This window comes from Humibacillus xanthopallidus (assembly GCF_006716675.1).
GTDB classification, from domain to species: Bacteria; Actinomycetota; Actinomycetes; order Actinomycetales; family Dermatophilaceae; genus Humibacillus; species Humibacillus xanthopallidus_B.
Map to the genome: position 1 here is coordinate 976,915 of NZ_VFPM01000001.1, position 457,128 is coordinate 1,434,042.

Genomic DNA, 457,128 nt, shown 5'->3' on the forward strand with positions numbered 1-457,128 from the left:
CACCGATCGTGCTGGTCGCCACCGTCGTCGCGACCTACCTCGCGAGCATCGGCGCCAGCTGGTGGATCTTCAGCACGGTCTTCAACTTCACGGCTCTCGACGACGGTGCACCGCTCTTCGCCTTCGTCTTCCTCGTGGCCCTCGGCGTCGACTACAACATCTTCCTCGTGACGAGGGCGCGCGAGGAGGCACGGCAGCACGGTTCGCGGGAGGGCATGCTGCGGGGCCTCGCCGCAACGGGTGGCGTCATCACGAGCGCCGGCATCCTGCTCGCCGCCGTCTTCGCGGTGCTCGGCGTGCTGCCTCTCGTCGTGCTCGCCCAGATCGGCGTCATCATCTGCATCGGCGTGCTGCTCGACACCCTCGTCGTGCGCACCCTGCTCGTGCCGGCCATCGCGATCGTTCTCGGCGACCGCTTCTGGTGGCCACGTCGGGTCTCGGCACCGGAGGCGCCGCCAGCCGCAGAGCTCGAGGAGTCGGACCGGGTCGGCGCGCCGACCACCCCCTCCCCCAGCCACTGACCACCTCTTGACAAGAGGTGGTCCGGGTGGCCGAATAGACTCGACCAACATTCGACAAACTCTGTACACGTCGATCACCGACGGTCGGGTCCGAACCCAGCCACCATGATCTCTCTCCCGCCGGATCAGCGCCCCCAGCTGATCCCGGCAGCGTGGGCCACGCGCCGCCTCCCTGCAGGCGCGTGGCCCACGTCCGTCTGGGGACCTTGTGGCCAGGACGGTCACAGCCTCGAGGCAACGCGCTCGGACTCGACCACCGACTGGCTGTGCGGCATCGTGGCCAGTGCGACGACGGCTCCCACGAGCAGGATTGCTGCCGCGACGAGGCTCGCCGCATGCAGACCGTCGACGTATGCCGTTCGAGCGGCCTCCAACACCGCCGCGCCCTGCGCGCCACCCAGGTCAGCCGAGGCGACGACCGCCCCTCCCAGCGTCTCGGAGGCAGCGGACCGCGCACCCGATGCAAGGTCGGCCGGCAAGAGGTCCGCGACGTGCGATGTGTAGACCGCGGCGAGCACGCTGCCGAGCACTGCCATGCCCAGGGCACCACCCAGCTCGCCGGCGGTCTCGACGAGGCCCGAGACAGAGCCGGCCCGAGATGCTGGCGCGACGCCGATCGCGTACTCCGTCACGAGGGTCGCCACGGAGACGAGACCCATGGCGATGAGCGCGGCGCACAGCAGCGCGGGCCAGATCGACGAGTGGACGTCGGCGAGCCTGATTGCAACGAATCCCGTTGCGGCCAGAACGAATCCGGAGGCCATCACGACCGGTCGACCCACCCTGCCCGACAGAGCCGCCGCAGTCGGGGCGGCCGCTCCCACGGCCACCGACGGCAGGAGGCTCCAGAGTGCAGCCTGGAGAGCGCTGTAGCCCAGCACCGACTGGAGGTACTGCGTCATGAGGACGGCGTTGCCCATGACGCCGAACATCCCGATGACCTGCACGACGATGCTGCCCCCGAAGCCGCGTCGTGCGAAGAGCGTCAGGTCGACCATGGGAGAGCCGATGCGTGACTGGCGACGCACGAAGGTCACGGCCGAGAGGCCACCGAGCACGGCATACGGCAGCATGGTGGAGGACCAGCCCCGCGTCGCGATCGACTTGAGCACGTGGACCACGGGGAGGATCGCGAGGAGCGACAGGACGGAGCTCAACAGGTCGACGCGACTCGACCGCGATCGCGACTCCGGCAGCAGGAACGGCGCGACGAGGAGCAGGGCGATCATGATCGGCACGTTGATGAGGAAGACCGAGCCCCACCAGAAGTGCTCGAGGAGGAGTCCGGAGATGACCGGGCCGATGCCGACCCCTCCGGCCATGACCGCCGACCAGATGCCGACCGCCTTCGCGCGCTCGGCGCCGTCGGCGAAGAGGTTGCGCACCAGCGCGAGGGTGCTCGGCATGAGGGTGGCTCCGCCGACGCCGAGGAGTGCACGGGCGGCGATGAGCCACTCGGCACTGGGAGCGTAGGCCGCGAGCACCGAGGCCGCCGCGAACGCCACCGCCCCGAGGAGCAGCAGGCGCCGGCGCCCGATGCGGTCCGCGACGCCGCCCATCGTGAGGAGCAGTCCGGCGAGCACGAAGCCGTAGACATCGAAGATCCAGAGCACCTGGGTGGCCGTTGGGTCGAGCGACTCGGCGATGTGGGGCACTGCGAAGAAGAGCACCGAGACGTCCATCGAGACCATGAGGAGCGGGAGGCACAGGACGCCGAGTGCGGTCCACTCGCGGCGCTCGGCTCTGGCAGGGACGTCAGTGATCGGTTCTGTCGTGGGTTCAGACATGGGGATCTCCAGTTTCTGCGTGCGACATATAGTGTTTACGCGGTACACCGAAGATAGAGATACATCTGCGTGCAGCGCAAGCAGTTGGCTAGGCTGCGAGCGTGATCGAGCTCCCTCGCTACCTCCAGATGCTCTGGAACCGCGAGCCAGAAGGACGTCGCGGCCCGAAGCCGGGACGCAGCATCACCCAGATCGGCACCGCGGCAGGCGCCATCGCCGACGCCCACGGGCTCGAAGCCGTGTCGATGAAGAGCGTCGCCGCCGCCGTCGGCTTCACCACGATGTCGCTCTACCGCTACGTCGACAGCAAGGACGAGCTGTTCGCCGTGATGGTCGACGTCGCATACGGGCCACCCGATCTGCACTTCGAGCGCGGCGAGCGCTGGCGCGACCGCATGACCCGCTGGGCGACGACGATCACCCAGCGACGTCTCGCGCATCCCTGGGTGACCGACGTGCCTCAGGTGGCACCACCCCTGACCCCCAACGCCATCGCGTGGATGGAGTCCGGTCTCGAGGCCCTCGAGGACACTCCCCTCACCAACCAGCAGCGGCTGTCGGCGATGCTCGCCATCGACGGCTGGGCGCAGAACCACGTGCGACAGAGCCTTCAGATGGGACTCGGCGCCGGTCCGCCCGCTCCGGACAGCCCGCAGGGCGCCTACCTGCAGTTCATCGGGATGCTCATCGACCCGGCGCGCTTTCCCCGGTTGGCCGCCGCCGGGCCCGACGCGCTCGACGACGATGACGAGGACTTCTTCGCCGAGGAGTTCGCCCGGGGCCTCGGGCTGTTCCTCGACGGACTGGAGGCCGTCATCGCGCGCTCTCGCTGACCTCGGGGGCCCGGCGGCGGCATCGCCTCACCCGGTGATGGTGGGCAGCAGCTGCTCCATCGTCGCGATCTCGGCCTTCTGCGCGGTGATGATCTCCTTTGCCAGGGCCACCACGTCGGCATTCTTGCCCGACGCCGTCGCGGTCTCGGCCATGGCGACCGCGCCCTCGTGGTGCTTGATCATCAGCTCCAGCCACAGTCGGTCGAAGGCCGCTCCGGAGGCTGCGGCGAGCCGCTGCATCTCCTCGTCGGTCATCATCCCCTCCATCGTGGCGCCGTCCCCGTGGTCCATGTCAGACATGTCGTGGCCGTCGGTGTCGGAGGGCACGGGCTGGCCCCACGTCGACAGCCAGCCGCTCATGGTCTGGATCTCGGGGTCCTGGGCCGCCTTGATGGCGGCCGCGAGGCTCTTGACCTGGGCGTCGCTCGCGCGCTCAGCGGCGAGATCGGCCATCTCGACGGCCTGCTGGTGGTGCGGGATCATGTCGGTCGCGAAGGTGACGTCTGCGGCGTTGTGGTCGGCCGATGCAGCGGGCGCCGTGACGGACGCGCTTCCGGTCGCGCTCGACATGCTCTCGTGCGCTGCACCCGAGTGGTCGGAGCTGCCGCACGCGGCGAGGGTGAGGGCCGCCACAACGCTGACGGCGGCGTAGCTGGCATGACGGATCGTGCTCTTCATGGGGGGTTCCTGTCCTGGGTCTGGGCATGCGTGCGGGACTGCAGCCCGCGGTCGATGCGCGGCTGCACGGCGGGACGGGCGCCGGCGATGTCACCGGATGGCCGTCCTGGGCCTGTCACGTGCGCAGGATGCAGAGCTCCGTCAGGATCGAGCCGGGCGGCCGGGGACGCGCGACGGACCACCAGGCCCGCACCGGCACGGCCGGGCGCCTCGCCGCGGCCACGGCACGGGCGAACCAGGCACCACCGCCGCGCCGCCTCAGCAGCACGAGCAGCGGGAGGACGGCGAGACACATGACGGTCGCCCCATGACTCGCGCCTGCCGCAACGACCCGTTCCGCGACCGCGGGGGCGCTCCCAGCCGTCCCGTCACTGGTCTCGTCGTTCAGGACGTGGCTCGCGACGGATCCCGCGCCGTGCTTGGGGTCGTGACCGGGGCCGGGACCAGGGACGACGGTCGGCTCCGTGGCGCTCGACTGGTGGTGGGTCGCCTCGTGGGCGCCGGCGGCACCTGCCGTCGCCATCGAGTGTCCGCCCGGTGCGAGGTGGGACGGACCGTGGTGCCCGATGCCGAGCGAGTGCATGACGACGACGCCGAGGGCGAGCACGAGGGTCACGAGCGCGAGCAACCAGCGGTCAGGGCGCGCTGCTGGGCGGCGCCGCTGGTGGCCGGTGAACGTCACGGCACCAGTCTAGGCGAGCACTCCGGACCCGGCAGGAGCCGTCAGCGCCAGCCGGCCTCGTGGACGCCACCCGGCACGTCGGCGTCCGGGTCGTATGGCGTGCGCGTGAAGCGGAACGATGCGAGGTCGAGGTGGGAGGCGGTGCCGTCGGCCCGGCGCACGAGCCGCAGCGGCTCGCCCGTGTAGTAGCCGTCGAGCCCGACCCACTCGTCAGCGCCCACCGGGGCGAAGCGCGATCCGCGGGCCTGACCGGGCTCACCGAGCACGAGGTGCTCGCCGACGGCCCGGGCGACGGTGACCGACGGGCCCCAGTGCCACATGCCGACCACGTCGAGCACGGAGGGGTCCCCGCTCGCGTGCCACACCTGCGGCATCCGCGGCTCGCGCTCCACGAAGGCGGCCAGCAGGTCGGAGCCCACAGGACGCATACCGGCGGTCGTGTTGGCGAGGACGACGACGCCGTCTCCCGTCTCGACGTCGACGCGCAGACCGGCGAGGAAGCCCGGCATCGACCCGCCGTGGCCGGCATACCTCCGGCCGCCGAGGTTCCACACCTGCCAACCCAGCCCGTGCGCGGCCGTCCACGGCTGACCTGGGTTGTCGGAGAGGGTGTGCGGCTCGAGCATCTCCTCGAGGGTGTCGGCGGCGAGCACGTCGCCGGTGTCGCCGCCGGCGAAGGTCGCCCAGCGGCCGAGGTCCTCGACGGTCGACCACAGCTGCCCGGCCGGCGCCATCGCGCCCGCGTCGTGCTCGGGTTCCGGCAGCAGCACGTCGGCGAAGGGGTGCACCGCGAGGCCCTGAGCGGCCTTGCCGGTCGGGCGCGTCGTCGTGCGCGTCATGCCCAGCGGCTCGAGCAGGTCGCGGCGCACGACCTCGAACCAGTCGGCGCCGTGCGCGCGGGCGACGAGCTCGCCGAGGGCCGCGAAGCCGACGTTGGTGTAGTGGAAGCGGCGGCCCGCACGGAAGCGCTGGCGCACGGGTGCGGCGGCGAGGTCGTCCCAGGAGACGCCCGCGGTGCGCTCCCACCAGGGCCCGTCCGTCTCCGCCTGCAGTCCCGCGCCGTGCGACAGCAGCTGCGCGATCGTCACGTCGCCGAACGCCGTGCCCGGCACGTGCTCGTCGAAACGGTCGAGCAGGTCGAGCTGCCCGCGGTCGCGCAGCTGGAGCACCGCGACGGCCACGAAGGTCTTGGTGATCGAGCCCATCCGGTACTGCGTGTCGGCGTCCGCCGCCAGGCCCTCGGCGCGGCCGTCGAGCGTGCCGACGGCATCGGACCAGGCGAGCGACCCGTCGCGCACGATGCCGGCGGCGACCGACGGGAGTCGGCTCGTGCGCTGCTCGGTCGCGAGAAGGTGGTGCAGGTGGCGTGCGGTCGAGGGCTCGATGGGGGCGGCTGCGGTCACGCGCCCACCCTAGAACCGGCGCTCTGGCGTGGCGCAGAGCACCCCGGCAGGATGGGACGGCGGCCCCACGGCCGCCACCCATCCGATATCTTGATGTCAAGATTTCTTTCGGACCTCGAATGGAGCCAATGGTGACTGACTCGACGATCATCTACACGCACACCGACGAGGCGCCTGCTCTCGCGACCGCCTCGCTGCTGCCGATCGTCTCGGCGTTCGCCCGCCAGGCTGGGGTCGATGTGGAGACGCGCGACATCTCGCTCTCGGGCCGCATCATCGCCTCCTTCCCCGACGCCCTCACGCCGGAGCAGCGTGTCGGCGACGCCCTCGCCGAGCTCGGACAGCTCGCGAAGACGCCCGAGGCCAACATCATCAAGCTGCCCAACATCTCGGCCTCGATCCCGCAGCTCAAGGCCGCGATCGCCGAGCTGCAGGCCGCCGGCTACACCCTGCCCGACTACCCCGACAACCCGACCACCGACGAGGAGAAGGCGGCTCGGGCGGCATACGACAAGGTCAAGGGCTCCGCGGTGAACCCCGTTCTGCGCGAGGGTAACTCGGACCGCCGCGCGCCGGCGTCCGTCAAGAACTACGCGCGCAAGCACCCCCACTCGATGGGTGCGTGGAGCAGCGACTCCAAGACGAATGTCGCGACGATGGGCGCCGACGACTTCCGCCACAACGAGAAGTCCGTCGTCATCGCCGCCGACGACACGCTGCGCGTCGAGCACGTCGCCGCAGACGGCACGACGACCGTGCTCAAGGAGTCGATCCCCGTCCTCGCGGGTGAGGTCATCGACGCGACCGTCATGCGCGTGGCAGCGCTGCGCGAGTTCCTCGCGGCGCAGATCGTGCGCGCCAAGGAGGAGGACGTGCTGCTCTCGGTCCACCTCAAGGCGACGATGATGAAGGTCTCCGACCCGATCATCTTCGGACACGCCGTGCGCGCCTTCTTCCCCGACCTCTTCGAGACGTATGCCGCCGAGCTCGCTGCCGCGGGGGCGAGCCCCAACGACGGGCTGGGCGCCATGCTCGGCGCGATCCAGTCGCTGCCGGCCGACCAGCGTGGGGCCATCGAGGCCGCGGTGGCGAAGGGCTTCGAGGACGGGCCGTCCATCGCGATGGTCGACTCCGACAAGGGCATCACCAACCTCCACGTGCCGAGCGACGTCATCGTCGACGCCTCGATGCCCGCGATGATCCGCACGTCGGGCCACATGTGGAACCGTGCCGGCGCCGAGGAGGACACGCTCGCGGTGCTCCCCGACAGCTCGTATGCCGGCATCTACCAGGTCGTCATCGACGACTGCCGCGCCCACGGCGCCTACGACCCGGCCACGATGGGCTCGGTCGCCAACGTCGGGCTCATGGCGCAGGCGGCCGAGGAGTACGGCAGCCACGACAAGACCTTCGAGATCGCGGCCGACGGCGTCGTGCGCGTCGTCGACGGCTCCGGCGCGACGCTGCTCGAGCACAAGGTCTCGGCAGGCGACATCTGGCGCGCCTGCCAGACCAAGGACGTGCCGATCCGCGACTGGGTCAAGCTCGCCGTGACCCGCGCTCGCGCCACGGGCCAGCCCGCGATCTTCTGGCTCGACGAGGACCGCGCCCACGACGCGAACCTCATCGCGAAGGTCAAGGAGTACCTCGGCGACCACGACACCGACGGCCTGATCATCGAGATCATGAAGCCGACCGACGCGATCGCCTTCTCGCTGGAACGCATCCGCAAGGGTGAGGACACGATCTCGGTCACCGGCAACGTGCTGCGCGACTACCTCACCGACCTCTTCCCGATCCTCGAGCTCGGCACCTCGGCCAAGATGCTCTCGGTCGTGCCGCTCATCAACGGCGGCGGGCTCTTCGAGACCGGTGCCGGCGGCTCGGCCCCCAAGCACGTGCAGCAGCTCGTCAAGGAGAACTACCTGCGCTGGGACAGCCTCGGCGAGTTCCTCGCCCTCGCGGTGAGCTTCGAGCACCTCGCCGAGGTGACCGGCAACGCCCGCGCAAAGGTCCTCGGCGAGACCCTCGACCGCGCGACCGGTCGCCTCCTCGACGAGAACAAGGGCCCGGCCCGCAAGGTCGGCCAGATCGACAACCGCGGCAGCCACGTGTGGCTCGCGCTCTTCTGGGCCCAGGAGCTCGCCTCGCAGACCGACGACGCCGAGCTGGCCGCGAAGTTCGCACAGGTCGCGCAGGCCCTCGCCGACAACGAGGCGACGATCTCGAAGGAGCTCGTCGACGCCCAGGGCCACCCGGTCGACATCGGCGGCTACTACCGCCCCGACCAGGCCCTGGTCGACGCGGTGATGCGCCCGTCGAAGACCTTCAACGAGATCATCGCCACCCTGGCCTGACCGAGCGCGCCAGCGGATCTCACGACGGTGCCCACTCGACCCCATGGTCGAGTGGGCACTGCGCATCCATCGCACTCACACGTCGAGTGCCCACGTCGGCGCAACAACCACGTGTCAGCTCGCTGACGTCGGGGGCGGCCAGCGCTTCCGGGCCCGGACCGGAGGGGACGTGTGACAATTCCGCCCATGACGGCGCGCATCGAGTTCGTCGGAGGCCCCGACCGCGAGGACTGTCCCGACTGCGGTGGCGAGCGGGTCAGCCATGCCGGCGAGGTGATCGGACCCCACGGTCTCGTCGCCCGCTTCGGCGCCTGGGAGTACGCCCACGGCCAGCGGCCGGAGATCTTCATCGACGTCACCTTCGGCACGCTCGGTCGGCTCGGCTTCGCCCCGACCGAGACCTTCGGAACGCGCTGCGGGGCTGCCGAGGGTCATGACGAGCCGGTGTGCACTCTGGTGACGGGTGCCGCCACGGCGCCTCGGCTTGCCCGCCGAGGGCGCCGCCTCACCCGCGACGAGGCTCTCGTGCACCCGAGCTCGACGAGTTCTGGCAGATCGTCGACCTCGTCATCGAGGCGATCCCCGACCGGCACGGCGAGGCCTGCACCTGTTGTGGCGCAACGCTCGACGAGCACGACCGCCATGTCCGGCTCCTGCTTCCCGACCGCATCGCCGACCGACCCGAGGCCGAGCGGCTCCAGGGGGTCGGCCTGAGCAACAGCGACCCGTCTCGTGCCCACTTCCTCGAGGCGGCGGCATACGGCTGCTTCGTGCGCTCGCTCCTGCGAGTGCGCCTCACGGACGGCTACTCCCTGACGTACGGACTGTGGGTCCGGGTGACTCCCGAGACGGCACAACGCCTCGGCCGGGTGTGGGACAACGAGGACTACTTCGGGCTGCGCTTCGAGGGGTGGCTCGGCAACGCGCTCCCCGGTCTCGGCCACCTCGATGCGCCGGTCACGGTCGGGGTCGTGCTCGCTGGCGACCTGCCCCGCATCCTCGGCTCAACGGACGCAGCCCTGCAGGCGGCCCTGTCCGAGACCCACGACCGGGTGCCCGTCCTCGAGGCTGCCGGGCACCGCGCCCAGCTCTCCTGAGAGCTCGTCAGCGGGAGGGGACGTCGAACCAGCCGGCCAGGTTGGCGGCGAGCGCGACGTCGCCGCGAGCCTTGAGCTTGCCCGTCATGAACATCATCACGGGGTTGCCGGTCTTCGTGATGAGCTTGATGAAGTCGACCGGCGCCATCGTGAGGCCGAGCGTCGAGTCACCGTCGTGGCCCGGCAGCACCGTGCACACGCCGTCGGCGACCCGCACCGTGTAGTCGTCGGAGCCGCCGTCGGGACCGCCGGTCAGGGTCCAGTGCGTCGTCGCCGACGCGGAGCCGGCCCGCTCGGGACGGAAGATCTGGGGCATCCGGGTGAAGATCGACTCGATGATGGGCCCACGGTTGGGACCCTCCATGAGCTCCTTGAGCTCGCGGTCCGACATCGCCTTCACCGAATCGATGAAGTCGGCGGGGTCGATCGCCGCCAGCTCGTCGGGCGTGGCGGTCCTGAAGTCGATGGCAGGCATCGGGGTCCTCTCAGCGAGTCACATCTTTGTTACCGGACAGTAAGCCACCGGGGTGTCACGCGTCGAGGAACCAGCCCGCGACCATGCCGTCGGGCCGGCCCGGCTCGATGAAGTGCTCGACACCGAAACCGGCGGCGAACATCTGCTCGGGCATCTGGAGCATGCCCTGGGCATCGGACTGGCTCGCGTGCGCGCGCAGCGCCTCGCGCTTGACCTCGAGGAAGTCGCTGACGTCGCAGGCCCAGTGCAGCTCGCTCTCGAGGCTGCCGAGCGGGTTGCCGTCGTCCATCGGCTGGCTGGGGTCCCACTCGCCCACGTCGAGGCCCGCCGCCACGGCGGCCTCGTGCCCGCGGATCATGGCCGTGCGATTCATCGACGACTCGAGGTAGCGCGGGGTGGCGGCGAGCTCGGCGGCCCGCTGCGCGACGGCGTGCACCTTGACGTGGTCGGGGTGGCCGTAGCCGCCGTGCCAGTCGTAGCCGACGACGACGTCGGCCGCCTCCTCGCGCAGGATCGCGGCCAGCCGCCGAGCCGCCTCCTCGGTGTCGGCGCGCGCGAAGCTCGCGTCATGGTCGTTCTGCGCCCATCCGGTCATGCCGGAGTCGCTGTAGCCGAGGAACTCGACCCGGTGCGTGCCGATGACCGCGTTGGACGCGGCCGCCTCGACCCGGCGCCGGTCGACGACCGTCTCGCCCGGGGCGAGATCGTCGGGGGCGTCACCGTGGTCGCCGTTGGTCGCGACGACGAGGACGACCCGGTGCCCCTCCTTGGCGGCGCGAGCCATCGACCCGGCCGTCTGCGACGCCTCGTCGTCGGGGTGGGCGTGCACGAAGACCACAGTTGCCATGGAGTCAGCCTCTCACCCCACGCCGACAGCCCCACCTGCCGGCGCCGGCACCGCTCACACCGGGAGCGTGTAGACGATGTAGCCCTCGTTGCGCGCGACGTCGTCGTAGAGCCTCCGGGCCACGGCGTTGGTCTCGTGCGTCTGCCAGTAGACGCTCCCGCACCCGTGCTCGAGCGCCCAGTCGCGCACGGCGCCGATGAGCGCGCGCGCCACCCCTCGCCCGCGCACCTGCGGGTCGGTGAAGAGGTCCTCGAGGTAGCAGAGGTCCGGCTCGCTCGTGCTCGGGTGGACGAGGAAGTGGGTGATGCCCACGAGTCGCCCGTCGAGCCACGCCCCGAGCGCGTGCAGCCTTGCGTCCGAAGCGAACTCGCGCCACGCCCTGTCGTATGCCGTCTGGTCGAGCTCGCGCTCGTAGAAGGCGATGTAGGCGCGGAAGAGCTCCTCCCACCGCTCGCGGTCGGCGGGCTCGAGGCGTCGGGTCTCGATCACGGACGCGACGCTAGCGCGCCGGAGGGCACCACGGTCAAGCCCGCCGGACGGCATACGCCCGCAGCCCCACAGCGCCGACCGAAAGAGCAGTCCGTCGCCCGAGCGCCCAGCCGGACACCCATCGAAAGAGCATTCCGTCGCCCGAGCGGCCACCGGGCCAGCCGACGAAGTGCTCTCTCGATCTGCTGTGGGTCAGGCCTTCTTGGCGGCGGTCTTGCGGGTCGTCGCCTTCTTGGCCGTCGACTTCTTCGTCGTCTTCTTCACCGCGCGCTTGCGGGTCGTCGGGCCCTTGGCGCGCTTCTCGGCGAGCAGCTCGAAGCCGCGCTCCGGCGTGATCGACGCGGGGTCGTCGTCCTTGCGCAGGGTCGCGTTGGTCTCGCCGTCGGTGACGTACGGGCCGAAGCGACCGTCCTTGACGACGACCGGCTTGCCGCTCACGGGGTCGGCGCCGAGCTCCTTGAGCGGCGGCGTCGCGGCCGCCCGCCCGCGCTGCTTGGGCCGGGCGTAGATCGCGAGCGCCTCCTCGAGCGTGATGTCGAAGATCTGCGCCTCCGTGGCGAGCGACCGGGAGTCGGTGCCCTTCTTGAGGTAGGGACCGTAGCGGCCGTTCTGCGCGGTGATCTCGGCCCCCTCCGCGTCGGTGCCGACGACGCGCGGCAGCGACAGCAGCCGGAGCGCATCGTCGAGGTCGATCGTCGAGAGCTCCATGTCCTTGAAGAGCGACGCGGTGCGCGGCTTGGCCTTGGCGACCTTCTTGCGGCCCTTGCCGGGTGCCTCGTCCTCGGTCTCGGGCAGCACCTCGGTGACGTAAGGCCCGTAGCGCCCGGCCTTGGCCACGATCTCGTGCCCCGTCTCGGGGTCGCGACCGAGCACCTTGCCGTCGTCGGCGGCGGCGTCGAGCAGCTCGCGCGCCCGGGCCGGGGTCATCTCGTCGGGCGCGATGTCGTCGGTGATCGTCGCGCGGCGCGGCGTCGCCGGCACCTCGGCACCCTCGGCGACCTCGCCCGTCTCGAGGTCGACGCCCGCGGGCACGACCTCCTCGACGTAGGGGCCGTAGCGGCCGACGCGCACGACCATGCCGTCGCCGAGCGGGATCGTCGAGATCTCGCGGGCGTCGATCTCGCCGAGGTCGTCGACGAGGTGGCGCAGGCCCTCGGCGGAGGTGGCCTCGTCGCCGAAGTAGAAGCGCTTCAGCCACTCGACGCGGCCCTCCTCGCCCCCGGCGATGCGGTCGAGGTCCTCCTCCATCGAGGCGGTGAACTCGTAGTCGACGAGGTTGCCGAAGTGCTCCTCGAGCAGGCGGGTCACCGCAAAGGCCAGCCACGTCGGCACGAGGGCCTGGCCCTTGGTGAAGACGTAGCCGCGGTCCTGGATCGTGCCGATCGTCGCGGCATACGTCGACGGGCGCCCGATGCCGCGCTCCTCCATCGCCTTGACGAGCGTGGCCTCGGTGTAGCGGGCGGGCGGGCTCGTCTCGTGCCCGTCGGCCTCGGCGCGCACGACCTCGAGGGCGACGCCCGCCGACAGCTTGGGCAGGCGGCGCTCCTCGGCGGCGGCGTCCGCGCGGGCCGTGGCCTCGTCGTCGCGCCCCTCCTCGTATGCCGCGAGGAAGCCCTTGAAGGTGATGACAGTGCCGCTCGCGCTGAACTCCACCGACTGCGCGCCCTCGACCGCCGTGTCGACGGCGAGCTTGACCGTGGCCGTCGAGCCCCGGGCGTCGGCCATCTGCGAGGCGACGGTGCGCTTCCAGATCAGCTCGTAGAGCGCGAACTCCTCACCGCGCAGCTCGCCGGCGACCTGGGCAGGCGAGCGGAAGCGGTCGCCGGCCGGGCGGATGGCCTCGTGGGCCTCCTGGGCGTTCTTGACCTTCTTCTCGTAGCGGCGCGGGCTGTCGGGCACGTACTCGGCGCCGTACATGTCGCGGGCCTGGCTGCGCGCCGCGGTCGTCGCGGCGTCCGACAGCGTCGTGCTGTCGGTGCGCATGTAGGTGATGTAGCCGTTCTCGTAGAGGCGCTGCGCCACGCGCATCGCGTTCTTGCTGCTGAGGCGCAGCTTGCGCGAGGCCTCCTGCTGGAGGGTCGAGGTCGTGAAGGGCGCCGAGGGGCGGCGCGTGTAGGGCTTCTCCTGGACGTCGGTGACGCGGGCGGTCAAGGGGAGGCACGCCTGCGCGATCCGCGTCGCGAGCGCCTCGTCGAGGTGGACGACGCCCTTGCCCGTCAGTCGCCCGTCGTCGGCGAAGTCGCGGCCGGTGGCGACGCGCGCGCCGTCGACCGTGGAGAGCCGCGCGGTGAACTGCTGGGCGGCGCCGTCGGGCGTGAAGTCGCCCTCGACGTCCCAGTACGACGCCTTGACGAAAGCCATCCGCTCACGCTCGCGCTCGACGACCATGCGCGTCGCGACGGACTGGACGCGGCCGGCCGACAGCCCCTGGCGGACCTTGCGCCACAGGACCGGGCTCACCTCGTAGCCGTAGAGGCGGTCGAGGATGCGGCGGGTCTCCTGGGCGTCGACCATGGCGGTGTCGATCTCGCGGGTGTCGTTGACGGCGCGCTGGATCGCCTCGCGGGTGATCTCGTGGAACACCATGCGCTTGACCGGGACCCGCGGCTTGAGCGCCTCGAGCAGGTGCCACGCGATGGCCTCGCCCTCGCGGTCCTCATCGGTGGCGAGGTAGAGCTCGCTGGCGTCCTTGAGCAGTCGCTTGAGGTCGGCGACCTTCTTCTTCTTGTCCGGGTCGACGACGTAGTAGGGGTCGAAGCCGTTGTCGACGTCGACGGCGAACTTGCCGTAGGGCCCCTTCTTCATGTCGGCGGGCAGCTCCGACGGGTTGGGCAGGTCTCGGATGTGTCCGACCGACGCCTCGACCTCGAAGTCGCCTCCGAGATATCCCGCGATCGTCTTCGCCTTGGCGGGCGACTCGACGATGACGAGCTTGCGGCCCTTTCCTGCGGCCATGGTGCACCTTCTACTTCCCGCATCTCACGTGCAGCGGATTCGTCGCTGCATCGGCGTGGACGCGGCTTGACCGTAACAGCAGGTGTCAAGGTCGGCCGCATCGCATTCACACCTCGGCCGTATGCCGTGAGGCCGGGTTGCGGGGGGTGCGCGCCCTCAGGCGGTGGGCCAGACGATGAGCGTGCGCCACGTCGAGGGGTCGGGCTCGTTGCCCGGGTCGGTGAGGTAGCTCTCCCACATGACCGGCCCGGGCGTGGCGCCGTGCTCGGCCATCCAGGCCTCGATCTCGGCGTACGTGCCCGTCATCGTGTCGTACGGCCCGACGTGCAGGGCCTCGACGGCGCGACCACCCGGCAGGGTGCTCGCGACGACCCCGCCGGTGTCGGTGATGGGCGCCGCGACGGGGAAGCCCGCCTCGACGTCGACGGTCTCGCCGGGCATGCCGTGGTAGGCGCCGAACGGAGGTCCGACGGGCGCATCACGCTGCGCCCGGATGACGCGCATCGCGTCCTCGAACGCCCGGGCGAAGAAGCTCGTCAGCTCCGCCATCGGCACCTGCTCGTGCACGACCGCGGTGTGCTGCTCGGTCAGGTCGACAATCCGGATCTCGGTCATGCCACGACGTTCGCACGCTGCAGTGCCCTCCCGACAGGGCCGAAGGGCCCGCTCCAAGGCGGCCCCGGGCCGACGAGCTGCTCTCTCGATTGCCGTTCCGGCCTCGGGGACCTGGGGCGGGCACCCGACGACGTGCTCTTTCGATCGGGTGTTTGTGACGGCCGGCTGCGGAGACACTGCTGCTGTGGACATACAGAGGTGGCGGGCGGCGTTCCCGTGATAGTTTAGAGTTCAACAATTAGTGGAAGGACCCGTCATGACCACCCCCGTGCTCTACCTCAGCCACGGCGCCCCGCCGCTCGCCGACGACGAGCGCTGGACGGCCGAGCTCGCCGCCTGGTCGGGCGACCTGCCCAAGCCCAGCAACGTGCTCATGGTCTCGGCCCACTGGGAGGACGCACCGACGACGCTCGGCAGCACGACCGGCGCGCCCCTCACCTACGACTTCTGGGGCTTCCCGCAGCACTACTACGAGGTCACCTACGAGGCGCCGCCCGCTCCCGGGCTCGCCGACGAGGTCACCAAGCTCCTCACCGCACCGGGCCAGGCGTCGAGCACCTCGGTCCACCGCGACGAGTCCCGTGGCCTCGACCACGGCGCCTACGTGCCGCTCAAGGAGATGTTCCCCGACGCCGACGTGCCGGTGCTCCAGATGTCGATGCCGACCCTCGACCCCCGCGGCCTCTTCGAGATCGGCCGTCGCCTCGCGCCGTTGCGCGACCAGGGCACCCTCATCGTCGGCTCGGGCTTCACGACCCACAACCTGCGGTGGTTCAACCCGCACGCAGGTCCCGACGGCACCCCGCCGCAGGCGAGCGCCGAGTTCGACCACTGGGCGCAGGAGGCCATGAAGGCCCAGGACGTCGACAGCCTGCTCGACTTCCTCGACAAGGCCCCCGCTGCCCGCGAGGCGCACCCGCGCACCGAGCACTTCGCTCCCCTCTTCGTCACCCTCGGCGCGGCGTACGCGTCCGGCGGGCTCGACAACACGAGCGTCATCGAGGGCTTCTGGTTCGGCCTGTCGAAGCGCTCCTGGCAGTTCTCCTGAGAGCCGGCCGCACGGCATACCGGCTCTGGGTGCCCGCGCCGCCTCCGGCGTCGGTCACGTCGCATCTCTCGGGAACTCACCGGTAATCCCCATCCGTTCTCCGAGTGTGGGGCCCACACTCGCGACCGCGGCTCGGAACCTCCCCTGACTCCGAGCTGCGGTCGCCCTTCAGGGAGTCCCCGGGACCGGCCCCCTGACTCCGGCCCCGGGGTCGTCCCGAGGAGGGGTCGGGGACGACCCTGACGGCGCCTCGGAGCCCACTCCGGAACAACCCCGGAAGCCTCCCCGGAACCTGGGTGGAACCGTGCGAATGCCTGCCCCGTCCCACGCGCGCGGCACGTAGAGTGGCCGTACGCCAGCGGGCGTGTGACGCGGGCCCCCAGCGACACCACAGCGACACCCCAGCGACACCACAGCAGCTCACCGGGGGCCCCGTCGTCGCCTTCGCATCCCGTATGCCGCTGTGCGCGTGAGGACTTCGGTCACGTCGCCGACGTGGCCGGCTCAGAGGGAAGGACCCCGTTCGAGATGACCGACCAGCCCGCCGCCCAGGCCGCCCAAGCCGCGCAGGTGCAGCCGCTCGCGCCGCCGACTGCCGACGCCTTCATCCTCACGGCGCCGGCTCCTCCGGCGCCCGTCGCCGAGACCGCCGCTCCCAAGATGGCACCCGCGGTGCCCGAGGCCGCACTGCCCGGGCTCGACGCCAAGGTGGACACCTACCTCGACTCGCTCCTCAAGGCGGCCGCGCGCTCGCCCGAGTGGGAGGCCAAGGCGACCGACGTGCGCATGATGGGCAACGACGAGGTGAAGTTCGCCGCCGAGAGCAGCAACCGCATGCTCCAGATGCCGGTCAAGGCTCTCGAGGAGGGCGGCCTGTCGGGCAACTCCAAGGTCGGCAAGACGCTGCTCGACCTGCGCCGCACCGTCGAGGACCTCGACCCCGGGCAGGCCACGGGCTCCAAGCGCTTCCTCGGCGTCATCCCCTTCGGCGACCGGATCAACGACTACTTCCGCAAGTACCAGTCGGCGCAGAGCCACCTCAACGGCGTCCTCCACGCCCTCCAGTCCGGCCAGGACGAGCTCGTCAAGGACAACGTCGCGCTCAACCTCGAGAAGAAGGCGCTCTGGGAGTCGATGGGCCGGCTCAACCAGTACGTCTACGTCGCCGAGCGGCTCGACGCGAAGCTCGCGGCACAGGTCGCGACGCTCGAGGCGACCGACCCCGACAAGGCGAAGGCGCTGCGCGAGGACGTCCTCTTCTACGTGCGCCAGAAGCACCAGGACCTGCTCACCCAGCTCGCGGTGTCGATCCAGAACTACCTCGCGATCGACATCATCATCAAGAACAACATCGAGCTCATCAAGGGCGTCGACCGGGCCACGACGACCACCGTGTCTGCCCTGCGCACCGCCGTCATCGTCGCGCAGGCCCTCAACAACCAGCAGCTCGTCCTCGACCAGATCACGGCGCTCAACACGACGACCTCGGGCATCATCGAGCGCACGTCGGAGGCGCTCAAGCAGAACTCCGCGCGCATCCAGGAGCAGTCGGCGAGCGCGACCCTGTCGATCGAGTCGTTGCAGAAGGCCTTCGCCAACATCTACGAGACGATGGACACCATCGACCAGTTCAAGGTCCGAGCCCTCGACAACATGGCCGCGACGATCGGCACCCTCGAGACCGAGGTCGCCAAGTCGCGCACCTACCTCGAGCGGGTCGCCACGCAGGACGCGCGCCGCGCCGACAACGTCGCCCCCGGCCTGCTCGACCTCGGCACCGGTCGGTGAGGGGGCGGGTCGCCGACGTGGCGGCCGCTCGACGAGGATGGGCGGGTGCGGCACGGACGCGGGCAGCGGTCCCGCTCCGGCAGGAGAGGTAGAGGGGAACAGACGTGGGGATCCGGTCGTGGTTCGGGTTGGACAAGCCCGAGGCACCGGAGCCGCCGCGCCCCGGGCCGCCGACGACCGAGCAGCTGCTCGCCGCGCTCGACGCGATCGAGCAGCAGGCCCGCGACGGCAAGGTGCCCGGCGTCGTGCTCTCCCGGCTGCTGCGCGTGACCGGCATCGTGCGCCAGACCCTCCCCCGCCTCGCCACCCTGGGCCTCGGCAGCGCCCAGGGGTTCAGCGTCATGGCGACCGCCACCGACTACCTGCCGGTCGCGATCGGCAACTACCTGCGCCTGCCCCGCGACTGGGCTGACAGCCGCCCCATCGCGGGTGGCAAGAGCTCGGTCATGCTGCTCGTCGACCAGCTCGACCTGCTCGGCACGACGATGGACAAGGTCTACGACGCCGTGTGCCGTGCCGACGCGGAGGCGATCATCGTGCACGGGGCGTTCCTCGAGCAGAAGTTCGGGCAGGCCTCGACCGGAGGGGTGCTCGGGCTCGGGCCCGACGCCGTGCAGGCCGCGCCGCCACCGTCCAGCACAGCGTCCAGCACGCCCTCCAGCACGCCCACCAGCCCCTCCCCCCTCGCCCCGCCGGAGTGACGCATGAGCCGACCGACGAGTTCTGACCGATGAGCGCCAGGTCCCGCCTCGCCGAGAGCCTCGACGACCTCAGCGACATCGCCGCCGAGGCCGGGCTCGACCCGGCCGCCGCGCGCGACGAGGGGCTCCGGGTCGCGGCCGCTCTCGCCGAGTCGGTGCCCGGTGCCGCGACGGAGTGGGCGCGCGTGGCGCACCCCGGCGTCACCGACCTCGGCCGGGTCAACGAGGCCTTCTTCGACGCCGCCTCGAGCGCGCGGCGCTGGCGCGGCGCCCCGACCGACCTGCTCGAAGCCCTCGTCGCGTCGCGCAGCCGCCTCGCCGTCGAGTACGCCGAGGCGCTCACCGAGGTCGCCTCGTCGGCGGTCATGCTCGGCACCGCCCCGATCTGGGTCATCGCCAACGCCTCCGTCGCGTCCGCGGCCTACCTCGACGCGGCGCAGGGCGGGGCGCTCCACGTCCCGAGCCCCCCACTGGGTGCAGGGCTCTCCGGAGGCCCGCTCGACGGCATACGGCAGATGCCCGCAGGCGCTCTCGGGCTGCCCGACGTGCTCCGCCCCAACCTCCCCGGCCTGCTCGACCCCTCCCTCGGCACATCGCGTGACCCGCGCGTCGATCCGCCTGCGGCGCAAGGCGATCCGGCCGCTCCCGGAGCCCAGGCCGCCGCAGACGGCGCCACCCCCGCACCCGAGCCGGAGAAGCCGGCCGAGCCGGAGAAGTCCGTGGAGGAGCTGCTCGCCGAGCTCGACGCGATGATCGGGCTGGCGCGGGTCAAGAAGGAGATCCACCGCCAGGTCGCCCTGCTCACCGTCGAGAAGATGCGCACGCAGGCGGGCCTCAAGGCGCCGCGGATGAGCCGGCACCTGATCTTCGTCGGCAATCCCGGCACCGGCAAGACGACCGTCGCCCGGCTCATCGGCGCCATCTACCGGGCGCTCGAGCTGCTGCCCCAGGGCCAGCTCGTCGAGGTCGACCGCAGCGAGCTCGTCGCCGGCTACGTCGGGCAGACCGCGATGAAGACGGCCGAGGTCTGCGCGCGGGCCACGGGCGGCGTGCTCTTCATCGACGAGGCCTATGCCCTCACCGGCGACCAGTACGCCGAGGAGGCGGTCAACACCCTCGTCAAGGAGATGGAGGACCGCCGCGAGGAGCTCGTCGTCATCGTCGCCGGCTACCCCGACCCGATGGTCCGCTTCATCGGCCAGAACCCCGGGCTTGCCAGCCGGTTCACGACGACGATCGAGTTCGACGACTACACCGACGAGGAGCTGCTTGCCATCCTCGACTCGATCGCGGCGGGCTCCGACTACGAGCTGACTCCCGAGGCGCGCACCCGCGTGGGCCACATCCTGCAGGCGACCCCGCGCACCTCCGCCTTCGGCAACGGCCGCTTCTCGCGCAACCTCTTCGAGCAGGCGGTCGGACGGCACGCCTGGCGGCTCAAGGACGCGACGGAACCCACCCGCGACGACCTACGTCTGCTCACTGCCGACGACTTCACCGAGCAGCCAGACGAGCCGGTCGAGACCGAGGTGCTCGAGCCGCCCGACGCGACGGATCCGGCGCCGATCAGGGCAGACCCTGATGGTCCGGAGCCGGTCGATGAGGCAGTCTCGGACGAGCAGACCGCCACGAGCGAGGACACCCGATGACGAGCGCACCGACGAGCAGGCCGACGACGAACATCCCCGTCGCGATCCCCGCAGGCGCGCCGTCGGGCGCGCCGGGCACCGGCACCGGTCCCCGGACGATCGCGGGCAGCATCCCGGGCGCGCGGTCGATCGCCTCGCGCCTGTTGCACGGCACCCCCGGCCGGATGCGCCTCTACATGGCCCTCGGCGTGGTCGCGGCCATCGTGCTCGGAGCCGTCAGCGCCAACGCGCTGCTCTCGTCGCAGGCCGCCGTCGAGCGGGCCGCCAACAACACGGCACAGGTCGTGCGCGCACAGTCGATCCACGTCGACCTGCTGCGCGCCGACGCCGTCGCGACCAACGCCTTCCTCATCGGCGGCCTCGAGACGCCGGAGTCCCGCGCGCGCTACGAGGACGCGATGGCACGCGTCGCCACCGGCATCGCCGAGGCCGCCGCCGCCCAGCCCGCCGACGGCGCCGCCCTCGGCGCTCTGTCGCAGCAGGTGCAGACGTATGCCGCCCTCGTCGAGCAGGCCCGCACCAACAACCGCCTCGGCCTGCCCGTCGGTGCGCAGTACCTCACCCAGGCGAGCGCCGGCCTGCGCGCCGACGCGATCCCGATCATCACCGCCGTCGTCGCGGCCAACGACCAGCGGGCCCGAGACGAGTTCGACCGCAGCAACTCGAGCCTCCAGCTCGCGGCGGGCCTGCTCGCCCTCATCGGGCTCGTCGCGATCGCCGTCTGGCTCGCCAAACGCACGCACCGCTACCTCAACGGGCGCCTCACCGGCGCGATCGCGCTGCTGCTCGTCGCCCTCGTCTTCACCCTCGTGCAGGTGGCCGGGGTCGGGTCGGCCACCCGGGCCGTCGCCGACGGGGACTTCGGGCAGACGGTGACGCTGGCCGAGGCGACGACGAGCGCCAACGACGCCCGTGCCAACGAGAGCCTCACCCTCATCCGCCGCGGCTCGGGCGCCGCCAACGAGAAGTCGTGGAAGGCCGACGACCAGGCCGTGCGCGCCGCCCTCGCCGACGTCTCCGACTCCGACTCCGACCTCGAGACGCTGACCTCGCAGTGGAGCGACTACGCGGCGGTGCACCAGCAGGTGCGCGAGCTCGACGACAACGGCCAGTGGGACAAGGCGGTCGCGATGTCGACCGACCCCAGCGCCAAGGGCTCCGACGGCACCTTCACGACCTTCGACACCGCCGTGACCCAGGCCCGGGACTCCGCGGGCAAGGACGCCGTCGCGCGCCTGGGCGAGCTGGCCCGCACGGCGCCCATCGCGGCCATCGGCGTCGCCCTCGCGGCGCTGCTCGCCGCCTGGCTCGTCGTGCGCGGTATCGGACAGCGGATCGAGGAGTACCGATGAGCACGAACCCCCCGCCCACCGCCACGCCAGGGCATGGCGGACGTCGCGGCTCACGATCCGGGGCACGGCCCCACGGGAGGCGTCCCCACGGCGCACGGCTGCGCATCGTGGGCGCCGTCGCCGCGCTGTGCGTCAGCGCGCTCGCCGCGTGCTCGAGCGTCACCTACGACCCCACGGCCCTGCCGACCAAGGTGACCCCGAGCGCCACCCCGTCGAAACCCGGCACGCCGGCGCCGGCCTGCACCAACGCCACCCAGTCCTACGACCCGCTCGCCAGCATCCCCAGCCGCGGCCAGATCAGCGACGCGCGGGTGCGCAAGATCCTCGAGCGCGGCTACCTCATCGTCGGGGTCTCGGCCGACACCTACCTCTTCGGCGCCCGCGACCCGTTCACCTCGCAGATCACCGGCTTCGACATCGACATGGCCAAGGCCGTCGCGACGAGCCTCTTCGGCAGCCCCAAGCTCCAGCTGCGCGTCATCACCGCCAACGACCGCTTGCCGCTGCTCGAGGACGGCTCCGTCGACATGGTGGCCCGCAACATGTCGATGACGTGCGACCGGTGGACCAAGATCGGCTTCTCGTCCGAGTACTACCGCTCCGGTCAGAAGGTCCTCATCTCCAAGAGCCTGCTCTCGGCCGACAAGAACGCCGCCGACTGGGGCCTCGCCGACCTCAAGGGCAAGCGGGTCTGCGCGCCCACGGGCACGACGTCCCTCGCCAAGCTGCAGAGCGTCGAGGGCCCGATCCCCGTGACGGCCCCCAACCACACGGGATGCCTCGTGCTGCTCCAGCAGGGCAAGGCCGACGCCATCACCGGCGACGACACGGTGCTCGCCGGGCTCGCCGCCCAGGACCCCAACACCGTCATCACGAGCGCCAAGGCGATCACCGTGGAGCCCTACGGCCTCGGCTTCAACAAGGACAACGTCTACCTCATCCGCTACGTCAACCGGGTCCTCGCCGACCTCGTCGCCGACGGGCAGTGGAAGGCGATCTACAACCGCTGGCTCGCCGCGCCCCTCGGCCCGGCACCGGCTCCCCCGACCCCCGTCTACGGGCGCTGATGACCGCCGCTCCTGCTCACACCCCCGACCAGTCCGGCGTCGCCGCCCCGGTGGCGCCGGGCGCCCTCGGGGTGCCCGTCCAGGCGGGCGAGGCGCAGACCTACCTGAACGCCCTGCGGCTCTGGGTCGCCCAGCGCCGGGCCGACCTCGGCGAGGTCGACCGCGCACTGCTGCGCCTCTCGCCCGCGGAGCAGTCGTCGATCACGACCGACCTCACCGTCGCCCTGACCTTCTGGAAGGCGGTGAGCGACCGCCTGACGCTGCTCGAGACGACCTTCGACGGCGGCCGGGTCGGGCCGAAGGAGGCCGAGCGGCTCTCGACCCTCATCCACGGCCGGCTCGACTCCAACACCTCCGAGCACCTCTCGCTCCCCTCGAGCGGCTCGCTCGCGGTCAGCCTGCCCGAGGCCTGCCGGCTGCTCGACTCCCTGACCCGCACCCTCCAGGCCCGCGCGTCGCTCGCTCCCGGGGCCGCCGAGGCATCGCAGCGCATCACGGTGGCCCGCGCCGGGGTCGAGCGCATCCGCGACCAGGTGCCACTCGTGCCGGTCGGCGCCCAGCGCGACGCGGCCGCCGACAAGCTCGCCCGCCTCGACCGGCGCATCGAGGACCTGCTCTCCCGGGCCCGGCGCGGCGCCGACGTCGGCGGGGTCATCGGTCCCCTCGAGATCGACATCGCGGTGCTCGAGCGCGACCTCATCGTCGCCGCCGCCGAGCGCGCCTCGGCCGCCCGCAGCCGGGTGCGCACCCAGCAGCAGATCGAGGAGCTCGACGCGCGCGCCGCCGCCATTCGCGCCCTCGAGCGCTCCTGCGTCGAGGCCATCACGCCGGCGCCCCACCTCGCGATCCCCAACGTGCGCGCGCTGGGACCGGTGCCGCAGGCGGCAGCCGAGCTCGCGGCATACCGCGACCGGCTCGAGAGGGTCTCGCGGGCGCTCGACCTCGCCCACGAGCGGTATGCCGCCGGGCTGGCCGAGCGCGACGAGGTCGTCGGGCTCGCCGGCGCGCTGTCGGCGATGGCCGCAGCGGCGGCCGTGCCTGCCGAGCTCGAGCCCGACCTCACCGACCTGCGCCGGCGGCTCGACGAGACGCTCGCGCAGACGCCCCTGCCGCTCGTGCGGGCCCGCGCTCTCGCCGCCGCCTACCAGTCCTATCTCGACGTCGCCACGCGTTCCACGCCCCGCCCCCAGAAGGGTCGCCCATGAAGTGCACCCAGCCCGGTTGCTCCGGCACCATCGTCGACGGCTACTGCGACGTCTGTGGCATGGCCGCGAGCAGCCCCGCATCGACCGGCGCCGCGAGCACCTCGTCGGCCCCCGTCGGACCGTCCGCGACCGCCGACCCGCCGTCGGTGGCCACGGCCCCCCACCCCGCTGCGCTGGTGGCGGCGGGACCGAGGATCCCCGAGGGCGGCGCCTGCCTCCAGCCGGGCTGCACCGGCACGATCGACGCCGGCTACTGCAACGTCTGCGGCACCCCGGCCGACCAGCAGGCCCCGGCAGCACTCGCGAGCAGCGGCCCGGCCGGCGACCCCGGCGACGCGCCCGGCGCCGGGCCGGAGCTCTCGACACGCTCCTCCGCGTCGAGCAACCTCGCCTCGGCTGCCATGGGCTCCAAGCGCGCCCGTGAGCTCGGCTCGGTCGCCACCCGCCGCACCGGCGGGTCGCAGCGGCTGCGCTCAGCCCGCCTCGGCGGAGGCATCACGACCGTGCGCCCGGCGCCCGAGATCGACGCCGCCAAGGCGCTCCTCACCAACCCCTCGGTGCCGGAGAACAAGCGCTTCTGCCCCAAGTGCGGCGAGCCCGTCGGACGGGGTCGCGACGGCAAGCCCGGGCGCTCGACCGGCTTCTGCGCGAAGTGCCGCTTCCCCTTCTCGTTCGACCCGAAGCTCCAGCCCGGCGACCTCGTCGCGGGTCAGTACGAGGTCGCGGGGTGCCTCGCGCATGGTGGCCTCGGCTGGATCTACCTCGCCCGCGACAAGAACGTCTCCGACCGCTGGGTCGTGCTCAAGGGCCTGCTCAACTCGGCCGACCCCGACGCCCTCGCGGCCGCCATCGCCGAGCAGCGCTTCCTCGCCCAGGTGTCGCACCCGAGCATCGTCGAGATCTACAACTTCGTCACCCACGACGACGCCGGCTACATCGTCATGGAGTACGTCGGCGGCACGTCGCTCAAGTCGATCCTCAAGCAGCGCATGCAGCACACCGGTCGCTACGACCCGCTGCCGGTCGACCAGGCCCTCGCCTACATCCTCGAGATCCTGCCGGCCTTCCAGTACCTCCACGACCTCGGCCTCGTCTACTGCGACTTCAAGCCCGACAACATCATCCAGGTCGGCGACGAGGTCAAGCTCATCGACCTCGGTGGCGTGCGCCGCACCGACGACGACGACTCGGCGATCTTCGGCACGGTCGGCTACCAGGCGCCCGAGGTGGCCGAGCTCGGTGTCTCGGTGGCCTCCGACATCTACACGATCGGGCGCACCCTCGTCGTGCTGACGATGGAGTTCCGTGGCTACCAGACGACCTACCTCAACGTCCTTCCCGCGCAGGACACCGTGCCGGTCTTCCAGCGCTACGACTCCTTCTACCGGCTCGTCGCCAAGGCGTGCGCGCCGAACCGCGACGACCGTTTCGTCTCCGCCGACGAGCTGCGCTCGCAGATGATCGGCGTGCTGCGTGAGGTCGTCGCCCTCGACCAGGGATCGGGCGCCGCGACGACGACCGTCTCCTCGCTCCTCTTCGACGTGCCGACCCCCGGCACCGAGCCCGACGACTGGCGCAACCTGCCTGCCCTGCGTCGCGACCCGCACGACCCGATGGTGGGATGGCTGCAGACCGTCAACGGCACCCCGTCCGAGCGCCTCGAGCGCCTCATGACACCGCCGAAGAACTCCACCGAGGTGCTCCTCGAGCGGGCCCGCACCGCGCTCGACGCCGGCAAGCGCGACGTCGCCGAGGCCACCGCGAGCGAGCTGCTCGTTGCCGACCCGTGGGAGTGGCGCGCCGTCTGGATCCAGGGGCTCGCCGCCCTCGAGCGCGGCGATGCCCGCGGAGCCCAGGCCTCGTTCAACGCCGTCTACGGCCAGGTGCCCGGAGAGCTCGCGCCGAAGCTCGCCCTCGCCCACGCCTGCGAGAAGGCCGGCGACGACGCGGTGGCCGAGAACCTCTACATCGCGTGCGCCCGCACCGATGCGACCTACGTGCCGATGGCCGCTTTCGGCCTCGCCCGCATCCGCGCCGCGCGCCGCGACGTCGACGGCGCCGTCGCGGCATACCGCCTCGTGCCGGCCCAGTCGAGCGCCTTCCGCACGGCGCGGGCGGGGCTCGCCGAGCTGCTGACGCGGTCGAACCGGGGGCTGCCCGATCTCGCGGAGGCGATGCGCACCCTCGAGGACGCCTCGCTCTCGGCCCGGCGCAAGGCCGAGGTGACGACGCTCATCTACCGCGAGGCCCTCGCGACCGTCGAGTCGAGCGGCAACAAGGCCGACGTGCACATCGGCGTCCACAAGGCCACCCCGACGAGCCTGCGTCTCGGCCTCGAGGACTCGCTCCGCGAGCTCGCGAAGCGCACCCCCGATCTCGGCGAGCGCGTCGCCCTCGTCGACGAAGCCAACGCCATCCGACCTTGGAGCCTCTGGTGACCGACACCCCGACGGGCGCGCCCGCGTCCGCTCCGTTGCCCGCCGCCACGCCCGAGGCGACCCAGCCCGGTGAACGCAGCTGCCCAGTGTGCGGCGCGGCCAACCCCTCCGGGGCGAGCTTCTGCGAGGCGTGCGGCAACGACCTCAACGCACCCGCGACGCCGCCGCCGTCCGGGCTGCCGCAGGCGAGCCTCCTCCCCCAGGCGGCCGCCCCCGCCGGTATGCCGTTCGGCGGGGCCTCTGAGGCGGCCGCGGACGGGCAGCCGGGACAGCAGGGCCAGCAGGCTCAGGGCGACGGACTCTCGCCCGACCGCGACGCCGCGTCGGGTGCGACCGGTGCGACCGGTGCGACCGGTGCGACCGGTGCGCCGGTGACCAGCGGTGTCGCCGGGGCGACGGACGTGCCGCGGGCGAACGGCTCGTCGCCCCCGGCGGGTGCAGCCGTGACCGTGACCGCCGGCGCACCGGCCGACGGGCTCGTCGCGGTCGCGACCCCGCAGACCGCGCCGGCCGGAGAGGAGTCGCCCCTCGACGTCGGGTGGACCGGCCCGGTGGCGTCCGCGGCCGTCGACGGCGGGGACGCCGAGGATGACACGCTGTGCCAGGCCTGCAGACTGGGCCACATCGTCGACGGCTACTGCGACCACTGCGGCACCCCGCCCCCGGACCCCCGCTTCCACGTCACCGACGCAGCGGCCACCTGGGTCGGCGGCGTCTGCGACATCGGCAGACGGCATACGCGCAACGAGGATGCGATGGCGCTGCGAGCCGCCGAGCCGGCCGGCTCACGCGCGGTGCTCGTGGTCTGTGACGGCGTCTCGATGGCGACGGACTCCCACATCGCTTCGCTCGCGGCCGCCCAGGCGGCCCGCGCGGTGCTCGACCAGCCGTTCCCCAAGGGCGCCGGCACGCCCGACGCGTGGGCCTCGGCGGCCGGCCGGGCGCTCACGCTCGCGGTCCACGAGGCCAACGCGGCGGTGAGCGTCACCGTTGCCGACGACGTGCCCAACCCGCCGTCGTGCACCTTCGCGGCCGCCGTCGTCGAGGACGGCGTCATCGTCGCGGGCAACGTAGGCGACAGCCGCGTCTACTGGCTTCCGGACGCCGACGAGGAGCCCGCGGCCCAGCTCGGCCGCGACGACTCCTTCGCCCAGGAGGAGATGGCGAGTGGCGTGCCACGGGTCGAGGCCGAGTCCGGCCCGCACGCGCACTCCATCACCCGCTGGCTGGGGAAGGACTCGCCCGACGACCTCACGCCGCACCTGACGACGCTGACCCCGACGAGCGGCTGGCTCATGGTCTGCTCCGACGGCCTGTGGAACTACTGCTCGGAGGCCGAGGACCTGCGGACGCTGTTGCGCGAGAGCGCAGCCCGCGTCGGCGAGGAGCCGGCGGTGCTGGCCCAGGCGCTCGTCGACTTCGCCAACGAGCAGGGGGGCCGCGACAACATCACGGTTGCTCTTGCGAGACTGGCTGGACAAGGATCGAATGACACGCACGGGGCTGCCGAGGCGACCGCCCCCAACGAAGGGACTCCGATCGATGGCTGACTTCAGGACTGAGGTGTTCCAGAACGAGTTCCTGCCCGACGGCGGCACCGACCTGCACGCCATCGTGCGCGTGACCTCGACGGGAGCCTCGGCTGCGGGCTCGGGCACGGCTCCGATCGACCCGGGCTCTGCGGCGGAGGTCATCCTCATCGACACCTCCGGCTCGATGGGCCGGCGCGGGGTGCAGGCCGCCGGGGTGGCCGCCAAGGCGGCCCTCGCCGAGATCACCGACGGCACCCTCTTCTCGATCGTCTCCGGCAACGGCACGGCCCAGATCATCTACCCCTACAGCCACCAGGGCGCCCTCGTGCCGATGTCGTCGCACACCCGCGGCGAGGCCAACCGCGCCATCGACGGCCTGCGTGCGCAGGGCGGCACCGCGATGGGCACGTGGCTGACGCTGGCGCGCCAGATCTTCGCGACGGTCCCGCACGTGACGAAGCGGCACGCGATCCTGCTGACCGACGGCGTCAACGAGGGCGAGACCCCCCAGTCCCTGGCGGCCGCCGTGCAGAGCTGCATCGGCGTCTTCCAGTGCGACTGCCGCGGCGTCGGCGACCAGTGGCGGGTCGAGGAGGTCCGCGGCATCGCGTCGGCGCTGCTCGGCACCGTCGACCTCATCCCGGCGCCGGAGGAGATGGCGGCGGAGTTCGAGGCGATGATGCGCGCGTCGATGGCCCGTGGCGTCGCGAACGCCGAGCTGCGCGTCTGGGTGCCGCAGGGCGCCGAGCTGCTCTTCGTCAAGCAGGTGTCCCCGACCCTCGAGGACCTCTCGACCCGTCGCACCGAGGTCAACGCGCTGACCGGGGCCTACCCCACCGGCGCGTGGTCGGACGAGAGCCGCGACTACCACGTCGCGGTGCGCCTGCCCGCCCGCACCCTGGGGCAGGAGCAGCTCGCAGCCCGGGTGCAGATCACCCTCGGCGGCGAGCCGGTCACCCAGGCCCTCGTCAAGGCCAGGTGGAGCAACGACGAGGCGCTGACGACGCGCATCGACCCCGCGGTGGCGGCCTACACCGGGCAGGCCGAGCTCGCGCAGATGATCCAGGACGGCCTCGCCGCCAAGGCGTCCGGTCAGGACGAGGTCGCGACGGCCAAGCTCGGCCGCGCGGTCCAGCTCGCGAGCGCCACCGGCAACGAGGAGATGACGACGCGCCTGCGCAAGGTCGTCGAGATCGACGACGCCGACACCGGCACGGTGCGCCTCAAGAAGGGGGTCACCAAGATCGACGAGATGTCGCTCGACACGGCCTCGACGAAGACGAGCCGGGTGCGCCGGTGAGTGCGGTCTGCCCCAACGGGCACACGTCCGAGTCGGAGGACTACTGCGACACCTGCGGCTCGCCGATCGACCTGGCAGCGCAGCCCGCTGCGTCGTCGACCGCGGGGGCGTCATCGGCCGGGGCCGCCGGGGCTCCCGGGGCTTCCGGCGCGCCCGGGCCGGTTGTGCCGCCCGGGTCCGCGACCGCGTCGGGGGCTGCTGCCGGCTCTCCATCCCGCTCGTCGCTCGACCTCGAGCCGCCGCCCGGAACGCCGGGCAGCGCGCCCGCGGGTGCTGGCGAGGGCGCCGGTGGGACCGCCGCGCCCGCGGCGCCGGCCGGGCCGACCACCCTCGAGTGCCCCAACTGCCACACCGAGAACGCCGACGGAGCCCTCTTCTGCGAGGCCTGCGGCTACGACTTCACGACCGGCGCCATGCCGCGCGACCCCTCGGCTCCGGCCGACGGGGGCGAGGCGTCCGACGGTGCGGCGACGGGCGCGGCACCTGCGGCCGGCGGCGGTGAGCAGCCGAGCACCTTCGAGTGGCTGGCCGAGGTCTGGATCGACCCGGACTGGTACAAGACCCAGGAGGCCGAGGACCCCTGCCCCTCCCCGGGGCTGCCGGTCATCGTGCCCCTGCGCAGCAAGAGCGTCCTGCTCGGCCGCGTCTCGACGAGCCGCAACACCCACCCCGAGCTCGACCTGTCGTCCGACCCCGGCGTCAGCCGCCGTCACGCCCAGCTCACGACCGACGGCTCCCGCTGGTTCGTCGAGGACCTCGGCTCGTCCAACGGCACCTATGTCGCGCCGGCCTCGGGCCCGCTTCCCGAGCACGCGATCGCCGTCGGGCCGCGCACCGAGCTGAGTGACGACGACCGGCTCTACGTGGGCGCGTGGACCCGCGTCGTCGTCCGCAAGGCGACCCCCGACGAGGTCGAGGCCTACACCTGACCCCGCACCAATCGAAAGAGCAGTTCGTCGGTCGACCCCGCCCCGATCGAAAGAGCAGTTCGTCGGGCGACCCCGCACCAATCGAAAGAGCAGTTCGTCGGGTGACCGCGAGCAGCGTGGATCGTCGACGCCGTTCCGGTCTCCCGCTCGCTGCCGTATGCCGTGGGCGCCGCCGATGCCGCTCCCGACCACCAGGTGCCCTCCCGACCGCCCGACGGGAAGTGAGCACTCGACGAGAACGTGACCCACCCACCCGTCGAGTGCCCAGATCCCCACACCCCACCACCCACCCCGGCTCGGATAACCCGACGGGAAGTGAGCACTCGACGAGAACGTGACCCACCCACCCGTCGAGTGCCCAGATCCCCACACCCCACCACCCACCCCGGCTCGGATAACCCGACGGGAAGTGAGCACTCGACGAGAACGTGACCCCACCCACCCGTCGAGTGCCCAGTTCCCGACCACCCGGCGCCCTCCCGATCGGACACGGACCGCCGCCCGTCGATGATCACCCCTTGAACGTCACCTGAGCCCTGACGACACGGGCATCCACCGCCCCCTAGGGTGACGGTGTGAGCGAACGGCCGCCCCTCCACACCGCCGTCGACCTCGCCCAGATCATCGTCGTCACCGGCGTCATGGCAGCGGGCAAGTCGACCGTCTCCCAGCTCCTCGCCGAGCGGTTCTCGCACGCCGTGCACCTTCGCGGTGACGAGTTCCGCCGGGTGGTCGTGCGCGGACGGGTCGACATGTCGCCCTACGGCGACCCGGAAGCGGAGCGCCAGCTCGCCCTGCGCCACACGATCACGGCCCACTCGGCCAACCTCTATGCCGAGGCCGGCTTCACCGTCGTCGTGCAGGACCTCTTCGTCGGTGCGACCCTGCAGCCCTTCCTCGACCAGCTGCGCGCCCGTCCGCTCAGCCTCGTCATGCTCGCCCCCGACGTCGGTACCGTCATGCAGCGCGAGGCCGAGCGGGTCAAGGTCGGCTACGGCGACCTCTGGTCGATCCGCGACTTCGACCACAAGGTGCGCACCGAGACGCCGCACATCGGCTTGTGGCTCGACAGCTCGCAGCAGACCCCCGACGAGACCGTCGAGGAGATCGTCGCGCGGCTCGCCGAGGCGAGGATCGCCTGACCGTGGCACCCGGCACCACCTCGCACCCGACCCTCAGCATCGGGCAGGTCGCCGCGCGCACCGGTGTCGCCACGTCGGCCCTGCGCTACTGGGAGGAGCTCGGCCTCATCACCTCGGTCCGCACGACCGGAAACCAGCGCCGCTTTGACCGCGCCACCCTTCGTCGCGTGTCGTTCATCCGCGCCGCCCAACGGGTCGGTCTCTCGCTCGACGAGATCGCCACCGCCCTCGCCAGGCTCCCGCAGTCACGCACGCCGACCGCCACCGACTGGGCGCGGCTCTCACGTTCGTGGCGGCGCCGCCTCGACGATCAGATCCGCAGCATCGAGCGGCTGCGCGACCAGCTCGACTCCTGCATCGGGTGCGGGTGCCTCAGCCTGCGCACGTGCGCCCTCAGCAACCCCGACGACGCCCTCGCGGCCCGCGGGCCGGGCCCCGTCCTCCTCGAGCCCTGACCGCTGCCGTATGCCGTGTGGCCGGCCATCCGTATCACCCGCCTCCGCAGGCACACCACACAGCAGGACCAGCTGGCCGACCGAGGAGGACGAATGCTGTCGACAGGGCCCGACCAGCCGCGTCTCGACGGGCAGGTGGTCGTCGTGACCGGGGGCAGCACGGGGCTCGGCTACTTCACCTCCGAGCAGCTCGCGCGGCTCGGGGCGGCCGTCGTCATCGCGGCGCGCGACGCCGATCGGGCGGAGCGGGCCAGCCGCAGCATCGAGCGGCACGTCCCGGGGGCGCACGTGCAGCACGTTCCCCTCGACCTCGGCCGCCTCGACTCGGTGCACGCCGCCGGGGAGCAGCTCGCTGCCCTGCCGCGCATCGACGCCCTCGTCGCGAACGCCGCGGTCGTCGCGCTTCCCGACTGGTCGAAGCCCAGGGCAGAGCGCGGTCACCGACCGCTCACGACTGCCGACGGTCTCGAGCTGCACTGGGGCACGAACCATCTCGGCCACTTCGCGCTCGTCGCACACCTGCTCCCCGCCCTGCTCGCCTCCGGGGGGCGGGTCGTGCACGTCGGGAGCGTCATCCACTCCCGGGTGCGCCAGCCGGCCGACTCCCTTCCCCTGCCGGAGGAGCCGCAGTCAGACCTCGCGAAGTACGCCCGGTCCAAGCTGGCGGTCATGACGTTCGGCTTCGAGCTGGCGCGCCGCCTCGAGGCACACCGCGGTGAGACTGCCGGCGCCGCGAGCTCCGTCGTCGCCCACCCCGGCACCGCCGTCGATGCCCTGTCGCCAACCCGCGCGATCGCCGTGAACCAGCCGGACGTCAACCCCGTCACGCGCACGCTCGTGCGCTCCTTCGCGCACGGAAAGCACCGCGGCGCAATGCCGCTCGTCACCGCTGCAGCATCACCGGAGGCTCGGAACGGCGACTACTGGGGACCCTCTGGCTGGAAGCAGCTGCGCGGGGAGCCGACCCGTCTCGCCCCGCACGCCAGCGCGCTCGACCCGCAGGTCGCCGGCCGGCTCGTCGCGCGGTCAGAGGAGCTGGCGGGCGTGCGCCTGCCACTCTGACCGCGCGCCGCGGCTGGCCGCCCTCCGGGTCAGGGCGCGCGGCCCTCCGGGTCGGCGGGCACCGCAGCGTCAGGGGCGGGCGCTCCCGCGCCACCGGTCGGGCCCGGTGCCCCACCACCGACCCCGGCCATCTCCGGTATGCCGTCCGGCTCGCTTCCAGCACCGTCACCGCGCCCCGACGGGGTGCTTCCCGGAGCGGCACCCTGGGCACCGAACTCCTCGTCGAGGTCAGCTGCAGCACCGGCGAACTGGGCGGCATACAGCGTCGCGTAAGCGCCTCCGCGAGCGAGCAGCTCGGCGTGCGAACCCTGCTCGACGATGCGGCCCTCCTCCATGACGAGGATGAGGTCGGCGTCGCGGATGGTCGACAGGCGGTGGGCGATGACGAAGCTCGTCCGGTCGGACCGGAGCGCGGCCATGGCGTGCTGCACGAGCAGCTCGGTGCGGGTGTCGACCGAGCTCGTCGCCTCGTCGAGGATGAGCAGCGCCGGGTCGGAGAGGAACGCACGCGCGATGGTGATGAGCTGCTTCTCACCGGCCGAGATGTTGGACGCCTCGTCGTCGAGCACGGTGTCGTAGCCGTCCGGCAGGGAGTGCACGAACCGGTCGACGTAGGTGGCCCGCGCGGCCTCGAGCACCTCGGCGTCGGTCGCGCCCGGGCGACCGTAGGCGATGTTGTCGCGGATCGTCCCACCGAAGAGCCACGTGTCCTGGAGCACCATGCCGATGCGCGCGCGGAGGTCGTGCCGCGTCATGTCACGGATGTCGACGCCGTCGAGCGTGATGCGACCCGAGCTCAGCTCGTAGAACCGCATGATGAGGTTGACGAGCGTCGTCTTGCCCGCACCGGTCGGCCCGACGATGGCCACGGTCTGACCCGGGCTGACCGAGAGGTCGAGGTGCTCGATGAGCGGCTTCTCGGGCGTGTAGGAGAAGGACACGTCCTCGAAGGCGACGGCCCCGTGCGGGTCCTCGATCGTCTCCGGCTGGGGCACGTCGGCCTCCTGCTCCGGGGCGTCGAGCACCTCGAAGACCCGCTCTGCCGAGGCCACGCCGGACTGCAGCACGTTCGCCATGGAGGCGACCTGGGTCAGCGGCTGGGTGAACTGGCGGGAGTACTGGATGAAGGCCTGCACGTCGCCGAGGCTCATCGTGCCGCTCGCGACCCGGAGGCCGCCGACCACGGCGATGGCGACGTAGTTGAGGTTCCCGACGAACATCATGACCGGCATGATGAGGCCGCTGATGAACTGCGCCCCGAACGATGCTGCGTAGAGCTCGTCGTTCTTGACCTTGAAGTCGTCGGCGGTCTCCTGCTGGCGGCCGTAGACCTTGACGAGGCCGTGACCGGTGAAGGTCTCCTCGACGATGCCGTTGAGCTCGCCGGTGTTGCGCCACTGCTGGACGAAGAGCTTCTGCGAGCGCTTCGCGATCACGGTGGTCACGACGATCGAGATCGGGATGCTGACGAGGGCGATGAGCGCGAGGGACCACGAGATCCAGAACATGATGCCGAGCACCGCGATGACGGTGAGCAGCGAGTTGAGCAGCTGCGAGAGCGTCTGCTGCAGCGACTGCCCGACGTTGTCGATGTCGTTGGTGACCCGGCTGAGGATCTCGCCGCGCGGCTGGTTGTCGAAGTAGGGCAGTGGCAGCCGGTTGAGCTTGGCCTCGACCTCCTGGCGAAGGTCGTACATCGTCTGCTGGAGCACGCCCTGCAGGATCCAGCCCTGGACCCACATGAGGAACGACGCGGCGACGAACAGCCCCATGACGAGCAGCAGGACGTTCGCGAGCGCGCTGAAGTCGATGCCCTGCCCCGGCACGAAGTTCACGTTGCTCAGCAGGTCGGCGAGCTGGTCCTCGCCCTTGGCCCGCAGGCCTTCGATGACCTGCTCCTTGCTGGCGCCGGCAGGCATCTGCGCACCGACGACCCCGGCGAAGATGAGGTCGGTGGCACGGCCGAGGATCTTGGGGCCGATCGAGCTGAGCGCGACGCTGACGACCGCGAAGACGAGAACGACGACGACCTTGACGCGGTGCGGCCGCAGCCGCCCGAGGAGGCGCTTGGCCGACGGCCCGAAGTCGAGCGACTTCTCGGTCGGCTGCCCCATCATCATGTGCGGCGGGCCGCCCCGCCGGGCCGGGCCGCGACGTGCCTCGGCGGCCTTCTCCTCGGCTGTCTTGACTCCCTCGGACATCAGGCCGCCACCTCCGCGCTGCGCTGCGACTCGACGATCTCCTGGTAGGTCTCACAGGTGTCGAGCAGCTCTTCGTGAGTGCCCTGGCCGACGATGCGGCCGTCCTCGAGCACGATGACGTGGTCGGCGTCGACGATCGTCGAGACTCGCTGGGCGACGATGACGACGGTGCTGTTGGCCGTGGCCGGGCGCAGGGCCCGGCGCAGCCGCGCGTCGGTCGAGAGGTCGAGCGCCGAGAAGGAGTCGTCGAAGAGGTAGATGTCGGGCCGTTTGACGATGGCCCGCGCGATGGCGAGCCGCTGGCGCTGACCACCGGACACGTTGGTGCCGCCTTGGGCGATCGGGGCGTCGAGGCCGCCCATCGCCTGGACGAACTCCTCTGCCTGGGCGATGCGCAGGGCGTCCCAGAGCTCGGCGTCGGTCGCCTCCGCGTCGCCGTAGCGCAGGTTGCTGGCGACGGTCCCGCTGAAGAGGTAGGGCTTCTGTGGCACGAGTCCGATCCGGCTCCACAGGTCGTCGAGCGCGACGTCGCGCACGTCGACCCCGCCGACGGAGACGACCCCGGTCGAGGCGTCGAAGAGCCGGGGCACGAGGCCGAGCAACGTCGTCTTGCCGGCGCCGGTCGAGCCGATGATCGCGGTCATGCGGCCCGGCGCGGCCTCGAAGGTCACGTCGTGGAGCACCGCGGCCTCGGCGCCGGGGTAGTGGAAGTCGACCGCCGTGAAGGCCAGACCGGCCGCGCCGACGGGCAACCGCACGGGGCGCGGCGTCTCGACGACGGTGGTCTCGGTGTCGAGGACCTCCTCGAGACGCCCGGCCGAGACCGTCGCACGGGGGATCATCGTCGCCATGAAGGTCGCCATCATGACGGCCATGAGGATCTGCACGAGGTAGGACAGGAAGGCCGTCAGCTCGCCGATCTGCATGTCACCCGTGGCGATGCGGTGGGCGCCGAACCACATGACGGCGACCGTCGACAGGTTGAAGATGAGCATGACGATCGGGAAGACGAGGGCCATGAGCCGCCCGACCCGCAGGCCGGCATTCGTCAGCTGGCCGTTGGCCTCGGCGAAGCGCGCCTCCTCGTGCTCCTCGCGCACGAAGGCGCGCACGACGCGGATGCCGGTGATCTGCTCGCGCATCACCCGGTTGACCCCGTCGAGCGAGGTCTGCATGCGGCCGAACCAGGGCACCATCCGCGAGATGACGAGCCCGACGCAGAGGCCGAGCAGCGGCACGGCGACCGCGACGAGCCACGACAGCCCGACGTCCTCGCGCAGCGCCATGATGATGCCGCCGACCATCATGATCGGCGTCGTGACGAGCAGGGTGAAGGCCATGAACGTCACCATCTGCACCTGCGTGACGTCGTTCGTGTTGCGCGAGATGAGGGTCGGCGCGCCGAAGCGGGTGACCTCCTGCGCCGAGAAGCCGACGACCGTGCCGAAGACGTTGCCGCGGATGTCACGGCCCATCGCCATGGCCACCTTGGCCGCGAAGTAGGTCGCGACGACGGCCGCTGAGATCTGGACGAGGCTGACGGCGAGCATGATCGCGCCGTGGCTGATGATGAAGGCGGTGTCGCCCTTGGCGACGCCCTCGTCGATTATCTGCCCGTTGAGGCTGGGGAGGTAGAGCGAGGCCATCGTGCTGATGAACTGCGCCAGCACGATGAACACGATCTGGCCCTGGTAGGGACGCAGATGGGTGCGCAGCAGCCGCATCAGCATGAGGGCGCCTTTCGTCGGTTGAACGGGAACGAGGCTAGGGACTCACGTGGGGTGAGGGTCAACAGGTTTGTCGCTCGCGGGCTCGTCATGACGACCCCCGGTCGCGGGCGTATGCCGTCCGGTCGGGAAGCGGCTCGGCGAGCCGTGCGGGGTCGCCGCCGAGCTGCTCGTAGAGCTCGGCGATGCCGAGCCCGGACCCCGACGGGCAGGGACGGCAGGCGAGCCCGAAGAGCACGGTGTCGACGATCTCCTCGGGGGTCAGCACCTGCCCGTCGGCGATCCCGGGGTGGCTGCCGGAGAAGGTGAGCAGGCGCAGTCGGTGCACGAGGTCGGCGGCCGGGACGACGAGCTGGTCCTCGTCGTGCACGAGCAGCGCGTGGATCGCGTCGAGCAGCGGTTGGTGGGCGGCGGCGTGGTCGTCGTCCTCGCCCGACACGCCGCGCAGGTGGCGACCGGCCTCGTAGCAGGCGAGGTGGGGTCCGCGGTTGGGTGGTTCGGTGAGCCCGAGGGCGGTCATCAGGCCGAAGACCTCGGTGAAGCGCGCCTGCATGATCCGGGTGAAGTCGACGAGCCGCTCGCGCAGCGTGCCCTCGGGGTCGATCGCGGCGATCCGCCGGCGCACGGGCGCCGGACAGAAGGCCGCCTGCACGGCCTCGCGCTCGAGGGCCTCCTTCGTCGCGAAGACCCGGAAGATCGTGCCCTCCGCGACGCCGGCCTCCTGCGCGATCTCGCTCGTCGTCGGCTTGCGCCCCTCGCGGTGGGCGAGCTCGACGAAGACGTCGACGAGCGCGTCGCGCCGGTCGTCACGGCTCATCGGGGCCGCCCGGCCGGAGCGCTCGCGGCGTTCCACGGGGTCAGTTCGCGTCGGCACGTCTCCCATCATGAATGAGTGAGTGCTCACTCACAACCACTTTGTCGACCCAGCCTTCCTCACCCCCTCACGATTCGAGGTGAACCTGACTCCGATGCCCCTTCCGCCATCACCTCGAGTCGGGGGAGGGTCGGAGGGGGCTGGGGGGTTGCGGCGGACTAGTGGAGCAGGCCGTCGGCGACGAGGTCGCGCACCTGTGGCACGAGCTCGGCGCGCACCGCCTCCGCGTCGAGCTCGAGCAGCGCCGCGATCGCGTCGAGGGCCGCGCGCGCCGTGAGCGTGCCGTCGGCGACGCCGAGGTATGCCGCGAGGACGGTCCCAGCGCGCACCACCCGCCGCAGCCCTCCGCCCTGACGCACGAGGATGACGCTCGGGTCGTCGGCGCCTGGCCTGCCGTGCCGCTCCTCGGTGACGTCGGGGGCGCACGACCAGGCGACGCCCAGCACCTCGTCGTCGGAGTGCTCGGCGAGCCAGGTGCGCGCACGCAGCCCGGCATCGACCGCTGGACCCATCGGCGCTGCCACGGCTCCGGGCGCCTCGTCGAGCGAGCGCCACGTCGGGCGGTCGGTCTCGGGTCGCTGCAGGATGACGACGCCGAAGCCGACCGCCTCGACGTCGCGCGAGGCGAAGTCGGCCAGCCACGCGGCATACATCCTCGAGTGCTCGGGGCTCCCGGGGAGCGAGCCACCGTCACGCGTCCACAGCTCGGCGTACTCGGCCGGGTCCTGCGACTCGCGCTGCACGACCCACGCGTCGAGGGCGATGCCGTCGCGGGCCTGCTCGTCGAGCCACTCCGACCAGACGTCGCGCCACGTGCGACCGGCCGGCACCTCCCAGTTGCCGAGGAACTGGGCGACGCCTCCGGGCTCGAGCACGCTGCCGACCTGGCGCACGAGGGCGCGCACGATCGCATCGCCCGCGCGGCCGCCGTCGCGGTACTCGTAGAGCGGCACGTCATCGGTGCGCGGGGTGATGACGAAGGGCGGGTTGCTCACGACGAGCGAAAACGACTCTCCCGCAACGGGTTCGAGCAGGTCACCCAGCCGGAGGTCGAGGTCGGCACCGGCGAGGGCAGCGGTGAAGGCGGCATACGCGAGGGCACGCTCGGAGATGTCGGTGGCGACGATGCTGTCGCAGTGCGACGACAGGTGCAGCGCCTGCACCCCGCACCCGGTGCCGAGGTCGAGCGCCCGCCGGACGGGCCGCCGGACCGTCCACGAGGCGAGGGTCATCGACGCCCCGCCGATGCCGAGCACGTGGTCGGGAGGGAGCGCCTGGCCCGTGGAGGCCTCGGAGAGGTCGGAGGCGACCCACCACTCGTGCGCGTCGTCGGCATACGGCCGCAGGTCGCACGTGGCGCCGACCCAGCCGTCGGCGCTCGCGTCGCCCACCGTCACGAGACCGAGCGCGCGCGCCCCGTCCAGGCCGAGGGTGGGCAGCGCCGACGCGAGCGCTGCGGCCGGCACCGGCCGCCCGAGGGTGAAGAGGCGGATGAGCACACCGCAGGCATCCGTGGCCTCCTCGGTCGCGAGAAGCGCCGGCAGGGCCTGCTCGCGGTGCAGGGCGGCCGAGGCCACCGGGCCGAGCCGCTCGGCGACCCCGTCGAGGGTGAAGCCGGCGGCGGTCAGGTCCGCGCGCAGCAGCGTCACGAACCTCGCGTCGACGACCGGCGTCGTGCGTGAGCTCACGGCGTCAGGTCCGTCCGGGCGGGAGGAGCGGGCGCACCGGGCGCGGGCCGGACGGCGCTCAGGACGTCTCGGCCGGCGTCACACCGGCGGCGAGGGCGCCCGCGACGTCGGAGTGGATCTCGAAGACCTTGTCGAGACCGGTGATCGCGAAGACCTTGAGCACGCGGTCGTCGGTGCCGACGAGGCGCATCGAGCCACCTCGGGTGCGGGCGAGCTTGAGCCGCCCCACGAGCACGCCGAGGCCGGTCGAGTCGAGGAAGCTGACGTCGGTGAGGTCGACGACGAGGTCGGTGCGCCCCGCCTGGATCTGCTCGTCGAGCTTCTCGCGGACCAGCGGCGCCGTGTAGACGTCGATCTCACCACCGAGATGGACCACGGTGCGATCGCCGTGGTCGGCTCGGCTGATCGAGAGATCCACCTGTCGTCCCTTCGTTTGCCACGTGTCTGCTGGTTGTGCCTGCAGAGCCGGCCTGCTCGGAGCGAGCGCAGGGGGCCCTGGAGGGCCGTCCTTGACCGGAACCGCGGGGTAACATGCCCCGCTCGACGGTTACCGTACCCCGACGGCATACGGTTGCTCCACATGGACTGCTCGGCCCGCTCCACCCGCGCCCCGGCCATCACGCCGGCGGCCGTGATGGGTGTTGCGCAGGGGGCAGGAGACATGCACGGGGACACGCACAGAGACACGCACAGAGACATGCACCGAGACATGCACCGAGGCAGCACGGGAGACATTCCGAGCGGCGGCTCGGGTGACGAGGCGACGGTGCTGCTGCCGGGCACGTCGGTCGGGGCACCCGACCCGCATGCCCTGCTCCGCACCCTCGTCGGCGAGCACCCGGAGCGCCTCGTGCACGTCCACGAGGTGCCCGCGCGCACGGCGGTCCACGCCGACTGGCCGGCCTGGGTCGACCCGACGCTGCTCGGGGCGCTGCTGGGGTCAGGCATCGAGCGGCCGTGGGCCCACCAGGTGGAGGTGGCCGAGGCGGCCCACGCCGGGCGTCACGTCGTCGTCAGCACCGGCACGGCCTCGGGCAAGAGCCTCGGCTACCTGCTGCCGATCCTCAGCGACCTCGTCGCCGGTGCCGCCGCTCCGAACGGCCGCGGCGCCACCGCCCTCTACCTCTCCCCCACCAAGGCCCTGGCCGCCGACCAGCTGAGCCGCGTCGCGGGCCTCGCGCTGCCCGGCGTGCGGCCGGCGACCTACGACGGCGACACCCCGACCGACGAGCGCCGCTGGATCCGTGACCACGCGAACCTCGTGCTCACCAACCCCGACCTGCTCCACCACTCCCTCCTGCCGCGGCACGACCGGTGGAGCTCGTTCCTGCGGGCGCTGCGCTACGTCGTGATCGACGAGTGCCACGTCTACAAGGGCGTCTTCGGCGCCCACATCGCGGCCGTCCTGCGCCGGCTGCGCCGCGTCGCCGCCCGCTACAAGGCCACCCCCACCTTCGTCCTCGCCTCGGCCACGGTGGCCGAGCCCGAGGCGCACGCGAGCCGCCTGCTCGGTATGCCGGTCAGCGCCGTCACCCGTGACGGCTCCCCTCGCGCACCCATGACCTTCGCCCTCTGGGAGCCGCCGCTCGTGCGCGGGGAGGACGGCGAGCCGCGCCGGGTCAGCACGATCACCGAGACCGGCGAGCTGCTCGCCGGCTGCGTGCGCGAGCAGGTGCAGACCGTCGCCTTCGCCCGCTCGCGCGCCGGGGTCGAGGTCGTCGCGTCGGTCGCGCGCGAACGGGTGCCGGTGACCGCGGAGGCCGGCATCGCGGCATACCGCGGCGGCTACCTGCCCGAGGAGCGGCGCGAGCTCGAGCGCGCGCTGCGCAGCAAGGAGCTGCTGGGGCTCGCCGCCACGAACGCCCTCGAGCTCGGCGTCGACGTCAGCGGGCTCGACGCGGTGCTGCTCGCGGGCTGGCCCGGCACGCTGTCGTCGCTGTGGCAGCAGGCCGGACGCGCCGGCCGGTCCGGGGGGCGCTCGCTCGCCGTGTTCGTCGCCGCCGACGACCCGCTCGACACCTACCTCGTGCACCACCCGGAGGCGATCTTCGGTCGCGGCGTCGAGGCGACGGTCGTCGACCCGGGCAACCCGCACGTGCTCGCCCCGCACCTCGCGGCCGCTGCTGCGGAGCTGCCGCTCACCGAGGCCGACCTCGAGCTCTTCGGGGCGCAGACGCGCACGCTGCTCGAGGTCCTCGTCGCGCGCGGGATCCTGCGTCGACGGCCGCACGGGTGGTTCTGGGCGCGTGAGGACCGGCCCGCCGACCACCTCTCGCTCCGCGGCGCCGGCGAGCCGGTGCGCATCATCGAGACCCGCACCGGGCGCGTCGTCGGCACGGTCGACGAGTCCTCGGCCCACGCCCAGGTGCACACCGGGGCCGTGCACCTGCACCAGGGGCAGACCTGGGTGATCACCGCGCTCGACCTCGACGACCACGCTGCCTTCGCGGTGCGCGGCGACCCCGGCTGGACGACGCAGGCCCAGTCGGTGAGCGACTTCGACATCGGCCGCGAGCTCGAGCACGAGCAGTGGGGGCCGCTGCGCTGCTCCTTCGGCCAGGTGACCGTGCGCGGACAGGTCGTCTCCTTCCTGCGTCGCCTGCCCGGCGGCGAGGTCATCGGCGAGCACCCTCTCGACCTGCCCGAGCGCACGCTCGCCACGCGCGCCGTGTGGTGGACGATGCCCGTCGAGGAGCTCGCGGCGGCCGGGGTGGACGAGGCCGGCATACCGGGGGCCGCGCACGCGGCGGAGCACGCGGCGATCGGGATGCTGCCCCTCTTCGCGACGGCCGACCGCTGGGACATCGGCGGCGTGTCGACCGCCCTGCACCCCGACACCGGCCTGCCGACGATCCTCATCTACGACGGGCATCCGGGCGGCGCGGGCTTCGCGGAGCGCGGCTTCCGGCGGGTGCGCGACTGGCTCGGCGCCACCCGCGCGGCGATCGCGGCGTGCGAGTGCGTCGCGGGGTGCCCGTCGTGCATCCAGTCGCCGAAGTGCGGCAACGGCAACGAGCCGCTCGACAAGGCCGGCGCGATCGCGCTGCTCGACCTCACCCTGCGGCATGCCGGTGAGGCCGATGACTCGCAGAGGAGCTCGTCGTGACGCCCAGCAACAGACCCCCTCGTCATCGAAAGAGCGATCCGTCCGCTCCTCGGCGTCCCGGTCACGATCGAGAGAGCAGTTCGTCGCCTCACCCGCCCGCTGATCCGCCCGCCACTCTGCCCGCTGATCCACCCGCTGGGCCCCCCGATCGAGAGAGCGATCCGTCGGCTGACCGGCGTCGAGACGTCGTCGGCGAGCTGCGCGAGCAGGCCGAGCGCGCGATCCGCCGGGAGCGGGCGGCCCGGTCGGCGCCCGAGGTCGTCGTGCGCGGCACGCTGGAGCGGGCCGAGGTCGAGACGCGCCCCCTCGTCCTCGCCGCCGACGACGGCACGACCTGGGAGCTGCTCTTCCCGCCGAGCTGGCGGGTCGAGGTCGAGGAGGGCGCCCGCGTGACGGTCCACGGCGACCGGGCGACCGACGTCTGGACGACGACGATGGTGGGGCCCGTGCTGCGGGTCCGCACCCTGTCGACCGACTGACCCGACGGGCGGACCGACGGTCGCATTGACCCAGCGACCGACTGGCCGGCCCCTGACGGCCCGCCACGGTGGGAGCGCCTCCGACCACACTCTGAGACATAAGCGTGCGTTATTTGACCAGTAACGCCATGCTATTCAAAACTCCCAGTCATCCGATAGGAGAGCGGCCGACCCCTCGGATGACCGGTGGCCGCCCGCACCCCACCCCGACGTCCGACGCACTCGGCGTCGCCACATCACCGACATCACCGACATCACCGACATCACCGAAGTCCAGGAGCCCACCATGCGACGCCCCCTCATCGCCCTCACCGCCGTAGCCGCCTCAGGGACCCTCGCCCTGTCGGCCTGCGCCGGCGGCTCGAGCGACGTCGTCGCCCAGCCCGGCTCCACCGCAGCAGGAGCCGCGGCGACGAGCACCGTCAACCTCTACGCGTATGCCGTGCCGAAGGTCGCCTTCGACGTGCTGATCCCCGCCTTCCAGAAGACCGACGCGGGCAAGGGAGTGCAGTTCCAGCAGAGCTACGGCGCCTCGGGCGACCAGAGCCGCAAGGTCGCCGCAGGCGCCGAGGCCGACTTCGTCAACTTCTCGGTCGAGCCCGACGTCACCCGTCTCGTCGACGCGGGCCTCGTCGATGCCAACTGGAATGCCAACGAGCACAAGGGGATTCCCTTCGGCTCGGTCGTCACCATCGTCGTGCGCAAGGGCAACCCCAAGGGCATCAAGGACTGGGACGACCTCCTCAAGCCGGGCATCGAGGTCGTCACGCCCAACCCGTTCTCGTCGGGCTCGGCCAAGTGGAACCTCCTCGCGCCCTATGCCGCGAAGAGCGACGGCGGCACCAACAAGGCCGCGGGCCTCGCCTACATCAGCTCCCTCGTCAAGGACCACGTCAAGGTCCAGCCGAAGTCGGGCCGCGAGGCGACCGAGACGTTCCTCCAAGGCAGCGGCGACGTGCTGCTCAGCTACGAGAACGAGGCGCTCTTCATCGAGAAGAACGGCGACCCGGTCGAGCACGTCACCCCGCCGCAGACGTTCAAGATCGAGAACCCGGCAGCCGTGCTCAAGGGCAGCAAGAGCCTCGCCGGCGCCACGGCGTTCAACACCTTCCTCTACACACCGGAGGCGCAGAAGCTCATCGCCGAGGCCGGCTTCCGTCCGGTCGACGCGACCGTCGCGTCCGATTACGCCTCGAAGTTCCCGGCGCCGGCGAAGCTGTGGACCATCGCCGACCTCGGGGGCTGGAAGTCGGTCGACGGCAGCCTCTTCAAGAAGGACGTCGGTGACATCGCCAAGATCTACGACCAGGCGACGCAGTGACATCGAACGCCATTGACAGCAGGGGGGCCGAGCAGTCGGCCTCCCCGCTGTCGCGTCCGGGGTCGGGCGGGCGCGACGAGCCGCGGCCCGACGGGGCCGGAGACGGAGGGCGCTCCGGCGGGTCTACGACCCCGGCGACCAAGCCCAACCGTGCCCGCGTCGGTGCCGTGCGCCCGCTCGGCATCGGGGTCGTCACCCTCTGGCTCAGCGTCATCGTCCTGCTCCCGCTGGCCGCGCTCACCGCCGCGGCGTTCTCGGAGGGCTGGGCAGGCTTCTGGGAGGCGATCACGGCGCCGGCGGCGATCGCGGCCCTCTGGGTGACCGTGCTCGTGTCGGCGATCGTCGCCGTCATCAACGCGGTCACGGGCACGCTCATCGCGTGGGTGCTCGTGCGCGACGACTTCCGGGGCAAGCGCTTCGTCAACGCGATCATCGACCTGCCCTTCGCCCTGCCGACGATCGTGGCGAGCATCGTGCTGCTCTCGCTCTACGGCCCGAACAGCCCGATCGACGTCCAGCTCAACGCGACCCGCTGGGGCCTCATCGTCGCCCTGCTCTTCGTGACGCTGCCGTTCGTCGTGCGTTCGGTGCAGCCGGTGCTCATCGAGGCCGACCGCGAGGTCGAGGAGGCCGCGGCCTCACTCGGCGCGTCGAGCTGGACGACGTTCCGTCGGGTCGTGCTGCCAACGCTCGCGCCCGCCATCCTCAGCGGCACGGGCCTCGCCTTCGCCCGCGCGATCGGCGAGTACGGCTCGGTCGTGCTCATTGGCGGCAACATCCCCCGCGAGACCCAGGTCGCCTCGCAGTACATCCAGCAGCAGATCGAGATCGACCGGCCGGTCAACGCCGCCGCGGTGTCGGTCGCGCTGCTCGCCATCGCCTTCGCCACCCTGCTCCTGCTGCGGGTGGTCGCGAGCCGCACCCAGCGTCGAGAGGAGCGTGACGCATGAGAGTCGGCACCGGCACCCGCATCACCCTGCGCGTCCTCGCGCTCGGCTACCTCTTCGTCCTCGTCGCCGTGCCGATCGGGGTCATCCTCTGGCGTGCCTTCGAGCCGGGTCTCGCCACCTTCATCGCCTCGATCAGCACCCCGGCCGCGATCTCTGCCCTCAACCTCTCGCTGCTCATCGTCGCGATCGTCGTGCCGCTCAACGTCGTCTTCGGCGTCGTCACCGCCCTCGCTCTCGTGCGCGGTCGCTTCCGCGGGCGCGGACTGCTCCAAGCGGTCGTCGACCTGCCGTTCGCGGTCTCACCGATCGTCGTCGGCGTCTCGCTCATCATGCTGTGGGGGGTGAACGGCTGGTTCGGCGCCATCGACCGAGCCGGCTTCCAGGTCATCTTCGGACTGCCCGGCATGGTGCTGGCGACGATCTTCGTCACGCTGCCCTTCGTCGTGCGCGAGGTCGAGCCGGTGCTGCACGAGATCGGCACGGAGCAGGAGCAGGCCGCCTCCACCCTCGGCGCCGACCGGTGGCAGACCTTCTGGCGGATCACTCTCCCCGCGATCCGCTGGGGCCTGACCTACGGCGTCGTCCTCACCGTCGCCCGCGCGCTCGGCGAGTTCGGCGCGGTCATCATGGTGTCCTCCGGCTTCCCGGGCGTCTCGCAGACGCTGACGCTGCTCGTGCACGCGCGCTACATCGACGACCACAACACCTACGGCGCGTATGCCGCCGCCACCCTCCTCATGGGCATCGCTCTCCTCGTGCTGCTGCTCATGACCCTGCTCGACCGCAAGAGGAGCGACCGATGATCACCGTGACCGCAGCCCGCAAGCACTACGGCTCCTTCCTCGCCCTCGACGACGTCGACATCGACATCCCGAGTGGCTCGCTCACCGCCCTGCTGGGGCCGAGCGGGTCGGGCAAGTCGACCCTCCTGCGCGCCATCGCCGGCCTCGAGGGCCTCGACGGGGGCACCGTGACGATCGACGGCCGTGACGTCACGGCCGAGCCGCCGCAGCGCCGCGGCATCGGCTTCGTCTTCCAGCACTACGCGGCGTTCAAGCACATGACCGTGCGCGACAACGTCGCCTTCGGCCTGACGATCCGCAAGCGCCCCAAGGCCGAGATCGCCAAGAAGGTCGACGACCTGCTCGAGATCGTCGGGCTCGACGGCTTCCAGCACCGCTACCCCGCGCAGCTCTCGGGAGGCCAGCGCCAGCGGATGGCCCTCGCCCGCGCGCTGGCCGTCGACCCTCAGGTGCTGCTCCTCGACGAGCCCTTCGGGGCACTCGACGCCAAGGTGCGCACCGACCTGCGCCAGTGGCTGCGGCGGCTGCACGACGAGGTCCACGTGACCACGGTGCTCGTGACGCACGACCAGGAGGAGGCGCTCGACGTCGCCGACCGCATCGCGGTGCTCAACCACGGTCGCATCGAGCAGGTGGGCGACCCCGTCACCCTCTACGAACGCCCGGCCAACGACTTCGTCATGGGCTTCCTCGGCTCGGTGGCCAGCCTCGGTGGGCAGCTCGTGCGGCCGCACGACATCGTCCTCGAGCGCGACCATGCCGCTGCTCTCGCCCTCGACGCCAAGGTCGCTGACTCCCCGGGCGTCATCACGGCGACCGTCGAGCGCGTCGTGCCCCTCGGTTTCGAGGTCCGCGTCGACCTACGGGCCGACTCGGGTGAGCGCTTCGCCGCGCAGATCACCCGCCGCGACGCGGCTGAGCTCGGGTTGCGCGAGGGCGAGACGATCCACGCCCGGGCCACCAGCCGCTCGACCGTCGTCGACCACGACCCAGCCCTCGCCATCTGACCCACAATCGAAAGAGCACTTCGTCGGGCCCGCCGATCGAAAGCACAGTTCGTCTGCCAGTCCCGATCGAAAGAGCAGTTCGTCGGATCGCGGGCCGTATGCGTCAGCCGACCGACGGCGGCCAGCGCTGGGTTCGCCATTCGTCCCAGGTCGCAAACCCGGCCGGTGGGTCGTCGACGGGTTCACTGCCGTCCAGCTCGCCCGGCGTCGGGATCTCGATGCGGGCGGCCCACTCGGTCAGCTCCTCGTCGGACATCGGCCACGTCGCGTGCGGGGCTCGTGCCTGACGCTCGTCGAGGCACCTGCGCTGCTCCTCTCGGGAGACCTCGAAGTAGCGCATCACCACCACTGCACCACGGTCTGCCGCGGCCTGCCGAAGGGCCGATCGCTCGTCTCGGCTCCACAGTCCGAAGTCGATGACGACGTTGCTCCCGAGCTCGAGGGCGCGAAGCCCGACCTCGATGAGGCGCCCCTCGATCACGTCGGATGCCGCCACTGGGTTCTCGTGCCCGTAGAGAGCCTTGACCCATTCGTCCTTGGTCAGGCGGAGAGCGCCGTGCTCGATCTCGATGCGTCTCGCAGCAGTGGTCTTGCCGGTGCACGGGAGCCCCACCGTCAGGAACAGCCTCGCTTGCCTCATCATCACCTCCCTCTGGGTCCCACCGTGACACGTGGGTGAAGGCCATGGGGCCCGTCGTGCGGCAGACTGCGGTGCGTGGACATCTCGGCCCGTGTGGACTACGCAGTCAGGGCGATGCTGATCCTCGCGGAGGCGGAAGCGAGCGGGTCCGGCCCCGTCAGCATCGACACCCTCGCCACCCGTCAGGAGCTGCCCCGGAAGTTTCTCGAGGCGATCTTCGCCGACCTGCGGCGCAACGACCTCGTCCTGAGCAGGCGCGGAGCGCGCGGAGGCTACGTCCTGGGCCGGCCGGCATCGGAGGTCAGCGTCGGCGACGTCTTCCGAGCAGTCGACGGGCCACTCGCGGAGGTGCGTGGCCTGCGCCCGCACGAGACGGCATACCAGGGCGTGGCGGAGCACCTGCCCAGCCTCTGGGTCGCGGTGCGCGCGAGCCTGCGCGAGGTCCTCGACGAGACGTCGCTGGCCGACCTGCGCACGGGTCACCTCCCGGATCGCGTCCAGCAGCTGCTGACCGCCCCGGACGCCTGGGAGAACCGCTGACCGTCTGCGCCGGCAAAGGATCGTCAGGGGCCGGCGTGCTCCGGTCCGGCGCGAGACCGGGCGGTCGCCGCTTCGGGCCACGACGATGACGTGGCCGCGACGGTCACCCACACCTCGAAGCCACTGACCGAGCAGGCCTGCAGACTCGTGCCGTTCGCGAGGGCGAGCCGCGCAGCAGTGGCGCAGGCCTCCGCCGCTGACGCTCCGTCGCGCACCTGCTGGGCTGCTCCGATAACGGCCAGGTCGGCACCGAGCCGGGCCTGATGGCTCGCTCGCACGGCACCCGCGAGCACCAGCGCGCCGGCCGTCAGCGCGACGATCAGTCCGATGACCCCGACGACGAGGACCGAGGCGCTGCCGCGGTCGACCGCTCGGTCCGTCACGGTCCGGACCCCGACTCGCGGGACGCCGTGGCGTGGGCGACGAGCCCCCACGACGGCAGCACCCCGCCCCAGCCACCCGACCGTGCCTCGACGGTGACGGTGACGGTGGCGCCCTCGACCGCGAGCGCCACGGTCGCTCCGCGTGGGGCAGCCGACAGAGCTGCCGCTCGCACGGCGCCGGAGGTGTCACCGCGCGCCGCCGAACGAGCCGCAAGTCGTGCCGCGTCGACGCACCTGATCTGGTCGATCCCTGCAGTGACCCCAGCGAGGCAGATCGCGAGGACGAGCACCACGGCAGGGATGGCAACGGCCAGCTCGGCCGTCACCATCCCCGCCTCGGATGGCGACGCGTCGCCGTCGGGCGCGGCGCTCTCAGCTGCGCGGTGAGTCAACCGGCGATCCCGAGGGCGCTCTGCACGAGCCCGGCGAGGGCGCCGCGCACGGCATCGGACCGCACCACCCCGAGCAGCACGAGGGCGAAGGTGCAGGCCGCCATGATGCCGACGGCGTACTCGGCCGTCGTCATGCCGACCTCGGCCCGTCGCAGGAGGCGACGCCACCTGCGACGCGATGCTCCCATCCAGCCGCCACCAAGCGGGTGGGTGAGCCGGAGCGAGATGGTGTGACGTGTCATGTCGAGTTCTCTTTCTTCTCAGTGGCCCTCGCGTTTCTCGCGAAGGAGGGATCGATGGCAGACAAGGCGCGGCGCGTCAGCCAACAAGCAGCTGGCTGCCCAGCGCCACGACCAGCGGCACGACCGTCGTCAGGCAGAAGGCAGGGAGGAGGACGAGCCCGAGAGGAGCGACGAGACGGACGCCCACCTGCGCGGCAGCCACCTCGAGGCGGTCGAGCTCGGCGCGGTGCAGGTCATCCGACGCAGCGGTCAGCAGCGGCCCCGGCGGCACACCTCCGGCGTGGGCGAGGGAGACCACGCGCGCAGCCGGCGCCCACGCGGGGCCGACGGAGGCCCAGGCCACCGCCTCGGACGCACCCCACTGGAGGGCGGTCGCCACCTGACGCAGGTCAGCGGCCACCGGGTCGGCGCTGGTCTGCGCGACGGCGGTGAGCACCTGCCACGTCGGCAGGCCGGTGCGGTAGGCGAGAGCGAGCAGGGCCATCGCCGCAGCCACCTCGTCGGCGTCACGCGCACCTGCGTCCCTCAGGTCGGCGCCCCTCAGGTTGGAGCGCTCCACTTCGGCGTGCTCGTGTTCGGCCTGCTGCAGTTCGGTATCTCCGAAGGTGGCGTCTCTCAGGTCGGCGCTCCCCACGTCGGTGCCGATCCGGGTCGGCAGCATGAGCACCGCAGCGGCCAGGAGCACGGCAACACCCCACGCCGACCACGTCACGACGCCACCGCCTTGCGGATCATCCGCCGGCACCACAGTCGCCCGACGACGATGAGAGCCACCCCGAGCACGGCACTGATCGCCCCGATGCGAGACCCCGCGTAGAGCCGTGCCGGATCGATGCCGCAGGCGATACCGAAGGCCGGCCCGGTGAGGGGCAGCACCGTCAGGACCGTCACCGTGGCCCGCGGGCCTGCGACGGCCACACGGACCTTGCGCTGCCTGGCTCTGGCCTCTCGGAGCCCGGCCGCGGCCCGCTCGACGGCCACCGCAAGAGGCGCCCCGTGCCGCTCTGACAGTGCCCATGCCGACGCGACGAAGGAGATCTCCGGTGCTCTCGTGAGCCGTGCCCAGTCGGACCACACGCTCGCGAGGGCACCACCTCGACCGGCTGCTGCAGTGAGCGATCGGGTCAGGCGTTCGAGCTCGCTGTCGCCTCGCCGCCGTCCCGGCGCCGTGCCCGCGTCGACCCCTGCGCCGGACGTCGCCTCGGCAGCGAGGGCAAGGGCACGCACCGGGGGCAGCCCCATCGCGAGCGCCGGAGCCATCGAGTCGAGCAGGACGAGCACTCCGTCGAGGAGGTGCTCACGGTCGCGTCGCAACCGCCACCGGCGATAGAGCAGGAGCGGATCCTGTTGCCAGACAGAGACATCGGAGCCCTCAAGAACAGCAGGCGAGCCATGTCCAACGGTCTCGAACTCGGCGAGGAGCGCGTCCTGCGGCCGCACGCGGCGCGGCCACGTGAGCAGCGCGAGCGCGACGAGCAAGCCGAGCACCAGGGCTGGGGGCCAGACCCCCTCGAGGCGGGACCCAGCAACGTCGAGGCCACCCCCACCTGCGGACCCCACCTCGGCGAGCACGCTGACGGAGGTCGCCGCCGACTCACGCGTCGGCATCGAGGCCACCACCCGTGGGCAACGAGAGCACCGCGGCAACGCACGCACCCGCACCGTCCGCACCGGCACCGTCGGCACCGGCACCGTCCTCACCGGCACCGCCGGCACCGGCACCGTGGGCACCAGCACCGAGCCCACCAGCACCGAGCCCACCGTCCGCATCGGGTGGGCCGTCGGACAGGCCGAGGCGCGCGCTCAACACGGGCCACGCCGCACCTGCGACCGGCACCGAACCGCCACCGCCCCAGTCGAGCGCCGGCACGACGACCGGGCCGCCCGGCCGTCGCAGCACGGCCGCGACGGAGCTCAGTCGACGGGCCGACCCGTCGCGCACGACGTGAAGCACGACGTCGAGGGCAGCCGCGGCCTGGGCCCGCACCGCCTCCGGGCCGAGCCCTGCGAGGGCGCCGAGGGCCTCGAGCCGGGCCAGCACGTCGGCGGGTGCGTTGGCGTGGATCGTGCCGCAGCCACCCTCGTGGCCGGTGTTGAGGGCGGCGAGCAGCTCGCGCACCTCGGCGCCGCGGACCTCCCCGACGACGATGCGGTCGGGACGCATGCGCAGTGACTGCCGCACCAGGGTGGTCAGGGTGACCTCGCCGGCGCCCTCGACGTTGGCGGGTCGGGCCTCGAGTCGCACGACGTGGGGGTGGTCGACGTCGAGCTCACGCACGTCCTCGACGAGGAGCAGCCGATCGGCCCGGTCGGCGCACCCGAGGAGCGACGCGAGCAACGTCGTCTTGCCCGCGCCGGTGCCGCCGGAGACGAGGAACGCGAGCCGTCGACGCACGAGCGCCTCGAGGATCCCCAGCCACTCCGGCGGGAACATGCCCCGCTCACCGAGCTCCACGAGAGACGCCTGCTCACGGGACGGCACCCGGATCGTGATGTGCGCGCCGTCCGCGACGAGCGGCGGGAGGATGGCGTGCAGGCGGGCGCCCGAGGGCAGCTGGCCGTCGACCCAGGGGCTCGCCTCATCGAGCCTCCTGCCGGCCGCTCCTGCAAGGCGGACGGCCAGGAGCCGAGCCTCGTCATCGCTCAACCGCTCGCCGGTCCACTCCATGCCGTCACCGCGGTCGATCCACACCCATCCGTCGCCGTTGACGGCCACGTCGGTGACGTGTGGCTCGGACAGGAAGGGGTCGAGCACCCCGGCGCCGAGGACCCGTGAGGCCATCGACCGCCGCGAGTCGTCGACCCGCCGGGCGCCGAGGGCACCCACCTCCTCACGAGCGACGGCCGAGACGACGTCGACGTCCGGGCCGACCCCCTCGCGCACGCGTTGCCAGACGGCCGGGCTGAGGCTCATGCCGCATCCAGCTGGGACACGAGGCGCAGCAGCAGCCGGTCCGCCATCTCCACGACCGAGCCACGCGCCCGAGCACCCGGCGGACGCCCGGCCGACAGGTCGGCGCGCACGTGCCGGTCATCAGCGACGGCCCCGACGACAGGCACGTCGAGGTGGTCCATGAGCAGGTCGTGGAGCTGCTCGTCCACGCGCCCACCACGCAGCACCACCCACGGCTCGAGGGGCGGCACGCGCGGCCCCGCGCTCGCGCTGCTGGGTCTCAGCCGCACACGGTCGAGCGCGAGGCGCACCAGCGGCACCGCGGCGGCTGCCGAGGCGACCTGGGCCACGTCCGTGCCGACCGTGAGCACCACGACATCGACCTCGTCGGCCATCGCCTCGAGCACCCGCTCGTCGCGCGGGCAGTCGAGCACAACGATGTCGGCGGCCTCACGCAGCCCCGCAACGACATCACAGGCCCGCTCGAGCCACTCCCCCACCTCCTCGAGCCGGTATGCCGCCTGGCCCGGCCCCAGCACCCCGTCCGGTTCCAGCGCTCTGCCCGGTTCCAGCGCTCTGCCCGGCTCTCGCACCCCGCCCACCTGGCCGAAGCCGCCCGCCCCAGCATCCACCGCAGCGTCCGCCGCACCGAAGGTGAGCGCCGAGGCTCCGCGGACCGTCGGCAGCTGCCGGATCAGGCGGCGCCCGTCGACGACGCCGCACACCTCAGCCAGGTCGGGCCAGCGCCACCCCTCCTCCTGCTCCAGGCCGAGCACGACGTCGAGGCGTCCCGAGAGCCGGTCGAGGTCGACCGCGACCGTCGACCGGCCGGCGGCTGCCGCTCGCACGGCCACGGCCGCCGCGAGGGTCGTGGACCCGGTCCCACCGGTGGCCGGCACGAAGGCGATGACGTTTCCCATGCGTCCACCGTCGCCCAGCAGCGCGGCCCCGCCCAGCGGCATACGGGCCTCGGTGGACAACCCCGCCCGGGCCTCGGGGAGGTGTGGACAGCCACCGGCCGCCGGGATGGCGGTGGCCTCCGTCAGGGGGGGAGACGGAGGCCACCTCACGATCCTGGCGCCGGGGGGAGGTGCCATTCACGTGGCGCTCGACCCCGGAGGGGAGCGCGCTTTCAATCCTTGACCCCTCGAACCGGGAATGCAAACCGACATGTCCGACGGAGGATGGTTCGACACTGATTGTCAGTTGTGCCGACCACACGGGACGGGCGAGAACGCGTGTGCGTCGCACACCCGCGAGCGCACACGATGAAGGCCCGCAGGACGCTGTCCTGCGGGCCTCCAAGAGAAGGAGCGAGCTACCAAGCGTGCATTCTCGATGTGTCGCCCCGGGTTTCGTGCCCGGGGGTGGACTGTTCCAAGTGAACTGCTCTCGCGTGGGTACTCGGTGCCTTCTCGGGACTTCTGCCTTACTGGGATCCGTCCCTACGCCTCTCGGCGATGTGGCTCCTGACTCCGTTCTACAGCACGCGCTCGGCGTGGCGACAGACCCTGCCGCCCCTCTGTGGGCAGAAAGTGTCCACCATGGTGGACACCCCACCCAGCCTCGCGCTCGCGTCAGACGAGCCGGCCGGCCCGGACGGCGTCGCTGATCCGCCCCCCCTCCGCGACACCGCGCACGAGTGCCTCGCCGGCCTGTGTGAGCCACAGCCCCACCCCCTGCGCGGTCCCCGTCCCGTATGCCGTGAGCGCCCCGAGGTAGGCAGGCCCGCCGTTCGCGACGTGGCCGGCTTCAGGCACGGACACCCCGGTCGGGTCGAGCCCGAGGGCCTGCACGAGGGCGCGCTCCATGGCCCTGGCGACCAGGCCGTTGCCGTGGACGAAGGGACGGACCGACACGATCTCGGCGTGCACGATCGACGAGATCACTGCGGCGGGAACGCGATTCGCCGCAGACGCCCCGGCAAGGACGAGCTCCGACAGCGCTGCGAGCCGGCTCGAGACGACGGCGGGCGCCGGAGCCGGCCCGAGGTCGACGAACTCGTCGCACGTCTCTTCCCCCACCCGCGGACGCCCGAGCGTGTCGGCGCTGACGCCACCCACGACGTCCCCCATGAGCGGTGCGCCCGCCGCGACATGGAGGCGAGCGAGCGCCTGGAGCGGCGCCGTGCGCACGAGCGCGACGACCCGCTCCGTCTCGGCGGTGGCGGCGACGGCTCCCTTGAGCGTGGCGATGCCCGGGTCGAGCTCGTCCGGCCACGGGCGGGTTCCGCTCATCAGCTCGCGCACCAGCTCCACGGGCAGGTCGGCGCCATCGAGCGCAGCACTCGCCCGCGCGCCGCGCACCCGTGACTCCGCGGCCGCCTCCGGGATCCGGCGGCGCAGCGCCTCGTGGAAGCGCAGCCGGGTGCCCGCCTCACGGGCTCGCTCGGCCACCTCGGCCACCCCGGGCAGGTCGGTGAGCGCGGACAGCTGCTGGAGCAGGGCGGACTGGCTGGGCGTCGCATCGGGCACCGAACCACGATAGGTGCGCCCGCGAGCGCTCTCGGCCTGCGACGATGAGACCGTGGCCACTTCGGAGGTGCTCGACTGGCTGCTCGCCGGTGACGTGGCCGCCGCCTACCTCGCGACGCGTGACCTGCTGGGCCGCGACGATGCCGACCTCCAGCGCCGCATCGCCACGGAGGGGGTGGGCGCGGCCCTCCTCGCCGCTCGTGGTCCGAACGGGCACTGGGGGCGGGGCTTCTACCAGCCGAAGTGGACCTCGAGCCACTACACCCTGCTGCACCTCAAGGAGATCGGGCTCTCCCCCACCCATCCTGGCGCCCGCGACACGGTGCGGCTCATCCTCGACACCGAGAAGCACCGCGACGGCGGGGTGGGCCCGGCTGCATCACCGACGCCGAGCGACGCCTGCGTCAACGGCATGGCCCTCGGTTATGCGAGCTGGTTCGGCGCGCCGGAGGATCGGCTGCGGTCGATCGTGGACTTCCTGCTGACCGAGCGGGTCGTCGACGGCGGGTTCAACTGCCGGCACAATCGCCCCCGCACCCACGTGACGCACTCGTCGATGCACACGACCGTCTGCGTGATGGAGGGCATGACGACCTACCTGCGCTCGAACAGGCGATACCGCCGCACCGAGCTCGAGGAGGCGGTCGCATCGTCGGCGGAGTTCCTGCTCCGGCACCGGATGCTTCGCAGCGAGCGCACCGGTCAGGTCATCAGCCCGGAGTTCACCCGCCTGCACTTCCCCGCGCGGTGGCACTACGACGTGCTCCGCGGGATGGACTGCCTTGCTGCTGGTGGTACTCCACGCGACCACCGGATGGACGAGGCGCTCGCGCTGATCCGCCGCAGGCAGCGCCCGGACGGCCGCTGGAGCGCCAACCGCTCCTACCCCGGGGTCACCTACGTCCCCGGTGAGCGTCCGGGCGAGCCGAGCCCGTGGCTCACGGTGATCGCCGAGCGCGTGCTCCTCGCGTATCCTCGGTGACATGAGTTCGAGCGTCGCGCCGACCCGCGCGTGGTGGCTGCCCAGCTGAGGCGGCCATCTCGACGAACCCATCTCGAGCCGCCCACGGGCGGCTCTTCGCATGTGCGGCGACGGTCTCTCCCGTGGGCACCACCCACCAGGAGAGCAGCATGACCACCACGACCAAACCTTCCGTTCGCAACGCATCCGTCGATGACCTCGTCGCAACAGGCGAGAGCGCGACGTATGCCGCCGCCCTCGACCGGAGCCGCGTGCTCGACGCCCTCATCGACGAGCAGGCCGCCGCCGACCCCACCCGCTTCCGCATGCTCACGGGTGACCGTCCGACGGGCCCGCTGCACATCGGGCACTACCTCGCCAGCCTGCGCAACCGAGTCCGGCTGCAGGACAAGGGAGTCGAGACCTTCGTCGTCATCGCCGACTACCAGGTCATCACCGACCGCGACTCCGTCGGCGAGATCGGCGCGAACGTGCAGGGCCTCGTGCTCGACTACCTCGCCGCAGGGCTCGACCCCGAACGCTCGACGATCTTCACGCACAGCGCGGTCCCGGCCCTGAACCAGCTGATGCTGCCCTTCCTCTCCCTCGTCACCGATGCCGAGCTGCGCCGCAACCCGACGGTCAAGGACGAGCTCGCGCTCTCGAGCGAGCGCCCGCTCTCCGGACTGCTGCTCACCTATCCCGTGCACCAGGCGGCCGACATCCTCTTCTGCCACAGCCGCATCGTGCCCGTCGGCCGCGACCAGCTACCCCACCTCGAGCAGACCCGCTCCATCGCGCGCCGCTTCAACAGCCGGTATGCCGCCGGGCACAGCGTGTTCCCCGAGCCCGAGGCCCTGCTCAGCGACGTTCCCCTCCTGCTCGGGACCGACGGCACGAAGATGTCCAAGAGCAAGGGCAACGTCATCAACCTGCGCGACAGCGCCGATGAGACCGCCGCGCGAATCCGTCTGGCCCGCACCGACTCCGAGCGGCGCATCACGTTCGAGCCCGATCGCCGTCCGGAGGTCGCCAACCTCCTCACGATCGCCGCGCTCTTCCTCGAGCGCTCCCCCGAGGCGGTCGCGGACGAGATCGGCGACGGTGGCGCGCGGGCCCTCAAGCAGGTCGTCACCGAGGCCGTCAACCACTCCCTCGCCGGGCACCGGGCCCGCCGGGCAGACTTCGCCCGCGACCCGGCATACGTGACCTCGGTGCTACACGAGGGCAACGCCCGCGCCAACGAGGTCGCCGAGCGGTCGCTCGCCACGGTGCGTGCGGTGATGGGGATGAGCTACTGAGCCACGCGGCATACCGCTCGTCGGCGGAGGCGGACCGTTCGTCAGGCTACTGACGGGTAGCGACGAGACCTGCCTCACTCGGCTCTTGAAGGGCGACCTACCCTGCGTTTGAGTTGGTCCTCTGGACGTCGAGGGCGCCGAGCGCATCTCGACGCCGCCCCGACCACCACGACCCCCGCGCACCACCACGACCCCAGCGCACCACCGTCGATGCGAAAGGTGAACACCGTGAGCGAAGAGACGCTCGACAACCTCGTCAACGAGGGCCAGTCCTTCCCCCCGCCCCCCGCCTTCGCCGCCCAGGCGAACGGCACGGCGGACCTCTACGACAAGGCCGCCGCCGACCACGAGGGCTTCTGGGCCGAGCAGGCGCGCACGTACCTCACGTGGAGCACCCCGTTCACGCAGTCGCTCGACTGGAGCAACCCGCCCTTCGCCAAGTGGTTCGCCGACGGTGAGCTCAATGCGTGCGTCAACGCCGTCGACCGGCACGTCGCGCAAGGCCGCGGCGACAAGGTCGCGATCCACTTCGTCGGTGAGCCCGAGGGCGACACCCGCGACATCACCTACTCCGACCTCCACGCCGAGGTGCAGCGCGCCGCGAACGCCCTCGCCGACCTCGGGGTCTCCAAGGGCGACACGGTCGCGATCTACCTGCCGATGATCCCCGAGGCCGCGGTCGCGATGCTCGCGTGCGCCCGGCTCGGTGCGCCCCACTCGGTCGTCTTCGGCGGCTTCTCCGCGGAGGCCCTCCACTCGCGCATCGACGACGCCAAGGCGAAGGTCGTCATCACCGCCGACGGCGGCTACCGTCGCGGTGCCCCCTCGGCCCTCAAGCCGGCCGTCGACGCGGCGCTCGACCACGGCGACACGTCCGTCGAGCACGTCCTCGTCGTCAAGCGCACCGGGCAGGACACGGCGTGGAGCGACCGCGACGTCTGGTGGCACGACGCCCTCGAGCAGGCCGCCCCGACCCACGAGGCGCAGGCCTTCGAGGCCGAGCACCCGCTCTTCATCCTCTACACCTCGGGTACGACCGGGAAGCCGAAGGGCATCTTCCACACGACGGGCGGCTACCTCACCCAGGCGGCCTACACGAACGCCGTCGTGCACGACGTCCACCGCGACACCGACGTCTACTGGTGCACCGCCGACATCGGCTGGGTCACCGGCCACTCCTACATCGTCTACGGGCCACTGACCAACGGGATCACGCAGGTGATGTACGAGGGCACCCCCGACACGCCGCACCAGGGCCGCTGGTGGGAGATCATCCAGGACTACAAGGTCACGATCCTCTACACCGCCCCGACGGCCGTGCGCACCTTCATGAAGTGGGGCGCCGACATCCCGGCGAAGTTCGACATGAGCTCGCTGCGGCTGCTCGGCTCGGTCGGCGAGCCGATCAACCCCGAGGCGTGGCTCTGGTACCACAAGCACATCGGCGGCGGCCGCGCCCCGATCGTCGACACGTGGTGGCAGACCGAGACGGGCGCGATCATGATCAGCCCGCTCCCGGGCGTGACGACCCTCGAGCCCGGCTCGGCGCAGAAGCCGATCCCCGGCATCAGCGCCGAGATCCTCGACGACGAGGGCAAGCCGTTCACGACGCCCGAGCAGGTCGGCTACCTCGTGCTGACCAAGCCGTGGCCGTCGATGCTGCGCGGCATCTGGGGCGACCCGGAGCGCTACAAGGAGACCTACTGGTCGCGGTTCGGCGAGAAGTACTACTTCGCCGGCGACGGCGCGAAGTACGACGCGAACGGCAACATCTGGCTCCTCGGCCGCGTCGACGACGTCATGAACGTCTCGGGCCACCGCCTCTCGACCGCCGAGATCGAGTCGGCGCTCGTGTCGCACCCCAAGGTCGCCGAGGCCGCGGTCGTCGGCGCCAACGACGAGACGACGGGCCAGGCGGTCTGCGCCTTCGTCATCCTGCGCCAGGAGTTCGTCGAGGAGGCCGACGAGCCGGGTGAGGGCGGCGACCTCGTCAAGGAGCTGCGCAACCACGTGGCCAAGGAGATCGGCCCGATCGCCAAGCCGCGCTCGATCATGATCGTCAGCGAGCTGCCCAAGACCCGCTCCGGCAAGATCATGCGCCGCCTGCTCCGTGACGTGGCCGAGGGCCGCGAGGTCGGCGACGTCACCACGCTTGCCGACAGCTCGGTCATGGACCTCATCAAGACGGGCATGTCGAGCAGCTGACCGCCCGAGCACGTACGCCGCCCGCCTCACCCCCGTGGTGAGGCGGGCGGTGTGCGTGGTGCGAGGAGGCCGCTCGAGCGGGTCGCCACCACGACGTATGCCGTTCGCCCACGTCGCGCGGGCGGCCGGCGCTAGCGTGTGGCCGAAGCCAAAGACGTAGACAGTGCGCCGGCCGTCGTGCCCGAGAACCAGAGCCCCAAGACCCTGGCCGACGACCCGTGCCCCAAGACCCCTCGGAGGACCCTGACGTGAGCGACACCTACAGCGGCAACCGACCCCTCGGCGTCACGGTCCTGTCCGTGCTGACACTCCTCATCGGCGTCACCGACATCATCGCCGGGCTGCTCTTCGTCTTCACCCGCAACAACCGCGAGGTCCAGGCGTCGGCGCAGACCTCCGCCGAGGTCCTCCTCATCGCCGGTGTCGTCTACCTCGTCATCGGACTCATCTACCTCGCGGTGGCTCGGGGGCTCTGGCAGGGCAGCAACGGGTCTCGCATCGTCGTCAACGTCGTCTCGGTCATCAACCTCGCCGCGGGCGTCTGGCTGCTCACGCAGTCGGCCGGTTCGACGCGGCTGCAGGCGGCCATCTCGATCCTGCTCGCCGTCATCCTGCTGCTCATCGTCAACAGCGGCCGCGCCAAGGCCTTCTTCCTCGCCCGCTGACCGGCCTCAGCTCGCGCTCGTCGACGCCGACATGGCGGTCGACACGGCGGCCACCGGCGGGCCCCCTGACGCGTCAGCCCGGGCCACCCAGCCGCGCTCGTGCGCGGCCCAGCCGAGCTGGATGCGGGTCGTGGAGCCGGTGGCGTCCATCAACGAGCGGACCCGCCGTTGCACCGTGCGCAGCCCGACGTCGAGCTGGCGCGCCACCCGCGCATCCGAGGCCCCGGCGAGCAACAGCGACAGCACCTGCAGGTCGAACTCGTCCGGACCCGCCGCCAGCTCGACGACCTCGTCGGCGTCCGGCGTCGCCAGCACGAGCGGCCACGCCTCACGCCAGACCGACTCGAAGAGCGCCATGAGCGAGGCGACGAGCCCGGCGGCGTGGATCACCAGGGCCGACGGCTCCGCGCCCTCCACGTCGAGGGGTACGAGCGCGGTGCGGCCGTCGGCGACGACGAGCTTGGTCGGGACGCGCTCGACGACACGCACCTCCTCCTCACGGCGCAGCACGGCAGCGACGTTCGCCTGTGGCTCGTGCTCGAGGACGTCGCGTTCCAGGACGACGCGGTAGCGCACGCCACGAGCGGTGGCGACGTCCTCAGCCGCGTTCTCGTCAGCTCGGACCACGGACGGCCGATCGGTGACGAAGGCGCACACCTCGGACACCGCCCCGAGCTGCAGCTGGTGGAAGCGCTGCCCCACGGCACCGGCCCCGATGACCACCTCGACGAGGTCGTGCACGTCGACCGACGCCTCGGTCCGGTGCGCCTCGGCGAGGCGGGCTGCGGCGAGCTCGGCCTGCTCCAGCTCGTGGCGCCGGTCGTTGACGATGGCTCGCAGCGCCACACCCGGGGGCGCCGCGACCCAGCGCCCGGCAGCGACGGCGGACTCGGCAACGAGGCCTCGGGCACGCAAGGCGAGCACCGCCTGCTCGACGTCGCCGTCCGGCATGGTGCAGCGCCGGGCGAGGTCGGCGAGCTCCGTCGCACCGAGCCCGACGAGGGTCCGGTAGACCGTCGCCTCCTCGGGCGAGAAGCCGAGGGCGCCCAGCACCTCCATGTCGCCACCTCCCCACCGGCCGCGTGACCGCGCGGCCGCGTCTCCGCGTCTCCAGGCGGTGAGCACGGTGGCGACCCCGCGGGGACCGACACGAGGAGCAGGAGCTGTGACCACGGCCTCAGTAGAACCTGAGGGCCGCGACCGTGCTCCAGCCCGCCGGTGGCGGACCCCCGCCATGGCGCACAACCGCCGCCGGCCATTGTTCCGCACCGCGGCGCAGATCGGCACATTGGGGCGCACACCGGGTCACCGCGACCCGACCTCCCCATCCGCCCGATCCGTCATCACCCACCCACGGCGTGGTCCCTGCCAGCGAGGCCCACGCACCCACCCTTCGGAGGACCCATGCGCCCCAACTGGCGTACCACCCTGGGAGCAGCGACCGCAGCGGTGCTCGCCGCGACCGCCGCAGCTCCCACCCATGCCCTGGGCTCGAGCACGCCCGGCCAGGCCGACCGGCCCATCGTCGGCTCGGCGGAGTGGACGGCGTCAGGAGGCGCAGCCACCGGCGTCCCCGTCGGCGCGTCGACGCCCCGCACCGTCACCCTCGTCACCGGCGACCGCGTCGTCGTCTCCGGCGCCGGCACCGACTCGCCCTCTGCCGTCGTGCTCCCGAACGCCGATGGCACGACGCCGACCGTCGAGACCCGGCTCGTCGGGCGTGACCTCTACGTCTACCCCGAAGGCGCCGCAGCCGCCCTCGCCGCCGGGCGGGCCGACGAGGAGCTCTTCAACGTCACGGGCCTCATCGCCCAGGGCTACGACGACGCACACACGAAGAACCTGCCCCTCATCGTCACGTATGCCGCCTCCGTCGACGTCGCCCGGTCGGCCCCGCCGGCGCCTCGCGGGTCGGGCAAGGGCCGGGCGCTGCGGTCGATCGACGCGGTCGCGATGGCAGCCGACAAGGCGAAGGCGAAGGACTTCTGGGCCGACGCCACGAGCAGCAGGAGCGCCGCGGGGTCGAAGATCCGCAAGGTCTGGCTCGACCGCCGTGTCACGGCGCTGCTCGACGAGTCGACCACGCAGGTGAACGCGCCCGCGGCTTGGGCGGCCGGGCTGGTCGGCAGCGGCACGACGGTCGCCGTCCTCGACACGGGCGTCGACGGCCAGCACCCCGACCTGGAGGGGCGCGTCACCGACTCCAAGGACTTCACCGGCTCCCGCGGCGGGGCGCTGTCCGACCCCGACGGCCACGGCACGCACACCGCATCGACGGTCGGCGGTTCCGGCGCCGCGAGCGGCGGCCGTGAGAAAGGGGTCGCGTCCGGTGCTGACCTGCTCATCGGCAAGGTGCTCAACGACTCCGGCTCCGGCGCCTCGTCGTGGATCATCGCCGGGATGGAGTGGGCTGCCACGACCGAGCACGCTGACGTCGTGTCGATGAGCCTCGGCGCCTCCGGCGCGCCCGGTGACTGCACCGACCCGATCGCGTCCGCGGCGCAGGAGCTCTCCGAGTCGACGACGAGCCTCTTCGTCATCGCGGCCGGCAACGCGGGGCCGGGCACCAACACCGTGTCATCACCCGCCTGCGCCCCGGCCGTCCTCGCGGTCGGCGCCGTCGACAGCAGCGACAAGACGGCCTGGTTCTCGAGCCGCGGCCCCGCCGCCATCACCCACACCCTCAAGCCGGAGATCGCGGCGCCGGGTGTCGCGGTCCTCGCGGCCCGCTCGGGCGGGCGCGGCGACGACGCCTACGTCGCGATGTCGGGCACGTCGATGGCGACGCCGCACGTCGCCGGCGCCGCTGCGATCGTCAAGCAGGCCCACCCGACGTGGACAGGGGCCCAGCTCAAGGCCGCTCTCGTCTCGACCGCGAAGGCGGACGTGCCCGGCGACGTGCGTGAGACCGGTGCCGGGCGCCTCGACGTCTTCGCGGCGACCGCTCCCGCCGTGACGAGCTCCCCCGTCCAGGCGGGCACCTTCCCGTGGCCCCACACGGCGGCCCAGAGCACCACGGTGGCCGTGCCCTACACCAATCTCGGTGCGACTCCGGTGACCCTGTCACTGTCGGTGACCTCGGTGACCGGCGACGACGGCACGGCGCTCAAGTTCTCGCCTGCGTCCCTCCAGGCGGCCACCGTGACGGTGCCCGCCCGTGGCACCGTCACGGTGCCCCTTGCCGTCGACCCGTCCGTGAGACTCGAGGCGGCGCAGTACGGCGACGTCACCGGCCGCGTCGTCGCCACGACGCCCGACGGCCACACGGTCTCCACCCCGTTCAGCCTCTACGTGGCGCCCCAGACGGTGACCCTGACGATCCGCATGACCGACCGCCTCGGCCACCCGGCCGCCGGCAGCTCGTCGGTCGACGTCGTCAACACCGACTCGCCCCGCGGCGAGCGCCGCTACAACGCCGGCGCCGTCGAGCAGTCGTATGCCGTCCGTCCGGGCACCTACCTCCTCTCGGGTTTCGTCCAGTCTCCCGACGCCGAGCCGACCGCGCCGACGCTCGACTCGATCGCGTACTTCGCGCGCCCGGAGCTCACGGTCACCGGTGACACCACGGTCGACTTCGACGCACGCACGGCCCACGAGATCACCGTGAAGACCGACCAGCCGAGCGTGGCCCGCTCCACGACCCTGGCCTTCACCCGGCAGTGGTCGGACCAGTGGGTCCATGCCGGGTCGATGTCCGGTGGCTCGACCGTGCGCTCGGTCTTCGCCGACGTCCAGAGCAAGCCGCAGAACGGCACGTGGGAGCTCGGCACCTTCGAGCGCCGCCTCGCGCCGGCCGTCAGCTCGATGACGGCCGCCGGACTGACCCTGCACCCCACGGTGCCCGACCTCTCGGCAGCGGGCCTCGACGGCACGGGTAGCGCTCCCCTCGTCGACGGTGGCAGCGGCACGGCGACAGACCTCACGGCAGACAAGGTCGGCGGCAAGGTCGCCCTCGTGCGCCTCACCTCCGACTACGGCAACCTCACCGCCGGCATGGTCCGCGCCGCCCAGAGCGCCGGCGTCAAGGGGCTGCTCCTCTACCGGCCGGTCTCGGGCCGGTGGGCACCCTCGGCGGGGCTCGGCCCGGTGGGCGTGACGGCATACTCCCTGCCGGTGACCGAGGGCGAGGCCCTGCGCAGCGCCCTCGCGGCGGCCCCCTCCGGCCAGCTGACGGTCGCGTGGACCGCCACGGCGCGCAGCCCCTACGTCTACAACCTCGGTTTCACCGAGACGACGCCCCTCACCGACGACAAGACGTACGTCGTGCACGACCGCAAGCTCGGCCGTACCGACGCCACGTACACGGCCATGGGCCTCGCCGGGGCGTTCATCGACTACGTGCAGGCGCGCCGGCCCAGCGGGATCACGCTCGGCGTCTCGGGCTTCAACGCGGTGCCGGTCCCCGGCGCGCGTACCGAGTTCTACACCGACGGCGGCACGGAGTGGACGTCGTTCGTCATGTCGAGCCTGCCGTGGGGTGAGTCCATGCTCGGCACCTGGCACCGCTACCCCGAAGCCAGCGTCCGGACGGAGACGTGGCACGCCGGCGTCGTGTCCCCGACGGCGATCCAGGACAGGAACGGGGTCGAGAAGCTGACGGCCGAGCGCCAGGGCGACCTCATGGGCTTCGCGCCGCAGCTGTGGGGCGACGGCTTCGGGCACGTCGCCGCGCCGGGGGGCTTCGGCGACGCGGGCTCTCTCGAGCTGAAGAAGGACGGCCAGAGCATCGGCACCAGCCCCTTCCCCTCCGGCGTCTTCGAGGTCCCGGCCGGTGCCGGCCGCTACGAGCTGACGCTGAGCCAGTTCAAGCTCCCCTCGGCGGCTCCCATGTGGAAGCGCTCGATGCAGGTCACCACCACGTGGGGCTTCGACTCTGTGCTCGAGCCGGGCGTCTTCTCGCGCGGCCTGCCGCTGATCTTCCCGCGGGTCGCCCTGCCCGAGGACGGCGTCAAGACCGTGCCGGCGCAGGCCGGGCTCCTCCTGCCGGTCCGGCTCACCGGACACGCGGGCTACACGCCCGGCGCCATCACGTCGCTGCACGCAGCGACGTCCTACGACGGCGGCACGACGTGGACCGACGCGACCGTTCGACACACGGGCGACGACTGGGACGCCGTCGTGGACCACACGGGAGCGTCCGGCAAGACGGTGACGCTGCGCGTCACGGTCACCGACGCCAACGGGGCGACGGTCACGCAGCTGACACAGGCGGCATACGCCGTCCGCTGACGCCATCGAGAACGGCGAGCCGCCCAGTCCCACAGGGGGATCGGGCGGCTCGCCCGTGCTCGAAGGCGGGCACGCTCCGTCGCACTGAAGAACTCGGCGACGTGCCGGGCAAGTGCCGGGCCGAGGATCGCCTTGCCGCGGGCCACCGCCGTGATGGCACGGACGATCTCCGCCTGGTTGGAGCCCTCGAGCGGGCAGCCCTCAGGTCCCGGCCTGCATCGCAGCGAAGACCGTCGCGTCGTCCTCATTCATCGGCGGCGGTCGCGCACCGCCGCAATGGGTCGGTCACACCTATACGTCCGTTGACGTAGCGCGGTCTCGTGCAATGGACGGCGGCGTGAACGCCAGCCCAAAGCCATCCTTTCCCTGATCGCACCCCAGGGAGAGCTCATGAGTCCTGCACTGACCTTGCCCGACGTCTCGCGCGTGCTGCTGGGTGGGCCTGCCGTCAGGGCCCACGGACGGACAACCCTTTCTCGCCTCGGCCAGGTCTGCGCTCTCACCGGGGTCGGGACAATCGCCTACGTGCTGGTGGGCTACCCCGCGGTGATCATGGCATGGAGCCGGCTGAAGGGTGAGAAGACGAGCGCACCCCCGTTCGTCCAACCGGTGAGCATCGTGATCTCGGCTCACAACGAGGCTGAGGTGATCGGACCGAAGCTCGAGAGCCTCGCGCACGGGAACTACCCCTTGGACCAGCTCCAGGTGATCGTGTCGGACGACGGCTCGACCGATGGCACTGCCGACGTCGTGCGCTCGGTGGCACCTTGGGCGCAGATCGTCCGGGTGCGGGACCGCACGGGCAAGATGGGAGCGATGCAGCGTGCCATGCGCCGAGTGCGCCATGACATCGTCGTCTTCACCGATGCTGAGAACATCCTCGATCCACACGCTCTGACGGAGCTCCTGACCCCTTTCTGCGATCCGGACGTCGGGGCCGTCAACGGTGCCTTCCGCCCGGTGGGCGGCTCGGAAACGGTCGGCACAGGCGAACGGCTCTATTGGCGCTACGAGGATGCGATCAAGCGAGCAGAGGCCAACGTCGGGAGCCTGACGAGCATTCTCGGCGCCCTCTTCGCCATCCGGACCGATCTCGTCCCTCAACTGCCGGTGCAGCTGATCAACGACGACTTCTTCCTCGGTATGCACGTGGCCCGCCGGGGGTTCAAGGTCGCCTACGCATCAGGCGCAGTCACCTGGGAGAGCGGTGCCGCCTCGTTGACGGGTGACGCCGTCAGACGTGCTCGAATGACGGCCGGCCGCTGGCAGACCGTCCGCCACTGGCGTGAGATCCTCCCCATCCACTCCCCAGTGGTGATGTGGCAGGTCCTGTCCCACAAGTACCTGCGCCTTGCCCTGCCCTTGGCAATGGGTGCAGCCCTCGTCGGTTCGGCCGCCGAGGTGATGGCCCAACGGTCAGGATCACGAGGCCCAACCCGCGCCCAGCTCCTGCTCGGAGCGCAGCTGGGTGGCTACGCGATGGCTTTGGCCGCCGACCGGATTCCGTCGGAGCTCGGTCCGCTGCGGGGTGTGGCCCAAGCCCTGAGATACCTCGTGCGCAGCAATCTGGCCTCAGCGGAGGGGTTCTGGAAGTTTCTGAGAACGCCCGAGGACCTGGCTCTCTGGGATCGCGTCGACAAGATCGATCGCGCCGCTTGAACCAAGGGTGCATGCCCGGGCGATCAGTCGCGATCTCCTCGTGAGCGGGCAGCGCAGCGAATCCCTCATCTTTGGGTGAGCATTTCGCCTGATCTGGTGACGCACGCCTCATCGTCGCGCGCCTTCTCCTCACTGCGGGACCTCTACGTCACTTGACGTATGCCGCACTACTACCAGCGGCGGGTCCGTTGGAGCGTGGCCGGCTCCAGTCTTCTCGCATCACGGCAAATCGAGGAGGACATCATGGCGCTTGCACCGACCCTGCTCAACAAGGGCAGGCGACGCACCCCTGGACGCCACCGGCGTCCGCGTGGCGTTCAGATGCACACCTCCCTCGTCGCCGCGACTGTGCTCCCCACCCCCGGACCGTCTGCGCCCCCTGTGGCGGTCCGGGTGGTGGGGCCCCTGGCGCCGGAGGCGGCGTCGGAGATGTGCGTGTGGTTGTCGAAGTACCCCGTGCGGCCCCGTCGTTCGGTCCGTCGATACGAGAAGCTCAAGAGACTGACGGACCTGACAGTGGTCGTCGTGCTCGCCCCGTTGTGGCTGCCTCTGATGGTGCTTGTCGCTGCGGGAATCGCGTTCTCGAGCCCAGGAGCACCGGTCCTGTTCACCCAGAAGCGGACCGGCCGCGACCTTCGTCGCTTCGTCATCTACAAGTTCCGGACGATGGTCCCCAATGCCGAGGAGCTGAAGGCCCAGCTTGCGCACCTCAACCTCCGCACGTGGCCTGACTTCAAGGTGGATCCCGACCCCAGGGTCACCGGCTTCGGCCGGTTCCTGCGGTGCACGAGCCTTGACGAGCTACCACAGCTGTTCAACGTCCTGAAGGGCGACATGTCGCTCGTGGGCCCTCGACCGACCAGCCTTGCGCCCGAGGCGTACGAGCAGTGGCAGTTGGCGCGGTTCGGCGGACCTGTGGGCCTGACCGGGGTGTGGCAGGTCGCCGGCCGCGCACACCCGTCGTTCGTTCAGCGCGTTCAGCTGGACCTCGCCTATCTCGATCGGGCCTGCTGGCGCCTCGACCTCGAGATTCTCGTGCGCACGGTCCCGGAGCTGCTGCTCCGTAAGGGCACCTGACTCCACGGCCAGAGATTCCGTCCAGCGCGTCCCGACCGTCCGGGTCGGATCCGACGCCTCATCCGACGTCAAGGAGAGGAACCCCCACCATGAAGGCAGTCGTCACCGGTGCCGCCGGATTCATTGGGAGCGCACTGTGCCACTCGCTGTTGGCCCAGGACGCCCACGTCGTTGGCATCGACAAGTTCACCCCGTACTACTCGCCGGAGCAGAAGTGGCGCAATGTCGCTGGACTCCAACGAGATCCGCGCTTTCGCCTCGTGGTGGAGGACGTGGTCGACGCCGACCTTCCCGCCCTCTTCGGCGATGCAGACGTCGTCTTCCACCTCGCCGGTCAACCCGGCGTGAGGACGAGCTGGGCAAAGGGTTTCGACGAGTATGCATACGACAACGTGTGTGCCACGCAGAGGGTCCTGGAGGCAGCGCGTGAACGCGGCGGTCTTCGCGTGGTCTACGCCTCGAGCTCCTCGGTCTATGGCAACGCCGTCTCGTACCCCTGCCGCGAGACAGACCTGCCGGCGCCCTTCAGCCCCTACGGTGTCACCAAGCTCGCAGGTGAGCACCTCGCGGTGCTCTATGCGAAGAACTACGGAGTCCCGACGGTGTCCCTGCGGTTCTTCACGGTCTACGGGCCGGGACAGCGTCCCGAGATGGCCATGGCACAGATGATCGAGGCAGCCCTCACGGGCAGCACATTCAACCTGTTTGCCGCCGCGGGGGCCATCCGCGACTTCACCTACGTCGACGACGTCGTGCGGGCCATCATACTCGCGGGGACCGTCACCGACCTGCCCCCGGGACTCGTCGCCAACGTGTGCGGCGGAGAGCCTGCCACGATGGTCGAAGTCCTCGAGTGCCTTCGCGGCATCCTGAGGGAGGACTTCCCTGTGACGACATCTGCGTCGGTTGCCGGTGACGTGCTCCGAACCGGTGGTGACAGCGGTGTCGCACAGCACTACTTGGGGTGGAGGCCGCGCACGCGACTCGCGGACGGGCTGCTCCAACAGGTGCTGCGGCGGCGCCGTGAGCTGGATGTGACCGCCCCACGAGTGGACGGCTGGGGCTCCCCTGTTGCTGCCGAGCCCGCCCCGGCCATGGTGGGACCGGCTCCGGTCGCTGCTGGTCTGGACTGAGCCGTCACGTGTTGCCTCACCTGCCGACCGCGGGCGTGCTACTCGTGGACCTCGCCCGCTCCAGCGGCGGCGCGGAGACGCGAGTTGTCGACACTGCCAAGGGGCTTCACGACAGAGGCCACGAGGTGGCCGTGGTCTGCCTCAAGGGGAGCCGACTGGCGGACGCGGTGCGTCAGGTCGATGTCCCGGTGTTGGCTGTAGCGCGATCGAAGAAGGACCCGCGCCTCGTGTTCGCGCTCCGGCGCCTGCTGCGCGAGCACGATGGCTGGGTTGTGGACGTGCACAACGCACAGTCGCAGCTCGCCGTCCACCTGGCGGGGAGGGGGAGACTGCCGTCCGGACGCCTCGTCGCAACCATCCACAGTGAGTACAGGGAGTCGGAACGACGACCGTTGGGCTTCTCGGCGCACGAGGCCGTGCTCAGACGTACGATTCGATCCGGATGGCGTCTGGTCGCCGTGACGACGAGCGTCCGTCGCAATCTGGAGGAGTTGGGTGCCGCGACCGGCGACATCGACGTCATCTGGAGCGGGATCGCGGGGCGTCGGTGCGCCGCGGCGGCGGGCGGCAGCACCGTCCGCGAGCAGCTCGGCCTCAGGCCACATGATTTCCTGGTCGTCGCCGTCGGGCGCATGGTCGCCGTCAAGAACTTCCAGTTGGCGATCCGCGCGATCCATCAGTTGCACAACACCCTCCCTGCCGCGCGGTTGCTGCTCGTAGGCGACGGACCAGAGCGTCCCAAGCTCGAGCAGCTCGCCCGCGATCTGTCCGGACCATCCGACCTCGTGCGCTTCGCTGGGCACCGCGACGATGTTCCCGATCTCCTCACTGCCGCCGATGCGATGGTCATCACCTCGACGACTGAGGGCCTGCCATATGTGCTGCTCGAAGCTGCAGCAGCTCGCACTCCGGTCGTGAGCACCAGGGTGGGCGCCATGGCGGAGGTCTTCGGTGACGGAGCCGTGGCCTTCATTGCAGCGGGCGCGGAGAAGCAACCTGCCGGAGCACAGCTCGTCGCCGATGAGCTGTTGTCACTTGCCCGGTCCCCCTCGCGACGGGAGCTCATGGTGGCGCGCGCCGAAGCTCTCCAGCGAGACCGCCTCAGCCTGAGCTCCATGCTGACGGCGACGCTCCGGACGTACCACCTGACCAGCGGCCCGCAACCGGAGCCGACCCCGATCACTCTGGAGATCAAGGCATGACGAGTCATCACCAGGAAGCTGGCCACGTCGACCGCCGCCCCGCACCTCGGGAGGAGATGCTGTCGACCTCCGGCACCGAAGGGCTCCATCCGGCGCCATTGCGGACACTCGGCGGTCCCCCTCCAGCGCAGGAACATGGCATACCCGGGCGCCTGGTTCTCTGGACGCTGCGTCGATTCTGGTGGCTCATCCTTCTCACGGGGTTGCTGTTCGGACTGCTGGCGGTGGTCGGCCTCCGCTCGACGAACCCCGGCTACGAGTCGCAGGCACGTCTGCTCGTCGGCCAGCTGACCGGCTCGACGGACTCGTTGCGGGCGTCGGCGTCCTTGGGGCAGACGTATGCGGACGCACTTGGTTCCGAAGCCGTGCTTCGACGTGTCGGCGCTGCCGCCGGGCTTCCCGACGGTTCGGCCGACAAGCTGCTCGCCGCGGCCGACGTGACCTTCAACGACAAGTCCCGCATCCTCAGCATCGTGACCACCTGGCCCGACGCCGCGACCGCTCACCGGCTCACCGGCCTCTTGGTCGAGGAGGTCGAGCGACTGAAGGCGAAGGGCCCGTCGACACCGGGTGTGTCGGACCCCACTCCTGACGTGCGCGCGCAGGAGAACACTCGTGAGGCGAGTGGCGTCCTCACCCTCATCCAGGCGGCCACCCTGCCGGACCGCACCATTGAAACGCACCAGTCGGCCATCGCGATGCTGGCGGCCGTGGCGGGAAGCCTGGTTGCCTTCACTCTGCTGTGCTTCTCCGTCGCTCAACGGCACCGGCGGTGCACCCGGGTGCGATCGGTCATGGCGCCCTCCGACTATCTGGGCAGCGTGACGCGCAGTCGCCGCACCCCCGCCCGTCACGACCCGCCGACCGCCCTTCTCGGTCGAGGACGTCGGGTCCATGAGTACGCGGAGATCGCAGCTCGCATCGAGGTGCGGGCGACGACCTTCCCCCTGGACTCGCTCTGCGTCGTGGGAACACGAGGAGGCCCGAGCGCTGCAGAGGTGGCGATCAACGTGGCGGCGGTGCTTGCCATGCCCGGTCGCCCCGCATCCGTGGTGGACCCGACGGACAGCGTCCACTCCATCCGACTCACTCGGACCCACCAGTCCGTGGTGCAGGTGGGATATCCGCAGGAGGAGAGCGACATTGCAGAACGCTTGATGAGCTCGTCGGGCAGCCGAGGCGAAGATCTGCTGGTGCTGACCCTCCCGTCGCTCGTGTCTGCACTTGCAGGCCCCTGGTGGCTCAGCGCGAGCAACGGGGTGGTCCTCGTCGGTTCCTACGACGATCCGACGGTCGAGCGGGACGTGCTTGACTCCATGGACGCCATCGCCCGGCGCGGCGGCCGATTGATCGGCGTCATCCTGCTCCGCGCCGGACGTCCGATCTCGCGATTGCTGACACCACCCGAGAACATCACTGACGCATGAGGCCCCCATCCCGTCGACCCCACCTCCAGAGTGGTTCACCGTGATCGCATCGATCACCGCGCTCCTTGCCGTGACTGTGGCACTCGTCCTCGTTGCGCTGCTCGTCGCATCTCTCGCCCTCACCGGCCCCGACTGGGTGACGGCGGTGGCGGTGGGGATGCTGTTCCTCAATGTCGGGGTGCTGGCGACCCTTGCTGGCGGGTCGTCGATCACCCCGATGCTGCCCTACCTGCTCCTGCTGCTGCCCGCGCTCTACCAGGTTCTCGTCAACCGTGCACCGGTGATCTGGGGATGGCCGATGACAGCCATGCTCACATTCGCACTGGTCGCCGCTCTCTCCACGGTGGTCTCGTCCCGGCCGGGGGACAGTTTCCCCACTCTCGTCCAGTGGCTGCTGGAGGGACTCATCTTCTTCTTCGCCCTCACCAACAGCATCCGCACGCTTTCCGCCTTGCGACGCTGCATCCAGGCTCTCGTGGTGGCTGGAGCAGTGGTCGGCCTCTTCGTCGCCTACCAACAGCGCCAGGGCAACTTCTACGACACCTACCTCGGGCTGGCTCAGGTCTCGGCGCCGTACGACATCACCTCGTCGTCGTCCTCCGTGCTCTCTGACGGAGTGGCGGACGGCAGTTTCCGCGCGGCCGGAATGCTGGGAGAGCCCAATTTCTTCGCGATGGTAATGACGGCCCTGACTCCATGGGCGGCATACCTGGTCATCACCGCGCGGGGTCTGGCGAGGCGAATGGCCTGGGCCATTGCGGGGATGCTCGCGAGCTACGCCGTCTTCGTCACGTACTCGAGGGGGGCTCTCCTGGCTGCCGGAGCGGTGCTCGTCCTGCTGGCACTCTGGGGCGTGCTGCCCCGCAAAGCCCTGATCTATCTCAGTGCGGCCGGCGCGTTGGCCGTCATGGCCGTTCCAACGCTGGCGGATCGCCTTGCGACACTTGGCAGCCTCGCTGGCGGAGGGCCGAGTGAGGACGCTTCTGCAGCGGGGCGGCTCTCCGAGGTCGAAGCGGCGTGGAACGTCTTCGCAACTCACCCGTTCGTGGGGGTCGGGCCGGGGCAGTTCCCCCTGTACTACCAGCGGTACGTCTCCCTGACCGGGGGGAGCGTTCACAGCGGAGAGGGAGCACGCAACGCCCACAACATCGTCCTGGGTCTTGCCGCCGACATCGGGCTGCTCGGGCTGGGAGCCTTCGTCATCCTGGTGACCGTCGTCGTGGTCGGCCTCGCCCGCGCCCGGAGTCACACGCGGCTGCGCGGTGTGGCCACAGCCGCGCTCGTGTCCGTCTGCTTCTACCTGGGCTGCAGCGCATTTCTGCATCTCGCCTACGCCAGGTATCTCTGGCTCTACCTCGCGCTGTCGACCGCGATCATCAGCCTGGCCCTCGGAGAGGACACGACGGATCCACCGACAGGCAGCCAGCTTCGCGATGCGGAGGCCGAAGACCCAGGAGCGCCGAGTGGACCAGCACGACACCGGCTCCAAGGAGCGGAACTTCCGCTGAACGGCCCACGATGAAGGACGCGCAGGCTGTGACGTCCCCATCGTCAGCCGGGACCACGTCGACACACTCGGCGCTCCGTGGCTCCTCACTCCTTCTGCTCGGCCGCCTTCTGGCGATCGGCACGGGCGTCGTCATCCAGGTCCTCATTGTTCGCTACCTGCCGCAGTCGGCATTCGGCGCGTTCTCGTACTGCATCGCCCTGACGACACTGCTCACTGTCGTGGTGTCCCTCGGCATGGAGCAGACCATGTCTCGCTTCGCCGCGATCTATGACGAACGAGGCCAAAGAGACCAGTTGGCGGGGGCCATCCTCTTCTACCTCGCAGTCGTCGTCGTCCTCGGCGGGCTAACGGTGGCCGCGGCGATTCTCGGTCGGGAACAGCTCGAGCGCACCGTCATCCAGGACCGTCAGAGCGCCGAGCTGCTCGGCATCATGGTCCTCCTGGCTCCGCTGCAGGCCATTGACACCCTGAGCAGCACCCTCTTCGCCGTCCACGGTCGTCCCGGAGCCATCTTCTGGCGCCGCTACGTCATCACCCCCGTCCTGCGGATCGGGGTCGTTGCCGTCATGCTCATGACGCAAGAGTCGGTCTTCGTCCTGGGCGTGGGCTATGTGGCGGCGACCGTCGTGGGGCTGCTCATCTACCTCCCCCAACTCTGGGCCCTGCTTCGGGAGCGGGGCGTCATCGCCAGGGGAACACGGCCGGTACTTCCTGTGCGACCGCTGCTCGCGTTCACCAGCTCCGCGGTCTTCGCCGACCTGCTGGCCATCACGCTCTTCGCGTCGGATGCCGTGATCGTGGGCTGGATCTCCGGGCCCGAGGAGGTGGCAATGCTGCAGGCCACCCAGCCCCTGGCGAGCGGCAACCTCGTCATCTTCTACGCCCTCATCCCCTTGTTCATCCCGGCCGCGTCCCGCTTGTTCGCCGGCGGCGACCGCCCAAAGGGTGAGCAGCTGTATGCGACATGCTCCCTGTGGGTGGCCGTCTTCACCTTCCCCGTGGCCGCGCTCACCATCGGGTGCGCGGCCGTCGTCACGGAGACCCTGTTCGGCCAGCGCTATGCCGATGCCGCCGTCATCCTCGCCATCATGTCGGTGGGCCAGTACCTGCTCGCTGTCTTCGGGCTGGGTGGCCTCACCCTCAAGGCGCACGGCACCCTCCGCAGCCTTGGAGTGGCGAACGTCCTCGTGACCGCGATCAACCTAGGTGTGAACATCGTCCTCGTGCAGCACCTCGGCGCCTTGGGCGCTGCCGTCGGCACGACCGTGACCATTGGCCTGCTCACCCTCGTCAAGTTCTTCATCGTGCGCCGCGAGCTGGGCATGTCACCCGTCGACCGACGGCTCACGCGAGCGCTGCTCCAGGTCGTCGCTCTCACCGGCACTCTGCTGGTCATCAATGTCGCTCTTCGCCCAGGCCTGGGCGTCGACATCGTCCTCGTCGTGCTGGCTTCCGTCCTTCTGCTCTGGACCAGCCGTCGCGACCTGGCACTCCTCCACGTCTTTCCCGAGGTCGCCAGGGTACCGCTCCTTCGCGCGCTGTTCCGCGGGCCGTGAGGCGCAGCCGGACGAACGAAGGACGGCGAGCGCTGGCGGGCTCGGCCGGCATCGCCGTGCTGCTGGTGCTGTGCTCGTGCCAGGGTCCCGGCGCCGGCGACCGGGACGTCACCGTCCCGTCCGGGCGCCCAGCAAACGTGCCCAGCGCTGGTGTGACGGGGTGTTCCGGGGCCCGGCCGTACGCCGACACCAGCCCCTGGAACACCCCCATCCCACCCAACCCCACGATCGACCCACAGACCCCCACCTACCAGAACACCCTCACCACCACCGGCCTCACACTCACCAGCGACGTCGACCAGTACACCATCGGCCTCTACTGCGTCACCCCCGACACCACACCCACCACCGTCACCTTCTCCGGCTACTACTCCGACTACACCTCCGGCACCCGAGTCAGACACGGCTACGCCCCCACCATCACCAACCTGCCCATCCCCACCACCATCACCCCACCCACCGGCACCGACGCCCAACTCGTCATCTGGGACCAGAACGCCGGCATCGAGTACGGCTTCTGGCAGTTCGCCTGGACCAACGGCCACGCCACCGCCACCAACGGCTACGCCATCCGCACCGACACCACCTCCGCCGGACGCTTCGCCGACGGCCTCGCCGGCCGCGGAGCCGGACTGCCCTACCTCGCCGGACTCGTCCGCCCCACCGACATCGCAACCGGCCACATCGACCACGCCCTCGCCTTCGCCTACCCCTTCCCCTCCCACCAATACACCTACCCCGCCTCCAAAACCGACGGCAAAGGCACCACCGGCACCGACCTGCCCGAAGGCACCCGCCTCCAGCTCGACCCCACCCTCACCACCACCGACCTCACCAACCTCGGCCTCACCCCCACCGCCGTCATCATCGCCCAAGCCCTCCAGCGCTACGGCATGTACGTCGTCGACAACTCCGGCTCCGCCAAGGTCTACCTCCAAGACCGCACCTCCGCAGCCTGGGACACCACCACCACCCGCACCATCCTCAGCACCATCCCCTGGAACCGATTCCGCGCCGTCGGCGCACCGGGCAGGTCGGCCTTGCCCCCCGGCTCCACGGCGGGCGCGACATCCGGTGCTCCCTGAGATCAGGACCGATCTGCACCCAGCGCCACTCACGTCGTGGGCATGAACCTGGAGTCGATGTGGATCTCGTCCGCTGTGGCGTCCAGCGTGTTCGTGCTCGCCATGACTCCCACCCGGATCGTCGTGATGTCCACCGTCGTGGGCACCGGGGTGCTCGACGTCCGCGCGAAGGGGGTGCCGAACGGCTGGCCGGCCTTCGTCACGAAGCCCTCGAGCAGGATGCTGCCGTCCGACACCCGTCGCTGGTGAAGAGCCAGTCGATAGGTCACCCCCGCCAGCAGCTTGACGCCGGTACCGATAGTCGTGTTGTAGTTGCGCAGCAGCAACGTGCCGTCCGCCTTGAGCCACAACGACCCTGTGGTGGGGGCTGTCCCGCCAGTTCCATTGAGCGACTGGACAATACGGGTGTCACCGGTCGCGAGAGCATTGACCCGGAAGGTGAGCGTCACATAGGTCTCCGGAGCCTGGGTCGGCAGCCGTTGCTCGAGGTAAGGGGCCGTCGTCCCGGGTCGGAACCGCGCCGAGGCCGAGTCCACGAGGGGAGCGGCGGTCTCGAGGGTGACCTGGCCGGCAACGGTGGTGGCGCCCAGGGGCCCCGTCAAAGACCCTCCCTCGAACGTGAGGTCTGCTTGACGCGCCCCGAGCACCACTGAGCTCCAGGCAGAGGCCGATGCCCCGACCGCTCTGACGCGGTACCACGCCACCCCTTCACTCGAGGCGTCGGAGTAGCTCGTCGTCCCGGCCGGAAGTGCCCATGTGATGGGTGCCGAGAAGTTGTTGGTCGACGCGCGCTGAAGCTCGAACCCGGTCTCGTCATTCGACTCGTCCTTCCAGGTCAGGTCAGTTTGCGACGGGCTGACGGGTGTTGCGACGAGCCCCGACGGCGCGGCGGGCGGCGGTGCGGGCGTCGTGATGCTCTGCGCAGGCGCCGGGGCGCTCGGCCCGTTCGAATTCGTGGCAAGGACCTGGTAGGTGTAGGTCGTGGAGGCCGCGACCGTCGAGTCGAGGTAGGTGGTGGTGGCAGGTGGCAAGGTGGCAAGCGTCATCCACGTAGTGCCGCCGTCGGTCGACCGTTGGACGCCATATGAGGCCTCGTCCGTCGCCGTGTCGGTCCACTTCAGCTGCACAGCCGTTCCGGACATCCCCACGGTAAGACCTGTTGGACTCGACGGCGGCAACGTCATGCTCGCCGGTGCCGGTCCTCCGACGATGTGAACGGAGTCGATGTTTGCGTCGAGCACCGGAGGCGTCGTCGAGGAGTTGCTCGTGGAGCCCAGGCGGACCTTGTCGGCCTTGCCGGTGAAGGTCGCAGTGGTGGTCTGCGCAAAGGGCGCCCCCAGGTCGGTGCCCTCGGGTGCCACCCACGCGGCGAGGACGCCATTTGTTCCGGTTCCACGGTTCTGCATGAGGCGAACGTGATAGGTCCGGCCCACCTCGAGGAGCTGGCTGGCGTTGCCGATCGGCGGGGAGCCGTTTCGCAGTCTCAGGGCCACGCCGCCGGTCACGGGGTTGAGCATGAGGTTGCCGACGTCCGTGATCTGCGAGCTGACGACAGCGACCCTGACCGCATATGCCGGCGCGACATTGAGACGCAGCGACAAGTCCACCGTGACGGCGTCGACAGCCGTCATCGGCTGGTCGATGTAACTGCCGGCATTGCTGATCCTGGCGGACTGGGCTCCAGTCACCGGCGTCACCGTGTCGAGCGAGACCGATCCGAAGGACCTCATCGCGCCATCCGCACCGACCACCCCTGCACCTTCGAACCCCATGCTGATGTCAGCCGTGCAGTCAGGCCTGAAGGGCGGCAGCGTGGGCGGCGGGGCGATCCCCGCCAGTGCATCCATCACGACCACGGTCGCCCGATCGAGGGCAGGGTCGTACAGCGACGACTGCCGAGTAGGGTCGCGCGGATCCGCCTTGTCCACGAGGCCCCACGGCCAGGACATGGTGCCGGCCGCGAAGACGAGCGCCCCGCTGGGCGCCGTGTACGCGGCCGCGTTGCTCGTCCCGGTGATCTTGTCGGAGCCGGTGAATGGCGACGCCCCCACCAGCGCGAAGCCGGTGTTGGCCGGCGGGCCGTAGTGGCAGGAGTATGCGTCAGCCTCGTAGCCGACCAGCCCTGGGAACCGTGACCCCACCACCACGGCCGCGGTATCCCAGGGCCAGCCCGAACCGACCTGTGGGACGAAGTCGGCATTCAGCGTCGAGCGGTCCGTCGAGCCCAAGAAGGAAACCCCCATCAACGACTGCGCGGGCCGGTTGACGGGTGGGTCCTGGAAACGGACCGTCCGAAGCGTTGGGTCAGCGATCGGGTCCAGGGTGCTGTAGCTGTTGTTGGGCGTGTTCTTGTAGACCACGAGCGTGCGGGCAGGGACGCCGCTGCTCGACGTCTCGAGGCGAGACTGCCAGTAGACGTCGTTGCCTCCGAAGAAGCCGATGTTCACCCCCTGGTCCCGCGCCTGCTCGAAGCCGTCGAACATCTGCTTGGTCCAGTACTCGTCGTGCCCGACCGACAACAGTCCACGGTGACCGAGAAGCTGCTGGGGATTCGTGCTGACGTCGACGTCGGTCGTGTACGTGAGGTCGTAACCCTTCATCTCGGCCCAGCGGATGAAGTAGCCCTCCCAGCTCCAGTCCGGGTCCAGGAGGCTCCCGCCGCCTGTGCAGGCATAGGGCCGGTCGAAGGAGACCTTCACGGCGCGGGGGGTGCCGGTGAGGGTCTTGACGGGAGAGCTCTGTGAGTCGTAGAGATTCTTGCCAGTGGCGGGCGTGCCCTTGCAGCCGACCTGTCCGTCATTGGGGTAGTTGTTGTACGCCTGATACGTCAGGACGCTCTGTTTGAAGAGGAGCGCCGAGTGCCGAGCGTCGTCCCTGACAACGAACTGCGCGTAGTTCTGGTAGCCAGCCGCGTTGGTGAGCAGGACGAGGTAGACGCCGCTCGTCCACGTGCTCGGGACATCCACGTGGAGGCTGGTGGACCAGCCACACTCGATCAGACCGGTGTCCGGCTGAGGACTACATGCAGGCTGCTGGATGCCGGGCACGTCCGCCATCGTCTCGATGAGTCGAGCACCCTTGCCGCCGTAGTAGCCGAGGCGAAAGACCTGCGCTGAGAAGGTCTGCGGGGGGTTGACAGAGACCTTGAGGTCGACCGCTTCGCCGAGGTTGACGCTCGTCGCAGACGCATAGCCCTTGATCTGTTGGCCGACATCGTCGGCCACGGGCTGCCCGTTTGCGCCGAGGACCCAGCCGTCGGACCCCGGCAGCGCGTTCTCCGTCACAACGGGGTTGTCCGGCGTCGACAGCGGCAGGCTCTCAGCGACAGTCGTGGCAGAAAGGCCGAGGACGGACAGGACTGCCGCGATGGCCACGAGGGCGAGCCACGATGGGGACAGGCGAGTGGGCATGCCGAACTCCGCGCATTCGAGACGGGAAAGTCGCGACGCACTTGTTTGGTCCCCGATGCCACTTTGACGCAGCAACCTCGAAAAGCGCCGCGCCCCCTGCTCTGCAGGCTATCAGGAGCAGTGGTCCGGGCACTCAGTTCGAGAAGATCTGCCCACCTATTGAGTTTCAAGTTGCGCCACCACGCGGCAGGTTCAAGACTTCGCCATGACACAGCCGGGCACACCCGCCGGCATCGAGGCGGTCCATGTCGCCCAGAGCCCACGAAGCCGCGCGGCACAGGCAGTCGGATGCGATGCGGAGCCCACTCCTCTCTGCAAGGACACGTCGTGAATCCCACGAATGCGCTTCGGAGGCCAGCAGCCGCGGGGGTGGCGGCGTTGTGCACCGTCCTCATCGGGGCAGCGACCTACTCGACAGCAGCCTCGGCCACACCGACCGCCACGACGGGCTCCGGCCTGACGGGGTGTTCCGGGGCCCGGCCGTACGCCGACACCAGCCCCTGGAACACCCCCATCCCACCCAACCCCACCATCGACCCCGCCACCGCCACCTACCAGAACACCCTCACCACCACCGGCCTCAAACTCACCAGCGACGTCGACCAGTACACCATCGGCCTCTACTGCGTCACCCCCGACACCACACCCACCACCGTCACCTTCTCCGGCTACTACTCCGACTACACCTCCGGCACCCGAGTCGGACACGGCTACGCCCCCACCATCACCAACCTGCCCATCCCCACCACCATCACCCCACCCACCGGCACCGACGCCCAACTCGTCATCTGGGACCAGAACGCCGGCATCGAGTACGGCTTCTGGCAGTTCGCCTGGACCAACGGCCACGCCACCGCCACCAACGGCTACGCCATCCGCACCGACACCACCTCCGCCGGACGCTTCGCCGACGGCCTCGCCGGCCGCGGAGCCGGACTGCCCTACCTCGCCGGACTCGTCCGCCCCACCGACATCGCAACCGGCCACATCGACCACGCCCTCGCCTTCGCCTACCCCTTCCCCTCCCACCAATACACCTACCCCGCCTCCAAAACCGACGGCAAAGGCACCACCGGCACCGACCTGCCCGAAGGCACCCGCCTCCAGCTCGACCCCACCCTCACCACCACCGACCTCACCAACCTCGGCCTCACCCCCACCGCCGTCATCATCGCCCAAGCCCTCCAGCGCTACGGCATGTACGTCGTCGACAACTCCGGCTCCGCCAAGGTCTACCTCCAAGACCGCACCTCCGCAGCCTGGGACACCACCACCACCCGCACCATCCTCAGCACCATCCCCTGGAACCGATTCCGCGCCATCACTCCCGACCTGACGCCCACCCCCACCTCGACCTCGACCTCCACCTCGACGTCCACCGCCACGCCGACCTCCACCTCGACCTCCACCGCCACGCCGACCGCCACCAACACAGTCCCCCCCTTGGTGGCGGACATGACCTTCGAAGCGCGCAGCCTCACAGGCGCGAGCGGCGCCTCCTATGTCGACGGCCCGGTGCAGCTCCAGACCGCGACCCCGATCGCGGGCGTCGCCTCGGCGCGCTTCCCAAGAGGCAGCACCGCAGCCGCCTACCTGGAGCAGCGCTTCACGTCGTCGTCGGAGCACTGGGTCGATCTCACGCTGCGCGTGAACACTCTCGCGAGCGGGGACACGAGGATCGTGCAGTCCCTCAATGCCACGGGTTCAGGCACGGTGACCACCGGATCGTTCTGGCTGAGGGCGGACGGCACGCTGCTCCTGCGCAACTACAACACGACCATCGGCTCGCCAGGCCCCAAGCTCGCGGCTCGCACCGGCTACCGGCTCCGCCTCCACCAGCGGACCAACGCGGACGGGACGATCCTGCTCGAGGGTTTCGTCGCCCCCGTGGGATCGGCCTTCTCGACGCCGTTCGCATCGGCCGCCTCGCTGAGCGCCCCCACGACCAGTGTCGCTGTGGTGAGAGTCGGCAGCATGGCCAGCAACAACACCCTCGACGCCACCGCCGACGACGTGCGCATCTCCGTGGGGCCCACGTCTCCCTGAAGCGGGGGCGCCTCCCCAACAGCGCCGATCTCACTCTCGCAGCCGTAGAGGCCAGGTCTTGCTGTCAGCGTGCTTGGTCATGAGCGCCGCCGCTTCGAGGCGCGAGTGCACGCCGAGCTTAGCGAGGAGGTGCTGCACGTGGGTTCGTGCTGTTGCGTGACGAATGCCGAGCTCGCACGCGATCTGTTTCGTCGTCAGCCCACGCGTCAGGCACTTCAAGACGTCCCACTCGCGCTCAGTGAGGAAGCGCAACGACCACAACGGCCCCTTGGCACTCGGCGCTGCGAGCGCCTGCTGGAGAAGACGGGCGTCTACCGCGACCTGCCCGCGTGCCGCGCGGGCGAGAGCGTCACAGATCTCGTCGATGGACCGCGTCTTGCTCACAAAACCGGTAGCTCCTGCCGCGAGAACCCCCGCCACGACGCCGGGCTCCGAGCTCGCGGAGAGAACGACCACGTGAGTCCGCGGACGACACGCGGTCATGCTGCTCAACGCCGCATGACACGTGCCGCCGGGATAGGAGTAGTCGAGCAGACAGGCATCTGGGTCGAGAGCGAGAACGGCGTCGAGCGCCCCCTCCGACGTCACCTCCCGCGCAACGACGTCGTGACCCCGCTCTGTCAAGGAGGCGCTCAGGGTGTCGAGCAGGACCTGGTGGTCGTCGGCGACCACGATCCTCACGAGCCCACCAGCCAAGCCACGAGCGGGATCTCCATCGTGGCCACAGCGCCGCCGTTCGAGCCGTTTTCCAGCGAGAAGCTGCCGTCACAGTCGGCCAGGACCGCACGGACGGTCGGCAGTCCCAGTGAGTGCTGCGGCGCGAGCCTGCCCAGACCAGGACCGTCGTCCGCCACCACGATGCGTGCGCGGCCCTCATGAGTGGAGAGGATCACGGCGACGTGCCCCTCGTCTCCCGCCGCGCGTATCGCGTTGTCGAGCACACAGAGCACGGCTCGCTTGAGCGCCGACTGCCGGACCTTCGCCCACGCTGCACCTTGGATGTCGATCGATTGCACGCACCGCACCCCGGCGAAGCCGAGGCCCGCAGCGTCCGCCACGACATCGCCCAGATCGACCACCGACGGGCCCGTGTCCTCGTGTCCGCCCAGCACGGACTCGACCAGAGCAGCGAGCCAGTTCACCTCGCCGAGCACCGTGGCCATCAGGGCGTCATCCCCTTCGCCGCCGGCGTCGTGGGCCAGAAGCCTCAGTGCCATGAGGTGCTGACGCATGTCATGGCACAGAGTTCGCACCGTCTCGCCATGGGCCTGGGCGCCGAAAGGCTCGGACTCGCCGATGGCGGGTAATTCTTCAAAGATTTTGGGCTCGCTGACGCGATCTTCGATGTTCATTGGTGGCCCCCCACCCTGTCGCTGGGCGCGCCCGGGCAGTTCCAGCGTCCCCACGCTGGCCCGGGACACGTCCCCCGAGGTACGGCTTGCGCTAGGCCCCCCGGCTGCGCTTTGCCTCGTCCTACGCATGCAACATAACCTGCGCCAGCGCAGTCGGGAGGTAATTGCACAGATGGCCGCGTCGGGCCGGAAATCTTTACCCGGCACGGCATTTCAGGCGATTGCGGCGAACATCGCCGCGTATCGCCCTCACATCGAGCACCAATGTCGCCCACCGATTTGTGCCGCCGTGCTTTTGCCCCCGCAGAGCCTCGCCGACAACCTCCTGGCCATCACCGCCGAGCAGTCATGACGGCACTCCTCTGGAGGACGATCGGGAGCGCTCTGGGCGCGATTATCGTCGGCCCAGTCGTGCAGAGCCCCCATGAACCTCTAGCGTCATGTCTGTGAGCGACGAGACCGGCAGCACGGGCACCACGAACGACGGCACCACGGACGGCGTCAACGGCGAGACGGCCGAGGCGACGGAGCGTGCCGGCTTCGCCGACCTGGGGCTCGACGAGCGAATCCTCAAGAGCCTCAAGGAGCTCGGCTACGAGCACCCGTCGCCGATCCAGGAGGCGACGATCCCCGCGCTGCTCGAGGGGCGACACGTCGTCGGACTCGCGCAGACCGGCACCGGCAAGACGGCCGCCTTCGCCCTGCCGATCCTCAGCCGGCTCGACCTCAAGCAGAAGTCGCCACAGGCGCTCGTGCTGGCCCCGACGCGCGAGCTCGCCCTCCAGGTGTGTGAGGCCTTCGAGCGGTATGCCGCACGGATGCCGGGCGTCCACGTGCTGCCCGTCTATGGCGGGCAGGCCTACGGCGTGCAGCTCAGTGCGCTGCGACGCGGCGTGCACATCGTCGTCGGCACCCCGGGTCGCATCATGGACCACCTGGAGAAGGGCACGCTCGACCTGCGCCAGCTGCGCTTCCTCGTGCTCGACGAGGCCGACGAGATGCTCAAGATGGGCTTCGCCGACGACGTCGAGACGATCCTCGCGGACACCCCGGACGACAAGCACGTGGCCCTCTTCTCGGCGACGATGCCCTCGCAGATCCGGCGCATCTCGAAGAAGTACCTCGACGACCCGGTCGAGGTGACCGTCAAGGCCACGAGCTCGACGACGCCCAACATCACCCAGCGCTACCTCACGGTGTCCTACCCCCAGAAGGTCGATGCCCTGACCCGCATCCTCGAGGTCGAGAACTTCGAGGGGATGATCGTCTTCGTCCGGACGAAGAACGAGACCGAGACCCTGGCCGAGAAGCTCCGTGCTCGCGGCTTCTCGGCAATGGCCATCAACGGCGACATCGCCCAGAACCAGCGCGAGCGCACCGTCGACCAGCTGAAGTCCGGCAAGCTCGACATCCTCGTCGCGACCGACGTGGCCGCCCGAGGCCTAGACGTCGAGCGGATCAGCCACGTCGTCAACTACGACATCCCGACCGACACCGAGTCCTACGTGCACCGCATCGGACGCACCGGTCGGGCCGGTCGCAGCGGCGACGCCATCTCCTTCGTGACCCCGCGAGAGCGTCACCTGCTCAAGGCGATCGAGAAGGCCACGCGCCAGTCGCTGACCCCGATGAGCATGCCGAGCGTCGAGGACATCAACGCCACGCGCCTCACCCGCTTCGACGACGCGATCACGGCGGCCCTCGAGACCGACAAGGTCGACTTCTTCCGCGACGTCATCGGGCACTACGTCACCGAGCACAACGTGCCCGAGGTCGACGTCGCCGCGGCCCTCGCGGTCGTGCTGCAGGGTGACGAGCCGATGCTGCTGGCCCCCGAGCCGGAGCGTCCGGCAAGGCGCACCTTCGACCGCGACGACCGATCGCGCAGTGACCGAGGCGACCGAGGCGACCGTGGTGGCTACGGCGACCGTGGTGGCTACGGCGACCGTCCGCAGCGCGGTGAGCGACGCGACGGCCCCCAGCGAGGCTCCCGTGGTGGGCCGAGCGTGCCGCTCGCGCCCTACCGCATCGCCGTGGGCAAGCGGCAGAAGGTCGAGCCCCGACAGATCGTGGGAGCCATCGCCAACGAGGGCGGGCTCGGGAGGCAGGACTTCGGGCACATCGACATCCGCGCGGACCACTCGATCGTCGAGCTGCCCGCCGACCTGCCGGCGGGGACGCTCGAGCGCCTGCGCGGCACGCGCATCTCGGGCCAGCTCATCGAGCTCACGCCCGACCGCGGCCCACGCTCCGGAGGAACCAAGCGTCCCAGCCGCGACCGGTCCTGACTCGAGGGCGGGCCCAATCCCGATCTCGAGTCGTGCCCGGTCCTGCCGTTCAGCGCACCGGACGAGCCGGACCTGGGGCTGCGCGATCCGGCTCCCAGCCGAAGAGCGTGCGCAGCTCGCGGTTCCAGCGATTGGCGGGCAGCTCTGGCCTCAGCAGCGCCATCCCAGCGCAGTACTTGCTGACCGCGATCGGTCGCTGCCCCAGCTGCCACAGCACCGCGTCCGCGAGGGCGGCAGCGCCGACGGTCTTCGACTCGATCAGCACTGTCTGCGTGGAGCCCTGGCGCTCCCGCCCGCCGCCCGCAAAGTAGAGGTCGACATCGCACGTCACGCGGCTGCCGCCCGTCAGGTCGACGAGCGTCGCCCGACGGTAGGCCGACGTGACCACCTCAGTGAGTTCCGCGACGACCTCGGCGTCGCCTAGATGCTCCACGGCAAAGTGCCGGGCGGCGGGGGTGAGCACGTGCCGATGCTCCAGGGCATAGGGCATCCGTTTCTTGACCGTCTCTCCGCGTCCGCTCTGCAGCTTGACCTCGAGGAGGCACTCGCCAGAGTCGAGGTACGTCCTCGTGCGTAGCTTGAACCGTCGGCGGCGCCCGTGCGCATGCTGCCGATAGGCCGCCAGGCTGCCGGTGTCGAAGTAGATCGACTCGTACTGAAACACGCGGAGCTGGTCGATGTCGAGGACCGCCAGCCGGTGGCCGATGGCTGCGACGAGCCGCTCGAACACGCCGAGTGTGACGATGTACTTGTGGTCGACCCTCACCTGGAGGTCAGCCCTGGCGGTGACCTCGTCCAACGAGATGCCCGGCAGCTGCTCGACGATGTGGGCGAGACCCTCGCGGGCCGATGTCATCCCGACGACGACTGCGGGTCGCGCAGTGAGGTGGACGCGTACTGGCCGTTGCTCACGGCGACGTGAGACCCGTTGTGCTCTGAGACCGGAGTGACGAACCCGTCCAGAGACGATGTCTGGACCTGCGACAACGCATGCCGACCCGGGCTGGGACGGCAGGGACGGGCTCCCTCTCGGAAGCGCACGTCCACGATGGTCAGGTCGCGCACGAAGTCCAGCTCCTGCACGATGAAATGGCGGACGTCCGCACCCAGCCGCTGTTCGAGCTCAGTGCGCAGCTCACGCTCGTCGGCGATGGCGGCGTCGATCGTCACGAGCTGACGACGACTTCTCGCGAGGAGGGCGGGGTGGTCAGCGACGTACATGACGAGGACCAGCACGCCGCACACCATCGGGGTCAGGTAGAACGTTCCGGGATGAAGGCCCGCCACGAGACCCAGCGCGAGCGCGATGAAGTAGTAGGCGATCTCTTCCTGGGTGATGGAGTCCGAACGCAGCCTGATGATCGACAGGATGCCGAAGAGTCCAAGGCCGAGGCTGGCACCGACAGAAGCGTCAGCCAACGCGGCGGTGACTGTCAGAATCCCTATGTTGAGCGCGACATAAGAAAGCAACAGGTCGCGCCGCTCGTGACGTCGAACGTAGATGGCGACTATCACCGTGATGGCGACCAGATCAGCAAGGGCGGGAGCGAGGAAGGAAGGCATGGTGCTCCTTCGGTTTCAGCGTGCACTCCTTGGTCAAGATCACGTTAGGGGAGGCTCACCATGCCCCGCATCGTTTCCACAGCATTCACACAACGTTCGCTCAGTGTCGGACGCGCCGCTCGCCGACGTCGGGTAGGTGTCTGCGTGGCTCGGGCACCGATGGACGGTGGCCTGGGGCGCTCCTGAGGAGCTCATGCGCCGCGCCTGAGCTGGGCCGGCACCGACCGACCCGAGACATGCCTGTGACCCCGCCCGGTGGGGGCGGGGTGCGGGGCGGGGCAGCTAGAGGTGCCAGGTGACGCCGGTGGTCGTGACGGTCGCGGTCATCGCTCGTTCGTGGACGACGGTGTGGTGCCGCCCGCACAGAAGGGCGCCGTTGGCCAGGTCGGTCGGGCCTCCGTCAGCCCAGTGCGTCACGTGGTGCGCGTCGCACCATTGAGGAGGCACCGTGCAGCCCGGGAAGGTGCAGCAGCCGTCGCGGCGGGTCAGCGCCCGCCGCTGCGCCCGGGTGAAGTATCGCTCGGCGTAGCCCTGGTCGAGGACCTCCGAGCGGCCACCGAGGACCATCGGGATGATCGAGGCCTCGCACGCGAGACGGCGCACGGTCGCCGGCGACAGGACCGCGTCGTTGTCGCAGACCCCGGCGCCGCGCAGTCGCTCCATCAGTGCCTCGACCGTCATCGTCACGACCAGCTGGGTGCGCGGGGTGCGGGTCACGCCCTCCGGGGCAGCAACACCCCGGCCCACGATCTCCAGCAGCGCGTCTGCCCGCCGCGTCGCCGGGCTGCGCGGATCCTTCGCCTCCTGCCCGCCCCAGTCGAGGTCGGGGCGGGGCCGGGCCAGCGGGTCGATCGCGGCCTCGACGATCGCAGCGGCCTCCGGGTCCAGCCGCAGCAGGTAGTCGACGAACCCGGCGGTCTCACCGATCTTGCGAAAAGCCCGCCCAGCCCGCATGACCCGGTCCTCGTCGTCGAGGTCTGCCGGCGGCTTGAGCGAGGCGCGGGCGTGCGCGGCCACGCGGGCCAGCTCTCGCGCCGAGAGCACGTCGCTGACCTCGACCATCGCCTCCACGACGGCGTCGAGGTGCTCAAGGTCCGCGACCCGGGCCAGGTCGGCGCGGAACCGCACGATCGTCGCCGCCTGCGCGGTCGAGGTCGCCCCCGAGATGACCTTCTCCGCGAGGGCGGCCCAGCGCGGCTCGGTCATCGCCGCCGCGACCTTAGCGACCCCCGGCGCCTCCCGCGGGTCCAACGTCGGCGCCTGCGTGCGAAGCCAGTCCGCCGGCGACAACCCCAGCTCCGAACCCAGCCCCCGCGAATGCGCCTCTCGCGCCGAGACGACCGTGACCACCTGCGCCGCGTCACGCACCCGCTGCGCCAACCCGACCGCCTCACCCACCTGCTCCTGCGACAACCCCCACGTCGGACACTGCTGCACCGCCAGGCGCAGCGCCTCGTCAGCGAAAGCGAGCACGCCGACCAGACCCCTGTCCTCGACGAGCTCGCTGACCTCCATGACTTCACCCTAGACTCGACCACTGACAACGCATGACACCGTCACATGAGGAGCACCCATGGCCAAACCCGCCACCCCCACCCCATCGGCCCGTGGCCTCACCGCCGCCGAGGCTCGGGCCGCTGCGCACACCATCGAGCGCGCCAAGGTGCTCTCGGTGCGCCTCAGCGCGGACGAGTTCGAGCGCCTCACCACGCTCGCGACCGAGATCGGCGTCGGCCCCTCGACGCTCGCCCGCACCCTCATCCGTCGCGGCCTCACGCCCACCGCCCCGCCCGACATCACCGACTCACCGCTTGAGCGCGCGCACCTCCAGCGCCGAGTCCACGAGCCGTCCCCGCTCGACGAGCTCACTGCCAGAGTCGCGGCCCTCGAGGCCTGGGTCGCAAGCCACTCCCCCCACGACGCCACGTGAGCTGACGCGGCACCCAGCCCCACGGCATACGCGGACCGCGCGCCCCACCCAGCCGGGCGACCCACCCAGCCGGGCGACCCACCCAGCCGGACGGCATACCCGGCCAGACGGCATACAGAAAGGGTCAGCGCTCACGCACGGGCGCGAGCCACGAGGAGCCGCCCACGGACGCGTCCCGCGTCGAGAAGCCGACCGAGCGCCTCCTCCTGCTCCTTCACCCGGCCGAAGCGGGCATCGTGGCCGTGCTGTCGCGCGACGGCGTCGTCGACCTCGTGCTCGAGCCTCTGCCATCTCTGGTCGGCGTCCGGGAGCGACGCCGACCACTCCCGATCGGTGATCGCGAACCCCGCACGCTCGAGCTCGTCCGTGAGGTCGCCGTCGGAGGGGAAGTCGTTGCCCCAGGGCGTCGTGAAGCCCGCAGGAGTGCCCACGAGGACCAGCAGCCCCAGCGGCGCGTCGTCGCGAAGGAGCCGCCGCAGCTCACCGAGCCAGCTCGACTTCTGATCGGTCGTGCAGAGCGTCCCGAGCGACCACGCCGCGTCGACAACCCCGTCGGCGAGAGGCAACCGGCCCGCATCTCCCACGACGGCCGGCAGGCCGAAGAGCGAGCGAGCGCCCTCGGACGCCGAGCGCATCGGGTCCACACACACGGGACGCACCCCCGCGCGTTCACGGGCGTATGCCGCCGGGCCGCCCAACCCCGCTCCGAGGTCGAGCAGGCGCATGGCCGGGGACGCCTCGAGACGCGCCAGCAGCCAGTCGAGGACCGCGGGCGTGCCGCTGCCTCGGCAGCCGGCGGGGACGGCGTGGGCGGCGCTCAGCCCGCTGACCGCCTCGACCGTCCAGCGCGCCATCGTGCCGAACTCGTCCTCCATGGGCTGGGCCATCTGCTCCATGCGCGCCTCACCTCCGTCAGGCCTGTCCTACCCGGACGAGGACTCGGGAACGCAACGAAATGTGGCCAGTCGTCGCCAGAGCGGCCCCGGCGGTGGCATCCTGCACTCAAGAGCTACACGAAGGCGTGACTGTCGATCCGTCCCGACCTCGCGGTGATCACGTGGCCCGGCCGGACTCGGCGTCACGCGTGCGAGGGAGGCCGTGATGGACCGTGGCCGTGACGCCAAGGTGGAGGTGGCGCCAATGCGCGCCCAGGGCCGCCTGCGGGGATTCCTGCTCTTCGGGCGCTGGCCCGACGACACCGTCGAGTGGACGCAGGTGCTCCTGCTCGCCGTGCGCATGGCGGCGGTCCCCCACATGCTCCCGCCCGGGAGCACCGTCTTCCGCGTCACCGAGGCCGTGCCCGACGACTCCCCCGACCACGCCGTGGGCCTCGTGATCGCCGAGGGGCAGCTCGTCGGCGAGCACCCGCTCCAGCCGGGGCAGTTCGCCACCGAGCAGCCACCCGGGCTCGCCGTGCTCCACCCGCCGGCGAGCACGCACGCGTCGGTGCCGGAGTACGAGACCGCGTCAGGTTGCCTCTTCCTCCCGGGGCTCCCCCACCTCGGCCTGTCGCACCGTGCCGCATGGATCGAGGCCGACGCGCACGGCACCGTGACCCGCCTGGCCGCCCGCGACGGCATCGACCCCGGCGACGACGTGGACACGGCGGCGTTGTCGCTCCTCATCGCGTCCTGAGCGGGCGGGATCCACCCGGGGTATGCCGTTCGGCGCGTTGCGCGAAACCCCGTGCGTCACGTGTGGCTGAGGTGTGCGATCACGCAGGTGTCACGTCGAGCGTTGCCTTCACACAGAACTCGTTGTAGATGAAGACCCGGCCGAACGGCCGCGGGAACGGGAAGCTGTAGTTGCTCCGCGGGGTGAGGCCGACGTCCCTGCAGATGCGCTCGATGTCCTCGCCGGTCGTGAACCGCACGTGCGTCGGGTCACTGCGGTAGCCGACCTCCTGCGGGCACACGATGAAGACGGTGCCGCCGGGCCGCAGGTAGGGCAGGTAGGTCTTCAGCAGCTCACGACCTTGGGTTTCGTCCATGTGCTCGAGGACGTGCGCCACCAGGAACCCGTCGAACGACGCGGGGCGTGCTTCGTCGCTGGCGAAGAACTCCTCGTCAGTCATCGCGTTGACCCCGGTGCGCTTGGCGATCTCGATCGACGCCGCGTTGTGGTCGACACCGAGCGAGCCGTCGCTCAGGGCTTGCAGGTTGCGGCCGATGCCACACCCGATGTCGAGCGTGCGCCCAAGGTGCTGGCGCTTGATGTTGATCCGATAGGGCAGCTGCACGGGAAGGATGCGCTTCCACCAGACGTGCTGCTTCGCGCGCAATCGTTCGGCGTAGTCGGATGACTCGGTGCTGCTGCCCACGGATGTCTCTCCTCGAGTTCGGCTGTGCACAGGCTACTGGTGGTGAGGATCACACCCGCCATCGGGCGATCAGGGAATGTGCGCGGCCTTGCCCCTGTTCGTTGAAATGTGAAGCACCTTCGAATCATCGTGTCCAGCACTCGCCCCGGCCGGATCGGCCCCAAGGTGGCCGAGTGGGTCGCCGCGCAGGCTCCCTCCACCGAGTGGGAGGTCGAGGTCGTCGACCTGTCGAGCCTCCCGTTCTTCGACGAGGAGGACATGCCCAAGAACGGCAACTACGCCAAGCCTCACACCAAGGCCTGGGCCACCACCGTCTTCGAGTCCGACGCCATCGTCGTCGTGACGCCGCAGTACAACCGCAGCTTCCCGGCGCCGATCAAGAACGCCATCGACTACCTCTTCGCCGAGTGGGACGCCAAGCCCGTCGCCCTCGTCGGCTACGGCTGGACCGGCGCCGTCGACGCGACCGCCGACCTCACCAAGGTGCTCGGCCACGTCAAGGCCGACGTCGTCGGCTCCACCGGCCTCGTCTTCACCCAGGACGTCAACCCCGACGGTGAGCTCACCGTCGGCGACGAGCGTCGCGCCGAGCTGGCGGCGCTGCTCGACGCGCTCGCTTCGCGCGTCGACGAGCCCGTCGGCGCCACCGCCTGACCGCTCCCCCCTCAACCGCTCAGGTACGCCGTCCGCGTCCTTCGCGGGCGGCATACCGCTGCGTGAGCCCGGGGACTCGCTGAATCCGGCCGCGGTTAGCCAGGGCGTCTTAGCAGAACTCCGCCGTCAGCCTCGGCGACCTTGCTCCAACGGGCCTCTGACGTCAGCGCTTCGACGATCGGTTTTCCTTGCTGTAGGAGGGCGTAGTCGCAGCCTGCGCGGCTCACGTACTCCTTCCACCCTGGCCTGGCCAGCTCGAACATGACGTAGGACGTGACGTAGTCGCCCGTGTAGATCTCGGCGCGACCGTCCATCGTGACCTTGAGGTCTGGGTGGCGCCAGATGAGCCAGCCCCCATAGGCCCACGCGTTGCACAGGACTGTGCCTTTGGGCAGGGCGTCCAGCTGGGCGTTCAGGCCGTTCGGTGCCAGCCCTGGGGTCGCCGCCACCGCCGGGGCAGTAACCGCCGAGACCGTCAACGCTGCCGCGGCGATGATGCCGACGATCGCGAACTCGGGGCCGGCTCGTCGCGGCTCTCGTTTGAGGCGCGTCACCTCGTGGAGGGCCCCTGCTGCTATGGGCGCGATGACGGCCGCTCCGACGGCGATCGTCCTGGCATAGGTGAGGCCGAGGCCTGCCGCCAGACCGATGAGCAGTATGAGATGCCAGGGCGTTCGCTCACCACGCCTCAAGCCGATGACGACTGCGAGAGCGACGAGGCACAGCAGGACGAGCAATCGGGGGTCGGTGATGCCGACGGACTGCCATTCGTCGATGTACTGGGTGACGTCACGGACTTGGAACGGGGACGTGACCAGGATGGGCCCGACTGGCGTGAGCGCGCCGGCGACAGCCGACCCGAGGCACACCAGGAGGAGCCGTCCACCGGATCGCCGGTCCAGCCGCCGATCCAGAGCAAGTCCGGCCACGACCGTCAGTCCGATCACGGGGCTGAAGAACCAGAAGCCGTGGCTGCACGCCCACACCCACGTCATGGCAATGAGCCACCAGCGAGGCTTCAGGTCGTCTGCCGACTTCAGCCACGCACCGGTCGCAACGGCTGCGAACGCGAAGCTAACCACCTGGGGCCGTGCCGCAAGGCTCCCGCTCATGGCACCGAAAGCGGCGACCGACACGATTGCCGAGACAAGCATGGACGCACGAGCGCGGCAGACCCACCAGACCGTGAGGTAGACCCCTACCAGCGCAAACACGTGCAGCCAGGCAACCCCTGGCAGTCCGAAGTGCTCCTGGAACCAGCTCATGAACAGCTCAGGCAGCCACTGATTGAGGATCCAGGGCCGGCTGGCCGTCGAGCTCCACGGGTCAGGCTCGACGACGAACCGGTGCGTGTCACGCAGCCAGTCGCCGGCGACCATGTGCCAGAAAGTGTCGGAGTCGGAGATTGGCTGAAGCATCCGGATCACGATGAAGGCGACGACGAGTCCGGGAAGCGCCCGCCGCAGCATTATCGGTAGAGCCGAATCCGTAAATTCGTCTGGGGCGCTCACGGGGTCGGCCGCCGATAGAGCGTTCACCTCACTGCTCACCGGCGGGCTCGTGTCACCTTTCACGGAGCAGCACCGCCCCGTCACCAGTCGCAACCACTTGCCATCCCTGCTGCTCCTTCAACGCTGACACAACCGGCTCGGTCTCCGGAAAAAGCGCGTAGGAGCATGGGACGCTCCGAAGGTAGCTCGTCCAACCCGGCTGCACCGCGACGAACCTCCCATAAGCGTCGAGCTGAGACACGGAATATAGCTCCGCCCGTCCGTCTATCCCCACCTTCAACTCAGGGTGCGCCCAGATGAGCCAGCCACCCATCGTCATGTCATTACACAATCGAGTTCCGTCGGGGAGGGACGCCAGCTCCCGACTGAGGGCGGCTGGCTGGCCAGCAGGCTGCGACGCCTCAGCCGGTGCGACAACGGCTGCAACTGTCAGTGCCCCGACCAAGAAGGTCGATGTCAGGGTGATTTCCCGGAGGGTGCGGGCTTCCCGAGGGACCTTTGATATGCGCTGCAATGCACCTGCTGCCAGAGGCGCCGCGATCGCGGCTCCGACAGGAACGGTACGCGCGTAGAGGAGAATAAGTGCGGTCGACAGCCCTAGCAGGAGGACTACCACCCAAGGCTCTGACGACCGCGAACGCAAGTTCTCAAGCACCGGAAGTGAGACGAGTGCCAAAGCGGCAACGAGCGCTGGGTCGCTCAACGAGAGAGGGTGCCATTCCGAGATGTAGCCAGTGATGCTTCCCACTTGCTCAAGGTTGCCGAAGATGGACAGCCCCAAAGGAGTCATGGCTGCTACGCCAACTGCGGCAATAGGGATGACCAGTAGCCGAACGGCCGCGCGAACGCCCACCTTCCCGTCCAATGCCATCCCAATGACCGTGACCAGGCCAATTGCCGGCCCTATGACCCACAGCCCGTGCAAGCACGCCCAGAGCCAGGAGATCGCGATGAGCCACCAACGAGCCCGTCCGTCATCGGCCGTTCGTAGCCATGCCCCGACGAAGATCGGCGTCAGCACGAAGCTCGCGAGCTGTGGACGCGCGGAGAAGGATCCGATCATCCCCACCAACGCGACCACCGAGACTAACGACGCCACAAGGATCGACGCCCGCTCGCGGCACGTGAGCCAGACAGCGAAGGTCGCGGCCATCGCCAAAAGGATTCGGAGCCAAGCGATTCCAGCCAGGCCGAACCACTCCTGCCAAAGACTCATGGTGAGCTCTGCGAGCCATTGGTTCAGCACCCAGGGCCGAGATGCATCCGCGCTCCAAGGGTCTGCCGTGACCACGAACTGCCACTCGTGACGTAGCCAGTCGCCTGCTGCGAGGTGCCAGAACGTATCTGGTTCCGAGACGGGCCCGAGGAGATGAAGACCAACGAAGGCTACAAGGAAGCCGGGCAAGACGAGGCGGACCGCAAGAGGGATCGATGAGCCTCCTCCGGGCGTGTCCGAAACCATGACCTCTGCTTCATTTTCGACAGACCCCCCGGGCTTGCGGCCACGTTCAGTGGGGGGCACTGAACATGCCGATCTCGCCAGAGGGAGGGCGTTCAGAGGTTCCCAAGCGTGTCGACCATCCGAACGACGCCAGGCCCAACCACCACGACGAAGAGCGCGGGGAAGATGCAGAACATGACGGGGAAGAGGATCTTCACAGTAATCTTTTGGGCCTTCTCCTCCGCCTTCTGCCGGCGCACGACACGCATGGCAGACGTCTGCTCTCGGAGGACGCTGGCGATCGGGATGCCCAACCGGTCCGCCTGGACCAACGACGTGGTGAAGTTCTTCACTTCAGGTAGGTCGATGCGATCTCCCAAGTCGGAGAAGGCCTCGGCGCGCGTCTTGCCGATCTGGACCTCGGACAGAAGACGAGCAAACTCCCCGGCGATCGGCCCCTCGACATTTCTGGCTACTTGCAGGAGTGCGGCATCAAAACCCTGACCAGCCTCGACGCAAACGGTGAGCATGTCGAGTGCATCGGCCAGGCCCTTTGCCGTCTCGTCCCGACGCCTGATGCCCACGTTGTACAGGAGGACATCGGGCAGGTAGAACCCGAAGGCTCCAAGGACGATGACGTAGAGAAGGCCACCGAACGACCAACCCCCGAGGGCGATGCCTACAAGACTACCGAGGAGCAGGGCTGCGCCCTTGAGGCCCAGCAGCCGCTCGGCGGTCCATGGCGGTGGGTTGCCGGCACGGTCAAGCATGCGCGTCAGGCGCGCAGTGGTGCCACTCGGGGAGAGGCGCAGCGCCAGCCCGCGAGTTCGGTCGTAAATGGGCGCCAGAATCCTGTCGCCAAGGGGCAACTCGCTCCGCAGGACGACGCGCTCGTTGACGCTGTTCTCGACCAGTTGAAGCGACCTGGCCACTCCGGTAGCAGCAGTTGACCCCATGGCGAGCATCAGGATCAGCGCCACCAGTGCCAAAGCGACCAACCCCGCACCGACATAGACAAGTGTCATCTCAGACCTCGATCCGAATGACGCGCCGCATCCAGAACCAACCGATGACCATGAGCACGACAGAGACAATGAGCGTGATCACACCGATCGGCCGCGACCACAGCAGACGAATGTAGTCGTTGCTCACGAAGACCATGAAGATGAACAGGAAGATCGGGAGCGCTATGAGGATGTAGGCGGAGAGTCGACCCTCTGCTGACAACGCGCGGATCTGGCCAGCCAACTGCTCGCGCTCGCGCAGGGTCTGCACCGTCGTCCGCAGCGTGTCCGCGAGGTTCCCGCCCACCTCACGCTGGATTCGGATGGCCATGACAGCCCACAACATCGCGGTGCTGTCCATTCGGTCGGCCATTCTCTCCAAGGCGTCAGGAAGGTCGGTCCCGATGCGGGTCTCGGCCAGCGCGCGAGAGAACTCCTTGGAGATGGGCTCCGACGCGTCGCGCGCAATCGAGTCGAGCGCCTGCGGCAACCCGAAACCGCTGGCAAGGCTCGTCGCCACGAGGGCGAGAGCACCCGGAAGCTGCTTCTCGAACGCGTTCGAGCGGCGCCGCGCCAGGTGCCGCAGCACGGCCGGCGGCAGGAAGAGGCCCACCAGAACGCCGAAAGTGATTCCAAGCAGCACCGAGGAGCTGAGGAAGTAACCACCGATCGCACCTCCAACGAGCACAGCCAACACGCGCAGGAGAAACCATTCACCCGCCCGCAAGGGCAGGTCTGCCCGATCGATGAGCTGCATCGTTCTGCCCGTGGACTCTCGCTCCTTCATGACACGATCGCCCAGTCCGATGAGCTGCTCGGTGATCGCAGTCTGGTGAGGCTTGCTCTCGGAGCGGGAGCGCATCCGTGGCTGGGTGACGTACTTCTCGATGGCGGCGAGCCGACGCTCGCGACGAGTCTCGAGGGAGGGTGCGAGCGTGGTCGCGGCGAGAAGGAAGAGCCCAACGCCGATCAAGCACGCGGCGAGCAACGGCACCCACAGCGGTGTGGAACTCGGCGTCGACGGTGCTGCCGCCACGACGACGGGTGAAGGGCTCGGGGCGGGCGTTGGGACCGCTGCGGGCGCTGCACCGAGATCCGCGACCAGGCTTGCAGTGAACGGCAGGGAACCCGCGACACCGCTGATCTTGATGTCGTGCGATCCCTTCAGCTCCGTTGGTGTCTGGATCTCGAACTGCGCCTGCGTGTCGAGGGCCTTGGCTGAGGCCTTGAAGGCGGCTCGGGCCGCCGCGGAGTTGTAGGCCGAGACCACCGACCCGCCGTTGGCTGACGCGAATCCCCTGAGCGCAGCCGTGGCGTCGGGATCATTTGACTTGAAGCGCACGACGTCGACCCGGACCTGCGCCTTCTTCAGAGCGGCAATCGCTTGAGCCCGAGCCGCGTTCTTGTTGGGCGCCAGCGTGTCGGCGCCATCGCTCAGCAACACGATGCTGCGGTCCCCGGTTGGGCCCAAGGCCTTCACCGCCGCCATCATCGCCGCGTAGAGCGCCGTGTCCCCGTTCGACACGAGGCCGTCGACCACGTCTTGCACTGCGCGCCGATCAAGGGTCGGCGCCTGGTCGACGCCAGCCGTGTTGGCAAACGACACCACCCCGACGAGCACGTCCTTCGGCACCGTGTTCAGGTAGGTCTCGGAGGCGGCCCGGACGGTCGCCATGCCCGACGGGCCCATGGAGCCGCTGGTGTCGATCACCAGCATTGCCCCGCGAACCACGTGCTTGGCCTTCTGGATCGAGACCGGCATCTCCTTGCCGTCGATGGTTGCCTTGAGGCTCCCCGGGTCGGCCTCGAGGACGTTCTGGCCGCGGAGGGTAAGGGCGCCGGTCACCGTCTGGCCATCGGCCTGCACCTCGCTCAAACCCGCGGTGAGGTCGTCGGCAGCGTGAGCCGGGAGGATGCCGACACCTACGATCGATGCGAAGGCAATCAACATGCCGGCCAGTCCGCGGGTCACGCCGCTCGTCACAACCCACCCCGAGAGAAAAGCGAAACCGGCAGCTCGATACCGAGGTCGGCGAGGTCCTGGGTGAATTTGGGACGGATCCCGGTGGGCACGAGGTGCCCCAGGTACCGGCCCGAGTCGTCGCGACCGGCGGCGTAGTCGAACGTGAAGATGTCCTGGAGCGTGATGACGTCGGACTCCATGCCTACGACCTCGGTGATGGCGACGATGCGCCGGGAGCCATCCTTGAGGCGCGACTGCTGCACGATGAGGTCGATGGCTGAGGACACCTGCTCACGGATGGCCCGCACCGGAAGCTCGACCCCGGCCATGAGAACCATCGTCTCGAGGCGCGAAAGACTGTCGCGCGGGCTGTTGGCGTGCACCGTCGTGATGGAACCGTCGTGGCCGGTGTTCATCGCCTGCAGCATGTCAAGAGCAGCCCCGTCCCGGACCTCCCCGACGATGATGCGATCGGGGCGCATGCGAAGCGAGTTGCGCACCAGCTCACGGATTGGGACCGCCCCACGCCCTTCGATGTTTGACGGACGCGATTCGAGTCGGAGGACATGATCTTGGCGAAGCTGGAGCTCGGCCGCGTCCTCGATGGTGACGATGCGCTCGTCCTCCGGGAGAAAGGAACTCAACACGTTAAGGGTCGTGGTCTTGCCCGAGCCGGTTCCGCCGGAGATGACGATGTTTCGCCGCCCGCGCACACAGTCGAACAGGAAGTCCCGCACGGGAATCGTCATCGTGCCGAACGAGATGAGGTCCCTGTCGCTGAACGGGTCGGCGGCGAACTTACGAATCGTGAGCAAGGCTCCGTCGAGAGCGACCGGAGCGATCACAGCGTTGACGCGCGACCCGTCGGGCAGTCGAGCGTCCACCATGGGACTCGCCTCATCGATGCGGCGACCGACTCGTCCGACGATCTTGTCGATCGTCCTCCTCAGGTGTTGCTCGTCCGAGAACCGAGCCTCCACGGGGTAGATCTTTCCGGCCCGCTCGATGAAGATATCGTCCGGACCGTTGACCATGATTTCCGTGATGTCGGGGTCACGGAGATAGGGCTCTAAAGGGCCGTGACCGAGGATGTCATCGGAAACGTCCTGGGCGATCTTCGTCCGGTCCGCATGCGAGAGCGGCGTCGGTTCGGATTCCAGGACCTCCTGAAGTGTGGCGCGCACCTGTGTCGCGAGCTCGGACTCAGTCAGGTGCGGGTCGTAGAGCCGCGGCCCCAGAGATTCAATGAGCGACTGGTGGACCCGATTCTTGACTGCCTCGAACGGGTCCCTCCCCCGACGCTTGTTCCGCTGGCTGCGGCTCGCGGTCGCCGTCTGCGCGGGAGGCAGTTCCGCCTGACGTGCTCGGTTGAGACGGTCTGCAAGGGTGCTCATTTCTTGCCCCTCAGTAGGGAGAACCCGCGCTTCGCGCCGTTCGGGAGATGCTCACCGAACCTGGTCCGGATTTCATGATCGGCCAGATCCCGAATGGCGACCGATACCGGGTGGCGCGGCTCGTCCAGCACGAGCGCGACGCCCTTGTTGGTCGACGCAGGCACCGAGAGACTGTTCGGGATGCTGATCGAGATCTTCTGCTTGAGGGCAGCCTCGACGTCGTCCGGTCGCAGGCCCACCTTCGCATCGGCGCGGTTGAGGATGATCGTCCGCGCGTCCTTGGGAGCTCCAAGGGTGTCGAGAGTGTTGATGGCGATTCGGAGGTTCTTGACCGCAGGGATGTCCAAGGTGGCGATGAGGACCGTCAGGTCGCTGGCATCGAAGGCTGACAGGACATGCTCCGTGAAGGACGGGGGTGTGTCGACCAGGATGTAGTCGTACATCGAGCGGACGACGCGGAGGAGTTCGACGACGATGCTGGCGCCGATTCGGTCGGCGTCCCCGGGGTCAGCCGGCGCCGCAACGATGTCGAGGCCGCTGTCCGGGTGCGTCGTCACGACCGACGCAACGCCGGCCGCATCGAGGTGCCCGCTCATTGCCACCAGGTCGAGAATCGATCCTCGTGGAACCAGCTGCAGACTGATGGCCACGTCTCCGAACATCAGGTCGAGGTCGATGAGGAGCGTCTTCGACCCAGCCGACGCCAGGTAGGTGGCCAAGTTGGTCGACAGGGTGGTCTTTCCCACCCCTCCCTTGGCAGAGAAGACCGTGACCACCTTTCCCTCGCTGGCGGAGCTGCTGTGGTGGCCCGCTAGCTGAGAGGTGAGCTCGAGGCTTCGTCGGGCCGCGTCGCCGAGCGCGGTTTGATCGTCCGCTTGGACGACCTCCCTGATGCCGCTGCGCAGGGCCTGCGCAAGGGCGGTGACGTCCAGCCTGTGACGCAGCAAGATGACACCCAGCTCAGGCCTCTCCACCCGCTCGTGCTCGGCGAGGTCGCACGCGGACTCAATGGGAATGTCGGGACCGATGACGACCAGCCGGTGAGCAGGGTCGTCATCGAGGGCACGGCTGACGCGCGCGCCGGAGTTGATCTGCTCGACTTCCCCCAGCGCGAACCCATACGCCTCGGCAGCAGCCGGATCGAGGTCCCACAGGATTGTCACTTGGCCCCCTGGTAGATGGACATGTCGTCGACCTGGGAACCCGCGTCAATCTTGACGTCCGACCCGCGCAGCGCGGCGTAGAGCTCATCGCCACTGATGCCGTGGATCAAACGCGCGGCCTGCTCGGGGGTTACAGCGACGGTCACCAAGAAACTCGGTGCGGTCTGCTGCTGACTGGTGTCCGTCGTCTTCGTCGGCGCCGCGAGGGCAGTGTCTCCCATACCGATGACGAGGACATCGCTGAGGAGCACGACAGTCGTCTTGGTAGTTTGCGCTGCAGCTCCGCCACTGGTCGCAGCGCCCTGGGGTGTGGGCACTGTCGCGTAGATGGCGATACGCGATCCGGGGGTCACGAAGGACCCGACCCGAGCCGGGTCGCTGAGCTGGACCGACACGGCAAGCATGCCGGACGGCACCTGAATCGCCTTAGTGCCCACGGGCGTTGTCCCGAAACGGGCGGTCATCAGGAACTCACCAGGCTGCACGTCGGTGAGCGCGAGGAGGGAGTTGTTCTCCGGGGTGATCTCCTGCAGGGCACCAGCGGGAAGGGCGGCGGCCGCTACGCTCGTCTGAGCGATGAGCTCGTTGCGCTCGGCATCCTTCAAGCTCGTGCCGGCTGGAACCAGTTTTTGCGCCACATACACCTTTTCAGGTCTCTGATTCTCGATGGCGCGCGCGTCAGCGTTCTTTGCATAGATAACGACCAGGGCAGCCCCGCCGATGGCCAGAAGGACGGCAATGAGGACAGCGAGAATGCGGCGATTCATGAAACGTGGATCCTTAGGTTACTGGTCGCTTAGCCGGCCGGCGAAATTACGGTTGGCCCACGAGGGGGCCCCCCACCCGAGCCGACAGAGCCGACCGGTCGCAAAGGAGAGGTGAACCAGCCCCACAGACACTCGGATTTCCAACTCTGAGCCGATGGCGCGCCCGGATCACAGGTATTGAGACGATACGCGGCGCCGGTCCCGTCGTAGGCGCTTTTGTCGCCGACGCCACTCACCAGGTTCTTGTATCCCGCCAAGAAGAAAGACGAAATCCCGGAAATGGTGTAAACCGCGTTGTTGCCGGTACCCGAGACCGAAGTAATTACTGGTACATCGACTTCCGTGCCCACATACTGAGCAAGGTTTGGCGCCGTGCAGCCGCTGGACGGCGCGGCACCGGGGCTCGCTCCGACGGTTCCGCTCGAGCTGAACACTGCTGTACACGGGGGCGCGTTGTCGCACTGCGGGGAGGGATAGCCGAGGTCTGCACAGGTCTTGACCCACCCAAAACCACCAGGCGTGTATGGACCGGGCGGTGGGACGCTGAGATCAGGCTGACACACCTTGGCCTGTAGAACGGTGGTTTCACTGCCGTTCACATGCCCGAAGATGGTGGTGATGAAGGGCTGCAGCGAAGCAGGGACCAGAGGCGGCGTCGTCGTGTTCGGCGCTGGCGAGTATGGCGGCGAGGTGGCGAAGTTAGCACCGTTGTTCGTTGCGACATTCCAGTTGCACAGACCCAGAACGATCGGCATCGTCAGCTTGGACTGTCCAAGGGGGCCTGCGGCCGCGCGAGCACACGCGCCGTACCCCAGGTCCGTATACGTCTGACCAAACAGGCTCACCAGCGGTCTGACGAAGAAGGACGCTAGCGGGCTGGGATCCTTGGCGTTCTTCGAGGTCACGGTGCGTGTTTCGACATAAGGCGTAGTTGCTGTGACCCATGGCGGGGGAGGCAAGCATTTCGCAAACTGGCTGTAGTCCCCGGTTTCAGTACACGCTGGCAGGCCTGCAACATTGTTCCCACACACAGATGCGATGGCCTGCTTCTGCGAGGTGCCCGAGAGCTTTGTGAATGAGTTCTGAGAACCTAGCAGGCTCAGGGACGCCGACGCCGGTGATGTACAGTCCGCGCCGATGGGGTTTGAGGCGCAGGCCTGTGCCAGCGCCATCGCGGTCGCGTCAGCCCCGTTCTGCAGCTGCCGTCGCTCCAGCAAGATGTTTCCGACATCGACGCTGAGCGCCAGCATGCCGAGGATTGTTCCTCCCGCGAACAATACCGCCACCAGGGCTGTAACGGCACCCCGCTCACCGTGCTGCCGGCGAAGGCTGCGTCGACCGAAAAAACGACTCAGCCACCGCATTTCATCACCGCCGTAGATGTAAGGGTTGTCGGTAAGCCCGCAACACCTGAGATGGGCCCGAGGATGAACCACGTGAAGGGGGCGGACACAGCGACTGTCGCATTCCCACCCGGGTTCGCGCACGGCGTCCCGGCCGGCGTCGCAGCCGCCGTGACCGTCAAGCCGGGCGAAGCGGCTTGCGCCCGGCTTTGAATGTTGGCCAGAGTCGCGGTCGAGACAACAGCTGCACGCGCGCCCTCGCGAGCAGCGTTGGTCAACGTCACCTCAGTGAACAGCATGCGCCCGAAGTCGACCACACCCCCGATGACCAAGAACATTAGAGGCAGAACCAACGCGAACTCGACCATGGCTGCGCCAAAATCACGCCGGCCCAGCTTGGCATGTCTCACTCATCCACCTCTTACCGTCTCTCCGGTGCAGCCCTGCGACGGCCCGCACCGGAGAGGGCCACTCACAGATTGTTCGCAACGCTGCTGAAGAAGCTCTGCAGGTTCGAACCGATCAAGGTGATGCCCACCAGCGCAACCAGAGCGATGAACGCGACCAGGAGAGCGTACTCCACCATGGTGGCGCCGGACTCCGGGCGGCCCCGCCGCAAAAGGGTCACAAGTGTGGTCATCGGTCTTTCCCGTCCAAATCTGTGCCTCGTGGTGCGGCCAACGCTCCCTCTATCAGAGCTGGCCGGCGATGCTGCTGAAGAAGCTCGAGAGCGTCGTGCCCAGGATCGTGATGCCCACAAGGGCGACCAGAGCGATGAAGGCAACGAGCAACGCGTACTCCACCATCGTGGCGCCGCGGTCATCGGCGACGCGGGTCTGAAGACGTGCAACAAGCTTGGTCATGGTGAACCTTCCAATCGAACGCAGGGCCACCCGATGTGCCCCCCGCGAGCACTGTAGAGACCTATCCGGCCTCGTGTCTCACCATTGCCCAAATCGCAAGCAACGGAACGCCGCGTCGGGCTGTGATCCTCATCCCCCGACGGCCGTCGGCGCCTCCCGCACGCCGACCCCGCTCCTTGGACGAGGGCCGGGAGCAGCACACGATCGGAGCGGCACCTCAAGGGCCAGCGCTGCTGAGACCGTTCGCGTTGCAGGACGAGATTGCTCACCCATGAGCAAGGATGGGCGTCGTCACATCGAGAGGAGCCTTGTCCGTATGGCTGGAACCGGGTATGCGCGCGACCGCGCCGTCACTCTCGCCGCCATTGCGCTCGCCCGCTGTGACTCCCTGCTGACTCGAGAACGGCTGCGGGTCTATCCCGTCCTGCTGCTCAGCATCTGGCTGCTGATGTACGCAATCGTGGCCCACACGAGCCCTGACTGGGTCGCGTTGCCCGACTTCGTCGCGCGTTGGACGGGGGGTCGCCTGCTCCTCGATGGTCATGCGGAAGCCTTGTATGACCCGGCCGTCCAGTCGGAGCTCCAAGCGACGGAGCTTCACACCACGGCCCTCTCGTACTTCGTCTCTCCGCCCTTCGTGGCGCTGGCCATGCTGCCGTTCGCCTTGCTGCCGTATGCCGTCGCGGCGGCACTCTGGACGGTGCTTTCCATTGCCGCCCTGCTCTGCTCCCTCGCACTGCTCAGACCCATGGCTCCCAGCGTGATCCGCCGTCACTGGCGGCGCACGTTGGCCTTGGCGACCGCCTTCTACGCCACCCTCGAACTGCTCGGTTCGGGCCAGGACACGGCCTTCGTGCTACTTGCCGTCTGTGGAGCGATACGCCTCCTGTCCCTCGGGCGAGAGGGGCTCGCGGGGGCGGTGCTTGCCCTGGGCCTCGCAAAGCCGCAGCTCGTCTTCCTGGCGCCACTGCTCCTTGTGGCGCAGCGCCGATGGCGTGCCGTCACGGCCTTTGTCGCCGCGGGAGCAGCTCTTCTGTTGATGAGCATCTGGATCGTGGGTCTGGACGGGGTGGTCGATTGGCTGACCTTGCCCACCTCCCCGCTCTACGCGTCAGAGGTGCAGCAGGGCCAGGCCTGGAAAGCAGTCAGCGTCTCGGCGTTCATCACTGGCTTGGCGCCTCTCAGCTTGGGCGCGTGGTGGACGGCGGCCGCATACGTCATCGGGCTGGCGGCCTGCTACCCGACGTTGCGGGCGGTGGGGAGGCAGAGTCGGTCCGGGTCTCTGGTGTCGTGGACGATCATCCTGATGGCGACAGCAGTGGCTTCTCCTCACTTCATGCTCTACGACCTCGTTCTCCTCCTGCCGGCTCTCTGGGGGCTCGCTGAGATCGCATGGAAGCCGACGACGAGGGGGCTCGTCGCCGTCGTCTTCGTCATCGCGTGGCTGGTCGCGCCACTGCACACCGTGACGAGCCCGCTGGGCTGGCCGCTCTCGATTCTCGGAACCGCGTGGATCGCCGTTCCGCTCTGCCTCCTCTGGTGGACCCTCATAACGGCGAAACCAACTGGGTTCGGCTCCCTCTCAGGGGACACAAGGTGAAGCGTCAGCGCGGCCCCGCCGGTGGCCATGGGGTGCCTTCCCGCGTCGTCGTCACCGTCGGAATCGTGACTGTCACTCTCGCCTCGGCCATGACGATCGGCGCCGACAGCATGTGGGTCGTCGCCAGTGGTCGGAACATCGCCGGCGCCGGCGCCGTGCCGGCTGGCGCACCGCTCGCCACCGCCGACTCAACGACGTGGGTCAACGTCCTGGCCCTGGGCCAGCTGGTTCCTGCGGGCATCCATTCGCCGGATTCAAGCGCCCTGCCCGTTGACGCAGATCCTCATCGACGTCTGCCTCCTTCTGCTCTGGGTCGTGGCAGCGTGTCGCGGTGGCGCCAAGGGACTCGCGATGACCTTGGTTCTTGCCGTTGCGGCGAAGGGGTCGTTGCCGGCTCTGGGCACCATTCGCTCACAACGGATGTGGCCGCGGCCCTTCACTATGGCGACTGAGCGACGAGCCGTCCCGTCGCGAGGGCGAGTCCGCCGGCCACGACGATTCCACCAGCTCATTCGGCTGCATGTGCCCTTCCCCGCGTTGGGTTTCGTTCAAGCATTTGGGCTGGCCGCATGGCATCCTTGGTGCGCAAGTACACCCGGCATAGGTGGAGAGCGAGACTGGTGGGCCTGCGCGTGATCCGCCCGGCGTCGACAGCGATGTCGCGCAGTCGCCTTGATCGGTGGTCCCCACTCATCATTCCCCTGGCCATATTTGGCCTGACGCGCGCGGCTAGCTACGTCATGATGACGATTGCATCCCGTGACCAGATGGCCTTGCCCGTAGGGACCTGGCCTTACGGGCAGTATTTCGTATCGCGCGGATTGCCCGCCGACCCGGGCTACCTCGGGGTAATCACAAACTGGGATGGCCAGTGGTATCAGAGCATTGCGCTTGACGGGTACCAAGTTCCTCTACCCGACGACCCAGAGGCGGGGCAGAAGCTGCAGGCATGGGCGTTCCCTCCTGGGTATCCAATGCTGGTCCGTGGTGCCATGGCGGTCACGGGGCTCCCCTTCTCGGTCGCGGCGACCGTGATCAGCATGGTCGCGGGCGGCCTCGCCATGATTCTGCTCTACCGTCTTCTGGACAGGCGGGCAGGCGCATTTATCGCGGCATCTGCTGTCGCACTTCTATCTACGTTCCCCAGTGCGCCGCTGCTCCAAGCCGCGTACAGCGAATCGCTGGCGTTGCTGTATCTCATGCTCTCGCTCACGCTTCTGGCCAGCCGTCGTTATCTATGGTGTGCCTTGGCAGTGTCGGCACTGGCCATGAGCCGCCTGGTCACTCCGCCACTCGCCTTGGTGGTGGCTGCCCACTTCTATCGACGGTTCAAGTCCGAGCGCAGAGACCTGTCGACAAGCGATATGGTCTCGCTTGGCTTCCTCTTCGTGCTCTGCGTGATCGGAGCCGTCGCTTGGCCAGTGATCTCGAGCTTCTTCATCGGCTCACAGGCGGGACTGGCCAGGACCTCAGCGCCGCGATACCTACGCGGGTGGTTCTTGGGGTCGCTCAGCATTGGAGGGCCTGCGTTGTTGGGTGCCGTTCTCCTCTTGGTGCTGATTCTGATGATCTTCGCTATGCGCCACACCACTGAGGGTTGGGGCTTGGAGCTCCGAGTCTGGTCCGTCGCATACCCGGTCTACATCTTCTCCGTGACTTCGATCCTCTTGGGCGTCCTTCGGTATTTTCTACTCGCGCCGACGTTCCTCTTGGTCGCAGTGATGGTCGTTGCTGAGAACCGATGGCGCGCTGCAGTTCCGATCCTGCTTTGCGGACTCGGACTAGCGAGCCAGTGGTGGTATGTCAGTCAGGTGCTGGTCGTGCCTCCGCCCGCGCCCGGGATCGGTCCATAGAGGCCTTTCGCGGGTCCAGTGCGCTCGCCTCCACCCGGCTCTGGCCACCTTGTCACTGACTCTCGTATACCCCAGAGATCTAGGACTAGCGCTCATCGACGAGGTTGTCGCACCCCAACATCGCGGCCGAGTCTTGAAACAAAGCCCAGGTCGCGAGGCCTTGCCCTCCGCGCCGTGGGGCCAGTGGACCCTCAAGTGCCGCGTCGAAGCTGTCTCCAAAAGGGCCGCGATCGGTGGCGTCCCGATCGCGGCGCCCTCTGCTCCTCGTCATCCAGCACCTGTTGGAGCATGGTGCGGGGTTTGGGGGGTGGCCAGCTCTGGGCGCGCGGGTCCGTTGTGTCGAGGTAGAACTCGGTCCAGCCGTAGTCATCGCGGTAGCGCAACTTGCCGTCGCCGACGTAGTACCAGCCTGCTGGCTTCTCGCTCATGCGTCCCCCCAAGGATGCGTCGAGGTCCCCTGCCCCGCCTCAATGTACGGCCCGACCTGGGCACTCGACCAGAGATCGTGACAGCGCGTCGGAGGAGACCGATGTGTCCTCCCACCCCACGCGGACCCGGAGTCGCGTCCTCCGACGTCCCGATAGGATCGGACCCGGCTCACAGCACCGCTGCCCGTGGCCATGGTGTGCCGGGAAGTCTGGTCGGCGTCCGATGACCCCTGCGCCTCGAAGGAACCGCCTGTGAGCGACAACCCCAGCCCGAGCAAGGCGACCAAGCTCCTCAGCCGTGGCACGTGGCGTGAGGCAAGCTACGTCGCTGACCTGCTTCGCACCGAGACGGTCGGTGGGGCAATCCTCCTCATCGCCGCCGTCGCCGCTCTCGTCTGGGCCAACTCGCCCTGGCGAGACGCCTACGCGACCCTCCGCGACACCGTCGTGGGGCCGGCCTCCCTGCACCTCGACCTCACCCTCGGCACGTGGGCAGCCGACGGGCTGCTCGCCGTCTTCTTCCTCGTCGCCGGCATCGAGCTCAAGCGCGAGTTCGTCGCGGGCGACCTCTCGGACCGTCGCAAGGCAGCGCTCCCGGTCGCCGCTGCGGTGTGCGGCGTGGTGCTGCCCGCCGTCCTCTTCGTCGTGACGGTGCTGGCCCTCACCAGAGGTGACAGCAGCGCCGATGTCGGGGCAATGCTGCGTGGCTGGGCGATCCCCACGGCCACCGACATCGCCTTCGCCCTGGCGGTGCTCGCCGTCATCGGCACCCACCTGCCCAGCTCGCTGCGCTCGTTCCTCCTGACGCTCGCCGTCGTCGACGACCTCATCGCTATCACGATCATCGCCGTCTTCTACACCGAGACGGTGAAGTTCCTCTGGCTGCTGGCCGCGGTCGTCCCCCTCGCGGCGTGGCGCCTGCTGCTCAAGCGCAAGCTGACCAACCCCCTCCTCCTCGCGATCCCCGCACTGCTCGCCTGGATGTTCGTCCACAACAGCGGAGTCCACGCGACCGTCGCCGGCGTCCTCCTCGGGCTCCTCGTCCCAGTCCAGCGGGAAGCCGAGGACGACCCCAACCGCCACTCGCTCGCAGAGCGCCTCGAGCACAGGATCCGACCGTTCTCCGCGGGCTTCGCGGTCCCGGTCTTCGCCTTCTTCGCCGCCGGAGTCACGGTCGTCGGAGGCGGATTCGCTGACGCCGTCACCGATCCCGTCGCGATCGGTGTCGTCGTCGGCCTCGTGGTCGGCAAGGCGGTGGGCATCTTCAGCGGCACCTGGGCCGTGGCCCGCTTCACCCGTGCCGAGCTCGACGAGGACCTCAGCTGGACCGACGTCTTCGGCCTGTCTGTCCTCGCCGGGGTGGGCTTCACCGTCAGCCTGCTCGTCGGCGAGCTCGCCTTCGGCGGTGGTTCCGAACGCGACGACCACGTCAAGCTCGCCGTCCTCGCCGGCAGCCTCATCGCCGCGCTGCTCGCCAGCGGCGTGCTGCGGCTGCGTAACCGGCATTACCGCGAGGTCTACGCCCGTGAGACCGAGGACCGTGACCTCGACGGCATCCCCGACATCTACGAGCAGCCGCGCTGACCGCCTCCAGCACGCATCAACGAACGGGAACGCGCCCGAGCGCCCCGATCCGTGCGTGTCTGGGTAAGGGCAGCACAGTAGGGTGGCATCGGCAGCGCACCGGCGCGGCCCACGGCATGATCGAGGAAGTGAGCCCATGAGCACGGATCCCCGGCCGGAGCGGACGCTGGGTCAGTTGGTCGCCTCGGCGACCGAGGACATCTCCGCACTCATCCGGAGCGAGATCGCGCTCGCCAAGGCTGAGATCGCCGTCCAGGCGAAGAAGGGCGGCGTGGCAGGCGGCCTGCTCGCGGGCGCTGCGGTCGTGCTCTTCTACTCGGTCTACTTCATCTTCATCACGCTCGCCGAGGGCATCCAGGCGATGGGGCTGCCCCGCTGGGCCAGCTTCCTCATCGTCACGGTCATCATGCTTCTCGTCGCGGCCGTCCTCGGCTGGCTCGGCGTGCGCAAGATGAAGACCGTGCAGCCTTCGCCCGACAAGGCGATCGCCTCGACGCAGGAGAGCGTCGCGGGCATCAAGGCCGCCCTCGCGAACCCCGGCACCGTCGTGCCAGCGCCGCCGCCCGCGTGGGACCCGCGCGTCGCCAAGGCCACATCGAACCGCCCCACGGCCTCCGTGAGCGCGACCCCGGCCACCCCTCCCGCGACGGCCACGCCTGCCTCCTCGGCCGACACGACGGTCATCGAGACCACCGGCACGGCGGGCACGCCCGACTCGTCGCGCGACGCCTGACCCGCCCGATCCCCCACACCCATGCCCGTCGACGCTGCCTTCGTCAACATCGACGGACCCTGGGAGCACCGCTACATCTCGGCCAACGGCGCACGCTTCCATGTCGCCGAGCTGGGTGAGGGCCCGCTCGTCCTGCTCCTGCACGGCTTCCCGCAGTTCTGGTACACGTGGCGCCACCAGATGGTCGCGCTCGCCGCCGCCGGCTACCGCGCTGCAGCCCTCGACCTGCGCGGCTACGGCGGCTCCGACAAGCCCCCGCGCGGCTATGACACCTACATGGCGACCCTCGACGCCGCGAGCGTCATCCGCACCCTCGGCGAGAAGGAAGCGGTCATCGTCGGCCAGGGCCTCGGCGGGTGGATCTCGTGGTCGATGCCGAGCCTGCGGCCCGACGTCACGCGCGCCATCGCGTCTCTGTCCATGCCGCACCCGCGCATCATGCGGCACGCCACGTGGACGGACCACAAGCAGCGTCGCGCCTCACAGTGGATCGTCGGCCTGCAGAAACCCTTCGTGCCCGAGCGCCAGATGACCGAGTCGCACGACTATGTCGGGCGGCTCCTCACGTCGTGGGCCTCCCCCTTCGGCACCTTCCCCACCGACGAGGACATCACCCGCTACGGCGACGCGATGATGATCCCCTTCGTGGCCCACTCCGCCGCGGAGCACTACCGCTGGCTCGGCCGGTCCGCGGTGCGCCCCGACGGCCCCCTCTTCATGCGACGCATCCGCCACGCCATCCGCGTGCCGGTCCTGCAGCTCCAGGGCGCCGACGACGGCTGTGTCCTCCTCGAGCCCACCTATGGCTCCGGCGCCTTCGTGCCCGGCGACTACCGCCACATCAAGATCGACAGGGCCGGCCACTTCCTCAGCGAGGAAGCGCCCGAGCAGGTCAACGCCGCGCTCATCTCGTGGCTCGACTCCCTTGCCTGACAACGACATCCAGCTCCCGGACGCCGGCGGCGTCACGTGGTCGCTGTGCATCCGTGACCACTCCGGTATGCCGGTGGGCTGGGTCCAGCCCGACACCTCCCTCCGCACGGCGTCCGTCGGCAAGATCCTCCTGCTGCTCGAGACGGCCCGCGCCCTCTCCGCCGGCGAGCTGTCACCCGACGAGCCGCTGACCCGGTCGCTCGACGAGTGGGTCGGCGACTCCGGTCTCTGGCACACGCTGTCGGTCGAGACCCTGCCCCTCGTCGACGTCGCGGCCCTCGTCGGCGCCGTCTCCGACAACCTCGCCACCAACGTGCTGCTGCGCCGGGTGGGCCTCGACGCGGTGGCCGCCCGCGCGACCGCGCTCGGGCTCAGGTCGACGGCCCTGCTCGACCGCGTTCGCGACGAGCGCACGGCCGAGCATCCCATCACCCTCAGCACGGGCAGCGCCGCCGAGCTGAGCGCGCTCGCGCACCGCATCGCGACCGGCACCGCCACCGGGCCCGACTCCGACGAGCTCGTGCGCCGGTGGCTCTCGGCGAACGTCGACCAGTCGATGGTCGGCCTGCCGCTCGTCGACCAGGCCGGCCTCGACCCCATCGCCCACCACGACTCGCTCACCCTCGAGCCGGCGCTGTGGAACAAGACCGGCACGGATGCCGGGGTGCGTGCCGACGTCGGCGCCGTGACGGTCGACGGCCGCACCGTCAGCTGGGCGGCGATCGCAAACTGGGAGCCCGCCGTCGGAACATCGCTCGAGCACCTCACCGTGTGGTCCGTACTCCGCGGCATGCGCCTCGTCGGCGACCACGTGCTCCACCTCGCCACGCCCTGACGCGGCGTCAGGCCCGGGGCCTGCTGCAGCTAAGTGAGCCCATCGATCGGAGCACGCCTTCTTGCCGTGTGATCCCTTTTGTCAGCGAATTCATCGCACAAACGGTGACTTCTCACGAAGACGGTCGTTATCAATGCAAAGCCGACCTGGTGCCCATAGCGTTGCCATGCTGGCTCGGGGGTGGTGCCGGCACACAGGTGTGAGGAGAGGTGTCACATGCGCGTCGTGCGCGACTCTCTTCCGCTCTCGATCAGCGTGGCCGGCTGGCTCGTGGGGATGATCACGACAGCGCTCATCATCGGTACGCCCTACCTGGTGTTCGCCTACCACAGTCCCGAGCTGCACCTGGTGCTCGATTCGGTGGACAGCGGCGTCGCGCTGCTTGCGGCATACCTCGTATATGGACGGTTCACTCGGAGCCGCCGGCTGCAGGACCTCCTGCTCGCCGAGGGCCTCTTCCTTCTCGGTGTGGCCGGGGTGGGGATGACGCTGGCCCTGGAGCTGCTCGCGCATCGGGTGGATGACAGCGTGGGCGTCTGGCTGCCTCTCACCCTGCGGGTCGCCGGGGCCGGAGTGGTCCTCGCCGCGGCGCTGTCCGGAGAACGCGTCGTGAAGGCTCGGTGGGGAGGCTGGGCCTGGGCGGCGCCGTGGCTGGTGGCCACCGTCGGATTCGTGCTCCTGTGGGCGCTGGGTGACCGTCTGCCCGCTGCCCTCGCAGAGAGTCCACCGATGTCGGCCGAGCGACCCGTCATCACCGGCCATCCGCTCCTGCTCGGCGCTCAAGCCGTGTCCGCGATCTTCTTCGCGGCCGCCTCGCTGCTCTTCACCCGTCAGGCCATGCGCAGTGACCATGGGCGGCGCGACGAGCTGGTGCGATGGCTCGGGGCGGCCTTCGCGCTGGCTGCCTTCGCCCGCGTCAACTATGTCCTCTTCCCATCGCTCTACAGCGGGTGGCTCTACACGGGCGACCTCCTGCGCACGGGCTGCTACCTCCTGCTGCTCATCGGAGCCGCCCGCGAGATCAGCCACTACTGGTCAGCACAGGCACGCGCAGCCGTCCTCGAGGATCGTCGCCGACTGGCGCGGGAGCTGCATGATGGGGTCGTCCAGGAGCTGGCCTACATCCGATCGGAGGCCCGTGGTGGAGAGGCAGGTCCGGCCGCCCAGGAGCGGATCGTCGTTGCGTGCGACCGGGCGCTCGACGAGGCGCGATCGGCTGTCGACGCCCTGGGAAGGAGCACTGACGAGCCCCTCGGCTTCGCTCTGCACCGGGCGGCTCAACAGGTGGCGGAGCGCTACCACGCCGGACTGGACGTGGAGCTGGACGATTCCGTCAGGGCCGACCAGGAGCAGCGGCACGCCCTGGTGCGGATCACCCGCGAGGCTGTGTCCAACGCCATCCGCCACGGCAAGGTCGACCGCGTCCAGCTTCGGCTCGTCACCGACCGGCACGGCCGGCATCTCGTCGTGCGAGACCATGGTCTCGGCTTTGACCGGACCGCGGCCAGCAGGGCCGGCAGTGGTTACGGGCTGACCAGCATGGCGGAGCGAGCCCAGGCCTTCGACGGCTCGCTCAACATCGACTCTCGGCCTGGCGTCGGCACGACGGTCGAGGTGACCTGGTGACCATCAGCGTCGTTCTCGCCGACGACCACACGCGGATGCGCGCGCGCATCCGCGCCGCCCTGGAGTCGGGCGGATGCGAGGTGCGCGGCGAAGGCGCCACAGCAGCCGACGCGGTCCGCCTTGTGTCGGAGCACCACCCCGACGTCGCGCTACTCGACATCCACATGCCCGGGAGCGGCATCCAGGCAGCCCGGGAGATCACCCGGACCGCGCCTGACGTGGCCGTCGTGATGCTGACCCAGTCAGCTGAGGACGAGGACCTCTTCGACTCATTGCGTGCCGGCGCGTCGGGCTACCTTCTCAAGGACGCCGACCCTGCCGCGCTGGCCGACACCTTGCGCGGGGTGCTCGCTGGCGAAGCGGCGATGCCGCGGCGTCTCGTTGCACGGCTCATGGACGAGTTCCGTGCGCCGACTCGACGTCGCTTCGGCCGGACCACCGCGGCCACGAAGCTCACCGCCCGCGAGTGGGAGGTCATGCAGCTGCTCAGCGAGGGCCTGTCGACGGAGGAGGTGTCACGGCGCCTCTTCCTGTCCCCGACGACGGTGCGGGTGCACGTGTCCTCCGTCCTCAAGAAGCTGCGGGTCAAGGACCGCGACAGTGCCTTCAGGCTCCTACGCGGTGACTGAACTCAAGGCTCGCGATGGTCTTGCTGGTTCGAGAGGGGTGCCGCGTCGTCAACCGACGCGACACCCCTTCTCGCCTACATCAACCCGATGTGCGCCTCATGATGCGCTGAGGGTCATCGCAAACCGATGTTGACGACATACGTCTGGCCATCGTCCAAGGTGACACCGATGCGCCAGTAGCTGCCGCCCGTGCCTGTCTTCCAGTTGTACATGTACTGCTGTGCCGTGGCGTCGTACTTGTAGTTCGAGCCACTGTCGGCTGAGGCGGTGTAGACCGTCTCGTCGACAGGCGCAGTCATCGCGCTGCCCTTGACGGGGGTGAGCCAGCTGGCGGTCCCCGCGTACGGCACCACCGTGCCCGCTGCGTTCTTCAACTGGAACTTAGCGGGGATCGTGCTGCCAGCCTTGAACACGCTAGTCGTGAGCCCCACCTGGTGCGCCGTGTCGTTGATCGGCTGCAGGAACCCGTCCCACCGGTAGATCACCTTGTAGCTGCCGGTGATCGTCGAGGTGTTGCCGGCCTTGTCCGTCGCCGTGGCGGTGTAGTTCCACGTGCCCGCTCCGTTGGCGTTGCCGCCGGAGGCGGTGACGGTGCAGGAGGCCACCCCCGAGAAGCTGTCCGTTGCAGTGCACGTCGCCGACGGCACGGCGCCGAGGGTGTAGGTACCGCTCTGGACGTTTACGCCGGCCGTGGTCAGCGTCGGCTTCTCCTGGTCGATCTTGATGCCCGAGACGGTGGCTGTGGCAGTGTTCCCGGCCTTGTCGGTGGCGGTGCCGCTCGCGGTGTTGTTGTCGCCGTTCGCCGTGACCACCACCGGGTCAGGACAGGTGGCCACTCCAGACCGGTCGTCGGTGCAGGTGAACGTGACCGTCACCGGACCGACGTACCAGCTGTTGCTGCCCTGCTTACCGCTGGTGACCGCACCCATGATGGTCGGCTTGGTCTTGTCGAGCTTGACCGTCACCGAGTCAGTGCCGACGTTGCCGGCGGTGTCCTTCGCGGTGCCCGTGACGACCTGGCCTGACGTCTCGGTGCTGACAGTGACCGGGGGAGTGACGGACGAGACGCCCGAGCCCTTGTCGTCGTCCTTGGCCGAGAAGGTGACCGTGACATCGCTGTTGTTCCAGTCGTCGGCGTTCGCCGCCGGCGAGAGGACGTGCGACACCGTGGGGGCGATGCTGTCCCACTTGAGGGCCACGCTGTTGAGCGCCTCGACGTTGCCGGCGTTATCGACGGCCCAGTACTTCACCGTGCCGGCCCCGGTGCCCGTGAGTGGCACGCTCACCGTCTTGGTGGCACCGGGAGCGACCTGCTCTGCGCCATCGTCGATGACGTAGTGGATTTCCTTGACGCCCGACAGACCGGCCTGGTCGGTCGCGCTGAGCACTACGTCGGCTGTGGATCCCGTGCACCAGCCGTTGGAGGAGGTGCACTGGTTGTTGGAGGTCGTCGAGGGCGCCGTGCCATCGATGTTGATGCCACCCACAGTCGCGCCGGCCCCCGTGTTGCCCGCGAGGTCCTTGGCACCGTCACTCGTCACCGACTGGTTGGCGCCGTCGCTCTTGAGCAGCTTGCTCGTCGGGCATGAAGCAACTCCGGAGCCGTCGGTCCCGTCTGCGAGCTTCGGGTCGGAGCAGGTGAAGTCGACTGAGACCGCGTCCTTGTACCAACCCAAGCCGTTGGACTGCGTGGTCGCAGCGCCCTTCACGACCGGCGCGGTGCGGTCGATCTTGATGCTGGTCACGGACGCGGGGGCGCTGGTGTTGCCCGCCTTGTCGTTGATCGTCACCGGGCCCGCGCCGAGGTTCGAGCCCTCGCCCGTGATCTTGCTGTCGGTCGGCTGCGTGGCCGGGTCGAGCTGGGACAATGCGTCGTCGCCGACCCACTTGACCGTGACGTCGCCGTTGTACCAGCCCGCCCCGTTGGGGTCCGCCGGCACACCGACCAGCGTGGGCTTGGTTTTGTCGATGTTGATGCCTGTGACATTGGTGCCGCTGCGGTTGCCCGCCACGTCCACCGCGTCACCGAGGACCTTCTGGTCCGCGCCGTCGTTGGTGAGCGTCGTGTCGCCCGCACACCCGGCAACGCCGGTCTGCAGGCCGGAGCCCACGTCGTCACACGTGAAGGTCACGTCTACGTCGCTGTTGATCCACCCAAATTCGTTCGGCGCCGGGAACGCGGCGCCCTCGATCGTCGGTGCAACCGTGTCGACGTTCACGTCGAAGCCCTGTACTGACTCGGCATTGCCTGCCAAATCGACGCTCCAGTACGTCACATGGTGCGTACCTGTAGACAGGTCCTGTGCGAAGGGCATGCCGTACGTCTGCGCATCCCCGCCGTCGACCGTGTAGTAGGTCGCCGAGACCCCGGAGCCGGAGTCGTTGGCGTCGAATGCGAACGGGATGCCGCTCTCCACGAACCAGCCGGTGGCGGGCGAGATGGGATCGATGACTTTGGTGGTGGGAGCCGTTTTGTCGATCTTGACCGTGATCGGAGCACCGGCCCTCTCGAGATTGCCCGCGTTGTCCTTGCTCCAGAGCGAGATGCTGTGCGTGCCCTCGCTGCCGAACAAGAAGGCACCGTTGTAGGTCTGCGCCTCGCCCTCGTCCACCGAGTAGTACGTGGCGGCGACGCCGGAGGCGTTGTCCGAGCCGTTCAGCGTGACCTCGACGGCGTCGCCGTACCAGCCGGCCTGGTTAGGATCCGCGAGCGCCGCGGTCGTGGTCGGCGCGGTGCGATCGATCTTGATGCCGGTGACCGTCTCTTGGGCGGTGTTACCAGCCATATCGACGCAGCTCGCCGAGGATGAGAGGTTGTCTCCCTCACCCTTGACGACATCGTTCGAGGGACCGGTGGCAACACCGGACAGCGCGTCGGTGCATGTCCAAGTGACGGCCACGTCACCGGTGTGCCAGCCGCTGACGAAGTCGGCGGAGAGGACCGGTGCCGTCTTGTCGATGTTGATGCCTGGCACGGCAGCAGATGCCGTGTTGCCGGCCCTGTCTTCGGCCGAGCCGCTGGCGGACTGGTCGACGCCCTGAGCGAGCACCTTGTCAGTGCTCTTCGTCGCTACACCGGACAGGGCGTCGGCCGCGGAGAAGCTCACCGTGACGTCGGCGCGGTACCAGCCGGCGTCGTTCGGCTCACGGTCCGGCGTCGCCGTGATGGTCGGCTTCGTCTTGTCGATCCGGACGTTCGCGGTGTCCGTGGCACTGCTGCCGGCGCCGTCCGTGGCCGTACCGGTGACAGTGTCACCCGCAGCGGTGGTCTCGGCAATCTTGGTGACCGGCGACGTGCAGCTCTCGAGACCGGAGCCGCCCTGGTCGGCGCAGGTGAACGTCACCGTGACGTCCTGGTTGGTCCAGGCGCCGTCCGTGTAGGAGAGCGGCGTGAAGGCGTGCGAGATCGTCGGCGCTGTCTTGTCGATCTTGATGTGAGCCGTCTGGACCGCCTCGGCGTTGCCTGCCTTGTCGGTCGAGAAATAGGTGACGGTGTGGTCGCCCTCGGTGGACAGCGTGAAGGTCGTGCCGGTCTGCGGCGCACCACCGTCGACGGCGTAGGTGGTCTTGTCGACCGTTGACAGGTTGTCGGTGGCGGCGAGCGACACGGACACGTTGTCGTTGACCCAGTCGTTCGAGGTACCGCTGATGCCCGTCGTCGGCGCTGTGCGGTCGATCTTCACTGCCGGGCTGCTCGTCGCCGTCGTGGACAGGCCGGCTCCGTTCGTCACAGTCTTGGTGCTCGTGAGTCCGGTGCCTTCACTCGTGATCGTCGTGTCGGTGGGAGCGGCCGAGATGCCGGACTCCGGGTCACTGGCTGTCCAGTGAATCGTCACGTCGCCCGAGTACCATCCCGCGCCGTTCGGGTCAGTGGTCGGAGCGCCGGTCAGCACAGGAGCCGTCGTGTCACCGGCGGGCGCAGTGGACGTCGTGCTGCTGCTGTTACCTGCGTTGTCTGTGGCGGTGCCCGTGACACTCACGCCGGGTTGCACCGTCTTGGAGTTCGTCGCACTTCCAGCGGCGAGACAGCTCGCAATCCCGGATACGTTGTCAGAGCACGTGAACGTAATCGTGGTCGTCCCGTCAGGGTTCGCGGTCTGTGTGGCCGAGATGGTCGGGGCAGCCTTGTCGACGCGCACGGTGACGGATCCCGTGCCGGCATTGCCCAGCCCGTCCGTGGCCGTCGACGTTCGGGTGACGGTGCCGCTGGCGCTCTCGGTGCTGGATGCCGGCGTCGGCCCCGAGGCGACCCCTACCCCGGAGTCCGTGGCTGTCCATGTGACGGTGGTGTTCGCCTTGTTCCACCCAGCAGCGTTGGGAGCCGGTGCCAGTGTCGCAGAGACGAGCGGGCCAGTGTTGTCCAGCGTGTATGACGCGTCGCGGGAGGAGCTGTTGCCGCTGCACTTGCCCTGGGAATTGAAGTTCGGCGACGCTGCGGCAGTGATCGCCCGAATACCGTCGCCGCTGCCAGCCGTTGTCGTGAAGGTCCAACTCGACTTGGCGGTGGGCGACTCCTGATGAGCTGTGAACGCCCCCGCGACGTCAACGCACTGCGTGTCGCTTGATGTGGTGACCGTCAGGGTGAGAACTGCGCCCTGCTTCGCGTAGAGCGTTGTGCCGACCGAGACTGTTCCGGTCCCGCCGGTGAAGCCGGCGCTGCTGACCGACGCAGCGGAAGCCGCTGTCACGTTGATGCCGCCGAGCACCAAACCGGAGACCGCGGCCAAAGCCAGAAGCCGCCGCCCGAGTGCTCGTGAGCCACCTGCGCGACTCGATTGCGCCGATTGCCGCGCGCTTGACTGGACCTTCATCCCTGTTTCCCCTCCACCTGAACAACACGACAGAAGTGCTCCCCCCGGCGCACATCTGAAACGTAAGAGAGGAATCGGCCGGTCCGGATCAATTTGCCGTTCAACTAGGCGAACACGAGCTGCGCCCACGCTCAGAGGCGGCGTTCAAATCTCTAAACGGACCGTCGCAACGCATGGCTCTGACCCCGTCCGGCCAGACAATGACAGTTCGGCTGGCGACTGGCCCAGACTCCTGAGCTGATGTCGTTGCGTACAACTGTGGCCGCCGACGCCGAGCCCTCAGTCCTCGTCATCGTCGTCGAAGGGCGGTGACAGCGGAAGGACCAGGGCGAAGGTCGCCCCGCCCCCCGGGGTCTGCGACACGTCGAGCCGGCCGCCGTGCGAGCGGACGATCTGGGTGACGAGCGCCAGACCCAGACCCACCCGGCGCGACCCATCGCCCCGCCGGTCGCGGGCAAAGCGCTGGGTGAGCCGGGCGATGTCGTCAGGGTCGACGCCGGTGCCGTGGTCGGTCACCCGGGCCCAGGCCCAGTCGCCCTCCTGCTGGACCGTGACCTCCACCGTGCCCCCCTCGGGTGAGTGCGAGATGGCGTTGTCGACGAGGGCGAGCACCGCCCGCCGCAGGCTGGTCGAGACGCCGTCGACGACGACTGGAGCCCGCTCGGCAGACACGGGCCACGTGAGCGCGACACCGGCCTCGGCGGCATACGGCTCGAGGGAGCGCGCGACGCCCTCGGCGACCGCGACGAGGTCGACGGCGTCAGTGGCGGCGCCCGACTGCTCCAGCTGCGCCGACAGCAGCAGGTCGGAGACGACGTCACCCATGACCTTCGTGTCGGCAACGAGCTGGTCGACCTGCGCGCGCGTCGCCTCGTCGTCGGGCTTGAGGTGGCGCCGCAGCATCTGCGCACGAATGCTGATGACCGACAAGGGGGTTCGCAGCTCGTGACTCGCATCGGCGACGAACTGCCGCTGCAGGTCGAGGGCCTGGGCGAGGGGGCGCACCGCGCGTCGACCGGCGATGAGGCCGGTGGCGGCGGCGAGCAGCACACCGAGGATGCCGGCCACGGCCATCGACGTGAAGAGGCGGCTCTCCTCGGAGTCGTGCAGCCGCATGTCATAGACGGCGATGAAGGTCGTGTCCTCGCGCTGGGCGATCGCCGCGGGCCACTTCGTGCCGTCGGCCTCGACCGTCGTCGACTGCACGACGTTCTCGCCCGACAGCGACATCCCTTCCGTCGCCGCCAGGATCGAGCGCGGGGTGCCGGCCGTGGCCTTCGTGCCCGTCGGCCCGTGCTCGATGATCCACGTGCCGGGGGGCGCGTCGACGACATCGTCGGCCGTCGTCGCCGCCACGGTCACCCGGTCGCGGATGCTCGCGAGCTGCTGCCGGTCATAGACGACACCAGCCGCGATGACGGCGAGCAGCACGACGACCGCCGTGGTCGCGCCGACGCGCAGAGCGATGGACCGCGAGGCGGTGCGCACCGGGTCGTCGACACCGACACGCCCGCGCGAGCCCGCCCCGCGCGAGCCCGCCCCGCGCGAACCTGCCCCGCGCGAACCTGCCCGGTGCGAGCCCACCCGGCGCGACCCCGTCACGACTGGCCCAGCCGGTAGCCGACGCCGTGCACGGTCTCGACGACGCCGCGCCCGAGCTTGCGGCGCAGGTAGTGCACGTAGGTGTCGACGGCCCCGAGGGTGTCGGCCCGGCCGAAGACGGTGTCGAGCAGCTCGTTGCGGGTGAAGACGCGCGACGGCCGGCGCGCCAGCGTCTCGAGCAGCAGTGCCTCCTGCCGCGAGAGCAGCACCTCGTCCTCACCGCCGACGACCCGCTGCTCCCCCACGACGAGCCGCCGGCCATCGGTCACCGCGAGCTCCGTGGCACCCGCGCCGAGCGGCCGCAGCAGCGCACGCAGGCGTGCGAGCAGCTCGTCGACGTCGAAGGGCTTGACGAGGTAGTCCTGCGCCCCGGCATCGAGACCCTCGACCCGGTCGGCCACCGTGCCACGCGCCGTGAGCAGAAGCACCGGCGCCGCCATCCCCTTGGAGCGCAGCCGGCTCACGAGGTCGACCCCCTCGATCACCGGCAGCCCGCGGTCGACGACGAGGACGTCCCACTGCTCGACGAGCCCACGGTGCAGGCCGGCCTGTCCGTCGCGAACGGTCGTGACGGCATACCCCTCCTCGGTGAGCAGCTCGGTGAGCATCGACGAGAGGTCGGCGTCGTCCTCGACGAGCAGCAGGCGGCGGCGCGCGGGCGACGCGGGGTCCAGCGGGTCCATGTCCTTCACGGTGCCTGCTCGCTCTCACAAGTCTCTGAGATCCGATGACCACCATCGGTGTTGTGTCCAACACCATGTCATCACCCCGGGTCGCGCGCTCACAGCCCGCCGACCGTGTCCGTGTGGCGCTCCGGCGCGGCCGGGAGCACCGCCGCTGGCGGGCCAGGGTCGCCGACCTGCTCGAGGCCACCGCGCTGCTGACGCTCGTGCTCGTCGTCGTGCAGTTCTTCCTCGGCGGCGGCAGCCACGCCCTCATGGACGGCACCGCCGGCGACCGTCTCGTCGGCGTCGGCCGCATCGTCGGCCTCGTCGCGATGAACCTGCTCCTCCTCCAGCTCCTCCTCGCCGCCCGCGTGCCGTGGGTCGACCGTGCCTACGGCATGGATCGCGCGCTCAAGGCGCACCGCGTGCTCGGCCGCATCACCGTGCCGCTCGTCATCGTGCACGTCGGAGCCATCGTGCTCGGGTATGACGTGCGCGACGGCTCCGGCGGCGTGGGCGGTGCGGTCAGCCAGTTCCTCACCCTCGTCACCGGGGGCGACGACCTGCTCATGGCGACCGTCGCCACCGTGCTGCTCGTCGTCATCGCCGTGACGTCCGTGAGCATCGCCCGCAAGCGCCTCTCCTACGAGTGGTGGCACGCCGTCCACCTCACGGCGTATGCCGCCGTCATCCTCGCCGTGCCGCACGAGCTCTCCATCGGCTCGGACTTCACCGCCTCCTCGTGGGCGACCGCCTACTGGTGGACCCTCTTCATCGTCGTCGCGGCGAGCGTGCTGTGGTGGCGCTTCCTGCTGCCCGTCCTGCGCAGCCTGCGCCACGACCTGCGCGTCGCCAAGGTCGTGCACGAGAGCGACGACGTCTGGTCGGTCACCGTGCAGGGCCGCGCCCTGTCGCGCCTGCCAGTGAAGGCGGGGCAGTTCCTCAACTGGCGCTTCGTCTCTCCCGGGCTCTTCCTCGCCGCGCACCCCTGGTCGGTCTCGCGCCGCCCCGACGGCCACACCCTGCGCATCACCGTGCGTGGCCTCGGTGACCACTCGGCCGCCCTCGCCCACCTCCGCCGCGGCACGCGGGTCCTCGTCGAGGGGCCCTACGGCGCCTTCACGACCGAGTCGCGCGTCCGGCGCCGGGTGCTGCTCATCGCGGCCGGCATCGGCGTCACCCCCGTGCGGGCCATCCTCGAGGAGCTCGTCGTCGAGCGTCACGCGGCGGCCGGGGACGTCACCGTGCTCTACCGCGCCAACGACGCCTCGCAGATGCCCCTCGTCGACGAGATCGCGCGCCTGACCCACGCCGGCGGCCACGCCCTGCTGCCCCTCATCGGACCGCCCGCCAACGGGTCGTGGCTACCCCCGCTGGGCGACGGCTCGCAGGACAGCGTGCGACGCCGCGAGCTCGTCCGCTCCGACGCCGAGCGGCTGCGCGAGCTCGTGCCCGACGTCGCGCGCCACGAGGTCTATCTCTGCGGCCCCGGTCCGTGGATGGACTTGGTGCGCAAGGGACTTCACCAGGCCGGCGTGCCCGAGAAGCACATCCACGACGAGAGGTTCAGCTGGTGAGGAAGACGACTTCTGTCATCGTCGGCGTGGCGAGCGCGGTCGCCCTCGGCGCCTCGTGGGCGGCCGGACTGACGCCCGCGAAGCCCGCCCTCAGCGGGGTGCACCTGGTCGCGGCGGCCCCGCCCACGAGCGCGGGCACGCCGTCGGCCAAGGCGTCGAGCTCGCAGGCGAGCGCTGCCCCGCCGAACAAGAGCTCGCGCACCTCCTCCGGTGGTCGCAGCGCGACCCCGACCCCGACGCAGAAGAAGTCTGCCCCCGCCCCGGCTCCGGCGCCCACCTCGGGAACGGTGCTCGGCGGCGCGGCCGACACGCCCTTCGGCACCGTCCAGGTCAAGGTCAGCTACACCGGCACGAAGATCACCAACGTCCGCGCCGTGCAGCTCACCGACAGCTCGCAGCACTCCGTCTCGATCAGCGCGTATGCCGCACCGATCCTCCGCCAGGAGGCGCTCGCTGCGCAGTCGGCTCAGATCGACGTCGTCAGCGGTGCGACCTACACGAGCGAGGGCTACATCCAGAGCCTCCAGTCCGCGATCGACGCCGCCCACCTCGGCTGATCATGGAGGGAAGTGGGCACTCGACACCTCCACGGTCGAGTGCCCACTTCCCGCCACCCCTCCAGTCGAGTGCCCACTTCTCGACGCCAGGAAACTGAGCACTCGACCAAGAGGTCAGCCCCAGATCCCGTCGAGTGCTCACTTCCCGACGCCAGGAAAGTGAGCACTCGACACTTCCACGGTCGAGTGCCCACTTCCCGACACCTCCCAGTCGAGTGCCCACTTTCCGTATGCCGTCAGGCGCGGGCGGCGTAGCGACGCTCAGGGCGGCCGGTGGTGCCGTAGCGCAGCTTGACCTCGGCGCGTCCGACCGAGACGAAGTGCTCGAGGTAGCGACGCGCACTGACGCGTGAGATGCCCACAGCCTCAGCGCATTCCGTCGCCGAGAGGGTCTCGGCTGAGGTGCGCAGCGCACGCTCCACAGCCTCCGCGGTCTCGACGCTGAGACCCTTCGGCAGGGCGCTGGCCGGCGCACGACCGGCGGGCTGCGAGGTGAAGGCCGCGTCGATCTCGGCCTGCGTGAGGTCGTCGCTGAGGCTGCGAGCCCGCTCGGCGGCATACGTCAGCAGTCGCTGCTCGAGGTCGGGGAACGCGAAGGGCTTGAGCAGGTAGCCGACGACGCCCTGGCGCACCGCGCCGCGCACGGCATCGGCCTCCTTGGCCGCGGTGATGACGAGCACGTCGCACGTCTCGCCGGCCGCGCGCAACCGCGTCACGAGGTCGAGGCCGAAGGCATCCGGGAGGTAGAGGTCGAGGAGCAGGAGGTCGGGCTTGAGGGAGCTGACCATCGACAGCGCGTCGTCGCCGGTCTGGGCCGAGCCGACGACCTCGAAGCCGTCGATGCGCTCGACGAACCCTCGGTGGATGCGGGCGACCATGAAGTCGTCGTCGACGACGAGCACCCTGATCATGACCGGTCCTCCGCGGTGGTGGTCATCGCCTCGACGGTGAGCCGGGCGACGAACTTCGCGCCCCTCGGGGTGTTCTCGACCTCGACCTCACCACCGCGACGTTGGCAGATGAGACGCGTCAGCGCCAGCCCGATGCCGCGCTCGCCGGCACGTGCGGCCTTGGTCGTGAAGCCGTGGGTGAAGACCTCGGTCACGACCTCCGGAGCGATGCCCGGCCCGGAGTCGACGACGCTCACCTCGAGCGAGCTCGCGTCCTGACGGATCGTCAGCTCCACCCACTTGTCTGGCCCCTCCGAGGTGGCGGCCGCGTCGATGGCGTTGTCGACGAGGTTGCCGACGACGGCGGCGACGTCGGCCGTGTCACGCGGGGCGAGGCGTCCGAGCGAGGTGTCGTCCGAGACGCGCAGCTCCACCCGGCGCTCCGTCGCCTGCGCGGCCTTGGCCATGACGAGGGCCGTGACGGCGGTGTCACGGATGCGGCGCGACACCGCGAGGTCGAGCTGGGCACGGTGCTCACTGACGGAGTCGACGTAGCCGACGACCTCGTCGTACTCGCCGAGCTGGATGAGCCCGGAGATCGTGTGGAGCTGGTTGGCGAACTCGTGCGCCTGCGCCCGCAGCAGCTCCGTCGTGCTGCGGAACGAGCCGATCTCGCGCTCGAGGTCTGCGAGCTCGGTGCGGTCGCGCAGCGTCGTCACCGAGCCGAGGGGTCGGCCGTCCTTGCTGACCTCCATGCGGTTCATGACGAGCACCCGGCCGCGACGCAGCACGACCTGGTCGCGGGGCACGTGGGCGCTGCCGTCCCCCGCGTCGGAGCCGCTCTCGCCACTTCCGCCCTCGTCGGCCACACCGCGCAGGACATCACGGAGGCGGGGACCGAGCGACAGGTCGTCGAGACGCATCCCGACTGCATGCTCCGGAAGGTCGAGCAGGCGCTGGGCGACGTTGTTGACCAACGTGATCCGCTCATTCGTGTCGAGCGCGACGACACCCTCGGCGAGGCCGAAGAGCATCGCCTCGCGGCTCTCGGCGAGGCCGGTGATCTCGGCCGGCTCGAGCCCCAGGGTCTGCCGCTTGATGCGCCGGGCGAGCAGCCAGGACCCGACCCCGCCGATGACGAGGGCGATGCCGAGGTAGGTCGGAAGGTAGGAGGAGTTGCCTTGCAGGCGGTCGAAGGCGGACGGCATACGGACGGCGACCATGACGGTGCCGAGCTGGGCGCCCACGGGCAGCGGGCCCGACTCCGTGGGCGACGTCGGCGTGTAGAGCAACGGGCTCTGCGCGACGAGCATCCGCTCGCCGCCGATCTCCATGACGCCCGTCCAGCTCGCGCCCTCGCCGACGGCCGGCTTGCCGAGCGGGATGCGGGTCTTGTCGATCGTCGGGTCGGACGACACCGTCGCGATCTCGTCGGAGTCGGCGATCGTCACCGACGTGACGCCGTACTGCGTGACGACCGACTGGACGACGGCCGGCAGGACGTTGACGACGCCGCCGGGGCCCATCTCGGTGCGCACGATCGGCGTGCTCGCGAGCTGCTCCGCGATCGCCGACACCCGACGCCCCTCGGTGCGGGTGAAGGTCGCCTCCGACTGGGCGAGCGAGACGAGGGCGACAGTCACGAGCACACCGAGCAGGATGACCATCTGCGCGACGAGCAGCTGCCCGGCGAGGGAGAGGCGGCCGAAGCGACCCGGTCTCTGCGTGACCAAAACGAACTCAACCTTCATTGCTGACACAAGGGCGACACGGCGTCGTGGCGCAAGCCACGATCATGCCGTTCCTCCCACAGAATGCGAAAGAGACCTCGACGATGAGCACTCGCAAGCCCGCCCGCCGCACCATCCTCCTCGGCGTGACCGCCGGCGTCACCGCCCTCGCCCTCTCGGCCTGCGGGGCCACGGCGAAGAAGGACGAGGCCTCCACGGCCGCCGGCGCCAGCGCCGCGCCCGCCTCGAACCTGCAGATCATGGTCCCCAACTCCCCCGGCGGTGGCTACGACACCACCGCGCGCACGGCCGCCAAGGTCATGGAGTCCGCCGACATCACCGGGCCGATCCAGGTCTTCAACCTGCCGGGCGCCGGCGGGACGGTCGGCCTACAGCGCACCGTCAACGAGAAGGGCAACGGCAAGCTCGCCATGCAGATGGGGCTCGGCGTCGTCGGCGCGGCCTACACCCAGAAGTCGCAGGCCAAGCTCTCCGACACGACGCCGGTCGCCAAGCTCATCGAGGAGGCCGGCGCGATCGTCGTGCCGAAGGAGTCGTCCTACTCCGACATCAACGCCCTCGTCGCTGCGTGGAAGGCCGACCCCAAGAAGGTCAACGTCGGAGGCGGCTCCTCGCCCGGCGGCCCCGACCACCTGCTCCCGATGCAGCTGGCCAAGGCCGTCGGCATCGACCCCAAGACGGTCAGCTACATCGGCTTCGACGGTGGCGGCGAGCTGCTCCCGGCCCTCATCGGCAACAAGATCTCCTTCGGCGCCAGCGGCTTCGGCGAGTTCCTCGACCAGGTCAAGGCCGGCCAGGTCAAGGTGCTCGCGGTGACGAGCGACAAGCGCATCGACGCCCTGCCCGACGTGCCGACCCTCAAGGAGTCGGGCATCGACCTCGTCTTCACCAACTGGCGCGGCATCGTGGCCCCTCCCGGCATCTCCGACGCCGACAAGGCCACGTGGATCGACGCGCTGACGAAGATGCACGCCTCGCAGGGCTGGAAGGACGAGATGAAGAAGCGCGGCTGGACCGACGCCTTCGTCACCGGCGCCGACTTCGGCACCTTCCTCACCCAGCAGGACCAGGCCGTCGCCGAGATCCTCACGACCCTCGGGCTCGCGGGCTGATCATGGCCGACCTCGACGCCAACGGCCGGGGCGGCGACGCCGCCCCGGCCGGGGTCCCCGATCCCAGCCGCGATGCCAGCCGCGATGCCAGTCGGGATGTCGCTGTCGCTGACAGTGGGACGGCCGCTGACGGCGGTGTGGCCGCTGACGCTCCCGTGCGCCGCGGGGACCGCGCGCAGTACGGCGTGTGCGCCGGCCTCGCGGTCCTCGGCGGGCTGCTCCTCTTCGACGCCGCCCGCATCGGGCACGCCTCGAGCAGCAACGACCCGGTCGGGCCGCGCCCCGTGCCGATCATCATCGGCGTCCTCCTGCTGCTGACCGCGATCCTCTACGCCGTCGACGTCGCCCGCGGCGGCGTGGGCCACCCGGAGGAGGGCGAGGACGTCGACCTCTCGTCAGGCTCGGACTGGAAGACGCTCGGCCTGCTCGCCGCCTTCTTCGTCCTCAACGCGGTGCTCATCCAGCCGCTCGGCTGGGTCATCAGCGGAGCCATCCTCTTCGCCGGATCGGCCTACGCGCTCGGCAACCGGCACCACGTGCGAGGCATCGCCTTCGGGCTGGCGCTCTCGCTCGCCACCTTCTACGCCTTCGCCATCGGGCTCGACGTCAACCTGCCCGCCGGCGTGCTGCAAGGGATCCTCTGATGGACAACATCTCGAACCTCATCAGCGGCTTCGGCCACGTGCTGACGCCGATGAACCTCCTCTTCGCGCTCATCGGCGTCACGATCGGCACCGCCGTCGGCGTCCTCCCCGGCATCGGCCCGGCCATGACGGTGGCGCTCCTGCTCCCCGTCACCTACGGCCTCGAGCCGACCCAGGCCCTCATCATGTTCGCCGGCATCTTCTACGGCGGCATGTACGGCGGCTCGACGACCTCGATCCTGCTCAACACCCCCGGCGAGTCCTCGTCCGTCGTGACGGCGATCGAGGGCAACAAGATGGCCAAGGCCGGCCGGGCCTCCCAGGCTCTGGCCACGGCTGCCATCGGCTCCTTCGTCGCCGGCACCATCGGCACCCTGCTGCTCGCACTCGTCATGCCGCAGGTCGTGAAGTTCGCCGTGAGCCTCGGCGCTCCGGAGTACTTCGCGATCATGCTCGTCGCCTTCGTCGGCGCGAGTGCGGTCCTCGGCAGCTCGCGGATCCGCGGCTTCGCCGCCCTGCTCGTCGGCCTCGCCATCGGCATCATCGGCATCGACAAGGTGACCGGCCAGCAGCGCCTCACCTTCGGCGTCCCGCAGCTCGCCGACGGCATCGACGTCGTCGTCGTGGCGGTCGGGCTCTTCGCCGTCGGCGAGGCCCTCTGGGTCGCAGCACACCTGCGGCGCAAGGCTGCCGGGGTCATCCCCGTCGGCCGGCCGTGGATGGGCCGCGACGACTGGGGCCGGTCCTGGAAGCCCTGGCTGCGCGGCACCGCCTTCGGCTTCCCCTTCGGCGCCCTGCCCGCCGGCGGCGCCGAGATCCCGACCTTCCTGTCCTACATGACGGAGCGCAAGCTCTCGAAGCGGCCGGAGGAGTTCGGCAAGGGCGCCATCGAGGGCGTCGCGGGGCCGGAGGCGGCCAACAACGCCTCTGCCGCAGGCACGCTCGTGCCGATGCTCGCCCTCGGCCTGCCCACGAACGCCACCGCCGCGATCATGCTCGCGGCCCTGCAGGGCTGGGGTCTCGAGCCCGGCCCGCTCCTCATGGAGAAGCAGCCGGTGCTCGTGTGGACCCTCGTCGCGAGCCTCTTCATCGGCAACACGATGCTGCTGCTGCTCAACCTGCCGCTCGCTCCCGCGTGGGCCAAGCTGCTGCAGATCCCTCGTCCCTACCTCTACGCCGGCATCCTGTTCTTCGCGTCCATGGGGGCGTATGCCGTCAACGCCCAGCCGTTCGACCTCTTCCTCCTGCTCGGGCTGGGTCTCGTCGGCTTCGTCCTGCGCCGCTTCGGGCTGCCGGTGCTCCCCCTCATCATCGGCGTCATCCTCGGCCCGCTGGCCGAGCTCCAGGGCCGTCGCTCGCTCCAGCTGAGCGGTGGCGACCTCGGCGGCCTCATCGGCGGCCCGGTTGCCTGGGTCTGCTTCGCGATCATCGCGGTCGTGCTCCTCTGGCCGCTCGGCCGGCTGGCCCAGCGAGCCTGGTCGCAGCGCCCGGGTGGCACCGACGGCGGGTCCCACGGCGGCTCAGGCACCGGACCCGACGGCGGCGGCTCCACCGGCTCCGTCTCCCCCGCAACCACGGAGGTCAAGGCATGACGATCCTCGTCGGCTACATCCCCACCGCCCAGGGCGAGGCAGCACTGGCCGCCGCGATCGTCGAGGCCAAGGCGCACGACGAGGCGGTGCTCGTCATCAACATGTCGCGCGACGACAAGCTGGTGGACGCCCACCGCGCTGCGGGCAGCGACCTCGACCGGCTCGACCGGGACCTCGCCGAGTCGGGCGTGCCGCACGAGGTGCGGCGCATCGAGCACGGCACCGACCCCGCCGACCAGATCCTCGACGTCGTGGACTCGGAGCACCCGCGGATGCTCGTGATCGGCCTCCGGCACCGGTCCGCGGTCGGCAAGCTGCTCCTGGGCTCGACCGCCCAGCGGCTCCTGCTCGACGCCACCTGCCCGGTGCTCGCCGTCAAGGCGGACTGAGCCACCCGGCATAGCCCTGCTCCACCCCTGCGCGAAGCGGCCACTCGACACCAACCACCCAGTCGAGTGGCCGCTTCGTCACACCCTGACCCGGACGGGAGCTGGGCACTCGACGCCAACGCCAGCTCGAACGCCCAGTCCCCCACAGCCACACCCGTCGGGAAATGGGCACTCGACGGGAAGGGTGGCGGTGGTTTGCCCGGTCAGATCCGCTCAGCCGGCGATGCAGGCTCCGGTGTCGACCTCGCGGGAGGCCCTGACCCCGGCTTCGAGCACCGGCCGGGCCTCGCGCAGCGTGAGGGCGTAGCCCGTGCCGGCGTCCTCGAGCGACTTCGCGAAGATGACGCCGACGACGCGTCCGCTCGGGTCGAGCAACGGCCCGCCGGAGTTGCCGGGCTGCACGGTCGTGGCGAGCGAGTAGATCTCGCGGACGACGGGCTGGTCGCCGTAGATGTCGCGGCCGCGGGCGTCGAGGACGGATCGCACCCGGGCCGACACGACGCGGTAGGGCCCGTCGAGGGGGAAGCCCGGCACCGCCGCGGACGCGCCCCGCTCGAGCTCGGAGCCGAGCGGCAGCGCCGGCGGCGTCAGCCCTGGCACGTCGATGACGGCGAGGTCGCGCTCGGGGTCGAAGACGACGACGCGGCCGCGCAGCAGCTCGTCGCCGCCCTCGACGCGCACCTCGCTCGCACCGGCGACGACGTGGGCGTTCGTCACGACGCGGCCGGGGGCGAGCACCCAGCCGGTGCCCTCCTGGCCGCGCTGGCACGACGTCGAGACGGTGGTCACCTTGACGACCGAGCGGCCCGCCTCGCGCACCGCGGCCGAGCGCGCCACGGCGGGGTCGGGGTCCTGGACCGGCGTGATCGGCTCGGGCACGAGACCGCCGAAGACCTGCGGAAACCCTTGGCTCGACAGGAAACCGCGGAAGCCGGCAAAGATCTCGCCGGTCTGCTCCGGCACGAGGGTGTTGACGACCCGCAGCACCTTCGAGTCCGCCATCGCCTTCGAGAGCGTCTGGTTGCCGGCCGTGCGCAGGGCCCCGCCGATGAACCACACGATGAGGGTCGCGGCGAGCGTCACGACGACCGCACCGAGCACCGCGTCGACCCGCCGTAGCGACGGCTGCCCGACCCGGCGGCGGATCGACCCGCCGATGAGGCCGCCGAGGAACTGGCCGAGCCAGCCGAAGACGATCACCGCGCCCAGCAGCAGGACGACCCGCGTGCGCGAGTCCTGCCCGGTGGGCCCCCACCGCTCGAGCACCGCCGGCATCTGCCACACGGCGAGCAGCGCGAAGACGAAGAAGCCGACGAGCGAGAAGACGCTCTGGATGAGCCCCTGGCGGTAGCCCGAGACGCCGTAGGCGACGAGCAGGACGATGAGGGCGATGTCGAGCAGCGTGCTGCCGGTCATCAACGTCCTCCCCCGAGGTAGCGCGGGGGGAGCGGTCGCTGCAGCGCGGGATCCCACGGCTGTGACCGGCCGCCCAGCTCGAGCAGGCTGCTCAGCAGCCCGGCCGTGAAGCCCCAGAGGAGCAGGTCGCCGATCTCGAAGGCGGCTCCGACGTAGCCCGACGGGTGCGTCACCGAGAAGCGGTGCCCGGGGTCGACGAGGTGCGTCACAGGGACGGAGAGCACGTCGTGCACCTCCGCCGGGTCGCGCACGCCGATCGGCGACGGCGACGACCACCAGCCGAGCACCGGCGCGACGACGAAGTTGGCAGGAGACAGGAAGAGCGAGGGCAGCACCGCGAGCACGTCGACGCCCGACGGGTCGAGGCCCACCTCCTCCTCGGCCTCGCGCAGCGCCGTGGCGACGAGGTCGTCGTCCTCGAGGTCGCGCGCCCCACCGGGGAAGGCGATCTGGGCCGGCTGGGTGCGCATCGTGTGCGAGCGCTCGATGAGCACGACGTGCTCGCCCTCGTCAGTCGCGCCCGCCGGCGGCGGCCCGAAGAGGATGAGGACCGCCGACTCGCGCGCGCCCTCGTCGGGCGGCAGGAACTTCGAGAACCACTCCGGCGGAGTCGAGCTCACCCGCTCGGCGAGCTCGTGCAACCAGTCGGGGCGGGGCGCCTCGCCCGCCCCGAGCGCCGGGGAGGGGTCGATGGAGCCCGAGCGGCCGGCATACGCGATGCCACTGACGACCTGCGTCACGCGCGAGCCTTCACTTCGGGGCCAGCTCGTACTTGAGCAGCTTCGCCGCCCGCTCGGGGTCGGTCTCGCCGATGCCGTAGCTCGGGCACCAGCGCGCCACCGGGCAGGCGCCGCAGGCGGGCTTCTTCGCGTGGCACGTGCGGCGGCCGTGGAAGATGAGGACGTGGCTGAGCATCGTCCAGTCCTTGCGCATGAAGAGCCGGCCGATCTCGTGCTCGACCTTGACGGGGTCCTCCTCCTCGGTCCAGCCGAAGCGGCGGACGAGGCGGCCGAAGTGCGTGTCGACGGTGATGCCGGGGATGTCGAAGGCGTTGCCGAGGACGACGTTCGCGGTCTTGCGGCCGACTCCCGGCAGGGTCACGAGGTCCTTGAGCCGCGGCGGCACCTCCCCGTCGAAGCGCTCGACGAGGGCCGAGCCCAGCTTGATGAGCGAGTCGGTCTTGGCCCGGTAGAAGCCGGTCGGCTGGATGATCGTCTCGAGCTCGGTGCGGTCGGCGTTCGCGTAGTCGGCCGCGGTGCGGTACTTCGCGAAAACGATCGGCGTCACCTTGTTGACCCCGACGTCGGTCGTCTGCGCCGAGAGGATCGTCGCGACGAGCAGCTCGAGCGGCGTCGAGAAGTCGAGCTCACAGTGCGCATAGGGGTAGCGCTCGTGCAGCGATCGGTACATGCGGCGCGCGCGGCGCACCCGCGCGACGGGCGACTCGTCGGCGGTCACGACGGCTCGGGCAGACACAGACGACACTGTATGCCGCCGCCCTGAGTCACGCGCGCGCGTCCCGTCGGACGGGGGGTGGGGGTCGGGCGGGGCCGCGTTGTCGAGGGTTGCGGGTGAAGGCGAGAGCGGCTGGGTACGGGTCTCCTGCACGGAGGAGGAGCACCACATGTCGACAGGGACCCGACCGGGGGGCCGCGCCACGAGCGTCGCCGCGCCCCCGGATGACGACGATCTCGAGCAGCTGCTCGGCCGGCTGGCCGGGGCTGGCCTCGCTCACGCCCCCGCGGAGGGGGTCGGCGACGCGCTGGAGCAGATGGTCGGGCACCCGGAGTTCCCCTGCCTCGGTGCGAAGTCCGTCTTCCGTCGAGGCAGCGTCGAGCACGTGGTCCTCGACGACATGTCCGGCGCCGACGTGCCGGAGTCGCTGCTGGCCCGGCTCGGGGAGTTCGCCCGCGACATCGATGGCGAGGACGGCTTCCACTCCTTCATCGCGACCTTCCGCGGGCCCGTCCCCGCTGACGAGGCAGCCTTCGAGAGGGCTCTCTTCGAGCTCCTGCAGCGGCTGCACGACGCCGACGACGACGAGTGGGCACCGGGAGTCGGCTCCGACCCCAACGACCCGCACTTCGCCTTCAGCGTCGGCGGCACCGCCTACTTCATCGTCGGCCTGCATCCCGCGGCCTCGCGCGTCGCCCGTCGGGCACCGCTCCCGACCCTCGTCTTCAACCCGCACGAGCAGTTCGAGCAGCTGCGGGAGGAGGGCCGCTTCGAGCGGATGCGCGGCGCCATCCGGCGCCGCGACAAGGACCTGCAGGGCAGCATCAACCCGATGGTGGCCGACCACGGCGAGGCCACCGAGGCGATGCAGTACTCCGGCCGGGCGCACGGCGCCGACTGGGAGCCGCCACTCGAGGTGCACGAGACTGCGGGTGGCGACGCCGGCCACACCGACCGCGCAGACGACTCCGACACCCCCGAGGGGACCTGATGGACACGACCCGACTCGCTCCCCAGACCGGCGCCGGCTTCGTCCTGCGCGCCGGCCAGAGCCTCACCGTCGTCGACCCGACGGGTGGCCAGGTGAGCGACTTCTACTGCGTGCTCGCCGACGACCACGACGAGTGGCTGTCGTCCGGGCGCACGATCGACTACGCGAACTCCACGCTCGTGACGACCGGCACGGTGCTCTACAGCAACCGCAGCACCGAGATGGCCGTCGTCGTCGACGACACGTGCGGCCGGCACGACTTCCTCCTGACGCCCTGCAGCCAGCAGACCTTCGACCTGCTCTATCCGGAGTTCGAGGGGGCCTACCACCCGAGCTGCTTCGAGAACCTCGCGACGTCGATGGGGCCCCTGGGTGTCGACCCGGACCGCATCGGCACGACGCTCAACATCTTCATGAACGTCTGGGCCGAGCGCGACGGCGAGCTGCACATCGACCCTCCGACCTCAGTCGCCGGCGATCGCTTCGTGCTCGAGGCCCGGGCCGACCTCGTCGTCGGGCTGACAGCGTGCTCGGCCGAGAAGTCCAACGGTGGGGTGTGCAAGCCGATCGACTACCGGATCGACGGCTGAGCACCGGCTGGACGCGCGCTGGACGACGGCTGGTCGGCGCACCCCTGAGTGGCTGCGGGTCATCCGCCCCGCCGAGGGATGCGTCAGAGCCCGGCGCACGCGTGCCCTCCATGGCACACTGACCCCGTGGATCTCGATGTGGTGAGGCGCGCCCCCCTGTTCAAGGCCTTGGACGACGAGGCGGCTGCTGCCCTGCAGTCCCAGATGAGTCGCTCCCGGATGGAACGCGGCGACGTGCTCTTCCACGAGGGCGACCGGGGCGACACGCTCTACGTCATCGCCGAGGGCAAGATCAAGCTCGGTCGCACGAGCCCCGACGGCCGCGAGAACCTCGTCGCGATCCTCGGCCCCGGCGAGATGTTCGGTGAGCTCAGCCTCTTCGACCCGGGCCCCCGCACGATGACCGCGACCGCCATCGCCGAGACACAGCTGCTCGGCCTCGGCAACGACTCCCTCACCGGCCTGCTCTCCGGTCGCCCAGAGGTCTCGAAGGCGCTGCTGGCGGCGCTCGCCCAGCGGCTGCGCCGCACCAACGCCCACCTCGCCGACCTCGTCTTCACCGACGTCCCCGGCCGGGTCGCCAAGGCCCTGCTCGAGCTGTCGGAGCGCTTCGGGCGCCCGGTCGAGGGTGGCGTCATGGTGTCGCACGACCTCACCCAGGAGGAGCTCGCGCAGCTCGTCGGCGCCTCGCGTGAGACGGTCAACAAGGCCCTCGCCGACTTCGCCACGCGTGGCTGGCTCCGCCTCGAGGCCCGGGCCGTCCTCCTGCTCGACGTCGAGCGGCTCAAGCGCCGCGCTCGCTGAGTCTCGGTGCGCCACAGCGCCGCCCGCGCCACTGAAGCCACCACACAGCAGTCAGGCACACACGTCGGGGCCATTCGCAGCCCGTATGCCGTGTGCGGCTGACCTCACCGCGTGACGAAGACCCACCCCTGGGGGCCGTTGAGCACCACGCGGTCGGCACTGTCGGCCGCAGCCGCGACGAGCGCCGCGTTGGCCTCGTCGGTCTGCTCGACCCAGGCCGCCGCCGCGCCCGGCTCCTTGCCGAAGGTCACGTGCCGCTCGACGAGACGCGACCGCCGCACGTCGTCGTCGCCGGTCACGAACCACACCTGCCCGAGCGGCGCCCGCGCCCGCTGCCACCGGCTCTCCGGCAGGAGCAGGTAGTTGCCCTCGGTGACGACGAGCCGGGCCGCGGGTGGCACGACCATCGCTGCGGCGATGGGCTGCTCGAGGGTCCGCTCGAAGCCGGGGGCGTAGACCCACGACTCGGGGTCGTCGACGAGACGACGCAACAGGGCGGCATACCCCTCCGCGTCGAAGGTGTCAGGGGCACCCTTGCGGCCACGGGAGCCGAGCCGGTCGAGCTGCACGTCAGCGAGGTGGAAGCCGTCCATGGGCACGTGCGCGACCCAGTCGGCGCCCTGCGCCCGCGCGACACCGTCGACGAGTGCCTCGGCGAGGGTCGACTTGCCCGCCCCGGGCGCGCCCGCGATGCCGAGCACGACCCGGCGGCGGTCGCCGACCAGCTCGACCGCCGCCGCGACGAGCGCCTCCAGGCCGTATGTCGTCCCCATGTAGCCAGTCCGTCAGGGGTGGGTGCGGAGGTACTCGAGCTGGGCGTTCACCGACAGCTCGGCTGCCGGCCAGACGCTGCGTGGCACGTCGGCATAGACCGTTTCCACGACGTCGTATGCCGTCTGCGCACCTCGGGCGACCGCGTCGCGCACCTGCTCCAGCCGCTCTGCGCGGTGTCGGAGGTAAAAGCTCACCGTTTCGGCAGCGTCGCTGACGGCCGGCCCGTGCCCGGGCAGAAGACTCGTCACTGTGCCCGCACGGGTGAGCGCCTCGATGCGAGAGAGGGATTCGAGGTATGCCTCGAGGTTGCCGTCCGGCCACGCAACGACCGTCGTGCCCCGACCGAGAACCGTGTCACCGGTGAGCAGCGTGTTGTCGGCCGGCAGCACGAAGGAGAAGGAGTCGCTCGAGTGACCCGGCGTCGGCACGGCCAGGATCTCGAGCCCCCCGACGGTGATCAGCTCGCCCTCGCGAACGTCGTCGTGCCCGCGCCCGAAGCCCCGCACCGGCGCACCGGTCAGCTCGTGGAAGCGGTCGGCGCTCTCTGCATGGTCGAGGTGCCCATGGGTCAACAAGGTCAAGGCGATTCGGCGGCCCGACTCCCGCACGTGATTGACGACGGCCGACAGGTGCGACTCGTCGAGCGGTCCGGGGTCGACCACGACGACGTCGTCCGAGCCCGGCTCGGCCAGCAGCCAGGTGTTCGTGCCGTCGAGCGTCATGGGTGACGGGTTCGGGCAGAGCACGCAGACAGCCCGCTCCCCCACCGGGCCGCCGGCCCAGCTCGGGTCCGCGACCGCACCCTTCATCGCTCGACGACCTCCATCGCCGGCCCGAGCTCGCTGTGGACGACCTCGGGCATGATCAGCGGCAGGTGCTCGGCGTGCGCCACGAATTCGCTTGCGCTGGAAGCCTGCAGGATCTCCTCCACCCACATGACGGTTGGCGGCAGCATGGAAGCCCGCCCGGCGGCATACGCCGAGAGGAGCTCGCGTGGTGCCACCCACGCAGCGTGGTCGGCCTCGCTCGTGTCACCGTCGGCGATCTGCCCGCGGGGCATGTGCACCGCAAAGAACCACGTGTCGAAGCGGCGCGGCTCGAAGACCGGGGTCACCCAATGCGCTTTGACGACAACGAGATCAGAGCGCAGCACGAGTCTCTCGTCACGCAGCACCTCACCGAGCGAGACGTCACGGGCGATGAGCGCATCGCGCACCCCGCGCCACCGCTCCGCCTCGACCGGGGCAAGCGGCCCGCTCGCCGAAGGGCCGGCGAGCAGCACACCGCACTCCTCGAAGACCTCCCGGATCGCGGCCGCGACATACATCTGGGCGTCGGTCGGCGAGCACCCGAGCCGGGCGCCCCACTGGACGGGCGACGGGCCGGCCCACGGCAGGTCCTGCTCGCCATCACGCTCATCGACACCACCGCCCGGGAAGACCATCGTGCTCGGCGCGAACGCCATCTGCGAAACCCGACGGAGCATGAAGACCTCGACAGCCGAGGTCCGGGCGCTGCCGTCGGCGACATCGCCGGAGTCGTCGACAGCAGCGGGGTCGGAAGCGCCCACCTCGGCGTCGCGCACGAGCATGACGGTGCTCGCCCGACGCGGCCGGGCCACCTCCCACCGCTCACCGGCTAGCCAGCGCCGCCCGGCATCGGAGATGCCCGGCGTCGTCGTCAGTGGGAAGAGGCGACCCAAGGCGGTCTCGCGATCAGTCCCGCACCGAGACGATGACCTCGACCTCGACCGGCGCGTCGAGCGGCAGCGCAGCGACACCGACGGCCGAGCGGGCGTGAATTCCCTTGTCCCCGAATGCCTTCACAAAGAGCTCACTCGCGCCGTTGATGACTCCGGGCTGACCGGTGAAGCCGGGGTCGGAGGCGACGAAGCCGACGACCTTGACGACGCGCGACACCTTGTCGAGGTCGCCGATCTCCGACTTGATCGCGGCGATCGCGTTGAGCGCGCACGTCTCGGCGAGCGCCTTGGCGGCGTCGGCGTCGACCTCGGCCCCGACCTTGCCGGTCGCGGCGAGGGCGCCGGCAACCATCGGCAGCTGGCCGGAGGTGAAGACGAGGTCACCGTCACGCATGACCGGGACGTAGGCCGCGACGGGCGGCACGACCTCGGGCACGGTGAGCCCCAGCTCGGACAGGCGGTCCTCCACGGCACCCACGGTCAGTTGCCCCCGGACTTGGGACGCTTGAAGTAGGCGACGAGACTCGAGCCGTCGGGTCCGTTGACGATCTGGACGAGCTCCCAGCCGTCAGCCCCGAAGTTGTCGAGGATCGCCTTGGTGTTGTGGATCAGAAGAGGTGCGGTGAGGTACTCCCACGTGGTCATGAGACTCACCCTACTCAGTGCTGCGCTCGCGCTCTGCGCCGTCACCGGGTGCACGCCGGCGCCCGGTGGCAGCATGGCGGCCATGTCGACCGCCCCCCGCTCGGAGCCCGCGCCCCTGCCCCCGTCGTCACCGCCCGCGGCGACGCGTGCCTACGGCGCCGACCCCGCCCAGGTCTACGACGTGCGCCTCCCGCCGCCCGGGGTGATTCCCCTGCACGCGACGGTGCTCGTCGTCCACGGCGGCTTCTGGCGCGCGGCATACGACCGCGCCCACGCCGAGCCGGAGGCTCGAGCCTTCGCGGAGGCGGGCTACACCGTCGCGGTGGCCGAGTACCGCCGCGTCGGTATGCCGGGTGGCGGCGTCCCCGGCACCCTCGACGACGTGCGCGGGGTGATCACCGCGGTGTTGGCCGATCCCGAGCTGCCCCAGCCTGTCGTCCTCGTCGGACACTCCGCCGGCGGCCACCTCGTCACGTGGGCCGCCGCCCAGCCGTGGATCGCCGAGGGTCATCCCGGCGGCGTCGCTGGGGCCGTCGCGCTCGCGGGGGTCGTGGACCTCGGAGCGGCTGACCGGATGCAGCTGGGCGACGGCGCCGCACGGGCCTTCGTCGGCTCCGACGCGGGGAGCGCGGCGTGGGCGGCAGCCGACCCGATGTCGTCGCACCCGCGGGTGCCGGTGCGCCTGATCTGGGGCGACGAGGACGACGTGGTGCCCGCCGCGGTCGGTGACGCCTACCTCGCGCAGGCGAGAGCGGCCGGGGCCGACGTGAGGAGCGAGGTCATCCGCGGTGCCGACCACTTCGCCCTCATCGACCCGACCGCCCCGGCCTTCCGGTCGGTCCTCGCCACGGTCCACGCCCTCCTCCCCTGACGCCACCCTCACCTGAATCGAGGTGGTGCTGGACCCCACGTCGGTGTCGGCATCACCTCGCATCGGGGGTGCAGGACGGGGGTCATAGGGTGGACTGGTGACGAACGACTGGGCGAAGGCGCGTCTGCACGTCGTCACGGGCAAGGGCGGCACCGGCAAGACGACCGTCGCCTCTGCGCTCGCGCTCGCCCTCGCCGCACGCCCGGGCCGCGTCCTGCTCAGCGAGGTCGAGGGTCGCCAGGGGATCAGCCAGACCTTCGACGTGCCGCCGCTCGGCACCGAGGAGACGCGCATCCTGCGCCTCGCCACCGGCGGCGAGGTCATCGGCCTGTCGGTCGACGCCAAGGCCGCCCTGCTCGAGTACCTCCAGCTCTTCTACAAGCTCGGCCGGGCCGGCAAGCTGCTCGAGAAGTTCGGCGCCATCGACTTCGCGACGACGATCGCCCCCGGAGTGCGCGACGTGCTCCTCATCGGCAAGATCTACGAGGCCAACCGCCGGCGCCGCGACGGCCGCCACAAGGGCGAGGGGCCGCTCGCCTACGACGCCCTCGTGCTCGACGCCCCACCGACGGGGCGCATCGGCCGCTTCCTGTCGGTCAACTCCGAGGTCGCCGACCTCGCCAGGATGGGTCCGATCCACTCCCAGGCCGGCGCGATCACGCAGCTGCTCGAGTCCGAGCGCACCGTCGTGCACTTCGTGACCCTGCTCGAGGAGATGCCGGTCCAGGAGACCCTCGAGTCGATCGCCGAGCTGAGAGCCAAGGGTCTGCGCCCCGGGGCGATCGTCGTCAACATGGTGCGCGCGCCCCTGCTCGACGACGCTGCCCTGGAACAGGCGCGTGCCGGCCGCCTGCACAAGCCGTCGCTGCGCACCCAGCTGAGCGAGGCCGGTGTGACCGTGACCGCCGAGCTCGTCGACGGGCTGATCGCCGAGGCGCGTGACCACGCGCTGCGGGTCGACCTGGAGCGAGAGCAGCTCGCGCTGCTCGAGGGCACCGGCCTGCCGATCGTCACCCTCCCCGCGCTGTCGCAGGGCGTCGACTCGGGCTCGGTGCACGAGCTGGCCGGCATGCTCGTCGACCAGGGGATGGCGTCGTGAGTGCACAGACCGCCCCGAAGCCGGCCGCCCCGAAGCCGGCCGCCCCGATGCCGCCCGCCCCCCACCGCCCGCCCCAGCTCGACATCGACGCCGTCATCGCCGACCCCAGGACCGAGATCATCGTCTGCTGCGGCTCCGGAGGTGTCGGCAAGACGACGACCGCGGCGGCTCTCGGCCTGCGTGCCGCCGAGTCCGGCCGCCGCGTCGTCGTGCTGACGATCGACCCAGCCCGTCGCCTCGCGCAGTCGCTCGGCCTCACGGAGCTCGACAACACGCCCCGCCCGGTGACCGGCATCGACTCGTCGGCGGGCGGCAGCCTCCACGCGATGATGCTCGACATGAAGCGGACCTTCGACGAGGTCGTCATCGCCCACTCCGAGCCGGGCAAGGCCGAGCAGATCCTCGCCAACCCCTTCTACCAGGCGGTCAGCAGCTCGTTCGCCGGCACGCAGGAGTACATGGCCATGGAGAAGCTCGGCCAGCTCAAGGCGAGCGCCGGCACCCCCGAGGCCCCGTGGGACCTCATCATCGTCGACACCCCGCCGTCGCGCTCGGCCCTCGACTTCCTCGATGCGCCCAACCGGCTCGGCAGCTTCCTCGACGGCCGCTTCATCCGCCTGCTCACCGCGCCCGCGAAGGCGGGTGGCCGCGCGGGCCTCAAGGTCTTCGGCATCGGCGTGCAGCTCGTGACGAGCACGATGACCAAGATCCTCGGCGGGCAGATGCTGAGCGACGTGCAGACCTTCGTCAACGCCCTCGACACGATGTTCGGCGGTTTCCGCGAGCGCGCCGACGAGACCTACCGCCTGCTCTCCGAGGAGGGCACCGCCTTCCTCGTCGTCGCCGCACCCGAGCGCGACGCCCTGCGCGAGGCGTCCTACTTCGTCGAGCGCCTCGAGGCCGACGGTATGCCGCTCGCCGGGCTCGTCGTCAACCGCATCGGTCGCGTCTCGGCACCGGGTCTCACCCCGAGCAAGTCCCTGGCCGTGGCGGAGTCGCTCGAGGACGGCAACGGGCCGCGCTCCGCGACGACCGCGGCGGGGGTGCTGCGCCTCCATGCCGACCTCGTGCGCACGGCGGAGCGCCAGCGCGACCTGGCCGACCGGTTCTCGAGGTCCCACCCCAGCATCCCGGTCGTGCAGGTGCCAGCGCTCGGCCGTGACGTGCACGACCTCGAGAGCCTGCGCGAGGTCGGCACCTCGCTCGCCGGCGCCTGACCCCCCTACGCACACGTCGGGGCCACCCGCATACCGTTTCCGGCGTGCGGGTGGCCCCGATGTGTGCGGGCGGGTGTCGCCCCGCGTGGCACCCCCCGGCGTCAGCGCGTGTCAGCCCGTCGTCGGGCCTGGTCGATCCTCGTCAGTGGGTCGGGTGCGAGGCCATCCCGGCTCGCAGCGCCGTCTTCCACGACGTGATGTCCGGACGGCGACGGAGCAGGGCCCGACGCTCGCGCTCGGTCATCCCGCCCCACACGCCGAACTCGGTGCGGTTGTCGAGTGCCTCGGCGAGGCACTGGGCCAGCACCGGGCAGGCCTTGCACACCGCTTTGGCGTCGTGCTGGGCCTTGCCCCGCACGAACAGCGCATCCGGGTCCTGGCTGGAGCAGCGAGCCTGGCTCGCCCACTCCTGCGTCCACTCTTCTGTGACTGCGGCAATGCTCATGACGTTTACCCCTCCCCGCTCGGGCCTCCCACGACTCCGAGCCGACTGAGACCGTCCCACCGATCTCGGCTTGGGCCACCCCCCGGCTGGCCCAAAACAGACATTACGAGCGTGAGGCCCGGCCCGACATAGCCTCTATGGACCATTTAGTGAGACGGGTGACTAGTCACCTGATACGTCCAGGACCCCCGGGGTGCCGCATACGGGAGCCGTGGTGTAAAGCAGCCACGCCGCTCGAATGAGGTCGGCGCAGTCCCAGCGGTTACCCTTGCCCCATGTCTTCACGCACCACGTCGATCGGTGGCGTCATCAGCCTGCTCGGAGCCTTCCTCGCGTCGGCCCTCGTGCTCGGGCTGCTCGCCGCCGGCCTCGTCATGCCGGCCGTCGGGGCCACCGGTGCCCTCGCGCGCAGCGGCGTGGACGTCTTCAACGACCTGCCGAGCGAGTTCCGCACCGACCCGCTGGCCCAGACGTCGCGGATCCTCGCCTCCGACGGCAGCGTCATCGCGACACCGCAGGAGCAGAACCGCACCATCGTGCCGCTCGAGAAGATCGCGCCGATCATGCGTTCGGCCCAGGTCGCGATCGAGGACCACCGCTTCTACGAGCACGGCGGCATCGACCTGCAGGGCACGATCCGCGCCGTCGTCTCCAACCTGCGCAACGGCTCATCGGTCGGCGCCTCGTCGCTGACGCAGCAGTACGTGAAGATCTCGCTGCAGTACTCCGCCCTCAGCGCCGGCAACGAGGAGGCCGCCGCAGACGCGGTGAAGAAGGACTACATGCGCAAGCTCAAGGAGCTGAAGTACGCGATCACCCTCGAGAAGAAGCTGACGAAGGACGAGATCCTCGAGGGCTACCTCAACCTCGTCTACTACGGCGACCGCGCGTACGGCGTCGAGGCTGCTGCGCAGCACTACTTCAGCGTCCACGCCTCACAGCTGAGCCTCTCGCAGGCGGCCCTGCTCGCCGGCCTCACGCAGAACCCCGGCACGACCGACCCGGTGAACTTCCCGGAGCGGGCGATCGCGCGCCGCAACGTCGTGCTCGACCGCATGCACGAGCTCGGCCGCATCACCGACAAGCAGTGGACCGATGCCCGCAAGCGCACGCTCAAGCAGGACATGAAGGTCACCAACCCGAAGAGCACCTGCCTCGCCTCGCCGTACCCCTACTGGTGCGAGTTCGTCATCAACTACGCGATGACGATGCCCCAGCTCGGCAAGACGGTCGAGGAGCGCAAGCGCACCCTCTACCGCGGCGGCATCACCATCAAGACGACGCTCGACCCGCGGGTGCAGCGCATCTCGCAGGCCGCGATCAACAAGAAGGTGCCGATCGGCAACGACGCGCGCATCGGTGCGGCCTCCTACACCGCCGACCCCAACACCGGCCAGGTGCTGGCCTTCGCCCAGAACACGAAGTACACCGTCGACACCGAGTCCCGGGGCAAGACCGGCATCGGTTGGGCGCTCGACAAGAAGTACGGCGGCTCGGGCGGCTTCCAGTTCGGCTCGACGGCCAAGGCATTCGCCCTGGTCACGGCCATGGAGTCGGGCATGAACGTCAACTCCAGCATCGACGCCAAGGGCGCCGGCGGCAACCAGCAGGCCACCTACACCCCGAAGGAATGGCCTGGCGGCATCGCCAACTGCGGCCCCGGCGGCCCGTGGAAGGTCTTCAACGACTCACCCTTCGCCGGCGGCCGGATCACGCTCAAGGAGGCGACGGCGAAGTCGACCAACACCGCCTTCATCGCCCTCGCCGAGCAGCTCGGCGGCTGCAAGGTGCGCAGCACGATGCTCCGCCTCGGGCTGCACCAGTCCGACGGTCAGCCCGTCGGCCGGTACGCCCCGCAATACATCCTCGGCGCCTCCGACGTCTCGCCGCAGGGCGTTGCCCACGCCTACGGCGTGCTCGCGGCCGATGGCAAGAAGTGCCCCATGGTCGTCGTCACGAAGATCACCAAGGACGGCAAGGACCTCGCGCTGCCGAAGACGAAGTGCGAGCAGGTCGTCGAGCCCGACGTCGTCCGCGCCACGGACAAGTTCCTCGAGTACAACATGACCAACGGCTCGGGCATCCGCAACCAGCTCTCCGGCGGTGACCGCGAGTCGGCCGGCAAGACCGGCACGGCCAACAACAACAACGAGTCGTGGTTCGTGGGCTACACCCCGCAGCTGGTCACGGCCGTCTGGGTCGGCACCCCCTACGACCCGATCACCCGCGTCATGAAGAACGTGCGGGTCGGCGGGCAGTACTACCCCGTCATGCACGGTGCCGCGATCGCCGCGCCGATCTGGAAGCAGATCATGAACGGCGCCCTGCAGGACGCGCCGATCGTCAAGTTCAAGGAGCCGTCCGACAAGTTCCTCAAGGGCAGCGGCGAGGACATCCCCGGCGTCGTCGGCATGAGCGTGGCCGACGCCATCGCCACGCTGTCGGCCGCGGGCTACCCCTCGACGGTCGGCGGCACGATGAGCTCCGGGGTCCCGAGGGGCCTCGTCGCGGGGACCAGCCCCTTCGGCAAGGCGCCCGCCGGCACGCAGATCACGATCTACACCTCGCGTGGCGGCTCTGCGCGGCAGGCCCCGGCCGGCACGAGCCCGCAGCCGACGGCCCAACCGACGATGTACACGCCCCCGGCGCCCCAGCCGACCAAGCCCAGCAAACCGGGCAAACCGCCGAAGCCTCGAGGGTGACCCGGGACTGACGTGACGAAGGGCCGACGCACACCGCGTCGGCCCTTCGTCGTTCCCCGGCAGACCCCTCGCAGACCCCGACGAGCAGGTATGCCGTCCGGTCGGCTCAGCCGGCGAGGACCTTGCGCACGACGGCGGCGACCCGCCCACCCTCTGCTCGGCCCGCCACAGCGGCGTTGGCAGCCTTCATCGCGAGGCCCATCTGCGGCATACCGGAGGCGCCTGAGGACGCGACCGCCTCGCGGACGATGCCGTCGAGCTCCTCGTCGGTGAGCTGCTTGGGCAGGTAGCCCTCGAGGACGGCGAGCTCGGCCTCTTCCTGGGCGGCGAGCTCGGCCCGGCCTGCCCCGGTGTAGGCCGTGGCGGCCTCGCGGCGCTTCTTGGCCTCCTTCGTGAGCACCTTGAGCACGTCGTCGTCGGTGAGCTTGCGGTGCTCGGTGCCGGAGACCTCCTCGGTGGTGACGGCGGTCAGGGCCATGCGCAGCGTGCTCGCGCCGACCTGGTCGCGCGCCCGCATGGCGGCGGTGAGGTCGGACTGCAGCTGCTCCTTGAGGGTGCTCATGGGGCCAGTGTCTCAGGCGTGCCGCCCACGGCTCGCACGGATTCTCGGCGGGGCCACGGGGAGTGCGAGGATGTGCCCCATGCCTGCCGTGACGAAGACCGTGCTCGGCCTCGGCGTGGCCGGGGCCGGCGTGCTCGGGTGGGCCTCGCTCGTGGAGCGCAACGCCTTCGTCCTGCGGCGCTTCGAGGTGCCGGTGCTGCCCGAGGGCGCGCAGCCGCTGCGGCTGCTCCACCTGTCGGACATCCACCTCCTGCCGCGCCAACGGGCCAAGGCCGCGTGGGTCAAGAGCCTCGGGTCGCTCGACGCCGACCTCGTCATCAACACCGGCGACAACATCGCCGGGCCGCACTCGGTGCCGGCCCTGCTCGACTCCTTCGAGTGGCTGCTCGACGTGCCGGGCGTCTTCGTCTTCGGCTCCAACGACTACTTCGCGCCGAAGCTGAAGAACCCGTTCAAGTACCTCACCCGCGACCACGCCAAGTCCGTCGGATCGACGCCCCGGCTGCCTACCGCCGAGCTGATGCACGCCTTCCGGTCGGCCGGCTGGGTCGACCTCACGAACCGCCGCGACACTCTCGAGGTGCGCGGGCTGCGGCTCGACTTCGTCGGGGTCGACGACCCCCACCTCGGCTACGACCGCCTCGATCTCGTGCGCGGCGCGGCGTCGCCGGACGCCGACCTCACGATCGGCGTCACGCACGCGCCCTACCAGCGCGTGCTCGACGCGTATGCCGCCGACGGGGCCTCGCTCATCATCGCGGGCCACACGCACGGCGGGCAGGTCTGCGTGCCGGGCTACGGCGCCCTCGTGACGAACTGCGACCTCGACACCCGCCGCGCCAAGGGCCTGTCGCGCTGGTGGCCGGGCGCCGGCCACACGCCGTCGTCCGAGGCACCCGAGGGCGCCGTCTGGCTCGAGGTGTCGGCCGGCCTGGGCACCGCCCCGACGGCCCCGGTGCGCCTCGCCTGCCGGCCCGAGGCGACCCTGCTGACGCTCGTCCCCCGGTCGTAGCGGCCGGCGCTGACGCCGGGTCACCGCCCGATTCGGAGATGGGCAGGGGCCTGCGCTAGCATCTCTGCTTGCTGCCTCCGGTGCATTCCGAGGGCAGGTGCAGCACCGGGGTGTGGCGCAGCTTGGTAGCGCGCTTCGTTCGGGACGAAGAGGTCGCAGGTTCAAATCCTGTCACCCCGACCAGCTGGCTGAGGGCTCTGAACTGCGCACACGCGGTCAGGGCCCTTCGTCATCCCCGCGGGCACTCCGGGCTCCCTGCCGTGCGGCACCCCCTCGCACAGCCCACGCAGCGCCGCCGCCTCGGCGCGACCCAAGTCATCCCTACGGGGGGATGCCGGGCTCATGCCCCGTTCCTAGCGTGGAACGGAACAAGTGGTCGCGGCCGCGGCCCGAGCGTGAGGAGTGCACATGTCTGACACACCACACGGTGCCACGGAGCCGGAGCCGCCGGCCAACCGGCGGCTCATGGTCCTCCTCGCGATGGCGATGTTCGTGCTCGTCGTCGACACGTCGCTGATGAACGTGTCGATCTCGGCGGTCATCGTGGACCTCGACACGACCGCCAGCGGGGTGCAGTCGGCGATCGCCCTCGAGGCCCTGGTCTCCGCGGCCTTCATCCTCATCAACAGCAAGGTCGGCGACCTCATCGGTCGCAAGCGGGCCTACGTCCTCGGCCTGCTGGCGTATGCGGTCGGCGCGTTGGCGATGACGCTGGCCCAGAGCCTCACCGCGATCGTCATCTTCTGGGCCATCATCGGGGGGCTCGGCGCCTCGTTGCTCCTCCCGGCGATGCAGTCGCTCATCCACGGCAACTTCGCCGGCGCGGCACAGAAGCAGGCCTATGCCCTCATCGGCGCCGCGGCAGCCATCGCCGCAGCGATCGGCCCGCTGATCGGAGGGTTCGTCACGACGTACCTCTCCTGGCGCGTCGGGTTCGCCCTCGAGGTCCTCATCATCGCGGTCGTGCTCAGCCAGATCCGGCTGGTCAAGGACGTGCCCTACACCGGCTCCCGTGAGATCGACAAGGTCGGCGCAGTGCTCTCGGTCGTCGGCATGGGCGGCGTCGTGCTCGGCATCCTCGTCTGGCAGGAAGGCGGGGAGTTCGTCCTGCTGCTCATGGCCGTCGGGGCGGTGGCCCTCGTCTCCCTGGCCCGCTGGCTCGTCCGCCGCAAGCGCGAGCAGAAGGTGACCCTGCTCGACCCGGACCTGTTCCGCCAGCCCAACTTCACCGCCGGCATCTCGGGTCAGATGCTCCAGCAGGTGGCGCTGGGCGGCGCGATGATCGTCCTGCCGCTCTTCCTCCAGATGACGTTGGAGTACAACGCCATGCAGGCAGGCCTGTCGTTGGCACCGCTGTCCCTGACGATGTTCGCGGTCGCCCTGATCGCCGGCAAGAAGTCCGGCGGCCGCCGGCCCGCTGCGCTGGTCCGCTCCGGCTTCCTCCTGGCGGCCATCGGGATCGCGATCATCATCCCGATTGTGCCTCGGGTCGACAGCGGGTGGTACCTCGTGATCCCCCTCATCGTGACCGGCTGCGGGCTGGGCCTGCTCGTCTCCCAGCTGAACAACTACACGCTGGCCCCGATCGAGGAGGACCGGATCAGCGAGGCCGCCGGTGTGAACTCGGCATCCGGCTCCTTCGGCCTGTCCTTCGGCCTCGCCATGGCCGGCGGCATCATGCTCGCCGCACTGTCGTTCAGCTTCACCACCCTGACCGCGAACAGCACGGTCATCCCTCCGGCCCAGCAACAGCAGATCGCGATGGCCCTCGAGACAGACGCCGAGGTCATGAGCAACACCGCCCTGGCGGAACAGGTCACCGGGCTTCCGGCGGAGGTCGAGGCGGAGGTGCTGGCCATCAATGACGAGGCTCGCAACCGTTCGCTCCAGGTGGCGCTGCTGGTGCCCCTCCTCGCGTGCCTGCTCGGCCTGGGCAACTCCTTCCGGATGCTGAGGCTCCCCGACGTCAAGCCCTCCGCTGCGGTCGAGGGTTACGGCGCAGGCTGAGCCGCGACGAGCCGCTGCAGGGCTGCGCGCACGGAGCCGGGCCGCTCCCACCACACGAAGTGCCCGGCGCCCTCGACCCGCTCGAGCCGGGCTCCCGGGATGCGCTCGACCGACCGGGCGCCCGCGAGGTCGGCCGGCATCGGGCTTCCCGCGCCGGCCACGACGGCGACCGGCGTGCGGATGGCGCCCAGGCCCGCCTCGAGCTCGGGCAGCAGCGCCGTGAGGTCGTCCCAGAGGCCGACGTGCGCCTCCGCCGACTGGGTGAGGGTGGGGCGCGGCATGACGTGGCCCGGGTCGGCGAAGTAGGCGGGCCAGATGAGGTCCCACTCCTCCTCCTGCTCCTCCGGGGTCGACGTGCCGTCCATGTCCTTGGCGTCGAGCTGCTCGACCCGGGCCCTCGCCTCCGCAGGCAGACGGGCGACGATCGCGGACCAGAAGGCGTCGGCGCCGCCGTCGCCGACCGCGCCGAGCGGGTCGACCGCGAGCACGCCGTGCAGCCGGTCCGGGATCGCCTCTGCGACGTGGAAACCGAGGTGACCGCCCCACGAGTGCCCGACGAACCAGACCCGCTCCCAGCCGAGGTGGTCGAGCACGGAGACGACGTCATCGATCGCCTCGGCGATGGTGAACTCGCCGTGCGGGCACGACGGGGGCAGCCCGCGTTGCTGGAAGTAGGCGACCTCGAACTCGCTCGCGAGCTCCTCGACGAGCGAGTCCAGGTGGTCGTAGCCCAGCCCCGGCCCGCCGTGGGCGAGCAGGACCGGCCGCCCCGACCCCGTGACGTAGCCGACGAGCGTGCCCCCGCGCGCGGGAGCCTCGAACTCGCGTCGTTCCATGTCTCGACCGTATGCCCTGGGATATGCCGCCGTGGCCGTTCACGAGACCGGTCACGCCGCGCGGGGGGTCGAGACGGTATGCCGTCCGGCCGGCTCCCCCGGCAGCGCTCAGTCGGCGCCGTGGGCCGTGGAACGCACCGCCTCCGCGACGACGTCGACGAGCTGGCCCGTGCGCTCGACCATCCGTCGCTGGCGGATCGCGCCGTTGCCCTCCTCGCGCAGCCGGACGAGCCCCTCGCGCACCGCCTCGAGGTCGCCGGTGGCATCGAGCGCGGGCCGGATGTGGTCGACGAGGTGGTCGACGACGTCCCAGCACGGCTTCGGGCGCCCGGTCAAGGGGTCGAGCAGCTGTCCCGTGAGCCCCTCGCGGGCCGCCTGCCACGTCGCGAGGCGCAGCATCGCCGTCGGCATATCGGGAGCCTCGGCGCCGGCCGCCCACTCCTGCGCCGCGGTCTCGACGAGACCCCGGCAGATGGCGGCGAGCACGATCGCCTCGTCGACGGTGAAGCACACGTCGGCGGCGCGGATCTCCACCGTCGGGTAGTGCTGCGCGAGCCGCGCGTCGAAGTAGACCATGCCCTCGTCGAGGATGACCGAGGTCATCACCATCTCGCGCACGAGGCGGTGGTAGGCCTCCGGCGACCCGAAGCGGTCGGTCGGGCCCCAGGACGGCCAGCGCACGAGCGACTGGGTGCGATAGCTCGCGAAGCCCGTGTCCTCGCCGTCCCAGAAGGGCGAGTTGGCCGACAGGGCGAGCAGCACGGGCATCCACACGCGGATCCGGTCGAGCACCGCGACACCCTCCTCGTCGCTCTCGACCGACACGTGCACGTGGCAGCCGCACGTCAGGTGCTCGCGCGCCGTGCGTTGGTAGCGGTCCTCCATCCACGCATACCGCGTCGACTTCGCCGCGATCGGGGTGACGGGCAGCGGTGACGTGCCGAGGGCGGCGACGCTCGAGCCGCTGTCGCGAGCGGCGGCGAACGCCTCACGTCGCCAGCGCAGCACCTCGTCGCGGAGCGTCTCGAGGTCGGCGGCCGGGGCCGTGTGCGTCTCGATCTGCTGCTGCTGGAACTCCCCCTCCACCGCCCCGTGCACCCCGAGCCCGGCGACGGGCGGGGGCTGTCCCTCGGCCCGGACGAGCAGCTGCCCCGAGACGGAGCGCGGCCGACCGTTGCGCACGTCGACGAGGAGCATCTCCTCCTCGACTCCCATGGTGCGGGCCACTCGTGCTCCTCTCGAGGAGACGTATACCGCCGGGCCGGGTGGTGTTCCGGCGAACCGGAGCGAGCCCGGCGGCATACGCCGACTGTGGCGTGCGCGGCCGTCGCGGCCGGCATCGCGTGGGCAAAACGGGCGTGCTGGCGTTACTGCCACGGCACGTACCCACCCGCTACGGATTGCGCACCACCTCGTTCGCGCAGGTCCTCGTCGGGAATGAATGCCGTTCCGTGGTGTTGCACACGAGTATCGCGCGGGCCTCGCCGAACCTGCCGTCCTGAAGCCAGCCGACTTTTGCATCAGCGATGCAGCCGAACCCCGAGGAGCACCGTGTCCACCTCGACGACCGTGGGACTGCGATCCGACCGCGGCCCCATCCTGCTCGCCCTGATGCTCGCCACGGCGCTCATCGCGCTCGACGCCACCATCCTCGCCACGGCCGTGCCGTCCATCGTCGACGACCTCGGCGGCCTGACGCAGTTCCCGTGGCTCTTCTCCGTCTACCTGCTCGCGCAGGCCGTCTCGGTGCCCGTCTACGCCAAGCTCGCCGACACCGTCGGGCGAAAGCCCGTCATCCTCTTCGGCATCGGCCTCTTCCTCGTCGGCTCCATCCTGTGCGGATTCGCTTGGAGCATGGGCTCGCTCATCGCGATGCGCGCCTTGCAGGGGCTGGGTGCGGGCGCGGTCCTGCCGCTCACGACGACGATCGCCGGTGACATCTACACCGTCGCCGAGCGGGCCAAGACGCAGGGCTACATCGCGAGTGTCTGGGCCGTCTCGTCCGTCGTCGGACCGACGCTCGGTGGGGTCTTCTCGCAGTTCGGCTCGTGGCGCTGGATCTTCTTCCTCAACATCCCCTTCTGCCTGCTGGCCGCCGGCATGCTGTGGCGCAACTACGACGAGTCCGTGGAGCGTCGCAAGCACCACATCGACTACGCGGGCGCGGTCGTGCTCACCGTCTCGCTGACCCTGCTCATCCTCGCCGTGCTCGAGGGTGGCCAGGCGTGGGCGTGGGGGTCGTGGCAGAGCATCGGCTCCTTCGTCGTCGGCGGCGCCCTGCTCGTCGTCTTCGGCGTCATCGAGCGCCGCGCGGCCGAGCCGATCCTGCCCCTCGAGGTCTTCTCGCGGCGGCTCATCGTCGCCACCTGCCTCATCTCGATCGGGGTCGGAGCGGTGCTCGTCGGCCTCACCTCGTACGTGCCGACCTTCCTCGAGCGCTCGACCGGCGTCACGCCCATCGTGGCCGGCCTCGCGGTCGCCGCCCTGACGATCGGGTGGCCGATCTCCGCCGCGCAGTCGGGCCGGCTCTACCTGCGCATCGGCTTCCGGCCGACTGCCCTCATCGGGCTCGTCGTCGCCGCCCTCGGAGCCCTCGCGCTGTGGCTGGCCTCGGCGACGCCCACCGTCTGGGCGACCGCAGGATCGGCGTTCGTCGTCGGCCTCGGACTCGGCCTCGTCGCGACGCCGACCCTCATCGCGGCGCAGGCCTCCGTGCCGTGGAGCGAGCGGGCCGTCGTCACCGGCACGAACATGTTCATGCGCTCGGTCGGCTCGGCCGTCGGCGTCGCCATCTTCGGCGCGGTCGCCAACGCGATCATCGCTGCCAACGGCGGCCCGTCGTCGGCCGCCGCCGTGCAGGCCGGCTCGACGGCGGTCTTCCTCGCCGTCTTCATCACGGCCGTCGTCGCCATCCTCGCGGGACTGCTCATGCCCGCCGTGCGCGCCGAGGGCCTCGAGCACGACGCCGCCGAAGCAGCAGCCGCCGAGCCCGCCCCCGCCTGACCCCAATCGAAAGAGCAGTCCGTCGGGTGGTGCGGGCCTCCGAGCGCGCGCCCGACCGGTTGGGTACGACGACAAGGTCGCGGTTCCCGTGACGCCCACGACCCCGACCAAGGAGAGCGCCATGAGCACCGACGACGACACCCGCAAGGTGGCCGAGCTCATCAAGGACATCCGCGTGGCCATGCTGACCCACACCGACTCCTCCGGTCGCCTCGTCAGCCACCCGATGGCGACGCAGGAGGTGGAGTTCGACGGCGACGTGCTCTTCATCGCCGAGCGCGACAGCCACAAGTGCCAGGACATCGCCGCGCAGTCGCCGGCCAAGGTCAACGTCGCCTACAGCTCCGGCGGCTCCTGGGTCTCGCTCTCCGGCACGGCCGAGATCGTCGACGACCGCGCCAAGCTCGAGGAGCTGTGGAGCACCTTCACCGACGCGTGGATGGAGGGTGGCCCGGAGAACCCCAACAACGTCCTCATCAGGGTCAACGCCGACTCGGCGGAGTTCTGGGACACCCCCGGCTCCAAGGCCACCCAGGTCCTCAACTTCGTCAAGGCCAAGGTCACCGGCGAGCGCCTCGACGACGGCGACCTCGTGGACAACAGGGTCGTCGACCTCTGACGTCGGGCTGATCCGCGGGCGACCAGCCCGAGACCGACCCCCAGGTATGCCGGTGGGTCACCTTCCACGAGAAGGTGACCCATCGGCATACGCCGGTTGGGGGGCGCGCCCTCAGGACGAGGAGCCCTTGACGAGCCGCATCACGGCGCGCTCCAGGGCGTCGCGGTCGCGCACGCGCACGAGGTCGCCGTTGCGCAGGCGCTCCCGGTCGGCCTTGGTCATCTTGCGAAGGCTCGGTGCGATGGTGCGGCCCACGGCGTACTCGTCGAGGACGCGGGGATCCACGTACGAGCGGCGCGCCACGGCAGGAGTGTTGCCCAGGTGCTCGGAGACGACCTTCATGGTGTCCTTCTCGGCCCGCTTCAGCTCGCGCTCGGTCGCGGACGGCCCGATCTGGGCCAGGGAGACCGCGGCCGTGACCGTCGCGGCCCACGTGCGCAGGTCCTTGACGGTGAACTCCTCGCCGACGATCTCCTTGAAGGCCGCGTTGAGGTCGCTCGAGTGCAGCTCGTGCCAGCCGAGCTTGTCGCGGTAGGCGAGCAGCCGCTCGCCGGGGTAGTTGGATCGCTTGAGGGAGAGAACGATTCGCGCGAGCAGCTGGTCGCTCATCACGGCCTCGCGCAGCTGGCCCGACTTGGCGGGGAACTCGAAGCTGATGTCCTCGCCACTGACGGACACGTGGCTGCGCAGCAGTGTGGCGACGCCGTGCGAGCCGTGCTCGGTCTCGTACTCGTCGCCGCCGCTGCGGAAGAGGCCGGCATCGAGCATGCGCAGGCCGGCGGCCGTGACCCGACGTCGCGTGAAGCCCGACTCACGCAGCTCGGACGCGACGTGCTTGCGCGCGGCGGGCAGGCGCTTCGCGAGCTGGAGCACCCGGTCGTGTTTCTCGCGGCCGCGGGCCTCGTGCCACGCCTCGTGGTAGAGGTACTGCCTGCGACCCGCGTCGTCGGTGCCGACGGCCTGGATGTGGCCGTTGCGATAGGGGCTGATCCACACGTCCTGCCACGCGGGCGGGATGACGAGCGTCTTGGCACGCTCGCGGTCCTCAGGGCTGATCGCCTGACCGTCCGCCCCCACGTAGCCGAAGCCCTTGCCCCGACGCACGCGCCTGATGCCGGGCCCCTCGATGTCGCTCCGTCGCAGTCTCACGACCCACACGTACCCGGAAGGCCGCTGGGAGTCGCCGGAGAGGGGTCGGGCGGGGTTCGGCTGGGGTCGGTCGTCGGCGCGGGCCGTGCTGGCCGGCGGGTGACCATGCGCCTGACGGCTGGGGGTGGCTACTCCTCCGTGTGGTCCGGGCCGTCCGGGTCTTTCACCGGGACCATCTCAGGGACCCGGATCTCGACCTGCCCGGGCGGGCGGGGCGGGTCGGGGGTGACGGGCGGGAAGACGGTGCCGTCGTCCTGCAGGTGTGACTCGTACGTGCTCATAGCGTTGCCAATCCCCCCGAGTGGGAATCTCTTGCCCCTCCTGTATACCCCGGTCCCCTGTCGATAACTCCCAGTCCCGCGAATGCACTGAGATACCAAAGCCGGAGATCGTCGGTGGGGCAGCGCCTCAGCGCACGAGAGCGGCGACGCGGCCCTGCTCGCCCGAGGCCCAGCAGGCGCCGTCGTTCGTGCACTCGACCGAGTCGAAGCTGCCGGTGTCGAACGGGGCCCACGACCGGCCGCCGTCCGTGGACACGTCGGAGCCGGACGGCCCGACCGCGAGCACCGTGGCGTGGGTGCCCGTCACCCACGCCGAGCCGGACCGGTACCCCCCGGGGTTGCTCGTCGGCTTGTTCCACGTGGCGCCGCCGTCGGCGGTCCACGCCGCGTTGTCGACCGAGCCGGTCGGCGCCGTGTAGTCGCCGCCGAGGAGCACGCCGCGCCGTGCGTCGCGGAAGGCCACCGAGAAGATGCCCGCGGCGTCGCCGCCTGCGACCGGCGTGTCAGCGACGGTCCACGAGTGGCCGCGGTCGGTCGAGGTGAAGACGCGCGCGGGGTCGACACCGCCGCTCGCGAGGTAGGTCCGGTTGCCGGGGCCCTCCGCAAGGCACGTGCCCGAGGCGGCGAAGGCGAACTCGCCGGGCAGCGCGTCCGGCATGCCGGCCGGGTCGACGAGTGACCACGTGTGGCCGCCGTCCGCCGTCTCGACGAGCCGGAAGCGGCCGTCGACCGGGTCGCTCATCGCCAGGCCGCGCTGTGGCGAGCTGAAGGCCAGGCAGTCGTAGAAGGCGGCCGGGTCGCTGTTGCGGAAGGTCTCGGTCCAGCTCGCGCCGCCGTCGTCGGTGACGAGGATGCGCGAGTCCTCCCCCGCACCGATCGAGAGGATGACGGCGTGCCGGGCGTCGAACGCCTCGATGTCGCGGAACTGCAGCGCCTCGGTGCCCAGCCCCTCGGGACTGACGTCGCTCCACGTCGCGCCGCCGTCGGTCGTGCGCAGCACGGTCCCGTTCGTGCCGCTGACCCAGGCCACCCGCGACGAGACCGGGGCGAGGCCGCGGAAGCGCTCCGTCGTGCCCGTGGGGGTCGGGCTCCAGCTGTATGCCGTCGCCTCAGCCGCGCTGGGAACGTGACCTCCGGCGGCAGGTGAGCTCGCGGCATACGCGCCGGCGGCCCCGGCGAGGAGGGCGATCGTGGTGGCTGCGACGAGGACGGTGCGGGTGGGCGGCTTCATGCCTCCTCAACCTAGGGTGGCCGACCCACTCTCGCTCGCTGAAGTGACGGCTCCCGCTGCCGACCACGGCGCACCCTCGATGGGGGCCCAGTCGTCGACGACGAACTCGAGGTAGGTGAAGGTTCCCTCGGGCTCGGGCGCGTGCCAGCGCGCCTCGCCCTCACGGCATACCCGGTGGCCCGACCACTCGCCCTCGGAGCGCACCGGAGTCGACCAGCGCTGCCGGGTGAACGTGCGCCCGTCGGGCGAGCCCGCAGACGGTCGTCGGAGACGAAGTCGGTGAGCCGGCCATCGGCATCGATGCTGAGTGCAGCGGTCACGGTTCGACGTCCCAAGGTGAACTCTGCTGTGGCAGTGTCGTTTTCGCCGGGGGGCGACGTCCAGACGATCGGGGCACCGACGAGCGCCGCGGGGACGAGGAGACAGAGGTCGTTGAGCACGGTGACCGTCTCGGCGCGGTCCATCTCGTCCCCTGCCGCGCTGACGATCGGCACGACCGATGCGAGACGGACGCGCATCGTGGCGCCCTGCCGGTCGAAGAGGTGGAGGACATCGACGGGCAGGCCGAACATCGTGGCGTCCATGAAGAAGAGCCGGCAGGGCTCGGAGCCGTAGACGTTGACCTGCTCGCCCGTGAAGGGCATCCACGGCTTCGCGGGGCCGCCACGGATGCGGCCGTGGATCGTCGCCCGGAAGCCCACGACGGCGGGTCGGTCGACGGCACCCACGTGGTGCAGGAGTCGTGCGACCGGCTCCGGGAGGTCGTCGAGGTGGTCCCCGGTGACGAACCCCGCGGGCCGTGTCTGCGTGAGCGCCGCCTCCACGTGGCGGGCGTAGTCGGCGCGGAGGCTCTGTGGTCCGGTGCGAGCCCAGGCATGGGCCGCAACGACGAGCAGGAGCAGGTTGACGGCGGTGCCGGCGCTCGCGTCCTGCCACGCCGAGAGGACGAGGACCTGTGACCCGACGGCTGCCACGAGCGGCAACCACCATGGGCAGCTGCCGCGGGCGAGCAGGACGGCCACCGCGAGCATCAGCACCGCGACGACGAGCCAGACGAGTGCCAGCCACGGCCCGATGGCGGTGCTCAGCGCGGGCACGGCCGCCCAGCCGAAGCCCTTGACCGCACCGAGCAGGTGCAACAGTCCGTGGAGAGCCACGACGACGATGACGAACCACCGGATGACATGCCGAAGGAGCATGGCAACCACCTCCCCTCCCACCCATGCTCCTCCTGCGCGAGGCGCCTGACTGCGGGTCGTCGCCAAGGTCACGTCGGTTGCCGGGGTGACGACGGTGCGGGGGCCGACGACTGAGGGGCCACGCCCGTGGTGGGCGTGACCCCTCAGTGAGGCCGGGAGGGGCTCAGCGGCCGGTGCCGCCGTAGACGATGGCGTCCTCGGTCGAGTCGAGGCCGAAGGCGGTGTGCACCGCGCGCACCGCCTCGTCGAGGTCCTCGGCGCGGGTGACGGCTGAGACGCGGATCTCGGAGGTCGAGATCATCTCGATGTTGATGCCAGCCTCGGCGAGCGCGCCGAAGAACTTCGCCGACACGCCGGGGTGGCTCTTCATGCCCGCGCCGACGAGCGCAATCTTGCCGACACCGTCGTCGAAACGCAGGTCGGCGTACTCCACCTCGCTCTTGATCGACTGGAGAACCGACATCGCCTTGGGCCCGTCGGCCTTGGGGAGGGTGAAGGAGATGTCGGTCTTCGCCGTCTCGGCGGCCGACACGTTCTGCACGATCATGTCGATGTTGAGGCCGGCCTCGGCGATGGCCCCGAAGATCTTGGCCGCGATGCCGACGCGGTCGGGCACCCCGACGATCGTGATCTTGGCCTCGCTGCGGTCGTGGGCGATGCCGGCGATGATCGGTGCCTCCACGGCGCCTTCTCCTTCGTAGGGGTTGTCCTTGATCCAAGTGCCGGGCTTCCGCGACCACGACGAGCGGACGTGGATCGGGATGCCGTAGCGGCGGGCGTACTCGACGCAGCGCAGGTGCAGGATCTTGCTGCCGTTGGCGGCGAGGTCGAGCATCTCCTCCATCGACAGCACGTCGAGCTTGCGGGCGTTGGGCAGCACGCGAGGGTCGGCGGTGAAGACGCCGTCGACGTCGGTGTAGATCTCGCAGACGTCGGCGCCGAGCGCGGCGGCGAGCGCCACCGCGGTCGTGTCGGAGCCACCACGGCCGAGGGTCGTGATGTCCTTCGAGGTCTGGCTCACGCCCTGGAATCCGGCGACGATCGCGATGTGGCCGGCGTCGAGGGCGCTCTGGATGCGGCCCGGCGTCACGTCGATGATGCGGGCGGCGCCGTGCGCGTCGTCGGTGATGACGCCGGCCTGGCTGCCGGTGAAGGAGCGCGCCTCGGCACCGAGCTGGGCGATCGCCATCGCGACGAGCGCCATCGAGATGCGCTCACCCGAGGTGAGCAGCATGTCGAGCTCGCGGGCCGGCGGGGCGGGCGTGACCTGCTCGGCGAGATCCATCAGCTCGTCGGTCGTGTCGCCCATCGCAGACACGACGACGCAGACCGAGTGGCCCGCGCGCTGCGTCTCGACGATGCGCCGGGCCACGCGCTTGATGGCCTCGGCGTCGGCAACGGACGACCCGCCGTACTTCTGGACGACGATGCTCACACTGGCTCCGAATCTGGTCGCGGCGGTTTCGTGCGGGTCGAGTCTAGGCTCGCCGCGCTCCCGCCCACGGGGAGGTCACCATGCTGAGACGTCCGGCGACAGGGGCGGCGCGACGGAGATCCTGCGGCGTCGTCAGGGGTGCAGGGCGTCGAACTCCGCCTCGCCGACGGCTTCCTCGTCGGCGTCGAGCCGCAGGTGGCCGAGGATCGAGTGCAGCGCCCGCAGTGACGCGAGGGCGCGGTCGCCCCACTCGGACAGGTAGCTGAACTGCCACCACCAGAGGGCCTCGAGCCGGCGACCGGCCGAGTAGTGCTTGAGCCCGTGCGAGAGCGCGAGCGCGACGTCGGCGAGGTCACCCGAGATCGAGCCGTCGGCCCGCTCGCCCGAGGTGACGGGGTCGATGACGTAGACGTAGTCGTCGATGCCGGTCAGGGCATTGGCCAGCCCGTCGCGCAGCGGGTCGGCGTCGTCGTCAGCCCCAGGGTCGGGCTCGAAGCGCTCGGTCGGCACGACGTCCTGGATGGCGCCGAGTCGGGCGCCGGCGACGAGGATCTGCGAGAGGGCCAGCGTCAGCAGCGGCAGGGCCGTGTCGGGCGAGCTGCCCGAGGCCACCTCGGTGATCGAGGTGAGGAAGGCGCTCGCTTCCGCAGCGGTCAGGTCGGCGAGCCCACCGAGGTCACCCACGTCGTGGGCGCCCTCGACGTCGGTCGCGTGCGTGGACATTGGTCAACCCTTCGTCGTATGCCGCAGCGCCTGCTTCGCTGTCCACCCCAGTCTGCCGCGTGGCCGGCGCGCCCGTCGACCCGAGCGCACGCCCCCCTCCAATCGAGAGAGCAGTTCGTCGCCTCCCACGATCGAAAGAGCACTCCGTCGCCGGTCACGCGCTCGGGTGACCCTCCGTCGTCAGGGGCGACGGAGTGCTCTTTCGATCAGGCGACGAACTGCTCTTTCGATTGACTGGCGGTCAGGCGTTGACGCGGCGGCGGCCCTCGAAGGCTCGGCCGAGGGTCACCTCGTCCGCGTACTCGAGGTCACCTCCGACGGGCAGGCCCGAGGCCAGCCGGGTCACGGTGACGCCGACGTCGCGCAGCAGGCGCGAGAGGTAGGTCGCGGTGGCCTCGCCCTCGAGGTTGGGGTCGGTCGCGATGATGACCTCCTGCACCTCACCCGAGGCGAGTCGCGGCATGAGCTCGCGCACGCGCAGGTCGTCGGGGCCGATGCCGTCGATCGGGCTGATCGCGCCGCCGAGCACGTGGTAGGTGCCGCGGAACTCGCGAGTGCGCTCGATGGCGACGACGTCCTTGGGCTCCTCGACGACGCAGATCGAGGTCTGGTCGCGCCGCGGGTCGGCACAGATGCGACAGCGCTCCGCCTCGGCGACGTTGCCGCACACCTCGCAGAAGCGCACCTTGGCCTTGACCTCGGTCAGGGCGGTGACGAGGCGGGTCACGTCCTCGGAGTCGGTCTGGAGCAGGTGGAAGGCGATGCGCTGTGCGCTCTTGGGACCGATCCCGGGGAGTCGGCCGAGCTCGTCGATCAGGTCCTGCACCGCGCCTTCGTACACACCAGCCACCCTAAGCCCGGCCACCGACGGTCAAAGCCGGGACGCGGTCGCCACGCCAAACTACCGTGGAGTGTCTGGCGCGAGGAGGGTTCATGGACGAGCAGGTCGTGTCGCGGCGCAGCGCACTCATCGGGGGCGCCGGCCCGTTCCGGATGCTCGTCGACTTCCTCAGCCGCTCGGGCTACGACACGAGGCGCCGCGAGCCCGGAGTGCTCGACTTCACCTTCGGTGACCCGCACGAGATGCAGCTGCCGGCCTACGTCGAGGCGCTTCGCGAGGCCGCGCTGCCGCAGGACGAGCTGTGGTTCGCCTACAAGCAGAGCGAGCAGCCCGCACAGGAGGCCGCGGCCGCGTCACTGCGTCGGGTGGTCCCCCTGCCGTGGACGGGCGACGACCTGCGCATGACGACCGGCGGCTTCGGCGCGATCACCGTGACGATGAAGGCCCTCGCCGACCCGGGTGACGAGGTCGTCTACGCCCTGCCGCCGTGGTTTCTCTACGAGGCGCTCGCCCTCGAGGCAGGGCTCGTGCCCGTCAAGGTCGCCGCCATCCAGCCGAGCTTCGACCTCGACCTCGAGGCCATCGCGGCCGTCCTCACGCCGCGCACCCGCATCGTCGTCGTCAACACTCCGAACAACCCCAGCGGGCGCATCTACCCACCCGAGATGCTCACCGCCCTCGCCGACCTGCTCGAGGAGGCCTCGACCCGCTTCGGCCGTCGCATCTGGATCGTGTCCGACGAGCCCTACAACCGGATCGTCTTCGACGGCAACACCTTCCACAGCCCCGCGCAGTTCTACCCGCACACGGTCATCTGCTACTCCTACGGCAAGACGCTGCTCGCGCCGGGTCAGCGGGTCGGCTACGTCGCCGTGCCGCCCGGGGTCCCGGGCCACGACGAGCTGCTCGACGCGATCGACACGATGCAGATCGCCGGAGGCTGGCTCTTCCCCAACGCGGTGATGCAGTATGCCGTCCCCGACCTCGAGGCGCTCTCGCTCGATCTCGCGGGACTGACGGCAAAGCGCGACCGGCTCGTCGGTGCGCTCCGAGAGCTCGGTTACGAGGTCAGCTCTCCCGAGGGGACCTTCTACCTCTGGCCGCGCTCACCGATCCCCGACGACGAGGCCTTCGTCGCCGCGCTGTCGCGGCGAGGGGTGCTCGTCATGCCGGGTGCCCTCTTCGAGACGCCGGGGTGGTTCCGCATCTGCCTCACCGCGACGGCCGAGTCGATCGAGGCGGCGCTGCCGCACTTCGCCGACGTCCTCGACGACGTCGCAGCGGCCGCAGCCACGCCCACCGCGGCAACGGACGGTCAGGCCGAGATGTCGCCGCTCGGGACCTCGTTGTAGTAGTCGACGCGCTCCTGGCCGCTCAGCTCGGCGATGGCCGTCATCACCTCGTCGGTCAGGAGGCGACGTGCCTTGCCGGCCGGCATACCGGCATACGGCTCGACCGCGATGGGCTTGCCGAAGCGCACCGTCACCTTCGCGAGGCGGGGGAAGCTCGCCCCCACGGGCTGGATGTCCTCGGTGCCGATGAGGCCGACGGGCACGATCGGCACCTGGGCCGTCAGCGCGAGCCAGGCGACGCCGGTGCGACCGCGATAGAGCTTGCCGTCACGCGAGCGGGTGCCCTCTGGGTAGATGCCGAAGGCGTCGCCGGCCTTGAGCACCTCGAGCGCCGTGTCGAGGCTCTCCTGGGCCGCCGTCGGCGAGTGCCGGTTGACCGGGACCATGCCGACCGCCGTGAAGAAGCCCTTGCGCAGCGCACCGCCGATGCCGGAGCCGGTCCAGTACTCCTCCTTGGCGAGGAAGCGCACCTGCCGCGGCGCGGCGAGCGGGATGGCGAACGAGTCGATGAAGGAGAGGTGGTTGCTCGCGACGATGACCCCGCCCTCGCGAGGCACGTTCTCCTTGCCCTCGATCGTCGGGCGGTAGAGGGCGTGGGACAACGGATAGAGGACTCCGCGCCCCAGGCTGTACATCATGGGGGTCAGCCTAGGGCCGTCCGCGGGTGGTCGGCGTGGTGTGTCCGCGCCGACCACCCATCGTGAGACGACGACGGCGTCGGTATGCCGTCCGGCCGGGTCCTGACGTCAGCCGGGTCGCCCCTCCCATCCTCGCGTGCTGCACCGCATCACGGCGTCACCGTGCCGTTGACGCATCGGACGCTCGTGCCGTCGAAGGTCGGACTCGTCATCGAGACGCAGTTGGTCCACGGGCCGGCCGTGGTGCCCGTGGCATCGAAGGTGATCACCTGAGCCCCCTCGGCCCCTGCGGCACTGTCGATGACGAGCTGGGTGCCGTTGCTCGGCAGCGTGCCGACGCCGTTGTAGTAGGTGTTCTGTCCCCTCGTGCCCGTGATGTTCTCGGCACCGACCGTGAGGAACCCGCCGTCGCCGTTGCCTTGCACGGTGCCGAACGCGTAGGACACGTCGGTGCCCGGGGTCGCGTCCCCGCTCACGCCGATCCAGATCTGGAAGGACGCCAACCGGGGCAGGCTGAACTCACGAACGCCCTCCCAGTCGACGACGATCCACGTGTTCGACCCGTCCGTGAGCGTGCCGATCCTCATCGCGCCGGCTGCCTGCGGGTTGAGGTCGGTCCAGAAGGGAGCAAGCACGTTGTTCGGCCGGGCGACGTTCGGGAAGCTCTGGTTGTTGATGCTGTTGTCTGCTCCGGACCCACCGCCCACGACGACGTAGCCGTTGCTGCTCACGCCGAGCTGCGAGTAATTAGCCCCACCGAAGGTGAACGCGGGCACGTTGAAGTTGATGATCGTGTCGTCGCCCACTCCGTTGATCGGTGTGATGCCGAAGAGGCTGAGCGGCAGGTATCCCCCTCCCGGCGAGGCTCCCGGGGCGATCGAGACGGACGGGGGCACCGTGGCGGGGACCGTGCCGGTGAAGCTCACCCGGTTGCCCGCAAGCGTCCCACCGGTGACGGTGGCATCGACCACGTCGAGCCGGGTCGGGACCTCGTCGACGATGCTCACGGGGGCATCCGTGAGGCTGCTGTTCGTGGCCGTGATGCTGCACGACGTCGTGGCGTTGACGGCCAGGGTCGCCGGCGCGCACGCCTTCGTGAGCGTGATCGGCGCCTGACCGCGAACGACGGTGATCGGGAACACGATGCGGTGGCCGGGACTGTCGGACAGCGTGATCTGCGCGTGACGCACCTGACCGTCGGCCAGACCGGCTCCGTCGATCGCGATGTCGAAGGAGGCGTCACCGCTCGCCGGAAGGGTGAGGGTCGACGGCACCGTGACCTTGAGGTCGGACGGGGAAGACACCGCCAGCTTCCACTTGGCGGCCTTGCTCGACTCGTTGTGGAGGGTGCGCTGCGCCGTGATCCGGCCCGGCATCGACGGCACGTAGAGGCTGGGGTAGTTGGCCTTCCAGAGCTCGTCACCGAGAGCTGCGTAGTCCGACCCGGACTCATCGAACGTGGCGCCGGGGTCACCTGCCTTGTTGAGCCGGATCCGACCTGATCCGCGGTCGAACGGAGTCGTCGGCGAGACCCCGTCGCTGGCGATGACGTCGGGGGTCGCCGTCGTCATGAGGGCCGACTTGATCCGACCGGGGAGCCACGACGGGTGCAGGTCCGCGACGAGTGCTGCGGCCCCGGCCACGTGCGGGCTCGACATCGAGGTGCCGGCGATGCTCTGGAAGAGCTGTCCGGTGGGACCGCCCGCGCTCGTCGCGGGGGCCGGGGTGTTGGCGGCGAGGATCTGCAGGCCGGGCGCGGTCACGTCCGGCTTGCTGACACCGAGGCTCTGACCGGGGCCGCCCCTGGAGCTGAAGGTGGTCATCACGTCACCCTGCACGGCCTGGGCCGTGGGGTTCGGCCAGCTGGCGCTCACGCCGGCGTGGGCCGAGAGGAACGCGAGCAGGGAGGTGCCGGCGGTGTTCTCGAGGTGCACCGTGGGCACCCAGTGGTTGTCGGTGAACTCGCCCAGGCGAGTCGAGTTGTAGAGGAGCATTCCGGCGCCGCCACCGTCCGCCACGACCTTGCTCTTCAGCACTCGGTTGGGGCCCCGCTGGCAGACGACGATCTTTCCCGCCGCGGCGCCGGCCGGAATCGGCGTCGTGCACAGGGCGTTGGAGCCGACTGCCGTCGCGAGGACGACGGGGGTGGCGGCAGGGATTCCGGGTGTCACGGACGACCCGGTCAGGGCGAGGGTCGCGCCGTCCGTCGAGGACAGCTGCACGGTCGAGCGGAAGTGCCGGTTCGACGTGCTCGCCGCCACGGTGGTGACCCACGGGCCCCGGTGGTCGACCGTGTCGGCGCCGGGCCCCGAGTTGCCGGCAGAGGCCGACACGAAGACGCCGGCCTCGTAGGCGTCGCGGAAGGCGAGCTCGACCGCGTCTGAGTAGGGGTTGGAGCCACCGCTGATCGAGAAGTTGATGACGTCGACCCCGTCGACGACGGCCTTCTGGACGGCGGATACGGAGTCGGACTGGTAGCAGCCCTGCTCACCGCACACCTTGTAGGCCATGACGTGGGCGCGCGGTGCGATTCCACTGACGACCCCTCGCGAGAGGCCGAGGATGCTGGCGGCGACGCTGCGGTTGCCGGCCGCCGTGCTCGCCGTGTGCGACCCGTGCCCGTCGTCGTCGCGCGCGCTCGTGAACTCCGCAGGCAGCAACCCGACGAGTGCGTCGTAGGTCGCCATGAAGCGGTCGGCGCCGATGAGCTTGTTGTTGCAGCTGAAGGCCGCTCCGGGGTTGCCACCACCGCTGAACTCGCAGGCCCGCGAGCCGCTGGCAGGCGGTGGTGGGGCGGCATACGGCTTGCCCGTCGGATCGGGGTCGGAGAAGGACGGGTGCTCGGGCCACACGCCCGTGTCGAGGACGCCGACGATGACGCCTTCGCCCGCCTTCGCCTGGCCGCCGAGGCTGCTCCACATCGCGCCGGCGCCGATGAAGGCAGGAGAGGCGTCGGTCTGCAGCTGCTCCAACCGGTCGGGCAGCACGGCGGTGACTGCCGGCAGCGCCGCGATGCTGGCGACCTCGTCCCGACGGACGCGCATCGCCACGCCGCCGAGGACGAGGTCGTATCTCGCCGTGACGACACTGCTCGGGGCCACCGCCTTGGCGGCACGCTCGAATGTCGCCTGCTGCTGTCGCAGGTGCGCGCGGTACCTCGTGCTCGCTGGCGAGCCCGGGTCGAAGGGACGGCCCGTCGCCCGGGAGCTCGTCGCCGGGAACCCCCTCACGCCGCCGTCGTAGCTCGCGACCGGCTCGTCGTCGAGGCGGACGATGACCGAGACCCGGCCGTCCTTGCCCTTGGCCGTCGCGGCCAAGGACTTGTCGAGCTCGGCGGAGATCGTCGACCCCGGCTGGAGTGGTCGGGCGGTGAAGCGCCCCGGATCGGCGGGGTCGGCCGCGGCCGGGCCTCCCGCCGCGAGAAGGGCAACGGCCGCTGCAGCTGCTGCGGCGGTGACGGCGAACGGTCGAGCAACGGAGCGGCGCATCGAGACTCCTCGGCGTGAGAGCAACGACCCCGAGACCTCCTTACGTTAGGAGGTCTCCACGGCCGTGTCTGGCGATCGCCGCGCGTGGTCCGAATTCGCCCAAAGGTCAGGCGTCCAACGGTGACATCACGCACCCGGGCTGGTCACGCGAGCCCCATCACGCCGGGGGACTCCTCACGCCCGGGCCCGCACCGCCCACACCTGGGCCGTGACGTCGAACGAGCCCTCGGGAAGCAGCTCACGACAGTGCTCGCGCAGCGCGGTCCGCCGCTCTTCCTCGAGCCCCGTGACATAGGCACCGGCGGGGCCGACGCCGAGCGTGTAGGGCGCCCACCACTGCTCGAAGTCCTCGTGGTGCACCGAGACCGTCAGCTCCCCACTCTCGACACGAGCCAGGCCGGCCGCGTGGAAGAGCCGCTCGAGGTCGCCCTCGCGGGCACCGGGCAGGGCGCTCTCGTCGACGACACTCGGGTCGAGGTCGCGCGCGGCCCGCCACAGCAGGCTGATCGGACCACGCTCGCCGCCGAAGTCCCACACGCAGGCCGAGACCGTGCCGCCGGGGCGCGTCACCCGGCCCATCTCCTGCAGCCCGCCGACCGGGTCGGTCATGAAGTGGACGACGAGCTGCGCCAGTGTGTGGTCGAAGAGGTCGTCGGGGTAGGGCAGCCGCTCGGCCACCGCGAGCTGCACGTCGAGCGTCGGGAACGCCTGCCGCAGCGACGCGATGAAGGGCAGCGACGGGTCGACGGCCGACACAGCGTCGACCCCGAGCCGCTCGATGAGCACGCGCGTCAGCGCCCCCGGGCCGCAACCGACATCCAGGGCACGCTCTCCGGCGCGCACTCCCGCCCAGTTGGCGAAGTCGCTGGAGAGCGGCCCCGAGTAGCGCCCCATGAAGCGGTTGTACGCGTCCGCCGCAACCTCGAAGGACACGCTCCGACCGTACTGCCGCCGCGACGCCGCGAGGACCGTTATCCCCAACCCCGACCCGGTGGTGGCCCCACTGGTCGCCACCCTCTCCCGCAGCCGTATGCCGTCCGGCGGCGCAGCCGTGGGTCGTTCCGTGGGCGTCGGCCTCGTCTCCGCCCGCGCGCGGCCTCGGCCCGGTCGCGGGACTCGCCGGCGCGGCGGGAGTACTGTCGCGCTCACCGAGGGAGGGACGGTCACGTGGGGTTCACCGAGATCATCGAGCTCGCCGTCAAGGGCTTCGACACCGCGGGTGTGGGCACGATGGTCGTCGGCGCGGTGCTCGCCTGCGTCGCCGCCGCGAGAACGGTGCGCACGGACCGGCCGGGAACCTACAGCCGCTTCCGGCAGCAGCTCGGCCGGTCGATCCTGCTCGGCCTCGAGCTGCTCGTCGCAGCCGACATCATCCGGACCGTCGCGATCACGCCGACCCTCGACAGCGTGCTCGTGCTCGGCCTCATCGTCATCATCCGCACCTTCCTCAGCTTCTCGCTCGAGCTCGAGATCACCGGCCGCTGGCCGTGGCAGACCTCGAAGCGCTCGACAGCCGACACCGCCGACTGACGGCAACGTCGAGAGGCTCGGTCGGGATGTGGGCACTCGACCTGGAGATCAGTCGAGTGCCCAGTTCCCCACACACCGACCCTGCCTGGAACTGAGCACTCGACCGTGGGAATGAGTCGCTCTCGGTCGGGATGTGGGCACTCGACCTGGAGATGAGTCGAGTGCCCAGTTCCCCACACCCCGACCCCGCGGGGAACCGAGCAGTCGACGCCAGGCTCAGTCGATCGTCTCGGAGACGACGCGACCGCCCAGCACCTTCTCGATGACGGTGCGGCCGACGTCTCCGGACTGCTCGATGTCCTCGTCGTCGTCGCTGACGGCTGAGTCATCGGTGACCGGGACGATCGGCGCCGCGTCCTGATCGCGGTTGCCGCCGGGGCCCGTCCCTCCCCCGGCCTCACGCCGAGCCGACGCCGAGCGGGCTGCCGCAAAGGACTCACGCACCGCACTGGCACCCCTGGCGTGCCGTGCGTCTGCGCCGGCGCTCGACCCGGTCGCTGCGGTGTCGGGAGCTCCGGCAGGAGCCGACTGTGCAGCCGCGACTCCCGCAGGGGAGGCCGGCGATGCGGCAGGCGCCACCGAGGCGGCCCCAGCAGGAGCGGTCGCCCAGTCGGGAGCGGGCCCGGTGGGGCTACCCCACCCGGCGTTGTCCTGGAGCGAGCACGGCGACACGGGGCTCAGGCCCGCCTCCGCGAGGCCCCCTGCGCCCGAGCCGGGTCCGACGCTGTCGCGGCTCGCGCCGCGCGGATCATGGCCGGCCCCGGCATCACCCCACGACCCGCCGCTGCCGCCAGAACTTCTTGAGGTCGAATCGCCCTGTGAGGCAGTCGCTTCCGGCTGAGCAGGCTGCGGTGGCTGGCCCTGACCGCCTGCAGGAGCCGACGGCGAGTCGTTCTCGGAAGGCACGGCGCCAGCGGGCGGAGCGAAAGCCGGCTGCTGGGCGATGTCCTCCATGTGCACCCCGTCGACGACGGCATCGACGCCGAGCTCGTCGATGAGAGCCTGTCGCACGACCTCGGAGTGGTTGCCGGAACGGAAGGTCGTCGTGAGGCCGGCCGTCGCGATGCCGAGCGTGAGGGTGCGGCCGTCGAAGCCCATGACCTGGGCGTTCTGCGAGACGAAGGTCCACGTGAGCCGTCGCATGGTGAAGATGCGTCCGAGCACGGTCGGCCAGGCGCGCCGGATGGCATCGGTGTCGAGACCGCCCGAGGGCGCAGCAGAGCCGGGGACTCCGCCGGCCACCCCGGCCGGCCCGGCCGGCCCGGCCTGCACTGACGTCGCGTGGCCGGCCGGGGCGTCGACGACGTCACCGACCGAGTCGACCCCGGTCTCGACGACGGACGGACCGCCGACCGACTCGTCGGGCACCGGGACCACCGGCGCACCGGCGGATGCTCGCGCCGCGTCGGCCTCGGCACCGGGTGTCGACGGGTGCCCGCCCCTCGCTGAGCCTCCTGCGCCGTCGCCGACCCCATCGCCGAGGGTGTGCGACAGGTCTCGCTCGCGGCCACCGCCCATGCCCCCCGCGGCATGTGACGAGCCGCTCGGCGCGCTCTCGCGTGGAGGCGCCGAGGCGCCTGACCTCGGCGGGGTGTAGTCCGACACCGTGCGACCGGGCGCCTGCGCCGCAGCCGGCTCGGCGCCGGGGGCACCCGCCGCACCGGGGGCACCGACCGCGCCGGACGGCATACCGCCCGAACCGCCGACGGGAGCCGGGCTGCCGACGGGAGACGAGCCGCGCGCGGCGCTCGGGACGCCCCCGACGTCGAGGCGGCGCTCGAGACGGTCGAGGCGGGCGGCATACCCCTGCTCACCTGACGCAGCGGGCAGCAGGATGCGGGCGCAGATGAGCTCGAGCTGGAGGCGGGGCGCCGTGGCGCCGGTCATCTCGGTCAGCCCCGAGTTGACGATGTCGGCGGCGCGCGACAGCGCACCCGGCCCGAAAGCGGCCTGCTGCACCCGCATGCGCTCGAGCTGGTCCTCGGGCACGCCGCGCAGCACCTGGCCCGCGCCCTCCTGCACCGCGGCGACGATGATGAGGTCGCGCAGACGCTCGAGGAGGTCCTCGATGAAGCGGCGAGGGTCGTGCCCGGACTCGATGACCTTGTCGATCTGGCGGAACGTCGCCGCGCCGTCGGCGGCGGCGAGCGCGTCGACCGTCGCGTCGAGCAGCTCGCCGTCGGTGAAGCCGAGCAGCGACACCGCGCTGTCGTAGGTCAGCCCCTCCGGACCGGAGCCCGCGATGAGCTGGTCGAGCACCGACAGCGAGTCACGCACGGAGCCACCGCCGGCCCGCGTGACGAAGGAGAGCACGCCGGGCTGGACCGCGACGTGCTCGGACTCGAGGAGCCGCTCCATGTAGGCGGTCAGCTTGAGCGGCGGCACGAGGCGGAAGGGGTAGTGGTGCGTGCGGGAGCGGATGGTGCCGATGACCTTTTCGGGCTCGGTCGTCGCGAAGACGAACTTCACGTGCTCCGGCGGCTCCTCGACGATCTTGAGCAGCGCGTTGAAGCCCTGCGGCGTCACCATGTGCGCCTCGTCGATGATGTAGATCTTGAAGCGGCTCTGCGCGGGGCCGTAGCTCGCGCGCTCGCGCAGGTCACGGGCGTCGTCGACCCCACCGTGGCTCGCGGCGTCGATCTCGATGACGTCGACGCTGCCGGCTCCCCCGCGCGCGAGCGCGACGCAGGAGTCGCAGACCCCGCACGGCGTGGGCGTCGGGCCCTGCTCGCAGTTGAGGCAGCGGGCGAGGATGCGGGCGCTCGTCGTCTTGCCGCAGCCACGCGGGCCGCTGAAGAGGTAGGCGTGGTTGACCCGGCCGGTGCGCAGCGCCTGCATGAGCGGCTCGGTCACGTGCTCCTGGCCGATGACGTCGGCGAAGCTCTCGGGCCGGTAGCGGCGGTACAGGGCGGTGGCCATCCCCGAACCCTAACCGTCGCCACCGACGTCGAGGTATGCCGCCGGCCACCCTGGGGACGGCGGCGGCCGTGGGTGCCGAGGCGGGGGACGGGTGGTCAACACTCGCTGACGGGTTGCGCGTGGACAGGCGGTTGTCGGTGCCAGTGCCTAGGGTCGAGAGAACCGGTCCGGGGCACGGTGCCCGTGGGCCGCACGGAGGAGGTCACCATGTCCGACCCGATCTGGGACGCCGACACGCTCGTCGCCCGCTACGACGAGGTGCGCGCCCACACCGAGACGCTCGCCGCGCCGCTGTCCCCCGAGGACCAGACCGTCCAGTCGATGCCCGACGTGTCACCGACGAAGTGGCACCGCGCCCACGTCACGTGGTTCTTCGAGACGTTCGTGCTCGCCGAGCACGAGCCGTCCTTCACGCCCTACCAGGACCAGTACTGGTTCCTCTTCAACAGCTACTACGAGGGCGTGGGCCCCCGCTATGCCCGCGCCGAGCGCGGGTTCATCACCCGGCCGGGAGCGAGCGACGTCGGGCTCTACCGCGACGACGTCGACGCCCGCATGCGCGACCTCGTCACGAGGCTCGACGGCGGCACGCTCGAGAAGCTCGCCCCGACCATCGAGCTCGGCTTCCACCACGAGCAGCAGCACCAGGAGCTGCTCCTCATGGACATCAAGCACGTGCTGTCCGTCAACCCGCTCCAGCCGTCGTATGCCGGCAGGCCCCTCACGCCGTCCGAGCCCGACCCGTTGGGCTGGGTCGACGTCGAGGGCGGGCTCGTCGAGGTCGGGCACCGCGGTGGCGGGTTCGGCTTCGACAACGAGCTGCCGCTGCACCAGCAGTGGCTCGAGCCCTACCGCCTCGCCGACCGCCTCGTCACCAACGGCGAGTGGCTCGAGTTCATGGCCGACCGCGGCTACGAGCGCCACGAGCTGTGGCTCTCCGACGGCTGGGCGCGGGTTCGCGCCGAGGGGTGGCGAGCGCCGTTCTACTGGACCGAGGTCGACGGCGCCTGGTTCGAGCACACCCTGAGCGGCACGCGCCCGGTCGACCCGGGGCTGCCGGTGAGCCACGTCAGCCACTACGAGGCCGATGCCTACGCGACGTGGGCTGGTCGACGCCTGCCGACCGAGGGCGAGTGGGAGCACGCCGTCGTCGCCGACGGGCAGGCCGAGGTGGCGGCAACGGTGGGGAGCAACCTGGCTGACACCGAGACGTTCCACCCCCGAGCTGCGGGGCCGAGCACCGGCCACCTCCGACAGGTCCATGGCGACTGCTGGGAGTGGACGAGCTCGGCCTACCTCGCCTACCCCGGCTACCACCCGCCGGCCGGCGCCATCGGCGAGTACAACGGCAAGTTCATGTCCGGCCAGATGGTGCTCCGCGGCGGGTGCGCCCTGACTCCCCCGGGCCACGCACGCCTGTCGTATCGCAACTTCTTCCCGCCAGGGGCGCGCTGGGCCCTCTCCGGCGTGCGCCTCGCCGACGGAAGTGCGCGCTCGTGACGGCCCGGGAGCCGGTCGTGACCGTCGCCCTCGACCCCGAGCGGGCCTCCGGTGCGCTCGTCGACGACGTGCGCCGCGGCCTCGGCTCGCAGCCACGCTCGCTCTCGCCCACCTGGCTCTACGACGACGTGGGCTCCGAGCTGTTCGACGAGATCACGCGCCTGCCCGAGTACTACCCGACCGAGCGCGAGCGCGCCATCCTGCGCGACCACGCCGCCGACATCGTGCGCGCCTGCGACGCCACGACGGTCGTCGAGCTGGGCAGCGGCACGAGCGACAAGACGCGCACCTTGCTCGACGCCTTCACCGCGCTCGGCAGCGTCGAGCGCTTCGTGCCCGTCGACGTCTCCGAGCAGACGCTGCGCGACGCGGCGGCACGGCTCTCCGAGCGCTATCCGTCGTTGCAGGTCGAGGCGCTCGTCGGCGACTTCACCCTCCACCTCGGGCACCTCCCTCGAGGGGGGCGCCGGCTCGTCGCCTTCCTCGGTGGCACCATCGGCAACTTCTACGTCGAGGAGCGGGCCGCCTTCCTCGGGGCGCTGCACGACAGCCTCGAGCCCGGCGACTGGTTCCTCCTCGGCACCGACCTCGTCAAGAGCGCCGACCGGCTCATCGCGGCCTACGACGACAGCCGCGGCGTGACCGCCGCCTTCGTGACGAACTGCCTCCACGTGCTGAACCGCGAGCTGGGGGCCGACTTCGACATCGACGCCTTCTCCTACATCCCCTTCTGGGATCCACGCCAGGAGCGGATGGACCTGCGGCTGCGGGCGGACATGCCACAGCGCGTGACGATCCCCGGCGCCGGCCTGGAGTTCGACCTCGCGCACGGTGAGGAGATCCGCGTCGAGATCTCGACGAAGTTCCGCCTCGAGAGCCTGCGCGACGAGCTCGCGGCGGCCGGCTTCGCGGTCGAGCGCACCTGGACCGACGACGCCGACGACTTCGCCCTGACGCTCGCCCAGCGCATCCCCTGACGCCGGCCCTCGGGCTCGTGCGGCCGACTCGGGCCACCACCGGGCGCACCGCTCCGGCAACACACCGAGCAGTCGTCAACCCCACGCGGCATTCCACGCGGAGTTGGCGATTGCTCGGTGTGTTGCGCAGGATGGGGGCGCCCGTCCGTACGACAGTCCGTAGGAGTTCGCCATGTCACCCCGCACCCTCTACCGCCGGATCGCCGCCGCGGAGGTCGTGACCTGGGCGCTGCTGCTGGTCGGGATGTTCCTCAAGTACGTCACGCGGACGACCGACCTCGCCGTCACGGTCTTCGGTCTCGTGCACGGGGTGGTCTTCATCGCGTTCTGCCTCGTCACCCTCCTGCTCTGGGTCAACCAGCGGTGGACCCTGCGGGAGGCCGTGCTCGGCCTGCTGAGCGCCGTGCCGCCCTTCCTCACCGTCTGGTGGGAACGCCGTCTCGAGCGTCGAGGACGCCTCGAGGGCGACTGGCGCCTCGGTCGGGGCGGCGACGCACCCGTCAACCCCGTCGAGCGACTCGTCGCTGCCCTCCTGGCCCGCCCCGCCGTCGCCGTCGCCGTGGGCCTCGTCGCCGTCGCGGGCCTCACCGGCGTCGCGCTCGTCCTCGGCCCGCCCGTCAGCTCCCAGGGCTGACCCGACGTCGCCGTGCGGCCTGCGCGCCCATCTCGATCGGCCGCTCGACGCGGGGTGTCGCTCACACATGGCCAGTCGAGCGTGATCTCAGGCGAGCGGCATACGGTGGCTCCCGAGTGACAGAGGACGTCGTCGACGAAGGGTGGGGCGGATGAGCGCGGTCGCGACTCTGACGGGTGAGGTGCGCGCCGACGGCGTCGGCAAGACGATCGACGAGACGACGCTGCTCCTGCCGACCGACGTGCACGCCGACCCCGGTGAGTGCATCGTCCTGCGCGGCCCGAACGGCTCGGGCAAGACGACGCTGCTGCGCATCATCGGCGGCCTGCTCGTGCCGACCGTCGGCACCGCGCAGATCGGAGGCCGCGAGGCCGACGAGCGCGACCGAGCCGTGCGCGCCGCCGTCGCCGGCCTGCTCGGCGCTCCCACGACGTATCGCGACCTGACGCTCGTCGACCACCTCGTTCTCGTCGACTCCACGTGGGGCGGCGAGCCGGCGACGTCCGACGACCGCGGCCAGGCCCTCCTCGGCCGGCTCGGCATCGAGGGCCTGCACGACCGCTTCCCCCACGAGCTGTCCTCGGGCCAGCAGCAGCTCTTCCGCCTCGCGCTCACCCTCGCGCGCCCGGCCACCGTGCTCCTGCTCGACGAGCCCGAGCAGCGCCTCGACACGGCGAAGCGCGAGGTCGTGGCCGGCATCATCAGGGAGCGCGCGCAGTCCGGCGTCACCGTCGTCATGGCCTGCCACGACCCCGACCTCACGGCGGCGCTCGCCACCCGCATCGTCGACATCGTGCCTGCCCGCTGATCGATGACGACCCCACCACCTCCCGAGTCGGGCGCCGACGCCCTGCCCACCTTCGAGGTCGATGACCACGAGTGGCTGGGCCAGGCCGACTGGATCATCGGCGGCGAGGCCGCGGCCAAGGCTCGCGCCCAGGGCCGGTACGCCGCCTACGTCCTCACGCTCATGGCGGCCGTCTACGGCTTCCCCATCGTGCAGGCGACCTTCAAGACGAGCGACAGCGCGACCCTGCGCGACCAGCTGCACTCGGCGGCGGCATACGGCGTGGGAGTGGCGGCGGTGGCCGCGATCTTCGCAGCCGCGGTCTGGGCGGGCCGCTTCCGCGGGCCGGTCGTGCCGCCGATGCCCTGGATCGACCTCGTGCTCGCAGCGCCGGTCGACCGGGCGCTCGCCGTCCGACGGTGGTGGCGGTATGCCGTCGTGGGCGCGCTCTTCGTCGGGGGGCTCGGGGGGCTGACGCTCTCGGCGGGCCTCGCCTATGCCGGGGTCGTCGGCCCCCTCGTCATCCCGATCGCGCTCGTCGGTGGGCTCGTGCTCGGCCTCGCTGTGGCGCGGGTGTGGCTGTGGGCGCAGGTGCGCTCGTGGCCCGGACCCGACCGCGGCCTCTCTCTGCTGTGGCGCGTCGACGACGCCCTGCGCGAGCTGCACGGGGAGTCGCTGCGCCAGCACTCCGCCAACACCTCGACGCTCGCGGGCTCGGCGATGACCGGCAACCTGCGCACCGCCCGGCTCACGTTCGCGCGCCCCGTCCGTCGCGCGCGGAGACGGCGCCTGCGAGCGGGCCGGCCCTTCCCCGTCCTCGTGCGTCGGGACGTCCTCGGGCTACGCCGCCAGCCCTCCTCGATGCTCACCGGGCTCGGCCTCTTCGTGCTGGGCTCCGTCGTGCTCACCTGGGCGCTCACCCAGCCCGCCGCGCCCGGCATCGCGGTGCCCGTGGCACTCGTCCCCCTCTATCTCGGCTACGGCGCCTGGGCCGAGGGGCTGCGGCTGCAGGCCGACAACATCGGCACCCCCTCGCTCATCGGCTCCGGGCCGCTCGAGGAGGCGGGTGCCCACCTCGTCGTGCCGACCGCGCTCGCCGCCCTCGTGCTCGGGGGGTCGTATGCCGTCGCCGTCCTTCTCAGCGCCGGCGGCGTGGGTGTCGGCGCGGTCGCGTCGATCGTCTGCGTGCTCGGGGCGCTCGCCGGCGGGCACCTGCTGGCGGCGTTCCGCGGGCAGCCGACACTGGTGTCCGGGCCGCAGGGCCTCATCGCGTGGTACCTCATGCCGTCCGTCGTCGTGCTCGTCGTCGGCTCGCTGCTGCCCCTGCTGCTGCGCGCCGGCCGGGAGGGCGGTGCCGGTGTCGCCGTGTGGCTCGTCGTCGGCCTCGTCGCCTGGGGGCTGCACCGGGTGCGCCGGCTCACCCACCTCCACCGCGTCTGAGCGGTCGGGGGCGTATGCCGCCCGGCGGAGTGCGCCGTCGAGCGCGGCGGTGGGGTCACGCCGTCGAGCGCGGCGGCGGAGTCGCGCGGTCGAGCGCGGCGGCGGGGTCGCGCGGGTCAGAAGTACTCGGTGAGGTAGGGCGCCGCGGCGAAGATGGCGTCGAGGGCGGCGTCGTCGTCTCCTGATCCGCCGGCGAGCAGCCCGGCCTGGCGTAGCCGCGAGGTCGACCAGCCGCACCAGAGGGCCGACAGCCCCCGAGCCCCCACGCGGGGAAGGCCGTGCGTGTCGGCATCGGCGGGGCCGCTGCGGACGGGGTCGCTGTCGGCGTGCGTCGCGAAGCCCTTGCCGTCGGCCACCGAGAGCCGCCACCGACCGGTGTTGGTCTGCGCCTCGGGGTCGTCGATGACCAGGTCCACCTCGGCGCGGGCGAGCGGCGAGAAGCCGCGACCCGCGAAGGCGGCGCCGAGATCGATGACGCGCGCCATCCACGGCACCTGGCGGAGCTCCTCGGCGGGCAGCCCCTCGAGGACGAGGGTCAGCGGGTCACGCGGGTCGAGGTAGGTGTGCACAATCGGCACTGCCGACGAGCCCGACCCGACGAGCCCCCAGAGGGCGGCCGCCGTCTCCGGGGTCGCGGCGGCGAGGTGCTCGACGGTGAGGACATCGGTGGCCAGGTCGTAGATGACCACCCCGTCAGCAAGCATGTAGGTGATGAGCTCGTCGCGCTCGATCATTGCGCGCAGCTTCTCGATGCTCGGCGGCATCGGCCCACTTTGGACGTGGCGCTCGGCATCGTCGCGCAGGAGCCGGTGGATCGCCTCAGCGTCGTCCGGCCGGGCTCGCCGGGGCCGCGCAGGTGACGAACTGCTCTGTCGATCGTCGAGCGCTCGGAGGGTGTGGCCGGCATACGTCGTGCGCTGCTGCACCCCACCCACCTCGTAGCCCGATCGGCGATAGAGGCTGACGGTCGTCGGGAAGAGGCACGACACCACGTCGCCGAGCTCGCCCATCCGGGTGATGAGCCCGCGCGTCAGGGTGGTCGCGACGCCCTGCCCGCGGGCGCTCGGGTCGACGTAGACGCCGGCGACGCCGCCCATCCGGAGGTGGCGGCCACCCCAGGCCTGCTCGTAGGGACGGATCCTCCCCGCTCCGACGAGCTCGCCGCCCTCGTCGCTGACGCCGAGCCATCGACCGCCGAGCGTCTCTCCGGCGACACGCTCCCACCACGTGCCGTCGACCCCTGCCGGAAGTCGGCCGAAGGCCCGATTGCGGAGGGAGAGCACCGCGGCCAGGTCGGCCTCCGTGATGTCACGCAGGTGCAGGGTCATGCCTCGACCGTAGTGTCGCGGCTGGCCCAGCAGCGACGGGGGTGGCGGGCACCAACCACTCGAGTGGCCGCCCCGTCCCACGGGTCACGGTGCAGAGGTGACGGCGGGGCCAGTCGACGGGGAGGAGGGGCGGGGCGGGCGCACGGCCGGCACCGCCAAGATGGCGACGAGGGCGAGACCGCCGACGACGAGCAGCGAGTGGAGCACGCCGACGTGGTCGCCGAGGAAGCCGAGCAGCGGGGGGCCCGCGAGGAAGGCGGTGTAGCCGATCGTCGTCACGACGCTGATGCGCGCGGCGGCCCGCAGCGGCTCATCGGCCGCCGCGCTCATGCCGACCGGGAAGCCGAGGCTGGCGCCGATGCCCCAGACCGCGGCACCGACGAAGGCAAGCACCGGCCCTCCGAAGACGACGAGCATGCACCCGACGACGGCGGCGACGAAGAGCACGCGCAGCACGGGCACACGCCCGCGCCGGTCGAGCACTCGGGTGCCGAGCAGGCGACCCGCCGTCATGGCCGTCAGGAAGACCGCGAAGCCCAGCACGCCGGCCCAGCGCGGCATGCCGTAGCCGTCGGAGAGCGCGACGCCGATCCAGTCGTTGGCCGTGCCCTCCGTGAAGGCCGCGGCGAAGACGACGACGCCGATGAGCAGCGTCCGCGGCTCGAGCCAGGCCCGGCCGATGCCTGCCTTCTCGTGCACCTGCGTGCCGTGCTCGTCGATCTCGACGGTGCGAGGCAGGAAGGCCCGGAGGAACCACGGCGTGACCGACAGGAGGATGACGACGACCCCACCGAGGTGCACGGCGATCGGCACATGGAGAGCCGAGAGTCCCGCTCCCACCAGGGCGCTCACCACCGTGCCACCGCTGAAGGCTGCGTGGAAGTGCGGCATGATCGCGCGCCCGAGGTGCTGCTCGACCTGGGTGCCCTCGAGGTTCATGCCGACGTCGAAGATGCCGGTGCCGAGCCCGACGAGGAAGAGGCCCGCCATCGCGAGCGGGCGGCTGTGTGCCACCGAGACCGCCAGGCCGAGCCCCATGAGGCCCGCGCTCTGGATGACTGCGGCGCCCATGAGGGTGCGGGCGGCGCCAAGCCGGTGGACGATGAAGCCGGAGATGGGCAGTCCGATGACAGAGCCGAGCGACGCGGCGAGGAGGGTGAGTCCGAGCTCACCGGCAGAGAGCGACAGCTCGTGCTTGAGGTCGGGCACGCGCGACGCGAAGGCGGCGAACGCCGCGCCGTTGATGGCGAAGGCCGTGAACACCGCGGCGCGCGCGGTGCGCACGACCGACAGGGGTGGGGTGGTGACGGCGGTGTCCATGGGTGAAGCCTCTCGCGCCTTGCTGGTGGGTCGGGGTGTTCCTGTGCAGATGCTCGGTCGAATCGATTCGACCGAACCGTTTCGATAGGATGCCTCCCATGGCGTCCCGAGGTCAAGCCCGGCCGACCCTGCGCACCGTGGCCGAGCGGGCGGGGGTCTCGGTGTCGACGGCATCCCTCGTCTTCAGCGGCAAGGGCCCGGTGGCCACCGCCACTGCCGAACGGGTCAAGCAGGCGGCCGCCGAGCTCGGATTCGCCGGCCCCAACCCGCTGGCGTCGTCGCTGCGGCAGGGCCGTGCAGGAGCTGTCGGGGTGCTCGTCGACGGCCGGCTGCAGATGGCCTTCCGCGACCCCTTTGCCATCGCCGTGCTGGATGGGCTCGCCGAGGAGCTCGAGTCGATCCCGACCGGCATGCTGCTCATCGGGCAGCCGTCCGGATCCCCCGAGTCGACCGTGCCTCGGCTCGCCGGCCTCGCCCTCGATGCCGTCGTCTTCTCGCTGTGCGGCCCCGGCGACCACCCCGCGGTCGAGCACCTCGCCGCACGCGGCATACCGATGTTCAGCACCGGGGTGCCCGCCGACAGACGGATCACGCAGGTGCGCGTCGACGAGCGCGGTGCGGCGGCCGAGATCTCCCGCTACCTGCGCGGCCTGGGCCATCGCCGGGTCTCGACGGTGACGATGCCGATGCTCCCGAGCAGCGTCGCCGGCCCGGTGCCCGAGGCCGAGCTCTCGCACCGCAGTGCCAGCGTGCCGTCGGTCGGACGACTGCTCGGCTTCCGCGACGTCTTCCCTGGCGGCGCGGCGTTGCAGACCGCTGATGGCTCGTCGGTCGAGGGCGGCATCGCAGCGGGTCGGGCCCTGCTCGACGTGCCGCGGGCCGAGCGACCGACCGCCATCGTCGCCCAGTCCGACGTCATCGCCGCCGGAGTCGTCATCGCGGCCGAGGAGCTCGGCCTCACGGTGCCGGCCGACCTCTCGGTCACCGGCTTCGACGGCGTCGACCTGCCGTGGCTGCCGCACCGGCTCACGACGATGGACCAGCAGGGCCGCGAGAAGGGCCGCATCCTCGGCACCCTCGTGCGCCGCACCCTCGCCGGGGGCCGGCCGCGCAGCATCACCCAGCCGGTCAGGTTGCGCGAGGGCACGACGACCGCGCCACCGCCGGACTGAGCTGCCGCAGCGACGCGCGCCGGACGGCATACCGCGGCGCGCCGACCCGACGAGCTGCTCTCTCGATCGGCCGTGGTGGCCCGGGCAACCCGACGGACTGCTCTCTCGATCGGGCTGGCGATCGGAGGGGTGCCGGGGAAGAGAGGACACCCCACGTACCTGGAAGAGCTCTCCTACCCTTGCTGCATTCCTGCCCTGGGGGAGTTCGGAGAGGTACCACCACGCGGGGTGCCGACGACGAGTGTATGCCGGGAGCCGCCTCCGGCCGAAACCGGCCCACGGATTTCTTGAGGACGCCGGTCCTCCGGTAGCCTCCCCCACGGAGGATTCGCATAGTGGCCTAGTGCGCACGATTGGAAATCGTGTTGGGATAAAACCCTCGGGGGTTCAAATCCCCCATCCTCCGCCACCACGACACAGCCCCCATCGCCCAGCGCGGCGGGGGCTGTGCCGTGCCCGCGGCCCCGCAGGCGCCAGAATGTCGCCATGGCCGCCGGCTGGATCCCCCTCGACACGGACGTCACGTGGATCCACGGCTCCGCGTCACGGCGCCGCCGCAACGACCCCCACCGCAGCGACCCACCCCAGCAGGTGCACCACCTCGCGCCCGGCACGGTCCTCATCCGGCAGAGCAAGGACGTCACCTACGAGGCGCCCTTCATCCTCCTGCTGCTCGGCGAGCGCCGGAGCCTGCTCGTCGACACCGGCGCCGTCGAGGGCTCGCTGCTGCGCGAGACGGTCGACCGCCTCATCGCGCAGTGGCTCGCCGACCGGGCCCAGAGCCACGACAGCGGCCACCACGAGCTCGTCGTCGCGCACAGCCACGCGCACGGCGACCACGTGGCGGGCGACGCCGCCTTCGCCGACCGGCCGCACACGACCGTCGTCGGCCCGGAGGTCGCCGACGTGCAGGCCTACTTCGGCATCGACGACTGGCCGCGCCAGGTCGTGCCGGTGGACCTCGGCGGCCGCGTCGTCGACGTCTTCGGCATCCCCGGCCACGAGGCCGCCTCCATCGCGCTGCACGACCGTTCGACCGGGCTGCTGCACACCGGCGACACCGTCTATCCGGGGCGCATCTACGTGGGCGACAGTGGGGCGCTGCTCGACTCGCTCGATCGCCTGGCCGCGCTCGTCGAGACGGGCGCCGTCAGCCACGTGCTCGGCTGCCACGTCGAGATGACGAACCGACCGGGACGCGACTACGCCCTCGGCGCTCGCTTCCAGCCCGACGAGCCCTCCCCCTTCATGACGCCGCAGCAGCTCCTGCAGGCGCGGGACGACTTCCGCACGGTCGCCGGGCGCCCCGGCATCCACCGGTTCGACGACATCGTCTTCTGCGTGGGCGAAGGACCCAGGGTCACCGTGCCGCTCTACGCACAGGCCCTCGTCGAGCGGCTCCGTCACCTCGTCCGCTGAGCAGTGCCGACGCCCCTCCTGAGATCGCGTTGCCTCGCCCGCTCGGCTCCTGACAGCATCGGGCGATGACTGCCGGCAGCATCCTCTCCGCCCTGCACCAGCGCAGCCTCCTGCGCGAGACCGACCTCTCGGTCGACGAGCTGCGAGCCCTGCTCGACCTCGCCGCCGACCTCAAGGCGGCCAAGCGTGAGGGACGCGAGGAGCGCCGGCTCGTCGGTCGCAACATCGCGCTCATCTTCGAGAAGACCTCGACCCGCACCCGCTGCGCTTTCGAGGTCGCCGCCGCCGACCAGGGCGCGAGCACGACCTACCTCGACCCGAGCGGCTCGCAGATCGGCCACAAGGAGTCGGCGAAGGACACCGCGCGAGTGCTCGGCCGCTTCTATGACGGCATCGAGTACCGCGGGACCCGCCAGGACGTCGTCGAGACCCTCGCCGCGCACGCCGGCGTGCCCGTGTGGAACGGCCTCACCGACGACTGGCACCCGACGCAGTCGCTCTGCGACGCCCTGACGATGCGCGAGCACGCCGGCAAGCCCGACACCGAGATCGCCTACGCCTACGTCGGCGACGCCCGCTTCAACGTGGGCAACTCCCTCCTCGTCACGGGCGCCATGCTCGGCATGGACGTTCGCATCGTCGCCCCCCGCTCGCTGTGGCCCACCGACGCCGTCGTCGCCGTCGCGAGGCGGTATGCCGCCGAGACCGGTGCGCGCGTGACGCTCACCGACGAGGTGGCCGACGGGGTGCGGGGCGTCGACTTCGTGCACACGGACGTCTGGGTGTCGATGGGCGAGCCCAAGGAGGTGTGGGCCGAGCGCATCGAGCTGCTCGGGCCCTATCAGGTCAACGCGGATCTGCTTGCGCTGTCAGGCAATCCGCGGGTCAAGTTCATGCACTGCCTTCCGGCCTTTCACGACCTCGAGACGCAGGTCGGACAGGACGTGCACGACCAGTTCGGCCTCGCGGAGCTCGAGGTCACCGACGACGTCTTCGAGTCGGAGGCCTCGATCGTCTTCGACCAGGCCGAGAACCGCATGCACACGATCAAGGCCCTCATCGTCGCCACGATGGCTCGGCTCTGACGCCTCCTGGACGTTCGGTCGCCCGGGCTACCGAACGTGCGGGGAATGCGTCCCTGAACCGACTGAGCGGTCGCCCGGGCTACCGAACGTGCGGCGAATGCGTCCCCGAACCGGCTGAGCGGTCGCCCGGGCTACCGAACGTGCGGGTAACTACTGCGTGACGGTGATGGTCGGGCAGGGTCGCAGGGTCTGGGTCGGCGTGATGACCGCGGGCACCGGCCCGAAGCTCTTCCACTTGTTGCCGAGCACGAGGTCGACGGTGTCGCCCTCGCGCTTGTCGTTGACGCCGACCGCGCCGGGCACGTGGGCGAGCAGCAGCTTGGCCGACGCCTCACCCTCGGGCCCGAAGCGCACCTGGGCGGTCTGCTTGATCGTCGCCTTCTTGGGGTCGTTGCCGACCTTCTTGACCTTGAAGCCGCGGTCGATGGCGGTCTTGGAGGCTGCCGACGCGAGTCCACTGCGGTTCGTCGCGTTGTAGACGTTGAGGCTGACGTCGCTCGTGCGCAGCGGCACCGCGACCGGCTCGGTCGTGCAGGGGCCGGCCTGTGGCTCGGTGGCCCGGAAGTAGGTCGAGGCGTAGTAGAAGGCGCCGGCGAGCCCGAGCAGGACGACCACGATGACGATCACCGAGCGACGCTGTCGCCGCACCCGGTAGCTTCGGCCACCGTCATCGTCGACGATCTCCGACATGCCCGCTCCTTCGCTCGTTCGTCTGCCCCGTCAGGCGCCCGACAGGTGTCCGGTCAGGTGAGCACCAGCACCCTCGCGTGCAGCACGGGCCGCTGCTGCAGCGCGGCCCGCAGTGCCCGGTGGAGCCCGTCCTCGAGGTAGAGCTCCCCCTCCCACTCGACACAGTGGGGAAAGAGGTCACCGTAGAAGGTCGAGTCGTCGGCGAGCAGCCCGCGGAGGTCGAGCGTGCTCTTCGTCGTGATGAGCTCGCCGAGCTGCACGACGCGCGGTGGCACGTTCGACCAGTCCTTCGTCGTCTCGAGCCCATGATCGGGATACGGACGGGAGTCGCCAACGGCCTTGAAAATCACCGGGTCAGCATAGGCGGCGAAGCCGTGAAGTCGGCGGATAGAGTTCGAAGCGTGACCGACACCGCTGCCGCGACACCCGATCAGACCCCCGATCAGGCACCCGATCAGACCCCGAGCCAGCTCGACGAGATCAGGGCCGGCTACGCGTTCGACGGGCCCACCCTCAAGCTCGGGGCGGTGGTCATCGACGGCGAGGCCCACCCCGACGCACCGGTGCAGATCCCGCTCAGCGTCATGAACCGCCACGGTCTCGTCGCCGGCGCCACCGGCACGGGCAAGACGAAGACGCTCCAGCTCATGGCCGAGCAGCTGTCGGAGCAGGGCGTGCCGGTCTTCCTCGCCGACATGAAGGGCGACCTCTCCGGGCTCGCCACCCCCGGCGAGGGGGGCGCGAAGATCACCGACCGCGCGACGAGCGTCGGCATGGAGTGGACGGCGACGGCATACCCCACCGAGTTCTTCACCCTCGGCGGCAAGGGCAGCGGCATCGCGATCCGCGCGACGATCACGAGCTTCGGCCCGACCCTGCTGAGCAAGGTGCTCGGCCTCAACGACACGCAGGAGAGCAGCCTCGGGCTCATCTTCCACTACGCCGACAAGAACGGCCTCGCGCTGCTCGACCTCAAGGACCTGCGCGCCGTCATCAGCCACCTCACGTCCGACGAGGGCAAGGCCGACCTCAAGGCGCTCGGGGGGCTCTCGAGCGCGACCGCCGGGGTCATCCTGCGCAACCTCATCACCTTCGAGGACCAGGGCGCCGGCGACTTCTTCGGCGAGCCGGAGTTCGACACGCGCGACCTGCTGCGCACGGCTGCCGACGGCAAGGGCATCATCTCGTGCCTCGAGCTCCCCCAGGTGCAGGACCGCCCGCAGCTCTTCTCGACCTTCCTCATGTGGCTGCTCGCCGACCTCTTCCACGAGCTGCCCGAGGAGGGCGACCTCGACCAGCCCAAGCTCGTCTTCTTCTTCGACGAGGCGCACCTGCTCTTCGACGACGCGAGCAAGGCGTTCCTGCAGGCCATCGAGCAGACCGTGCGGCTCATCCGCTCCAAGGGCGTCGGCGTCTTCTTCGTCACCCAGTCGCCGAAGGACGTGCCCGCGGGCGTGCTCGCCCAGCTGGGCAACCGCGTGCAGCACGCCCTGCGCGCGTTCACGCCCGACGACGCGAAGGCCCTCAAGCAGGCCATCGCGACCTACCCCCACACGGCATACGACATGGAGAAGCTGCTGACGAGCCTCGGCATCGGCGAAGCCGTCGTCACCGTGCTCTCTGACAAGGGCGTGCCGACGCCCGTCGCGTGGACCCGCATGAAGGCACCGAACTCCCTCATGGACCCCTCGCCCCAGGCGACGATCGACGGCATCATCGCGTCGTCGACCATCGCGCCGACGTATGCCGCCGTGCTCGATCGCGAGTCCGCCTACGAGCTGCTCACCAAGCGTCTCGAGGCCCAGACCCCGCCCGCTCCCCCCGCGCCGGCGGCTCCGGCTCCTGCTGCTCCCGCGCCGAAGCGGCAGGCGGCCCCCAAGGAGGAGCCGACCATCATCGAGCAGGTCGCGGGCAGCTCGGCGTTCAAGTCGATGCTGCGCTCGGCCGGCACGGTGATCGGGCGCGAGATCACCCGCAGCATCTTCGGCACGCGCAAGCGCTGAGGCCACACCACGCCTGAGGGCGCCTCGACCGTTCGTGGGTCGGGGCGCCCTCGTCGTCGTGCCGAGGGGCGGGCTAGTAGTCGAACTCGACGTCGTCGAGGTCGCCGTCGGCGTCGGCGAAGTAGCTGATGACGCGGATGTCGGGCTCGTCCGCGACTTGGAGAACGAGCTGACGCAGCTGGATGACCTGCCCGGTGTCGAGGCGAATCCGCTTGGTACGGCCGCGAGTCGGGTCGGAGTCGTGCTGCTCCCACCACGTGGCCGTCGCGGGGTTGGCCTTGAACACCTCGTCGAGCACGCGTTTGTAGGCCGGGTCGTCGGGGTGGCGGGCGTAGGCCTCGCGGAAGAGCGCGAGCTGGTCGGCCGCCTCCTGCTCCCAGTCGACGAAGAGGCTGCGGGCGGCCGGGTCGCAGCAGTAGAACCACAGCAGGTTGCGCTCGCGCTTCGTGCGCTTGCTCTCCCAGTCGGTGAAGAGCTGGCAGGCGGTGTGGTTGGCGCCGAGCACGTCCCAACGGGCGCCGACGACGTAGGCGGGGTTGGGGTCGATCGAGTCGAGCAGCTCCTCGAGCTCCTCGCTCAGGATCTCCGGCTCGGCCTTGCGACGCGGCGCCGAGCCGGAGGCGATGGAGTGCAGGTGGGCTCGGCCGTCGGCGTCGAGCTTGAGCGCCCGCGCGAGACCGTCGATGACGGTCTTGCTCGGGCGCAGGTCGCGACCGCGCTCGATGAGGTCGTAGTAGGCGACGGAGATGTGCGCGAGCTCGGCCACCTCGGTGCGGCTGAGGCCCACCCGGCGCCGGCCCTTGGCGCGCCTGATCCCGACCTCCTCCGGGGCGATCTGGTGCCTGCGCGCCCGCAGGAACTCACCGAGGGGTGAGGGGGTGCGCACGCTGAGCGGCACGTCCGTCGTCATGACGCACATCCTGCCAGCGGCAGGCGGCCCACGGTCGCCGGCGACGGACCCGGTGCGGCGGGTAGCGTTGCCGGTGTGACGGAGAAGCAGGCCTACGACGTCGCGGCGACCTACGACGGTTTCGAGCTGCGGCGTTATGCCCCGCACGTCGTCGCCGAGGTCGTCGTGACAGCGCCGTTCGAGGAGGCGGGCAACGCAGCCTTCCGGACGCTGCTCGGCTACATCAGCGGCCAGAACCGCTCGGCCACGAAGGTGGCCATGACGGCGCCCGTCGTCCAGCGCGAGTCCGAGAAGATCGCCATGACCGCGCCCGTCGAGCAGCGCGAGACGAGCGAGGGGGCGTATGCCGTCGCCTTCGTCCTGCCGGCATCGCTCACTCTCGCGACCGCGCCGGTGCCCACGAGTCCCGAGGTGCACCTGCACGAGCGCCCTGAGGTGCTGGCGGCCGCCCGCCAGTACCGCGGGCGGTGGACGCAGGACTCCTTCGAGCACCACCGTGCCGAGCTCGACAGCGCGATCCGGGCCGCGGGGCTGACGCCGGTCGGGTCGCCGCGGTGGGCGCGCTTCGACCCGCCCTTCATGCCCTTCTTCCTGCGCCGCAACGAGGTCGTGCAGGACGTCGCTGCCCCCGAGTGACCACTGGTCGGGCGAGCCGCCGATCGAGAGAGCACTTCGGTTGGGTGATCACGGTGCCGGGTGCGGGAGGCAGCGGCCTCGAGACAGCGGGGTCGACGAGGTGGGCGAGCGACGGGGCGTCGTCGACGCGCGAGACCTTCATGGGCGGCAGGCCGAGCAGGTCGATGATCGTCTTCGGGATGCTGGCGTGGGAGTGCCACTGGGTGTCGATGCGTTGCGGGACCCGGCCCCCGAACATCACGAGCGGGATGCGCGAACCGCCGATCGCGGCATACCCGCTCGGGTGCAGCGCGTCGGGCAGGGTCTCGATCGCCGGGGTGGGGACGGAGTCGGCGTAGCCGCCCCAGTCGTCCCACGTGAGCACGAAGGTCGTGTCGTCCCAGCCGCCCCCGTCGATGACGGCCTGGACACGCTGCCACACGAGGTCGTGGCCCCTGGTGACGTAGCTGGGGTCGCTGACGAAGGGCGGGTGCTCGTCGTAGCCGCCGGGGCTCCACACGTAGCAGACCTGCGGGAGCGTGCCCGCCTTGGCCATCGGCACGAACTGGCTCGGCGGGTGCACGTTGGCGTGGCCGGGCGCCGTACTGAGCGACCTGTAGAGCTTGGCGGGGTAGCCCGAATGGTCGGGGAAGGCTGCCCAGCTGACCCCCGCCGCCTGCGCGACCGTGAAGATCGACGGCAGGTCCCAGACCGGGTGGGCGCCCACGAAGGGCGGGTTCCTCATCGTGGGCATCTGCCCACCCACCGCGAGCGTGTGCCCGGGCGTGGAGTTCGAGCCGGCGCCGAAGTGGTGGTCGCAGAAGACGAACTGCTTGGCGAGCCAAGCGTAGAAGGGGATGACGACGTCGCTGTCCACCTGCGCGGCCACGGCTGCGTAGTCCCCCCATCGAGTGGTGCACCCAGGCGTTGCGGTCGTGGGGCTGGTCGAAGTTCGGAGGGCTGTCGAGCAGCGCCCCGTGGTCGGCGACGGCGGCACCCGAGGCCGCCATCGACGCGAAGTAGAAGTCCGTCGTCTTGTTCTCCTGGAGGAAGACGATGACCCGGTGCCCAGGGATTCCGCTCACGTCCGCTGTCCTTCCGATCCGTCGCACACCCTGTCGTCACACCAGCCAAGCACGGACGGGCCGTGCGATGCCATGGTCCGTGGCTGCCGGTTCGCCGAGAGTCCTGCGGGCTTTGACTTCACGCACTTGAAGTTCCTAGCGTTGAGGAGGTGACCTCCTCCACCACGCAGCGCGAGTACACGATCAGGGAAGCGGCGGCCCTGACCGGACTGCCCGCGAGCACGCTGCGCTACTACGAGTCGATCGGGGTGATCGCCCCGGTCAGCCGAGGCGCGAGCAGCGGACACCGCGTCTACGACGAGGGCGACCTCGACCAGCTCATGTGGGTCGCCTGTCTGGCTGCCACCGGCATGTCCGTGGGCGACATGCGCGCCTACGTCGCCAACGGAGCGCTCGGTCCGGAGGCCGCCCTCGGCCAGATCGAGCTGCTCTCGGCGCAGGCGCAGCGCCTCGCGGCGGAGGCCGAGCAGATCGTGCTGCGCCGTCGGTACGTCCAGATCAAGATCGACTACTGGCGAGCGGTCGAGAGCGGCGACACCGCTCGAGCCGACCTGCTGTCCGCCGAGGCTCGTGCTCTTGCAGACGAGCTGCGCGGGGCGAGAAAGCCGCACGTGCTGTAGGCCCGCCCTTCCACCTCACTCGCCCGGCCCTCACTCGCCCGGCCACACGAATGGCCGGCGCAGCCTGGCGTTGCGGCGCCGCCGTCGAGTCGATTCAACCTGCCCACGAAGTCCACCAGCAAAGGAAGACACCCATGCGCGTCACCGCCTACGCGGCTCCGGCCGCCGGCCAGCCCCTGGCCCCCACTGTCATCGAGCGCCGCGACGTCGGCCCGAACGACGTCCTCATCCAGATCGAGTACGCCGGGATCTGCCACTCCGACATCCACACCGTCAAGGGCGACTGGGGTCCGCAGCCCTTCCCCGTCGTGCCGGGCCACGAGATCGTCGGCACGGTGACCGAGATCGGGGCCGACGTCACCCGCCACGCGGTCGGCGACCGGGTGGGTGTCGGTTGCATGGTCAACTCCTGCGGCGAGTGCACCAACTGCCGCAACGGCGACGAGCAGTACTGCCAGAAGGGCATGGTCGGCACCTACGCCGCCACCGACCGAGACGGCACCACGACGCAGGGCGGCTACTCGACCCACGTCGTCGTCGACGCCGACTACGTGCTCTCCGTCCCGGACGGCATCGACGCGCCCGCGGCCGCACCGCTGCTCTGCGCCGGCATCACGACCTACGCGCCGCTCCGTCGCTGGGGCGCCGGACCGGGCAAGAGAGTCGCGGTCGTCGGGCTCGGCGGACTCGGCCACATGGCCGTCAAGCTCGCCCACGCCATGGGCGCGGACGTCACCGTCCTCTCGCAGTCACTGAAGAAGCAGGAGGACGGCCTGCGTCTCGGGGCGGACGACTACTTCGCCACCTCCGACCCGGCCACCTTCGAGCAGCTCGCCGGGCGGTTCGACCTCATCATCAACACGGTGAGCGCACGCATCGACCTCGATTCCTACCTCGGCCTGCTCGCGGTCGACGGCACCCTCGTCAACGTCGGCGCTCCTCCGGAGCCGCTCAGCGTCAACGTCTTCTCGCTCATCGGCGCGCGCCGCTCGTTCGCCGGCTCCATGATCGGCGGCATCGCCCTGACCCAGGAGATGCTCGACTTCTGCGCCGAGCACCACCTCGGCGCCGAGGTCGAGATCATCGCGGCCGACCAGGTGAACGAGGCGTACGAGCGCGTGCTCGCCTCCGACGTCCGTTACCGCTTCGTCATCGACACGAGCACGCTCGTCTGACCAGGTCACCCACGAGGGGGTATGCCGCCGGGAGCCGCGACTGATCCGCGCCCCGGCCCACGCCCCGACTCGAGTGGCCGCGTCGTCACGTGACGACGTGGCCACTCGAGTTGGTGAGACGAGGTGCGGTGGCGTGAGGTGGGGCGAACCGGGTCAGAGGAGGATGACGGTGCGGCTGCCGTGGAGGATGACGCGGCCCTCGCAGTGCCATTTCACGGCATTGGACAGGGCCCGGCACTCGGTGTCGCGCCCGGCAGCCACGAGGTCCTCGGGGCCGAAAGAGTGGTCCACCTCGCGCACCTGCTGGGAGATGATCGGCCCCTCGTCGGGCTCGCTGCTGACGTAGTGCGCCGTGGCCCCGACCGTCTTGACGCCGCGCCGGCCTGGAGCTGGCGAGGGCATCGACACCGTCCTCGAGCCCGGCATGGTGGTCTCGATGGAGCCGATGATCACCGTCCTCGACGGCCAGCCCGGAGCAGGCGGCTACCGCGAGCACGACATCCTCTTCGTCGGCGAGCACGGCGCCGAGAACATCACGAAGTTCCCCTTCGGCCCGGAGCACAACATCATCCCCTGCTGAGGTCGTGAGACCGTATGCGTTCGAGCCGGTGAGCCGTCCATCCTCACAGCTATGGACGGCTCACCGGCGTCACTTCTGCTTCGGTGGCAGCGAGCCCGCGAAGGCGATGCCACGCGAGACCCACTGCTTGAGCCCCGCCTCGTCGAGTCCGTTGCGCACTCGCAGCCAGCCGCGCATCTCACGCCCCCGCATCACCATCGGCGCCACGCCGCCGTCGGCGTCGATCCACGCCTCGGCCGCCTCAGGGTCGACGCGGACGAGCAGCCCGCCCTCTCCGCTCGCAGCCACCGCCATGTTCCCGTTGACGAGGAACGCGAGCCCGCCGAACATGCGCTGCTCGGCGACATGGTCCTCACCCGCCACGAGCTCGCGGATCCGGTCGGCAAGGTCCTCGTCGTAGGCCATGAAGGCATTGTCTGCCTCTTGTCCGCCCCTCATCAGCCCTTCGCGCGGCGCCGTCCTCGTCGCAGATCACTCGATCGAGTGATGTGTCGGTCTGTCGCACCTCACGACGATGGGGCTGCGAGCGCCGTCTGGCGCCGCAGATGCAGGAGGCACAGGTGAAGTCTTCACGCGCCCTGCTGGCGGCTGGGACAGCCGCACTGCTCGGCATGGTCATCATCGCTCCCTCGACCGCGGCCGTTCGCGCCGACTCGTGGAGCTCGTGGGGGTTCGACACCTCCAACAGCCGTTACAACCCGGGCTCTGGTCTCGGGGTCGGCAACGTCGGCTCTCTCGCCGTCAAGTGGAAGACCCAGACGACGGGCAACGTCTCGGCGACACCCGCCGTCGAGAAGGGCGTCGTCTACGTCCCCGACGACGCCGGGTTCCTCTACGCCATCGATGCCGCCACGGGCGCCGTCACGTGGCAGACGAGCATCTCCGGTCTCACGGGAATCCCGGGCGACTACTCGAGAGCGACGCCCGCCATAGCCGGCGATGTCCTCGTCCTCGGCGACCAGGCCGGCAAGGCGTTCAGTCCGGACGGCTATCTGCTCGGGATCAACAAGGCAACCGGCGCGATGGTCTGGAAGACGAAGATCGAGGGCGGCTTCCCGATCCTGACGCAGTCGGCGACGGTCGTCGGCGGCACGGCATACGTCGGGGTCGCGTCCTATGAGGAGGCCCTCGTCAGGTTCGGCGTGCCGCTGTCGTTCCGGGGCAAGATGATGGCCGTCGATGCCGCAACCGGCGTGATCCAGTGGCTCACCTACACGGTGCCCGTCGGCTACACGGGCGGCTCTGTCTGGGGGTCGGCTCCCGCGGTCGACGTCAAGCGCAACTCGCTCTACATCGCGACCGGGAACAACTACTCGATCCCCGCCTCGGCGACCGCCTGCCTCTCGACCGCCCCCGATGACGCGGCCCGCGCCGCGTGCATCGACCCGGCGGACATGTTCGACGCCATCGTCTCCCTGGACCTGACCACGGGCGCTGTGAAGTGGTCGATGCGCGCGCTGCCCAGCGACGCCTGGAACCTCGCGTGCGGCATACCCTTCCTGCCCGGGTTCACCGAGCCGACCCCCGACTGTCCCGCTGACCCCGGCCCCGACTTCGACTTCGGCCAGGCACCGACCCTCTACAAGGTCAAGGGCACGGAGTACGTCGGCGCGGGTCAGAAGTCCGGGAAGTACTGGGCCGTCAACCCGGACACCGGTGCCGTCCTGTGGTCGACGCAGGCCGGCACGGGCGGCGTCGGTGGCGGACTCCAGTGGGGCTCGGCCGTTGACGGCTCACGGGTCTACACGGCCAACGCGAACAGCGAGGCGAAGCCCTGGACCCTCAAGGACGGCACCGTCACCACCGCCGGGGGCTGGGCCGGTCTCGACGCCGCGACAGGTCGCATCATGTGGACCACGGCAGCACCCACCGGAGCCGGCGCACCCGGGCCGGTCACCGCGGTCGACGGTGTCGTCTTCGGATGCTCCGGCGATGCCGACGGGCACATGTATGCGCTCAAGGCGTCGTCCGGCGCGGTCCTCTGGGACTTCCCTTCCGGTGACACCTGCTACTCCGGGGCGTCCGTCGTCGGCAGCACCGTCTACTGGGGAACCGGCTACGTGACGCTCCCGCCGGATCCACGGCCGGGCGGCGCGCTCTACGCCTTCACCGTGAACGGCACGTAGCAGCGCGAAAGCGCCGCGTGCCCTCCGGCCGGACGTCTGGCCGGAGGGCACGCGGCGCCGCACGGGTCCGTCAGCTCACAGCTCCATTCGGCCGGCATGACGGTGTCCTCGCACTCGGGTGGCGATGACGGCGGATCTCCGGACCGTTTCGGACGGAAACATCACTCGATCGCGGGATGCGTCCCGCCGGGCCCCCGACGGTTTCACCGACCGACGGCTCCGCACCCCGTGCAAAACGCGGACGCCGCCTCGGCACCTCCGGCAGGCTGAGGCCGTGTCCTCGCACGCCGGTTTCGTGGGACGTGCGGTCGAGCTGGCCGCAGCCACTTCCGCCCTCGGTGCGCTCGCCGAGGGACGAGCCTCGGCGCTGGTCATCGAGGGCGAGGCTGGCATCGGAAAGACGCGTCTCGTGCAGGCCATCGAGGAGCAGGCCCACGCCCGTCGCGTGACCGTGTTCCACGGCCAGGCTCATCCCTTCGAGCGCACGAGACCCTTTGCGATGGTGTCCTCTGCACTCGACCTCAAGCGGCGGCCACCTGACGCGCGCCGGGCCGCGATCGCCTCGCTGCTGGCCCGCGACGGATGGGGTGGGGACCACGCCGCCGGCGACCTCCACTTCCGGGTGCTCGAGGAGGTCGTCGACCTCGTCGAGGCCTCGTGCGCCGACCGGCCGGTCCTGCTCGTCGCCGAGGACATCCACTGGGCAGACCCGGCCAGCCTGTCGCTGGTATCCGCCGTCGTCCGCCGTATGCCGTTCTCCCCGGTTCTCGTCGTCGTGACCGTCCGGTCGTCGCCCGCGTCTCCCGATGTGGCGCGGTTGCTCGATGACCTCGAGTCGGCTGGCGCACGCACACTCCGGCTGGCCCCGCTCCCGCGGGTCGACGTCCACACCCTCGCTGCCCACGAGCTCGGCGGGCCGCCGGGCCCCACCCTGTCGACGATGCTCGACCAGGCAGGCGGGAACCCGCTCTGGGCGACGGCGCTGCTGCGAGCCCTGGCCGACGAAGGCACGCTCGTCCGATCCGGCCCCCGGGTCGAGGCGCCGAGCTCAACGCTGCCCACGTCGCTGAGCGACCTCGTCCTTCGTCGCCTGCGGGACCTGTCGCCCGCGACCCTCGAGCTGCTCAAGGTGGCCGCGGTGCTGGGTGATGCCGTGTGGGTCCACGACCTCGCGGCAGTCGCCCGCACGACACCCGATGAGGTCGTCGGGCTACTCGGCGAGGCTTTCGACGCGCGACTGCTCGACGAGGCCGACGACCGACTGGTCTTCCGGCACCAGCTCGTGCAGGCCGCGATCTACCAGCGCATCCCGGCCCCCACCCGACGCGTGCTCCACCGACAGGCGGGGGTGGCCCTCATGAGGGCCGGCGCCGACCGGCTGGATGTGGCCGACCACCTGGCGCTCGGGTCGGAGCGAGGTGACGACGAGGCTGTCGCCTGGTTGCGCGACGCCGCCCGCGAGGCCCTGCCGAGCGCGCCGACCGTGAGCGTCGGTCTGCTGCGCCGGGCCGAGGCGCTGCTGCGCCCCGGCCATCCCGATGTGGACGAGGTCTCGGCAGAGGTCGTCGAGGCGCTGCTGCGTGCGGGTCAGGTCGAAGAGGCATCGAGCCGGGCCGAGGCGGTGCTCGCGCGAAGCCACGCACCCGCGGTGGACGTGAGACTGCGTCTTGCGCTCCTCGGTGCGCTGGCCCTGCAGAACCGCGCCCCCGAGGTGATCACCGTCGCGCAGGCCGTCCTTGCCGGACCGACCCCGCTCCACCCCCTCGAAGAGGTGCCGGTCCTCGCTCAGCAGAGCTGGGCCCTGACCTACTCCGGAGACGCGCCCGCGGGTGAGTCCGTCGCGCGTCGAGCGCTCGAGATCGCCGAGGGCGCGGGGGTCGGCGCCCTGACGGTCTGGGCGCTGACGGCCCTGCTCGTCGCGGTGGGACGCCAGGGCAGGTTCGGCGAGGCGCTGGCTCAGGCGCGGCGTGCCGCTTCCCTGGCCGCGACCGCGTCCGGCACGCCCCCACCGCCCTTGCAGCCGAAGCTCTTCCTCGGCCTCACGCTCTTCGACTGCGACCTCGTGAAGGAGGCGCGGGCGGCATACCGCGATGCCCTCGACGAGGAGTTCGGCTCCGGCTGGTGGCTCGCGGACACGTTGATGGCCGACGCGGCCGCCTGCTTCGAGGTCGGCGATTGGGAGGACGCGGGGCCCCGGCTCGTCGCAGCCGAGGAGGCCGCGCGGCGCAAGCACCACCCGCTCCTGCTGTCCCAGTCCCTCGCCTTCCAGACCATCATCGCGACGGGAGCCGGCGACCTCGCCGCCGCGTCCACGTTGGCGTCCGGCATCGAGGGGTCGCTCACGGGCGAGGAGCTGAGCTACAACGCCGGCATCATCGCGTTCGCGGTGGCCCGGCTCCGCTCCGGCCTCGGCGACGACCGGAGTGCCTTTGACGTGCTGCTGCGGTGCTGGCGCCACGACGCGACGCATGCGAGCGCGTACTACCACCGGAAGCTGGCGCCCGATCTCGTCCGGCTCGCGCTCGCACTGGATCACCGCGCTGTCGCCGTCGAGGTGACCGAGGGTGCGGTGGCAGCGGCCGCCCTCGAGCCGGACATCCCGTCCGTGCGCAGTGTCGCCCTGAGGTGCACGGCGCTCGTCGCGGGGGACGTCGACGCTGCCCTCGAAGCCGTGGGTCTGGCCCGGAAGTCGCCGCTGCTGCTCGAGCACGTCGGGGCGTGTGATGACGCCACCCGCGTGCTCGCCGGGTGCGGCCGCACGGACGAGGCGACGGCGCTGTTGATGGAGGCTCTCGAGCGGCTCGAACGAGCCGGGGCGGAGGCATGGGCGGGACGGGTGCGGGCGCAGCTTCGTGACCTCGGTGCCCACCCCGGGCCGCGCGGGCCCAGACGCCGGCCCGCGACGGGGTGGCAGAGCCTGTCCGCGACGGAGCGGTCGGTCTCGGCGCTCGTCGCGGAGGGCATGACCAACGGCGCGATCGCGAGACGGCTCTACATCTCCCCGCACACCGTCAACACCCACCTGCGGCACGTCTTCGCCAAGCTCGGGGTGTCGAACCGGGTCGAGCTCGCCGTGATGGTTCATCGCTCGATCGAGTGATGTCTCCGGCCGGGCCGTCGGCGGAGGATCGGTCCATCCGGCTCACGACCCAAGGAGGCGCGCATGACGATCAGGGTGGTCATCCAGTTCCAGGCCCAGCCGGGCAGACGCACCGATCTGCGGCAGGTGCTCGAAGGCATCTCGGCGACCCACGGGCCGGAGGCCCCGGGCTTCCTCGGCAGCACGGTCTACGAGACGCTCGACAGCGGCGACGGTCTCGTCGAGATCGCCGAGTGGGAGTCCGCCGACGCGCAGGCCGAGGCTGTGCAGTCAGCGATGGACTCGGGTGTCTACGCCCCGGTGATGGAGCTGGTGGCGAGGCCGTTCACGGCCACCAGGATCGGTTGACGGGAGCGGCAAGGTCACGATTGCCGCACGCTGTCGCGCGGTCCGCAGACCCAGTCGCCCGGCGCTCCTACCCTGACCGTCAGGGACAGGGGGTGCGATGGGCAGGACTCAGACCGTGGCCGGCGAGGTGCTGCGCGTTGCCCTCATCGTGGTCGGTGTGGGCGTCACCGGATACATCGCGCTCATGGTCGTGCTCTTCTACTCGCTCCAGGAGCCGTATCCCTTCCTCGACGTGCGCAACGAGAGCGGCCGTCCGTTGCTCATCGAGCGGGCCGACGTCGTGCGCTCTCCGGGAGTGGAGGGGTCGGCTCTTCTGGCATGGCGCACCAAGGAGGGTTGGTACGGGGGCGGCGATGGGTGCGAGCAGGAGCAGCTGGTGGCGCGCGACCTGCAGGGCGCGGTCGTCGCGCGGCGCACCGGTGCGTGCACGTCGGACACGTGGACGATCACCGGGGAGGGCATGCCCGCAGCGCCCCGCTACCAGCGCGAGCCCGTCGCGCCCGACGACGTGGAGGCCCGGCTCGTCCTGGAGTCCTACGGGACGGAGGACTCGGTGACCGCGTGGTGGCGGGCGCTGCCGACGACCCTCGAACGAGCCGCGACGAAGGGCCGAGAAGCGGAAGTGAGCGTGCACGGCCCCTTCGTCGAGGGCCGGGACCTGACGATGTACGTCCGAGGGGCAGATGCGGCCACGGTCCTCGAGTTCGCCCGCACGCAGGTGCTGCGCCCTTCGCCCGGAAGGGTGTACGCGTACGTCAGTGCCCCCGGCCAGCCTGCCCCGCAGACCGGAACGCCGGTGCAGCTCGACGCCACGACCGCGCCGACCGCCCGCACCCGGTGAAGAGAGCAGGAGGACTCCCGACGCCGCGCTCCTTCCATCTCCCCGTGCTCGATCAACGCTGAAGGACCCGACGAAGACGAGAGCTGGACCTCTCGCCATCGTGCACGCTAACGGTGCAGGAGCTCGCGCCTCATCACGGGTCGGGTCGGGTAGGTCCGTCCGATCTCGGCAAAGCCCGCCCGTCGGAACATGGCGAGGGTTCCCGTGAAAACTGCTGATGGGGAAGGGATTCGAGCGAGCCCGTCGGTGTCGACAGGGTGACCGTCGAGTACCGATGCGCCGTGCTGAGCCGCCCAGTCCGCAGCAGCCTCGAGCAGAGCGACTCCGATGCCGCTGCCCCGGTGCTCGCGGCGAACCACAAAGCAGGAGACCCACCACGCGTCAGGGTCATCATCAAGGATGCGGGCGAGTGCCCGGTGCTCGACTATCCGTGGCAGCGTCGACCGCGGCACCACTCGCGTCCAGCCGACCACGTCGCCGTCCAGGTAGGCCAACAGACCGACGGGAGGATCTGCCTGCTGAATCTCACCTCGCAGCGCGTCTCGGTTCGTGGCTTCGTCGTGCCGACGAAAGCGTTGACACCAGCACGATGCGGGGTTCTTCTCCCGAGGACCGAAGACCCGCCCGAGTTGTGGCCATCTCTCAGCAGTCGCCGGCACCACACGCACACTGGTCATCGTTTTGGATCCCTCCTGCCGCACCCGGACGTCTGTCCGTCGCCGTACAGCGACTAACCAAGACGCTAGACCTCGACGACGACAGGCCCGTCGCAATGGCATCGGGCGGCTCGGCTCGAGTGGGACGGCGCCGCCGGCGCTCGTACATTGGACGTCATGGCTCATCGCCTTGCGCCGCTCTTGCTCACCGGCGGCCCGGCTGTCGGCAAGACGGTCACCGCAACGTCCTTGGCTGCGGCGATCCCCCGTACCGCATACGTGGACGTCGACGACATCCGGCAACTGGTCAAGAACGGCGGTGCTGCGCCATGGGAAGGCGCCGAAGGTCGAGCCCAACAGCTGCTGGGTGTCCGCAACGCCGCAGCCCTCACCGGCAACTTCGCCTCCGCGGGCTTCAACGTGACGCTGACGGACGTCGTCACTGCGGTGACGCTTGCCGAGTACAGACGCCTCGTGCCCGGCGTGTTCGTCGTCCGGCTGTCGGTGTCACTGGAGGAGGCATGGCGGCGCGCTCGAACCCGGAAGGTGTACCTGACGGACGAGGAGTTCGAGTCCCTCCACCACGGCCAGAGCGCGCCTCTGCCGGTCGACCACCAGCTGGACGTCACCGACCTCGACCGCGCGGGACAATCCCAACGCGTACGCCAGCTCTGGTTCGGGCATCGAGGCTAGACGTACGCGGTGCGCTCACCAAGAGGCTCGGGCTCGTTGTCGGGGGCTCCCCGCGGACGTGCCCAACCCTCACACCGGCACCCGCCGGCCCCACACAGACGAAACTCCCCGAACCCTGTGGGTTCGGGGAGTTTCCGATGTCTTGAGACATCACATGGCGGTGGCGGTGGGATTTGAACCCACGGTGGAGTTACCCCCACACACGCTTTCGAGGCGTGCTCCTTAGGCCGCTCGGACACGCCACCGAGAGGAGACCTTACCGGAGCCTGCGGCCCTCGAAGAAATCCACCAGCAGGGCCGCCGACTCCTCGGCCCGCACCCCTCCGATGACCTCGACGTTGTGCGTCGCGAGGGGGTCGCGGGTGAGGTCCCAGACGGATCCGCACGCTCCCGCCTTGGGGTCCCAGGCGCCGAAGACGACGAGCTCGACCCTCGCCGCGATGAGCGCGCCGGCGCACATGATGCACGGCTCGAGGCTGACCGCGAGGGTGCACCCCTCGAGCCGCCACGTGCCCAGGGCGCGCGCCGCCTCCCGGATCGCCACGACCTCCGCATGCGCGGTCGGGTCGCCGTGCGCCTCCCGCTCGTTGCGTCCACGCCCGACGGCGACCCCGTCCGGGTCGACGACGATCGCGCCGACGGGCACGTCCCCCGTGCTCCGCGCCGCGGAGGCGAGCGTCAGCGCCTCGCCGAGCCACGCGGCATACCGCTCCTCGGCGTCGTCGGGCACGGGCTCGTTGCGCGAGGGGGTCTGCGAATGCTTGGCCACACGCTAAGTTTCCACCCATGGACGTCCACGTCGCAGACCACCCGCTCATCGCCCACAAGCTGACCTACCTGCGCGACAAGCGGACCGACAGCCCGACGTTCCGACGCCTCGCCGAGGAGCTCATGACCCTCCTCGCCTACGAGGCGACCCGTGAGGTGCGCGTCGAGCCGTTCGAGATCGAGACCCCCGTGGCGCCGACGACCGGCATCAAGCTCTCCAACCCCAAGCCGCTCATCGTGCCGATCCTGCGTGCGGGGCTCGGCATGCTCGAGGGCATGGTCCGCCTCCTCCCGAGCGCCGAGGTCGGGTTCCTCGGCATGCAGCGCAACGAGGAGACCCTAGAGCCGGTCACCTACGCGAACCGGCTGCCCGACGACCTCACGGGCCGCCAGGTCTTCGTCCTCGACCCGATGCTCGCGACGGGAGGCTCGATGGCCGATGCCATCCGCTACCTCATCGACCGCGGCGCCGACGACATCGCCGCCGTCTGTCTGCTCGCCGCACCCGAAGGTGTCGCACACCTCGAGTCCGCGCTCTCCGACACCGGTGTGCCCGTCAAGCTCGTGACCGGCACGATCGACGAGCGGCTCAACGAGAAGGGCTACATCGTCCCCGGCCTCGGCGACGCCGGCGACCGGCTCTACGGCACTGTCTGACAGCCGATTCCGTATGCCGTCCGCTCACGGCAGCACGTCACCCCACTCCGCGTCGCGAGCGTCGCGATACCGCTGACCCTCCCTCTTCGAGATGACCTCTCGGCCGGCGGTGCCGTCGGGTCGGCAGACCTGGAACTCGACAAAACCCTTGCGCTTCAGCGGGTGCCGCAGGATCCTGCCGGAAATCCCCTGTGCGGCAACGGTTCCGGGCTGAGCTCCTGCGACCCACGAGAACTTCTCGTCCTCATAGGAGAGCGCACCGCCCTTGATGCGGCGGTGCTCGGCAGAGCGGTTGACCCGGGCCGAGAAGTGGCACCAGTCCCCCGGCGCCAGCGGGCAGGCGGCGTCATGCGGGCACGGACCGAGCAGCTGCCACCCGAGGTCGCGGATCGCGTTGCGCGCTCGCAGGATCCGCTCGTAGCCATCGGGCGTTCCCGGCTCGACGACGACCACCACCGTGCCGAGCGACAGGGCGTCGGCGACGAGCCGCTTCAGCTGCGATGCGTCGAGCTCGCTGAGCACATAGGAGACGGTGACGAGGTCGGCAGGCTCCCGCGGCCACGCACCGGCAACGGCCCGGACGAAGCCGGCTCGTCGCAGGACCTCGGCCGGCGCCGACTCGACGAGGCGTTGGCCGAGCCGCAGCGCCTCCGCGGCCTGGTCGAGCACCGTGATCTGCCGCAGCGACGGGAAGACCTCCGCGCTGGCCCAGGCCGCCGCCCCCGTGCCGCCTCCGAGGTCGAGGTGACTCACGGGCTCGACACCGGTCGCAGCCACGGCCTGGAGAGCCCGGGCGAGGGCGGCATGCGTCGCCGGCATCCGGTAGGCGGCGTAGGCAGCGACCCGGTCGGCCGAGTCGAGGATCGGCGGTCCAGCCGGCGCCACCGACCGGTAACGGCCGGTGAGGGCCTCCGTGGCCGATGCCAGCGCCGCAGACCCCACCCCGCGCGTGACGTCGGCGATCGCCTCACGCAACGCGGCGGCATACATCGGGGGTGGCAGCGGCACGTCAGGAGACTAGCGGCCGGTCGGCAACACGCGGGGCCGCGAACCACACCTCACGCGTCACTTGCGGCACACTGGTGCCACCCCTGTGCCGTGGCCCGTTTGGGGTCGGACCGCAGCCACACCCCCGAGAGCCGAGGAGCGACTGATCGTGGGCAGCAAGGCCAAGAAAGTCATCCTGTTCATCGTGCTCGCGTTCTTCGTCTACGCGGTCTTCACGTCACCCACCAAGGCCGCCGACATCGTGGGCAACCTCTGGGGCGTCATCGTCGACGGGTTCAACTCGATCCTGACGTTCTTCAACTCCCTCCTCAACCGATGAGGCCGGCGCACGCGGGCGCCCGACCGGTCTAGCCTGAACGGGGAGGTCATCGGCATGGCACTGCGACACGACGAGGTCCCGGCAGGGCTCGAGCCCATCCTGCTGCCGGGCGAGAAGCTCGTGACCGCGGTGCACGCCCACTGGGTCAGCGTCGCCGAGCCGATCGTCTCGATGTTCCTCGGACTCATCGTCGCGATCTGGGTCGACTCCAACGTCACCCACAGCACGCAGGCAGTCGGCACGATCGTGTGGCTGGGCTTCATCTTCCTCGTCCTGCGGATGCTCTGGCAGCTGGCCGACTGGCACCACAACTGGTTCGTCGCGACGGACAAGCGCCTCCTGCTGCGCTACGGCATCATCACGCACAAGGTCGCCATGATGCCGCTCATCAAGGTGACCGACATGAGCTACGTCCGGTCGATCCCCGGCCAGTTCCTCGGCTACGGCCGCTTCGTCCTCGAGAGTGCCGGTCAGGACCAGGCGCTGCGTGAGATCAAGTGGGTGCCCCACCCCGACGAGACGTACCGCGCCATCTGCGCCGAGATCTTCCACATCGCGCCGCCTCCCGGGCCCGTCGACGGCGACGACGCCGACCCCGACCTCGATGACTTCGGGGACACCGGCGGGCCGGGCGGACCCGGAGCTCCGGGCGCGGGAGGTTCCACGGGTTATGGCGGCTACCCGGGAGCGGTGCCGGGCGGTTACGTACCCCCGGTCAGCCCGATCACGACCACGCGGCAGTCCTCCGACTCGGCCTACCCCGACGTCCACGGCACCCACGACCCGATCCAGGAGCGCCTCGACTCCTACTCCAGGGCCGTGCCGATCCAGAAGCGCAAGGACGGCGAGACCGTCTACGAGAGCGAGGACATCAAGCGTCGCCGGCGCGGGGCCGACACCGGGCCCATCTGGCCCCAGTCCTGACGCGGGTCAACACGCCTGGTCCACGTCGGCGGTCATCCCTCGCCCCGCGCGCCTCCCGGGTCTAGTTTGGGTCAGATCACCCGACCCGACCCACCGCCCGGAGGTCAGTATGAGTGTCTTTCGCACGAAGTCGATCGAGCAGTCCCTGGCCGCCGCCGACGAAGTCGACCACCAGCTGAAACGGCGCCTGTCGGCGCTCGACCTGGTCGTCTTCGGCATCGGTGTCATCATCGGCGCCGGTATCTTCACCGTCACCGGGCGCGCCGCCCAGCAGTATGCCGGCCCCGCAGTCGTCTACTCCTTCATCCTCGGAGCCGTGGTGTGTGGCCTGGCGGCCATCTGTTACGCGGAGTTCGCCTCGACCGTGCCCGTCTCCGGATCGGCGTACACGTTCAGCTATGCCACGCTCGGCGAGATCATCGCGTGGGCCATCGGGTGGGATCTGCTTCTCGAGCTCATGCTCGGCGCAAGCGTCGTCGCACAGGGCTGGTCGACCTACTTCGTCACCCTGCTCGACCAGCTCGGCATCACCTGGCCCGCTGCCTTGGGCCCGGCGGAGGGCTGGCACTTCGACGTCCCCGCCTTCATCCTCGTCGCCGCGCTGACCCTGCTCGTCGCCAAGGGGATCAAGGAGTCGATGCGGGTCAACCTCGTGCTCGTCGGCGTCAAGCTCTTCATCGTCTTCTTCGTCATCATCGCCGGCATCGGATTCATCAACCGCGACAACTGGACGCCCTTCATCCCGCCGTCGGCTCCGGGAGCCAAGGGCTCCGAGGGCATCCACGCCCCGGTCATCCAGCTCATCACCGGCATGACACCCGCCACCTTCGGCATCCTCGGCATCATGTCGGCCGCAGCGCTCGTCTTCTTCGCCTACATCGGCTTCGACGTCGTCGCGACGACCGCCGAGGAGGCCAAGAACCCGCAGCGAGACCTGCCGCGAGGCATCATCGGCTCGCTCGTCATCTGCACGATCCTCTACGTCGCGGTGGCCCTCGTCATCACCGGGATGCAGCCGTACAACGAGATCGACCCCAAGGCCGCCCTGGCCAACGCCTTCGTCGCCGTCGGCAAGGACGGCTACGCGACCCTCATCTCCGCGGGCGCGGTGGCGGGCCTGACGACCGTCGTCATGACGCTCATCATCGGCGCCACCCGGGTCACCTTCGCCATGAGCCGCGACCGGCTGCTTCCCCCCAGCCTGGGAGTCACCAACCCCCGCACCGGCACGCCCGTCAAGCTGACCCTGATGATCGGTGGGGCCGTCGCCGTCGCTGCGAGCATCACGCCGATCGGCACGCTCGAGGAGATGGTCAACATCGGGACGCTGTCGGCGTTCATCCTCGTGTCGCTCGCCGTGCCGATCCTGCGCAAGCGTCGCCCCGACCTCAAGCGGGCGTTCAAGGTGCCGGGCAACCCGTGGATCCCGTGGCTCTCGGCGGCGTTCTGCTTCTACCTGATCCTCAACCTCAGCCTCGAGACGTGGCTCCGGTTCCTCGTGTGGATGGCCATCGGCTTCGTCATCTACTTCCTCTACTCGAGGCACCACAGCAAGCTGGAGACGACACAGGACGAGAGCGTCTCCGAGCCGCCGGAGATGATCAAGGAGCACTGACCTTCGACCGCAGCGCACACCGTCAGCCCGCCCGTGACCGCACGGACGGGCTGACGTGCACCACGCATACGGAAGTGAGCACTCGACCCAGCCCCCACCATCGAGTGCCCAGTTCCCGACACCCCGGCACCGTCCGAAGGTGAGCACTCGACCCCTGCTCCGCTGGGCGGAGCAGGGGGTGAGCGGGTCAGAGGGCCTTGATGATGTCCTCGACGCGTTCCTTGGCATCACCGAAGAGCATGGCGCTGTTGTCGCGGAAGAAGAGCGGGTTCTGCACCCCCGCATAGCCGGCAGCCATCGAGCGCTTGAAGACGACGACCTCCCTCGCCTTCCAGACCTCGAGCACCGGCATGCCCGCGATCGGTGAGGTGGGGTCCTCGGCCGCTGCGGGGTTGACGGTGTCGTTGGCGCCGATGACGAGCACGACGTCGGTGTCGGGCAGGTCGGGGTTGATCTCGTCCATCTCGAGCACGATGTCGTAGGGCACCCGCGCCTCGGCGAGCAGCACGTTCATGTGCCCCGGCAGGCGACCGGCGACGGGGTGGATGCCGAAGCGCACGTCGACGCCCCGCTCCCGCAGCTTGGCCGTGAGCTCGGCGACGGGGTACTGCGCCTGCGCGACAGCCATGCCGTAGCCCGGCGTGATGACGACCGACGACGAGTGGGTCAACAGGTCTGCGACGTCCTCGGCGTTGGTCTCGCGGTGCTCGCCGTAGTCGACGTCGGCGTTGGACACCGCGCCGTCCGAGCCGAAACCGCCGGCGATGACCGAGACGAACGAGCGGTTCATCGCCTTGCACATGATGTAGGACAGGTAGGCACCGGAGGAGCCGACGAGCGCGCCGGTGACGATGAGCAGGTCGTTGCCGAGCATGAAGCCGGCCGCGGCCGCCGCCCACCCGGAGTAGCTGTTGAGCATCGAGACGACGACGGGCATGTCGCCGCCGCCGATCGAGGCCACGAGGTGCCAGCCGAAGGCCAACGCGATGACGAGCATGACGAGCAGCGGCACGATCGAGTGCGACGCGACGAACCAGACGAGCAGCACGGCAGACGCGACGAGCGCCGCGAGGTTGAGCCAGTGCCGCGCCGGCAGCATGAGCGGCTTGCTCGAGATCCGCGCCGACAGCTTGAGGAAGGCGACGATGGAGCCGGTGAAGGTCACCGCACCGATGAACACCCCGAGGAAGATCTCGACGAGGTGCACCGCGTCGCCGCCGCCCACGTCGGCGAGGTAGGTGTTGACGCCGACGAGCACCGCCGCCGCACCGACGAACGAGTGCAGCATCGCGATGAGCTCGGGCATGCCGGTCATCTCGACCCGGCGCGCGCGCCAGATGCCGATGCTCGCGCCGATCGCCATGGCGACGATGATCGCGACCCAGTTGAACCAGGCGGCGTCGCGCAGGGCCAGCCAGAGCGTCGCGACGAGGGCGATCGCCATGCCGATCATGCCGAGGACGTTGCCGTCGCGGGCCGTCTCGTGCTTCGAGAGCCCCGCGAGCGAGAGGATGAAGAGCAGGGCCGCAACGATGTAGGCGGCCTGGATGAGAGCGCTGCTGACGTCGGTCACAGGTCAGCCCTTCCGGAACATCGTGAGCATGCGGCGGGTCACCGTGAACCCTCCGAAGATGTTGATGCTCGCGATGAGCGTGGCGATGAAGGCGAGGACGAGGATCACGGTGGAGGTGGCCCCACCCGAGGTGGACGTCGTGCCCAGCTGCAGCAGGGCCCCGACGACGATGATGCCGCTGATCGCGTTGGTCACCGACATCAGCGGGGTGTGCAGGGCGTGGTGGACGTTGCCGATGACGTAGTAGCCGATGACGACCGCGAGGGCGAAGACCGTGAAGTGTCCGAGGAAGCTCGCCGGCGACACGGCGGCGATGAGCGCGAAGACCACCGCACCGACCGCCATGCCGACATACCTGCGTCTCGGATCCTTCGGCGTCTCAGGCGCTTTGGCCACCGCGGCAGCTGTGGTCGGCGCGGCCACCGGCGCCGCCGAGACCTGAATCGCGGGCGGCGGCCACAGCAGCTCGCCGTCACGCGCCACGGTCATGTTGCGCTGCACGACGTCGTCGAAGTCGAGCACGAGCTGCCCGTCCTTGCCGGGCGTCAGCAGCTTCATGAGGTTGACGAGGTTCGTGCCGTAGAGCTGCGACGCCTGCGTGGGCAGCCGAGCAGCAAGGTCGGTGTAGCCGATGATCCGCACGCCGTTCGCGCTGAGGACCATCTCGTCGGCCACGGACCCCTCGACGTTGCCGCCGTTGGAGGCGGCCATGTCGACGATGACCGAGCCCGGCTTCATCGCCGCGACCATCTCGGCCGTGATGAGGCGTGGCGCCGGTCGCCCGGGGATGAGGGCCGTCGTCACGACGATGTCGGAGTCAGGGACCTGGGCGGCATACAGCTCCGCGGCGCGGCGGTTGTACTCCTCCCCCATCTCCTTGGCGTAGCCGTCGGACGACGCGGTGGCCGCGTCGACCTCGGGCATCTGCACGGCGAGGAACTCGGCGCCCATCGACTCGACCTGCTCTGCCACCTCTGCCCGGGCGTCGGTCGCCCGCACGATGGCACCGAGCGAGCGCGCCGTGCCGATCGCGGCCAGACCCGCCACGCCGGCTCCGGCGACGAGCACCTTGGCCGGCGGCACCTTGCCTGCGGCGGTGACCTGGCCGGTGAAGAACGACCCGAACTCGTGCGCCGCCTCGACGACGGCCCGGTAGCCCGCGATGTTGGCCATCGACGAGAGCACGTCGAGCGACTGGGCGCGGCTGATGCGCGGCACGGCATCCATCGCCATGGCCGTCACGCCGGCGGCGCGCAGCTTCTCGACGAGCTCGGGGCTGAGGGCCGGCGCCAGGAGCGAGACGAGCACCGTGCCGGCGCGCAGCCGCCCGATCTCCTCGTCGCTCGGCGCGTTGACCTTGTGGACGATGTCCGCGCCCCACGCCTCCTCCGCGCCGGCGACGCGAGCCCCCGCGGCGGCATACGCCTCGTCGTCGAAGCTCGCGAGCGCACCCGCGCCGCTCTCGATGACGACGTCGTACCCGAGCCCGACGAGCTGGCCGACGGTCTTGGGGGTCGCCGCGACCCGCGTCTCACGGGGACGACTCTCTCGTGGGACACCGATGAGCACGGTGACTCCTTCGCACTGAGGGGCAGGGACTGGTTCCCGAACCTAGAGCACGACCGGCCGGTAGGGGGCGCGCAGATGCCCAAATCACACGTATGCCGGTCGGTTGGCTCCCGCTGTCTCTGATGCTGGGCACGGGCGGGTCGCCCGGAGGCCGCACCTCACCGGGCGCGACCGGGCGCGGCCGGCCTCAACGAGTGGCGCCGGCCTCGTCGAGCAGGGCATCGGCGTGCACGACGTCGGCGACGAGGGCGTTGACGAGCCCGCCCCGCAGGGCCGCTCCGACCGCCGCGGCCTTGGGCCGACCCGAGACGATGCCGATGACCTCGGGGATGGCACGCAGCTCGTCGGCGCCGATGGTGATGATGCGTCCACTCAGGGGCGCCTCGATGAGCTCACCGCGCGCGTTGAAGAAGCGGCCCCCGATCTCACCCACGACTCCAGCGGCCAGGCACTCCTCGCGGTCGGCGGGCGAGACCGCGTCGTAGATCGTCGAGAGGCCCGGGGCCCAGGCGCCGACGCCCATCACCGCCGTGGTGACGCGGGCAGCCTGCGCCAGGCCGCGAGCCACGGGACCGTCGCGGCGGATGGTGCTCGCGGCGACGTCGCTGTCGAGCAGCAGGGGCGCGTGGAAGATCGACGACGCCCCGCCGGTCACCTGCGCGGCCCGGCGCACGATGTCGACGGCGCTGCTGTTGACCCCCGGCACCTCCATCGCGCCGGAGAGCTGCACGACGTCGACGGGCGGCAGGTGGCGCAACGACTGCGTCATGAGGTCGATCGAGCGCGCCCACGGCAGGCCGAGCACGTCGCCCTCGACGAGGATCTCGCTGAGCAGTCGCGAGGTCGCCTCGCCCAGGTGCTCGCTCAGCGTGTGGAAGTCGAGTCCCGTGCCGTCGACGACGATGGCGTGGCGCAGCCCGAAGGTCTCCTGCAGGCGAGCCGAGCGGTCGAGGTCGATGTCGCCCTCCGCGACGATCTCGATGCGCACCATGCCGCGCTCGCGGGCGAAGTCGAGCAGCCGGGCGACCTTGAAGCGGCTGATCCCGAGCTCCTCGGCGATCTCGATCTTCGACCGACCGGCGAGGTAGTGGCGACGCGCGACGGCAGCAGCCATCACGAGCTCGGCCGGTCCCCGTCGCTCCATCCCCGTCTCCCTCACGCCCACAGTGTGCTGCCTCCGTGTCGCCGCCGTGGCAAGACTCCCGATCTCGGACGACCTGTTGACACACGTGACGCGAGTCACTTTACTCATATGTGCACTGCAATGCTCAAATGAGCAGCACTCAAGGAGGAGCCATCGTGCGACCGATCCGACACGGCACTCGCAGGCGGCCCACGGCCGTCGCCGCGGCAGCACTCAGCACCGGGCTCGTCGCGAGCCTCTCCGCCTGCGCCGGCTGGGGCGCGGTCGGCCAGGGCGGCAGCGACGACGCCATCAACGTCCTCATGGTCAACAACCCCCAGATGGTCGACCTCCAGCAGCTGACGGCCGACAACTTCACCGCGAAGACCGGCATCAAGGTCAACTTCACGGTCCTGCCCGAGAACGACGTGCGCGACAAGATCAGCCAGGAGTTCACGAGCCAGGCAGGTCAGTACGACGTCGCGAGCCTCAGCAACTTCGAGATCCCGATCTATGCCAAGGCGAAGTGGATCAGCCCCCTCGACGACTTCATCGCCAAGGACACCGCCTTCGACCAGGCCGACATCCTGAAGCCCATGCAGGTCTCGCTCTCGTCCGAGGGCAAGGTCTACGGCGAGCCGTTCTACGGCGAGTCCTCGTTCCTCATGTACCGCAAGGACGTCCTCGCCGCCAAGGGCCTGACGATGCCCGCCAACCCGACGTGGCAGCAGGTCGCCGACATCGCCGCCAAGGTCGACGGCGCCGAGCCCGGCATGGCCGGCATCTGCCTGCGCGGCCAGCCCGGCTGGGGCCAGCTCTTCGCACCGTTGACCACGGTGGTCAACACCTTCGGCGGCACCTGGTTCGAGAAGGACTGGACGCCCAAGGTCAACGCCGCCGAGTTCAAGGAGGCGACCAACTTCTACGTCGACCTCGTGCGTCAGCACGGCGAGAACGGCGCTCCGCAGGCCGGCTTCACCGAGTGCCTCAACAACCTCTCCCAGGGGTCTGTCGCCATGTGGTACGACGCGACCTCGGCCGCGGGCTCCCTCGAGGCGAAGGACTCACCGGTCCGCGGCAAGATCGGCTATGCCGCGGCACCCGTCGTCAAGACAGCGAGCTCCGGCTGGCTCTACGCCTGGTCGTGGAGCATCCAGGCGGCGAGCACGAAGCAGGAGAACGCCTGGAAGTTCATCTCCTGGGCCTCGGGCAAGGACTACGAGCAGCTCGTCGGCGAGAAGCTCGGCTGGTCACGCGTGCCTGCCGGCAAGCGCGCCTCCACCTATGACAACCCCGACTACCTCGAGGAGGCCGGCGCCTTCGCCGCTCCGACGAAGGCAGCCATCGAGTCCGCCGACCCGGCCAACCCCGGCGTGCAGCCACGGCCCGCGCTCGGCATCCAGTTCGTCGACATCCCCGAGTTCCCCGATCTCGGCACCCAGGTCAGCCAGGACGTCAGCGCCGCCATCGCCGGCAAGACGACGGTCGACGAAGCCCTCGACAAGGGCCAGAAGCTCGCCGCCGACGTCGCCGAGCGCTACCAGTCACGGGAGGAACAGTGAGCACCGCAACCACGACCACCGAGGTCTCGTCAGCGCCTGCCCCCGAGCAGCAGCGCTCGACGCAGCTGGCGAAGGCTGGTGACTGGGCCCGGCGCGCGCCGCTGCTGCCCGCTCTCATCTTCGTCATCATCATGACGCAGCTGCCCTTCCTCGGGACGCTCGTCATCTCGTTCATGAACTGGAACGCCTACTACCCCGAGGAGCGCGGCTTCGCCGGCCTCGACAACTTCAAGCGCGTCTTCACCGACGAGAACGCGCGCCAGGCCGTCGTCGTCACCGTGCTCCTGACGGTCGGCGTGGTCGGCATCAGCCTCCTGCTGGGCCTCGGCATCGCCATCCTGCTCGACCGCAAGTTCCGCGGCCGCGGTGTCGTGCGCACCCTGATGATCATGCCGTTCCTCATCGTGCCGGTGGCCGCGGCACTGCTCTGGAAGCACGCGCTCTACAACCCGGAGTACGGCCTCTTCAACGGTCTGCTGAAGTGGGTCTTCGGTCCCGATGCACCCCAGCCTGACTGGATCACGAACAACCCCCTGTGGTCGATCATCGCCGCCCTCGTCTGGCAGTGGACCCCGTTCATGATGCTCATCCTGCTGGCCGGGCTGCAGAGCCGACCCCTCGACGTCGTCGAGGCCGCCCGCATCGACGGTGCCGGCAGCTGGCAGATCTTCAAGAGCATGACCCTGCCGCACCTGCGCCAGTACATCGAGCTCTCGGGACTGCTCGGAGCGATCTACGTCGTGCAGAACTTCGACCACGTCTTCACGATCACCTCGGGCGGGCTCGGCACGGCCAACCTGCCCTATTACATCTACCAGACCTTCTACACCGCCCAGGACTACGGGCGCGCCTCTGCCGCAGGCGTCGTCGTCGTGATCGCCACGATCGCCATCGCGACGTTCGCTCTGCGCACCGTGTTCAGCCTGTTCAAGGAGGAGTCCCGATGAGCACCGCATCGTCTGCAAAGGCCACCCCGGACCGCCCGGCCGCACCCGTCTCGTCCGCAAGGCCGACCGCGATGGACCCGTCGGAGATCCGTCACCGCAAGCCGCCCAAGAAGGCCGCCCTGCTGGGGGTGCTGGCCTGGATCGTCGGCCTGCTCTTCGCGCTGCCGGTCTTCTGGATGGTGCTGACCTCGTTCCACAAGGAGACCGACGCGGCGAAGAACCCTCCCGACGTCTTCGCCCCGCTCAGCCTCGAGGGCTACCAGTCGTTCTTCGCGGCCGGGCCGTGGCCGTCACTGCTCAACTCGCTGACGGCGAGCATCATCTCGACGATCCTCGTGATCCTGCTGGCCTTCCCGGCGGCCTACGCCCTGTCGATCCGGCCGGTGCGCAAGTGGACCGACGTGCTGTTCTTCTTCCTCAGCACGAAGATGCTGCCGATCGTCGCGGGCATCCTGCCGCTCTACCTCTTCGCGCAGAAGGTCCACCTGCTCGACAACATCTGGTGGCTCATCGTGCTCTACACGGCGATGAACCTGCCCATCGCGATCTGGATGCTGCGCTCCTTCCTCGCGGAGGTGCCGGCCGAGATGCTCGAGGCCGCGCAGGTCGACGGCGCCGGGCTCGTGCGGACCCTGCGCGAGGTCATCGCCCCCGTCGTCATGCCGGGCATCGCCTCGGCAGCGCTGATCTGCTTCATCTTCAGCTGGAACGAGCTGCTGCTGGCGCGGGTGCTCACCGGCACGGTGGCGGGCACGGCCCCGGTCTTCCTCACCGGCTTCGTGACGAGCCAGGGGCTCTTCCTCGCGAAGGTCTGCGCGGCCTCGCTCATCGTCTCGCTCCCGGTCCTCGCGGCCGGCTTCGCCGCCCAGGACAAGCTCGTCCAGGGCCTGTCGATGGGTGCGGTGCGATGACGCGGGCCTCCACGACGACCCCCCTCTCAGCCGAGACGTATGCCGCCCTGCCGCCGGAGGTGGGCCGGCCGGCATACGACCGCGGTGCGGTCACGGCAGCGATCGTGCACTTCGGTGTCGGCGGCTTCCACCGCGCCCACGAGGCGATGTATCTCGACCGGCTGATGAACGACGGCGAGGCCCTCGACTGGGGCATCTGCGGCGTGGGGGCCCTCCCCCACGATCGCCGGATCATCGACACGCTCCGCGCCCAGGACGGCCTCTACACGCTCGTCGTCAAGCACCCGGACGGCCACCGCGAGCCCCGCGTCATCGGCAGCATCGTCGAGACGATGTTCGCCCCCGACGACCCGCAGGCCGTCGTCGACCGGCTGGCCGACCCGCGCACGAGGATCGTCTCGCTGACGATCACCGAGGGCGGCTACCTCGTCAACCAGGTGACCGGTGAGTTCGACGACAGCGACCCGGCGATCCGGGCCGACCTGCAGGAGGGCGCCCTGCCGAGCACGGTCTTCGGCTACGTCGTCGCCGGGCTCGCGGCTCGGCGCGCCGCGGGCGCGACACCGTTCACCGTCATGTCGTGCGACAACCTGCCCGGCAACGGTGACGTCGCACGGCGGATGATGACGGCCTTCGCGCGGCTCAAGGACCCCGCCCTCGCGGACTGGATGGACGAGCACGTCGCCTTCCCCAACGCCATGGTCGACCGCATCACCCCGGTCACGGCGACGGAGGACGTCGAGCGGCTCGCCGCCGACGTCGGGGTCGTCGACGGCTGGCCTGTCGTCTGCGAGCCGTTCACGCAGTGGGTCCTCGAGGACCACTTCACCGACGGCCGGCCGCCCCTGGAGGACGCGGGGGTGCAGCTCGTCGACGACGTCGTGCCCTACGAGCTGATGAAGCTGCGGCTGCTCAACGCGAGCCACCAGGCGCTGTGCTACCTCGGTTACCTCTCCGGCTACCGCTACGCGCACGAGGTCTGCCAGGATCCGCTCTTCGTCGACTTCCTGCTCGGCTACATGGAGCACGAGGGCAGCCCGACGCTGCCCGAGGTGCCGGGCGTCGACCTCGACGCCTACCGGCACCAGCTCATCGAGCGCTTCGCCAACCCGGAGGTGCGTGACACCCTCGCCCGTCTCTGCGCCGAGAGCTCTGACCGCATCCCCAAGTGGCTCGTGCCCGTCATCCGGCGCAACCTCGAGACCGGTGGCGAGATCGACCGCTCGGCCCTCGTCGTCGCATCGTGGGCCCGCTACGCCGAGGGGGTCGACGAGCAGGGCGACCCCATCGAGATCGTCGACCGGGTCAAGGACCGCGTCACCGCGGCCGCGGCACGCCAGCGCGAGGGCGATCACCTCGCCTTCCTCCGCGACCGCGACCTCTTCGGCGACCTCGTCGACGACGCGCGCTTCACGACGGCGTATGCCGCCGCGCTGGCCAGCCTGCACGAGCGCGGCGCCCGCGCGACGCTCGAGACGTATGCCGCTCGCGGCACCGACGAGTGAAAGGAGCCCCATGCGCGTCGCAGTGCTGAACCGGCCGGGTGAGGTCGAGATCATCGAACGGCCTTCACCCGAGCCGGGGCCGGGCGAGGTGCGGGTGCGGGTCGCCGCCGTCGGGGTGTGTGGGTCCGACACCCACTACTTCGACCACGGCCGCATCGGCAGCTTCGTCGTCGAGGCGCCCCTCGTGCTCGGCCACGAGGCGAGCGGCGTCATCGACGCCGTGGGGGCCGGGGTGGACGCCGCTCGCGTCGGTCAGCGGGTCTCGATCGAGCCCGGTGTGCCCTGCCGGTCGTGCGAGCAGTGCCTCGCCGGGCGCTACAACCTCTGCGCGAGGATGCGCTTCCACGCCACGCCCCCGATCGACGGCTCGCTCGCCGAGCTCGTCGTGGTCCACGAGGCGTTCGCCCACCCGGTGCCCGACACGGTCTCGGACGAGGCGGCCGCCCTGCTCGAGCCGCTGTCGGTCGGCATCTGGTCCGCGCGCAAGGCCGCGGTCGGCGTCGGCAGCCACGTGCTCGTCACGGGTGCGGGCACGATCGGGCTCGTGGCCGTGCAGGTCGCCCTCGCCGCGGGCGCGGTCGAGATCACGGTCGTCGACGTCAACGACGACCGGCTGGCGGTGGCGGCCGAGCTCGGCGCGACGCGCACCGTCAACCCGACCGTCGACGACCTCTCGGCAGCTTTCGGCGAGGGTGCGCCCGAGGCCCTCATCGAGTGCACCGGCCACCCCGGCGTCACCCACCAGGCGGTCCGGGCCCTCGCGCCGGCCGGCCGGGCCGTGCTCGTGGGGATGGGGGGAGACGAGGTCACGCTGCCGCTCTCTACGATCCAGGAGCGCGAGCTCGTCGTGACGGGAACGTTCCGCTACGCCAACACCTGGCCGACGGCGATCGGTCTCGCGGCAGCCGGCAGGGTGCACCTCGACCGCCTGGTGTCCTCAAGGCATACGCTCGACCAGACGGCCGAGGCCCTCGTGGCCGGACGCGCCGACCCGAGGGCGATCAAGGCCGTCATCCTGCCGCAGCGGTGACGCCGCGGCCACTGACCCCCGGCACCGCCGCCGATGCACCACTGGAGGACCACTGATGAGCGACCGCACCCTCGTCGCAGGAGTCGACAGCTCGACCCAGTCGACCAAGATCGTCGTGTGCGACGCCGCCACGGGTGAGGTCGTGCGCACCACGCGCGCCCCGCACCCCGACGGCACGGAGGTCGACCCGCAGCGCTGGTGGGAGGCCTACGAGCAGGCGAGCGGCGACGGCGTCCTCGACGGGGTCTCGGCCATCGCCGTCGGCGGCCAGCAGCACGGCATGGTCACGCTCGACGAGCACGACGGCGTCGTGCGCGACGCCCTGCTCTGGAACGACACGCGCAGCGCCGGCGCGGCCGCCGATCTCACCGCCGAGCTCGGCGGCACCGCGGCGTGGGTCGACGCCGTCGGCCTCGTGCTGGTCCCGAGCTTCACCGTGACCAAGCTGCGCTGGTTCGCGCAGCACGAGCCGGAGCTCGCGGCCCGCGCAGCCCGCGTCGTGCTCCCCCACGACTGGCTGACCGGCCGGATCCTCAAGCAGGGCAATGGGTTCGAGCGCTGGACGACCGACCGGGGCGATGCGTCGGGCACCGGCTACTGGTCGGCGGGCACCAACGACTACCGGCTCGACCTGCTCAAGACCGCCTTCGGCCGCGAGCTCGAGGTGCCCGAGGTGCTCGCGCCGTCGGCCGCGGCCGGGCGCACCGACAGTGGCATGCTCGTCGCGGCCGGCACCGGCGACAACATGGGCGCGGCCCTCGGCCTGACCCTGAGCCCGGGCGACGTCGTCGTCTCGCTCGGCACGAGCGGCACGGTCTTCACGCCGCACGACTCGGCGATCCGCGACGAGACCGGCGCCATCGCGGGCTTCGCCGACGCGACCGGCCGGCACCTGCCGCTCATGTGCACCCTCAACGCCGCCCGCGTGCTCGGTGCGGCGGCGACGATGATCGGCGTCGACCTCGCCGAGCTCGACCGCCTTGCTCTCGCAGCCGATCCCGGAGCGGGCGGCCTCACGCTGCTGCCCTACCTCGACGGCGAGCGCACGCCCGACCTGCCGGACGCGACGGGCACGCTGAGCGGCCTCACCCGATCGAACGCGACGCCCGAGAACCTCGCCCGAGCCGCCGTCGAGGGCATGCTGTGCAACCTCGTGAACGGCGTGGACGCCCTTCGCCGTCACGGGGTGGCGGTCGAGCGAGTGCTGCTCATCGGCGGCGCCGCTGCGTCTCAGGCCGTCCGCGAGATCGCGCCGGGGCTCTTCCGCGCCCCCGTCGTCGTGCCCGCTCCCGGCGAGTACGTCGGCATCGGCGCGGCGCGGCAGGCCGCATGGGCCCTGTCAGGTGAGGCGGCGCCGCCGACCTGGCAGCTCGAGGTCGACTCGGAGTATGCCGTCCGGTCGGGCCAGGAGACCGCCGCGGCCGAGGTCGTGGCTCGCTACCAGGCGCTCGTCGCGTCGACGCACGGCGTCTGAGCCGTCAGAGGAGCTGCCAGCGTCACCCCCACTCACCAGCCGAAGCACACCGGACATGTCGCGAGCCCGTCCCCGCACTGGTGCAGGGACGGGCTCGCGGCGACGCTCAGAGCGGGGCTGTCAGGCGAGGGCCTTCGCCTTGAGGGCGGCGAACTCCTCGGCGGTGATGGCACCCGAGTCGAGCAGCTCCTTGGCCTTGGCGATCTGCTCCGGGCCCGAGGTGCCGGAGCCCGCGACCGAGCGGACGTAGTCGTCCTGCGCCCTGCGAGCCGACTCCATGGCGGCAGCCGAGCGCTCGGACATACCGCGACCGCGGGCGATGAGGTAGATCAGCAGGGTGAGGAACGGCAGGAAGATCAGCGCGATGATCCACACCGCCTTGATCCAGCCCGACACGGAGTCGTCACGGAAGAGGTCGCCGATGACCTGGAAGATGACCATGAGGTAGGCCATGAAGGCAAAGAAGATGAAGATGAACCACACGATTTCCCAGAACGACACGGGACAGCAACCTTTCTCGGAGGACACGCGCAACCCCGTCGCAGGGGCCCGCTGACTCCAGTGTCGCCATCGGTCAACCCCTACCGCATCATCCGTAACGGGTGATGCGCCTCCCGCAGAGGTGGCCGGATGGCCTCAGCGGTACTCAGGGTTGTGCCACCCGAAGTGCTCCCCCGCGTTCCACTCGGAACGCTGGTTTCCTTGTGCAGGAATGCCGCCGGCGTCACGGAGCAGCCTCGCGAGGTGCATGAGGTTCCACGTCATGAAGGTCGTGTTGCGATTGGTGAAGTCGTTCTCGGGGCCCCCGCTGCCGGGGTCGAGGTAGGACGGCCCAGGACCGGCCTCGCCGATCCACCCCGCGTCCGCATTCGGTGGGATCGTGTAGCCGACGTGCTGGAGGCTGTAGAGGACGTTCTGCGCGCAGTGCTTGATGCCGTCCTCGTTGCCGGTGATGAGGCACCCGGCGACCCGGCCGTAGAAGAGGTACTGCCCCTTGTCGTTGAGCATCCCGCTGAGGGAGTAGATGCGCTCGATGAAGCGCTTCGTCACGCTCGAGTTGTCACCGAGCCAGATCGGGCCGGCGACCACGAGGATCTGGCTCTCGAGGATCCCGGGGTAGAGGTCGGGCCACGCGTCGACCTCCCACCCGTGCTCGCGCATGTCGGGGTAGACACCCGTGGCGACGTCGTGGTCGATGAGCCGGATGACGTCGACGTCGACGCCGTGCTCGCCCATGATCGCCGCGCTCGCGTCGACAAGGCCCTGGGTGTGGCTCACCTCAGGGCTCCTCTTCAGGGTGCAGTTGACGTAGGTGGCCCGCAGGCCGCTGAAGTCCCAGTCGCTCATGGGACGACTGTCCTCCGCCACCGCCCGCCACGACACAGGAATGCCGCAACATCGAGAGCGCAGGCACGGGGCCAGGTGGTCCAGACGGTCCTCCCGGCCCCGTGGGCTGCTCTGCGTGTCAGGCGGCCTCGCCGTGACGGCGCTGCCGACGCTCCTCGAGCGAGATCTCGCGGGCGCTGCGCTGCAGGCCTCGATGTCGCGACGGCCGCTGCTCGCGACCGTCCCGCCGCCGGTGTGCCAGCTCCAGCAGGTGGGCGTACATCTGGGTGTCGATCATGGTCTTTCCTCCTTTCCGTGTCCGGTGCCGTCGGGGCGCGGCGTCGGCCGCGTTCGACGGGCCGAGCCCGCCCGCGACCAGCCGCTGACGAACTCATGACGGGGCCGACGTCAGCCGACCTCGACCTCGATGTCGACGGGCACCCCGTTGGTGATGACGTCGAAGACGGCCGACCGCTGACGGGACTGCTCGACGATCTGCCGGAGCACCTCCTCGGGGGCGTCGCCCTTGATGACGAACGACACCGTCACCTGCTCGTAGCCGTTGCGGACGTCCTGGAGCCCGAGGATGCCGTTGAGGTCGATGTCTCCCGTGACGGTGGACCGGACCTCGGTGAGGGTCACCTTGCGGGCCGCCGCGATGTTGGCGATGCCTGCCGTGAGGCAGGCCGCCAGGGCGTGCAGGACGAACTCGACGGGCGTGGGGCCGTTGTCCCTGCCGACGAGCACCGCTGGGTGGTCGGCGTCGAAGACGAACTCCTTCTCGTGCGAACGCTCCTCGCCGACTCCGAAGAAGTCGTGGATCGTCGAGCGGCTGTGCGTGCCCTGCACCCACTGGTTGTGGGCCCGGAACTGGAACGTCGCCGCTGCCGGCATCTGCTTGACGGCGTCGAGGGTGGCGAAGAGCGTGGTCGTGTCGACGCCGTTGCGGTGCGACGTCGTGGGGTTCTCGCTCGTGATGGTCATGGTCGTGCCTTTCTGGTGGTGATGGGTGGGGTTGCCGGAGCTCGGCGGTGCCTCGCTGATCGAGGACAGATGGGTCACGCAGCGACCTCGGTCGCGCGTGGGAGGGGCCTGGCGGCCAGCTCGCCGGCCAGGGTGTCGATGGCGACGGCGAGCTGCTTCTGCAGCTGCAGGAAGCTGCCCTGCACGGGGTAGGTCGCCAGTGCCACGGTGATGTCGAAGACGTCCCTGGCCAGACGATTCCGCTCCTGCTCGTACCTTGCGAGGGCCGTTGCCTCGAGGGCGGGCTCGCACAGGGCCGCGTCGAGGGCCTCGGCCAGCAGCTCGGCGTCCCGGAAGGCGTCGCTGATGCCGTGGCCCGTCACGGCGTCGCGGTGGTAGCCCGCGTCACCGACGAGGGCCCAGCCGGGACCGGCCGCTTGGCGGAAGTGGTTGGGCATGCGGAGCATCCCGCGGACCGGCGAGGTCCTGGCAGCTCCCTCAAGCCTGGCCGCGAGCGTGGGGACGGTCGTCGCCACCAGGTGGCCGAAGGCGTCGTCCGGGCTGCGGTGCAACCGACGGGACGACCGAGCCACGTGCTCCGGGGTGCAGACCCAAATGCAGGCCTCGCCGCCATGGGTCGGGAAGACGCCGGCGAAGGCGTTGTCACCCAGGAAGTGCTCGATCGCCTCCCAGTCACCTGCGTAGTAGGCGTACTGCGCCGCACCGGAGCCGGGACGGACGACCGTGAAAGGCGCGCCCACCGAGCGGGCGATCCGCGAGCTCAGCCCGTCGGCGCCGACGACGTACCTGGCCCGCACCTCGATCGGCCCGTCGGCGTCCTCACCGACGACGCCCACCACGCGGCAGGTCCCGTCACGCCGGACACCGGTCACGCCGACTCCCGTGAGGAGCCGCGCCCCCTCGTGACGGGCCGCCCGCTGCAGCACGTCATCGAGGATGTGACGGCGCGGAGCGAGCAGGAAGTCGACGCCGTGGCGGTCCTTGATCTCGCGCTGGACGAAGCCGAGATCGCTGCTGAACTCGACGCGTCGGATCTGGGGCGCCCCGGTGGCGACGACGGCGTCGAGCACGCCCCAGCGATGCAGCGCCACGATGCCCGACCGGGCGATGACGTGGGTCGAGATCGTGTCGCTCGGAAAGTCGGCCCGGTCGAGGACGAGCACGTCATGGCCGGCCCGGGCGAGCAGCATGGCCGTGGCGGCGCCGGCGCAGCGCGCCCCGACGACGACGACGTCGGCGTCGAGGACGCGGGCTGAGCGGTGGGCTTCGGTGGAAGCGGTGGTCATGGTCTTTCTCCTCATCGGTTCTGCGATGAGGACCACGGTCCCTTCCCTCGAGCCGCCGCTCTAGGACAAAACGTGGACTTCCCGTGGACTCTCCGTGGACTCCCCCTCCGCGAGGAAGGCGTCGATCTCGCGCAGGGCGTGGGCCCACGCCGGCTCGTCGGCGCGCATCAGATGGTTCCGCGAGTCCAGTGGGACCAGACGGCTGCCACGGATGCGGGATGCGTAGGCAACGCTCTGCGAGAACGGGATTCGCGCGTCCTCACGCGCGTGGAGGATCAACGTGGGCAGTGTGAGCTGCGCTGCGACATCTCGGACGTCCAGGTCGAGCAGGACATCGAAGATCCGCACGGCGTTCTCCGCCGAGGTGGTCCGGCGCATGAGCTCGGCGAAGTCGCTCCACAGCTGCGGGGGGACGTCCGGCATGAAGGTCGAGGAGAAGAACAGGCGGAAGGAGTGGCTGTCGCGTCCCCAGCCCAAGCGGATCAGCTCCCGTTGCATCTCGTACTCTGCCCGCTCCTGCGGCGTCCGCACGTGCCTCCCGCCCGTCATGTACGCCCCCACGAGCACGAGCCGACTCACCCTCTCGGGATGCCGCTGCGCGTAGGCGACGGCAACGGCACCTCCCTGGGAGACGCCCAGGAGCGGGAAGCGCTCGAGCCCCAGCTCGTCGACGACGGTCTCCAGATCACGCACGAACGCCTCGAAGGAGATCTCCGCCGGATCGTGGTCGGAGAGCCCGCAGCCACGCTCGTCGTAGCGCACGAGCATCCTGTCTCGAGACAGGCCCTCCATCCAGTGTCGCCAGACGGGGCTCTCCCAGTCGTAGTCGAGACGGGTGATCCAGTGCGCAGCCCGCACGAGCGGGGGGCCCACTCCGGCTGTCGCATAGGCGACTCGGACGCCGTCAGCCGTGGTGCAGAAGCGGATCTGTTGCTCCAGCCGTCGGACGGCGGGCGCCGGTGAGCGCTGGGTGGACGCAGACCGGCCAGGCTCCACGGTCACGTCCGCCACCCAGCGGTAGCCGCGCCCGTGCACGGTCTTGATGTGCGACTGGTGGATGCCGTCATCACCCACGACCTGGCGTGCCACCTTGATCCGGCTGGTCAGCGTCGACTCGCTGACGAAGCGGTCACCCCAGATCGTGTCGAGCAGCTCGGTCTTCGGCACGACCCGCTCCCGGTTGAGCACGAGGTGGCTGATGACGTCGAAGACCTGCGGCTGGACGTGGAGCGCCTCTCCGCCGCGTTCGAGCAGGAACCGGTCGGTGTCGAGCACGAGGTCCCCGAAAGCGAACCGCACACGAGAGATTCTCGCAGGTCATCCAGGCCGTGCCCATTGACCAACCCCATTGACCAACCCCATTGACCAAACCCATGACCAACCCACTGACCAACCCACTGACCAACCCACTGACCAGCCGACCCGGTGCTCCCCGTCGACGTTCAGCTGCGTGAGCCGTCCGAAGGCGCGTCCTCGGCGAGGAAGCGGTCGATCTCGCGCAGGAAGTGCTCCCACGCTGGTTCGTCCGGCTGCATCAGGTGGTTGCGCGTGTCGAGGGGCACGAGGCGGCTTCCTCGAATGCCGCTGGCGAGTTCGAGCCCCTGCCGGAACGGGATTCGCAGGTCCTGACGACCGTGCAGGATCAACGTCGGGACGGTGATCTGCGACAGCCTGGCACTGACGTCCATGGCGGTGGACACACGGTTGAGCCGGAACGCGTTCTGCGCAGACGTCGTTCGCCGCATCAGCACGGCGAAGTCGCTCCACAGCTGAGGGGGTGCATCGGCCATGAAGGTGGAGGAGAAGAAGACGCGGAAGGAAGGGTCGTCGCGTCCCCACCCGATGCGGATCAACTCGCTCTGCAGCTCTGCCTCGTGACGCTCCTCCGGGGTGGTCGCCCGGGCAAGCCGCCCCTTGACGAACGTCCCCACGAGCACGAGGTGGGAAACGCGCTCGGGGTGGCGGGCGGCATACTCGATCGCCACGGGGCCGCCCTGGGAGACTCCCATGAGCGGGAAGCGCTCGAGCCCCACCTCGTCGACAACCGTCTCGAGGTCTCGGACGAACGCCTCGAACGAGATGTCCTCGGGGTCGGGGTCCGACAGCCCGCAACCCCGCTCGTCGTAGCGCACCAGCATGCGGTCCTGAGAGAGACCATCGAGCCAGTGCCGCCAGATCGGACTCTCCCAGTCGTAGTCGAGGTGCGTGACCCAGTGGGCCGCCCGGACGAGGGGAGGCCCCTGTCCGACCGTCGCGTACGCGACGCGCACGCCGTCCGAGGCAGTGCAGAAGCGGATGTGCTGCTCGAGCCGTCTGACGTCAGGCGTCGGTGCGCGCAGGGTGGGTGTCGCGGCCCCGCCGGGCTCCACGGTCACGTCTGCGACCCAGCGGTAGCCTCGCCCGTGCACGGTCTTGATGACCGACTGCATGATGCCGTCGTCACCGACGACCTGCCGCGCGGCCTTGATGCGGCTGGTCAGCGTCGACTCGCTGACGAAGCGGTCACCCCAGATCGTGTCGAGCAGCTCGGTCTTCGGCACGACGCGCTCCCGGTTGAGCACGAGGTGGCTGAGGACGTCGAAGACCTGCGGCTGGACGTGCAGCGACGTCCCACCGCGTTCGAGCAGGAAGCGGTCGGTGTCGATGACGACATCCCCGAAGGAGAACCGCACCCGCGACATTGTCGCAGGCAGCGCGCCCGTGGCACAGGCAAACGCGACTGCACCGCTGCGGTATGCCGTGCGGCCGGCCCACGCACCGGCCGCACGGTTCACATCTGGTCGGGCGCCTCGAGGCCGAGCAGGTCGAGACCCGTCGTCATGACCCGGAAGACGACGGCGCACAGCGAGAGGCGCGACTCGCGCACGTCGTCGCTGTCGGCCTTGAGCACGGGGCAGTTCTCGTAGAACGCCGAGAAGGACTGCGCGAGCTCGAAGAGGTAGGCGCACAGCCGGTGCGGCTCGTACTCGTCGCCCACCTCGGCCACGACGTCGCCGAAGCCGAGCAGGTGCTGGGCGAGGGCCCGCTCCTGCGGCTCGCCGACGCGGATCGGGGCGCGCTGGTCGGCCGGGTCCATCGCGACCTGCCGGAAGATCGAGCGGATCCGCGCGACGACGTACTGCAGGTACGGCCCCGTGTTGCCGGTCAGGGCGACCATGCGGTCGAGGTCGAAGACGTACTCGCTGTTGTGCGCCACGGAGAGGTCGGCGTACTTCACCGCGCCGATGCCGATCTGGCGGGCGATCGTCGCCTTGACCGCGTCGTCGAGGTCGGGCCTGGCCTCGTCGATGACGGCGCGGGCCTTCTCGACGGCCTCGTCGAGCAGCATCATGAGCCGCAGCGGCTTGCCAGAGCGGGTCTTGAGGATCTTGCGGTCCTCACCGAGCACGTTGCCGATCTGCACGTGCACCGGCACGACGTCGTCGGGCAGCCAGCCGGCCTTGCGGGCGGTGTCCCACACCATGTTGAGGTGCAGGGCCTGCGGAGCCCCGATGACGTAGAGCACGCGGTGGGCCTTGAGGTCGTGCACCCGGTAGCGGATCGTCGCGAGGTCGGTCGTGGCGTAGCCGTAGCCACCGTCGGACTTGCGGATGATGAGCGGCACGGGCTTGCCCTCGCGGCCGGTGTAGCCGTCGAGGAAGACGCAGAGGGCGCCGTCGGACATCGTCGCGATGCCGGCCGCCTCGAGCTCGTCGCAGAGCGAGCCGAGCACGGCGTTGTAGGTCGACTCGCCCGCGAGGTCGAGGTCGGTCAGCGTGATGCCGAGGGTCGAGTAGACCTTGTTGAAGTAGGTCTTCGAGAGGTCGACGAGCTCCTGCCAGAGGGCGAGGGTGTCGGGGTCGCCGGCCTGGAGCGCGACGACCCGGGTGCGAGCGCGGGTGTTGAAATCGCCTGCGCTGCCTGCCGGCTCGGCCTTCTCGGCGAGGTCGAACTTGACTCGGGCGGCCTGGTAGAAGGCGTTGGGGTCGGTGACGAGCAGCTCGGCCTCGGCGGAGTCCTTGCCGACGTCGAGGAGGTGCTCGATGAGCATGCCGAAGGGGGTGCCCCAGTCGCCGATGTGGTTCTGCCGCACGACGTTGTGGCCGAGGTGCTCGAGGGTGCGGGCGAGGGCATCGCCGACGACCGTCGTGCGCAGGTGCCCGACGTGCATCTCCTTGGCCACGTTGGGCGCGGAGTAGTCGATGGGGATGTTCTCGCGCTCCTGGAGCGGCACCCCGGTGCGCTCGTCGGCGGCGACCTCCTGCAGGAGCGCGGCGAGCCAGGCATTCGAGAACGTCAGGTTGATGAAGCCCGGGCCGCTCACCTCGACCGCATCGCACACACCGTCGACGTCGAGCGCGTCGACGATCTTCGCGGCGACCTCGCGCGGCGGCATACCGACCTGCTTGGCGAGCGCCAGCGCGGCGTTGACCTGCACGTCGGCGAACTGCGACGGGCGCAGCACCGGGTCGGCCTCGCGAAAGGACTCGCCGAGCGCGGCGGCGATCGCGGACTGGACCCTGGGCGTGAGCGCGACGAGCGGTGAAACCATGCGGGCAAGTCTAGGTGCGGGCCGACGGTGGTCGCGCCGCCGTTTCTCGCGCCACGGGGGCACGACGACGGGCAGGTCGCGCGTGGCGACCTGCCCGTCGGGGTGTCGAGCCGGCCCGGTGGGCCCGGGCGGCTACTCGCCCTGCTTGCGGAAGCCCGCGCGCCGCGCCGACTCCTCGTTGTAGAACCAGACGTCCGGCTGCGCGTCGTCGTAGCCCTCGTCGCCGGGGAGCAGGAACGTGTTGCCGTCACGGCTCGCCTTGACCTCGTGGCCGAGCGGCTGCACGCCCCCCTCGAGTGGCGCCGCCGACCCGATGCCGAAGCCGCCGTCGACGACCTCCTCGAAGGTCGAGACCCGCGGCCCCGACTGCTGCGGCTCGTCGTGGACGGAGTCGTCTGAGACGTCGGAGTCGTCGGCGTGGTCCGCACCGCCGTCGATCTCGGTCTCCGTCGACGGGTCCATGCGAGAGCCGAGCGCGCCCTCGGTCGCCTGCCCCTCCTCGGCGCCGGTCTGCGGGTCGGTCTCGGGCTCGGGCGCGGGCGTGCCCGAGGTCGTCGCCCACGGCTGGCCGCGGTGGTCGCCCGGATCGTCGTCGGGCGTGCCCTGCTCGCTCACGTAGTCGGCACGGTCCTCGAGCGCCGGCACCGAGACGGTCTCCTCGGTGTCGTCGCGCACGAGCAGCCCGTGGTCGTCGTACTCCGGCTCCACCGGACCCTGGTCGGCGTCGGTGCCTGAGGGCGCGGTGTCGTCGGAGGGCGCCGCATCGGTGCCTGAGGGCGCGGTGTCGTCGGAGGGCGCCGCATCGGTCCGGTCGTCCTCGTCGTCGCTGCGTGCTGCCCAGCCGACGGCCGCACCCGTGCCGGCCGCTGCTGCTGCACCGGTCGCCGAGGAGCCTTCCCAGTCGGTCTCGCTCGTCGCCCGGGCCGTGGACTCGTCGCGAGCCGTCTCATCGCGGGCCGTCTCGTCGCGGGCCGTCTCGTCGCGGGCCGTCTGGTCGCGAGCCGTCTCGTCGCGGGCCGTCTCGTCGCGGGTGGTCGTGTCGTCGTTGCTCACGTCGTCCCTGCTCTCGTGGGGGGTGTGGTCAACGGTCTCCGTACCCACCGTCGAGTCGTCCCACGCCGAGTCCGTCGACGCGTCAGCCGTCTCGGCCTCCTCGTGAGAAGCATTGGTGGCGAAGGGGTTCTCCGCGTCGGCGAGGTCGGGCTCGTCGTCGTCGCGCAGGAAGGGCGCCGAGGCTGCCGCGGCGGCGGCGCCGGTCGCCACGACCGGAGCAGCGTGGGCGGCGCCTTCGGGGTCCTGTCCGGGGAGGCGCTGTCCCGACTCGTCGAGCCGGTAGCCCTCGGCATCGGTGCGCACGTCGGGGTCGATGAGGTCGGCGTTGCGCTCGAGCTCGACGAGCGACGACTGGGCCTCCGCGGCCTCCGCGGCGTGCTTCTGGGCGTGCTCCTCGAGGCGGCGCGCCTCGGCAGCCTTCTCCTGCGCCTGCTCCTCCAGCTGCCGGGCCTCGGCTGCCTTGCGCTCGGCCTCGGCCGCCGTGCGCTCCGCCTCGGTGCGTGCATCCGCGGCGATCGCGCCCGTCACCGATGCGCGGTCGGCGGTCTGCTGCAGGTGCGGCGCGTGCTCGTCGATCCGAGCCCGCAGCTCGCCTGCCTCGAAACGCCGGTGCTCCAGCTCACGACGCTTCCTCGCGTTCATGAAGAGACTGATGATCACTGCGACGACGACAACGACGACGACGATCGCCAGGATCAGCTTGGTGGTGTCCGACATTCCATTCCCCTTCGGGTCAACGGTCCTCACGACCACTTCCCCCGAAACCTACTGCCCGGGAGGCCCTCCCGGCACAGCGGCACCGCCCCGGTTCACGGGGGTGCATACCCACGGCCCGGCGCGGTGCACGCGGTCGACCTCAGAGCAGGCCCAGCCGCTCGGCCGTCACCTCCCGCATCTCGACCTTGCGGATCTTGCCCGTCACGGTCATCGGGAACTCCTCGACGATCTCCACGTAGCGCGGGATCTTGTAGTGGGCGAGCTGACCCGTGCAGAACTCTCGCAGCGACTCGGCGGTGAGCGGTGCCGCGCCCTCCTTCATCCGGATCCACGCACAGAGCTCCTCGCCGTACTTCGCGTCGGGCACCCCGATGACCTGGGCGTCGAGGATGTCGGGGTGGGTGTAGAGGAACTCCTCGATCTCGCGCGGATAGACGTTCTCGCCGCCTCGGATGACCATGTCCTTGATGCGGCCGGTGATCTCGACGTACCCGTCGTCGTGCATGACACCGATGTCGCCGGTGTGCATCCACCCGTCCTCGATGGCCTCGGCCGTCTTGTCCGGCTGCTCCCAGTAGCCGAGCATCACGGAGTAGCCCTTGGTCATGAACTCGCCGGCCTTGCCCCGCGGCAGCGTCTCGCCCGTCACCGGATCGGCGATCTTGATCTCGAGGTGCGGCCCGACCCGCCCGACCGTTCCCACCTTCTGGTCGAAGGTGTCGTCGGTGCGGTTCTGGGTCGAGACCGGCGAGGTCTCGGTCATGCCGTAGCAGATCGTCATCTCCTCGATGCCCGAGGCGATGAGCTTCTTCATCAGCTCTGCGGGACAAGGAGATCCGGCCATGATGCCGGTGCGCACGGTCGACAGGTCGTAGTCCGCGAAGTTCGGCAGGTTCCACTCGGCGATGAACATCGTCGGCACGCCGTAGAGCGAGGTGACCTTCTCGTCCTGGGTGGCCTGCAGCGTCACCGCCGGGTCGAAGCCCGGGGCAGGGATCACCATGCAGGCGCCGTGGGTCGTGCAGGCGAGGTTTCCCATGACCATGCCGAAGCAGTGGTAGAACGGCACCGGGATGCACACCCGGTCGGCCTCCGTGTAGTCGCAGAGCTCGCCGACGAAGTAGCCGTTGTTGAGGATGTTGCGATGGCTGAGCGTCGCACCCTTCGGGAATCCCGTTGTGCCAGAGGTGTACTGGATGTTGATCGGGTCGGTGTTCTTCAGACCTGCCTGTATGCCGCTCAGCTCGCTCTCCGACACCTCGTCGGCCCGGGCGAGCAGCTCGTCCCAGTCGGACGTGCCGATGTAGATGACGCGCTCGAGGCCATCGACCTCGTCACGCACCTCGTCGACCATCTGGCGGTAGTTGCTCGTCTTGAATGACTCGGCTGAGATCAGCGTCGAGATGCCGGCCTGGCCGAGGACGTACTGCAGCTCGTGCGACCGGTAGCTGGGATTGATGTTGACGAGGACCGCGCCCATCTTGGCGGTCGCGAACTGCACGAGCGTCCACTCCGAGCAGTTGGGGGCCCAGATGCCCACGCGGTCGCCGGTCTTGACCCCGACGGCGAGCAGAGCGCGAGCGAGCCGGTCGACGTCAGCCCGCAGCTCGGCATACGTCCAGCGGCGACCCTGGGCGACGTCGACGAGTGCCTCACGGTCACCGAAGCGGCGCACGGTGTCGTCGAAGTTGTCGCCGATGGTCTGCTCGATGAGGGCCGGCTCGGACTCGCCACGGGTGTGCGAGAGCGTCGGGTCGAGGGTCTCGAGCGGAGCGTCGGTCATCGGTGGCCTCTCGGGCGTGCGGCGGTGGACGGGCCCTGGACGGGTCTCACCACACCCAACTCCGGGCTCGCCCGTGGCGCAAGAGAGAGGCGCCGAAGTGGAGCGAACTCACATCCCCATCACGGAGAACCGGGCAGGTGCTCTCCGCGGTGTATCTCGTAGGCGCGCGCCTGCCCCGGCGACTCCGGGTCGTCGATGATCGGCTCGTCCTTCATGAACTGCCGGATGACGTTGGCGAGCTCGCCCGGGTGGCTGAAGTTGATGGCGTGCGCCGCACCGTCGATGACGACGAGCAGCACCGAGTTCGCCGTGCGTCCGGCGACCTCCTTCACCCGCGCGGGGCCCGGCATCAGCGGGTCCGACCTGCCGAGGACGACGAGGGTCGGCACGTCGATCTCGAGAAGGCGCTCGAGGGCGGGGAACTGCGTCAGGGCCCGGAAGAGGCGCATCGTGCTCGGCACCCCGAAGCGCAGGTAGTCGGGCACCGCGACCTTGATGAGGCTTGGCGGCTCTCGCACCGAGTCGACCATCAGCTGCCCGAGCGCCCTGCCGAGCGGCTGGTTGTGCAGACCCCCGGCGGGGGCGACGAGGACCGCTCGCTCGAGTCGCTCGGGGTAGTGGTACGCGAAGTCGCAGATGACCGCGCAGCCCATCGAGTTGCCGACCATCGTCGTCGTGGCGACCTGCCGCTCGTCGAGGAAGGAGGCGGCGGCGTGGGCCAGCCCTTCGACCCCGAGGGGAGTCGGGCTGCGGCCGCTCCGACCGAAGCCGGGCAGGTCGGGCACCAGGGTGTGGAAGTCGTCTGCCAGCAGCTCGGCCGTCGGCACGAGGTAGCTGCCGGAGAGCCCGAAGCCGTGCAGGTGCGTCATCGTCGACGCCCCGGGCGGCCCGGGTGACTCGCGGTAGTGCAGCTTGACCCCGTCGACGGTGGTCCAGCGCTGAGCCAGGGCCGATGGCCGACCCGGGCGACGCCGGAGCCTCAGGCGGTGGCGCGTCGCGGCGGGTGCAGCGTGGCCGGTGTCGCCAATGTCGTCGGGCACCTCGGGACCCCTCCCTCTCGGATCACCCGATCCTCACTCTTGCCACCCGTGGCTAGCGTCACCCCCGGCGGGTGACTTGCACTGGGGCGAGACACCGGCTGCGCTGTGCCGACGTGCTGCGGGGCCGTCTTCTGCCAGAACAGTGCATTGCTTCGGGCGTCCGGTCAGCCAATCGGGGGTGACTCGACCAGGCCGAGGGCCCGGGCGCGGTCGACGGTTTCGTCGCGAGTGGTGGTGCCGAGCTTGCGGTAGGTGGCCAGCGCGTGGGTCTTCACGGTGTTCTTCGAGACGAAGAGGTGCTCGCCGATCTGCGGGAGGGTCAAGCGACTCGGTAGGTACTGGAGGACCCGAAGCTCAGCCGGTGTCAGCGTTCCGGGGGAGATTCCCTCGGCGCGAACGTTCCGTAGCAGCGTCTCGGTCCTGACGAGGAAGTCCTCGAGCAGGGAGCCCGTGAGATCCGCTGTCATGTGGCTCCTGGCTTCAGTGCACAGCATGCGAGCCAGAGCGCCGTCGTCGAGCAGGAGAGCCACCCGGGTCTGGACCAGGGGTCCGGCGACAGCGAACCACGGGGCGATCTGGCGCACCTGGCCGGAGAGCCGGAGCGCCGTGCCCAAGGTCACCCGCGCGTCGTCCTTGCTTCCCCGCGCCGCCTGCAACAGGGCCGTCGCGGTGATGCACATGGCGGAGGTGGCGAGGCGCTGGAGCTGGTGCCGGTGCACGAGATCACCAGCCCGGGCGATGAGCGGCGCCCCACGAGCCCAGTCCTCTCCCATCAGGGCCACGAGGCCCTGCCAGGCCAGAGCATTGGCCTCGATGACGTGCACTCCCAGCGCGTGGGCCAGTCGTTCGGCCTCCATGAGGCTCGCCAGGCCCTCCTCGATGTGGCCGGTCAGGGTGAGAGCCACGCCCTCGTTGTGGAACGCCGCGGCCCGGAAGCCCGAATCGTGGGGGAGGCACTTCTGGATGCCACGACACAGCTCGATCGTGCCCTGCAGCCCTCGATTGCCGACGAGGACGTAGATGGCTGCGAGAGAGGCCGAGTAGGCGTCGCTCCCGGCACGCTGAGGCCAGTCCGGGCCGGCGTGCTCGTCGGCGGTCAGCAGCCAGCGCGTCATGCGGGCCGGGTCACCGGACTGCAGCCCCAGCCACGCCGCCGAGAGGGTGAGCCACGGGTCCGAGGCGATCTGGCGCTCGTCGAGGGCCGCGAGCCACGTGCGCAGTCGGTCAGGATGACCGGAGGCGATGCACGCGGGCACCCCTGCCCAGACCAGGCGGCTCACCAGGGGCAGGTCGCCAGCCGCCTGAGCGTGCCGGATGGCGGCGTCCCAATCGCCGGCTGCCTCGTACCAGCTGCTCGCCCGCCGGTGCAGCTCCGGCTCGAGCCACGGTTCCTGCTCCGTGAGCTCGACCCGCAGGGCGTCCACGAGCAGGTGGTGGTAGCGATAGTGCTTGCCGCTGCCGTCGAGGGGGACGACGAGCTGCAGCCGTTGCGCCAGGTCGGCGAGCAGGCGCGCGGAGTCCTGCCGAGAGACCAGGGCATCGCAGAGGTGGACGTCGAGCTCGTCGACGACCGAGGTGCGCCGGAGGAACTCGCGAGTCCGGGGGCGCAGGCCGGTGAGCACCTCAGCGCGCAGGTAGTCGAGCACGTAGCGGTCGGAGCCGGTGGGAGTGACGACGGGCGTGGGTTCGCTGCCGCGGCTGGCGGCCAGGGCCATGAGGTAGAGCCCCACGGGCCAGCCCTCGCAGCGATCGATGAGGGCGCCTGCTTCGTCCTCGGCCAGCGCGACGCCCATCGTCGAGAGCAGGTGGCGGCTCTCGTCGTCGCGGAAGGCGAGGTCCGAGGGGCCGATCTCGACCATTCGTCCTTCGGAACGCGTGCGGGCGACCCATTGCGGCAGTGCAGACCGGCTGAGCAGAGCCAGCTGCGAGCCTGGAGGGATGCCCTCGGCAACGGCCTGAAGGACCGCATGACAATCGGGCTCGGTGAGGAGGTGGACGTCGTCGACCACCAGCACATAGCGACCCTGCGGCTGGAGCGCGAGGCGGGTGAGCGCGGGCAGCGTGACCGCCGAGAATCGCGGCTCGGCGCCTGTGAGCACCGTGCGGGTGTCTTCCGTGTCGGCTCCCAGGGACTGCAGCGCGTCGACCAGTCGAAGCGCAAGCACCGCGGGGTCGTTCATGAACCGGGCGACCCGGACAGTGGCATGGGGCCGTCGATCGTCCTCAGCCCACTGTGCCGCCAGGGTGGTCTTGCCGAAACCGGCTCCGGCCCTGATGACCACGAGCGGCTGCGCGCCCCCCTGCGCAAGCCGCGACAGCAGTGGCCCGCGTCGGACGCGGACGTTGGCGGTCGCTCTTGCTGTGAGTCTGCCTTCGGGCACGTCGCGATCGTACGGCCATGGCCGAACGGGCGTGGGCGAGTTGCGTGGCCCGACGGGTGTCAGAACGGCACACGGGAGATCGTGGCCCGAGGATGACCTCAGCGCACCGTGCTGCCCGTCCCGGGTGAGCAGTTCTCGGGTGCGTAGTTTCCGCTGATGGTGAAGTCCTCACACGTGAGCAGCCGTGGGTGCTGGGTGCCGAGACCGAAGGACACCAGCATGAGCAAGGACACCACGATCGCGGCGGCCAGTGCTCGCTTGCCGCGAAGGCGCTCCGCTCCCGGGATGAGCAGGCGCACCAGGATCGCCGCCATGGCCGGCAGCCCCACCACGGTGATGACGACCCCGAACCAGAAGAGCACCTGGTAGATGCCCGAGGTCCCACCCACCGGCAGGATCCAGGCGAGCACGACCCACAACGATGGCAGCAGCAGTGCGAGCACCTGGGGTCGGGCCCAGATCCGCGGCCCCTTGGAGACCCCGAGGGCGAGGAACACCGAGGTGGCCGTCGCCCACAAGGACAGGTGCTGCTCGAAGAAGACGACGCCGTAGACACCCATGGTGAAGGCCGGCCACGACCCCAGGGCTGCGCCGGCCAGGCACGCGGCCGCGAGCTGGCGGCCCTCGCCGTCGAGGAGGCCGATGCTCTTGGGCGCCTGCTCCTCGGCCGGAGGGGTCGGGTCGGTGGTCACGGGGTTTCCACCGCCTCGGGGGCGGGCCGGTGCGCAGGAACCGGTCGCGCGTCAGTCCGGGGTGGGTGACCTGACTCGTCTGTCGTGGCGGGTGTCCTGGCCGTGTGAGGGACGGCGCCGAAGATGCCTTCCTTCTGCAGGCGCCCGAACGCGTTGACGCCGGCCGAGGTCAGTGGCGCGGCCAGGATGGCTCCCATGACGCCGAAGAGCATGGTGGCGGTCGTCACGGCGAGCAGGACGGCGAGAGGGTGCAGCCGCAGCCGAGTGCCGAACGCGAACGGCTCGACGAGGTTCTGGATGGTGTTGTTCGCGAGAAGGACGATGGCGAGCATGGCGAGGGCGTCCCCCAGCCCACCTGAGCCGTACGCGATGAGGGTGGCGAAGGCGCCGGCCACGAAGGCACCGAGGTAGGGCACGTAGCTCGTCACGAACGACACGAGGGCGATCGTGCCGGCGAGGGGCACGCCGAGCACCCAGGCGCCGACGAGGACCACTGCCGCGTTGGCCGCACCGATGATGGTCAGGCCCATGGCGTACCCGCGAAAGGCGAGGACGGTGTCGTCGAGGATGCTGCGGCCGACCGGAGCAGGCAGACCGAGGTGTCCGGCGGTCCAGCCCGTGATCTGTGACCAGTCCTTGAGGAGGAACAGCAGCATGAAGAGGGCGAGCACGCACCCGACGACGAAGCCGCTCGCCGAGCTGAACAAGGACCCGATGACCCCGTGGAGGAGCAGGCTGACGACCCCCTGCACGAGAGCCGGAAGCTCGCTGGTTCCCTCGGCGGCACCGGTGGCCGCGGTGTCGGCCTGTTGCAGGGAGCTGTCGACCTGAGCCATGATCTCGTCGCTCTGGCTGACCAGCCCGGCAATGATGACCGCGACCACGGCAACGACCAGGGCCAGGCTGGCGATGAGCACGAGGGTGGCGCCGAGCCACCGAGGAACCCGCCACCGCTCGAGGCGGTCGGTCAGCGGCACCAGCAGCGCCGCCAGCACGGCCGCAACCACGAGCGGTATCGCGACCTCGGCGACCAGGGCGGTGAGCAGCAGGGCGAGGGCCAGCACACACGCCACGCCCAGGATGAGCCACGCGGCCACACCCACGGATCGCAGCCACGGGGTCGTCGGCGCGGACGCGATGCCTCGCTGGGCGGCGGCCGCCACTCGGCCCGGGCCGGCTTCACCCGTGTGGACCTTGCCCATGGAACCCTCCCGCTAGTCCGAGATGAGCGCGTCGGCCCACCACGCCGGCGGGGGCTTCGGCGCCGACATCGGCGGGCCGGTGACCTTCGTCGGGCCCACCACGGGCCACGCGTAGGGGTCGATGGTGACCTGCCCCGTGGTGATGCCGTCCTTGGTGATGGTGAAGCGGGTGAGGTCCTGCGCGATGGTGACGGGTCCGTCGTAGCGCGTGCGCATGTCGGTCATCACGGGCCCGACCGTCTCGTGGTCGACGGCCAGGTGCCACATGACCGACATCCGCGCGCCGGCACGGGCGAACACGCCACCCACGGCCGCCGGGCTGGTGTGCACCCCGTTGACGATCTGCTCGGCGAAGGGCAACGGGACGCCAGCCTTCGTGGCGTAGACGCTCGCGGAGGGGAACGTCTCGTGGATGAGCAGGTCGGCCCCGTCACAGGCGTGCACCAGGGTGTGGCTCGGCCGGGTGTCGCCGGAGAAGACGACGCTCAACCCGTTGTAGTCGACTCGGTACCCGACGGCTCCGTTGAGGATGTGGATGACGGGAAACGACGAGACCTGAACGCCGTTGCGGTCGTACACGATCGACGTGGTTTCGAAGGGCACCTCGTTGACCTCGGTGTGCGCGCCGGACTGACCGGGGTGCCCGCACAGCGACTCCATGTCCCAGGCGTGCGCGGTTTCGAGGTGTTGGGCATAGGCGCGGGTCCCCAGCTCGGGCCGCTCGCCGCCGGGACCCCAGAGCTCGACCGGATCACGGCGGCCGGCCTTTGCGAGGCTCCACACCAGGGTCGGTACGTCGCCGACATGGTCGGCGTGCAGGTGCGTCAGGAACACCTTCGTGGTGTCGGTGACCGGCAGGTGCAGGCCGTTGAAGTTCGCCAGCGCCCCGGACCCCAGGTCGAAGAAGAAGAAGTCTCCCTGCTCGTTCCCGACCTCGATGAGAACGGATGCGGAGGCTTGGGAACGGTTGACGAAGGGGTCGCCGCTGCCGAGGATCGTCACCCGGATGGCCCCGTCGGGCACGGCCCCGCCCCCGACCACGTCCGTCGGCTCCGGGCCGCCTCTCGGCTCTCCCACGACAGGCGTGGTGGTGAGCGATGCTCCCCCGTCGTACGCCAGCTCGGTCAGGTCGTTGATCTCGTGGTTCATCGCAGGTTCCCTTCGGTGTGGAGTGTGGTCATCGTCGTTGCCGATCAGTGAGGGCGTCCGCGACCGACGGATACGCGCTTTTCATCCCGGCCAGCGACTCGAGCGACAGCCGTGAGGCGTACTCGCGGACCCGCGTGTGGACCGCCGCGAAGAGCACCTCGACTCCGGCTGCCTGCACGTCGTCGAGGAACCGGGCGAGCACCGTGGCTGCCGTCACGTCGATCTCGTACGTCGCCTCGAAGTCGAGGACGAGGAGGTCGGGCTGGGGGCGGCTGGCGCGGATGTCGTGTCTCAGCTGCTCGATCACCGGGTCGACGTTCGCGAAGACGAGCGGCCCGTCCACGCGGACGACGAGCGCGCCCGGCACCCCCACCGCCTCCGGGAAGGCCTCGATGTCGACGAACCCGCGGTCGGGGTGCCGCCCGAGGAGCGCGACGTGCGGCTGGCCCAGGCGCTGGAGGAGCAGGACGAGGCTGAGGACCAGGCCGATGATGATCCCGGCGGTCACGTCGATGAGCACGACACCGAGGAAGGCCGAGAGCGCGAGCCAGAAGTCGGGCACGCGGATCTGACGCAGCCGCCAGATCGGGCGCGGCCGGATCGTCCCCGCCACGGCGTGGATGACGATCGCACCGAGCACCGGCTCGGGCAGCGTGGCGAAGACCCCGGTGAGGAGGAGGACGGTGAGCACCACGAGGACAGCGGTGGCGACGAACGCGAGGGGTGACTTCGATCCGCTGCTCTCGGCGGCCGCCGACTTCGACAGGCTGCCGGCGGGCGGGAAGCCCTGCAGCACCCCGGAACCGACCGAGGCAGCACCGTAGGCCAGCAGCTCCCGGTTGGCGTCGACCGTGGTGCCGTCCTTGGCGGCATACGCCTTGACGACGGCAAGGCTCTCGGCAAAGGCCACGATGACAACGGTCAGGGCGCCGGGTACGAGGGCGAGGACGTGATCGACGGTGAGGCCGCTCCACGGGACGAATGCGAAGCCCGCAGGGATCTCGCCGACAACGGCCACGCCCTTCTCCTCGAGCGACAGTGCCGGCACGAGGAGGATCGAGACGACGACGACCACGAGAGACGCTGGGACCTTCGGCGCCACGCGCTCCAGCAGGAACAGGACGGCGAGCGCACCGAGGCCGAGCACGAGCGAGGCAACACCCCAGCTGCCGACCTCGCGCAGAAGGCCCCCCAGCTGCTGGACCGTGTTCCCCTCGGGTTTCTCGAGCCCGACCAGCTTCGGAAGCTGCCCCACGGCGATGAAGAGACCGAGGCCGACGATGAAGCCGTCGAGCACCGGTTCGGCGAACAACCGGGCCAGGAAGCCCATGCGCAGCAGCCCCAGGACGATGAAGGTGAGCCCGACGAGCAGGGAGAGGACAGCCGTGAGCAGGATGTAGTCATCGCCTCCCGCCATCGCGAGGGGCGCAACCACGGTGGCTGTCAGGGCGCAGACGGTCGAGCTCGGCCCGACGAAGAGCCGGGAGGAGCCGCCGAACCAGGCGTACCCCAGCACGGCCAGCGGGACGGCATACAGCCCGAACTGCGGTGGGACCCCCGCGATCGATGCGTAGGCCATGGCCTCCGGGACGACGAGCGCCCACAAGGTCAGGCCGGCGACCACGTCTTTCGACAGCCACTTCCGGCGGTAGCCCGAGAGCCACGGGGGTGGCCGGAGCGACGTGAGTGGGCGGGCCTCGGCCTGCTCGCCTAGCTGACTCATCGGCACTCCTCCTCTCGTTCCTCAGTCTTCAGCGGCGTGATGCCGCAGGGCCTCCTCCAGCGAGGATGATCAACGGGTCACGAGGAGGTGTCTCGCTCGCGCACCGTGCAGGCGTCGACGGCGGCAGTGACCGTGCCGTGGAAGTGGTCGAGCCCGATGACGGTCTCGAGGTCGACGGCGGCGAGGCGGTCGCGCAGCTCGACGGTGACGCGGGCGAGGTGGAGCTCGATGTTGCGTTCGCGCAGACCGTCGATGATCTCGCGGAGGGCGACCTCTGCGCTCGCGTCGATGTCGCTGATGAAGGACGCGTCGAGGATGACGTGCCGAACGGGTTTCGGGGCGCCGTCGACGGCGGCCCAGAGACGCCGCTTGAAGAAGTGGGCGTTGGCGAAGAACAGCCGGTCCTGGATGCGGTAGACGACTACTCCGGGCGTGATGCCGGCGTCGGGGTGGTCGCCCACGTCGGCATAGCGGTCCTCTTGCTCGGACCAGCCGAGCACGGCATCTGCGGGTCGGGCTGCGCGACGGATGATGTCGGCGACCGAGAGCACCACCGCCACGATGATGGCTTGGAGCACGCCCACCATGACCACGCAGGCGACGGTGATCGCGGCGATGACCACCTCGACGCGGCTGCTGCGGGCCAGCTCCTTCCACTGTGCGACATCGATCAGCTTGGCCGACGCGTAGACGATGACCGCCCCCAGCACCGCGGAGGGCAGGTACTGGATGGGGCCGGTGAGGAACAGCAGGATGACGGCGATGGTGGCGGCCGAGGCGATTCCGCTCACCTGACTGGTCGCCCCCATGTCGTCGTTGACCGCTGTTCGCGACCCGCTCGTCCCCACCGGGATTCCTTGCGAGACACCGGCAGCGAGCTGGACCGTGCCGAAGGCCAGCAGCTCCTGGTTGGCGTCGACGGTCTCGTGGTGCCGGGCGGCGAACGACCGAGAGGTGAGGATGGAGTCGGAGAAGGCCACGAGGAAGACGGCCACCGCGGCAGCAGCCAGGGCGGCCAGGTCGGACGCCGAGACGTCGGGCACCTCGAGGCTGGGGAGCCCGCTCGGGACCTCGCCGGTGACCGACACACCTCGGCTGGCGAGGTCAAGGGCCCACGACACCGCGATGCCGAGGACCACCAGCACGAGCGCACCGGGGAAGCGCTTGTTGACCCGACCCGCCACGACCAGCAGCGCGACGGACAGGGCACCCACGAGCACCGTGGTCCAGTTGGCGTCGCCGACGTGGGCCAGGACGTCCGCGGCTTCGCGGATCGCGCCGTCCGCGTCGCTGGAGACACCCAGAAGCTTTCCCAGCTGTCCGAGGATCAGCACGATGGCCACGCCGGTGATGTAGCCGACGAGCACGGCCTGGGAGAAGTAGTCGGCGATCCAGCCGAGCCTGGCGAGCCGGGCGACGAGGAAGACGCCACCCACCAGGAGCGCGAGCATGGCGGCCAGTGCCGTGTACTCCGGGCTGCCCGCCGCGGCCAGTGGCGCGAGCGCGGTGGCGACGAGCAGGGCGACCGTCCCCTCCGGCCCGACCACGACCCGCGGCGCGGACCCGAAGAACGCGTACGCGAGTACGGGGAGCAGCAGGGAGTAGAGCCCGGCGCTCACCGGCACCCCAGCCAGCTCCGCGTACGCCATCGAGGACGGCAGGGCCAGGGCGGCCACCGTCACTCCGGCGACCACGTCGGTTCTGAGCCGGCCCCCGGAGTAGCCGGACATGCTCCGCGCGAACGGAACGTACCGGGTGGTCATCGGCGGTCGGCTCGCCGAGGCGAAGGCACGGCGCCCTTGGTATGCCTTGGTGAACGGTTCCACCCCTCAACGCAACCGGCCCGAGCCAGGGTCCGTCATCCTCCAGCGGGGATGAGATGAACCGGGGGACTTCAGAACCGGCGGGTCACGTGGTACGTCAGCGACCCGATACCCGCGCCGATCACGGCTCCGGCGATGACGTCGCCCGGGTAGTGGACACCGGTGTGCACACGTGAGTAGGCCACGACGGTGGCGGCAAGCCGAAGTGCCGTGTCCAGCTCGGGGATCGCGGCGCCGACCGCGGTGGAGAACGCGAACGCCGACGCCGTGTGACCCGACGGCCACGAGTGCGAGGCGGGCATCCGGACCCCGTGCGTGCGCACCGACCCCTCTAGTGACGGGCGGGTCCGTTTCGGTCCTCGCTTCACGACGAGGTTGACCGTTGCCGACGTGGCTGCGATGGCGGTCATCCCCACGAGTGCAGCGCGGCGCGGACGGCGTCCTGACACCGACAGGGCTGCCGCCACGCCCATCCATAGGACCGACCGGTCGGCCGCGCGGGAGATCCGGGCGAGGGCGAGGTCGATCTGCGGGGTCGACGTGGCGTGCACGGCGCTGTAGACCGCGCGGTCCAGGTCGATGAGCTCGTGCCCGGCCTGCCGCAGGCGCGCGGGGAGCCGGCTCATCGCCGTGGTCCGCTCGGTGAAGGAGTCGCCATGCGGAGCAGCTCCGCCCAGCTCCAGGAGCGAAAGTGGTGCGGTACGCCGGGCCGGTCGATGGGGACGCGCACCCGCAGCGCGCGGGGCCGGATGCCGGCTCGGACCGGGGTGGGCAGCACGACGGCCTCGCCGTCGATGCCCACCGAGACCTCGGGGGTGTCGGAGGAGAGGACGACCTCGGGAGCGGTCACGGCGAGCACGCCGTGACGCGTCGCTCCGCGCAGCAGCCCGACCGCCTGGCGCGCGCTGCTCACCCTGACCGAGACCACGCCCAGCTGGCCGGTGTCGAGCCGCGGGCGGCGCCCCAGCCCGACGAGGTCGCCCACGACGTAGGGATCGACGCTGACCAGCACGGCTTGGGGCCGTTCGACGATCATGCCGTTGACGTCCACCCGCAGCCGGGGCCCGCTCTCGCCGCTCAGCAGGTCAGGCAGCACGTCGAGGGTCGTGCGAGTCTTGTCCTCGCGGTAGCCAGGGCTCTGCACGGCCGCAGCATACGCACCGAACGACGCGTTGTTGACGAACGGCCTGCCGCCGATGACTCCCAGGTCGACGCGCAGCTCCACCGCGTCCTCCCCCAGCGCGGCCAGACCGGCCGTCGGGTCCTCGCGCTTGAGGCCGAGGTCGAGTGCGAAGTGGTTGCGAGTTCCAGCGCTGATGACGACGAACGGCACGTCGTGGTCTGCGGCCACCCCCGCGACGAGGGCAAGGGTTCCGTCGCCACCGGCCACGCCCAGCAGGTCGGCTCCGTTGACCACGGCCTCCCGGGCCAGTTCGGCGACGTCGATGATCCCCGGCCCCTCCATCATCACCACCTCCGCGCCGAGCGCCGCTGCCTTCGCCGGCAGGTCGAAGCGAGCCACCTTGCCGCCACCCGAGAGCGGGTTCATGAGGATGACGGGGTGGCGCGGCGGCGGGGAGGCCTGCTCGAGCATTCCCTCGGTGTCGCCCTCTGAGCTCAGCGCGATCCGCCCTGCGGCCACGGCCAGGGCGAACACGCCCGCGCACACGAGCACCGGGCCGAGCACATGGTTCACGGTGAGCAGGACGACGAGGCCCGACGGGATGGCCAGGGCGACGACGAGCCAGACGGTGCGACGCCAGCCGCGCAGCGCGAGGAACCAGTACCCCGCAGCCACGAGGACGACAACGGCGAGCGCGGCAACGAGGAAGAGCCACACGGCGTGCGACGCCGCTGCTGCGACGAGCCCGAACAGTGCGAGGGCCGCGAGAAGGAGCGACAGGCGGGCCCACCAGACCTGGCGCCCGACCCGGTCACTCAGCTGACGAAGCGGCGTCATGCACCGACGGCTCGTCGCCATCCCGGGAACCCGCCGTAGACCACGTGAACTCGAGCTCGATCTCCACCTCGTCGCCAGTGACCTCGACCTCGAACTCGGCCCGCACCCGCTCAGGGAGTCGCAGCTCGACCGTGCCGGCTCCCAGGGGTAGCGTCACGTCACCGCCCCGGGCGAAGGCCTTGGAGAGAACCGAGAGCCACTGGGCCGCCTCCTGGCGAGACAGAGTCTCCTTGCGTTCCAGCTTGACGTCGGCCATCGTCCACACCCTTCCGGTTCGGGAGGATCCAGCGCGTCCAGGAGCTCGCACGCACCTCACCTCGGATGGCTCCACGATGCGTCGTGATCGGCGCACGGCACATCACCTGCACGGGATGAGGTCCGGTCCCGGCCGTCGCGTCCGTTCCGGGACGTTTGCCTCTGGTGCTGGTGGTTGGTTCCGCCCATGGTGCAGGTATCGGGTGCACGCGGGCTTGGTGCCCAGTGAGCCCGGTCCCACCGTCAACAGTGCTTGTCCGCGAAGTTCGAGGAGGATTGCCATGACTGTGCACCTGCGTCGCCGGCGCCGAGACGACGACTTCTACCGGTTCACGGCGGATCGGCCGGTGATGGAGCTCGATGGCTTCAGGCTGCGGCCGCCCTTCTACTACCACCGGGCCGACGCCTTCAAGTCGCTCCATCTCGCGTCCTACGACGCCGTGCGGGCCATCCTGCCCTCCGATGACCTGAACCCGATGCGGTGGTTCGACGGGCGGGCCATGATCGGGCTCGGGGTGTTCCGCTACGAGCACGTGTCGGTCGAGGATGCCGACGGAACGATCCGGCTGCTCGCGCCGTACGGCGAGATCGCCGTCGTAGCGCTCGCCAGCCGCGGCAGGTCCCGGGTCAGGGGCTTCGGCGCCCTGCAGGTTGCGATGGGGTCCAGTGGTGGGTTCATCCTCGACCTGCCGGTCACCACGCGCGAGGCGTGTGACGGCGGCCGGAACGGCTACGGCATGGCCAAGTTCGTCGCCGACATGGACTTCACCGAGGAGCCCGGTCACCGCAAGGTCGTCCTCTCCGAGGAGGACGCGCACATCTTCACCCTGAGCGTGCGGGCCAGCGGACCGGTCCTGGCTGACCGCGAGCCCGCGCCGATGTACTCGGTGCAGCACGGACAGCTGATCGAGACCGTGATCCGGTTCCAGGGCCACCGCCAGTCCGGGCTGGGAGCGGGTGCCGGCAGGCTCGTCTTGGGCGAGCACCCCGTCGCGGATCGGCTCCGCGCGCTTGGGGTGGCCACGGAACCCGTGATGGTCGGCAGCTACCTCGACGCTCGGCTCATCCTGCCCACCGGAACGTCTGTCGGCGCCGCCAGGGACTACGTCGGACACCTGGGTCGCGACCGCGATCGCGGACGGCTGACCGTGGCCTACCCCGGCACAGACCCGATCGACCTGTATGCGGTGCCGGCCGGCATCCTGCCGTCCCGGGTGTCGTCTACGGCTGACGTGGTTCCGGGAGCCCGCGTGTGAGAGAGCCACCGTGTTCGGCCCACGATCTGGGCCGCATGCAGACAGCCCCGCTCGCCAGGGGCGACGCGGGGCTGTGACCTGCTGTTCTCTGTCTCAACACAGAGTGCACCCGAAGGGATTCGAACCCCTAACCTTCTGATCCGTAGTCAGATGCTCTATCCGTTGAGCTACGGGTGCGTGTCCGCCGGGCCGATCGGCACCGGGTGGGACGAAGAGTTACCTTAGCGAACTCCCCGCCGATCCACGAAATCGGCCCGGACGGCATACCTCGGCCCTCAGCCCGAGGGTCAGCCAGGGTCGCCGCGAGGCCTGCAGCGGGGCCGTCCGTCCGTGGCCCCAGCCCGCCCGCCAACCGGCCGGCCGGCACAGTCGAAACCCAGCCGCCACCCAGCCGGCCCCCAGTCCAGCCCGAGCCCGGACTCGGCACCGACCACCGGCCATGGCGCTCGAAAACGACATCCGACCACCGCAAATCCTGCAAGAACCCGACAAGAACCCGTCGAAATTCTTGCACTCGCCAGCGGGTGTGAGCCGTCTCACCGGTTCGCAACGTCCATGCGGTCAGCAGGGTTCCGGGCCGGGCGTACCTTGAACACATCACGTCATCTGCTCAGCATGTGGACACTTTCGGGCCCCACCGGGACCAGCCTCCACACGCGGGCAGTCACACCGGCACGACGTGGTGCCGGGCGGCACCGCGCGAAAGGGATGGGCCCCGAGTTGACCACCATTGACGAGAAACCGATCACCCGAACGACCCATTCAGGCCTTGCCGCCTGGGTCGCCGAGGTCGCCGAGCTGACGCAGCCGCGCGACATCCACTGGATCACCGGCACTCCCGAGGAGTGGACCGAGCTGACCGACGGTCTCGTCGAGGCCGGGACCTTCGTGCGTCTCGACGAGAGCAAGAAGCCGAACTCGTTCTACTGCGCGAGCGACCCCAGCGACGTCGCCCGCGTCGAGGACCGCACCTACATCTGCTCGGTGGACGAGAAGGACTCCGGCCCCACCAACAACTGGATGGCGCCGGACCAGATGAAGCGGCTCATGACCGAGCTCTACCGCGGCTCCATGCGCGGGCGGACGATGTACGTCATCCCGTTCGTCATGGGCCACATCGACGCCAAGGCGCCGATGTTCGGCGTCGAGATCACCGACTCGGCCTACGTCGCCGTGTCGATGCTCGTCATGGCCCGGTGCGGCGACGAGGTCCTGCACGCGATCGAGCGCACCAACGCGCGCTACGTGCCCGCCCTGCACTCGGTCGGCGCCCCGCTCGCCGAGGGCCAGGCCGACGTCGCGTGGCCCTGCTCGGAGACGAAGTACATCGTCCACTTCCCCGAGGAGCGCACGATCTGGAGCTACGGCTCCGGCTACGGCGGCAACGCCCTGCTCGGCAAGAAGTGCTACGCGCTGCGCATCGCCTCGGCGATCGCCCGCGACGAGGGCTGGATGGCCGAGCACATGCTCATCCTCAAGCTCACCTCCCCCAAGGGGAAGGTCCACTACATCGCGGCGGCGTTCCCGTCCGCGTGTGGCAAGACCAACCTCGCCATGATCACGCCCTCCATCCCCGGCTGGAAGGCCGAGATGGTCGGCGACGACATCGCCTGGATGCGCTTCGGCGAGGACGGTCGGCTGTATGCCGTGAACCCGGAGTTCGGGCTCTTCGGCGTCGCTCCCGGCACCGGCGTCTCGACCAACCCGCAGGCCATCGCGACGATCGACCAGGGCAACTCCGTCTTCACCAACGTCGCCCTCACCGATGACGGCGACGTCTGGTGGGAGGGCCTGACCGACGAGCCGCCGGCCCACCTGACCGACTGGCTCGGCAACTCCTGGACCCCCGCGGACGGCGAGGCCGGCACGAAGGCCGCCCACCCCAACAGCCGCTTCTGCACCCCGGCGAAGCAGTGCCCGATGATCGCCCCGGAGTACGACAACCCCGACGGCGTGCCGATCGACGCGATCCTCTTCGGCGGTCGCCGCAAGACGACGATCCCGCTCGTCTACGAGTCGCGCGACTGGAACCACGGCACCTTCATCGGGGCGACGCTCTCCTCGGAGACGACCGCGGCCGCCACCGGTGCGGTCGGCGTCGTGCGACGCGACCCGATGGCGATGCTGCCCTTCATCGGTTACCACGCCGCCGACTACATGAACCACTGGCTCGAGATCGGCAAGGGCGCGGACGCCTCCAAGCTCCCCCGCATCTTCGGCGTCAACTGGTTCCGTCGCGACGAGGACGGCTCCTTCCTCTGGCCCGGCTTCGGTGACAACAGCCGCGTGCTCAAGTGGATCGTCGACCGCCTCGAGGGCGAGGCCGACGCCGTGGAGACGCCGATCGGCCTCGTGCCCACGGCGGACGGCATCGACATCGAGGGCCTCGACATGACGCCCGAGCAGGTGGCCAAGGCCGTCGCGGTCCACCCCGCAGAGTGGGAGAACGAGCTCCCCCTCATCGAGGAGTGGTTCGCCAAGTTCGGTGACCGCCTGCCCAGCGAGCTCGTGACGGAGCTCGACACCCTGAAGGCCCACCTCGGCGCGAGCTGAGACGCGTGGGACAGTCCGCCGCCGCTGGCCGGTAGCGACGGACGACGTGATGCAGGGCCCGGCACCTCTCGAGGTGCCGGGCCCTCCGTCATGGCGCCTCGCTCGTCCTCGTGGACCGGTCACGGGGTATTCATGGGGGATGAGCAACTCACAGCCCTACACCCGCGACGAGACCGAGGCCGAACGGATCGATCGCAACTTCGGGGAGCAGCTGCAGGAGCTGCGCATCGCCCAGGCCGGCGTGCAGATCCTCTTCGCCTTCCTGCTGACCATCCCGTTCCAGCAGCGGTTCACGATCCTGACAGACCTCCAGCGCAACATCTACGTCTTCACGCTGCTCGCCGCTGCCGTGAGCGTCGTCGTCTTCACCGCTCCCGTCGCCCTGCACCGCACCCTCTTCCGCGACGGGCTCAAGGACTTCATCGTCACCTACACCGACCGCCTCATGAGCGTGGGCCTGTTCACCCTCGGCATCGGCATCATCGGTGGCGTCGTGCTCGTGCTCGACGTGCTCATGTCGCACACGGCGGCCTTCTGGATCGGCGGCGGGCTCCTGCTCCTCGGGCTCGTGCTGTGGGTGGGGGTGCCCTTCTCGCAGAAGGGGCGGGCACGTCAGCGCCTCGAGTCCCGCTCCTGACCGCCACCCTCGTCGTCGAGCGCTCAGTTCCCGACGAGGTATGCCGGCCGGCAAGTGAGCACTCGACCAACCCCTACGTCGAGTGCTCAGTTTCCGACGAGGTATGCCGGCCGGCAAGTGAGCACTCGACGACCCCTACGTCGAGTGCTCAGTTTCCACACCGCTCCCGCTGGCTCGCGCTTGACCGGTCGGCGGCGGGAGCCGTCGCCCGGTAGGCGCCTCGTTCCTCGGCGCCTACCGAGCTCCTCCCAAATCCCACGGCTTCAACAACGACGAGGGACCCCCCGACGGTGAGGCTGTCGGGGGGTCCCTCGTCGTTGGCGGAGGCGGCGGGATTTGAACCCGCGAGAGGTTTTATCCTCAACCCGCTTAGCAGGCGGGCGCACTAGGCCACTATGCGACGCCTCCGTGCTCGCGATCGCCGCGCGCCGTCTGTCGAGGACGCCGAGGATGCAGGAGCGGACACAGGCTACCGGCCCGCAGACCGCAACCCAAACCGGGCCCCCACACGGCACGTCCATGTGACTATCGCCGCGGAATGAGGTAGTTCAAAGGATCACCGTGCACAATGGCAGGGTTGCCCACCCGGACGACCGGTGGCCCCTGCCCGAGAGGACCTGATGACCGACGCCAACGCGCCGCGCCCGCGCCGCGCTGCCGCGCCCAGCGGTCGCGAAGCCTTTCGTCGCCAGATCCGTGCCGGCTTCCGGCGCTCGCTCGGCCTCACCACCCTCGGCACCGTCATACCCGGTGCGGGCCTGACGCAAACACGCAGCAAGCGTCTCGGCTGGGCGATCCTCACCCTCTTCCTGCTGACCGGTGTGGTCGTCGGCTACATCGTGCTGCGCGACGGCATCACGAACGCCGCACTCTCGCTCGTCGCGCGGCCGTCGCTCCTCCAGGGCGTCGCCGTCGGCTTCGTCGTCATCGGCATCCTCTGGTGCGGCTCGATCATCCTCACGGCAATCCAGACTCGTCCCACCCGCCTCGACCGCACGCGCACGCGCACGCTCGCGGCGCTGACGACCGTGCTCGTCTTCCTCGTGGCCGGCTCGACCTTCAAGGTCGCCGAGTACACCCTCATCACGACCGACACGGTCAACCAGGTCTTCGGCACGACGGCAACGAGCGACAGGAGCCCGGGGCAGGGCGTGCAGGTCGCCACCGAGGGAGACGACCCGTGGGCCAACCAGGCTCGCGTCAACATCCTCCTGCTGGGCTCTGATGCCGGGGCAGACCGCACCGGCATCCGCACCGACTCGATGATCGTGGCGAGCATCGACACCAGGTCGGGCCGCACTGCTCTCATCTCGATGCCGCGCAACCTCCTCTACGCCCCGCTCGCTCCCGACAGCCCGCTGCGCGCGCGCTACCCGTCGGGCCACTTCGGACAGCCGGAGTCCGCCTGTGCCCAGAACAGCCCCGGCGTCACGGGCCAGTGCATGCTCACCAACCTCTACGTCGAGGCGGAGGGCTACGCGAAGGACCACCCGGGCGCCTACCCCGCCGGGGCCGTGCCGGGTCGTCAGGAGATCCGTGGCGCGGTGCAGCAGATCCTCGGCCTCGAGATCAACCAGATGGTCATCGTCGACCTCTACGGCTTCCAGCAGCTCATCGACGCGATGGGCGGTCTCGACATCAACGTCAAGCTCAGCGCCAACGGCACGAAGCTGACCATCGGTGGCCAGCACGACGCCTCGGGCCGCATCTTCGGCGTCAAGGGATACTTCCAGCCGGGCGAGCAGCACCTCGACGGCTACCGCGCCCTCTGGTACGCCCGCACCCGAGCCGCCGACGACGACACCCACCGCCAGATGCGCCAGCGCTGCGTCGTGCAGGCGATCGTGCAACAGGTCAACCCGGCCTCGATGGTCTCGCGCTATCCCGAGATCGCCAAGATCCTCAAGCAGCGCATCTACACCGACATCCAGGCGCAGGACCTCCCGGCCTTCGTCGAGCTCGTCGAGCGCGTGCAGAAGTCGAAGATCACGAGCGTCGCGCTGACCTCGACCCAGGGCGTCTACTCCGGCAACCCGGACTACGACCTCATCCGCAAGCTCGTCAAGAAGGCCATCGCCGCCCCCAAGCCGGCCGCCACCCCGTCGACGACGCCGACCACTCCCAAGCCTGGCTCGACGAAGACGAAGACGCCCAGCCCCACGACGACGCCCTACGAGCAGTGCTGAGCCAGCCGGACGGCATACCCCCTCGCCGGGGCGGCGGTCCCCGGCGCTGAGGCGCCCCACCCGTCGGCGACGACGTGAGGGCAAACGAAGGCCCCCCGGTCGGAACCGGGGGGCCTTCGCACAAACGACTGTGCGGTGATGCGGTGTCGCTCGTTAAAGGGTGATCAGATCACTCTGATCAGAGCGGACGAACCGCGTCAGCCTGCGGGCCCTTGGGGCCCTGGGTGACCTCGAACTCGACGCGCTGCGCCTCGTCCAGCGAACGGTAGCCGTTCGACTGGATCGCCGAGTAGTGGACGAAAACGTCGGGGCCGCCGCCGTCCTGGGCGATGAAACCAAAGCCCTTCTCAGCGTTGAACCACTTGACGGTGCCCTGTGCCATACGGGTAACTCTTCCTTCTTTAGCGAGTGGGATGACACACCTCGCGCATCCCAAGCTGCCGCCATGACCCCACTCGAGACGGGCGAACCCGTCGACGCCGAAAAAGAATCCCGTCACCGGTGATGACGGGCACCTGCTCGACCGCGAGGAACTACAACTGCAACCGCGACGAACCTAGCAGGTTACCGACCAGTCGGCCCCTTGGAGCGAGCGCATTCTCGCTGTTCAGATGGCGTTCGCCGGTCGGTCGGCGTCGGGCGGGCTCACCGTGCCTCGAACAGAGAGCGTCGGGGGCCGGTCGCCACGGATGGTCGCGACCATGTCGACGACCCGACGCGTCGCCCGCACGTCGTGCGACCGGAAGACCGTGGCCCCGAGCCAGGCGGCCACCGCGGTCGCCGCGAGCGAGCCCTCGAGACGCTCCTCGGCCGGCAGGTCGAGCGTCTCCCCGATGAAGTCCTTGCGCGACATCGCTTGCAGCACAGGGTAGTTCAGCGCGACGACGTCAGCCGTGTGGCGCAGCACCTCGAGCGAGTGGGCCGTCGTCTTGCCGAAGTCGAGGGTCGGGTCGATGAGCACCCGCTCCCGCGGTATGCCGGCCTGTTCAGCCACGAGGGCACCGCGCGAGAGCGTTGCCAGCACGTCACGGACGACGTCGAGCGGGTCGTCGCCGTAGCTGACGTCGACGGGGTCGGTGCGCGGCGGAAGGCCGCCGGTATGTGAGATGACGTAGCCCGCCCCGACGGCGCTGGCGACGTGGACGAGCTCGCGGTCGTGCCCGGCCCACGTGTCGTTGACGAGGTCGACGACACCGTCGGCCTCGTGGGCCACCTCCGACCGCCACGTGTCGAGGCTGAGGATGACGCTCGGGTAGGTCACCCTGGCCCACTGGAGGAAGGGGACGACCCGACGGATCTCCTCGTCCGCGTCGACGGCCTCCCCCTCCTGGCCGGCGCGCACTCCCCCGACGTCGACGATGTCGGCGCCGCGCTCGACGGCGTCCGCGAGCGCGGCCTTCGCCGTCTCGAGGTCGGCGTGCCGGTTGCCACTGAAGAAGGAGTCGCGGGTGCGGTTGACGATGGCCATGACTGCGGGCGAGGCCGCGTCGAAGCGGCGACCCCGCAGCACGAGGGGAGACGGCTGGGGCACGTCGAGCGGCGCGAGAGCGGCCAGGACGGGCTCGGCCTCGGGCGAGGGCTGTGGGGTCGGCTCGAGGCCGGGACGTCGACTCACACTGTCGTATCTCACGCCTGCGCCAAGGGGTCAACCCGCATGGTCCTCATGGTTGCTGAACTGTTACGCTTGCGAGGCAGACATCATCCGCCGGCCCGGCCCTGCTCCCGGCCGGGTCAGCGGATGGTCTGACGGTCCTGACCGTCCCGCAATGACGGTCGACCACCGAGCCTCGGGCGTTGACCCGGCTGAGGCTTCGTCATGAGGAAACTGAATACAGCGATGTCGCATTTCGTGTCGTTCTTCGCAGCGATGAACCGCCCGTCCCGCTACCAGCGCGTCGGGCAGTACAACGCACACACCACCTACGAGGAGATGCTCGGACTCTGGTGAGTCGGGCGTCGGTGCGTGCACCGATGAGATGAAGGGGACTCCGGACCTGTCCGGAGGCCCTTTTTTCATGCCCGGGCGACCCGATCGCAAGCACGCCGGCGCGGTTGGCGGAGGGCGTGGGATTCGAACCCACGATGGGCTATGAACCCATAGCGGTTTTCAAGACCGCCGCACTCGGCCACTATGCGAGCCCTCCAGTGCGCCGCAGTCTAGTGCGCGCAGACCCGAGGGCCCGAAACGGGTGCGGTCACCGTGGGGCGGCCATAGCGTTGCTGACAACCGGCCCACCCGGAGGCCGTCAAAGGAGATGTCGACGTGTTGCGTTGGTCGAGGATCGTCGTGCCGTTCGCAGTTGCCCTGCTCGCTGTGGCCGGCGGTGGCCTGGCTGCCACCGCCGCGACTCCTTCGGGTGCCCCTCCGCCCGGCCTTCCGATGTACCTCGCGCTCGGCGACTCCATCGCCAACGGGCAGCAGTCGGCGCCGCTCATCAAGGACTACTGGACGACGGTCGCCGGCTGGCGCGCGAACGGCTACGTCGCGCAGTTCCGGACCGACCTCGTCCGCGACCTCGACTGCCTGCCCGCCCGCAGCGACCACGCGCAAAACGGCTGCCGCCAGCTCCAGCTCGTCAACCTCGCGAGGTCAGCCGTGCCCCCGATGGACGGCCAGCCGGAGAAGCCGGGGGTGACGACCCAGGTCGTCATCGACGAGCAGCTGCCGACGGCGACGGCGACGCTCCGGGCGCGCAACCATGACGCCAACCCGCGCAACGACGTCGAGGTCGTCACCATCGACGTCGGCGGCAACGACGTCTTCGGGCCGATCACCTCGGCCTGCCTCGGCGAGTCGACCGCGGGGTGCCAGGCCGCCGTCATCGGCGCGTTCCAGGCCTTCGCGGGCAACTACGCCACGATCCTGCACGACCTGCGCGAGGCCGCCGGACCCGACACCGTCATCATCACGATGACCTACTACAACCCGCTCCCCTACTGCTACATCGGGGCGAACCCCGCCGCGGGCCCGTTCGGCGACTGGGTGCTGGAGGGCGGGACCCTCCCGGGCGCCGGCACGCTCCCCGCCGGGCTCAACGACATCATCGCGGCCATCTCGCAGCAGAACGGCGCGCGCGTCGCCGACACGTTCGGCAAGCTCGGTGCCGGCGACTTCGTCGGCGGCCCCGACTGCCTGCACCCCAACCTATCCGGCCACACGAAGATCGCGGGCATCTTCGACCAGGCCTTCACGTCGTGACCTGAGCCCCGCGCACGCGCACGACGAAGGGCCCGGACCGCAGTCGGGGCCCTTCACGTCGAGCGCAGTCGCGCGTCGAGCTCAGATGAAGATCGCGGGGTCGATCCACCGGTTCGTGGCGTCGCGCTTCGGGAAGCGCAGCACCGCCGGTATGCCGGTCGCCACCGCGCCGCTCGGCACGTCCTTGACAACGACCGAGTTCGCGCCGATCTGCACGTCGTCACCGACGAGGACGGGGCCGAGCACGCGGGCACCGGCGCCGATCGTCACGCGGTTGCCGACTGTGGGGTGGCGCTTGACGTGCTCCATCGAGCGGCCGCCCAGGGTGACGCCGTGGTAGAGCATGACGTCGTCGCCGACCTCGGCCGTCTCTCCGATGACGACACCCATGCCGTGGTCGATGAAGAAACGCCGCCCGAGCCGGGCCGCCGGGTGGATCTCGACGCCGGTGACCGACCGGGTCACCGTCGCGAGCACCCGCGCGGGGAGCCGGCCGCCGGGCCGCTTCCACAGCTCGTGCAGGCCGCGGTGAGCCCAGATGGCGTGCAGGCCGGGCGAGGTCAGCACGACCTCGAGGCGCGACGAGGCGGCAGGGTCACGCTCCAGCGCCCCGTCGATGTCCTCGATGGCCCGCTCGGCGAGCTTGCGCACGAGACCCAGCGGACCGGCATACCGATGCGGCGCAGGGGCGGCGACCTCGGCACGCGGCGGCACCGCGGGTGCGGCGTCGCCGCGGACGAGCGACAGGGGCGGCTCGGCCGAACGTGCAGGGCGCGAGGTCGGTTGGGTCGTGACTGCAGAGCTCATGGGGACGACTTTCAGTCGACGAGACCCTCGAAGAGGATCGTGGACAGGTAGCGCTCACCGAACGACGGGATGATGACGACGATCGTCTTGCCCTTGTTCTCCTCGCGCTGGGCCACCTGGACGGCGGCGGCGAGGGCGGCGCCCGAGCTGATGCCGACGAGCAGGCCCTCCTCGGTCGCGGCCCGACGGGCCCACTTCACCGAGGTGTCGGCGTTGATGTCGATGACCTCGTCGTAGATCTCGGTGTCGAGGATCTCGGGCACGAAGTTGGCGCCGATGCCCTGGATCTTGTGCGGGCCGGGCTGGCCGCCGTTGAGGATCGGGCTCTCCTCGGGCTCGACGGCGATCATCTGGATGCTCGGCTTGCGAGCCTTGAGCACCTGGCCGATGCCGGTGATCGTGCCGCCGGTGCCGATGCCCGCGACGACGATGTCGACCGCGCCGTCGGTGTCCTTCCAGATCTCCTCGGCCGTCGTCTTGCGGTGGATCTCGGGGTTGGCCTCGTTGGCGAACTGGCGGGCCAGCACGCCACCGCGCTCGGCGGCGATCTCGTCGGCCTTGGCGACCGCGCCCTTCATGCCGGTCGACGGGTCGGTGAGGACGAGCTCGGCGCCGAAGGCACGCAGCAGCGCGCGGCGCTCCTTGCTCATCGACTCGGGCATCGTCAGCACGACCTTGTAGCCACGGGCCGCGCCCACCATGGCGAGCGCGATGCCGGTGTTGCCCGACGTCGCCTCGACGATCGTGCCGCCCGGCTGGAGCGCGCCGCTCGCCTCGGCGGCGTCGACGATCGCGACACCGATGCGGTCCTTGACGGAGTTGGCCGGGTTGTAGAACTCGAGCTTGGCCGCGACGGTGGCCTCGGCGCCGTCGGTGATCTTGTTGAGGCGCACGAGCGGCGTGTTGCCGATCAGCTTGGTGACGTCGTCGTAAATCGGCATTGCTGGTGCCCTTTCGGCCTGGTGGTGCGAGTTGGTGCGAACAGTCTCGTGGCTCGGTTGCCTGCGACAACCGAGTACTCCTTATGCATATTCCAACATCTCGTTATCCCTGCCAAGTCCCGCCCATCATTCGGGCGGCGACTGGGAGGCTGCTGGGCATCCGCTGGGGACGATTCGGGTGGCATCGGGAGGTTCGTCACGTCGCGACGGCCGTCACATTCACTAAGCGCTTGCTCACACGTCAGTAGACTCCCCGGCATGAGTGCGCTCCAGATCGTCGCCGTCGTCGTCTGCCTCGGCGTGACCGCCGTCGCCGTCGCCCTGCTCGTCAAGACGATCAACCACTTCCTCGCGACGTTCCGGCTCGGTCAGCCCGAGGACCGTGGTGACGACAAGGGCGCCCGCACGCGCACGCTGGTCCGCGAGTTCCTCGGCCACACGCGCATGTCGCGGCTCCCCGTCGTGGCGGCCGCCCACTGGTTCACGATGGTCAGCTTCGGCGTCCTCTTCTTCACCCTGCTCAACGCGTTCGGCCAGCTCGTCCAGCCCGACTTCGTGCTGCCCGTGATCGGCCACTTCTTCCTCTACGAGTGGGTCACCGACTTCTTCGCCTTCGCGGGCTTCATCAGCATCCTCGTGCTCATGGCCATCCGGCAGAAGAACCACCCGCGCTCGGCCGCCGGTGAGGACGGGCGCCGCAGCCGCTTCTTCGGCTCCACGTGGTGGCAGGCCTACTACGTCGAGTTCACGATCCTCGGCGTCACCCTCTGCATCGGGCTGCTCCGCGCGCTCGAGTGGACCCTGGCGCGCAAGACCGGCACCGGCATGGACACCGCGCTGCACTTCCCGCTCACCGGCTGGATCGGCAACTTCTTCACCGGTCTGTCCGTCGAGGCGATCGAGAACCTCATCGTCATCATCGCCGCGGTCAAGATCATCATCTCCTTCGCCTGGATGATCACCATCGCGCTGCAGCCGACGATGGGCGTCGCCTGGCACCGCTTCCTCGCCTTCTTCAACATCTTCTTCAAGCGCCACGCCGACGGCCGCACGAGCCTCGGCGAGCTCCAGCCGATCAAGGTCGACGGCAAGCCGCTCGACTTCGAGAACGTCGACGAGCTCGACGAGGACGCCGCGCTCGGCGTCGGCAAGGTCGAGGACTTCACGTGGAAGGGGCTGCTCGACTTCACCACGTGCACGGAGTGCGGCCGCTGCCAGAGCCAGTGCCCGGCGTGGAACACCGACAAGCCGCTCAGCCCCAAGCTGCTCGTCATGACGCTGCGCGACCACGCCCACGCGAAGTCACCGTGGCTGCTCGCCTCCGAGGAGGTGCGCGCGGGCGGCATCGAGTCTGCCGAGGGCCTCAGCGACGCGACGAAGGGCGCCGTCGCCACCGAGCAGCTCGTCGGCGAGACCGGCTACGACATCCGCCACCCGCTCACGGCCTACAACCCGCACGGGCCCGACGCCGTCATCGACGAGGACGTGCTCTGGTCGTGCACGACGTGTGGCGCCTGCGTCGAGCAGTGCCCCGTCGACATCGAGCACGTCGACGCCATCGTCGACATGCGCCGCTACAAGAACCTCATCGAGTCGGCCTTCCCGGCCGAGCTCAACGGCCTCTTCAAGAACCTCGAGAAGAACTCCAACCCGTGGGGCCTCGCACCGCGACTGCGCATGGACTGGGCCAAGGACCTCCCCTTCGAGGTCAAGCAGGTCGGCGTCGACGTCGAGGGCCTCGACGAGGTCGACTACCTCTTCTGGGTCGGCTGCGCCGGCGCCTACGAGGACCGCGCCAAGAAGACGACCCGCGCCGTGGCCGAGCTGCTCGACACGGCCGGCGTGAGCTTCGCCGTGCTCGGTGACGGCGAGGCCTGCACCGGCGACTCGGCCCGTCGCGCCGGCAACGAGTTCCTCTTCCAGATGCTCGCGCAGCAGAACGTCGAGACCCTCAACGAGGTCGGCGCGACGAAGATCGTCGTCACCTGCGCCCACTGCTTCAACACGATCAAGAACGAGTACCCGCAGCTCGGCGGTCAGTACGAGGTGCTGCACCACACGCAGCTGCTCAACCGGCTCGTCCGCGAGAAGCGCCTCGTTCCCGTGGCCCGGCCCGACGAGGCGGCCGCCTCCGGCGCCGTCACCGGAGCGGCCTCCACCGGCGCCACGGTCACCTACCACGACCCGTGCTACCTCGGCCGGCACAACCAGGTCTACGCCCCGCCGCGTGAGCTGCTCCAGATCCTGCCCGGCGTCGAGTACGCCGAGATGGAGCGCAGCAAGGAGAAGTCGTTCTGCTGCGGCGCCGGCGGAGCACGCATGTGGATGGAGGAGAAGCTCGGCACGCGGATCAACACGAACCGCACCGGGGAGGCCCTCGCGACGGGCGCCGAGCGGATCGCCGTCGGCTGCCCCTTCTGCAAGGTGATGCTGTCCGACGGCCTGAACGCGGCGATCCATGACGGCAAGGCCACCGACGCCGTCGAGGTCGTCGACGTCGCCCAGATGCTGCTCGCCGCCGTGCGTCGCGGCGACGGCGGCGACGCGCCGACGGAGGCCGCGACCCCCGAGCCCCAGCCCGCACCGGCCGGCTGACCGCGCTCCGGGAGCCTGAGGACTTCGCGACGAACTGCTCTGTCGATGGGGTGATGCCCCGATCGACAGAGCAGTTCGTCTGCGTCACCCCCGGTATGCCGTGTGCCTGGGGTACGCCGACATGGCCCGGCACCGTCGTGGGCCACGCCGTGAGAACGCTCTCACAACCCCTTGACGACCGCTCGCCGACAGAGAATTCTCGCCTCATGACTCAACGACGAGATCGTTCTCGACTGCGCGACCGGGCCCTGCGTCCGCTCACCTTCATGGCCCTGGCGACCGCCCTCGCGGCCGTGCCCACCATCGCCTTCGCCGGGTCGGGGGCGGCCGCGACCCCCGCGACGGCACCGGCCTCCGCCCCCATCGTGAGCGCAGCCCCGACAACCATCCCCGACCTCGGCCCGAACGTGCTCGTCTTCGACCCGTCGATGCCGCAGTCCGAGATCCAGGCCAAGGTCGACGCCGTCGCCGCGCAGCAGGTGCCCAACGAGATGGGCAGCGCGCGCTACGCGCTTCTCTTCAAGCCCGGCACCTACGGCAGCGCCGCCACGCCGCTCAACTTCCAGGTCGGCTACTACACCGAGGTCGCGGGGCTCGGCCAGAACCCGGGCGACGTCGTCGTCAACGGCTCGATCTACGTGCGCAACCAGTGCTACAACGGCAGCTGCATCGCGCTCAACAACTTCTGGCGCTCGATGTCGAACCTCACGATCAACGTGACGACGCCCGGTTTCGGCTGCTACACCGGCCAGTTCTGGGCCGTGTCACAGGCTGCGCCGCTGCGGCGGGTGCACGTCCAGGGGCAGACGACGCTCATGGACTACTGCACGGGGCCGTCCTTCGCCAGCGGTGGCTTCATCGCCGACTCGAAGTTCGACGGGACCGTCATCAACGGGTCGCAGCAGCAGTTCTTCGTGCGCAACAGCACGGTCGGCACGTGGACCAACGGCGTCTGGAACCAGGTCTTCTCCGGCACCGAGGGGGCGCCGGCCGAGTGCTTCCCCGCCGCGGCGGCCTGCGGTGGCCCCTACACGACGGTCGAGAAGACGTCGGTGAGCCGTGAGAAGCCCTACCTCTACGTCGACTCCTCCGGCGCCTACCGCGTCTTCGTCCCGGCAGCGGCCACCGACACCCGTGGCACGACCTGGGCCTCGGGGCCGACCCCCGGTCGGTCGATCGCGCTCAGCGACTTCTTCGTCGCCCAGCCGTCCGACTCGGCCCAGGTCATCAACCGTGAGCTCGCCCGAGGGCGCCACCTGCTGCTGACGCCCGGGGTCTACCACCTCGACCAGACGATCAGCGTCAAGCGCGCCAACACCATCGTGCTCGGTCTCGGTCTCGCCAGCCTGACGCCCACCTCTGGTCAGGTCGCGATGCGCGTCGCCGACGTGCCGGGTGTCGACATCGCCGGCATCACCTTCGACGCCGGCGCCGTCAACTCCCCCGTCCTGCTCCAGATCGGCACCCAGCGGGCCGCCGACGGCCAGGGTCCGAGCCGGGCCGGGTGGAGCGACGCCGCCAACCCGACCGGCCTGCAGGACGTCTTCTTCCGCATCGGCGGGCCCTACGTCGGCAAGGCCACCGTCAGCCTCGAGGTCAACAGCGACCACGTCGTCCTCGACGACATCTGGGCCTGGCGCGCCGACCACGGCAACGGCGTGGGCTGGACCTCCAACACGGCCGACACCGGGCTCATCGTCAACGGCGACCACGTCACTGCCACAGGCCTTTTCGTCGAGCACTACCAGAAGACCGAGGTCATCTGGAACGGTGAGCACGGCGAGGTCACCTTCTTCCAGAACGAGCTGCCCTACGACCCGCCGAGCCAGGCGGCCTGGATGTCGGCCCCCGACAAGGAGGGCTACCCGGCCCTGCTCGTCACCTCCGGCGTGAAGAGCTTCTCCGGCACCGGCATGGGCGCCTACAGCTTCTTCAACCAGGGCATCGACATCTTCGCGGCCAATGCCTTCGAGGTGCCGACGACTCCCGGGGTGCGGCTGCACAACCTGCTGACGATCTTCCTCGATCCCGCCAACGGCAAGGGCGGCATCCGCAACGTCGTCAACGGCATCGGCGGGTCGTCGACCATCGCCAACCCGGACGTGCCGGTCACGGTCGTCGACTACCCGTGAGCTCCAGCCTCCCGGCCCGGCGGCCGCACGCCGTCGGGCCGGGGGCCACGCGGCATACCCCCTCGGTCAGACGCGGGGAGCCGCGATGCCGAACGCCGCCGACTCCTCGTCGGTCATCAGACGGGAGCGGATGAGGAAGCGCACGCCCTCGGGGGCCTCGACGGAGAAACCGCTCCCGCGGCCCCGCACGACGTCGACCGTCAGGTGGGTGTGCTTCCAGTACTCGTACTGCGACGCCGACATCCAGAAGGGCACCGGCGCGGGCAACCCGTCGACGACGAGGTCGCCGAGGTGCACGTCGGCCTCGCTCGTGATGAAGTCTCCATCGGGGTAGCACATGGGCGAGCTGCCGTCGCAGCAGCCGCCGGACTGGTGGAACATCAGGGGCCCGTGCGTGCCGGTGAGGCGGCGGAGCAGGTCCGCCGCCTCACCGGTGAGGTCGACCCGGCGGGGGGAAGCCGAGGCATGTCCGGGTCGACCCGCCTGGGGCCCCGTGTGACCGAGAGGGTCAGGGGTCATGTCACGTCCCGGTCAGAAGAAGCCGAGAGCGTCGGGCGAGTAGGAGACGAGGAGGTTCTTCGTCTGCTGGTAGTGGTCGAGCATCATCTTGTGGTTCTCGCGGCCGATGCCCGACTGCTTGTAGCCACCGAAGGCGGCGTGAGCCGGGTACTGGTGGTAGCAGTTGGTCCACACGCGACCGGCCTTGATGCCACGGCCCATCCGGTAGGCGCGCGAGCCGTCGCGGGTCCACACACCGGCACCGAGGCCGTAGAGCGTGTCGTTGGCGATCGACAGGGCGTCCGCCTCGTCGGCGAAGCTCGTCAGCGACACGACGGGCCCGAAGATCTCCTCCTGGAAGATGCGCATCGAGTTGGTGCCCTCGAAGATCGTCGGCGCGACGTAGTAGCCCTCGGCGAGGTCGCCGTCGAGCACGTTGCGCTCACCCCCGGTGAGGATCTTGGCGCCCTCCTGCCTGCCGATGTCGATGTAGGAGAGGATCTTCTCGAGCTGGTCGTTGCTCGCCTGGGCGCCCATCGTCGTCTCGGTGTCGAGCGGGTTGCCCTGCTTGATCTTCTCGACGCGTGCCACGGCGTCGGGCACGAAGTCGGAGTAGATCGAGCGCTGCACGAGCGCACGCGACGGACAGGTGCAGACCTCGCCCTGGTTCAGGGCAAACATCGTGAAGCCCTCGAGAGCCTTGTCGTAGAAGGCATCCCGCTCTTGGGCGACGTCCTCGAAGAAGACGTTGGGGCTCTTGCCGCCGAGCTCGAGGGTGACAGGAATGATGTTCTGCGAGGCGTACTGCATGATGAGGCGGCCCGTCGTCGTCTCGCCGGTGAAGGCGATCTTGGCGATGCGGGGCGAGGAGGCGAGCGGCTTGCCGGCCTCGACGCCGAAGCCGTTGACGACGTTGAGGACGCCCGGGGGCAGCAGGTCGCCGATGAGCTCGACGACCTTGAGGATCGACCACGGGGTCTGCTCGGCGGGCTTCAGCACGACGCAGTTGCCGGCGGCGAGCGCGGGCGCGAGCTTCCAGACCGCCATGAGGATCGGGAAGTTCCACGGGATGATCTGTCCGACGACACCGAGCGGCTCGTGGAAGTGGTAGGCGACGGTGTTCTCGTCGATCTCGCTGCTCGAACCCTCCTGTCCGCGAAGGACGCCCGCGAAGTAGCGGAAGTGGTCGACGGCGAGAGGCAGGTCGGCGGCGAGCGTCTCGCGGACGGCCTTGCCGTTCTCCCACGTCTCGGCGACGGCGAGCGCCTCGAGGTTCTCCTCGATGCGGTCGGCGATGCGGTTGAGGATGAGCGAGCGCTCGCCGAGGCTCGCACGACCCCAGGCGGGGGCGGCGGCGTGCGCGGCGTCGAGGGCGGCCTCGATGTCCTCCTCCGTGCCGCGGGCGACCTCGCAGAACGGCTTGCCGTTGACCGGCGAGATGTTCTCGAACCAGAGACCCTTCTTCGGGTCGACCCAGTTGCCGCCGATGAAGTGGCCGTAGCGGTCGAGCACCGAGACGATCGAGTCGGGCGATCCGGGGGGTGCGTAGACGGTCATGCGTTCTCCCAACGTCATTGGTGGTCCTCGCCCAGAGATCCGGCGAGGTGTTGGGCGCGACGCTAGGCAACGCAACGTTGCAACCACGTTGCGTGGCGCCGTGCCGACCCTGCCGGACCCCCGTCGGGAAAGTGGGCACTCGACCTCAGACAACGTCGAGTGCCCAGTTCCCCGACCCTTGCAGGACCCCCATCGGGAAAGTGGGCACTCGACCTCAGACAACGTCGAGTGCCCAGTTTCCTCAGGGGCGGTCCCTGTCGGCGAGATCGTGTGCCTCGGGTCGTGGTCAGCCGGCGCCGAGCTCGCGGTCGAGTCGGGCGATCTGGTGCTGGACGAGCGGGATGAGCGGCGAGGTCGGGCCCAGCGAGGCGGCCTGTGCCTGCCACATCTCGTAGTCGTCAGCGCCCCAGGAGGAGCGGGTCCAGGCAGACATGAGGTCGGGCCGGCCGCCGCGCAGCAGGGCCAGCCGCAGGTCGCCCTCGACGTCGCTCCGCAGTCGGACGACACCCGGGGCCACCGAGCGCGGAAGGAGCGGCCCTCGGTAGGAGCGCAGCGCGCTCGCGACGTCGCCTGCAGCCAGGTGCGCCTCGACCGCGAGCCAGTCGCCGGCGACCTCGGCGACGAGGCGGTAGGGCCTCGAGGCGAGCAGGGCGTCACCGAGGAGGCTGCGCAGGCGGCCGAGCTCGACCCGCAGCGTCGAGGCGCTGCTGTCCTCCTCGTAGAGCAGCACGTTGAGCTCGTCGCCCGAGAGGCCCCGCGCAGCAGACGCGAGCAGCAGCAGGATCTCGCTGTGACGCGGGCTGAGGCGCAGGGTCTCGCGGCGTCCCCGACCGTCGTCGATGGTGAGGAGCGCGTCATTTCGACCGAGGGCCTCGATGAGCACCGACAGCGTGCCCTGCCGGGCGACTCCTGCCGAGGCCCTTCCGCTGACGAGCAGCTCGCGGGCGAGCTCGGCCTCCGCCATGCGGGCGGCGGCCCGCACCATCGCCATCGTCTGCGGCACGACGATCTCGTCGCCGCCGGTGATGTCGAGAACCCCGAGGATGCTCTGGTCGCTCGGGTCGTGGATCGGCACCGCGGCGCAGCTCCACCGCTGCACCGAGCGACGGAAGTGCTCGGCGCCGAGCACGTTGACGGAGCGGTCGAGGCGCAGCGCCATGCCGGGGGCGTTCGTGCCCGCGAGCCGCTCGTCCCAGTTGCTGCCCTCGACGAAGCCGATGTGCTCGGCGCGGCGGAGCACGCTCGGCGTTCCACACACCCAGAGCAGCTGGCCGGATGCGTCCGACACGGCCATGACGGCGTCGCAGTCGCGGGCCGCCTGACCGAGCACGTCGTCGAGCAGCGGGAAGACGGCCGCCAGGGGGTGGGCCTCACGGTGGTCGCGCAGGGCATCGGCGGGCAGCGTGATCGGCGCCTCGACCCGGTCGACCTCGACTCCGGCGGCGGCGGAGCGCACCCAGGAGTCGGCGACGTGCGCGCGCACACCCCCGCTCTCGGGGGCCTCCGACGTCTTCGTCATGACGCGATTGTGCACACACGTGTGCGCGTGAGGACAGGGCCGGTGGCCGGCAGGCTGTTCAAGGTTGCGCGGAAGGGGTGGTCAACGGCCCGAATGAGGCGCACCATGAAGGGACCTGCCTGAGCCGGCCCTCAGCTGTCTCAGGACCTGCGTCCGCACAGTGCGAGGAGCGACGATGTCACGACGAGCCCCCTTCGTTCCCGACGGCGTGCCCGTCCTCTCACGGGGGCGGCACCGCAACCCTCGGCGGGGCGCGTGCTTCATGGAGATGGCCTCGTTCCTCGCGGGTGAACGCTGGAGCGACCACCCGTCCTGCACCCATCCGGTGCTCGCCACGCTCGCCCGCTGTGTCAACGACATGCTCGACGACACGAGCCGGCAGCGCATCGCCCTCATGATCCCCGAGGTGGTCGGACTGCACCCGCAGGACGACCGCGTCGCAGCGGCCCTCGTGCTCTCGACCGCGCGGGCCGCGCTCCCCGTGGCGGCCGAGGAGCGCCAGAACATCATGGCCCTCGCCATCCTCAACGCCGAGGGCATCCTCGCCGAGCGTGACGGGCGCGAGCCCGGCGAGCTGTCCGACACCTCCCGTGCCGCGCTCACGCGCGCACCGGCCGCGGAGCGTTGGGCGCGGATCCACCTCGCCCGCATGGGGTTCAACTCCGCCGCGCTCCGCCCCGCCAACGCGTCCAAGGTCGTGGCCCTGGCCGTCGACGGTGTCGCACGGGCCTGCGTCGACGACCCGGAGGAGCGCCTCGTGCAGATGCTGCGCGACGGCATCGACGTCGTGAGCGCCTTCGCCCCGCTGGCGCCGGTTCCGGTCGAGGAGACGCGGCCAGCGCCGAGCACGACCCCGTCGCCGGCACCGCGGTCCCGCTGGTCGTCGCGGACCTTCGCTCGCTGACTCCGCCTGGATCCCGGTCTGCGTCCGGCGACGCGACCGTATGCTGCCGTGACCGCCCGAGCCCTCCAGCCGTCACGAGGTTGTCATGCACCCTGTCCAGCAGCCCTACGAGACCGGCATGCTCGCCACCGGCGACGGGCACGAGGTCTACTGGGAGCAGTGCGGAAACCCTGACGGCACAGCGCTGCTCGTCGTCCACGGTGGTCCAGGCTCAGGTGCCAGCCCGTGGTGGACACAGTTCTGCGATCCCGCGCGCTACCGGGTCGTGCTCGTCGACCAGCGCGGCTCGGGTCGCAGCCAGCCGCACGCGGGCGACACGACCGCCGCCCTCGTCGACAACACGACAGCCCACCTCATTGCCGACTTCGAGCACCTGCGCTCTCAGCTCGGCATCGACTCCTGGGTGCTCTTCGGTGGGTCGTGGGGCTCGACGCTGGCGCTGGCGTATGCCGTCGAGCACCCTGAGCGCGTCCGTGCCCTCGCCCTCTGGGCGGTCGTCACGACCCGTCGGCACGAGGTCGACTGGCTGACGCACACGATGGGCCACGTGTATCCGGCCGAGTTCGACGCGCTTCTCGCGGCGCTGCCCGCAGGAGCAGACAGCGCGAACGTCCCCCTCGCGGTGCACCGTCTGCTCGTCTCCCCCGACCCCGCCGTGGCCGATGCCGGCGCCCGCGCCTGGTGCGCCTGGGAAGATCGCCTCGCGACGCTGGCCGGAGCGGTGCAGCCGAGCCCGCGCTACGAGGACGCACGCTTCCGGCTCGGCTTCTCTCGCATCGTCACGCACTACTTCGGGCACCACGCCTTCCTCGCCGACGACGCGATCACTGGTCGACTCCACCGCATCGCGCACATCCCTGCGGTGCTCGTGCGAGGCCGCCTGGACATCGCCTCGCCGCTTCGCGTCGCCCACGAGCTCGCGCAGGCCCTTCCGCTCGCCGAGCTGCACGTCGTCGAGGATGCCGTGCACGCCCCGGGCGGCGAGGGCGAGCAGGTCCTCGTCGACGCCCTCGACCGTTTCGCGCGATGACGTCCCGGCGCCGGCGCGCTGCCTCAGGGCGTCCAGCGGACCGGTAGGCGCTTCACCCCGCGCTGGAAGTTCGACCGCAGCCGCACGGGCTCGCCCGCGGACTCGATCCATGACGTGCGGGCGAGGAGCTCGCTGAAGAGCGCGCGCATCTGCACCCGCGCGAGGTGTGCGCCGAGACAGAAGTGCGGACCGTGGCCCAAGGCCAGGTGCGCCCGGGCGTCCCTGTCGATGTCGAAGTCGTCGGGCCGGTCGAAGAGCGCCTCGTCGCGGTTCGCCGACGCGAACGACACGACGACCTTGTCGCCCGCAGCCACGCGCTGACCGGCGATCTCGGTGGTCTGCGTCGCCGTCCGGCGAAACACCATGACCGGCGTCCACCACCGCAGCATCTCCTCCACCGCGGCCGGTATGCCGTCCGGCTCGGCCCGCAGCCGGCGCTGGGCGTCGGGGTGCCCCAGCAGCGCGACGAGCCCACCCGGCAGGCCGTTGCGCAGGGTCTCGTTGCCCGCCACGGCGAAGAGCCAGAACAGGTTCTCGAACTCCTCGATGGAGACATGGCCGTCGCCGCCGGCGCTGTCGTCACGCTGCGCCATGAGGATCGACATGACGTCGTCGCCGGGGACGGCACGCTTGTGCTCGCCCAGCGCGGCGGCATACGCGTAGAGGTCGGGCATGCCCGCGCGGCTGCGCGGGTCGGGCATGCGGCCGGCACCGTCCGGGGCCGGGCGCACGGCGATCGCGGACCGGGCGATGTCGGTGCCGCGCGCGGGGTTGAAGGTCGCACTGACGGCGTAGTCGGGGTCCTGCCAGCCGATGACGCGGTTCGACCAGTCGTAGAGCAGACCTCGGTCCTGCTGTGGCACCCCCAGCACGTCGGCGAGGGTGAGCAGAGGCAGGTCGGCGGCGACGTCGCGTGCGGCGTCCACCTCTCGAGGCCCTGACAGCATACGGTCGACGATGCGGCGCGCGTGACCCTCGATCTGATCCTCCAGCGCTGCGACCGAGCGTGGCGTGAAGGAGCGCGCGAGCATCCGTCGGATCCGGGAGTGCTCGGGCGGGTCCATGTTGAGCATCATCCGGCGGACGTAGGCGAGGTCAGCCGGTGTTGCCGGGTCGCGGATCTGCGTGCCTCCGAGGTGCGACGAAAACGTGCGGGGGTCGCGCAGCACCCGGGTCACGTCGGCGTGCCGCAGCACGAGCCAGTAGCCGGGCCCCTCCGGCCAGCCGGCCTGCTCGGGCTCCTCGACCCGCACGATGCCGTGCTCACGGCGCAGGCCGGCGAGCACGGCATACGGCACGTCGTCGACGTAGGTCGACGGGTCATGGAGCAGCGCGGTCACGGCCGCGAGATCGGCCACCGCGCGCTCAGGCCCGCGGCAGGTCGGCGACGAAGTCGTTGACGAGAGTCGCGAGCCGCACGGGGGTCTCGAACATCGGGTAGTGCCCGGCGTTGGGCAGCACCTCGAGCCGCGCCTCGGGATAGAGCGGGAGCCAGGTCTGCGTGACGGTCTCGGCCCCCAGGGCGGGGTCGTGCTCGCCGACCACCACGAGGACCGGGAGCTCGCTGCCCCTCACCTCGTCGGCGAAGTCGGCACCCGCCCAGGCATCGAGCACGCGCGCGAAGGCGTCGACGTCGCTGTGCTCGAGGGACCAGTCGACGATGCGGTTGACGAAGACCGGCGTGTTGCGGTTGCCGGTCGTGAAGTCGATGATGCCGAAGCGGTTGTCGCGGCTCTCGGCGGCGCCCCAGAAGAGCCCGCGGCCGGCGTCGTCGAAGGGCGTCGGCATCGCACCCACCGGCGTGATGCCGACGAGGCCCTCGACGCGGTCGGGGGCGAGCGCGAGAACCCGCTGGATGACCGCTCCACCCATCGAGTGGCCGACGAGCGTGAAGCGCGCGGCGCCGAGCTCGTCGGCGACGGCGAGCAGGTCGCGCGCCGACTCATCGAGCGACTGGTCACCCTCCTCGCCCCGACGCTGACCGAAGCCGCGGACGTCGGTGAAGACCCAGCGAGCCGCATCGCGGTCGAGGTCGTCGACGAAGAGACCCCAGCCGTCGGCGGAGCCGAACCAGCCGTGGGTGAGCAGGACGGTGCGCGGGCCGGACCCGACGACGTGGTGGGCGATCGACATGACTCTCCTTCGACGGTGAAGTGAAGTGATGCAGCCCCCCGAGCCTAAGGTCCCCCCATCGAAAGAGCAGTTCGTCAGCACGCCGGAACACCACACGCGCCCAGCCCGCAACCGAAAGAGCAGCCTGAAATCGAAAGAGCAGTCCGTCGTCGACGGACTGCTCTTTCGATTGGGGGTCACCCGTGGCGCGGGGGACGGACTGCTCTTTCGATCGGTCAGCGGGTCTCGCGGAAGTCCACGTGCTCGCGGGCCACCGGGTCGAACTTGCGCAGCACGAGCCGGTCGGGCTGGGTGCGGCGGTTCTTCGTCGTGACGTAGCTGAAGCCGGTGCCGGCCGTCGACCGCAGGGTGACGACGGGACGCAGGTCGGTGCGCTTGGCCATGGGGTGCTCCTCGATGTCTCAGGTCGCACGATCCGCGCGACAGGAATGATAACCATTACCGACCGAGTTGCATTCCCAGACACGAGAGAGGCCCCCGCACGTGGTGCGGAGGCCCCTGTCGTCGGTGCGAGTCAGGAGGAGGCGAGCCAGGTCTTGGCGACCTCGGCCGCGTCCTTCTTGTCGACGACGACCTGCTTGACCATGTCGGCCAGGGCCGGGGTGTCGAGCTTCGCGGAGACGGCGTCGAGGGCCTCCTTGAGCGCGTCGGCCTTCTCGGTGCGCACGAGCGGCACGACGTTGTCGGAGCCGAAGAGGCTCTTCGGGTCCTCGAGGACGACGAAGCCGTTGGCGGCGATCGAGGGGTCGGTGCTGAAGATGTTGGCGGCCTTGACCTGGCCGTTCTTCAGGGCCTCGACGGTCGCCTGGCTCTGCAGCGGCCGGAACTCGTTGGGCACGATGTTGTAGACCGACTTGAGGCCGACGAGGCCCTGCTGGCGGGTCTTGAACTCCGGCGGCGCGCCGATCGAGAGCTCGGCCTGGTGCGCCGTGAGGTCGGGGATCGCCTTGAGCGACCACTGGCCGGCGGTGTCCTTGGTGACGACGAGGGAGTTCTTGTCCTCGGCCGCCGACTTGTCGAGCACCGAGAGACCCTGCGGAAGCGCCTTCTGCAGCTCCGCGAAGACCTCGTCGGGGGCGGTGACCTTGGCGTTCTTGTCGAAGTAGTTGAGCAGCGAGCCGGTGTACTCGGGGAGCACGTCGACCTCACCGCCGGTGATGGCCTTGAGGTAGGTCTCACGGCTGCCGATGTTGAACTGCCGCTTGACGGTCATGCCCTTGGCCTCGAGCGCCTGGGCGTAGATCTCACCGAGGAGCGCGGCCTCGGGGAAGTCGGCCGAGCCGACCGTCACCGAGCCGGCGGCGCCGGTCGAGCCGCCGGTCGCCCCTGCGGCGCTCGTCGCGGGGGCGAGCGGGTCGCCGCTCCCGCCGCAGGCGGCCAGCGGCACGACGGCAGCGAGGAGCAGGCCCGCGGCGAGGAAGCGCGTGCGTGTCATGTTCGGTCCCTTTCGGTTGCGGCCCGGGGCGGTGCTCGCCGTCCGGATCCGACGGTGCTGTGGTGGTGCGGGTCAGGTGGTGGGGCTGGCTGTGCTGATGGACCGCGGCGCCTCGACCGGGTCGGGGCGCGACGCCTCGCCGGTGCGCGAGGACCGTGAACGGGCAACACCCACGGACCGGCCCGAGATTCCCGGCGACACGGCATATCTCTCGAGGGCCGCGAGCAGGAGGTCGGCGACGAGCGCGAGCACGGCGACGAGGATGGAGCCGCAGACCATCTGGACGTAGTCGCGCGAGGCCAGCCCGTCGATGAGGTAGCGGCCCAGGCCGCCGAGGCTGACGGATGCGGCGATCGTCGCGGTGGCGATGACCTGGAGGGTCGCGCTGCGCAGACCGGACAGCGAGAGCGGCAGCGCGCAGGGCAGCTCGACGCGCGTGAGGACCTGCCACCCGGTCATGCCCATGCCCCGAGCCGCGTCGCGCGCGGCCGGGTCGACGCTCTCGATGCCGGCGTAGATGCCCGAGAGCAGCGGGGGCACTGCGAGGAGCACGAGCACGACGATGCTCGGGATGACGAAGGCGAGGTCGCTCTGGATGAGCGGCCCGACGAACATCGAGACGGCGAAGAGGAGCCCGAGGCTCGGCACCGCGCGCATGGCATTGGCGCCGGTGACGAGCCAGCGCAGTCGTCCGGTGTGCCCCACCCAGGCACCGAGCGGGATGGCGATGAGCAGCCCGATGACCAGCGTGATCGCCGTGTAGGCGAGGTGCTCGGCGAGGCGGTTGGGGATGCCGTCGGCGCCGGACCACTGCGCAGGGTCGGTGAACCAGGCCCAGATCGTCGCGGGGCTCATGCCGCCACCGCCCGGGTCCACGGGGTGAGGGCGCGCGAGATGACCTGGATGACGAGGTCGAAGACGAGCGCGAGCAGCAGGCAGGCGATGATGCCGACCCACACCTCGGTCGGGAAGGACCGGGCGTAGCCGTCGGTGAGGAAGTAGCCGAGCTGCGAGATGCCGATGAGGGAGGCGACGCTGACGATGCTGACGTTGCTCACCGCGGCGACGCGCAGGCCGGCCGCGATGACGGGCACGGCGAGCGGGAGGTCGACCGCCCGGAACCGGGCGAAGCCGCCGTAGCCCATCGCGATCGCCGCCTGGCGGGTGGACGGGTCGACCGACGAGAGGCCGTCGGCCACGGTGCGGGTCAGCAGGGCGACGGTGTAGATCGTCATCGCGACGATGACGTTGACGGGGTCGAGGATCTTGGTGCCGAGGATCGAGGGCAGCAGGATGAAGAGGGCGAGGGAGGGGATCGTGTAGAGCAGCCCGGTCGTCGTCAGCAGGCTGGCGCGCAGCCAGGAGGTGCGGCTCGCGAGCCACCCGAGCGGCAGCGCGACGACGAGCCCCAGCACGAGCGGGAGCCCGGCGAGCCAGGCGTGCTGGCCGGCCCGGGTGAGGATCTCGCTCAGGTGGTCGAGGGCCCAGCTCACCGGGTGGACGCCCCTTCCGGAACCTCGCCGGCGGTCGTCGCCGTCCGGCGGGCCTCGATGGCCGGCACCACCTCGGCCGCGGTGATCGTGCCGACGAGGCGCCCGTCGTCGCCGGCGACGACCCCGCGACCGCTGGGAGAGGAGAGGGCGGCGTCGAGCAGGGCCCGGAGCGAGCCCGAGGTCGAGGCGACGGTGCCCCCGCGGTGGAGCAGGTCGCGGGTCACCTCGTGGTCGACGGCGGCCGCGCGCACCCAGCCGACCGGCTCACCGGCGTCGCCCACGGCGAGCACCCAGGGGGAACCGACCGCTCGCACCTGCTCGGCCGTGGCGCCGAGCCGCACCGTGGGCTCGTCGGTCAGGGAGAGCTCGGGCGCGGCGGCGAACGAGAGGGCGCGGTAGCCCCGGTCGCGGCCGACGAAGCCGGCGACGAAGTCGTCGACGGGGTCGGCGAGCAGCGTGGCGGGCGGGGCGAGCTGGGCGAGCACGCCGCCGACGCGCAGGACGGCGACCTGGTCTCCGAGCTTGACCGCCTCGTCGATGTCGTGGGTGACGAAGAGGATCGTCTTGCCGAGCTCGGACTGGAGGCGGAGGAACTCGTTCTGGAGCTGCTCGCGCACGACCGGGTCGACGGCCGAGAAGGGCTCGTCCATGAGCATGACGGGCGGGTCGGCGGCGAGTGCCCGGGCCACCCCGACGCGCTGCTGCTGCCCGCCCGAGAGCTGGGCGGGATAGCGCCGCGCCATCGCCGGGTCGAGCCCGACCCGCTCGATGAGCTCCATGGCGCGGGCGCGGGCCTGGCGCTTGTCGACGCCGAGCAGGCGAGGCACCGTCATGACGTTGTCGACGACGGTGCGGTGCGGGAAGAGCCCGGCGTGCTGGATGACGTAGCCCATGCCCCGTCGGAGCTCGGCGACGTCCATCGACGCGGTGTCGCGGCCGTTGACCGAGATCGTGCCCGAGGTCGGCGTGATCATGCGGTTGACCATGCGCAGGGTCGTCGTCTTGCCGCAGCCCGAGGGCCCGACGAGCACCGTGATCTGGCCGGTGGGCGCCTCGAGCGTGAGGTTGTCGACCGCCACGGCGCCCTGGTCGCCGCCACCCCCAGCCCGGGAGCCCCCGTCGGCCGAGCCGCTGTCGGCGTCGCCATAGCGCTTGGTCACGCCTTCGAAGCGGATCATGGAGATCAACGTACCCGCGCGCGCCGACACGTCGTCGGCCGTCCAACCCTCCGTTAGCGCCCTGTGACGCGGAGCTGACGATCAGAGATCGATGATCGACCCGCCGCCGTGCACCGCCAGGGCGATCGCTGCCCCCACCACTCCCGAGCGCGGCTCGGCGGCCCCGTCGTCGGCGATCCCGAGCTCGTCGGCGAAGGTGCCGGCGACGACCCCCGTCACGAGCTCGGTCCAGAGCCGGGCGCGCATGAGCATGGCGTGGTCACCGCGGGCGACCCGGATGAGGCTCGCGTCGCAGCCCTGCGCCTGGAGGCCCTCGACGAGCCGACGCGACCGCGACAGCCCGCAGATGACGTCTCGGTCGCCGTGGATGACGATGGTGCGGCACTGCGGCCCCGGGCGGGTGTCGCCTCGCTCGATCCACGGCGCGAGCGCCACGACAAGACGCACGTCGCGATCCTCCCCCAGGTGCAGCGCGACCCGGCCCCCCATGGAGTGGCCGACGACGGCCACCGGCCGACCCGCGTATGCCGTCCGCACCTGTTCCAGCGCCCACCTGGCGTCCACGAGTGGTGCCTGCTCGTCGCCGTTCCAGCCCCGGAAGCGGAAGCGGACGCGCGCCACGGCCAGCGGCCCCGGCACCGACCGCAGCGCGCGGGCGAAGGGCACGAGGCGCGCGACGTTGTGCGACCACGGCCGGTTCGGCTCGTAGCCGTCCACCGCACCGCCGTGCAGGACGATGACGACCGCCGCGGCGTCGGACGGCTGCGCGTCCCACACGAGCGCGGCGGACGGCATACCCCCTCGGCTCGTCGGAGCGACCACGTCGCGTGCGACCACGGGGGCGGCGCTCACACCGGTGAGCGGTGGAAGTTCTTGAACGACCGGCTGGCGGTCGGCCCGCGCTGACCCTGGTAGTGGGAGCCGTAGGCCGCTGAGCCGTAAGGGTTCTCGGCGGGAGAGCTGAGCCGGAAGAAGCAGAGCTGACCGATCTTCATGCCCGGGTAGAGCATGATCGGCAGGGTCGCGACATTGCTCAGCTCGAGCGTCACGTGCCCCGAGAAGCCGGGGTCGACGAAGCCGGCCGTCGCGTGCGTCAGGAGGCCGAGCCGTCCGAGCGAGCTCTTGCCCTCGACCCGCGCCGCGAGGTCGTCGGGCAGCGTCACGGCCTCGAGCGTCGAGCCCAGCACGAACTCGCCCGGGTGGAGCACGAAGCCGTCCTCCTCGGCACCGACCTCGACGAGGCGGGTGAGGTCGGGCTGCTCGGCGGCAGGGTCGATGTAGGGGTACTTGTGGTTGTCGAACAGCCGGAAGTACTTGTCGAGGCGCACGTCGATGCTCGACGGCTGGACCATCTGCGGGTCCCACGGGTCGAGCACGACACGCTCCGCCGCGATCTCGGCCCGGATGTCCTTGTCGGAGAGCAGCACGGGGTCGAGGCTACAGGCCGGGGCAGGGGTGGCCCTGTGAACGCCGGGTTCGTTGCGCACGTCGGTGGCGCATGCGCGCTCGCCCCCGAAGCGGGTCCGGGCCTCCTATCGTCGGGGGATGAACCCCTCGGACCGTCCCCGTCCCGCCAGCGACGAGCTGATGCGCGACTTCCACGCGGTGCTCCGTCGAGTGCTCGACGACGTGCCGCAGGCCGGCGGCCCGCGGATCGTCGACGTGCTGAGCGAGCACCTCGGCACCGAGCCGCACCTGCTCGCCGTGGTCAACCTGCCCGTCCCGGCGCACCGGCTCGTCGATGCCGACATCGCGATGGCCGAGCTGTCGTCGGTCGACCAGGAGGCGCGCATCATCGGCATCGCGGGCGACGCGCGCCACCACATGACCCTCGGTGATCTCGTGCAGCACGGCATGGGCCTGCCGGTCGGGCAGGTCGACTACGACCGGATGCCGACGGGGCCGGGCAGGGACGACCAGAGGCAGGTCGTCACCTCGGGGATCCGGCTCTTCCACTTCGAGGGCGACCCTGTCGCGGTGCGTCACCTGGGGATGAACCCGCAGTTCGGTCGCGAGGCCGGGGCGATCGAGGTGATCTCGCACGACCGAGCGGTCTCGGATGCGCTCATCGCCCGCGCCCTGGAGCTGATGGACCTGCGCAGCGTGATCCGGGGCCAGGTCGTCACCTTCGGGACGGACCCCTACGGCCGCGGCATGGCCGGCATCACCTTCGTCGCGCGCCCTGCCGTGGACGCCGAGTCCGTCGTGCTGCCCGACGGGGTGCTCGACCGGGTGGCCAACCACGTCATCGGCATGGGAGAGCACCGCGAGCGGCTGCAGGCCCACGGCCAGCACCTCAAGCGGGGTGTGCTGCTCTACGGGCCTCCGGGCACGGGCAAGACGCACACGGTGCGCTACCTGCTGTCGGCGACTCCCGGCACGACCGCCGTGCTGCTGAGCGGCGGCTCGCTGCGCTTCATCCACGACGCGGCCAAGGTCGCCCGTGCGCACCAGCCGGCCATCGTCGTGCTCGAGGACTGCGACCTCGTGGCGGAGGACCGCTCCTTCGGGCCGGGCGCCTCGCCGCTGCTCTTCGAGGTGCTCGACGCCCTCGACGGCCTCGACGCCGACGCCGATGTCGCCTTCGTCCTCACGACCAACCGCGTCGAGGACCTCGAGGTCGCGCTCGCGCAGCGCCCCGGGCGCGTCGACCTCGCCGCTGAGATCCCGCTGCCCGACGCCGACGGCCGTCGCGCGCTGCTCCACCTCTACGGCGGGCACCTCTTCGGCGCCGAGGCCATCTCGGCCGCGGCGGCCCGGGCCGAGGGCACGACCGCCTCCTTCACCAAGGAGCTCGTGCGCCGAGCGGTGCTCGCGGCGGCCATCGCCGACGAGCCGCCGGCCGACGACCACCTGGGGGTGGCGCTCGACGAGCTCCTGTCAGACGCCCACAGCCTGACCCGAAGCCTCCTCGGGGTCGGGCCGGGCGAAGGCGGCCTGGAGGCTGCGAGCCCGGGCGTCCAGCAGCTCCACCGCCCGGGCCGCGGGGGGCGCGGTGGCGGCTTCGTCGCCTACGCGCCGGGCAGCGGGCAGGTGCATCCGGGCTGAGCCGGCCGGAGGGCATACGACCTGGGGACCTCACCGCGCCTCCTATGCTGCTCGGCCACGCGGAGCAGCATGCGAGTCTCAGCCGACGAGGCCCTCTCGGCGGCCGATCGCGACCGCCTCGGTGCGGTTGCCGGCCCGGAGCTTGGCAAGGATCCTCGACACGTGCACGCTCGCCGTCTTCGGCGAGATGCACAGACGACCGGCGATCTCGTCGTTGGTCCTCCCCTCCGCGACGAGCTCCAGGACCTCGCGCTCCCTGGCGGTGAGCGGGCTCACGAGGTCGGAGGACGGCGGAGTGAGCCGTTGGATAGGCAGCGCCACCCCGTGGCGACGCCCGAGCACACGAGCCTCGGCCAGCAGTCCAGCGGCACCCAGCCGCCCGGCGATGTCGTTGGCACGCAGCAGCTCAGAAGCCGCCAGACGTCGATCTCCTTGTGCTGCATACGCTTCCGCGAGCCGAAGACGACAGACAGCCTCGTCCCAGGCGCGGTCGATGCCCGCCCAGCCGTCAGCCGCTGCGGCCCACTGGTCGACCGAGTCGGCTCGCCGGGATCGAGCGAGCAGCGCGACGTGCTCGGCACGAAAGGCGTCCGCGGCCGGCCCGCGCCAGTCGAACTGCTGGGACAGCTCGTCGAGGCGGGCGATGAGCTCCGGATCTCCGCCCGGGGCGGGCGCTTGGAGTGCAGCCACCTCGAAGCGGAGGGCAGCGTTGAGCGCGGGCCACAGGGCGGCAAACCACCAGCCACCAGGCTCACCCTCGAGGGCATGCAACCAGCGACGGGCCTCGGAGGCCTTCCCAACGGCATACAACGCGGTGACTACGTCGGCGAGCTCGTGCCTCTGCCCCACCAGATCGGGTCCGGGCTCGAGGGCCGTCATCGCTGTGGACAGGTGCGGTTCGAGCTGGGCGACCTGCCCCCGGCGCGTCATGATGCGCAGCCGGATCCCCGCCACCTCCGACCTGACCGGCTCGTAGGTGGACTCGACGACCTGGAGCCACCGCTCCGCGCCGCTCCAGTCGCCGACCTCGGCGCGGGCCGCGCCGAGACACACGGCGATGCCTGCGTAGCGCCTCGGTGCGAGCTGAGGGTCTTGGAGGCGCAGCAGGGCCTGCTCGGCGAGCACGCTTGCCTCATCGTAGTGGCCGGCGTCGACCAGACACGTCACCGCCGACTCGACGGCCATCGACCAGTCGGCGACAGGCAGGGCCGCATACTCGGCCTCCAGCGCGAGCAGCCGACGGGCCTCGGCAAGCGGCTCGACCCGCGCGAGGTGGTCGAAGCCCACGAAGACCTCCGAACGGATCCGCGCCCTCGTGTCGCCCACCTCCCGGGCCATCTCCCACGCGCGCCGGTGCAGGCGAGCGGCCAGCGCACCGTCGAAGCGTCGCGCCCAGCGGCCGGCGATCTGAAGTGCGTCGAGCACGACGAGACTCGGGGCGGCCTCGAACAGCACCCGCGCCCGGTCACGGGTCGTCTGCTCCACCGAGACCGGTGCCGCAGGCGCTCGCCCCTCGGCCTGCTCGAGCCGCATCGTCAACCACAGTCTCTCGGTGGCCGTACCGGCGAGGTGGCCACCGGCAAGCTCTCTGCGGAGGACGTCTCCGAGCACGGCCACCTCGTCGGCCGAGGTGCCGGCCACGCAGAGGTTGAAGAGGACGTCGGCGATCCCCATCCCGCAGACTGCTTCCGCGTCCTGCACGCTGCCCCACAGCGCGTAGACCTGGCGGAGGCACGACGTCTCCAGCGTGCTGTCACCGGTGCGAGCGGCGATCACCGCCGCCCGGCCGAAGCCACGGATGGCTCCAGCCTCGTCGCCTGCTGCGCGTCGGTGCAGCGCCGAGGCGACGACGTCGCCCACGTGCTCCGAGCGCTTGCCGTCGAGCAGGTCCGCCCAGGCGCGATGCAGAGCCCGCCGTCGCGCCGGCGGCAGCCGGGAGACCACCCAGTCCCTGACGAGCGTGTGCACGAAGCGCAGCTCACCGTCGTCGCCCTGCTCGAGCACCCGCGCGGCCGCTGCCTCGTCGACCGCGGCGCCGACCACCGCAGGCGGGGACCCAGTGACCGTCGCCAGTCCCTCGAGGTCCGTCGGACCCTCGGCGACGGCTGCCGCGTCGACGACGGCCGTGACCGCGTCGGCGAGGCGACGCAGCCGCCCGTCCACGATGGCGCCGAGGGACTCGGGGACACCGTTCGGGGTGGTGCCGGCCTCAATCGCGAGGTGCTCGATGAAGAGGGGCAGGCCCTCGCCGAGTCGAAGGATGCGCTCCTCGGTCGCCGGGTCCAGGGCGGCACCGCGGACGCGGCGCAGCTGCCGCCGGGCGGTCGCCTCGTCCAGCCGTCCCAGCCGGATGGTGATGACCTCCGACAGCGACGCGAGGTCGGCGAGCAGGGCCGCCGCCTCCGGCTCGACGACCGGCGTCCGGAACGTGCCGACGAACATGACCCGGCGGCTCTCGAGTCCGCGCGTCACGACGGCGATCAGGTCGAGCGTCTGGGGGTCCGCCCACTGGAGGTCATCCACGACCCAGCACAACGGGCGCTCGGCCGTCAGCGCGTCGATCAGCTGGATCGCGCCACCGAGGACGGCGACCCGGTCGGCCGACGGGGAGGCTCCGGCGGAAGACTCGCGCGCCGGGGCGCCAGCGAGCACCGGCACGATGGCGCCGAGGGCGCGGCACGCGTCGGGCGCCAGCCGCTCGAGCTCATCGCGACCCAGTCGGTGGACGGCGTCGCGGACCGTGTCCGCGAGGGTCCCGAACGGGAGGTGCCCTCCGGCGAGGTCGACGCCGTGCCCGACGAGGACGAGCAGGCCCTGCGACCGCTCGACAGTCGCGAACTCCGTGATGAGGCGCGACTTCCCGATCCCGGCCTCACCGGTCACGAGGGCCCCGCCCCCCACGCCCTCGCGCACGTCTGCAGCGATCGCGCAGAGCCGGTCGAGCTCCGCGTCCCTGCCGATCATCACGCGTCCGCGCACCACCCGATTGTTGCGGACCTCCCGCCCCGCCGAGGTGTTAGCAGGCAAGAGCGGGTCCGCCGTCTCGGCGAGTGAAGACGCAGGGATAGGGAGTTTGCCTGATGTCGCCTCAGCGGCTTACGGCGAACGTGGAGATGGCAGTCCCCAGTCGTCTCCGGGAGGACATCATGTTCACGCTCAACACCAACCCGCACCTCATGCTCCAGCTCGCCACGACCACGCGGGCGGACCAGATCGAGGGTGCCGAGCGGCGCCGCGCCCACGCCGGCGCCCACTCCGGCGCCCACGCCGGCGCCCGCCGTCGAGCCTCAGGCGCGAGGCTCGGCGGGTACTGGGGAGGGCTGAGGCGTCGCAGCGAGCACACGGCGCCCGCCCCGGCGCGCACGGTCTGACGCATCGACCGCGAGTGCCTCAGCCCGCGAAGGCGCGGACCGGAAGCCCCGGCACGTCGACCCGCGCGCGGAAGAGCGCGCCCGCCTCGGGCTCCGGGTCGTCGAGGTTCTCTCGGGAGGTCGTGATGAAGAGGTCACGGCCGTCCGCCCCGCCGAGCGTGCACGACGTCACGAGACGCACCGGCAGGGTGATCTCGGCGATCACCTCGGCCGACGGCGAGTAGCACTGCACGCGTCCCGCGCCGTTGAGTGCGACCCAGACGTTGCCGGCGCTGTCGACGGTGAGTCCGTCGGGGTGGCCGGTCCCGGGGGTGACGAAGGGGCGACGGCGGGTCAGCTCGCCGCCTTCGACATCGAAGACGTCGGTGCGGCCGGTCGGCGTGTCGTTGTAGTAGACGCGCCGGTGGTCGGGCGAGAGGTCGATGCCGTTGGAGATCGTGACCTCGGGCAGGACCGTGGTGACGTGGCCGTCGCCGTCGACGCGGTAGAGCGTCGCGCTGCCCGGCACACGGTCGTAGCCCATCGAGCCGCACCACAGGCGACCCAGCCCGTCGACGCCGCCCTCGTTCATCCGGATCGACGGGTCGTCCCACAGCTCGATCCACGGCGTCGGTATGCCGTCCGCCTCGTCCGCGAGCGCCAGCCCTCGCTCCGTGGCGACGACCCAACCGCCGCGGGTGCGGGGGCGCAGGAAGGCGGCGACGTCACCCACGTGCATCCGGTCGGCCGAGCCGTCGGCGCGCAGCGTCAGGACGTCGCCCGCGAGCATGTCGACCCAGCGCAGGCCGCCCCAGGTGGGCGACCAGACAGGGCCCTCGGCGTGGTAGCAGAGGGCATCGGTGATCTGCTCGACCGCGGCCATCAGTCCCACCAGACCCCGACGTAGTGGTGGCCCTGCGGCACCGTCGGTGCGTCGACGAGCCAGTCGGGGCTCGGCGACGGGCCGCCGCTCGGGTCGGTCTCGGCGTCGATCGTGAGCACGTCCACCTCTTCCGGGCTGAGGGTCGTGATGACGGCGACCCCGCTGGCGTAGGGCCATTCGTCATCGGGATAGGTCTGGAACTCGAGCTGGTCGAGCTCGACCCGCACATCGTGCACCTCGGGTCGCTCACGCAGGGCAAAGAGCACGTCGCGGACGGTCTCGAGGGCGAGGTCCTCGTCGCGGTTGGGTGCGATGCACCACTCGCAGTCGTTGCCGTCGAAGAACTGCTCGAGGGTGACGGCAACCTGTTGGCTGGCTCCCCCGCGGGCTCGGACGTGCGCGACCAAGGCCTGCTGCTTGGCGAGATCCATGCGGTGTCGGGCCCCTGCGGTCGAGGTCTGTGTTGAGGTCTACGTCGACGGCTGCCCGTCGGTCGGGCGGCGGTCTGGTGTCGGCTACACTGGCGCCGCGTGCACGCCTCGTGCCTCCTCGCGGGGGCTCCCGGCGGCCCGTGCGAGCGTAGCTCAATGGTAGAGCGCCAGCTTCCCAAGCTGGATACGCGGGTTCGATTCCCGTCGCTCGCTCCACAGCAAACGCGCAGGTCAGAGGCTCTTCGAGCCTCTGACCTGCGCGATGCTTGGGGGTGCAGCGCGACACAAACGTGCCAGATCATGCCAGATGCGCGGGTCAGACGACCCCCACCCAGGAGCCCCCGAGAAGCGCAACTTCGGCAGCATCCGTCAGCTCGCGTCCGGCCGGTACCAGGCTCGCTACACCGCCCCTGGCGGCTCGACCATCAAGGCCCCCACGACGTTCGCGAGCCGCCGGCAGGCTGATCAGTGGCTTGCCACGGAGCACGCAGACCTGACCCGCGGCACGTGGCGGGATGCCGCTGCAGGCGGCGAATCTCTCTCGGACCACGTGGTCTCGTGGCTCGACCCCCATCCCGATATCCGTCCGCGCACGCGTGAGCTCGACGCCAGCCTCGCCAACCGCTTCATCATCGAGCCGCCCCCGCAGCTGGGGGCTGAGTGGCTCGGCGCTCGGCCCGTTGGCCAGATCACCCCTGCCAACGTCCGGCTGTGGCACTCGTGGGTCCTGGTCGAGTCCCGTCGTGGGTCGCTCGCCAGGCGCCCGCCGGCGAGGAAAGTTCCCGGTGGAATGGTGAGCTTCGGGCCTGGGCCCGGCGCGAAGGACTCGACATCGCGGCAACTGGACGCGTCCCCGACGCTGTTCGGCAGCACTGGGAACAGTGCGGCCGCCCGCAGCTCGTTGAGCCGCGTCGCGACTTGGGCCGGGCGGGAAAGGCACAGACGGCTCAGGCATACCGGTTGCTGCACGCCGTCTTGGAGAGCGCCGTTGGTGAGGGGCTCCTGCGCACGAATCCGTGCCAGCTCAAGGGCGCAAGCACCGACAAGGCGCCGGAACGCGATCCTGCGACGCCGGAAGAGGTGGACGCCATCGTCGCGGCCTCTCCTGACCGCTACCGGGTCGCCGTCCTCATCGGTGCTTGGGTGGCCTGCGCGCAGGTGAGATCGTCGCCCTCGAGCGGGGCAGCGTCGACGTCAACACCGGACAGTGCGCGCAACCAGCCGTGGCGAACCACTTGGTCCTGGGTGATCTCAATGCCGACGCGCCACGCTCGCGCCACGAAGCCCATACCGAGGATCAGGAGCACCCACCCCAGCCAGGCTGGGTCCCCCGAAGGCGGCGTGTTCGGGTCGACCGCCGCCAAGACGCCGAGTAGGAAGACCCCCGCAATCGCAGTCCAGAAGATCGCGAGGGCGGTGTCACGGGTCAATCGGCCTTGGCGGTTTCGGGTCACGCAGCGAACGCTATCGGCGGCCTGAGGCCAACATCCCCTCATGCCGCACTCAGCTCATTTCCGCCGTTGTCACGGTCACCGCTGCAGCGCTCGTTGCCGCTGAGCGTTCGTCTGGGCGTCGAACACGCCAGGCAGAACCGTTGGTCAAGAGCCGCACCGAGCCTTGCCCCTTTGCCGCAACGACAGCCGGGATCGGGGCGCTACCTGCTGATCACCATGGTCGGCACCCGGACGAGGGAGGGTACGCGCTCCGAGGCGGTGGCCCACGGCATACGAACGCGCCTGTCGTGGGCACTCGCCAGCACCGCGAGCGCGGCGCCGCGCGACTCGCTGACGATTGTGTCTGTCAGCGACCCTGAAACCGCTAGGAGGCGCATCTCGGTCCGAGGCGACAGCATCTCGGCTCGCGAGACCAGCGCGTCGAGAGTGGGGCGTCGGTCGACCGGATGCACGATGGTGACGCCCAGTCCTCGGGAGGCTGCCGCGCTGATGCCGAGCTGCAGAACGGTCGCTGCGGTTCGGTCGTCGTTCATGGCGATGACGACGCGACCCGCAGACGGACCATGCTCCGGGTCTTGAGCAAGCGCGACGACGGTCACCGGTAGATGACTGCGCCTGATGATTCTCCGGGTGATGGAACGACGGAGGGAGGCGACTCCAGTTCGCCTCTCAGGGCGTCCGACCACCAGCAACGACGCGTCCTCGTCCGCCTCGGTGAGCCGGCCGACGACGTCACCGACCCGCAAGCTGGTGGTGAGGTCGACGTCCGGTGCGATGCGCCGGGCGCGCTGCACCGCATCCTCGAGGACCTGATGGCCTCGCTCCATCGGTATCGGCACGACGCTGTAGAGGCCGAGGGCCGCGCTGGACGGGTCCAACGCGACCTGGCGTCCGGCGACGTGAACGATGTGGAGCTGGCGTCCGTGTGCTGAGGCTTCGGCGGCGGCCCAGTCCAGGGCCTGCCATCCGCTGCCACTTCCGTTGACTCCCACGGTGATCGAAATCCCTTGGCGCCGGGGCGATTTCGGTCCGTCGCTTGCCTGTGCACTCGCTTCGCTGCTGAGCCGGGATCGCGGGGAGGCGCTCGGCGGACGAGACCGGTCGACGCGCTTCATGAGCCCTCAGCTGCTTCACACCTCGATGCCCGAGTGCCGAACCCTTTCGATGGGTGTGCCAGAGGGACTGGAGTCGTGGGCGCACCGACGAGCCTCGGCTCGCGCGGTTCGAGTTGGGGATCCATCTCGGTGTGTCCTTTGGTGTGGAAGGTCGATGGGTTGACCACCTCACACGTTGACGTGGCGGAGGGTCGGCTCGCGCCGGTGAAGTCACTGGCGCAATCCCCGGTCTGCCCTGAGCGGCCGACGAGGCCTTGGCGCCGGTTGCCGGCCGGGAGTCCGGCCTGTAGGCCGACCGTCCGTGCCGAGAGCCCGGGGTATGCCTTGGGCGAGCAGTTGGCGTCGGCCGGCTTCGTCGGCGTCTCGGTCATGCCGTCCTCCTCACTGGTTCAGCGGGTCGGAATCGACGCTGGGAAGGCGCGGGCGGCAGTGGAAATGCCGCCCAGAGCGCTTCTATGATTGCCGCGCATGGACGTCGATCTGCGGCACCTGCGCGCGTTCGTAGCAGTGGGTCAGCAGCTGTCGTTCACTCGGGCTGCCCAAGAGCTGCTGGTCACGCAGCCGGCGCTGACCCGGACCGTCCAACAGCTCGAGGCCGCGCTGCAGGTGAGCCTCCTCGAGCGCAGCTCCCGTCACGTGTCGCTCACCCCGCGGGGTGCTCGGTTCCTGACGCAGGCGCAGCTGGCTCTCGCCGCGGTGGACAGCGCGCTCGCATCGGTGCGTGAGCACGTGACGGTGCGGCTCGGGTTCAGCTGGCTGCTGCCGGACCCGTGGGCCCAGCGCGCCGTGAGCAGCTACGAGGCGGCGACCGGCAACTCCGTGTCCCTGCTGCGGGTCGAGGACCCGGTGGCGGCGGTGGCCCGGGGTCAGGTCGACGTCGCGGTGGTGCGCGGGACCCCCGCGGCGCAGGCAGGCGTGCGCCTGGTGCACCTGTGCGACGAAGTCAGGGTCGCCGTGTGCTCAGTCGAGAGCCCGCTGGCCGACGCTGACCAGCTCGATTGGAGGGACCTGTCGCAATGGCCGCTCGTGGTCAACATCGTCAGCGGCACGACGGGGCCCTGGTCCTGGCCGGACGGGAGCGGGCCGACGCGGTTCGTCGAGACGCGCAACTTCGACGAGTGGCTTGAGACGGTCGCTGCCAACCGCGGCGTCGGGGTCGTGCCCGAGGTGGCGATGCGGCGCAACCTCCACCCAGCCGTACGCTTCATCCCCCTTCGCGGTGCCCCGACGAGTCCCGTGGCACTGGCCTTCCGCCCGGACCATCAGCCGGCGCTCCTGCGTCGTTTCGTCGAGACGGCACTGGCCGCCGCGCCTCGGCGCGGCGGCCAGTGATGGTCGTGACCGGCAGGCTGTCACTGAGGACCGGTCAACCCTCGAGCTGACGCTGCGCCCGGTACTGCTCGACCGGGAGGCCGCCCCAGCCCCAGTTCTGGAGCGGCACCTCGTTGATGACGACGAAGGTCGCCTCGAGCGGCTTGCCGAGCACGTCGCGCAGCAGCTCGCTGACGGCGCGGATCAGCTCGGCCTTCTCCTCGGCGGTGACGGTGTCGCGCTCCGGGGTGCTGCCTTCGCGGGTGAGGTCGATGGTGACGACGGGCATCTGGACTCCCCTCTCAGTGTCCGGCGCTCTGGCCGCCGTCGACGTGCAGGATCTCACCTGTGACGAAGGGGGCGTCCTCAAGGAACAGCACGGCGTCGACGATGTCGGAGGTGTCGCCGATGCGCCCCACCGGGTGCAGCTCGGCCAGCGCAGCATGCGTTTCCGGGGCGTGCATCGGCGTCTCGATGATGCCGGGCGAGACCGCATTGACGCGGACGCCGCGACCGGCATACTCGATCGCCAAGGACTTGGTGGCCGCCTGCAGGCCGCCCTTGGTCAGGGAGGCCAGCACGGATGGGACGTTGCTGTTGGCGTGGTCCACGAGGCTGGTCGTCACCTGGACGACGTGCCCTCCGGTCCCCTGCGCGAGCATCTGGGCGACGGCGCGCTGGGTGACCGGGAAGAACCCTTCGAGGTTGACCCGCACGGCGTTCGCGAAGTCGGCCGCGGTGTAGTCCGTGAAGGGCTTCGCGACGAAGACGCCTGCGTTGTTGACGAGGGTGTCGATGCGCCCGAAGCGTCGGACGGCCGTGTCGACGACCTCGTCGGCGGCCGCGGCGATGTCACCGGCGACCGTCACGAGATCCGGGTCGCTCGAGGGCTCGATCGAGCGGGAGTTGGCAACGACGGCCCAGCCTCGCTTTCGGAAGCCGGCGACGAGGGCCGCGCCGATGCCGCGGGAGGCGCCGGTGATGACGGCGACCTTCTGCTTGGGAAGAGTTGTCATGTGGAGAGTCCTTTCGGTTGGTGGTGCTGGACCTTCGCTTCAACCTCACCCGGAGCTGCGCTCATCCGGTTCTGCGATGCCTGCCGGGCCGCGAGCATGTTCCACGCGCATGACCGCAGGTCACAGGAGTGCGACGGCGCCGCGGACGCTCGAACAGCCACTGCCGCAGGTGAATCCGCAGATTGCACTCAGCTGTGGGCGTCGAGCACGACGCGGAACCGCGCATCGCCCGAGAGCATGCGCTCGTACGCCTGCGGGGCCTGGCTGAGCGGCACGATCTCGTTGTAGGAGCGGATCCCGTGCCGGGAGGTGAAGCGCAGGTTGTCCTCGTTCTCGGCCGCGGTGCCGGTCAGCGCGCCCCGCACGATTCGGTCGCCGAAGATGAGGTCGGGCGTCGTGACCTGGATCGGGTCCGGTGCCGCGCCGGCGACGACGAGTTGGCCATGGGGTGCCAGCCCGGCGATGAGCGGCGACATTGAGGCACCGGATGCCGCCGTGGCGACCACCGCGTCGACACCGCCGAGTCGTCGCAGCGCCTCCCCGGGGTCCTCCGCGGCGCTGTCGATGTAGTCGTCGGCGCCGAGCTCCATTGCGAGAGTGGCCTTTGCGGCGCCTCGGGCGATCGCGACGACGGGGTGTCCCAGAGCCTTGGCGTACTGGATGCCGAGATGTCCCAGCCCGCCGATGCCCTGGACGGCCACCACCGCACCCGGGCGCAGCCGTGAGCTCAGCACGGCGTTGAAGACGGTGAGCCCCGCGCAGAGGAGTGGAGCGAGGTCGGTGGGCGCGCCATCGGTCGGCAGGCGGACCAGGCCGGTGGCCCGCGCGTAGGCGACCTCCGCGTAGCCACCGTCGACGTGCGTGCCGGTCCACGGCTGGTCGGTGCACTGAAGGAAGTCGCCGCGCCGGCACGCCGGGCACACATTGTCCTGGCCGCTGAGGAAGCCAACACCGACGCGGTCGCCGACGGACCACGTCGCATCGACGTGGTCCCCGACGGCCTCGATCGTGCCGACGATCTCGTGGCCGGGCACGACCGGACGTGAGGGGTCGTGACGAAGACCCTCGACGGCGAGGACGTCGCTGTGGCACACACCGCAGGCGTCGACCCGGATCCTCACCTGTCCCGGTGCGGGCTCCTGTCGTTCACGTTCCACGAGCGCGAACTGTCGAGAGGCGGTGACCTCGAAGGCGCGGTAGGGCGTCACGCCTCCGGCCATCAGACGACCGCCTCGGACAGTGGGCGGGTGGCCGACACCTCGTCGTCCAGGGCGCGCAGCGCGTGCAGGACGGCTTCGGATAGGGTCGGGAACGGTTGGATCACGTCGAGCAGCGTCGTCAGCGGGATCTGGGCCCGGATGGCCAGGGTCGTCTGCTGCAGCCACTCCCCCGCCTCTGGCCCGACGGCATACGCGCCGGTGAGCACGTTGCCGTCGCTGACGAGCGTCAAGAAGCCCGGCGCCGTGTCGTAGGCGCGGGTGTACGTGGCCGTGCGGGCGACGCCGGAGAGATGGACGGTGCTCGTGTACCGGCCCTCGGCGGCGCCGACCGACGCGACCTGGGGGTCGCTGAAGACGACGCGCGGCACTGCCCGGTAGTCCGCCACGCGCGGTCGCCCGAGGATGTTGGCGGCCGCGACGCGCGCCTGGTACTTGCCGGTGTGGGTGAGCTGCCACAAGCCGGTGACGTCGCCGACGGCCCACAGGCCAGGGCCGAACGAGAGCCGCTCGTCCACGGGAATGCCAGCGGCGTCGGGGACGAGGCCGACCGTCTCCAGGCCGATCCCGTGAACCCGCGGACGACGGCCGGCTGCGACGAGCAGACGGTCGCCGCGAACCTCCTCGCCACCGGACAGCTCGACGACGTAGTCCGCGCCGTCCACCCGCGCGCTCTCGGCCTCGGCACCGGTCCGCACATCCACACCATCGGCGGCGAGCGCGGTCGCGACTGCCTCGCCCAAGGCGCGCGGCTCCCGACTGAGAAGATTCTCGGCGCGCTCGACGAGCACCACCTGGGTCCCCAGGCGCGCCAGGGCCTGACTCATCTCCACCCCCGTCGGGCCTCCGCCGAGCACGACGAGTCGGTCCGGAACCTGGGTCATCCCGGTCACGTCCCGGTTCGTCCAGACGCCCGGCAGATCGCGCAGCCCCGGCACCGGGGGAATGACCGGGTCGGCTCCGGTGGCGACCACGATGTGCTCGGCGGTGTGGACACGGTCGTCCACCGCCACCGTGCGCGGCCCGCGAAGGACGGCCTCTCCACGCAGCACCTCGACCCCGGCGGAGGCAGCCCAGGCGACCTGCCCGGAGTCGTCCAGATTCGAGACCATGAAGTCTCGCCAGGCGAGTACGGACGGCACGTCGAGGCTGCCCGCGACAGCCTCAGCGGCACCGGGTGCAGCCTTCGCCGCCGCCAGCGCCTCCCCCGGACGCAGCAGGGTCTTGGACGGGATGCACGCCCAGTACGAACACTCGCCGCCGAGCAGCTCGCGTTCGACGACAGCCACCCGTAGCCCGCCGTGGGCAAGGGCGGCAGCGCAGTGCTCACCCGGGGAACCGGCGCCCATCACGATCACGTCGTAGTCCGTCATCGCGCTTCACCTCCGCTAGGCCGGCAGTTCGATGCCGGCCAGCTCACGGACCATGTAGTCGGCATACCAGTCCGGCCAGTCGGGGTCTTCGACGCCGGTGCGTGCCTCGTGCTCGCCGTGCGCAGCGGCGGCGCGGCGCAGGGCAGCCGCGAGGTCCGTGACCGAGGTGAACGAGGTCGCCGCCGAGTCGGTGCGCCCCGGCAGACGAGTGGTGACCTCCTGCACGATCCAGCCGTTGCCGTCCGGGTCCTGGAAGGACAGGAACGAGCCGTAGCTGCGCCGGTCCGGATCCGGCCCCGGCACGCGCGCGTCGGTCCCTCCGTGGTGGAAGACCCCGCCCGCGTCGTGGAAGACCCCGCTGGGCTCCGCGCCCTTGTCGACCAGCTCGGCGTGCGCGGCCTCGACGTCGCCGACGACCAGTTGCAGCCCCCGAGCGGTTCCGGGGGCCTGCTCGGTGACGTGCGTGCCGAAGATGACGGAGGTCGGCGAGCCGGGCGGCGTGACCTGCACGACCCGGAACTGCTCGTCCGTGCTGAAGTCGGCATCCAGCCGCCACCCCAGGCCGGTGTAGAAGTTCTTGGCCCGGTCGACGTCCGAGACGGGAACCACGACCACTTCCAGCTTCATGTCCATTGTTGATGTCCTCTCACTCGAGTTGCGCGAACAACAACGACCCTCCCGCGCAACCGATCGCCGCGCCCCAGGGAAAGGCACCGGTCGTTCGCAGCCCGGGACCCACGGGGATGCCACCGACACCGGTTGTGGCCCACCGTTGAGCTCACACCCCTCGAACAACTCCCGGAGGCTGACATGGGACAGACCGAGTACCTCGTCACGATGACCACCCACGTGCCGGACGGCGTCGACGACGCAGAAGTCGCCGAGGTCCGAAGCAGAGAGGCCGCCAACACGGCCCGACTCGCGGAGCGGGGCAGTGTGCTGCGGTTGTGGCGGCCACCGCTGAGCCCAGGCCAGTGGCGCAGCATCGGGCTGTTCGCGGCGACGGACGAGACGGAGCTCGAGCGCATCCTGTCCGCCATGCCGCTGCGCAAGTGGCGCACCGACGAGGTGACGCCTCTGGACCTGCACCCGAACGACCCCGCAGCCGGTGTGGTGCCGCGCGATCCTGACGCGAGCGAGTTCCTCACGACGTTCACCGTCCGCGTCCCCGCCAACGCCCGAGACATCGACGCGGTGATGGCAGGCGAGGCGCGGCGCGCCGGCCAGCTCGCCGACCAGAACAAGCTGCGGCGGTTGTGGCGCCTGCCCGAGCAGGGTCGTGCCCTCGGCCTGTGGCAGGTGCACGACACCGAGGAGCTCACGACCCTCCTCGGCTCCCTGCCGATGACGGCCGCCGGCTGGCTGTCCATCGACACAGTGGCGCTGACCCCGCATCCCAGCGACCCTGCCCTCGCTCGCACCGCGGCGCGCTAGTCGGCTGCCTCAGACCGCGGTGAGGCGGGAACCAGCCATCGCGTCGGCCAGCTCTCTGCGGGACCGGATGCTCAGCTTGACGAACACCTTCCGCAGGTGCCACTCCACCGTCCGGGGGCTGAGGAACAGACGTGCACCGATCTCCGGGTTCGACAACCGCTGACTGGCGAGCTGCGCGATCTGCAGCTCCTGGGCCGTCAGCTCCTCGATGCTGTGCTGCACCTGCGCACGGATCAGCCCCCCAGCCGCGGCCAGCTCACGGTTCGCGCGCTCGGCGAACCCGTTCGCGCCCATCTCGAGGAACATCCCATGAGCGGCGTGCAGGTGCTCTCGCGCGTCCCTTCTCCGTCCCTCGCGCCGCAGCCACTCCCCGAAGCTCAGGTGTGCCCGGGCGAGGTACCAGACCATGGGTGAGGCGGCGAGCAGGTCGATCGCCTCCCGATAGAACGTCTCGGCGGCCGCCCCCTCGGCCACGAGGGCGCGGGATCGTGCCAGGCACCCCAGGGCCCAGAGCGTGCCACTGGCGAGAGCCCGCTCGGAGAGCCGGTCTACGGCGTCTTGCGCCAGCTCCGGGCGCCCGCAGCGCGAGGCGGCCTCAGCCAGCTCGTAGAGAGTCCACGAAGACGTCACGACGTCGTCCCACTCGCCGGCCTTCTGTGCGGCCTCGAGAGCCAGGTCGTAGCGGGCCAAGCCGTTGTAGAGCACGGCAAGGTCGTATTCGGCACCGGCGATCGCGCAGCCCTCGCCGCGGGCGGCGGCCCCACTGATGAACTCGTCATGCAGCCGAAGGGAGGTCACCTCGTCGCCGCGCCAGGCCGCGATCCGCAGCGGGAACTCGGCCCTGACCCCGAGGCCGAGGCCTTCGGCCTCCTCCAACAGCATCGACGCGGACGTCAGGTCCCCCGCCTGGGTCAGGGCGCCTGCGAGATAGTCGAGCGCGTAGGGCAGCAGCAGCACGGTACCGGTCGATCGGGCCAGCTCCACCTGGCTGGACGCAAGCTCGCGCCAGGCCTCCTGGTCCCACAGCTCCTCGGCCGCGATGTTGTACGCGAGGCAGAGCCGGTCCAGGGTTCGCTCCTGCGCCAGGTAGGCCTCCAGCGCCTGCCGGAGCAGCGGAGCTGCTGCGACACTCCCCTCGGTCAACCGCGTAGCCAGGCCCCGGATCATCAGCTGACTCGCCGGGACGGGCTCCGGGTCGAGGCGCACGGACAGCGCCGCCGTGGCGATGTCCTGCACGTCCGTGCCTGCGGCGTAACAGCTCGCGTAGACGGCGGCGACCAACGCCTCGAGATGGGTGTCGCGAGCCAGGTCGACGTCCAGCGGCTCCAGCCGTTGAGCCGCCTGGAGCAGCAGCCGGGGCGCGTCTCGACCCCGTCGGAGGTCGAAGGAGATCTGTGCGCGAAGACGCTGGGCTTGGGCGCGGTTCCGCTCATCGGACAGGGACTCGTCGGCCAGGTCCAGGAGCGCCTCGGCGAAGGGGAGGTCGCCTGCCTGGAACTTCGCGCCAGCGGCCGAGAGCGCGCGCTCGGCCCGCAGTGTCGCGTCGGGCGTGAGCCCGGTGGCCCGTTCGATGAAGGCAGCAGCCGCCGCTATCCCTCCGCGGCGTTGGGCGCTCTTGGCGGACTCGATCAGCTCGCGAGCCACTGCCTCGTCGGGGCCATTGACCGCGTGGGCACGATGCCACGCCCGCCGGTCGGGATCGGCATTGCCGATGGCCGTGGCCAAGGCCGCGTGCACCGCTCGGCGCTCGGCTGAGGTCGAGGCCCCGTAGATGGCCGACCGGACCAGCGGATGACGGAACCGCACCTGTCGGTCGATGTCCAACAGCCCGGCATCCACCGCAGGTTCGCGCGCGTCCCAGTCCATCCCGAGGGCCTGCGCCGCCTGAAGCAACAGCATGGGGTCGCCCACAGGGTCAGCCGCTGCCAGCAGCATGAGTCGCTGCGTGGCCTTCGGCAGGGCCCGCGTCCGACGGACGTACTGGTCCTCGATCCAACCCGGAATGCCGTCCGGCACGGGCATCGCGAACCCGCCGGCGATCTCGGCTGCGCTCAGACCATGAGGAAGCTCCAGCAGGGCCAGCGGGTTGCCCCGTGTCTCCGCGATGAGCCGGTCAGCGACCCGCTCGTCGATCCGCCCGACGATCGCCGTGGCCAGCAGGGCGCGGGCGTCCTCCCTTCCCAACCCGGTGACCGAGAGCTCGGCCATGCCGGCCAGCTCGGGCATCTGCGCCGGCGCCCGTACGGCAGCGAGGATCGCCACGGACTCCGCGTGCAGGCGGCGCGCGACGAACCCGAGGACCTGCGCCGAGGCGGTGTCCAGCCACTGAGCGTCGTCGACGACGCAGAGCAGAGGCACCTCCTCGGCCGTGTTCGACAGCAACGTGAGGGTCGCCAAGGCAACGAGGAAGCGGTCGGGTGGATCCCCCATCGAGAGGCCGAACGCGACGCTGAGCGCGACCCTCTGGGGCTCCGGGAGCCGGCTCAGCCCTGTCAGCATGGAGTTGCACAGCTGGTGGATGGCCGCGAAGGGCAGCTCCATCTCCGCCTGGACACCCCCGACGGATGCGGTGCGGAAGCCGGAGGCCTGGGCGGTGGCATAGTCCAGCAGCGCCGTCTTGCCGATCCCGGCCTCCCCACGAAGGACAAGCGCGCCGCTCTGGCCGCGGCGGACGTCGTCCAGCAGCCGGTCGAGAGCACCGCGCTCAAGGTCCCGACCCACGATGTCACGCGCTCGCCCGGCGGCCATTTGGCGAGCACTCTAGAGGATCGCGATTTCTGCGTACAGAGGTGCACGAAGCATCCGACGCTCGTTCGACCACCGACTCGAAAGGGCGCTTCGCGTGGGTCGGCCACGACGCCCACGAGTCTCGAGGCGTTGGCCCACTGAAGCGGGTGCTTGCGGAGCCGCGCTCGAGGCTGCGGGCCCCCACGGGGGCACCAGGGACACGACCAGTGGGTTCACTGGCGCGCCGTCGCGCCTCCGCAGGCCAAGGTGGAGACGACGGCCTGAGTCGAGGCGGTCGGGGTGACATCGGAGCGCCTCAGCCGGATCGACGAGCTCGTCGCCGTGAGCTCGACAGCAGGTCGGGTCGCCCTGCTGGGCAGCAGGTCCACAACCAAGAGCGAAGGTGAGTCAGATGACGGCAGCCGAGCAGTTCCACATCGACATCGTGTCGTCCGCCTACTGGCGCGTGACGTTCGACAACGGTCCGGTCAACCTCATCGACCCAGACACCGTCGAGCAGCTCGCTGGCCTGGTCGACCTGATGGAGGCGGACCCGGACCTCGCCGTCGTCGTGTTCCGTAGCGAGAAGCCTGGCTTCTTCATGGCGCACTGGGATTTCCTCTCCGACAGCGCGCGCGTCGCCGCGATGGAGCCTGGGCCGACCGGGATGCACCCCTACGTCGACAACTTCGTGCGGCTCAGCCGTGTGCCGGTAGCAACCATCACCGAGCTGCGTGGACGCGCGCGCGGCGCCGGCAGCGAGTTCGCGCTGGCCACCGACATCCGGTTCGCGTCGGAGAAGGCCGTCCTCGGTCAGTTCGAGGTCGGCGTCGGCGCCGTGCCCGGTGGAGGACCCATGGCTCGCCTCGGACGCCTCGTCGGCCGTGGACGCGCGCTGGAGATCCTGCTCGGAGGAGATGACATCCCCGCGGCACGCGCAGCCGAGTACGGCTACGTGAATCGGCTCGTCCCCGACGACGAGATCGAGGAGTTCACCGACGCCTTCGCCCGGCGAATCGCCGCGTTCGACAAGATCGCCATCACCGGCATCAAGCGGCTGGTTGACGTGGCCACGCTCCCGGACGACCAGGAGTCCGCGGCCGGGCTGAAGGTCTACTTCGCGACCGCCGGGCGCCCCCAGCATCGACCGTTCACCGAGCTGCTCTTCAGCAAGGGCCTTCAGCAACCCGACGGTATCGAGGTGGACCTCGGCGTCGAGCTCGGGACCCTCCGCACCGCCCGAGCATGATCATGGGCGCGTCACCGGCTCTGGAGGGACAGACCGTCGTGCTCATCGGAGGCACGCGTGGCATCGGCCTGGCGACCGCACGGCTCGCGGGTGTCGAGGGCGCCCGGCTGATCATCACCGCACGAGACGCCGAACGCCTGCGCGAAGTGGGATCGGAGCTCGGAGCCGCCACCGCGGCGTTCGACGCCACCGATCTGGAGCGGCTCGGTCGATTCATCGACGAGCTGCCAGACGTCGTCGACCATGTCCTGATCACGGGCCCGGGGCCTTACTACGCACCCCTCGCGGACCTCGACCTCATCGAGGCACGGCGAGACTACGAAGCGCACCTCCTGGCACCCGTCCAGCTCGCCCGACATGCTGTCGGCCGGTTGCGCCCGGGAGGGACGCTGCTCTTCATGAGCGGCACCGGCGGGCGTCGATCGTCGTCAGGCGCCCTACTCACGGCCCACACCGCGGCGATCCCGGCCCTCGTGCGGAACCTGGCACTGGAAGTCGCGCCCATCCGCGTGAACGCGATCGCGGCTGGTTTCGTCGACACGCCGTTGTCCGCGGCCTTGCTGGGAGACCAGCTCGACGAGCGCCGCGAGCAGTTGCGCCGCACGTTGCCGATCGAGCGGGTGGTGACCGCGGAGGATGTCGCCGCACTTGCCATCCACCTGATGGTCAACACGGCGATCACCGGTGCCACCGTCGACATAGACGGCGGCCAACAGCTCCTGGACTGATGGCAGAGAGGAGCGGTCAGGCGTCGTGCGCTTCGTCGTGTCCGAGCAGGTGATCCAGCGGTAGGACGACGACCCGAGACGTCCAAGGACGCGCGGACTGCGTTGGCGGTCCGCAAGGATCGTGGGCCGAGATGCGGGACCCGTCGACGGGCCAGCCGTGCCAAACCGTGCCAGATCTACACACCCACCCACACCAGGCAGAGCCAAGATTGGAGTCGTCTAGTCGATCGGCGCAGGTCAGAGCGCAACTTGTGCCTGGCCCGCGATGTCCAGAAACCACGGTTGTCTGATTCCCACGCTGGATACGCGGGTTCGATTCCCGTCGCGCGCTCCGACCACCGCGAGCGTGTGCGGTTGTGACACCCTCGACGACATGGCCGATGTCCTCGTCTGCGCCTCCTCCATCCATGGGCACGTGGCGCCCATGCTCGAGATCGCGACACACCTGCGGGGCGCCGGGCACACCGTGCGCATGACTACGGGGACACGGTTCGGCGACCGTGTCTCCCGGGCAGGCGTCGAGTTCATCCCCTTGAGCGGCGCGTCCGACATCGACGACACCGACCTCGACACGGCGTTTCCCGGCCGCTCCGAGACCAGGGGCGTCGGCAAGGTCCGGTTCGACGTGTCCCGCCTCTTCATCGACCCCATCCGGTCGCAGTGGGACGTCCTGACGGACGCGCTGCAGCGGCGACCGGCCGACGTCGTGCTCTACGAGACGACGTTCATGGGCATCGCCCCGCTGCTCGCGAGCCCTGCGCCTCGCCCGCCGGTGATCGGGTGCGGCGTCATCCCGCTCACGCTCTCCTCCCCCACCGTCCCGCCCTTCGGAGCCGGCCTGCCGTATGCCGAGGGGCGGGCTGCCCGATTCCGCAACCGGGTGGTGCGTGAGGGGATCCGCCACCTGGTCATGGGCGGCCCGCAGCGTGAGCTGAGGAGGGCCCTGACCGACTGCGTGCCGGAGGCGCGGTGGTCGGGCTATTTCATGGACGGCGCGGCGCGCGTCGACACCTTCCTCCAGCTGAGCGTGACCTCGCTCGACTACCCACGGCCGGACCTTCCGCCGAACATCAGCTACGTCGGACCGGTCCTGCCCAGGCACTCGGGGAGCGCAGCGCTGCCCGAGTGGTGGTCGGAGCTCGACGGCAGCAGGCCAGTCGTCCTCGTGACCCAGGGCACGCTGGACGTGCTGGATCTCGACCGCCTCATCGGACCCACCCTCCGGGGGCTGGCGAGCGAGGACGTGCTCGTCGTCGCCGTCACCGGCGGCCCGCCGGTCGAGCGGCTCGGGCCGCTGCCGGCGAACGCCCGGGCCGCGACGTTCCTGCCCTTCGACGTGCTCATGCCCAAGGTGTCGGTCATGGTGACAAACGGCGGCTTCGGCGGCGTCCACCATGCCCTCGCCCACGACGTGCCGCTGGTCGTCGCGGGCAGCACGGAGGAGAAGCCGGAGATCGCGGCTCGTGTCTCGTGGGCCGGCGCCGGCATCAACCTCAGGACCGGCACGCCCACCCCCACCCAGGTGCGCGACGCCGTGCGGAGCGTTCTCGCGAACGACTCCTACCGCACCGGCGCCCGGGTCGTGGGTGACGACATCCGCCAGTCGGACGCGCTCGGCACGATCGCCGCCACCGTGACCGAGCGCCTCGTCCGCCTGCGCCCCTAGCGTCGCGGAATCAGCTTGCCCGGGTTGAGGATTCCGGTGGGGTCGAGCTCGGTCTTGATGGCGCGCAGGACGTCCAGTCCGAGGTCGCCGATCTCGGCACCGAGCCACGGGGCATGGTCGACGCCGACGCCGTGGTGATGGGTGATCGTGCCTCCACCCGCGACGATCGCCTCGGTCGCGGCCGACTTGACGGCTCGCCACTGCGCCAGCGGGTCAGCCGACTCCCCCGCCACGAAGGTGAAGTAGAGCGAGGCGCCCGTGGCATAGACGTGCGAGACGTGGCACATGACGACGACGCCCCTGCCGCCGTCGGCGAGCGACGACCGGATCGCTGACCCGACGGCCGCGTGCAGGGGTCCGAGCCGGTCCCACGTCGTGGCGGTCTCGAGGGTGTCGACGAGGATGCGCCGGCCCATGAGCTCGTCGCGGAGATACGGCCCGGCGAAGCGCCCCTTCTCCCAGGCGCGGGCCACCCGGGCGGGCAGACGCCGCCCGCCGTCGCGGCCCAGCACCCGCTCGCAGACGGACTGCCGGTGCTTCAGCGCCGCTGAGTCAGTCCCCTCCCAGACGAGGACGACGAGGGCCGGCTCCTCGAGACCGCGCACACGGCCGTATCGCCGGAGGACCGCACCCGAGCGTCCTGCGAGCGCCAGGTTGACCCTCGTCTCCTCCTCGTCCGAGAGCCGGCAGACGTCGGGCAGCAGGCCCGGCCCGACCTCCTGGGCGAGACCGCGGAGAGCCTCGGAGCCCGCGTGGAACGACGGGAGGAGCCACGCGGCATACCGCTTGGCCGCGGGTCGGGGAGCGACCCGGAGCGTCGCCTCGGTGATGATGCCGAGGGCCCCCTCGCTTCCGACGACGAGGTCGAGCAGGCGGGGACCCGCGGCCGAGGCGGGGCTTCGCCCTCCGAGCACGAGCTCCCCACGCGGGGTGGCGAGCCGCACCCCGAGCACGTTGTCGTCGATGCGGCCGTAGCCCGTCGACGCCTGCCCGGCGGACCGGGTCGCGACGTAGCCGCCGAGGGTCGCCTCCTGATGGCTCTGCGGAAAGTGACCGAGCGTCAGCCCGTGCGGCTCGAGCGCGCGCTCGATGTCGGGGCCGCGCAGCCCCGGCTGGAACGTCGCGAGGCGGGCGACCGGGTCGACGTGGAGGAGCTGGTCCAGCCGCCGCAGGTCGACGGCCACGACCCCGGCACAACGCTGCTCGCCGGTGTCGCCACCCTCGACCGCACCGCCACGGGCCTCGACTCCCCCGACTCCCCCGACGACACTCGTCCCGCCTCCGAAGGGCACGACGGCGATGCGGCGCTCGGCGCACACTTCGAGGAGCCGCTGCACCTCGGCCGCGTCAGCCGGCTCGACGATGACATCGGGCGCCTCGGAGCCGTCTCCGTGGCGCAGCCGCCAGAGGTCCGGATAGCTCTTGCCACCGGCGTGCTCGACCCGCGACCGCCGGTCGGTGTGGACGTGGTCACTGCCCACGACCTCGCGCAGGGCCGCAACCTCCTTGTCGCCCAATGCGATCGGCGGCAGTTCGACAGCCTCGAGCGCGACCGGAGGCGTCTGCGGTCCACGCGCGACGCCCCACGACGCCAACGCCGACCAGGCGCCGGCGCTCAGCGGGGGCGCCTCGGCGGGGTCTCCCCACCCGTACCACACCGACCGGGGGATCGAGCGCGTCAGCTCATCCATCGCAGCGACCTCGACACCCTGCCCGACAGCCACGTCCCATGCGCAACACCGTCGCACACCGCGCGACGTGAGTACCGTTGATTCGTGCACCGCGACCACTCCCGCGTCGCGCCTGCCGGTCAGGGGGCGCGGTGACCGCGTCCATCACCGCGGCGACCCGCGAGACGGCGCTCGACCGTCTGGCGAGCGCCCCCTACGACGTCATCGTCGTCGGCGGAGGCATCACCGGGGCCGGCGTCGTGCTCGACGCGGCGTCGCGAGGCCTGCGCGCCGCCCTCGTCGAGCGCGTCGACCTCGCGGCAGGCACGAGCCGCTGGAGCTCGAAGCTCGTCCACGGAGGGCTGCGCTACCTCGTCAAGGGTGACGTCGCGATCGCGTGGGAGTCGGCGCGTGAGCGGCACCACCTCATGACGGCCATCGCACCCCACCTCACCCGCGCCGCAGCCAACCTCTTCCCGCTCGGCGACGCCACGCCGGCCGCTGTGGGCGTCGCCGTCGAGGCCGGTATGCGGGTGGCCGACGTCATGCGCACGCTCGCTGGCACTCCACGGAGTCTCCTGCCCCGTCCGTCGCGGATCAGTGCCGCCGAGGCGCTCGCGCTCGCGCCCGGGATCCGCCGCAGCGACCTTCGCGGCGCCGTCCTCCACTGGGACGGCCAGCTCGAGGACGACGCGCGGCTCGTCACGGCCGTGGCTCGCACCGCTGCGGCCCTCGGGGCCGACATCGTGACGCGGTGCAGTGCCGTGGACCTCGGCGACCGCACGGTCCTGCTGCGCGACGAGCTGACGGGGGCGACGCTCGAGGCGCGCGGCCACGTCGTCAGCGCCACCGGCGTCTGGGCCGGTAAGCACGAACCCTCCCTGACCATCACGCCGAGCCGCGGCTCCCACGTCGTCGTGCGCGCCGCTTCACTGGGCCACCCCCGGGCGATCTGCTACGCGCCCGTCGTCGGCCAGTTCGGCCGCTCCGTCTTCGCCATCCCCCAGCCCGACGGGCTCGTCCTCGTCGGGCTCACCGACGTGTCGACGAGCGACGTCGACGGCATCGCGCCTCCGGTGCCCGAGGACGACATCCGCTTCCTCCTCGACACGATCAGCCGGGTCCTCGACCGCCCGCTGGGCACCGCCGACGTCGTCGGCCGCTACGCGGGGCTGCGCCCCCTCGTCCGCGACCGCGCCGACGGTGAGAGCGCCGACGTGTCGCGTCGTCACCTGCTCGTCGACGAGCCGGGCCGGCCCGTGACCATTGCCGGGGGCAAGCTGACGACCTACCGCCAGATGGCGCAGGACGCCGTCGACGCCGTATGCCGCCGGGCCGGCATCGTGGCCGCCTGCCGCACCCACACGCTCCCCCTCGTCGGCGCGGCCACCCGGGAGGCATTGACCCGGGTTCCTGCGCCGAGCCGTCTCGTGCGCCGCTACGGCACGGAGGCCGCGACGGTGGCCCAGCTCGCTGTCGATCACCCGGATCTCGCTGTGCCCGTGAGTGACTCGTGTCCCACGATCGGTGCCGAGATGCTCTTCGGCGTGCTCCACGAAGGGGCCCTCACCGTGGAGGACCTCGTCGAACGGCGGACGCGCGTCAGCTTCGACGAGGCGGCCCTCCCCGCCGCCCGGGCGGTTGCCGAGCAGGCCCTGGGGATCGCCGACGAGCTCTCGCCGGCGTGAGCGCTCGGCGGTCGCGCGCGCGAGAGGGCGGTCGCGATCTTCGCCATCCGCGCCCCTGGCGCCCCTGATGAGAGTACGCATGGAGCATGAGCGCGACGCCTCGCCTGATCTCCCGCCTGGTCCCCCTGGTGGGCCAGCTCCGCACCTATGACCGAGCGTGGCTGCGCGGGGACCTCATCGCCGGGGTCACCGTCGCCGCCCTCATCGTGCCGAAGAACCTCGGCTACGCCGCGATCGCGGGCATCCCCGTGCAGAACGGCCTCTACGCCGCCGCTGCCGGAGCCCTCGTCTACGCGATCTTCGGCAGCTGCCGCCAGATCTCCGTCGGCCCCAGCTCCGCGCTCGCCGCCGTCGCCGCGAGCGCCGTGCTCGCCGCCGGCCTCGTCGCGGAGCAGGACATCGCCAGCTTCGTCGCCGGCATCACGCTCGCGTCGGGGATCCTCTTCCTGCTCCTCGCGGTGCTGAAGATGGGCTGGATCGCCCGCTTCCTCTCCCGCGCCGTCGTCACCGGCTTCCTCTTCGGCGCGGCGATCGACGTCGTCATCGGCGAGCTGCCCAAGCTCACGGGCACCGAGGTGACCGGCTCCAACCCGATCCAGGAGCTGCGCTCGTGGTTCGGCACCCTCGGCGAGGGAAACACGGCGACGGCGGTGGTCGGGGTCGTGGCGCTTGCCGTCGTCTTCGGCCTGAGGGCAGTGGCGCCGCGGGTGCCGGGTGCGCTCGTGCTCGTCGTGGGTGGCTTGCTCGCTGCCCCGCTCTTCGACCTCGGCGCGAAGGGAGTGGCTCTGGTCGGCGACGTGCCGAGCGGGCTGCCGTCGTTCCAGGTGCCGAACCTCCAGCTGATGATCGACCACGCCGGCACGACGGCGCTCGCGGCAGTCGCCCTGCTGCTCATCGGCTTCTCGCAGTCCGCGGGAGACGCCCGCGCGTTCGCCGCGAAACACCACTACCGGGTCGAGATCAACCAGGAGTCGACAGCACAGGGTCTGTCCAACACCGCGGCCGGGGTCTTCCAGGGGATGCCTGTGTCGACGAGTCTGTCGGCGAGCTCGCTCAACGACCATGCGGGGGCCAAGACGGGTGTGGCCTCGCTGACCTCGGGCATCACGGTCATCCTCACCCTGCTCTTCCTCGCACCGCTCTTCTCCAACCTGCCGAAGGCGGTTCTTGCAGCCATCATCATCGAGGCCGTCGTCATGGGGATGATGAACGTGCCCGAGATGCGGCGCCTCGCGCGGGTCCAGCGCTTCGACTTCTGGATCGCCATGGCTGCCCTCGCCGGCGCCCTCGTCTTCGGGGTCCTCGCCGGCGTCGTCATCGGCATCTTCCTCTCGCTCATCTGGCTCGTGTCCGTCGCGACCAGGCCGAAGATGCCGGCGCTCGGGCTCGAGGAGGGCACGCAGGTCTTCCGGGAGGTCGGCGAGCACCCGGAGGACACCGTCTATCCCGACGTCGCCGTCATCCGGCTCGACGGCGGCCTGTTCTTCGCCACGGCCGACGCGTTCGACGACCGCCTCCGCGAGCTCATCCACTCCAGCCCCGGCCTGACGGGCGTCGTCCTCGACTGCGGCGGCATCAACTTCATCGACTCGCAGGGCGTCGACAAGCTGGGAGACATCGTCGACCTCGCCCACGAGGCCGGAGTCACCCTGAGACTGGCCCGCCTCAAGCCCGAGGTCCGCGCCGTCCTCGAGCGCGACGGCGTCATCGAGCGCCTCGGCGCGGACCGGATCCACGGCAACATCTACCGCGCGGTCGAGGCCGAGCGCTCGGCCGGCGCAGCCTCCGGGCGGGCGGCTGACGGCCCTGTCGAGTAGCCCGACTGGATGCATCGCCGTCGGTCCGCTATGGTTTCAGGCGTTCACGCGGGTGTAGTTCAGTAGCAGAACAGCCTCCCTCCAGGAGGAAGACGTACGTGCGATTCGTGCCACCTGCTCCACGTGTCGAAGGGCCCGGTCATGGCGACCGGGCCCTTCGTCGTTCCCCGGCCACGCGGCATACGCGGCCCCCCGGGCGCGCCGGCCAGGCGGCCTACCGCGGCACGGCCTCCCTCTTGCGTTCGTTACCGGTCGGTAGCATCATGAGGGTACCGGCCGGTAACTTGGCTGTGCCCGCGACGATGCGGATCACCCGAACGACAGAACGGTGGAGGACCCCATGGGCCACTACAAGAGCAACGTGCGTGACCTGGAGTTCAACCTCTTCGAGGTCTTCGGTCGCCAGGACGTCCTGGGCACCGGCATCTACGCGGACGTCGACACCGACGCCGCCAAGGACATCCTCCACGAGGTCGCGCGCCTCGCCGAGAACGAGCTCGCCGAGAGCCTGCTCGACTCCGACCGCAACCCGCCCGTCTACGACCCGGTGAGCAAGTCGGTGACGATGCCCGACTCCTTCAAGAAGTCCTTCCGGGCCTACGTCGACGGCGACTGGGGCAACCTCGACGTGCCCGCCGAGCTCGGCGGCATGGTCGTGCCGCCCTCGCTGCGCTGGTCGGTCGCCGAGATGGTGTGCGGCGCGAACCCCGCCATCCACATGTTCACCGCGAGCTACTCCTTCGCCAGCCTGCTGTGGCACATGGGCACCGACGAGCAGAAGAAGCTCGCCAAGCACATCGTCGACAACGCGTGGCACACGACGATGGTGCTCACCGAGCCCGACGCGGGCTCCGATGTCGGCGCCGGCCGCACCAAGGCCGTGCAGCAGCCCGACGGCACGTGGCACATCACCGGCGTCAAGCGCTTCATCACCTCCGCCGAGTCCGACATGGTCGACAACGTCGTCCACTTCGTGCTCGCCCGCCCCGAGGGCGCCGGCCCCGGCACCAAGGGACTCAGCCTCTTCATCGTGCCGAAGTACCACGTCGACCCCGAGACCGGCGCGCTCGGCGAGCGCAACGGCGCCTGGGTCACGAACGTCGAGCACAAGATGGGCCTCAAGGTCTCCACGACGTGCGAGGTCACCTTCGGCGAGCACGAGCCCGCCGTCGGCACCCTCCTCGGCGACGTGCACGACGGCATCGCCCAGATGTTCAAGGTCATCGAGAACGCCCGCATGTTCGTCGGCACCAAGGCCATCGCGACCCTCTCGACCGGCTACCTCAACGCACTCGCCTACGCCAAGGAGCGGGTGCAGGGCGCCGACCTCACGCAGATGACCGACAAGACGGCGCCGCGCGTCACGATCACGCACCACCCGGACGTCCGGCGCTCACTCATGCTCCAGAAGGCGTATGCCGAGGGGCTGCGTGCGCTCGTCATCTACACCGCGTGCCAGCAGGACGCCGTGAGCCAGGGCCAGGCCGGAGACCCGGCCGCCCCGCTCGAGGCCGGCTCGGCCGCCGAGATCGCCCACCGCGTGAGCGACCTGCTGCTCCCCATCGTCAAGGGCCTCGGTTCGGAGCGGGCCTGGACGCTGCTCGGCACCGAGTCTCTGCAGACCTTCGGCGGGTCCGGCTTCCTCCAGGACTACCCGATCGAGCAGTACGTCCGTGACGCCAAGATCGACACGCTCTACGAAGGCACGACGGCCATCCAGGGTCTCGACTTCTTCTTCCGCAAGATCGTGCGCGACAAGGGTCAGGCCCTGCAGCACGTCTCCGGGCAGATCGCCGAGTTCGCCAAGGACCTCGGCGGCTCGCTCGACGCGGAGCGCGAGCTGCTCGGCAAGGCGCTCGAGGACGTGCAGGGCATCCTCGGTCACATGGTCGGCGACCTCATGAAGAGCGACCCGCGCATGGGCGGTGACCTCACCAACCTCTACAAGGTCGGCCAGAACACCACCCGCCTGCTCCTCAGCGCCGGCGACCTGGTCGTCGGATGGCTGCTGCTGCGCCAGGCCGAGGTCGCCCAGCGTGCCCTCGCCGGGGGCGCGTCGGGCAAGGACGCCGACTTCTACCGCGGCAAGGTGGCGGCGGCGTCGTTCTACGCGAAGAACGTGCTGCCGAAGCTCGCGGCCGAGCGTGCGATCGCCGAGGACACCGACAACGACCTCATGGACGTGCCTGAGGCAGCCTTCTGAGTCGCCGCCGAGAGGCTCCGGCACACCCCCGGGCCCTCGGTCGGCCCGCCACATTCGTCACCTCCCGCAGGTCTTCCTGCGGGAGGTGACGGCTGTCTGGCGGGCTCGTGGGGGCTCGCATCACTCGCCGCGTCGGCGGAGCAGCCGGGCGACATCGGGCGCGAGAGCCCGCGCGACGGGCGCCACGGTGAGCACCACGAGGCCGATGCCGAAGCCGCCCACGGCGAGGCCGATCGTCGAGGCGGACGGCAGGGCGACCGCGATACCGGCTGCCGGGTCGACCATGCTCGACTCTCCGCCGGAGCGGACCAGCACCCACGCCAGGACCGTGCCGAGCGCGACCCCCAGCGGAGCCGCGAGGAGGGCCAGCAGCGCCTGCTCGACCCCCACCATCCCGATGATGTCCGAGCGCGAACGCCCCCAGACGCGCAGCGTCGTGAACTCGCCGAGCCGTGACCGCACACTCCACCGTGCCACGGACCCGACGACGACGAGCGAGAGCACGGCGAGAACGAGGGCCAGCAGACCCATGACCCCGGTGCTCGTGCTGCCGTCCATCGAGCGGGCCGCCGCTGCGTCGAGTGACTCCCCGACGTAGCGGTCGGGCAGCTGCCCGGTGTCGGTGGCGACGACGAGCTGCTCAGGAGCCTGGGTGGACGGCATCGGGCACGTCGTCAGGGCCGAGGGTCCCGACACGAGCGGGTACCCCTGGTCGACGACGCCGACGACGATCGGGCGCACCTGCCCCGCGACCGAGCTGCCGCCGCCGGGCAGGGCGACCTCGAGGGGCGCCCCCACGGTCGCACCCGGCACGCTGCGCGTCACCGCTGCTTCGCAGGCCCCTGCTGCCGGCGGCCGGCCGACCACGATCGGCACGTCCAGAGCGGCCACCCAGGAACGCAGCTGCACGAAGGACCCCGCAGCGTCCGCCTCAGTCGTTCCGATCGGCCAGACTCCGGTCACCCCCGGTGTCTCGCGCAGTACCTTCACGTCGCTCGGGGTCATCGGCTGGTCTGCCCCGGCGATGCCCTCGACGAGGAAGACCGACTGCCACTCCGGGCGGTCGTAGGCAGCCCGCTGGTTGTCGCGCACATCGCGCAGGGGCACGAGCAGTGCCGTGACCGCGGCCATGAGGCTGGCGACGACGAGCACGGTCGTCACGGAGGCGACGCGGCGCCCGGTGACGTTGGCCCAGGCGTTGCCGAGGGTGTGCTCAGCCATCGGTCCTCCCGAGACGGACGTGCTGCGTGGCCCACGCGCTCCAGGCGGAGTCGTGGCTCGAGACGACGACCGCAGCGCCCGCGTCCGCGGCGTCGCGGAACGCCTCGATGACGGCGTCGCGGCTGGTCTCGTCGAGACTCGACGTCGGCTCGTCGGTGACGATGACGGAGGCGCCCTTGGCCAGGGCCCCGGCCGTCACGATGCGCTGGCGCTCACCGCCGGAGAGCGATCGCGGATGCCGGCCCTCCACGGGCACGCCCCACGACTCGAGGCGTTCGAGAGCCTGTGGAGCGTTGTCATATCCGGCCATCGTCGCGAGGTTGCGCTCCACGGTCCAGTGCTCCACGAGCTGGGCGTCCTGGAGGACGAAGCCCACGTGGTCGCGTCGGACCTGGTCAGCCACCCGGCTGCTCGACACCGCGACCCCGCCGACGGTCACGGCGCCGCGCTGGGCGAGCGTCATCGCGCCGATGACGTAGAGCAACGACGTCTTGCCCACTCCGGACGGTCCGCTGATCCACACGCGCGAGCCGGGGACGATGTCGAGGTCGAGCGGACGGTCCCGGGTGGCGCCGTGCGCGGCGCTGACACCGCGCAGGGTCACGGCAGGGGAGGTCATGCGGCTCCTTGGTGTGAGGTGAAGTCGTGGCGAAGGGCGAGGAGCAGGGAGGAGCGGATGTCGCATTCGTCGCCCACGGTGACGAGCCAGTCGGCGCCTCCGCAGCCTACTGAGACCGTGACGGGCTCGCTCGGTCTGCCGGCCGCGGCGAGCGCGGCATCGCGCAGCAGGGCCGGCACCGGATTCGATGCCGCCGTGGCGGTTCGCTTCGGGTCGGCCATTCCACGGAGCACCGAGGCATCCGAGTCGGTGATGGTGATCGGGCGACCCTCGATGATGCGCCGGGTGAGTATCCATGACGCGAGCCGTTCCGGAGTCGTTCTCGACTGTGTCGCCGAGAAGCCGACCGAGACCAGTCGCAGGTCGCCGGCATCGCGGGCCGCCAGTGCGATGAAGGGGTTGTAGGGGCCGTCCGGGTCGCGCAGCACGAGCCGACCACCGCGGCCCGGCACGGGGGTCGAGCCGAGCAGGGCCAGTCCTGCTCGCGCCAGCATGACGCGATCGGCAGCCCCGTCGGTGGGCTCCCGACGGATCGCCGCGGCGAGCGCGTCCAGGTCGACTCCGCCGCGATCGCCGCCTGCCAGGTGCAACAGCGCCCACGAGGTGAGCAGGGTTCCCTGGGCCGGGGTCTCGTCGAAGAAGACGCCCTCGACGTGTGACTGCCCCACGGCACGCTCCACGGCGGTCCGGAGCTCGTCGGACTTGAGGTTGCCGGCGCGTGCCACGGCTGCCGCGGCCCACAGCGTGCGGCTGTCGGCGAACCGGCCGTCTCCATTCGTCTCCCGGACCACCGCGGCATCGAAGGCCTCCTGGTCCCGGACCGGTCGACCACAGAGGAGACTGAGGAACTGGTCACCGACCGTCGCTGCCTTGGCCGGGCAGGCGGGGGGACGCAGGTCGGGGAAGGTGCGGGCGAGCTCGGAGCGCGCCGGGCTGCCCGACACCTGGAGGAAGGACCACACGGAGTGCACGGAGGCGTCGCAGTCGTCCGGGCCCTTCTCACCGCACTGCCTGCCGAGCGCTTCGATGGCCTTGCCGACCCGTGCGGTGTCGCCGACGTAGCTGGCCCACCTCAGCTCGAGGTCGCTGCGTGCGGGGCCGTCCAGCTGGGCAACCAGGCCGTCGATGAGCGTGGCGGAGGGCACGTGCTGCACTGCCACCCCGGTGAGCCGTGCCGCGCCGACCCGGTCGATCGTGACCTCCAACGACGGGCGGTGTCGCATGGCCGCCGGGTCTGCCAGGAGCCCGTTGATCCCCACATGGTCTCGAAGCGCTGAGGGCTTGGCGCCCCCGCCGACCTGCACGGTGCAGGCGGCGAGGGCGACAAGCACCACGATCAGCAACAGCGCCCGGAGGGCTGTGCGGGATCGGCTCAGGATCACCAAAGCCCGATCTTGGCGCACTTGGCGCTCACGTCGCCGTAGGAGCCCGGGCCGTTGCCGGTGAGGCAAGCCTCGGTCGTGATCCCGATGGTGGTCCACGACGGGCTGGCGCTGCCGCTCAGCTCGACGAGGTTCGAGACGTACTTCGTCCACTTGACCTGACCGATGCTGGTCTGGTTGCCGCTGATCGTCGCGGAGGCCTGGTCCTTGGAGATCGTGACGGTCGCCGAGATGCCGTTGGCGTAGATCTTGGTCGTGTTCGTGATGCGGTCCATGATCCGTCCGCCGTTGTTGCGCAGCTGGACCTTCGTGTACCAGCTGCACGACGTGACGTACGTGTTGCACTCCCACGCCGAGACGTAGAGCTGCCCGTAGGCGACGTTCCAGTAGTTCTCCGCCGAGGCGGCCTGGGCGGAGCCGGCCGAGCCGACGAGAAGCGCTGTCGCCGCGGCTGCACCCCCTGCGAGTACACCGAGTCGCTTGACTCCCAACATGTGAATCCCCTTGTCCGTCAAGCCTCTTCATTGAGGCTACTGCTGGATTGGTGCGTCCCGACCCGGCGACGCAGGCCGAACGTATGGTTGGCCCGATGACCCCGACAAGGGGTCGGTCATGGCCACATCTGGCCATGGCCCCAAGGTGCCGGGAGCACGGTCACGAGCGTGGCTCCCGCATCGACGAGAGGGCCCGACAGCTCGGCGACGACGCCGACGGCGCGGGCATGGTCGGAGCCCAGGACGTAGAGCACTGCCTGCAGCTCGATCGCCCCTCCCGCCAGCGCGCTGCAGCCGGCGATGAAGGCGTGCTCGACGTCGCTGGACGCATCGACCGCGACGCGGAGACGGCCGACCAGATCGCTCTGGGTGAGCGTTCCCGGCCGGCCGACACGCAGGACGAGGGCGACCGGGGTCACCCGAGCACGGCGCGCGGGCCGGCCCGGTGCACGGCGCTCGGCCACCAGAGGACGAGGTCGGGCCACCACCATCGGGCGAGTCGGACCGAGGCGGCGGAGCGGGCGGCGCGAAGGGTTGTGCGAGAGGGGTACACAGTTCTCCTGGTGTGCTCGGGCGGGCCCCTGTGCCCGCTGGTGGGAACTCTGGAGCGCCGCCCACGACGCCGCCACCGCTTTGACCGGCGCGAAGAGGACGTGTCCGGTTCCTGCCAGCCCGACGCCGATCCCACCCTCCATCACGGCGCCGCGTCATCGCGACCCGCACGGTGAACGTGACTAGAGTCGTGCCGATCGTGCCAGGAGCAGCTGCTAAGGGGTAGGCATGCTTGAGGTCTTCGGGATCCAGTCCGTGACCGAGTCGGTGTACAGGTCCATGCTCGAGCGGCCCTCCGCCGACACCACGGAGATCGCCCGGATCGTTGGCATCTCGGTGCCACAGGTCAAGGCCGAGCTCGACCTTCTCGCCGACCTCATGCTGGTGGAGGTCGGCGCGGGGACCCGTCCCTTCCAGGCCATCCCCCCGGAGCAGGCGATCGCGGTGCTCATCGGCCGGGAGGAGGCGCGCCTCGCCGAACGCCAGCGTCAGGTGAGCGAGGCCCGTGAGGACCTGACGGCCTTGGTGGAGTCCTTCGTCACGAGCCGCACCCAGACCGACACCCAGGGCCGCGTCGAGGTCATCGACGACCCGCGTGTCGTGACCTCGCGCCTCTTCCAGCTCACTCAGGGGGCGCACGAGCGCGTGTCCTTCATGCTGCCCGGCCACGCCCTGCCGCCGGCGGCCATCGCACCCTCGGCCAGACTCGACGACGAGCTGCTCGCCCGCGGCATCCCGCTGCGCGTCGTCGTCACCGACGCCTCCCTCGATACCCCGCACTGGCGTGACCACCTCGCCCGGCAGGTCGTCCTCGGGGTCCAGGCACGCTCGCATCCGGCGCCCCCGCACCGCATGGTCATCGTCGACGGCGACGTGGCGATCCTGCCGCGCGACGAGTCGTCGGGGGCACTCGTCGTGCACGGCTGCGACCTCGTCGCCCCGACGGCCGCCCTCTTCGACGAGATCTGGCAGGCTGCGATCCCGCTGGTCCCGGACACGGCCGGGGCCCCCGAGGGCGAGTTCTCGGACGCTCGCGTGCGTCAGGTCGTGGCTCTGCTGGCCCAGGGCCAGAAGGACGAGGCGATCGCCCGACGCCTCAACGTCTCGGTGCGCACGGTGCGCCGTCTCGTCTCCGCAGCCCTGTCCGCCTTGCACGCGGAGAGCCGGTTCGAGGCCGGAGTGCTCGCCGTCAAGCGCGGTTGGGTCGTCTGACGAGCTCCGGCGCCTGGAGCAGGGCGAGCCCCACACCCAGCACCGCGAAGCCCACCGCAGGGGTCACGTCGCCGACGAGGAAGAAGACCGCCCGGTTGCCGAGCACGTCGACGCCGACGATCGACACGATGAGGATGCCGAAGAAGAGCACGGCGGCAGACACCGCGGTCACGGGGTCGACCCAGCGCCGCTGGTCGGGTGCATCCGCCGCCTCGCCCTTCCTGTCCGCCGCGCCCGCCCCGCCCGGGGCCGCGCGGTCGAAGCGCACGAAGACGAGGACGAACGCCGCCGTCACGAGAGCGAGCACCGCGAAGAGCACCGGGCGGGTCAGCCACCACAGGGGCGAGTTCACCGGTGGCTGCTCGATGCCGAGGGCGCGAGCCGTCACGAGGACCGTCATGAGGGCTGTCAGGTGCCAGAGGAAGGCCGTCATGGCGAAGGGCGAGACGAGCACCACGGCCGCCCACACGCGAGCCCGCGAGAGGGGCCGCTCCATGACGGGTCGCAGCACGACGGCAAGCCCGCAGATGCCGATGCCCTGGGCGAGCAGAGCCGCGGTCGGGGGCGCCATGTTGGAGATCTCCTCGCCGGGCAGCCCGACCATCGAGGTCGGGTAGGGCCCGACGGTCACGGCGAGGAGCATCGCGCCGTACCCGACGACCGCCATGGCCCAGCCCCGGCCCGTCGTGAGCAGGCCGTCGCGCCAAGCGAATCCGAGCTGGTGCAGCGCCAGCCACACGAGGGCGAAGTTGAGGTTGCCGACGAGCTCCGGGCCCCCGCTGAACCGCACGACGTCAACGGCGACCGCGAGCGCCACGAGCACCCCGACGACCCGAAGGCCCCACCGCTGGTGCAGATCACGCATCAGCGGGGCGAAGGCGCACGCTCCGAGGTAGATGCCGACGAACCACAGCAGCTGCGGCACCATGACGAGCGCATCGCGGGCCAGCCGGCCGACCGCATCGGGGCGGGACGTCAGTCCCGACAGGTCGGCCACGACGCCGAGGAGCAGCCACACGGCGAGGAACGCGAGGGTGGGGCGCAGGAGGCGCACGGCCCGACGGTGGAAGAACGCGGCATACCGCCCCGGGCCCGGGGGCCAGCGCCGGTCGAGCGACTCGAGGGTGTGCGCATGGGCCACCCCGCCGACGAGGAAGAAGAGCGGCATGACCTGGAGCACCCAGGTCAGCGGCTGCAGCGCGGGCACGATCGCGAGGGCGTTGGTGATCTCGAGGTCGTCGGTCAGCACGACCATGAGCCAGTGCCCGAGGATGACGACGAGCAGCGAGCCCACCCGGAGCGTGTCGACCCAGCGGTCGCGGTCGGCCGGGGTGGCCGCGGCGATGCCGGCAGCGGAGCGTGCGGGGGCTTGGCTCACACCTTCATGCAAGCACTCCGTGCGGGGCCGCGGGATGAGTTCGCCCACTCACGCCCACTCACGCCCACGAGAGACCGGAACGCACCGAGCAGTCGCCAGGTCCACGCGGCGTACCTCGTGGGTCTGACGACTGCTCGGTGTGTTTCTCGGTGGTGCTGAGTCGTGCCGGGTGGCGACGGGTTCTGCGACCTCAGTACGTGCCGTCGGTGCGCTCGACCCGACGCTCGACGACCTCGTCGCCGTCGACGCGGCGCTCGACGACGTCGGGCGTCCCACGACGCTCGGTCACCATCGTGTGCTGAGTCCGGGTGCGCTGCGCGTTCATGATGAGGGCCAGCACGATGGCGAGCGCCCCGGCGATCATGAGGATGATCCCCACCGTGTTGAGGTTGGTGTTCAGCAGGTTGCTGTCGAGCGGTGTGAAGTAGAAGATCGCACCGACGACGAGCAGGAAGATCCCGAGTCCGATGCCCATGACGTCTCCTTGGCTCATGGCACGCCACTGCGCGTGCTCCGCCTCCTCATACCCCGAGGCGCGGCCCCTTGGTCAGCGGCGCCGTGAGCGACCTGACAGCGCGACGCCGATGAGCAGCACGACCGAGACCCCCACCGCCACCGCTGCCGCGCCGTAGAGCCAGGTCGCCGAGAGGCCGTATGCCGCGTCGGCGAGCGTGCGCACGACCGGGTCCGGCACGAGGTCGATGGTGGGGGTGCGGCCGAGCATGAGGGCCAGCGCCAGTGTCACGCCGCCGAGCAGCCAGCCGAAGGCGATCCATCCGAGCGCGGGGCGGCGCCGTCTCGCGAGAGCGACCGCGAGGAGCGCGAGGGCGACGACGAGCACGGGCGCCCAGACACCCCAGGCGTGGGCGACGGCATACACCCGCTTGGCGGTGCCGAGGTCGGACGCGGCGACGAGCGGGATCTCGACCGTGGGGCGCAGCGCGGCCGGGTCCGTGACGCCGACCTGCGACAACGTCTGCTCGAGCTCGGGCAGCTCGATCGGCACGAGCATCGTCACCCGGCCCTGGCTGTCGAGGCCGGTGTCGGCGCGCCCTTCGAGCACTCCGACGAACTGCCGGTGCGTGTTGCGCAGCGCGGCCGTCCAGGCCGTCGCGACGCGAGGGTCGGCGACGACGGTCGTGGCCACCTGGCGGAGCGGGCCCTCGAGCACCTGCTCGACCGCCGGCTGCAGCTGCACCGCTCCGAGCACAGAGGTGACGATGCCGTCGGCAAGCGCCTCCTGCACCTGGGGCTGCCGGACGACCGGGCTCAGCTCGTCGACGAAGACGGTGGTGCGGGTCAGCATGAGGGACGCCCAGACCGCGACGAGCGAGAGCGGCATGAGCACCACTGCGAGCACCCCGCAGACGAGGGAGATCACCTGTCGCACGACACCGGTCGACTGCTGCGCCACGAGCTCCACCTGACTTCCAGCCGAGGGCCACGAGGCCCTCAGACTCCCCTGAGATCGAGCACCATTGTGGCATCTGCCGATTCGTCGATGATGACAGGGATCCCCCAGTCCTGCTGAAAGAGATGGCAGGCAGCATGCTCGGGCACCTCGCCCGTGTCGGGGTCGCCGTCGCAGGCGGCCGCCTGCACCGACACGTGCAACGTCCCCGCCGGTATTCCGGGTGCCAGGGTCAGCGACCGGCGCAGGCCGCGCGACCTGCCGCCTCCCGCGACGAGCAGCTCGGGCGGGCTGGCCGAGACGTCGAGCATCGTCGGGTCGCCCCACCGGTCGTCGAGCTTCTGGCCGGGCGGAGGCACGAAGGTGACCTCGAGCTCGACCGCCCCGGTGGGCAACGGCGTCTCGAGACGCTGGGTGCGCCGCGCCGGGCCGTCGACGCGCTGGGCGTCCTCGGGCAGGGCGACGCGGGTGAGCCGGTGGGCTGCGGACTCGACGACGACCAGCCTCGTCTCGGCCGTGTCGGCGTCGGTCTCGACGACGGCGCCGCTCGGCTCGGCCAGGCCCTGGGCCAGCGTCGTGACCTGACCGCTGGCGGGGTCGTAGCGCCGCATCGCGCCGTTGTAGGTGTCGCTCACTGCGACCGACCCGTCGGGAAGGACGGTGACCCCGAGGGGGTGTTGGAGCAGCGCCTGGCCCGCGTCACCATCGCGGTGGCCGAAGTCGAACAGGCCTGTGCCGACGTGGGACTCGACGACGAGCGCGCCGTCGTCGTCTCGACGGATCGATCGCAGGGCTGAGGTCTCTGAGTCGGCGACCCAGAGCCGGGTGCCGTCGGCCGAGGTCGCGAGGCCGGACGGCTGGGCGAACCACGCGTCCAAGACCGGCCCGTCGCGCAGACCCTCGTTCGTCGTGCCGGCGAGCACCTCGACGGTGCCGGCTGCGATGGTGTCGCCGGGCGTCCAGGCCCAGAGCTGGTGCGTGCCGGCCATGGCGATGACGACACGGCCCTCGAACCACGCGAGGTCCCACGGTGTCGACAGCGCCTGCTCAAGGGCGGGCCCTCCGCCGGTGCGCTCGCGCAGCTGCACGCCCGTGCCGGCGAGGACGTGAATCGAGCCGTCGGAGAAGCGGATTCCCTTGAGCTGATGATGCACCGAGTCGGCCGCGAGGAGGTCGACCCCCAGGCGATCGGCAACCTCGGGCGTCGCGAGCAGCACGCCTTGGGGCTCGGTGAGGTCACCCCGACCACCCCAGCGCGCGCGCTCGGTCTCGAGGTCCGACTCGAGGTGGACGACCTGGTGGTTCGCGGTGTCGGAGACGATGACGGAGCCGTCCGGCAGCGCGGCGGCCTTGCCCGGGAAGCGCAGCGCGGTGTCGGCCGCCGGCGGCGGCACGTAGGGGTCGTCACCCGGCTGGAGCGTGCCCTTGGCGGCGTGCTCCTCGATGAGCTCGGCGACGAGGGCGGCGAGCCCGGGCCCGTGTCCTTCCCCCGACATCGAGGCGACGACGTAGCCCTCGGGGTCGACGACGACGAGCGTCGGCCAGGCGCGGGCGGTGTAGGCCCGCCACGTCGTCAGCTCGGGGTCGTCGAGCACGGGGTGGTGGACGGCATACCGCTCGACGGCCGCGGCGAGGGCGTCGGGGTCGGCCTCGTGCTCGAACTTCGGGGAGTGCACCCCGACGATCGTCAGCGCGTCGGGGAAGCGCGCCTCGACGGGCCGCAGCTCGTCGAGGACGTGGAGGCAGTTGACGCAGCAGAAGGTCCAGAAGTCGATGACGACGACCCGCCCGCGCAGGTCGGCGAGGTCGAGTGAGCGGCCGCCGGTGTTGAGCCAGCCCCGGCCCGTGAGCTCCGGCGCGCGCACGCGCACTCGGGAGCGGAGGGTCTCGGGAGCGGCGCCGGGTGCGGTCATGGCAGCCGCCGGTCGGCGAGGACGGGGAAGGTCTTGCGCCACGTCGCGATGGCTGCGGTGTCGATGTCGATGCTCAGCACCTGCTCGTCAGCGCCGGCGGCGGCCAGAACCTTCCCGGTGGCGTCGACGACCTGGGAGTGGCCGCCCATCTCGTGACGGGCGTGGGTGCCGGCGGTGTTGCACTGGAGCACGACGCACTGGTCCTCGATCGCGCGAGCGCGCCCGAGGAGCGACCAGTGCTCGATGCGGGCCATCGGCCAGGCCGCTGGGACGACGAGCACCTCGGCGCCGGCGTCGACGAGCCTGCGGTAGAGCTCGGGGAAGCGCAGGTCGTAGCACGTGGACAGGCCGACCGTGACGGGCGCGCCACCCGCCACGGGCACGTCGAGGACGGCGAGGTCGGCACCGGCGTCGATGAGCAGCGGCTCGCCCTCGCCGAAGCCGAAGCGGTGGATCTTGCGGTAGGTCGCGACGAGCTCGCCGGCCGGGGAGAAGACGAGGCTGGTGTTCCACAGCCCCTTGTCGCCCGGCTCGAGCGGCTCGCCGCTCTCGATGATCGACCCCGCGTGCAGGGTGACGCCGGCGTCACGCGCCGCGGCTGCGAGTGCGCTGGCGACCGGACCGTCGACGGGCTCGGCGCGCTCGTCCCACCGGCGGTAGTCGAAGCCGCCGGGGGCCCAGAGCTCCGGCAGCACGACGAGGTCGTGGCCGGACTGGGCGCGCACGAGGTCGGCCGCGCGGCGGGTGCGGTCGGCGACGGACTCGTCGTCGCCATAGGCGAGCTGGATCAGGGCCACCTTCATGGCACCACTGTCACACGAGTCAGGACGCCGCGCGTACGGCCTTCCGAGTCGTGAGGACCTCACGGCGCTTCTCGGCGAGCAGCTCGCGCATCTCGTCGTCGCTCTCGACGAGGTAGACGAGTCCGCAGTCCTGCGGGCCGGTGGCTCCGGGGAAGCACAACGTGCAGGGCTCGCCCACCCGGATCGGGCACTGCGGCGTCGGCAGCCTGCGCGTCACGTCGTCACCTCCACGGCCATACTACCGTCCGTAGTAGGCGCTTCTTTCACGGTGGGCACGTGGGCACGCGACGCGTCGGATGAGTCGAGTGCCCATTTCCCGACGTGGTTCTCCGTCGGGAAAGTGAGCACTCGACTGGTCGCTGGGTCGAGTGCCCAATTCCCGACGTGGTTCTCCGTCCGAGAAGTGAGCACTCGACTGGTGGAAAGTGAGCACTCGACTGTGGCGGAGGGGCCACTCGAGGGGTGGTGGTGTCAGGCCTTGGTGCGCTGGTCGCGGTCGGCGAGCTGGGCGAGCCGGGCGTTGTATGCCGCGAGCTCCGCATCGCCGTCCCGGTCGGCCTTGCGGTCGGCTCGCACCGACTCGGCGCTGTCGGTGCGGAACCACTGCACCGCGACGATGAGCGCGAGCACGAGCGACGGGAACTCGCCGATCGCCCAGGCGACGCCGCCGCCGAAGCGCTGGTCGGCGAGGAGGTCGGGCACCCACGGGATCGCGATCGTCGGGAAGAAGTCGCCGCCGAGCAGCGCCGTGCCCGTGATCATGGCGACCCCGAAGAAGGCGTGGAAGGCGATCGTCGCGAAGAGCACGATGAGCCGCAGCGCCGGGCTCCACCGCTTGGGGCCCGGGTCGACGCCGATGAGCACCCAGGCGAAGAGGTAGCCGGTGATCATGAAGTGCGCCGTCATGAGCAGGTGCCCGGTGTGCGTCGACAGGGCGAGCTCGAACAGGCCCGTCCAGTAGAAGGCCACGAGGCTCATGAAGAAGAACGCCGCAGCGAAGATCGGGTTGCCCAGCACCACCATGACCCGAGAGTGGACCGCTCCGAGGACGAGCTCGCGCGGGCCGAGCGTGCCGTCGTGCCGCGGCCGGAGCGTGCGCAACGCAAGCGTCACGGGAGCGCCGAGCACGAGGAAGATCGGCACGACCATGGCCTCGATCATGTGCAGGGTCATGTGCCAGGAGAAGGCGACCCGGCCGTAGATGCCGAGCACGCCGTTGGTCGCGTAGATGAACAGCAGCCACCCGAGCACCCAGGTGACGGTGCGCAGCACCGGCCACGCGTCGCCCCGGCGGCGCAGGCGGATGACCCCCGCGAGGTAGAGCCCGATGGCGAGCAGGCCGACGGCGAGGAAGAGCCACTCGACCCGCCAGGCTGTCAGCCACGACATCGCCGTCGGCGCAGACGGGGCGGGGAAGCCGGTGAGGGCGAGCGCCGGCGAGGGGTCGCTCTCGACCTCCGGCACGGGTGGGGCGGTGCGGGCGAGCGCCGTCGCGATGCCGACGGCGACACCCATGACAACGGTCTCGCCCGCCGCCAGGCGCGCAAAGGCCCGCCGGCCCCCGGCGTCGATGCGGTCGAGCATCGCCCGCCGGTGCCACCAGCCGGCAGCCCCGAGGGCGACGAAGGCGAGCACCTTGGCGACGACGAGCAGCCCGTAGTCGGTCGTGAGGTCCTGCCAGCCCGAGAGGCGGGTCGAGGCCGACATGACACCCGAGACGCCGACGATGACGAAGCACCAGAGGGCCAGGGTCGAATAGCGGCGTGCGACGACCCCGAGCGAGTCTCCGAGCGCGCGGCGCAGCACGACGAGGCCGAGCAGCCCCCCGAGCCACAGCGACACCCCGACGAGGTGGGCTCCGAGCGCGTTGACGGCAGTCTCGTGGTCGGACGATCCGCCCGCGTGTCCTGCCGGGGCCAGCACGAGCACTCCGAAGAGCGCGATGACGGTGAGGGCCACCGTGGCGGCGCGGCTCGTCGCGAGTGCGGCCCAGCTGGCGACGACGAAGGCGGCGACGGCGGAGAGCAGGTTGACGCGCAGCGTGTCGATGGACCACACCGAGTCGACGAGCTGCGCGCCGAACGTGGGCTCGCTGAGCGGCATACCGGCGGCGTCGGCGAAGGTCAGCACGATGCCGACGGCCGCGGCGAGGGCCCACGTGAACGCCGACGCCGTCGCGACCTTGAGCGCGAGGGCGCGCCGCGGCTCACCCGGCTCGGCACTCGCCGCGCGCGTGGCACCCGGGATCATCGTCGCGGCGAGGAGCAGCACGCCGAGCGTCAGGGCGGCCGCGACGTCGCCGACGACCCGGACGAGCGGCAGCGCGGCACGCACGACCGGTCCGGCGTCGGTGATGCCCGCAGGCGGGGCGGCGACCGCCCCGGAGAACCGGGCCGCCACCAGGCTGGCCACCAGCCCGGCGCAGACGACGGCGACCGTGACCCCGATCGCGAGAGAGGTCCGGCGCTCCGCGGACGGGATGGCTCGCGGCACGGACGACATGGGTCAAGGGTAAGTAGTGTTGCTGCATGCCCATGCATCCGGCCGCCCCTGACGACCGCAACGGTCTCATCGACGCCCTCGACCAGACGGTCCAGTCCGTCATCGACCTGGGCTTCGGCTGCCGGGACGAGGACTTCGACCGTCCCACCCATTGCCCCGGCTGGACGGTGAAGGACCAGATCTCGCACGTCGTCGGTGTCGAGAAGTCCTTCGCCGGCATTCGCGCGGAGAAGGTCGACGTTCCCGACTACCCGCACCTGCGCCACCCCGCCGGGCGTGAGATCGAGCGTGAGGTCGAGGCCCGCCGATCGCGCACCGGACGTGAGGTCGTGGCCGAGCTCGCGGACTTCCACCCGGAGCGCATCGAGTCGTTGCGCGAGTCGCCGGCCGACCTCGACACCGTCGTCGGGGGGCCACTCGGCCCCGACACGACCCTCGGCCACCTCCTGCGGATGCGCATCATCGACACGTGGTGCCACGAGCAGGACATCCGCAACGCCCTCGACCGCCCCGGCGACCTCGACACCCCGGCCGCGGCGGTCTTCACCGAGGCCGTCCTGCGGGCCCTGCCCCGCATCGTCTCGAGGGTCGCCGGCATCGGCGCAGGGCACGCCGTCGTCATCGACGTGACCGGGCCCGTCGTCGCCCGCGAGGGGGCTCGCGTCATCACTGGCGAGGACGAGCGCCCTTACGGCGAAGCACTTTTCAGCGGCCACCACCGCCCCGACGGCGAGGAGCAGCTCGACGTCACGTCGATCAAGCTGACGACCGACGCCCTGACCCGCCGGGCCGCGGGGCGGCGCTCGACCGACGAGATCCACTACACCGTCACCGGTGACGAGGAGATCGCGCGTCGCGTCCTCGACGCGCTCGTCGTCACGCACTGACGCCGGCCATCGCGCCGGCGGCGCCCGGCGAGCAACCGGTCTTTATACACCAATTCGTGTCCCAATGGGAACCCCTGCTGCCTTGCTATTCACTGCCCAGCGGCATAGCGTCGAGGTGTCGGTCAAGCCAGCGCCGTATCGGGGGATAACCCGGAGGACCCATGACCGACATCCTGTCGGGTCCGCGCAGGGATGCGCTGACTCGAGACCTCATCTCACAGATCCGCACAGCCGAGAGCAAGACCGAACGCACCGCGGCACTGGAGAAGGTGACCCTCATCCACATGCCGCTCGCGCGCTCTCTCGCCCACCGCTACTCGGGCAAGGGACTGGACCGCGAGGACCTCGAGCAGGTCGCCTTCCTGGCGCTGCTCAAGGCCATCCAGCGCTTCGACCTCGAGAAGCCGACGGAGTTCGGCGCCTACGCGACGCCGACGATCACCGGTGAGCTGCGCCGGCACTTCCGTGACCACGGGTGGCTCGTCCGTCCGCCGCGGGAGCTGCAGGAGCGGCGCCAGCTCGTCACCGACGCCAGGTCGCGCCTCGAGCAGGAGCTCGGGCACGACCCGGCTGCTGACGAGATCGCGCACGAGCTCGAGCTCACGACCGAGTCGGTGCGCGAAGCCCAGGTGGCCGCGAGCAATCTCCGACCGGCGTCGCTCGACGCGACGACGGCTGACGGCACCCGCCCGGTGCTCGACCTCTTCGACAGCAACGGGCGCGGCAGCTCCGACCCCGCGCTCGACGAGGGCATCGTCGTGCGCACGGCTCTCGAGCGCCTGCCCGCTCGCGACCAGCGCATCGTCGAGCTGCGCTTCACCAACGACCTCACGCAGGCCGAGATCGCCCAGTCGATGGGCCTGTCGGCGATGCAGGTCAGCAGGCTGCTGCGCCGCACGCTCGACACGCTGCGCACGACGCTGGACGCCGAGGGCATCCAGTCGGCCTGAGCATCGCACCCGCGGGCGAGCCAGCTCCGTGACCTCGCGACCTGTCGCGACGACTGCGAGGTCGTCGCGACAGGTCAGCAGGGTTGACGAGGGCTCAGGAGGGTGCGGACGAGCCCGTCGCGCGGTACTGGCTCTCCTGACCCTCGACGACCTGCGCGGCCACGTGCGTGAGCTTCATGTTGAGCTCCTGCGACGTGCGGCGCAGCAGGTCGAAGGCCTCCTGGCCGTTGATGTGGTGCGCCGACATGAGCAGCCCGACCGCCTTGCCGATCTCGCGGTTGCTCTGGAGGCCCTGACGCAGGGTCGCGGCCTCCTCGCGGGCCCGGATCGCCATGAGGGCGACCGAGGCGAACGACGCGATGACGGCGCCGACATCGGCCGACTTCGTCGTCAGCCCGTTGGGGGTGTCGGAGAAGAGGTTCAGCGCGCCCACCTTGTCGCCGTCGAGGAGCAGGCGGTAGCCGATCGCGGAGCGCACCGGCGTCTCGGCCACGATGCGCTCGGTGAAGCGCGGCCAGGGCGTGCGGGCATCGGTGAGGTCGGGATCGTGCTGGTAGGCCTCGTCGAGGATGGCGTCGACGCACGGACCCTGGCCGACCTCGAGCTCGATCTGGTCGATCCGGCGGGCCACGTCATCGGTGCTCGCGGCCGTGGCGAAGCGGTCGCGCGTCTTCACGAGCAGGGAGGCACGGTCGCAACCGTCGACGAGGCGCTTGGCGGCATCGACGATGGCCTGGTGGATCGAGCCCGAGTCCGCCCCTGCATAGATGAGCGCCGACAGCTGCTGGAACACGTCGTGGATCGTCGCATCGATGGGCTGCGGTGACGGGTTCTCGCTCGACATGGGGCTCCTCTGTGGTCCTGCACCTGCATCCTGGGGGCGGCGGCTGCCGCGCATGGAGGCGCCATCATCCCACTCCCCCCGCACTACAGGCTCACACAAGCACAAACCGGACGCCGACGCGACCGGCTCCCACGACGGCACTCCGGACGCGGCCCCGGCAGCCTCGACGGAGCGCGCCTTGACGAACCCCATCCCTCGACTGATACTTGCATGCTGCAAGCAAACAATCTGAGGAGAGGCACGTCATGGCCGTCAGCGAGCAGGAGGCGAACGACGTCTTCCTGTCCCTGCTTCGGGTGCAGAAGCTGCTTCTCGCGGCCCGCCACACGGCGCCGCGGGTGCACGAGGGAGTCGACGTGACGGCATACCCCGTGCTGTTCGTCATCGCGGGCGCAGGCCCGGTTCGCGTCTCCGACATCGCGACCAGCCTGCACAGCGACGTGTCGACCGTGAGTCGACAGGTCAGCGCCCTCGCGAGCCATGGTCTCGTGGCCAAGGAGGCCGACCCCTCCGACGGGCGGGCGCAGGTCGCCTCGCTCACCGACGAGGGCCGCTCCGTGCTCACCCTCATCCAGTCGACGCGCGCCCGGTGGTTCCAGGGGCTGCTCGCCGACTGGGACGGCACCGCCGCCGCCACCTTCACCGGGCAGCTGCGCTCCCTCGGGGACGCACTCGACGCGCACCTGAGGGCCCGCGGCGAAGCCCTTCCCATCCTCCCCTTCCAGCCCACCCAGGAGAAGTGACATGGACGAACCGACAGACGGCCCGCTGCGGCTCTCGACCCCGAGTGCGCTCTCCCACAAGGAGATCGTGACGATCCTCGTCGGCCTCATGATGGGGATGTTCCTCGCGGCCCTCGACCAGACGATCGTCGCCAGCGCGATGCGGGTCATCGCGGACGACCTCAACGACCTCGCCGGGCAGGCGTGGGTCACGACGGCCTACCTCATCACGAGCACGATCACGACGCCGCTCTACGGCAAGCTCGGCGACATCTACGGCCGCAAGAAGCTCTTCATCTTCGCCATCTCGGTCTTCACCATCGGCTCGATGCTGTGCACCCTGTCGTGGTCCATCCCGTCGCTCGCGGCCTTCCGCGCAGTGCAGGGCATCGGCGCCGGCGGCCTCTTCTCGCTCGCCCTCGCGATCATCGGCGACATCGTGCAGCCGCGTGAGCGCGCGAAGTACCAGGGCTACTTCCTCGCCGTCTTCGGCACCTCGAGCGTCATCGGTCCCGTCATCGGCGGCATCCTCTCCGGCCAGGAGACCATCCTCGGCATCACCGGCTGGCGCTGGGTCTTCCTCGTCAACGTGCCGATCGCCATCGCGGCGCTCATCGTCGTGAGCCGCACCCTCCACCTCAAGCACACGCGGCTCGACCACCGTGTCGACTACTGGGGTGCACTCACCCTCACGATCGCGCTCGTGCCGCTGCTCATCGTGGCCGAGCAGGGGCGCCAGTGGGGCTGGAGCTCCCCGACCTCCATCACCTGCTACGTCATCGGCGCCGCGGGTTTCGTCGCCTTCATCCTCATCGAGCGCGCGATGGCCGAGGAGGCGCTGCTGCCGCTGCGCCTCTTCCGCAACCGCACCATCGCCTCGGCCTCGATCAGCTCGGTCTTCATCGGCATGGGCATGTTCGGCGGTCTCGCCGCGCTCCCGCTCTACCTGCAGATCGTCAAGGGGTCGAGCCCCATGGAGGCCGGCCTCCAGCTGCTGCCGATGACGCTCGGCATCATGGCCGGCTCGATCTTCTCCGGCCAGCTGATCTCGCGCACGGGGCGCTACCGCTCCTTCCCCATCATCGGGTCGGCGCTGCTCGTCGTGTCCCTCTTCGCCTTCCACTACGTCGCCGCCGACACCCCGCTGTGGAAGGTCATGATCGTGATGTTCTTCTTCGGTATCGGTCTCGGCTTCAACTTCCAGCCGCTCACCCTCGCCGTGCAGAACGCCGTCGACCGTCGCGACATGGGCGTCGCCACCTCGTCCGCGACCTTCACCCGGCAGATCGGTGGCACGCTCGGCACCGCAGTGTTCCTCTCGATCCTGTTCTCGCAGGCGGGCACGAAGATCACCGAGGCCTTCGCGGCGATCGCCCCGAGTCCCGCCTTCCAGGCGGCGCTGCGCAACCCGACGGGAGGCGACCCGGCCACGAACAAGGCGTTCGCCGAGCAGCTCCAGGCAGCCCAGCAGTCGGGTGGCGCCGGTGGCGGCATCGGTGGGGCAGCCCTGTCGGACAGCTCGTTCATCAACCAGCTCGACCCGACACTCGCCAAGCCGTTCCTCGTGGGCTTCTCCGACGCCATGTCGGTCGTCTTCCTCGTGGCCGCCGGCGTCCTCGTGCTGGCGTTCATCGCGTCACTGTTCCTCCCGCCGGTCGACCTCGGCCCGAAGCCGGGCGCCGAGGCGCAGGGGGCCGACGACGTCGCGGACGACGAGGTGAGCACGCTGGCCACCGGGCACTGACCGCTCGCCCCGCAGGCACACGAGAGGCCACTCCCGACCCCGGGAGTGGCCTCTCGCACACCGTCCGCCCCGTATGCCGTGCAGGGCGTCCGCTGTCGCGTGCTCTCCCGCGCGGCGAACGACCACAACGGGCAGTCGCCGTCAGCGGAGGTTGTGCAGCTCGCGGCGCGTGAGGAAGGCCCGGGTGCCGAGCGCCATGACGAAGGCGAAGCCCCCGGCAATGACCGCCACCCAGTAGCCGTGCTGGGCGCCGATGCGGTCGATGACGACGCCGGAGATGGCCGACCCCGCGGCGACGCCGATGATGAGGCCGGTGAGCACGATCGTCATGCCCTCGTTGAGCTGTGCCTTCGGCACGATGCGCTCGATGAGGTTCATCGTCGTGATGAGCGTCGGCGCGGTCGCCATTCCGGCGACGAGCATGAGCCCGGCGAGCGCCCACAGGTTCGTGGCGATGAGCACCGGCATCTCGAGCACCGCCATGCCGAGCGTGCCGAGCATGAGCAGCTTGACGAGGTTGCGACCGTGCGAGATGTGGCCGAAGACGAGGCCGGCGGCAGCCGACCCCACGGCATACAGGGCGAGGATCGCTCCCGCCGCTCCCGGGGCGCCCCACTCCTGCGAGACGGCGAGCGTGACGACCTCGTTGACGCCGAAGATCACCCCGGTCATGACCATGATGAAGGCGAGGGGCACGAGCCCCGGCACGCGGTAGGCGTGCTCGCTCGGGCGCTCGTGGTGCGGCACGACGGGCGGCTCGGTCGAGCGGGCGGAGATGAAGACGAGGACGCCCACGGCATACGCGACGGTGGCGAAGAGGAAGCCCGCCTCGGGGAAGAAGGCCGTCGACAGCCAGATCGCGAGGACGGGCCCGATGACGAAGGTGACCTCCTCCATCACCTGCTCGAACGACATCGCGGAGTGCAGGTTGCGCGGGTCGTGGGCGAAGATGTGCGACCAGCGGGCGCGCGCCATCGTGCCGAGGTTGGGGATGGCCCCGCACAGGGGGAAGGTGATGAAGAGCAGCCAGCTCGGCCACCCCCGCAGCGAGGTCAGCAGCGTCATGACGGCCCAGAAGCCCGAGAAGAGGAAGAACGGGATCGCCACCCGGCGCTGCCCGTAGCGGTCGACGAGCCGCCCGAGGAAGGGTGCGCACACGGCGAGCGACACCATGCCTGCTGCCACGACGGCTCCGGCGAGCTCGTAGGAGCCGGTGCGGGCCGCGACCATCGCGACGACGGACACGCCGAACATCGAGCCGGCCGAGCGGGCCGTGAAGCCCCCGACGATGAACCTGCGGGCACCCGGGACCTCGAAGAGAGGTCGGTAGGTGGCCAGCACGGTCTCTCCACTTCTGCCGGGGACGGGGTCGGTGGTCGACCGCGCCTCGGGGCCGGCCAACCTCCCCATACTTGCACCCGAGCCCGGTGGTGCCGAATCGGTGCCTAACCTTCGCGGCGGCGCAGCGACCACATCTGCGGCGAGCGCTCGAGCTCGACGGCGACGTCCCAGGGCATGCCGCCGGGAGCCGTCTCGCGGCGGAAGCTGCCCACGGTGCGCCGCGCCAGCGCAGGGTCGGCGGCCACCCGGGTCGCGAGCGCCATGGCGCGTTCCAGCACGTCAGCGTCGTCGTATGCCGCCCAGGCCAGGCCCAGCGCGACGGCGCGCTCGCCGTCGACCTCCTCGCCGAAGAGGCCGAGGGCTGCCGCGGCCTCGCGCCCGGCGACCCGGTTGATCAGCGTGAAGTGACCACCCCCGGGGTGGATGCCGATCTGGGCGAAGCCGGGCAGGAGGCGGGCCGTGCGCGAGACGATGCGCAGGTCGGTGGCGAGGGCGAGGTTGAGCCCCGCGCCGACGGCGGCGCCGCGCACGGCGGCGATGGTCGGCACCCCGATCTCGCCGACCGTCGTGAAGGCGCGGTAGACGGTCTCGAGGTTGCGGTAGGCGCCGTCCTCGACGGGGTCGCGGCCGGTGTCGGCGAGCACGCTGCGCACGGCGCCGGCGCAGAAGTGCGACCCGCCCGTGACGACGAGCGCCCCGACGCTCTGGTCGCTCTCGGCGGTCCTGGCCGCGTCGGTGAGCTGCTGCGACATCTCGACCGAGAGGGCGTTGCGCCGCTCGGGGGCATCGAGGGTGATGACGGCGACACCGTCGGTCACCTCGTAGCGGACCTCGGTCATCGGGTGCTCCTCCTTCGTCGAGTGCTCACTTCCGCACGCCCCACTCCCGTCGAGTGCTCACTTTCAGACGCCCCCGCGCGTCGGGAACTGGGCACTCGACGGTTTGGCGCGGCCGGTCGTCATGAGCGACCAGAGCCGGTCGTGCCCCGCCGACACGGCGAGGCTCGTCAGGGTCTCGTCCCACTCGTGGAGCGAGCCGTACTCGCTGCGCCGGGCCAGGATGGGCTTGGTCAGCGTGTGCAGCTCGTGCTCGAGGGTCGTGCCGATCGCACCGAGCACCTGGTGCGCGCCGCGCACGACGACCGACGACCCGTGCCCGACGCACGACTTGGCGACGCCGACGGCGAAGAGCATGCCGGGGTCGGTCCAGTTCGTCGCTGACGCCCGGGCCACGGCGGCGTCGGTCGCTGCGCGGCCGAGCGCGGTCTCGGACGCGATGTCGCTGACGAGGTGCTGCACCGCCTGGAAGCGCCCGATCGGCCGCCCGAACTGGGTGCGCTCGGCGACGTGCCGCAGGACGATCTCGACGATGCGCTCCATCGCGCCGACGTTCTGGGCGCTGCGGGCCAGCGCCCCCCGTAGGTGGAACTGCTCGCCGACCGCGCGAGAGACAACGACTCCGGCCTCGAGCTCGTCGACGTCGAACTCGACCGTGTCACTGGGCTCCCCGGCGATGTTGCGCCGCTCGGTCAGCGCGACGTGGTCGAGGGGCACGTCGGCGACGCGCCACTCGTCGCGGTCCTCCCAGAGCGCGACGACGTGCGTCGCCTCCCGGGCCCACGTGACGTTGAGGGCGACCCCTGACGGGTCCGGACGGCATACCGTGCGCAGGCCACCGTCGTCGGGCAGGCCGGCTGCCTCGAGCAGCCAGCCGCCGAGCACGTCGTGCTCGACGAGCGGCACCGGCGCTGCGGCGCCCGCCGCGATGCCGAGCAGGGCGGCCGCATCGGCCCACGTGCCGCCGCTGCCACCCCGCTCGGGCGAACCGGTGAGCCGGCTGAGGCCGAGCTCCTCGAGGTGGGCCCAGAGGTCGCGGTCGAGGTCGACGAGGTGCGTCGGCGCCGGACGCCCGCTGCGGTATGCCGCGAAGAGCTCGCTCAGCACGCCCACGAGGTCAGGGTCGGCGCCGTGGAGCTCGACGAGCGGCCGGACGGACGGCATCAGCGCATCCCCAGCCCGCGCGCGATGACGCCCCGCAGGATCTCGTTGGTGCCGCCGCGGAGGGTGAAGCCCGGTCGCTGCAGGATCGCGGCGTGCAGGAGGGTGAAGAGCTCCTCGTCCTCCACCCACCCCGTGGCGGTGAGCCCGTCGACGTAGTCGGCGATGTCGCCCTCCGTCGTCGTGCCGAGCACCTTGACGACGGCTGCGGCGGTGTCGGCGGGCTCGTGCGCCTCGAGAGCGTGCGAGACGGCGAAGGACATCTGGTGCAGGCCGGCGACGCGGGCGACGAGGCGACCGAGACCCTCGTCGAGCGGCAGCCGGCCGTCCTCCATCGCCTGGGCGGCCGAGGCGAGCAGCGGGAAGGTCGAGAGCACCCGCTCCGGCCCGCTGCGCTCAAAGGCGAGCTCGGAGGTGACCTGGACCCAGCCGGCGCCGAGCCGGCCCAGCACCCGGTCGTCCGGCACGAGGACGCCGTCGAGGTGCACCTCGTTGAAGTGGTGGTCGCCATTCATCGAGACGATCGGCCGGATGTGCACGTCGGGCCCGCGCAGGTCGACGATGAACTGGCTGAGGCCGTCGTGGCGGCGCACGGGGTCGAGCGGCTCGGTGCGCGCGAGCGCGAAGAACGCGTCGGCCTCGTGCGCCCCGCTCGTCCACACCTTCGTGCCGGTGAGGCGCCAGCCGCCGTCGACACGCTCGGCGCGGGTGCGCACGCTCGCGAGGTCGGAGCCGGAGTCCGGCTCGCTCATGCCGATGCCGAAGACGAGCTCACCGCGGCTGATCGCGGGCAGGAAGGTGCGCTTCTGCTCCTCGGTGCCGTACGTGAGCAGCGACGGGCCGATCTGGCGCTCGGCGATCCAGTGGGCCGCCACCGGCGCGCCCGCGACGAGCAGCTCCTCGGTGACGACGAAGCGCTCCAGATAGGTGCGGCCGCGGCCGCCGTACTCCTCCGGGATGACCATGCCGAGCCAGCCGCGGCGTGCGAGCTCACGCGTGAAGTCGCGGTCCCACCGGGTCAGCCACGTGTCGACGTGGGGCACGAACACGCCGTCGCGCACCTGCTCGGCGAGGAAGGCGCGCACCTCGAGCCGCAGCTCCGTGAGCGCAGGAAGCTCCCTCGGGACGGGTGGGAGCAGACGGGCAGCCATGCCTTCCCTTCCTCGGACGGGCGGTGTGTCGGCCACTCTCCCACACTGCCCCCGGCATCGACCGGCGCCCCAAGGGCCGCAGCCCCGCAGCCGTTGGCCTCTGCGGCCGTATGCCGCCGGGCTGGGTGCCACCGGCCCCGCTCAGCCGATGAGGCCGAAGCTGCGGGCTGCGGTGTAGATCGCGACGAGGATGAGCAGCACGGCGAAGGTGATCGTGAGGCGGCGTGGGTCGACGGCGCCGGCCACCCGGCCACCGACGAGGCTCCCCGCGATGGCGGCCAGCGTGAAGACGCCGATGAGCCGCCAGTCGAGGTCGGTGCTGCCGTGGCTGAGGCGTGCGACGAGCGCGGTCGCGCTGTTGACGGCGATGACGAGCAGGGAGGTGCCGACCGCGGTCGGCATGGGGAAGCCGAGGGCGAGCACGAGAGCCGGCACGAGGACGAAGCCGCCGCCGACGCCGAAGAAGCCGGTGATGAGGCCGACCGCCGTGGCGGTCACGACGACCTTGGCCACGCGCGGGCAGGCGCACGAGAAGGGGCGGAGCGTGATCATCGGCTCCGCCGTGGGGTCGAAGGGCGGTCCGCCACTCGGCCGGTGCGCGAGGGCCCGGCGCAGCATGAGCGTCGCGACGACGAGCATGAGACCGGCGAAGGCGATGAGCAGGGTCGTGGCCGGCAGCGACTGCGAGAGCGCCGCCCCGGCGAAGGACCCGGCGGCGCCGAGGGCGCCGAACATCAGGCCCGCGCCGAAGCGCACGCGGTGGGCGCGAGCGTGCGGGATGACGGCGATGAGGGCCGTCAGGCCGACGATGATGAGCGAGCTCGTCGTGGCCGCCGCCGGGTCGAGCCCCAGGACGTAGACGAGCGCCGGGACGGTGAGGATGGAGCCGCCACCACCGAGGGCGCCCAGGGCGAGCCCGATGAGCACGCCGATGGGGATGGCCATCAGAAGCACGGCTCCACCTCACCTCCCGCCTGAACGCTCAGCCGATCAGCGGCCGAAGAGACGGCCGAGGAAGCCGCTGCCGCCCGTGGAGGAGGCGGCAGCGCCGACGTGGCCGGGGCAGCGCTGGCTCGTGGGCACCGAACGCATGACCTGGTCGACGTGCTGGCCGCAACCGGCCCAGGTCGTCTTGCCGCAGGTCTTGCAGGTGGCGGGTCGGCACATGGGGGTGTCTCCTTGGGGGTTCTCGGCTGCCGGGGCGCCCGGCGAGCGGATGGGTGTCGGTGCCACAAGCATACCCATGGGGGTATCGTGACGTGACCACGATAGCCCACGTCGACCACGGCGTCGAAACACTCGCAGTGCCGACCACTCCCCGCCCAGGGGTATGCCGTCCGGCGGGGAATGCGTCGGACGCCCCACCTGTTGCATACCCCAGAGGGTATGCTGTCCGGAAGAGCCGGAACCCTGAGTCCGAAGGAGACCACGTGTCCACTCGCAACCTGACCTCCGCCGACTTCGCGTCGACCATCGCCACCGAGGGCATCGTCCTCGTCGACTTCTGGGCTGCGTGGTGCGGCCCGTGTCGCATGTTCGCCCCCATCTACGAGGCAGCGTCCAAGGCCCACCCCGACATCGTCTTCGGCAAGATCGACACCGAGGCCGAGCAGTCGCTGGCCGCCGCGGCGCGCATCACCTCGATCCCCACGCTCATGGCCTTCCGCGACGGCATCCTCGTCTTCAGCCAGCCGGGCGCCCTGCCCGCAGCCGCCCTGGAGCAGGTCATCGAGGCGGTCCGCGGTCTCGACATGGACGACGTGCGTCGTCAGGTCGAGGCGCAGCAGACCGACGACGTCACCGCGTGAGCACCCGAACCCTTGCCGACCGACACACCGAGGAGCTCCCCATGAAGTACGCCCTGAGCACCACCGTCGCAGCCGGGTTCGACGAGACCCTCGCCGCCACCCGGGCACAGCTGGCTGAGGTCGGCTTCGGTGTCCTCACCGAGATCGACCTGGCCGCGACGCTCAAGGCCAAGCTCGACGTCGACATCCCCGCCCAGGTCGTGCTCGGCGCGTGCCGACCGCCGCTGGCGCACGCAGCCCTCGAGGCGGAGCCGTCGATCGGGCTGCTCCTGCCGTGCAACGTCGTCGTCCGCGCGGCTGACGAGGGCCACACCGTCGTCGAGGCGATGGACCCCGGCGTGATGGTGCGCATCACCGCCAACGACGCCCTCACCGAGGTCGCCGCAGATGCGCGCGAGCGGCTGAGCCGGGCGCTCGAGTCCCTGACGCCGGCAACGGCCCCCCAGCCGTAGCGTTGCCCTCAACCCACCACCTCAGCACCCCCACTTCAAGGAGCCGACATGGTCACCCTCAACCCCGATGACATGACCCCCGTGATCAACCGGCTCAAGCGCGCCCAGGGCCAGATCGGCGGCGTCATCCGCCTGCTCGAGGAGGGCCGCGACTGCCGCGACGTCGTCAACCAGCTCGCCGCCGTCAACCGCGCCCTCGACAAGGCCGGCTTCGCCATCGTGTCGAGCGGGCTGCGCGAGTGCCTCAGCAACCCCGACGGCATCCAGCCCGAGGACCAGGCGGCGATGGAGAAGCTCTTCCTCACCCTCGCCTGACCGCCTGAGGGCCTCAGCCCCCCGAGACGACGAGGTAGGCGCAGAGCCCGACGATGACGGCCGTGATGAGTGCGGCGGCCGTCGTCGTGAGCCTGTGGTTGACGAGCGCGCCCATGAGCGCGCGGTCACGGGTAAAGAGCAGCAGCGGGATGAGCGTGCCCGGCAGCGCGAAGGACAGCACGACCTGGCTCCAGACGAGCGCGCTCGTCGGGTCGACCCCGAAGCCGAGGATGACGAGGGCCGGCACGACGGCGAGCAGCCGTCGCAGCAGCGGTGCGATGGGGCGGCGGCCGAAGCCCGCCATGACGACGTCGCCCGTCTGCACCCCGACGAGCGTCGAGGCGAGGCCCGACGCCAGGAGCGCCACGGCCAGCATCGTCGCGGCGATCTGGCCGGAGTTCGCGGCGAGGGCGGCATACGCCGACTCGATGCTCGAGCCCGCCTCACTCCCGAGGCCCGCCGAGAAGACGACGAGGCTGACGTTCGCCGCGCCGGCCACGGTCATGGCGATGACGACGCTGCGCACGGTGCGGCGCCCCGCACGCAGTCGCTCGGCCTGCGTCACGGGCGCCGACCCGTCGTCGCGCCCGCGGGACGCAGCGGAGTGGAAGTGCAGGGCGTGCGGCATGACCGTCGCCCCGACGATGCCGACGGCGAGCAGCGCCGCCGAGGGTTCGAGCGGACCGGGCACGACGGAGCGCAGCAGCGCGACCCGGTCGATGTCGGCGATGAGGACCTGCCACAGCAACGAGGCGATGATGACGACGAGCAGCACGAGGACGACGGAGTCGAACCGGCTGCGCCCACGCACCTTGAGACCGAGCACGACGAGGCTGAAGGCCGTCACGCAGACGGCCCCCACCATGAGCGGCATGTCGAAGAGAAGCTTGAGCGCGATGGCGCCGCCGACGATCTCGGCGAGGTCGGTCATGACGACGACGAGCTCGGCCTGCGCCCAGAGGAGCACCCGCCCGACACCGGGGTAGCGCTCGGCACTGTGCTCGGCGAGGCTCTTGCCCGTCGCCATGCCGAGCTTGGCGGCGAGGTACTGGATGACCATCGCCGAGCAGCTCGCGAAGACGACGACCCACACGAGGGTGTAGCCGTGCTCGGCGCCCGAGGCGATGTTGACCCCGAAGTTGCCCGGGTCGACGTAGGCGATCGCCGCGAGCAGCGCCGGCACGAGGGTGCGGGGCGCGGTGAGGGTGCCACCCAGCCCGCGCTCCGGCGACCGGTCGTCGACCCGCCGCGGCTGCTGCGCCACTCGCTCACCCATCCGCACAGCATCTAGCCTCAGGGCTGCTCACGCCAACTCCCGGTTCACATTGAGACGCGCCTCACCGACGCCGGGTGCGTCTGCCGGGGGGCGGGCTCGTCAGCGAGCGGCCGCCACCCCGAGCAGGGCGGCGATCCCGAGGGCGCTGCGCGGGTCGTAGGCCGCGGTCCAGAGCCCACCGTGCACCGCGGCATACGCTTCGTCCTGCCACGGGTGGGGCTGGGCTGGAGCGCCCGTGCGCAGGTCGTGCACGAGCAGCGCCGCCATGAGCGTGTTGGCGGTGCCCGGCTCGAAGACCTCGATGCCGAAGCGGTGGGCGCCCGCATAGGCCGCCGCGAGCGCGCGGTTCTTGAGGACGGAGCGCGTGCGCGTCGGGGGCGCGACCTTGAGCGACACCAGTCCCCCGTCGGCGCGGTATGCCGTCGCCCTCCACCGCTGGAGCCGCTTGGCGAGCAGGTAGTTGGGTCCCTGCTGCAGGACGACGCTGTCGTTGATCCCCGGCGCCTCGGGCCCGTCGACGGGAACGTAGTTGCGGCGCAGGAGTCGCCCACCCGAGAGGGTGCGCAGCGGCACCCGGAGGACCTTGCTCGTGCGCCGCTCGGCGTAGTTGGCGACGGAGCGGGCGACGGCCGACCCGGGCACGGCGAAGACGTCGGTAGGGGTGGCGAGGAAGGCGAGCGCCACCTCGTCACGCCCGCGCCGCTCGATGACGCGGGCGCTGAGCGCGTCGACGGCCGCCGAGACGCGCACGTTGGTGGCACCGTCGGCATAGACGTAGTTGCCGATCACGAGCGGCCCCTCGAGCCGCTCGACCCAGTCGGTGACCGAACGGAGGTCGTGGACGAGGTCGCCGCCGAGCCGCTCGGCGAGCGGTGCACCACCCCTGCGCACGGGCACCGTGATCGAGCCGGCGCTCTTGCGCGTGTCTGCAATCAGCCTCTCCCACAGGTCCTTTCGGGGAAGGTCGACCGCCGCGACGTCCGCACCCCAGCGCAGCAGCGTGCGCAGAGGACCCATCTCGGCAGCCGCGCCGAGCACGACGACGGTGCGGTCCGACAGGTCGAGCCAGCCGGGGTTGTCGACGACGCGGCCGACGGCCTCCGCGAGGGTCGGCTCCACCGTGCCCGCGGCGACCCACGTGTCGACCTGGCGACGGAGCGCGTCGCCGGAGAGGCGCTGGCCGGCATACGGCACCGAGAGGGTGCGGTCGGGGGCGGCGGAGCCGCGGATCGTCTCGTGCCCCAGGGTGGTCGCGGGCTTCTGTGGCGCACTGGTGGCCCCACCGTCCTCGGCCGTGTCCGCGAAGGCCGCCGCGAGCGGACGGTCCTCGCCGCCGGACGACCAGCGCAGCCGGTCGTGCAGTGCGGCGATGCCGTCTCTCGCGATGGTGACCGCGGCATCGTCCGAGGAGAGCCCCGCCTCGACGAGCCGGCGGAAGTGGGGGAGGTAGCCCTGCCGCCAGTTCGTCTCGCGGGTGGCGGAGGCCGCGCCGACGGGGTCGACGGCGCGGAGCGCCTCGGCGACGACGGACCGCCCCACGACCGCCGTGCTGCGTCGCCCCGAGGAGGCGTCGACGGGGAAGACCACACCGCTGGAGTCGCTCATGGGCACATCCTGCCGGAGGGCCCTGCCGGGCGGGAGTGACCTCGCCCGGGCAGCGCGTGCCGGCTCGTGGTGTGCTGCGCCACTGACGCCATCCGGCGGGTGCCGATCGGCGGAGAATGAGGACCATGAGCGAGATGACGACAGCCCAGGGCGAGAGCCTCGCCCATGACCGCGCGACGGAGCTCGAGCGCCTTGCCGCACTGCGACGTGAGTTCGACGATGTCGTCGACGCGGCCGAAGGTGCCAACGGCGACGACGAGCACGACCCCGAGGGCCTCACCATCGCCTACGAGCGCTCGCAGATCGCCGCCTTCATCACCCAGGCCGAGCAGCACCTCGCCGAGATCGAGGCCGCACAGCGCCGCATCGCCGAGGGCACCTACGGGCTGTGCGAGGTGTGCGGGGGCTGCATCCCCGACGCCCGGCTCGAGGCGCGCCCGACCGCGACGACCTGTGTCGAGCACACGCCGTCGGCAAGGACCGCGCCCCTGCTCTGAGCGGCAGCGAACGCCACGGGTGCGTGCCTCGGCATCGGTTCCGAGGTGACAGACGCGGGTCTACCGGTGGTCGACGACGACGTAGGACACCTTGGCGATCGCGAAGTTGCCGGCCCGGTCGTGCGCGATGCACGTCACCGTGTGCCGGCCGGCCCGGCGGGTGCTGAGGGCGCGGCTGCCGTTGCAGCTCTGCTCTGCCACACCGGAGAGCGCGTCGTGCGCGCGGGGCGTGGCCACGACGATGCCGAACCGCGTGACCACCGAGCGCGTGACGACAGGCTCGAGCGTCGGCGGTGTGCCGTCGAAGCGGTAGGAGAACCCGACGTAGGGCGCGGTGAGGCCCGAGCCGTTCGTGCAGGTTCCGTAGACGGTGCGCGGCACCGCGGACTCGGTGGTCTCGATCGCACCGCCGTGACACGAGACGATCCCGCTCTCGGAGTCCTGCGCGGTCCAGGCGTAGCCGGACTCCTCGTTGTACCAGCCGTCGTCGTTCGGACCACCGAGGACCCCGAGTGAGTGGGGCGGAGTCGTGTCGAGGGCTGATGCCGCGGCCGCGACCTGCACCCCGTGGGCCGATGACCCACGACCGCCGATGAGGCCGAGGCCGCTCCAGGCGACAACTGCCAGGACGATCATCCAGATGCATCCCGATGCCAAGCGGTGCTCAGGCGTGCCCTTCATGTCGTGCTCCGATGCCCGGGCGCCTGCGCGGCGCCCACCACAGATCGGAAGGCCGGACCACGGCTCCTGATACAGGTTCGCTCCGATCGACGGCCACGCGATCGACGCCGGAGCCGGCTCGGGTCAGCCGAGACCGATGGCGATGCGGGCGAAGGCCGCGTCGATGTTGCTCTCGAGGTCGCCCGAGCCGCCGTTCTGCTGGTGCTCGATGCAGGCGCGCACGGCGGCGATGGCCACGGCGACCGTGATGCGGGGCTCGAGGGCGCTGCCGGGTGCGACACCGAGGCGCCGCTCGAGGGCGGCGGTCAGGGCGTTCTCGATGCGGATGTTGTTGCCGACGAGGGCGGGCGCGAGCGACGGCTCGCCGAGCAGGATGCGGCGACGCCTGGTCCGCAGCTCGCGGTCGAACGAGGCCGGGGCGAGCATGCCGGCGAGGATGCGACGAAGCGCGCCGATCGGCGACTCACCGTCGCGCACCTCCTCGAGCTGGGCGGCATACGACTCGAGCTCCTCAGCGGTCGTGCCGATGACGGCAGCCTCCTTGGACGGGAAGTAGTTGAAGAAGGTGCGGGCGCTGACGCCTGCGCGTGACGCGATCTCCTCGGTCGTGACGGCACTGAAGCCCTTCTCCTCGACGAGGTCGAGGGCAGCGAGGTTGAGCGCCCGGCGCGTCTCGCGCTTCTTGCGCTCGCGCAGGCCGCAGGCCTCGTCGGTCAGCAGATCCGTGCTCATGGCTCCATGGTGCCACGCTGCGTGCACCGACTGCAATTTTGCAGTGACTGCACGTTGGGCGTACGGTGGTGCCCATGCCACAGACATCCCAGGGGGTCATCACGGACGCCACCACCAGCCGCACGGTCAGCGCCGCAGCCAGCTCGAGCACGTCGGGAGCCGCACCCGCGCCGGCCGGATCGACCAAGCCGCCGGGGCTCGACCGCCCCACCCGCAACATCTTCATCGCGCTCATGCTCGGCATGCTCGTCGCGTCGATCAGCCAGACGATCGTCGGGCCCGCGATGCCGCGCATCGTCGCCGAGCTCGGCGGCATCGACCACTACTCGTGGCTCGCGACCGCAGCCATGCTCGTCAGCGCCATCACGGTGCCGATCGTCGGCAAGATGAGCGACCTCTACGGGCGCCGCGGCTTCTACCTCGGCGGGCTCGTCGTCTTCATGGCCGGCTCGGTGCTCGCGGGCTTCGCCCAGAACTTCTGGTGGCTGATCGCCGCCCGCGCCATCCAGGGCATCGGCATGGGCACGCTGATGCCGCTCTCGCAGACGATCATCGGCGACATCATCCCGCCCCGGCAGCGCGGCAAGTACCAAGGCCTCATGGGCGGCGTCTTCGGCCTCTCCTCGATCCTCGGCCCGCTCGTCGGCGGCTTCGTCACCGACAACTGGGGCTGGCGCTACCTCTTCTTCATCACCCTGCCCGTTGGGGTCTTCGCGTTCTTCGGCATCAGCCGTTTCCTCCACCTCGAGCACACCCCGCGCGAGACCGTCATCGACCGGGCCGGCATCGCGCTGCTCTCCATGACGCTCATCCTGCTGCTCGTGCCCACCTCGCTCGGTGGCACGACCCTGGCCTGGGGCTCCCCCGCCATCCTCGGCATGTATGCCGCCGGCGTCGTCGCGCTCATCGCCTTCGTCGCCGTCGAGCGCCGGGCCGTCGAGCCCGTCCTGCCGCTGCGCCTCTTCAAGAGCTCGCTCTTCACCCTGTCCAACATCGCGGCCTTCATGGTGTCGGTCATGATGTTCGGCGCGATGATCTACCTGCCGGTCTACGCCCAGGGCGTGCTCGGTGCGTCGGCCACGAACTCCGGCCTCATCCTCATGCCGATGTCGGTCGCCATGATCGGCCTGTCGATCATCTCCGGCCTCGTCATCACGAAGACCGGGCGTTACAAGCTCCAGACCATCGCAGGCATCCTCATCATGGGCGTCGGCTTCTGGCTGCTCACCCAGCTGCACTACGGCTCGAGCCAGCTCGACCTGACGCTCTCGATGATCGTCTTCGGCATCGGGCTCGGCATGGCCCTGCAGGTCTTCACCCTCATCATCCAGAACTCCTCGCAGCGCAAGGACCTCGGCGTCGCGACGGCGTCGACCCAATTCTTCCGCAACGTCGGATCGACCGTCGGCACAGCGGTTTTCGGCACGATCATGACGAGCGGTCTGGCCGGCAACATTGCCTCCCACCTGCCGGCGTCGGTCGTCGAGCAGATGCAGGCCTCGGGTCAGGAGATCAGCGCGGGGTCGGTGCTCGACCCGGCGGCCCTCGCCCAGCTGCCGCCGCAGATCGCCGCCGGGGTCCAGCAGGGCCTGGCCGACTCGCTGCACACCGTCTTCGTCTGGGGTCTCGTGCCCTTCGCGCTCGCCCTGCTCGCCACCATCTTCATCAAGGAGGTGCCGCTGCGTGACACCGTGCACACGCCCGACGAGGCGGGCCGCGAGCTGCTCGACACGATGTCGCAGAGCTCCGACGAGGAGCTCGCCGTGCCGCTCGGTCGTGAGGGCCGCAGCACCCGCCCGAGCGCGCGCGCCGAGGCGACGGCCTCAGTCGGCTGACGGCACCCCCTCAAGGTCGAGTGCCCAGTTCTCGGCGAGGTTCTGAGGTCGGGAAGTGGGCACTCGACCCCACCCTTGTGTCGAGTGCTCAGTTCTCGGCGGCGTTTGACGTCGGGAACTGGGCACTCGACTGAGGCCGGCCGGTCACGCACGTCCCGGCCATCCGGCATACGGTGGCGGGATGACCAAAGTAGCCCTCGTCACCGGCGCGTCCTCCGGCATCGGCGAGTCCATCGCCATCCACCTCGCCGCGACCGGATGGACGGTGTATGCCGTCGCCCGCCGGGTCGAGCGCATGGCCGCGCTCGAGTCGCGTGGCATCCACACGTTCGCGATGGACGTCACCGACGACGCGTCGATGGTGGAGGGCATCGACCGCATCATCACCGAGCAGGGCCAGATCGACGCCCTCGTCAACAATGCCGGCTACGGCTCCTACGGTCCGGTCGAGCACGTGCCGATCGACGAGGCCAGACGGCAGTTCGAGGTCAACGTCTTCGGGCTCGCGCGCCTCACCCAGCTCGTCATCCCGCACATGCGCACCCGTCGCCGCGGCCGGATCGTCAACATCTCGAGCATCGGCGGCAAGATCTACGAGCCCCTCGGCGCGTGGTACCACGCGACGAAGTTCGCGGTCGAGGGCTTCAGCGACAGCCTGCGCATCGAGCTCGCGCCCTTCGGCATCGACGTCGTCATCGTCGAGCCCGGGCCGATCATCTCGGAGTGGAACACCATCGCCCGCGAGGGCATGGTCGAGCAGTCGGTGGGGACGGTCTACGAGGACCTCGCGCGGCGGATGGCCGTCATGTACGAGCGGGTCGACACCCCGCGTATGAGCTCGGGCCCCGAAGTGGTCGCCGAGAAGGTGCTCAAGGCCCTGGAGACCGTCAACCCCGCAGCCCGCTACCCGGCCGGGCGCGGGGCACGGGCCATCGTGACCGCTCGACGGCTCCTCCCCGACCGGGCGATGGACGCCATCATGAGGCGCGCCTCGGCCGGCTGATCCCGCGAACGGCACGTTCGCGGAATCAGCCGGTCAAGCGGGTCAGCCCCAGACGAGCGCCTGCGCCGGGTCCTCGAGGATGGCCGCGAGGTCGGAGAGGAAGCGGCTGCCGAGCTCGCCGTCGATGAGGCGGTGGTCGAAGCTGACCGCGAGCTGGGTGACGTGACGGATCGCGATCTCGTCGGTGCCGTCGGCCCCGGTGACGACCCAGGGCTGCTTGCGGATCGCTCCGAAGCACACGATCGCCGACTCGCCGGGGTTGATGATCGGGGTGCCGCTGTCGACGCCGAAGACGCCGACGTTGGTGATCGTGATCGTGCCGCCGGACATCTCGGCCGGCTGGGTGCGACCCTCGCGTGCCGTCGCCGTCAGCTGCCCGATGGCCTCAGCCAGCTCGAGCATCGTCAGGGCGTGGGCGTCCTTGATGTTCGGCACGATGAGGCCACGCGGGGTCGCCGCGGCGATGCCGAGGTTGACGTAGTTCTTCTGCACGATCTCCTGGGCCGCGTCGTCCCAGGTGGCGTTCATGCCCGGGTTGCGACGGATCGCGATCACGAGTGCCCGCGCGAGGACGAGCAGCGGCGTGACCTTGACGTCCTTGAACTCGCGGGTGCCCTTGAGCCGGTCGACGAGCTCCATCGTCTTCGTCACGTCGAGGGTGATCCACTCGGTGACGTGCGGCGCGGTGAACGCCGAGCCGACCATGGCCTGCGCCGTCATCTTGCGCACGCCCTTGATGGGGATGCGCTCCTCGCGCTTCCCGGAGCCGAAGGGCACGCGGTATGCCGCGCCGCCGGGTGCTTCAGAGACCGCCGAGTCCGCTTGTGGCGCAGTGGAGCCCGAGACGTGTGCGTTGACGTCGTCACGCGTGATGACCCCGTCGGGGCCGGTCGGCGTGACGGCGGCAAGGTCGATGCCGAGGTCCTTGGCGAGCTTGCGCACCGGAGGCTTCGCCTTGGGGCGGGAGCCGGCATCGCCGGTGCCCGCGCCGTCGGCGGCCGGCACCGGAGCCGACACGACGGCCACGGGTGCAGCCGCGGCGGCCGCGGGGGCGACGGCGGGCGCGGACGAGCCGGACGGCATACCGGCGCCTGAGGTCTTGCGTGCGCGGCGCGCGGTGGCGCCGGCCTTGGCGCCGTAGCCGACGAGGATCGCCTCGGAGGCGCCCTCGGCAGGGGCGGCCTTCTCGCCGGGGACGGACGGTGCGGCCGCGGGGGTGTCGTCGCCGCCGAGACCGTCGTCGATCGAGATGATGGGCGTGCCGACGTCGATGGTCTGGCCCACCTCGACGAGCAGGTCCTTGACGGTGCCCGCCCACGGGATGGGCAGCTCGACGAGCGACTTCGCCGTCTCGATCTCGAGGACCATGTCGTTGACCTTGACGGTGTCGCCGGGGGCGACCTTCCACTCCACGATCTCGGCCTCGACGAGGCCTTCACCGGGGTCGGGCAGGTTGAACGTCTTGATTGCCATGTGTCGCAGCCCTTCTCAGTACGCGAGCGCGCGGTCGACGCCGTCGAGGATCCGGTCGAGGTCGGGGAGGAACTCCTCCTCCATGCGGCTCGGCGGGTAGGGGATGTTGGCCCCGTTGACCCGGATGACCGGCGCCTCGAGCTCGTAGAAGCACTGCTCGGTCACCTGGGCGGAGATCTCCGACGCCATGCCGAGGAAGCTGCTCGCCTCGTGGACCACGACGAGGCGACCCGTCTTGCGCACCGACGCCACGATGGTGTCGATCGGCAGCGGCGAGAGCGAGCGCAGGTCGATGACCTCGATGCTCGTGCCCTCGGCCTCGGCTGCTGCGGCGGACTCGACCATCGTCTTGACGACCGGGCCGTAGCCGACGAGCGTCACGTCGCTGCCATGACGAATCACGTTGGCCTCGAAGAGGCCTCGTGGCGCCGACGCTGCTGCAGTGTCGTACTCGGCGCGGTCGTGGTAGCGCCGCTTCGGCTCGAAGAAGATGACCGGGTCATCGCACGCGACGGCCTGCCGGATCATCCAGTGGGCGTCCTCGGGGTTGCTGCACGCGACGACGCGCAGGCCGGCGGTGTGGGCGAAGTAGGCCTCCGGGCTCTCGGAGTGGTGCTCCGGGCTGCCGATGCCGCCGCCGAAGGGGATGCGGATGACCATGGGGATCTTGATGGCCCCGAGCGAGCGCGCCCGCATCTTGGCCACCTGACTGACGATCTGGTCGAACGCCGGGTACACGAAGCCGTCGAACTGGATCTCGCAGACCGGGCGGTAGCCGCGCAGGGCCATGCCGACCGCGGTGCCGACGATGCCCGACTCCGCGAGCGGGCTGTCGATGACGCGCTCTTCGCCGAAGTCCTTCTGCAGGCCCTCGGTGATGCGGAAGACGCCGCCGAGCTTGCCGATGTCCTCACCGATGAGCACGACCTTGGGGTCGGCCTCCATCGCCTTGCGCAGGCCGTTGGTGATGCTCTTTCCGAGGGTGACCTTCTCGAGTGCCATCAGTTCGCCTCCTCGAAGCTCGCCTTGTAGGCAAGGTAGGCGGCGCGCTCCGCCTCCATCACGGGGTGCTCCTCGGCGTAGATGTGGTCCCACATCGTCTCGCCGGGCATCGTCTTCATCGTGACGCAGCCCTCGCGCAGCTCGGCGGCGAAGCGGTCGGCCTCCTCGTCGACGGCGGTGAAGTAGGACTCGTCGGCCATGCCCTCGTGGGCGAGGTAGGACTTGAGGCGCAGGATCGGGTCGCGGAACTTCCACTCCTCGACCTCGGCCGACACGCGGTACTTCGTCGGGTCGTCGGCGGTCGTGTGGGCACCCATCCGGTACGTGTAGGCCTCGATGAGCAGCGGGCCGTTGCCGTTGCGGGCCTCGTCGAGGCAGTGCTGCGTCACGGCATACGTCGCGAGGATGTCGTTGCCGTCGACGCGCACGCCGGGGAAGCCGAAGCCGCGGGCGCGCTGGAAGAGCGGGATGCGGGTCTGCTTCTCGACGGGCTCGGAGATGGCCCACTGGTTGTTCTGGCAGAAGAAGACGACCGGCGCGTCGAAGCTCGCCGCGTAGACGAACGCCTCGTTGACGTCACCCTGCGAGCTGGCTCCGTCACCGAAGTAGCAGATGACCGCCGTGTCGCGGTCGGGGTCGCCGGTGCCGACGTTGCCGTCCATCCGCACGCCCATGGCGTAGCCCGTCGCGTGGAGGGCCTGCGCGCCGATGACGATCGTGTAGAGGTGGAAGTTGTGCTCGGCCGGGTCCCAGCCACCCTGGCTGACGCCGCGGAAGAGCTGCAGCGAACTCTGGGGGTCCATGCCGCGCACGAAGCCGACGCCGTGCTCGCGGTAGGTCGGGAAGACGAAGTCGTGCGGCTTGAGGGCGCGGCCGGAGCCGACCTGCGCCGCCTCCTGGCCGAGCAGGCTCGGCCACAGCCCGAGCTCGCCCTGACGCTGGAGGGCATAGCCCTCGGCGTCGAGGCGCCGGATGAGGACGAGGTCGCGGTAGAAGCTCCGCAGCTCGTCGGCCGTCAGGTCCGCGACGTACTTGTCGTAGTCGGGGTGGGACACGCGCTGCCCCTCCGGGGTCAGCAGCTGGATCATGTCCGGGCCACCGTCGCCGACCGAAGGGGTCGGCTCGTGCAGCTCGGCGACTACCTTGTCGCTCACAGGGCGCTCCTTTGCCGGTGGGCCGGCCTGGGTCGGGCCGCGCGCGGGGATCACCCGGTCGACGGCTGTGTCACACGCGCCCGCCGAGGTGACGGCTGGCACGTGCGGGTCCTCGGCACGGAACTTACCGGAGCCTCCCGAGAATCTCACAATGCGGGACGCCCCGGCGCCCCTCCCGAGCAGGTATGCCGTCCGGGCCACCCCGCGCGCGCACCACCAACCACCGGGTCGGACGCGTCGTCCGATCAGGGGTTCGCAGCGCTCGTCGGTGGCTGGTGTCAGCGGCGGCTCCCCCACGACCAGGGCGGGGTGGTGAGCGGGCCCTGGCCCTGCACGAAGGTCTCACCGAGGTCCTTGACGAGGGTGATCGGGTGCGCCGTCGCTTCCCGTCCGATGCCCGTGTCGGCAGCATCGGGCTCCTCGTCATCACCCCAGGAGCCGACCCCGAGCTCGGTCACGAGCCGGGCAGAGTGCGACACGACCATGACCTGGCTGCGCTCGGCCGCTGCCCGGATGAGCCGGGCCAGCGGCGGCAGCAGGTCGGGGTGGAGGGAGGTCTCGGGCTCGTTGAGCACGAGCAGCGGGGGCGGGTCGACGGTCAGCAGTGCGGCGACGAGCAGCAGGTAGCGCAGGGTGCCGTCGGAGAGCTCTGCGCTCGTGAGCGGGCGCAGCATGCCGGGCTGGTGCAGCGCCACGTCGAAGCGCCCGCCCTCGACCGTGACGTCGAGGATGGCGCCGTCGAAGGCGTCGGCGACGGCACGGTCGAGCACCGACCGGCCGTCCTCCCGGATCGTCTGCAGGGCGGCCGCGAGGTCGTGCCCGTCGTCGGAGAGGACGGGCGTGCGCGTGCCGACGTGCGCCTGGCGGGCCGGGGCAGCCGCATCGGCCCGGAAGGAGTCGTAGAAGCGCCAGCCGGAGCTCATCCGCCGCACCCGGATGAGCTCCGGTGCCCGCTCCGGGTCGGCGAGCTCGGTCAGCATGCTCTCCCACGGCCGGAGCGACCGGGTGAGCTCGACCCAGCCACGTTGCGTCGTCGTCGCAGTGGCAGCCGCACCCGTGCCGCGCTGCCCACCCCCGGGCGGGCCGGCGTCCGACTCCCACTCCTCGTCACCGCCCCAGGCGTCGTCCCACCCGTCGTCGGCGGCGGCCGGTGCCCGGGTCTCGACCCGACCCCAGCGGCGACGCACGAGCACCGAGCCCGGGCGCATGACGGGCCCCGCCCACACCACCTCGCGCTTGATCTCGGGATCACGCAGGAACGCCGAGGCCCCCGGCTCGTCGGCCGACCCCGACGACTGCTGCGGCAGGCCGAGGTCGACGAGGTAGCCGAGGTCGTCGGTGGCGAACCCGAGCCGGAGGCTGATCGGCCCCTTGCGCGCCGTGCCCTGCACGGCATGGCCCTCGCGGCGCGCGCCGCCGAGGGTCGCGGGGCCGGCCCACAGGGCCGACTGCAGGCCACCCTCCCGGGCCAGCGTGCCGACGACGTCACCCCGGCCGCAGCCCGCGAGCAACCGCAGCGCGCGGTAGAGGCTCGACTTGCCGCTGCCGTTCGCGCCCGTGACGACGTCGAGCCCGTGCAGCGGCACGACGACGTCGCGCAGCGAGCGGTAGCCCGAGACGGCGACGGTGGTCAGCATGCGTAGACGGTATGCCGCAGCGCCGACAGCGCCGGACGGCATACCCCTGCGGTGAGCCCGGCCGGGGTATCACCGCCCGGGCGCGGCGCCTCTGCAGGGTGGTGATCCGATCCGGATTCCCGCAGCGCCACGGTCACTGGGGGCGTGGCAGCGATCAGAGGAGCCAAACCATGGGGTTCTACATCAAGGACCTTTACGTCCACCGCGTGCCGAAGTTCCGCTGGCACGACCCGCTCACCAACCCGCCCACGATCCCGGAGACCTCACCGATCATCCGGGCGTCCGCGCTGTCACCGCACGTCGCGGTGGGACGTGGCGGCGGCGGCTCCGTCGGGCTGCCGGCCGATGACAACACGCTCTACACGATCCCGACGCCGATCACGCCGATCGTCTTCCCCGGGAGCCGTCTCGAGGAGACCGACCTGCAGCTGGTGCGCGACAACCTCCAGGTCACCCTCGATGCCGTCAACCGCCAGATCGAGTCGATGCAGGCGACCGGCGAGGACATCGCCTACGTCGCCTCCGTCGTCGGCAAGGGCTGACCCGTGTCACACCCCTCCGGTGGGCGGCTCGCCGAGCTCACGCGTGCCGCTGTGGTGCGGGCGGCGGCGCTCACCGGACGGGTGGACGTCGCGATGGCCGACCCCGCAGCGCTGGCAGCGCTGCTCTACCGGGCCGGCGGATCCGTGCCCGATGGGCGGCTCGACCCGCGGTGGGCGGGTCACGTCGTCACGGCGGCCGAGCGCACCGCACGTGAAGGACTCGCGGGACACACGCGCACGGACGGGCAGCACTGGCGCAGCTGGACAGCCACCGATGCCGACCCGGCTACCCTCGTCCACAAGGTCTACGTGAGCCCCGCCGTGTGCGACCTCGGCACGACGCTCGGCGTCATCCTCACGCACGCCCCGTTGCTCGGTGTGCCGGCGTGGAAGGTCGGGGCCGACCTCGCCGGGCTCCATCGCCCCGACAAGATCGTGCTCTACCTTGCAAGCTCCGAACGCGCCGAGCGGGTGGCTGCCACCCTGGCCTTGGCGCTCGGGAGCTTTGCGGCACAGGGAGTTCCGTTCACCGGCCAGGTGGGTGCCACGGGCATTGTGTCGCGTGGCCGCGACGTCGCCGGCACGAGCTGGCGAGCCGACGTATGCCGTCAGGTGGCCGAGTCGCTGTGCGTGAGCCGGGAGGAGCTGGGCACTCACGCCCGCGCCGCCGAGGTGGCGGACGAGGCGCTCTCGCGGCTTGCCGAGCAAGGGCTCGACGTGCACTCCTGGCACCCGCCGACCGACGAGCTCCACGAGCCCGCCACTCCTGCAATGACATTCCCGACGCGGCCGACCCCCGCAGCGGGTGTCCCGAGTCGCCTCCTCACCTCAGGAGCGCGACGGACCCGAGCCGAGGTGAGCTGCGCATGACCGTGGCCGACATGCGTTATGTGCTGCCGACCGACGCAGAGACGGTGGCCCTGCCCGACCATGGCGAGGTGCTTCTCGCTCGCCGCGGCAGCCGGGTGACGCCCCAGCTGCTCTCGGCGGACTCGATGCGGCTGCTCGAGCAGTTCCGCACCCCGTCGACCCTGACGCAGGCCGTCCTCGGCTACTGCGCGGCGACGGGGAGCGACCCGGTGTCAACCCTCGAGGACGCCTTCCCGGTGCTCGTCGCCCTCACCCACGCCGACCTGCTCGTGCCCGACGGGTCTGACAGCGCGGCGGCCATGGAGGACAGGCAGCGCGTCGGCGAGGTCGCCGGACCCGCCACCATCACTGCTCGGTTGCGGACCCTGCGCGACAGCGAGATCTGGCGCGGAGAGCTGTGCGACGGCACCCCGGTCGTCGTCAAGATCGTCGACGACGCGGCCTTCGGACCGGACCTCTTCGCCCGAGAGGTCGCCGCGCTGTGCCGCCTCTCCCCGCTCGCCGGCACCGACGTGCCGCAGCTCGTGTGGCACGAGGCGTCACCGACCGGAGGCACCCTCGTGCTCAGCGAGGTCGTCGGCGACCCCGTCGACCTCGCCGTGGCCGACCGTGGTGACGACGCCCGACGCACAGTCGCCGTCGCCGTGCTCGACGCCTACACCGCCCTCCACGAGTGCGGCGTGCTCCACGGCGACGTCCACGCCGGCAACGTGCTGCTCCGCCCCGACGGCACCGTCACCGTCATCGACTTCGGGCTGGCCCAGCTGGCCGACGCGAGCAGCGAGCCGGGGGTGCCCGTCCCCCGGGCGGCTGGCGGCGAGGGCCTCGACCCCTCCTGCGCGAGGGCCCTGCTCGAGCAGCGTGCCCTGCCGCCGCTCGACTCGGCATCCGAGCAGTATGCGATCGCCGCCCTCGTGCACCGCGTCCTCACCTCCACCTCCTACCTCGACCTCGCCTGCGAGCGCGAGGAGGCCCTGCGCCGCATCGCGACCGACGAGCCCCGGCGCTTCGCCGCGGTGGGCCGGGCGCCCTGGCCCTCGGGCGAGCGGGTCCTGCGCCGCGCCCTGTCGAAGTCGCCAACCGAGCGCTTCGCCACGACGGCCGCCCTGCGCGATGCGCTCGCCGCGGCCACCCGAGCCGACGCCGCCCACGTCGCTCACCTCGCCCACGGCATCGAAACCGCTCCGGAGGCCGACCGCCGCCGTGCCGTCGCGGCGCTGGAGGTCGACGGAGCCATCTGGCAGGGCGCCGACCCCGACGAGGCGGCCCACGCCGCCTGGTTCCTCCAGCGCCTCGCCGACCTCACGGGCGACGTCACGGCCCACGACCTCGCGGCGGTGTGGACCCTGCGCGCCGGCGGCTCGCTGCCGCCCGCACCCCGCCCCGACGAAGGGGTCACGCGGGCGCACGGCGAGCTCGACGCATACTGCCGCACGGGCGACGACGTGCACCTGCGCCGTGCCCGGGCCATCGCCACCCGACTCGGCACTGCACCGGTCTGGCGGGTCGACGTGCGACGCGGCCGGTGGGCCAGCGTGCTCGCCGCCCTCGAGTGCGAGCGCCCCGCGGACGCCGTCCTCCCCGGAACCGCCGACCTTCTCAGCCCCTGACCTCGAGTGCTCAGTTCCCGACGAAGACCCGTCGGGACCTGAGCACTCGACCAGGGGCGTGCGTTTGGGAAGTGAGCACTCGAGTCTTGGGTCGGGTCGGGAAATGGGCACTCGACCCGGCGTGTGCGTTTGGGAAGTGAGCACTCGACGCTGGGTCAGGTCGGGGGCCGGAAGCGGTCCTCGGCGGTGGCGCTGTCGGTGAACCCGACGCCCGCGCCGCGGTCACCACTATGCCCGGCACTCGTCGGGCTCGAGTCGCGGAGCGCGGCCGTACCCACCCGTGGCGCGGCTCCCCGGGCCGCCCCCTCCGGCTCCTCGTCAGCGATCGCCCGCCGTCGCCCGCGTGCCGCCACCCTGCCGGCGAAGGCCGCGAGCTGCCGCGCCAGGCCGACAACGGGTCGCCACACCATGAGCAGCAGGGCGACGAGTAGGAGCACCGTCGCCACGAGCTCCACTCGCCCCGCCGGGAGGGTCTCGAGCTCGAATCCCGTCTCCGCCATCGACGCGTAGAGGGCGACGTTGCCGAGCCGCTCGACGAAGGAGCCACCGACGACGGCCAGGGCGAAGGCGACCCCGACTCCCCCCAGAACGCGCCCGTCCGGGCCCCTCCGCAGCAGCCACGTCACGCCGCCGAGCACTCCCGACAGGCAGGCGAGGCCGAGCCAGTAGCCAGGTGCGACGTTGACGACAGACGTCTGGTCGAGGTCGGCCCCCTCGATCGTGTAGCGACCCCAGCTCCACACGCGCTGCACGAAGTAGGCCGACGGCCCGTCCGGACCGATGGGCTGGGAAATGCGCATCACCGGCCAGATGATCGTCGCGACGGCGAGCAGTCCGCCGAGCACCGCTGGGACCGCGGCCGGCAACCGTCCCCGGACGAACGGCATACGGCCCTCGACCTCACGCCACCGTGCGACCGCGCTCATCGACCCTCCTCGTCGGTCAATCCCACCTCCGGGCCGCTCAGGCGAGCGCCCTTGGGCCGCAGTCCCGCCCGTGTGGCCACCGCGCCGGTATGCCGTCCGGCGGGCTCTTCGCCCTCCGCGCCCTCCGCGCCCTCCGCACCCTTCGCGCCGGCCGGGATCCGTGCGGCGGACTCTGTCACGAGCCGCACGACCATGAGCGCGAGTGCGACGACGAGGACGGCCGCGGCGGCGGTCTCGAGCCACCCCGCAGTGGTCGAGCCGTTGGTCACGGTGAGGCCGGCCTCGCTCGCGATGGCCTCGTGGAAGGCGCGTCCGTGCCGCTCGGCCGAGGTCGTCAGCAGCCGACCGGCGAGCAGCGCCAGGCCGATCGGCGCCAGGGCGAGCAGCGGCCCGCGCGCGAGCACCCAGACCGTGACCGCGGCGACCGCCAGGACGACCAGGGTCACGGCCACGACGAGACCTACGGGGTTGGGCACGATCCCGAGCTCGACCCCGGTCAGACCGGTGAGCTCGACCCGACCCCAGCTCCACTGCGACTGCCCGGAGAGCAGGTCGCCGCGCTGGCGGTCGCCGACGGTCTGCACCCAGGTGGGCGCGACGACGGACGGGGCCGAGAGGGCGACACCGAGCAGCGCAGCCGCCCCGGCCGGCCAGCGATCGGGCACCGGTCGGGCCGCACGCCAGCCGTCGAGCAGCCGGGCCCGCATCAGCCGTGCGCTCCCGTCACGACTCCCACCGCCCGTCGCCCGCGCATGAACTGGGTCAGCGCGGGCCGAAGGCTGCGGCGACCTCGATGAGGCGTGAGTTCGCCTCCGCCTCACCGATGGTCACGCGGACGCCGTCGTCGCCGTACTGCCGCACCATGAGTCCGGCCTCCTGGCACGCCTCGGAGAAGGCGGTGGAGTCGCTGCCCAGCGGGAACCACACGAAGTTCGCGTCGGAACGGGGCAGCTTCCACCCCTGGTCGGCCAGAGCCTGCACGACCCGATCGCGCTCCGCGACGAGGGAGTCCACGCGCTCCGACAGCTCGTCGAAGGCATCGAGCGACGCGATGGCCGCGACCTGCGCGAGGGAGTTGACGCCGAACGGCGTGGCCGTCTTGCGGAGGGCGGCCGCCACGGGAGGGTGCGCGACCGCATATCCCACCCGGAGGCCCGCGAGACCGTAGGCCTTGGAGAAGGTGCGCAGGACGACGACGTTGGGGCGGTGGCGCCACACCTCGAGGCCGCGCACCGCCTCCGGGTCGCGGACGAACTCCACGTAGGCCTCGTCGACGACGACGATGACGTCGCTCGGCACCTTGTCGAGGAAGGCCTCGAGCTCGGCCTGCCCGGCGCACGGTCCGGTGGGGTTGTTGGGCGTGCAGACGAGGATGACCCGGGTGCGGTCGGTGATCGCCGCGAACATCGCGTCGAGACGGTGGCGCGCCTCGGCGTCGAGACCCACCATGACGGGCTTGGCCCCGGCGAGCTGCGTGACGATGGGGTAGGCCTCGAAGGAGCGCCACGCGAAGACGACCTCGTCGCCGGCGTCGCAGGCGGCGGTGACGATCTGGGCGAGGACGGCGACCGACCCCGTGCCCGTCGCGATGCACTCCGGCGGCACGTCGAGCGCCTTGGCGAGGCGCTGCGTCAGGGCGGTCACCGCCATGTCGGGGTAGCGGTTGATCGTCGTCGCGCCGTCACCGATGGCAGCGAGCACCGACGGCAGCGGACCGTAGGGGTTCTCGTTGGACGACACCTTGAAGGCCGTGACGCCCGCAGGTGCCGCCGCCGCCTTGCCCGGCTTGTAGTCGGGCATCTGCCCGAGCACCTCGCGCAGGCGGACGGCTGCCTCGGGGGCTCCGTGGACCTCCCTCGGCGGTGCACTCTCGGTCACACTCTCGGCGGCGTCGCTCATACCCGAACTCTAGAGGGGGTGTCCACGGCGACGCCCGCCCCATGGACGCCGTCCTGACGCCGGACCCCGAGTGTGGCTAGGCTCACAGCGTCGAACCAGCGCCGCGTCGACATCTTCTTCTTGCCCACACAGACGAAAGTCCACTCCATGCGCATCGGCATTCTCACCGGGGGCGGGGACTGTCCCGGTCTCAACGCCGTCATCCGTGGCGCCACCCGCGCCGCCGAAGTCACCTACGACAGCACCGTGATCGGCTTCCGCAACGCGTGGCGGGGCGTCATGGACAACGACTACGAGCTCCTCGACGTCGACCGCTGCCGTGGCATCCTCCCCCTCGGCGGAACCATCCTCGGCACGAGCCGCGACCAGCCCTTCGCCCACGAGAACGGCCTCAAGCTCGTGCGCAAGGCCTACGACCGCCACGGCCTCGACGCCATCATCGGTGTCGGCGGCGAGGGCTCGATGAGCGTCGTCAGCCGCCTCCACCAGGAGGGCTTCCCCGTCATCGGCGTGCCGAAGACGATCGACAACGACATCAGCCTGACGGAGATGACGTTCGGCTTCCAGACCGCCGTGCAGATCTGCACCGACGCCATCGACCGCCTCCACACGACCGCGGAGAGCCACCACCGCGTGCTCGTCGTCGAGGTCATGGGCCGCCACGTCGGGCACATCGCCATCTGGTCCGGCCTTGCCGGTGGCGCGGCGATCACGCTCGTGCCGGAGGAGCCCTTCGACGTCGAGGAGGTCTGCGCACGCATCGTCGACCGCCACAAGAAGGGCCGCTTCGCGACGATCGTCGTCGTCGCCGAGGGTGCGACGCCCAAAGAGGGGACGATGGAGATCCCCGCCCCCGAGATCGACAAGTACGGTCACCAGATCCTCGGCGGCATCGGCTCGATCCTCGCCCGCGAGATCCAGGGCCGCACCGGCATCGAGAGCCGCATGACGGCCCTCGGCCACATCCAGCGGGGCGGCTCGCCCGTCGCCTTCGACCGGGTCCTCGGCACGCGCTTCGGCGTGGCGGCCGTCGAGGCCGCCATCGACAGCGACTGGGGCCAGATGGTCGCGCTCATCAACGGCCAGATCGGGCGCGTGCCCGTCGCAGACGCGGTCGGCACGCTCAAGGTCGTCGAGCCCGACCTGCTGCGCCTCAACCGGATGTTCCAGCCGCGCATCCCCGGCGACGAGCACCCCGGGCTCCCCGAGGGTGCCTCGGCCCCCGTGGAAGACTGAGCGCATGCTCGTCAACTTCGCGATCCAGACCGTCATCAACGGCATCGCCCTCTGGGTGGCCGCGTGGGCCGTCCCGGGCATCACCTTCGGCACCGGCCAGTCGACGAGCTCGACCTTCTGGACGGTCGCGATCGTCGCCCTCATCTTCGGTCTCGTCAACGCCCTGGTGCGGCCCATCGCCGCCCTGCTCTCGCTCCCCTTCATCATCTTGACGCTGGGGTTGTTCATCTTCATCCTCAACGCCGCGATGCTCCAGCTCACGTCGTGGCTGGCGGGCCAGTTCAACCTCGCGTTCCACGTCGACGAGTTCTTCTGGGACGCCATCTGGGGCTCGCTCATCATCACCTTCGTGTCGCTCCTCCTCGGCTTCATCAAGCGCCCGGACTGAGCAAACCTCCCCACTCCGGTATGCCGTGAGCCCGCCTTCCACGCGGAAGGCGGGCTCACGGCATACCGGGGTGGTGGCGCGCGCCGCTCGGTGCGTCTGTCGCAGGACCATCGGCACTTGTGGCTCGCCCGGGCCTGCCGAGGATGGGAGTGAGGGCCGGCCCACGCGCCGCAGCCGACGGCGCCCGCCGACTCGTCTGGAGTGTGATGGCGATGAGGACACGACGCAGGATCCTGGCCACGATGGCGGCAGCGGCACTGGCCCTGCTGGCGGCCGCACCGGCCACCGGCGCCACGGGTGGCGACTGGATCACGGCAGACCGGGCCCTGGTGAACCGCCTCGGCGGCGTCACCGTCTCGGGCCAGGTGAGCTGCGCCGGCACGTATGCCCAGCTCATGGACGGGCAGCTCCAGTACCTGGACGAGAACGAGCAGTGGGCGACCATCCCGACGCCGACGGAGACGCAGCTCGTCGACATCTTCGTCAACGCAGACAACTACACGGTGAGCCAGCCCGCCGGGCGTCGGCTGATGATCCAGGTCGAGCACGGCTCGTCGCGCATGACGCCGTGCTTCGCCCAGTACCAGTTCGACCCGAACGGCACGCCGTGGTCCGAGATCAGCAACGTCCAGTGCGACGGCGTGACGCCGTGTCGCTGGGAGACCGACCGCTACGCCTACGACCGGCTCGCCCTGGGGCCGCTCTTCGACTACTCGCCCGACGGCAAGTTCAGGACGGGCAACCTCACCGTCGACGTGTCCGCGTATGGCTCCATGGTGGCGGTGTACGACACCGCCACGCAGACGTGGGAGTACTACGGCGTGCCCCAGACGCCCGACATCTACACGCAGCAGATCGTCAAGGCGACGACGTACCGCTGAGCCCCGGAGCTCCCCAGCCCGGTGGGCCGTGAGCGCGGTATGCCGTGAGCCGGGGTGTCGCGTGGGGTCCTGTCGGCGCGGGGTCCTACCGTCGAGGCATGCGGTTGCTCCACACCTCCGACTGGCACCTCGGGCGCACGCTTCACGGCGTGAACCTCCACGAGGCGCAGTCTGCTGTGCTCGACCGCATCTGCGAGCTCGTCGAGGACCCGCCTGACGGCATCCCCATCGATGCCGTCCTCGTCGCAGGCGACGTCTACGACCGCGGCGTGCCGCCGGTCGAGTCGGTGCAGCTCTTCGAGTGGACGCTCTCGCGGCTCTCGGCCGTGACGACGGTGGTCGTCACCTCAGGCAACCACGACTCGGCGATACGCCTCGGCTACGGCTCTGCCCTCTTCCGCGACCGCATCCGCATGATCACCGACCTCGGCGCCCTCGACCTGCCCCTCCTGCTCGACGGCAGCGACGGGGTGCGGGCGGCGATCTACGGCATCCCCTACCTCGACCCCGACCACGCGCGAGTTGCGCTGGCCGGCTCCGGTGGCGCGCTGCCGCGCTCGCACCAGGCCGTCGTCGGGGCGGCGTGCGAGCTCATCCGGGCCGACCTCGCCGCGCGTGACGGTCTGCGCAGCGTCGTGCTCGCCCACGCCTTCGTCGCCGGGGCCGAGCCGAGCGACTCCGAGCGCTCGATCATGGTCGGTGGGGTCGACCGGGTCGCCGGCACGGTCTTCGCCGGCATCGACTACGCCGCGCTCGGGCACCTGCACGGGCCGCAGGCACCCGAGTCGGCCGAGGGCTCGGTGGTCCGCTACAGCGGGTCACCCCTGCGCTACTCGTTCTCGGAGCAGGACCACACCAAGGTCGTGCTGCTCGTCGACCTGCCGGCTGAGGGCCCGGTCGTCGTCTCGCCCGTCGCGATCGAGCAGCCGCGCCCGATGGCCACCCTGCGGGGCCGGCTCGACGAGCTGCTCGAGTCGCCGGAGCACTCCGCCGCCGAGGCGTCCTGGGTGCGGGTCACCGTCACCGACCGGGTGCGACCGGACTCGCTCATGGACCGGGTCCGGTCGCGTTTCCCACATGCTCTCCAGGTCTTCCACGAGCCCGAGGCAGCCATCGACCGCGGCCGGGGCGGCACGACCGTCGTCAGCGAGCGCGACCCGCGCGAGCTCGGCAGCGACTTCATCGCCTACGTCACCAAGACCGTGGCGAGCGAGGGCGAGGTCGACGTCTTCGAGGCGGGATACGAGGCCGCGATCACGGCACAGCACCTCGCCGAGTCGCAGGAGGTGGCCTGACCATGCAGCTGCACCACCTCGAGATGACCGCCATCGGGCCGTACGCCGGCACCGAGCGCATCGACTTCTCCGCCATCGGCCGGGCCGGCCTCTTCCTGCTCGAGGGGCCCACCGGGTCGGGCAAGTCGACGATCATCGACGCCATCACGTTCGCGCTCTACGGCAAGGTGGCGCAGGCGTCCGCCGACGTCGAGCGCATCCACTCCCACCACGCCGACCCGCGCACGGTTCCCGTCGTGACCCTCGTCTTCGAGACCCAGTCGGGCATCTACCGCGTCCAGCGCACGCCCCGCTTCGAGCGTCCCAAGTCGCGCGGAGCCGGCACCACCGTGGCCCAGCCCACGATCAAGCTCTGGCGGGTCGCGACCCCCGACGACCTCCTCGGCGGCGAGTTGCTCTCGACCTCGATCGGCGACTGCGACGACGAGATCACCCGAGCCGTCGGGCTCACGCGCGACCAGTTCGTGCAGACCGTCATCCTGCCGCAGGGCGAGTTCGCGACGTTCCTGCGCGCCAGGTCCGAAGACAAGGGCAAGCTGCTCGAGAAGGTCTTCGGCACCGCCTTCTTCCGCCGGGTCCAAGACGAGATCGTCGAGGCCGGGCGCGCCGCGCAGGCGCGACGTCAGTCGGCAGTCGACGAGATCCGTATGGCCGTGCAGGCCTTTGCCGTCTCGGCCGGGCTCGAGACCGACCGCCGCGACGCGCTCGTCGAGCTGAGCCGCTCGGCCCCCGAGCTGCTGGCCGGAGAGCTGGCCCAGGTCGTCGACGAGCTCGCCACGCGCGAACGGCACGCCGGCAAGCGCAGCCGTGAGGCGATCGACGCCCACCGCCAGATGGCCGAGATGGTGGGAGACGCCCGGCTGCGCATGCAGCGCCGCGAGCGGCTGCTCGCCCTCCAGCGCGAGGACGAGACGCTCGGCAAGCGCGCCGTGCACTTCTCCGAGCTGCGCGCCGAGGTCGAGCGCGCGCGCCAGGCCAAGCCGGTCGTCGGTGCCGTGCGCACGCTGGCGATGTCCGAGGGCGCGCTCAAGCGGGCCGAGGGCGCGCTCAAGGTTGCCCGGGCTCGCGTCGACGAGAGCCTGCGCGACGCGACGCTCGAGACCCTGCGGGCGAGCGCCACGCACACGCGCGAGGTCATCGGCTCCCTCGCCGGGGCGATCACGCTCGAGTCGGCGCTGGCCGGGCGCGTGGCCGAGGCGGCGCGCCAGCAGGCAGAGCTCGAGCGGTCGCGCGCTGACCTCGCGTCCACCGGCCTCGAGCTCGCTGCACTGCCCGACGCGATCGCCGCGCACGAGCGCGCCCTGACCGAGGCCCGCGGGCTGCACGCACAGCTCGAGAGCCGCGCGGCAGAGGCGACCCGGGCCAAGACGGTGCTCGAGGCGGCCGTCGCGCACGACCTCGCGCTGGCCCGGGTGCCCACGCTCGAGCGGGCGACGGCGCAGGCCCTCGAGGCCGTGCGCGCAGCCGAGCTCGACCTCGCCAGGCTGCGCCAAGCCCGCATCGACGACATCGCCGGTGAGCTCGGCCTGGCCCTAGCAGAGGGCGAGCCGTGCCCCGTCTGCGGGTCGCTCGAGCACCCGTCGCCCGCGACGCCGACGCCCGGTGCCATCACCCCCGAGCGCGTGCAGGCAGAGGAGCAGCGGGTCGAGTCGCTCCGTGACGCGTCCGCGCGTAGGGTCGATGAGCTCGCAGCGCTGCGCGCCGAGGTGAGCGCTCTCGCCGCGACGGCGGGGGGCCTCTCGCTCGAGGCCGCCCGCGAGCGAGCCGAGGCCGCTGCCGTCGCCCTCGAGTCGTCCGTTCGCGCGGGCAGCGACGTCACGCGGGGTGAGGCCCGGCTCGGCGAGCTCCGGTCGACCCTCGACACGCTGACGAAGCGCCGAGGGGGGCTCGAGACCGCCGTCGCCCGACTCGAGCAGGCCGTCGCCGACCTCGAGGAGCGCATCGAGCGCGAGCGCACGACGGTCGACGAGGCGCGCGACGGCCATGACACCGTGGCCGACCGGCGCACGGAGCTGGCCGCCACCGCGACCAGCATCGACGCCCTCATCGACGCGATCGGGCAGCGCGAGGTCGCGGCCGCTGCCGTGGCCGAGGACGAGCTGGCGCGCGATGCCGACCTCGCGGCGGCCGGCTTCGACGACGTCGCCGAGTGGCTGGCAGCCGACCGCTCCCTCGAGTGGATCAAGCTGCGTGAGAAGGAGATCGCCGACTTCGAGACGGCCTGCACCCAGGTGCGGGCGGGTCTCACCGGTCCAGAGCTGGCTGACGTGCAGCTCGACGCGCTCTTCGACGACATCGACCAGATGACCGAGCTCGAGAAGGCCGCGAAGAAGGAGATGGAGGCCGCGACCAACGAGCACGGCAGCCTGCGCAGCCAGGTGACCCGCACCAAGCGTCACGTCGCCGAGATCCACGAAGCACTGGCCCGCAACGCCGATGTCATCGCGGCGACGGCCGACGCCGTGCGGGTCGGTCAGCTCGTCTCCGGCAACGGCGACAACCAGCTCAACCTCGACCTCGTCAAGTACGTCCTCATCCGGCGATTCACCGAGGTGCTGTCGGCCGCCAACGCCGAGCTCGCGCGCTTCTCCGGCGGCCGCTACACCCTCGAGCACACCGACGCCAAGAAGGGCAACGCCAAGTCGGGTCTGGGTGTGCGCGTCCACGACCTGCACACCAACCAGGTGCGTGACGTCGGCACCCTCTCCGGTGGCGAGACCTTCTACGTCTCCCTGTCGCTCGCGCTCGCCCTGGCCGAGGTCGTGCGGGCCGAGTCGGGCGGTGTCGACCTCGGCACCCTCTTCGTCGACGAGGGCTTCGGCACCCTCGACCCTGACGTGCTCGACGACGTCATGCACACCCTCGAGGGCCTGCGCGAGGGCGGCCGCACGGTCGGCATCGTCAGCCACGTCACCGAGCTGAAGTCACGGGTCGCCGACCGCATCGAGGTCATCGTGCGACCCGACCGCACCTCCACCCTGCGCATCACCGCCTGACCCGCGCCCCCCACCACCTCGAGTGGCCTCCCCTCACAGCCTGCCCGGCCTTCACCACCTCGAGTGGCGTCCCCGTCACGCCTGGCTGACCGGGCAGGCGGGGCGGCGCGGTCACTCGATGAGGCGAGCGGGTGGGCCTACGATCCGGCCATGAGTGTCGTCGCGAGCGTCTTCGTCGGGCTGGCTGCACTGCTGCACGTCTACATCTTCTGGATGGAGAGCATCGCGTGGTCCCGTCCCGAGGTGTGGAAGCGCTTCAGCGTCGCCGACCAGGCGACCGCAGACGTGACCCGCCCGATGGCCTACAACCAGGGCTTCTACAACCTCTTCCTCGCCCTCGGCGCGGGCCTCGGGCTCGTGCTGTGGTGGACGGGGCACGAGACCGCGGGTCGCACGCTCGTGCTCTTCGCCACCGGATCGATGGTCGCAGCGGCGACGGTGCTGCTGGCCTCGGGCCGCCACTACCGGCGCGCCGCCCTGACCCAGGGCACCCTGCCGCTCCTCGGCTTCGTCCTCTTCCTCCTCGCCGGGTAGCCGCCGCCCGTCCTCGTCAGCGCGGCGCCGAGCGCGACGGCGAGCGCGGAGCCGTGATCGCGACGAGCACGACGACCGCGACCCCGACCACAGCGGCGCCCATCGCGAGGGTGCCGTAGCCGAGCCGGTCGACGACGACACCGGCGAGCAGGCCCCCACCCGCGCCGGCCAGCCCCATGAAGACCTCCGACAGTCCCTGGGTCGCCGGTCGCTCCTGCGCTGTCACGGCCGAGGTCAGCATCGTCGAGCCGGAGATGAGCGTGCAGGACCACCCGACCCCGAGCAGCAGCAGCGCGATGAGCAGCAGCGGCGACCACCCCGTCATCGACTGCGACGCGAGCACCGACGCGAGCGTCAGCACCGCGCCACCGGTGGCGGCGATCACCGGTCCACCCCACCGGTCGACCGCCCACCCGATGAGCGGCGAGAAGGCGAACATGCCGAGGATGTGGACCGAGATGACGAAGCCGATGACCTGCAGGTCGGCGTGGCCGTGGCTCATGTGGATGGGCGTCATCACCATGACGGAGACCATGACGACGTGGCCGAGCGCGATCGTCAGCACGCCGAGTCGGGCGCGGCTGTTGGACCGCACGACGCGCAGGCCGCGGGTCAGCGAGCCGTCGTGGTCCTCGTCGCCGTCGCCGAGCTCGGCCGGGCCGACCCCGTCGAGCGGCTCGAGCGTCGCCCCGTCGTCAGCCGCGTGCGTGCGCGGTGTCGTGACGACGCTGCGCGCCGGCGACGGTGCCGTATGCCGTCCGGCCGGGGCTGCCCGGTCCGCTCGCTCGAGCGCCCGCGCCGTGAGCAGCGGGTCCGGCCGCAGGAGCCGGTTGATGACGAGGAGCGCAAGGGCGAACCCGGCGAGGGAGAAGACGAAGGAGCCGGCCAGCTCGGGCAGGCCTAGTGCGCGGGCGAAGGCCTGACCGGGGCCGACGAGGTTGGGGCCGAGCACCGAGCCGATCGTCGTCGCCCAGACGACGACCGAGAGGTCACGCCCGCGGTGCTGCGGCAGCGCGAGGTCGGCTGCGGCATACCGCGACTGGCTGTTGGCGCTCGTGCCGCCGCCGAAGAGGAGCATGCCCAGGAGCAGCAGCGGGAAGCTGCGGGCGACGGCCGCGGTGACGACGAGCGCGGAGCCGACGAGCGCCAGCGCGAGCCCGAGCTGCAGACCCGGCCGGCGCCCTCGTGCCGCCATGACGCGCGCGACGGGGATGGCGATGAGCGCCCCGCCGAGCACCTGGAACGTCGTGCCGAGTCCGGCGAGCGACTCAGTCCCCGAGAGATCCTCGGCGAGCAGCGCCCCGACGGCCAGCCCGCTCGCCATGCCGAGACCCGACAGGATCTGTGACGTGATGAGCGTACGGATGACCTTGCGCTGCAACCCTTTTCGGTGTGCAACGTCGAGGTCGAGCGCCTCGGTCTGCCCCGGCATCAGACGTGACGTCGTGACGTGATGACCCTGAAGCGGCCGGCGACGAAGGCGGCGTCGGTGTAGGCGGCGTTCGCCGCGGGGTTGGCCCCCGTGCCGTGGTAGTCGGAGAAGGCGGCCGTCTGGTTGACGAAGACCTGGCCCGTGAGGTTCTCCGACAGGGCGACGCCACCCGCGGCAGCCGCCTGACGCGCCGCGTCGAGCACGTCCTCGCTCGTCGAGTAGACGGCGGCCGTCATGGCGCCGTGCTCGCGGATCGTGTCGGCGAGCTGCGCGAGCGACTGCTCGGTCGAGGCCGTGCGGATGAGGAAGCCGACCGGGCCGAAGCACTCCTGCGTGTAGACGTCCTCACGCGTGACGTCCAGCGCGACGAGCCCCGGCGCACGCACGACGGCGTCGGCCCACGTCGGGTGGGTGATCCGGCGGGAGTCGAGCACGACGCGGCCGCCGGCCTCGCCCGCGATGGCGGCCAGCGAGTCGGCGTTGGTGCGCACCTGGTCGTTGACGGTGGCGCCGAGCAGCTCGACGGCCTTGGCGTCGTCGCCGGTCAGGCGGCCGATGGCCCCGGCGAGCCGCTCGCCGAACTCGTCGAAGGACAGGTGGCCCTCGTCGGTGTCGACGCCGCCCTCGGGGACGTAGATGTTCTGCGGAGCGGTGCACATCTGGCCCGAGTAGAGAGCGAGCGAGAAGGCGAGGTTGCCGAGCGTGCCGCGCAGGTCGTCGGTCGAGTCGACGACGATCGTGTTGATGCCGGCCTTCTCGGTGAAGACGAGCTTGCCGGCTGCCGCGCCCGCCTGCTCGAGCCAGCCGCCGAAGCTCGGGCCGCCGGTGTAGTCGATGATGGCGACCTCGTCGCGCTCGGCGAGGGTCTTGGCGAGTCCCTGGCCGTCACCCTCGGCCGCGAGCTGCACGAGCGCCGGGTCGAAGCCGGCCTCCTCGAGGACGGTGCGGGCGATCTCGACCGAGATGGCGAGCGGCAGCACGGCCCGAGGGTGCGGCTTGACGACGACGGGGTTGCCCGTGACGAGCGACGCGAAGATGCCCGGGTAGGCGTTCCACGTCGGGAAGGTGTTGCAGCCGATGACGAGCGCGATGCCCCGCGGCACGATGCGGTAGTCCTTCTGCATGCGCAGCGGCGCCGGCTTGCCCTCGCGGTCCTTGCCGGGCTTCTCCCACAGGACGCTCGACGGCACGCGCTCCTGCTCGACGAGCCCCGCGGCCACGGCCTCGATCGCCCGGTCCTGAGCGTGGGGGCCACCCGCCTGGAACGACATGACGAAGGGCTGGCCCGACGTGTGCATGACGGCATTGGCGATCTCGAAGCTGCGCCGGTTGATCCGGTCGATGATCTCGACGCAGACGGCGGCGCGCACCTGCGGCCCCGCGTCGCGCCACGCAGGGATCGCGTGACGGGCCGCCTCGAGGCCGGCATCGAGGTCGAGCGCGGGATAGGTCACGCCGAGCTCGGGCCCGTAGGGCGAGACCTCGCTGCCCACGAAGGTGCCGTCGGTCGGCTGACCCAGCAGGGCGGCATACGGCTGCCCGAGGTGCGCCTCGTGCGCGGCGAGCCCCTCGGCGGCGGCACTCTCGCCGTAGACGCGGGGGCTCGGCGACTCGGGGTAGCGCGAGTAGTAGGAGCGCGTCGTCAGCGCCTGACGGATCTCGTCGAGGACACCGGCGTGCGCGGCGAGCAGGGGGTGGGTGGGCGTCGTTGCCGTGGCAGTCACCCATCGATGCTAGCCAGATGTCAGGCGTCCGTATGCCGTCCCCTCCGCCCCGGGGGCACGCGGGCCTCGCGACCGGGCAGGATGTCAGCCATGGACAGCGACGTCACTGAGGCCGGCCAGCAACCGACGCACCGGCGCAGCGAGGACGACGAGGGCATCTTCGCGACCGTCGCCGTCATCGGGGCGGGGGCGATGGGCTCGGGCATCGCGCAGGTCGCGGCCGGGGCCGGTCACCGCGTGGTGCTCGCCGACCCGGTCATCGGCGTCGCGGCCGACGCTCGCGAGCGGATCAGCAGCTCGCTCGACCGGCTCGTGGGCAAGGGCCGCCTGAGTCGTGCGGACGCCGACGCGACCCTCGGCCGACTGGTGGCGTCGGAGTCGATCCACACCCTGCCCGAGTGCGGCCTCGTCATCGAGGCGGTTCCCGAGGACCTCCGCATCAAGCGGCTGCTCTTCGCCGACCTCTCCGAGCGACAGCCGGCCAACACCGTGCTCGCGACGAACACCTCGAGCATCGACATCGACGCCATCGCCCGGGACGTCATCGATCCCGAGCGGGTGCTGGGCCTGCACTTCTTCAACCCTCCGCCCGTCATGGAGCTCGTCGAGGTCGTCCACGGTGAGCTCACCTCGCCTGCCTACGTCGAGCACGTCACGGCCCTCATGCGGGCGTGGGGCAAGACACCGGTGCGGTGCGCTTCGACGCCGGGCTTCATCGTCAACCGTGTCGCGCGGCCCTTCTACGGGGAGGCGCAGCGGCTCGTCGAGGCCGGGGTCGCCGACCCCGCGACCGTCGACTGGGTGCTGCGCGAGCGCGGCGGCTTCCCGATGGGCCCGTTCGAGCTGACCGACTTCATCGGCCAGGACGTCAACCTCGCCGTCGGCACTTCGGTCTGGGAGCAGACCGACCGCGACGAGCGGTATGCCCCGACGGACTTCCAGCGTCGCCTCGTCGAGGCCGGCACGCTCGGTCGGAAGACGGGCTCGGGCGTCTACACGTATGCCGCCGACGGCACCGTCGAGGGCGCCGAGCCCGACCTCGCGCTGGCCGAGCGACTCGTCGGGGGTCCGGTGGCGACCGACCCTCTCGCTCGGACGCTCGCGATGCTTGTCAACGAGGCGGTCGACCTCGTGCACCGCGGCGAGGCGAGCGCCGAGGACGTCGACATCGCGATGCGGCTGGGCGTGCGCTACCCGCGCGGACCCATCGAGTGGGGACGCGAGATCGGCTTCGACGTCGTCGCCGCGCAGATCGCCGAGCTCGATGCGGCGTTCCCGGGCGGGCGCTACCGGCCGAGCCCGGCCCTGTCCGACGGCAGCCTCGCATGAGCGACGAGACCCCCTCCGCCGTTGCTGACACCCTCGGACCGCCGATTCGAGGTGATGCCGGGGCCCACGCCGGTGGCGACATCACCTCGACCGGAGGGACGCCGGGAGGGCGGGAGGCAGAAGGTCTCGCGTTCGCGCGGCAGATGTGGGCCGACGACGAGGCCTCCCGAGCCCTGGGCATGGAGGCGGTGGTCATCGAGACCGACCACGCCGTCGTGCGCATGAGGGTCCGCGACGACATGGTCAACGGGCACGCCATCACCCACGGTGGCTACGTCTTCACCCTGGCCGACTCGTGCTTCGCGCTGGCCTGCAACTCGCAGGGGCGGCTCACGGTGGCGGCCGGTGCCGACATCGCCTTCACGGCTCCGAGCCGTCTCGGCGACGTGCTCGTCGCGGACGCTCGGGTGCGCACGGCATACGGCCGCAGCGGGCTGACCGACGTCACGGTCAGACGCGAGGCGGACGGTCAGGTGATCGCCGAGTTCCGCGGTCGCAGCCGCTCGCTCACCTGATCACCGAGAAGCGAGCGGCCCAGCAACGGGGCGGCGGCTGCCCGTCTGAAACTGGGCACTCGACGTGAGGGGTTGAGTCGAGTGCTCACTTTCCGACGTTTAGAACTCGTCGGGAACTGGGCACTCGACGTGAGGGGTTGAGTCGAGTGCTCACTTTCCGACGCTCGACCACGTCAGGAAATGGGCACTCGACGTGAGGGATGCGTGGGGAAGTGGGCACTCGACGTGACGGACGGGGCCCGTCGAGCGCTGGAGTCAGCGGGAGGTGCGGCGCGAGCCGGCCCGCGTGCCCGCAGAGAACGAGGCGGCGCTGCTACCCGAGCTCGTCGAGTAGACCGTCGCGCTGCCACCACCGGAGCGGCGCGGTGCGCCGGAGCCACCGCGACGCTGGCCCGACGTGCTGGCCGCCACGTCACCGCGGCCGGAGCCGCCGCGACGCTGACCGGACGTGCTGGCACCGGCGCCAGTCGCGGCGCCGGAGCGACCGCCACCCGACCGGCTGCCCGAGCCACCGCGTGCCCCGCCGGAGCGAGCGCCTGCGGGGGCCTCCTCGCGGACGAGCCCACCGGCATACGACCGCTCGCCGGGAGCGAGCTCCGTGAGGAGCGGGTGACCGAGCTGGACGCGCGTCGTCGTCGGCTTGATGCCGGCCTTGCGGGTCAGGTCGCGGACGTCGCGCATCTGCTCGTCGAGCATCATCGTGACGACGGTGCCGTCGTTGCCGGCGCGGGCGGTGCGGCCCGAACGGTGGAGGTAGGCCTTGTGCTCGACCGGCGGGTCGGCGTGGATGACGAGCGCGACGTCGTCGACGTGGATGCCGCGGGCAGCGATGTCGGTCGCGACGAGCGTCTGCGCGCGGCCCGAGTGGAAGTCGTCCATGTTGCGCGTGCGGGCACCCTGGCTGAGGTTGCCGTGCAGCTCGACGGCCGGAACTCCCGAGGCGTTGAGCTGCTTGGCGAGCTTCTTGGCCCGGTGCTTCGTGCGCGTGAAGACGACGGTGCGTCCCGGCGCTGCGGTGAGGTCGAGCAGGACGGGAAGGTGCGAGCCGTTGTCGACGTGGAGCACGTGGTGCGCCATCGTCGAGACCGGAGACTGCGCCGAGTCCGCCTCGTGCGTCATCGGGTTGGTGAGGAAGCGCTTGACGAGGACGTTGATCGCGCCGTCGAGCGTCGCGGAGAAGAGCATCCGCTGACCGTTGGCTGGGGTCTTGTCCATGATGCGACGGACACCGGGGAGGAAGCCGAGGTCGGCCATGTGGTCGGCCTCGTCGAGGATCGTGATCTCGACGGCGTCGAGGATGACGTGACCCTGCTGCATGAGGTCCTCGAGCCGGCCGGGGCAGGCGACGATGACGTCGATGCCGGAGCGCAGTCCCGAGACCTGCGGGTTCTGGCCGACGCCGCCGAAGATGGTCTGCGAGTTGAGGCCGAGCGCCTTGGCGAGCGGCGCCATCGCGGTGTCGATCTGCGTCACGAGCTCGCGCGTCGGGGCGAGGATGAGCGCGCGGGGGCGGCGGGCCTGGCGGCGCTGCCCCGACTGCGACAGTCGGGTGAGCAGCGGAAGGAGGAAGGCGTAGGTCTTGCCCGAGCCGGTGCGACCACGGCCGAGCACGTCGCGGCCGGCGAGCGAGTCGGGCAGCGTCGCGGCCTGGATGGGGGTCGGGGCGGTGATGCCCTGCGCCTCGAGGATCGAGACGAGAGCGGCGGGCACGCCGAGGGCGGAAAAGGTCGTGTCTGTGGACACAGGTGGGTACTCCCAAAGCTGGATGAGGTCGTTCTGCCCGGCGCGAACTCGTTCGTCGGTGGACGTGGTCGCGGCGCAAGAGCGAATCGACGGGGCCGGCGCGACCGCAGTCGCGGTAGCAGTGCCAGGCCTAGAAGAAGCGACCCGAGGCAGAACTGGGCGGGCCGCTGTGACCAGCCTAGCCGAGCCGCACCCGACCGGACGAATCGGGTCGCCGCCTCGGGTCCCAGCCCGCCGGCATACCCGCTGTGGCGGGGAGGGGTGTCGGGGCGGCCTGTGGGTCCGCTAACGGTTCGGTCGCTTCCGTGGGCACCCCTGCCGAAAAGTGGCAGGATCGGCCCCACTCGGACGGTGCACTGTCGCGCCACCACCTCTCGAACGACCTGTTCGCCCCGGAAGGACCTCAACATGCGTCGCATGTCCCTCATCGCCCTCACCGGTGTCGTCGCCGTCGGCCTCACGCTCTCCGCGTGCGGCTCGGACTCCATGTCGACCAACCCCGGCGCCGGAAGCACCCCCGCCGGCACCAGCGCCGCCGCAGGTGGCGGCGTCGACCAGGCTCTCGCAGCCAAGGTCCCCGCCAAGCTCAAGTCGGCAGGCAAGATCGTCGTCGGCACCGACCCGACCTACGCCCCCAACGAGTTCCTCGACGCCGACGGCAAGACGGTCATCGGCTTCGACGTCGACGTCTTCAACGCCGTGGCCGCCAAGCTCGGCCTCAAGACGGAGTACGTGCCGGCGGGCTTCGACACGATCATCCTCGGCGTCACGGGCGGAAAGTACGACATCGGCGTCTCGAGCTTCACCATCAACCCTGAGCGCAAGAAGCAGGTCAACATGGTGAGCTACTACAGCGCCGGCACCCAGTGGGTCGTCGCCAAGGGCAACCCCGAGAAGGTCAACATCGACGACGCCTGCGGCAAGGCCGTCGGGGTCCAGAAGGGCACCGTCCAGGTCGACGACCTCGCGGCACGCAGCAAGAAGTGCACGGACGCCGGCAAGCCGGCCATCAACCCCATCGTCCAGCAGGGCCAGAACCAGGTGACCGCCGACCTCGTGAGCGGCAAGACGGTCGCCATGCTCGCCGACTCGCCGGTCGGGCTGTATGCCGTCAAGCAGACGGGCCAGCTCGAGGCGCTCGGCAGCATCTACGACTCGGCGCCCTACGGCTACGTCGTGCCCAAGGACCAGATGGACTTCGCCAACCTCCTCGTCGAGGCGCTCAACGCGGCCAAGGCTGACGGCAGCTACATGGCAGCCTTGCAGAAGTACGCCGTCGAGGCCGGAGCGATCGACAACTTCGCCGTCAACCCGTGACGACTCCGAGCACGGACGACCGGCCGGGCCTCATCGACGCCCGGCCGGTCCCCCACCCCGGCCGGTGGGTGGCGCTCGCCATCATCGTGATCCTCATCGCGATGATGATCAGCTCGTTCATCACGAACCCTCGCTGGGACTTCTCCAAGGCGTTCGAGATCATGGTCCAGACGCCGGTGCTCGAGGGCCTCGTCAAGGGCACCATCGTCGGCACGATCGGCGCCATGGTCATCGGCATCATCGGCGGCGTCATCATCGCGATCCTGCGGCTGTCGACGAACCCCGTCCTGCGAGGCGTCTCCTTCGTCTACACGTGGTTCTTCCGCGGCATCCCGCGCCTCGTGCTGCTGGCCATGATCGGAAGCGGCATCGGCTTCCTCTACAGCAAGGTCGACTTCGGCGTGCCGTTCGGCCAGCAGTTCGCGTCCTGGCTCGGGCTGTCGCAGGACTTCACGTTCTTCACGCTCAACGTCAACCAGTTCTCGAGCACGCTGCTGGCCGGCATCGTCGGCCTCGGCCTCTCGGAGGCGGCCTACATGGCCGAGATCGCCCGCGCCGGCATCCTGTCGGTCGACAAGGGGCAGGCGGAGGCGGCCGCCGCGCTCGGCATGAGCCGTGGCAGGGCGATGCGGCGCATCGTCTTGCCACAGGCGATGCGGGTCATCGTGCCGCCGACCGGCAACGAGGCCATCGCGATGGTCAAGGACACCTCGCTGCTCTCGGCCATCCCGATCATCACCGAGCTCTTCTACCAGACGAGCGCAATCGGCAACCGGACGCTGCTCATCATGCCGGCCTTCGTGGCGGCGACGGTCTGGTACCTCCTCATCGGCTCGGTCATGATGGTCGGCCAGTACTTCCTCGAGAAGCGCTTCGGTCGCGGGTTCGGCACCAAGCCCACCAACAAGAGGTTCGCCCGGCCGGCCGGGGCGGGAGGAGCGTGATGACGGTGAGCGACAGCACGCGCACGGGTGACGACCAGCCCCTGGTCCGGGCCCTCAACGTGATGAAGAGCTTCCACGGCAACGAGGTCCTCAAGGGCATCGACCTCGACGTGCAGCGCGGTCAGGTCGTCTGCCTGCTCGGACCGTCGGGGTCGGGCAAGACGACCTTCCTGCGGTGCATCAACCAGCTCGAGAGCATCGACGGCGGCCGCATCTGGGTCGACGGCGACCTCGTGGGCTTCCGCGACGACGGGGGCCAGCTGCACCACCTGAGCGACAAGCAGGTGGCTGCGCAGCGCCGCGAGATCGGCATGGTGTTCCAGCGCTTCAACCTCTTCCCGCACATGACGGCCCTCGAGAACATCTGCGAGGCGCCGATCCAGGTCAGGGGCACGGACAAGAAGCAGGCACGCGAGCGCGCGCTCGACCTGCTGCGGCAGGTGGGCCTGGGCGACAAGCCGGCGGCCTATCCGGCCCAGCTCTCAGGCGGCCAGCAGCAGCGCGTCGCCATCGCCCGGGCCCTCGCCATGGACCCGAAGCTCATGCTCTTCGACGAGCCGACCTCGGCACTCGACCCCGAGCTCGTGGGCGACGTGCTCAAGGTCATGCGTGACCTGGCCGACCAGGGCATGACGATGATCGTCGTCACGCACGAGATGGGCTTCGCCCGCGACGTCGCCGACCACGTCGTCTTCATGGACGGCGGAGTCGTCGTCGAGCAGGGCAGCCCGGCCGACGTCATCAACAACCCGCAGCACGAGCGCACGAGGTCCTTCCTCAAGCGGATGCGCACCGAGGACGAAGAGGCTGCGGCCGACGCCGCCGCCGCGGACGCGGCGGCCGACGCGGAGGCGTGAAGCAGCGCCCGAGTCACCCCGCCCCGGGTCTGAGAGCAGTTCCCGGGTTCGCCGAGAGGCCACCTCGTGCCACACGAGGTGGCCTCTCGGCCGTGGACGGGTCGCCGCGCGGCCCAGCCGGGAGGACACCTGCCGCACGGCCGCGCACTGCGGGCCCACGACTGTGGGCAGAATGGGCGCCATGACGACGGAGTCAGCCAGCACCGCCCACCTGCCCGACCACGAGATCCCGACGATGTCGGTGGAGGAGCTGAGGGGCACCCAGCTCGCGCGGCTCCAGGAGACGGTGCGGACGGCATACGCCAACGTGCCGCACTATCGAGCAGCGTTCGAGGCCAAGGGTTTCCACCCCGACGACCTGCGCTCGCTCGATGACGTGAGCCGTATGCCGTTCACGACCAAGGCGGACCTGCGGGCCAACTACCCCTTCGGGATGTTCGCCGTGCCGCGCGAGCGAGTCGTGCGCGTGCACGCGAGCTCGGGGACCACCGGACGCCCCACCGTCGTGGGCTACACGAAGCGCGACATCGACACGTGGGCCGACCTCATGGCCCGCTCGATCCGCCTCGCCGGCGGCCACCGCGGCGACGTCATCCACGTCGCCTACGGCTACGGCCTCTTCACCGGCGGGCTCGGCGCGCACTACGGCGTCGAGCGGCTCGGGGCGACCGTCGTGCCGGTCAGCGGCGGCATGACCGAGCGACAGGTGCAGCTGATCCGCGACTTCGAGCCCCGGGTCATCATGGTGACGCCCTCCTACTTCCTCAGCCTCCTCGACGAGATGGTCCGGGAGGGCATCGACCCGAGCGAGACGAGCCTGCAGGTCGGCATCTTCGGCGCCGAGCCCTGGACCGAGTCGATGCGCCAGGAGATCGAGCGACGCACGGGCATGGACGCCGTCGACATCTACGGCCTGTCGGAGGTCATGGGTCCCGGTGTCGCGCAGGAGGCGGCGACGACGAAGGACGGCCTGCACATCTGGGAGGACCACTTCTATCCCGAGATCATCGACCCGGTCACCGAGGAGGTGCTGCCCGACGGCGAGGCCGGCGAGCTCGTCTTCACGTCGTTGACCAAGGAGGCGATGCCCGTGATCCGTTATCGCACCAGGGATCTCACGCGCCTGCTCCCGGGCACCGCCGTGCCGTCGATGCGCCGGATGGAGAAGATCACCGGCCGCACGGACGACATGATGATCATCCGCGGGGTCAACGTCTTCCCCACCCAGATCGAGGAGCACGTGCTCGCGGAGCCGCGACTCTCGCCCTACTTCCAGTGCGTCCTCACCCAGCCGGGCCGGATGGTCCAGCTCACCGTGCTCGTCGAGCCGCTCGAGCGCCTCGAGGCGGGTGCCGGCGACGAGATCGCGCGCACGCTGGAGCACGCCATCAAGACGCACATCGGCACGACCTGTCGGGTGGAGGTGCGCGCGCCCGGGTCCATCGAGCGTTCGATCGGCAAGGCCCGCCGCATCGTCGACGAGCGGCCGAAGTCCTGAGAGGGCGCCGTTCGGACCGCATCCGAAGGGGCGACACTCAGGTGGCCTGGGCGCCGACCTCCCAGATCGAGTAGCCGAACGGCGTGGCGCGCTGCACGCCGACGACCCGGATGTAGCGAGCCGAGGTCGGGGTGAAGACGGCGACATCGAGACCGCCGTCGCCGTCGGTCACCGACGAGACGGTGCGCCAGCTCGACCCGTCCGTCGAGACCTCGACGCGATAGGCCTTGGCGTGCGCCGCCTCCCACGAGAGGGCGACGCGGCCGACCTGACGCACCGAGCCGAGGTCCACGCGCCACCACTGGTTGTCGCTCCAGGCGCTCGCCCAGCGCGTGTCACCGCGACCGTCCGTGGCCCGTGAGGCTCGGTAGTCGGTGAAGAGGTCCCACTGGTAGGTGCTCGCCGTCGCCGGGCGACCGGTCACGAGGTTGGGGGCCGGCGACCACGTCTGGGCGGCCTGCGCCGTGCGCAGGTAGGACTCGGCTCCGCGGGCGAGCTCGTCGACGACCTGCTGGCCGCCGATCCGGCGCATGTCCTCGACCCAGTCGGGGATGAGGCCGTAGTGCGGCACGCCGTCAGCGTTGTAGTCCCACGTGCGCAGGCCGGTGACCTGCCGGTCGGCGCTGCTGCCGCCGAGCGTCGTGAAGGGGTAGCCGACCGACGATCCGGTCCGGGGGGCCGGGGTGCCGCCGAAGCCGTTCATGTCCATGCCGAAGCCGTAGCCCACGCCGTAGCGGGCGCGCAGCGCCTCGTCGGTCTGCATCGTGTCGACGAACTCGTCGGCGTCGTGGCCGTACTGCGTGACGAAGCCACCGAGCCGGTAGAGCCGCTCGGTCAGGTGGGTGTCCATCCACGAGTGGCTCGACACGACGCCGGGGTAGTTCGCGGTCTCGAGGATGTCGATCGTCCGGGCGGCCGCCTTGGCGCTCATGTGGTCGACCTCGACGACCATGCCGCGGCGCATCATGCCGGTCAGGGCGTACTCGCCGAGGGGGGAGAGACCCCGCGGGTTGCAGTGCGGGCCGGGCGGATACACCGGCAGCTGCACCCCGGGCGGGATGAGCCCCGAGAGGACCGACGGAAGCACGACGGGAGCCACCGTGTGGTCCTGCAGCGGCGTGCGGCACGGCTCGATCTGCCACCACTGCCCCGTGTTGAGGAAGTTGCCGACGTTGACGATCGCGCCCTGGGTGCCCTCGTCGAAGCGCACCCCGCAGAGCGCGTTGTCGAACTTGTGGCAGAGGAACATCGAGCGGACCCCGAGCGCGTGGAGCTCGGTCAGCCCGGCGTCGATCTCGGCCGTCGTGCAGCCGGGGATGCCGAGGGTGAGCTTGCACCCGAAGGGGTTGCTCACCTCGACGCCCAGGACGACGGCGAGCTTGCCCTGCTCGATCGCGGCACGCGCCTGGTCAGCCGAGTAGGCGATGCGGAACCAGCCACGACCCGGTCCGCCGTACTGTGCGTCGACGAAGGCCTCGAGCTTCTTCGTCTCGGCGATCTGTCGACGCACGGTGTCCATGTCGTCGCACGAGTAGCGGTTGACCTGCGTCGGCAGGCTGCACAGGACGTTGTTGTTGACGGCGTCGGCGACCATGACCCGCAGGCCGCCCCGCCAGGCCCGCTCGATCCACTTGTAGTACATCTGCTGGTGCGTCAGCGAGCTCCACTTCGGCCAGTCCTTGAAGGTGGGCCAGCCGACAGGGTCGTGCGGGTCGAGCGGGCCGCCGCCCTCCTTGTTCGTGAGGTTCTCGAGCAGGGCGAGCTGACCTGTCGGGTAGTGGTAGTCGCAGTCGCGGAGGGCGTCGGCAATTCCGTTGGTGCTGAAGGTCGCTCCACAGACGATGTTGCCGCCGAAGCCGACGTCGGACATGAGGTGGGTGTGCGCGTCGACGTAGCCGCGCACCGAACCGCCAACGGTCGTGCCAGTGAAGGGCGTTCCGGTGATGTCGACCTCGGAGTCCGGGCTCTGCGGGCTGACCGGGGTGAAAGGATCTTCCGCCGCGGAGGCGGGACCAAGCGCGGTCGTGGCGATGACGGCTGCCGCCACTGCGACGACCAGGGTCCGCGCGAGCCTGCCGACGAGTCGGCGGGCGCTGCCGCGACCGGTGGATACGAACTGACGCTTCGGCATCGAAGCCTCCCCCGAGGAGTGCGTGTCCTGATCCCAGCGACGGTACTCCGGCAAAAGCCCCACAGCAGGCGATCGGACGAAACCGCCACAGAGGTATGCCGTCCGGTCGCCCCGGTATCACCGCCCACGGCTGCCGCTCTGACCTGTGAGCACGAGCGCGGCCCACCCGCCCGTGAGCACCTCACGACAGCACAGAAGGAGCGAAGGACATGAGCAGGATTCCCCCTCAGGGCGCACGCATGGTCGGCGCCTGGCCCAGTTCTCCTGCGCCACAGACCCGCTCGACCCGCAACGCTCGCGCCGACCGCTCGCCGCGTGCTGAGGGCGTTCCGCGCAGCACCTGGTTCGCACGCCTCCTCCACCCGCTGCACCGTCCCGTGCCCGCCCGACTCATCGAGACCGCCGGCCCGACCACGCAGCAGCCCGCGCGTCACGCCTGAGCCCGCCGGGCGGCATACCCCGCCGGGCGCCATACCTCATCGGCGGCGAAACGCGCTGGGGCTCAGCGGTTTTGGTCGGACTGCTCCCGGAGTGCAGCACGCACGATCTCGATGGCGCGCGTGTCGCTGAGGCCGGCCCCGTGCGCCGCCGCCGCGAACTTGCCCGCGAGGGATACCAGCACCACCTCGGCCGTGTGCTGGCCGGTCGCCACCCTGGTGCCGGCACGGCTGTGCGCCTCGACGAGCCCACCGGCCTCGAGCGCCTTGTACGCCCGCGCCACCGTGTTGCTGGCGAGGCCGAGGTCGGCCGCAAGGGCGCGCACCGTAGGCAGCTGGTCACCCGGCAGCAGGCCCCCGGTGACGATGAGATCGGCGATCTGGGAGCGCACCTGCTCGAAGGGCGGTACGTGACCGTCCGGGTCGACGGAGATGCCCGCCGTGACGTCACCCATCGCGCTCCTCTGCTTGTGGCTGCGTCACCGGACACTAGGGCTCGGCGGAGCGTGACACAACTCTCTACAGGTGGTGACTTCTCTCGGAAACGAGCGGCTAGCATCTACTACGACATGTAGTTTCGCGCCGCCCTCACGGGAGCTCACCTTGGACGCCACGGACCTGGCCAGATGGCAGTTCGCCATCACGACCGTCTACCACTTCCTCTTCGTGCCGATCACGATCGGCATGTCGCTGATCGTCGCCGTCTTCCACACCGCTTGGGTGCGCACGCGCAAGCCCGAATGGCTCCGACTGGCCAAGTTCTTCGGCAAGCTCTTCCTCATCAACTTCGCCCTCGGCCTCGTCACGGGCATCGTGCAGGAGTTCCAGTTCGGGATGAACTGGAGCGACTACTCGCGCTTCGTCGGTGACATCTTCGGTGCGCCGCTGGCCATCGAGGCCCTGCTCGCCTTCTTCCTCGAGTCGACCTTCCTCGGCCTGTGGATCTTCGGCTGGGGCCGCCTCCCCGAGAAGCTGCACGCCGCGACGATGTGGATCGTGCACATCGGCACGGTGCTGTCCGCGTACTTCATCCTGTCGGCCAACTCCTTCATGCAGCACCCGGTGGGCTACAGGTACAACCCGGTGAGCGGCCGAGCGGAGCTCACCGACTTCTTCGCCGTGCTCACCAACAAGGTGCAGCTCGTCACGTTCCCGCACGTCATCTTCGCCGCCTACATGACCGGCGCCGCCGTCATCATGGGCGTTGCCGTGTACCTCATGCGACGTGAGGCCAAGGCGGCAGCCACCCCCGCCGACGTCGCCAAGAGCGATGCCCCGATGTACCGCAAGGCCGCCCGGATCGGCGCGGTCATCAGCCTCGTCGCTGCGGTCGGCGTCATCCTCACCGGCGACGTGCAGGGCAAGATCATGACCGAGGTGCAGCCGATGAAGATGGCCGCTGCCGAGGGCCTCTACCAGTCGGTGCCCGAGGGCGTCGGCGCACCCTTCTCCGTGCTGACGATCGGCTCGCTCGACGGCGAGAACGCAACGCCCATCATCGAGATCCCCGGCCTGCTGAGCTTCCTCGCCACGGGCTCGTTCGACGGTGCCGTCAAGGGCATCAACGAGCTCAAGGCGGAGTACGCCCAGACCTACGGAGCAAGCGGCAACCCGCGGGTCGCCGACCTCGCCACGGCCTACGTTCCCAACATCCCGACGACCTACTGGAGCTTCCGGCTCATGATCGGTCTCGGCGCTGCCGCCTCGATCATCGCGCTGGCCGTGCTGTGGACGACCCGCAAGAACCGCACTCCCACGGGCAAGTGGTTGCTGTATGCCGCGGTGGCCGCTCCGCTCCTGCCCGTCTTCGCCAACTCCTTCGGGTGGATCTTCACCGAGGTCGGTCGCCAGCCGTGGATCGTCTTCGGCCTCATGACGACCGCAAACGGCGTGTCGCCGAGCGTCTCGATGGGCGAGGTCATCACCTCGATGACCGTCTTCACCCTCCTCTACGGCGCCCTGGCCGTCGTCGAGATCAAGCTCTTCCTGCACTACGTCCGCAAGGGTGCCGAGCCCTTCGAGCAGCCGCAGGACCCCGCCGACCGCGACGAGGATGCCCCCCTCGTCTTCGCCTACTGAGAGGACGCCGACCATGGATCTCGCGACCTTCTGGTTCATCGTGCTCGGTGTCCTCTGGACGGGCTACTTCGTGCTCGAGGGCTTCGACTTCGGCGTCGGCATGCTCCTGCCGGTGCTCGGCGGCAAGCGGTATGCCGCCGACGCCGAGGACGCCGAGAAGCGCCGCCGGGTGCTCATCAACACCATCGGCCCCGTGTGGGACGGCAACGAGGTGTGGGTGCTCACCGCCGGCGGCGCGACCTTCGCAGCCTTTCCCCACTGGTACGCAACGCTGTTCAGTGGCTTCTACCTCCCGCTCCTGCTCATCCTCGTCGCGCTCATCGTGCGCAACCTCGGCTTCGAGTACCGCCACAAGCGACCCGGGGCGGCCTGGAAGGCGCGCTGGGACCAGGCGATCTTCTGGGGCTCGCTCGTGCCCGCCCTGCTCTGGGGCGTCGCGCTGACGAACATCGTGATGGGCGTGCCGATCGATGCGAACAAGGAGTACACCGGCAGCCTCTTCACCCTGCTCAACCCGATCAGCCTGCTCGGTGGACTCGTCTTCGTCGCGCTCTTCCTCACCCACGGCGCGATCTTCATCGCGCTCAAGACGGACGGGAAGGTGCGCTACGAGGCCCGCCTCGTCGCCCAGCGCGTCGGCATCGTCGCAGCCGTCCTCGCGGTCGTGCTGCTGGGGTGGATCGGCCTGGCCGACGGCAAGCTCGCCTCGTGGGTCACGACCGCGGTCGCGGCCGTCGCCCTGCTGGGTGCCATCGCGGCCAACCGTGCCGGGCGGGAGGGATGGGCCTTCATCGGGACGGCTGTCACCATCGCCATGGCGGTCGCGACGTACTTCATCGTGCTCTTCCCGAACGTCATGCCGTCGACGACCAACCCGGCCTACAACCTGACGATCGCGAACGCGTCGAGCACGGACTACACCCTCAAGGTGATGACCATCGTCGCGCTCATCTTCACGCCGATCGTCCTGATCTACCAGGGTTGGACGTACTGGGTCTTCCGGAAGCGCTTGACCACCAATGTGATTCCGGACGACGCCCCGCTCGAGCCGGCAGCACGCTGAGCATCACCGTCGACACCCCGAGCGAGGCCACTGCGTGAAGCCTTTCGACCCGCGACTCCTCCGGGCGGTGCCTGCCGCCCGGAGGCCAGTCGCTGCCCTCGGAGCGCTCGGCGTGGTGGCCGGGATTGCAACGATCGCAACGGCTTTCGCGATCTCTGCGGTGATCGTCGCCGTCGTCGGCGGTGGCTCGCTGACGACGGCGCTCGTCTGGCTCGGCGTCATCTTCATCGTGCGGGCGGTTCTCGCCGGGGCCAGCGAGTGGGTGGCATCCTGGTCCGGGGTGGCCGTGTCGACCGCCTTGCGGTCGGCGCTGCTGCGCCGGTGGGGCACGCTCGACGAGAGCTCGCGCCCTGAGCCGTCCCGCGCCGTCGCGCTCGCCACCGGCGGTGCGAGCGCCGTCGAGCCGTATGCCGCCAAGTTCCTCCCGACGCTGGTGACCGCCGCCGTCGTGCCCGTGCTCGCCATCGGCACGCTGCTCGTCGTCGACTGGCCGAGCGCGCTCGTCGTCATCCTCACCCTGCCGCTCCTGCCCGTCTTCGCAGCGCTCATCGGCAAGGCGACGGCCGAGTCGACGGAGCGTCGCTGGTCGGCCCTCGCCGCCCTCTCGGGCCACTTCCTCGACGTCGTGCGGGGGCTGCCGACGCTCGTCGGCTACGGTCGCGCCCGCCGTCAGATCGAGACGGTGCGAGCCGTCAGCGAGCGGCACCGCGTGTCGACCATGGAGACGCTGCGCATCGCGTTCCTCTCCTCCGCCGCCCTCGAGCTGCTCGCGACGATCTCGGTCGCCATCGTCGCGGTGACGGTCGGCCTCCGGCTGTCGCACGGGTCGATGGAGCTCGGGCCGGGCCTCGTCGCCATCCTGCTCGCCCCCGAGGCCTACTGGCCGGTGCGCCGGGTCGGGGCGGAGTACCACTCCGCCGCCGACGGAGCCGTCGCCCTCGACGAGATCCTCACCCACCTCACGCCAGCCGCCTCACGGCCCAGCCCGCGTCCTTCCTCCCACGACGGCGTGAGGGACTGTGGGGTGCGCCTCGACGGCGTGACCTTCACGTATGCCGCGGGGTCGCCTCCCGTGATCCGTGACCTCGACCTCGTGGCCGGGCCCGGACTCACTGTCGTCACCGGTGAGTCCGGTGTCGGCAAGTCGACCCTGCTCGACGTCATCGCGGGTCTGCGTCAGCCCACGACCGGCACGGTCGGCGCGCCTCCCTGCCACTACGTCACCCAGCGGCCCTTCCTCGGAGCCGGCACCATCCGCGACGCCCTGACGCTCGGCCACCCCGCGTCCGACGCCGAGCTGTGGGAGGCCCTGCGGGCGGTGGAGGTCGACGGGGTCGTGGCCGCCCTCGACCAGGGACTGTCGACGACGATCGGCGACGACGGCTTCGGGCTCTCGGCCGGTCAGCGCCAGCGCCTTGCCCTCGCGCGGGCCTGGCTCTCGACCGACACACTCCTGCTGCTCGACGAGCCGACCGCGCACGTCGACCCCGAGGGGGCGGATTTGCTCGCCCGGCTCGTGGCCGAGATGGCGGAGCGGCGCGTCGTCATCGCCGCGACGCACCGCGACGAGCTGCTCGACCACGCCGACCAGCACCTCCACCTCGTCTCCCCCACCACCCCCGGGCTCGAGGTGACCGCGGACCCCACGTCGGTGCCGGCATCACCTCGAACCGCGGAGGTCTCTGTCCCACACAACACCCGGGTCGAGGTGACCGCGGACCCCACGTCGGTGTCGGCATCACCTCGAATCGGGGAGGGAGAGAACCGGCGCCGCCCGCGGCGGCCGGTGTGGTGGCCGACGGCCGGCACCGCCAAGGGTGGCCTGCTCGGGGGCCTGGCGACGGCATCCGGCATGGCCCTCACGGCGACCTCGGGCTGGCTCATCGTGCGCGCCGCCGAGATGCCCGTCATCCTCACCCTGCTCACCGCGATCGTCGCCGTGCGGGCCTTCGGCATGGCCCGACCGCTGTTCCGCTACTGGGAGCGTCTCGTCAGCCACGACGCGGCGCTGCAGCTGCTCGCCGAGAGGCGCACGACTGCATACGCCCGGCTCATCCCGCTGACTCCCGCGCGCCTCGGCCGGCGGCGTCGCTCCGACGTGCTGACAGGCGTCGTCGACGACCTCACGGACGCCGTCGACGCGCAGGTTCGGGTCACCGTGCCCGTCATCTCGACCCTCGTCGCCGGGGCGCTCGTCATCGGCATCACGACCGTCATCGCGCCCCCGGTCGGTCTCGTCCTCACCGTCCTCGCCCTCGTCGTCGCCGCGATCGGCGCCCTGGCCGAGCACCTCGAGTCGCGCTCGCTCGCCGACCTGCTCGGCGCCCGGGCTGAGGTCACGAGGGTCAGCGAGCTGATGGCGACCCAGGCGCTCGAGCTGCGCGCCGTCGGCGGGTGGTCCACCGCCCTGGGCTGGCTCGAAGCCGCCCACGCGACGCTGGCCCGCGTCACCCGCCGGGTGAGCCAGGGCCGGGCAGCCGCGGCGGCGCTCTTCCTCGTCGCCGTCGGCGCTGCGGTGATCGTCGTGGCGGTCATCGCCCAGGGCCTCGACGTCGCAGCGCCGGTCAAGGCGCTCCTCGCCCTGACCCCGGTGGCAGTCTCCGATGCCATCTCCCCGCTCGTCGACGCCATGCGCGCGCTCGCCCGGGCCAAGGAGAGCGAGCGGCGCATCGACGACCTGCTCGACCTCGCCCCGGCCGTGCGCGACACCGCGCCCGCCGACGGCACCGCCCCGAGCCCCGACGCCTCCGCCGCGGCCCCGTTCGACGACGGCCTGCACCTGCGCACCCTTGGCGTCACCGCGTCGTGGACCGGCGACCGCACCGACCTCGCCCCCACCGACCTCGACCTGCCGGCCGGCTCGACCCTGGCGATCACCGGCCCCAACGGCAGCGGCAAGTCGACCCTGCTCGCCGTGCTCGCCCGACACCTCGACCCCGTCGCCGGCACCTACCTCCACGACGACGTCGACGTCATGACGCTGCCGCTCGAGAGCGCCCGCAGCCACATCGCCGTCGTCGACGACGACACCCACGTCTTCGCCACGAGCCTGCGCGCCAACCTCGCCCTGGCCGCCCCGGACGCCGACGACGCCGCCATCGAGACGGCTCTCGCCGATGCCGGGCTCGCCTCGCTCACAACCGACCTGCCGGCCGGGCTCGACACCGTGCTCGGCTCGGGCGGACGCGGCGTCTCGGGTGGCCAGCGCACCCGGCTCGGCATCGCGCGCGCCCTGCTCAGCCGTCGACCGGTCGTGCTGCTCGACGAGCCGGTCGCACACCTCGACCCGCCGACGGCCCGCTCCGTCGTGGCCGATCTCACGCGCGTCGCGGGCATATCCGAGCCTCCTCGAACGCTGGTCATGGTGACGCACCGTGACGAGGGGGTAGATCTCTTCGAGAGGTCTCTCCCCATGCGCCACCCAGTGTCGACACCGGACCGAGCCCTGACCCCCGTTGCACCCCCGGCGACGGCCGCCCCCGGCCCCAGCCCGCACCAAGCCGACCCTCCACGTCGGTAGATTGGACACACCATGCCCAGCACTCCCCGCAACCGCCTCGGCGACCTCGAGCGCGCCGTCATGGAAGAGCTCTGGACGACCCACGAGGCCCACCCCGACGGCCTCACGGTCAGAGAGGTGCACGACCGCATCGGCCTCGAGCGAGGCCTCGCCTACACGACCCTCATGACGGTGCTCGACCGGATGTCGAAGAAGGGCCTCGTCGACCGCGAGCGCGACGGCCGCGCGTGGCGCTACACGCCCGCGTCGTCGCGTGCCGAGCTCACCTCCGAGACGCTGCACCACACCCTCGGCGAGCTCGCCGGAGACACCCGTCGCACGGCGCTGCTGCACTTCCTCGACGAGTCGACGCCCGAGGAGATCGACGAGCTGCGCGCGGCCCTCGCCGAGCTCGAGGCCCGCAACTCCGCCGGCACTCGCGCGACCACGTCCACCTGAGCCGTGCTCGTCGTCGCCCTCGTCGCCCTGGCGCTGCTGCTCGCGTGGCCGGTGCCGCGCCTGCTCGCGCGCGTGACGACGGTGCGACGCGGCCCCCGAGCCGCACTCGTGCTGTGGCAGTCGACGGCTGTCGCCGCGGTGCTCGCGGCTCTCTTCGCCGCACCGGCGGCAGTGCCCTGGATCGTCGGCTCGGCGCCTCGCCTGCGTGACAGCTGGCCCGTGCTCGCCCTGGCCGCCCTCGCCACCGGCATCGTCACGGTGCGCCTGCTCGTCTCCGGTGACCGCGTCGGGCGCAACCTGCGCGCCGTGCGACGCCGCCACCGCGAGCTCGTCGACCTGCTCGCGATGGAGGGCGACGGCCACACGCGCGTCCTCGAGCACACGACCCCCACGGCGTACTGCCTGCCCGGCGTGCGGCGCCGCGTCGTGCTCACCCAAGGCGCGATCGACCGCCTCACGCCCGACGAGCTCGAAGCCGTCATGGCCCACGAGCGCGCCCACCTCGCGGCCCGGCACGACCTCGTCGTGGAGTTCTTCACCGTCGTGCACGAGGCGGTGCCGCGCTTCGTGCGCTCCTCGACCGCGCTGCGCGAGGTGCACCTGCTCATCGAGGTGCTCGCGGACCGTGCGGCCGTGCGACGGGCCGGGGTCGTGACGACCGCCCGCGCCATCGTCGGCATGGCCGACGGCCCCAGGCCTGCCGGGGCGATGGCGATGCGCGAGAGCACTGCGGCCGCCAAGGCGCGCATCGAGTTGCTCGAGGGTGGCCGGGTGGCCGGCCTGCCCGCACCCGTCGCCTCGACACTGATGTATGCCGCCTCGATCCTCCTCGTGGCCGCGCCGTTCGCGCTGCTGGTGCTCGCCTTCGCGGGCTTCTCGCCCGCCTGAGGCACTGCACGCGGCGGGGCCCCGCCTCGCTAGGGTGAGCACCATGCGCGTACTCGTCAGCGGCGGCGCCGGCTACATCGGCTCGCACACCGTGGTCCAGCTCGTCGCGGCAGGGCACGACGTGCTCATCGTCGACAACTTCGGCAACAGCAAGCCGAGCGTCGTCAACCGGCTCGAGGCCCTCACCGACACCCACCTGCCGGTGCACTCCTTCGACCTGCGTGACCACGACAAGACCGAGCACCTCTTCGCGAACGAGCACATCGACGCGGTCATCCACTTCGCCGGGCTCAAGGCCGTCGGCGAGAGCGTCGAGCTGCCGCTCGAGTACTACGAGAACAACCTCGTCTCGACCTTCTCGCTCGTGCGCGCGATGCGCCGGCACGGGGTCAAGAAGCTCGTCTTCAGCTCGTCGGCGACCGTCTACGGGCACAACACCCCGCCGCTCGTCGAGGACATGCCGACGGCCGCGACCAACCCCTACGGGTGGACGAAGGTGATGATCGAGCAGATCCTGCGCGACGTCGCGGCCGCGGACCCGACACTGCGCATCGCGCTGCTGCGCTACTTCAACCCGGTCGGCGCCCACGTCAGCGGCACGATCGGCGAGGATCCCCAGGGCATCCCCAACAACCTCATGCCGTTCATCGCGCAGGTCGCGGTCGGGCGGCGCGACAAGCTGCTCGTCTTCGGCGACGACTACCCGACGCCCGACGGCACCTGCCTGCGCGACTACATCCACGTCGAGGACCTCGCGGCCGGGCACCTTGCCGCCCTCGACCGGCTCGGCAAGGTCGACGACCCGGTGTCGACGTGGAACCTCGGCACGGGCCACGGCACGAGTGTCCTCGAGGTGCTGCATGCCTTCGAGCGCGCGGTCGGCCGCGAGCTGCCCTACGAGGTCGTCGCCCGGCGGGCCGGCGACCTGCCCGAGTCGTTCGCCGACCCGAGCCGCGCCAACCGCGAGCTGGGCTGGAGCGCCGAGAAGACGATGGACGACATGTGCGTCGACCAGTGGCGGTGGCAGAGCGCCAACCCGCACGGCTACCCCGACGCCTGACCGACCCGGACAAAGACCCGACAAAGACCCGGGAAAATGCAGGATCCCCCGGCCATCGGCCGGGGGATCCTGACGGGACGTCGTCCCGAGATGTCTGGCTGGGTCAGATGACCCGGACCTTCTCCGCCTGGGGGCCCTTCGGGCCCTGCGTGACGTCGAACTCGACCTTCTGGCCGTCCTGCAGCTCGCGGTAGCCGCCGCTGTCGATGGCCGAGTAGTGCACGAAGACGTCAGCGCCGCCACCGTCCTGCTCGATGAAGCCGAAGCCCTTTTCGCTGTTGAACCACTTAACGGTGCCTGTTGCCACTGGTGTTGCCTCTTCTTGTCAGCGAGCTCTCCCGTGTGGAGACCTCAGGCCGCCGATGACCACGGCGAGCACATCGGGCGAAAACGTCGCCCGGGGCTCAGTCGTGCACAGTCCCGAGTGGAGGGACCGGAACGGCAACCGCTATGAACCGTAGCAGTACGACGGCCATTCGGCCTGATCAGACCACGCGAGCAGGTCAGGGACGAGGGTCGAGGGCGTCGTAGTCGCGGAAGGAGGGCACGCGCGCGACCGTCACCCAGACGAGGACGACGACGAGGATTCCGCCGACGAGCGAGGGAACCCACGTCGCCGTGAGCGTCGCGAGGGTGCCGGCGAACATCTGCCCGAGCCGCGGGCCACCCGTGACGACGACGGTGAAGACGCCCTGGGTGCGCCCGCGCAGGTGGTCGGGCACTGCGGTCTGGAGGATCGTCTGCCGGAAGATCGAGCTGATGTTGTCGGAGCCGCCGGCGATCGCGAGGGCCACGGCAGCGAGCAGGAGCGCCGGCCCGTTGACGTCGGCGAAGTCCATCGACTGCACGGCGTGGCCGCCGAGCGTCACCCAGGCGAGCACGACGCCGAAGCCGGTGATGGCGAGGCCGTAGCAGACGATGGCGTTGCGGATGGCCCGCCCCTGCCACCGCAGACCGGTCACCTGGCCCGACACGAGGCTCGAGAGGATGCCGCCGACGGCGAAGGACGCGAGCAGCAGGCCCGCGGTGACCGGCCCACCCCCGATGAGGACGGCGCCGACCGCGGGGAAGAGCACCATGGGCTGGCCGAAGGTCATCGCGATGAGGTCGACGACGAAGCTCATCCGGATGTTGGGCGCGCGGCGCAGGTGCGACAGCCCGTCGAGCACCGAGCGTATGCCGCCCGCCGGGGTCCGCCCACCCTCCGGCCTGATGCGGGGCAGGGTCCACAGGCCGAAGAACCCGGCGAGGAAGAGCAGCACGTCGACCGTGTAGGTCCAGGCGTAGCCGACCCGCGCGACGAGCACGCCGGCGACGCCGGGGCCCACGGTCACCATGAGGCCGCCCGAGATGCCGACGAGCGCCGCCGCCTTGGGGAGCAGCCACGCCGGCAGCAGCCGCGGGGTGATCGCCTGCCGGGTCGTCGAGGCGATCGTCGCCGCCACGGCGTTGACGGTCGTGATGACGTAGAAGGCCCAGACCGCCTCGACGTGCGCCCAGGCGATGAGCGCGAGGCTCACCGTCGAGGCCCACGCGACGAGCGAGGCGAGCAGTGCGACCGTGCGCCGGTCGAAGCGGTCGGCGATCGCACCGCCGTAGAGCCCGGCGACGATCATCGGGACGAGCGAGAACCAGGCGACGAGGGAGACCATGAAGGTCGAGCGGGTCAGGTCGTAGATGTGCAGCCCGACAGCCGTGTTCGTCACGAAGGTGCCGATGCCGGCGAGGGTGTTGCCGAACCAGAGGCGGGCGAACGCCGGGCTCTCGCGCAGTGGCGTGAGGTCGACGAAGTGCGACGACCGGGCCCCCGGCGGCGGCCCGGGCTCCCGAGGTGGCGACCCCGTCTGCACGGGGTCGGGAGGTTCGGCGCTCACCGACGCAAACTACGCCTCCCCGCTCAGGCCGCGCCCAGCAGGTCCGCCACCGCCGGGCCCCGCAGGTGCGACCCGTCGCGCACCCAGACCCAGCCGCCGTCGGGCTCGCGGCGCGCCACCTGGGTGCCGACGACGCCGTCCGTGCTCGTCGAGGACGTCATCGCGAGCGTGCCCGAGTCGATGACCCGGATGCTGTCGGGCTCGGCCCACCGCACACCGCGGGCCAGGGCCTCGGCGAAGGCCGTGCGGATGGCCGCGTGCCCGGCGGCCTCGCGACCGCGCGGCAGGCTCACGACGGCGTCGGCGGCATACAGCCTCGTCAGCCCGTCGAGGTCGCCCGCGGCGGCGAGGAGGCAGAAGCGGGCCTCGAGCTCGGCGGGGGTGGCAGCGCCTGCTGTCGTCGTCATGCCTCCACCGTTGCAGGGAGCACCGACAACGGGTGCCTCCGAACGACCGATACCTCCCGATCGGAGGTGTTGAATGGGGTCCATGCTGCCGCGCCCCCTACACGTCACCTTCGTGTGCAGCGGCAACATCTGCAGGTCGCCGATGGGCCACGTCATCCTCCAGCGGATGGTCGCGGAGGCGGGGCTTCACGACCACGTCCTCGTCACCTCGAGCGGCACCGGCGACTGGCACGTCGGCGAGCACGCCGACCCCCGCACCGTGGCCGTGCTCGCGCAGCACGGCTACGACGGATCCCGGCACCGCGCACGCGAGTTCGACCCCGACGAGTTCGCCGACCTCGACCTCGTGCTCGCCTCGGACGAAGGGCACGTGCGGGTGCTCCAGCGGCTCGCGCGCACCCCCCACAACCGGGCGAAGATCCACCTCGTGCGAGAGTTCGACCCGGAGGCCGTCGCCGCAGGGACCCTGGAGACGGCCGACCCCTGGTACGGCGACGAGGCACATTTCCTGCGGTGCTTCACCGAGGTCGAGGCGGCCTGCCGTGGCATCCTCGACCACATCAGGGGCCAGATCGAGACGGACCACGCCTGACCTCATGCCACACCAGCGACGCGACAGACCCGCCCGACACGTTCGACACCATGCCTGACCTCAACCTCACCGTGCCCGACTACCCCTACGGCGCCCCCTGCTGGGTCGACCTGCTCGTCAGCGACGTCGAGCGCGCCCAGAGCTTCTACTCCGGCCTCTTCGGCTGGCGCTGGCTGGCCGGCGACGCCGCGACCGGCGGCTACACGATGGCGCTGCTCGACGGGCACCCCATCGCCGGCATCAGCCGCAAGCCCGTCGGTGCGCCGATCGCGAGCCAGTGGACGACCTATCTGCGCGTCGGGCAGATCGAGGTCGCCGAGGCCGCGATCAACGCCCACGGCGGCCGCACCCTCGGCCGCCCCGTGCCGATCGGGGCGCTGGCCCGCACGTTCATCGCCCTCGACCCCGGCGGGGCCTACTTCGGCGTCTGGGAGCCGGGCGACCTCCCCGGCAGCGGCCTGCTCGACGAGCCGGGGTCGCTGACGTGGAACGAGCTGCTGACGCGTGACTACGACCGCGTCCAGGACTTCCAGATGCGCGTCTTCGGGCACGAGTTCACCGACGAGACCGAGGAGGGCGGCCCGCGCTGGGCCACCGCGCACACCGGCGACGGCAACCCCGCCTACGGCCTCGCCGAGATCGACGACGAGTGGCCGCGCGAGATCCCGCCCCACTGGGTGGCGTCCTTCGCGACGAACAACGTCGTACCGTCGCTCGCCAAGGCACTCGACCTCGGCGCCACCCTCATCCAGGGCCCGTTCGACGGCCCCTACGGCGTCGGCGCCGTCCTCAGCGGTCCCGAGGGCGAGGTCTTCTCGATCCTCGTCCCCGACCTCGACTGATCTCCCGAGGAGACTCCCCATGCCCGTCCACCCCGACAGCTTCGCGCCCGGCACCCCCTGCTGGGCCGACGTCCTGGTCGACGACCTCGAGGTGGCGCGGCGCTTCTACGGTGCCCTCTTCGGATGGACCTTCGAGGACCTGCCCGCCGAGGCGGGCGGCTACGTCATGGCACGCAAGGACGGGCACGTCGTCGCCGGCGCGATGGCGAAGAACCCCGACGACCCGGGACAGGTGAGCGCCTGGACCCTCTATCTCGCGACCGACGACGTCGACGCGGCCACGAAGCGCGCCGCCGCCGCCGGCGGCGTCTTCTTCCTCCCGCCGATGGACGTGCTCGACGTCGGGCGCATCGCCGTGGGCGCCGACCCCGCCGGCGCGGCCTACGGCCTGTGGCAGGCCAGGCAGCACACCGGCACCGACCTCGTCGGCGAGCCGGGCGCGCTCTGCTGGGCCGAGACGATGAGCCGCAGCTACGCCACGAGCAAGACCTTCTACACCGAGGTCTTCGGCTACCACCTGCAGGAGATCGGCGAGGGCGACTTCCACTACAGCGTGGCGAGCCTCGACGACGGGCAGCCCATCGGCGGCATCGGCGAGATCCCGGCCGCGGCTCCCGCGGAGGTGCCGTCGCACTGGATGGTCTACTTCGCCGTCGAGTCGTGCGACGCCGCTGCCGACCGCGTGCTCGAGCTGGGTGGCTCGGTCGTGCAGCCGCCCTTCGACACCCCCTACGGGCGCATGGCGGTCGTCGCCGGCCCCCAGGGCGAGACCTTCTCGATCATGCACCCGGCTCCGTCGAACCCCCTGCCGAAGGACTGACGGGTTACTACGATCGCCGCATGATTCGCTTCCTCGTGCGCACGGCGATCTTCCTGGGCTCGGCCGCCATCGGCCTCATCGCGGCCGACCTCATCCTCGAGGACGTCAGCGTGACGGCGAGCGGGTTCCTCCTCACCGTCGTCATCTACACCGTCGTCCAGAGCGTCATCTCCCCCTTCCTCGCCAAGGTCGCGGCGAGCAGCGCCCGCGCCCTGCTGGGCGGCGTCGGACTCATCGCCACCTTCGTCGCACTGCTCGCCGCGAGCCTCTTCGCCGACTCGCTGACGATCTCGGGCGGCGCGGCGACGTGGGTCCTCGCGACCCTCATCGTGTGGCTCGTCACGGCGCTCGTCACGCTGCTGCTGCCCATCGCGCTCGTCAAGCTGGGCGTCGAGTCGGCCCGCGAGCGCCGCGCCGCCTGACCCCGGCCCACCCTGACCCCACCCCGCGGGTATGCCGTCCGGCGGGCTCGCCGCGCCCGCGCACCCGCGGTGCGGACGGCATACGGACGCGGCCGCGACCTCTGGGAGGATGCGGGCATGGCTTCCCTCGCTGACGCGACCCCGCCCATCGCGCTCGGAGCGCTCGACGGCCGCTACCGCGGCGCCGTCGCCCCGCTCGTCGACCACCTCTCGGAGGCCGCGCTGAACCGGCAGCGCGTCCACGTCGAGATCGAGTGGCTCATCCACCAGACGAGCACCGGCGTCGTGCCGGGCGTGCGGGCCCTGACCGACGACGAGATCACCGCCCTGCGCGCCGTCGTCGACGACTTCGGCACCGACGAGGTCGCCGAGCTCGGCGAGATCGAGCGCGTCACCGTCCATGACGTCAAGGCCGTCGAGTACTTCCTCAAGAAGCGGCTCACCGCGATCGCCCCGGCCGACGAGGACAAGGGCCTCGCCGAGCTCATCCACTTCGGCTGCACGAGCGAGGACATCAACAACCTGTCCTACGCCCTCATGGTCAAGGGCGCCGTCGAGCAGGTGTGGCTGCCCACGGCGGAGGCCCTCGTCGCGCAGGTGTCCGAGATGGCGCGCGCCCTCAAGGACGTGCCGCTGCTCGCCCACACCCACGGCCAGCCGGCCACGCCGACGACGATGGGCAAGGAGCTCGCCGTCCTCGCGCACCGCCTCGGCCGGCAGCTGCGCCGCATCGAGGGGCAGGAGTACCTCGGCAAGTTCAACGGGGCGACCGGCACCTTCGGCGCCCACGCGCTCGCGCTGCCCGACGTCGACTGGCCTGCCGTGTCGAAGGCCTTCGTCGAAGGACTCGGGCTCACGTGGAACCCGCTGACAACCCAGATCGAGAGCCACGACTGGCAGGCCGAGCTCTACGCCGACGTCGCGCGCTTCAACCGCATCCTGCACAACCTCTGCACCGACGTCTGGACCTACATCTCGATGGGCTACTTCGCCCAGGTGCGCGGCCAGGGCACCGTCGGGTCGTCGACGATGCCGCACAAGGTCAACCCGATCCGGTTCGAGAACGCCGAGGCCAACCTCGAGGTGAGCAACGCCCTGCTCGACGTGCTCGGCGGCACGCTCGTGCAGAGCCGCCTCCAGCGCGACCTCACCGACTCGAGCATGCAGCGCAACATCGGCACGGCCTTCGGCCACAGCCTGCTCGCGCTCGACAACGTCGCGCGCGGCCTCGCCGGGCTCGACCCCGTGCCCGAGCGGATGGCCGCCGACCTCGAGGCCAACTGGGAGGTGCTCGGCGAGCCCATCCAGTCGGCGATGCGGGCCCTCGGCGCGCAGGGCGTCACCGGCATGGAGGAGCCCTACGAGCGGCTCAAGGAGCTGACCCGGGGGCGGCGCATCGACGGTGACGACCTGCGGGAGTTCGTGCGCGGGCTCGGGCTGCCCGCCGACGTCGAGGCGCGCTTCGTCGCCCTCACGCCGCAGACCTACACCGCCCTCGCCAGCCGTCTCGTCGACGACTACCTCGTCTGAGACACACCCTCCGATCCGTCGCGGTATGCCGTCCGGCGGGCTACCGTCGTCAGGCATGGCACGCACGCGCAAGGCCAGGGTCACCGACGTCGAGGAGCTCGCCCTCGGGCTGCCCGAGGTGACGCGAGACCCGGCGGACCCCGCGGCGCCCGGCCGGCCGGCATACCAGGTGCGGGGCAAGACGTTCGCCTTCTTCCGGGTGCCGCGGAAGGACGCGTTCGACCCGGCCACGGGTGAGCCCTACGACGACGTCATGGCCTTCTCCTGCACCGCCGAGGACAAGGAGGCGCTCGTCGGCGACCCGGAGACCCCGTTCTTCACGACGCCGCACTGGAACGGCTACAACGCCGTGCTGCTCCTCGAGCGCGACCTCGGGCGGCTCACCCTCGACGAGCTGCGCGAGGTCGTCACGGACGCCTGGCTGGCCAAGGCGCCGAAGCGGCTCGCGGCCGACTTCCTCGCTGCCCATGACGACGGGAATACCCCATAGGGGTATGCTGTTGGCACAGACGAGGAGGTGGCGATGCCCGGATACACCGGCAGCAAGGACGACTACCTGAAGCGGCTCCGGCGCGTCGAGGGTCAGGTGCGCGGGGTGCAGAAGATGGTCGAGTCAGACACGTACTGCATCGACATCCTCACGCAGGTGAGCGCCATCACGAAGGCGTTGCAGGCCGTGAGCCTCGGCCTGCTCGAGGACCACGTCGCACACTGCGTCGTCGACGCCGCCCGGGAGTCCGACGAGGCCGCCCAGGTCAAGATCAGGGAGGCGGCCGACGCGATCGCCCGCCTCGTTCGCAGCTGAGGAGAACCATGAACGACAGCCACACCACCCAGATCGCCGTCACGGGCATGACCTGCGGCCACTGCGTCGCCTCGGTCACCGAGGAGCTCTCAGAGCTGCCCGGCGTGACCGGGGTCGACGTCGACCTCCACCCCGGTGAGGAGTCCGGCGTCACCATCACCAGCACGGCCCCGCTCGACCCGGTTGCCGTCGAGGCTGCCGTCGCCGAGGCGGGCTACGCGGTCCGATGACCTCCCCCGAGGCCACGGTCACCGAGGGCACGCCGGAGCAGGTCCGGCTGGCCATCACCGGCATGACCTGTGCCTCGTGCTCGGCCCGCATCGAGCGCAAGCTCGGCAAGGTCCCGGGCATCGACTCGGCGACCGTCAACCTCGCGACGGAGAAGGCGTTCGTCTCCTTCTCGGCGCCGGTGACGGTCGCCCAGATCGTCGCCGAGGTCGAGAAGACGGGCTATGGCGCCAGCGTCATCGGCGCCGCACCCGCGCCCGCCTCCCCGGCCGCACCCGCCCCCGGTATGCCGTCCGGCGAGCTCCCCGGAGCGGGCGTGCTCCTCGACAAGCTGAGGTCGCGGCACGCGGCCGGGCAGCAGCCCGCCGGACCCAGCGGTCCCGGTCACGGGGACCACAAGGCCGCCGGCCCCCACGGTGGTGGCGCACAGGGCGCCGGTGCTCACGGCGGTGGCGGTGCGCCCAGCGCGGTCGCCTCCTCGGAGGACCACCTCGAGCACACCCCCGCGCAGGACGTCATCAAGCCGCGGCTCGTCGTCGCGGCGGCCCTCACCGTGCCGGTCTTCCTGCTCGCCATGGTGCTCCCGACGTTCGCGGCGAGCCCCTGGCTGCAATTCCTGCTCGCGACGCCGGTCGTCTTCTGGTGCGCCTGGCCGTTCCACCGGGCTGCGGCGGTCAACGCCCGCCACCTCGCCTCGACGATGGACACCCTCGTGTCGATCGGAGTGCTCGCGGCCTGGGGCTACTCCGTCGTCGAGCTGATCGCGGGCGGCCCCCACCTCTACTTCGAGGTCGCGGCCGTCGTCACGACCTTCCTGCTCACCGGCCGGTTCCTCGAGGCGCGCGCCAAGGACTCCGGCAAGGACGCGCTGCGGTCGCTGCTCGACCTCGGCGCCAAGGACGTCGCGGTGCTGCGCATCGACCCGCAGTCGCGCATCACGAGCGAGTCCCGCATCCCGGTCGCGCAGCTCGTCGTCGGAGACCAGTTCATCGTGCGGCCCGGCGAGAAGGTCGCCACCGACGGCGTCGTGCTCGACGGCTCGAGCGCGGTCGACGCGAGCCTCGTGACCGGGGAGTCGACACCCGTCGACGTCTCGCCGGGAGACGACGTCATGGGGGGCTCGATCAACACGACGGGCCGGCTCGTCGTCGAGGCCCGCAAGGTCGGCGCCGACACGATGCTCGCGGGCATCCAGCGCCTCGTCGAGACGGCACAGACCGGCAAGGCCGACGTCCAGCGTCTCGCCGACCGGGTGTCGGCCGTCTTCGTGCCCGTCGTGCTCGTCATCGCTCTCGTGACCTTCATCGCGTGGCTCGCGACCGGCCATGACCTCGGTCAGGCCATCGCCGTGGCCGTGACGGTGCTCATCATCGCCTGCCCCTGCGCGCTCGGGCTCGCCACGCCGACGGCCCTGCTCGTCGGCACGGGCCGCGGCGCCCAGCTCGGCACCCTCATCAAGGGCCCGCAGGTCCTCGAGGACACCCGCCGCGTCGACACCGTCGTGCTCGACAAGACCGGCACCGTGACGACCGGCCAGCTGCGGCTGCGCAGCATCGCGGTGCGCGGGCGCCTGTCCAAGGTGGCAGCACTGACCGCGGCGGCAGCCGTCGAGCAGGGCAGCGAGCACCCGATCGCGCGGGCGGTCGTCGCCGGGGCCCAGGAGGCGAAACTGACGCTGCCGCGCATCCGCGACTTCACGACGAACCCTGGCGAGGGTGCGACGGCCCGCATCAAGGACACCGAGGTCGTCGTCGGCAAGGCCGCGCTCTTCGACCGGGTCGACCCCGAGCTGCTCAAGCACGCCGCGGCCAACGCCGGCACGACCGTCTTCGTCGGCTGGGACGGCGAGGCCCAGGCCGCCCTCACGGTGGAGGACACGGTGCGCGAGTCGTCCCGGGCCGCCATCGCGCGGCTGCGCGAGCTCGGCCTGACGCCCTACCTGCTGACCGGTGACAGCGCGGCCAACGCCCGCAGCGTCGCGGAGCAGGTGGGCATCGCGGCCGACCACGTGCGCGCCGACGTGCTGCCGGCCGACAAGCACCGCGTCGTCACGGAGCTGCAGGGGGCGGGCCGGGTCGTCGCCATGGTCGGCGACGGCGTCAACGACGCGGCCGCGCTCGCGCAGGCCGACCTCGGCCTCGCCATGGGCTCCGGCACCGACGTCGCGATGGACTCCGCCGACATCGTGCTCGTGCGGGCCGACCTCGACGCCGTCGCAGACGCGATCGCCCTGTCGCGGCAGACCCTGCGCATCATCAAGCAGAACCTCGCGTGGGCCTTCGGCTACAACACCGCCGCGATCCCGCTGGCCGCCTTCGGCCTGCTCAACCCGATGATCGCCGGCGCGACGATGGCGCTCTCGTCGGTCCTCGTCGTCAGCAACTCCCTGCGCCTCAAGCGCTTCGGCCGCTGACCAGCCCACCCGATCGAAAGAGCAATCCGTCGCCGGTCACGCGCTCGGGTGACTCTCCATCGTCAAGGGCGACGGATTGCTCTTTCGATCGGACGACGAACGGCGGCCACCCTCAAGGGGTGACCGCCGTTGGCGTGCGAGCTGACGGGCGGGTCAGATGGTGACCTTGCCGCTGGGGGTGTCGAACGTGACGGAGAGCAGCCCGGGCGTGCCGTGCGGCGCGACGAAGGTGAAGTCGATGCCGCCCTTGTCGAAGTTGTCGTCGGGGCCGAGCCACTCGCGCACGCGCTTGGGGTCACCGGCGATCTGGAGGTTGTCGATGCGGACCGACGTGTCGGCGCCCGCGGACGGGTGCACGGTCATGTCGTCCCACTCGATGAAGTAGGGCACCTGGGGGTCGGCCATGAGCCCCTTGATGCCGAGCTGGCGCCACTTGAGCTCGGTGCCGTCGGGACGGTGCCGGTTGCCGACGACCGACTCGCGGCCGAGGCGCTGCTCGACCTTGCGGATGTCGTCGACTGCGACGACCCACCCGAGCCAGCCGCCGCCGGCCTCGGACGCGGCGCGCACGGCCTGACCGAAGGGCGCCTTGTCAGACGCCGGGTGGTCGAGCACCTCGACGACCTCGAGGTAGTGGTCCTTCGCCAACGGGAAGATGACGTTGCGTGTGCCGAATCGCGGATGGACGCCGCCGTTGACCGGCTCGACCCCGATCAGCTCGGACAGTCGCTCGGCCGTGGCCTTGAGGCCCCCGGCCTCTGCTGCATAGGAGACATGGTCAACTCGCATACAGAACATCGTGACACACGCCAAGGGGTGCTCTTGACCACCCCTCCCCCGGCCCGATCCGCTCGCCCACTCCCCGCCACGGGGTATGCCGTCCGGCCCGGTGACACGGGTCAGCGGGAGCGCTGCCTCACGGCCTCGTAGAGCACGATGGCTGCCGACGCGGCGACGTTGAGGCTGTTGGCCTTGCCGTGCATCGGAATCCGCACGCGATGGGTGGCGGCATCGAGCAGGGTCTGGTCGGCGCCGTGCTTCTCGCTGCCCACCGCGATCGCGACCCGACCCGTGTAGTCGACGTCGGTGTGCAGCAGGTCGGTCTCCGGGGTCGTGACGACGAGCCGCACGTCGTTGGCGGCGAGCCACGCGAGCGCCTCGGCCGTCGTCGCGCTGGCAACGGGCAGCGCGAAGACCGTGCCCTTGCTCGCGCGAACGACGTTGGGGTTGCCCCAGTCGGTGACCGGGTCGGCCGCGACGACGGCGTCGACACCGGCAGCGTCGGCGGTGCGGAGCATGGCTCCGAGGTTGCCGGGCTTCTCGACGCCCTGGCTGAGCAGGGTGAGGTGGTCAGGGCCCTCGACCCGAAGGTCAGCGAGGGGCCGGTCGACCTCGTCGACCACCGCGAGCAGCCCATCTGGCCCCTCGCGGTAGGACGCCTTCTCGAAGACCTGGCGGCTGAGGTGCACGACCTCGACCCGGTCGTCGCGCAGGCGAGCCAGCAGGTCGGACTGGTGGCCGATGTCCTGCGAGCCGGCGCGCCCGGCCGGGCTGAAGAGCTGCTCGCAGACGTAGACCGTGGCCGGTCTCACGCCGGCCGAGAGGGCGAGACCGATCTCCTCGTAGCCCTCGACGAGCGTCTGGCCGGTCTCCTCGCGGGTGCGGCGACGGCGCAGGGCGAGGATCGCCTTGAGGCGCGGGTTGGCGGTCGAGCTGATGACGAGCTCGCGGCCGAACGGGATGGGGTTCGTCATGGCAGGCCCAGCATCCCATCCCGGGCCCCGGGGCGGCGGAGCACAACGGCAGACGCGCAGAGCACCGCGTGTCGGTGCGGCGGCGTAGCGTCGACGCAACGGACGCCTGAGACCTGGAGGCAGCATGACCACCCTCGAAGGACGACCCCACACCGCACTGATCGTCGTCGACGCGCAGCAGCAGGTCGTGGCTGACGCCTGGGACCGCGACGGCGTCCTCGGCCGCATCGCCGCCTTGGTCGACAAGGCCCGCAACGAGCAGGTGCCGGTCATCTGGGTGCAGCACTCCGACGACAACATGGCCGTCGGCACCGACGGCTGGCAGCTCGTCCCCGAGCTGAGCCCGGCCGAGTCCGAGCCGCTCGTCCACAAGCGCTACGGCGACTCCTTCGAGGACACCGACCTCGAGTCGGTCCTCGCCGAGCGCGGGGTCGGACGACTCGTCGTCACCGGCGCCCAGACCGATGCCTGCATCCGCTCCACGCTCCACGGGGCGTTCGTGCGCGGCTACGACACCACCCTCGTCGCCGACGCCCACACCACGGAGGACCTGCGCCAGTGGGGTGTTCCGGTCTCGCCGGAGCAGGTCATCGCCCACACCAACGAGTACTGGACGTGGTCCGAGGCCCCGGGTCGCACGGGAGACGTGAAGCCGGCGTTCGAGATCGACTTCGGGACGGGCTGACACCCGGGGCAGTCGCGGCGCACGGGCACGGGCACGGGCAGGAGCGTGGACACCGGTGGTGGCCTGTCGCTGCCCGATTAGGGTGTGGTCATGCTCGACAGGCTGGCCGCGCTGCCCTTCTGGCAGGCGTTCGCCGCCCTCTTCGTCATCGTCATGGCGCGCTCCAACGCCACCTACTGGGTCGGCCGGGGCGCCGTGGCGGGCTGGCGGCGCTACCGCGGGGCGCACGGCGAGCTGACGCGACGCGCCGAGTCGCTCCTGCGCAGCCTCGGTCCGCTCGCCGTGACGCTGTCCTACCTGACCATCGGCATCCAGACGGCCGTGCACCTCACGGCCGGGGTGATGCGGATGCCGCTGCGCTTCTACGTCCCCGCCGCCGTCGTGGGCTCGGCGGCGTGGGCCGCCATCTACGCGACGATCGGGCTGGCCGTCGTCCAGGCCTGGATCGCCGCCGAGGCCGGCTCATGGTGGGGCCTCGCCGTCATCGTGGCCGTGCTCGGAGCGGGCATCGTGACGTGGGTCGTGCGTGGCCGTCGCCGCGAGCCGGAGACGACCGACCCCGCCCGAACGCGATCCTGACACGGACGTGACACGGCCGCGGCGACCGCTCACTACGCTTCGAGCGTGCCCTCCGACCCACCCGCGGCCAGCACGCAGCGCGGTCTCGTGCTCGTCGTCGAGGACGAGCCCGCCATCGCCGACGTGCTGCGGCTCAACCTGCGTGCGGCCGGCTATGGGGTCGAGGTCGTCGACGACGGCGGCGAGGCCCTCCACGCGACCCGCACGCTGCGGCCGAGCGCGATCGTCCTCGACATCGGGCTGCCGACGCTCGACGGCATCGAGGTGTGCCGTCGGCTGAGGGCCGACGGAGACTGGACGCCGGTGCTCTTCGTGACGGCGCGCGACGACGAGGTCGACCGCATTCTCGGCCTCGAGCTCGGGGCCGATGACTACCTGACGAAGCCCTTCTCGCCACGCGAGCTCGTCGCGCGCGTCTCCAGCGTGCTGCGCCGCACACGCGGCGAGGGCACCGCCCCCGACCTGCTGCGCCACGGCGCCCTCACCGTCGACCTGGCGAGCCACGAGGTGCGCGTTGACGGAGCCGAGATCGCCCTGACGGCAACCGAGTTCGATCTCCTGGCGCATCTCATGCGACGCCCCGGCATCGTGTTCACGCGCGAGCAGCTGCTCAGCGATGTCTGGGGCTACGCCTCCACCGCGGGAGGCCGCACCGTCGACGTCCACGTCGCCCAGGTGCGAGCCAAGCTCGGCGCCGCGAGCCCCATCCGCACCGTGCGCTCGGTCGGGTATGCCGCCGAGCGGAGCGCCCCTGCCACCACCGGCCCAGCGTCGGCGGGCTCATGATGACGCCCGCGCCTGACGTCCCGAGCGCCTCCGGCGCCTCCGGCGTCCCGGCCCCTCCACGTGGCTCGGGGCCCGCCCCCGATCCCGCACCCGATCCCGCACCGAGGCGGCTGGGCGGCCGGTCGTGGCGCGCGTCGCTGTCCGGCCGGATCACGCTGCTCGCCGTGGGCATCGCCGTGTTGACGGCTCTGCTCGCCGGGCTGCTCGCCGTGGGGCTGACCCGGTCGTCCGCGGAGGACTCCGCCCGGCGCACGCTGTCGCGCATCGCCGATGCGGCCGCGGTGCGGGCTGATGCGGGCGAGGCCGCCCGGGTCAGCCAGAATCGCGCCGTCCGCACCCTCGGCGGGCTCGGCGTCGAGTCGGCCAGCGTCACGCAGCGCGGCGTCATCGCGTCGACCAGCCCCCTCGCGCGTCAGGCCCTGACTCCGGCTCGTCAGCAGGCCCTGCTCGCCGGACGACCGGTCTCGGCACGCGACGAGATCGCTGGTGGCACAGTGCTCGTCGAGGGCCGGCCAACCGACGCGGGCGGCATCATCCTCGTGCAACGGCGGTCGGACGCCACCGCCGACTCCGACAAGCTCGTGCGCCGGGTGCTCCTCGCGCTCGGTATCGCGGCGGCCGTCGCCATCGCCGTGAGCGCAGCGATGGCACGGCGACTCGCGCGTCCGCTGCTGCGCACCGCGGACGCCGCGCACTCCTTGGCGGAGGGCCGTCGAGACATCGCCGTGCCGGTCGAGGGCCCCACCGAGGTGGCCGAGGTCGCGAGCGCTCTCAACACCCTGTCCGGCTCCCTGGCCCGGTCCGAGGGGCGGCAGCGCGACTTCCTGCTCTCGGTCTCGCACGACCTGCGCACCCCCCTCACCGGCATCAGCGGCTACGCGGAGTCGTTGGCGAGCGGCGTCGTGCCGGCCGACGAGACGGCCCGGGTCGGGGGTGTCGTGCTCACCGAGGCGCGCCGCCTCGAGCGGCTCGTCGGCGACCTCCTCGACCTGGCACGGCTGAGGGCTGAGCAGCCCCGCCTGGTCGCCCGCGACACCGATCTCGTCACCCTCGGCCGTGAGGTCGAGTCGGTGTGGGGCAAGCGCTGCGCCACCGTCGGGGTGCCGTTCACCGTCGTGACGACCGTCGACCGGGCCCCTCTCAGCACGGACCCCGCGCGCGTTCGCCAGCTCGTCGACGGGCTGCTCGAGAACGCCCTGCGGGTGACCCCCTCCGGGCGCCCGATCGTCGTCGAGATCCGAGCCGGGCGGCCGCAGCCGGACCCGGAGACAACCGCCCCCCTCGGGTCCGGCTTCGTCATCGAGGTCCGCGACGGCGGGCCCGGGCTCACCGACGCCGACATCCCCGTCGCGTTCGAGCCCTCCGTCCTCCACGATCGCTACCGCGGCCTGCGACCCGTGGGCACGGGCCTGGGGCTCGCCATCGTCGGCCGCCTCGCCGCGCTGCTGGGCGGCACCGTCGAGGCGGGCCACGCTCCCGAGGGCGGCGCCCGGTTCACGCTGTGGCTCCCGAGCGGGGACGCGGAATGACCGGACCGGTCTCGCGGTTGTCCCCGCCATGACCACCTGGGGATTCATCGGAAGCGGGAACATCGGCAGCACGGTCGCGAAGCTCGCGGTGCTCGCCGGGCACGACGTCGTCATGAGCAACAGCCGTGGGCCGGAGACCCTCGCCGACCTCGTCGCCGAGCTCGGCCCTCAGGCCCGCGCCGCGACGGCCGACGAGGCAGCGGCGGCCGGTGACATCGTCGTCGTGACCATCCCGCTCAAGAGCTACACCGACGTGCCCGTGGAGCCGCTGCGCGGCAAGGTCGTCATCGACACGATGAACTACTACCCGCAGCGCGACGGCCAGATCGCCGCGCTCGACGACGAGTCGACGACGACCTCCGAGCTGCTCCAGGCGCACCTGCCCGAGTCGAAGGTCGTCAAGGCCTTCAACAACATCTTCTACGGCCACCTCGCGGTGCTCGGACGCCCGACCGGCGACCCGCTGCGCAGCGCGCTCGCGATCGCCGGCGACGACGCCGAGGCGAAGCAGGTCGTCTCCGAGGCGCTCGACTCCATCGGCTACGACACCGTCGACCTCGGCCCCCTCTCTGAGGGCTGGCGCACCCAGCGCGACACCGCTGCCTACGGCACGATGTATGCCGCGAACCCCGCCGACTGGACGCAGGGTGCCCAGCCCGTGCCGGCGGCGACCGTGCGGGCCCATGCGGAGCAGTCGCGGCGCTACCGCGACCAGTCGAGCTGACACCCCTGCCGATCGGCGCCGTCCGGGCCCCCGTGCGGCATGTACTAGATTCGTGACCGTGCTGGGGACCCCACCCGACCGGGACCGGACGCCGAGCCGGGGGCGTCGCGCCGTCGGAGCCCTGGCCGCCGTTGCCCTTGTCCTCGGGGTCATCGGAGCCGCCAGCGTGGCCTACCACCGGGCCTACGGCACGTGGTGGCAGACCCCGCAGCGCATCTCGTTCTGCGACCGCACCTACGTCGCGTCGCCGTCGCCCGTCCTCCTGACGCGAGCCGAGGTCGAGTCGCGCGCGGGCAGCCTCTGGGCCATCAAGGACGTCGACCGAACGTTGCGCACCGTCGCCACCGTGCCGCCGCTGCCCGTCGTCGGCAAGCCGGTGCTCGCGGTCGTCGCACCCCCGCTCGCCCGCCAGGAGAAGGGCCTGCCGTGCGCGATGGCCCTCTACCTCCAGATGGGCGCCGACCGCTACGTGGCCTTCCTGCTCTCCGACTGACCACGCGCCCGCTGCGGTATGCCGCGGGGCCGGGCCACGCGGCATACCGCGGTGGCGCGGGGGGTGGCGGGGTAGCCAAGGGTGGACAGCGGGATTTTGGCGCGTGGCTCCCATTCCCTACAATGCATCCCGAGGGGAGTACTTCCCACGCCCGTTCCGGTCAGTCCGGCGGCCCGACGGCCGCCTCGGTGCGGGGTCGGCGAGAGCCGATGAAGGAGACCTCAGACATCGTTCTGAGGAGACCTCATGCTCGCATCCGTCTCGACCACGGAGTCGATCGGCACCCCGACGCTCTGGATCGTCACCATTGTCGGCGTCATCGCGTTGTTCGTCGTCGACTTCCTCATCACGCGAAAGCCGCACGACCCGAGCATGCGCGAGGCGGTGGGCTGGTCGGCGTTCTACATCGCCATCCCGCTCGCCTTCGGGGTGTACCTCTGGTCGCAGTACGGCTCGCAGCAGGGGCTCGAGTACTACACCGGCTACCTCGTCGAGAAGTCGCTGTCGGTCGACAATCTCTTCGTCTTCATCATCCTGCTCTCGTCCTTCGCCGTGCCGCGCGAGCTGCGCCAGCGCGTGCTGCTCATCGGCGTCGCCGGCGCTCTCATCCTCCGCGGCATCTTCATCGCGCTCGGCGCCCAGATGATCGCGACCTTCTCGTGGACCTTCCTGCTCTTCGGGGCGATCCTGCTCGTCACGGCGATCAAGGTCGGCCGCGACGCGCTCTCCGACGAGGACCACACCATCGACGTCGGCTCGATCCGCAGCGTCCGGTTCATCAAGCGCTTCTACCCCGTCACCGACGGCTACGAGGGCACGAGCCTCAGCGTCAAGCGAGACGGCAAGCGCTGGCTCACCCCGCTCGCCGTCGTCGTGATCGCCATCCTCGGCACCGACATCGTCTTCGCGATCGACTCCGTGCCCGCCGTCTACGGCATCACCGGCGACCCCTACCTCGTCTTCGCGACGAACGCCTTCGCGCTGCTCGGCCTGCGCGCCCTTTACTTCGTCCTCGAGAACGCGCTCAGCTCGCTCGTCCACCTCGGCCACGGCCTGGCGCTCATCCTCGGCTTCATCGGCGTCAAGCTCGTGCTGCACTGGGCCCACACCGTGTGGCCGGCCGTGCCCGAGATCCCGACGCTCGCCTCGCTCGGCGTCATCGTCGGCATCCTCGTCGTCGTCACCCTGACGAGCCTCGCCGCGAACCGGCGTGAGCGCGACCGGGCCATCGAGGGCCACCCCGACAGCGGCGCGGCGGGGCGCGATCACGAGGTCGAGCAGGAGGCGCTCGTCGAGGAGCGCTGACCCTCAAGGCCAATCGAAAGAGCAGTCCGTCGCCTCGTCCCGCGTCCTCCGACGCGGGCGCGCAGAGGGCGACGGACTGCTCTTTCGATTGGCCTCGGGGGTGTCGTGCGCGGGCGACGGACTGCTCTGTCGATCGTCAGCCGAATGTGATCCGAACATGATGCTGGCCGGGCCTTGACCTCAGCGCGGGAGTCTGAGGACATGACGAACCACACCACCCGGCGCACGTCCGCTGCCTCCGTTGCCGTGATCCTCGGGCTCAGCACTCTTGCCCTCGGGGCATGCTCCAAGACCGATGCCGCAGCGGCCTCCGCACCAGCCAGCCACGAGGTCTCGGCACAGCAGGCCTCCGGCTCCGACACCATCGACCTCGTGAACGCCGCCGCCGAGACCCCGGCAGCCGGGGAGGCACCGAGCGGCGCAGACCGACGAGGGCTGCGGGCTCGGCTCCTTCGGGCGCTGCACGCCACCTGGGTGACCGAGAGCCAGCAGGGGCCAGTCACCCATCAGGCGATTCGCGGTGACGTCACCGCCGTCTCGGCCACCTCGATCACGGTCAAGGCCAAGGACGGCGTCTCGATGACCTTTGCCGTCACCCCCGACACCACGGTGCGCGAACGCGTCGCGGGGTCAGGCAAGGGCACCAGGGCAACGGCATCGACGATCGGGGCGGTCACGGTCGGCAGCAAGGCCCTCGTCACGGGCGTCGGCGCATCGTCACCGACGGCGCGCGTCGTCGTGCACGTTGCCGCCGCGCCGAAGCCCTCGCCGAGCGCCACGAGCTGACGGTGGCTCCGTCGGGCAACCCCTGGTGGGCCGCTCCTGCCTCAGGCCCAGTGCCGTCAGGTGGTCTGGTAGAAGGGCGGGTCGCAGGTCGGCGCCCCGGTCGGGAACGGGGTCCGGCTCGAGCACGGCGGGAACGCGCTCACCACGACGCCGTTGATGACGATCGGGGCGTGGTCGACGTCGTCGCAGTCGTGCCCCCACGGGATGGTGAAGCCCAGCGTGACCGACTGGTTCGCACTGGAGTCGGAGTTGGCATAGACGATGACCTTGACCGACGCGCCGGGGGCGATGGGGGTGCAGTACGTCGGGATGATGCCGACGACCGTGAAGGGAAGCCCCGACGAGGTGATCGTGATGCTCGGCTTGAGGACGATCGGCTTGTTCGTGTTGTTCGTGATGAGCAGGGGGATGGCAAAGGCCTTGTTCGGGTCGAGCCCGGGCAGTCCGGCGAAGACGTCGGCGCATCCCTGGGCACTGTTGCCCGGCAGCTTGCACGCCGTGCCGACGGCCGGGGTCGGCGGAGCGCCGGAGGCAGCCAGGACTGGCGCGGCGGCCGCGACCGCGACGGCCGGCACCGACCAGGCCATCCCCTTCGCCACGGTGCGACGGGCGACTCCCTTGGGAGCCGACGGCTCCTTGCTGTCACGGCTCATGTCGATCCTCTGTCTCTGCGAGAGGTGAGGCTGTGCCCTCACCCCGGACCTCACGTTGGCATGACCCCCGTTGCCGGAAACCTCGAGTACGTCGAGCAGCGACACGATATCGCCCGATGTGACTGCCCCGTCAAGGTTCTCGTGAAACCCGCTGAAGGTTCAGGCGAAGATCGGACCCACCGCGGGGTAGGCGCCGGTCAGCTGGGTGCGCACCGCTGAGAGCGACGGCACGTCGGCACCGCCCTGGAAGCCGGTGTCGAGCCGCATCGGCTTGCCCCAGGCAGTGAGGTCCTCGATCGTCGACGACGTGGCAGACGCCGAGAGCTCACCGAACCAGTCGGCACGGGCGTAGGTGACGTCACCGCCGATGCAGACGAGCTCGACCCAGGACGGGTCGGCGAGGCACACGTTCTCGTAGGCATCGGCGTGATGCCGTTCCAGCACAACGAGATCCGCCGGCCTGCCCACCGCGATCGAGCCGAGGTGCTCGTCCAGCCCGGCCACTCGGGCGGCCACGGAGGTGACCATCGCTACGAGATCGGCAGCCGCGATCGGGCGACCCTGCCGAGCGAGCTCTCGCCGCGCGACCTTCATCTCCGCGAGGAGACTCGTCGAACCCGAGGGCAGCCAGTCGGCGCCCAGGGCCACGGGCATCCCTGCGGCGATGGCCTCCCCGGCGAGGGTCGTCTCACCGTAGAGGCGCAGGTTGGACTGCGGTGACCACACGAGCCGGCACCCGAGGCCAGCGACGGTGTGCAGGTCGTCGGCGCTCAGGGCGCTGCCGTGGATGATGTTCGTCACCGGTGTGGCGCCGCCGAGGTCGAGGAAGCGCTGGAACTCCTTGGCGCTCACGTCATCTCCGCGCCGCCCCTCCGACAGGTGCAGGTAGAAGGCGTTGACGTCACCGGCGGTGATCCGCTTCATCACGGCCTGGAAGCTCGGCAGCCCGAAGGTGCCCGACGGCAGGTCGACCATCGACCGTGCCCGGTGCGCCCCGAAGGCCCACTGGTCGAGGTTGCGCACGAGCGGCTCCGACGACGCGGTGCTCGCCCCCGACGCTCCCTGGATGCCGGTCACGCCACCGACGAGGGCCCGCACCTCGGCGTACCGGGTCTGCGTCTTCGGCGACACCTGGGTCAGGAGCACGTTCTGCGGGTCCCGCACGAGGGCTTGGTAGGGCTTGGACCGTCGCCACGCATAGCGATTCGGGTAGAGCTTCGGCGGCTCCCACGCGGAGAAGACGTTGAACTCCGGGTGCCCGTGCAGGTCGAGCAGCCCGGGCAGGATGACCCCGTCGGTCTCGAGCACGCGCACGTCGGTCGGCTTGGTCTTCGCCACCCGGGTGATCTCACCCGCGGCCACCGTGACGTAGCCGCTGCTCCACGCGCCGCTCGGTGTGATGACGCCACCGTGCAGCGCGAAGGGCGCAGCGAGCGCTCGGCGCCGTCGCGTCGGCGGCGGCAGCTCGTTGACGATGCCGCGGGCGTATGCCGCCTCGAACGGACCCTTCACAGGTTCAGCCACGTGCCCGCTCCCTCCATGACAGTGCAGGGCGATTCGACGGTAGCCCTGATCCGCCACGGCCGCAGGCCCATTGCTCAGGCTGAGGGGTCGCCCGCCCCGCCGGCGTCGCCCTCGGCCGTGTCGCCGTGCGCCCCACCACCGCCCGCCGCCCGCCGCCCGAGCAGCGCGCGCTCCGCCTCGTTCTGTGTCATCGCGGCAGCTCGAGCGAACTCCGATCGGGCCTCGCCGTCGCGGCCCAAGCGCTCGAGCAGGTCGCCGCGCACGCTCGGCAACAGGTGGTAGTCGTCGAGGGCGCCCGACCCGACCAGCTCGTCGACGACCTCGAGCGCGGCTGCCGGCCCCACGGCATACGACAGCGCGACAGCGCGGTTGAGGTCGATGACCGGTGAGGGTCGCAGCGCGCCGAGCTGCTCATAGAGCCGCACGATCATCGGCCAGTCGGTCTGATCGGCGGTGCGGGCCCGCGCATGGCATGCGGCGATGGCTGCCTGCAACACGTACGGCCCCGGCGGGGTCCCGGGACGCATGCCGTCCGGCGAGGTCGCGTGGTCGAGAGCGGCGAGCGCGTGGCGGATGAGTGACCAGTCCCAGCGCGTCCGGTCCTGGTCGAGGAGGAGCACCGGCTCGCCGTCGCGCCCGATGCGCGCGCGGGTGCGCGAGGCCTGGATCTCCATGAGCGCGAGCAGTCCGTGCACCTCGGGCTCGCGCGGAGCGAGCGCTGCGAGCTTGCGGCCGAGCCGGATGGCCTCCTCCATGAGGTCACCGCGCACCCAGTCCCGGCCCGATGTCGCGGCATACCCCTCGTTGAAGATGAGGTAGACGACCTCGAGCACGGACGCGAGCCGCGGCGCGAGCTCGGCGCCCGAGGGGATCTCGATCGTCACACCGTCCTGGCTCAGCGTGCGCTTCGCGCGAGAGATGCGCTGCCCGATGGTCGCCTCGGACGTGAGGAAGGCACGAGCGATCTCGCGCGTCGTGAGGCCACCGATCATCCTCAGCGTCAGGGAGATTCGCGCCTGTGGCGTGAGCACGGGGTGGCACGCAGCGAAGATCAGCCCGAGCACGTCGTCGTCGATGTCGGCGAGGGCGGCGTCGAAGTCGGCCTCGGCGGTGTCGGCCGCCCGCAGCTCCTCCGCGTGACCCACTTGCTGCAGCTTGCTCGCGAGGTTGACGTCACGGCGGATGCGGTCGATGGCGCGGCGCCGCGCCGTCGAGGTGAGCCAGGCGCCGGGCTTGTCGGGCACCCCGTCGCGCGGCCACTGCTCGAGCGCCTGGACGAAGGCGTCCTGCGCGAGGTCCTCGGCAAGGCCGACGTCGCCGACGACACGCGCGACGACCGCTGTGACCTTGGCGGCCTCCATGCGCCAGACGGCCTCGACGGTGCGGCGCACGCTCTCGACGTCGTGGGCGGGGGTGGTGGGTGGCACGCGCCCACTCTTGCACGAGCCGGCGTCAGGCCCCGAAACCGAGAACGCAATCAAAAGAGCATTCCGTCCCCGTGCGCGCCTTGAGCAACGATCGAAAGAGCGGTTCGTCGCCCTCGCACAAGACCGCGCGGACCCGCTCGACGGCGACGAACTGCTCTTTCGATTGCTTGGGGACGCTGGGCGCCGACGGACTGCTCTTTCGATTGTGAGTTGGGTGGGTCGTGGGTGCCCGGTTCAGGACTGGGGGGCGGTGGCGCCGGTCGCCGCGCGCATCTGCGCCTCGCGCTCCTGCAGCTCCGGCGTGAGCTCCGCACCGAAGTCCTCGGCGGCGAAGACCTGCCGCAGCTCGAGCGCGAAGCCCTCCTCGCCGCCGATGCGCGGCCACTTCCTCACCCACTCCACGGCCTCGTCGCGCGAGCTGACGTCGATGAGCGTGAAGCCGGCGATGAGCTCCTTGGCCTCGGCGAACGGCCCGTCGGTGACGGTCACCTCGCCGTCGGGGCCGAAGTCGAAGCGGGCGCCGCGACTCGTCGGGTGGAGCCCCTCGCCGCCGACGAGGACTCCGGCACGCAGGAGCTCCTCGTTGTAGTCGGTCATGGCGGCGAGCTCGGCCTCGGTGGGCAGGCCGCCGGCCTCGGAGCGGGCGGTGGCGGGGACGATGATCATGAAGCGCATGTGGGTCTCCTTCGTGCGGCGCTGCCCTCGTGGCCTCGCTCACCACCACGTCGATCGGCGCAGGCCCATCTCGACACGCCTACCGATCCTCTTGCAGGCTCGCAGCCACCCGCTCGGCCAGCGCCCGGTAGAAGTCGGGGTTCGCGAGATAGCGGTAGTGGTCGGTGGCGAGGGACCCGCTCGCAAAGAACGGCGAGTCGTCGACGCCCTCGATGATGCCGGCGGCGCGGAAGCTCAGCAGGTCGGCATGGTCCCAGACGTTCCACCAGCCCCCGAGGTGGTCGCTCGACGGGTGCTGCGCCATGCGCCCCGTCTCGGCCCCGCACGTCGGGTCGCTCTCGATGAACAGGCCGAGCTCCTCGAAGAGACCCACCTGCGACGCGGCCGCGCACCAGTAGTCGATGCGGATCCCGCGGTGTTCCGGCATGCGCGGCAGGAAGTGGGTCACGAGGTCATAGACGATCTGCCCGCCCATGCTGTGCGTGAGCACGACGAGCGGCTCCTGCCGGCTCGCCGCCGCGAACGCAGCTGCGTCGAGCTGGTCGAGGACGCGCGTGATGATCGGCCCGGGCGCGTCGGACGTGCCGCGGCCGACGACGTAGGTCATGACGTCGCCGATGAAGATGGGCACGAAGTCCTCGAGCGGCCTGCGGATCGCCGTGGCCGTCGACCGCAGTCGACGGACCCCACGCTCGCGCAACCCCGGCTTGCCGCCGGTGCCGCCGGTCTCGCCGGCCTCGCCGCTCCCACTCGGGTTGTCGGCGAGGCGCTCGGCGGCCTCGTCGACGACGTCGGCCGCGTCGTCGCGCAGGTCCTCCGGACGGGACACGAGCGACCTTCCGCCCCAAGCGAACCGGGCCCCGAGATCGCCCCAGTAGGCGCGCATGACCGGCACCCCGCCGGGGTCGTCCGAGATGGCAGGCGCGACGTGCGTCCGCAGGTGCTGCTCGATGGTCGTCCACGGGACCTCGCCGAACTGACGGATGGCCCTGGCCAGCACCTCGTCCTCGTCGCGCACCGCGACGCCATGGATGTAGACGATCGGCACGGGCCCTCCCTCCTCCGACAGGGTATGCCGTGTGGCGGGCTAGAGCTCGAGCCGTGCGGTCGCGGCCGAGGGCACTCCGTCGCGGAACGGCACGCCAGCCCGCACCGCCTCGGAGACCGCCTCGACGATCGGCACGAGGCCGTCGTCGTCGACGTGCCCGGTGACCTCGTCGGCGATCGCCTTGACCTGGTCAGGGGCGTTGCCCATCGCGACGCCCCACGCCGCCCAGTGCAGCATCTCGAGGTCGTTGCGCTGGTCGCCGCACGCGATGGTGTGGACCGGCTCGACCTGCAGGTGCCGGCGCACGAGCTCGAGCGCGCTCGCCTTGGAGACGCCCTCGGGGTTGATGTCGAGCCACGCCGACCACCCCACGGCGTAGGACACCTCGTGCAGACCGGCACGCTCGACGAGCTCCATGAAGTCCTCGGCGCTCGACTCGGGCTGGCGCAGCGTGACACGGGTGACGGGGTGCGCGACGAGCTCGTCCCAGTCGACCTCGCGGGAGTGGCCCATGAGCTCGCCGTCGGGGAAGTGCCGGCTCACCTTGAAGCCGATGCCCGGCTCCTCGACGGCGATGAGCGCGTCGGGCAGCTCGACCCGCAGCTTCTCGAGCACCGGACGCGGGTCGAAGGTCACCATGTCGATGACGGAGTAGCCGAGCTCGGCGCTCGGGTCGAGCTCGAGCGTCAGGGCCCCGTTGGAGCAGACGAAGTAGCCCTTCCGCAGCCCGAGCGCCTCGAGGATCGGCGTCGTCGCGATGATCGAGCGGCCGGTCGCGACGACGACCGCCACCTCCTCCGGCAGTGCCGCGATCGCGTCACGCACCGCAGGCGAGAGCTCCCCCATGTGGTTGAGGGTCGTGCCGTCGAGGTCGAGCGCGAGGAGTCGCTGTGCCATGCGGCAACGCTATCTGGCCCGCCGACGACACAGCCGAGGTATGCCGTCCGGCGGGCGAACGGCATACCAACGGCTGGCGACGGGGCTGGGCCCACCGCCCGCGGGCGTGCTCAGGCGAGGCGGCCGAGGGCGTCCTCGATGCCGCGGTGGAGGGTCGGGTAGGCGTAGATCATCGAGCGGAGCCGCTCGAGCGGCACCTCGGCGTGGACCGCGACGGCGAGCGCCCCGAGCACTTCGCCGCCGGCCGGGCCCATCGTCGTGGCGCCGACGAGGACGCCACGGTCGGCGTCGGCGACGAGCTTGATGAGCCCGTCGGCCTTGGCGATCCAGCCTCGGGTCGTCTCGCCGATCGGGGTCACGCCGACCTGGACATTGGCCAGCTGCTCGCGCGCCTGCTTCTCGGTGAGGCCCACGGAGCCGACCTCGGGGTCGGTGAACGTGACGCGGGGCAGGGCGGCATACGACGCCGGCGGGCCGTCGTCGCCCAGCACGTCGCGGATGACGATGCCGGCCTGATACATCGAGACGTGCGTGAAGGCGCCCTTGCCGGTGATGTCGCCGACGGCCCAGACCCCGCCGGTGACGCGGCAACGGTCGTCGACGGGGACGGTGCGGGCGTCCTCGGCGACGCCGACGCGGTGCAGGCCGACGGCGCGCAGGTCTGCCCGGCGACCGGTGGCGACGAGCAGCCGCTCTGCCGAGATCACCGAGCCGTCGGCGAGTGTCACGGTGAAGGTGTGGCCGTCGTGCACGACCTTCTCGGCGCCCACACCCTGGCGCACCGTGATGCCCTCGGACTCGAACGTCGACGCGAGGACCGTGGACGCCTCGGGCTCCTCGAGGGCGAGCAGCCGGTCTGCGGCCTCGACGACGGTGACGTCGACCCCGAAGCGCGCCATCACCTGGCTCAGCTCGCAGCCGATGGCCCCGCCGCCGAGCACGATGATCGACGCGGGCAGCTCGGTGGCCTCGATGATCTCGTGGTTCGTCCAGTACGGGGTGTCCGCGAGGCCCTCGATGGGTGGGACCGCGGCGGTGGTGCCGGTGTTGACGACGATGCCGGTCGTCGCGGTGTAGGTCGTTCCGTCGACGGCCACCCGGCCGGAGCCCTCGATGACGCCGCGTCCGCGCACGAAGGTCGCCCCCTTGCCGACGAGGCGGTCGACGGCGACCTGGTCGTCCCAGTCGTCGGTGGCCTCGTCGCGGATGCGCCTGGCGACGACGCTCCAGTCCGGCGTGACCTCGCCGACGGTGCCCGCCAGACCGTCGACGCGGCGGGCCTCGGCGAGGGCGTCGGCGGCCCGGATCATCATCTTCGAGGGGATGCAGCCCCAGTAGGGGCACTCGCCGCCGACGAGGCGGTCGTCGAGGGCGAGCACCCGCAGGCCGCGCTCGGCGAGGCTGCCGGCGACGTGCTCGCCACCGGGGCCGAGCCCGATGACGATGACGTCAAAGGTGCGGTCCATGCCGCCGGAGGGGCCGGTGCCGCGGGAGGAGTCGGTGCCGTTCGCTGTGCCGTCGCTCATGTCTCCACCCTTACCCGAACCTGCTCTCGCGTCGAGGCCCGTGCTCGCGCCGGACGGGGACGCCTGACCGAGGCGGCCCAGTCGCGGACCGGCTCCTGGGCCGCCAGCACGCTGCCGACGATGAGGACCATGGCGACGAGGTGCACCGCGCCGAACGACTCGCCGAGCAGGGCCACGCCGAGCAGCACTCCGACGACAGGGTTGACGAGCCCGATGATCGAGGCAGCCGTCGGCCCGAGGATGCGCAGGCCCCGGAACCAGAGGACGTAGGCGAGGCCGCTGCCGGCGAGACCGAGGTAGGCGAGGGCACCGACCGCCGGCAGGTCGAGGGCCGGAGGCGCGCCCTCGACGAGGAGCGCGATGGGCACGAGCACGGCGCCGCCCGCGACGAGCTGCCACGCGGTCGCCGTGACGACGTCGACGGGCGGGGTCCACTTCTTCGTGAGGACGAAGCCGCACGAGGAGAGCACGACGGCGAGCAGGCCGGCGGCGAGGCCGAGGACGTCGAGCGGACGGTCGAGTCCGTTCTGGAGGACGAGCAGTCCGACCCCGAAGAGCCCGACCACGCTGGCCGCCAACGAGATCCGGGCGGGACGGTCGCCGATGACGATCCACGCCACGGCCATCGTCACCATCGGGGCGGTCGCCACGAGGGTGGCACCGAGACCGCTCGGCAGCCGGTAGGCCGCGAAGAAGAGCAGGGCGTAGAAGAAGCCGATGTTGAGACTGCCGAGGACGAGCGAGCGCCACCACCAGTCGCCGCGCGGCAGACGGCGCAGCCAGAGGAGCATGAGCAGGCCGACGGGCAACGCACGGAGCGTCGCGGCGAAGAGCGGGCGGCCCGGTGGCAGCCAGAGCTGCGTCACGGCATACGTCGAGCCCCACACGGCCGCGGGAACTGCAGTGAGGGCGAGGGTGCCCCAGCCAGCTCGATTGTCTTCCACGGAAGACAATTTACCTTCCATGGAAGATAGAGTCCAGCCCATGAGCTCCGAGCCCCTCCACGACCACGTCCAGCACGTCGTCGACCAGTGGGCCCGCGAGCGCCCCGACCTCGACGCGTCGCCGATCCTCGTCATCGGCCGGTTGCACCGGGTCGGGCTCGCGCTGACAGCGGAGCTCGTGCGGGTCTACGGCGCGCACGGCCTCGGCGAGGGCGACTTCGACGTGCTCGCGACGCTGCGACGAGGTGGGCCGCCCTACGAGCTGACGCCGAGCGACCTCGTCGATCAGACGATGGTGACCTCGGGCGCCGTGACGAAGCGGCTCGACCGGCTCGAGGCGGCGGGCCTCGTCGAGCGGCGCGTCTCCGGTGGCGACCGCCGCAGCCGCATCGTCGCGCTGACCCCGGCCGGCCTCGAGCTGACCGATCGCGCCGTGCCGGAGCACCTCGCCAACGAGGCGCGCCTCCTCGAGCCGCTCACCGCCGCCGAACAGGCCACCCTCGCGCGCCTGCTCGGCAAGCTGGGGGCCTCGCTCGGAGTCTGACGGAACGTCCGACCGGAGAGCCGGTCGACCACCCGCCGAGCACGCCGGTCGACGAGCCGGGCGCGCGGCATACCCTCGCGGTCATGACCCTCACGACGGTGCTGCTGCTCGGGGTGGCAGCCGTGCTCGTGGGGTTTGCCAAGACCGCCATCGGCGGCGTCGGCAGCATCGCCATCGCGATCTTCGCCCTCGTGCTGCCGACGAAGGAGTCGACCGCGGCGATCCTCCTGCTCCTGCTCATCGGTGACGTCGTCGCGGTCTGGCACTACCGCCGCGATGCCGACCTCGTCATGCTGCGACGGCTCATCCCGGCGGTGCTGCCCGGCCTCGCGCTCGGCGCGCTCTTCCTCGCGTGGGTCGACGACACGACTCTGCGGCGGTGCATCGGTGTGCTGCTGCTCGTGCTCGCGGCGATGCAGCTGCTCCTGCGGTGGCGCTCACCCGACACGACCCGCATCGGCGAGTCCCGCCCCGCCGCCATTGGCACCGGCGTGGCCGCGGGCTTCGCGACGATGACGGCGAATGCGGCCGGACCCGTCATGACCCTCTACCTCGTCGCGCAGGGGGTCGAGAAGCGTCGCTTCCTCGGCACGGCGGCACTCTTCTTCTTCGGCGTCAACCTCTGCAAGGTGCCCTTCAGCCTCGGTCTCGGCCTCTTCGACGGCGAGACGCTGTGGCGCACCCTCGCGCTCGCGCCGCTCGTGCTGCTCGGCACGTGGATCGGCCTGCACACCGCGCGTCGCCTCAGCCAGACCCGCTTCGACCAGGCCGTGCTCGCGGCGACCGTCGTGTCGGCGCTGGCTCTCGTCGTGCGCTGAGGGTCGCGGGTGGGGCACCGCCTAGGGTGCAGCCATGACAGACCTCACGGACGACGCCGAGCTGGTGCGCGCCTCCCGCCAGGCGTGGGGCGCGCTGGAGACGGTCCACGTGCTCAGCTACTTCGCCGAGGAGGTGACGGCCGCCTTCGTCGCGCTCGGCCTGCGCCCGCGGCTCAGCTACTTCGCGGCGCGGTCGGCTGCGTTCGGAGCGGTCGGTCCCGAGGTCCCGACCGCGACGTTCTACGTCTTCGCGCCGTGGCTGCACGCCAAGGCCCTGCCCGCGTCGTGGTCGGCGGCCTCGCCCGACGAGGTGCAGCAGGCCCGGCGCGACTCCATGGGCGTCGTGCTGGAGCGAGTGCTCGGCGACGTCGACGAGGTGGAGCTGGCTGAGCTGCTGGGTCTCGTGCGGACGGCCTGCGAGGGGCTGAGGCCCCCGGGGCGCCCGCTCTATGCCGCCCACGCGGGTCTCGCGTGGCCCGACGACCCGCGGGTGGCGCTCTGGCACGCTGCCGGACTCGTGCGCGAACACCGCGGCGACGGGCACATCGCACTCCTGCTCGCAGCCGCCCTCGACCCCGTGGAGTCCCTCGTGCTCAATGGGCTCTTTGCCCGAAATACGCCCTTCCTCAAGGCAACTCGCGGGTGGACCGACGAGGAGTGGGCGGCCGCCGAGCAGCGACTCGTGGCGCGGGGGCTCGTCTCCGGCGGCGCCCTGACCGAGGAGGGCGTCGCCTTCCGCAAGGGACTCGAGCGCGACACCGACCGGCTCGCCCTCGAGGGCTGGGCGCACCTCGGTCTCGACGGGACCCGGCGCGTCGTGGAGCTGGCGGCTCCCCTGCGCCAGCGCGCCCTCGACAGCGGCATCCTCCCCGGCTGGACCACCAGTCGTCGCGCGTAAGGCTCGACAGAGGCCTTGTCGGGCGTCGCTGCACGGCTAGTCTCGCGACATGGCGACCACGGTGGGGGACGTCCGCGAGCGATCGGACGTCCGCGAGCGGTCGACGCCGGTTGGGGGGCGGGCCGTGCGCTCGCTCCGGGTGTCAGCGCCTCCCGCAGAGGCCGAGGGACCGCTCGTCGTCATCCTGCCGGGGCTCGGGCTGCCGTTCTACACGCTGCCGACGGCGCGCGCCCTGTCGGCTCGCGGACTCGACTGCGAGGTGCTCGACCTGCCGGGTTTCGGTGCGGCGCGGCCACGGCCGACCCGGCCCAACATCCACGCCATCGGTCTGTCGGCAGCCGGCTGGGTCCGGGCTCGGGCCGCCCACCGTCCCGTCGTCGTGGTCGGTCACTCCACTGGCTCGCAGGCGGCACTGACCGCGGCGCTCGCTCTCGCCGGTGAGCGCCGCGGATACTCGCTCGTCATGGCCGGCCCGACCTTCCCGCCCGGGCAGCGTCGCATCCTGCCGCTGGCGGCCGTCACGCCCTTCGCCTACCGCGACGACAGACCTCGCGAGCTCGACCCCGCCGAGGTGGGCCGTGGACGCACGAGCATCGTGGAGATGCTGCACTCCGGCATGCGTGACGCCCCGGAGCGACGCATCGCCGCGCTGCGCGCGCCGCTCACGGTGACGAGCGGAGTCCACGACGCCTTCGCCCCCGCGTCCTGGATCGACACGCTCGCAACGTCGGCCGTGTCTTCCGCGCGCACGCGGACCTCGCTGCTCGGCGGCTCGCACAACAACCTCTTCACCCACCCCGACGAGCTGGCCGACCTCATCTGCCTCGCCGCAGCCGATGCGGTGGACTGGCGCTGACCTCGCGGAGCTGCCTGACTGGCGCGGACGGCATACCTCAGTCGTGTGGCGTGGGGTCGCGCCCCTGCCACGTGCACACGCAGGCCTCGTTCCCCTCGACGTCGGCGAGGATCCAGAAGGCCGGCGCCTCGGCGTCGGAGACGAGATGGCCTCCTGCGGCGAGGGCGCGGTCGATCCGGGCGAGCGCTTCGTCGTGGGCGACCGTGACGTCCAGATGTATCCGATTGCGTTGCGGCCGTGGCTCATCCATCTGCTGGAACCACACGGCGGGCCCCAGCTGGAGACGGTCCTGGAGGTCGTCGCGGGCCTTGACGTCATAGCCGAGCACTGCCGCCCAGAAGGGCCGGACCGCGTCGATGTCGATCGCGTCGATGGCGATCTCGACCTGGGTGAGGCTGCTCGGCTCCGACCCGAGGCCCAACTCGGCGACCACCTCGTCGATCGCCCGGCCGAGGGCGACGTCGCGCTCGGTGACGCCGCCGACGTCGTGGCTCGACAGCACGATGTGCACGACGTCGTAGCGCAGGTCGATGTCGGGATGGTGCCCCTGCTCCTCCGCGAGACGTCCGACCCGACCGACGAAGTCGAGGGCAGTGACGAAGTCGGGCGCCCGCACGGTGAGGTGCATGCGCTGGAGCAGGTGCCGCCACGCAGGCAGCGCATCGGACGCCGCCTGCCGGCTCAGCTTCTCGGCCATCCTCCGACGGTAGCCCGGAGGCGGGCCGTGTGGGGGTTGGCGAGGGCTAGCATCGCGAGCATGCCCCGCTACCGATTCCTCGATGCCCTCGGCGACGTCGTCGCGGAGGGCGACCACGCCGACCACGCGGAGGCCCTCCTCTGGGCGCGTGACGAGGAGGAGACCGAGGACGGCGTCAACCGGGTCGAGTACCTCGGACCCGACGGCGACTGGCGCTGGGCCGGCCCCCTCCAGAGCTGACCCCGATTCGAGGTGATCGCGGCAGCCACCTGGGGTGCAGGATCACCTCGAATCGGGGAAAGGTCAGGGGGTGAAGGCCTCGCGGAAGCGCGCCAGAGCCAGCTCGGGGTCGCTCGACGCGAAGGCCTCGAGTCCGACCGGACCGGTGTAGCCCATCTCGACAAGGGCTCGGGCCACCGCGGGGTAGGCGATCTCACCCGTGCCCGGCTCGCAGCGTCCCGGCACGTCGGCCACCTGGATCTCACCGATGAAGGGCAGGGCCCGCCGGCAGAGCTCGATGAGGTTCCCCTCGCCGATCTGGGCGTGGTAGAGGTCGAGCATGAGGCGCAGGTGCGGGCTGTCGACCGACTCCACGAGCGCGAGGCAGTCGGCGGCGGTCGCGAACGGGACACCCGGGTGGTCGACGGCGGTGTTGAGGTTCTCGAGCACGAAGGTCACGCCGGCGCTCCTGCCCAGCTCGGCGATCTGCGCCAGCGTCGAGCGGGCGGTCAGCCACATCTTCCCCGTCACGACCGGCTCCGGTCGCACCGGCAGGCCTCGATCGTCGAGCCCCGTGCCGTGCAGGTTGAGACGTGGGATGCCGAGGCGCTGCGCCACCGGCACGGATTCCTTTGCGGTGGAGAGCAGCTCGTCAGCGCCCTCGGCGTCGCTCAGCCGTCCGCGGACGTAGCCGGTCATCGACGAGTAGACGACGCCCTCGTCGCGCAGCCCGGCGAGCTCGTCGATGTCGTGCCGGGTCCAGTCCCAGATCTCGACCTGGAAGCCGCGCGCGTGGATACGGCGGACCCGCTCGGCGAAGGGCAGGTCGACAAAGACCATCTCGGCGCTGACCGCGAGCGTGAAGGGGCTCGCTCCCGTCGTCGACATCAGGCACCGACCCGGTCGGTGTCGCGGACGGTGACGGTGCCGCCGGCCTCGACCGACTCGATGCAGGCGAGCGCGATGCGAAGCGCGGCGCGCGCGTCGTGCCCACCGACCAGCGTCGGGGTGCCGACACGAAGGGCAGTGCAGAACGCTGCCAGCTCGGCGGCATACGCGCTGTCGAAGAGGTCGGTGTCGGTGCGGGCCGTCGGGCTGGAGACCCCGGCGGCGCTCCAGTGGGTGGTCGTGAGGTGCGCCGGGCTGCCGGCCTGGACCATGCCGGCAGAGCCGAACACCTCGGCGCGCACGTCATAGCCGTAGGCGGCCGAGAAGCTCGCCTCCGCCACGGCGATGGCGCCGTTGTCGTAGCGGATGGTGACGACTGCGGTGTCGAGCAGCCCGGCGTCCTTGAACTCGGGCGCGACGAGAGCGTCTGCCATGACGCTGACCTCGACCGCAGTGGCCCCGGGGTTGAGCCAGTTGAGCGCGTCGAAGTCGTGGATCAGCGTCTGGGTGAAGATCGTCCACGGCGGAACGCCTGCGGGGTTGGCGAGCCCGGGGTCACGCGTCAGCGACCGGAGCAGCTGCGGGGTGCCGATGCCACCCGCGGTGACGACGTCGCGAGCCGTGGCGAAGTCGCGAGCGAACCTGCGGTTGAACCCCACCTGCAGCGGTATGCCGTTCGCCTCCGCCGCGCTGATCGCGCGGTCCGCGTCGGAGAGAGTCATCGCCATGGGCTTCTCGACGAAGACGGCCTTGCCTGCCTGCGCAGCGGCCACGACGAGGTCGGCGTGGGCGGTGCTCGCGCAGGTGATGGCGACCGCGTCGATGCGAGGGTCGTCGATGAGGGCCTGGCTGTCGGTGAGCCACTGGACCCCCAGCGCCTCGCCGAGCCGTTGGGCAGAGGCCTCGAACGGGTCGGCGACCGCGACGAGCTCGGCCTCCGGGAGGCGGCGCGCCAGAGTCGTGGCGTGGTAGGTGCCGATGCGGCCGGCTCCGATGAGGCCGATCCGGACGGGGTCGGGGATGGACATCGCTGCTCCTTCGTGGCTGCGCTGCTAGAGCGCTCTAGTGCTCCTAGTGAAGCGGGTCGCCGCGACCGAGGTCAAGGGGTTGCGGCACATTGAGTAGAGCGCTCTAGAATCACGGCATGGCATCAGACCGGGTCACGATGGAGGACGTCGCTGCGCGCGCCGGTGTCTCGCGCGCGCTCGTGTCGATCGTCTTCCGGGGCGTCGCCGGGGCCTCCGACGCCACCCGCGAGCGGGTGCTCGCCGCCGCCCGGGAGCTCGACTACCGGCCGGACACGCGTGCGAGCCGGCTCGGTCGCAGCCGAACCCGGATGATCGGTGTGACCTTCTCCGTCGGCGCAGCCTTCCACGGTGACCTGCTGCAGAGCCTCTACACCCACGCCGACGCCGCCGGCTATGAGGTCGTCCTCAGCGGCGTGACGCCGGAGCGATCGGAGTCAGCGGCCGTCGAGACCCTGCTCGCCGAGCGGTGCGAGGCGATCGTCGCCCTCGGCAGCACCCTGGGCGCCGGCGAGCTCGGGCGCCTTGCCGCACAGCTGCCCGTCGTCAGTGTCCTACGGGCCGTCTCCGGCGGCGTCGACGTCGTGCGCACTGATGACGCAGCGGGGCTCCAGCTCGCCGTGGCCCACCTCGTCGAGCTCGGTCACGAGCGCATCGCCCTGCTCGACGGCGGACGCGCGGCGGGCGCGGCCGAGCGCCGCCGCGGCTATCGCGCGGGACTGCGCCGGGCCGGCGGCCTGCCGGAGCACGTGTACCCCGGCGGGTTGACCGAGCTCGAGGGCGCCTCTTCAGCAACGGAGTTCCTCGCCCTTGAACGTGATCGACCCACTGCCGTCACTGCTTTCAACGACCGCTGCGCCCTTGGCTTCATCGACGTCGTGCGTCAGGCGGGCTTGCGAGTGCCCCACGACGTGTCGGTCGTCGGCTTCGATGACATCAGCCAGGCGGCATACCCCCACGTCGGCTTGACGACAGTGCGGCAGGACGCCGAGCAGCTCGGCACCGCAGCGATCAGAACGGTCGACGCGCGGCTGTCCGGCGCTGCTCCCGGCCCGGCCACGGTCATCGATCCCGAGCTGGTCGTGCGCACCAGCACCGCGCCGCTGCTCAGCGGCGGGTGAGGAGCATGACCGGGATGACTCGGTCGGTCTTCTTCTCGTAGCCGGCGAAGCCCGGGTAGCGGCGCTTCTGCTCCTCCCACACCGGCGTCCGCTCGTCGGGCGCCAGCTCGCGCGCCGTGACGTCGATCGTGTCGGTGCCGACCTCGATCGAGGCCTCGGGGTTGGCCTTGAGGTTGTGATACCAAGCGGGGTGGACGTCGAGTCCCGCGTAGGAGGCGAAGACGGCCCAGCCTCCGTCGACGGCCTGGTACATCATCGGGCTGACGCGCGGCAGCCCGGACTTGGCGCCGGTGCTGTGGAGCAGGAGCAGCGGTGCCCCCTCGAAGTTGCCACCGACCTTGCCGCCGTTGGCACGGAACTCCTCGATGATCTTGTCGTTCCACTCGCTCATGGTCGCCACTCTAGGTGCGGTCCGTCGGAGGTGCCGTCGTGCCGCGGACGACGAGGTGCGGCTCGAGCACGACGTCGGCGGGCTCGCTGCGGTGGCCCTCCAGACGCTCGACGGCCGCGGCCACGGCGGCCTCGGCCATCGCGTGCGGCGCCTGGCTGACGGTCGTGAGGTCGATGGTCGCGAGCCGGGCCACGGGGCTGTCGTCATAGCCGACGACCGACACGTCGCGGGGCACGTCGAGACCGTCGCGCCGCAACCGGTCGAGAAGTCCGAGCGCGCAGCGGTCGTTGAAGGCGATGACCGCCGTCGGCAGCTCGGCACGCAGGCGCTCTGCGCCGCGCACCCCGTCGGCCTCCGTGTCGCCCCCAGCGAGCGTGCGCGCAGCGGCCACACCGGGGAGGCGCCCCATCGCCCTGACATAGCCCTGTCGACGGAGGGTCGTGATGGGACCTGGGCGCCCTTCGACAAAGACGACCTGGCGGTGGCCCAGGCCGGCGAGGTGCTCGACGGCGAGCCCGACCCCGACGTCGTCGGCCGCGCGCACGACATCGACGCCGGGCGAGGTGACGCGCCGACCAATAGCGACGACCGCCTGCCGCTCCCCCAGCTCGGCGAGCTCCGCAGCGGTCATCGAGGGGCCGAGCAGCAGCAACCCCTCGCACCGGAAGTCGAGCAATGACTCCACCGCGCGCCGCTCGTCACGAGTGCGGGTCAGGGGGCTGACGACGACGTCGTAGCCGCGGGCGTCAGCGGCCGCCTGGATCTCCTCGAGCAGCTCAGCATGGAAGGGGTTGCTGACGTCCATCGTCACCCCGAGCAGCTGGGTGCGGCGCCGGGCGAGCAGGCTGGCTGCGGCGTCGGGGCGGTAGCCGATGGTGCGCGCAGCATCGAGCACGGCCTCCCGAGCCGCCGCACCCGGCCCCGGCTTGCCGCGCAGCACGAGCGAGGCCGTGGCAGTAGAGACGCGAGCGCGAGCGGCGACGTCCTCGAGACGCGGGCGGGGCGGCATACGGGCTCCTCCATGAGGCTGGTCTGAGAGTGACACGAGTTTGTCAGTACAAAGTGTTGACACGGTGGCCAACGGCTCTGCACACTGATCTCACCACACCTTAAAGCGCTTTAAAAGCGCCGGAGCCTCCCTCGGCCCGTGATGTTCAGAGAGGCACATCATGACCGCTTCACCCATCGGCGTCGCCGTGATCGGCGCCGGCATGGCCGGTCGCGCTCACTGCGCCGGATACCGCACAGCACCAACGCTTTTCGACCCCCCGCTGCCCCCCATTCGGTATGCCACCGTGGTCGACGCCAACGAAGGCGTGGCCAAGGATGCCGCCGAGCGCTATGGCTACGAGCGCTACGGCACCGACTGGCGCGAGCTGCTCGAGGCCGATGACGTCCAGGTCGTCAGCGTCGTCGTCGCAAACCACCTCCACCGCGCGATCGTCGAGGCGCTGCTGGCCGCCGGCAAGCACGTGCTGTGCGAGAAGCCCCTCGCGGCGAGCCTCGAGGACGCGACCGCCATGGTCGCCGCCGCCGAGGCGCACCCCGACCTCGTGAGCGGGGTCGGCTTCGTCTACCGCCGGCAGCCCGCCGTCGCCGCGATCCGCGCCCTGCTGCACAGCGAGCTCGGCGAGGTGTCGCACTTCAACGGCCGCTACTGGTGCGACTACGCGCGCAGCTCCGAGACCCCGATGGCCTGGCGCTACAAGGGCGGCCCGGGCACGGGAGCGCTCGCCGACATCGGCAGCCACCTCATCGACCTTGCGGAGTTCGTCTGCGGCCCGATGACCTCGGTCAGCGGCGGCGCCTTCACGACGAAGGTCAAGGAGCGCGCGGTGCCGCTCGGCACGACCTACGGCCACGCCAAGGCGCAGCTCAGCGACGTGCGCGAGCCGGTCGAGAACGACGACGTCGCCACCTTCACAGCGCACTTCGAGTCGGGCGCCGTCGGCACCTTCTCGATCTCCCGCATCGCGCCCGGCCACGCCAACTCGCTCGCCTTCGACCTCATGGCCGAGAACGGCGCTGCGAAGTGGGACATGGACCGTCCCGCCGAGTTCTCGGTCATCCGGCAGCTGCGCGGCGATGGATTCGACGGCTACAACCAGGTGCTCGCCGGCCCGGACCACCCCTACGTCAAGGGCGGCCTGCCGATGGACTTCCCCGGCTGCTCCTACGGCGTCGGCGACCTCTTCGGCTACCAGGCGCGGGCGTTCCTCGAGCAGGTCGCCGGCATCGAGGGGGGCCTTCCCCAGGTCGCACCGTTCGACGACGGCGTGCGCGACCTCACCATCATCGACGCCGTCGCCCGCTCCGCTGCGGCCGGCGGCGCGACCGTCTCCGTCAGCTGCCCCAGCCATACCTGAAATACCCACCCCACCAGAGCTTTTCGAAGGGATCACCATGCTCATCGGCGCCTACAACGCCTGCCTCGGCGACAAGCCGCTCGGCGAGGCTCTCGACATGATCGCGAGCCTCGGGCTCACAAGTGCCGAGATCAACTCCGGCGGCTTCCTGCCGCCCATCCACCTGCCCGTCGACGACCTGCGCGCGAGCGAGGACGCACGGCAGGAGTATCTCGGCGAGTTCAGCTCCCGCGGGCTCACCCTCACGGCCCTCAACTGCAACGGCAACCCGCTACACCCGGCGGCCGGCTTCCCCCACTCGCAGGACCTCATCGACTCGATCGAGCTCGCGGCCCTGCTCGGGGTCAAGCGCGTCATCACGATGTCGGGCGCTCCCGGTGGCGAGCCGGGCACGTCTGTCCCCGTGTGGAACCCGCTCCCCTGGTGGAGCCCGTTCCTCGACGTGCAGGACCACCAGTGGAGCGTCGCCGTGCCCTACTGGAAGGACGTCGAAGCCCGCGCCGCCGACGCCGACGTCAAGGTCGCCATCGAGATGCACCCCGGCAACATCGTCTTCAACCCGCGCACGCTGCACCGACTCGTCGCGGAGACGAACGCCACGCACATCGGTGCCGAGATGGACCCGAGCCACCTCTTCTGGCAGGGCATCGACCCCGTCCTGGCCGTCGCCGACCTCGGGGAGCTCGTCTACATCGCAGCCGCGAAGGACACCCGCATCAACGACGCGGCCAAGGTCAACGGTGTCATCGACGACAGCTTCTACCGCGTCGCCGAGGGTGAGCCGGGCTACCTGCCCCTCGGCGGCGGCTCGACGCTGAGCGGCTGGCCGAAGAACCCCTCGTGGGACTTCGTCGCCGTCGGTCGCGGGCACGACACGGCCTACTGGACCGAGTTCCTCCGCGCCCTGCACAAGGTCGACCCCGACATGCCGGTCAACATCGAGCACGAGGACCAGGAGCTCGACCAGATGGAGGGCCTCCGCTTCGCCGCCGCCACCCTCCTCGAGGCCGAGAAGGCGCTCTGACCCATGGATGACGAGGCAGTGCCACCGACGGCGGCCGGGCCGCTGCGCATCGGCATCCTCGGTGCGGCCCGCATCGCTCCCCTCAGCATCGTCGAGCCGGCTGCGGCCACGGGGCACCGCCTCGTGGCCGTGGCGGCGCGCGACGCGGTGCGAGCGGAGGCCTTCGCGGCCGACCACGGCGTCGAGAGGGTCCACCACTCGTATGCGGCCGTCATCGACGATCCCGACGTCGACGTGGTCTACAACCCGCTGCCCAACTCGCTGCACGCCGAGTGGAACATCCGCGCGGCGGAGGCCGGCAAGCACGTCATGTCGGAGAAGCCTGCTGCGCTGAGCGCCTTCGAGGCGCTCCGAGTGCGCGACGCCGTCACCGCTGCCGGGGTGGTCTTCATGGAGGCCTTCCACTACCCCTACCACCCGCTCTTCCAACGGGTCCGCCAGCTGCTGGCCAGACGCGCGGTGGGCGAGGTCCAGCACGTCGAAGCGATCCTCACGATGCCGGCGCCGCCGGACTCGGACCCGCGCTGGTCGCACGAGCTCGCCGGCGGTTCGACGATGGACCTCGGCTGCTACAGCCTGTGGCGCTGGGGCTGCTCGGCCCGTATGCCGGTGGGGAGCCTCGCGTCGTCAGCGCCTGGCGCGAAGACCGGCCGGGCAAGCCGGGCGTCGACGAGCGCCTCTTCGTCGAGGTCGCCTACCCCTCCGGGGCAACAGGATCGGGTGGCAGCGACATGGACTGCGCCGAGCGCGACTTCCACCTTCTCGTCCGCGGCAGCCTCGGTGAGATCTTCGTACCGATGTTCCCCGTCCCCCACGAGGGCGACTCGCTCGTGCTGCGGCTCGCTGGTGCGCCGGAGGTCGTCGAGCACCTCGGCACGAGGTCGAGCTACACCTACCAGCTCGAGGCCTTTGCGGATGCCGTGCGCCGGGGTAGTGCCGTCGTCACCGACGCGCAGTGGTCCGTTGGCAACGCGCGCCTCGTCGAGGACGCCGTTATCGCCTCCCATCGCCCGTCCTCGAGTCCTGTGCCGTGAGGGCGCCCTCCCGGGTGGCGCGCCCTCACGGGTCATCGTCCTGACGTGATCAGTGCTGACGAGCGCCCTTCCAGCTGATCTCCCACGTCGTGTTGTCACCGTGCTGCTGGGTCCAGAACGTGCGCCACGCCGTCGACGTCGCGGGCTGCGGCACCTTGGCGCCCAGCAGGCCGCTGACCGAGGCGTCGCCGTCGGAGACGTGGATGCCGGTGATCTCGTTGTCGCCGTCGTTGTAGGACGGGCCGCTCATCGAGTCGAACGTCGCCGACGCATCGCGCCCTTCGGCAAGGAAGCGGACCGGCTGCGGAGCGCGATCCCGCCCGGCGGCATACGCTTCGCCCCCGGCACGGTCGGCGAGGTGGAAGACGTAGCCCGAGTCGAGCGCGTTGCGCTGCGTGTGCAGCCCATCGCCGGCGTCCTCGACGACGAGGAGGTCGTCGGCCGTGGCGAAGGCGATGTTGTCGAAGCCGGTGTGCTCCTTGTCTCCGACCGCGGCGATCGAGATGCGGCCGGTGTCGGCGCTCGCGCTCTCCTGCGAGATGCGGAAGACGCCGCCGTCGGCGCCCGGCAACGTGCTCGTCGCGCTCGTGTCGCCCGTCTCGGTGAAGTAGAACTCCGTGAAGTCGGTGCCGGGACGGAAGACGCCGTTCTCGGGGCGCTTGAGCGGCGTCGCGTTCGCCGCCTTGGCGGCTGCCGTCGCGTCGAAGGCACCGACGCCCGTGTGGATCGTGACCCACGTCGTCGCGAACGACGTTCCGTACGAGTGCAGCTCGCCGATGAAGGCGTCCGACGGGTTGGACTGGAGCTGCGACGTCGTCACGGGGGTGCCGTCCGCGCGCTCGATCTGGAGGGCCTGGAGCGAGCCGCCCTTCGTGAGATCCGACGTGTCGGTCGGCACGAAGCGGTAGACGAAGCTGTTGGGCACCTTGCCGCCTGCGGCACCGGCTCCGCCGATGTCCTCGACGAGCCACACGTTGCCGTCGGCGTCGTTCTGGATGCCCTCGTAGCCCCCCGAGCCGAGCGCACCGAGCCGCGTGGCCCGGCCGCCGTCGACGGGGTCGCCCAACGCGTCGAGGCCGACGCCGAAGACCCCACCCTTGGGTGAGCTCGACTCTGCCGTGAGCAGCAGCTGCTGGGTGAAGGGGTCCCACGTGATGCCGTCGATCGTCGGGTAGGCGTTGCCCGCGGTGTCGACGTCTGAGATCAGGGTGACGCGCTTGAGCGGGTCGGTCTCGTCGAGGTTGATGCGCGTGACGTAGCCGCGCGGCCCCAGCTCGTGACCCTGGTAGAGGTAGTGCTTGCGACCGAGGACGAGGTAGACGTTCTTGTCGGGCTCGGTCTTGCGAGCCTCGTTCTTCGCCTGCGTGAGCGGCGCGCCGTCGAGCGTGTTGTAGCCGTAGTGCGTGACCCCGGTGGCGACGTCCGGGTTGCTGAGCGGCAGGTTGCCCCACGCGACGGACGTCTGGGTGGCCGCCGGGGTGAGCACCGTGCCCTGGATGCCGGACTTCGGGTTGGCGTTCGGCACGTTGACGACGGGCAGGCCGCCGTGCGCGTCCGCGCTGCCACCGAGGAAGAAGGCGGCGGCCGCCGCCAGGGTGCTGGCGAGCGCCGTCTTGGCGATGGTGCGAGTGTTCACTGTGAGCCTCTCGTGTGACGGGGATCGACCCGTCAAGGGATGGTCTGGAGACGCGCTCACCCTCTCGACCGAGGCTGGGAGCAGCCTTCGGATTCCGTTAACTGCGAGCAGAATTCGACCAACGAGAGAGTGAAGAATCGTTTGACTGCCGCTCGCCTTGCGACGGTGCGCGGCGCCGACTGGGCGACGTTTTCGCCCCGACGCGCTACCCACCTTCGTAGGATCGCCTCACCCCACTGCCCCTCATCGAGAGAAGATCCACCATGCCGATGCACGTGAACGTCGACAACTTCGTCCAGGTCGAGACCGCGCGCATGTTGCATGACATCCAGCAGAGCGCCGGTGGGGTCAACGTCTTGAGCCACAAGCGTCAGCCCGCGCCCATCGATGAGCAGACCGTGATCCGCCTCAACCGCGACACGCTCTACAGCTTCGCCGTCGTCGACGTCTCCCATGGCGCCGACCTCACCCTTCCCGAGACCGACGGTCGCTACCTCTCGGCCATGGTCGTCAACGAGGGCCACTACGTCGTCGACGTCCTGCACGATGCGGGGGTGCACCACCTCACGGCCGATCGCGTGGGCTCGGGTCACGCGCTCGTCGCACTGCGCACGTTGGTCGACCCCAACGAACCCGCCGACCTGACCGCCGTCGCCGCCATCCAGGACGGCGTGGTGCTCGCTGCCGGGTCGAGCGAGCCCTTCCGCGCCCCCGACTACGACACGGTGTCGCTCGACCAGACACGCGACGCGCTGCTCGACCTCGCGCGCAACCTCACCGCCTTCGACCGCACCTTCGGCTCCCGCGAGGAGGTCGACCCGGTGCGGCACCTCATCGGCACGGCGGCGGGCTGGGGTGGGCTCCCGACGAGCGAGGCGGCATACGTCGGCGTCGACCCGCAGGTTGCCCCCGGCCGCTACGAGCTCACCCTGAAGGACGTGCCCGTCGACGCCTTCTGGTCGGTCAGCGTCTACAACGGCGCTGGCTTCTTCGAGCCCAACGCCTCAGGTCGCTACACGCTCAACAGCGTCACTGCCGATCGCAACGGCGACGGATCGGTGACGGTGCGCTTCGTGCCGGACGACTCCGTGACGGGCTCGAACACCATCCCCGTCCCGGGCGGCGGCTGGAACTACCTCGTCCGCCTTTACCGCCCGCGCGCCGCGTTCTTCGACGGCTCATGGGCGCTCCCCTCGCTGGAGCCGTCGCCACCGCAGTCGTGAGGTGAGCGCGCGAGGCTGACCCGAACAGCCCGCTGCACGGCATACCGCAGGCGGCAGCCGGGTCGCAGGGGCCTGCTCTCGAGGCGGGCTGGCTACGGTGGACGGGTGCACGCCGATGCCGAGCGCACCCCCGCGCAGTTCTTCGCCGGGCACCCCCGGGGGCTCGCGGTGTATGCCGCCGTGGCGAGGGCCGTCGAAGCGCTCGGCCCCGCAGAGGTCACGGTGTCGAAGAGTCAGATCGCCTTCCGGAGGCGCCGGGGCTTCGCCTACGTGTGGCGCCCAGGACAGTACGTGAAGAGCGACGTCCCTGCGGTCCTGTCTCTCGCACTCCCCCAGGAGCTCGCGTCGGCGCGCTTCAAGGACGTCGTCCACCCGTCCGCGGGGGTGTGGATGCACCACCTCGAGCTCGACGAGCCCGCGCAGGTCGACGACGAGGTATGCGGGTGGTTGCGCCTCGCGTTCGAGCTCGCCGAGTGAAGGCAGGAAGCCCCTACGCCGCAGCCCCCGCTGTCACGAACCGACGGCCGCCCGCAGGGCGCGGTAGGACGCGAGCAGTGCCTCCCGCTCCTTCGCGAGCAGCGGGCTGGCGAGGTCGCGGCCCGACCGCACCCACGCGTCGGAGTGCTCCATCGCGAGGACCCGCTGCCGCGCCGCCTCCCGCACGGTCTCCCCCGGCACGTCGTAGACGTAGGAGTAGAGGCTCACGAGAGAGTCGACGAGCGGCTCCTCCTCGCCGACGAGGCCGTACTGGTGCTCCCGGTGCAGCCGCCACCACTCCACCTCGCGCCGAGCCGCCTCGACCGGGTCCAACCCGTGGTCGACCCCTCTTAGCGCGAGCGCGTAGAAGCGGCGCATGTACTCGCGGGCGGCATCGGCGTCGTTCTCCGGGTAGGGGGCCCACTTCTGGTTGGCCCGCAGCACGTAGTAGGCGCCCTGCACCGTGCGGATGCGTCCCATGCCGAAGCCCTCGTGCACCATCACGTACGCCGCCTTCAGAAAGGCCCACCACTCACGGCGGTAGTACGACACCCATGCGTCGGTCTCCGCGTTGCCCACCGCCTCCGGGTCGAAGGTCCACGGTCCCCGCTGACTGCTCACCGTCCCACTATGGCGCGTCACCAGACCGCGTCCGAGGGGTACGAGGAAGCCAATGATCTCCTCCTCGCCGCGCGGCAGCGCCGGCCCTCGGTGACGGAGCGGATCACCTCGAGAGTCCCTGTGCGCAGCGCCGTGTGCCCCGACCCGAAGCGGAGACCCAGCATGGCCGTGCAGACACCGGTGCGACACCGCAGGCCCTACCGCGGAGCGCACCTCATCACCCGCCTCATCGGGCCCCTGACCATCGCGGCACTCGTCGTCGCGTTCGCCCTCCTGTGGGTGGCGGCTCGGCCTGCCGGTGACGTCGGACCCTTCATCGGGCAGCTCATCGGCGCGGAGGGCGTGCTGCTCCTGTCGGTCGGGCTCGTCCTCATCAGCACGCTGCGCTGGGTGGAGCAGTTCTTCGACGGCGTCGACAAGGCGGCGGTCTGGCACCGGAGGGTCGCCATGACGGGCACCATCCTCATCGGCGTGCACATCGCCACGACGGGCAACCCCAACGCCACCCAGCTCGGCCCGACGCTCGGCACCATCGGCATCGTCGGCCTCGCCACCCTCACCGTGTGGGCCATCGCCCCGCGCTGGCGCTCGATCACGCCTCGACCGCTGCGGACGCCGGTCGAGCGCGTCATGTCGTCGGCGCCGGTGCGGCATGTCGGGCGCTGGGTCGGCAGCTACGGTCTGTGGCGCGCCTTCCACCGCCTCACCGGCATCTTCCTCGCGTTCGGCTTCGTCCACGGGCTCATGGACTCCTCCGTCTTCGGCTCGCAGCTGCTGCGCTGGTCCTACGTCGTGGTCGGCGGAGTCGGGCTGGCCTTCTACCTCTACCGCGAGCTGCTCGCGCGGCGACTCGCCCACACGCATGACTACGAGGTGTCCTCGGTCGAGCCTATCGACGATGCTGCCTTCGAGATCTGGCTGCGCCCGCTCGGGGAGCGCTTCTCCTTCCGCCCCGGACAGTTCGCGCTCGTCAACCTCGAGGCTCGCGACGGCTGGCACCGGCACCCCTTCACGATCGCAAGCGGCCCGCAGGAGAGAGAGATTCGCGTCACCGTGCGCGCGCTCGGCGACTTCACGTCGAGCATCGGCGAGCTCGTCGAACCCGGCATGCCGGCCGTCATCAGCAGCCGGCAAGGGCACTTCGACTACACCCGCGGGACCGAGCACCAGGTCTGGGTCGCCGGAGGGATCGGGGTCGCGCCGATGCTCAGCTGGCTGCGTTCAGCCGAGGTGGGGGCCCTGCCGCAGCGCGTCGACTTCTTCTACACCGCGCGTGGGCCGGCTCCCCTCGCCGACGAGGTCGCCCACCTCGCTGCCCACCACGACGAGCTGCACCTGCACGTCATCGACACCGAGACCTCGCCGCGGCTGACGGCGGTGCAGGTGCTCGAGAGCGCCGGCGTCGACGCCCACATGCTCTCGGCCTTCCTCTGCGGGCCGGAGCAGATGGTGAGCGCCATCCAGCGCGATCTCGTCCGCGCCGGGGTGAAGCCGGCCAACATCCACCGCGAGTTCTACAACCTGCGCTGAGGGGCGCTCGGCCCCCCGGGAGTGGGTGCGGCGGGCGCCGGGGCTGTGCCGAGGTCGGTCGGCAGCTCGACGCGGAAGACGGTGCGACCCGGTCTCGAGTCGACCGTGATCCGGCCGCCGTGTCGCGCGACGACGTGGTGGCACGTGCCCAGCCCGAGGCCGGCGCCCTCGCCCGGCGGCTTCGTCGTGAAGAACGGATCGAAGACACGCGCCTGGTCGGCGGCCGGGATCCCCGGGCCGTCGTCCTCGACCTCGACGACGACTCCCGCGGCCTCCTTCGCCGCGCGCAGGGTGATCGTGCCGTGGCCGCCAACGGCGTCGAGGGCGTTCTCGAGGAGGTTGGTCCAGACCTGGTTCAGCTCGCTCGCGTACGTGCCGACGCGCGGGAGGTCCGGCGAGTAGGCGCGTTCGACGTGCACGCCCGGCGGCATACGGTGGCGGAGGAAGAGGAGGGTGTCCTCGAGACCCTCGGTGACGTCGACGTTCTGGACGGTCGCCTCGTCGAGGTGCACGTAGGACTTGAGGGCCGCGACGGTCTCGGAGACGCGGGTCGCTCCATGCCCGATCTCGACGAGCAGGGAGCGCACGGTGACGGACGTCGACACCCATCGCACGAGCGACGGCATACGTTCGGGTCCGAAGTCCTCTTCCAGCCGGTCGAGCTGCGCGGGACCGAGCCCCAGCGCTGCCACCGTGGACGCCTGCTGCCAGGCCTGGCCGATGCCGTGATTCTCGAGCCAGGCCCCCCGCCGCGTCCTCGGCGTCAACGCGCGTCAGGCCGTCAGCTGTCGGCGGCTGGTGCACGGCCTGCTCGATCTGCTCGGTCACGGCGTCCAGCCTCGCCTGCTGCCCCTCCGAGAGGTCCGAGCGCTCGAGCTCGAGGCGGGCCTGCGTCGATCTATCGAGGAGCTCAGTCAGCTGGCTCGCACTGCGCACCACCGCGGCGACGGGGTTGTTGAGCTCGTGGGCGATCCCTGCGGCCAGGGTGCCGAGCTGGGCCATCCGCTCGTTGTGGTGGACATGCGCCTCGAGTGAGCGCCACCGCCGGGTCAGCGTGTGCAGGATGACTCTCGCGGCAGTCGGGCTGACGTGCAGGAGCGAGACGACCTGCTCATGGTCGAGAGCCAGCAGGTGAGTGGGGCGCGTGGCACGCACCGAGGCCAGCCGCGTCGTCTCCTCGAGGAGCGCCATCTCGCCGATGACCGTCCCCGGTGCGTCGTGCGTGTCGATCTGGACCTCGTGGCCGTCGACGAGCTTGACGACCTCGATCTCACCGCGATGCAGGACGAAGGCACGGTCGGCAAGGGCGCCCTCGTGGAAGAGCACCTCGCCTGCTTCGAGATCCACCTCGTGCACCATCTCGCACAGCCGCGTGAGGTCGGCGGCGTCGAGATCGGCGAAGAGGGGCACCATGCGGAGGAACCCTCGGTAGTCAGCGGGTTCAGGACCCTGCTTCGTCTCTTGCTCGCGGCCCACCCCTTGATTATCCGACCGGTTCGGCTTGTCGCTGGTGCTCCCGAGAAGCGGCACGCTTCCTTCCGTGACCGAGGCCTGAGGGCGCGGCAGTGCGCCGCCCGAGGGTCGCCCTGCTCTTGCCCGATCAGGCGGCTCAGTCGGACCTACGCCTGAGGGCGATCTCCCGCTTCGGCGAGGCGGTCGCGACTCAGATATCGAACCGGCTTGCCGAGAGACTCCGCATAGGCGATCTCGCGTCGGGTCGACTCACCTAGGTAACCGCCCGGATCGACGATGTACACCTCGTCAGCCATGCGAATCTTCTGGAAGTGCACGCCACCGAGCCGCCCCTTGAGGTCCCGGCGGTCGGCCGTCCAGTCGTAACCCGGAAGATCGGGCAGGCTGAACATTCCGAGGCTGATGACGACACAACCCTCCATCGTGAGCCGCTGGTTGACCTGCGCGAACTCAGCCTCGAACCTGGTCGAGCCGCAGAGCGTGATGACCTTCGCCTCACCCACGGCCGTCCGCGGCGCCTGTTGGTCATCCACGAGGTTCATGATCGCCCACTGGCGGCCAACGCTGTCGCCCGCCCCCGGACGTCGAGGACCGAGGCCACCCACGCGTGCGGCGCGGACAATGGTGGGGACCAGAACGGAGGCCCACCATGCAGACTCGCCCATTACCGTCCGCCCCCGACGCACGCTCCCCCGCAGGAGCAGAGATCCGACACCTGATCGAGTCAGAGACCGGCGGCATGATCCACTCCACCGTCCCGCCAGGGCAGGTGAACCGGGCGACCGTCCATGCCACGGTGAGCGAGTTCTGGCATGTCCTCTCCGGCCAAGGCCAGATCTGGCGACAGGACGACACTGGTGAGGAGACGACTCCTCTGACCGCAGGCGTGTCCATCGAGATCCCGGTCGGGACCGCATTCCAGTACCGCTGCACCGGCCCTGGCCCACTCAAGTTCCTCTGCATCACCATGCCGCCCTGGCCCGGTGACCACGAGGCAACCGTCCTTGACGGGCCCTGGCAACCGACTGCTCCAACACCCGAGGTGACCCTGCTCCCCGAGCCGGTGCGTCGAAGCACCGCCTGAGGGGCGTGGACGAGGCGACGTTCTCTGGTCGCGCCACCCTCGACGGTGCTACCTTGCGCGGATCGGGGCCGATGCAAAGGTGTGCACCTGATGGAGGAGGGCGCTCATGTCGCTCAAGCGCTGGTCGAGAATGCCCGTCGCGATCCTTGCCTCACTGGTGGTGATCGCTGCTCCCCAGCTGGCCTGGGCGACAACGCCAAGCCCGACGAGCACCGTGGACTAGTCGAACGACGTGCCTGCACAGAGCTATTTGGGGACCGTCGAACAACAGGCGCAGACCTTCACGGCAGGCCGCGACGGCACGCTTGACCGCATAGAGGCACAGGGCTTCCGACTGAGCGGCTCCAGTGCTCTCTTGTCGGTCCAGATCACCGCCGTCGACGGCTCCGGCGTCCCCGTGGGTGCCCCCCTCGGCGTCGGGTCTGCGGACATCGCGACGCTGCCGACATTGGCCGGCGACCCGGCCGGCGGCGGCTGGCTCTCGGTGGACATCATCCCCCCGGTCCACGTCCACGCAGGCACCCGGTACGCCATCGTGCTGCCGGCGACCAGTCCCTTCAGTTTCCTGTGGTCGCTGTCGGTCGGGGACACCTACCCTGCCGGAGCGGGGTCACCGTCCCTGGGCCAGGCCTACGACTACCTCTTCCGGACGTTCGTTCTCACTCCGGAGCCAGTGGCCACCTGCGAGGGGCGGGACCCCACCATCTACGTCAAGGACGGGATGGTGATCGGCGGCCCGGACGCAGGGCAGCCCTACACCGGCACGCTGCGAGGAAGCACCGCAGCCGATGTCATCCTCGGCACGAGCGGAGCCGATGTCATGTCCGGCGGCAACGGCGATGACCTCATCTGTGGCGCGGGTGGGGCCGACGTCATCAAGGGCGGCAACGGCATCGACGTCTTGATCGGCGGGGACGGCCCGGACCGGCTCGACGGCGGCAACGGCAACGACGTCCTGACGGGCGGGGTCGGCGCCGACACCTTCATCGGCGGTCGGGGAGCGGACACCGTGACCGACTACTCCCCCAGCGATGGCGACACGCAGCGAAGCATCCCCTGAACCACGCCATCGTGCGTCACACCGTCTCCGGAAGCGCCGTGGCCGAGCCGTGCAAGCGTCGACGGGTATGGTCACCGAAGGAGGTGTGGCTATGGAATCGACGTCGTTGTCGTCCCTTGCCGACGCGCAGCTCGAGGCCGCTCGTGGTGCCGCGAGCGGCAGGTCGGCTCAGACCATCCACGGAGGTCATGACCGTTCGTTGCGCGAGACGGTGATCGCCCTCGTCTCGGGTTCCACGCTCTCCGAGCATGAGAGCCCCGGCGAGGCGACCCTGCAGGTCGTTCAGGGTCGCGTTCGGCTGAGCAGCGGCGAGGACACCTGGGAGGGCGCGGTCGGCGATCACGTCATCATCCCTGGCGCCCGGCACTCGCTGACCGCGCTCGAGGACGCGGTGGTTCTGCTCACGGTCGTCAAGCCGATGCCACCAGAGGGCGCCTGAGGCCCCAGCGCCCATCGCACGCCTAGGTCGTGAGCCACTCGGCGTAGAAGAGCGCGAGGCCTGCCGTGATGCAGATCCCGGCGATGATCCAGAAGCGCGCCACGATGGTGACCTCGGACCACCCCACCATCTCGAAATGATGGTGGAGCGGGGCGATCCGAAAGACTCTCCGGCCGGTGAGCTTGAAGCTCGCCACCTGGATGATGACCGACGCAGTGACGATGACGAAGAGGCCGCCCAGCACAACGAGCAGCAGCTGCGTGTGGGTGAGGATGGCGAGTCCGGCCAAGGCGCCGCCGAGGGAGAGCGAGCCGGTGTCGCCCATGATGATCTCGGCCGGCGAGGCGTTCCACCAGAGGAACCCGAAGCAGGCACCGCCGATCGCGCAGGCGATGACCGCGAGGTCGAGCGCGTCGGCGACGTCGTAGCATCTGGGTCCCGGTGCCACCGAGCAGCCTTGGTTGTACTGCCACATGGCAATCAGCGTGTACGCCCCGAACACCATGACCGAGGCTCCGGTGGCCAGGCCGTCGAGGCCGTCCGTGAGGTTCACGCCGTTGGAGGCCCCCGCGATGAGCACGCCGGCCCACGCGATGACCAGGAGCGCCGCCACCACCGGACCGGCGAAGGCGAGGTCGACGGCGGTGTCCCTGACGAACGAGACCGCCGTCGATGCCGGTGACTGCCCCTGCTCGTTGGTCACCAACAACGCGGCCAAGGTGAAGATGACGGTGACCAGCGCCTGCCCGATGAGCTTCTGTCGTCCCGTCAGGCCGAGGCTTCGCTCTTTGCGGATCTTGGTGTAGTCGTCGAGGAACCCCACCAGTCCGAGCCCCGTGAGGAGGAAGAGCACCAGCAGGGCGCTGAGAGAGATCCCGTTGTGGATCACCGTTAGCGCCCCGGTGCCGGTCAGCAGCGCCAGCACGGCGTGTGAGCCGAAGTAGCCGACGAACGCCGCTGCGATGATCACCGCGCCACCCATGGTGGGCTTCCCGCGCTTGACCTGGTGGTGGGCCAGGTCGTCATGGATGAACTGGCCGTAGCGACGCCGGACCAGCAGGGCGATGAAGGGCTTCGTGCAGAGCAGCGCAACGGCCATCGAGATGCCGCCAGCAAGCAGGACGTTGATCATGTGAGCTCTTGGCAGTCCTTCATCAGGGGGGTCGGCGACGGCGGCTTCACAGGGGCGGGCCGAGACCTGCCCCATGGCCACATCGGCGACCAACCCTAGGACAGCGGCGACGCTGATCCTCCACCGGACAGGGCATGCTTCGGGATGGCAGCGGCGCAGGAGGGACAACACGCCATGTACGCGTCCTCGCTCGCCTCAGTGACGCCTCACGTCCGCGAGGTCTTGCTGTCCGGGCCCGTCGCGAGCGCCCGGGCGACACGGGCCTCGAGCGCCTGTGGATAGGGCTGCAGGCCGTTCGGCAGCTGCGCGGCCTGTCCGCTGAGAACGGCGTCGAGTCCAAGCAGCATGATCGCCGCGAACGGATCGAAGAGCTGGGGAGCAGCAATCCCGAGCCCTGCTGCGAGGTTCACCAGGCTGCCGCGGTTGAGCAGGTAGACCTGCCGACGGTCGAGCTCGTAGCGATCGAGATGCCGTCGGATCGGCGTGCGCGGATGACGGTCGAGCCAGTCGACGTCGATCTCGCGGTCACTGTGGCCGACGTTGACGAGGATGGCGCCATCAGCGACCTCCGACAGCTGCTGCTCGCCCAGCACGCCGTCGAAACCTGTGGCAGTGATCACCACACTCGCCGTGCGCAGCGCCGCGTCCATCTCGGCAACCCGGCATCCGTCGTGCCGCGCCTGGACGAGACGCACCGGGTCGAGGTCGACGACTGTCACGACGGCGCCGAGGTCGCGCGCCCGAGCAGCGACTCCCTGTCCCACCGGTCCGAATCCGACCACGACGACCTCGCGCCCGTAGAGCGCCAGGCCCGTGATGGCAGTGAACGCGGGCCACGTCTCGACGCCGACGTGGTGGCGGTTGTGGATCAGGTTCTTGAGCGCGATCCCGTTCCAGTCGAGCACGGGGAACGGGATGTCCAGCCCGTCGAGGCGGTGCAGCCCCGTCGTTGTCGCCTCGAGCGCCCCGGCAGGCCGGTGGCTTGCAGCAGCAACGCCGGCAATGAGGTCGCCGCCCATGTCGCACAAGGCATCTGCCGGTTCGCTGACGAGCCAGGCCAGCGACTCGCCCAGCTCGCCTGCGCTCATGCCGGCACGCGCCCGGACCTCGACACCGATCGACATGAGGTGAGCGACCGTGCGGTCGTCGGTGCTGTCAGGGTTGCACGGCGCCAGTCGCACTCGAGCCCCGGCTGCGACGAGGGGCGTGAAGATCGGGATCGTGTCGGCAAGGATGTGCTGGCGACACGCAACGGTGCGACCGCTGAAGTCCGAGGCCGCCACCTCTGAACCGAACGCAGTCGTGATCGGTGTCGTCCACGCGATCCACTCGAGCTCGGCAGGGTCCATCGACCAAGTACACCAGTGAAGGGGCCGGAGCCAGGCCCACTTGCACGAGCTCGCGCAGCCTCCGTTCGCTCTCGATCAGCGACCTGGCGGCGCTCACAGCTCCTTGCGAAAGTGCACGTCGGCAGACGTGGGCGTGGGAACGCCCTCCCACCGCAAGATCTCGTGATACCCATGACGCTCATAGAACCCAGGCGCCTGGAAGGTGAACGAGGTGACGAAGACGTGAGTGCAGCCGCGGGTGCGCGCCTCGTCCTCGAAGGCCGCCAGTAGCCTGGCGCCGAGGCCCTCGCCGCGGACGCGCTCCGACACCCACGTCATCCCGATGCCGGCCGCGACACCCCAGGTCCAGCCGCTCAGGCCAGCGGCGAGAACCCCGCCGTCATCGACGATCTGCACCGTCAGCTCACGCGCTGGGGCGACACCTTCAGTGGCAGCGGCGTTCACCGTGTCGAGCTCGTCGGACAACCGTCGGTCGAGCTCGGGCACGCCCTCTGCCACCAGGGTCTTGAACGGAGCCTCGGGCTCGGTTGCCTGGTTCGACGAGGAGGTCACAGGCCCGAAGCCTGCCATGAGCAGCCCCCTCGGGTGCAGTCTGCGCTTGCGCCACTCGTCATCAACGCGGCGAGGGGCCCGGCAATCGCACGCCCGGAGACGTCGCGCACCCGGTCGCTCTTGCGCGCCGACGGGCGCGACACTGCGACAGCCACTACAGTCGGGCACCGCCGGCGCCGCAGGACGGCGGGAGCGGCACCAACAGGGTCTGACGGGGGACGACACATGCATCGACGGTCGGTGTGCACGATGATGCTCGGGGCCCTGGCCCTCACCGGATGCACGTCGGGCTCCACGCCGACGGTGCCCGAGATGGACGCGCCCAGCCGGGCTCACGCCTTGTGGCAGAACCGGACTCCCTACGTCGGCGACAACTCCGAGGTCGCGGCGCTCACCGCCAACGCCGGCTTCGGCGGCATGGGCACGCACACGATCGCCCTGTACACCACGTCCCGGCCGTATGTCGCGACCGTGGCCTACGACTCCCTCTCCAAGCCGTTCGACACCGTCGACTTCACGACGCCCGTCACGCTGCTCCTCGGCACCGTCGCGAACCTCGACCGCGTCGAGGTCAGATCCGGCACCGACACCTTCTCGCTCACCTCGGAGGAGGCCAGCGCCAAGCTGGGCTTCGACGTCAAGGACCTGGGTCGTGACGAGGCAAAGCTGACCGCCTACCTCCAGTCCGTCGACGACTGAGCCGGGCTACGGTGGATTCGCCCACCGCTTCAGTGCCGACACCGATCGAGGAGTGCGCAGTGCCGCTCACACGGATCCACAACTTCTCCATCTCCCTCGACGGATTCGCCACGGGCGAGCCGCAGTCCGCCGAGGCACCGTTCGGCCACGCCGGGCAGCGCCTCCACCAGTGGATGATGGCGACCCGCTACTGGGCTGCCGACGGCACCACCGGCGTCGACGACGCCTTCGCCGAACGCCACACCCCCGGCATCGGCGCCGAGATCATGGGCGCCAACAAGTTCGGCCCGCCCGGGTGGCACGACGACCCTGACTGGAAGGGCTGGTGGGGCCCGAACCCGCCCTTCCACACCCCCACTTTCGTCCTCACGCACCACGCGCGACCCCCGCTCGAGATGGAGGGCGGCACGACCTTCCACTTCCTCGAGGCCACGCCGGCCGAGGCCCTCGCAACGGCCCGAGAGGCCGCCGGCGACCAGGACGTGCGTATCGGCGGTGGCCCCACCGTCGTGCGCGACTTCCTCGCCGCAGGCCTCGTCGACCACATGCACCTCGTCCAGGTGCCCATCGTGCTCGGCCGCGGCGTGCGCCTCTGGGACGGCCTGGAGGCCGTCGAGCAGGCCTTCGACGTGGAGGCGGTCTCCTCCCCCAGCGCCGTCACGCACCTCACGTTCACCCGCAAGGCCCCCTGACCCTCAACGGCACAAGGGAATTCGCCGGTCACAGGAGACCACCCGCGGACGCAGGGAACGTCACGGCATACGTCTGCGTTGGACATTGACCAGTTTGTCTCGCCGCTCTGGAGGGCTCGCATGTCCCACGTCGCCACCGTCACCGCGCTTCCGCCCCTCTCCGCCCAGGCGGACCGCCTCGTCGAGCTCGGGGTCCACGACCTCGCCGGCATGCCGGCTGCCGCCGTGCGCTCGCTCGCTCGCAGTGCGCCCTCCTCCGACGGACTCCTCGTCCTTGCCGAGCCCACCGTTGCGCCGTCGGCGCTCGCCCCGCTGCTGCGCCTCGGGGATCGGGGCGGCTTCGTCGTCGAGGACATGACCGACGTCGACGCATTCGCTCCGATCGACCGCGTCGGCCTCCCGAGCGGCCCCGGCTATGTCGTGACCGGGATCGAGCGCGGCGACGAGATGAGCAACTGGACTCCCGACGAGGCGCTGCAGCGCATCACGGAGGCCGGCCGCACCCCGCTCACCCTCGCCGAGGGCATCCACTGGGCGCTCCAGGTGCCGGGGGTCCTCGAGCGCAACCTCTGCTTCATGACCATCGGCTCGCGCCGACGTCGACCCGACGGTCGGCTCGACGCGCGCACCCCCGCACTCTGGATCAGCAACGGCACCGGGCGCGACGGCCGAGAGCGACGCGGCGCCCCCAAGGTCGGCTGGTGCTGGGCACGCAACCGGCACACGTGGCTCGGATTCGCCTCTGCGGCAGACCGACTCGCGATCTGAGCCCGTCGGCACCCATCGGCGACGGGCATCACCAGCGCTGGTGCACGTCCTCCGCCCACCCGAAGATCCCGTCGACGGCCACGTCGCCGACGCGCCCCGCCCACGTGCCGAAGCACTGGTGCGTCCGCGAGGCGATGACGCCGAGCTGGGTGACCGAGCGGCGAACGTGCTCTGGATGGAACGTCAGCTCCACCGAACCGCCCTGGATCCGCCACGGCGCCAGCCAGTCGTCGGAGGAGTAGCCCCACCGGAGCTCGTCGCTGATCTTCGTGAGCGCCCCGTCGACGACGACGGCGTTCTCGGTCACCCCCGTGCCCTGCGTCCATCTCCCCCCGACCTGGAGGCCCGTCACGCGGTCGCCGACGACACCTGAGCCAGAGCCCCAGTTCCACGAGATCGCGTACGGCCAGCGCCCGCGGCCGTGGTCAAGGGTCGCCCAGGCGGTCCCCTCTTCGATCGCGTATGCCGTGCCGTCCACGCTCAGTCGGCCAACCGCCGGGCGGGCCGGGTCCTTGACGGTGTACTGGAAGAGCCGGTCGCTCCAGGGCACGACGACGCCGAGCCGCTCATGGCCTGGCGGCAGCTGCGCGACGACGTCGAGCTCGACCCGCTCGGCTCGCGCGCGCAGCCTCGTCCCGCCGGGGGCGGGGTCGATGTCGACGCGGAGGCTCTGGGTCTGCGCGTTGGCCGGGCCGCCGTCGAGAGTGCCCGGCAGGGTCGTGCCACGGCCGAGGGGCGCGATCGCGTCGACGGCGATCTGCTCGCCCGAGCGGCGGTCGAGCACGAAGAGGGAGGGGACGGCGGCATACCCGATGTCGGAGACGACGACGGCGACGACGTGGGTCTCGAGCGCGACCGCCCAGTACTCCCAGCGCTTGTTGCGACCCCAGCCGACGCGGCCCCGGCCGATGCCGTCGGTGCGGTGCAACGGCGTGCGCGTCCAGCCGATGGCAGCCGGGTTGAGACGTCCGTCCGGCAGCGTGAGATCGACGGGCTCGGTGATCTCACGCTCGCTGGGCACGTGACCATCATGCTGCTAGCGTCACGTTGATCGTGACTGATCGGCAGGAGGTGAGACCCATGACGCAGGATCCGCAATGGGTGCTCCCCTCGAGTGCACGATCGCGCGGCTGAGGCAGTCGCGGGCGGGAGCGCCCTCCAGCCATCGCGCGAAAGGCACTCCCATGGACACCACCACTTCTCACCCTCAGAGCCACCCCTCGCCCGCCCGGGCGCTCGTCCTCGCCGGTGGCGGGGCCGCTGGCAATGCGTGGGAGCTCGGCGTCATCGCGGGCCTCTGTGATGCCGGGATCGACGTGACAGCGGCGGAACTCGTCGTGGGGACCTCCGCAGGGTCGACCGTGGCCGCCCAGATCACCAGCGGCAGCCGACCCACCGAGCTGTGTGCCGCCGTCCTCGCTGAGCAGCCACCGCCCCTGCGCTCGACCTGGACGTCTCCGACGGAACGGCCTCGGCGCGTTGGCGCGACATCGTCGCGGCGAGGCTGCCCAGCCGAGACTGGCCACACCAAGCGGTGCTCATCCCCGCCGTCGATGCCCGCACCGGGGGGCCGGTCGTCTTCGACAAACACAGCGGAGTCGACCTCGTCGACGCCGTCGCCGCCGGCACCTCGGCCATGACGCGCTACGCGATCGGCGAGTGCCGCTACCTCAAACGGCGGCTACCGACGCAGCGAGAACGCCGACCTCGCAGCACGGCGCGAGGTGGTGCTCGTGCTGTCACCGTTCGGCGGTCGCTCGCGTATGCCGGCCGGCTGGGGGATGGACCTCGCCACCCAGGTCGACGAGCTGCGGACGGCCGGCAGCAGGGTGCAGACCGTCTTCCCGGACGTCGGCGCAGGCGACGTCTTCGACGCCAACGCCCTGGATCCGTCGACCCGCCCGCAGGCCGCGCGAGGAGGCTACGAGCAGGGGCGAGCCCTCGCAGGACAGCTGGCCGACTTCTGGGCTGACCCCCGGCGCCCACCTTCGGCGCAGACCTCCACGCTGCCGGCCAGGAACGCCGCCCAGCGGCCAAGCGGCCCTGCGGCTCGGCTCAGCGGCGGCTGACGGCCAGGTACCGCTCGTCGGCGATGGCCTTACCCCAGTAGATCGGCTCGGGCAGGTGCGTGATGTGCACCTCGTCGCGGACGGCGCGGACCAGCTGCTCGGTCTGTGCCGCGGTGAGGCCGGCCCCCGTGGCCCAGGACCCTTCGACGAGGACGGCGACGCCGCCGGGCCTGAGCAGCGCGACCCAGCGCGACAACGCCTCCTCAGGGTCGTCCATTGCCCACAGCACATGGCGACTGAGCACGACGTCGTACTCCCCCGCGGGCAGCGGCGGGTCGCCCGCGTCGGCGACGACGAAGCGCGCCTCCGGCACCTTGGCGCGGGCCCGCTCGACCATCTCCGGAGAGAAGTCGAGACCGTCGACGACGTAGCCCTCGTCGGTGAGCAGACGGGTGAGTGTGCCTGTGCCACAACCGAGGTCGGCAACGCGAGCGGGTGCGTCAGGCAGGACGGACACCAGCAGGTCGCGCCAGGCCGCGCGGATCGTCGGGTCGGTCAGTCCGTGGTCGGGCTCGGTGTCGAAGGTGGCGGCGTGATCGTCCCAGGCGTTTCGCGTCATCGCGGCAGCGTATGCGCCTGCCCGGACAACGCATATCCCACCTCGGGTGCTCGCGTCTCGACCAGCCGACCCGGCCACGCCCCCCGGCTACGCGCCCAGGAGCTCGAGCTCCCTGCGGATCTCGACGTGGCGCGTCAGGAAGGCACGCTCGTCGAGCCGCTTGCGCCGAAGCCAGCCGGTGACCTCGGCGTTGCACTTGCTCGTGTTGCACGACCGGCACGCCGGGACCACGTTGTCGAGGGTGTAGCGCCCACCGCGGGAGATGGGCAGCACGCAGTCCCGCTGGAGCGGACCACCGGACGCCCCGCAGTAGGCACAGCCGCCCCACGCGGCCTGCAGGGCCTGCCACTGCGCGTCTGTGAGGTCGTGGTCGACGAGACCCATGCGACGCTTGCGGCGTCGGGCGGCCACCGCCTTGCGACTCCTGCTCACCACCACGTCGCCAGCGTAGGGGCGTCACGCCGCCGCTCGTCGGACGCTCGCCTTCGTGGGTCGGTGCCCTCTCGGTCGCGCGATCCGGTCAGAAGGGCATCGCGATGAACGGCGACGAGTAGGCGTCGTCGCCGGCGAGCTGCCGCTCGGCCTCCGCAGGGTCGATGCGATCCCGCTCGGCCGCGAGCAGCATCCCCAGCAGCCGCACGTCCCCTGCCGTCGGGATGCCGCTGACCTCCTCGTGGGCGAGGACCCAGGAGACGGCCGCGGTGATGCGGGCCTGGTCGTCGTACGGCTCGTACCACGTCGCATACGACTGCTCGGTGTCCTGGGGCCAGTTGCGCCGCGACACGGTCTTGATCGTCATCAGCCCGGCGTCCTGCCGTCGGGTCTCCTCGACGAGCGCCTCGTATGCCGCGCGGTAGGTGTCGTCGCGCCACAGCACCGGGTTGAGCGGGGTCAGCACGGTTGCGAACGGGTAGCGCCGCAAGGCCTCGAGGTGGGTCTGGGCGGCCTCGCTGCCATGGCCGGTCACCCCGACCGCACCGACGAGCCCCTCGTCCATCGCGCGAACCGCCGCCTCGAGGGCGCCGTCCGGACCGGTCGCGAGGTCCAGCTCGGCGAGGTCGCCGATGGCGTGCAGCTGCAGCAGGTCGACCGTGTCAGTCTGGAGCCGCTCCAGGGAGGCGTTGATCTCGCGCCAGGCCGACTCGCGATCACGCTGGCCCGTCTTCGTCGCGAGGAAGATGCGGTCGCGGATCTGCGGCATCCACGGGCCCAGCCGCAGCTCCGCATCGCCGTAGCTGGCGGCCACGTCGAAGTGGTTGATCCCCCCGTCGAGGGCCTCCTGGACCGACGCGTCCGCGACATCCTGCGTCACGTCGCTCAGCGCCGCCGCGCCGTAGATGAGCACCGAGCTCTGGTGTCCGAGCCGACCAAGTCTTCGCATCTCCACGACAACCACCTTGTGTCACACGACCTGACCTCGGCAACCCCTCCCGTGTCACAGTCGTCACAGGCTGAGGTGGAGGTCCCTGCCGAGGATGCCCCCCAGCCGCGCAGCCTCCTGCCGGAGGGCCTTCTCGGGCGCCGGCCGAGGATCGCGCCAACTGACCGTGAGCTCGTCACCCTTCCGCGCCCACGAGCCGCGGACGACACCGCCCGCGACGACCGGGTTCGCCTTGCGGGTCATGGCGTCGCGCTGCGCCGGTGGAGTGACGTGCACGTCCTTCGTGCCGGGCCCCATCACCCACTGGTCGTGCCCCGGGAGGAAGCGGACGACGTCGGACGGCTCCGCGGCCACGAGGGAGTCGACGTCCTCGACGAGCACGTATGCCGTCATGCCCTCGACGTCGACCGTGGCCATGCGGTCTGCGAGCCCTGAGATCCAGCGGTCGAGGCGTTTGCGGCCGGCGCTCAGGCCGTTGCCGAGCCAGTAGTGGAGGTGGTCGGTCGTGGCCGGCCCGTAGGTGCGGAGGTATGCCGCGACGGCGCGTGGGCCGGCGTCCTCGAGGTCGGGGATCCCCGTCCACCGCGGGTTGGTGTCGAGCCGCTGGAAGGTGTGCTGCCCGTCGCGTGGCGGGCCGAAGCTCATGTCGCCCTGCCACGTCAGTGGCTTGATGAGCGTGCCAGCACCCTCGTCGAAGACGGCGCCGAGGTGGCGGTATGCGTGCCGCTGGGTCAGCGCGTCACCGAGCTCCCGGATCGTCAGAGGCCCGTCGCTGAGCGCATCACGCACCGCGGCTCGGAAGGCGGGCCAGTCCTCCGGCGTCAGCCGGTAGTACTCCACCCAGCTCGGCAGCTCCCACTGCCGTCCCGCCGCACGGAGTGCCAGGTAGATGCCGCCGTCGACCGGCGAGAGGTAGTGCATCGACCCACGGAACGCGAACGCCTTGATCACCGACCCGTCCACGAGTGCCTGCGCGAGGTCGCCGGGGCGGCACGTCGTGCTGCGGGTGCACACCGCGAGGTCGGCCAGCGACTCGTCCATCGAGAGCACGGCCCCGAGCCGGTGCACGACGTCTGGAGCCGACGACGGACCGAGCGGGTCGAGCAGCTGACGGTTCAGACGCCAGGCCAGAGCCTGCGCCCACGTGACCGTGCCCTCGGGTGATGTCATCCCAGCATCGTGACACCGGGCAGGCGACCAGTGGGCATCCTCCGGCGTCGAGAAGTGAGCACTCGACCGGAACGTGGCGTCGAGTGCCCAGATCCCCACACCTCAGACCGTCGAGTAGTGAGCACTCGACCGGAACTTGGCGTCGAGTGCCCAGTTTCCTGCGGGGGACAGCCTTCGCGCCCTACATTGCAGTCATGGCTGACATCGTGCTGGGTCTCTTCGCAATCCTGGCCGGGGGCGTCATGCTCTTCGCCGGGCAGTTCGTCCTGCGCCTCATCCTGCCGATCTGGGGTTTCTTCGCCGGATTCGCTTTCGGGGCAGGCCTGTTCGCTGAGCTGGCCGATGAGCGCTTCCTCGGAACGGTGCTCGGCTGGGTGAGCGGCTTCGTCTTCGCGCTCATCTTCGCAATCTTCGCCTACCTCTACTACGCGGTCGCGGTGATCCTCGCCATGGCCGCCTTCGGCTTCGCCATCGGCGCCGGCCTCATCTCCGCGCTCGGGATCGACTGGAACTGGGTCGGCGTGCTCGTGGGCCTCGCGTTCGGAGCCGCGCTGGGCGTCGTGGCCGCCTTCGGCAACATGCCGATGATCGTGCTCGCCGTCGCCAGCTCCATCGCCGGAGCCGTCAGCATCGTCGGCGGACTCATGCTGCTCTTCGGCACGCTCGACTCCGCCACCCTGACGCGGAGCAGCTTCAGCGCCGCGATCCAGTCGGGGTGGTACTGGTACGCACTGCTCCTCGTCCTCGCCGTCGTCGGCATCGTCGCCCAGACCCGGCAGCGCCTGGCCATGCGACGCAGCATCAACGAGGCGTGGTACGCGGAGCGCTCCGCGGTTGTCTGAGGCACGTCCCCACGCCCCCGAGGCGGTCAGGCGCCCCCTGCGCTCATCAAATCTGCGACAGCCGTGGCAGTCTCTCCCGGCGCCGAACCGGGACCTTCTCCCCTTCTGCACCCACGGGGTCGGCCCCACACTCGGCAGTGAGGCGGCGGCCCGAGAGAGTCGCCCCGGAGACGAAGGCTGGGACAGGCCATGCGGCGTCACGTGGAGGTGCACCAGCGGGGACGGGACGTCGATGAGCCGAGGACAGCTCGCGGTGACGGCACGAGCCGGAGGCAGCGTCTCGAGCTCGCCGGTAGGTCGGTGCTCGGGGTGCTCGGTCTCACGATGGTCCTGCTCATGCTCAGCGCCGTCCTCATCGCGGTGCTGCTGCTCGCGTTCAACTGGCTCGTGTTCGGCATGGTGCTCGGCGGTCTCGGCGAGTGACTCCTCGGGCACGTCAGGAGCCGTCCACGTGTCGGTGACGGTTGAGCCGCAGCGTCGTCGGGTAGGACTCGGTGGTCCATGACACCGATCGAAGGAGCGCACATGTCGGATGACGAGAAGGTCGCCAAGGACCTCGTGGAGACCCTGAAGGACGGCGAGCGTGGTTTCGCCGCCGCCGCCGAGAAGCTGCGCGACAGCGACCGCGCCGAGTGGGCGGCGACGCTGCAGCGCCTGTCGGAGCAGCGCGCCGGCTTCCGCCGCGAGATCGTCGAGATGGGCCACGAGTACGGCGACGACGTCGACGAGAGCGGCTCCGTCGCCGCGACCCTGCACCGTGGGTGGATCTCGCTCAAGGACGCCCTGACCGGTGACGACGCGGGCAGTGTCCTCGGTGCCGCCGTCACGGGTGAGGACCACGCGGTGTCGGAGTACGAGAAGGGCCTCGAGAAGGACCTCAGCGCGGGCTTCCGCGAGGTAGTGACCCGTCAGCACGCCGCCATCGTGGCTGCGCGCAACGAGGTCAAGGCTCTTCAGATCGCCGACTGACATCGTCCGCCGGCCTCGTCAGAGGCAGCGACACGAAGCGAGCCGGTCAGCCCCACAGGGCTGACCGGCTCGCTCGCGTGACGCCGGGTCACGCGTAGAAGGCGGGCTTCTCGATCATCTCGACCGTGACGACACCGTCGCCCGTGAGTGCCTTGACACCGGCGTCGCACACGCAGGCGGCGGCATACCCGTCCCACGACGTCGAGCCGGAGTGCTGGCCTGAGGCGACGCCGGTGATCCACTCCTGGACCTCGGTGACGAAGGCGCCCCAGAAGCGGTCGTTGTGGTCGCGGGCGATGGTGTTGCGGTGGCCCGAACCGTCGCGCACCTCGATGGCGTGCTGGTCAGAGAGGCTGACGGTGCCCTTCTCGGCAACCGCCTCGCAGCGGATGTCGTAGCCGAACTGGCAGTTGACGAAGATCTCGTCGTCGACCCGCACGCCGGACGCGGTCTCGAGGATGAGCACGAGCGGGTCCTGGAGGTGCTCGAAGCGCAGCGACGTCTTCTTCGGCTTGTCGACGCGCGCCGAGACGAACTCCTCGCCGAGCAGCCAGCGCATCGTGTCGACCTCGTGGATCGCCGTGTCGTTGATCGCCATGTCCCACGTGTAGTGCTCGGGCACGGTGGGGTTGCGGTGCGCGCAGTGGACCATGAGCGTCTCGCCGAGCTCGCCCGAGTCGAGCAGCGCCTTCATCTCGCGATAGCTGCGGTCGAAGCGCCGCATGAAGCCGACGGTCACGAGACGTCGCCCACCTGCCTGCTCCGCTTCCATGATGCGCAGCGCGGCCGCAGCCGTCGGCGTCAGCGGCTTCTCGCAGAAGACGGGCTTGCCCGCGGCGATGCAGGCCAGCACGTCGACCTCGTGGGCGGGGCCGTAGCTGCAGATCATCACGGCGTCGACCTCGTCGGCCGCGATGAGGCTCGCCGAGTCGGGGTATGCCGTCGCACCGATCCGCGTCGCCACCTCCTTCGCCCGCAGCTCGTCGACATCGGAGACGGCGACGACGCGCCCTCCCGCGATGACGGTGTGGATGCGGTCGATGTGGGCCTGGCCCATTCCGCCGGGGCCGATCATGCCGATGCGCACGGTCATTGGTGTCACTCCTTCGTGATGAGGATGCTCGGGCTCAGGACGCTCAGCGCAGGCCGAGACCGACCGACGCGAGGTACTCCCGCGTCTGGATGGCGTTGGGCAGCGGGTAGGACGGGTCACAGGGATACATGTCCTGCTCGCACACGACGTAGAGCTCCTTGTCGAGGTCGGCCAGGGCCTCGATGAGCGACGGCATGTCGGGGGCACCGGCGGGCGGTGCGACCGAGCAGCCCTTGGCGACGGCGAGACCGAAGGGCCAGTCCTCGTCGTGGGCCTGCTTGACGAGAGCCTCGTCCATGGCCTTGATGTGGACGTAGGAGATGCGCTCGGGGTACTTGCGGCACAGCTCCATCGGGTCGCCGCCGCCGTAGACGATGTGGCCCGTGTCGAGGCAGAAGCCGACGTAGTCCGGGTCGGTCGCCTGGAAGACGCGGTCGATGTCCTCCGGCGTCTCGATGTGGCTGTCGCCGTGCGGATGCAGCACCATCTTGAGGCCGTAGTCCTCCTTCATGATGCGACCGAGCCTGTCAGCGTTGCTGATGTAGGCGTTCCACGCCTCCGTCGAGAGCACGCGGTCGTCGGTGAACTCCCACGTCTTGTCGTCGCGGAAGAGCGGCGGCAGGTGCACGATGTACTCCGCCCCGACGGCGGCATGCGTCTCGGCGATCTCGCGGAACGTCTTCTCCGTGTCGGCCCAGGCCTCGGGCTTGTGCAGGATGCCCCAGCCCGTGCCGGCAACGACGCGGAAGCCGCGCTTGTCCATCTCCTCCTGCAGGCGCCTCGGGTCCTTGGGGAAGTAGCCGAAGGGGCCCGTCTCCATGACCGAGAAGCCGGCCTCGGCCATCTCGTCGAGGGCGGTCTCCCAGTGGATCTGCTTGTCGTCCTCGGGGAACCAGACGCCCCACTGGTCAGGACACACGCCGATCGTCAGCTTGCTGTAGCGGGCATCGGTGTTGCGGGCCTTGGACGCGGCCATCGTTCGGTTCCTCTCGAAAGGTGTTGCAGTCAGGGGGTTCTAAGACATCTGGTGCTGGGGTCAGTCGTTCTGCGGGAAGCCGAGGTTGAGGCCACCGTGGCTCGGGTCGAGCCAGCGCGACGTGACGACCTTGCCGCGGGTGAAGAAGTGGACGCCCTCCATGCCGTGGGCGTGCGTGTCGCCGAAGAGGGAGTTCTTCCACCCGCCGAAGGAGTAGTACGACACCGGCACGGGGATCGGCACGTTGACGCCGACCATGCCGACCTCGACGTTGCGCTGGAACTTGCGAGCCGCACCACCGTCGTTGGTGAAGATGGCCGTGCCGTTGCCGTAGGGGTTGCTGTTGATGAGCTTCAGCCCCTCGTCGTAGGAGTGGACGCGCACGACCGAGAGCACCGGCCCGAAGATCTCGTCGTCGTAGAGCGACATGCCCGGCTTGACGTTGTCGAAGAGGGTCGGCGCGAGGAAGTAGCCCTCGCCGTCGGAGTCGTAGTCGTCGCGGCGGCCGTCGACGACGAGCGTCGCGCCCTCGGACACCCCGGCGTCGAGGTAGGAGGTCACCTTGTCGCGGTGCTGGGCCGTGACGAGCGGTCCCATGTCGCAGCCGCGCGTGCCGTCACCGGTCACGAGCTTGCCCATGCGGTCCTTGATCTTCGAGATGAGCTCGTCGGCGATGGGCTCCACGGCGACGAGGGCCGAGATCGCCATGCAGCGCTCACCCGCCGAGCCGAAGCCCGCGTTGACGGCGGCGTCTGCAGCGAGGTCGAGGTCGGCGTCGGGCAGCACGAGCATGTGGTTCTTCGCGCCACCGAGAGCCTGGACCCGCTTGCCGTGGGCCGTGCCCGTCTCGTAGACGTACTTCGCGATCGGGGTCGAGCCGACGAAGGAGACGGACTTGACCTCGGGGTGCGTGAGCAGCGCGTCGACCGCCTCCTTGTCGCCGTTGACGACCTGCATGACGCCGTCGGGCAGGCCGGCCTCCTTCCAGAGGGCGGCGATCGCCAGCGCTGCCGACGGGTCCTTCTCGGACGGCTTGAGCACGACGGCGTTGCCGCAGGCGATGGCCACGGGGATGAACCACATCGGCACCATGGCCGGGAAGTTGAAGGGCGAGATGACCGCCACGACCCCGAGCGGCTGACGGATCGAGTAGACGTCGACGTTGGTCGAGGCGTTCTCGGAGAAGCCGCCGCGCACGAGCGTCGGGATGCCACAGGCGAACTCGGCGACCTCGAGGCCGCGGGTCACCTCTCCGAGCGCGTCGGAGAGCACCTTGCCGTGCTCTGCCGTGATGAGGGCCGCGATGTCGTGCTTGCGCTCGTTGAGCAGCTCGCGGAAGGCGAAGAGCACTCCGGTCCGCTTGGCGAGCGAGGCGTCGGCCCACTCCTCCCAGGCGCTCGCGGCGCCCTTGACGACCTCGTCGACGAGGGACGCGGACGCGAGGTCGAGCACCCCGGTCTGCTCACCCGTCGCGGGGTTGTAGACGGGCGAGGTGCGCTCGGCGGTGCCGGTCCACGACTGGCCGCCGATGAGGTGGGTGATGCGGGTGGGCGTGCTCATGGGAGTTTCCTTTGCTGGCAGGCTGGTTCAGGGGTATGCCGCGTGGCGGGCTTCAGGGGGAGACGAACGTGGGCGGGGTGTCCCACTTGTCGAGGTAGGAGCGGATCGTGTCGCGCATGTAGGTGCTCGACTCGCGAGCGCGGTCCTCCCAGGCGAAGACGCACGAGGTGACGATGCCGTCGAAGCCGATGCGCTCGAGACCGGAGAAGAACTGGTCGAAGTCGACCTCGCCCTGACCGATGTCGAGGTGCTGGTGGACGGTGACCTGCGAACCCGGCGGGTTGACGATGTAGCGCAGACCCGATGACGCCGTGTGGTCGTAGGCGTCGGCGACGTGGACCATCGTCAGCAGGTCGCCGGCCTTGTCCATGATGCCGTCGCAGTCGTTGCCCTGGTGGAACGTGTGCGGCGCGCAGTAGAGGAAGGAGACGGTGGGCGAGTTGATGCCCCGGATGAGGTCGACCGCCCGCTTGCCGTCCTCCTCCCAGTCGTCCGGGTGCGGCTCGAGGACGAGTCGGATGCCCTCCTGCTCGAAGACCGGCAGCAGCTCCTCCATCGACCGCCAGAACATCCCCTCGCACACCGCGGCCTGGCGGGGGTTGCCGTTGAACTCGGAGTTCATCGTGTCGACCCCGAGGTCGGAGGCGATCTGGATGGCGCGCTTCCAGTAGCGCACGGCGGCCTGGCGCTCGTCCTCGTCGGGACCGGACCAGCGGAAGAGCGGCAGGACGGACGACACCCCCACGCCGGCGCTCGCCAGGGCCGACCGGAAGGCGGCCACCCCTGCGTCATCGACCCGCGGGTGGTTGAAGAAGGGGATGAAGTCGTCGCGCGGCGACAGCTCGATCCACTCGTAGCCGAGCTCGGCGACGAGGCCGGGCATCTCGAGCAGGGGTGTATCGCGGAACATGTAGGGGTCGATGGCGAGCTTCATGATGCTGACTCCGGAGTCGTCGGGGTGGTCGGGGCCACGAACGGGCGCTGCGTCGCCTTGTGGTCGAGGTACTCGCCGAAGGCGGCCTGGGTCGAGTCGAGCTCGGAGACCGCGCTCACGGGCACGTCCCACCACGACGCGCTGTCGGGTGCGTGGACGAGCGGGTCGGTCTCGACGTGGATGACGATCGGGCCCCCGTCGGCTCGAGCGGCCTTGGCCTCCTTGATCGCCTGCTCGAGCTCGTCGAGCGAGTGCACCTCGATGACATGGGCACCGAGCGACCGGGCGTTGGCGGCCAGGTCGACCGGCAGCACGTCACCGTCGAGGCGCCCCGACTCCTCGCCGCGGAAGCGGTAGCTCGTGCCGAAGCGCTGCGAGCCGAGCGACTCCGACAAGGATCCGATCGAGTGGAAGCCGTGGTTCTGCACGAGCACGACGATGACCTTGACGCGCTCCTGCACCGCGGTGACGAGCTCGGTCGGCATCATGAGGTAGCCGCCGTCGCCGACCATGGCGAAGACGTCGCGTGACTCGTCGGCGAGGCGGATGCCGATCGACGCCGGCACCTCGTAGCCCATGCAGGAGTATCCGTACTCGACGTGGTAGGCCTTGCGATCACGCACACGCCACAGCTTGTGCAGGTCGCCGGGCATGGAGCCTGCCGCGCAGAGCACGACGTCACGCGGGTCGGTGAGCTCGTTGACCGCCCCGAGCACCTGTCCCTGCGTGAGCAGGCCCTCGGCGAGCCGGTCGGTGACCTCTGCCGCGGGGTGGTAGGCGGCCTCGACGGCAGCATCCCACTGCGACCACAGCGTGTACTGGCGTGAGCGGTAGTCGTCGTCGACGGCATACCCCTCGAGGGCGGACGCGAGAGCGGTCAGTGCCTCACGGGCGTCGGAGACGACCGACAGACCCGAGTGCTTGCCCGCGTCGAAGCGCGCGATGTTGATGTTGACGAAGCGAACTCCGTTGCCCTGGAATGCGGTCCGCGACGCCGTCGTGAAGTCGCTCCAGCGCGTGCCGATCCCGATGACGACGTCGGCCTCGGCGGCGAGCGCGTTGGCGGCCGTCGTGCCGGTCGATCCGATGGCACCCATCTCCTGCGGGTGCCCGTGCGGCAGGGACCCCTTGCCGGCCTGGCTCTCGCCCACCGGTATGCCGGTCTGCTCGCACAGTGCCCGCAGCGCCTCCTCGGCGCCGGAGTAGTGCACGCCGCCACCGGCGACGATGAGCGGCCGCTTCGCGGACCGGATGACGGCAGCGGCGTCGGCGATGTCGACGGCCTCCGGCAGCGGGCGTGCGACCCGCCATGTGCGCGGGGCGAAGAGCTCCACCGGCCAGTCGTGCGCCTCGGCCTGCACGTCCTGCGGCAGCGCGATCGTCACGGCACCGGTCTCGACCGGGTCGGTGAGCACGCGCATCGCCGAGATGAGCGCGGACGGCAGCTGCTCGGGGCGGCTCACCCGGTCGAAGAAGCGCGAGAGCGGGCGGAAGGCGTCGTTGACCGTCACGTCGGCGGCATACGGGGCCTCGAGCTCCTGGAGCACCGGGGAGCTGACCCGGGTCGCGAAGGTGCCGGAGGGCAGGAGCAGCACGGGGATGCGGTTGATCGTCGCGAGGGCGGCGCCGGTCAACATGTTCGTGGAGCCGGGCCCCACCGAGGCGGTGCAGGCCCACGTCTGGAGGCGGTCCTTCTGGCGCGCGTAGGCGACGGAGGTGTGCACCATGGCCTGCTCGTTGCGGGCGAGGACGTACGGAAGGTGCTCCTCACCATCGGCGAGCTCGTTCTGGAGCAGCGCCTGGCCGATGCCGGCGACGTTGCCGTGGCCGAAGATGCCGAAGCAGCCGGCGAAGAGCTTTTGCCGCTCGCCGTCGCGCTCGCTCCACTGGTTGGCGAGGAAGCGCACCACGGCCTGGGCCACGGTGAGCCGGACCGTCCCGGTTGCCGGGGTCTGCGGGGTTGCGCTCGTCACTGAGCACCTCCAAAGGGGAGTCGGGGGTCGACCTGCTGGGTCGCCCAGGTGTCGCGCACCCAGCCGTGGGCCGGGTCGTCGCAGATGAGCCAGGACCGCTCCGTGCCGGGGCCGGCCATGACGTTGAGGTAGTAGAGGTCGTAGCCGGGGGCCGCCATCGCCGGGCCGTGCCAGCCGTGCGGCACGAGGACGACATCCCCCGAGCGCACCTCGACGAGCACGTCGATCGGACGCTCGTCGGTGCCGTAGACCCGTTGGTAGCCCACGGGATCCGTGCCAGCGGCCGCCGGTGACCCCGCCTCGGGCGCCACCTCGAAGTAGTAGACCTCCTCGAGGTCGGTCTCGATGCCGGGCCGGTCCTCGTCGTGCTTGTGCGGCGGGTAGGAGCTCCAGTTGCCACCGGGGGTCAGCACCTCGCAGGCGATGATCGAGTCGGCCTCGAGCACGGCCGGGGTGCCGAAGTTGCGCACCTCGCGCGAGGCGATGCCGGCTCCGCGGAGCTCGACGGGCACGTCTGCGACGCCCACGTGGCGCAGCGGCGGCGTGTGCCGACGAGACGCGCGGGCGCCGCAGACGGCGACCTTGGCGGCGCCGCCCTCGGCGGTCACCGTGACCTCGCAGTCGCGGGTCGCGTAGGCGACGTCGCTCGCTCCAGCGAAGACAGACGCACGGCCTGCGAGCAGCGCGTCGTGCGAGACCCCCTCGGGGTCGACGACCGTCACGGAGACCGAGCCGCGGAGGGGCACGACGATGTGCTCGAAGTCCGCCGCCGGCACCGTGCGGCTCTCACCGGCAGCCAGCGTCACGGCATACAGGCGGGTGTGCTCCCAGCTGTCGACGGACTCGTCGATGGCGACGTCCCATCCGGCGGCCGACGCCGACCCGAGGGGACGCACCCACCGTGCGTTGTCGCTCACGCGGACACCCCGCTCCCGTGCACGAGGTCGGCAGCGATGTCGACCGCCGCGGCGACGTCACCGTCGGGCGGGAAGAGCAGCGCGCGTCCGACGACGAGGCCGCGCACGGCGGGCAGGTCGAGCGCGCGACCCCAGGACGCGTACGTGTCGTGGGGGTCGCCCTGGGGGTCACCGCCGAGAAGGAGTGTCGGGAGGGTGGTCGCGTCCATGACCCGCTCGAGGTCGTCGACGACGGGCAGCTTGAGCCACGTGTGGGCGCTCGACGCGCCGAGGCCGGCCGCGATGTGGATCGACTTGATGGTGGAGTCGGGGTCGAGCTGGTTGACGACGCGCCCACCCTCGCGGGTCGAGAGGAAGGGCTCGACCATCGCCATGATGCCGCGGTCGGCGAGCTGCGTGACGGCCTGGGCGCTCGCCTCGAGCGTGGCAGCGGTGCCGGGGTCCTCGAGGCAGATGCGCGTCAGCATCTTGCCGCCGTCGATGCCGCGAGCTGCGATCTCGGCGGCCGTGTAGGCCGTGAAGCGGTCGTCGAGCTCGAAGCTCGCCCCCTGGAGGCCGCCGCGGTTCATCGACCCGATGACGACCTTGTTGTCGAGGGCGCCGAGGAGCAGCAGGTCGTCGAGGATGTCGGGGGTGCCGAGCACACCGTCGACACCAGGGCGCTCCAGCGCCGTGACGAGGCGGGCGAGCAGGTCGCTCCGGCTCGCCATCGCCGTGCCTGCTCCGCGGACGCCGAGCGCCCCCCGGGCGGGGTGGTCGGCGGCGACGAGAAGCATGCGGCCGTCGTCGCCGACGAGGGGGCGGCGCTGCCGGGCCGCCCAGCCGGCCGCGATACGACCGGGCTCCCGCACGCGCACCTCGGTCAGGTCGGCGACGGCGAGGCGGCTGGTGCTCGGGGTGTGCGTGGTGGTCATCGTGCCTCCTCGGCAACGGGAGCGAATGATGCTGCGGCAGAGTCCGATCGGGCGCCCGCCAGGCGCTCCTCGACCTCGGCTGAGGTCGGCATGGCAGTCGAGCACTCGAGCTTGCTGGCGACGATCGCGCCGGCGACGTTGGCGAACTCGAGGATGCGGCGCAGGTCCCAGCCCTCGAGGAGGCCGTGACACAGCGCCCCGCCGAAGGCGTCACCCGCGCCGAGGCCGTTGACGACGTCGACGGGGTAGGGCGGCACCTCGACGCGCTCGTCACGAGTGGCGGCGAGCACGCCCTTGGGGCCCTGCTTGACGACCGCGAGCTCGACGCCGCGCTCGAGCAGCGCGTCGGCGGCTCGCTGCGGCTCGGTCTCGCCGACGGCCACCTCGCACTCCTCGCGGTTGCCGACGGCGACCGTCACGTGCTCGAGCGCGCGCCCGACCTGGTCGCTCGCCTCGGCGGGGTCGCCCCAGAACATCGGGCGGTAGTCGAGGTCGAGGATCGTGTGGGCGCGCCGTCCGCGGGCCTCGAACGCTCGGAAGTGCGCGGCCCGGCTCGGCTCCTGCGAGAGGCCGGTGACGGTGGACCAGTAGACGCGGGCGTCGCGGATCGCGTCGAGGGGCATCTCGTCGGGCTCGATGAGCAGGTCGGGAGCGATCGGGTAGCGGTAGAAGTAGAGCGGGAAGTCGTCGGGCGGGAAGACCTCGCAGAACGTCACGGGCGTCGGCGGGCCGTCGACGGCGGAGACGAAGCGGTCGTCGACGCCGAAGTCCTGCAGCGCCTCGTGGATGTAGCGGCCGAAGGCGTCGCGTCCGGTGCGCGTGATGAGCGCGACCCGGTGGCCGTGGCGTGCGGCGGCGACCGAGACGTTGGTCGCGCTGCCGCCGAGGAACTTCTCGAAGGTGCGCACCTTCTCGAGGCCGACGCCGTGCTGGAGCGGGTAGATGTCGACGCCCGTGCGCCCGATGGTGATGACGTCGTATGCCGCGTGGCTGGCTTCGGTGGTCGTGGTGGTCATGGTGGTCATGGCGTCCACACCTCTCACAGGCTCGGGATCTCGTCGAGGGTGACCGGTCGGCCCTCGTGGCGGGACAGCTCGCACGCCTCGGCGACGCGGAACGCCTGAAGGGCGTCGTCGACGGTGCAGGGCGAGGGCAGCACCCCGCGGGCGACGGCGGCGAAGGCCGTGAGCTCGGCGCGGTAGGCGGGCAGGAAGCGCTCCATGAAGGACCAGTGCCTCGGGCCGGACGGGTAGGTCGCCCCGGGCTCGGCCGAGGTGACGGCGAGCGAGTCGTCGTAGCCGACGCCGAGCGTGCCCTCGCTGCCGAGCACCTCCATGCGCACGTCGTGTCCGGCGCCGTTGTAGCGCGTTGCCGACAGCGAGACGAGGGTGCCGTCGTCGAGGGTGAGCACGGCGGCCGCGGTGTCGACGTCGCCGGCCTCGCTGAAGAAGTCGGCGCCCTTGTTGGCCCCCGTCGCATAGACCGAGGCGACCTCGCGGCCGGTGACGAAGCGGATGATGTCGAAGTCGTGGATCGAGCAGTCGCGGAAGAGGCCGCCGCTCGTCGGGATGTAGGCCGCGTGCGGTGGGGACTGGTCGTGCGTCTGGGCACGGATGCTGTGCACGAAGCCGAGCTGGCCGGACGTGACAGCCTCTTGGGCGCGGCGGTAGCCGCAGTCGAAGCGACGCTGGAAGCCGACGTGCACGGGGGTGCTCGTCTGGGAGACGAGCTTGGCGAGCTCCATCGTCTCGTCGAGCGTCGCCGCGACCGGCTTCTCACAGAAGGTCGGCGCGCCGGCCTCGATGCCGAGCCGCAGCAGCGGGGCATGACCGGGGGTGGCGGTCGCGATGACGAATCCGTCGACGCCGTCGGCGAGCATCTCGGCCGGCGAGGCGGCGAAGCCGACCTCGAGACGCTCGGCCAGTGCTCGGGCGGCGTCGACGTCGAGGTCGCTGACGACGAGCTCGTCGACGTCACTGAGGCTGCGCAGCGTCTCTGCGTGGAACGCCCCGATGCGTCCGACTCCGGCCAGTCCGATGCGCATGCGCACACTCCCTTGGGTGATCGAGCGCCGCGTGCACCGTCGGTGCGTCGCGGCTGTGGATGGACGGCCGCCTTGCGACGACCTCGTCCTGACGACATCGATGCTCCAACCTCACCCCATGCCGTGTCAAGCAAATGTTAGGACATTCTGATGTTTGACCAATCTCTTGACAGGACGGGTCGCGCGGGTCCATTCTCCAAACGCTGGCACCGACGCCGGGACCGGCAGACATTCCTCACAGGCCCCTGGGTCGCATCGGCCGGATCGGCCGACTCGGCCGATGCCCACTGAACGGACGGATCCACCGTCACAGAAACGTCGCGCCACTCCGGCGACCGGGTCACCGCGACGCAACGAAAGGAATCAACGATGACTCCGACTCGGACTCGCAAGAGTTTGACTGTCGCCGCCGCCGTGGCCACCGCGGCCGCCCTCGCCCTGGGCGCCTGCAGCGGTGGCGGCGCCACCAACACGACGTCCACGGGTGGCGGTGGAGGCGGGGGCAACTCCGGCTACACCTTCGCCATGATCACCCACGAGAGCCCCGGAGACACCTTCTGGGACCGGATCAAGGCCGGCGCCAACCAGGCCGCCAAGGACACCGGGTCCACCCTCAAGTACTCCTCCGACCCAGACGCCACCAAGCAGGCCGTGCTCATCCAGAACGCGATCGACTCCAAGGTCGACGGCATCGCCACGACCCTGGTCACCCCGGACGCGCTCATCCCCACCGTCAAGAAGGCTGTCGCGGCGGGCATCCCGGTCGACAGCTTCAACTCCGGCCTCAACTTCTACAAGCAGGCCGGCTCCCTCGTGCACTTCGCCGCGGACGAGCGACTCGGCGGCCAGGGTGCTGGTGAGCGCGCCAAGGCCGACGGTGCCACCAAGATCCTCTGCGTCATCCAGCAGACCGGTTCCGTGGCGCTCGAGGACCGCTGCGCCGGCGTCAAGGACTCGTTCCCCAACACCGAGAACATCCAGGTCAACGGCGCCGACGACGCGGCCGTCACCTCCGCTCTGCAGGCGAAGCTCAGCCAGGACCCGACGATCAACTGGGTCATCACCCTCGGCGCCGCTCAGGCTCTGGACACCATCAAGGCCGCCCAGGGCGCCGGGTCGAAGGCCAAGATCGGCACGTTCGACACCAACCCTGACGCTGCTCAGGCCGTGAAGGACGGCAAGATCCAGTTCTTCATCGACCAGCAGCCCTACCTGCAGGGCTACCTGTCGATCAGCCAGCTCTACCTGTTCAAGAAGAACGGCAACATCATGGGCGGCGGCAAGGCCGTCCTCACAGGTCCGTCGTTCGTCGACTCGTCCAACATCGACGTCATCCTCCCGTTCGTGAAGCAGAACACCCGCTGAACCCATCCCGTGGGGCCGGGTCGCTTCACGGCCCGGCCCCACCGAACAGCACTGGAGCTGTCATGAGCACACCTGTCAAGACCGACCCCTCGCCGGCGGCCCCATCCGAGGCCTCCAACCGCGTGTCCCTGGGCTTGTCCAACCGGCTGCTGGCCCGGCCGGAGATCGGCGCCCTCGTCGCCGCCATCGTCATCTTCATCTTCTTCCTCATCGTCGCGCCCGCCTTCCGGAGCGCGCCCGCCTTCTTCACCGTCCTCTACCAGGCCTCCACCATCGGCATCGTCGCCGTGGGGGTCGGGATGCTGATGATCGGCGGCGAGTTCGACCTCTCCGCCGGCGTCCTCGTCACCACCGCCGGGCTGTTCAACGCGATGTTCTGCTACCAGCTCGGGATCAACCTGTGGGTCGGCGCGATCCTGTCGCTGGTGCTCTGTCTCTGTATCGGGTTCCTCAACGGCTACCTCGTCATGAGAACCGGGATCCCAAGCTTCCTCATCACCCTGGGCACCTTCTTCATCCTCCAGGGGGTCAACCTCGGAGTGACCAAGCTCGTCACCGGCTCGGTGTCCAGCCCGAACATCAACCAGATGGCGGGCTACGACAGCCTGAACTGGATCTTCGCCGCTGAGTTCGAGATCGGTTCGATCACGCTGAACATCACAGTGATCTGGTGGCTGCTGTTCGTCCTGCTCTCGGCCTACGTGCTGCAGCGCACCAAGATCGGCAACTGGATCTACGCCGTCGGTGGCAACGCCGCCTCGGCTCGCGCCGTCGGCGTGCCCGTCACCGCGGTGAAGATCGGCCTCTTCATGACCGTGGCGTTCCTCGGCTGGTTCACCGGCATGCACTACCTCTACAACTTCAACGTCCTGCAGGCAGGCAACGGTGTCGGCAACGAGTTCCTCTACATCATCGCCGCCGTCGTGGGTGGCACCCTGCTGACCGGCGGCTACGGCAACGCCATCGGCGTCGCCCTCGGCGCCTTCATCTTCGGCATGACGAGCCTCTGCATCGTCTACGCCGGCTGGGACCCCAACTGGTTCCGGGCCTTCCTCGGCGTCATGCTCCTGCTCGCCGTCATGGTCAACCTCTACGTGAAGAAGCTCTCGACCACCCGAAAGGTGGGCTGACATGACTGACACGATCGCCGAACACGCCGACAGCACGCTGTACAAGGGCGAGCCCCTGGTGCAGATGACCAACATCGGCAAGACCTACGGCGCCATCCGGGCCCTCAAGGGCATCAACCTGACCGTCAACGCCGGCGAGGTCACCTGCGTCCTCGGCGACAACGGCGCCGGCAAGTCGACGCTCATCAAGATCATCTCGGGCCTGCACCCGCACAACGAGGGGACGATGAAGGTCGACGGCAAGGAGGTGTCGTTCAGCTCGCCGCGAGAGTCCCTCTCGCACGGCATCGCCACGGTCTACCAGGACCTCGCGGTCGTCAGCCTCATGGAGGTCTGGCGCAACTTCTTCCTCGGCTCCGAGATGGTGAGCGGCAAGGCGCCCTTGGCCCCGATGAGGATCAACGAGATGCGGCGCATCGCCGACCAGGAACTGCGCAAGATGGGCATCGTCGTCAAGGACATCAACCAGCCCATCGGCACGCTCTCCGGTGGCCAGCGCCAGTGTGTGGCGATCGCCCGGGCCGTCTACTTCGGTGCCCGCGTGCTCATTCTCGACGAGCCGACCGCCGCCCTGGGCGTCAAGCAGTCGGGCGTCGTGCTGAAGTACACGGCTGCCGCCCGTGACGCCGGGCTCGGCGTCGTCTTCATCACGCACAACCCGCACCACGCCTACCTCGTCGGCAACCACTTCGTCATCCTCAAGCTCGGCGAGGCGGTGCTCGACAAGAAACGGTCCGAGGTCCAGCTCGACGAGCTCACCCGCCAGATGGCCGGCGGAGACGAGCTCACCGAGCTCTCGCACGAGCTGCAGAAGTGAGGGAGGTGACGTCATGAGCGTCGCCGTCGCACACCACACCCGCAGCTCGAGCGGACTCGCCCTGGCCGAGGGAGCCCGCCAGGCGGCATACCGCGGCACCGACCTGGTAGTCATCCACGTCGTGGAGTCGCTCGACAACGACATCGCCGAGGCCAACAAGGCCGGCATCTCCGATGCCGTCGAGGCAGCCCTCGCGGCGACCTCGCTGCCCGACCTGCGCTGGGACGTGCGTCTCGTCGCCGGCGGCAGCGAGATCTCCCAGGTGTCGGAGGCGTTGCTCGGTGCCGTCGAGGAGCTCGGGCCCGAGCTGCTCGTCATCGGGGCTCGCCGTCGCTCGCCCCTGGGCAAGGCGTTCCTCGGCAGCATCGCGCAGAACATCATCCTCGACGCCGACGTGCCGGTGCTCGTCGTCAAGAGCCCGAGATGATGCCCTGGGGTGTGCTGACATGAGAATGTCTTCTCACTCCTGCGCCGAGTCGTTAGTCTGCGGCCATGTCCACGCCAGTTGACGTCCGCATCGACCGGGAGACGCCCGTACCGCTCTATCACCAGCTGGCCGAGCAGCTGAGTGCCGCGATCGCGCGGGGCGACCTCCAGCCGGGGGACGCCTTCGAGAACGAGGTCGCGATGGCCGAGCGGCTCGGGCTCTCTCGGCCGACGGTGCGTCGAGCCATCCAAGAGCTGGTCGGGCAAGGTCTGCTCCTGCGACGCCGGGGTCTCGGCACCCGGGTCGCGGGGCGGCAGATCCACCGGAAGGCCGAGCTGACAAGCCTCTACGACGACCTGCGCCGCGAGGGCTCGGGTGACCCTCACACCGAGGTGCTCGTGCACGAGGTCGTCACCGACGAGGTGGCGGCGACCGCGATGGGCCTGCCGGCCGACACCCCGCTGCTGCGCCTGCTGCGGCTGCGCCGTGACGGCGACAGGCCACTCGCGATCCTGCAGAACTGGCTGCCGCCGGCCTACTCCGACATCACGCGCGAGCAGCTCGAGACCGACGGTCTCTACGCGTTGCTGCGGGCCAAGGGTGGCAAGCCCGTCGTCGCCCACCAGCGCATCGGGGCCAGGCCGCCCACGGCGACCGAGCGCAAGCACCTCATGCTCACGCCGTCACAGCCCGTGCTCACCATGACGCGGGTGGCGTTCGACGCGGTCGGTGGGCCGGTCGAGTACGGCGACCACTGCTACCGCGCCCAGGACTACTCCATCGAGGTCATGCTCGACGAACGCTAGGTCGCGCGGGCCCACCCCATCCGTCGAGTGCCCATTTCCCCACGTCACACAGTGGGCACTCGACGCCACTCCCCGTCGAGTGCCCACTTCTCCACGCAGACGACCCGAGGCGGTATGCCGTGAGCCCTCATCCCCTGCCCGGCGCCCTTCCAGCGCCGCGGCGTCCGACCGCCGACTCCGTGCCGAGCCTGCGCTGGGGCGTGCTCGGCACAGGGTGGATCGCCTCCCGCTTCGTCGCCTCGCTGCAGTCGTCGACGACACAGCGAGTCGTGGCGGTCGGGTCGCGCACCCAGGCGTCCGCCGATGCCTTCGCCACCGCCCACTCGATCGAGAGAGCAGTTCGTCGGGCGACCGCACTCGTCGCCGACCCGGGCGTCGACACCGTCTATGTCGCGACGCCGCACCACCTGCACCGAGAGAGCGCCCTGCTCGCGATCGAGGCCGGCAAGCACGTGCTCGTCGAGAAGCCGCTGGGTCTCAATGCCATTGAGGCGCAGGAGATCTCGGATGCAGCTGCGGCTGCCGGCGTGTTTTGCATGGAGGCGATGTGGTCGCTCTTCCTGCCTCGATTCGACGTCGTGCGGCAGGTGCTCGACCTCGGAATGCTCGGTGATGTCCGCACCGTGCTGGCCGACCACGGTGAGCACTTCGACGCACCGCACCGCATCCTCGACCCGGCGATGGCCGGTGGCTCCCTGCTCGACCTCGGCACCTATGTCACGACTTTCGCGACGTGGGTGCTCGGGCCGGCATCACGCGTGCAGGCATCCGGATCGATGACCCCGAGGGGCGTCAACGGTCAGGCCGCGATGGTGCTCACGCACGCTGGCGAGGCGACGAGCGTGCTGCACTCGACCCTGCTCACGCGTACTCCGACCGCGGCGACCATCGCCGGGACGGCGGCCACCCTCACCCTGCCCGGCCCGTTCTTCCAACCCGGCGATGTCGCCGTGACCTCTGCCGACGGGTCTCGCACGCTCACGTGGACCGAGCCCGAGCCGATAGGCCACGGTGCGCTCTTCCACTCTGCGCTCGAAGCGGCACGCTGCATCGGGGAAGGCCTGCTCGAGTCTCCGCTGCACCCGGCCCGCGCGGTCGTCAGGAACATGACAGCCCTCGACGAGGTCACCCGCCAGGTGGGCGTCACCTACGCCCCCACCCGCTGACCCATCTCTCGATTGGCGGGCGCGAAAGATGGGGTGGAGGCAGCTCGAACATGGGGAGTCGCTCCCGATTCGGGCCAGGTGGCTGCGGACGGACGCTGTGGGGGCGCCGGTGACCTCCGGCGTCAACCACCACCAGAAGGAACTGTTTCAATGAAGCGCTACATCATCGAGCGAGACCTCCCCGGCGCCAGCCAGCTGACGATGGACGAGCTCGCCGAGATCACCCGCACCTCCAACGAGGCCGTGGCTTCCCTCGGTGTCCCGTACACCTGGGTCATGAGCTACGTCGCGGGCGACAAGATCTACTGCGTCCACGAGACGGACGACGCGGAGACGGTGCGCGAGCACGCTCGCCGCGGAGGCTTTCCGTGCACGCTGCTCGCCGAGGTCGTCGCGGAGTTCGGGCCCGAGACCGCCCGGAGGCTCGCCGCCTGAGGCGGCGAGCTCCTCGAGGACTCAGGAGAACTCGCATGATCGACTCGCAGATGCAAGCCCTCCTGCTCGACCTGGCTCGGCGCCAGAGGGCTCAGGAGGGACGCAGGACACGTCAGCACCGCGGTGCTCGCCAGATCGCGCTCGAGGCCCGGCGGCTCAGCCGGGACTCACGGGCAGCCTGACGGCAAAGCTGAGGTGCACGCACCGCCGAGGGCGGGGAGACAGATCGTCTCCCCGCCCTCGCCGTTCGCTGCACGGGTCGACGCGCGGCAATACCTGCGCGCTTCGCCACCTCCTCGATCGCGGCGTCCTCGGGTCACAACCCTGATGAGGCTCCGGCCACCCCGAGGACATGCGAGAGGAGCACCCGCCGGGTGTGCGTGCCTGTCTTGGCGAAAATGGACTTGAGGTGGTCCTGCACCGTGTGTCGCGACACGAGCATCGACGCCGCGATCTGCCGGGTGTCGGCACCTCCGGCAAGCAGGGTCAACAGCTCGCGCTCTCGCTCGGACAGGCCGTGGGCACGGGCGAAGACGTCGAGCCGGTCCGCGGGCGACGACGGTTCGATGGTCACGGCGATGACGGCCCCGGGTGTGATCCGGGAGGCCCGAAGGGTGAGCCAGACGCCGTCCGCGACCGGGACTCGCGCCATCGGCGGGCTCTGGTCGACACCTGCCTCGCTTGCCACCAGGGCGGCCGCGACGTTGTAGACAGCGGCCGGCACGGGAGGAACCCCCGGCGCCCCGGGCAGCAGCATGGCGAGCAACTCGTCCGATGCCGTCGTCTGACCCACGATCGAGAGCCCGTCGTCCAGCAGCACCACCGCTGGACCCTGGTCGATCCGGGGAGATCCCGATGACCGACCGGAACCGGAACCGACCTGATCGAGGGGGACGGCGACCGTCCGGAACTGCGCCGCGCGGGCGTCTCGCAGGGCTGTCGTGAGCACGGGCGCGACTACACGCAGGAGCGCAAGGTCGTCGGCGGCATACCGAGTCGTCGACCACAGGTCGAGGAAGCCCCAGCACCCCCACGGGTCACGCAGCGCCACCGAGGCCACGTCGATGACGCCGAGCGGCCGCTGGACCTCGCTCCAGAGGTCGCTCTCAGCCGCCCGCTCCGCGAGGTTGGCCGCGACCGTGAGGCTGGTCCAGCGGTTGAGGGTCGTCAGGTACTTGAGGCGGATGGTGGTCGGCAAGGACAGGAGGTCAGGCACATGAGCCACCGGGTCGACCCCGACGGAGGTGGCTGGATCGGTGAGCATCCAGACGTACCAGTCGAATCCGACGGAGTGGCGCAACTGCTCCAGGACGTCCTGCCGGAGCGCGCGCGACTCCCCACCCCGTCGGCAGATGCGTTCGATCGCGTCCCGTGCATGGGCATGAGACCGTCGCATCGTCACCTCTCGAGGCTACTTCGGATGAGTCGGAGCACCCAGGTAGTTGGGATGCCATCAGGCGCTGGCAGCGGCGCACGATCGAGTCATGAGCACCCTTCACATCGAGCACGCCATCAGTGACTACGGTACCTGGAAGGCCGCCTTCGACCGGTTCGAGGGGGTCCGCGCAGAGGCCGGAGTCAGACGGCACACGATCCGCAGGCCCGTCGACGACCCCACCTACGTCCTCATCGACCTCGAGTTCGACCGAACCGACGAGGCGGCTCGCTTCCTCGGGTTCCTCCGCGCGAAGGTGTGGTCGACGCCTGACAACAGCCCGGCCTTGATCGGTTCACCGGTCGCGCGGGTGCTGGAGACCGTCGACAGCATCTGAGCCACGCCTCGGAAATCCGTGTGCCCGGAGGCTCAGCCCTCCTACGCTTCTGGGGTGGAGGTCGTCGAGCGCGATCCACAGATCGCGCAGCTGCGGCGGGCGATGCGGAGCGTGGTCCGTCGAGGTCGAGTCATTGCGGTCACCGGTGAGCCCGGGGCCGGCAAGACGACGCTGTTGCGCGCGGTGACGTCCGCGTCCGAGTCGACCAGAGTGGCTCGTGGTCTCTGCGACCCGCTCGCCACCCCACGGCCTCTCGGACCCGTCCGCGACGTGCTCGCCGAGCTGGGAGCGGCACTCCCCGACGACGGATCGACCGCGCCCGCCGAGGTCGGTGCACGGCTCGCGATCGCCCTCGCCGACCAAGCGACCACGGTGGTCATCGAGGACGCACAGTGGATCGACGAGGCCTCGGTCGACGTCCTGCGCTTCTTGGCGCGTCGCGTCGAGACGCTGCCGACGCTCCTTCTCCTCAGCTATCGCGCTGACGAGATCGGCCCCGGCCACACGCTGCGCCCTCTGCTGGGCGACCTCGCCCGCCTCGAGCACGCAACGACGATCACCCTGTCCCCGCTCTCGATCGAGGCCGTCGGCACACTCCTGCGCGACACGTCGCTCGACCCGCAGCGGGTGCACCGGATCACCGCCGGCAACGCCTTCTACGTCACCGAGATCGCCCGTCACCCCGATGAGGAGCTGCCGAGCTCGGTGCGCGATGCCGTCCTCGCGAGCACGAGCTCGGTGGAGGATGCCGACCTCGAGGTGCTCCAGATCATCGCCACATCTCCCGACGCCGTCGACGACCGGCTGCTGCCCCTCCTCGGCATCGACCTCCCGCAACTGCGCCGTATCGAGAGCACCGGTCTGCTCAACCGCTCGCGACGTGGGCTGGCCTACCGCCACGAGCTGGCCCGGCTCGCTGTCGCGGATGCCATCCCGTTGGGTGGCGCCCCGGCGCTCCACGCCCGGATGCTCGCTGCCCTCGAGCAGTTCGGCTCCACGGACGTCGCCCTCCTCACTCACCACGCGCGCGCCGCACACGACCGTGGTCGCACCAGCCGGTATGCCGTCCTCGCCGGCACCGAGGCCGCGCGCGCCGGCTCCCACACGGAGGCCGTCGCGTTCCTCGCGCTGGCGCTGTCCCACCTCGACGAGGACCGATCCGAGCAGGCTCGAGTGCTCCAGCTCCTGAGCAACGAGCAGTACATGGTGAGCAGGCTCCCCGACGCGGTCAGCTCGATCTCCACGGCGATCCGGCTCTGGGACGAGATCGGCGACGCCGACGGTGTCGCGGCCGCCCACGACAGGGGTGCGGTGATCGAGTACTACTCCGCGCGACGCGTTGCGGCTGAGCGCCATGCGCGCCTCGCCGCCCGCGATCCCGACACGGCGGCATACGCCTCGGCCTGCGCGACGCAGGCCTACCTCGCTTACCGCCGCAACGACGACGAGGCGGCCGATCTCAACCTCCGCGCCGCCCGTGAGCGGGCCGAGGCCACCGGGGACGAGCTGGTGCGGCTCCGCTGCGACATCGTGACCGCGGCTGCCAACCTGGTGCGGGGCTCGTACGACGCGCGCGCGCTGCTGGAGCAACACGCGCAGACGGCCTTGGAGCTCTCCTTCGACGAGCTGGGCACGACCGCCTACTCCAACCTGTCGGCCATCGACATCGAGCAGCGCCGCTATCGCGAGGCCGAGGAGGTGCTGGCCCGATCGATCCCGATCACCGTCGAGCGTGACATCCCTCTGTGCAACCAGTGGCAGAGAGGGATGCGCGCGCGGGTGCACCTGCACCGCGGCCGCTGGGCCGCCGCCGAAGAGGACGCGCGCGCGGTGCTCGAGGAGGGCGCCGCACCACTCGCCTCGATGTGGCCGCACCTCGTGCTCGGTCTGATCGCGCTTCGCCGGATGGACGGAGCGGGAGCGGAGGCCGACGACGGCTCCCGGGCCGCCACTGTGGCAGGCCATCTCGACGCTGCGTGGGAGCTGGCGGCACGGCTCGACGAACCGCTGGCCCGGCTCCCCGTGTTGTCAGCCCTGGTAGAGCAGGCGTGGGTGAATGACACCCACGACGAGCGCCTCCAGGCGATCAGCCCGACCCTTGCTTCGGTGAGCTCGACTCCCGGAATGGGCTGGGCCATGGGTGATCTCGCCGTCTGGGCCGACCGGATCGCACTTGAGCGCGGGGGGATCGACACGCGCAACCTCGACCTTGCCGAGCCGTTCCGGCTGGAGCTAGATGGCCTTCATGGTGTCGCAGCCCAGTGGTGGGTCCGCGCGGGCGCCCCATTCGAGAGCGCGATCACCGCGGCTCACTCAGCCGACCCCGTCACGGCACGGCTGGGGGTCGAGGAGCTCGAGTCACTGGGTGCTCGTGCGACGGCGCATCGGTGTCGGGATCTATTGCGCAGCAAGGGTTTTCCGGTGGCCGCGCGCGGACGGCGCGCTAGCACGCGCGCGAACCCGTCCGGTCTCACCAACCGGCAGCTCGACGTCGCGCGACTGGTGGCGCGCGGCTTGACCAACGCCGAGCTCGCCGAGCAGCTCTTCATCTCCCCCAAGACGGCAGACCACCACGTGTCGGCGGTGCTCACCAAGCTCGGCCTGCGCACGCGTCGCGAGGTCGCCCGTCGGTCCGTCGAGCTCGGCCTCGACTGAGACCGGCGCCCCACCCAATCGAAAGAGCAGTTCGTCGCCCCGTCCAGCGTGCCCGTCGGGGCGCTGGAAGGGCGACGAACTGCTCTTTCGATTGGGTGGGAGCGAGGCGACCGACTGCTCCGTGGACTGGCTGCGTTGCGGGGATCAGGCGAGGGGCTTGAGGACGTCCAGGCCGAGGAAGGGGCGCAGGGCCTCGGGCACGCGCACCGAACCGTCTGCCTGCTGGTGGTTCTCGAGGATCGCGACGAGCCAGCGCGTCGTGCCGAGCGTGCCGTTGAGCGTCGCGACGGCGCGGGTGCCCGAGCCGTTCGGGTCGCGCTCGCGGGTGTTCAACCGGCGGGCTTGGTACGTCGTGCAGTTCGACGTCGACGTGAGCTCGCGGTACTTGCCCTGCGTCGGCACCCACGCCTCGCAGTCGAACTTGCGTGCCGCCGGGCCACCGAGGTCGCCGGCCGCGGTGTCGATGATGCGGTAGGGCACCTCGACCTTGGCGAGCATCTCGCGCTCCCACGCGAGCAGCCGCTGGTGCTCCGCCTCGGCGTCCTCGATGCGGCAGTAGCTGAACATCTCGACCTTGTGGAACTGGTGCACCCGGATGATGCCGCGCGTGTCCTTGCCGTGCGACCCGGCCTCGCGGCGATAGCAGGCCGACCACCCGGCATACCGCTTGGGGCCCGCCGACAGGTCGATGATCTCGTCGGAGTGGTAGCCCGCGAGGGCGACCTCCGAGGTGCCGGTGAGGTAGAGCTCGTCGTCCTTGAGCTTGTAGACCTCTTCGTCGTGGGCATCGATGAAGCCGGCGCCGGCCATGATCTCGGTGCGCGCGAGGGTGGGCGTGATCATCGGCGTGAAGCCCGCGGCGGTCGCCTGCGCGATCGCCATGTTGAGCAGCGCCAGCTCGAGCAGGGCGCCAACGCCGGTGAGGTAGTAGAACCGTGCGCCACCGACCTTCGCGCCACGCTCCATGTCGATCGCGCCGAGCTTCTCGCCGAGGGCGAGGTGGTCGAGCGGCTCGAACCCCTCAGCAGCGAAATCCCTTGGGGTGCCGACAGTTTCGAGCACGACGTAGTCGTCCTCGCCGCCGACCGGGACCCCGTCGATGATGACGTTGCCGACCTGGCGCAGCAGGCGCTCGAGCTCGGCCCCCGCCTCGTCCGCGTCGGACTCGAGCGACTTGACCTGCTCGCTCAGCGTCGAAGCGTGGGCGCGGGCCTCGTGGGCCACCTTCTCGAGGTGGTCGGCGTCGGGGGCTCCGGCCTTCTTCGCCTTCTGGAAGGCGCCCATGGCGGCACCGACCGACTTGCTCACGGTCTTCTGCTCGGCGCGAAGCGCCTCGAAGTCGCCGAGGGACGATCGCCGGCGCTCGTCGGCAGCGAGGATCGCGTCCACGATCCCCGGGTCCTCTCCACGGGCCTGTTGCGAGGCGCGGACCCGGTCGGGTTCGTCGCGCACGAGCTTGATGTCGATCACGCGGTCAGCCTATCGGCGCCGTGCGAGCGCCCACGACCGAGATCTCGCGGCCGCCCCCACCATCCCCCTACTCGGGGCGGATGAGGGCGTATGCCGTGACGGCGTCAGCCGGTAGCCCGCGGACGTCGATCTGGACCCGTCCCGCGGGCAGGCCGAGATGCTCCGTGCGCTGGACCGACCCGTCGCACCGGAAGGGCCGGGAGTAGAGCGGCTCCCCGTGGCCCCACGTGCCCGGCGCGGCGTCGTAGATCGCATAGCTCGTGCCGTCCGACGCCCGGCCGGCAGCGCACGCCACCTCGACCGTGTAGGTGCGACCCTGCGCCACCGGCACCCCGGGCACGTTGCGGAACGCCTTGCCCTCACCCTGCGAGATCACGACCACCCGCGCAACCTCCCCAGCCGCAGGCCCGGGCACGGTCACGACCGGCGGCGGCCCGGGGTCGACCGGCGTCAAGGACACGGCGGGCGTCGGCGCCGGCCCGGGCGATACCCAGCCCGTCGGCCCCACCGCCTCCGCCCCGCTGCTCGTGCAGCCGGCCGACGCGCCCACGCACGCCGCGCCGAGCACCAGCGCCGCAAGCCCCGCGGCCCGGCCACCCGCGGCTGCCCACCTCATCCCCCGACTCTAGGTCTGTGCAGCCCGAGTGGGTATGGCACGGGTTCCAGACGTCGAAGGAGCAGACATGAGCGGCAGCACCCAGTCACGCGAGTCCATCGAGACGGCACCGAGCCCGGAGGCCGAGATCGGCTCCCACACCGAGACGGGCGCTCCCGCACCCAGCGACCGCAACTCGCTCACGGTCGGCCCCGACGGCCCGATCCTGCTGCACGACCACCACTTCCTCAACCAGATGGCGCACTTCAACCGCGAGCGCATCCCGGAGCGCAACGTGCACGCCAAGGGCTCCGGCGCGTTCGGCACCTTCGAGACGACCGAGGACGTGTCGGCCTACACGAAGGCGGCCCTCTTCCAGCAGGGCGTCACGACAGAGATGCTCGCGCGCTTCTCGACGGTCGCCGGCGAGCAGGGCAGCCCCGACACGTGGCGTGACCCCCGCGGCTTCGCGCTGAAGTTCTACACGACCGAGGGCAACTACGACCTCGTCGGCAACAACACGCCCGTCTTCTTCGTGCGCGACACGATGAAGTTCCCGCACTTCATCCGCAGCCAGAAGCGCCGCGGCGGCTCGGGCCTGCGCGACAACCACATGCAGTGGGACTTCTGGAGCCTCAACCCGGAGTCGGCCCACCAGGTCACCTACCTCATGGGCGACCGCGGCATCCCCAAGACGTTCCGCCACATGAACGGCTACGGCAGCCACACCTTCCTCTGGATCAACGAGGCTGGCGAGAAGCACTGGGTCAAGTACCACTTCCACAGCAACCAGGGCGTCGAGGGCCTGACCGGCGCCGAGGCCGAGCGCATCGCCGGCCAGGACGCCGACCACCACCGCCGCGACCTCTACGACGCGATCGAGGCGGGCGACTTCCCGAGCTGGACGCTGTCGATCCAGGCGATGCCCTACGAGGACGCGAAGACCTACCACCTCAACCCGTTCGACCTGACGAAGGTGTGGCCGCACAACGACTACCCGCTCATCAAGGTCGGAACGATGACGCTCAACCGCAACCCCGACAACTTCTTCGCCCAGATCGAACAGGCGGCCTTCGAGCCGTCGGCCGTCGTGCCGGGCATCGGCTTCTCGCCGGACAAGATGCTGCTCGGTCGCGTCTTCGCCTACAGCGACACCCACCGCTACCGCATCGGCCCGAACTACCTCCAGCTCCCGGTCAACCGTCCCCACGTGGACAACCTCAACACCTACACGCAGGACGGGCCGATGGCCTACGACCACCACGGCGACGCCCCCGTCTACGCGCCCAACAGCGAGGGCCGCGGCTACGCCGACACCGTCGGCGAGGTCGAGGAGGGCTGGGAGACCGACGGCGCCATGGTGCGTCAGGCCTACACCCTGCGCGAGGACGACGACGACTTCAGCCAGGCCGGTGCGCTCGTGCGCGAGGTCTGGGACGACGCGCAGCGGCAGATGTTCACCGAGACCGTCGCCGGCCACCTCCTCGGCGGCGTGAAGTCGCCGGTGCTCGAGCGCGCCTTCGACTACTGGAAGAGCGTCGACGCCGAGACGGGCAAGCAGATCGAGGAGCTCGTCCGAGCGGGCCTCGGTGGCGCGAACCCCGGCGGCGACGCCGACGACGCCAAGGTCGTCACAGAGCCGATCGTCGAGTCAGCGACGAACGCCGCTCACTGACAAGGCTTTTCGACCCAGCAACACGCAGAGGTATGCCGTGTGCCCCCGTCAGGCACACGGCATACCTCGTGCTCGGGGTGACGTCACGTCACCGCGGGTCCGGCCGACGCCGGCTACTTGACCTCGGAGCGCGTGAGGCGCCACATGCCGACGGTCAGCGGCAGGATCACCCAGACGGCGACCGAGGTGCCGAGGTGCGCCCACTGCTCACCCGTGAGCGAGCCCTCGAAGAGCGGCTGCATCGTCTGGTTCATGTCGAGCCAGACCGCTGCGTCGCGCAGCCACGAGACCATCGAGCCGAGGATCGACCAGGCTGTCGGCAGGATGTAGAAGAGCACGATCGCGGCCGGGGTGTTCTTGAGCAGCATGCCGAAGCCGAGTCCCTGCGCGATGCCGAGCAGGACGTAGCCCCCGGCGCCGAGCAGCACGAGGCCGTCCATCGTCCAGTCGGGCGTGATGCCGCGGAAGGTGACCGCGCCCTGGTGGGCGATGCCCGCGAGCACGAGCGAGGTCGCGAACGCCGCGACGCCGACGAGCAGGGCGGCCACGGTCTTGGCCCAGCCGACCCGTGCCCGGCGCGGCTCGAGGCCGAAGGTCACGAGGCCGGTGCGCTGCGACCACTCCGAGGTGACGGCGAGGATGCCGACGACGGGCAGGATGAGGGCCATCGGCATCGTCGTCGCCTGGAGGTACTCCCCGAAGGCGTGCTGGCCGCCCTCGTTGAAGAACATGATCGTCAGCGCGACCGCGATGACGGCGCCGATGCCGATGAGCAGCCAGCGGCCGGCGCGGGTGTCGAGCATCTTGCGCAGCTCGACGTGGATGAGCCGCGCGAAGGGCACCCCGGTCGTCGGGCGCGGACCGTCGATCCGGCTCGGCACGGCCGCGACGGTCGGCAGGGCCGACTCGGCGGACTTCGAGAGCACGACGGGTGTCGCGGCTCCAGCGGGGGTGGTCGATGTCGTGGTCGGTGCGGTGGTCATGCCGCCACCTCCTCTCGGGCGGCGTCGGCCGTGAGGTCGAGGAACATCTCCTCGAGACCCCGGCTGTCGCCACCGCGTAGCTCGGTCAGGACGATCTGGTGCGCGACGGCGATGCGGCCGACCGCGATGGGCTCGGCGTCGACCTGCAGACCACCGGTCGCCGTGCGCTGCGCGACGATCGACTCGGCCGCGAGCGCGGCCATGAGGGCGGCGTCGTCGGTGGAGCGCGTGAAGGTGCCGGCGCCGGCGAGCAGCTCGTCCTTCGTGCCCTGGGCGACGATCTTGCCGTGCCCGATGACGACGATCTCGTCGGCGACGCGCTCGATCTCGTTGAGCAGGTGCGAGCTGAGCAGCACGGTGCCGCCCTCGTTGGCGTAGCCACGGAGCAGGTCACGCATCCAGCGGATGCCGGCCGGGTCGAGGCCGTTGGCCGGCTCGTCGAGGATGAGCACCTCGGGGTCGCCGAGCAGGGCGTGGGCGATGCCGAGCCGCTGGCGCATGCCAAGCGAGTAGTTGCGCACCCGCCGGTTCGCCTCCTTGTCGGTGAGCCCGACGAGGTCGATCATCTCGTCGACGCGCTGCCGCCCGACGCCCATGAGGATCGCGCCGAGGGTCAGCACCTCGCGGCCGGTGCGCCCCGCGTGCTGCGCGGACGCGTCGAGCAGCAGGCCGACGTGGCGGCCCGGGTTCGGCAGGGCGGCATACGGCTTGCCGAGCACCGTCGCCGTGCCCGAGGTCGCGGGGGTGAGTCCGGACATGATGCGCATCGCCGTCGTCTTGCCGGCACCGTTGGGCCCGAGGAAGCCGGTGACGAGCCCGGCCTTCGCCTCGAACGAGACGTCGTCGACGGCCGTGAACGGGCCGTATCTCTTCGTGAGTCGCTCCACAGTGATCATGGGAGACACCCTCCCGGTCGGTGGGGGTCGCGCACATCCGTCATGAGCCTGATTCCGACCCCTACCTCGGTCGCTCGCGACCCTGACCTCAGTCGGGGTCGCGACCCTGAGTGACCGACTTCCGGCGTATGCCGTCCGGGCCCGTCCCGCGCCTACGCTGGGCGGGTGCCACTCCCCCGCGTCGCCCGAACCCCCGGGGGCCATGTGTGGGGAGAGACGTGGCGGCTGCTCCTCGCCTTCCTCTTCGGGCTCGCGGTCTGGGGCGCGGTCCAGGCGCAGCTCGACTACCGCGGAGCCGAGCCCGCCTTCGGGAAGAACTGGCTGCTGGTCGACCTCGCCCTCGGCGTGGCGTCGACGGTGCTGCTGCTGTGGCGTCGCCGCTGGCCGTTGGCCGTCGCCGTCGTCACCGCCGCCGTCTCGGGCGTCTCGTCGGTCAGTGTCGGCGCCTCTGCGGTCGCGCTCGTCTCCTTGGCGACGCGACGCAGGTGGCGCGAGCTGGCGGTGGTTGCCGTGCCGTGGACGCTGGCTGGCTTCGCGCACGCCCTCGTCTATCCGACCGAGGATGCGGCGGTCACGCTGCCCAACGTCATCATCGGCGTGCTCAGCTTCGCCGTCAGCGTCGCCATCGGCTGGGCGATCGGCGAGCGCCGGGCCTTCGTGGCGTCGCTGCACGACCGCGCCATCACGGCCGAGCGGGAGCAGTCGATGCGGGTCGTGCAGGCCCAGCTCGGCGAACGGGCCCGGATCGCGCGCGAGATGCACGACGTCCTTGCGCACCGGATCTCGCTCGTCGCGATGCACTCGGGCGCGCTCGCCTACCGCACCGACCTGTCGCCGGCGGAGGTGCGCGACACGGCCGAGATCGTGCGCGAGAGCGCCAACCGGGCGCTGACGGAGCTGCGCGCCGTGCTCGGAGTGCTGCGTGACGTACCGGCCCCCGAGGGCGGTGCCGTCGGCGGTGCGTTCGGCGGCGCCGTCGGCGG

Annotated in this window: 413 protein-coding genes, 8 tRNA genes, 1 other RNA gene and 5 pseudogenes (2 of these 427 cut by a window edge); 208 read left to right on the forward strand and 219 right to left on the reverse strand. The window is 70.6% G+C overall.

The genetic code is table 11. The features are described 5' to 3' along the window. Window positions 1-521, forward strand: the 3' portion of a protein-coding gene (locus FBY41_RS04165) for an MMPL family transporter (RefSeq protein WP_260439547.1). It extends 1,531 nt beyond the left edge of the window; 521 of the gene's 2,052 nt are visible here — the last part of the coding sequence; its start codon lies off the left edge, out of view; its stop codon occupies window positions 519-521. 221 nt (window positions 522-742) lie between these two features. Here FBY41_RS04165 and FBY41_RS04170 read toward each other — a convergent pair whose 3' ends face one another. Continuing rightward, window positions 743-2,308, reverse strand: coding sequence for an MFS transporter (locus FBY41_RS04170; RefSeq protein WP_141842106.1), 1,566 nt, complete (start codon window positions 2,306-2,308; stop codon window positions 743-745). A 101-nt stretch (window positions 2,309-2,409) separates the two neighbouring features. On the opposite strand from FBY41_RS04170, the gene FBY41_RS04175 reads away from it, so the two are divergent. After that, window positions 2,410-3,141 carry a TetR/AcrR family transcriptional regulator gene (locus FBY41_RS04175; protein WP_221629200.1) on the forward strand — a complete coding sequence of 244 codons (732 nt, stop codon included), beginning with the start codon at window positions 2,410-2,412 and terminating at the stop codon, window positions 3,139-3,141. A 27-nt stretch (window positions 3,142-3,168) separates the two neighbouring features. Here FBY41_RS04175 and FBY41_RS04180 read toward each other — a convergent pair whose 3' ends face one another. From FBY41_RS04180 to FBY41_RS04190, 3 genes are all read right to left on the reverse strand, one after another. Then, complete coding sequence (locus tag FBY41_RS04180) at window positions 3,169-3,819, reverse strand: DUF305 domain-containing protein (RefSeq protein WP_141842107.1); 651 nt, start codon at window positions 3,817-3,819, stop codon at window positions 3,169-3,171. A 115-nt stretch (window positions 3,820-3,934) separates the two neighbouring features. Then, window positions 3,935-4,501, reverse strand: a complete 567-nt coding sequence (locus FBY41_RS04185) for a hypothetical protein (protein ID WP_141842108.1) — start codon at window positions 4,499-4,501, stop codon at window positions 3,935-3,937. Between the two features lie 41 nt (window positions 4,502-4,542). Further along, on the reverse strand, window positions 4,543-5,904 hold the full coding sequence (locus FBY41_RS04190) for a serine hydrolase domain-containing protein (RefSeq protein WP_141842109.1): 1,362 nt from the start codon (window positions 5,902-5,904) through the stop codon (window positions 4,543-4,545). A 128-nt stretch (window positions 5,905-6,032) separates the two neighbouring features. Between FBY41_RS04190 and FBY41_RS04195 the strand changes: the two genes are divergently transcribed. Both FBY41_RS04195 and FBY41_RS04200 read left to right on the forward strand, forming a co-directional pair. Further along, window positions 6,033-8,261, forward strand: a complete 2,229-nt coding sequence (locus FBY41_RS04195; protein WP_141842110.1) for an NADP-dependent isocitrate dehydrogenase — start codon at window positions 6,033-6,035, stop codon at window positions 8,259-8,261. A 446-nt stretch (window positions 8,262-8,707) separates the two neighbouring features. Then, window positions 8,708-9,358, forward strand: coding sequence for a DUF2199 domain-containing protein (locus FBY41_RS04200; protein ID WP_141842111.1), 651 nt, complete (start codon window positions 8,708-8,710; stop codon window positions 9,356-9,358). Window positions 9,359-9,365: 7 nt separating this feature from the next. Here the strand turns inward: FBY41_RS04200 and FBY41_RS04205 are convergent, their stop codons facing one another. The 5 genes from FBY41_RS04205 to FBY41_RS04225 all read right to left on the reverse strand — a co-directional run bounded on the left by FBY41_RS04205 (window position 9,366) and on the right by FBY41_RS04225 (window position 14,739). Further along, entirely contained in the window at window positions 9,366-9,833 is a 468-nt protein-coding gene (locus FBY41_RS04205) for an SCP2 sterol-binding domain-containing protein (protein WP_141842112.1), read from the reverse strand. 55 nt (window positions 9,834-9,888) lie between these two features. Next, on the reverse strand, window positions 9,889-10,680 hold the full coding sequence (locus tag FBY41_RS04210; protein ID WP_141842113.1) for a PIG-L deacetylase family protein: 792 nt from the start codon (window positions 10,678-10,680) through the stop codon (window positions 9,889-9,891). Window positions 10,681-10,734: 54 nt separating this feature from the next. Beyond that, window positions 10,735-11,169 (reverse strand): GNAT family N-acetyltransferase, encoded by a 435-nt coding sequence (locus FBY41_RS04215; RefSeq protein WP_141842114.1) that lies wholly within the window; start codon window positions 11,167-11,169, stop codon window positions 10,735-10,737. A 192-nt stretch (window positions 11,170-11,361) separates the two neighbouring features. Beyond that, on the reverse strand, window positions 11,362-14,124 hold the full coding sequence (topA, locus tag FBY41_RS04220; RefSeq protein ID WP_141842115.1) for a type I DNA topoisomerase: 2,763 nt from the start codon (window positions 14,122-14,124) through the stop codon (window positions 11,362-11,364). Window positions 14,125-14,280: 156 nt separating this feature from the next. Next, window positions 14,281-14,739, reverse strand: a complete 459-nt coding sequence (locus tag FBY41_RS04225) for a GyrI-like domain-containing protein (protein WP_141842116.1) — start codon at window positions 14,737-14,739, stop codon at window positions 14,281-14,283. A gap of 256 nt (window positions 14,740-14,995) precedes the next feature. On the opposite strand from FBY41_RS04225, the gene FBY41_RS04230 reads away from it, so the two are divergent. The 14 genes from FBY41_RS04230 (at window position 14,996) to FBY41_RS04295 (ending at window position 32,407) form a co-directional block, all read left to right on the forward strand. Beyond that, the gene (locus FBY41_RS04230; protein ID WP_141842117.1) at window positions 14,996-15,787 is read left to right on the forward strand and encodes a dioxygenase family protein; all 792 of its coding nucleotides are present in this window, start codon (window positions 14,996-14,998) and stop codon (window positions 15,785-15,787) included. A gap of 528 nt (window positions 15,788-16,315) precedes the next feature. After that, window positions 16,316-17,575 carry a toxic anion resistance protein gene (locus FBY41_RS04235; RefSeq protein WP_141842118.1) on the forward strand — a complete coding sequence of 420 codons (1,260 nt, stop codon included), beginning with the start codon at window positions 16,316-16,318 and terminating at the stop codon, window positions 17,573-17,575. Window positions 17,576-17,679: 104 nt separating this feature from the next. Then, entirely contained in the window at window positions 17,680-18,276 is a 597-nt protein-coding gene (locus FBY41_RS04240; protein ID WP_141842119.1) for a hypothetical protein, read from the forward strand. 29 nt (window positions 18,277-18,305) lie between these two features. After that, on the forward strand, window positions 18,306-19,925 hold the full coding sequence (locus FBY41_RS04245) for an AAA family ATPase (RefSeq protein WP_141842120.1): 1,620 nt from the start codon (window positions 18,306-18,308) through the stop codon (window positions 19,923-19,925). Then, on the forward strand, window positions 19,922-21,277 hold the full coding sequence (locus FBY41_RS04250) for a hypothetical protein (RefSeq protein ID WP_141842121.1): 1,356 nt from the start codon (window positions 19,922-19,924) through the stop codon (window positions 21,275-21,277). Before FBY41_RS04245 ends, FBY41_RS04250 begins: the two co-directional genes overlap by 4 nt. Continuing rightward, complete coding sequence (locus FBY41_RS04255) at window positions 21,274-22,344, forward strand: glutamate ABC transporter substrate-binding protein (RefSeq protein WP_141842122.1); 1,071 nt, start codon at window positions 21,274-21,276, stop codon at window positions 22,342-22,344. Before FBY41_RS04250 ends, FBY41_RS04255 begins: the two co-directional genes overlap by 4 nt. Continuing rightward, window positions 22,344-23,549: a hypothetical protein gene (locus tag FBY41_RS04260; protein ID WP_141842123.1), complete on the forward strand. Its 1,206-nt coding sequence runs from the start codon at window positions 22,344-22,346 to the stop codon at window positions 23,547-23,549. Before FBY41_RS04255 ends, FBY41_RS04260 begins: the two co-directional genes overlap by 1 nt. Continuing rightward, complete coding sequence (locus FBY41_RS04265) at window positions 23,546-25,987, forward strand: serine/threonine-protein kinase (protein ID WP_141842124.1); 2,442 nt, start codon at window positions 23,546-23,548, stop codon at window positions 25,985-25,987. The genes FBY41_RS04260 and FBY41_RS04265 overlap by 4 nt, the downstream gene beginning before the upstream one ends. Further along, the gene (locus FBY41_RS04270; RefSeq protein ID WP_260439548.1) at window positions 25,984-27,537 is read left to right on the forward strand and encodes a PP2C family serine/threonine-protein phosphatase; all 1,554 of its coding nucleotides are present in this window, start codon (window positions 25,984-25,986) and stop codon (window positions 27,535-27,537) included. The genes FBY41_RS04265 and FBY41_RS04270 overlap by 4 nt, the downstream gene beginning before the upstream one ends. Further along, window positions 27,530-28,819, forward strand: a complete 1,290-nt coding sequence (locus FBY41_RS04275; RefSeq protein ID WP_141842125.1) for a vWA domain-containing protein — start codon at window positions 27,530-27,532, stop codon at window positions 28,817-28,819. Before FBY41_RS04270 ends, FBY41_RS04275 begins: the two co-directional genes overlap by 8 nt. Continuing rightward, window positions 28,816-29,748: an FHA domain-containing protein gene (locus FBY41_RS04280; protein WP_141842126.1), complete on the forward strand. Its 933-nt coding sequence runs from the start codon at window positions 28,816-28,818 to the stop codon at window positions 29,746-29,748. Before FBY41_RS04275 ends, FBY41_RS04280 begins: the two co-directional genes overlap by 4 nt. 575 nt (window positions 29,749-30,323) lie before the next feature. Next, window positions 30,324-30,890 (forward strand): AAA family ATPase, encoded by a 567-nt coding sequence (locus tag FBY41_RS04285; protein ID WP_141842127.1) that lies wholly within the window; start codon window positions 30,324-30,326, stop codon window positions 30,888-30,890. A 2-nt stretch (window positions 30,891-30,892) separates the two neighbouring features. After that, window positions 30,893-31,345, forward strand: a complete 453-nt coding sequence (gene soxR, locus FBY41_RS04290) for a redox-sensitive transcriptional activator SoxR (RefSeq protein WP_221629201.1) — start codon at window positions 30,893-30,895, stop codon at window positions 31,343-31,345. A 93-nt stretch (window positions 31,346-31,438) separates the two neighbouring features. Then, window positions 31,439-32,407, forward strand: coding sequence for an SDR family NAD(P)-dependent oxidoreductase (locus tag FBY41_RS04295; RefSeq protein ID WP_141842128.1), 969 nt, complete (start codon window positions 31,439-31,441; stop codon window positions 32,405-32,407). Window positions 32,408-32,436: 29 nt separating this feature from the next. Here the strand turns inward: FBY41_RS04295 and FBY41_RS04300 are convergent, their stop codons facing one another. From FBY41_RS04300 to FBY41_RS04320, 5 genes are all read right to left on the reverse strand, one after another. Next, the gene (locus tag FBY41_RS04300) at window positions 32,437-34,608 is read right to left on the reverse strand and encodes an ABC transporter ATP-binding protein (RefSeq protein WP_141842129.1); all 2,172 of its coding nucleotides are present in this window, start codon (window positions 34,606-34,608) and stop codon (window positions 32,437-32,439) included. Continuing rightward, window positions 34,608-36,338 carry an ABC transporter ATP-binding protein gene (locus FBY41_RS04305; RefSeq protein ID WP_141842130.1) on the reverse strand — a complete coding sequence of 577 codons (1,731 nt, stop codon included), beginning with the start codon at window positions 36,336-36,338 and terminating at the stop codon, window positions 34,608-34,610. The genes FBY41_RS04300 and FBY41_RS04305 overlap by 1 nt, the downstream gene beginning before the upstream one ends. A gap of 85 nt (window positions 36,339-36,423) precedes the next feature. Beyond that, window positions 36,424-37,209 (reverse strand): TetR/AcrR family transcriptional regulator, encoded by a 786-nt coding sequence (locus FBY41_RS04310; RefSeq protein WP_260439549.1) that lies wholly within the window; start codon window positions 37,207-37,209, stop codon window positions 36,424-36,426. A 158-nt stretch (window positions 37,210-37,367) separates the two neighbouring features. Further along, window positions 37,368-38,897: a DUF7059 domain-containing protein gene (locus FBY41_RS04315; protein ID WP_141842131.1), complete on the reverse strand. Its 1,530-nt coding sequence runs from the start codon at window positions 38,895-38,897 to the stop codon at window positions 37,368-37,370. 58 nt (window positions 38,898-38,955) lie between these two features. Then, a complete protein-coding gene (locus tag FBY41_RS04320) occupies window positions 38,956-39,315 on the reverse strand; it encodes an STAS domain-containing protein (protein ID WP_141842132.1) in 360 nt (119 codons plus the stop codon). Window positions 39,316-39,606: 291 nt separating this feature from the next. On the opposite strand from FBY41_RS04320, the gene FBY41_RS04325 reads away from it, so the two are divergent. From FBY41_RS04325 to FBY41_RS04350, 6 genes are all read left to right on the forward strand, one after another. Further along, window positions 39,607-42,003 carry a DEAD/DEAH box helicase gene (locus FBY41_RS04325; protein ID WP_141842133.1) on the forward strand — a complete coding sequence of 799 codons (2,397 nt, stop codon included), beginning with the start codon at window positions 39,607-39,609 and terminating at the stop codon, window positions 42,001-42,003. 263 nt (window positions 42,004-42,266) lie between these two features. Next, window positions 42,267-42,482: a DUF5818 domain-containing protein gene (locus FBY41_RS04330; protein WP_141842134.1), complete on the forward strand. Its 216-nt coding sequence runs from the start codon at window positions 42,267-42,269 to the stop codon at window positions 42,480-42,482. A 286-nt stretch (window positions 42,483-42,768) separates the two neighbouring features. Further along, the gene (locus FBY41_RS04335) at window positions 42,769-43,803 is read left to right on the forward strand and encodes a sulfate ABC transporter substrate-binding protein (protein ID WP_141842135.1); all 1,035 of its coding nucleotides are present in this window, start codon (window positions 42,769-42,771) and stop codon (window positions 43,801-43,803) included. After that, window positions 43,800-44,753: a sulfate ABC transporter permease subunit CysT gene (cysT, locus tag FBY41_RS04340; protein WP_260439550.1), complete on the forward strand. Its 954-nt coding sequence runs from the start codon at window positions 43,800-43,802 to the stop codon at window positions 44,751-44,753. The genes FBY41_RS04335 and cysT overlap by 4 nt, the downstream gene beginning before the upstream one ends. After that, the gene (gene cysW / locus FBY41_RS04345) at window positions 44,750-45,556 is read left to right on the forward strand and encodes a sulfate ABC transporter permease subunit CysW (RefSeq protein WP_141842136.1); all 807 of its coding nucleotides are present in this window, start codon (window positions 44,750-44,752) and stop codon (window positions 45,554-45,556) included. Before cysT ends, cysW begins: the two co-directional genes overlap by 4 nt. Beyond that, window positions 45,553-46,563: a sulfate/molybdate ABC transporter ATP-binding protein gene (locus tag FBY41_RS04350; protein ID WP_141842137.1), complete on the forward strand. Its 1,011-nt coding sequence runs from the start codon at window positions 45,553-45,555 to the stop codon at window positions 46,561-46,563. Before cysW ends, FBY41_RS04350 begins: the two co-directional genes overlap by 4 nt. 103 nt (window positions 46,564-46,666) lie before the next feature. Here the strand turns inward: FBY41_RS04350 and FBY41_RS04355 are convergent, their stop codons facing one another. Beyond that, the gene (locus FBY41_RS04355) at window positions 46,667-47,203 is read right to left on the reverse strand and encodes an AAA family ATPase (protein WP_260439551.1); all 537 of its coding nucleotides are present in this window, start codon (window positions 47,201-47,203) and stop codon (window positions 46,667-46,669) included. 75 nt (window positions 47,204-47,278) lie between these two features. Between FBY41_RS04355 and FBY41_RS04360 the strand changes: the two genes are divergently transcribed. Beyond that, on the forward strand, window positions 47,279-47,743 hold the full coding sequence (locus FBY41_RS04360) for an RrF2 family transcriptional regulator (protein WP_141842139.1): 465 nt from the start codon (window positions 47,279-47,281) through the stop codon (window positions 47,741-47,743). A 23-nt stretch (window positions 47,744-47,766) separates the two neighbouring features. On the opposite strand, the gene FBY41_RS04365 is transcribed toward FBY41_RS04360, so the two are convergent. The 8 genes from FBY41_RS04365 to FBY41_RS04400 all read right to left on the reverse strand — a co-directional run bounded on the left by FBY41_RS04365 (window position 47,767) and on the right by FBY41_RS04400 (window position 54,127). Then, entirely contained in the window at window positions 47,767-48,126 is a 360-nt protein-coding gene (locus FBY41_RS04365) for an Rv3654c family TadE-like protein (protein WP_185748879.1), read from the reverse strand. Continuing rightward, window positions 48,123-48,455 (reverse strand): TadE family type IV pilus minor pilin, encoded by a 333-nt coding sequence (locus FBY41_RS04370; protein ID WP_141843138.1) that lies wholly within the window; start codon window positions 48,453-48,455, stop codon window positions 48,123-48,125. Before FBY41_RS04370 ends, FBY41_RS04365 begins: the two co-directional genes overlap by 4 nt. A gap of 59 nt (window positions 48,456-48,514) precedes the next feature. After that, a complete protein-coding gene (locus FBY41_RS04375) occupies window positions 48,515-48,760 on the reverse strand; it encodes a DUF4244 domain-containing protein (RefSeq protein ID WP_260439552.1) in 246 nt (81 codons plus the stop codon). Between the two features lie 76 nt (window positions 48,761-48,836). Then, window positions 48,837-49,472, reverse strand: coding sequence for a type II secretion system F family protein (locus tag FBY41_RS04380; protein ID WP_141842141.1), 636 nt, complete (start codon window positions 49,470-49,472; stop codon window positions 48,837-48,839). Next, window positions 49,469-50,368 carry a type II secretion system F family protein gene (locus FBY41_RS04385; protein ID WP_141842142.1) on the reverse strand — a complete coding sequence of 300 codons (900 nt, stop codon included), beginning with the start codon at window positions 50,366-50,368 and terminating at the stop codon, window positions 49,469-49,471. Before FBY41_RS04385 ends, FBY41_RS04380 begins: the two co-directional genes overlap by 4 nt. After that, window positions 50,355-51,674, reverse strand: a complete 1,320-nt coding sequence (locus FBY41_RS04390) for a TadA family conjugal transfer-associated ATPase (protein ID WP_141842143.1) — start codon at window positions 51,672-51,674, stop codon at window positions 50,355-50,357. Before FBY41_RS04390 ends, FBY41_RS04385 begins: the two co-directional genes overlap by 14 nt. Continuing rightward, complete coding sequence (locus tag FBY41_RS04395; RefSeq protein ID WP_141842144.1) at window positions 51,671-52,573, reverse strand: hypothetical protein; 903 nt, start codon at window positions 52,571-52,573, stop codon at window positions 51,671-51,673. Before FBY41_RS04395 ends, FBY41_RS04390 begins: the two co-directional genes overlap by 4 nt. A gap of 657 nt (window positions 52,574-53,230) precedes the next feature. Beyond that, entirely contained in the window at window positions 53,231-54,127 is an 897-nt protein-coding gene (locus FBY41_RS04400) for a hypothetical protein (protein ID WP_141842145.1), read from the reverse strand. 52 nt (window positions 54,128-54,179) lie between these two features. Between FBY41_RS04400 and FBY41_RS04405 the strand changes: the two genes are divergently transcribed. The 4 genes from FBY41_RS04405 to FBY41_RS04420 all read left to right on the forward strand — a co-directional run bounded on the left by FBY41_RS04405 (window position 54,180) and on the right by FBY41_RS04420 (window position 59,259). Continuing rightward, window positions 54,180-55,109: a hypothetical protein gene (locus tag FBY41_RS04405; protein WP_141842146.1), complete on the forward strand. Its 930-nt coding sequence runs from the start codon at window positions 54,180-54,182 to the stop codon at window positions 55,107-55,109. A 149-nt stretch (window positions 55,110-55,258) separates the two neighbouring features. Further along, window positions 55,259-56,389 (forward strand): tryptophan--tRNA ligase, encoded by a 1,131-nt coding sequence (gene trpS / locus FBY41_RS04410; protein ID WP_141842147.1) that lies wholly within the window; start codon window positions 55,259-55,261, stop codon window positions 56,387-56,389. 210 nt (window positions 56,390-56,599) lie between these two features. Further along, entirely contained in the window at window positions 56,600-58,594 is a 1,995-nt protein-coding gene (gene acs, locus FBY41_RS04415; RefSeq protein WP_141842148.1) for an acetate--CoA ligase, read from the forward strand. Window positions 58,595-58,842: 248 nt separating this feature from the next. Continuing rightward, a complete protein-coding gene (locus FBY41_RS04420; protein ID WP_141842149.1) occupies window positions 58,843-59,259 on the forward strand; it encodes a hypothetical protein in 417 nt (138 codons plus the stop codon). Window positions 59,260-59,265: 6 nt separating this feature from the next. Here FBY41_RS04420 and FBY41_RS04425 read toward each other — a convergent pair whose 3' ends face one another. Then, entirely contained in the window at window positions 59,266-60,318 is a 1,053-nt protein-coding gene (locus FBY41_RS04425; RefSeq protein ID WP_141842150.1) for a helix-turn-helix domain-containing protein, read from the reverse strand. Between the two features lie 345 nt (window positions 60,319-60,663). Here FBY41_RS04425 and FBY41_RS04430 point away from each other — a divergent pair, with 345 nt between their 5' ends. From FBY41_RS04430 to FBY41_RS04470, 9 genes are all read left to right on the forward strand, one after another. Next, window positions 60,664-64,488, forward strand: a complete 3,825-nt coding sequence (locus tag FBY41_RS04430; protein ID WP_141842151.1) for a S8 family serine peptidase — start codon at window positions 60,664-60,666, stop codon at window positions 64,486-64,488. Window positions 64,489-64,878: 390 nt separating this feature from the next. Beyond that, the gene (locus tag FBY41_RS04435) at window positions 64,879-66,147 is read left to right on the forward strand and encodes a glycosyltransferase family 2 protein (protein WP_141842152.1); all 1,269 of its coding nucleotides are present in this window, start codon (window positions 64,879-64,881) and stop codon (window positions 66,145-66,147) included. A gap of 429 nt (window positions 66,148-66,576) precedes the next feature. Further along, window positions 66,577-67,224 (forward strand): sugar transferase, encoded by a 648-nt coding sequence (locus FBY41_RS04440; RefSeq protein ID WP_141843142.1) that lies wholly within the window; start codon window positions 66,577-66,579, stop codon window positions 67,222-67,224. Between the two features lie 89 nt (window positions 67,225-67,313). Further along, the gene (locus FBY41_RS04445) at window positions 67,314-68,357 is read left to right on the forward strand and encodes an NAD-dependent epimerase/dehydratase family protein (protein WP_141842153.1); all 1,044 of its coding nucleotides are present in this window, start codon (window positions 67,314-67,316) and stop codon (window positions 68,355-68,357) included. Between the two features lie 44 nt (window positions 68,358-68,401). Continuing rightward, window positions 68,402-69,559 (forward strand): glycosyltransferase family 4 protein, encoded by a 1,158-nt coding sequence (locus tag FBY41_RS04450; RefSeq protein WP_141842154.1) that lies wholly within the window; start codon window positions 68,402-68,404, stop codon window positions 69,557-69,559. 56 nt (window positions 69,560-69,615) lie between these two features. Then, window positions 69,616-70,986, forward strand: a complete 1,371-nt coding sequence (locus FBY41_RS04455) for a Wzz/FepE/Etk N-terminal domain-containing protein (protein ID WP_185748880.1) — start codon at window positions 69,616-69,618, stop codon at window positions 70,984-70,986. A 76-nt stretch (window positions 70,987-71,062) separates the two neighbouring features. Then, window positions 71,063-72,508, forward strand: coding sequence for an O-antigen ligase family protein (locus FBY41_RS04460; protein ID WP_185748881.1), 1,446 nt, complete (start codon window positions 71,063-71,065; stop codon window positions 72,506-72,508). A gap of 14 nt (window positions 72,509-72,522) precedes the next feature. Beyond that, window positions 72,523-74,052, forward strand: coding sequence for an oligosaccharide flippase family protein (locus FBY41_RS04465; protein WP_185748882.1), 1,530 nt, complete (start codon window positions 72,523-72,525; stop codon window positions 74,050-74,052). Between the two features lie 152 nt (window positions 74,053-74,204). After that, window positions 74,205-75,137: a hypothetical protein gene (locus tag FBY41_RS04470; protein WP_141842158.1), complete on the forward strand. Its 933-nt coding sequence runs from the start codon at window positions 74,205-74,207 to the stop codon at window positions 75,135-75,137. A 29-nt stretch (window positions 75,138-75,166) separates the two neighbouring features. On the opposite strand, the gene FBY41_RS04475 is transcribed toward FBY41_RS04470, so the two are convergent. Further along, window positions 75,167-78,547 carry a N,N-dimethylformamidase beta subunit family domain-containing protein gene (locus FBY41_RS04475; RefSeq protein ID WP_141842159.1) on the reverse strand — a complete coding sequence of 1,127 codons (3,381 nt, stop codon included), beginning with the start codon at window positions 78,545-78,547 and terminating at the stop codon, window positions 75,167-75,169. A gap of 327 nt (window positions 78,548-78,874) precedes the next feature. Between FBY41_RS04475 and FBY41_RS23285 the strand changes: the two genes are divergently transcribed. Beyond that, window positions 78,875-80,593 carry a hypothetical protein gene (locus FBY41_RS23285; RefSeq protein ID WP_185748883.1) on the forward strand — a complete coding sequence of 573 codons (1,719 nt, stop codon included), beginning with the start codon at window positions 78,875-78,877 and terminating at the stop codon, window positions 80,591-80,593. A gap of 30 nt (window positions 80,594-80,623) precedes the next feature. On the opposite strand, the gene FBY41_RS04485 is transcribed toward FBY41_RS23285, so the two are convergent. Both FBY41_RS04485 and FBY41_RS04490 read right to left on the reverse strand, forming a co-directional pair. Continuing rightward, on the reverse strand, window positions 80,624-81,274 hold the full coding sequence (locus FBY41_RS04485) for a LuxR C-terminal-related transcriptional regulator (protein ID WP_185748884.1): 651 nt from the start codon (window positions 81,272-81,274) through the stop codon (window positions 80,624-80,626). Continuing rightward, window positions 81,271-81,945, reverse strand: coding sequence for a sensor histidine kinase (locus FBY41_RS04490; RefSeq protein WP_141842161.1), 675 nt, complete (start codon window positions 81,943-81,945; stop codon window positions 81,271-81,273). The genes FBY41_RS04485 and FBY41_RS04490 overlap by 4 nt, the downstream gene beginning before the upstream one ends. 127 nt (window positions 81,946-82,072) lie before the next feature. Between FBY41_RS04490 and FBY41_RS04495 the strand changes: the two genes are divergently transcribed. Both FBY41_RS04495 and FBY41_RS04500 read left to right on the forward strand, forming a co-directional pair. Then, window positions 82,073-82,297, forward strand: coding sequence for a hypothetical protein (locus FBY41_RS04495; protein WP_141842162.1), 225 nt, complete (start codon window positions 82,073-82,075; stop codon window positions 82,295-82,297). Window positions 82,298-82,493: 196 nt separating this feature from the next. Beyond that, window positions 82,494-84,233: a DEAD/DEAH box helicase gene (locus FBY41_RS04500; protein WP_375869860.1), complete on the forward strand. Its 1,740-nt coding sequence runs from the start codon at window positions 82,494-82,496 to the stop codon at window positions 84,231-84,233. 49 nt (window positions 84,234-84,282) lie between these two features. On the opposite strand, the gene FBY41_RS04505 is transcribed toward FBY41_RS04500, so the two are convergent. The 3 genes from FBY41_RS04505 to FBY41_RS04515 all read right to left on the reverse strand — a co-directional run bounded on the left by FBY41_RS04505 (window position 84,283) and on the right by FBY41_RS04515 (window position 87,311). Then, complete coding sequence (locus FBY41_RS04505; RefSeq protein ID WP_141842164.1) at window positions 84,283-85,089, reverse strand: VTC domain-containing protein; 807 nt, start codon at window positions 85,087-85,089, stop codon at window positions 84,283-84,285. Then, on the reverse strand, window positions 85,086-85,796 hold the full coding sequence (locus tag FBY41_RS04510) for a DUF4956 domain-containing protein (protein ID WP_141842165.1): 711 nt from the start codon (window positions 85,794-85,796) through the stop codon (window positions 85,086-85,088). The genes FBY41_RS04505 and FBY41_RS04510 overlap by 4 nt, the downstream gene beginning before the upstream one ends. 282 nt (window positions 85,797-86,078) lie before the next feature. Next, window positions 86,079-87,311 (reverse strand): HNH endonuclease signature motif containing protein, encoded by a 1,233-nt coding sequence (locus FBY41_RS04515; RefSeq protein ID WP_141842166.1) that lies wholly within the window; start codon window positions 87,309-87,311, stop codon window positions 86,079-86,081. A 58-nt stretch (window positions 87,312-87,369) separates the two neighbouring features. Here FBY41_RS04515 and FBY41_RS04520 point away from each other — a divergent pair, with 58 nt between their 5' ends. Continuing rightward, entirely contained in the window at window positions 87,370-87,726 is a 357-nt protein-coding gene (locus FBY41_RS04520) for a hypothetical protein (RefSeq protein ID WP_141842167.1), read from the forward strand. Window positions 87,727-87,857: 131 nt separating this feature from the next. Here FBY41_RS04520 and FBY41_RS04525 read toward each other — a convergent pair whose 3' ends face one another. Next, window positions 87,858-88,622 carry a class I SAM-dependent methyltransferase gene (locus FBY41_RS04525; protein WP_141842168.1) on the reverse strand — a complete coding sequence of 255 codons (765 nt, stop codon included), beginning with the start codon at window positions 88,620-88,622 and terminating at the stop codon, window positions 87,858-87,860. Window positions 88,623-88,827: 205 nt separating this feature from the next. Between FBY41_RS04525 and FBY41_RS04530 the strand changes: the two genes are divergently transcribed. Next, entirely contained in the window at window positions 88,828-89,361 is a 534-nt protein-coding gene (locus FBY41_RS04530) for a peptidase (protein ID WP_141842169.1), read from the forward strand. Between the two features lie 79 nt (window positions 89,362-89,440). Here FBY41_RS04530 and FBY41_RS04535 read toward each other — a convergent pair whose 3' ends face one another. Further along, window positions 89,441-90,046 (reverse strand): class I SAM-dependent methyltransferase, encoded by a 606-nt coding sequence (locus tag FBY41_RS04535; protein WP_141842170.1) that lies wholly within the window; start codon window positions 90,044-90,046, stop codon window positions 89,441-89,443. Between the two features lie 129 nt (window positions 90,047-90,175). Here FBY41_RS04535 and FBY41_RS04540 point away from each other — a divergent pair, with 129 nt between their 5' ends. After that, a complete protein-coding gene (locus tag FBY41_RS04540; protein WP_141842171.1) occupies window positions 90,176-90,700 on the forward strand; it encodes an NADPH-dependent FMN reductase in 525 nt (174 codons plus the stop codon). A 95-nt stretch (window positions 90,701-90,795) separates the two neighbouring features. Here the strand turns inward: FBY41_RS04540 and FBY41_RS04545 are convergent, their stop codons facing one another. From FBY41_RS04545 to FBY41_RS04595, 11 genes are all read right to left on the reverse strand, one after another. Beyond that, entirely contained in the window at window positions 90,796-92,250 is a 1,455-nt protein-coding gene (locus tag FBY41_RS04545; RefSeq protein ID WP_141842172.1) for a hypothetical protein, read from the reverse strand. Window positions 92,251-92,263: 13 nt separating this feature from the next. After that, complete coding sequence (locus FBY41_RS04550) at window positions 92,264-93,673, reverse strand: hypothetical protein (protein ID WP_141842173.1); 1,410 nt, start codon at window positions 93,671-93,673, stop codon at window positions 92,264-92,266. Window positions 93,674-93,765: 92 nt separating this feature from the next. Continuing rightward, window positions 93,766-94,677 (reverse strand): type II secretion system F family protein, encoded by a 912-nt coding sequence (locus FBY41_RS04555; RefSeq protein ID WP_141842174.1) that lies wholly within the window; start codon window positions 94,675-94,677, stop codon window positions 93,766-93,768. Between the two features lies 1 nt (window position 94,678). Next, the gene (locus FBY41_RS04560) at window positions 94,679-96,628 is read right to left on the reverse strand and encodes a type II secretion system F family protein (RefSeq protein WP_141842175.1); all 1,950 of its coding nucleotides are present in this window, start codon (window positions 96,626-96,628) and stop codon (window positions 94,679-94,681) included. A gap of 8 nt (window positions 96,629-96,636) precedes the next feature. After that, window positions 96,637-98,013, reverse strand: coding sequence for a CpaF family protein (locus FBY41_RS04565; protein ID WP_141842176.1), 1,377 nt, complete (start codon window positions 98,011-98,013; stop codon window positions 96,637-96,639). After that, window positions 98,010-99,176: an AAA family ATPase gene (locus FBY41_RS04570; RefSeq protein ID WP_141842177.1), complete on the reverse strand. Its 1,167-nt coding sequence runs from the start codon at window positions 99,174-99,176 to the stop codon at window positions 98,010-98,012. The genes FBY41_RS04565 and FBY41_RS04570 overlap by 4 nt, the downstream gene beginning before the upstream one ends. After that, window positions 99,173-99,943, reverse strand: a complete 771-nt coding sequence (gene cpaB / locus FBY41_RS04575) for a Flp pilus assembly protein CpaB (protein WP_141842178.1) — start codon at window positions 99,941-99,943, stop codon at window positions 99,173-99,175. Before cpaB ends, FBY41_RS04570 begins: the two co-directional genes overlap by 4 nt. Before the next feature lie 29 nt (window positions 99,944-99,972). After that, window positions 99,973-101,307, reverse strand: a complete 1,335-nt coding sequence (locus tag FBY41_RS04580; RefSeq protein ID WP_141842179.1) for a pilus assembly protein TadG-related protein — start codon at window positions 101,305-101,307, stop codon at window positions 99,973-99,975. Next, the gene (locus tag FBY41_RS24220; RefSeq protein ID WP_375869861.1) at window positions 101,295-101,654 is read right to left on the reverse strand and encodes a TadE/TadG family type IV pilus assembly protein; all 360 of its coding nucleotides are present in this window, start codon (window positions 101,652-101,654) and stop codon (window positions 101,295-101,297) included. The genes FBY41_RS04580 and FBY41_RS24220 overlap by 13 nt, the downstream gene beginning before the upstream one ends. A 104-nt stretch (window positions 101,655-101,758) precedes the next feature. Next, a complete protein-coding gene (locus FBY41_RS04590) occupies window positions 101,759-101,926 on the reverse strand; it encodes a Flp family type IVb pilin (protein ID WP_141842181.1) in 168 nt (55 codons plus the stop codon). Window positions 101,927-101,978: 52 nt separating this feature from the next. Further along, window positions 101,979-102,149: a Flp family type IVb pilin gene (locus tag FBY41_RS04595; protein ID WP_141842182.1), complete on the reverse strand. Its 171-nt coding sequence runs from the start codon at window positions 102,147-102,149 to the stop codon at window positions 101,979-101,981. A 271-nt stretch (window positions 102,150-102,420) separates the two neighbouring features. On the opposite strand from FBY41_RS04595, the gene FBY41_RS04600 reads away from it, so the two are divergent. From FBY41_RS04600 to FBY41_RS04635, 8 genes are all read left to right on the forward strand, one after another. Continuing rightward, complete coding sequence (locus tag FBY41_RS04600; RefSeq protein ID WP_185748886.1) at window positions 102,421-103,749, forward strand: glycosyltransferase family 87 protein; 1,329 nt, start codon at window positions 102,421-102,423, stop codon at window positions 103,747-103,749. Between the two features lie 743 nt (window positions 103,750-104,492). Continuing rightward, window positions 104,493-105,602, forward strand: coding sequence for a glycosyltransferase family 39 protein (locus tag FBY41_RS04605; RefSeq protein ID WP_141842184.1), 1,110 nt, complete (start codon window positions 104,493-104,495; stop codon window positions 105,600-105,602). Window positions 105,603-106,282: 680 nt separating this feature from the next. Next, a complete protein-coding gene (gene nhaA, locus FBY41_RS04610; protein ID WP_260439555.1) occupies window positions 106,283-107,614 on the forward strand; it encodes a Na+/H+ antiporter NhaA in 1,332 nt (443 codons plus the stop codon). A 136-nt stretch (window positions 107,615-107,750) separates the two neighbouring features. Further along, window positions 107,751-108,347, forward strand: a complete 597-nt coding sequence (locus FBY41_RS04615) for a phage holin family protein (RefSeq protein ID WP_141842186.1) — start codon at window positions 107,751-107,753, stop codon at window positions 108,345-108,347. Window positions 108,348-108,368: 21 nt separating this feature from the next. Then, the gene (locus FBY41_RS04620) at window positions 108,369-109,280 is read left to right on the forward strand and encodes an alpha/beta fold hydrolase (RefSeq protein ID WP_141842187.1); all 912 of its coding nucleotides are present in this window, start codon (window positions 108,369-108,371) and stop codon (window positions 109,278-109,280) included. After that, a complete protein-coding gene (locus FBY41_RS04625) occupies window positions 109,273-110,115 on the forward strand; it encodes a serine hydrolase (protein ID WP_260439556.1) in 843 nt (280 codons plus the stop codon). Before FBY41_RS04620 ends, FBY41_RS04625 begins: the two co-directional genes overlap by 8 nt. 216 nt (window positions 110,116-110,331) lie before the next feature. Next, window positions 110,332-111,741 (forward strand): sensor histidine kinase, encoded by a 1,410-nt coding sequence (locus FBY41_RS04630; RefSeq protein WP_141842188.1) that lies wholly within the window; start codon window positions 110,332-110,334, stop codon window positions 111,739-111,741. Further along, window positions 111,738-112,370 carry a response regulator gene (locus tag FBY41_RS04635; RefSeq protein WP_260439557.1) on the forward strand — a complete coding sequence of 211 codons (633 nt, stop codon included), beginning with the start codon at window positions 111,738-111,740 and terminating at the stop codon, window positions 112,368-112,370. The genes FBY41_RS04630 and FBY41_RS04635 overlap by 4 nt, the downstream gene beginning before the upstream one ends. Before the next feature lie 113 nt (window positions 112,371-112,483). Here FBY41_RS04635 and FBY41_RS04640 read toward each other — a convergent pair whose 3' ends face one another. The 3 genes from FBY41_RS04640 to FBY41_RS04650 all read right to left on the reverse strand — a co-directional run bounded on the left by FBY41_RS04640 (window position 112,484) and on the right by FBY41_RS04650 (window position 119,466). Next, window positions 112,484-117,310, reverse strand: coding sequence for an OmpL47-type beta-barrel domain-containing protein (locus FBY41_RS04640; protein ID WP_141842189.1), 4,827 nt, complete (start codon window positions 117,308-117,310; stop codon window positions 112,484-112,486). A gap of 150 nt (window positions 117,311-117,460) precedes the next feature. Then, window positions 117,461-118,669: a sensor histidine kinase gene (locus FBY41_RS04645; protein ID WP_141842190.1), complete on the reverse strand. Its 1,209-nt coding sequence runs from the start codon at window positions 118,667-118,669 to the stop codon at window positions 117,461-117,463. A gap of 110 nt (window positions 118,670-118,779) precedes the next feature. Continuing rightward, a complete protein-coding gene (locus FBY41_RS04650; RefSeq protein ID WP_141843149.1) occupies window positions 118,780-119,466 on the reverse strand; it encodes a response regulator transcription factor in 687 nt (228 codons plus the stop codon). 122 nt (window positions 119,467-119,588) lie between these two features. Between FBY41_RS04650 and FBY41_RS04655 the strand changes: the two genes are divergently transcribed. Continuing rightward, entirely contained in the window at window positions 119,589-121,025 is a 1,437-nt protein-coding gene (locus FBY41_RS04655) for a ferredoxin reductase family protein (RefSeq protein ID WP_260439558.1), read from the forward strand. Further along, window positions 121,022-121,582, forward strand: a complete 561-nt coding sequence (locus tag FBY41_RS04660) for an FMN-binding protein (RefSeq protein WP_141842191.1) — start codon at window positions 121,022-121,024, stop codon at window positions 121,580-121,582. Before FBY41_RS04655 ends, FBY41_RS04660 begins: the two co-directional genes overlap by 4 nt. A 236-nt stretch (window positions 121,583-121,818) precedes the next feature. On the opposite strand, the gene FBY41_RS04665 is transcribed toward FBY41_RS04660, so the two are convergent. Beyond that, window positions 121,819-122,493: a response regulator gene (locus tag FBY41_RS04665; RefSeq protein ID WP_141842192.1), complete on the reverse strand. Its 675-nt coding sequence runs from the start codon at window positions 122,491-122,493 to the stop codon at window positions 121,819-121,821. Then, a complete protein-coding gene (locus FBY41_RS04670) occupies window positions 122,490-124,223 on the reverse strand; it encodes a sensor histidine kinase (RefSeq protein ID WP_141842193.1) in 1,734 nt (577 codons plus the stop codon). The genes FBY41_RS04665 and FBY41_RS04670 overlap by 4 nt, the downstream gene beginning before the upstream one ends. Before the next feature lie 83 nt (window positions 124,224-124,306). On the opposite strand from FBY41_RS04670, the gene FBY41_RS04675 reads away from it, so the two are divergent. Genes FBY41_RS04675 through FBY41_RS04690 form a run of 4 tightly spaced genes read left to right on the forward strand, consistent with a single transcriptional unit; the run spans window position 124,307 to window position 127,960 of the window. Continuing rightward, a complete protein-coding gene (locus tag FBY41_RS04675) occupies window positions 124,307-125,335 on the forward strand; it encodes a Bug family tripartite tricarboxylate transporter substrate binding protein (protein ID WP_141842194.1) in 1,029 nt (342 codons plus the stop codon). A gap of 2 nt (window positions 125,336-125,337) precedes the next feature. Beyond that, window positions 125,338-125,979 carry a tripartite tricarboxylate transporter TctB family protein gene (locus tag FBY41_RS04680; RefSeq protein ID WP_141842195.1) on the forward strand — a complete coding sequence of 214 codons (642 nt, stop codon included), beginning with the start codon at window positions 125,338-125,340 and terminating at the stop codon, window positions 125,977-125,979. After that, complete coding sequence (locus FBY41_RS04685; RefSeq protein ID WP_141842196.1) at window positions 125,979-127,571, forward strand: tripartite tricarboxylate transporter permease; 1,593 nt, start codon at window positions 125,979-125,981, stop codon at window positions 127,569-127,571. The genes FBY41_RS04680 and FBY41_RS04685 overlap by 1 nt, the downstream gene beginning before the upstream one ends. Then, window positions 127,568-127,960, forward strand: coding sequence for a universal stress protein (locus FBY41_RS04690; RefSeq protein ID WP_141842197.1), 393 nt, complete (start codon window positions 127,568-127,570; stop codon window positions 127,958-127,960). The genes FBY41_RS04685 and FBY41_RS04690 overlap by 4 nt, the downstream gene beginning before the upstream one ends. A gap of 213 nt (window positions 127,961-128,173) precedes the next feature. Here the strand turns inward: FBY41_RS04690 and FBY41_RS04695 are convergent, their stop codons facing one another. From FBY41_RS04695 to nth, 3 genes are read right to left on the reverse strand one after another with little or no spacing between them, the layout of a single operon-like run. After that, window positions 128,174-129,376 (reverse strand): MarP family serine protease, encoded by a 1,203-nt coding sequence (locus FBY41_RS04695; RefSeq protein ID WP_141842198.1) that lies wholly within the window; start codon window positions 129,374-129,376, stop codon window positions 128,174-128,176. Beyond that, complete coding sequence (locus tag FBY41_RS04700) at window positions 129,376-130,116, reverse strand: NUDIX hydrolase (protein ID WP_141842199.1); 741 nt, start codon at window positions 130,114-130,116, stop codon at window positions 129,376-129,378. Before FBY41_RS04700 ends, FBY41_RS04695 begins: the two co-directional genes overlap by 1 nt. 10 nt (window positions 130,117-130,126) lie before the next feature. Next, window positions 130,127-130,786: an endonuclease III gene (gene nth / locus FBY41_RS04705; protein WP_260439631.1), complete on the reverse strand. Its 660-nt coding sequence runs from the start codon at window positions 130,784-130,786 to the stop codon at window positions 130,127-130,129. Window positions 130,787-131,000: 214 nt separating this feature from the next. On the opposite strand from nth, the gene gntA reads away from it, so the two are divergent. The 3 genes from gntA (at window position 131,001) to FBY41_RS04720 (ending at window position 133,216) form a co-directional block, all read left to right on the forward strand. Further along, on the forward strand, window positions 131,001-131,822 hold the full coding sequence (gene gntA / locus FBY41_RS04710) for a guanitoxin biosynthesis heme-dependent pre-guanitoxin N-hydroxylase GntA (protein ID WP_221629204.1): 822 nt from the start codon (window positions 131,001-131,003) through the stop codon (window positions 131,820-131,822). Continuing rightward, the gene (locus FBY41_RS04715) at window positions 131,822-132,412 is read left to right on the forward strand and encodes a DUF1989 domain-containing protein (protein WP_141842200.1); all 591 of its coding nucleotides are present in this window, start codon (window positions 131,822-131,824) and stop codon (window positions 132,410-132,412) included. Before gntA ends, FBY41_RS04715 begins: the two co-directional genes overlap by 1 nt. A 126-nt stretch (window positions 132,413-132,538) precedes the next feature. Beyond that, entirely contained in the window at window positions 132,539-133,216 is a 678-nt protein-coding gene (locus tag FBY41_RS04720) for a Crp/Fnr family transcriptional regulator (protein WP_141842201.1), read from the forward strand. Window positions 133,217-133,320: 104 nt separating this feature from the next. Here the strand turns inward: FBY41_RS04720 and FBY41_RS04725 are convergent, their stop codons facing one another. Genes FBY41_RS04725 through FBY41_RS04745 form a run of 5 tightly spaced genes read right to left on the reverse strand, consistent with a single transcriptional unit; the run spans window position 133,321 to window position 136,337 of the window. Continuing rightward, complete coding sequence (locus tag FBY41_RS04725; RefSeq protein ID WP_141842202.1) at window positions 133,321-133,989, reverse strand: nucleoside/nucleotide kinase family protein; 669 nt, start codon at window positions 133,987-133,989, stop codon at window positions 133,321-133,323. Between the two features lie 12 nt (window positions 133,990-134,001). Continuing rightward, window positions 134,002-134,799, reverse strand: coding sequence for an MBL fold metallo-hydrolase (locus FBY41_RS04730; RefSeq protein ID WP_141842203.1), 798 nt, complete (start codon window positions 134,797-134,799; stop codon window positions 134,002-134,004). Further along, the gene (locus FBY41_RS04735; protein WP_141842204.1) at window positions 134,796-135,692 is read right to left on the reverse strand and encodes an NUDIX hydrolase; all 897 of its coding nucleotides are present in this window, start codon (window positions 135,690-135,692) and stop codon (window positions 134,796-134,798) included. The genes FBY41_RS04730 and FBY41_RS04735 overlap by 4 nt, the downstream gene beginning before the upstream one ends. 13 nt (window positions 135,693-135,705) lie before the next feature. Continuing rightward, complete coding sequence (locus tag FBY41_RS04740) at window positions 135,706-136,170, reverse strand: RidA family protein (RefSeq protein WP_141842205.1); 465 nt, start codon at window positions 136,168-136,170, stop codon at window positions 135,706-135,708. Window positions 136,171-136,172: 2 nt separating this feature from the next. Next, on the reverse strand, window positions 136,173-136,337 hold the full coding sequence (locus tag FBY41_RS04745) for a DUF4177 domain-containing protein (protein ID WP_141824447.1): 165 nt from the start codon (window positions 136,335-136,337) through the stop codon (window positions 136,173-136,175). A gap of 82 nt (window positions 136,338-136,419) precedes the next feature. Here FBY41_RS04745 and FBY41_RS04750 point away from each other — a divergent pair, with 82 nt between their 5' ends. The 3 genes from FBY41_RS04750 (at window position 136,420) to FBY41_RS04760 (ending at window position 139,524) form a co-directional block, all read left to right on the forward strand. Then, window positions 136,420-137,208, forward strand: a complete 789-nt coding sequence (locus tag FBY41_RS04750; protein ID WP_141842206.1) for an alpha/beta hydrolase family protein — start codon at window positions 136,420-136,422, stop codon at window positions 137,206-137,208. A 94-nt stretch (window positions 137,209-137,302) separates the two neighbouring features. Next, window positions 137,303-138,307, forward strand: a complete 1,005-nt coding sequence (locus FBY41_RS04755; protein ID WP_141842207.1) for an ArsA-related P-loop ATPase — start codon at window positions 137,303-137,305, stop codon at window positions 138,305-138,307. Between the two features lie 47 nt (window positions 138,308-138,354). Next, window positions 138,355-139,524, forward strand: a complete 1,170-nt coding sequence (locus tag FBY41_RS04760) for an ArsA family ATPase (protein ID WP_141843157.1) — start codon at window positions 138,355-138,357, stop codon at window positions 139,522-139,524. A gap of 142 nt (window positions 139,525-139,666) precedes the next feature. Here the strand turns inward: FBY41_RS04760 and FBY41_RS04765 are convergent, their stop codons facing one another. Next, window positions 139,667-139,969 carry a WhiB family transcriptional regulator gene (locus FBY41_RS04765; RefSeq protein WP_141842208.1) on the reverse strand — a complete coding sequence of 101 codons (303 nt, stop codon included), beginning with the start codon at window positions 139,967-139,969 and terminating at the stop codon, window positions 139,667-139,669. Window positions 139,970-140,244: 275 nt separating this feature from the next. On the opposite strand from FBY41_RS04765, the gene FBY41_RS04770 reads away from it, so the two are divergent. Continuing rightward, a complete protein-coding gene (locus FBY41_RS04770; protein ID WP_141842209.1) occupies window positions 140,245-142,671 on the forward strand; it encodes a penicillin-binding protein in 2,427 nt (808 codons plus the stop codon). 106 nt (window positions 142,672-142,777) lie between these two features. On the opposite strand, the gene FBY41_RS04775 is transcribed toward FBY41_RS04770, so the two are convergent. Further along, window positions 142,778-143,233, reverse strand: coding sequence for a GatB/YqeY domain-containing protein (locus FBY41_RS04775; protein ID WP_141842210.1), 456 nt, complete (start codon window positions 143,231-143,233; stop codon window positions 142,778-142,780). A 79-nt stretch (window positions 143,234-143,312) separates the two neighbouring features. Between FBY41_RS04775 and FBY41_RS04780 the strand changes: the two genes are divergently transcribed. The 3 genes from FBY41_RS04780 (at window position 143,313) to FBY41_RS04790 (ending at window position 146,252) form a co-directional block, all read left to right on the forward strand. Further along, complete coding sequence (locus tag FBY41_RS04780) at window positions 143,313-144,245, forward strand: metallophosphoesterase (protein WP_141842211.1); 933 nt, start codon at window positions 143,313-143,315, stop codon at window positions 144,243-144,245. A gap of 106 nt (window positions 144,246-144,351) precedes the next feature. Continuing rightward, window positions 144,352-144,428 (forward strand) — tRNA-Pro (locus FBY41_RS04785). Between the two features lie 225 nt (window positions 144,429-144,653). Next, on the forward strand, window positions 144,654-146,252 hold the full coding sequence (locus FBY41_RS04790) for an MFS transporter (protein WP_141842212.1): 1,599 nt from the start codon (window positions 144,654-144,656) through the stop codon (window positions 146,250-146,252). Here the strand turns inward: FBY41_RS04790 and FBY41_RS04795 are convergent. Both FBY41_RS04795 and FBY41_RS04800 read right to left on the reverse strand, forming a co-directional pair. Next, on the reverse strand, window positions 146,237-147,088 hold the full coding sequence (locus FBY41_RS04795; RefSeq protein WP_141842213.1) for an alpha/beta fold hydrolase: 852 nt from the start codon (window positions 147,086-147,088) through the stop codon (window positions 146,237-146,239). The two genes, FBY41_RS04790 and FBY41_RS04795, sit on opposite strands and share 16 nt — an antisense overlap. A gap of 108 nt (window positions 147,089-147,196) precedes the next feature. Next, window positions 147,197-148,315 (reverse strand): carboxylate-amine ligase, encoded by a 1,119-nt coding sequence (locus tag FBY41_RS04800; RefSeq protein ID WP_141842214.1) that lies wholly within the window; start codon window positions 148,313-148,315, stop codon window positions 147,197-147,199. A 384-nt stretch (window positions 148,316-148,699) separates the two neighbouring features. On the opposite strand from FBY41_RS04800, the gene FBY41_RS04805 reads away from it, so the two are divergent. Further along, complete coding sequence (locus tag FBY41_RS04805) at window positions 148,700-150,091, forward strand: MFS transporter (protein WP_260439632.1); 1,392 nt, start codon at window positions 148,700-148,702, stop codon at window positions 150,089-150,091. A 121-nt stretch (window positions 150,092-150,212) separates the two neighbouring features. Further along, entirely contained in the window at window positions 150,213-150,710 is a 498-nt protein-coding gene (locus FBY41_RS04810; RefSeq protein ID WP_141842216.1) for a pyridoxamine 5'-phosphate oxidase family protein, read from the forward strand. A gap of 111 nt (window positions 150,711-150,821) precedes the next feature. Here the strand turns inward: FBY41_RS04810 and FBY41_RS04815 are convergent, their stop codons facing one another. The 8 genes and pseudogenes from FBY41_RS04815 to recR all read right to left on the reverse strand — a co-directional run bounded on the left by FBY41_RS04815 (window position 150,822) and on the right by recR (window position 157,569). Then, window positions 150,822-151,859 (reverse strand): DNA topoisomerase IB, encoded by a 1,038-nt coding sequence (locus FBY41_RS04815; RefSeq protein ID WP_185748888.1) that lies wholly within the window; start codon window positions 151,857-151,859, stop codon window positions 150,822-150,824. A 128-nt stretch (window positions 151,860-151,987) separates the two neighbouring features. Continuing rightward, window positions 151,988-152,140 (reverse strand): hypothetical protein, encoded by a 153-nt coding sequence (locus FBY41_RS23290; protein ID WP_185748889.1) that lies wholly within the window; start codon window positions 152,138-152,140, stop codon window positions 151,988-151,990. A 127-nt stretch (window positions 152,141-152,267) separates the two neighbouring features. Continuing rightward, window positions 152,268-153,371, reverse strand: a complete 1,104-nt coding sequence (locus FBY41_RS04825; RefSeq protein ID WP_185748890.1) for a WD40/YVTN/BNR-like repeat-containing protein — start codon at window positions 153,369-153,371, stop codon at window positions 152,268-152,270. 6 nt (window positions 153,372-153,377) lie between these two features. Next, window positions 153,378-153,575, reverse strand: coding sequence for a hypothetical protein (locus tag FBY41_RS24225; protein ID WP_375869855.1), 198 nt, complete (start codon window positions 153,573-153,575; stop codon window positions 153,378-153,380). A 44-nt stretch (window positions 153,576-153,619) separates the two neighbouring features. Further along, window positions 153,620-154,570: pseudogene (locus FBY41_RS04830) on the reverse strand (DUF6544 family protein); the annotation flags it as partial. Between the two features lie 163 nt (window positions 154,571-154,733). Then, window positions 154,734-156,005: an aspartate kinase gene (locus FBY41_RS04835; RefSeq protein WP_141842219.1), complete on the reverse strand. Its 1,272-nt coding sequence runs from the start codon at window positions 156,003-156,005 to the stop codon at window positions 154,734-154,736. Window positions 156,006-156,137: 132 nt separating this feature from the next. Then, on the reverse strand, window positions 156,138-156,728 hold the full coding sequence (locus FBY41_RS04840) for a DUF5063 domain-containing protein (RefSeq protein WP_141842220.1): 591 nt from the start codon (window positions 156,726-156,728) through the stop codon (window positions 156,138-156,140). A gap of 241 nt (window positions 156,729-156,969) precedes the next feature. Further along, on the reverse strand, window positions 156,970-157,569 hold the full coding sequence (recR, locus tag FBY41_RS04845) for a recombination mediator RecR (RefSeq protein WP_141842221.1): 600 nt from the start codon (window positions 157,567-157,569) through the stop codon (window positions 156,970-156,972). Window positions 157,570-157,661: 92 nt separating this feature from the next. Here recR and FBY41_RS04850 point away from each other — a divergent pair, with 92 nt between their 5' ends. Next, window positions 157,662-158,921: an aminotransferase class I/II-fold pyridoxal phosphate-dependent enzyme gene (locus tag FBY41_RS04850; protein ID WP_141842222.1), complete on the forward strand. Its 1,260-nt coding sequence runs from the start codon at window positions 157,662-157,664 to the stop codon at window positions 158,919-158,921. Here FBY41_RS04850 and FBY41_RS04855 read toward each other — a convergent pair. From FBY41_RS04855 to FBY41_RS04865, 3 genes are all read right to left on the reverse strand, one after another. After that, on the reverse strand, window positions 158,885-159,559 hold the full coding sequence (locus FBY41_RS04855) for a lysophospholipid acyltransferase family protein (RefSeq protein ID WP_141842223.1): 675 nt from the start codon (window positions 159,557-159,559) through the stop codon (window positions 158,885-158,887). The genes FBY41_RS04850 and FBY41_RS04855 overlap by 37 nt on opposite strands. A gap of 149 nt (window positions 159,560-159,708) precedes the next feature. Next, window positions 159,709-163,047, reverse strand: a complete 3,339-nt coding sequence (locus FBY41_RS04860; protein WP_141842224.1) for a S8 family serine peptidase — start codon at window positions 163,045-163,047, stop codon at window positions 159,709-159,711. Between the two features lie 174 nt (window positions 163,048-163,221). Beyond that, window positions 163,222-163,980 carry a class I SAM-dependent methyltransferase gene (locus tag FBY41_RS04865; RefSeq protein ID WP_141842225.1) on the reverse strand — a complete coding sequence of 253 codons (759 nt, stop codon included), beginning with the start codon at window positions 163,978-163,980 and terminating at the stop codon, window positions 163,222-163,224. Window positions 163,981-164,214: 234 nt separating this feature from the next. Here FBY41_RS04865 and FBY41_RS04870 point away from each other — a divergent pair, with 234 nt between their 5' ends. Continuing rightward, window positions 164,215-164,577: a DUF1622 domain-containing protein gene (locus FBY41_RS04870; protein WP_260439560.1), complete on the forward strand. Its 363-nt coding sequence runs from the start codon at window positions 164,215-164,217 to the stop codon at window positions 164,575-164,577. 216 nt (window positions 164,578-164,793) lie between these two features. Here FBY41_RS04870 and FBY41_RS04875 read toward each other — a convergent pair whose 3' ends face one another. Continuing rightward, window positions 164,794-167,496, reverse strand: a complete 2,703-nt coding sequence (locus tag FBY41_RS04875) for a DNA polymerase III subunit gamma and tau (RefSeq protein ID WP_141842226.1) — start codon at window positions 167,494-167,496, stop codon at window positions 164,794-164,796. Between the two features lie 207 nt (window positions 167,497-167,703). Here FBY41_RS04875 and egtB point away from each other — a divergent pair, with 207 nt between their 5' ends. The 5 genes from egtB to FBY41_RS04900 all read left to right on the forward strand — a co-directional run bounded on the left by egtB (window position 167,704) and on the right by FBY41_RS04900 (window position 172,834). After that, complete coding sequence (gene egtB / locus FBY41_RS04880) at window positions 167,704-168,996, forward strand: ergothioneine biosynthesis protein EgtB (RefSeq protein ID WP_141842227.1); 1,293 nt, start codon at window positions 167,704-167,706, stop codon at window positions 168,994-168,996. Between the two features lie 17 nt (window positions 168,997-169,013). After that, the gene (gene egtD / locus FBY41_RS04885) at window positions 169,014-169,973 is read left to right on the forward strand and encodes an L-histidine N(alpha)-methyltransferase (RefSeq protein WP_260439561.1); all 960 of its coding nucleotides are present in this window, start codon (window positions 169,014-169,016) and stop codon (window positions 169,971-169,973) included. Window positions 169,974-170,145: 172 nt separating this feature from the next. After that, window positions 170,146-170,607, forward strand: a complete 462-nt coding sequence (locus FBY41_RS04890) for a DUF3817 domain-containing protein (protein ID WP_141842229.1) — start codon at window positions 170,146-170,148, stop codon at window positions 170,605-170,607. Window positions 170,608-170,758: 151 nt separating this feature from the next. Then, window positions 170,759-171,415, forward strand: a complete 657-nt coding sequence (locus tag FBY41_RS04895) for an ABC transporter ATP-binding protein (protein WP_141842230.1) — start codon at window positions 170,759-170,761, stop codon at window positions 171,413-171,415. A 3-nt stretch (window positions 171,416-171,418) separates the two neighbouring features. Beyond that, window positions 171,419-172,834: a hypothetical protein gene (locus tag FBY41_RS04900; RefSeq protein WP_141842231.1), complete on the forward strand. Its 1,416-nt coding sequence runs from the start codon at window positions 171,419-171,421 to the stop codon at window positions 172,832-172,834. 116 nt (window positions 172,835-172,950) lie between these two features. Here FBY41_RS04900 and FBY41_RS04905 read toward each other — a convergent pair whose 3' ends face one another. Continuing rightward, on the reverse strand, window positions 172,951-174,162 hold the full coding sequence (locus FBY41_RS04905; RefSeq protein WP_141842232.1) for a GNAT family N-acetyltransferase: 1,212 nt from the start codon (window positions 174,160-174,162) through the stop codon (window positions 172,951-172,953). Window positions 174,163-174,246: 84 nt separating this feature from the next. Further along, window positions 174,247-175,482 (reverse strand): MFS transporter, encoded by a 1,236-nt coding sequence (locus FBY41_RS04910; RefSeq protein WP_141842233.1) that lies wholly within the window; start codon window positions 175,480-175,482, stop codon window positions 174,247-174,249. 98 nt (window positions 175,483-175,580) lie between these two features. Here FBY41_RS04910 and FBY41_RS04915 point away from each other — a divergent pair, with 98 nt between their 5' ends. Next, the gene (locus FBY41_RS04915) at window positions 175,581-176,654 is read left to right on the forward strand and encodes a LacI family DNA-binding transcriptional regulator (RefSeq protein WP_141842234.1); all 1,074 of its coding nucleotides are present in this window, start codon (window positions 175,581-175,583) and stop codon (window positions 176,652-176,654) included. Between the two features lie 139 nt (window positions 176,655-176,793). On the opposite strand, the gene ffs is transcribed toward FBY41_RS04915, so the two are convergent. Beyond that, window positions 176,794-176,890: signal recognition particle sRNA small type (gene ffs, locus FBY41_RS04920), an RNA gene on the reverse strand. An 85-nt stretch (window positions 176,891-176,975) separates the two neighbouring features. On the opposite strand from ffs, the gene FBY41_RS04925 reads away from it, so the two are divergent. From FBY41_RS04925 to argF, 3 genes are all read left to right on the forward strand, one after another. After that, a tRNA-Ser gene (locus FBY41_RS04925) sits at window positions 176,976-177,063 on the forward strand. A 77-nt stretch (window positions 177,064-177,140) separates the two neighbouring features. Continuing rightward, a complete protein-coding gene (locus tag FBY41_RS04930) occupies window positions 177,141-178,073 on the forward strand; it encodes an MBL fold metallo-hydrolase (protein WP_141842235.1) in 933 nt (310 codons plus the stop codon). A gap of 65 nt (window positions 178,074-178,138) precedes the next feature. Then, window positions 178,139-179,158, forward strand: a complete 1,020-nt coding sequence (argF, locus tag FBY41_RS04935; protein ID WP_141842236.1) for an ornithine carbamoyltransferase — start codon at window positions 178,139-178,141, stop codon at window positions 179,156-179,158. 150 nt (window positions 179,159-179,308) lie between these two features. On the opposite strand, the gene FBY41_RS04940 is transcribed toward argF, so the two are convergent. Together FBY41_RS04940 and FBY41_RS04945 are read right to left on the reverse strand one after the other, a co-directional pair. After that, the gene (locus tag FBY41_RS04940) at window positions 179,309-179,848 is read right to left on the reverse strand and encodes a LytR C-terminal domain-containing protein (protein WP_141842237.1); all 540 of its coding nucleotides are present in this window, start codon (window positions 179,846-179,848) and stop codon (window positions 179,309-179,311) included. A gap of 53 nt (window positions 179,849-179,901) precedes the next feature. Further along, a complete protein-coding gene (locus FBY41_RS04945; protein ID WP_141842238.1) occupies window positions 179,902-180,198 on the reverse strand; it encodes a type II toxin-antitoxin system VapB family antitoxin in 297 nt (98 codons plus the stop codon). Between FBY41_RS04945 and FBY41_RS04950 the strand changes: the two genes are divergently transcribed. After that, window positions 180,154-181,851, forward strand: a complete 1,698-nt coding sequence (locus FBY41_RS04950) for a helicase HerA-like domain-containing protein (RefSeq protein WP_141842239.1) — start codon at window positions 180,154-180,156, stop codon at window positions 181,849-181,851. The two genes, FBY41_RS04945 and FBY41_RS04950, sit on opposite strands and share 45 nt — an antisense overlap. A gap of 73 nt (window positions 181,852-181,924) precedes the next feature. On the opposite strand, the gene FBY41_RS04955 is transcribed toward FBY41_RS04950, so the two are convergent. Continuing rightward, window positions 181,925-182,761: a helix-turn-helix transcriptional regulator gene (locus tag FBY41_RS04955; protein WP_185748891.1), complete on the reverse strand. Its 837-nt coding sequence runs from the start codon at window positions 182,759-182,761 to the stop codon at window positions 181,925-181,927. Window positions 182,762-182,836: 75 nt separating this feature from the next. Between FBY41_RS04955 and FBY41_RS04960 the strand changes: the two genes are divergently transcribed. Beyond that, window positions 182,837-183,397 carry an SOUL family heme-binding protein gene (locus tag FBY41_RS04960; protein ID WP_141842241.1) on the forward strand — a complete coding sequence of 187 codons (561 nt, stop codon included), beginning with the start codon at window positions 182,837-182,839 and terminating at the stop codon, window positions 183,395-183,397. Here FBY41_RS04960 and FBY41_RS04965 read toward each other — a convergent pair. Further along, window positions 183,339-184,265 (reverse strand): alkaline phosphatase family protein, encoded by a 927-nt coding sequence (locus FBY41_RS04965; RefSeq protein WP_185748892.1) that lies wholly within the window; start codon window positions 184,263-184,265, stop codon window positions 183,339-183,341. The genes FBY41_RS04960 and FBY41_RS04965 overlap by 59 nt on opposite strands. 345 nt (window positions 184,266-184,610) lie before the next feature. Here FBY41_RS04965 and FBY41_RS04970 point away from each other — a divergent pair, with 345 nt between their 5' ends. Continuing rightward, window positions 184,611-185,081 carry a MerR family transcriptional regulator gene (locus FBY41_RS04970; protein ID WP_141842243.1) on the forward strand — a complete coding sequence of 157 codons (471 nt, stop codon included), beginning with the start codon at window positions 184,611-184,613 and terminating at the stop codon, window positions 185,079-185,081. Between the two features lie 134 nt (window positions 185,082-185,215). After that, window positions 185,216-186,256, forward strand: a complete 1,041-nt coding sequence (locus FBY41_RS04975) for an NAD(P)-dependent alcohol dehydrogenase (RefSeq protein WP_141842244.1) — start codon at window positions 185,216-185,218, stop codon at window positions 186,254-186,256. 153 nt (window positions 186,257-186,409) lie between these two features. Here the strand turns inward: FBY41_RS04975 and FBY41_RS04980 are convergent. Beyond that, window positions 186,410-186,634 (reverse strand): annotated as a pseudogene (locus tag FBY41_RS04980) (formyltransferase family protein); the annotation flags it as partial. Between FBY41_RS04980 and FBY41_RS04985 the strand changes: the two are divergent. Next, window positions 186,628-186,836 (forward strand): annotated as a pseudogene (locus tag FBY41_RS04985) (creatininase); the annotation flags it as partial. The pseudogenes FBY41_RS04980 and FBY41_RS04985 sit on opposite strands and share 7 nt — an antisense overlap. Before the next feature lie 69 nt (window positions 186,837-186,905). On the opposite strand, the gene FBY41_RS04990 reads toward FBY41_RS04985, so the two are convergent. Beyond that, complete coding sequence (locus FBY41_RS04990; protein WP_141842245.1) at window positions 186,906-187,241, reverse strand: TfoX/Sxy family protein; 336 nt, start codon at window positions 187,239-187,241, stop codon at window positions 186,906-186,908. A 155-nt stretch (window positions 187,242-187,396) separates the two neighbouring features. Between FBY41_RS04990 and FBY41_RS04995 the strand changes: the two genes are divergently transcribed. From FBY41_RS04995 to FBY41_RS05010, 4 genes are all read left to right on the forward strand, one after another. Beyond that, the gene (locus FBY41_RS04995; protein ID WP_260439562.1) at window positions 187,397-188,962 is read left to right on the forward strand and encodes an outer membrane protein assembly factor BamB family protein; all 1,566 of its coding nucleotides are present in this window, start codon (window positions 187,397-187,399) and stop codon (window positions 188,960-188,962) included. 274 nt (window positions 188,963-189,236) lie between these two features. Next, window positions 189,237-192,062 carry a helix-turn-helix transcriptional regulator gene (locus tag FBY41_RS05000; protein WP_185748893.1) on the forward strand — a complete coding sequence of 942 codons (2,826 nt, stop codon included), beginning with the start codon at window positions 189,237-189,239 and terminating at the stop codon, window positions 192,060-192,062. 63 nt (window positions 192,063-192,125) lie between these two features. Continuing rightward, window positions 192,126-192,410, forward strand: coding sequence for an antibiotic biosynthesis monooxygenase family protein (locus tag FBY41_RS05005; RefSeq protein WP_141842248.1), 285 nt, complete (start codon window positions 192,126-192,128; stop codon window positions 192,408-192,410). 97 nt (window positions 192,411-192,507) lie between these two features. Next, a complete protein-coding gene (locus FBY41_RS05010) occupies window positions 192,508-193,251 on the forward strand; it encodes a hypothetical protein (protein WP_141842249.1) in 744 nt (247 codons plus the stop codon). 107 nt (window positions 193,252-193,358) lie between these two features. Here the strand turns inward: FBY41_RS05010 and FBY41_RS05015 are convergent, their stop codons facing one another. Then, window positions 193,359-194,093 carry a GNAT family N-acetyltransferase gene (locus tag FBY41_RS05015; protein WP_311769355.1) on the reverse strand — a complete coding sequence of 245 codons (735 nt, stop codon included), beginning with the start codon at window positions 194,091-194,093 and terminating at the stop codon, window positions 193,359-193,361. Between FBY41_RS05015 and FBY41_RS05020 the strand changes: the two genes are divergently transcribed. Continuing rightward, on the forward strand, window positions 194,085-194,600 hold the full coding sequence (locus FBY41_RS05020) for a hypothetical protein (RefSeq protein ID WP_141842251.1): 516 nt from the start codon (window positions 194,085-194,087) through the stop codon (window positions 194,598-194,600). The genes FBY41_RS05015 and FBY41_RS05020 overlap by 9 nt on opposite strands. Window positions 194,601-194,755: 155 nt before the next feature. Here FBY41_RS05020 and FBY41_RS05025 read toward each other — a convergent pair. Then, window positions 194,756-194,845: transfer RNA gene (locus tag FBY41_RS05025), tRNA-Ser, on the reverse strand. Between the two features lie 11 nt (window positions 194,846-194,856). Then, the gene (locus FBY41_RS05030; protein ID WP_141842252.1) at window positions 194,857-195,369 is read right to left on the reverse strand and encodes a nucleoside deaminase; all 513 of its coding nucleotides are present in this window, start codon (window positions 195,367-195,369) and stop codon (window positions 194,857-194,859) included. A gap of 17 nt (window positions 195,370-195,386) precedes the next feature. Here FBY41_RS05030 and upp point away from each other — a divergent pair, with 17 nt between their 5' ends. Continuing rightward, on the forward strand, window positions 195,387-196,025 hold the full coding sequence (upp, locus tag FBY41_RS05035; protein ID WP_141842253.1) for a uracil phosphoribosyltransferase: 639 nt from the start codon (window positions 195,387-195,389) through the stop codon (window positions 196,023-196,025). 24 nt (window positions 196,026-196,049) lie between these two features. Here the strand turns inward: upp and FBY41_RS05040 are convergent, their stop codons facing one another. Continuing rightward, window positions 196,050-197,033 (reverse strand): small ribosomal subunit Rsm22 family protein, encoded by a 984-nt coding sequence (locus tag FBY41_RS05040; protein ID WP_260439564.1) that lies wholly within the window; start codon window positions 197,031-197,033, stop codon window positions 196,050-196,052. Between the two features lie 148 nt (window positions 197,034-197,181). Here FBY41_RS05040 and FBY41_RS23295 point away from each other — a divergent pair, with 148 nt between their 5' ends. From FBY41_RS23295 to FBY41_RS05050, 3 genes are all read left to right on the forward strand, one after another. Next, the gene (locus FBY41_RS23295; RefSeq protein ID WP_185748894.1) at window positions 197,182-197,352 is read left to right on the forward strand and encodes a hypothetical protein; all 171 of its coding nucleotides are present in this window, start codon (window positions 197,182-197,184) and stop codon (window positions 197,350-197,352) included. Window positions 197,353-197,406: 54 nt separating this feature from the next. Beyond that, window positions 197,407-198,276 carry a PH domain-containing protein gene (locus tag FBY41_RS05045; RefSeq protein WP_141842254.1) on the forward strand — a complete coding sequence of 290 codons (870 nt, stop codon included), beginning with the start codon at window positions 197,407-197,409 and terminating at the stop codon, window positions 198,274-198,276. Between the two features lie 109 nt (window positions 198,277-198,385). Beyond that, the gene (locus tag FBY41_RS05050) at window positions 198,386-199,891 is read left to right on the forward strand and encodes an amino acid permease (protein ID WP_141842255.1); all 1,506 of its coding nucleotides are present in this window, start codon (window positions 198,386-198,388) and stop codon (window positions 199,889-199,891) included. Window positions 199,892-200,078: 187 nt separating this feature from the next. Here the strand turns inward: FBY41_RS05050 and pntB are convergent, their stop codons facing one another. The 3 genes from pntB to FBY41_RS05065 all read right to left on the reverse strand — a co-directional run bounded on the left by pntB (window position 200,079) and on the right by FBY41_RS05065 (window position 204,192). Further along, entirely contained in the window at window positions 200,079-201,464 is a 1,386-nt protein-coding gene (gene pntB / locus FBY41_RS05055; RefSeq protein WP_141842256.1) for a Re/Si-specific NAD(P)(+) transhydrogenase subunit beta, read from the reverse strand. Window positions 201,465-201,467: 3 nt separating this feature from the next. Continuing rightward, the gene (locus FBY41_RS05060) at window positions 201,468-203,033 is read right to left on the reverse strand and encodes a Re/Si-specific NAD(P)(+) transhydrogenase subunit alpha (RefSeq protein ID WP_141842257.1); all 1,566 of its coding nucleotides are present in this window, start codon (window positions 203,031-203,033) and stop codon (window positions 201,468-201,470) included. 187 nt (window positions 203,034-203,220) lie between these two features. Beyond that, complete coding sequence (locus FBY41_RS05065; RefSeq protein ID WP_185748895.1) at window positions 203,221-204,192, reverse strand: sugar-binding transcriptional regulator; 972 nt, start codon at window positions 204,190-204,192, stop codon at window positions 203,221-203,223. A gap of 113 nt (window positions 204,193-204,305) precedes the next feature. Between FBY41_RS05065 and FBY41_RS05070 the strand changes: the two genes are divergently transcribed. Genes FBY41_RS05070 through xylB form a run of 6 tightly spaced genes read left to right on the forward strand, consistent with a single transcriptional unit; the run spans window position 204,306 to window position 211,585 of the window. Continuing rightward, window positions 204,306-205,718, forward strand: coding sequence for an ABC transporter substrate-binding protein (locus FBY41_RS05070; protein WP_141842259.1), 1,413 nt, complete (start codon window positions 204,306-204,308; stop codon window positions 205,716-205,718). Beyond that, the gene (locus tag FBY41_RS05075; protein ID WP_141842260.1) at window positions 205,715-206,665 is read left to right on the forward strand and encodes a carbohydrate ABC transporter permease; all 951 of its coding nucleotides are present in this window, start codon (window positions 205,715-205,717) and stop codon (window positions 206,663-206,665) included. Before FBY41_RS05070 ends, FBY41_RS05075 begins: the two co-directional genes overlap by 4 nt. Then, window positions 206,662-207,576, forward strand: a complete 915-nt coding sequence (locus tag FBY41_RS05080; RefSeq protein WP_141842261.1) for a carbohydrate ABC transporter permease — start codon at window positions 206,662-206,664, stop codon at window positions 207,574-207,576. The genes FBY41_RS05075 and FBY41_RS05080 overlap by 4 nt, the downstream gene beginning before the upstream one ends. Further along, window positions 207,573-209,081 carry a mannitol dehydrogenase family protein gene (locus FBY41_RS05085; protein WP_141842262.1) on the forward strand — a complete coding sequence of 503 codons (1,509 nt, stop codon included), beginning with the start codon at window positions 207,573-207,575 and terminating at the stop codon, window positions 209,079-209,081. Before FBY41_RS05080 ends, FBY41_RS05085 begins: the two co-directional genes overlap by 4 nt. Window positions 209,082-209,091: 10 nt before the next feature. Further along, window positions 209,092-210,111, forward strand: a complete 1,020-nt coding sequence (locus FBY41_RS05090) for an NAD(P)-dependent alcohol dehydrogenase (RefSeq protein ID WP_141842263.1) — start codon at window positions 209,092-209,094, stop codon at window positions 210,109-210,111. 55 nt (window positions 210,112-210,166) lie between these two features. Next, on the forward strand, window positions 210,167-211,585 hold the full coding sequence (gene xylB, locus FBY41_RS05095; RefSeq protein ID WP_141842264.1) for a xylulokinase: 1,419 nt from the start codon (window positions 210,167-210,169) through the stop codon (window positions 211,583-211,585). 120 nt (window positions 211,586-211,705) lie between these two features. On the opposite strand, the gene FBY41_RS05100 is transcribed toward xylB, so the two are convergent. The 20 genes from FBY41_RS05100 to FBY41_RS05190 all read right to left on the reverse strand — a co-directional run bounded on the left by FBY41_RS05100 (window position 211,706) and on the right by FBY41_RS05190 (window position 235,491). Further along, window positions 211,706-212,086: an SHOCT domain-containing protein gene (locus FBY41_RS05100; protein WP_260439565.1), complete on the reverse strand. Its 381-nt coding sequence runs from the start codon at window positions 212,084-212,086 to the stop codon at window positions 211,706-211,708. 135 nt (window positions 212,087-212,221) lie between these two features. After that, window positions 212,222-212,932: a flavodoxin family protein gene (locus FBY41_RS05105; protein WP_141842265.1), complete on the reverse strand. Its 711-nt coding sequence runs from the start codon at window positions 212,930-212,932 to the stop codon at window positions 212,222-212,224. A gap of 118 nt (window positions 212,933-213,050) precedes the next feature. Further along, entirely contained in the window at window positions 213,051-213,209 is a 159-nt protein-coding gene (locus tag FBY41_RS23300) for a hypothetical protein (RefSeq protein WP_185748896.1), read from the reverse strand. A 110-nt stretch (window positions 213,210-213,319) separates the two neighbouring features. Further along, window positions 213,320-213,895, reverse strand: a complete 576-nt coding sequence (locus tag FBY41_RS05110) for an OsmC family protein (RefSeq protein ID WP_141843169.1) — start codon at window positions 213,893-213,895, stop codon at window positions 213,320-213,322. A gap of 74 nt (window positions 213,896-213,969) precedes the next feature. Beyond that, on the reverse strand, window positions 213,970-215,181 hold the full coding sequence (locus tag FBY41_RS05115) for an NAD(P)/FAD-dependent oxidoreductase (RefSeq protein WP_185748897.1): 1,212 nt from the start codon (window positions 215,179-215,181) through the stop codon (window positions 213,970-213,972). Window positions 215,182-215,241: 60 nt separating this feature from the next. After that, complete coding sequence (locus FBY41_RS05120) at window positions 215,242-216,480, reverse strand: alpha/beta fold hydrolase (protein WP_141842267.1); 1,239 nt, start codon at window positions 216,478-216,480, stop codon at window positions 215,242-215,244. Window positions 216,481-216,623: 143 nt separating this feature from the next. Continuing rightward, window positions 216,624-217,853 carry an alpha/beta fold hydrolase gene (locus tag FBY41_RS05125; RefSeq protein ID WP_141842268.1) on the reverse strand — a complete coding sequence of 410 codons (1,230 nt, stop codon included), beginning with the start codon at window positions 217,851-217,853 and terminating at the stop codon, window positions 216,624-216,626. Between the two features lie 98 nt (window positions 217,854-217,951). Next, window positions 217,952-219,712 carry an arginine--tRNA ligase gene (argS, locus tag FBY41_RS05130; RefSeq protein ID WP_141842269.1) on the reverse strand — a complete coding sequence of 587 codons (1,761 nt, stop codon included), beginning with the start codon at window positions 219,710-219,712 and terminating at the stop codon, window positions 217,952-217,954. A 132-nt stretch (window positions 219,713-219,844) separates the two neighbouring features. Beyond that, the gene (locus FBY41_RS05135) at window positions 219,845-221,482 is read right to left on the reverse strand and encodes a sunset domain-containing protein (RefSeq protein WP_141842270.1); all 1,638 of its coding nucleotides are present in this window, start codon (window positions 221,480-221,482) and stop codon (window positions 219,845-219,847) included. A 139-nt stretch (window positions 221,483-221,621) separates the two neighbouring features. After that, window positions 221,622-223,265, reverse strand: coding sequence for an AMP-binding protein (locus tag FBY41_RS05140; RefSeq protein WP_141842271.1), 1,644 nt, complete (start codon window positions 223,263-223,265; stop codon window positions 221,622-221,624). Between the two features lie 119 nt (window positions 223,266-223,384). Beyond that, the gene (locus FBY41_RS05145) at window positions 223,385-224,305 is read right to left on the reverse strand and encodes an alpha/beta fold hydrolase (RefSeq protein WP_260439568.1); all 921 of its coding nucleotides are present in this window, start codon (window positions 224,303-224,305) and stop codon (window positions 223,385-223,387) included. A gap of 164 nt (window positions 224,306-224,469) precedes the next feature. After that, the gene (locus tag FBY41_RS05150; RefSeq protein WP_141842272.1) at window positions 224,470-226,485 is read right to left on the reverse strand and encodes a LuxR family transcriptional regulator; all 2,016 of its coding nucleotides are present in this window, start codon (window positions 226,483-226,485) and stop codon (window positions 224,470-224,472) included. Between the two features lie 299 nt (window positions 226,486-226,784). After that, on the reverse strand, window positions 226,785-227,378 hold the full coding sequence (locus tag FBY41_RS05155; protein WP_141842273.1) for a hypothetical protein: 594 nt from the start codon (window positions 227,376-227,378) through the stop codon (window positions 226,785-226,787). Continuing rightward, complete coding sequence (locus FBY41_RS05160) at window positions 227,375-228,580, reverse strand: AI-2E family transporter (RefSeq protein WP_141842274.1); 1,206 nt, start codon at window positions 228,578-228,580, stop codon at window positions 227,375-227,377. The genes FBY41_RS05155 and FBY41_RS05160 overlap by 4 nt, the downstream gene beginning before the upstream one ends. 12 nt (window positions 228,581-228,592) lie before the next feature. Continuing rightward, the gene (gntH, locus tag FBY41_RS05165) at window positions 228,593-229,729 is read right to left on the reverse strand and encodes a guanitoxin biosynthesis MBL fold metallo-hydrolase GntH (protein ID WP_141842275.1); all 1,137 of its coding nucleotides are present in this window, start codon (window positions 229,727-229,729) and stop codon (window positions 228,593-228,595) included. 28 nt (window positions 229,730-229,757) lie between these two features. Then, complete coding sequence (locus tag FBY41_RS05170) at window positions 229,758-231,452, reverse strand: SulP family inorganic anion transporter (protein WP_141842276.1); 1,695 nt, start codon at window positions 231,450-231,452, stop codon at window positions 229,758-229,760. Between the two features lie 77 nt (window positions 231,453-231,529). Continuing rightward, window positions 231,530-233,278 carry a SulP family inorganic anion transporter gene (locus tag FBY41_RS05175; RefSeq protein WP_141842277.1) on the reverse strand — a complete coding sequence of 583 codons (1,749 nt, stop codon included), beginning with the start codon at window positions 233,276-233,278 and terminating at the stop codon, window positions 231,530-231,532. A gap of 68 nt (window positions 233,279-233,346) precedes the next feature. Beyond that, window positions 233,347-233,901 (reverse strand): phosphatase PAP2 family protein, encoded by a 555-nt coding sequence (locus FBY41_RS05180; protein ID WP_141842278.1) that lies wholly within the window; start codon window positions 233,899-233,901, stop codon window positions 233,347-233,349. Beyond that, window positions 233,898-235,235, reverse strand: coding sequence for a diacylglycerol/lipid kinase family protein (locus tag FBY41_RS05185; RefSeq protein WP_141842279.1), 1,338 nt, complete (start codon window positions 235,233-235,235; stop codon window positions 233,898-233,900). Before FBY41_RS05185 ends, FBY41_RS05180 begins: the two co-directional genes overlap by 4 nt. Next, window positions 235,210-235,491 carry an amphi-Trp domain-containing protein gene (locus tag FBY41_RS05190; protein WP_141842280.1) on the reverse strand — a complete coding sequence of 94 codons (282 nt, stop codon included), beginning with the start codon at window positions 235,489-235,491 and terminating at the stop codon, window positions 235,210-235,212. Before FBY41_RS05190 ends, FBY41_RS05185 begins: the two co-directional genes overlap by 26 nt. Window positions 235,492-235,771: 280 nt before the next feature. Between FBY41_RS05190 and FBY41_RS05195 the strand changes: the two genes are divergently transcribed. Further along, on the forward strand, window positions 235,772-236,746 hold the full coding sequence (locus tag FBY41_RS05195) for an acetoacetate decarboxylase family protein (protein WP_185748899.1): 975 nt from the start codon (window positions 235,772-235,774) through the stop codon (window positions 236,744-236,746). Between the two features lie 104 nt (window positions 236,747-236,850). On the opposite strand, the gene FBY41_RS05200 is transcribed toward FBY41_RS05195, so the two are convergent. Further along, a tRNA-Arg gene (locus FBY41_RS05200) sits at window positions 236,851-236,923 on the reverse strand. 531 nt (window positions 236,924-237,454) lie between these two features. Between FBY41_RS05200 and FBY41_RS05205 the strand changes: the two genes are divergently transcribed. After that, complete coding sequence (locus FBY41_RS05205) at window positions 237,455-239,299, forward strand: phosphoenolpyruvate carboxykinase (GTP) (protein ID WP_141842282.1); 1,845 nt, start codon at window positions 237,455-237,457, stop codon at window positions 239,297-239,299. A gap of 139 nt (window positions 239,300-239,438) precedes the next feature. Next, the gene (locus FBY41_RS05210) at window positions 239,439-239,936 is read left to right on the forward strand and encodes a DUF6328 family protein (protein ID WP_141842283.1); all 498 of its coding nucleotides are present in this window, start codon (window positions 239,439-239,441) and stop codon (window positions 239,934-239,936) included. Between the two features lie 318 nt (window positions 239,937-240,254). Here FBY41_RS05210 and FBY41_RS05215 read toward each other — a convergent pair. Further along, window positions 240,255-240,344: transfer RNA gene (locus FBY41_RS05215), tRNA-Ser, on the reverse strand. Window positions 240,345-240,556: 212 nt separating this feature from the next. On the opposite strand from FBY41_RS05215, the gene FBY41_RS05220 reads away from it, so the two are divergent. Continuing rightward, entirely contained in the window at window positions 240,557-242,122 is a 1,566-nt protein-coding gene (locus FBY41_RS05220) for an LCP family protein (RefSeq protein WP_141842284.1), read from the forward strand. Between the two features lie 178 nt (window positions 242,123-242,300). Here the strand turns inward: FBY41_RS05220 and FBY41_RS05225 are convergent, their stop codons facing one another. The 3 genes from FBY41_RS05225 to FBY41_RS05235 all read right to left on the reverse strand — a co-directional run bounded on the left by FBY41_RS05225 (window position 242,301) and on the right by FBY41_RS05235 (window position 244,266). Then, on the reverse strand, window positions 242,301-242,504 hold the full coding sequence (locus FBY41_RS05225) for a cold-shock protein (RefSeq protein WP_013491183.1): 204 nt from the start codon (window positions 242,502-242,504) through the stop codon (window positions 242,301-242,303). 225 nt (window positions 242,505-242,729) lie between these two features. Further along, on the reverse strand, window positions 242,730-243,677 hold the full coding sequence (gene folP, locus FBY41_RS05230) for a dihydropteroate synthase (protein WP_141843173.1): 948 nt from the start codon (window positions 243,675-243,677) through the stop codon (window positions 242,730-242,732). A 498-nt stretch (window positions 243,678-244,175) separates the two neighbouring features. Beyond that, window positions 244,176-244,266, reverse strand: a tRNA-Ser gene (locus FBY41_RS05235). A gap of 143 nt (window positions 244,267-244,409) precedes the next feature. Here FBY41_RS05235 and FBY41_RS05240 point away from each other — a divergent pair. Further along, window positions 244,410-245,321 carry an SGNH/GDSL hydrolase family protein gene (locus FBY41_RS05240; RefSeq protein ID WP_141842285.1) on the forward strand — a complete coding sequence of 304 codons (912 nt, stop codon included), beginning with the start codon at window positions 244,410-244,412 and terminating at the stop codon, window positions 245,319-245,321. Window positions 245,322-245,402: 81 nt separating this feature from the next. On the opposite strand, the gene cysE is transcribed toward FBY41_RS05240, so the two are convergent. Further along, a complete protein-coding gene (gene cysE, locus FBY41_RS05245) occupies window positions 245,403-246,128 on the reverse strand; it encodes a serine O-acetyltransferase (protein WP_260439569.1) in 726 nt (241 codons plus the stop codon). Window positions 246,129-246,139: 11 nt separating this feature from the next. Further along, window positions 246,140-247,069 carry a cysteine synthase A gene (gene cysK / locus FBY41_RS05250; protein WP_141842286.1) on the reverse strand — a complete coding sequence of 310 codons (930 nt, stop codon included), beginning with the start codon at window positions 247,067-247,069 and terminating at the stop codon, window positions 246,140-246,142. A 258-nt stretch (window positions 247,070-247,327) separates the two neighbouring features. On the opposite strand from cysK, the gene FBY41_RS05255 reads away from it, so the two are divergent. Next, window positions 247,328-249,664 (forward strand): (Fe-S)-binding protein, encoded by a 2,337-nt coding sequence (locus FBY41_RS05255; RefSeq protein WP_141842287.1) that lies wholly within the window; start codon window positions 247,328-247,330, stop codon window positions 249,662-249,664. A 206-nt stretch (window positions 249,665-249,870) separates the two neighbouring features. Continuing rightward, window positions 249,871-251,796 carry a glycoside hydrolase family 55 protein gene (locus tag FBY41_RS05260; RefSeq protein ID WP_260439570.1) on the forward strand — a complete coding sequence of 642 codons (1,926 nt, stop codon included), beginning with the start codon at window positions 249,871-249,873 and terminating at the stop codon, window positions 251,794-251,796. 66 nt (window positions 251,797-251,862) lie between these two features. Here FBY41_RS05260 and FBY41_RS05265 read toward each other — a convergent pair whose 3' ends face one another. From FBY41_RS05265 to FBY41_RS05275, 3 genes are all read right to left on the reverse strand, one after another. Then, window positions 251,863-252,315 carry a DUF779 domain-containing protein gene (locus FBY41_RS05265; RefSeq protein WP_141842288.1) on the reverse strand — a complete coding sequence of 151 codons (453 nt, stop codon included), beginning with the start codon at window positions 252,313-252,315 and terminating at the stop codon, window positions 251,863-251,865. A gap of 12 nt (window positions 252,316-252,327) precedes the next feature. After that, window positions 252,328-253,851 (reverse strand): acetaldehyde dehydrogenase ExaC, encoded by a 1,524-nt coding sequence (exaC, locus tag FBY41_RS05270; protein WP_141842289.1) that lies wholly within the window; start codon window positions 253,849-253,851, stop codon window positions 252,328-252,330. 286 nt (window positions 253,852-254,137) lie between these two features. Further along, entirely contained in the window at window positions 254,138-255,370 is a 1,233-nt protein-coding gene (locus FBY41_RS05275; RefSeq protein ID WP_141842290.1) for a helix-turn-helix domain-containing protein, read from the reverse strand. A gap of 175 nt (window positions 255,371-255,545) precedes the next feature. Here FBY41_RS05275 and FBY41_RS05280 point away from each other — a divergent pair, with 175 nt between their 5' ends. Continuing rightward, on the forward strand, window positions 255,546-256,274 hold the full coding sequence (locus FBY41_RS05280) for a hypothetical protein (protein WP_141842291.1): 729 nt from the start codon (window positions 255,546-255,548) through the stop codon (window positions 256,272-256,274). Between the two features lie 85 nt (window positions 256,275-256,359). Continuing rightward, window positions 256,360-257,304 (forward strand): prolyl aminopeptidase, encoded by a 945-nt coding sequence (gene pip / locus FBY41_RS05285; protein WP_141842292.1) that lies wholly within the window; start codon window positions 256,360-256,362, stop codon window positions 257,302-257,304. Between the two features lie 23 nt (window positions 257,305-257,327). On the opposite strand, the gene FBY41_RS05290 is transcribed toward pip, so the two are convergent. The 9 genes from FBY41_RS05290 to dcd form a co-directional block, all read right to left on the reverse strand. Then, on the reverse strand, window positions 257,328-258,662 hold the full coding sequence (locus tag FBY41_RS05290) for a cytochrome P450 (protein WP_141842293.1): 1,335 nt from the start codon (window positions 258,660-258,662) through the stop codon (window positions 257,328-257,330). A gap of 7 nt (window positions 258,663-258,669) precedes the next feature. Next, window positions 258,670-259,437: an alpha/beta fold hydrolase gene (locus FBY41_RS05295; RefSeq protein ID WP_141842294.1), complete on the reverse strand. Its 768-nt coding sequence runs from the start codon at window positions 259,435-259,437 to the stop codon at window positions 258,670-258,672. A 215-nt stretch (window positions 259,438-259,652) separates the two neighbouring features. Then, the gene (rpmG, locus tag FBY41_RS05300) at window positions 259,653-259,820 is read right to left on the reverse strand and encodes a 50S ribosomal protein L33 (protein WP_141842295.1); all 168 of its coding nucleotides are present in this window, start codon (window positions 259,818-259,820) and stop codon (window positions 259,653-259,655) included. Window positions 259,821-259,951: 131 nt separating this feature from the next. Next, entirely contained in the window at window positions 259,952-260,872 is a 921-nt protein-coding gene (locus tag FBY41_RS05305) for an ABC transporter substrate-binding protein (RefSeq protein ID WP_141842296.1), read from the reverse strand. A 72-nt stretch (window positions 260,873-260,944) separates the two neighbouring features. Then, window positions 260,945-261,727, reverse strand: coding sequence for an ABC transporter permease (locus FBY41_RS05310; protein ID WP_141842297.1), 783 nt, complete (start codon window positions 261,725-261,727; stop codon window positions 260,945-260,947). Next, entirely contained in the window at window positions 261,724-262,365 is a 642-nt protein-coding gene (locus tag FBY41_RS05315; protein ID WP_141842298.1) for an ABC transporter permease, read from the reverse strand. The genes FBY41_RS05310 and FBY41_RS05315 overlap by 4 nt, the downstream gene beginning before the upstream one ends. Continuing rightward, window positions 262,362-263,543, reverse strand: coding sequence for an ABC transporter ATP-binding protein (locus FBY41_RS05320; RefSeq protein ID WP_141842299.1), 1,182 nt, complete (start codon window positions 263,541-263,543; stop codon window positions 262,362-262,364). Before FBY41_RS05320 ends, FBY41_RS05315 begins: the two co-directional genes overlap by 4 nt. 81 nt (window positions 263,544-263,624) lie before the next feature. Continuing rightward, a complete protein-coding gene (locus FBY41_RS05325) occupies window positions 263,625-264,395 on the reverse strand; it encodes an alpha/beta fold hydrolase (RefSeq protein WP_260439571.1) in 771 nt (256 codons plus the stop codon). Continuing rightward, window positions 264,392-264,970: a dCTP deaminase gene (gene dcd / locus FBY41_RS05330; protein ID WP_141842300.1), complete on the reverse strand. Its 579-nt coding sequence runs from the start codon at window positions 264,968-264,970 to the stop codon at window positions 264,392-264,394. Before dcd ends, FBY41_RS05325 begins: the two co-directional genes overlap by 4 nt. A 118-nt stretch (window positions 264,971-265,088) precedes the next feature. Between dcd and FBY41_RS05335 the strand changes: the two genes are divergently transcribed. Next, window positions 265,089-266,591 carry an AAA family ATPase gene (locus FBY41_RS05335; protein WP_141842301.1) on the forward strand — a complete coding sequence of 501 codons (1,503 nt, stop codon included), beginning with the start codon at window positions 265,089-265,091 and terminating at the stop codon, window positions 266,589-266,591. A gap of 78 nt (window positions 266,592-266,669) precedes the next feature. Here FBY41_RS05335 and FBY41_RS05340 read toward each other — a convergent pair whose 3' ends face one another. Next, window positions 266,670-269,570, reverse strand: coding sequence for a helix-turn-helix transcriptional regulator (locus FBY41_RS05340; RefSeq protein ID WP_141842302.1), 2,901 nt, complete (start codon window positions 269,568-269,570; stop codon window positions 266,670-266,672). A gap of 167 nt (window positions 269,571-269,737) precedes the next feature. Here FBY41_RS05340 and FBY41_RS05345 point away from each other — a divergent pair, with 167 nt between their 5' ends. Next, on the forward strand, window positions 269,738-269,962 hold the full coding sequence (locus FBY41_RS05345) for a hypothetical protein (RefSeq protein WP_141842303.1): 225 nt from the start codon (window positions 269,738-269,740) through the stop codon (window positions 269,960-269,962). A 19-nt stretch (window positions 269,963-269,981) separates the two neighbouring features. Here the strand turns inward: FBY41_RS05345 and FBY41_RS05350 are convergent, their stop codons facing one another. Beyond that, entirely contained in the window at window positions 269,982-270,824 is an 843-nt protein-coding gene (locus FBY41_RS05350) for an SMP-30/gluconolactonase/LRE family protein (RefSeq protein WP_141842304.1), read from the reverse strand. Then, window positions 270,824-271,255, reverse strand: a complete 432-nt coding sequence (locus FBY41_RS05355; protein ID WP_141842305.1) for a hypothetical protein — start codon at window positions 271,253-271,255, stop codon at window positions 270,824-270,826. The genes FBY41_RS05350 and FBY41_RS05355 overlap by 1 nt, the downstream gene beginning before the upstream one ends. Before the next feature lie 142 nt (window positions 271,256-271,397). On the opposite strand from FBY41_RS05355, the gene FBY41_RS05360 reads away from it, so the two are divergent. Next, window positions 271,398-271,471, forward strand: a tRNA-Gly gene (locus FBY41_RS05360). Between the two features lie 896 nt (window positions 271,472-272,367). On the opposite strand, the gene FBY41_RS05365 is transcribed toward FBY41_RS05360, so the two are convergent. Beyond that, window positions 272,368-272,709, reverse strand: coding sequence for a hypothetical protein (locus FBY41_RS05365; RefSeq protein WP_141842306.1), 342 nt, complete (start codon window positions 272,707-272,709; stop codon window positions 272,368-272,370). A gap of 200 nt (window positions 272,710-272,909) precedes the next feature. Continuing rightward, a complete protein-coding gene (locus FBY41_RS05370) occupies window positions 272,910-273,824 on the reverse strand; it encodes a universal stress protein (RefSeq protein ID WP_141842307.1) in 915 nt (304 codons plus the stop codon). 468 nt (window positions 273,825-274,292) lie between these two features. On the opposite strand from FBY41_RS05370, the gene FBY41_RS05375 reads away from it, so the two are divergent. Continuing rightward, on the forward strand, window positions 274,293-275,156 hold the full coding sequence (locus FBY41_RS05375; protein WP_141842308.1) for a LysR family transcriptional regulator: 864 nt from the start codon (window positions 274,293-274,295) through the stop codon (window positions 275,154-275,156). 34 nt (window positions 275,157-275,190) lie between these two features. Here the strand turns inward: FBY41_RS05375 and FBY41_RS05380 are convergent, their stop codons facing one another. The 5 genes from FBY41_RS05380 to FBY41_RS05400 all read right to left on the reverse strand — a co-directional run bounded on the left by FBY41_RS05380 (window position 275,191) and on the right by FBY41_RS05400 (window position 279,368). Then, a complete protein-coding gene (locus FBY41_RS05380; RefSeq protein WP_141842309.1) occupies window positions 275,191-275,424 on the reverse strand; it encodes a tautomerase family protein in 234 nt (77 codons plus the stop codon). A gap of 13 nt (window positions 275,425-275,437) precedes the next feature. Beyond that, on the reverse strand, window positions 275,438-276,151 hold the full coding sequence (locus tag FBY41_RS05385) for an SDR family NAD(P)-dependent oxidoreductase (RefSeq protein ID WP_141842310.1): 714 nt from the start codon (window positions 276,149-276,151) through the stop codon (window positions 275,438-275,440). A 188-nt stretch (window positions 276,152-276,339) separates the two neighbouring features. Continuing rightward, window positions 276,340-277,371: an alcohol dehydrogenase catalytic domain-containing protein gene (locus tag FBY41_RS05390; RefSeq protein ID WP_141842311.1), complete on the reverse strand. Its 1,032-nt coding sequence runs from the start codon at window positions 277,369-277,371 to the stop codon at window positions 276,340-276,342. Further along, the gene (locus FBY41_RS05395; RefSeq protein ID WP_141842312.1) at window positions 277,371-278,741 is read right to left on the reverse strand and encodes a dihydrolipoyl dehydrogenase family protein; all 1,371 of its coding nucleotides are present in this window, start codon (window positions 278,739-278,741) and stop codon (window positions 277,371-277,373) included. The genes FBY41_RS05390 and FBY41_RS05395 overlap by 1 nt, the downstream gene beginning before the upstream one ends. A gap of 15 nt (window positions 278,742-278,756) precedes the next feature. Continuing rightward, complete coding sequence (locus FBY41_RS05400; protein ID WP_311769360.1) at window positions 278,757-279,368, reverse strand: VOC family protein; 612 nt, start codon at window positions 279,366-279,368, stop codon at window positions 278,757-278,759. A gap of 183 nt (window positions 279,369-279,551) precedes the next feature. Here FBY41_RS05400 and FBY41_RS05405 point away from each other — a divergent pair, with 183 nt between their 5' ends. After that, window positions 279,552-280,175: a muconolactone Delta-isomerase family protein gene (locus FBY41_RS05405; protein ID WP_141842314.1), complete on the forward strand. Its 624-nt coding sequence runs from the start codon at window positions 279,552-279,554 to the stop codon at window positions 280,173-280,175. A gap of 9 nt (window positions 280,176-280,184) precedes the next feature. On the opposite strand, the gene FBY41_RS05410 is transcribed toward FBY41_RS05405, so the two are convergent. Then, on the reverse strand, window positions 280,185-282,923 hold the full coding sequence (locus tag FBY41_RS05410; RefSeq protein ID WP_141842315.1) for an ATP-binding protein: 2,739 nt from the start codon (window positions 282,921-282,923) through the stop codon (window positions 280,185-280,187). A 391-nt stretch (window positions 282,924-283,314) separates the two neighbouring features. Between FBY41_RS05410 and FBY41_RS05415 the strand changes: the two genes are divergently transcribed. The 3 genes from FBY41_RS05415 (at window position 283,315) to FBY41_RS05425 (ending at window position 286,545) form a co-directional block, all read left to right on the forward strand. Then, a complete protein-coding gene (locus tag FBY41_RS05415) occupies window positions 283,315-284,151 on the forward strand; it encodes an enoyl-CoA hydratase/isomerase family protein (protein ID WP_141842316.1) in 837 nt (278 codons plus the stop codon). Then, the gene (locus tag FBY41_RS05420; protein WP_141842317.1) at window positions 284,148-284,879 is read left to right on the forward strand and encodes an SDR family oxidoreductase; all 732 of its coding nucleotides are present in this window, start codon (window positions 284,148-284,150) and stop codon (window positions 284,877-284,879) included. The genes FBY41_RS05415 and FBY41_RS05420 overlap by 4 nt, the downstream gene beginning before the upstream one ends. Window positions 284,880-285,252: 373 nt before the next feature. Next, a complete protein-coding gene (locus FBY41_RS05425; protein ID WP_185748900.1) occupies window positions 285,253-286,545 on the forward strand; it encodes a glycosyltransferase in 1,293 nt (430 codons plus the stop codon). Here the strand turns inward: FBY41_RS05425 and FBY41_RS05430 are convergent. After that, window positions 286,542-288,236 carry an FAD-binding oxidoreductase gene (locus tag FBY41_RS05430; protein WP_141842319.1) on the reverse strand — a complete coding sequence of 565 codons (1,695 nt, stop codon included), beginning with the start codon at window positions 288,234-288,236 and terminating at the stop codon, window positions 286,542-286,544. The genes FBY41_RS05425 and FBY41_RS05430 overlap by 4 nt on opposite strands. 131 nt (window positions 288,237-288,367) lie before the next feature. Between FBY41_RS05430 and FBY41_RS05435 the strand changes: the two genes are divergently transcribed. The 4 genes from FBY41_RS05435 to FBY41_RS05450 all read left to right on the forward strand — a co-directional run bounded on the left by FBY41_RS05435 (window position 288,368) and on the right by FBY41_RS05450 (window position 293,923). After that, window positions 288,368-289,903 (forward strand): glycerol-3-phosphate dehydrogenase/oxidase, encoded by a 1,536-nt coding sequence (locus FBY41_RS05435; protein ID WP_141842320.1) that lies wholly within the window; start codon window positions 288,368-288,370, stop codon window positions 289,901-289,903. A gap of 86 nt (window positions 289,904-289,989) precedes the next feature. Further along, window positions 289,990-291,720: a SulP family inorganic anion transporter gene (locus tag FBY41_RS05440; protein ID WP_141842321.1), complete on the forward strand. Its 1,731-nt coding sequence runs from the start codon at window positions 289,990-289,992 to the stop codon at window positions 291,718-291,720. Between the two features lie 48 nt (window positions 291,721-291,768). Further along, window positions 291,769-291,842, forward strand: a tRNA-Gly gene (locus tag FBY41_RS05445). Between the two features lie 218 nt (window positions 291,843-292,060). After that, complete coding sequence (locus FBY41_RS05450) at window positions 292,061-293,923, forward strand: acyl-CoA dehydrogenase (RefSeq protein ID WP_141843182.1); 1,863 nt, start codon at window positions 292,061-292,063, stop codon at window positions 293,921-293,923. A 120-nt stretch (window positions 293,924-294,043) separates the two neighbouring features. Here the strand turns inward: FBY41_RS05450 and FBY41_RS05455 are convergent, their stop codons facing one another. From FBY41_RS05455 to FBY41_RS05470, 5 genes are all read right to left on the reverse strand, one after another. After that, window positions 294,044-295,144, reverse strand: coding sequence for an FtsX-like permease family protein (locus tag FBY41_RS05455; protein ID WP_141842322.1), 1,101 nt, complete (start codon window positions 295,142-295,144; stop codon window positions 294,044-294,046). Continuing rightward, the gene (locus tag FBY41_RS05460) at window positions 295,137-295,763 is read right to left on the reverse strand and encodes an ATP-binding cassette domain-containing protein (protein WP_185748901.1); all 627 of its coding nucleotides are present in this window, start codon (window positions 295,761-295,763) and stop codon (window positions 295,137-295,139) included. The genes FBY41_RS05455 and FBY41_RS05460 overlap by 8 nt, the downstream gene beginning before the upstream one ends. After that, window positions 295,760-297,097 carry a hypothetical protein gene (locus FBY41_RS23305; RefSeq protein ID WP_185748902.1) on the reverse strand — a complete coding sequence of 446 codons (1,338 nt, stop codon included), beginning with the start codon at window positions 297,095-297,097 and terminating at the stop codon, window positions 295,760-295,762. Before FBY41_RS23305 ends, FBY41_RS05460 begins: the two co-directional genes overlap by 4 nt. A gap of 44 nt (window positions 297,098-297,141) precedes the next feature. After that, window positions 297,142-297,639, reverse strand: coding sequence for a hypothetical protein (locus FBY41_RS05465; RefSeq protein WP_141842324.1), 498 nt, complete (start codon window positions 297,637-297,639; stop codon window positions 297,142-297,144). A 116-nt stretch (window positions 297,640-297,755) separates the two neighbouring features. Further along, the gene (locus tag FBY41_RS05470; RefSeq protein WP_141842325.1) at window positions 297,756-298,058 is read right to left on the reverse strand and encodes a hypothetical protein; all 303 of its coding nucleotides are present in this window, start codon (window positions 298,056-298,058) and stop codon (window positions 297,756-297,758) included. A gap of 361 nt (window positions 298,059-298,419) precedes the next feature. Here FBY41_RS05470 and FBY41_RS05475 point away from each other — a divergent pair, with 361 nt between their 5' ends. Beyond that, window positions 298,420-299,403 carry a helix-turn-helix transcriptional regulator gene (locus tag FBY41_RS05475; RefSeq protein ID WP_141842326.1) on the forward strand — a complete coding sequence of 328 codons (984 nt, stop codon included), beginning with the start codon at window positions 298,420-298,422 and terminating at the stop codon, window positions 299,401-299,403. Here FBY41_RS05475 and FBY41_RS05480 read toward each other — a convergent pair. From FBY41_RS05480 to FBY41_RS05510, 7 genes are all read right to left on the reverse strand, one after another. Further along, a complete protein-coding gene (locus tag FBY41_RS05480) occupies window positions 299,381-300,781 on the reverse strand; it encodes an acyltransferase family protein (RefSeq protein ID WP_260439573.1) in 1,401 nt (466 codons plus the stop codon). The genes FBY41_RS05475 and FBY41_RS05480 overlap by 23 nt on opposite strands. 190 nt (window positions 300,782-300,971) lie before the next feature. After that, a complete protein-coding gene (locus tag FBY41_RS05485; RefSeq protein ID WP_141842328.1) occupies window positions 300,972-301,256 on the reverse strand; it encodes a DUF6458 family protein in 285 nt (94 codons plus the stop codon). Window positions 301,257-301,328: 72 nt separating this feature from the next. Continuing rightward, on the reverse strand, window positions 301,329-302,195 hold the full coding sequence (locus FBY41_RS05490; RefSeq protein WP_141842329.1) for a hypothetical protein: 867 nt from the start codon (window positions 302,193-302,195) through the stop codon (window positions 301,329-301,331). Between the two features lie 38 nt (window positions 302,196-302,233). Further along, entirely contained in the window at window positions 302,234-304,105 is a 1,872-nt protein-coding gene (locus FBY41_RS05495; RefSeq protein WP_141842330.1) for an NHL domain-containing thioredoxin family protein, read from the reverse strand. Beyond that, window positions 304,102-304,908: a carbon-nitrogen family hydrolase gene (locus tag FBY41_RS05500; protein ID WP_141842331.1), complete on the reverse strand. Its 807-nt coding sequence runs from the start codon at window positions 304,906-304,908 to the stop codon at window positions 304,102-304,104. Before FBY41_RS05500 ends, FBY41_RS05495 begins: the two co-directional genes overlap by 4 nt. A gap of 19 nt (window positions 304,909-304,927) precedes the next feature. After that, window positions 304,928-305,125, reverse strand: a complete 198-nt coding sequence (locus tag FBY41_RS05505) for a DUF6767 domain-containing protein (protein WP_141842332.1) — start codon at window positions 305,123-305,125, stop codon at window positions 304,928-304,930. A gap of 254 nt (window positions 305,126-305,379) precedes the next feature. Further along, entirely contained in the window at window positions 305,380-307,410 is a 2,031-nt protein-coding gene (locus FBY41_RS05510; RefSeq protein WP_141842333.1) for a bifunctional copper resistance protein CopD/cytochrome c oxidase assembly protein, read from the reverse strand. Window positions 307,411-307,436: 26 nt separating this feature from the next. Here FBY41_RS05510 and FBY41_RS05515 point away from each other — a divergent pair, with 26 nt between their 5' ends. Together FBY41_RS05515 and FBY41_RS05520 are read left to right on the forward strand one after the other, a co-directional pair. Continuing rightward, window positions 307,437-308,297 carry a maleylpyruvate isomerase family mycothiol-dependent enzyme gene (locus FBY41_RS05515; RefSeq protein ID WP_260439574.1) on the forward strand — a complete coding sequence of 287 codons (861 nt, stop codon included), beginning with the start codon at window positions 307,437-307,439 and terminating at the stop codon, window positions 308,295-308,297. A 161-nt stretch (window positions 308,298-308,458) separates the two neighbouring features. After that, the gene (locus FBY41_RS05520) at window positions 308,459-309,247 is read left to right on the forward strand and encodes a sigma-70 family RNA polymerase sigma factor (RefSeq protein WP_141842334.1); all 789 of its coding nucleotides are present in this window, start codon (window positions 308,459-308,461) and stop codon (window positions 309,245-309,247) included. A 94-nt stretch (window positions 309,248-309,341) separates the two neighbouring features. Here the strand turns inward: FBY41_RS05520 and FBY41_RS05525 are convergent, their stop codons facing one another. Next, window positions 309,342-310,091: an ANTAR domain-containing protein gene (locus FBY41_RS05525; protein WP_141842335.1), complete on the reverse strand. Its 750-nt coding sequence runs from the start codon at window positions 310,089-310,091 to the stop codon at window positions 309,342-309,344. Window positions 310,092-310,336: 245 nt separating this feature from the next. Between FBY41_RS05525 and FBY41_RS05530 the strand changes: the two genes are divergently transcribed. Continuing rightward, on the forward strand, window positions 310,337-310,834 hold the full coding sequence (locus FBY41_RS05530) for a MarR family winged helix-turn-helix transcriptional regulator (RefSeq protein WP_141842336.1): 498 nt from the start codon (window positions 310,337-310,339) through the stop codon (window positions 310,832-310,834). A 1-nt stretch (window position 310,835) separates the two neighbouring features. After that, the gene (locus tag FBY41_RS05535; RefSeq protein ID WP_141842337.1) at window positions 310,836-312,557 is read left to right on the forward strand and encodes an MDR family MFS transporter; all 1,722 of its coding nucleotides are present in this window, start codon (window positions 310,836-310,838) and stop codon (window positions 312,555-312,557) included. Window positions 312,558-312,698: 141 nt separating this feature from the next. Here the strand turns inward: FBY41_RS05535 and FBY41_RS05540 are convergent, their stop codons facing one another. The 6 genes from FBY41_RS05540 to FBY41_RS23310 form a co-directional block, all read right to left on the reverse strand. Next, on the reverse strand, window positions 312,699-313,898 hold the full coding sequence (locus FBY41_RS05540; RefSeq protein WP_141842338.1) for an MFS transporter: 1,200 nt from the start codon (window positions 313,896-313,898) through the stop codon (window positions 312,699-312,701). Window positions 313,899-314,002: 104 nt separating this feature from the next. Further along, complete coding sequence (locus FBY41_RS05545) at window positions 314,003-314,737, reverse strand: enoyl-CoA hydratase-related protein (RefSeq protein ID WP_141842339.1); 735 nt, start codon at window positions 314,735-314,737, stop codon at window positions 314,003-314,005. A gap of 63 nt (window positions 314,738-314,800) precedes the next feature. Beyond that, complete coding sequence (locus FBY41_RS05550) at window positions 314,801-315,898, reverse strand: acyl-CoA dehydrogenase family protein (protein WP_141842340.1); 1,098 nt, start codon at window positions 315,896-315,898, stop codon at window positions 314,801-314,803. Next, entirely contained in the window at window positions 315,898-317,046 is a 1,149-nt protein-coding gene (locus FBY41_RS05555) for an acyl-CoA dehydrogenase family protein (protein ID WP_141842341.1), read from the reverse strand. The genes FBY41_RS05550 and FBY41_RS05555 overlap by 1 nt, the downstream gene beginning before the upstream one ends. A gap of 141 nt (window positions 317,047-317,187) precedes the next feature. Then, window positions 317,188-317,991: a sulfite exporter TauE/SafE family protein gene (locus FBY41_RS05560; RefSeq protein ID WP_141843186.1), complete on the reverse strand. Its 804-nt coding sequence runs from the start codon at window positions 317,989-317,991 to the stop codon at window positions 317,188-317,190. Window positions 317,992-318,036: 45 nt separating this feature from the next. Then, window positions 318,037-318,213: a hypothetical protein gene (locus FBY41_RS23310; protein WP_185748903.1), complete on the reverse strand. Its 177-nt coding sequence runs from the start codon at window positions 318,211-318,213 to the stop codon at window positions 318,037-318,039. A 263-nt stretch (window positions 318,214-318,476) separates the two neighbouring features. Between FBY41_RS23310 and trxA the strand changes: the two genes are divergently transcribed. From trxA to FBY41_RS05575, 3 genes are read left to right on the forward strand one after another with little or no spacing between them, the layout of a single operon-like run. Next, complete coding sequence (gene trxA, locus FBY41_RS05565; protein ID WP_141842342.1) at window positions 318,477-318,854, forward strand: thioredoxin; 378 nt, start codon at window positions 318,477-318,479, stop codon at window positions 318,852-318,854. 41 nt (window positions 318,855-318,895) lie between these two features. Next, window positions 318,896-319,306 carry a DUF302 domain-containing protein gene (locus FBY41_RS05570; protein ID WP_141843188.1) on the forward strand — a complete coding sequence of 137 codons (411 nt, stop codon included), beginning with the start codon at window positions 318,896-318,898 and terminating at the stop codon, window positions 319,304-319,306. 48 nt (window positions 319,307-319,354) lie between these two features. After that, window positions 319,355-319,621 carry a metal-sensitive transcriptional regulator gene (locus FBY41_RS05575; protein ID WP_141842343.1) on the forward strand — a complete coding sequence of 89 codons (267 nt, stop codon included), beginning with the start codon at window positions 319,355-319,357 and terminating at the stop codon, window positions 319,619-319,621. A 13-nt stretch (window positions 319,622-319,634) separates the two neighbouring features. Here FBY41_RS05575 and FBY41_RS05580 read toward each other — a convergent pair whose 3' ends face one another. Both FBY41_RS05580 and FBY41_RS05585 read right to left on the reverse strand, forming a co-directional pair. Then, window positions 319,635-320,897 carry an Nramp family divalent metal transporter gene (locus FBY41_RS05580; RefSeq protein ID WP_260439575.1) on the reverse strand — a complete coding sequence of 421 codons (1,263 nt, stop codon included), beginning with the start codon at window positions 320,895-320,897 and terminating at the stop codon, window positions 319,635-319,637. A gap of 99 nt (window positions 320,898-320,996) precedes the next feature. After that, entirely contained in the window at window positions 320,997-322,502 is a 1,506-nt protein-coding gene (locus tag FBY41_RS05585; RefSeq protein WP_141842344.1) for a hypothetical protein, read from the reverse strand. A 125-nt stretch (window positions 322,503-322,627) separates the two neighbouring features. Between FBY41_RS05585 and FBY41_RS05590 the strand changes: the two genes are divergently transcribed. Next, window positions 322,628-322,999, forward strand: coding sequence for a TraR/DksA family transcriptional regulator (locus tag FBY41_RS05590; RefSeq protein ID WP_141842345.1), 372 nt, complete (start codon window positions 322,628-322,630; stop codon window positions 322,997-322,999). A gap of 60 nt (window positions 323,000-323,059) precedes the next feature. On the opposite strand, the gene FBY41_RS05595 is transcribed toward FBY41_RS05590, so the two are convergent. Together FBY41_RS05595 and FBY41_RS05600 are read right to left on the reverse strand one after the other, a co-directional pair. Beyond that, window positions 323,060-323,680 (reverse strand): hypothetical protein, encoded by a 621-nt coding sequence (locus tag FBY41_RS05595; RefSeq protein WP_141842346.1) that lies wholly within the window; start codon window positions 323,678-323,680, stop codon window positions 323,060-323,062. A gap of 123 nt (window positions 323,681-323,803) precedes the next feature. Beyond that, window positions 323,804-324,412 (reverse strand): TetR/AcrR family transcriptional regulator, encoded by a 609-nt coding sequence (locus tag FBY41_RS05600; RefSeq protein WP_141842347.1) that lies wholly within the window; start codon window positions 324,410-324,412, stop codon window positions 323,804-323,806. Window positions 324,413-324,486: 74 nt separating this feature from the next. On the opposite strand from FBY41_RS05600, the gene FBY41_RS05605 reads away from it, so the two are divergent. After that, window positions 324,487-326,247, forward strand: a complete 1,761-nt coding sequence (locus tag FBY41_RS05605; RefSeq protein WP_141842348.1) for an MDR family MFS transporter — start codon at window positions 324,487-324,489, stop codon at window positions 326,245-326,247. Between the two features lie 181 nt (window positions 326,248-326,428). Beyond that, window positions 326,429-327,250 carry an oxidoreductase gene (locus FBY41_RS05610; RefSeq protein WP_141842349.1) on the forward strand — a complete coding sequence of 274 codons (822 nt, stop codon included), beginning with the start codon at window positions 326,429-326,431 and terminating at the stop codon, window positions 327,248-327,250. A gap of 42 nt (window positions 327,251-327,292) precedes the next feature. Here the strand turns inward: FBY41_RS05610 and FBY41_RS05615 are convergent, their stop codons facing one another. From FBY41_RS05615 to FBY41_RS05630, 4 genes are all read right to left on the reverse strand, one after another. Further along, window positions 327,293-328,723, reverse strand: coding sequence for a dihydrolipoamide acetyltransferase family protein (locus FBY41_RS05615; protein ID WP_141842350.1), 1,431 nt, complete (start codon window positions 328,721-328,723; stop codon window positions 327,293-327,295). Window positions 328,724-328,738: 15 nt separating this feature from the next. Further along, entirely contained in the window at window positions 328,739-329,725 is a 987-nt protein-coding gene (locus FBY41_RS05620; RefSeq protein WP_141842351.1) for an alpha-ketoacid dehydrogenase subunit beta, read from the reverse strand. Then, on the reverse strand, window positions 329,725-330,879 hold the full coding sequence (gene pdhA, locus FBY41_RS05625; RefSeq protein ID WP_141842352.1) for a pyruvate dehydrogenase (acetyl-transferring) E1 component subunit alpha: 1,155 nt from the start codon (window positions 330,877-330,879) through the stop codon (window positions 329,725-329,727). The genes FBY41_RS05620 and pdhA overlap by 1 nt, the downstream gene beginning before the upstream one ends. A gap of 278 nt (window positions 330,880-331,157) precedes the next feature. After that, on the reverse strand, window positions 331,158-332,516 hold the full coding sequence (locus FBY41_RS05630; RefSeq protein ID WP_141842353.1) for an AAA family ATPase: 1,359 nt from the start codon (window positions 332,514-332,516) through the stop codon (window positions 331,158-331,160). A gap of 170 nt (window positions 332,517-332,686) precedes the next feature. Here FBY41_RS05630 and FBY41_RS05635 point away from each other — a divergent pair, with 170 nt between their 5' ends. Genes FBY41_RS05635 through FBY41_RS05640 form a run of 3 tightly spaced genes read left to right on the forward strand, consistent with a single transcriptional unit; the run spans window position 332,687 to window position 335,538 of the window. Then, window positions 332,687-333,058, forward strand: coding sequence for a hypothetical protein (locus FBY41_RS05635; protein WP_141842354.1), 372 nt, complete (start codon window positions 332,687-332,689; stop codon window positions 333,056-333,058). Window positions 333,059-333,061: 3 nt separating this feature from the next. Further along, window positions 333,062-333,928 carry a hypothetical protein gene (locus tag FBY41_RS23315; RefSeq protein WP_185748904.1) on the forward strand — a complete coding sequence of 289 codons (867 nt, stop codon included), beginning with the start codon at window positions 333,062-333,064 and terminating at the stop codon, window positions 333,926-333,928. After that, window positions 333,925-335,538 (forward strand): protein kinase domain-containing protein, encoded by a 1,614-nt coding sequence (locus FBY41_RS05640; protein WP_185748905.1) that lies wholly within the window; start codon window positions 333,925-333,927, stop codon window positions 335,536-335,538. The genes FBY41_RS23315 and FBY41_RS05640 overlap by 4 nt, the downstream gene beginning before the upstream one ends. Before the next feature lie 155 nt (window positions 335,539-335,693). On the opposite strand, the gene FBY41_RS05645 is transcribed toward FBY41_RS05640, so the two are convergent. The 3 genes from FBY41_RS05645 to hisC are packed head-to-tail and all read right to left on the reverse strand — an operon-like array spanning window position 335,694 to window position 338,363. Beyond that, window positions 335,694-336,464 (reverse strand): hypothetical protein, encoded by a 771-nt coding sequence (locus tag FBY41_RS05645; RefSeq protein WP_141842356.1) that lies wholly within the window; start codon window positions 336,462-336,464, stop codon window positions 335,694-335,696. Further along, a complete protein-coding gene (locus FBY41_RS05650; RefSeq protein WP_141842357.1) occupies window positions 336,461-337,171 on the reverse strand; it encodes a hypothetical protein in 711 nt (236 codons plus the stop codon). The genes FBY41_RS05645 and FBY41_RS05650 overlap by 4 nt, the downstream gene beginning before the upstream one ends. A gap of 55 nt (window positions 337,172-337,226) precedes the next feature. Further along, window positions 337,227-338,363: a histidinol-phosphate transaminase gene (gene hisC / locus FBY41_RS05655; protein WP_141842358.1), complete on the reverse strand. Its 1,137-nt coding sequence runs from the start codon at window positions 338,361-338,363 to the stop codon at window positions 337,227-337,229. A gap of 147 nt (window positions 338,364-338,510) precedes the next feature. On the opposite strand from hisC, the gene FBY41_RS05660 reads away from it, so the two are divergent. The 6 genes from FBY41_RS05660 to FBY41_RS05685 all read left to right on the forward strand — a co-directional run bounded on the left by FBY41_RS05660 (window position 338,511) and on the right by FBY41_RS05685 (window position 345,693). After that, window positions 338,511-339,599 (forward strand): 6-phosphofructokinase, encoded by a 1,089-nt coding sequence (locus FBY41_RS05660; RefSeq protein ID WP_141842359.1) that lies wholly within the window; start codon window positions 338,511-338,513, stop codon window positions 339,597-339,599. Window positions 339,600-339,603: 4 nt separating this feature from the next. Continuing rightward, on the forward strand, window positions 339,604-339,987 hold the full coding sequence (locus tag FBY41_RS05665) for a phage holin family protein (RefSeq protein ID WP_141842360.1): 384 nt from the start codon (window positions 339,604-339,606) through the stop codon (window positions 339,985-339,987). A 212-nt stretch (window positions 339,988-340,199) separates the two neighbouring features. After that, entirely contained in the window at window positions 340,200-340,868 is a 669-nt protein-coding gene (locus FBY41_RS05670; protein ID WP_141842361.1) for a hypothetical protein, read from the forward strand. A 98-nt stretch (window positions 340,869-340,966) separates the two neighbouring features. Further along, the gene (locus tag FBY41_RS05675) at window positions 340,967-342,163 is read left to right on the forward strand and encodes an exonuclease SbcCD subunit D (protein WP_141842362.1); all 1,197 of its coding nucleotides are present in this window, start codon (window positions 340,967-340,969) and stop codon (window positions 342,161-342,163) included. A gap of 2 nt (window positions 342,164-342,165) precedes the next feature. Then, on the forward strand, window positions 342,166-345,159 hold the full coding sequence (locus tag FBY41_RS05680) for an AAA family ATPase (RefSeq protein WP_141842363.1): 2,994 nt from the start codon (window positions 342,166-342,168) through the stop codon (window positions 345,157-345,159). Window positions 345,160-345,309: 150 nt separating this feature from the next. Beyond that, on the forward strand, window positions 345,310-345,693 hold the full coding sequence (locus tag FBY41_RS05685) for a DUF1304 domain-containing protein (protein ID WP_141842364.1): 384 nt from the start codon (window positions 345,310-345,312) through the stop codon (window positions 345,691-345,693). A gap of 16 nt (window positions 345,694-345,709) precedes the next feature. Here FBY41_RS05685 and FBY41_RS05690 read toward each other — a convergent pair whose 3' ends face one another. Both FBY41_RS05690 and paaN read right to left on the reverse strand, forming a co-directional pair. Beyond that, window positions 345,710-347,125, reverse strand: coding sequence for an MFS transporter (locus FBY41_RS05690; RefSeq protein WP_141842365.1), 1,416 nt, complete (start codon window positions 347,123-347,125; stop codon window positions 345,710-345,712). Further along, window positions 347,125-348,849, reverse strand: coding sequence for a phenylacetic acid degradation protein PaaN (gene paaN, locus FBY41_RS05695; RefSeq protein ID WP_141842366.1), 1,725 nt, complete (start codon window positions 348,847-348,849; stop codon window positions 347,125-347,127). Before paaN ends, FBY41_RS05690 begins: the two co-directional genes overlap by 1 nt. Before the next feature lie 90 nt (window positions 348,850-348,939). On the opposite strand from paaN, the gene FBY41_RS05700 reads away from it, so the two are divergent. Both FBY41_RS05700 and paaI read left to right on the forward strand, forming a co-directional pair. Beyond that, a complete protein-coding gene (locus tag FBY41_RS05700; RefSeq protein ID WP_141842367.1) occupies window positions 348,940-350,178 on the forward strand; it encodes a 3-hydroxyacyl-CoA dehydrogenase NAD-binding domain-containing protein in 1,239 nt (412 codons plus the stop codon). Continuing rightward, entirely contained in the window at window positions 350,175-350,693 is a 519-nt protein-coding gene (gene paaI, locus FBY41_RS05705) for a hydroxyphenylacetyl-CoA thioesterase PaaI (RefSeq protein WP_185748906.1), read from the forward strand. Before FBY41_RS05700 ends, paaI begins: the two co-directional genes overlap by 4 nt. 255 nt (window positions 350,694-350,948) lie before the next feature. On the opposite strand, the gene FBY41_RS05710 is transcribed toward paaI, so the two are convergent. Beyond that, the gene (locus tag FBY41_RS05710; RefSeq protein ID WP_141842368.1) at window positions 350,949-352,436 is read right to left on the reverse strand and encodes a DEAD/DEAH box helicase; all 1,488 of its coding nucleotides are present in this window, start codon (window positions 352,434-352,436) and stop codon (window positions 350,949-350,951) included. Window positions 352,437-352,844: 408 nt separating this feature from the next. On the opposite strand from FBY41_RS05710, the gene FBY41_RS05715 reads away from it, so the two are divergent. The 4 genes from FBY41_RS05715 (at window position 352,845) to paaK (ending at window position 357,052) form a co-directional block, all read left to right on the forward strand. Continuing rightward, the gene (locus FBY41_RS05715) at window positions 352,845-353,753 is read left to right on the forward strand and encodes an ABC transporter substrate-binding protein (RefSeq protein WP_141842369.1); all 909 of its coding nucleotides are present in this window, start codon (window positions 352,845-352,847) and stop codon (window positions 353,751-353,753) included. Next, window positions 353,750-354,697, forward strand: a complete 948-nt coding sequence (locus FBY41_RS05720; RefSeq protein WP_141842370.1) for an amino acid ABC transporter permease — start codon at window positions 353,750-353,752, stop codon at window positions 354,695-354,697. The genes FBY41_RS05715 and FBY41_RS05720 overlap by 4 nt, the downstream gene beginning before the upstream one ends. After that, window positions 354,697-355,554, forward strand: a complete 858-nt coding sequence (locus FBY41_RS05725) for an amino acid ABC transporter ATP-binding protein (RefSeq protein WP_141842371.1) — start codon at window positions 354,697-354,699, stop codon at window positions 355,552-355,554. The genes FBY41_RS05720 and FBY41_RS05725 overlap by 1 nt, the downstream gene beginning before the upstream one ends. Window positions 355,555-355,735: 181 nt before the next feature. Next, window positions 355,736-357,052: a phenylacetate--CoA ligase PaaK gene (paaK, locus tag FBY41_RS05730; protein WP_141842372.1), complete on the forward strand. Its 1,317-nt coding sequence runs from the start codon at window positions 355,736-355,738 to the stop codon at window positions 357,050-357,052. A 37-nt stretch (window positions 357,053-357,089) separates the two neighbouring features. Here the strand turns inward: paaK and FBY41_RS05735 are convergent, their stop codons facing one another. Beyond that, window positions 357,090-359,183, reverse strand: coding sequence for a galactose-binding domain-containing protein (locus tag FBY41_RS05735; RefSeq protein WP_141842373.1), 2,094 nt, complete (start codon window positions 359,181-359,183; stop codon window positions 357,090-357,092). Window positions 359,184-359,392: 209 nt separating this feature from the next. Here FBY41_RS05735 and FBY41_RS05740 point away from each other — a divergent pair, with 209 nt between their 5' ends. Then, window positions 359,393-359,623, forward strand: a complete 231-nt coding sequence (locus tag FBY41_RS05740) for a hypothetical protein (RefSeq protein ID WP_141842374.1) — start codon at window positions 359,393-359,395, stop codon at window positions 359,621-359,623. Between the two features lie 62 nt (window positions 359,624-359,685). Here the strand turns inward: FBY41_RS05740 and FBY41_RS05745 are convergent, their stop codons facing one another. Further along, window positions 359,686-360,075 carry a GntR family transcriptional regulator gene (locus FBY41_RS05745; protein ID WP_141842375.1) on the reverse strand — a complete coding sequence of 130 codons (390 nt, stop codon included), beginning with the start codon at window positions 360,073-360,075 and terminating at the stop codon, window positions 359,686-359,688. A gap of 148 nt (window positions 360,076-360,223) precedes the next feature. Here FBY41_RS05745 and FBY41_RS05750 point away from each other — a divergent pair, with 148 nt between their 5' ends. Genes FBY41_RS05750 through galE form a run of 6 tightly spaced genes read left to right on the forward strand, consistent with a single transcriptional unit; the run spans window position 360,224 to window position 368,668 of the window. After that, a complete protein-coding gene (locus FBY41_RS05750) occupies window positions 360,224-361,699 on the forward strand; it encodes a cytochrome ubiquinol oxidase subunit I (RefSeq protein WP_141842376.1) in 1,476 nt (491 codons plus the stop codon). A 13-nt stretch (window positions 361,700-361,712) separates the two neighbouring features. Beyond that, entirely contained in the window at window positions 361,713-362,762 is a 1,050-nt protein-coding gene (cydB, locus tag FBY41_RS05755) for a cytochrome d ubiquinol oxidase subunit II (protein ID WP_141842377.1), read from the forward strand. Window positions 362,763-362,796: 34 nt separating this feature from the next. Further along, entirely contained in the window at window positions 362,797-366,282 is a 3,486-nt protein-coding gene (cydD, locus tag FBY41_RS23780; protein WP_260439576.1) for a thiol reductant ABC exporter subunit CydD, read from the forward strand. A gap of 12 nt (window positions 366,283-366,294) precedes the next feature. Further along, complete coding sequence (locus tag FBY41_RS05770; protein WP_141842378.1) at window positions 366,295-366,720, forward strand: BlaI/MecI/CopY family transcriptional regulator; 426 nt, start codon at window positions 366,295-366,297, stop codon at window positions 366,718-366,720. A 3-nt stretch (window positions 366,721-366,723) separates the two neighbouring features. After that, on the forward strand, window positions 366,724-367,608 hold the full coding sequence (locus FBY41_RS05775) for a M56 family metallopeptidase (protein ID WP_141842379.1): 885 nt from the start codon (window positions 366,724-366,726) through the stop codon (window positions 367,606-367,608). 43 nt (window positions 367,609-367,651) lie between these two features. Beyond that, complete coding sequence (gene galE / locus FBY41_RS05780; protein ID WP_141842380.1) at window positions 367,652-368,668, forward strand: UDP-glucose 4-epimerase GalE; 1,017 nt, start codon at window positions 367,652-367,654, stop codon at window positions 368,666-368,668. A 103-nt stretch (window positions 368,669-368,771) separates the two neighbouring features. On the opposite strand, the gene FBY41_RS05785 is transcribed toward galE, so the two are convergent. The 3 genes from FBY41_RS05785 to FBY41_RS05795 form a co-directional block, all read right to left on the reverse strand. Further along, complete coding sequence (locus tag FBY41_RS05785) at window positions 368,772-368,975, reverse strand: cold-shock protein (RefSeq protein ID WP_141824254.1); 204 nt, start codon at window positions 368,973-368,975, stop codon at window positions 368,772-368,774. A 196-nt stretch (window positions 368,976-369,171) separates the two neighbouring features. Beyond that, a complete protein-coding gene (locus FBY41_RS05790) occupies window positions 369,172-370,542 on the reverse strand; it encodes an MFS transporter (protein ID WP_375869856.1) in 1,371 nt (456 codons plus the stop codon). A 23-nt stretch (window positions 370,543-370,565) separates the two neighbouring features. Beyond that, complete coding sequence (locus tag FBY41_RS05795) at window positions 370,566-370,949, reverse strand: YybH family protein (protein ID WP_185748907.1); 384 nt, start codon at window positions 370,947-370,949, stop codon at window positions 370,566-370,568. An 82-nt stretch (window positions 370,950-371,031) separates the two neighbouring features. Here FBY41_RS05795 and FBY41_RS05800 point away from each other — a divergent pair, with 82 nt between their 5' ends. From FBY41_RS05800 to FBY41_RS05840, 9 genes are all read left to right on the forward strand, one after another. Continuing rightward, window positions 371,032-371,541 (forward strand): low molecular weight protein-tyrosine-phosphatase, encoded by a 510-nt coding sequence (locus FBY41_RS05800; protein ID WP_141842382.1) that lies wholly within the window; start codon window positions 371,032-371,034, stop codon window positions 371,539-371,541. A gap of 50 nt (window positions 371,542-371,591) precedes the next feature. Beyond that, window positions 371,592-372,383, forward strand: coding sequence for a VOC family protein (locus FBY41_RS05805; protein ID WP_185748908.1), 792 nt, complete (start codon window positions 371,592-371,594; stop codon window positions 372,381-372,383). Window positions 372,384-372,402: 19 nt separating this feature from the next. Beyond that, complete coding sequence (locus FBY41_RS05810; protein WP_141842383.1) at window positions 372,403-373,203, forward strand: VOC family protein; 801 nt, start codon at window positions 372,403-372,405, stop codon at window positions 373,201-373,203. A gap of 20 nt (window positions 373,204-373,223) precedes the next feature. Further along, window positions 373,224-373,625, forward strand: coding sequence for a hypothetical protein (locus FBY41_RS05815; protein ID WP_141842384.1), 402 nt, complete (start codon window positions 373,224-373,226; stop codon window positions 373,623-373,625). Window positions 373,626-373,742: 117 nt separating this feature from the next. Beyond that, the gene (gene purB, locus FBY41_RS05820; protein WP_141842385.1) at window positions 373,743-375,155 is read left to right on the forward strand and encodes an adenylosuccinate lyase; all 1,413 of its coding nucleotides are present in this window, start codon (window positions 373,743-373,745) and stop codon (window positions 375,153-375,155) included. Between the two features lie 55 nt (window positions 375,156-375,210). Further along, window positions 375,211-375,645, forward strand: a complete 435-nt coding sequence (locus tag FBY41_RS05825; RefSeq protein WP_141842386.1) for an MmcQ/YjbR family DNA-binding protein — start codon at window positions 375,211-375,213, stop codon at window positions 375,643-375,645. Window positions 375,646-375,678: 33 nt separating this feature from the next. Beyond that, window positions 375,679-375,960, forward strand: coding sequence for a metal-sensitive transcriptional regulator (locus FBY41_RS05830; protein WP_141842387.1), 282 nt, complete (start codon window positions 375,679-375,681; stop codon window positions 375,958-375,960). A gap of 8 nt (window positions 375,961-375,968) precedes the next feature. Beyond that, complete coding sequence (locus FBY41_RS05835; RefSeq protein ID WP_141842388.1) at window positions 375,969-376,190, forward strand: heavy-metal-associated domain-containing protein; 222 nt, start codon at window positions 375,969-375,971, stop codon at window positions 376,188-376,190. Continuing rightward, entirely contained in the window at window positions 376,187-378,601 is a 2,415-nt protein-coding gene (locus tag FBY41_RS05840; RefSeq protein WP_141842389.1) for a heavy metal translocating P-type ATPase, read from the forward strand. The genes FBY41_RS05835 and FBY41_RS05840 overlap by 4 nt, the downstream gene beginning before the upstream one ends. A 153-nt stretch (window positions 378,602-378,754) precedes the next feature. Here the strand turns inward: FBY41_RS05840 and FBY41_RS05845 are convergent, their stop codons facing one another. Beyond that, window positions 378,755-379,390 (reverse strand): VOC family protein, encoded by a 636-nt coding sequence (locus tag FBY41_RS05845; RefSeq protein WP_141842390.1) that lies wholly within the window; start codon window positions 379,388-379,390, stop codon window positions 378,755-378,757. A 110-nt stretch (window positions 379,391-379,500) separates the two neighbouring features. Continuing rightward, complete coding sequence (locus tag FBY41_RS05850; RefSeq protein WP_141842391.1) at window positions 379,501-380,355, reverse strand: TrmH family RNA methyltransferase; 855 nt, start codon at window positions 380,353-380,355, stop codon at window positions 379,501-379,503. A 124-nt stretch (window positions 380,356-380,479) separates the two neighbouring features. On the opposite strand from FBY41_RS05850, the gene FBY41_RS05855 reads away from it, so the two are divergent. The 8 genes from FBY41_RS05855 to FBY41_RS05890 all read left to right on the forward strand — a co-directional run bounded on the left by FBY41_RS05855 (window position 380,480) and on the right by FBY41_RS05890 (window position 387,242). Continuing rightward, window positions 380,480-381,040 (forward strand): cysteine hydrolase family protein, encoded by a 561-nt coding sequence (locus FBY41_RS05855; protein WP_141842392.1) that lies wholly within the window; start codon window positions 380,480-380,482, stop codon window positions 381,038-381,040. Between the two features lie 90 nt (window positions 381,041-381,130). Further along, window positions 381,131-381,619: a DedA family protein gene (locus FBY41_RS05860; protein ID WP_141842393.1), complete on the forward strand. Its 489-nt coding sequence runs from the start codon at window positions 381,131-381,133 to the stop codon at window positions 381,617-381,619. 45 nt (window positions 381,620-381,664) lie between these two features. Continuing rightward, on the forward strand, window positions 381,665-382,405 hold the full coding sequence (locus tag FBY41_RS05865) for a response regulator transcription factor (protein WP_141842394.1): 741 nt from the start codon (window positions 381,665-381,667) through the stop codon (window positions 382,403-382,405). Then, on the forward strand, window positions 382,405-383,934 hold the full coding sequence (locus FBY41_RS05870; protein WP_141842395.1) for a HAMP domain-containing sensor histidine kinase: 1,530 nt from the start codon (window positions 382,405-382,407) through the stop codon (window positions 383,932-383,934). The genes FBY41_RS05865 and FBY41_RS05870 overlap by 1 nt, the downstream gene beginning before the upstream one ends. Before the next feature lie 28 nt (window positions 383,935-383,962). Further along, complete coding sequence (locus tag FBY41_RS05875) at window positions 383,963-384,658, forward strand: NADPH-dependent F420 reductase (protein ID WP_141842396.1); 696 nt, start codon at window positions 383,963-383,965, stop codon at window positions 384,656-384,658. Between the two features lie 58 nt (window positions 384,659-384,716). After that, complete coding sequence (locus FBY41_RS05880; RefSeq protein ID WP_141842397.1) at window positions 384,717-385,151, forward strand: hypothetical protein; 435 nt, start codon at window positions 384,717-384,719, stop codon at window positions 385,149-385,151. 246 nt (window positions 385,152-385,397) lie between these two features. Further along, the gene (locus FBY41_RS05885) at window positions 385,398-386,456 is read left to right on the forward strand and encodes a TerC/Alx family metal homeostasis membrane protein (RefSeq protein WP_141842398.1); all 1,059 of its coding nucleotides are present in this window, start codon (window positions 385,398-385,400) and stop codon (window positions 386,454-386,456) included. 201 nt (window positions 386,457-386,657) lie between these two features. Continuing rightward, entirely contained in the window at window positions 386,658-387,242 is a 585-nt protein-coding gene (locus FBY41_RS05890; RefSeq protein WP_141842399.1) for a hypothetical protein, read from the forward strand. Window positions 387,243-387,298: 56 nt separating this feature from the next. Here the strand turns inward: FBY41_RS05890 and FBY41_RS05895 are convergent, their stop codons facing one another. The 8 genes from FBY41_RS05895 to FBY41_RS05930 form a co-directional block, all read right to left on the reverse strand. Beyond that, entirely contained in the window at window positions 387,299-387,895 is a 597-nt protein-coding gene (locus FBY41_RS05895; protein WP_141842400.1) for a hypothetical protein, read from the reverse strand. A gap of 159 nt (window positions 387,896-388,054) precedes the next feature. After that, window positions 388,055-389,419, reverse strand: coding sequence for an amidohydrolase family protein (locus FBY41_RS05900; protein ID WP_141842401.1), 1,365 nt, complete (start codon window positions 389,417-389,419; stop codon window positions 388,055-388,057). A gap of 74 nt (window positions 389,420-389,493) precedes the next feature. Next, window positions 389,494-390,780, reverse strand: a complete 1,287-nt coding sequence (locus FBY41_RS05905; protein ID WP_141843201.1) for an RNA polymerase sigma factor — start codon at window positions 390,778-390,780, stop codon at window positions 389,494-389,496. A 300-nt stretch (window positions 390,781-391,080) separates the two neighbouring features. Next, window positions 391,081-391,521: a YciI family protein gene (locus FBY41_RS05910; RefSeq protein WP_141842402.1), complete on the reverse strand. Its 441-nt coding sequence runs from the start codon at window positions 391,519-391,521 to the stop codon at window positions 391,081-391,083. A 79-nt stretch (window positions 391,522-391,600) separates the two neighbouring features. Further along, complete coding sequence (locus tag FBY41_RS23320) at window positions 391,601-392,569, reverse strand: hypothetical protein (protein WP_185748909.1); 969 nt, start codon at window positions 392,567-392,569, stop codon at window positions 391,601-391,603. Between the two features lie 39 nt (window positions 392,570-392,608). After that, entirely contained in the window at window positions 392,609-393,466 is an 858-nt protein-coding gene (locus FBY41_RS05920) for an HAD family hydrolase (RefSeq protein ID WP_141842403.1), read from the reverse strand. Window positions 393,467-393,576: 110 nt separating this feature from the next. Continuing rightward, window positions 393,577-394,992, reverse strand: a complete 1,416-nt coding sequence (locus FBY41_RS05925; RefSeq protein ID WP_260439577.1) for a dihydrolipoyl dehydrogenase family protein — start codon at window positions 394,990-394,992, stop codon at window positions 393,577-393,579. Continuing rightward, on the reverse strand, window positions 394,989-395,936 hold the full coding sequence (locus FBY41_RS05930; protein WP_260439578.1) for an EamA family transporter: 948 nt from the start codon (window positions 395,934-395,936) through the stop codon (window positions 394,989-394,991). Before FBY41_RS05930 ends, FBY41_RS05925 begins: the two co-directional genes overlap by 4 nt. Before the next feature lie 40 nt (window positions 395,937-395,976). On the opposite strand from FBY41_RS05930, the gene FBY41_RS05935 reads away from it, so the two are divergent. The 4 genes from FBY41_RS05935 (at window position 395,977) to FBY41_RS05950 (ending at window position 399,052) form a co-directional block, all read left to right on the forward strand. After that, on the forward strand, window positions 395,977-396,480 hold the full coding sequence (locus tag FBY41_RS05935; protein ID WP_141842405.1) for a MarR family winged helix-turn-helix transcriptional regulator: 504 nt from the start codon (window positions 395,977-395,979) through the stop codon (window positions 396,478-396,480). Window positions 396,481-396,563: 83 nt separating this feature from the next. Then, window positions 396,564-397,298: a sulfite exporter TauE/SafE family protein gene (locus FBY41_RS05940; RefSeq protein ID WP_141842406.1), complete on the forward strand. Its 735-nt coding sequence runs from the start codon at window positions 396,564-396,566 to the stop codon at window positions 397,296-397,298. 34 nt (window positions 397,299-397,332) lie between these two features. Continuing rightward, window positions 397,333-398,196 (forward strand): SCO6745 family protein, encoded by an 864-nt coding sequence (locus FBY41_RS05945; protein WP_141842407.1) that lies wholly within the window; start codon window positions 397,333-397,335, stop codon window positions 398,194-398,196. A gap of 49 nt (window positions 398,197-398,245) precedes the next feature. Beyond that, entirely contained in the window at window positions 398,246-399,052 is an 807-nt protein-coding gene (locus tag FBY41_RS05950) for an alpha/beta fold hydrolase (RefSeq protein ID WP_141842408.1), read from the forward strand. A gap of 37 nt (window positions 399,053-399,089) precedes the next feature. Here FBY41_RS05950 and FBY41_RS05955 read toward each other — a convergent pair whose 3' ends face one another. Further along, entirely contained in the window at window positions 399,090-399,749 is a 660-nt protein-coding gene (locus tag FBY41_RS05955) for a 4a-hydroxytetrahydrobiopterin dehydratase (RefSeq protein ID WP_141842409.1), read from the reverse strand. A 60-nt stretch (window positions 399,750-399,809) separates the two neighbouring features. Between FBY41_RS05955 and FBY41_RS05960 the strand changes: the two genes are divergently transcribed. Beyond that, entirely contained in the window at window positions 399,810-399,989 is a 180-nt protein-coding gene (locus tag FBY41_RS05960; protein WP_141824221.1) for a hypothetical protein, read from the forward strand. Between the two features lie 63 nt (window positions 399,990-400,052). Here FBY41_RS05960 and FBY41_RS05965 read toward each other — a convergent pair whose 3' ends face one another. Together FBY41_RS05965 and FBY41_RS05970 are read right to left on the reverse strand one after the other, a co-directional pair. Next, on the reverse strand, window positions 400,053-400,856 hold the full coding sequence (locus tag FBY41_RS05965) for a TIM barrel protein (RefSeq protein ID WP_141842410.1): 804 nt from the start codon (window positions 400,854-400,856) through the stop codon (window positions 400,053-400,055). After that, a complete protein-coding gene (locus tag FBY41_RS05970) occupies window positions 400,856-401,884 on the reverse strand; it encodes a Gfo/Idh/MocA family oxidoreductase (RefSeq protein ID WP_141842411.1) in 1,029 nt (342 codons plus the stop codon). The genes FBY41_RS05965 and FBY41_RS05970 overlap by 1 nt, the downstream gene beginning before the upstream one ends. Before the next feature lie 116 nt (window positions 401,885-402,000). On the opposite strand from FBY41_RS05970, the gene FBY41_RS05975 reads away from it, so the two are divergent. Further along, complete coding sequence (locus FBY41_RS05975) at window positions 402,001-403,002, forward strand: LacI family DNA-binding transcriptional regulator (RefSeq protein WP_141842412.1); 1,002 nt, start codon at window positions 402,001-402,003, stop codon at window positions 403,000-403,002. Here FBY41_RS05975 and FBY41_RS05980 read toward each other — a convergent pair. After that, window positions 402,989-403,393 (reverse strand): nitroreductase family deazaflavin-dependent oxidoreductase, encoded by a 405-nt coding sequence (locus FBY41_RS05980; protein ID WP_141842413.1) that lies wholly within the window; start codon window positions 403,391-403,393, stop codon window positions 402,989-402,991. The two genes, FBY41_RS05975 and FBY41_RS05980, sit on opposite strands and share 14 nt — an antisense overlap. A 10-nt stretch (window positions 403,394-403,403) precedes the next feature. Continuing rightward, on the reverse strand, window positions 403,404-404,402 hold the full coding sequence (locus FBY41_RS05985) for a LacI family DNA-binding transcriptional regulator (RefSeq protein ID WP_141842414.1): 999 nt from the start codon (window positions 404,400-404,402) through the stop codon (window positions 403,404-403,406). 160 nt (window positions 404,403-404,562) lie between these two features. Here FBY41_RS05985 and FBY41_RS05990 point away from each other — a divergent pair, with 160 nt between their 5' ends. From FBY41_RS05990 to FBY41_RS23790, 4 genes and pseudogenes are all read left to right on the forward strand, one after another. Next, entirely contained in the window at window positions 404,563-405,759 is a 1,197-nt protein-coding gene (locus tag FBY41_RS05990; RefSeq protein WP_141842415.1) for a Gfo/Idh/MocA family protein, read from the forward strand. Window positions 405,760-405,796: 37 nt separating this feature from the next. Next, window positions 405,797-406,783, forward strand: coding sequence for a sugar phosphate isomerase/epimerase family protein (locus FBY41_RS05995; RefSeq protein WP_141842416.1), 987 nt, complete (start codon window positions 405,797-405,799; stop codon window positions 406,781-406,783). Window positions 406,784-406,786: 3 nt separating this feature from the next. Continuing rightward, a pseudogene (locus FBY41_RS24230) lies at window positions 406,787-407,302 on the forward strand (Gfo/Idh/MocA family protein); the annotation flags it as partial. A gap of 59 nt (window positions 407,303-407,361) precedes the next feature. Beyond that, window positions 407,362-407,817, forward strand: coding sequence for a hypothetical protein (locus FBY41_RS23790; protein ID WP_260439643.1), 456 nt, complete (start codon window positions 407,362-407,364; stop codon window positions 407,815-407,817). A 49-nt stretch (window positions 407,818-407,866) separates the two neighbouring features. Here the strand turns inward: FBY41_RS23790 and FBY41_RS06005 are convergent, their stop codons facing one another. Further along, window positions 407,867-409,453, reverse strand: coding sequence for an alkaline phosphatase PhoX (locus tag FBY41_RS06005; RefSeq protein WP_185748910.1), 1,587 nt, complete (start codon window positions 409,451-409,453; stop codon window positions 407,867-407,869). A 263-nt stretch (window positions 409,454-409,716) separates the two neighbouring features. Here FBY41_RS06005 and FBY41_RS06010 point away from each other — a divergent pair, with 263 nt between their 5' ends. Both FBY41_RS06010 and FBY41_RS06015 read left to right on the forward strand, forming a co-directional pair. Next, window positions 409,717-410,676 (forward strand): DUF1214 domain-containing protein, encoded by a 960-nt coding sequence (locus FBY41_RS06010; protein ID WP_141842418.1) that lies wholly within the window; start codon window positions 409,717-409,719, stop codon window positions 410,674-410,676. A gap of 105 nt (window positions 410,677-410,781) precedes the next feature. After that, entirely contained in the window at window positions 410,782-411,153 is a 372-nt protein-coding gene (locus tag FBY41_RS06015) for a DUF5655 domain-containing protein (RefSeq protein WP_185748911.1), read from the forward strand. Between the two features lie 33 nt (window positions 411,154-411,186). Here the strand turns inward: FBY41_RS06015 and FBY41_RS06020 are convergent, their stop codons facing one another. Beyond that, window positions 411,187-411,774 carry a hypothetical protein gene (locus FBY41_RS06020; protein WP_141842419.1) on the reverse strand — a complete coding sequence of 196 codons (588 nt, stop codon included), beginning with the start codon at window positions 411,772-411,774 and terminating at the stop codon, window positions 411,187-411,189. Window positions 411,775-411,936: 162 nt separating this feature from the next. Between FBY41_RS06020 and FBY41_RS06025 the strand changes: the two genes are divergently transcribed. After that, window positions 411,937-413,304, forward strand: a complete 1,368-nt coding sequence (locus tag FBY41_RS06025) for a ferredoxin reductase family protein (protein ID WP_185748912.1) — start codon at window positions 411,937-411,939, stop codon at window positions 413,302-413,304. Here the strand turns inward: FBY41_RS06025 and FBY41_RS06030 are convergent. Next, window positions 413,289-413,996, reverse strand: coding sequence for a sensor histidine kinase (locus tag FBY41_RS06030; protein ID WP_185748913.1), 708 nt, complete (start codon window positions 413,994-413,996; stop codon window positions 413,289-413,291). The two genes, FBY41_RS06025 and FBY41_RS06030, sit on opposite strands and share 16 nt — an antisense overlap. 106 nt (window positions 413,997-414,102) lie before the next feature. Here FBY41_RS06030 and FBY41_RS06035 point away from each other — a divergent pair, with 106 nt between their 5' ends. Beyond that, window positions 414,103-414,339: a hypothetical protein gene (locus FBY41_RS06035; RefSeq protein ID WP_141842422.1), complete on the forward strand. Its 237-nt coding sequence runs from the start codon at window positions 414,103-414,105 to the stop codon at window positions 414,337-414,339. Window positions 414,340-414,456: 117 nt separating this feature from the next. On the opposite strand, the pseudogene FBY41_RS24235 reads toward FBY41_RS06035, so the two are convergent. Both FBY41_RS24235 and FBY41_RS06045 read right to left on the reverse strand, forming a co-directional pair. After that, a pseudogene (locus tag FBY41_RS24235) lies at window positions 414,457-414,717 on the reverse strand (cyclic nucleotide-binding domain-containing protein); the annotation flags it as partial. Between the two features lie 206 nt (window positions 414,718-414,923). Continuing rightward, window positions 414,924-415,310: a hypothetical protein gene (locus tag FBY41_RS06045; RefSeq protein WP_221629207.1), complete on the reverse strand. Its 387-nt coding sequence runs from the start codon at window positions 415,308-415,310 to the stop codon at window positions 414,924-414,926. Window positions 415,311-415,516: 206 nt separating this feature from the next. On the opposite strand from FBY41_RS06045, the gene FBY41_RS06050 reads away from it, so the two are divergent. The 3 genes from FBY41_RS06050 to FBY41_RS06060 all read left to right on the forward strand — a co-directional run bounded on the left by FBY41_RS06050 (window position 415,517) and on the right by FBY41_RS06060 (window position 417,360). Continuing rightward, window positions 415,517-415,861, forward strand: coding sequence for a cupin domain-containing protein (locus FBY41_RS06050; RefSeq protein ID WP_221629208.1), 345 nt, complete (start codon window positions 415,517-415,519; stop codon window positions 415,859-415,861). A 355-nt stretch (window positions 415,862-416,216) separates the two neighbouring features. Next, a complete protein-coding gene (locus tag FBY41_RS23570) occupies window positions 416,217-416,921 on the forward strand; it encodes a calcium-binding protein (RefSeq protein WP_221629209.1) in 705 nt (234 codons plus the stop codon). Window positions 416,922-417,012: 91 nt separating this feature from the next. Further along, window positions 417,013-417,360, forward strand: coding sequence for a cupin domain-containing protein (locus FBY41_RS06060; RefSeq protein ID WP_141842425.1), 348 nt, complete (start codon window positions 417,013-417,015; stop codon window positions 417,358-417,360). 22 nt (window positions 417,361-417,382) lie between these two features. Here the strand turns inward: FBY41_RS06060 and mraY are convergent, their stop codons facing one another. The 3 genes from mraY to FBY41_RS06075 all read right to left on the reverse strand — a co-directional run bounded on the left by mraY (window position 417,383) and on the right by FBY41_RS06075 (window position 420,393). Beyond that, the gene (gene mraY, locus FBY41_RS06065; protein WP_141842426.1) at window positions 417,383-418,492 is read right to left on the reverse strand and encodes a phospho-N-acetylmuramoyl-pentapeptide-transferase; all 1,110 of its coding nucleotides are present in this window, start codon (window positions 418,490-418,492) and stop codon (window positions 417,383-417,385) included. 206 nt (window positions 418,493-418,698) lie between these two features. Next, complete coding sequence (locus FBY41_RS06070) at window positions 418,699-419,841, reverse strand: NAD(P)-dependent oxidoreductase (RefSeq protein ID WP_141842427.1); 1,143 nt, start codon at window positions 419,839-419,841, stop codon at window positions 418,699-418,701. Window positions 419,842-419,934: 93 nt separating this feature from the next. Further along, window positions 419,935-420,393: a GNAT family N-acetyltransferase gene (locus tag FBY41_RS06075; protein ID WP_260439580.1), complete on the reverse strand. Its 459-nt coding sequence runs from the start codon at window positions 420,391-420,393 to the stop codon at window positions 419,935-419,937. 225 nt (window positions 420,394-420,618) lie between these two features. On the opposite strand from FBY41_RS06075, the gene FBY41_RS06080 reads away from it, so the two are divergent. The 3 genes from FBY41_RS06080 (at window position 420,619) to FBY41_RS06090 (ending at window position 422,552) form a co-directional block, all read left to right on the forward strand. Further along, entirely contained in the window at window positions 420,619-421,092 is a 474-nt protein-coding gene (locus FBY41_RS06080; protein ID WP_141842429.1) for a DUF4825 domain-containing protein, read from the forward strand. Between the two features lie 59 nt (window positions 421,093-421,151). Further along, complete coding sequence (locus FBY41_RS06085) at window positions 421,152-421,784, forward strand: dihydrofolate reductase family protein (RefSeq protein ID WP_141842430.1); 633 nt, start codon at window positions 421,152-421,154, stop codon at window positions 421,782-421,784. A gap of 120 nt (window positions 421,785-421,904) precedes the next feature. Beyond that, window positions 421,905-422,552 carry a DUF5701 family protein gene (locus FBY41_RS06090; RefSeq protein WP_141842431.1) on the forward strand — a complete coding sequence of 216 codons (648 nt, stop codon included), beginning with the start codon at window positions 421,905-421,907 and terminating at the stop codon, window positions 422,550-422,552. A gap of 28 nt (window positions 422,553-422,580) precedes the next feature. Here the strand turns inward: FBY41_RS06090 and FBY41_RS06095 are convergent, their stop codons facing one another. After that, on the reverse strand, window positions 422,581-423,573 hold the full coding sequence (locus FBY41_RS06095) for a DUF2804 domain-containing protein (protein ID WP_141842432.1): 993 nt from the start codon (window positions 423,571-423,573) through the stop codon (window positions 422,581-422,583). A 163-nt stretch (window positions 423,574-423,736) separates the two neighbouring features. Between FBY41_RS06095 and FBY41_RS24140 the strand changes: the two genes are divergently transcribed. Both FBY41_RS24140 and FBY41_RS24145 read left to right on the forward strand, forming a co-directional pair. Then, the gene (locus tag FBY41_RS24140; RefSeq protein ID WP_311769364.1) at window positions 423,737-424,192 is read left to right on the forward strand and encodes a patatin-like phospholipase family protein; all 456 of its coding nucleotides are present in this window, start codon (window positions 423,737-423,739) and stop codon (window positions 424,190-424,192) included. Window positions 424,193-424,285: 93 nt separating this feature from the next. Next, a complete protein-coding gene (locus FBY41_RS24145; RefSeq protein WP_311769365.1) occupies window positions 424,286-424,621 on the forward strand; it encodes a hypothetical protein in 336 nt (111 codons plus the stop codon). On the opposite strand, the gene FBY41_RS06105 is transcribed toward FBY41_RS24145, so the two are convergent. The 4 genes from FBY41_RS06105 to FBY41_RS06120 form a co-directional block, all read right to left on the reverse strand. Next, window positions 424,608-425,180 carry a class I SAM-dependent methyltransferase gene (locus tag FBY41_RS06105; protein ID WP_141842433.1) on the reverse strand — a complete coding sequence of 191 codons (573 nt, stop codon included), beginning with the start codon at window positions 425,178-425,180 and terminating at the stop codon, window positions 424,608-424,610. The two genes, FBY41_RS24145 and FBY41_RS06105, sit on opposite strands and share 14 nt — an antisense overlap. A gap of 87 nt (window positions 425,181-425,267) precedes the next feature. Next, window positions 425,268-425,618 (reverse strand): HNH endonuclease, encoded by a 351-nt coding sequence (locus FBY41_RS06110; protein WP_141842434.1) that lies wholly within the window; start codon window positions 425,616-425,618, stop codon window positions 425,268-425,270. A gap of 82 nt (window positions 425,619-425,700) precedes the next feature. Further along, window positions 425,701-426,561: an aldo/keto reductase gene (locus tag FBY41_RS06115; protein ID WP_260439637.1), complete on the reverse strand. Its 861-nt coding sequence runs from the start codon at window positions 426,559-426,561 to the stop codon at window positions 425,701-425,703. Window positions 426,562-426,624: 63 nt separating this feature from the next. Further along, window positions 426,625-427,731 carry a winged helix DNA-binding domain-containing protein gene (locus tag FBY41_RS06120; protein ID WP_141842436.1) on the reverse strand — a complete coding sequence of 369 codons (1,107 nt, stop codon included), beginning with the start codon at window positions 427,729-427,731 and terminating at the stop codon, window positions 426,625-426,627. Window positions 427,732-427,925: 194 nt separating this feature from the next. On the opposite strand from FBY41_RS06120, the gene FBY41_RS06125 reads away from it, so the two are divergent. The 3 genes from FBY41_RS06125 (at window position 427,926) to FBY41_RS06135 (ending at window position 429,542) form a co-directional block, all read left to right on the forward strand. Continuing rightward, window positions 427,926-428,573 carry a DUF4203 domain-containing protein gene (locus tag FBY41_RS06125; protein WP_141842437.1) on the forward strand — a complete coding sequence of 216 codons (648 nt, stop codon included), beginning with the start codon at window positions 427,926-427,928 and terminating at the stop codon, window positions 428,571-428,573. 189 nt (window positions 428,574-428,762) lie between these two features. Further along, entirely contained in the window at window positions 428,763-428,996 is a 234-nt protein-coding gene (locus tag FBY41_RS06130; RefSeq protein WP_141842438.1) for a hypothetical protein, read from the forward strand. A gap of 102 nt (window positions 428,997-429,098) precedes the next feature. Beyond that, window positions 429,099-429,542 carry a ferritin-like domain-containing protein gene (locus FBY41_RS06135; protein WP_141842439.1) on the forward strand — a complete coding sequence of 148 codons (444 nt, stop codon included), beginning with the start codon at window positions 429,099-429,101 and terminating at the stop codon, window positions 429,540-429,542. An 88-nt stretch (window positions 429,543-429,630) separates the two neighbouring features. Here the strand turns inward: FBY41_RS06135 and FBY41_RS06140 are convergent, their stop codons facing one another. Genes FBY41_RS06140 through FBY41_RS06180 form a run of 9 tightly spaced genes read right to left on the reverse strand, consistent with a single transcriptional unit; the run spans window position 429,631 to window position 439,953 of the window. After that, window positions 429,631-430,635 (reverse strand): Gfo/Idh/MocA family protein, encoded by a 1,005-nt coding sequence (locus FBY41_RS06140; protein ID WP_141842440.1) that lies wholly within the window; start codon window positions 430,633-430,635, stop codon window positions 429,631-429,633. A 43-nt stretch (window positions 430,636-430,678) separates the two neighbouring features. After that, the gene (locus FBY41_RS06145) at window positions 430,679-431,611 is read right to left on the reverse strand and encodes a TIM barrel protein (protein WP_141842441.1); all 933 of its coding nucleotides are present in this window, start codon (window positions 431,609-431,611) and stop codon (window positions 430,679-430,681) included. A 60-nt stretch (window positions 431,612-431,671) separates the two neighbouring features. Further along, the gene (locus FBY41_RS06150; protein WP_141842442.1) at window positions 431,672-433,171 is read right to left on the reverse strand and encodes a CoA-acylating methylmalonate-semialdehyde dehydrogenase; all 1,500 of its coding nucleotides are present in this window, start codon (window positions 433,169-433,171) and stop codon (window positions 431,672-431,674) included. Between the two features lie 52 nt (window positions 433,172-433,223). Then, window positions 433,224-434,105: a sugar phosphate isomerase/epimerase family protein gene (locus FBY41_RS06155; RefSeq protein ID WP_141842443.1), complete on the reverse strand. Its 882-nt coding sequence runs from the start codon at window positions 434,103-434,105 to the stop codon at window positions 433,224-433,226. Then, window positions 434,102-436,078 carry a 3D-(3,5/4)-trihydroxycyclohexane-1,2-dione acylhydrolase (decyclizing) gene (gene iolD / locus FBY41_RS06160; RefSeq protein ID WP_141842444.1) on the reverse strand — a complete coding sequence of 659 codons (1,977 nt, stop codon included), beginning with the start codon at window positions 436,076-436,078 and terminating at the stop codon, window positions 434,102-434,104. Before iolD ends, FBY41_RS06155 begins: the two co-directional genes overlap by 4 nt. Continuing rightward, on the reverse strand, window positions 436,075-436,995 hold the full coding sequence (gene iolB / locus FBY41_RS06165; protein ID WP_141842445.1) for a 5-deoxy-glucuronate isomerase: 921 nt from the start codon (window positions 436,993-436,995) through the stop codon (window positions 436,075-436,077). The genes iolD and iolB overlap by 4 nt, the downstream gene beginning before the upstream one ends. Continuing rightward, window positions 436,992-437,909: a Cgl0159 family (beta/alpha)8-fold protein gene (locus tag FBY41_RS06170; protein WP_141842446.1), complete on the reverse strand. Its 918-nt coding sequence runs from the start codon at window positions 437,907-437,909 to the stop codon at window positions 436,992-436,994. Before FBY41_RS06170 ends, iolB begins: the two co-directional genes overlap by 4 nt. Further along, complete coding sequence (gene iolC / locus FBY41_RS06175) at window positions 437,906-438,934, reverse strand: 5-dehydro-2-deoxygluconokinase (RefSeq protein ID WP_260439581.1); 1,029 nt, start codon at window positions 438,932-438,934, stop codon at window positions 437,906-437,908. Before iolC ends, FBY41_RS06170 begins: the two co-directional genes overlap by 4 nt. Before the next feature lie 14 nt (window positions 438,935-438,948). Further along, window positions 438,949-439,953, reverse strand: a complete 1,005-nt coding sequence (locus FBY41_RS06180; RefSeq protein ID WP_141842447.1) for a Gfo/Idh/MocA family protein — start codon at window positions 439,951-439,953, stop codon at window positions 438,949-438,951. Between the two features lie 369 nt (window positions 439,954-440,322). Here FBY41_RS06180 and FBY41_RS06185 point away from each other — a divergent pair, with 369 nt between their 5' ends. The 7 genes from FBY41_RS06185 (at window position 440,323) to FBY41_RS06215 (ending at window position 446,099) form a co-directional block, all read left to right on the forward strand. Then, window positions 440,323-441,318: a substrate-binding domain-containing protein gene (locus tag FBY41_RS06185; RefSeq protein ID WP_141842448.1), complete on the forward strand. Its 996-nt coding sequence runs from the start codon at window positions 440,323-440,325 to the stop codon at window positions 441,316-441,318. A gap of 62 nt (window positions 441,319-441,380) precedes the next feature. Then, a complete protein-coding gene (locus FBY41_RS06190) occupies window positions 441,381-442,448 on the forward strand; it encodes an ABC transporter permease (RefSeq protein ID WP_141842449.1) in 1,068 nt (355 codons plus the stop codon). Between the two features lies 1 nt (window position 442,449). After that, window positions 442,450-443,265: an ATP-binding cassette domain-containing protein gene (locus FBY41_RS06195; RefSeq protein ID WP_141842450.1), complete on the forward strand. Its 816-nt coding sequence runs from the start codon at window positions 442,450-442,452 to the stop codon at window positions 443,263-443,265. A 13-nt stretch (window positions 443,266-443,278) separates the two neighbouring features. Continuing rightward, window positions 443,279-443,692, forward strand: a complete 414-nt coding sequence (locus FBY41_RS06200) for a universal stress protein (RefSeq protein WP_141842451.1) — start codon at window positions 443,279-443,281, stop codon at window positions 443,690-443,692. A gap of 65 nt (window positions 443,693-443,757) precedes the next feature. Continuing rightward, window positions 443,758-444,498: a GntR family transcriptional regulator gene (locus FBY41_RS06205; protein ID WP_141842452.1), complete on the forward strand. Its 741-nt coding sequence runs from the start codon at window positions 443,758-443,760 to the stop codon at window positions 444,496-444,498. Between the two features lie 119 nt (window positions 444,499-444,617). Continuing rightward, window positions 444,618-445,664 carry a Gfo/Idh/MocA family protein gene (locus FBY41_RS06210; protein WP_260439582.1) on the forward strand — a complete coding sequence of 349 codons (1,047 nt, stop codon included), beginning with the start codon at window positions 444,618-444,620 and terminating at the stop codon, window positions 445,662-445,664. Window positions 445,665-445,814: 150 nt separating this feature from the next. Continuing rightward, on the forward strand, window positions 445,815-446,099 hold the full coding sequence (locus tag FBY41_RS06215; protein WP_141842453.1) for a DUF4242 domain-containing protein: 285 nt from the start codon (window positions 445,815-445,817) through the stop codon (window positions 446,097-446,099). Window positions 446,100-446,415: 316 nt separating this feature from the next. Here the strand turns inward: FBY41_RS06215 and FBY41_RS06220 are convergent, their stop codons facing one another. Beyond that, window positions 446,416-447,495 (reverse strand): helix-turn-helix transcriptional regulator, encoded by a 1,080-nt coding sequence (locus FBY41_RS06220; protein ID WP_141843218.1) that lies wholly within the window; start codon window positions 447,493-447,495, stop codon window positions 446,416-446,418. Window positions 447,496-447,583: 88 nt separating this feature from the next. Here FBY41_RS06220 and FBY41_RS06225 point away from each other — a divergent pair, with 88 nt between their 5' ends. Next, window positions 447,584-447,871: a hypothetical protein gene (locus FBY41_RS06225; protein ID WP_141842454.1), complete on the forward strand. Its 288-nt coding sequence runs from the start codon at window positions 447,584-447,586 to the stop codon at window positions 447,869-447,871. A gap of 54 nt (window positions 447,872-447,925) precedes the next feature. Then, the gene (locus tag FBY41_RS06230; RefSeq protein ID WP_141842455.1) at window positions 447,926-450,526 is read left to right on the forward strand and encodes an ATP-binding protein; all 2,601 of its coding nucleotides are present in this window, start codon (window positions 447,926-447,928) and stop codon (window positions 450,524-450,526) included. 144 nt (window positions 450,527-450,670) lie between these two features. On the opposite strand, the gene serS is transcribed toward FBY41_RS06230, so the two are convergent. Further along, the gene (gene serS / locus FBY41_RS06235; protein WP_141842456.1) at window positions 450,671-451,996 is read right to left on the reverse strand and encodes a serine--tRNA ligase; all 1,326 of its coding nucleotides are present in this window, start codon (window positions 451,994-451,996) and stop codon (window positions 450,671-450,673) included. Between the two features lie 67 nt (window positions 451,997-452,063). Continuing rightward, window positions 452,064-452,612: a hypothetical protein gene (locus FBY41_RS06240; protein WP_141842457.1), complete on the reverse strand. Its 549-nt coding sequence runs from the start codon at window positions 452,610-452,612 to the stop codon at window positions 452,064-452,066. A gap of 67 nt (window positions 452,613-452,679) precedes the next feature. Here FBY41_RS06240 and FBY41_RS06245 point away from each other — a divergent pair, with 67 nt between their 5' ends. Next, window positions 452,680-454,266, forward strand: coding sequence for a catalase (locus FBY41_RS06245; protein WP_260439583.1), 1,587 nt, complete (start codon window positions 452,680-452,682; stop codon window positions 454,264-454,266). 113 nt (window positions 454,267-454,379) lie between these two features. Here FBY41_RS06245 and FBY41_RS06250 read toward each other — a convergent pair whose 3' ends face one another. Both FBY41_RS06250 and FBY41_RS06255 read right to left on the reverse strand, forming a co-directional pair. Next, a complete protein-coding gene (locus FBY41_RS06250) occupies window positions 454,380-455,249 on the reverse strand; it encodes an ABC transporter permease (RefSeq protein WP_141842458.1) in 870 nt (289 codons plus the stop codon). Continuing rightward, on the reverse strand, window positions 455,246-456,145 hold the full coding sequence (locus tag FBY41_RS06255) for an ABC transporter ATP-binding protein (RefSeq protein ID WP_185748914.1): 900 nt from the start codon (window positions 456,143-456,145) through the stop codon (window positions 455,246-455,248). Before FBY41_RS06255 ends, FBY41_RS06250 begins: the two co-directional genes overlap by 4 nt. A gap of 165 nt (window positions 456,146-456,310) precedes the next feature. Here FBY41_RS06255 and FBY41_RS06260 point away from each other — a divergent pair, with 165 nt between their 5' ends. Further along, a protein-coding gene (locus tag FBY41_RS06260) for a sensor histidine kinase (protein ID WP_141842460.1) crosses the window boundary here: on the forward strand, window positions 456,311-457,128 show its 5' portion. Its footprint extends 508 nt past the window's final position; 818 of the gene's 1,326 nt are visible here — the first part of the coding sequence; its start codon is at window positions 456,311-456,313; its stop codon lies beyond the right edge, outside the window.

Bases quoted from the DNA above. Each gene is read 5' to 3' on its own strand.
- FBY41_RS05015 (WP_311769355.1), bottom strand. From the start codon at position 194,093: ATGAGCCATGACGTCCAATGTACGAGCGCCGGCGGCGCCGTCCCACTC.
- FBY41_RS05280 (WP_141842291.1), top strand. From the start codon at position 255,546: ATGTCACGACGAGCCCCCTTCGTTCCCGACGGCGTGCCCGTCCTCTCA.
- hisC (WP_141842358.1), bottom strand. From the start codon at position 338,363: ATGAGCGACGCCGCCGAGAGTGTGACCGAGAGTGCACCGCCGAGGGAG.
- argS (WP_141842269.1), bottom strand. From the start codon at position 219,712: ATGGTTTCACCGCTCGTCGCGCTCACGCCCAGGGTCCAGTCCGCGATC.
- FBY41_RS06250 (WP_141842458.1), bottom strand. From the start codon at position 455,249: ATGACCACCGCACCGACCACGACATCGACCACCCCCGCTGGAGCCGCG.
- FBY41_RS04180 (WP_141842107.1), bottom strand. From the start codon at position 3,819: ATGAAGAGCACGATCCGTCATGCCAGCTACGCCGCCGTCAGCGTTGTG.
- FBY41_RS04950 (WP_141842239.1), top strand. From the start codon at position 180,154: ATGATCGGGATACGGACGGGAGTCGCCAACGGCCTTGAAAATCACCGG.
- FBY41_RS04930 (WP_141842235.1), top strand. From the start codon at position 177,141: ATGGCCGCCGGCTGGATCCCCCTCGACACGGACGTCACGTGGATCCAC.
- FBY41_RS04725 (WP_141842202.1), bottom strand. From the start codon at position 133,989: ATGGGGACGACATACGGCCTGGAGGCGCTCGTCGCGGCGGCGGTCGAG.
- FBY41_RS04305 (WP_141842130.1), bottom strand. From the start codon at position 36,338: ATGCTGATGCGGCTGCTGCGCACCCATCTGCGTCCCTACCAGGGCCAG.
- FBY41_RS05650 (WP_141842357.1), bottom strand. From the start codon at position 337,171: ATGCGGGCCCGGCTGCTCGACGGCTGGCGTGCGGCCCGACCGGTGCCC.
- FBY41_RS04260 (WP_141842123.1), top strand. From the start codon at position 22,344: ATGACCGCCGCTCCTGCTCACACCCCCGACCAGTCCGGCGTCGCCGCC.
- FBY41_RS05440 (WP_141842321.1), top strand. From the start codon at position 289,990: ATGAGCGCGACGCCTCGCCTGATCTCCCGCCTGGTCCCCCTGGTGGGC.
- FBY41_RS04615 (WP_141842186.1), top strand. From the start codon at position 107,751: ATGAGCACGGATCCCCGGCCGGAGCGGACGCTGGGTCAGTTGGTCGCC.
- FBY41_RS24140 (WP_311769364.1), top strand. From the start codon at position 423,737: ATGGACACCACCACTTCTCACCCTCAGAGCCACCCCTCGCCCGCCCGG.
- FBY41_RS04205 (WP_141842112.1), bottom strand. From the start codon at position 9,833: ATGCCTGCCATCGACTTCAGGACCGCCACGCCCGACGAGCTGGCGGCG.
- FBY41_RS04325 (WP_141842133.1), top strand. From the start codon at position 39,607: ATGCACCGAGGCAGCACGGGAGACATTCCGAGCGGCGGCTCGGGTGAC.
- FBY41_RS05840 (WP_141842389.1), top strand. From the start codon at position 376,187: ATGACCTCCCCCGAGGCCACGGTCACCGAGGGCACGCCGGAGCAGGTC.
- FBY41_RS05335 (WP_141842301.1), top strand. From the start codon at position 265,089: ATGAACCCCTCGGACCGTCCCCGTCCCGCCAGCGACGAGCTGATGCGC.
- FBY41_RS05310 (WP_141842297.1), bottom strand. From the start codon at position 261,727: ATGAGCCCCGCGACGATCTGGGCCTGGTTCACCGACCCTGCGCAGTGG.
- FBY41_RS05810 (WP_141842383.1), top strand. From the start codon at position 372,403: ATGCCCGTCCACCCCGACAGCTTCGCGCCCGGCACCCCCTGCTGGGCC.
- FBY41_RS05110 (WP_141843169.1), bottom strand. From the start codon at position 213,895: ATGACCATCACGAGCGAGAACCCCACGACGTCGCACCGCAACGGCGTC.
- FBY41_RS05600 (WP_141842347.1), bottom strand. From the start codon at position 324,412: ATGAGCACGGATCTGCTGACCGACGAGGCCTGCGGCCTGCGCGAGCGC.
- FBY41_RS04525 (WP_141842168.1), bottom strand. From the start codon at position 88,622: ATGGAGCAGATGGCCCAGCCCATGGAGGACGAGTTCGGCACGATGGCG.
- FBY41_RS05525 (WP_141842335.1), bottom strand. From the start codon at position 310,091: ATGTCGAGCGAGAACCCGTCACCGCAGCCCATCGATGCGACGATCCAC.
- FBY41_RS04225 (WP_141842116.1), bottom strand. From the start codon at position 14,739: ATGACCGAGATCCGGATTGTCGACCTGACCGAGCAGCACACCGCGGTC.
- paaI (WP_185748906.1), top strand. From the start codon at position 350,175: ATGAGCGACGAGACCCCCTCCGCCGTTGCTGACACCCTCGGACCGCCG.
- FBY41_RS05195 (WP_185748899.1), top strand. From the start codon at position 235,772: ATGACTGTGCACCTGCGTCGCCGGCGCCGAGACGACGACTTCTACCGG.
- FBY41_RS06080 (WP_141842429.1), top strand. From the start codon at position 420,619: ATGCATCGACGGTCGGTGTGCACGATGATGCTCGGGGCCCTGGCCCTC.
- FBY41_RS04760 (WP_141843157.1), top strand. From the start codon at position 138,355: ATGCCGCCCGCCCCCCACCGCCCGCCCCAGCTCGACATCGACGCCGTC.
- FBY41_RS05515 (WP_260439574.1), top strand. From the start codon at position 307,437: ATGCCCATGCATCCGGCCGCCCCTGACGACCGCAACGGTCTCATCGAC.
- FBY41_RS05535 (WP_141842337.1), top strand. From the start codon at position 310,836: ATGGACGAACCGACAGACGGCCCGCTGCGGCTCTCGACCCCGAGTGCG.
- FBY41_RS05350 (WP_141842304.1), bottom strand. From the start codon at position 270,824: ATGGCCGCGGTCGAGCAGATCACCGATGCCCTCTGCTACCACGCCGAG.
- FBY41_RS06245 (WP_260439583.1), top strand. From the start codon at position 452,680: ATGAGCGGCAGCACCCAGTCACGCGAGTCCATCGAGACGGCACCGAGC.
- FBY41_RS04770 (WP_141842209.1), top strand. From the start codon at position 140,245: ATGTCTTCACGCACCACGTCGATCGGTGGCGTCATCAGCCTGCTCGGA.
- FBY41_RS04745 (WP_141824447.1), bottom strand. From the start codon at position 136,337: ATGACCACGTGGGAGTACCTCACCGCACCTCTTCTGATCCACAACACC.
- FBY41_RS05580 (WP_260439575.1), bottom strand. From the start codon at position 320,897: ATGGGTGAGCGAGTGGCGCAGCAGCCGCGGCGGGTCGACGACCGGTCG.
- FBY41_RS05405 (WP_141842314.1), top strand. From the start codon at position 279,552: ATGGGACAGACCGAGTACCTCGTCACGATGACCACCCACGTGCCGGAC.
- FBY41_RS06120 (WP_141842436.1), bottom strand. From the start codon at position 427,731: ATGACATCACCCGAGGGCACGGTCACGTGGGCGCAGGCTCTGGCCTGG.
- FBY41_RS04805 (WP_260439632.1), top strand. From the start codon at position 148,700: ATGCTCGCCACGGCGCTCATCGCGCTCGACGCCACCATCCTCGCCACG.
- FBY41_RS04300 (WP_141842129.1), bottom strand. From the start codon at position 34,608: ATGTCCGAGGGAGTCAAGACAGCCGAGGAGAAGGCCGCCGAGGCACGT.
- FBY41_RS06105 (WP_141842433.1), bottom strand. From the start codon at position 425,180: ATGACGCGAAACGCCTGGGACGATCACGCCGCCACCTTCGACACCGAG.
- FBY41_RS06195 (WP_141842450.1), top strand. From the start codon at position 442,450: ATGACTGACACGATCGCCGAACACGCCGACAGCACGCTGTACAAGGGC.
- FBY41_RS06155 (WP_141842443.1), bottom strand. From the start codon at position 434,105: ATGAAGCTCGCCATCGACCCCTACATGTTCCGCGATACACCCCTGCTC.
- FBY41_RS04595 (WP_141842182.1), bottom strand. From the start codon at position 102,149: ATGACCAAGCTTGTTGCACGTCTTCAGACCCGCGTCGCCGATGACCGC.
- FBY41_RS05380 (WP_141842309.1), bottom strand. From the start codon at position 275,424: ATGCCCGTCGTCACCATCGACCTCACCCGCGAAGGCAGCACCCCGGAG.
- FBY41_RS04665 (WP_141842192.1), bottom strand. From the start codon at position 122,493: ATGATCAGGGTGCTCGTCGTCGACGACGACTTCATGGTCGCCCGCATC.
- FBY41_RS04690 (WP_141842197.1), top strand. From the start codon at position 127,568: ATGACGATCCTCGTCGGCTACATCCCCACCGCCCAGGGCGAGGCAGCA.
- FBY41_RS05660 (WP_141842359.1), top strand. From the start codon at position 338,511: ATGCGCATCGGCATTCTCACCGGGGGCGGGGACTGTCCCGGTCTCAAC.
- FBY41_RS04515 (WP_141842166.1), bottom strand. From the start codon at position 87,311: ATGGAGGTCAGCGAGCTCGTCGAGGACAGGGGTCTGGTCGGCGTGCTC.
- FBY41_RS04210 (WP_141842113.1), bottom strand. From the start codon at position 10,680: ATGGCAACTGTGGTCTTCGTGCACGCCCACCCCGACGACGAGGCGTCG.
- FBY41_RS05955 (WP_141842409.1), bottom strand. From the start codon at position 399,749: ATGGCCGAGAAGCTGAGCCGGCAGGCGGCGTCCGATGCGCTGCCTGCG.
- nth (WP_260439631.1), bottom strand. From the start codon at position 130,786: ATGTACCGATCGCTGCACGAGCGCTACCCCTATGCGCACTGTGAGCTC.
- FBY41_RS04765 (WP_141842208.1), bottom strand. From the start codon at position 139,969: ATGAGCATTGCCGCAGTCACAGAAGAGTGGACGCAGGAGTGGGCGAGC.
- FBY41_RS04370 (WP_141843138.1), bottom strand. From the start codon at position 48,455: ATGGTGACGGCCGAGCTGGCCGTTGCCATCCCTGCCGTGGTGCTCGTC.
- FBY41_RS05895 (WP_141842400.1), bottom strand. From the start codon at position 387,895: ATGAGCCGTGACAGCAAGGAGCCGTCGGCTCCCAAGGGAGTCGCCCGT.
- cydB (WP_141842377.1), top strand. From the start codon at position 361,713: ATGGATCTCGCGACCTTCTGGTTCATCGTGCTCGGTGTCCTCTGGACG.
- FBY41_RS04685 (WP_141842196.1), top strand. From the start codon at position 125,979: ATGGACAACATCTCGAACCTCATCAGCGGCTTCGGCCACGTGCTGACG.
- FBY41_RS05150 (WP_141842272.1), bottom strand. From the start codon at position 226,485: ATGAACGACCCCGCGGTGCTTGCGCTTCGACTGGTCGACGCGCTGCAG.
- FBY41_RS04250 (WP_141842121.1), top strand. From the start codon at position 19,922: ATGACGAGCGCACCGACGAGCAGGCCGACGACGAACATCCCCGTCGCG.
- FBY41_RS05510 (WP_141842333.1), bottom strand. From the start codon at position 307,410: ATGTCGTCCGTGCCGCGAGCCATCCCGTCCGCGGAGCGCCGGACCTCT.
- FBY41_RS05050 (WP_141842255.1), top strand. From the start codon at position 198,386: ATGAGTGTCTTTCGCACGAAGTCGATCGAGCAGTCCCTGGCCGCCGCC.
- FBY41_RS04565 (WP_141842176.1), bottom strand. From the start codon at position 98,013: ATGAGCACCCTTGCAGACCGTCTCAACCGAGCACGTCAGGCGGAACTG.
- FBY41_RS05815 (WP_141842384.1), top strand. From the start codon at position 373,224: ATGATTCGCTTCCTCGTGCGCACGGCGATCTTCCTGGGCTCGGCCGCC.
- FBY41_RS06130 (WP_141842438.1), top strand. From the start codon at position 428,763: ATGCGGCGTCACGTGGAGGTGCACCAGCGGGGACGGGACGTCGATGAG.
- FBY41_RS04810 (WP_141842216.1), top strand. From the start codon at position 150,213: ATGAGCACCGACGACGACACCCGCAAGGTGGCCGAGCTCATCAAGGAC.
- FBY41_RS05670 (WP_141842361.1), top strand. From the start codon at position 340,200: ATGAGGACACGACGCAGGATCCTGGCCACGATGGCGGCAGCGGCACTG.
- FBY41_RS05845 (WP_141842390.1), bottom strand. From the start codon at position 379,390: ATGCGAGTTGACCATGTCTCCTATGCAGCAGAGGCCGGGGGCCTCAAG.
- FBY41_RS05090 (WP_141842263.1), top strand. From the start codon at position 209,092: ATGCGCGTCGCAGTGCTGAACCGGCCGGGTGAGGTCGAGATCATCGAA.
- FBY41_RS05985 (WP_141842414.1), bottom strand. From the start codon at position 404,402: ATGCCGCCCCGCCCGCGTCTCGAGGACGTCGCCGCTCGCGCTCGCGTC.
- FBY41_RS23290 (WP_185748889.1), bottom strand. From the start codon at position 152,140: ATGAGCACGTACGAGTCACACCTGCAGGACGACGGCACCGTCTTCCCG.
- FBY41_RS04795 (WP_141842213.1), bottom strand. From the start codon at position 147,088: ATGGAACGACGCGAGTTCGAGGCTCCCGCGCGCGGGGGCACGCTCGTC.
- FBY41_RS05260 (WP_260439570.1), top strand. From the start codon at position 249,871: ATGACTCAACGACGAGATCGTTCTCGACTGCGCGACCGGGCCCTGCGT.
- FBY41_RS05305 (WP_141842296.1), bottom strand. From the start codon at position 260,872: ATGACACGCACGCGCTTCCTCGCCGCGGGCCTGCTCCTCGCTGCCGTC.
- FBY41_RS05425 (WP_185748900.1), top strand. From the start codon at position 285,253: ATGGCCGATGTCCTCGTCTGCGCCTCCTCCATCCATGGGCACGTGGCG.
- FBY41_RS05320 (WP_141842299.1), bottom strand. From the start codon at position 263,543: ATGATCCGCTTCGAAGGCGTGACCAAGCGCTATGGCGACGCCGACAGC.
- FBY41_RS05910 (WP_141842402.1), bottom strand. From the start codon at position 391,521: ATGCGCTTCATGATCATCGTCCCCGCCACCGCCCGCTCCGAGGCCGGC.
- FBY41_RS04505 (WP_141842164.1), bottom strand. From the start codon at position 85,089: ATGACATCGGCCCGCGAGGGTCTCGCCCACATCGTCGAGCAGCTGCCG.
- FBY41_RS04230 (WP_141842117.1), top strand. From the start codon at position 14,996: ATGACCACCCCCGTGCTCTACCTCAGCCACGGCGCCCCGCCGCTCGCC.
- FBY41_RS05430 (WP_141842319.1), bottom strand. From the start codon at position 288,236: ATGGATGAGCTGACGCGCTCGATCCCCCGGTCGGTGTGGTACGGGTGG.
- FBY41_RS05385 (WP_141842310.1), bottom strand. From the start codon at position 276,151: ATGACAACTCTTCCCAAGCAGAAGGTCGCCGTCATCACCGGCGCCTCC.
- FBY41_RS05500 (WP_141842331.1), bottom strand. From the start codon at position 304,908: ATGAAGGTGGCCCTGATCCAGCTCGCCTATGGCGACGACGAGTCCGTC.
- FBY41_RS06170 (WP_141842446.1), bottom strand. From the start codon at position 437,909: ATGACCACCACGCACACCCCGAGCACCAGCCGCCTCGCCGTCGCCGAC.
- FBY41_RS05920 (WP_141842403.1), bottom strand. From the start codon at position 393,466: ATGGCACAGCGACTCCTCGCGCTCGACCTCGACGGCACGACCCTCAAC.
- FBY41_RS06220 (WP_141843218.1), bottom strand. From the start codon at position 447,495: ATGCGACGGTCTCATGCCCATGCACGGGACGCGATCGAACGCATCTGC.
- FBY41_RS05735 (WP_141842373.1), bottom strand. From the start codon at position 359,183: ATGCCGAAGCGTCAGTTCGTATCCACCGGTCGCGGCAGCGCCCGCCGA.
- FBY41_RS05185 (WP_141842279.1), bottom strand. From the start codon at position 235,235: ATGACGCCGCTTCGTCAGCTGAGTGACCGGGTCGGGCGCCAGGTCTGG.
- FBY41_RS06180 (WP_141842447.1), bottom strand. From the start codon at position 439,953: ATGCGCATCGGACTGGCCGGAGTCGGACGCATCGGGGCGTTCCACGCA.
- FBY41_RS05410 (WP_141842315.1), bottom strand. From the start codon at position 282,923: ATGGCCGCCGGGCGAGCGCGTGACATCGTGGGTCGGGACCTTGAGCGC.
- FBY41_RS05795 (WP_185748907.1), bottom strand. From the start codon at position 370,949: ATGACGACGACAGCAGGCGCTGCCACCCCCGCCGAGCTCGAGGCCCGC.
- cysK (WP_141842286.1), bottom strand. From the start codon at position 247,069: ATGCCGATTTACGACGACGTCACCAAGCTGATCGGCAACACGCCGCTC.
- FBY41_RS06205 (WP_141842452.1), top strand. From the start codon at position 443,758: ATGTCCACGCCAGTTGACGTCCGCATCGACCGGGAGACGCCCGTACCG.
- FBY41_RS05990 (WP_141842415.1), top strand. From the start codon at position 404,563: ATGACCGCTTCACCCATCGGCGTCGCCGTGATCGGCGCCGGCATGGCC.
- FBY41_RS05295 (WP_141842294.1), bottom strand. From the start codon at position 259,437: ATGTCGATCGCCCACCACGTCGTCGGGTCCGGCCCGCGCACCGTCCTG.
- FBY41_RS04375 (WP_260439552.1), bottom strand. From the start codon at position 48,760: ATGACACGTCACACCATCTCGCTCCGGCTCACCCACCCGCTTGGTGGC.
- FBY41_RS05395 (WP_141842312.1), bottom strand. From the start codon at position 278,741: ATGACGGACTACGACGTGATCGTGATGGGCGCCGGTTCCCCGGGTGAG.
- FBY41_RS06215 (WP_141842453.1), top strand. From the start codon at position 445,815: ATGAAGCGCTACATCATCGAGCGAGACCTCCCCGGCGCCAGCCAGCTG.
- FBY41_RS05885 (WP_141842398.1), top strand. From the start codon at position 385,398: ATGCTCGCATCCGTCTCGACCACGGAGTCGATCGGCACCCCGACGCTC.
- FBY41_RS04395 (WP_141842144.1), bottom strand. From the start codon at position 52,573: ATGGGAAACGTCATCGCCTTCGTGCCGGCCACCGGTGGGACCGGGTCC.
- FBY41_RS05570 (WP_141843188.1), top strand. From the start codon at position 318,896: ATGAAGTACGCCCTGAGCACCACCGTCGCAGCCGGGTTCGACGAGACC.
- FBY41_RS05390 (WP_141842311.1), bottom strand. From the start codon at position 277,371: ATGGCCGGAGGCGTGACGCCCTACCGCGCCTTCGAGGTCACCGCCTCT.
- FBY41_RS06125 (WP_141842437.1), top strand. From the start codon at position 427,926: ATGGCTGACATCGTGCTGGGTCTCTTCGCAATCCTGGCCGGGGGCGTC.
- FBY41_RS05420 (WP_141842317.1), top strand. From the start codon at position 284,148: ATGATCATGGGCGCGTCACCGGCTCTGGAGGGACAGACCGTCGTGCTC.
- FBY41_RS05740 (WP_141842374.1), top strand. From the start codon at position 359,393: ATGAGCAGGATTCCCCCTCAGGGCGCACGCATGGTCGGCGCCTGGCCC.
- FBY41_RS05595 (WP_141842346.1), bottom strand. From the start codon at position 323,680: ATGAAGGGCACGCCTGAGCACCGCTTGGCATCGGGATGCATCTGGATG.
- FBY41_RS04905 (WP_141842232.1), bottom strand. From the start codon at position 174,162: ATGACCCTGCACCTGCGTGACATCACGGAGGCCGACCTGGCCGCGGTG.
- gntA (WP_221629204.1), top strand. From the start codon at position 131,001: ATGTCGACAGGGACCCGACCGGGGGGCCGCGCCACGAGCGTCGCCGCG.
- FBY41_RS05045 (WP_141842254.1), top strand. From the start codon at position 197,407: ATGGCACTGCGACACGACGAGGTCCCGGCAGGGCTCGAGCCCATCCTG.
- FBY41_RS04265 (WP_141842124.1), top strand. From the start codon at position 23,546: ATGAAGTGCACCCAGCCCGGTTGCTCCGGCACCATCGTCGACGGCTAC.
- FBY41_RS04195 (WP_141842110.1), top strand. From the start codon at position 6,033: ATGGTGACTGACTCGACGATCATCTACACGCACACCGACGAGGCGCCT.
- FBY41_RS04510 (WP_141842165.1), bottom strand. From the start codon at position 85,796: ATGCCTTCCTTCCTCGCTCCCGCCCTTGCTGATCTGGTCGCCATCACG.
- FBY41_RS05690 (WP_141842365.1), bottom strand. From the start codon at position 347,125: ATGCCGGGGCAGACCGAGGCGCTCGACCTCGACGTTGCACACCGAAAA.
- FBY41_RS05545 (WP_141842339.1), bottom strand. From the start codon at position 314,737: ATGACCGAGGTCCGCTACGAGGTGACCGACGGTGTCGCCGTCATCACC.
- FBY41_RS05070 (WP_141842259.1), top strand. From the start codon at position 204,306: ATGAGCAGCACTCAAGGAGGAGCCATCGTGCGACCGATCCGACACGGC.
- FBY41_RS04825 (WP_185748890.1), bottom strand. From the start codon at position 153,371: ATGAAGCCGCCCACCCGCACCGTCCTCGTCGCAGCCACCACGATCGCC.
- FBY41_RS04895 (WP_141842230.1), top strand. From the start codon at position 170,759: ATGAGCGCGGTCGCGACTCTGACGGGTGAGGTGCGCGCCGACGGCGTC.
- FBY41_RS04900 (WP_141842231.1), top strand. From the start codon at position 171,419: ATGACGACCCCACCACCTCCCGAGTCGGGCGCCGACGCCCTGCCCACC.
- FBY41_RS05345 (WP_141842303.1), top strand. From the start codon at position 269,738: ATGTTCACGCTCAACACCAACCCGCACCTCATGCTCCAGCTCGCCACG.
- FBY41_RS04975 (WP_141842244.1), top strand. From the start codon at position 185,216: ATGCGCGTCACCGCCTACGCGGCTCCGGCCGCCGGCCAGCCCCTGGCC.
- FBY41_RS05575 (WP_141842343.1), top strand. From the start codon at position 319,355: ATGGTCACCCTCAACCCCGATGACATGACCCCCGTGATCAACCGGCTC.
- FBY41_RS05080 (WP_141842261.1), top strand. From the start codon at position 206,662: ATGAGCACCGCATCGTCTGCAAAGGCCACCCCGGACCGCCCGGCCGCA.
- FBY41_RS05630 (WP_141842353.1), bottom strand. From the start codon at position 332,516: ATGCTGACCACCGTCGCCGTCTCGGGCTACCGCTCGCTGCGCGACGTC.
- FBY41_RS05675 (WP_141842362.1), top strand. From the start codon at position 340,967: ATGCGGTTGCTCCACACCTCCGACTGGCACCTCGGGCGCACGCTTCAC.
- FBY41_RS05265 (WP_141842288.1), bottom strand. From the start codon at position 252,315: ATGACCCCTGACCCTCTCGGTCACACGGGGCCCCAGGCGGGTCGACCC.
- FBY41_RS05160 (WP_141842274.1), bottom strand. From the start codon at position 228,580: ATGGGCAAGGTCCACACGGGTGAAGCCGGCCCGGGCCGAGTGGCGGCC.
- FBY41_RS24220 (WP_375869861.1), bottom strand. From the start codon at position 101,654: ATGGTCGAGTTCGCGTTGGTTCTGCCTCTAATGTTCTTGGTCATCGGG.
- FBY41_RS04495 (WP_141842162.1), top strand. From the start codon at position 82,073: ATGCAACATAACCTGCGCCAGCGCAGTCGGGAGGTAATTGCACAGATG.
- FBY41_RS05465 (WP_141842324.1), bottom strand. From the start codon at position 297,639: ATGTTGGGAGTCAAGCGACTCGGTGTACTCGCAGGGGGTGCAGCCGCG.
- FBY41_RS05850 (WP_141842391.1), bottom strand. From the start codon at position 380,355: ATGACGAACCCCATCCCGTTCGGCCGCGAGCTCGTCATCAGCTCGACC.
- FBY41_RS05020 (WP_141842251.1), top strand. From the start codon at position 194,085: ATGGCTCATCGCCTTGCGCCGCTCTTGCTCACCGGCGGCCCGGCTGTC.
- FBY41_RS04695 (WP_141842198.1), bottom strand. From the start codon at position 129,376: ATGACCGGCAGCACGCTGCTCGACATCGCCCTCATCGTCCTGCTCGTC.
- FBY41_RS04915 (WP_141842234.1), top strand. From the start codon at position 175,581: ATGGCGTCCCGAGGTCAAGCCCGGCCGACCCTGCGCACCGTGGCCGAG.
- FBY41_RS05875 (WP_141842396.1), top strand. From the start codon at position 383,963: ATGACCACCTGGGGATTCATCGGAAGCGGGAACATCGGCAGCACGGTC.
- FBY41_RS06025 (WP_185748912.1), top strand. From the start codon at position 411,937: ATGGCCGTGCAGACACCGGTGCGACACCGCAGGCCCTACCGCGGAGCG.
- FBY41_RS05560 (WP_141843186.1), bottom strand. From the start codon at position 317,991: ATGGCCATCCCCATCGGCGTGCTCATCGGGCTCGCCCTGGGCGCCCTC.
- galE (WP_141842380.1), top strand. From the start codon at position 367,652: ATGCGCGTACTCGTCAGCGGCGGCGCCGGCTACATCGGCTCGCACACC.
- FBY41_RS04440 (WP_141843142.1), top strand. From the start codon at position 66,577: ATGTGCGTGTGGTTGTCGAAGTACCCCGTGCGGCCCCGTCGTTCGGTC.
- FBY41_RS05715 (WP_141842369.1), top strand. From the start codon at position 352,845: ATGCGTCGCATGTCCCTCATCGCCCTCACCGGTGTCGTCGCCGTCGGC.
- FBY41_RS04890 (WP_141842229.1), top strand. From the start codon at position 170,146: ATGTCACCCCGCACCCTCTACCGCCGGATCGCCGCCGCGGAGGTCGTG.
- topA (WP_141842115.1), bottom strand. From the start codon at position 14,124: ATGGCCGCAGGAAAGGGCCGCAAGCTCGTCATCGTCGAGTCGCCCGCC.
- FBY41_RS05450 (WP_141843182.1), top strand. From the start codon at position 292,061: ATGGGCCACTACAAGAGCAACGTGCGTGACCTGGAGTTCAACCTCTTC.
- FBY41_RS05550 (WP_141842340.1), bottom strand. From the start codon at position 315,898: ATGCCGTCCGTCCGGCCGCTCGTCGAGCTCCACGGCGCCGACCCTGAC.
- FBY41_RS05475 (WP_141842326.1), top strand. From the start codon at position 298,420: ATGCTTGAGGTCTTCGGGATCCAGTCCGTGACCGAGTCGGTGTACAGG.
- FBY41_RS05770 (WP_141842378.1), top strand. From the start codon at position 366,295: ATGCCCAGCACTCCCCGCAACCGCCTCGGCGACCTCGAGCGCGCCGTC.
- FBY41_RS05665 (WP_141842360.1), top strand. From the start codon at position 339,604: ATGCTCGTCAACTTCGCGATCCAGACCGTCATCAACGGCATCGCCCTC.
- argF (WP_141842236.1), top strand. From the start codon at position 178,139: ATGACTGCCGGCAGCATCCTCTCCGCCCTGCACCAGCGCAGCCTCCTG.
- FBY41_RS05105 (WP_141842265.1), bottom strand. From the start codon at position 212,932: ATGAGCGACTGGGACTTCAGCGGCCTGCGGGCCACCTACGTCAACTGC.
- FBY41_RS04680 (WP_141842195.1), top strand. From the start codon at position 125,338: ATGGCCGACCTCGACGCCAACGGCCGGGGCGGCGACGCCGCCCCGGCC.
- FBY41_RS05370 (WP_141842307.1), bottom strand. From the start codon at position 273,824: ATGAAGCGCGTCGACCGGTCTCGTCCGCCGAGCGCCTCCCCGCGATCC.
- FBY41_RS23310 (WP_185748903.1), bottom strand. From the start codon at position 318,213: ATGTGCCGACCCGCCACCTGCAAGACCTGCGGCAAGACGACCTGGGCC.
- FBY41_RS04475 (WP_141842159.1), bottom strand. From the start codon at position 78,547: ATGCCCACTCGCCTGTCCCCATCGTGGCTCGCCCTCGTGGCCATCGCG.
- FBY41_RS04630 (WP_141842188.1), top strand. From the start codon at position 110,332: ATGCGCGTCGTGCGCGACTCTCTTCCGCTCTCGATCAGCGTGGCCGGC.
- xylB (WP_141842264.1), top strand. From the start codon at position 210,167: ATGAGCGACCGCACCCTCGTCGCAGGAGTCGACAGCTCGACCCAGTCG.
- FBY41_RS05890 (WP_141842399.1), top strand. From the start codon at position 386,658: ATGACGAACCACACCACCCGGCGCACGTCCGCTGCCTCCGTTGCCGTG.
- FBY41_RS06115 (WP_260439637.1), bottom strand. From the start codon at position 426,561: ATGCGAAGACTTGGTCGGCTCGGACACCAGAGCTCGGTGCTCATCTAC.
- FBY41_RS05825 (WP_141842386.1), top strand. From the start codon at position 375,211: ATGGCACGCACGCGCAAGGCCAGGGTCACCGACGTCGAGGAGCTCGCC.
- FBY41_RS05860 (WP_141842393.1), top strand. From the start codon at position 381,131: ATGCTCGACAGGCTGGCCGCGCTGCCCTTCTGGCAGGCGTTCGCCGCC.
- FBY41_RS05965 (WP_141842410.1), bottom strand. From the start codon at position 400,856: ATGTCGACGACGGGAGCGAGCCCCTTCACGCTCGCGGTCAGCGCCGAG.
- FBY41_RS05980 (WP_141842413.1), bottom strand. From the start codon at position 403,393: ATGAGCGAGTGGAACGACAAGATCATCGAGGAGTTCCGTGCCAACGGC.
- FBY41_RS05835 (WP_141842388.1), top strand. From the start codon at position 375,969: ATGAACGACAGCCACACCACCCAGATCGCCGTCACGGGCATGACCTGC.
- mraY (WP_141842426.1), bottom strand. From the start codon at position 418,492: ATGATCAACGTCCTGCTTGCTGGCGGCATCTCGATGGCCGTTGCGCTG.
- FBY41_RS05605 (WP_141842348.1), top strand. From the start codon at position 324,487: ATGCCACAGACATCCCAGGGGGTCATCACGGACGCCACCACCAGCCGC.
- FBY41_RS06135 (WP_141842439.1), top strand. From the start codon at position 429,099: ATGTCGGATGACGAGAAGGTCGCCAAGGACCTCGTGGAGACCCTGAAG.
- FBY41_RS04425 (WP_141842150.1), bottom strand. From the start codon at position 60,318: ATGGAGGTGCTGGGCGCCCTCGGCTTCTCGCCCGAGGAGGCGACGGTC.
- FBY41_RS06140 (WP_141842440.1), bottom strand. From the start codon at position 430,635: ATGACCGTGCGCATCGGCATGATCGGCCCCGGCGGAATGGGCCAGGCC.
- FBY41_RS05960 (WP_141824221.1), top strand. From the start codon at position 399,810: ATGCCCCGCTACCGATTCCTCGATGCCCTCGGCGACGTCGTCGCGGAG.
- FBY41_RS04490 (WP_141842161.1), bottom strand. From the start codon at position 81,945: ATGAACATCGAAGATCGCGTCAGCGAGCCCAAAATCTTTGAAGAATTA.
- FBY41_RS04910 (WP_141842233.1), bottom strand. From the start codon at position 175,482: ATGGACACCGCCGTCACCACCCCACCCCTGTCGGTCGTGCGCACCGCG.
- FBY41_RS05805 (WP_185748908.1), top strand. From the start codon at position 371,592: ATGCCTGACCTCAACCTCACCGTGCCCGACTACCCCTACGGCGCCCCC.
- FBY41_RS05005 (WP_141842248.1), top strand. From the start codon at position 192,126: ATGACGATCAGGGTGGTCATCCAGTTCCAGGCCCAGCCGGGCAGACGC.
- FBY41_RS04235 (WP_141842118.1), top strand. From the start codon at position 16,316: ATGACCGACCAGCCCGCCGCCCAGGCCGCCCAAGCCGCGCAGGTGCAG.
- FBY41_RS05725 (WP_141842371.1), top strand. From the start codon at position 354,697: ATGACGGTGAGCGACAGCACGCGCACGGGTGACGACCAGCCCCTGGTC.
- FBY41_RS05135 (WP_141842270.1), bottom strand. From the start codon at position 221,482: ATGTCGGACACCACCAAGCTGATCCTGGCGATCGTCGTCGTCGTTGTC.
- FBY41_RS04385 (WP_141842142.1), bottom strand. From the start codon at position 50,368: ATGCCGACGCGTGAGTCGGCGGCGACCTCCGTCAGCGTGCTCGCCGAG.
- FBY41_RS05170 (WP_141842276.1), bottom strand. From the start codon at position 231,452: ATGAGTCAGCTAGGCGAGCAGGCCGAGGCCCGCCCACTCACGTCGCTC.
- FBY41_RS04430 (WP_141842151.1), top strand. From the start codon at position 60,664: ATGCGCCCCAACTGGCGTACCACCCTGGGAGCAGCGACCGCAGCGGTG.
- FBY41_RS04455 (WP_185748880.1), top strand. From the start codon at position 69,616: ATGCTGTCGACCTCCGGCACCGAAGGGCTCCATCCGGCGCCATTGCGG.
- rpmG (WP_141842295.1), bottom strand. From the start codon at position 259,820: ATGGCCAAGCGCACCGACCTGCGTCCCGTCGTCACCCTGCGGTCGACG.
- FBY41_RS06145 (WP_141842441.1), bottom strand. From the start codon at position 431,611: ATGGCCGCGTCCAAGGCCCGCAACACCGATGCCCGCTACAGCAAGCTG.
- FBY41_RS06060 (WP_141842425.1), top strand. From the start codon at position 417,013: ATGGAATCGACGTCGTTGTCGTCCCTTGCCGACGCGCAGCTCGAGGCC.
- FBY41_RS05355 (WP_141842305.1), bottom strand. From the start codon at position 271,255: ATGGATCTCGCCAAGCAGCAGGCCTTGGTCGCGCACGTCCGAGCCCGC.
- FBY41_RS04620 (WP_141842187.1), top strand. From the start codon at position 108,369: ATGCCCGTCGACGCTGCCTTCGTCAACATCGACGGACCCTGGGAGCAC.
- FBY41_RS05375 (WP_141842308.1), top strand. From the start codon at position 274,293: ATGGACGTCGATCTGCGGCACCTGCGCGCGTTCGTAGCAGTGGGTCAG.
- FBY41_RS05590 (WP_141842345.1), top strand. From the start codon at position 322,628: ATGAGCGAGATGACGACAGCCCAGGGCGAGAGCCTCGCCCATGACCGC.
- FBY41_RS04675 (WP_141842194.1), top strand. From the start codon at position 124,307: ATGAGCACTCGCAAGCCCGCCCGCCGCACCATCCTCCTCGGCGTGACC.
- FBY41_RS05970 (WP_141842411.1), bottom strand. From the start codon at position 401,884: ATGTCCATCCCCGACCCCGTCCGGATCGGCCTCATCGGAGCCGGCCGC.
- FBY41_RS05995 (WP_141842416.1), top strand. From the start codon at position 405,797: ATGCTCATCGGCGCCTACAACGCCTGCCTCGGCGACAAGCCGCTCGGC.
- FBY41_RS06150 (WP_141842442.1), bottom strand. From the start codon at position 433,171: ATGAGCACGCCCACCCGCATCACCCACCTCATCGGCGGCCAGTCGTGG.
- FBY41_RS05640 (WP_185748905.1), top strand. From the start codon at position 333,925: ATGACCGTGGCCGACATGCGTTATGTGCTGCCGACCGACGCAGAGACG.
- FBY41_RS04715 (WP_141842200.1), top strand. From the start codon at position 131,822: ATGGACACGACCCGACTCGCTCCCCAGACCGGCGCCGGCTTCGTCCTG.
- FBY41_RS05685 (WP_141842364.1), top strand. From the start codon at position 345,310: ATGAGTGTCGTCGCGAGCGTCTTCGTCGGGCTGGCTGCACTGCTGCAC.
- FBY41_RS05680 (WP_141842363.1), top strand. From the start codon at position 342,166: ATGCAGCTGCACCACCTCGAGATGACCGCCATCGGGCCGTACGCCGGC.
- FBY41_RS04990 (WP_141842245.1), bottom strand. From the start codon at position 187,241: ATGGCCTACGACGAGGACCTTGCCGACCGGATCCGCGAGCTCGTGGCG.
- FBY41_RS05210 (WP_141842283.1), top strand. From the start codon at position 239,439: ATGAGCAACTCACAGCCCTACACCCGCGACGAGACCGAGGCCGAACGG.
- FBY41_RS05950 (WP_141842408.1), top strand. From the start codon at position 398,246: ATGGCGACCACGGTGGGGGACGTCCGCGAGCGATCGGACGTCCGCGAG.
- FBY41_RS04750 (WP_141842206.1), top strand. From the start codon at position 136,420: ATGTCGACCGCCCCCCGCTCGGAGCCCGCGCCCCTGCCCCCGTCGTCA.
- FBY41_RS05415 (WP_141842316.1), top strand. From the start codon at position 283,315: ATGACGGCAGCCGAGCAGTTCCACATCGACATCGTGTCGTCCGCCTAC.
- FBY41_RS04650 (WP_141843149.1), bottom strand. From the start codon at position 119,466: ATGGACCCGCTGGACCCCGCGTCGCCCGCGCGCCGCCGCCTGCTGCTC.
- FBY41_RS05870 (WP_141842395.1), top strand. From the start codon at position 382,405: ATGACGCCCGCGCCTGACGTCCCGAGCGCCTCCGGCGCCTCCGGCGTC.
- FBY41_RS05945 (WP_141842407.1), top strand. From the start codon at position 397,333: ATGACAGACCTCACGGACGACGCCGAGCTGGTGCGCGCCTCCCGCCAG.
- FBY41_RS04355 (WP_260439551.1), bottom strand. From the start codon at position 47,203: ATGAGGCAAGCGAGGCTGTTCCTGACGGTGGGGCTCCCGTGCACCGGC.
- FBY41_RS05830 (WP_141842387.1), top strand. From the start codon at position 375,679: ATGCCCGGATACACCGGCAGCAAGGACGACTACCTGAAGCGGCTCCGG.
- FBY41_RS05115 (WP_185748897.1), bottom strand. From the start codon at position 215,181: ATGACCACCGCTTCCACCGAAGCCCACCGCTCAGCCCGCGTCCTCGAC.
- FBY41_RS04850 (WP_141842222.1), top strand. From the start codon at position 157,662: ATGGACGAGCAGGTCGTGTCGCGGCGCAGCGCACTCATCGGGGGCGCC.
- FBY41_RS06010 (WP_141842418.1), top strand. From the start codon at position 409,717: ATGCCGATGCACGTGAACGTCGACAACTTCGTCCAGGTCGAGACCGCG.
- purB (WP_141842385.1), top strand. From the start codon at position 373,743: ATGGCTTCCCTCGCTGACGCGACCCCGCCCATCGCGCTCGGAGCGCTC.
- pip (WP_141842292.1), top strand. From the start codon at position 256,360: ATGCACCCTGTCCAGCAGCCCTACGAGACCGGCATGCTCGCCACCGGC.
- FBY41_RS06255 (WP_185748914.1), bottom strand. From the start codon at position 456,145: ATGATCACTGTGGAGCGACTCACGAAGAGATACGGCCCGTTCACGGCC.
- FBY41_RS04435 (WP_141842152.1), top strand. From the start codon at position 64,879: ATGAGTCCTGCACTGACCTTGCCCGACGTCTCGCGCGTGCTGCTGGGT.
- FBY41_RS05585 (WP_141842344.1), bottom strand. From the start codon at position 322,502: ATGAGCGACTCCAGCGGTGTGGTCTTCCCCGTCGACGCCTCCTCGGGG.
- FBY41_RS04275 (WP_141842125.1), top strand. From the start codon at position 27,530: ATGGCTGACTTCAGGACTGAGGTGTTCCAGAACGAGTTCCTGCCCGAC.
- FBY41_RS06050 (WP_221629208.1), top strand. From the start codon at position 415,517: ATGATCCACTCCACCGTCCCGCCAGGGCAGGTGAACCGGGCGACCGTC.
- FBY41_RS05615 (WP_141842350.1), bottom strand. From the start codon at position 328,723: ATGGCAATCAAGACGTTCAACCTGCCCGACCCCGGTGAAGGCCTCGTC.
- FBY41_RS05275 (WP_141842290.1), bottom strand. From the start codon at position 255,370: ATGACGAAGACGTCGGAGGCCCCCGAGAGCGGGGGTGTGCGCGCGCAC.
- FBY41_RS04550 (WP_141842173.1), bottom strand. From the start codon at position 93,673: ATGGTTTCGGACACGCCCGGAGGAGGCTCATCGATCCCTCTTGCGGTC.
- trpS (WP_141842147.1), top strand. From the start codon at position 55,259: ATGACCACCACGACCAAACCTTCCGTTCGCAACGCATCCGTCGATGAC.
- FBY41_RS04600 (WP_185748886.1), top strand. From the start codon at position 102,421: ATGAGCAAGGATGGGCGTCGTCACATCGAGAGGAGCCTTGTCCGTATG.
- FBY41_RS06225 (WP_141842454.1), top strand. From the start codon at position 447,584: ATGAGCACCCTTCACATCGAGCACGCCATCAGTGACTACGGTACCTGG.
- FBY41_RS05255 (WP_141842287.1), top strand. From the start codon at position 247,328: ATGAGTGCGCTCCAGATCGTCGCCGTCGTCGTCTGCCTCGGCGTGACC.
- FBY41_RS04940 (WP_141842237.1), bottom strand. From the start codon at position 179,848: ATGTCGGAGATCGTCGACGATGACGGTGGCCGAAGCTACCGGGTGCGG.
- FBY41_RS05745 (WP_141842375.1), bottom strand. From the start codon at position 360,075: ATGGGTGACGTCACGGCGGGCATCTCCGTCGACCCGGACGGTCACGTA.
- FBY41_RS05700 (WP_141842367.1), top strand. From the start codon at position 348,940: ATGGACAGCGACGTCACTGAGGCCGGCCAGCAACCGACGCACCGGCGC.
- cysW (WP_141842136.1), top strand. From the start codon at position 44,750: ATGAGAGTCGGCACCGGCACCCGCATCACCCTGCGCGTCCTCGCGCTC.
- FBY41_RS04670 (WP_141842193.1), bottom strand. From the start codon at position 124,223: ATGAAGGTTGAGTTCGTTTTGGTCACGCAGAGACCGGGTCGCTTCGGC.
- FBY41_RS04780 (WP_141842211.1), top strand. From the start codon at position 143,313: ATGCCTGCCGTGACGAAGACCGTGCTCGGCCTCGGCGTGGCCGGGGCC.
- FBY41_RS06070 (WP_141842427.1), bottom strand. From the start codon at position 419,841: ATGGACCCTGCCGAGCTCGAGTGGATCGCGTGGACGACACCGATCACG.
- FBY41_RS04520 (WP_141842167.1), top strand. From the start codon at position 87,370: ATGGCCAAACCCGCCACCCCCACCCCATCGGCCCGTGGCCTCACCGCC.
- FBY41_RS04730 (WP_141842203.1), bottom strand. From the start codon at position 134,799: ATGAAGGGTGCGGTCGCGGACCCGAGCTGGGCCGGCGGCCCGGTGGGG.
- FBY41_RS04555 (WP_141842174.1), bottom strand. From the start codon at position 94,677: ATGACACTTGTCTATGTCGGTGCGGGGTTGGTCGCTTTGGCACTGGTG.
- FBY41_RS05190 (WP_141842280.1), bottom strand. From the start codon at position 235,491: ATGGCCGACGTCAAGCTGGAACGCAAGGAGACTCTGTCTCGCCAGGAG.
- FBY41_RS05010 (WP_141842249.1), top strand. From the start codon at position 192,508: ATGGGCAGGACTCAGACCGTGGCCGGCGAGGTGCTGCGCGTTGCCCTC.
- FBY41_RS05645 (WP_141842356.1), bottom strand. From the start codon at position 336,464: ATGAGCGCGGTCGCACGGTGGCGTGAGGTCGAGGGCCGTATGCCGTTC.
- FBY41_RS04245 (WP_141842120.1), top strand. From the start codon at position 18,306: ATGAGCGCCAGGTCCCGCCTCGCCGAGAGCCTCGACGACCTCAGCGAC.
- acs (WP_141842148.1), top strand. From the start codon at position 56,600: ATGCGAAAGGTGAACACCGTGAGCGAAGAGACGCTCGACAACCTCGTC.
- gntH (WP_141842275.1), bottom strand. From the start codon at position 229,729: ATGAACCACGAGATCAACGACCTGACCGAGCTGGCGTACGACGGGGGA.
- iolC (WP_260439581.1), bottom strand. From the start codon at position 438,934: ATGACCACCATGACCACCACGACCACCGAAGCCAGCCACGCGGCATAC.
- FBY41_RS05495 (WP_141842330.1), bottom strand. From the start codon at position 304,105: ATGACCGCACCCGGCGCCGCTCCCGAGACCCTCCGCTCCCGAGTGCGC.
- FBY41_RS05620 (WP_141842351.1), bottom strand. From the start codon at position 329,725: ATGGCACTCGAGAAGGTCACCCTCGGAAAGAGCATCACCAACGGCCTG.
- FBY41_RS04530 (WP_141842169.1), top strand. From the start codon at position 88,828: ATGGACCGTGGCCGTGACGCCAAGGTGGAGGTGGCGCCAATGCGCGCC.
- FBY41_RS05400 (WP_311769360.1), bottom strand. From the start codon at position 279,368: ATGAAGCTGGAAGTGGTCGTGGTTCCCGTCTCGGACGTCGACCGGGCC.
- egtB (WP_141842227.1), top strand. From the start codon at position 167,704: ATGTCCGACCCGATCTGGGACGCCGACACGCTCGTCGCCCGCTACGAC.
- FBY41_RS05635 (WP_141842354.1), top strand. From the start codon at position 332,687: ATGGGGTTCTACATCAAGGACCTTTACGTCCACCGCGTGCCGAAGTTC.
- FBY41_RS04295 (WP_141842128.1), top strand. From the start codon at position 31,439: ATGCTGTCGACAGGGCCCGACCAGCCGCGTCTCGACGGGCAGGTGGTC.
- FBY41_RS04255 (WP_141842122.1), top strand. From the start codon at position 21,274: ATGAGCACGAACCCCCCGCCCACCGCCACGCCAGGGCATGGCGGACGT.
- FBY41_RS05905 (WP_141843201.1), bottom strand. From the start codon at position 390,780: ATGGAGGCCGCCAAGGTCACAGCGGTCGTCGCGCGTGTCGTCGGCGAC.
- FBY41_RS05085 (WP_141842262.1), top strand. From the start codon at position 207,573: ATGACGCGGGCCTCCACGACGACCCCCCTCTCAGCCGAGACGTATGCC.
- FBY41_RS05140 (WP_141842271.1), bottom strand. From the start codon at position 223,265: ATGACCGACGCTCCGCTCGAGACCCTCGACCCGACGCTCTCGCACACC.
- FBY41_RS05180 (WP_141842278.1), bottom strand. From the start codon at position 233,901: ATGAGCCGGCTCCCCGCGCGCCTGCGGCAGGCCGGGCACGAGCTCATC.
- FBY41_RS06090 (WP_141842431.1), top strand. From the start codon at position 421,905: ATGTCCCACGTCGCCACCGTCACCGCGCTTCCGCCCCTCTCCGCCCAG.
- FBY41_RS04790 (WP_141842212.1), top strand. From the start codon at position 144,654: ATGTCTGACACACCACACGGTGCCACGGAGCCGGAGCCGCCGGCCAAC.
- FBY41_RS06190 (WP_141842449.1), top strand. From the start codon at position 441,381: ATGAGCACACCTGTCAAGACCGACCCCTCGCCGGCGGCCCCATCCGAG.
- FBY41_RS05940 (WP_141842406.1), top strand. From the start codon at position 396,564: ATGACCCTCACGACGGTGCTGCTGCTCGGGGTGGCAGCCGTGCTCGTG.
- upp (WP_141842253.1), top strand. From the start codon at position 195,387: ATGGACGTCCACGTCGCAGACCACCCGCTCATCGCCCACAAGCTGACC.
- FBY41_RS05485 (WP_141842328.1), bottom strand. From the start codon at position 301,256: ATGGGCATCGGACTCGGGATCTTCCTGCTCGTCGTCGGTGCGATCTTC.
- FBY41_RS05800 (WP_141842382.1), top strand. From the start codon at position 371,032: ATGCTGCCGCGCCCCCTACACGTCACCTTCGTGTGCAGCGGCAACATC.
- FBY41_RS04605 (WP_141842184.1), top strand. From the start codon at position 104,493: ATGACGATTGCATCCCGTGACCAGATGGCCTTGCCCGTAGGGACCTGG.
- FBY41_RS04775 (WP_141842210.1), bottom strand. From the start codon at position 143,233: ATGAGCACCCTCAAGGAGCAGCTGCAGTCCGACCTCACCGCCGCCATG.
- FBY41_RS04350 (WP_141842137.1), top strand. From the start codon at position 45,553: ATGATCACCGTGACCGCAGCCCGCAAGCACTACGGCTCCTTCCTCGCC.
- FBY41_RS23300 (WP_185748896.1), bottom strand. From the start codon at position 213,209: ATGATCGACACCCAGATGTACGCCCACCTGCTGGAGCTGGCACACCGG.
- FBY41_RS04390 (WP_141842143.1), bottom strand. From the start codon at position 51,674: ATGAGCCTCAGCCCGGCCGTCTGGCAACGCGTGCGCGAGGGGGTCGGC.
- FBY41_RS04955 (WP_185748891.1), bottom strand. From the start codon at position 182,761: ATGACGACGGACGTGCCGCTCAGCGTGCGCACCCCCTCACCCCTCGGT.
- FBY41_RS04445 (WP_141842153.1), top strand. From the start codon at position 67,314: ATGAAGGCAGTCGTCACCGGTGCCGCCGGATTCATTGGGAGCGCACTG.
- FBY41_RS04860 (WP_141842224.1), bottom strand. From the start codon at position 163,047: ATGCGCCGCTCCGTTGCTCGACCGTTCGCCGTCACCGCCGCAGCAGCT.
- FBY41_RS05855 (WP_141842392.1), top strand. From the start codon at position 380,480: ATGACCACCCTCGAAGGACGACCCCACACCGCACTGATCGTCGTCGAC.
- FBY41_RS05530 (WP_141842336.1), top strand. From the start codon at position 310,337: ATGGCCGTCAGCGAGCAGGAGGCGAACGACGTCTTCCTGTCCCTGCTT.
- FBY41_RS05935 (WP_141842405.1), top strand. From the start codon at position 395,977: ATGAGCTCCGAGCCCCTCCACGACCACGTCCAGCACGTCGTCGACCAG.
- FBY41_RS05455 (WP_141842322.1), bottom strand. From the start codon at position 295,144: ATGGCTGAGCACACCCTCGGCAACGCCTGGGCCAACGTCACCGGGCGC.
- FBY41_RS05610 (WP_141842349.1), top strand. From the start codon at position 326,429: ATGACCAAAGTAGCCCTCGTCACCGGCGCGTCCTCCGGCATCGGCGAG.
- FBY41_RS05925 (WP_260439577.1), bottom strand. From the start codon at position 394,992: ATGAGCGACGGCACAGCGAACGGCACCGACTCCTCCCGCGGCACCGGC.
- FBY41_RS04170 (WP_141842106.1), bottom strand. From the start codon at position 2,308: ATGTCTGAACCCACGACAGAACCGATCACTGACGTCCCTGCCAGAGCC.
- FBY41_RS05220 (WP_141842284.1), top strand. From the start codon at position 240,557: ATGACCGACGCCAACGCGCCGCGCCCGCGCCGCGCTGCCGCGCCCAGC.
- FBY41_RS04875 (WP_141842226.1), bottom strand. From the start codon at position 167,496: ATGGCCACCGCCCTGTACCGCCGCTACCGGCCCGAGAGCTTCGCCGAC.
- FBY41_RS05205 (WP_141842282.1), top strand. From the start codon at position 237,455: ATGGGCCCCGAGTTGACCACCATTGACGAGAAACCGATCACCCGAACG.
- FBY41_RS05460 (WP_185748901.1), bottom strand. From the start codon at position 295,763: ATGACCTCCCCTGCCGTGACCCTGCGCGGTGTCAGCGCCGCGCACGGC.
- cysE (WP_260439569.1), bottom strand. From the start codon at position 246,128: ATGAGCTCTGCAGTCACGACCCAACCGACCTCGCGCCCTGCACGTTCG.
- cpaB (WP_141842178.1), bottom strand. From the start codon at position 99,943: ATGAATCGCCGCATTCTCGCTGTCCTCATTGCCGTCCTTCTGGCCATC.
- FBY41_RS04335 (WP_141842135.1), top strand. From the start codon at position 42,769: ATGCGACGCCCCCTCATCGCCCTCACCGCCGTAGCCGCCTCAGGGACC.
- FBY41_RS06240 (WP_141842457.1), bottom strand. From the start codon at position 452,612: ATGAGGTGGGCAGCCGCGGGTGGCCGGGCCGCGGGGCTTGCGGCGCTG.
- FBY41_RS06200 (WP_141842451.1), top strand. From the start codon at position 443,279: ATGAGCGTCGCCGTCGCACACCACACCCGCAGCTCGAGCGGACTCGCC.
- exaC (WP_141842289.1), bottom strand. From the start codon at position 253,851: ATGACCGTCTACGCACCCCCCGGATCGCCCGACTCGATCGTCTCGGTG.
- FBY41_RS06185 (WP_141842448.1), top strand. From the start codon at position 440,323: ATGACTCCGACTCGGACTCGCAAGAGTTTGACTGTCGCCGCCGCCGTG.
- paaK (WP_141842372.1), top strand. From the start codon at position 355,736: ATGACGACGGAGTCAGCCAGCACCGCCCACCTGCCCGACCACGAGATC.
- FBY41_RS04580 (WP_141842179.1), bottom strand. From the start codon at position 101,307: ATGCGGTGGCTGAGTCGTTTTTTCGGTCGACGCAGCCTTCGCCGGCAG.
- FBY41_RS05555 (WP_141842341.1), bottom strand. From the start codon at position 317,046: ATGGCTGCCCGTCTGCTCCCACCCGTCCCGAGGGAGCTTCCTGCGCTC.
- FBY41_RS05975 (WP_141842412.1), top strand. From the start codon at position 402,001: ATGGCATCAGACCGGGTCACGATGGAGGACGTCGCTGCGCGCGCCGGT.
- FBY41_RS04840 (WP_141842220.1), bottom strand. From the start codon at position 156,728: ATGTCCACGCACGCGACCGACGTCGAGGGCGCCCACGACGTGGGTGAC.
- FBY41_RS04855 (WP_141842223.1), bottom strand. From the start codon at position 159,559: ATGATGTACAGCCTGGGGCGCGGAGTCCTCTATCCGTTGTCCCACGCC.
- FBY41_RS05520 (WP_141842334.1), top strand. From the start codon at position 308,459: ATGACCGACATCCTGTCGGGTCCGCGCAGGGATGCGCTGACTCGAGAC.
- FBY41_RS05225 (WP_013491183.1), bottom strand. From the start codon at position 242,504: ATGGCACAGGGCACCGTCAAGTGGTTCAACGCTGAGAAGGGCTTTGGT.
- FBY41_RS04590 (WP_141842181.1), bottom strand. From the start codon at position 101,926: ATGACCACACTTGTGACCCTTTTGCGGCGGGGCCGCCCGGAGTCCGGC.